Raw genomic sequence first — 370,837 nt, 5'->3', positions numbered from 1 at the left:
GAACAATTTGGATGGTAGTCCCTTCTTCGCATGGAGGCAATATAAACATGCTGACGAAATATGCCCTTGTGGCAGTCATAGTGCTGTGTTTAACGGTGCTGGGATTTACGCTTCTGGTCGGAGACTCGCTGTGTGAGTTTACGGTGAAGGAACGTAATATTGAGTTTAAGGCTGTTCTCGCTTACGAACCGAAGAAGTAGCCGTTGTGCGGGGAGTAATCCCCGCATATCCGGTTGTCAGGTCAGGATGGTAAGGCACCTGCTTTACACTTTCGCCCGCAGTCAGAGATGGCTGCGGGCGATTTCGTTTTACTGGCATGGGCGATAATACAGGTGAAAAGTCCTAAACAGGATTCACTGTATAAATAAACAGCTATTTTGCTGAGGAAGGGTAAGATAACGGCGGGTGCCTGAAGCTTTCCGGTTTCAGGTTAACTCTGAGGTCTGGAAAGATGAAGCCCCAGGACGATATTTCTATCAACCCTGGGGCTACCTACCCAAACCTGAACAATTTGGATGGTAGTCCCTTCTTCGCATGGAGGCAATATAAACATGCTGACGAAATATGCCCTTGTGGCAGTCATAGTGCTGTGTTTAACGGTGCTGGGATTTACGCTTCTGGTCGGAGACTCGCTGTGTGAGTTTACCGTAAAGGAACGTAATATTGAGTTTAAGGCTGTTCTCGCTTACGAACCGAAGAAGTAGCCGCTGTGCGGGGAGTAATCCCCGCATATCCGGTTGTCAGGTCAGGGTGGTAAGGCACCTGCTTTACACTTTCGCCCGCGGTCAGTGATGGCTGCGGGCGAAACCATTTTTACCAGCAGACAAAGCCACCATCGACCACCAGATCCACACCCGTGCAGAACGACGCCGCATCGCTGGCAAGGAACAGCGCTGGACCCGCCATCTCTTCCACTTTCGCCATCCGTTGAATCGGCGTCTGGCTTTCAAACTCCCGAGTCTGATGTACCATTTCAGGTCGTGTATTCATTGGTGTCGCGGTATATCCTGGGCTGATTGAGTTCACGCGGATCCCCTTACTCACCCATTCCATCGCAAGACTTTTAGATAAATGAATCACGCCGGCTTTGGAACTGTTGTAGTGGGCCTGTTCCAGACCACGATTGACAATAATCCCGGACATTGACGCAATATTTATAATCGAACCGCCTCCGTTCTCTACCATTAACTCAGCTTCCGCCTTACAGGAATTCCACACACCAGTCAGGTTGATATCGATAACGCGTTGCCATTGCTCGCTTTCCATCTCCAGCGCCGGGTTTGCGTTAGCGATTCCAGCGGCGTTTACGGCAATATCCAGACGACCAAAATGTGTTTTTGCCAGAGCGACTGCTGCGCGAAGATCTCTCAATTCCCGAACATCGCCCGTGTAATACAAGGCTTGTCCGCCAAGTGCTTCGATATGATTAACCGTCTCTTTGAGTCCGCCATCTTCCCGTAGATCAAAACACACCACTCGTGCGCCTGCGCTGGCTAAAGCCAGAGCGATCATTTGTCCGATACCGCTACCTGCGCCAGTGACAAAGGCGACGCGATCGTGGAGATCAAACAATTGTTGAGCAAAATCTTTTGCGATCATTTTGATATCTCTCTTAGTAGCCCGCAGGGGCATTACGACATAATCAGGCCGCCGTCGATGTTGATGGTTTGACCGGTGAGATAACGCGCATCGTCAGAGGCGAGGAAGGCAACCAGTCCGGCAACATCTTCAGGTTTACCGGCACGCTTCATCGGAATACCTTCCACCCATTCCGCCATAAGCTCGCCTTTGCCATAACGCTTGTCATCGGTACTGAGAATTTCTCCCCATACGCGGTCGTTGTAGTCCCACATTTCGCTTTCGATAATACCAGGGCAGAAGGCGTTAACAGTGATATTCCACTGCGCTAACTCGTGCGCCAGGCTTTGCGTAATGCCGATCACACCCATTTTGCTGGCTGCATAGTGTGGGGTATAGATAAACCCCTGACGTCCCTGGCCAGAAGAGGTGTTGATCAGGCAGCCGTGATTCTGTTTCACCATATATTTGGCTGCTTCCCGGCAGCAGAGCCAGACTGCTGTAGTGTTCACCGCCAGCACTTTTTCGAAATCAGCAGCCGGCATTCGATCAAAATAATCGATGGTGATAATGCCTGCATTCTGAATGGAAACATCGATGCTGCCAAAACGTGCAGCCGCTTGTTCATAGAGTGCCTGTACTTGCGCTTCATCTGTCACATCGACTTCTAATGACAAAATGTCAGCCTGATAACATTGGCGCAGTTGCTCAGCCGTTTCATGCACGCGTGCAGCGTTAGAAACCATCACCAGATTTGCGCCATCGCGGGCGAAGCGTTCAGCGATCCCGGCCCCAATTCCCCGGCATGCCCCGGTAATAACTACAGTCTTACCCTGAAAATTACGTTGCATATTTTTTCCCCTGTATAAGCCGGGCAATTTAATGCCCGGCGGAATGATGTTAATTAACTGGAAAGCGGTTTTACGGCAGGTGCGGCGGCCATCTTTTCTTCATGGCGACGCATCAAAATGACTTTGTTTTGCAATTTTTGCTGGAACTGATCGACTACCACGGCGGTGACGATAACGAGGCCTTTAATGACCATTTGCCAGAAGTCACTGACACCCATCATCACCATGCCATCGGCGAGGAAGACAATGACAAAGGCACCGATAATCGAGCCAGAGACACGTCCCCGACCACCTGCCAGCGCAGTTCCACCGAGAACTGTGGCACCGATAGCATCCATTTCGAACATATTGCCGGTCATTGGGTGAGCGGTTTGCAGCTGCGAGGCAACAATCAAACCGACAAATGCGGCGCATAATCCGGAGAACGCATAGACGAACACTTTGACTTTTACGATGGGTACGCCTGCCAGTCGCGCGGCAGATTCATTGCCACCAATGGCATAGATATAACGACCGAGCGGCGTTTTAGTCGTGATCCAGTAGCCTAAAATCAAAAAGCCAATCATCAGCCAGATTGGCAGATAAACGCCTAAAAACGTGCCAGAACCAAGGGTGGCGAAACCCGTGTTGCCCAGTGCCTCCATGCCGTTGAGATTGGGGTAAGTGCTGCCATCATTAAACAGCAGGGCAGAGCCACGGGCGACGTACATCATACCGAGGGTGCAGATAAAGGGCGCGACACCAAAGCGGGTGATTACCGCACCATTCACCAGTCCCACTAAAATGCCAAATACCGCCACGCAGAGGATCACTTCCGGCACGTTGAAGAAAATAATATCGCCGCTCCACAATGGCAGGCCGTTTGTTAGCAGAGCCCCGGCAACCATTCCGCAGATCCCCGCTACCGCGCCGACGGAAAGATCGATGCCGCCTGTCAGGATCACCAGCGTCATTCCGATTGCCAGCAGCCCGGTAATCGCAACGTGTTGAGTCATAATCAGCAGGTTAGAGGCCGTCAGGAAGTTAGGCACCATCACGCTAAAGAAGGCGATCACTAACAGCAGAGCGATAAACGTTCTGGCTTTCAACAGGTACATATAGATCATATATTTCTGATTCATAAGAAATTCCAGCCTGATTAATCTTGAGGTGTTGAAGCCGCGATCAGTTTCTCTCGGGTGACCCCGCCCCGGGGTAGATCAGCGGTAATACGGCCATCAGCCATCACCAGAATGCGATCTGCCAGTGCCATGACTTCATCGAGTTCTGAAGAAGAGAACATGACTGCCAGCCCCTGTTGTGCCATTTTTCCCACCAGCTGATAGACGTCGGTTTTTGCGCCAACATCAATGCCGCGTGTGGGTTCATCAAGAAACACCACCTGTGGCTGGGTCATCAACGCTTTTCCAAGTACCACTTTTTGCTGGTTACCGCCGCTGAGTGAGGTAATAGGGAGTTCGGCATCGCTGACTTTGATCGCCAGTTGCAGGATCATCTCTTTCACACTGGCGCTCTCTTTTTGCGGATTCAGCCATTTCCAGGCACGGCGAAAACCTTGCAGGCTGAAATCGGATAGCGTCATGTTGGACTGAATCGACATCATCTGAACGACGCCTTCGCCCTGGCGATCTTCTGGCACCAACGCCAGCCCCTTTTTGAGCCGCGCCTGGAAATGGCATTTGTCGATGGTTTCACCATTAAGCTGGATCTTCCCACTCTGACAGGGCATCAGGCCCACCAATCCCTTAAATAGTTCAGTACGTCCTGCGCCCAGCAAGCCGTAAATGCCGATAACTTCGCCTTTATGCAGGCTGAATGTCACATCATTGAGTTTGTAACCACCGCTGGGATGCAGCGCCGTTAACCCCTGTACCGCCAGTACAGTGTCACCTTGTGTAGCTGGTTGATAATCGAAATGTTTTTTCTTATCACCGACCATTTGCTCGATGATCCACGGAATACTGGCATCGCTCACGGCGCGTTCACTAATAAAGCGACCATCACGGAAAATGGTGATGAAATCGCCAATCTCCATCAACTCTTCCAGACGATGGGAGATATAAATGATGGTGACACCACGGCGCTTCAGTTGTGCGATCACATTGAAAAGGACTTTTACTTCCGACTGGCTGAGGGCCGATGTCGGTTCATCCATAATCAGTACCCGGGTATCTTTAGAAAGGGCACGGGCAATCTCCACCAGTTGCTGATGGCCAATACCTAGCTCTCCCAGTTGGGTATAGGGATCAACATTCAGTTCCAGTCTTTCTAATAGAGATTTGGCTAATTCATATTGATATTTTTCGTTAATCTTCCCTTTCTGAAAAAATTCATTCGCCATGAAAATATTATCCATGACATTCATATTCGGGAATAAATTCAGCTCCTGAAAAATGATACTAATTCCATGTTTTTCGGCCTGATGGGTAGAATTTAGGGTAACTTCTTTACCATCAAGAATGATCTTGCCTGAGGAAGGTGTTTCAACCCCCGCCAGCATTTTCATCATTGTGGATTTACCCACACCGTTTTCACCAATAAGCACATTTACTTTATTGCGATAGACACGGTAATTCACGTTATCTAACGCCACCACACCCGGATAAATACGCGATAAGTCATGCGTTTCTATGATTACAGGTGATTCATCAGTCTGGGGGGTGTCAATTTCTTGCGGCAACATATTACTCGCCTCCCGCCCTGGCTATTTTCGCAGGCGTTATATCCGGGATAGTTTGCGGAATATCCCATGCAGAAAATACGCCATAAACCTGAACCGTTTCCCCGGTTTTAAGCTTTGCCGACTGAATCATATTGATGGCTTGCTCATTGATAGCACGACCATATTCACCAAATAAAACCTGATCGTTAAAATGCTCATAGCTTGCACCTTTATATGCATCTCGCAGAAGCGTGCCGCGAAGAGTTGGCCCCGTCTGCACGACAATATTTGTGCCGCTGATATCTGTGATGGTCATTTTTCCGCTACGGGATTTCGCATCAATATTGGTGATGCCACCTTCGACCTTAACGTAGAAAATACACGGGTTTTCTTCCTGAGAACGATAGCCCAGCGTTTTACAGGCAGCATCGACATCTTTTTCTGCCTGTAGCGCCGCCATTAACTCCGCAACCGGACGCGCATTTTCTACCACCTGCGGCACGATGTTTTTCTGCCAGGTCTGATCGATATTTGCCATATGAGGATTAGGCGGGGATTTGAGATCGGCAAGTTCCTGCTGCGAGACGATGCGACATCCACCCAGGCTCAGAATTGCCAGCGCCAGCCAGACTTTTTTATCCATAATATTCTCCTCTGCGCCCTCATTGTGAGGGCGCAACGACCTGGGATCAGGATTTGATATTGAAATCCTGGACTTTATCTGCGTTATCTTTGGTTATCAGAATGCCGCGGAACATCACCCGCTGTTTGGCAGGTTTAACTCCTTTTTGCAGGTAATTATCCAGATCGGTAACTCCCTGCGCGGCAATGGCTTGCGCTTGTAACATCACGGTAGCCTGCAATGATTCGGCTTTCACGGCATCGCGCTCATCGTTACTGCCATCAATGCCGACAACAATAACGTCATTGCGATTGGCGGCTTTCAGTGCTGCGATAGCTCCCAGTGCAACCGGACCATTACCACAAATCACCCCTTTAACATCGGGATGGGCTTGCAGAATACTGTCCATTATTCGTTTGCCATCAATTAACGTGCCTTTGGCATCTTGCTTCGCCACGCTAACCATTTCAGGGAACTGGTCAATAACCTGGTGGAAAGATTTCGAGCGAGTTACGCAATTATTATCAGCAAGATTACAGGTGAGTTCGGCATATTTTCCTTTCTCTCCCATTTTCTCGACAAATACGTTGGCAACTTCCGAGCCAGCCTGGAAGTTATTATGGGTAATTTGCACCAGTGCAACATCATCCACAGGTATTTCGCGATTAATTAATATAACGGGAATACCTGCTTTTTTTGCTTTTTCAATGGCTGCAACACTGGCAGTAGAGTCAGCATTATCTAAAATAATGCCCTGAACTTTTTTACCAATTGCAGTATCGATCAGTTCATTCTGTTTTTTGACATCTTCACCATGAGAAAGAATGGTCGTTTTATATCCCAGTTGCTGGGCTTTTTCACTGGCGCCTTTCGCTTCCGAGGCGTAATAAGGATTATCCAGTGAATTGACCATAATCATAATGGTTCCTTTTTCTACCGCATGGGCAGAAAAAGAAATAGCAGTCAGGGTCGCAGCGGTTAACAGTGTTAAACGTAATTTCATGACAATGTTCTCTCTGTGTTGTTATTGTCTGGTACGGTGAAACAACGTAAAGCCTGAATTATTTATGGGCCGGTATTCTCCTTCCGTTGGTTAGTCTTGTTCGTCAAATTGACGATGCCGGTTTCCATAATGTTCTGTTCACTGCATGACGCCACTCCTGCCATCTCTTTTGCAGTCGCTGGTGACGCGCCATATCCGGTTTAAATTCACTGTGCTCAGTTAATAACGTTTTTAAATCTGCAACGGTGCCGGGGGTAAGCGCTTTGCGGGCGAGCAGACCCGCACCAATGGCCGAAAGTTCTGGCACATCACTGCACATCACCGGGCAACCCAGCAGATCCGCCTGATATTGCATCAACCAGTCATTTTTGGTCGGGCCGCCATCCACCATTAACGCCGATAAGTGAAAATCATCATGCTGTTGCATGGCTTCTACTACATCTGCAATTTGGTAAGTGATTGATTCCAGTGCGGCGCGAATCAAATGCGCACGCTTTACGCCACGGCTTAAGCCACACACCACGCCGCGAGCACTGTCATCCCACCATGGCGCGCCCAGGCCTGTGAGAGCAGGAATAAAATAAACGCCCATAGTCGAATCCACTGAGGCTGGCAGGGTATTCAGTTCGTGGGCCAGTGCCGCGTCTGTCAGTTCACTTAAACCGGTGCTGTCAGCCATCCATGCCACGGCATCGCCGGTGTGGGGGATATTTCCTTCCAGACCGTAAATAATATTTTCGCCGTCATGCCAGGCAATGGTTGTGGCAAGTGTGGCGATATCACACTGAGCAGAGTTGACGGGGGCCATGACGGAAGAACCGGTCCCATAGGTCGCCTTCACACATCCTGCTTCTCCCAACGCATGACCAAAAAGAGCGGCGTGAGAATCGCCCACCATCGCCATGACGGGAATACCATCCGGAATTGTTTTAAGTCCTCGGGTATAACCGAACAGGCCACTGGAAGGTTTAATTTCTGGCAATGCAGCGCGTGGGATGTGAAACAACGCCAGCATTTCCTCATCCCACTCGCCTGTTTTCAGGTTAAGTAATTGAGTTCGCGCGGCGTTAGAGTAGTCGCAGCAAAATGAATCGCCAGCAGTCAAGTTCCATAGCAACCAGGCATCAATGGTGCCGAGACAAATTTCACCCTGGTCGGCAAGTTGCACACCCTCAGGTGTAGATTCCAGTAGCCAACGCATCTTGGAAGCGGAAAATAGCGGGGCGATAGGCAGGCCTGTAGTCGTTTTAATTTGCTGCTCTTTGCCCTCGCGACGAAGTGTTTCACAAAACTCTGCACTGCGCGTGCATTGCCAGGTAATCGCCGCATTGAGTGGTTTTCCACTCTGACGATACCAGCCGATAGCCGTTTCACGCTGATTACTGATAGCCAGAGCCGCTACATTTTCTGCCCCCACGTGGTTGATGGCCTGGGCAATAACATCAAGCGAGGCAGAGATTAACGCTTCCCCGGATTGCTCAACCCAGCCTTCACGTGGCGTCTGAATAGCCAGTGGTTGAGAAAACTTCGCCACCACGTTACCGAAACCATCAAGTGCGATGGCTTTTGCATTGGTGGTACCCTCATCCAACGCAATAACGAACCCTTTATTTCCTGCAAACATAGGTAGTCTCCTGAGTCACATTGCATCCTGGCGTGGAAGGAGATGAGGCGTTCCTCATGGTCACGTTATTACTTCATCAGGCCCTGCTGTGACATTTTGTGTTAAGGTGTGAATATATATTCGATATTGATTATTTATTTATACCTTAGCCAGATTATTCTTCCTGAGCTAGAGAAAAAATCATCAAATGTGCTGGCTATCACACTTAGAAGCGTGGTGACAGGGTGAGAAAGCCTCGAGAAACAGGATTGTTGAATCCTTTCAGTTTATTGATATTAAAGGCTTTTTAAGCAAGCGCCTTTGCGAGAAGATTTTTTCGCAAAGGCGGGCAGAAGAAAGGGAGGAGAGGATTAATCCGCAATCAGCATTCTGGCGGTGGGGAAATCAGTGATCAAAACATCAATATAACCACCCTGCATGGCGCCTTTGATGGCGGCAACTTTGTCTTTGCCGCCCGCCAGTGCCACCACATTCGGGCATTTTTTGATTTTATCCAGTGCCATACCAATCACTGGATCTTCATCGTCCTGCAACACGGGCTGACCATGTTTATCGTAGTAGTGCAGGCAGATATCGCCCACAGCACCGCGATCCGCCAGTACCTGTAACATATCCTCGTGATAATAGTTGCCCGAGGTTTTTAGCAACTGCGAGGGTTCAAGGATACCGATGCCGACAATGGCGATATCGACGTCGTCAAATCTGGCGATAACGTCAGCCACATCCTGGCTTGCCACCAGGCGTTTTTTCTCTTCTACCGAACCTTCAATGCTTTGAGAAGGAAGCAACCAGGCTTCGCAATTCAGATGCTGGGCCAGGGTCTGTGTCAAAATAGTTGCCTGCACATTGCCGTTTGGCCCCACGCCGCCCAGCAGCTGAATAACACCGCTGGCTTTTAAGTTTTGGGCGTGAACTTCATCGACCATCGCGCGAATCGTAGAACTCCAGGAAGAGACGCCAATGAAATCTTTTGGTCTTAAACGCGTTTCCAGATAGTGCGCGGCGGCAGAGCCGATAGCACGTTTAATGGTATGGTCAGTGGCATCATCTTCGGTATCGACAACAATCGCTTGTTTAATGCCGTAACGCTCTTCAATGCCTTTTTCCAGATTGAGAAAGATATTTGACGGCTGGACAACGCTGATTTTAACCACGCCTTCTTTCTGGCAACGGGTTAGCGCTCTGGAGATAAATGACTGAGAAAGCGAGAGAAGTTGGGCGATGTCAGACTGTTTTCGCCCCTCAAGATAGTAAAGAGTGGCGATCTTCACCAGTAGCCGCTGTTCATCCTGCTTAGCCATATATTTCCCCGTAAATCATTAACGTACCGCCCTTATCTTAGAGGCTTTTATCATACGCGAAAAAAGAAGACAGTTAAGTGTGATGGAGTTCTAACTTTAACCAATCCTTAAAATCAGCGATGGACAAAAATAAAAAACAGGCGGCATAATTGAATAAAGAATCATTATTGAATATATATTCAAAATGATATCAGGTCAACTGATGATTACCCGGACATGTAACTGACGGTGTAAGGAGGCAGAATGTTCCTGAGTATGATGCAGCAGCGTAAGTCTTGCCGCGCAACGCCCTGGGATTTCTGGTTTTTTTAGTCCCCGGTGGAATAAATATTCCATGTTGAAAATAAATTCAGAGGTATTAAATGAATCCCTATAGCTATGATATCCAGACCCTTGAGCGTAAAGCGCGGGCGGTACGCCGCCATATCGTGCGCTTAAATGCCAATAGCCCGGCAGGTGGACACACTGGGGCCGATCTCTCTCAGGTTGAATTACTGACCGCACTCTATTTTCGTATTCTCAATGTCGCCCCGGATCGCCTTCACGACGATGACCGGGATATATACATTCAGTCAAAAGGCCATGCTGTTGGATGTTACTACTGCGTGCTGGCGGAAGCAGGATTCTTCCCACTGGAATGGCTTTCCACTTATCAGCAGCCAAATTCACACTTACCCGGTCATCCGGTTCGGCAAAAAACGCCAGGTATTGAACTGAATACCGGAGCACTGGGACATGGTTTCCCTGTGGCTGTAGGACTTGCGCTGGCGGCGAAAAAAAGTCAAAGCCGTCGTCGTATCTTCTTAATTACTGGCGATGGTGAGCTGGCTGAGGGCAGTAACTGGGAAGCTGCACTGGCGGCGGCGCATTACGGGCTTGATAACCTGGTCATTATTAATGACAAAAATAATCTGCAATTAGCCGGGCCAACGCGCGAAATCATGAACACCGATCCTCTGGCAGAGAAATGGCTGGCATTCGGTATGCAGGTTACCGAATGTCAGGGCAATGATATGGCTTCGGTTGTCGCGACGCTTGAAGGGCTTAAACAGGAAGGCAAACCGAATGTGGTGATTGCCCACACCACTAAAGGGGCAGGCATTTCCTTTATACAAGGGCGTGCGGAATGGCATCACCGGGTGCCGAAAGGCGATGAAATTGAACAGGCACTGAAGGAACTCAAAGATGCGTAACAGTGAACATCTGGCAAATGTGATGGTTCAGGCATTTATCGATGCCGTAAATGAGGGGATCGATTTGGTGCCTGTAGTGGCTGATTCAACGTCTACGGCAAAAATTGCTCCCTTTATTAAGCAATTTCCTGACCGACTGGTGAATGTGGGTATTGCCGAACAGAGCATGGTTGGTGCCGCTGCCGGGCTGGCGCTGGGCGGCAAGGTGGCTGTTACCTGCAATGCCGCGCCATTTCTTATCGCTCGCGCTAACGAGCAAATTAAGGTTGATGTCTGCTACAACTTTACCAACGTAAAATTGTTTGGTCTGAATGCCGGGGCGAGTTATGGACCGCTGGCGAGCACGCATCATGCGATTGATGACATTGCGGTTATGCGTGGTTTCGGCAATATTCAAATCTTTGCCCCGTCTTCACCTCGGGAGTGCCGTCAGGTGATTGATTATGCTCTTCGCTATCAGGGGCCTGTTTATATCCGTATGGACGGTAAAGCCCTGCCGGAAATCCACGATGAGGACTACCGATTTGTACCAGGTGCCGTGGTGACTTTGCGCGAGGGCAGCGAACTGGCGCTGGTAGCCACAGGCTCTACCGTTCATGAAGTGGTCGATGCCGCAGAACTTTTAGCGCAGTCTGGTATCGCGGCTACAGTTGTCAGCGTACCGTCGATTCGCCCATGCGACACCAAAGCATTGCTGGCAGCGTTAAAAGGATGCAAAGCAGTGATGACGGTTGAAGAGCATAACGTCAATGGCGGCCTTGGTAGCCTGGTCGCGGAAGTGTTGGCAGAGGCCGGAACGGGGATCAAATTAAAACGCGCAGGCATTATGGATGGAGAATATGCCGCAGCGGCGGATCGTGGGTGGTTGCGTCAGCATCATGGATTTGATGCTGCCGGAATTGCAGCTCAGGCACGGGAAATGCTTTGAATTACCCGCCAGATAACCCGCATGCGGCTGTGTGCGGGTGTTTATCTGCCAGGCACAAGGTAATAACATTATTACCCCTTACTAACCACTGCACGATATGGTCGCCATTCGGCCCGCTTATCGTCATCTGTTGATGCTGACAATTGCCAATTTGGTAGTGCAGAAAACCGGCATCAGTTTGGATCTCACTTGCCTTAAATGCGCTTTCTTTGGCGGAAAATGCCAGTGTCAGCGCCAGAGAAAAGGCTAAACCGCAGCCTGCGAGTTGCTCGTGTTCTGCTGCCGTAATAATGTTGTCTGTCAATTCCCCTGCGGTTTGTGCAGAAAAAATTTCTTCAATATCAATGCCAATTGGTTGACGAGATACCACGGCTAATGCCGTAGTCCCACAGTGACTAATGCTGCCGTATACCCCCGCAGGCCAGACAGGTTGGCGATGATGATCAATTGCAGGTACGCCTTTCAAACCATACTCTCGTAAAGCATGAACGGCGGCAATCCGTCCGGCTAAATGCTCTGTTTTACGTTTACGTCCAGCGTGTTGAAGTTGTGCGTAGTGCGGCAGCCAGAGTAAATCCTGCTCGCGAAAACTCGCCGGATCAAACTCAACAAAATGCAGCGTATGTCCGGCAAAGGGGAGGGAGGTATGCGTAGTTTTCATGTCAACCATATTAGAGAATGATGACAAACGCAAAACTGCCTGATGCGCTACGCTTATCAGGCCTACGTGGTCCTGCAATATATTGAATTGGCAAGATTTTTGTAGGCCGGATAAGGCGTTCACGCCGCATCCGGCATGAACTACGCGCACTTTGTCAACAATCTGACGTTAGCTTCAGAAGTGAGTATTAATGCTCATATACCACGTACGTCCCGGCTCGTTATAGGTATACGCCCCGGCACCTGCGATATAGTTGGCTCCTGCCAGATCGCCCGTGGTCTGGGCATTACCCGCACGCCACAAACGTTTGTCGAACAGGTTGTCCACGCCGCCGGTCAGACTGACATTCTTGGTCACATCCCAGGTCGCGCTCAGGCCAACAATGCTGTACGGACTGATTTCTTTGGTTTCCGGTCCAACCGCTGGCTGACCTTTATAGTTGTACTTCTTCGGCTGCTGTTTGCCGTACCAGGTGAAGGTCGTTTGCATCGACAAATCTTCCCGTGCCTGCCAGCTCAGCGTTGAGTTCAACGTATACTCCGGGATGATCGACAAACGGTCGCCCGTGGTTTTGTTTTCACTCTTCAGCATATAAGTGATGTTATTGGTCCACATCACCGTTTCGCTAACCGGTACGTTTAACGATCCTTCCAGACCTTCAACCACCGCTTTCGGCACGTTATCCCACTGATAGAGATCGGTGCCGACTGCGTTTTGCCCTACAGCTACATAGCCCGCTTCAATCTTATTGCGATAATCGTTACGGAACCAGGTCACGCCCGCCAGCCAACCGTCGCGTTTGAACTCCAGACCAATCTCTTTGTTGATGCTGGTTTCCGCTTTCAGGTCATCGTTACCTTGCAGATAGCAGCCGCCCGCGCTGGCATAGCAGCCCTGACCTTTACTGTAGAGAATGTAGTTTGGGTTAGTCTGGTACAGACTCGGCGCTTTATAAGCGCGGGCGATGCCCATTTTGAGCGTGAAGTCATCGCCTAAACCTTGCGATATGTTCAGCGCCGGGCTCCAGTTATTGCCGACAATACTGTGATGATCGAAACGCAGCCCCGGCGTTACGATGGTGCTGTCAGTCAGCTCCATATTGTTTTCGGCAAACAGCGAGAAAATTTCTGCTTTTGAATATGGGCTACGGTCGGTGGCACTCACGCCATCAATAGCACCGCCGGTATTCGTTCCGGTCAGTGCCTGGGTGTTGGAACTCAAGTCCTTCATCCGTTGCTGATTCCACTCTGTACCCAGCGTCAGCGTTTGGTTAACGAGGAAATCAATCGGCAGGTTAACTTCGCTGTGCAGCATCACGTCATCAAGATCGATATCTACAAAATCCTGTGCCGCTTTTTCGTTAAATTTCCCTTCGGTACCGCCCGCCAGACCTTCCGGAATACGCGAGTTACGGGTGTGTTCGTACTGCACCCAGTTGCTGGTGGTCACGCCGTTATCCCAGCCACCGTTCCAGGTCAGCGAGTAGTTCTGGCGATACAGGCGGTTGGTTTCATCGCCATATTTCGAGCGAGTGTAAGCGTCAGAGTTGGTGTTCTGCGTATCACCCGCATACAGGTTACCCTGGCGGCTGTAGCCCGCTTCCAGTTCGAGTGACTGCAGAGGCGCGAAGTCCCAGCGCACCACGCCATTAATATCTTTGTTGATCACCCCTTCGCGCCCGGCTGGTAACGTCGTGGCATACGTTCCGGCACGCGCGGACTGATGGCCCTGGTTGATATCCCACGCGTCAGCCTGGGTTTTGTCGAGGTTGCCATACAAGCGGAAGCTGAATTCGTCGCCCAGCGGACCGGTCAGGCTGAAGTTGGTGCGTTTGGTGGCACCTTCCTCTTTATGTTCTGGCGCATTGAAATAAGCATCCCAGGAGCCGTGCCACTCACCACTGCCTTTTTTGGTAATGATGTTAACCACGCCGCCCGCCGCGCCGTTGCCATAACGCGCAGCTGCCGGACCACGTAGAACTTCAATACGTTCAATCATTTCAGGCGGCACCCAGGAGGTATCACCACGGGTATCGCGCTCGCCACGCCAGCCCTGACGCACAGAGTTACGGCTGCTTACCGGCTTGCCGTCAATCAAAATCAGCGTGTTTTCCGGACCCATGCCGCGAATATCAATCTGGCGGTTATTACCACGCTGACCACTGGTGGAGTTACCGGTCAGGTTAACGCCAGGCATGGTACGAATGATCTCCGATACATCGCGGGCAACCGGGTTTTTGCGGATTTCATCTGCGGTGATGGTCGAAACGCCAGGTGCCTGCAAGTTCTGCTCGGCGGCGGTAACAACAATAGTATCGTCATGTGAAACAGGAGTATCGGTCGGCTCTTGTGCCTGTGCTACCCCATAAATCCCCAGATTGACCAACAAGGCCAGGGAATGAATCTTCTTGTTCATTGTTTTATTCCTGCATTTTTGCCACGAATTGCAACTGTCGGGCATGGTCGTCATCAACACGACGCATCCCGCTACCGCGAAAACCTTTGATCCTGAAAGACACGCAGTGCAGCTGATTAATTAATGTCCGCGCTTCCCACGGCGCGCCATTACGCTATTGCAAATGCAAATAGTTATCAATAATATTATCAATATATTTCTGCAATCAATAAAAAATTGCACAGTAAACATGGGGTTATGGTGTGACGGCGTTAAAAGTAGGAAGTGAGAGCTGGTGGCAGTCGAAACATGGCCCGGAATGGCAACGTCTGAATGACGAAATGTTTGAGGTCACTTTCTGGTGGCGTGATCCCCAGGGTTCTGAAGAATACTCGACGATAAAGCGCGTATGGGTCTATATCACTGGCGTGACCGATCACCATCAGAACAGCCAGCCCCGGTCGATGCAGCGAATTGCAGGAACCGATGTTTGGCAGTGGACGACACAACTCAATGCCAACTGGCGTGGCAGCTACTGCTTTATTCCTACTGAACGCGATGACATTTTTTCTGCACCATCCCCCGATCGCCTCGAATTACGCGAAGGCTGGCGAAAACTATTACCCCAGGCGATAGCCGATCCGCTGAATCCACAAAGCTGGAAAGGCGGGCGAGGGCACGCTGTTTCTGCACTCGAAATGCCGCAAGCGTCTCTGCAACCGGGATGGGATTGTCCGCAAGCGCCAGAAACGCCTGCCAAAGAAATTATCTGGAAAAGTGAACGGTTGAAAAATTCACGCCGTGTATGGATTTTTACCACCGGCGATGCAACAGCAGAAGAACGCCCGCTGGCAGTTTTGCTTGATGGCGAATTTTGGGCGCAGAGTATGCCCGTCTGGCCTGCGCTGACTTCGCTGACCCATCGTCGGCAACTTCCGCCCGCCGTGTATGTGTTGATCGACGCTATCGACACCACGCACCGCGCCCACGAACTGCCGTGTAATGCGGATTTCTGGCTGGCAGTACAGCAAGAGTTATTACCCCAGGTGAAAGCTATTGCCCCTTTTAGCGATCGCGCCGATCGCACCGTGGTCGCCGGACAGAGTTTTGGTGGGCTTTCCGCGCTGTATGCCGGACTGCACTGGCCTGAACGCTTTGGCTGTGTATTAAGCCAGTCAGGTTCGTACTGGTGGCCGCATCGGGGCGGGCACCAAGAGGGCATGTTACTTGAACAGCTAAATACTGGTGAAGTTAGCGCCGAAGGTCTGCGCATTGTGCTGGAAGCGGGTGTTCGCGAGCCGATGATCATGCAGGCCAATCAGGCGCTGTATGCGCAATTACACCCCCTAAAAGAATCCATTTTCTGGCGTCAGGTTGACGGCGGACATGATGCGCTTTGTTGGCGCGGTGGCTTGATGCAGGGGCTAATCGACCTCTGGCAACCACTTTTCCATGACAGGAGTTGAATATGGCATTCAGTAATCCCTTCGATGATCCACAGGGAGCGTTTTACATTTTGCGCAATGCGCAGGGGCAATTCAGTCTGTGGCCGCAACAATGCGCCTTACCGGCAGGCTGGGACGTTGTGTGTCAGTCGCAGTCACAGGCGTCCTGCCAGCAGTGGCTGGAAGCCCACTGGCGTACTCTGACACCGGCGAATTTCATCCAGTTGCAGGAGGCACAATGAGCCAGCATTTACCTTTGGTCGCCGCACAGCCCGGCATCTGGATGGCAGAAAAACTGTCGGATTTACCCTCCGCCTGGAGCGTGGCGCATTACGTTGAGTTAACCGGAGAGGTTGATGCGCCACTACTGGCCCGCGCGGTGGTTGCCGGACTAGCGCAAGCAGATACGTTGCGGATGCGTTTTACGGAAGATAACGGCGAAGTCTGGCAGTGGGTCGATGATGCGCAGACGTTCGAACTGCCAGAAATTATCGACCTGCGAACCAACATTGATCCGCACGGTACTGCGCGGGCATTAATGCAGGCGGATTTGCAACAAGATCTGCGCGTCGATAGTGGTAAACCACTGGTCTTTCATCAGCTGATACAGGTGGCGGATAACCGCTGGTACTGGTATCAGCGTTATCACCATTTGCTGGTCGATGGCTTCAGTTTCCCGGCCATTACACGCCAGATCGCCAATATTTACTGCGCATGGCTGCGTGGCGAACCAACGCCTGCTTCGCCGTTTACGCCTTTCGCTGATGTAGTGGAAGAGTATCAGCAGTACCGCGAAAGTGAAGCCTGGCAGCGTGATGCGGCATTCTGGGCGGAACAGCGTCGTCAACTGCCACCGCCCGCGTCACTTTCTCCGGCACCTTTACCGGGGCGCAGCGCTTCGGCAGATATTTTGCGCCTGAAACTGGAATTTACCGACGGGGAATTCCGCCAGCTGGCTACGCAACTTTCAGGTGTGCAGCGTACCGATTTAGCCCTTGCGTTGGCAGCTTTGTGGCTGGGGCGATTGTGCAACCGCATGGACTACGCTGCCGGATTTATCTTTATGCGTCGACTGGGCTCGGCGGCGCTGACGGCTACCGGACCCGTGCTCAACGTTTTGCCGTTGGGTATTCACATTACGGCGCAAGAAACGCTGCCGCAACTGGCAACCCGACTGGCGGCTCAACTGAAAAAAATGCGTCGCCATCAACGTTACGATGCCGAACAAATTGTCCGTGACAGCGGGCGAGCGGCAGGAGAGGAACCGCTGTTCGGTCCGGTACTCAATATCAAGGTATTTGATTACCAACTGGATATTCCTGGTGTTCAGGCGCAAACCCATACCCTGGCAACCGGTCCGGTTAATGACCTTGAACTGGCCCTGTTCCCGGATGAACACGGTGATTTGAGTATTGAAATCCTCGCCAATAAACAGCGTTACGATGAGCCAACGTTAATTCAACACGCTGAACGCCTGAAAATGCTGATTGCGCAGTTCGCCGCGGATCCGGCGCTGTTGTGCGGCGATGTCGATATTATGCTGCCAGGTGAGTATGCGCAGCTGGCGCAGATCAACGCCACTCAGATTGAGATTCCAGAAACCACGCTGAGCGCGCTGGTGGCAGAACAAGCTGCAAAAACACCGGATGCTCCGGCGCTGGCAGATGCGCGTTACCAGTTCAGCTATCGGGAAATGCGCGAGCAGGTGGTGGCGCTGGCGAATCTGCTGCGTGAGCGCGGCGTTAAACCGGGCGACAGCGTGGCGGTGGCTCTACCGCGCTCGGTCTTTTTGACCCTGGCGCTACATGCGATAGTTGAAGCTGGTGCGGCCTGGTTACCGTTGGATACCGGCTATCCGGACGATCGCCTGAAAATGATGCTGGAAGATGCGCGTCCGTCGCTGTTAATCACCACTGACGATCAACTGCCGCGCTTTAGCGATATCCCTAATTTAACCAGCCTTTGCTATAACGCCCCGCTTACACCGCAGGGCAGTGCGCCGCTGCAGCTTTCACAACCGCACCACACGGCTTATATCATCTTCACCTCCGGTTCCACCGGCAGACCAAAAGGGGTAATGGTCGGGCAGACGGCTATCGTTAATCGCCTGCTTTGGATGCAAAACCATTACCCGCTTACAGGCGAAGATGTCGTTGCCCAAAAAACGCCGTGCAGTTTTGATGTCTCGGTGTGGGAGTTTTTCTGGCCATTTATTGCCGGGGCAAAACTGGTGATGGCTGAACCGGAAGCGCACCGCGACCCGCTCGCTATGCAGCAATTCTTTGCCGAATATGGCGTAACGACCACGCACTTTGTGCCGTCGATGCTGGCGGCATTTGTTGCATCGCTGACGCCGCAAACCGCTCGCCAGAGTTGCGCGACGTTGAAACAGGTTTTCTGTAGTGGTGAAGCCTTACCGGCTGATTTATGCCGCGAATGGCAACAGTTAACCGGCGCGCCGTTGCATAATCTATATGGCCCGACGGAAGCGGCGGTAGATGTCAGTTGGTATCCGGCTTTTGGCGAGGAACTGGCAGAGGTGCGCGGCAGCAGTGTGCCGATTGGTTATCCGGTGTGGAATACGGGCCTGCGCATTCTCGATGCGATGATGCATCCGGTGCCGCCGGGTGTGGCGGGAGATCTCTATCTCACCGGTATTCAACTGGCGCAGGGGTATCTTGGACGACCCGATCTGACCGCCAGCCGCTTTATTGCCGATCCTTTTGCCCCTGGCGAACGGATGTACCGTACCGGAGACGTTGCCCGCTGGCTGGATAACGGCGCGGTGGAGTACCTCGGGCGCAGTGACGATCAGCTAAAAATTCGCGGGCAGCGTATTGAACTGGGCGAAATCGATCGCGTGATGCAGGCACTGCCGGATGTCGAACAGGCCGTTACCCACGCCTGTGTGATTAACCAGGCGGCAGCCACTGGTGGTGATGCGCGTCAGTTGGTGGGCTATCTGGTGTCGCAATCAGGTCTGCCGTTGGATACCAGCGCATTACAGGCGCAGCTTCGTGAAACATTACCACCACATATGGTACCGGTGGTTCTGCTGCAACTTCCACAGTTACCACTTAGCGCCAACGGCAAGCTGGATCGCAAAGCCTTACCGTTGCCTGAACTGAAGGCACAAGCGCCGGGGCGTGCGCCGAAAGCGGGCAGTGAAACGATTATCGCCGCGGCATTCTCGTCGTTACTGGGTTGTGACGTGCAGGATGCCGATGCTGATTTCTTTGCGCTTGGCGGTCATTCGCTACTGGCAATGAAACTGGCAGCGCAGTTAAGTCGGCAGTTTGCCCGTCAGGTGACGCCGGGTCAGGTGATGGTCGCGTCAACTGTCGCCAAACTGGCAACGATTATTGATGGTGAAGAAGACAGCACCCAGCGCATGGGATTCGAAACCATTCTGCCGTTGCGTGAAGGTAATGGCCCGACGCTGTTTTGTTTCCATCCGGCATCCGGTTTTGCCTGGCAGTTCAGCGTGCTCTCGCGTTATCTCGATCCACAATGGTCGATTATCGGCATTCAGTCGCCGCGCCCTCATGGCCCCATGCAGACGGCGGCAAGCCAGGATGAAGTCTGCGAAGCGCATCTGGCAACCTTACTTGAACAACAACCGCACGGCCCATATTACCTGCTGGGTTATTCACTTGGCGGTACGCTGGCGCAGGGCATTGCGGCGCGACTGCGTGCCCGTGGCGAACAGGTGGCATTTCTTGGCTTGCTGGATACCTGGCCGCCAGAAACGCAAAACTGGCAGGAAAAAGAAGCCAATGGTCTGGACCCGGAAGTGCTGGCGGAGATTAACCGCGAGCGCGAAGCCTTCCTGGCGGCACAGCAGGGAAGTACTTCAACGGAGTTGTTTACCACCATTGAAGGCAACTACGCTGATGCTGTGCGCCTGCTGACGACAGCTCATAGCGTAGCGTTTGATGGTAAAGCGACGCTATTTGTTGCCGAACGCACGCTTCAGGAAGGTATGACTCCTGAACAGGCCTGGGCACCGTGGATTGCTGAGCTGGATATCTATCGTCAGGATTGTGCGCATGTGGATATTATCTCTCCGGTGGCGTTTGAAAAAATTGGGCCGATTATTCGTGCGACGCTAAATAAGTAAATTTATATTATCTATAAACCCATAATTACAGAAAATAATTATGGGTTTATCATTTGTTTAATTTATAAATTTGGTGGGTATTTCTCTGAAATAGAGTGAATGTTGCATTCAGTGGGAGTAATTTACAAACTTCAGCTTCGGATAAATCTCACCAACTGGTAGAGTGGGGGCCGTGGAGATTTACTCTTATTGGACTCATTTTCAGGTTATACCCCATGTCATCACTGAATATTAAACAGGGAAGTGAAGCTCATTTTCCCGAGTATCCTCTGGCGTCGCCCAGTAATAATGAAATTGATTTACTTAGTCTAATTGAAGTTTTATGGCGGGCCAAAAAAACGGTCATGGCGGTCGTTTTTGCGTTTGCCTGCGCAGGCTTGCTGATCTCTTTCATCCTGCCGCAAAAATGGACTAGCGCGGCGGTTGTCACGCCTCCAGAACCTGTTCAGTGGCAAGAGCTGGAGAAAACATTCACTAAGCTTCGTGTGCTGGATCTGGATATCAAAATTGATCGTACAGAAGCATTTAACCTGTTTATCAAGAAGTTTCAGTCTGTTAGCTTACTAGAAGAGTACCTGCGCTCATCACCTTATGTAATGGACCAATTAAAAGAGGCGAAAATCGACGAACTGGATTTGCATCGCGCAATTGTCGCATTGAGCGAAAAAATGAAAGCGGTTGATGACAATGCCAGTAAGAAAAAAGATGAACCGTCACTGTATACCTCCTGGACGCTAAGTTTTACCGCGCCAACCAGTGAAGAGGCGCAGACCGTTTTGAGCGGGTATATCGATTATATCTCTGCGTTGGTGGTGAAAGAGTCGATAGAAAACGTCCGTAATAAACTGGAGATCAAAACCCAGTTTGAAAAAGAAAAACTGGCTCAGGATCGCATTAAAACGAAAAATCAACTTGATGCAAACATTCAGCGCCTCAATTATTCACTCGACATTGCCAACGCGGCAGGAATTAAAAAGCCCGTATACAGTAATGGTCAGGCCGTTAAAGATGACCCCGATTTCTCTATTTCTCTCGGTGCTGACGGTATTGAACGCAAACTGGAAATTGAAAAAGCGGTTACTGACGTTGCGGAACTGAACGGCGAATTACGTAATCGCCAGTATCTTGTTGAGCAGTTAACAAAAGCAAATATCAACGATGTGAATTTTACGCCGTTTAAATATCAGTTAAGACCGTCATTGCCAGTAAAAAAAGACGGTCCGGGTAAGTCGATTATTGTGATCCTTTCCGCGTTGATCGGCGGGATGGTGGCTTGTGGTGGTGTGCTGTTGCGCCATGCGATGGCATCCAGAAAACAGGATGCCATGATGGCAGACCACTTAGTTTAAATCTTTGCGGTTGAAGGTGCCGTTCGTCCGAGCGGCACCACGAGCGGCGTTCCGGCAACCGGATCGTCAATAATCATGCAGCGCAGACCATAAATGCGCTCGATCAGTTCAGCAGTGACAATCTCCTTCGGTGCTCCCTGAGCAACAATTTTCCCTTCCCGCAATGCAATCAAATGGCTGGCGTAACGACAGGCCTGATTAAGATCGTGCAGCACCGCCGCCAGGGTATAGCCTTTCTCGCGGTTCAGTTCGCTTAACAGTTCCAGCAAATCAATCTGATGACTGATATCCAGCCAGGTCGTGGGTTCATCGAGCAGCATAATTGCCGTTTCCTGGGCCAGCACCATAGCGATCCACGCTCGCTGGCGTTGTCCGCCAGAAAGGGTGTCCACGCTTTGATCCGCCAGATGAGTTATTCCCGTGGCCTGCATCGCTTTTGTGACTGCCTCTTCATCTTCTTTCCGCCAGCGGGTAAACAGCGGTTGATGCGGGTAACGCCCACGCGCCACCAGCTCCTGCACGGTGATATCGCCCGGTGTGGTAGCATTTTGCGCCAACAGACCAATCCGGCGTGCAACCTCTTTACTGGCGTAATGTTGAATGTGCTCGCCATCCAGCCAGACATGCCCGTGAGCAGGCGTCATCAGGCGGCTTAAGGTACGCAGTAACGTGGATTTACCGCAGCCATTTGGCCCGATAATTGCCGTGAAGTGACCATCAGGTATTTCTACAGTCAGATTTTCCGCAACGGTATATTTGCCATATCCGAGGGTTAACTGTTCGCCGCGCAAACGGGCTACTGATTCGGTCATTTTTTGCGAGACTCCTGAATTAACAAGACGATAAGGTAAATACCGCCGAGGCTGACGGTAACGACGCCAACCGGAAGTTGATACGGCATAAACAGTTGTTGGGCGCAGAGATCGGCCACCAGCAGTAACAACGCCCCGCACAGCGCCGCCTGGGTCAGCCCCCAGCGAGCGGTGCCACTGATGCGGCGGGCAATGTGTGGCGCGACTAAAGCAATAAAGGAAATTGGCCCCGCTAGGGCAGTGGCAGCTGCGGTAAGCACTACGGCGACCAGCATCATTAACAGTCGCGAACGTTCGACGCTGACGCCCAGCGCACATGCGGTATCATCGCCCATTTCCAGCAAGCGCATTCGCCGCACCAGCAAGGCGGCGGCAATTAACATTAATATAATGATGGGTGCGGAAGGCGAGGTTTTTGCCCACGTCAGGCCATTGAGCGATCCGGCATTCCACAAACCCGCTGTTAGCGCCGTTTCTAAAGACGCTTTCAGCAACAGCCAGGTATTAAAGGCCACCAGCATGGCGCGAACACCGATACCGATAATAATCAACCGAAAGGTGTCGATACCGTTACGCCAGGCGAGCAGCCAGACCAACAGCGAAGTGACAATGCCGCCTACCATTGCTGCCAGCGCGATAGCCGTCAGGTCCTGACCAAACAGCACCATCGCCACCAGCACGCCGCTCCACGCCCCGGTGTTAAAGCCCATTACGTCAGGGCTGCCGAGCGGGTTACGCATCAGCGACTGAAAAATCGCGCCGCTGACGCCCAGCGCCGCGCCAATCAACAGCGCCATCAGCACGCGTGGTAAACGCCATTCGGTGACCACCATCGTCATACTGCGCGGCGTGTCGCCCATCAACGCGGCGAATACCTGCGAAGTTTCCAGCGTGACGGCACCGCTACGTAATCCCCACACGCCTGCCATCACACAAGCTATTAGCAACAGCAGACAGGTGATAATTAATCGGCGAGAGACGTAAATCATGCGCCACCTCGCGTTTTACGTCGTACGAGGAAGATCAGCACTGGTGCGCCAATAAAGGCACTGACTACAGAAACGCGCAGTTCGCCGGGAACAATCACCCGCCCAATGATATCGGCAAACAGCAGCAGGGCAGGGGTAGCGAGTAGCGTGACGGGCAGCGACCAGCGATGATCGGCACCTACCAGCCAGCGCGCCATGTGCGGCATCATCAGGCCAATAAAGGCAATCGGGCCAACTACCGCCGTCGCACTACCACAAAGCACGGTAATTGCCAGCAGACCAATCAACTGTGTGCGCGCTACGCGACTGCCCAGTGCCGTCGCGGTGTCACTGCCAAGGCTTAAACTGTTCAGCGCGCGGCTCAGTAATAGCGCAGTTGCTCCAGCGGTAAGCACCGGGATCAGCACCACTTTTAAGGTATGTAGATTGCGAATATCCAGCGAACCGGCTTGCCAGAAACGCAGTTGATCGTAGACGTCGGGATTAAGCAGGGCGATGCCGCTGGTCAGCCCTTCCAGCACCGCCGCCAGCGCCACGCCTGCCAGGGTTAAACGCACCGGACTTAACTGCCCGCCGCCCTGACTGCCGGTAAAGGCAACAATCAACGAGGCCACCAGCGCCCCGGCGAAGGCCATCGCCAGTTGTTCCTGTGCGGAAGAGTAACCAAACAGCGCCGCACCCAGCACAATGGCAAAACTGGCACCGGCGTTCACGCCAAGCAAACCAGGATCGGCAAGTGGGTTTCGGGTGAGGGTTTGCATTAACGCCCCGGCAAGGCCAAGCGCACCGCCTGCCAGTAAACCGGCAAGGGTGCGCGGCAGTCGTGCGTCGAGCACGATGGTGCAGTCGGCGCTCTGGCAGGTGCCGGAGAAGGCCTCCAGCGCTACGGAAGCGGGGAGTGATTTTGCCCCAATGAGCAGGCTTAATGCCGTCGCGATAATCAGTAATAACAGCAATCCGGGCACGGCAATGGCGCGTGTCACGGCAACAGAACCAGACATACGAACTTCCATGATAATGAAATTAATTATCGTTATCGATCTTATTTGGATATGTTAGCATGTGCAGCCTAAGAATAGGTATTTAAAATATTTGATGGCAAGGCATTGTAATGAATAAACAATCCTGGCTGCTTAACCTCAGCCTGTTGAAAACGCACCCGGCGTTTCGCGCAGTATTCCTCGCTCGTTTTATCTCAATTGTTTCTCTGGGTTTGCTCGGCGTCGCGGTGCCGGTGCAGATCCAGATGATGACGCATTCCACCTGGCAGGTGGGGCTTTCGGTGACGCTGACCGGCGGCGCGATGTTTGTTGGCCTGATGGTCGGCGGTGTGCTGGCGGATCGCTATGAGCGTAAAAAAGTGATTTTGCTGGCGCGCGGCACCTGTGGCATTGGCTTCATTGGACTGTGCCTGAACGCGCTGCTGCCGGAGCCGTCATTGCTGGCAATCTATTTACTTGGTTTATGGGATGGTTTTTTCGCATCACTTGGCGTTACGGCGCTACTGGCGGCGACACCTGCACTGGTAGGGCGTGAAAACTTAATGCAGGCCGGGGCGATCACTATGTTGACTGTGCGTCTGGGATCGGTGATTTCGCCCATGATTGGCGGTTTACTGCTGGCGACCGGAGGCGTAGCCTGGAACTACGGGCTGGCGGCGGCGGGCACATTTATTACCATGCTACCGTTGTTAAGCCTTCCGGCGTTGCCACCACCGCCGCAGCCGCGTGAGCATCCGTTGAAATCATTACTGGCAGGATTTCGTTTTCTACTCGCCAGCCCGCTGGTGGGAGGGATTGCGTTGCTGGGGGGTTTATTGACGATGGCGAGCGCGGTGCGGGTACTGTATCCGGCGCTGGCTGACAACTGGCAGATGTCGGCGGCGCAAATTGGCTTTCTCTATGCGGCAATCCCGCTCGGTGCGGCTATTGGCGCGTTAACCAGTGGAAAACTGGCGCATAGCGTACGGCCAGGTCTGTTGATGTTGCTCTCCACATTGGGGGCGTTCCTCGCCATTGGTCTGTTTGGCCTGATGCCGATGTGGATTTTAGGCGTGGTTTGTCTGGCGCTGTTCGGCTGGCTGAGCGCGGTTAGTTCGTTGCTGCAATATACAATGCTGCAAACGCAAACCCCGGAAGCGATGTTAGGGCGGATTAACGGTTTGTGGACGGCGCAAAACGTGACGGGCGATGCCATAGGCGCGGCGCTGCTGGGCGGTTTGGGAGCGATGATGACACCGGTTGCTTCCGCAAGCGCGAGCGGTTTTGGTTTGTTGATTATCGGCGTGTTGTTGCTGCTGGTGCTGGTGGAGTTGCGACGTTTTCGCCAGACGCCGCCGCAGGTGACAGCGTCCGACAGTTAATGCTTAAAACAGCGCCTTAAGTCTATCCAGCACTTGCATGGCGCTGTAGTAATCCAGGCGGAACGTCTCGGTTCCCAGCGCATAAACCTGCTTGTTTTGTACTGCAGGCAGGTGCGCGAGCAGCGGATTAGCATAAATAGCATCGGCGTCTTTCTGATCACCGGCGAACAGGAATAGTGACTCGCCATTTAACCCTGCAGCCAGATTTTCTCCACCAAGCTGAATGATGTCATGGCGTTTGCCCTGGCTTTGGCTGGCGTTTAAGCCTGCGGGCAACTTCGCCAGCGTAAAGCCGAGTTGTTCCAGCATCTGCCCTTGTGCTGATTCCGGCGTCCAGAGATTGGCACTGTGTGCAGCGGCGGTATAGACGATGGCAGTGACCGGCTGCGGCGGTAATTTGATTTGCTCTTTCGCCGCCGCCAGTTGCTTATCAAACTGTGCAATCCGCTCTGCCGCTTGTTTCTCATGCCCGGTAATTTCGCCAAGCTGCGTTAACAGCGACTGCCAGCTTTTGTCGTCGTAATTGATGATTAATGTTGGGGCGATGGTAGAAAGCTGATCGTACAGCGCCAGCGCCGAATCGCCGCCGGTTGCGCTAATTAAAATCAGATCCGGCATTTGCGCGGCAACGGCTTCTGCACTCGGTTCGCCGATATAGAGCCGTTGCAGTTTGCGTTCTTTCGCCACCTTGCTCCACTGGCGTAAAAAGCCCTGGTCATCCGCGACGCGGTTATTTGGCGTGGTCGCGCCGCTGGCGATCACCGGAGCATCAATCGCCAGCAGTGAGCCGGTCAGGGTGACGCTGGTGGAAACTATACGCTGCGGCTGGCTTTCCAGGGTATGAGTGCCACGGCTGTCAGTAATCTGACGCGGCCAGTCGGCGGCCTGAACTGCGGCTATTCCTGAAAGCAAAAGTCCTGTTAATAGAAGGGCGTTGCGGTAGAGCGGGGCGAGTCTCACAAGTCAGCTTCCTGTTATTAATGAAGTTAATGCTTCTCATTTTCATTGTAACCACAACCAGATGCAACCCCGAGTTGCAGATTGCGTTACCTCAAGAGTTGACATAGTGCGCGTTTGCTTTTAGGTTAGCGACCGAAAATATAAATGATAATCATTATTAAAGCCTTTATCATTTTGTGGAGGATGATATGGATACGTCACTGGCTGAGGAAGTACAGCAGACCATGGCAACACTTGCGCCCAATCGCTTTTTCTTTATGTCGCCGTACCGCAGTTTTACGACGTCAGGATGTTTCGCCCGCTTCGATGAACCGGCTGTGAACGGGGATTCGCCCGACAGTCCCTTCCAGCAAAAACTCGCCGCGTTGTTTGCCGATGCCAAAGCGCAGGGCATCAAAAATCCGGTGATGGTCGGGGCGATTCCCTTCGATCCACGTCAGCCTTCGTCGCTGTATATTCCCGAATCCTGGCAGTCGTTCTCCCGTCAGGAAAAACAAGCTTCCGCACGCCGTTTCACCCGCAGCCAGTCGCTGAACGTGGTGGAACGTCAGGCCATTCCGGAACAAACCACGTTTGAACAGATGGTTGCCCGTGCTGCCGCACTTACCGCCACGCCGCAGGTCGACAAAGTGGTGTTGTCACGGTTGATTGATATCACTACTGACGCCGCCATTGATAGTGGCGTATTGCTGGAACGGTTGATTGCGCAAAACCCGGTTAGTTACAACTTCCATGTTCCGTTGGCTGATGGTGGCGTTCTGCTGGGGGCCAGCCCGGAACTGCTGCTACGTAAAGACGGCGAGCGTTTTAGCTCCATTCCGTTAGCCGGTTCCGCGCGTCGTCAGCCGGATGAAGTGCTCGATCGCGAAGCGGGTAATCGTCTGCTGGCGTCAGAAAAAGATCGCCATGAACATGAACTGGTGACTCAGGCGATGAAAGAGGTACTGCGCAAACGCAGTAGTGAGTTACACGTTCCCTCCTCTCCACAATTGATTACCACGCCGACGCTGTGGCATCTCGCAACTCCCTTTGAAGGTAAAGCGAATTCGCAAGAAAACGCACTGACTTTGGCTTGTCTGCTGCATCCGACCCCCGCGCTGAGCGGTTTCCCGCATCAGGCCGCGACTCAGGTTATTGCTGAACTGGAGCCGTTCGACCGCGAACTGTTTGGCGGCATTGTGGGTTGGTGTGACAGCGAAGGTAACGGTGAATGGGTGGTGACCATCCGCTGCGCGAAGCTGCGGGAAAATCAGGTGCGTCTGTTTGCCGGAGCGGGGATTGTGCCTGCGTCCTCACCGTTGGGTGAGTGGCGCGAAACGGGCGTCAAACTTTCTACCATGTTGAACGTTTTTGGATTGCATTAAGGAGCGAGGATGAGCATTCCATTCACCCGCTGGCCGGAAGAGTTTGCCCGTCGCTATCGGGAAAAAGGCTACTGGCAGGATTTGCCACTGACCGACATTCTGACTCGCCACGCTGCGAGTGACAGCATCGCGGTTATCGACGGCGAGCGGCAGTTGAGTTATCGGGAGCTGAATCAGGCGGCGGATAACCTCGCCTGTAGTTTGCGCCGTCAGGGCATTAAACTTGGTGAAACCGCGCTGGTACAACTGGGTAACGTCGCTGAACTTTACATTACCTTTTTCGCGCTGCTGAAACTGGGCGTTGCGCCGGTGCTGGCGCTGTTCAGCCATCAGCGTAGTGAACTGAACGCCTATGCCAGCCAGATTGAACCGGCGTTACTGATTGCCGATCGCCAACATGCGCTATTTAGCGGGGATGATTTCCTCAACACATTTGTTGCAGAGCATTCTTCGATTCGCGTGGTGCAGCTGCTCAACGACAGCGGTGAGCATAACTTGCAGGATGCGATTAACCATCCGGCTGAGGATTTTACTGCCACGCCATCTCCTGCTGATGAAGTGGCCTATTTCCAGCTTTCCGGCGGCACCACCGGCACTCCGAAACTGATCCCGCGCACTCATAACGACTACTACTACAGCGTGCGTCGTAGCGTCGAGATTTGTCAGTTCACACAACAGACGCGCTACCTGTGCGCGATCCCGGCGGCTCATAACTACGCCATGAGTTCACCGGGATCGTTGGGGGTATTTCTCGCTGGCGGCACTGTCGTTCTGGCTGCCGACCCCAGCGCCACGCTTTGCTTCCCATTGATTGAAAAACATCAGGTGAACGTCACCGCGCTGGTGCCGCCAGCAGTCAGCCTGTGGTTGCAGGCACTGGCTGAAGGCGAAAGCCGGGCGCAGCTTGCCTCGCTGAAACTGTTACAGGTCGGCGGCGCCCGTCTTTCTGCCACCCTTGCGGCGCGTATTCCCGCTGAGATTGGCTGTCAGTTGCAGCAGGTGTTTGGCATGGCGGAAGGGCTGGTGAACTACACCCGTCTTGATGATAGTGCGGAGAAAATTATCCATACCCAGGGTTACCCAATGTGCCCGGACGATGAAGTATGGGTTGCCGATGCCGAAGGAAATCCACTGCCGCAAGGGGAAGCTGGACGCCTGATGACGCGCGGGCCGTACACCTTCCGTGGCTATTACAAAAGCCCGCAGCACAATGCCAGCGCCTTTGATGCCAACGGTTTTTACTGTTCCGGCGATCTGATCTCTATTGATCCAGAGGGTTACATCACTGTGCAGGGGCGCGAGAAAGATCAGATCAACCGTGGCGGCGAGAAGATCGCTGCCGAAGAGATCGAAAACCTGCTGCTGCGCCATCCGGCGGTGATCTACGCCGCACTGGTGAGCATGGAAGATGAGCTGATGGGCGAAAAAAGCTGTGCTTATCTGGTGGTAAAAGAGCCGCTGCGCGCGGTGCAGGTGCGTCGTTTCCTGCGTGAACAGGGTATTGCCGAATTTAAATTACCGGATCGCGTGGAGTGTGTAGATTCACTTCCGCTGACGGCGGTCGGGAAAGTCGATAAAAAACAATTACGTCAGTGGCTGGCGTCACGCACATCAGCCTGAAGGAGAGAACACGATGGCTATTCCAAAATTACAGGCTTACGCACTGCCGGAGTCTCATGATATTCCGCAGAATAAAGTCGACTGGGCCTTTGAACCGCAACGTGCCGCGTTGTTAATCCATGATATGCAGGACTATTTTGTCAGCTTCTGGGGTGAGAACTGCCCGATGATGGAGCAGGTGATCGCGAATATTGCGGCACTACGCGACTACTGCAAACAGCACAATATCCCGGTTTATTACACCGCCCAGCCGAAAGAGCAGAGCGATGAAGATCGGGCGCTGTTGAATGATATGTGGGGGCCTGGCCTGACCCGTTCGCCGGAACAGCAAAAGGTGGTGGATCGCCTGACGCCAGATGCCGACGACACGGTGCTGGTGAAATGGCGCTACAGCGCATTTCATCGTTCTCCGCTGGAGCAAATGCTCAAAGAGAGTGGACGTAACCAGCTGATTATTACCGGGGTATATGCCCACATTGGCTGTATGACCACCGCAACGGACGCATTTATGCGCGATATTAAACCGTTTATGGTGGCGGATGCGCTGGCCGATTTCAGCCGTGACGAGCATTTGATGTCGCTGAAATATGTGGCCGGGCGTTCTGGTCGGGTGGTGATGACCGAAGAATTGCTGCCAGCACCTATCCCCGCCAGCAAAGCGGCGCTGCGTGAGGTGATCCTGCCGTTGCTGGACGAGTCCGATGAACCCTTCGATGACGACAACCTGATCGACTACGGTCTGGATTCGGTGCGCATGATGGCGCTGGCGGCGCGCTGGCGCAAAGTGCATGGCGATATCGACTTTGTCATGCTGGCGAAAAACCCGACCATCAACGCCTGGTGGAAGCTACTCTCCCGCGAGGTGAAATAATGGATTTCAGCGGTAAAAATGTCTGGGTAACTGGCGCGGGGAAAGGTATCGGCTATGCCACGGCGCTGGCATTTGTTGAGGCGGGGGCGAAAGTTACAGGTTTTGATCAAGCGTTTACTCAGGAGCAATATCCTTTTGCGACCGAAGTAATGGATGTTGCCGATGCTGCGCAGGTGGCGCAGGTATGTCAGCGACTGTTAGCTGAAACGGAGCGACTGGACGTGCTGGTCAATGCGGCGGGAATTTTGCGCATGGGCGCGACCGATCAGCTCAGTAAAGAGGACTGGCAGCAGACTTTTGCGGTCAACGTCGGCGGTGCGTTTAACCTGTTTCAGCAGACCATGAACCAGTTTCGCCGTCAGCGGGGCGGGGCGATTGTTACTGTTGCGTCCGACGCCGCACACACGCCGCGCATTGGTATGAGTGCTTATGGCGCGTCGAAAGCGGCGCTGAAAAGCCTGGCGTTGAGCGTCGGGCTGGAACTGGCGGGTAGCGGCGTGCGCTGTAATGTGGTTTCGCCGGGCTCCACCGACACCGATATGCAACGCACGCTGTGGGTTAGCGATGACGCCGAAGAGCAGCGTATTCGCGGCTTTGGCGAGCAGTTTAAACTCGGCATTCCGCTAGGGAAAATCGCTCGTCCGCAGGAGATTGCCAATACGATTTTGTTCCTCGCCTCTGATCTCGCCAGCCATATCACCCTACAGGATATTGTGGTCGATGGCGGCTCAACGCTGGGGGCATAAGCATGATCTGGAAACGCCATTTAACGCTCGACGAGCTGAATGCCACCAGCGATAACACAATGGTGGCGCATCTGGGAATTGTGTATACCCGTCTGGGCGATGATGTGCTGGAAGCCGAAATGCCGGTTGATACCCGTACTCATCAGCCGTTTGGCCTGCTGCATGGCGGCGCGTCGGCGGCGCTGGCGGAAACGCTGGGATCGATGGCCGGATTTATGATGACCCGCGACGGACAGTGTGTGGTGGGCACGGAACTTAACGCCACACATCATCGCCCGGTGTCTGAGGGAAAGGTGCGCGGTGTCTGCCAACCGCTGCATCTTGGACGACAAAATCAGAGCTGGGAAATCGTCGTTTTCGATGAACAGGGGCGGCGTTGCTGCACCTGTCGGCTGGGCACAGCGGTTTTGGGATGAACCCGACAGAATAAAATGAGATTGCAGGAAAATTCGGTTAACGGAGTGATCGAGTTAACATTGTTAAGTTAAATATTGGTTTCAACTCCGATTTACATGGTTGCTGTGTTGTTAAATTGTACAAAGATGTTATAGAAACAAAATGTAACATCTCTATGGACACGCACACGGATAACAACTATGAACAAATCAGGGAAATACCTCGTCTGGACAGTGCTCTCTGTAATGGGAGCATTTGCTCTGGGATACATTGCTTTAAATCGTGGGGAACAGATCAACGCGCTGTGGATTGTGGTGGCGTCGGTCTGTATCTATCTGATCGCTTACCGTTTTTATGGGCTGTATATCGCCAAAAATGTGCTGGCGGTTGACCCGACGCGTATGACGCCAGCGGTGCGCCATAACGACGGGCTGGACTATGTGCCGACGGACAAAAAAGTGCTGTTCGGTCACCATTTTGCGGCCATTGCCGGAGCAGGTCCGTTGGTTGGGCCGGTACTGGCGGCGCAAATGGGTTACCTGCCAGGGATGATCTGGCTGCTCGCAGGGGTGGTTCTCGCCGGTGCGGTGCAGGATTTCATGGTGCTGTTTGTTTCCACGCGCCGTGACGGTCGCTCGCTGGGTGAGCTGGTCAAAGAAGAGATGGGGCCAACCGCCGGGGTGATAGCGCTGGTGGCCTGCTTTATGATCATGGTCATTATCCTTGCCGTGCTGGCGATGATCGTGGTTAAAGCCCTGACTCATAGCCCGTGGGGAACGTATACCGTTGCGTTCACCATTCCGCTGGCGCTGTTTATGGGGATCTACCTGCGCTATTTGCGTCCGGGGCGTATTGGCGAAGTGTCGGTGATTGGTCTGGTGTTCCTTATTTTCGCCATTATCTCTGGCGGCTGGGTGGCAGAAAGCCCGACGTGGGCACCGTACTTTGACTTTACCGGCGTGCAGCTGACCTGGATGCTGGTGGGTTACGGTTTTGTGGCGGCGGTGCTGCCGGTGTGGTTGCTGCTGGCTCCGCGTGACTACCTCTCAACCTTCCTGAAAATCGGGACTATCGTCGGTCTGGCGGTGGGCATTTTGATTATGCGCCCGACGCTGACCATGCCTGCGCTAACTAAATTTGTCGATGGCACTGGCCCGGTATGGACCGGTAACCTGTTCCCGTTCCTGTTTATCACCATTGCCTGTGGCGCGGTGTCTGGCTTCCATGCACTGATCTCTTCCGGCACTACACCGAAGATGCTGGCGAACGAAGGGCAGGCGTGCTTTATCGGCTACGGTGGGATGTTGATGGAATCCTTCGTGGCGATTATGGCGCTGGTTTCCGCCTGTATCATCGATCCGGGTGTGTACTTCGCCATGAACAGCCCGATGGCGGTGCTGGCTCCGGCAGGGACGGCGGATGTGGTTGCTTCTGCCGCGCAGGTGGTGAGTAGCTGGGGCTTTGCGATTACCCCGGATACGCTAAACCAGATTGCCAGCGAAGTGGGTGAACAGTCGATCATTTCTCGTGCGGGCGGTGCGCCGACCCTGGCGGTGGGGATGGCCTACATTCTGCACGGTGCGCTGGGCGGCATGATGGATGTGGCGTTCTGGTATCACTTCGCCATTCTGTTTGAAGCACTGTTTATTCTGACGGCGGTGGATGCGGGTACGCGTGCTGCGCGCTTTATGTTGCAGGATCTGCTGGGCGTGGTGTCTCCGGGCCTGAAACGGACCGATTCACTGCCTGCTAACCTGCTGGCAACGGCGCTGTGCGTGCTGGCGTGGGGCTACTTCCTGCATCAGGGCGTGGTCGATCCGCTGGGCGGTATTAACACCTTGTGGCCGCTGTTTGGTATTGCCAACCAGATGCTGGCAGGGATGGCGCTGATGCTTTGTGCTGTGGTGCTGTTCAAAATGAAACGTCAACGTTACGCCTGGGTGGCGCTGGTACCAACGGCCTGGCTGCTGATTTGTACCTTGACCGCAGGCTGGCAGAAAGCGTTTAGCCCGGATGCGAAAGTCGGATTCCTGGCGATTGCTAACAAGTTCCAGGCAATGATCGACAGCGGCAATATTCCGTCGCAGTATACTGAGTCACAGCTGGCGCAACTCGTGTTCAACAACCGTCTGGATGCCGGGTTAACCATCTTCTTTATGGTGGTCGTGGTGGTTCTGGCGCTGTTCTCGATTAAGACGGCACTGGCGGCATTGAAAGAGCCGAAGCCAACGGCGAAAGAAACGCCATATGAGCCGATGCCGGAAAATGTCGAGGAGATCGTGGCGCAGGCGAAAGGCGCGCACTAAAGTCAGAGTGAGGGGGAATGTGCTGAGCGCTCCCCTTACTCTCATCCCGAGCGTGTTGATAGCAATTAAGCCCTCTTAATTCAGGAGGGCATTTGTATTACCGGAGGTTTAGATGTTTGATTCACTGGCAAAAGCCGGAAAATATTTAGGTCAGGCGGCGAAACTGATGATTGGTATGCCTGATTACGACAACTATGTCGAACATATGCGGGTTAACCATCCCGATCAAACGCCGATGACCTACGAGGAGTTTTTCCGTGAGCGGCAGGACGCGCGCTACGGTGGAAAAGGCGGCGCGCGCTGCTGCTAAATATGTACGTCAGGCTTTAAACGATTCCACTTTTTCGAACGCTGCACGCAACGTATCTGGTGTCAGCGTGACCGGCAGGTAATGAATGGATTCCACCGGACGCAAGGTGTGGGCAATCACTTTGTCGATCTCCGCCTGATTATTGATATCCACTTCCAGCTCCGCCAGCGTAGTCGGCAGATGAAAACGCTGATACGCCCCGGTTAATTGCGCCAGCACATCATCCTGACCCAGCAAGGCGCTTTGCACCAGAATTCCGTAGGCGACTTTGGTGCCGTGGAGAAACTTCTCGGTTTGCGGCAAAACGGTCAGACCGTTATGCACAGCATGGGCCGCCGCCACACGCGTAAAACGATCGCCCAGACCACCAACCATCCCACCACCAGCAATAATGGCATCCACCACATCGCAAAATGATTGCGTTAACTGGTGATTTTGCTGATCGCTCAGCGCCTGTTCGCTACTGTTTAACAAGACGTCGCGAATAGCCTGCGCATTATTGATCCCTAGCCGCACGGTTAGCGGCAACGTTTCTGGTTGCGGGGCCAGCACCACCGCTTCATACCATTTCGCCAGCGTGTCACCGATCCCCGCCAGCAGATATTGTTGCGGCGCGTTGAGGATAATCTCCGGTTCCACCAGCACCATAAAATTGGCGTCGTCGAAAATCTCATAATGCAGCGCTTGTCCGGCATCGTTATACCAGACGGAGAGCGGTGTCCAGGCGGCGCAGGTAGCGGCGATCGTCGGAACGGCAACAAACGGCAGACCGAGACGGCGGGCGAGGGCTTTCGCGGTGTCGAGTAGTGCGCCGCCGCCGACGCCAATCACCACGCTGCGATCGTCACCGGACTCCGCCGCCAGTTGTTGCACATCGCTTTCGCTGCAATGACCACGAAACAAAATATGCTTTACCCCTGGCAGTTCAAACGCAGGCGGCAGTTTGGTTTGTGCCGCAGCAATGGCGCGTTCGCCGTAGATCCACACCGCGCGAGAAAGTTGTTCATCAGTGAAAAAATCGTGCAGGTGATTGAAACTTCCGGGATGTGAAAAGTAGTTAGCCGGGCCGACGACCACGCGGATAGGATTGTGAGGCATGTTGTGTTGTCCTTATTGTTTTATTTAGACATCTAAACGTCTTGATTGCCAAATACTAGCATCGTGTTATAGTGCCTTCAACACGCAACTTCGTCAGGTACAATAAAAATGACAAATAACCCTCTGATTCCACAAAGCAAACTTCCACAACTTGGCACCACTATTTTCACCCGGATGAGCGCGCTGGCGCAGCAACACCAGGCCATTAACCTTTCGCAAGGCTTTCCTGATTTTGATGGTCCGCGCTATTTACAGGAGCGGCTGGCGTACCATGTTGCCCAGGGGGCAAACCAATACGCACCCATGACCGGCGTGCAGGCCTTGCGCGAGGCGATTGCTCAGAAAACGGAACGTCTGTATGGCTATCAACCGGATGTCGACAGCAATATCACCGTGACGGCAGGGGCGACGGAGGCGTTATACGCGGCGATAACCGCATTGGTGCGCAATGGCGACGAAGTGATTTGTTTTGATCCCAGCTATGACAGTTACGCCCCCGCCATCGCACTTTCGGGGGGAATAGTGAAACGTATTGCACTGCAACCGCCGCATTTTCGCGTTGACTGGCAGGAATTTGCCGCATTGTTAAGCGAGCGCACCCGACTGGTGATCCTCAACACCCCGCATAACCCCAGTGCAACTGTCTGGCAGCAGACTGATTTCGCCGCTCTGTGGCAGGCGATCGCCGGGCACGAGATTTTTGTCATTAGCGATGAAGTCTACGAGCACATCAATTTTTCACAACAGGGCCATGCCAGCGTGCTGGCGCATCCGCAATTGCGTGAGCGAGCGGTGGCGGTGTCATCGTTTGGCAAGACCTATCATATGACCGGCTGGAAAGTGGGTTATTGCGTTGCGCCTGCGCCCATCAGCGCCGAGATCCGCAAAGTGCATCAGTATCTGACCTTTTCGGTGAATACCCCGGCACAGTTGGCGCTTGCCGATATGCTACGTGCAGAACCTGAGCATTATCTTGCGTTACCGGACTTTTATCGCCAGAAGCGCGATATTCTGGTGAATGCCTTAAATGAAAGTCGGCTGGAGATTTTACCGTGCGAAGGTACATACTTTTTGCTGGTGGATTACAGCGCCGTATCTACGCTGGATGATGTTGAGTTTTGCCAGTGGCTGACGCGGGAGCACGGCGTAGCGGCGATTCCGCTGTCGGTGTTTTGCGCCGATCCCTTCCCACATAAACTGATTCGTCTCTGTTTTGCCAAGAAGGAATCGACGTTGCTGGCAGCAGCAGAACGCCTGCGCCAGCTGTAGTTATTTAACCGTCCAGGCGCGGGAAAATTGACGGTCGGCAAACAACTCTTGCAGGCCGTTAATTTGCTTCAGGCGCAACACTTCGTCGCTGTCCATTCCCAGCTCTTTGCCAATTTTATTATCGTCCCATCCCAACTGGCTGAGTTCTCGGACGATTTCTGACATGGCAGTGATTTGGTGACGTCCACGAGCGCGATTATGACGAATAGTCGCGGCGATGCGTTGATTACGCGTACCTTCCAGACAGGTCACCGGCAAATAACCTTTTAAGCGTAATTTTAACGATGATGAGCCTTTACCAATTTCATGGCGGTGAAAACCATCCACGATTTCCAGAGCATTTTTATCCGTATGCGTGACTACAATGGGTTGGGTAAAACCATCTATTTCAATGGATTTTTTCAGCAGTTTTTTTTCGGGTGGTGCCACGTTGTTTGGGTTGTAATCATTAGGCATAAGTTGGCTGTTTTTAACCCACAGAACGCAATCCACTGGCTCTTCACGAAAGGGGCTAACCTGATGGATCGCCATGCGGATTTCATTAATCGCTTTGATGCGATCATCTTCCGGCAAGCTGGCGAGAAATTGGGTTAAATCCTGCGTTAATCGTTGTTGCATAGTATCCCCCATTCCTGACGTTTTCCTTTTATCCGTTCGTTATAACGCTGATAGTTCTTCGCTTTCGTAGGACTAAATGATAATGCCCGGCACCAGTAATCGTTATTGAGTAAAACTTTGCATATTCGCCGCCAGGAGGGGATATCTTTCGCGCCAATGTCCCCTTGCTGGGTTTGTGGAACTTCGATGCCTTTTTTCTGATACCAGTGCAAATAAATAGCGATTTTATTGCGGTAATGCTCAGCCGTTTTTTCCGGCATGCTATTGAGCAGCAATAATGCATATTCTTGCCAGTCTAAATGTTCTGGCTTGAGGATTTTCCGATGACCATAAAAATGATTATCATGTCCGGCGTAAATGCCGCCACTTTTTACCCCGCTGACTCGTGCGCACATAGCAGCCCAGCGATCCGGTTCGATAACGTGATAGAGCCATAATCCTTGCCGTTGCTCCGGGCCAAAAGGTTCGCAAATTCGCATATGACGCAGAGGGACGCCTGCCTGATACATTATATTATACAGTGGGTTACAGAGCTGTTGATGGTTAGCATACCAGGTCCAGATATCAGCCACTTTCCAGTCGTAGATGGGGTAAATGTACCAGCTATGACCGCCTGGTGCGGCGGTGGTCCAGGGCTTATCATCGGCAAAACGTTGTTTATTTAAACTGGCGATGGCGACAAAACGGTTGTAGGACTCATCTGCGCGGATGCCGATCATCATCGCCGCCGGACGCTTTTGCGAAAACCATTCGGCAAACTCACGCACAAATTGTTCGAAGGTCATACCAGGCTGGTAAAAGGAGAAAAAGTCAGGATCGGTTATCGCATCTTGCGGGGGCTGACGCACCCATTCGACATCAGGTTCCCAGCACTGCCATTCGGGTTGGTATTGTGAAAGGGAATTTTGCGTCGTAAGCGGGAGCGCAACCCAGTAAAACTCTTCGATGACATCGGCGTAAAACTCACGTAATGACTGAACATAGTTAATAGTGCATGAGAACTGCGCTTCCCAGTCGATAAACAAAACGCAGATTTTTTTGCCCATTTGTCGGGCAATTTCGGCTGTCAGATGCAGCATTAATCCGGAATCTTTACCACCCGAAAAAGAAACACAGATACGGGGTAGGGTATTAAGTGTCCAGGTAATACGTTCTTTTGCAGCTTCCAGAATATTCAGTGGAAGCGGGATTTTATAAATAGACATCTAAAAACGCTCTCTGAACGTTACGGGGTGATTCGTGAGATGAATCCGCTAATTATAGGATAAACGAAGCAAGATAGAGCACATTATTTTATATTCACACAATGAATTAATTGATGCGTAATATATTATTTGTCAGTGGTAATGAATCAGAAGCTATCATTTAAACGATCTATGAATCGGGAGAAGACAAGGTTGTTCAACGAAGCCTTGTTATAGGAAATATAAAGTTTAACCGCAGGAAGAGATTGTTCCAGTTTTATTTCTTTTAACTTCAAAAAGTCACGATGTAAATCGTACAGTTCGGTGGGCACAATGCCTAATAAGTCAGTAACAGAAATACTATTAATTATAGTCATCAAAGAAGAACTGCGAAATGAAACTTTACGGTTCATAAAACGTTCATCTATGTCCATTTGAATTTCGTCAATCCCTGCTGATTTAGATATCAACAGGGTGAATTCTTCGGCGATAATTTGTTCATAGTTACTGGTATCAGTAATACGAGGATGTTTGTTGCTACATATAAGGGAATTGCGAATAGTGTGTAACGGCATGCAGATGACAGAGCGACTAATTACTGGTTGCAGCGTAATTGCCAGGTCAGTTTTGCGTTGAACCAACAGTTCTTCGGCATTTTCAGCTGAAAGCAGGATGTCATGGCATTCTATATCGATTGAAGTATCTTGTCTAAGACAGCGGATTAGCATGTTGTTATTAGTACAAGAAATAAGCTGAGGACCGTAGATAATAAAATTTTTCTTTAGTTCAGACTTATTAACGATATTGATCGTTTGTTCAAGGCCTCTGAGATTTTTCTCAAGATGGTGATGCAGGTTTAACCCTGTTGTAGTCGGCGCGATACCTTTCCCTGAGCGAATGAATAACGGGTCATTAAATTGCGCACGTAAACGTTGTAACGACTGACTAACAGCAGAGGGCGTTATATATAATGATTCTGCCGCTTTACTAATGCTGAGATGTTGATAAATACATTCAAATATGACCAGTAAATTGAGGTCAAATTTTTTTAGATCATAAAGATTAGCCATAACATACTCCGTTGTATTGTCTCTTCCATAAATCATTCACTTGATCAATAATGTTGTTGTATTTATATGTGTTATGTTTTTCTGCTTAACTTTGGATTAAGATTTTCTAAAATAGCATAGCTGTCAGGTGGGTTACGAGCAATTCATGCGTTTTTAGGATGGTTAAAAAGCAAGGATATATTTCAACCATCCATGAATTATCCTTTATTTATTCCTCATAATGATATTAAGCGTTTTCTGATCGGGTAATCCGACGGCTTGTTGCAGGGTATTTTCCTTACTCATGTAATAGATAGCTGGTGTGACATTTGCCCCCAGATCGTCCATGAGTTTCTCGTTGTCGCTTAACACTTTCATTTGCTCTGTACTTACGTTTGCAGGCACGCTTAGCTTAAGCTTGCCACCAGAGGCTTCATATTGTTGCCAGGTTTTTGCGGGATCTTTGGAGGCAAGAATTGCCGCTGCTGTCGCCGGGCTTTCTGGTTTGATAACCCCAACCAACAATGTTCTTAATTGCACTTTGCCAGAATCTACCCACGGACGAGCCTGCTGCCAGAACTGTTTACAATATGGGCAGAACGGATCGGCGAAGACGTAGACAATGACCGGCGCGTCTTTTTTACCGTCGAGGAGCCAGTGGGATTGTTCCATCCGTTGCCACATTTCACGTCCGGCGGGTGCGTAAATTTCTTTTTCGATAAGCGTGTTACTCAGGTTTTCACCTTTTTCGTTGTACATGTAACCAGAGATAGCGTGCTTACCATCTGGAGTCAGGTAGATGGTGACGCCCATATCCTGATACTTACCGAGATAACCTTTCATTCCTCCAGGGGCATCGAACGTTTTGATGATTGTAATACCCTGTTTTTCAATCGCTTTTACTGGGGCAGGAAGTTCCTCTGCGAAGGCGATTGCAGGAAGCAGAGCCAGTAAAAGTATCTTTTTTAACATTAATTTGTCCTTTTCAGTCAGTGCAAAAGTCGAGTAAAAGGCATAACCTATCACTGTCATAGGTAAGAGCTTAGATCAGGTGATTGCCCTTTGTTTATGAGGGTGTTGTAATCCATGTCGTTGTTGCATTTGTAAGGGCAACACCTCAGCCTGCAGGCAGGCGCTGAAGATACCAAAGGGTAGTTCAGATTACACGGTCACCTGGAAAGGGGGCCATTTTACTTTTTATCGCCGCTGGCGGTGCAAAGTTCACAAAGTTGTCTTACGAAGGTTGTAAGGTAAAACTTATCGATTTGATAATGGAAACGCATTAGCCGAATCGGCAAAAATTGGTTACCTTACATCTCATCGAAAACACGGAGGAAGTATAGATGTCCTTGATTAACACCAAAATTAAACCTTTTAAAAACCAGGCATTCAAAAACGGCGAATTCATCGAAATCACCGAAAAAGATACCGAAGGCCGCTGGAGCGTCTTCTTCTTCTACCCGGCTGACTTTACTTTCGTATGCCCGACCGAACTGGGTGACGTTGCTGACCATTACGAAGAACTGCAGAAACTGGGCGTAGACGTATACGCAGTATCTACCGATACCCACTTCACCCACAAAGCATGGCACAGCAGCTCTGAAACCATCGCTAAAATCAAATATGCGATGATCGGCGACCCGACTGGCGCCCTGACCCGTAACTTCGACAACATGCGTGAAGATGAAGGTCTGGCTGACCGTGCGACCTTCGTTGTTGACCCGCAGGGTATCATCCAGGCAATCGAAGTTACCGCTGAAGGCATTGGCCGTGACGCGTCTGACCTGCTGCGTAAAATCAAAGCAGCACAGTACGTAGCTTCTCACCCAGGTGAAGTTTGCCCGGCTAAATGGAAAGAAGGTGAAGCAACTCTGGCTCCGTCTCTGGACCTGGTTGGTAAAATCTAAATTTCCTTTGTCTTTCGCGCTACTAACTCCGGCGCGAGATACTTCGGAAATTCACCTAATTCTTCGGGTGCTGCGGCACCCGATTTTCTTCCCCGCACCATGATGCAAGCTGCATCCAGCTAGCCGCAGAGGCCGCTTGCATGATGATGTTTAAAGCCCAGGAGATAAACATGCTCGACACAAATATGAAAACTCAACTCAAGGCTTACCTTGAGAAATTGACCAAGCCTGTTGAGTTAATTGCCACGCTGGATGACAGCGCTAAATCGGCAGAAATCAAGGAACTGTTGGCTGAAATCGCAGAACTGTCAGACAAAGTCACCTTTAAAGAAGATAACAGCTTGCCGGTGCGTAAGCCGTCTTTCCTGATCACCAACCCAGGTTCCAACCAGGGACCACGTTTTGCAGGCTCCCCGCTGGGCCACGAGTTCACCTCGCTGGTACTGGCGTTGTTGTGGACCGGTGGTCATCCGTCGAAAGAAGCGCAGTCTCTGCTGGAGCAGATTCGCCATATTGACGGTGATTTTGAATTCGAAACCTATTACTCGCTCTCTTGCCACAACTGCCCGGACGTGGTGCAGGCGCTGAACCTGATGAGCGTACTGAACCCGCGCATCAAGCACACTGCAATTGACGGCGGCACCTTCCAGAACGAAATCACCGATCGCAACGTGATGGGCGTTCCGGCAGTGTTCGTAAACGGGAAAGAGTTTGGTCAGGGCCGCATGACGTTGACTGAAATCGTTGCCAAAATTGATACTGGTGCGGAAAAACGTGCGGCAGAAGAGCTGAATAAGCGTGATGCTTATGACGTATTAATCGTTGGTTCCGGCCCGGCGGGTGCAGCGGCAGCAATTTACTCCGCACGTAAAGGCATCCGTACCGGTCTGATGGGCGAACGTTTTGGTGGTCAGATCCTCGATACCGTTGATATCGAAAACTACATTTCTGTACCGAAGACCGAAGGCCAGAAACTGGCAGGTGCGCTGAAAGTTCATGTTGATGAATACGACGTTGATGTGATCGACAGCCAGAGCGCGAGCAAACTGATCCCGGCAGCGGTTGAAGGCGGCCTGCATCAGATTGAAACAGCTTCTGGCGCGGTACTGAAAGCACGCAGCATTATCGTGGCGACTGGTGCAAAATGGCGCAACATGAACGTTCATGGCGAAGATCAGTATCGCACCAAAGGCGTGACCTATTGCCCGCACTGCGACGGCCCGCTGTTTAAAGGCAAACGCGTAGCGGTTATCGGCGGCGGTAACTCCGGCGTGGAAGCGGCAATTGACCTGGCGGGTATCGTTGAGCACGTAACGCTGCTGGAATTTGCGCCAGAAATGAAAGCCGACCAGGTTCTGCAGGACAAACTACGCAGCCTGAAAAACGTCGACATTATTCTGAATGCGCAAACCACGGAAGTGAAAGGCGACGGTAGCAAAGTCGTAGGTCTGGAATATCGCGATCGTGTCAGCGGCGATATTCACAACATCGAACTGGCCGGTATTTTCGTCCAGATTGGTCTGCTGCCGAACACCAACTGGCTGGAAGGCGCAGTCGAACGTAATCGCATGGGCGAGATTATCATTGATGCGAAATGCGAAACCAACGTCAAAGGCGTGTTCGCAGCGGGTGACTGTACGACGGTTCCGTACAAGCAGATCATCATCGCCACTGGCGAAGGTGCCAAAGCCTCTCTGAGTGCTTTTGACTACCTGATTCGCACCAAAACTGCATAAGAAGAAGTAAGATTCACCTGTAATTGCTTAGCCGCCGGGGTCAAACCTGGCGGCTTTTTTATTGCATTAAAAAGCCCTGCAGGGATGGCTCCGGGCAGGGCGGGAGACTTATTCTGGCAATTAACGCACAACCAGCACCGGCAAATTGGCGTGGCGGATTACGCTCGAGGCGTTAGAACCCAACAGATGAGTTGAAATTGATGGGTTACGCGAACCAATCACTACTACATCTGCATCAAGTTCTTTCGCTAACTCGTTAACTTCATCCCGCACACTACCAAAACGGACATGTTGCTTAATGCGGGAAGGATCGATGGTGAAGTGGCTGACCATCGTTTGCAAACGTTCTTCTGCTTCATGTTGCAGATGCTCTTCAAAACGACGTACATCAGCGGCAAAACGGTGCAGGCTCAGGCTGGCTGACCCCGGTAGTACGTGAAGTAGATGAATAACTCCGTCATCCTGGGCGAGGAATTCAGCGTGGCGAATCGCTTTGTCGCTCAATTCCATTTCGAAAACATCCACTGGCATGATGATTGTTTTGTACATAAGCATTCTCTCCTTGTTTTTGCATGTATACATAACAGCACATTATTGGTTATGAATCTATAATTTGCGAGGCTGATTTGATCTGAATTTGCTATTGAGCTGGAAAATAAATAAAACCAGGCGCTACCAGCGTTGTTCAAGGTATAGCACTGCAGCAACAATAATTGCTGCTATGAATATATAAAATGCAGTGATACCGAGAGCTTCGCTCATATGAGGTTCCGCAGATGAATAACCAGTTCAGATTAGAATGCTGCGCTTAAGCGCAAAATGATAAATCTGGTTGATATTTGAGCGGAAAGAGGATGCGAGTGCATCCTCTGGGCAAAGCGAGTTATCGCTTGTGCAGATGGGATTAAAGCAGGTAGTCGCCAGCAGCTTCTGGCTGGTATTCGAGTTCCAGCACTTCAAGGTGGGTTGCAACGCCGCCCGGAAGTTCCCAGTGAATGGAATCGCCAACGCGCAGCCCCAGCAGTGCGGCACCTACCGGAGCCATAACGGAAAGCTGAGTATTGCTGTCGGTCATTTTTGCCGGATACACCAGCGTGCGCACACGCACTTCGCCATCGCTAAGATTGCGGAATTTAACCCGGCTGTTCATTGTCACCACGTCGTGTGGCATCTCTTCTGGCGAACACATTTGGGCGCGATCCAACTCTGCGTTTAACGCGTCGGCGATTGGCAAACCAGCATAGGCGGGTTGCTCCAGCAGAATATCGATGCGTTCGGCATCCAGGTCGTTAATGATGATAGTTGGTCTGGACATTTTTACTCCATGTCGTCGGTACTGCGAGTGTCGCAGATAAACATACCCAAAAGAAAACCCTCACCGTCAGGCGGCGAGGGTTTAACTCACATGATGATACTGACTGTTGCTCACTCTTTGAAGTGATTTGCGTCACATTCAGGGAATTCCTCAATGTAGCGCATTATGTATAAATCTTAATCGTCATGGTTTATGGGAGACGAATTAGCGTGTTTTGTAAATCAGAGGATTAATAACCTGCTTTATCAATCACAAAGGTTTTGCCACAGTTACCTGGGTGTGGTTGTGGCAAGAATGAGTTTGCAGAAAGCGGAGCGTTGATGGCGTCAGCTTTGATCGAGATCTGAATTTCAGTCAAATACGCAGGGTTACCCTGGCACGTTAGCTTAACTGCTTTCACGTTCTCTTTTCCCCAGCTTTTGGCAAAGGCGGCGTCAAAGTCACGGCGGCTCACTGTTTTACCGTAATTATCCGCAAGGAATTTTCCGGCTTCGCTCTCTTTAATTTCTTGATTCAGGCGTACCATCGTGCCGAAGTATGCGTCTGGATCAAAACCAAAGCAGGCACCGTGTTTGGCATATTCGTAGCGTTCCAGGCAGGAACGTCCGCCAGCTCCTGGCATGACTTCACTTAGTTTAGCTGCCGTTTCCAGTGATAACCCGGTTTCCGGCGATGAACACATCCGGCTGGCACGTGCTTCTGGCAGATTCGGGATTGGGCGAGTAGCGCAACCGAAGCGCATCCAGCGGCGTTCATCAACACCACGGGCAGCAACCGATTTAGGCAATCCTGGCCACAGACCATGTACGGTCAAAAAATCAGCTTTGTTGGTCGTTTCGGTTTGCAGGCGACATTCATCTCGTTCGTTACGATTTCGGTCGTATTGACTCTGACAAAATCCGGTTTGCCATGAGAGGGCCAGGACATAGCGATCAAAATCGTCATACTGTTTTGCCTGCAACGCCACGGCGTTGGCAGAAGAGAAGGGAAGCAGAGAAACCGCGAGCAACGCGGCGTTACGCCAGAATGCTTTCATAATGGGTGTGGAACTCATACATACACTGAATATTATCTATTAAATCATAAAAAAGCCCGCCAGGTGGGCTTACCTGGCGGGCGTGATGATTTATTCAGCGTTTGGCGAACGTATTAGTTCCACATGGCGAGAATCGGCCAGCCAACCAACAGCAGCATAGAGATGTAAATCACCCCGAAGATTGCGCCAAGACGCCAGTAATCTTTTGATTTCACATAGCCACAGCCGTAAATAATCACCCCAGGACCGGTTGCATAAGGCGTCAGACAGCCCATGATACCGATAGACAGCACCAGCAGGATACACAGTTGTTCCATTGGTACGCCCGGAATCCCTTTACCGACGGCCAGAATAACCGGCAGCATGGTTGCGGTGTGCGCAGACAGGCTGGCAAACAGGTAGTGGGCAAAGTAGAACACCAGAACCAGTACAATCACCGTTGCGTTTGGTGAGAAGCCTTCCAGGTGCGTACTCATCGTGTTGGCGAACCAGTCGATAAAGCCAGAACGGGTCAGACCATTCGCCATAACAACCAGCGTTGCCAGGTTGACCAGCGTGTTCCATGCGCTGTTATAGCGAGTAATGTCTTTCCACGGCACAACGTGCAGCGCCAGCATCAGCGAAACTGCCAGCAGACCTACCGCAGTAGCATTAATGACTTCACTGCCAAATACCCACAAACCTAAGCTGAGCAATACAAGGCCAATCAGCGTCCACTCTCTGCGTGTCAGCGCACCCATGGTTTTTAGTTCATCACCCGCCCAGGTTGCCACTTCTTCACTGTGTGTGATTTCCGGTTTGTACAGCACGTAGGAAAGCCACGGCGCAATGATAAGCAAGATAACCCCAACCGGCAGGAAGCAGAGGAACCACTGCAACCAGCTAATCTGGATACCGGCAATTTTGCTGACGAACTCCAGACCCAGCACGTTTGGTGCCGCACCGGTGACAAACATGGACGAACTCAGACTGGTACTAATGACCATCATCCACATCAAATAGCCGCCAATACGACGCGCGGACGGATCGTTCGGGAATGATTTAAACAGCGGCGGCAGGTTTTTAATGACCGGAAAAACCGTACCCCCGGTACGCGCGGTGTTGGACGGTGTAAACGGTGCCAGCAGAATGTCGATAATGACAATCGCATAACCCAACGTCAGCGTGCGTTTGCCCATGAATTTCACCAGGAAAAGGGCAATACGACGGCCTAACCCGGAAACTTCATACCCTAATGCAAAAATAAATGCGCCAAATACCAGCCATACCGTGGTGCTGGAAAAACCAGCCAGACCCCATTTCAGCGCCTGTTTTTGCGCATTAAACGCTGGGTCAGCTAATTCTTTGGCATCAAAGAGCAGGTAATTACTGCCAATAACGCAAATAGTAACCGCAATAAAACTGATCGCCGTTGCCGGAATTGGCTCGAGGATCATGCCGACAATCATTGCCACAAACACTGCAAAGTAATGCCACGCCTGCGGCGGCATACCGTCAGGTACAGGGATAAGAAACATGACACCCATCACCACCAGGGGCGCCAATAATTTCCATATATTATCTTTTGCTAAAGACATACGGGTTCTCCGAAAATTAATATTTCCAAATTTATCAAGTGCTTAAATAATTAAATCTGTGCTAAAAACCAGGTAAGAATCAGCAGGTCGGCACTGCCGCCTGGACTGATATTTCGTTCGATACACTCCCTGTCGAACTGCCGGAGATAATCGAGATCGGCGGGGGTTCGGATGCCCCCATTGTTTAATAATGTTTGCGCCTCGCGCTGTAGCCAGCGCAGGCCCCCCTCGCCACCGCGCGATGCAACGTTGGTATCGCCGTTGGTAGCCATCAGTAGGAGCAAGGTATCGAGCAATGCCAGCTCAGGATCTAACCCCTGATCCAGCAGAGTGAGGTAATGCGGCAAGGCGTGGTTGATCACCAGTGGATAACCCGCTTCGGCTTCACCGCGTGCGCCGGTAAGGCCAAGCTGCTGGTACAACCGTTGACCTGCCGTCAGTCGTGAATTATTGGTACGCAGTTCGCGATCGGTCAGGCCACGGCAGAAACTTGCCGCCGTAGAACAAACGGTTGTTGGCGTTACCGGCTGGTTGAGCTGAAGCAAACGGCCAATTGCCGCACACAGTAGCCCTAAAGAAAAAATGCTTCCTTTATGCGTGTTTACGCCCGCAGTGGCGCGGAACATATCACCTTCGCAAGCCATACCGATTGGGCGTAATCCGTTGAGTACCGCTTCCGGTGCCATTTCTGCACTACAGGCACCAAATTCAATGAAACGGGGTAACCAGCCCTGAATCGCCAGCGCGCTGCGGTGGAAATCTTCCAGCGCCATATCTTTGTGCGCACCGCAGTTAATGCGATCCACGAGGCCTGGTTTCGGTGACAGGTTGACTTCAGTCAGCATGGCGCGCCAGCCCAGCAGGGCGTACTCATCGATTAATGACGTCGCAAGCTTTGTGGTTTTAGTTGACGTTGCAGGCATCGACATCGTTTAGCAGCGCCTCCATGCGGTTGAGTAAATCGGTCAGTTGATGGGTTTTTCCACGCGCGCAAACAGCTGCGCTTTGCTCGCACAACAGGCAGCGGCGAGGCGGCAGTGAATAATCGCGGCGGGAGAGAATGTCGCCTTCGGGCGTCAGGACATCGATATCCCATAACCGCCCGAGAGGATGACTATGTTCAAGCTCAATGGTGGCGAGCTTGAGGTCGCGAGCCGGGGCGGCAATGCTCAACATGCCCTCCGGCCCGCTGGCGGAAACCAGTGCAGCCTGCTCCTGAATTTGCCAGCCCTGTTTTGCGGCTAAGGCACGCAAGGCTGTCACGCCATGATTAAAAATTCGGCGTGTGACCTCGCTGTCTTTAATCGGCCCAGGCGCAACCACGGTAAAGGAGATCAGTGGAACAGGATGGCGCTTGAGCCAGGCGTGTTGCCGTGCTTGCCTTTCATCCCGGCTGACGAGCAGCTCGGGAATTGACACCGCATGGTGGCTGGCGAGTTCAGGAAGCAGGTGCATGGCTTATTCCTTCACCTGATGCACAACATCGATCACCGAGCCATCGCGGTAACGCACAACGGCAACGACGCGGTCGGTGAATTCAATCGGCTGTGGTTCACCGGTCAGCAGACGCGCACGTTCACGCAGCCACTCAATAGAAACCACTTTGATCCCCGCTTCCTGCAGACGTTCTGCCAGCTCCGGACGTGCCGGGTTAACAGCGATGCCGTGGTCTGTGACCAGAATATCGACACTGGAGCCCGGGGTGATGCAGGTCAGCACGTTATCCACCAGCGTCGGAATACGACCGCGTACCAGCGGCGCGACGATGATGGAAAGCGCAGAGGCAATCGCGGTATCGCAGTGACCACCGGAAGCACCACGCAGTACGCCGTCAGAGCCGGTCAGCACGTTAACGTTGAACTGGGTGTCAATTTCCAGCGCGCTCAGTACCACCACGTCGAGACGATCAACCGCTGCGCCTTTCGACCCCCAGTTAGCGTACTGGTTGGCGCTGATTTCGATGTGATTGGGGTTACGGGCCAGCGATTGCGCAGCATGGCTGTCAAAGCTCTGCACATCCAGCAGTTTGCGGATCAAACCTTTTTCGTGCAGATCAACCATCGTTGCGGTAATACCGCCGAGGGCGAAGTCGGCGCGAATATCGCGGCTACGCATTTTGTCTTCCAGGAAACGGGTTACCGCCAGCGAAGCGCCGCCGGTGCCGGTCTGCATGGAGAAACCTTCTTTGAAGTAGCCAGAGTTAACAATCACATCCGCAGCGCTACGGGCAATAAGCAGTTCGCGCGGGTTAGTGGTCATACGGGTAGCACCAGCGCCGATTTTTGCAGCATCGCCAACGCGATCAACTTTGACGATCAGATCAACCTGATCTTGCTCAATGCTTGCCGGATTATGCGGATAAGGCAGCAGTTCTTCGGTAAGCATCACGACCTGTTTTGCGTTGTCGGCATCAACCATTGCATAGCCGAGGGAGCCGCAGCAGGCTTTACCGGAGTAGCCGTTGGCATTACCGAATTCATCACAGGACGGGACGCCGAGGAAAGCCACATCGATATTCAGTTCGCCGCTCTGTACCAGATGCACACGTCCGCCGTGAGAGTGGATTTGCACCGGTTCCGCCAGCAGACCACGGGAGATTTCTTCCGCCAGTGGACCGCGCAGGCCAGAGGTATAAATGCGGGTAACCACGCCCTGGCGAATGTGTTCTACCAGCGGCGCATGGCAATCACTCAGGGAGCTGGAGGCCAGAGTCAGGTTTTTAAAGCCCATCTTCGCGATGACGTCCATCACCATATTGACGGTCAGGTCACCGCCACGGAAAGCGTGATGGAAGGAAACCGTCATGCCGTCCTGTAAACCAGAGCGACGAATCGCTTCTTCCAGGTTGGCGCACAGTTTGCGATCGCGCGCTTTTTCAGCCTGGTAGGTTTGCTTTGGCGAGTTCTGGAAAGCGGCAAGATCGCATTCAGCGCGACGATTCCAGGCCGCTACCCGTTCTTGTCGTTGAGATTGTTCAATTTTCTGCGTCATTTTGATTGCCTTATTCTTCGCGGATGCCGGAAAGTTCTGCACGGGAGAGCACCAGACGGGCGCGATCGATAACCGGACCGTCCACCATCTTGCCGTTCAGGGAAACCACGCCGAGGCCTTCGCGAGCGGCGGCTTCAGCGGCTTCTACGACGCGGCGGGCGTGATCCACTTCTTTCTGGGTCGGTGCGTAGAGGTTGTGCAGCAGATCAATCTGACGCGGGTTGATCAGCGATTTGCCGTCAAAGCCCAGCTGTTTGATGTGGGCGGCTTCTTGCAGGAATCCGGCTTCGTTGTTAGCGTCGGAATAGACGGTATCGAACGCCTGAATACCCGCAGAACGCGCGGCCTGCAAAATGGAGCAGCGAGCGAACAGCAGTTCAGTTCCTTCCGGGGAGCGTTCTGTACGCAGGTTGCGCACATAGTCTTCTGCACCGAGGGCGATACCGATCAAACGCTCGGAAGCGTGAGCGATTTCTACCGCGCGGGTAATGCCCAGCGGAGATTCAATCGCCGCCAGCAGGCCGGTACTGCCGGGTTCACGACCACAGGCTTTTTCGATACGCAGGATCTCTTTTTCGATATCCAGAACATCCTGAGCGGTATCGGTTTTCGGCAGACGCACAACGTCCGCACCACCGCGAACGACGGCTTCCAGGTCGTTAACACCCCATTCGGAATCCAGCGCGTTTACACGCACAATGGTTTCAATATCGCGATAAAGCGGATGTTGCAGCGCGTGGTAAACCATGCGGCGGGCGGTGTCTTTTTCACGCAATGCAACGGAGTCTTCGAGGTCAAACATCAGGGCATCAGCCGGGTAGATGAAGGAGTTGCTGACCATCGCGGCATTAGCACCAGGCACAAACAACATACTGCGGCGGGTGCGAGTTTTACGTTGTTGCAGCGAAGCGGAAATCATTGGCAATCCTCCCATGGCAGAGCCGGGATACCGCTGGCGCGTGCCAGCAGGGCTTCCAGTCGTGCACGTAAAATGCAGTCCAGTGCGCCTTTGTCATCGACATTCAGCTGTACGCCGCGCACGTTGTAGCGGGCGAGAACGTCCAGAATGGTGGTGCGAATTGCATCGCCAAACTGTTTCTCAACGCTGCTGTTGATTTGCAGGTCGATATCCTGCGTATCGAGTGGGGCGATGCGTATCATCACATCCCCAGACTCAAGGGTGCCTGCAACGGCGGGCTGGTTTATTTTCATTTTTCACCTGTTTCTCATGCGGGGGTCTTTTGACGAGCTGCCGCGTCCTGGCGGGAGTGCTCAAGCAGGTTCTGCAAATAATGCAGCGTGACTGCAGGGACCAGCGGCGCGATAGCCGTGAGATCGTTTTTTGCCAGCAGTTGACGTACCCGGGAAGCGGATATCGGCATCTCCTGGTAACGCAGCCGCTCAATTTCAACCAGTTCGATGGGCGGTGCGGAGATAGTCGGTGTTTCCAGCCAGTAGCGCATATCCTGGTTGTACTGGGCAGTAACGCGACAAAAGGGTTCAGTACCGACAAAGCGGTGAGTTACACCCAGCGCGGGAGCGAGGTACTGACGGAAAATCTTCAGATCAATTTCGGTGTAACAATGGTTAATGACGCTCTGTTCTTTAATGAAGTAGCAAGGGAACGTAGCGCGGGAGATGATGTATTCGGAGCCGCGATGCACAGTCAGGCGTGGAATATCGGCGGTGCCTTTTAACACCAGATCCAGCCGGTCTTCATAGGGGAAGCGTGAAGAATCTTCTTTGACTAAAAACAGATGCAACCAGTCGCACTGTGCCGCAGCCTGTTGAATCAGATAACGGTGACCATTCGTAAAGGGATTGGCGTTCATCACAATGCAGCCAATCTTGTTCCCTGGATGACGAAATTTTTTCAGCGATTCGGCATAGCGTTTCAGTCGCGTGGCGCTGTTTTCCATCAGCACCATCACGCCGGGTACGCTGGTCAGCGTGGAAAAACCGCACTGGCGGAACAGCGCCTCGTATTCGGTTTTGGTATAAATAAACAGATGCGTGCTATGCCGCTCATAGGCGAGGTTTATCAGTTCAGTGGCTAATGTCAGCGCCAGTCCTTCACCGCGAACGGATTCACTGATAGCAACGCATTTAATAATATTTCCGGCAATTCCACCGCACGCGATAAGCTTTTCATCGCGGGTTACGGTAATAAATACTTCGACTGTGGTGTCAACGCTCAAATCATTTTCATGCAGGAATTGGGCGATTTCCGCCATTTTTTTATTTTCTGAACGTTTTACGCGGGTGAAAATATCATTGCCGAACATAATAAATAGTATCCTGAAGGTGCATGTTGTTATCGATTTGCAACGAATGTTGTTCAATGTTGCAAATTGATAACCTTTTATTTTCACTTGGGAGAAAGGGGGCGATCGAGGTATATCTTTTTCTCCTTTCGCTATACATCCTAAGGAGTATTTCGGCGTGAAATTTTGATTTATTTCACATAGAGTTAGTGGTTTTTTATTTATTTAATGGTTTTAAGTTTTTTAACTAATGTAATTACGAAATAACCCGCAGGTTTAAGTGATTTAATTGATTTAATGAATAAAATTTGCCACGATCATATTTAATATCTATGTATTTTGATTCAACATTTTAATTACATCCGTCAAAGAGGCTCGGGACCACCCGCAAGGAAAACAATGTTGCAGCTTAAAGAGAATAAACAGTTTGCATTTTTCCAAAGACTGGCATTTCCGCTGCGTATCTTTTTGCTGATTCTGGTGTTCTCAATATTTGTCATTGCAGCCCTGGCGCAATATTTTACAGCCAGTTTTGAGGACTATTTAACGCTTCATGTGCGCGACATGGCAATGAATCAGGCAAAAATTATTGCTTCTAATGACAGTATCATCAGTGCAGTGAAAACGCGTGACTACAAGAGGCTGGCGACCATCGCTGACAAATTACAAAGAGATACTGATTTCGATTATGTGGTGATTGGCGATCGGCACTCGATTCGTCTTTACCATCCTAATCCGGAGAAAATTGGTTATCCTATGCAGTTCACCAAACCGGGCGCGCTGGAGAAAGGGGAGAGCTACTTCATCACCGGGAAAGGGTCAATTGGCATGGCGATGCGTGCCAAAACGCCAATCTTTGATGACGATGGAAAAGTCATCGGCGTGGTGTCGATTGGCTACCTGGTGAGTAAAATCGATAGCTGGCGGGCTGAGTTTTTATTACCGATGGCAGGCGTGTTTGTCGTGCTGTTAGGGATTTTGATGTTGCTGTCGTGGTTCCTGGCCGCGCATATCCGTCGGCAGATGATGGGCATGGAGCCAAAGCAAATCGCTCGCGTAGTCCGTCAGCAAGAGGCGCTGTTTAGTTCGGTTTATGAAGGGCTGATTGCGGTGGATCCGCACGGGTACATTACCGCCATCAATCGTAACGCAAGAAAGATGCTGGGGCTGAGCTCCCCCGGACGGCAATGGTTGGGTAAACCCATTGCTGAAGTGGTCAGGCCCGCCGATTTCTTTACCGAACAGATTGATGAAAAACGTCAGGATGTGGTGGCGAACTTTAACGGTCTGAGCGTTATTGCCAACCGGGAAGCTATTCGTTCTGGCGATGATTTACTGGGGGCCATTATTAGCTTTCGTAGTAAAGACGAAATTTCCACCCTCAATGCGCAACTGACGCAAATTAAACAATACGTCGAGAGCCTTCGTACATTGCGACACGAGCATCTCAATTGGATGTCGACGCTCAATGGTCTGTTGCAGATGAAAGAGTATGATCGCGTGCTGGCGATGGTGCAGGGGGAGTCTCAGGCCCAGCAACAGCTTATTGACAGCCTGCGTGAGGCGTTTGCCGATCGCCAGGTGGCGGGGCTGCTTTTTGGTAAAGTGCAGCGCGCCCGCGAACTGGGGCTAAAAATGGTCATCGTCCCAGGTAGCCAGCTTTCGCAACTGCCGCCAGGACTGGACAGCACCGAGTTTGCAGCCATTGTTGGCAATTTACTTGATAACGCCTTCGAAGCAAGCCTGCGTAGCGATGAAGGAAACAAGATCGTTGAATTATTCCTCAGCGATGAAGGCGATGATGTGGTGATTGAAGTCGCCGATCAGGGCTGCGGCGTTCCAGAGTCTCTACGAGACAAAATATTTGAGCAGGGTGTCAGTACGCGTGCTGACGAGCCCGGTGAACATGGCATTGGGTTGTACTTGATTGCCAGCTACGTAACGCGCTGCGGTGGTGTTATCACTCTCGAAGATAATGATCCCTGCGGTACCTTATTTTCAATCTATATTCCGAAAGTGAAACCTAATGACAGCTCCATTAACCCTATTGATCGTTGAGGACGAAACGCCGCTGGCAGAGATGCATGCGGAATATATTCGTCACATTCCCGGATTCAGCCAGATATTACTGGCGGGAAACCTGGCGCAGGCCCGAATGATGATCGAGCGTTTTAAGCCGGGGCTAATCTTGCTTGATAACTATCTTCCTGACGGTAGAGGGATTAATTTACTGCATGAACTGGTGCAGGCGCATTATCCCGGCGACGTGGTGTTTACCACTGCAGCCAGCGATATGGAAACGGTGTCTGAAGCCGTACGTTGTGGTGTATTTGATTATCTCATTAAGCCCATTGCCTATGAACGGTTGGGGCAAACGCTAACCCGTTTCCGCCAGCGTAAACATATGCTGGAAAGTATTGATAGCGCCAGCCAGAAGCAAATTGATGAGATGTTTAATGCCTATGCTCGCGGTGAACCCAAAGACGAACTGCCGACCGGCATTGACCCCTTGACGCTAAACGCGGTGCGAAAACTGTTCAAAGAGCCTGGTGTGCAACATACGGCAGAAACGGTGGCGCAGGCACTGACCATCAGCCGCACCACTGCCAGGCGTTATCTTGAATATTGCGCCAGCCGCCATCTGATTATTGCTGAAATTGTTCACGGCAAAGTTGGCAGACCGCAACGCATATACCACAGTGGGTGACATGATAAAGCCGGAGGAAACTTGCCTCCGGCATTACTATTTACTTGCCTGTGACCGCTGCTGCCGTTCCTGGCACCATCAGCTCTGTAGCAACGATAACAATCACCAAACCAACAAGCACCGGCACCGAGGTGCGTTTTACGACTTCAAACGGCGAGATCTTCGCCATCCCGGCAACCGCAACGACTACGCCAGAAACGGGCGAAAGGGTACGGCCCAGGTTTGACGCCTGCAGCATCGGGATAGTCAAATACGCCGGGTTAATGCCGGAAGAGTGCGCCAGTTTCGGGATCATCTCAACAAACGCATAAAACGGCGCATTGCCTGAACCGGTCGTGACTGCCGCCAGCATTGTCAGGATCACCAATACCAGCATCAGGATGATACTCGCCGAACCAAACGAGGTAGCGATAGAAATCAGACTTTGAATAAAGCCGATGGTGCTAAGCCCCTGAGCGAATACCCCAGCGGCAACCAGCAGCATCACCACGTTAGCAAATGCATCTGCCATACCGCGATAAGCCACTTCCAGACCAGAGAAAACTTTCTGGGTATTAAAGCTGCGGATGAACTCCAGAATGGAGGCAATTAGCATACAAATCACCAGAATAGTGATGATGTGTAATTGCGGACCCCATTTGCCGTCAAAAATCAGCACTCCGATGATCGGCGTGAACGGCAAAATGGCATAAAACGCAGGGGCAGTGGTGGTGATTTCACTGACATCTAACATTTCATGAGAGATGTGCTCTTTTTTATCCAGATAACGTTGCCAGAAGAAGTGGGCGATTGCCATGCCGATAATTGCAGCAATTGAGATAGGCAGCGTTGTTTTGAAGGCGAAGTCAATCAGCGACATTTCGGAAGCCTGCGCCGCCAGCACCACATCTCCTGAAGTCGGTGCGAGAATAATCGCCGCCGGGGAGGCACAAATGGCAGCAGCTGCGCCACGACTGATACCAACGTTTACCATCACCGGAAACAGGGTTGCCATCAGCAAAACACCCAGACCGGTTGCGGAAGAGACAGCCAGTGACATCAGACAGGCAACAAAATAGGCGGCAATCATCAGAAGGTAAGGGGAGTTAATATACTGCAATGGTTTTGACGCCAGCTTGACCACCATATCATTCGCGCCGATATGGGTCATGTAAGCGGCAAAGCCACACAGCATCATAATCATCATGCCGAGGTCGCCGCCGCGGCTCATTAGCAATATTTTAACGTATTCAACGATATCCGTGGCGCTGTAGCCTGTTGAAGCCTGGCTGGACGGTAACACTTTGTGCCCCATAATGGCACTGATAATCAGCAATAACAGGCCACCGACAAATAACACGCCAGTGGCCGAATACCCTTTAATGATGTAGCGAGCTACACCCACAATAACCACAACCCCAATAAGGAGTTCAATGAATGTCAGCATAATTTTTCCTGTCTCCAGGCCCCAAAGTAAATAATAAAAAATTCCTAAAAGTTAAGGAAAAAATATGCCCAATAAATTGGCGGTGAATGCTGATTAAAATCAAGAAAAACTGCCATTAAGACATTGAAGTTGCTGTTTTTATGCGTAGATAACAAAACGCATATTTAGCGGTTGGCAAATATCACATAATAATGTGTGTAAATTGATGGTGGATTGATGCAAATTTGTTAATTGTAAGGTGTTAGCTGCGGTTGTGTGCTCAAAAAATAATCTTCCATGAGCATGAGTTGACGATACATAATATATTTTTCGTTAAGATATTTTTTATATCTTATTAAAAAATAAAGTAATTTTTATCGGTTGTATTTTGTTATCAGAAACGACTTGGTTTTTCTTTTATGACTATTCCCATCGCAGAAAACGATGCGTCGTCTTTAATCGATGCGCGGAAATATTTATCTTGAACTAGCGGAAATAAATAGGGCAGCTATTCATATTATTCTTCATGTTGGGGCTATTGAGGTTATGTTAATTGTAGCTTTGCTATGTTAGTAGTAGATTTTTGATAAATGTTTAATGGTCACAAATGAACGTGAGTAAATATGTCGCTATATTTTTCTTTGTTTTTATTCAGTTAATCAGTGTTGGTAAAGTTTTTGCTAACGCTGATGAGTGGATGACAACGTTTAGAGAAAATATTGCACAAACCTGGCAACAGCCAGAACATTATGATTTATATATTCCTGCCATCACCTGGCATGCACGTTTTGCTTACGACAAAGAAAAAACCGATCGCTATAACGAGCGACCGTGGGGCGGCGGTTTTGGTCAGTCGCGTTGGGATGAAAAAGGAAACTGGCATGGCCTGTATGCCATGGCATTTAAGGACTCGTGGAACAAATGGGAACCGATTGCCGGATACGGATGGGAAAGTATCTGGCGACCGCTGGCGGATGAAAATTTTCATTTAGGCCTGGGATTTACCGCTGGCGTAACGGCGCGCGATAACTGGAATTACATCCCTCTTCCGGTTCTACTGCCATTGGCCTCTGTGGGGTATGGCCCCGCGACGTTTCAGATGACCTACATTCCGGGTACCTACAACAATGGCAATGTGTACTTTGCCTGGATGCGCTTTCAGTTTTGAGACAAATGAAGTTTTAGTAAATCCTTTAAAATCAACCAGTAAAATAATTAACATCAAAAATAACGCGACTTTTATCACTTTTTAGTAAAGTTGCACTGGACAAAGCGTACCACAATTGGTGTACTGGTAACCGACACAGCATTTGTGTCTATTTTTCATGTAAAGGTAATTTTGATGTCTAAGATTAAAGGTAACGTTAAGTGGTTTAATGAGTCCAAAGGATTCGGTTTCATTACTCCGGAAGACGGCAGCAAAGACGTGTTCGTACACTTCTCTGCAATCCAGACTAATGGTTTTAAAACTCTTGCTGAAGGTCAGCGCGTAGAGTTCGAAATCACTAACGGTGCCAAAGGCCCTTCTGCTGCAAACGTAATCGCTCTGTAAGATACGTCAGCAAGAATTCAAAACCCGCTTAATCAGCGGGTTTTTTTTGGTTTTTAGTGTGTGGTTGAGGCCGAAAACAGCCAGAAAGCCAGTGCGGTCATGGCAAAAGACCCCAAAAGATTGACGAAAACGTTCAGTAACGCCCAGCCAAAGCGGCCCTCTTGTAACAAAAACACCACTTCTGCCGAAAATGTTGAGAAGGTTGTTAGACCGCCACAAAATCCGGTGGTGATTAATACTTTCCACACTGGATCAATGTTCGTCATCCTGCTGAACCAGGCGAATCCCATTCCTATGATGAATGCCCCAATCAGGTTTGCTGCCAGCGTCCCCAACGGAATCGCCTGATGCAGCGGGTTAAATCGCATACTTAACAGCCATCTCGCCACGCTTCCCGTACCACCGCCTATAAAAACTGCTAAAAGAAGTTGTAACACTGCAAAATCCTGCTATTTGATTTGTATGAGTGATAAGTGTAACGCCGAATAATCGCCGTTGGCGAATTTTACGACTCTGACAGGAGGAGGTGGCAATGCTGGTTGCCGCAGGACAGTTTGCTGTTACATCTGTGTGGGAAAAGAACGCTGAGATTTGTGGCTCGTTGATGGCGCAGGCGGCGGAAAACGACGTTTCGCTGTTTGTCCTGCCGGAAGCATTACTGGCGCGTGATGATCATGATGCAGATCTATCGGTTAAATCAGCACAGCTGCTGGAAGGCGAATTCCTCGGACGTTTACGGCGAGAAAGTAAACGTAACATGATGACGACAATTCTGACGATTCATGTTCCTTCAACGCCGGGGCGCGCATGGAATATGCTGGTGGCGCTACAGGCAGGAAACATCGTCGCCCGTTATGCCAAACTGCATCTCTATGATGCATTTGCCATTCAGGAATCACGCCATGTTGATGCTGGTAATGAAATAGCTCCGTTACTGGAGGTGGAAGGGATGAAGGTCGGTCTGATGACCTGTTATGACTTACGCTTTCCAGAGCTGGCGCTGGCACAGGCATTACAGGGAGCTGAAATCCTGGTACTTCCTGCCGCCTGGGGTCGTGGGCCGCTCAAAGAGCATCACTGGTCAACGTTGCTTGCCGCTCGTGCGCTGGATACCACCTGTTATATGGTGGCGGCGGGGGAGTGCGGGAACAAAAATATCGGGCAAAGCCGGATTATAGATCCCTTTGGCGTCACCATTGCGGCAGCGTCAGAAATGCCTGCACTCATTATGGCGGAAGTGACGCCCGAACGTGTGCGTCAGGTACGCGCGCAACTGCCCGTCTTAAACAACCGTCGCTTTGCGCCGCCGCAATTATTATGATGTTTTTTTACTCGGTGCTTGATTCACCTTGTTACAGATTGCTATTGTGTGCGCGCGTCGAATGACCGTTAATATTCTCTGGTTTTTAAGGCGCGTTCTGTTGCCGGTTATATGTCAAGAAGGTATCTATGGGTGAGATTAGTATTACCAAACTGCTGGTAGTTGCGGCGCTGGTCGTTCTGCTGTTTGGGACTAAGAAGTTACGTACGCTGGGCGGAGACCTTGGAGCGGCCATTAAAGGGTTCAAGAAGGCGATGAATGATGACGATGCTGCGGCGAAAAAAGGCGCAGACGTTGATCTTCAGGCTGAAAAGCTCTCTCATAAAGAGTGACGTGGCGAGCAGGACGCTCCCTCAATATCTTGTTCGATACAAAAACCCGCTTCAAAAAGCGGGTTTTTTATCAGACAGATGTAAGTAATTATTACAGGATTACTTAACTTCCATCCCTTTCGCCTGCAAATCGGCGTGGTAAGAAGAGCGGACAAACGGACCGCATGCAGCATGGGTAAAGCCCATCGCCAGCGCTTCGGCTTTCATTTCGTCGAACTCATCCGGGCTAACGTAACGTTGAACCGGCAGGTGATGGCGGCTTGGCTGCAAATATTGCCCCAGCGTTAGCATCGTCACACCATGACGGCGCAGGTCGCGCATTACCTCAATAATTTCTTCATTGGTTTCACCCAGTCCCACCATCAGACCAGACTTGGTCGGGATTTCCGGATGCGCTTCTTTAAAGCGTTCCAGCAGCTTAAGCGACCAGTTGTAATCTGCACCAGGCCGTACCTGACGGTAAATACGCGGTACGTTTTCCAGGTTATGGTTGAACACATCTGGTGGCGTTGCAGTCAGAATATCCAGAGCACGATCCATACGACCACGGAAATCCGGCACCAGAGTTTCAATTTTGATTTGCGGGCTTTTTTCCCGAATGGCAGTAATGCAATCCGCAAAGTGCTGGGCACCGCCATCGCGCAGGTCATCACGGTCAACGGAGGTGATAACCACATAACGCAGCGCCATATCGGCAATGGTCTGCGCCAGTTTCACTGGTTCATTGGCATCAGGAGCTACCGGGCGACCGTGGGCAACGTCACAGAACGGGCAACGGCGGGTACAAATAGCGCCGAGGATCATAAACGTTGCTGTGCCGTGGTTAAAGCATTCCGCCAGGTTAGGGCAGGAGGCTTCCTCGCAGACAGAATGCAGGCCATTTTTGCGCATTGCGGCTTTGATGCCCTGGATACGTGTAGAGTCCGCTGGAAGCTTGATTTTCATCCATTCCGGCTTGCGCAGCAGGGCTTCGCGCTCTGTTGCCACGTTTTTAACCGGGATAAGGGCCATCTTATCGGCATCGCGGTATTTAACACCGCGTTCCATCACAATGGGTTTACTCATAGCGTGCGTGTTCCAGTTGCGAATTACGAAGAAAAGCGTTTCAATTCAATAGATTGTTGTAATTATCAACTATTTTTGAATTAACGACTGGCAGTATATCATTGAAACGGACCTGAAAGCAGCCAAAGCGGTCGCGAAAATGTAAAATTGTTGTTGGATTGTGCCATTTTATCGTTCTGCGCTGTGATCTGGCTGTAACAATACTTTTTCAAAATGCATTACGGATAACATCTATGGTCCTGTGCAAAACATGTTATCGGTGATGAGATCGGTTTGAAACTGACTGAGTTGGTTTTCCGCGCCGCTGATGGGCGGGTTGCGCAGTAAAAGCTGTGGATAGTGAGTTTTAATCGCCCGATAGATGACAGGAAGGACCAGGGCTCCGACCGAGGGGGGGCAGATTAAGCACTTTCGCTGCATTAACGATTCCTTTATGGACATATGCAACTTCAAAATAGTCAGAAGGGTAAGATCAATATTTCGTAAGGTTGTAAATATTTGTGGTTTACCTTCTGACGATTTTCTGCTTAAACAGGGTTCAATTTGATTATTACTATCCACGCACTTACTCCAATTTCATTCATGAAAAAATAATATTTAAAAAAATTACAATAATCTTATGTCTAATTGGGACGGAACGCTTTTGCTCACCATGGTAATTATTTCAATGAGTTAACCAATTGGGTGAGCTACGGAGCAAGGCGTAGCATCGCATTTCTGCAAGTGATAAAGAAAATATACAAACGCGAAGGAGATGTAAAGCATTAGCAGGTATTATGAGTAATGACCCAGTGTAAATTGGGCCATTGATGTATGGAATTAAGCGGTAATATATTCGAAGTCAGGATTGTTTAGTAGCGCTAAAATATTTTCCAGTAAACGTGGTGCAATATTATTAGTCGTCGCTTCGGGTTTCCATTGTGATATTTTAGCCATTTCCATTCCTGCATACCCACAAGGATTAATACGTAAAAATGGTGAAAGATCCATATTGACGTTTAATGCCAGACCGTGGAATGAACAACCGCGTCGAATACGTAAACCCAGTGAGCAAATTTTCTTTTCCCCGACATAGACACCAGGCGCGTCAGCCCGAGGATGCGCTTCTATACCCAGTTCAGCCAGGGTATTCACCACTGTTTGCTCAAGCAAGGTCACCAGTTCACGCACACCGAGTTTACGGCGTTTCAGGTTAAGCAACACATACATCACCTGTTGCCCCGGCCCGTGATAAGTCACCTGCCCACCGCGATCGCTCTGGATCACCGGAATATCACCCGGCATTAAAATATGCTCCGCCTTTCCTGCCTGCCCTTGGGTGAATACCGGATAGTGCTCGACCAGCCAGATTTCATCAAGGGTACTATCATCGCGGGTATCGGTGAATTCATGCATAGCCTGGGAGATTGGCTCGTAAGGCTGAAGACCGAGCTGGCGGACAAGAATTTTATCCTGATACAAAACGGCATCTCCGTGGAGAATGAGTAAAAGTGGGGGAAAAGTATATCACAGCGAGGAGAGGGGAGTTACCCGACCAGGAGCCGGGTAACGGAGAAGCGAGTTACAGAACCATGCGGACAATATCGATTTTGCCCAGTTCTTCATACAGTGTTTCAACCTGCTCGATATGAGTGGCGTTGATAGTGATAGATACCGAGTGGTAGTTGCCTTTGCTGCTTGGTTTTACCGTTGGGGTGTAGTCACCTGGCGCATGGCGCTGTACCACTTCAACCACCTGATCAACCAGCTCAGGTAACGCCTGCCCCATAACTTTGTAAGTAAAAGGAGTAGGGAATTCAAGCAGTTCGTTAAGTTTGGTTTTCATGTCAGCTCCGGCGTAACGTAATTAAATAGCAACTCCCGCCAGAAGGCGGGAGTTTTTTACTGATGCTTAGTATATGGGGACGGAAATTACACTTTCAAGTGCTCAATTTTTAACCAAACCAGTGATGGAACATTAATTTAATGTAATCAATGATTTTGCCGAAGAAGTTACCTTCCGGGATTTCTTGCAGCACAACCAGCGGGCGTTGTTCGATCGTTTTGCCATCAAGCTGGAAGTTGATAGTTCCGACGACCTGATTCTTTTGCAGCGGCGCATGCAATTCACTGCTGTTCAGCACATAGCTGGCTTTCAGATCTTTCATGCGACCACGCGGAATGGTCAGGTACACGTCTTTATCAACCCCTAACGAAGCGCGATCAGAATCACCAAACCAAACCGGTTCAGAGGCGAACTCTTTACCTACTTTCAGTGGGTTAACGGTTTCGAAGAAACGGAAGCCCCAGGTTAGCAATTTTTTACTTTCGGCTTCACGGCCTTTAAAAGTACGTCCGCCCATCACCGCAGAGATCAAGCGCATCTGGCCTTCAGTCGCAGAAGCAACAAGGTTGTAACCTGCTTTGTCAGTGTGTCCGGTTTTGATGCCGTCGACATTCAGGCTGTTATCCCATAACAGGCCGTTACGGTTCAGCTGGCGAATACCGTTAAACGTAAATTCTTTTTCTTTATAGATCGAGTATTCATTCGGTACGTCACGGATCAACGCCTGGCCGATCAGCGCCATATCTCGCGCGGAGCTGTACTGACCATCAGCATCCAGACCGTGTACCGTCTGGAAGTGGGTATTTTTCAGGCCCAGGGCGTTAACGTAGCTGTTCATCAAGCCAACAAAAGCGTCCTGGCTACCAGCGGCAAAATCGGCCATGGCGACACAAGCATCGTTACCCGATTGCAGGTTAATACCGCGGATCAGCTGAGAAACCGGAACCTGCATGCCCGGTTTGAGGAACATCAGCGAAGAACCTTTAAACACCGGGTTACCGGTGGCCCATGCGTCGTTGCCGATAGTGACTAAATCAGTTTCTTTAAATTTACCGGCTTTCATTGCCTGGCCGATAACGTAACTGGTCATCATTTTGGTCAGGCTGGCAGGATCGCGGCGGACATCAGCGTTCTGTTCGGCGAGTACTTTGCCGGAGTTGTAGTCAATCAGGATGTAGGACTCCGCGTCGATCTGCGGTACACCCGGGATCATGGTTTTGATATTCAGGTCATCGGCATGTGCAGCAGAGATAAAGGCTGTGCAAAGAGCCGTGGTGAGCGCCAGGCGCTTCATGATACGAGCGGAAAAAATGGTATTCATGGTCTGAACTACGACATCCGTGATGGAATTAAAAAAAGTGCCCTACTATAGCAAATGCACTACCGGCAGGCATCTGACTTTCCGCGTGACTTTGTTAACGTCATTTACAGAAATTGACACATCAGATGCCTGCTTTACGCTACTGCGCGGTGGTAATAAATGACTGTAATTGGGCTTCGGTTTGCAAACGTTGCTGCAAGGTACTGGCTTCGGCTTTGCTGGCGAATGGGCCAAGCTGGATCCGCCAGACCGCGCCATTTTGAGTTACGCGACCGGGGACGCCGAACTTCTGTCCCAGTTGCTGTTGGTACTGTTGCGCACGAGCCTGATCGCTAACGGCCCCGACTTGCACCATAAAGTTGCCGCTGGCGCTTTGCGAGGCGGCTTGCGGTATCACCATTGCAGGTGAGGTTGCAGGCGTTGTCGACGGAGCTGTAACAACGGGCTGTGGCGCAGGCGTCGGTTCGCTGCCTTCCAGTACACCAGGCGCTAAGGTCGTTGGTGCGCCGAGGAAACCGCTGCTGGTTACCGGCGCGCCGGTCGGATCTTCGCTTTTTAGCGTCGAATTACTGACCGGAAGAATGTCACCCTGCGGGACAGGCACTGAACTTGTTCCCGCGCCACCGCTTAAATCGGGAGGTGCTGGCAGGGCGTAAGTCTGTTTGGCGACTGTGGTACAAGCCATACCAGGACCAGAAAGCGAACCATCCTGGGCGACAATAATCGGATCGATACGAACTTTGGTGTTGTTTGACGTGTTAAGACGGTCAGCTGCCGCGCGAGAAAGCGAAATCACGCGGTCGTTGCCATAAGGGCCGCGATCATTAATGCGCACCACGATCATTCGCCCGTTAGCCAGGTTAGTGATTCTGGCGTAGCTGGGGATTGGAAGCGTTGGATGGGCCGCCGTCAACTGTGTCGGATCGAAAGCTTCGCCAGAGGCCGTCAGGTTACTGCCGGGTTCGGCATCATAGATTGCCGCCAGTCCCGCCTGGCTAAATCGAGACGGATCCTGCACGATTTTGTAGCTTTTACCGTCGCGCTGGTAATCCTGATTTGCCGTCGCGTTCAGTGGTTCGAAACGCGGGTCTGCCCCGCTAATTTCAACTATGGGGCCGTTACATACCGCAGGCTGCGGTACACTTACCGTCTGTTGCTGACCATCATCGCTTGTACATGCCGCGAGCATTCCTGCCGCGATGCAGATCCCGAGCCACTGCTTACGCATTGCGCACCTCTTACACGCTTTTCGACAACATTTTCCTGTGGGTGTGGATTGACATTACAATCCCGAACCCAGCCATCAGCACAATTAGCGCCGATCCTCCATAACTGACCAGTGGGAGCGGAACCCCTACAACCGGCAGAATACCGCTTACCATACCAATATTTACGAAGACATAAACGAATAATATCAGCATTAAGCCGCCAGCCATGACGCGACCAAAGGTGGTTTGCGCTCTGGCGGCTATCCACAGCCCGCGCATGATCAGCAGAATGTAGAGAGCGAGCAGAATCAAAATGCCCACTAATCCCAGCTCTTCCGCCAGTACCGCGAAGATAAAGTCGGTATGGCGTTCGGGGAGAAATTCAAGCTGTGACTGAGTGCCGTGCAGCCAGCCTTTGCCGCGTAATCCGCCGGAGCCAATAGCAATTTTAGACTGAATAATGTGATAGCCTGCGCCGAGTGGGTCTGATTCCGGGTCCAGGAGCATCATTACGCGTTGGCGCTGGTAATCATGCATCAGGAAGAACCACAGAATCGGAATGAACGCCGCTACCAGCACTACTGCGACGCCAATCAGACGCCAGCTAAGGCCAGAGAGGAACAGTACAAACAGGCCGGAAAGCGCAACGAGGATTGATGTTCCCAAGTCAGGCTGTGCAGCCACCAGCAGCGTGGGCATAAATATCAGCACCAGCGCGATAGCTGTATTCTTCAATGAAGGTGGGCAAACGTCGCGGTTGATAAAGCGTGCAACCATCAACGGTACGGCTATCTTGGCAATTTCCGACGGTTGAAAACGAACAATACCGAGGTCCAGCCAGCGTTGAGCGCCTTTAGAGATGGCACCGAAAGCATCTACCGCCACCAGCAAAATAATACAGATGATATAGAGATAGGGGGCCCAGCCTTCATAAACGCGTGGAGGAATTTGCGCCATCACCACCATGATGACCAGACCCATCGCAATCTGGCCGATTTTACGCTCCATCATGCCAATATCCTGACCGCTGGCGCTCCAGATAACCAGGGCGCTGTAAACCAGCAATGCCAGTAAGATCAGCAGCATTGTGGGATCGAGATGGACTTTATCCCAGAATGTTTTTTTATTCGGATTATCCGTCATGATTAATGGTCCTCCGCTGCGGCAACCGCTGGATTTTCCGCAGGCAGATCGGTGTTGTTATCACCCAGCATAATGTGGTCGAGGATCTGGCGCATCAGCGTACCAACCGCCGGACCCGCGCCGCCGTTCTCCAGAATCATGGCGACAGCCACTTGCGGATTGTTGTATGGCGCAAAGGCGGTCATCAGTTTGTGGTCACGTAAACGCTCGGCAATTTTGTGCGCATTATAGGTTTCGTTCGCTTTCAGACCGAAGACCTGAGCTGTACCAGATTTCGCCGCAATTTTGTACGGTGCGCTGGCAAAGTATTTATGCGCCGTACCGTTAGGGCGGTTAGCAACACCGTACATACCGTCTTTTGCCAGCTCCCAGTAACCGGAATGAATATCGCCGACGGGCGGTTCATGCGGTTGTACCCATGGCACCTGTTTGCCGTCTTCGGCGGTGCTCATCAGCAAATGCGGAACCTTCACGATACCGTCATTAATCAGGATCATCAGTGCCTTACTCATCTGGATTGGGGTCGCTGTCCAGTAACCCTGACCGATACCAACCGGAATGGTGTCACCCTGATACCACGGTTTTTTAAAGCGTTTCTGTTTCCATTCGCGGGTAGGCATGTTGCCGGAACGTTCTTCCGCCAGGTCGATACCGGTGTAATGACCATAACCGAATTTCCCCATCCATTCGGAGAGGCGATCGATCCCCATATCGTAGGCCACCTGATAGAAGAAGGTATCCGCAGATTCTTCCAGCGATCTTGTGACATTCAGACGCCCGTGGCCCCATTTTTTCCAGTCACGATAACGTTTTTCCGACCCTGGCAGTTGCCACCAGCCGGGGTCAAACAGCGTCGTATTGCGCGTGATCACCCCGGCACTCAATGCCGAAACCGCAACATAGGGTTTAACTGTAGACGCGGGAGGATAAACCCCCTGTGTGGCGCGGTTCACCAGCGGTGTATTCGGGTCGTTCAGCAAGGCGGAATAATCTTTGCTGGAGATACCGTCAACAAACAGGTTTGGGTCATAACTAGGCGTGGAAACCAGCGCCAACACCCCACCTGTACGCGGATCGGTGACTACCACAGCTGCGCGGCTACCCGCCAGCAACGTTTCAATATATTGCTGGAGTTTGAGATCCAGCGTCAGGTAAATATCGTGTCCGGCTTGCGGTGGTACTTCTTTTAACTGGCGGATAACACGCCCACGGTTGTTAACTTCAACCTCTTCATAACCGGTCTGACCGTGCAGCACGTCTTCATAGTAACGTTCAATGCCCAGCTTACCGATATCATGCGTTGCCGCATAGTTGGCCAGTTTGCCGTCATTATTCAGGCGTTCGACGTCTTTATCGTTGATTTTCGACACATAGCCGATGACGTGGGTCAACGCCGAACCGTAAGGATAGTAACGACGTTTATAGCCTTTAACTTCAACACCCGGAAAACGGTACTGGTTGACGGCAAAGCGAGCTACTTGTACTTCGGTCAGGTTAGTTTTCACCGGAATAGAGGTGAAACGGTGTGAACGTGCGCGCTCTTTTCGGAATGCAGCAATATCATCATCGGTCAGATCAACCACGCTGCGCAAAGCGTCCAGCGTTTGCTGCACGTTATCGACTTTCTCCGGCATCATTTCTATCTGGTAGATAGTGCGGTTGAGAGCCAGAGGGATACCGTTACGGTCGTAGATAATGCCGCGGCTGGGTGCGATAGGCACCAGCTTAATGCGGTTTTCATTAGAGCGGGTCTGGTAGTCGGTAAAGCGAACAATTTGCAGATTATACAGGTTGGCGATAAGCACGCCGGTCAGCAGCAAAATCCCCAAAAAGGCGACCAGCGCCCGGCGCACAAACAGCGCGGACTCTGCCGTATAGTCGCGAAAAGAGTTCTGTAGTTTCATCCGCTGCGTTTTCTACTCAAAGCTCACTTATCACTCACGGTGATAAGGATGGTTGGTGGTGATGCTCCACGCCCGGTACAGACTCTCTGCGACCAGCACGCGAACCAGCGGATGGGGAAGGGTAAGTGCCGACAGCGACCAGCTCTGCTCCGCCGCCGCTTTACAGGCAGGCGACAACCCTTCAGGCCCGCCAATCAGTAGACTGACGTCGCGACCATCCAGCTTCCAGCGTTCCAGCTCAGCGGCTAACTGCGGCGTATCCCAGGGCTTGCCTGGAATATCGAGGGTGACAATGCGGTTTTTGCCTGCGGCCGCCAACATCTGCTCACCCTCTTTGTCGAGTATGCGCTTGATGTCCGCATTCTTGCCGCGTTTTCCGGCCGGAATTTCAATCAGCTCGAAGGGCATATCTTTCGGAAAACGACGCAGGTACTCGGTAAAACCGGTTTGTACCCAGTCCGGCATTTTCGTTCCCACGGCGACAAGTTGCAGCTTCACGCATTAACTCCAGAGTTTTTCCAGTTCATACAGGCGACGGCTCTCTTCCTGCATGACATGGACAATCACATCGCCCAAATCCACGACAATCCAGTCGGCGCTGTTTTCACCTTCTACGCCGAGCGGTAACAGGCCCGCTGCGCGAGACTCCTGCACAACGTGATCAGCAATGGACATAACATGGCGGCTGGACGTACCCGTACAGATGATCATGCAGTCGGTGATGCTGGATTTGCCCTGAACGTCTAAGGCGATGATGTCCTGACCTTTGAGGTCATCAATTTTGTCGATAACAAAATCCTGGAGTGCTTTACCCTGCAAGTTTTCCCCCTGGGTGAATCAAATAGATAAAAATGGTCTGTCAGTATACCTGAACCAGAGGCGATTTCGGGACAATTGTCGCCGAATCGGCTTTCGAAAGTGGGCTATCATCCCACCCCGCGCCGCAGATTGCATCGCCATTTTTGTAAAACAATTTCTACAAAGTCGTGTCTGGCGGAAAAAGTCTGGCTGCGGAGAATATCAGCCTGCCCGGGGCTGTCAATGGTCGTTGCGGCTTACCCGTAAAAAAACAGAAAAGTCATGCATTCTCGACCCCGATGGCACGGCTATTGAGGACGCGTAGCGTCGCGAATTTTTGGTTGATATCAATGGCGCTCCAACACCCCTGGTCAACGCGGAAATGCCACATAGACTCGGCAGGCATGCCAATTAAACGAGCAATTAACAGACTCAGTACGCCCTGATGGCTGACGACTAAAATATTCTGATAGTGCTGATATTCACTAAGCCTTGCGATAAATCGTTCCACACGTTGCGAAAATGCCTGAAATCCTTCACCGTTCGTGGGGATAGCATGCTGCCAGTCATTGCACCACGCGCTATAGTTTTCGGCATCTTCTTGCATGAGGTCACGATGATGTCGCATCTCCCAGTCGCCAAAAAACATTTCATTGAGTTCAGGGATGATATGAACGGGGTGCTGGCGGTCACTAAGAACCAGTCGCGCGGTATGCTGTGCCCGTTCCAGTTCACTGCATAAAACCAGGTCAAAGGAAACATCATGTAGCAGCGTATGCAGATTTTGCGCTTGCTCAATACCGCGCGCGGTCAGGGGTGTGGGCGCATGACCGCTGTACAGACCATCGACATTCGCTTGCGTTTCACCATGACGAATTAACCACAGTCGCATCATGCCCTCCGTAACGACAGGTATCAGCGATACAAGCCTTGTTGGTTAATGTAAGTCAGTACCGGTTCCGGTAATAAATCCTCACACGATTCACCATTTTGCAAACGTTCGCGGATGATGGTCGCCGAGATGTTAAACCACGGCGTTTCAGCCAGATAAATTTTACCGGCAGGCTGAAGGTGAAGATCTTCCGGGTTATGTGTCAAATGATCCTCCAGCCATTGCTGGTATTGCGGTTGCGCCATTTCAAGTGGGTAACCAGGACGCCGACAGACGATCAAATGTGCATTGTCGAGTATCGTTTCGTATTCGTACCAGGTCGGAAAGGTCAGCAATGAATCCTGACCAATAATAAACGCCAGCGGCACGTCCGGTCCTTGCTCCTGCCGCCACTCTTTCAGTGTTTGCGCAGTGTAAGAGGGGGCATTGCGCTTTAGCTCGCGTTCATCAAGGGTAAACAGTGGCTTGTCAGCTATCGCCAGTTCAAGCATGTGTTTACGCTGCGCGCTGTTCGCTTCCGGCTGGGGACGATGCGGAGGAACATTATTAGGGATGATTGTGACCCGCGTCAGACCAATCAAATTCGCCAGCGTTTCCACGGGTTTAAGATGACCATAGTGCACCGGATCAAAGGTGCCGCCAAACAGAGCCTGTAAAGATTTCATATCAACCGTCGATAAATACGTCCGCCAGGGGTTTATGGCACAACAGAAGAGATAACCCTTCCAGCTCTGCCCACACTGACTGACCGTAATCTTGTTTGAGGGTGAGTTCCGTTCGTGTCAGGAGTTGCACGGCCTGACGTAACTGCGGCTGGCTTAAGCGATTTAACGCCTCGCTCATCATGCCCCTGCGGTTCTGCCATACCCGATGCTTATCAAACAACGCACGCAGTGGCGTATGGGCAGACTGGCGTTTCAGGTTAACCAGTAACAACAGTTCACGTTGTAATGTGCGCAACAAAATAACCGGTTCGCTGCCTTCCAGACGCAGCTGCTGAAGAATATGCAACGCGCGCTTACTTTTTCCCATCAACAAAGCATCAACCCAATGAAAAGGGGTGAAATGCGCGGCATCATTCACCGCCTGTTCAACGCGCGGTAATGTCAGTTTGCCGTCCGGCCAGAGTAGCGATAAACGCTCCAGTGCCTGGGCCAGCGCCAGCAGGTTACCTTCATAACAGTAGCAGAGCACCTGATTTGCAGCGTCATCCAGTTCTAAGTTGAGCTGTTTTGCGCGCGCAGCAACCCAGCGGGGAAGCTGAGCCTGCTCCGGTGTCTGACAGGTCACCTGCACGCTGCGATTCGCAAGAGCAGTAAACCAGGCGGCATTTTCTTGCGCTTTGCTTAATTTATTACCGCGGACGATCAACAGCAGGTCGTCATGGAGAAGTCCGGTGAGTGTGAGAAGTTGTTCATTGATCGCCGCATTCGGTCCGTTTTCTGGTAACAACAGCAATAGCGTTTGTCTACTGGCAAACAGACTCATAGCCTGGCATAACGAAAAGATCGCATTCCAGTCAGTGTTGGGATCAATGGAAAAAGTGTGGTGTTCTTCGAATCCTTGTGCCGCAGCGACCTGACGAACAGCGTCCTGGCTTTCCTGCAATAACAGAGGATCGTTACCAAGTAAAAGATACGCCGCGCGCAGCCCTTCATTGAGCTGCGCGCGGAGTTGTTCCGGGTACAACCGAATCATCAGTTACCCAGCGTGGTGGAGACGCGTGCAGGCGTTGCCAGAGTATCCGTTGTGGTCGACGTCTGTTCTTCGTCGGAACGAATATCCGCAGCACGGATGCTTGGCAGCTTACGAATCAGCTGTTCGGCAGCACGGTCGTACATCTCTTTTACGATCATGTCTTGTTCGTTATCTTTCGCTAACGCCATTTGCGGGTTATCGAAGAACGAACGGAAGACTTTGGCGCTAATCGGGTAGATATCACGGCCGGGGATCAACACGGTCGCATTCACCGTCATGATCATCTGATACTCTGCTGTTTGACCGTTACGGAATACCGATGCGGTATCTTTCGCGATGCTCACTTTACCCAAACGCAGGGATGGAACGTCCTTACGCGTGGTTTCTTTATCAAGCAACTCGACACCATTCAGACGTAACTGGTTACGCACCGCACGGCTTAATGGCCCGTTCGGATCGCCTGAGTCCAGGATCATGACCTTCATAGTGGAAGGAACCTGCGTGGTATCACGCAGATGCCAGCCACACCCGGCGGTGATTAACACCGCCAGAGATAACAACAATGTTGCCAGATATCGCACGCTTCCTCCCGCGCTTAGCCAACGACCAGATTGAGGAGTTTACCGGGTACGTAAATCACTTTACGTACAGTAACGCCATCAAGATATTTTGCTACCAGATGTTCCTGGCCAGCACGTTCGCGAACCTGTTCTTCCGTTGCGTCCACCGGAACGGTGATTTTTGCACGGACTTTACCGTTAACCTGCACCACGACCAGCGTGGAGTCTTCCACCATCGCTTTTTCGTCAGCAATCGGCCACGGCGCGTTGTCGATATCGCCTTCGCCTTTCAGTTCCTGCCACAGCGTGAAGCAGATGTGCGGGGTGAACGGGTTAAGCATACGGACCACCGCCAGCAGCGCTTCCTGCATCAGGGCGCGATCCTGCTCGCCATCGGTCGGGGCTTTCGCCAGTTTGTTCATCAGCTCCATAATCGCCGCAATTGCGGTGTTGAAGGTCTGACGACGGCCGATATCATCGGTTACTTTAGCGATAGTTTTATGCACATCGCGACGCAGCGCTTTCTGATCTTCAGTCAGCGCATCGACGTTCAGTGCCGCAACATCACCTTTTGCTGTGTGCTCGTACACCAGTTTCCAGACACGTTTCAGGAAGCGGTTAGCCCCTTCCACGCCGGATTCCTGCCATTCGAGAGTCATATCAGCCGGAGAAGCAAACATCATAAACAGACGAACGGTGTCCGCGCCGTAACGTTCAACCATCACCTGCGGGTCGATACCGTTGTTCTTCGACTTGGACATTTTGCTCATGCCGGTATAAACCAGTTCATGGCCTGCCGCATCTTTCGCTTTCACGATACGGCCTTTCTCGTCACGTTCAACGATAGCATCAACCGGGGAAACCCAGTTACGTTCGCCGTTTTCACCAACATAGTAGAAGGCATCTGCCAGCACCATACCCTGACACAGCAACTGTTTCGCTGGTTCGTCAGAGTTCACCATGCCTGCATCACGCATCAGTTTGTGGAAGAAGCGGAAGTAGAGCAGGTGCATAATGGCGTGTTCGATACCACCAATGTAAATATCCACCGGCAGCCAGTAGTTAGCCGCTTTGGAATCCAGCATACCTTCTTTGTACTCCGGGCAAGTGTAGCGCGCATAGTACCAGGAGGACTCCATAAAGGTGTCGAAAGTGTCGGTTTCACGCAGTGCTGGCATACCGTTAACGGTAGTTTTTGCCCATTCCGGATCTGCTTTAATCGGGCTGGTAATGCCGTCCATCACCACATCTTCCGGCAGGATCACCGGCAGCTGGTCGTCCGGGGTCGGCATTACGGTACCGTCTTCCAGCGTCACCATCGGAATCGGCGCGCCCCAGTAACGCTGACGAGAAACACCCCAGTCGCGCAGGCGGTAGTTCACTTTACGCTCGCCAACGCCCATCGCAGTCAGTTTATCGGCGATGGCGTTGAAGGCCGCTTCATGGTCAAGACCATTAAACTCGCCAGAGTTGAACAGCACGCCTTTTTCAGTCAGGGCTTGCTGAGAAAGATCTGGCTCAGAGCCGTCAGCTGCCAGGATAACCGGTTTGATGTTCAGGCCGTATTTAGAGGCAAACTCGTAGTCGCGCTGGTCGTGACCCGGAACTGCCATAACTGCGCCCGTGCCGTATTCCATCAATACGAAGTTTGCTGCCCAAACGGGAATTTCTTCGCCCGTTAATGGGTGAACCGCTTTAAAGCCAGTATCGACGCCTTTTTTCTCCATCGTCGCCATTTCAGCTTCGGCAACTTTGGTGTTACGGCATTCGTCAATAAAGGCGGCCAGTTCAGGATTATTTTCCGCCGCTTTCTGTGCCAGCGGATGACCCGCAGCCACCGCCAGGTAGGTACAACCCATAAAGGTGTCCGGGCGGGTAGTGTAAACGGTCAGCGTGTTGTCATAGTCGTTAACGTTGAAGGTGATTTCCACGCCTTCGGAACGACCGATCCAGTTACGCTGCATTGTTTTAACGGTGTCTGGCCAGTGATCCAGTTTATCCAGATCGTTGAGCAGCTCGTCAGCGTAAGCAGTGATTTTGATAAACCACTGCGGGATCTCTTTACGCTCAACTTTGGTATCGCAGCGCCAGCAGCAGCCGTCGATAACTTGTTCGTTCGCCAGTACGGTCTGGTCGTTCGGGCACCAGTTGACCGCAGAAGTCTTCTTATATACCAGGCCTTTTTTATACAGTTCGGTGAAGAATTTCTGTTCCCAACGGTAGTATTCCGGCGTACAGGTCGCCAGCTCGCGGCTCCAGTCATAACCAAAGCCCAGCATTTTGAGCTGGTTTTTCATATACGCGATGTTGTCGTACGTCCACGGTGCTGGCGCGGTGTTGTTTTTCACCGCCGCGCCTTCCGCAGGCAGACCAAATGCGTCCCAGCCGATTGGCTGCAGGACGTTTTTGCCCAGCATGCGCTGGTAGCGGGCGATCACGTCACCGATGGTGTAGTTGCGAACGTGGCCCATGTGTAGTCGACCAGAAGGATAGGGAAGCATAGACAGGCAGTAATACTTCTCTTTGCTCTCGTCTTCGGTTACTTCAAATGTGCGCTTCTCATCCCAGTGAAGCTGTACTTTGGATTCTATCTCTTCCGGGCGGTATTGCTCTTGCATGGCAGCCAGTGGTCCTGTTTTCAATACTGCTACAAATGTAGCGTTGATGTGGTTTTTCAGATCCGCATAGCATAGCCCAAACGCCCGCGCCAAAACAGCCTTTCGCGCACTCGACGTTGAAATGATGCCCGGATTATTCATACATTAATTTACAGAGTTTGTGGGCGTATTAGCAAAGCAAGGAACAAAGAACGTCTATTATTATAGTCAGTTAACGACCCGGGAGATGAAACGATGAACAAGGTTGCTCAATATTACCGTGAACTGGTCGCGTCACTGAGCGAACGCCTGCGCAATGGCGAACGTGATATCGACGCACTGGTGGAACAGGCGCGCGAGCGCGTAATAAAAACAGGGGAGTTAACGCGAACCGAGGTCGATGAGCTGACGCGAGCTGTCAGACGTGACCTGGAAGAGTTCGCCATGAGCTATGAAGAGAGCCTGAAAGAAGAGTCTGACAGCGTCTTTATGCGGGTGATTAAAGAAAGCTTGTGGCAGGAGCTGGCAGACATCACCGATAAAACGCAGCTTGAATGGCGCGAAGTTTTCCAGGACCTCAATCATCACGGGGTTTATCACAGCGGAGAAGTGGTAGGGCTGGGAAATCTGGTCTGCGAGAAATGTCACTTCCATCTCCCGATCTATACACCGGAAGTGCTGACGCTATGCCCGAAATGTGGTCATGATCAGTTCCAGAGACGCCCGTTCGAGCCGTAATGAAATGAGTGGTGCCGGATGGCGTGATGTCATCCGGCGAGTGATTAAGCGTAAAATTTCAGACGATCAGCCAGTAAATCAACAAAGCCCTGACGATCAACATCGACCATTACGGTGGCATTCGGTTTATTGCCAGTCAGATAATAATAATCAACAACCGTCATACCCTGGGTATATTTCCCTTGTGTTTCCACGCCAACCCAGCGCTAAACAGTGGTAAACAACTCCGGTTTCAACAGCCAGGCGATGGTGCATGGGTCATGCAGTGGTGCGCCGACAAAGCCCCATTTTTCGTCTTTGTGATATTCGAGGAAGAAATCCAGCAGTTCGGCAACAATGGTTGAAACAGGGTTGCCAATCGCGCGGAAACGCTCAGTGTCTTCAACGTGGATTTGTGCTTTGTGAGTAACATCCAGACCGGCCATCACCACCGGAATTCCTGACTGGAAGACAATTTCTGCCGCTTCCGGGTCAACGTAAATATTAAATTCAGCCGCAGGCGTCCAGTTACCAAGCCCCATTGCGCCGCCCATAATCACGATACGGGCAATTTTGCTATGCAGTTCCGGGTGGCTATTGAGCAGCAAGGCAACGTTAGTTTGCGGTCCGGTAGAAACAATGGTGACAGGTTCCTCACTTTCACGCAGCGTTTTCGCCATCAGCTCCACTGCCGTGCAGTTTTGCGGTGCGAACGTCGGTTCCGGTAATGCCGGGCCGTCGAGACCGCTTTCGCCGTGCACGTTGTCCGCAATAATCAAATTACGCATTAACGGTTTTACCGCACCGCTTGCTACCGGAATATCGGTGCGATTAAGCAAGGTCAGCATACGCAGAACATTGCGTAAGGTTTTTTCTGGTGTCTGGTTTCCGGCGGAAGACGTAATTGCTTTGACATCAAGCTCTGGTGAGGCGAGGGCGAGAACGATTGCGATAGCGTCGTCATGACCTGGGTCGCAATCTAACAGAATTGGCAGTGCCATTGTTGCTCCTTGTTGTGTGTTTCTTTGCGACAAGGGTAACGCCGGGATGTAACAGATACGAGGGACGAAACGAGAAAGCGTGAGATGGCGCGCAATTGAGTATGCGCGCCAGAGTGATTAATGCAGGATTTTTGCGAGGAAGTCTTTTGCGCGGTCCGATTTCGGATCATCGAAGAAAGCGTCTTTCGGCGAGTCTTCGACAATTTTACCCTCGTCCATAAAGATCACCCGATTCGCCACTTTACGGGCAAAGCCCATTTCGTGGGTCACCACCATCATCGTCATTCCTTCGTTCGCCAGTTCGACCATCACGTCCAGCACTTCGTTGATCATCTCCGGATCCAGCGCCGACGTTGGTTCGTCGAACAGCATGGCAATAGGATCCATGCACAATGCGCGAGCGATCGCCACACGCTGCTGCTGGCCGCCGGAAAGCTGCGCCGGAAACTTATTGGCATGTGCGGAAAGCCCGACGCGCTCCAGCAATTTCAATGCTTTTTCACGAGCCGGCGCTTTATTGCGTTTAAGCACTTTCACCTGCGCCAGGGTCAGGTTTTCGATAATCGACAGATGGGGGAACAGCTCGAAATGCTGAAACACCATCCCGACGCGGGAACGCAGTTTCGCCAGATCGGTTTTCTTGTCGTTAACCACGATGCCATCGACGGTGATTTCACCTTGCTGCACCGGTTCGAGGCCGTTGACGGTTTTAATCAGCGTTGATTTGCCGGAACCAGACGGACCGCAAACCACCACAACTTCGCCTTTTTTCACTTCGGTTGAGCAGTCGGTCAGCACCTGAAAGTGACCATACCATTTTGAAACATTTTTCAGGGTAATCATTATGCTGTCCTTCTTTTCAAGTAGCTGACCAACAACGACGCGCTAAGGCTAATAACGAAATAAACAAATCCGGCAAACAGGATCATCTCAACCTGCGTACCATCACGCTCACCAATGGTTGAGGCGGTACGGAAGAAATCGGCCAGAGATAACACATACACCAGTGAGGTATCCTGAAACAGTACGATGCCCTGAGTGAGCAACAGCGGCACCATCGCGCGGAACGCCTGCGGCAGAATAATCAGTTTCATCGACTGCCAGTGAGTCATTCCCAACGCCAGCGCGGCGCTCGACTGACCACGAGAAATACTTTGAATACCAGCACGGATAATCTCTGAATAGTAGGCCGCTTCAAACATCGAAAACGCCACCATCGCCGAAATTAAACGGATATCATTTTTGGGTGATAATCCCAGCACGTTTTGCAGAAAACCCGGTACGATCAGGTAAAACCACAGCAAAACCATAACTAAAGGAATCGAGCGGAATACGTTAACGTAGGCTTTGGCAAACCACGCTACGGGCGCAAAGCTGGACAAGCGCATCACCGCCAGCATGGTGCCCCACAAAATACCAATCACCACTGCCGTGACGGTGATTTTCAGCGTGATCACCAGCCCGTCGAGCAGATATGGCAGGGAAGGAACAATGGAACTCCAGTCAAACTCGTACATTATTTGCCCCCCATGTTGCCGGGCAGACGAACTTTACGTTCAACCAGCGTCATCACCAGCATGATAAAAGCGTTAATCAATACATACGCCAGCGTGATGGCGGTAAACGACTCCCAGGCGTGGGCCGAGTAATCGAGCAATTTACCCGCCTGCGCCGCCATATCCACCAGACCGATAGTCGAGGCGATGGCGGAGTTTTTCACCAGGTTCATCATCTCTGAGGTCATCGGCGGGACGATAACGCGATAAGCATTAGGCAGCAGTACGTAGCGGTAAGCCTGCGGTAGCGTCAGACCCATCGCCAGCGCGGCATTTTTTTGCCCACGCGGCAGCGACTGAATAGCGGCGCGTACCTGTTCGCAAACACGGGCGGCGGTAAACAGCCCCAGGCAGAGCATGGATGAAAGGAAAAATTGAATATTAGGGTCCAGTTCCGCCTTAAACCACATGCCGATTTTCTCTGGCAGCAGCTCCGGGATCACCAGGTACCAGGTAAAGAATTGCACAATCAACGGCACGTTGCGGAACAGTTCGACATACAACGTACCCAGACCGGAGAGAAAACGGTTTGGAACGGTACGTAAAATGCCGAAAAATGAACCGACGAGGAAAGCGATAATCCAGGCGCAGATCGACAAAGCGATCGTCACCTGAAAGCCACTCCAGATCCAACCAAGATAGGTGGTGTTGCCGAACGGGGCTTGTTGTAAAAAAATACCCCAGTTCCAGTCTATAGACATAAATCTACTCCAGAAAAAAGAGGGTAGCAGCGTTAACTGCTACCCTCGAAGATTGTTACCCAGCGTATTGCGGTTTTCAGGCCCGATGGGGAACGACCACCAGGCGTATAGTCTGTCCGTGCTACGTAACAATCGAGAGGGCTGGAATTTCCGCCCCTGGTTCTTGTAATTAGTTCAGTGCCTTGTCATTCGGTTCTTTGAACAGTGCTTTCATTTCGTCTGACAGTTCGAAACTCATGTTCAGGTTTTTCGGCGGAATTGGATTTTTGAACCACTTATCAAACCATTTTTCCGCTTCACCGGAGGTCTGCACCTGAGCGATGGTATCATCCATCAGCTTTTTGAACTGCGGATCGTCTTTACGCAACATGCAACCATAGGCTTCCTGAGACTGCGGCTTGCCGACGATTTCCCAGTTGTCTGGTTTCTTCGCTTTCGCACGTTCACCGGCCAGCAGAGCATCATCCATCATAAAGGCAACGGCACGACCGCTTTCCAGGGTACGGAAAGAGTCACCGTGATCTTTGGCGCTGATGATGCGCATATTCATTTTTTGCTCTTCATTCAGTTTGTTGAGCAAAACTTCAGAGGTGGTGCCGGAAGTGACGACTACGGCTTTGCCTTTCAGGTCGGCAAAATCTTTGATATCGCCGCCCTTTTTGGTCAGCAGGCGCGTACCGACCACGAAAATAGTGTCAGAGAAAGCCGCCTGTTTTTGGCGTTCGGCATTGTTGGTGGTAGAACCGCATTCAAAATCGAAAGTGCCGTTTTGCAGCAGTGGAATACGGTTTTGTGAGGTGATCGGAATCAATTTCACCTGTAAGTCTGGTTTGTTGAGTTTCTTTTTCACTGCTTCAACAATGGCGTTGGAGTAATCCTGCGAGTAGCCCACCACTTTTTGCTGATTGTCGTAATAAGAGAAAGGTACTGAAGATTCACGGTGACCGACGACAATCACGCCGTTTTTGGCGATTTTGTCCAGCGTGCTGCCTGCTGCCGGGGCGGCGTCATCTGCCTGTGCCAGTCCTGCGGAAAGCGCCAGGGCCAGGATTGCTGTGGCAGGTTTACGTAATTGCATATCCAACTCCTTTATCTTCTGCGTTAAAAACGCATGGATACCCGTTGTGAGTGTTTGTGTTGTTATCATCTGCGACTTTATTGTGCAGTGTTGTGTTTGTTAGGTAACATTTAGTTTGGATAAATGTAAAGATATTGTTGTTTTATTGTTTATTTTTGCGAGGTGCGCCGCACCATTCCGAAGCAAAATTCTTAAACCGCACCTTTTTGGTGCTACCGCTGATTTGTGGTGGTGCAACCCGGTTGCGTTGCGGCTGATTTCATTGCTTACACAGTAAATAAAGCAACTTACATGCCAAAAAATACTTAGGGGTGAATTAATTACGATTGTAATTTCAGTTTGAAAAAGTCATATTTCGGACAGTGTTAACTTTTCGGTGTGGGACGTTTGCCGGGATGATAACTACACTCGGGAAAATGCTTTTTACTAGTCTTTTCAAGGAAGAATCACCTTATGTCTGCATCTTCGGTTAAGCCGTTAAATGTTCAATTACCCGCAATAACCCTGATCCTTTTTGCGCTCTGTGTTGGGATATTTTGTTACCTCGCACAATGGATGAGTTACGAAGAAGTCGATCAATCCGCACTCATCCATCTCGGCGCTAACGTTGCTTCTCTCACGTTGTCGGATGAATCCTGGCGCTTATTGAGCAGTGTTTTTCTGCACAGTAGTTTTTCCCATTTGCTGATGAATATGTTTGCACTCCTGGTGGTGGGGACAGTGGCGGAACGGATACTGGGGAAATGGCGACTCCTGATTATCTGGTTATTCTCCGGCATCTTTGGTGGGCTGATCAGCGCCTGTTATACGTTACGCGAAAGTGAGCAGATAGTCATCAGCATTGGGGCATCCGGGGCAATTATGGGAATAGCGGGCGCTGCGATAGCAACACAGCTTGCTTCAGGTGCGGGCACACACCATAAAAACCAGCGGCGAGTATTTCCTCTGTTGGGTATGGTGGCGCTGACACTGTTGTATGGTACCCGGCAAACAGGAATAGATAACGCTTGCCACATTGGCGGCCTGATTGCGGGGGGCGCGTTGGGTTGGCTGAGTGCGCGTTTAGTTGGGCAAAATCGGCTCGTTACGGAAGGCGGGATTATTGTTGCGGTCACTCTTCTTCTGACCGGGACTATCTGGTTTGTGCAGCAGCAGATTGATGAATCAGTTTTACAGGTCGGGCAAAGCCTGCGTGAAGCGTTTTATCCGCAGGAGATTGAACAAGAGCGACGACAAAAAAAGCAGCAGTTAGTGGAGGAGCGCAACGCCCTCAGGGAAACATTATCCGCTCCGGTAAGTCGTGAGCAGGCCAGTGGTGATTTACTCGCTGAGATTGCCGATATCCATGATATGGCGATCAGTCGGGATGGTAATACGTTGTATGCCGCAATTGAAAACACGAACAGCATTGTTGTTTTCGACCTCGGACAAAAGAAAATCCTGCATACCTTTACAGCGCCCATAGCGAAAGAAAAGTCAGTCAAACATTGTGGTGGCTGTAAAGATCAGGGCGTCAGATCGCTGGCATTAAGCCTGGATGAAAAGTTGATTTATGCGACTTCATTTGAAGCGAATGCGTTATCGGTCATTAACGTGGCGACGGGGGAGATTATTCAGTCGATTACCACCGGCGCCCATCCTGACAGCCTTATCCTCTCGCGTGATGGCACAAAAGCCTGGGTGATGAATCGCACCAGCAATAGTGTGTCAGCGATTGATCTGGTGGCTTATCAGCATGTGGCGGATATCCCGCTGGAGAAATACGACGGGACGGGGATGAGCGGTAAACCAGGCGCCTGGGTTATGGCACTTTCCCCGGATGAAAAAACATTACTGGTTCCGGGAGCAGGCAGGGGTAACATCGTGCGGATCAATACCATCACGCATCAGAAAGAAGACTTTCCCGCAGGTGATGCGCGTGGTGTCGTTTCTGCGATGGGATTCCGACCAAAAAATGGTGAGATTATTTTTGCCGATAGCCAGGGGATTTCACGTATAAGAGCTGAGGATCAACAAGCCAGCATTATGACGCAATGGTGTAGCAGGAGCGTTTATTCCGTTGAGGGTATTAGCCCGGACGGTCAGTATTTAGCGTTGGTGTCATATGGCCTGCAAGGTTATGTCATCCTGCTCAATATTAATGCCGGGCAGATTATTGGCGTTTATCCCGCCAGCTACGTTAATAATCTTCGTTTTTCAGCGGATGGTAGAAAGATATTTGTTATGGCGAAGAACAGGTTAATCCAAATGGACAGGACGCGCTCGCTTGATCCGCAGGCAATTATTCGGCATCCCCAATATGGCGATGTGGCTTGTATCCCTGAACCGTAAGAAAAAAGGGCATGATAATCATGCCCCAGAGCGTGTTGAAAAAGTACGCTTTATCCTACAAAATCGCGAAAATTCAACATATTGTAAAAATCGCGTAGGCCTGATAAGCGTCGCGCATCAGGCACATTAACGTTTGCGAGCACGCAGACTCATCAGTACAGCGGCAAAACCAAACAGCGCCGTCAGCACCCACAGCGGCCAGTTGCCGGTTCGTGCGTACGGTGTGAGTCCGGTGGTTGGTGTCACGTTAGTGGTCAACACCTCGCGGGTGAACTGCGGGATCATCGCCTGAATCTCACCCTGCGGGCCAATCACCGCCGTAATGCCGTTGTTGGTGCTGCGCAACAGTGGGCGCGCCAGCTCCAGCGCACGCATTCGCGCCATCTGGAAGTGCTGCCATGGACCAATAGACTTACCAAACCACGCATCGTTGGAGATAGTCAGCAGATAGTCGGTATCCGGGCGGAAGTTATCGCGCACTTGCTCGCCGAGAATGATTTCGTAGCAAATGGCCGCAGTAAGTTGAATGCCATTCAACGACAGCGGTGGCTGAATATATGGTCCGCGGCTGAATGACGACATCGGCAAATCAAAGAACGGTGCTAACGGACGCAGTATCGACTCCAGTGGGACAAACTCGCCAAACGGCACCAGATGGTTTTTGTTATAGCGATCGGCTGATTCGTAGCTGTACGGCGCACCTTTACCCAGCGTGATGATGGTGTTGTAGGTATCGTAGCGGTTCTGTTTATTGAGACGCGCGTCGACAATCCCGGTGACCAGCGAGCTACCTTTATCGCGCAACTCACCGTCCAGAGCTTTGAGGAACGGTTGCTGATTAATTTCCAGATCGGTTATCGCCGACTCCGGCCAGATAATCAACGATGATTTGCCCATCAGCGGTGCCGTTGCGTTGTAGTAAATCTTCAGCGTATTAAGTAGCTGGTCTCCGTCCCATTTCAGCGATTGCGGAATATCGCCCTGAACCATCGAAACCTGAATAGTTTTTTCCGGTTGCGGGGTAAACCACTGGATGTAACGCAGCGGGAAGGGAAGGGCAAACAGCACGACGGCCACCACCAGCGGACGCCAGTTGCGTTTGACCAACGCCAGTGCCAGCAGGCCACTAACCATCATCAGCAGGAAGTTAATGGCTTCCACGCCCATTATCGGTGCCAGCCCTTTTAACGGGCCATCAATCTGGCTATAGCCGAACTGTAACCACGGGAAGCCTGTTAGTACCCAACCGCGCAGAAACTCGGTCACTTGCCAGAGAGCAGGGGCGGCAATCGCCACGCGCAGCCAGGTGGTTTTCGGCCACAGACGCGACAGCACGCCAGCAAACAGTCCGGTATACAGCGACAAATACGCCGCCAGCAGTACCACCAGGAAGATGTTAACCGGGCCAGGCATTCCGCCAAAGGTCGCGATGCTGACATAGACCCAGTTAATACCGCTGCCAAAGAGGCCAAATCCCCAGCAAAAGCCAATAGCGGCAGACTGGAGTGGACGGCGGTTAAAGGTCAACGCCTGAAGCCCCATCAGCGAAATAATCGCCGCAGGCCAGACGTCGTAAGGAGAGAAGGCCAGCGTTCCGCAGGCACCGAATAATAACGCCAGCAGCAGGCGAATGCGCTGGCGTTCAATTAATGAGGCAAAAGCCATGTAGTTATCTATCCAGTTTCGGTTTTATTCATCCAGCTTCGGCTGGGGTGAGTCATCCGGGATTTTGACATGAACCTGAATAATACGCCGACTGTCGGCCATCGCCACTTTGAACTGGTAACCGTCGATGTCGATGGTTTCGCCACGCGCCGGAAGATGCCCAAATGCCTGCATCACCAGACCACCGATAGTGTCAACCTCTTCATCGCTAAAGTGGGTGCCGAACGCTTCGTTGAAGTCTTCAATAGAAGCCAGTGCGCGCACGGTCCAGGTATGACGACTCAGCTGACGGAAGTCGATATCATCTTCTTCGTCATACTCGTCTTCAATCTCACCAACAATCAGTTCCAGGATGTCTTCAATGGTCACCAGACCGGAAACCCCACCGAATTCGTCAATGACGATCGCCATGTGGTAACGCTGAGAGCGAAACTCTTTCAGCATCCGGTCTACGCGCTTACTTTCAGGAACGACAACCGCCTGACGTAACACTTTGTCCATGCTGAAGGCTTCAGCATCGCTGCGCATAAACGGCAGCAAGTCTTTCGCCATCAGAATCCCTTCAATGTGATCTTTGTCTTCGCTAATCACCGGGAAACGTGAGTGGGCGGACTCAATGATGACATCAAGGCATTCGTCCAGCGTCTGGTTGCGTTTCAGGGTAATCATCTGGGAGCGGGGGATCATGATGTCGCGAACGCGTTGGTCTGCGATGTCCATCACCCCTTCGAGCATATCGCGCGTATCTTCGTCGATAAGGTCGTTCTGCCCGGAATCACGGATCAGCGCCAGCAGTTCGTCACGGTTTTTCGGTTCACCGTGGAAAAGTTGGCTGAGTAACAGGGAGAAAAATCCCTTCTTGTTGCTTATCGTGTCACTACTGTGTGAATTGTCGTCGCTCATGGCGTCGTATGGGTTCTCATGTTAGTTAATCAAAACGCCGTCGTTAATCACCAACGGCGGGGACGTCTGCCAGTCAAATGCCTGGCAAATTATTCTTTCTCGGCAATGTACGGATCCTCATAGCCCAGAGCAAGCATAATCTCTGTTTCGATGGCTTCCATTTCTTCTGCTTCGTCATCTTCGATGTGATCGTAACCTAACAAATGCAGACTGCCGTGCACCACCATATGCGCCCAGTGCGCCTCCAGTGGTTTGCCTTGCTCCTGAGCTTCCTTCTCAACCACCTGACGGCAGATAACCAGATCGCCCAGTAGCGACATTTCCATGCCAGGCGGTACTTCAAACGGGAAGGAGAGCACGTTGGTCGGCTTATCCTTACCGCGATAGGTCAGATTCAGACTGTGGCTTTCGGCGGTATCGACCACGCGAATAGTCACTTCCGATTCTTCCTGAAACTGCGGGATCACCGCATTCAGCCATGTCTGAAACTGGCTCTCTTCCGGTAACCCGGAATTATCTTCACATGCCAGTTGTAAATCGAGGATCACCTGACTCATTTTTGTTCCTGTTCTTCGCGCTTGCGTTCTGCTGCCAGCGCCGCTTTACGTTTTTGTTCGGCTTCTTCCCAGGCTTCATAGGCGTTAACGATACGCGCCACCACCGGGTGACGAACCACGTCTTCGCTGTGGAAGAAGTTAAAGCTGATCTCTTCGACATCAGCCAGCACTTCGATGGCATGACGCAAACCAGACTTGGTATTACGCGGCAGGTCGATCTGTGTGACGTCGCCGGTGATAACCGCTTTTGAGTTAAAACCGATACGGGTCAGGAACATCTTCATCTGTTCGATGGTGGTGTTCTGGCTTTCATCAAGAATGATAAACGCGTCGTTCAGCGTACGACCACGCATATAGGCCAGCGGTGCGACTTCAATAACGTTGCGCTCAATCAGTTTCTCGACTTTCTCAAAGCCCAGCATTTCAAACAGCGCGTCGTACAGCGGGCGCAGATACGGGTCTACTTTCTGGCTTAAATCGCCAGGCAGGAAGCCCAGTTTCTCACCGGCTTCGACCGCCGGACGAGTCAGCAGAATACGGCGAATTTCCTGACGCTCCAGGGCATCAACTGCCGCAGCCACTGCCAGGTAGGTTTTACCCGTACCCGCCGGGCCAACGCCGAAGGTAATGTCATGGTCGAGAATATTGGCGATGTACTGCGCCTGGTTTGGCGTGCGCGGCTTAATTACGCCGCGTTTGGTCTTGATATTGACCGCTTTGCCGTACTCCGGCACGCTCTCCGCGCTTTGCTCCAGTACCCGCGCTTCTTTAATCGCAAGGTGGATCTGTTCCGGTTCGATATCCTGAATCTGACCGCGCATCGGGGCAGTATCGACATACAGGCTACGCAGAATGTCTGCCGCAGCGGTGACGCAAATCGGACGGCCGGTCAGTTTAAAGTGGTTATCGCGGCGATTGATTTCGATGCCGAGACGGCGTTCGAGTTGTTTGATGTTGTCATCAAACGGGCCGCACAGGCTCAACAGACGCGCATTGTCTGCTGGCTCCAGGGTGATTTCGCGAGTGTCTATGTTCAAACCGTTCCTCTTATCTGTATGCCGCCGGAAGCTGAACATTCACCGGCCTATAAGGAAATTATTCACGCCACAGGAAAAAGGCGCAAGCATTGCGATAAAGATGGGGATAAAGAGAGAAAAAACAAGGCCCACCGGAACGGCGGGCCTGAGAATTACGGCTGATAATAACCCACGCCAAGGTCGTTTTCTTTGCGGGTACGGGCAATCACCGATTCCGGTGTTTCTGCCACGCGCAGACCCATTTCATCTTCAGTTCGCACCACTTTACCGCGCAGAGAGTTCGGGTAGACGTCGGTAATTTCTACATCGACGAATTTACCGATCATATCCGGCGTGCCCTCGAAGTTAACCACGCGGTTATTTTCAGTGCGACCGGAAAGCTCCATGATGCTCTTACGTGAAGTCCCTTCTACCAGAATGCGCTGGGTGGTGCCGAGCATCCGGCGGCTCCATGCCATCGCTTGCTGATTAATGCGCTCTTGCAGAATATACAGACGCTGCTTCTTCTCTTCTTCCGGAACATCATCAACCATATCGGCGGCTGGTGTACCCGGACGTGCAGAGAAGATAAAGCTGTAGCTCATGTCGAAATTGACGTCGGCAATCAGCTTCATCGTTTTCTCGAAGTCTTCGGTGGTTTCGCCAGGGAAGCCGACGATGAAGTCAGAGCTGATCTGAATATCCGGGCGCGCCGCACGCAGTTTACGGATGATCGCTTTGTACTCCAGCGCCGTATGGGTACGTCCCATCAGGTTCAGAATGCGATCGGAACCGCTCTGTACCGGCAGGTGCAGGAAGCTCACCAGCTCCGGCGTGTCGCGATACACTTCGATGATATCGTCGGTGAATTCGATCGGATGGCTGGTGGTAAAGCGAATACGATCGATCCCGTCGATGGCGGCAACCAGACGCAGCAGATCGGCAAACGTTCCGGTGGTGCCGTCGTAGTTCTCACCACGCCAGGCATTCACATTCTGACCGAGCAGGTTGACTTCACGCACGCCCTGAGCCGCAAGCTGGGCGATCTCAAACAGAATATCGTCGGACGGACGGCTTACCTCTTCACCACGGGTGTAAGGCACCACGCAGTAGGTGCAATATTTATTGCAGCCTTCCATGATGGAGACAAACGCGGTCGGCCCTTCGGCGCGCGGTTCTGGCAGACGGTCAAACTTCTCGATTTCCGGGAAGCTGATATCTACAACCGGGCTGCGGTCGCCGCGCACGGAGTTGATCATCTCCGGCAGGCGGTGCAGCGTTTGCGGCCCAAAAATAATATCGACATAGTGGGCGCGCTGGCGAATGTGCTCGCCTTCTTGCGATGCCACGCAGCCGCCGACGCCGATAATCAGGTCTGGATTCTTCTCTTTTAACAGTTTCCAGCGACCCAACTGATGGAAGACTTTTTCCTGAGCCTTCTCGCGGATTGAGCAGGTGTTCAGCAGCAGCACATCCGCTTCTTCCGCCACGTCGGTCAGTTGATAGCCGTGGGTGGCATCCAGCAGATCGGCCATCTTCGATGAATCGTACTCGTTCATCTGACAGCCCCAGGTTTTAATATGGAGTTTTTTGGTCATCGACTTGCTCTTGCGAAATAGTAGCCAGGAATGCAGGGCGCATAGTGTAATGCTTTGCTGCCGTTGTGACCAGTATGAGCGTTATCAGCCCTTGGGGGTAAAAATCCTGTAAACTTAAAGCATATTGCTAACAGGATGATTGACCATGACAAATCAACCAACGGAAATTGCCATTGTCGGCGGAGGAATGGTCGGCGGCGCGCTGGCGCTGGGACTGGCACAGCACGGGTTTACGGTAACGGTTATTGAACATGCCCAGCCTGCGCCGTTTGTTGCGGACAGCCAGCCGGACGTGCGGATCTCGGCGATCAGCGCGGCTTCGGTATCATTGCTTAAAGGGTTAGGGGTCTGGGATGCAGTACAGGCTATGCGTTGCCATCCTTACCGCAGACTGGAAACGTGGGAGTGGGAAACGGCGCATGTCGTGTTTGACGCCGCTGAACTTAAGCTACCGTTGCTTGGCTACATGGCGGAAAACACTGTCCTGCAACAGGCGTTGTGGCAGGCGCTGGAAGCGCATCCGAAAGTAACGTTACGTGTGCCAACCTCGCTGATTGCACTGCATCGCCATAATGATCTTCAGGAGCTGGAACTGAAGGGCGGTGAAACGATCCTCGCGAAGCTGGTGATTGGTGCCGACGGCGCAAATTCGCAGGTGCGACAGATGGCGGGAATTGGCGTTCATGCCTGGCAGTATGCGCAGTCGTGTATGTTAATTAGCGTACAGTGTGAGAACGATCCCGGCGACAGCACCTGGCAGCAATTTACCCCGGACGGACCGCGTGCGTTTCTGCCGTTGTTTGATAACTGGGCATCGCTGGTGTGGTATGACTCTCCGGCGCGCATTCGCCAGTTGCAGAATATGAATATGGCGCAGCTACAGGCGGAAATCGCGAAGCATTTCCCGTCGCGTCTGGGTTACGTAACACCGCTTGCCGCTGGTGCGTTTCCGCTGATACGTCGCCATGCGTTGCAGTATGTGCAACCAGGGCTTGCTCTGGTGGGCGATGCCGCGCATACCATCCATCCGCTGGCGGGGCAGGGAGTGAATCTTGGTTATCGTGATGTCGATGCCCTGATTGACGTTCTGGTGAACGCCCGCAGCTACGGCGAAGCGTGGGCCAGTTATCCTGTGCTCAAGCGTTACCAGATGCGGCGTATGGCGGATAACTTCATGATGCAAAGTGGTATGGATCTGTTTTATGCCGGATTCAGCAATAATCTGCCACCGCTGCGTTTTGTGCGTAATCTTGGTTTGATGGCGGCGGAGCGTGCTGGCGTGTTGAAACGTCAGGCGCTGAAATATGCGTTAGGGTTGTAGCCTCACAACATTGCTGGATGCATGCCAACCGTAGGTCGGATAAGACGCGGGCAGCGTCGCATCCGACTTTGAAGGATAAGACGAGTCAACATCGCATTCGGCATTGAATATACGCAGAAAAGCAAAAAGCTCGCCGAAGCGAGCTTTTTTAATGTGGCTGGGGTACGAGGATTCGAACCTCGGAATGCCGGAATCAGAATCCGGTGCCTTACCGCTTGGCGATACCCCAACTGGGTGCACTTACAAGGTAAGCGTCTTGAATAAATTGGCTGGGGTACGAGGATTCGAACCTCGGAATGCCGGAATCAGAATCCGGTGCCTTACCGCTTGGCGATACCCCAACAAATTGGTTTTTGAATTTGCCGAACATATTCGACACATTCAGAATTTGGTGGCTACGACGGGATTCGAACCTGTGACCCCATCATTATGAGTGATGTGCTCTAACCAACTGAGCTACGTAGCCAGATTGTTTCTTCGATGGCTGGGGTACCTGGATTCGAACCAGGGAATGCCGGTATCAAAAACCGGTGCCTTACCGCTTGGCGATACCCCAATAACCGGGCGGTGAACCGCTTATTCGAAGAATATGGCTGGGGTACCTGGATTCGAACCAGGGAATGCCGGTATCAAAAACCGGTGCCTTACCGCTTGGCGATACCCCATCCGTACAACGCTTTCTGGTGAATGGTGCGGGAGGCGAGACTTGAACTCGCACACCTTGCGGCGCCAGAACCTAAATCTGGTGCGTCTACCAATTTCGCCACTCCCGCAAAAAAAAGATGGTGGCTACGACGGGATTCGAACCTGTGACCCCATCATTATGAGTGATGTGCTCTAACCAACTGAGCTACGTAGCCATCTTTTTTTTCGCGATACCTTATCGGCGTTGCGGGGCGCATTATGCGTATAGAGCCTTGCAGCGTCAACCTCTTTTTCAAGGAAAATTGCTCGAAAGTGACTGTTTGGTTAGGTTGCGAACAGCATGGCGCTATATTCGTCAATTATTGTTTACTTTGTGTTTTTTCCCCACCCTACAGCCATTCTTTTGTCATACAGGATGAAATTCGGAATTCAACAATAGTGGTGGGAAATTAATCTATGAAATACTGGCCTACAGTAATGAGTTGTCAAACAGCGATGTGGCAAACCCGGAACATTTCCTTACTGCATATCAGAATCAACAAGCGCCCCAGTAACTGAAATTGCCCCGGATTTCTCCGGGGCAATATTACACGTCTTATTTATATGCCGACTGGTGAACGCCAACCGCGCGACCAGACGGATCGTCCATTTTCTTGAACGCTTCATCCCACTCAATCGCTTTAGCGGAAGAACAAGCGACGGAAGGACCGCCCGGCACGCACTCAGCGGCGCTCGGAAGCGGGAACAATTCTTCAAAGATCTCCCGGTACAGATACGCTTCTTTTGAGGTCGGCGTGTTGTACGGGAAGCGGAAGCGGGCAGTTTCCAGCTGTTGATCAGAAACCTGCTGCGCTGCCACTTCTTTCAGGGTGTCGATCCAACTGTAACCGACGCCATCGGAGAACTGCTCTTTTTGCCGCCAGGCCACGCTTGCAGGCAGATACGCTTCAAAACATTCACGCAGGATGTGTTTTTCCATTTTGCCGTTACCGCACATTTTATCCTGTGGGTTAATGCGCATCGCCACATCAAGGAATTTTTTGTCGAGGAACGGAACGCGTGCTTCCACGCCCCAGGCTGACATCGCTTTGTTGGCACGCGCGCAGTCATACATATGCAGGGCCAGCAGTTTACGCACCGTCTCTTCATGCAACTCTTTAGCGTTCGGCGCTTTGTGGAAGTATAGATAACCGCCAAACACTTCGTCAGAACCTTCACCGGACAGCACCATTTTAATGCCCATCGCCTTGATCTTACGCGACATTAAATACATCGGTGTTGAAGCGCGAATAGTGGTCACATCATAAGTTTCGATGTGGTAAATCACGTCGCGGATGGCATCCAGACCTTCCTGTACAGTGAAGTGAATTTCGTGATGCACCGTGCCCAGATGGTTTGCCACTTCCTGGGCTGCTTTCAGATCCGGTGAACCCGGCAGACCTACAGCAAAGGAGTGCAACTGCGGCCACCAGGCTTCAGAGCGTTCCTGATCTTCCACGCGACGGGCGGCGTATTTCTTGGTGATAGCGGAAATAATTGAGGAATCCAGACCACCAGAAAGCAGCACACCGTAAGGCACATCAGACATCAGATGGCTTTTAACGGAATCTTCCAGTGCCTGACGCAGCTCGTTTTTGTCGGTCACGTTATCTTTCACCGCATCGTAGTCGAACCAGTCGCGATGATAATAAGAACGGATTTCGCCGTCCTGACTCCACAAATAGCTCCCCGCCGGAAACTCTTTAATCGTGCGGCAAACTGGCACGAGGGCTTTCATTTCTGAGGCCACATACAGCTGACCGTGTTCGTCATAGCCCATATACAGTGGGATGATCCCCAGATGGTCGCGACCAATCAGATATGCATCTTTTTCGCTGTCGTACAGGGCAAAGGCAAACATGCCCTGCAAGTCGTCGAGAAATTCCGGCCCTTTTTCCTGATACAGCGCGAGGATCACTTCACAGTCAGACCCGGTCTGGAACTGGTAACGATCGCCATATTCAGCGCGCAATGCCTGGTGGTTGTAGATTTCACCGTTTACTGCCAGCACATGAGTTTTTTGTTGGTTGTAGAGAGGTTGCGCCCCCGCGTTAACGTCAACAATTGACAGACGTTCGTGGGCGAGAATGGCGTTATCGCTGGCATAAATGCCGGACCAGTCCGGGCCACGATGACGCATCAGGCGTGACAGCTCGAGTGCTTTCTTACGCAGCTCAACTGCGTCTGTTTTGATATCGAATACGCCAAAAATTGAACACATAACCTTCTCCGTTAACCTGGTATTTGTTGCTTGTTGTGTTTGCTTGTTTAAAAAATGCCGCAAAGCAGCACGGTGCGCAAGCGATTTGGCGGTGGAAAAATAAAAAACGTAATGGCGATTGCTGATTTGTGAAAAAGGATAGGGTGTGATGGCGTATTTATTGATGGATCGATAATTTTTGACGGGTTTTATTGAATAGGGTGATTTTAATGATGGGTAAAAATAAGAAACCACGCCCTGAGGCGTGGTTGCTATTCAGATAACGTCGATTTCAGCGACCGATGGGTAAATCCAACTTGGGCGGAACGGCATACTGTCGATATCGTCGAGCGACGAAACACCAGAAAGCACCAGAATCGTCTCCAGACCGGCCTGGAAGCCCGCCAGAATATCGGTACGCAAGTTATCGCCGACAATCACCGTTTCTTCCGAATGCGCCTGCATTTTGTTTAATGCCGCGCGGATGATCCACGGACTCGGCTTTCCAACATAGAACGGTTTGCGCCCGGAGATTTTCTCGATCCCTGCACACAACGCGCCACAGGCGGGATAAAAACCGCGCCCGTGGGTGTCCGGGTTGGTGGCGATAAAGCGTGCACCGTTAGCGACGAAATAGGCTGCTTTATGCATCATGTCCCAGTTGTAGGAACGCGTTTCGCCAACAATCACAAAATCAGGGTTCACATCGGTAATAGTGAAACCGGCTTTGTACAGTTCATGAATCAGTGCGCCTTCGCCCACCACATACGCTTTCTTGCCTTCCTGGCGACGCAGAAAATCGGCGGTCGCCATCGCGGAGGTATAAAACACGCTATCCGGTACATCGACACCGGCAGTGGCAAAGCGATTCGCCAGATCTTGCCCGGTCTGCGAAGGATAGTTGGTCAGCAACACCAGCGGCAGGCCTTTATCCATAATCCCGTGCAAAAATTCCGCTGCACCCGGTACGGCGACGTTATCGTGCATCAGCACGCCGTCGATATCGCAAATTACATTTTTAATGGTCATGGACTACCCAGAATATTGACAACAATAAGCGCCACTATAAAAGCACATTAATTTTCCAGCAAATGCTGGAGCAAAATACCGTTGAGCATGGCGCGTTTTACCAGCGCAAAAGCGCCGATTGCCGAGCGGTGATCCAACTCAGAACGTACCACCGGTAGATTAGTACGAAACGCCTTCAGCGCCTGGGTATTAATGCAGCTTTCAATAGCAGGGAGCAGCACTTTATCGGCTTCGGTGATTTCTCCAGCAATAACAATTTTTTGCGGATTAAATAAGTTGATAGCAATGGCGATGGTTTTACCCAGATGACGACCGACATATTCAATCACTTCCGAGGCCAGGCTATCGCCTTTGTTCGCGGCTTTGCAGATAGTTTTGATGGTGCAGTCGTCCAGTGGCACACGGCTCTGGTAGCCCTGCTTTAACAGATTCAACACCCGTTGTTCAATGGCAGCATTGGCGGCGATAGTTTCCAGGCAGCCAAAGTTGCCGCAGTGGCAGCGTTCACCCAGCGGTTCGACCTGAATATGGCCAATTTCACCGACGTTGCCGTTGCGCCCGATAAAAATTCGCCCGTTAGAGATAATCCCGGCCCCGGTTCCGCGATGGACACGCACCAGAATGGAGTCTTCGCAATCCTGACTTGCACCGAAGTAGTGCTCTGCCAGCGCCAGACTGCGGATATCGTGGCCGACAAAACAGGTCACTTTAAAACGCTCTTCCAGTGCTTCAACCAGCCCCCAGTTTTCTACCTGAATATGCGGCATGTAATGAATTTTGCCGCTGTCCGGGTCTACAAGCCCTGGCAGGATCACCGAAATCGCGATCAGCTCGCGTAGCTTGCGCTGGTAGCTATCAATAAACTGAGCAATGGCATTCAGCAGGGCATGTTCCAGCGTCTGCTGGGTACGTTCCGGCAGCGGGTAATGTTCTTCTGCCAGCACTTTGCTGCTGAGATCAAACAAGGTGATGGTGGCGTCGTGACGACCAAGCCGTACGCCGATTGCGTGGAAATTGCGGGTTTCGGTGACGATGGAGATAGCGCGGCGGCCCCCGGTGGAGGCCTGCTGATCAACTTCTTTGATCAGCCCGCGTTCGATAAGCTGACGCGTAATTTTGGTTACGCTGGCGGGGGCAAGCTGACTTTGCTCGGCAATCTGAATCCGCGAGATTGGCCCGTACTGGTCAATCAGGCGATAAACCGCCGCGCTGTTAAGCTGTTTTACGAGATCAACATTACCTATCTGAGCTTGTCCGCCTGGTGTCATACTTTCTCTTATTGAGTTACGACCTCGTTACCGTTAACGATGGTCCTGGTGATTTTAAAATCAGGTGTGAATGCAGTCAGGTTGGCTACTTTACCTGCGGCGAGCGTGCCGAGACGTTTCTCAACGCCAATCGCACGTGCCGGATAGAGCGTCGCCATACGCAGCACTTCATCCAGTGCGATACCACAATGTTCGACCAGATTACGCACGCCTTCAATCATGGTTAAGGATGAACCGCTTAACGTACCGTTCTCATCCACACAAAGGCCATTACGGTAGTATATTGTTTTACCCGCAAAAATGAACTGTTCAATGTTGGCACCTGCTGGCGCGGTGGCATCGGTAACCAGACACAATTTGTCGCCTTTCAGACGCTTAGCGTTACGAATGTTGGCGTAATCAACATGCAGGCCATCAGCAATAATACCGCAATAAATGTCAGCTTCGTCGAGGATCGCGCCCGCCAGGCCCGGTTCACGACCGGTAATATACGGCATCGCGTTGTACAGATGGGTGGCAAAGGTAATCCCCGCGCGGAAACCGGCTTTCGCTTCTTTCAACGTCGCGTTGGAGTGACCAGCAGAAACCACAATCCCGGCATTTGCCAGTTTGCTGATGACTTCCGCTGGAACCATTTCCGGTGCCAGAGTCACTTTGGTAATCACGTCGGCGTTCTCACACAGGAAATCGACCAGCGCGGCATCAGGCTTACGCACAAAATTCGGATTATGGGTGCCTTTTTTTACCAGATTCAGCCACGGACCTTCCAGATGCAGACCTAACGCCTGGTTCGGATGTTTTGCCAGGTACTCGCGCATAACGCGCACGCCCTGTTTCATCAGCTCATCGCTGGTGGTGATAAGCGTCGGCAGATAGTTAGTACAGCCTGATTTCTCATTGGCTTTCTGCATGATTTCCAGCGTTTCCACGCTGACCGCTTCAGCGGTGTCGTTAAACTGTACGCCGCCGCAGCCGTTTAACTGCACATCGATAAAACCGGGGGAGAGAATGGCCCCGTTCAGTGAACGTTGTTCGATCTCTGGCGGCAGTTCCGCTACCGGACAGACGCTTTTAATCAGGCCATCAGCGATAACAACCGCGTGGTCATCAAGAAATTCGTGGCCGGTAAAGATCCGGCCCTGGGTTAATGCATACATTCTGACCCCCGATTTTAAAAAATATTGCCCTGAGCAAGGTGTCAGGGCAGGGATAATAATTACAGACCTTTGATATTTTCTGCTTCTAATTCATTGAAATATCTTAAAGTCTTAACTTTCAGCTCCATGGTGGAAGGTTCATCGCACACCATGATCGCTTTTGGATGCAGTTGCAGACAGCTGATGGTCCACATGTGGTTCACGCAACCTTCAACGGCGGCCTGCAGTGCCAGTGCTTTCTGACTACCCAGCACCAGAATCATCACTTCTTCGGCATCCAGCAATGTACCAACACCGACAGTCAGGGCATATTTTGGCACCTGATTAACATCGTTATCAAAGAAACGAGAGTTCGCGACGCGAGTGTCATGAGTCAGGGTTTTGATACGAGTACGAGAAGCCAGAGAAGACGCCGGTTCGTTAAATGCAATATGACCGTCGTTACCTACACCGCCCATAAACAGATGAATTTTTCCGTAAGAACGGATTTTTTCTTCATACTGGCGGCATTCGGCGTCGATATCCGGGGCGTTGCCGTTGAGAAGGTTGATATTTTCTGCTGGAATATCAACGTGATCGAAGAAATTACGGTGCATAAAGCTGTAGTAGCTTTCCGGATGCTCTTTCGACAGACCGACATATTCGTCCATGTTGAAGGTGACAACGTGCTTAAAGCTGACCTGGCCTGCTTTATGCATTTCGACTAACGCTTTATAGGTGGTCATCGGCGTGCCGCCAGTCGGCAGGCCCAGTACAAACGGACGATCGGCAGTCGGTTTGAACGCATTGATACGATTGACGATATGGCGAGCAGCCCATTTGCCGACCTGTTCAGCGGTAGTCAGGGGGATCAGTCTCATTATTCACCTCAATAAGTAAAATGTAAGCCGTTGGCGGATTAGGCATCTTTAAGCGTAACCTGGATTTGCGCAGACAGGCGTCAATCCGACCTGATTTTTTGAATGATAAAATAAGTTTTCTGGTTTAGCCAGTAAAAGGGAGTGATGATAACGATATTTGGTGACAAAACTCACAAAAGACACGCGTTTAATTTGCGATACGAATTAAATTTTCACACACTCTGTAGCAGATGATCTAACAATCTGATTACAGAACATCGGCAGTACAATTTGCAGCAAAATAAAAATACGGCTTTAAACGAGCCAAATAGGATTCTCGTAGGGGGAATAAGATGAATATTTTAGGTTTTTTCCAGCGACTCGGTAGGGCGTTACAGCTCCCTATCGCGGTGCTGCCGGTGGCGGCGCTGTTGCTGCGATTCGGTCAGCCAGATTTACTTAACGTTGCGTTTATTGCCCAGGCGGGCGGTGCGATTTTTGATAACCTCGCATTAATCTTCGCCATCGGCGTGGCATCCAGCTGGTCGAAAGACAGCGCAGGTGCGGCGGCACTGGCGGGTGCGGTAGGTTACTTTGTGTTAACCAAAGCGATGGTGACCATCAACCCAGAAATTAACATGGGTGTACTGGCGGGTATCATTACCGGTCTGGTTGGTGGCGCAGCCTATAACCGTTGGTCCGATATTAAACTGCCGGACTTCCTGAGCTTCTTCGGCGGCAAACGCTTTGTGCCGATCGCCACCGGCTTCTTCTGTCTGGTGCTGGCGGCCATTTTTGGTTACGTCTGGCCACCGGTACAGCACGCTATCCATGCAGGCGGCGAGTGGATCGTTTCTGCGGGCGCGCTGGGTTCCGGTATCTTTGGTTTCATCAACCGTCTGCTGATCCCAACCGGTCTGCATCAGGTGCTGAACACCATCGCCTGGTTCCAGATTGGTGAATTCACCAACGCGGCGGGAACGGTTTTCCACGGTGATATCAACCGCTTCTATGCCGGTGACGGCACCGCGGGGATGTTCATGTCCGGCTTCTTCCCGATTATGATGTTCGGTCTGCCGGGTGCGGCGCTGGCGATGTACTTCGCAGCACCGAAAGAGCGTCGTCCGATGGTTGGCGGGATGCTGCTTTCTGTTGCTGTTACTGCGTTCCTGACCGGTGTGACTGAGCCGCTGGAATTCCTGTTCATGTTCCTTGCACCGCTGCTGTACCTCCTGCACGCACTGCTGACCGGTATCAGCCTGTTTGTGGCAACGCTGCTGGGTATCCATGCCGGCTTCTCTTTCTCTGCGGGGGCTATCGACTACGCGTTGATGTATAACCTGCCGGCCGCCAGCCAGAACGTCTGGATGCTGCTGGTGATGGGGGTTGTCTTCTTCGCTATCTACTTCGTGGTGTTCAGTTTGGTTATCCGCATGTTCAACCTGAAAACGCCGGGTCGTGAAGATAAAGAAGACGAGATCGTTACTGAAGAGGCTAACAGCAATACTGAAGAAGGTCTCAATCAACTGGCAACCAACTATATTGCTGCGGTTGGCGGTACTGACAACCTGAAAGCCATTGACGCCTGTATTACTCGTCTGCGCCTTACCGTGGTTGACTCAGCTCGCGTCAACGATGCGATGTGTAAACGTCTGGGTGCTTCTGGGGTAGTGAAACTGAACAAACAGACTATTCAGGTGATTGTTGGCGCGAAAGCAGAATCCATCGGCGATGCGATGAAGAAAGTCGTTGCCCGTGGTCCGGTAGCCGCTGCGTCAGCTGAAGCAACTCCGGCAACTGCCGCTCCTGTAGCAAAACCGCAGGCTGTACCAAACGCGGTATCTATCGCGGAGCTGGTATCGCCGATTACCGGGGATGTTGTGGCACTGGATCAGGTTCCTGACGAAGCATTCGCCAGCAAAGCGGTGGGTGACGGTGTGGCGGTGAAACCGACAGATAAAATCGTCGTATCACCAGCCGCAGGAACAATCGTGAAAATCTTCAACACCAACCACGCATTCTGTCTGGAAACCGAAAAAGGCGCGGAGATCGTCGTCCATATGGGTATCGACACCGTAGCGCTGGAAGGTAAAGGCTTTAAACGTCTGGTGGAAGAGGGCGCGCAGGTAAGCGCAGGGCAACCGATTCTGGAAATGGATCTGGATTACCTGAACGCTAACGCTCGCTCGATGATTAGCCCGGTGGTTTGCAGCAATATCGACGATTTCAGCGGCCTTATCATTAAAGCTCAGGGCCATGTTGTGGCGGGTCAAACACCGCTGTATGAAATCAAAAAGTAATCTGCTTTATGTCTGATGCGACGCGGCAGCGTCGCATCCAACAATAAAAAGCGGCAGGGATCTTCTCTGCCGCTTTTTTTGTCTGAGATTACATTGGGAAGATAAAAACAGCGCCTGCACAAAGCGCCAGAATGCGGATGAGATACATTGGTACAGAGAACACCCAGAATTCGGGAAGTTTGTATTTCCCCATTCCGAGGATCATGGCTGGCATTCCGTCAATAGGCATATAGCCGCCATTCCAGCCAGAAATCACCACCGCAATCGCGGCAGCGGTCGGGTTAAGCCCAAGGCTAGTACAGGCGGCAATGGCGATGGGGGCAAAAATATATACTGACCCCATATTCGAACCCGTGAAGGTGGCGCAGGTACTGGTAAGCAAAGCAAAGGCGACAATAAATACAAACGGTGAGACGCCAGAACCGAGCACACCTGCAACGGCATCGCCAACCATCGCCGTAAAGCCGGTGCCCGCCAGTGCATCAGCTACATCGATCACCCCCGCCATCATTAAAATGACCGGAGCCCCCATATGATCGCGAACTTCTTTGAAGTCCAGTACATCGATCATCAGAACAAACGCACCCGCAAGACCCGGAATAACGAAGGCGATATTTCCCAGAATGTTCATTAGCATCATGCCGATAACGCTGACAGCGAATGCGGCAATAGTGCAATATTCTTTCCAGGCAGGAAGGGCGTTAAACGTTTCCTCGCGTGCCGCCAGCGCATCCTCGGAAGCATCCGCAATGGGATGATCCGGAAGAAAACGGTAGGCAATAAGACTCCATGCGAGGAAAGCCGCTGACATGATGAGATTCACCAGCGCAAAGCGCCCCATCGAAATCTCCTGATGAAACCCCGCGGTTTCGAGTATGGTCGCCGTAACGCCAAAGAGAAGCGCGAGATTGATAGGAAGAAGCGGGTGGTTGGTGGCAAATCCCAGGGGCATCATTAATTTCGATGTTGGTAGCTTTTTACTGTACGGAATGGTGGATACCAGCGACAGAATTAGCACGTAATAACCGGTCGCTCCGGTGCCGGCAAGACTGGCACCCAGCATAACAATGACTAACAACAGCCCATAGCTGCGGTAACTGCCTTTATTGACCAGGCTTATCATCGCAGATTTAACGTTGCTGATAAGCCGGGTTTTTTGTAGCGCCGCCATGACCACCATAAACCCTGCAATCATCACCACGCTTGGATTGACGAATCCGGCAAAAGCCTGTTGAACGGTCGAAAGTCCCGATACAACCAGCAATAAACACGCAAGCAGTGGCGGTGCGCCAAAAGGCATTTTGTCCGACATGATCAGCACGATCATCAGGACCAGTATTCCTAATGCCAGGATCATTTCCATTGTCATTTTTTCTCTCCTTTTAGGCTTCCAGCATGTCGCGCGGTACTTTAAAGACCGCTTTGCGTATTGAAGTAGCCGTGCCAATTGCGCACAGCGCCTGGTGAGGTTCCTCAGGCATAAAGACGGCGAAATCACCGGCGTGTAGGGTGATGGCGACACTGTTTTCAGGGGATGGGGCGATAAACAGATCGGGCTTACGTTCTTCATCGTTTTCGCGAGCGATGGGCCGCGTTCCCGCATTAATGCCCTCACAACCAGTAATCACCACCTGTATATCGGCCCATAAATGGTGATACTCCGTATGGCGGAGTTCGGCGGGTTGCGTGTCTGAAGTTCCCAGCGTGCAGAACCACCGACATCCTTCAGGTTGCCAGCGACCGTCCTCTCTGGTGGATAACGCCGATAACGAACACTCCGGGCGCAGCAGAATATTTCTCACCCAGGCAGGAAGCCCCGCCAGCGACAAATGGTTGAGATTACCGATAATCATGATGCCTGCCCCTTAACCCACTCGGGGGAGATGCGTACGTACTTGATGGCCTGACGCCACCAGGTGTAAGCGATATGTAGCGTACCGTCCGGGCTTTGTTTGATGCTGGGGTAGGAGAACTCACGATTTAGCTTTTCCAGGGAATTGTTGGTCATGCAGTAGCCGTCGCCTTCATCGAGATTGCGCCGCCACGGCCAGCTTTTCCCACCATCGGCAGAAATCGCTACCGTCATCGGCGCGCGTGGGGCCCCCCAGAAAGCGGAGCGTCCGACGGCTGTCGGTTCTTTGCGGCTGTCGTCGCCATCGTCGATTTCGTCATAAAGCGACGCGCGACGTTCTACTGCGCCTGCCGCACTCATCGCGTTGTACACCAGCGCCAGTTCGCCGCTGGCAAGTGTCGTTACCTGAATAGACGAATTGTTGTTGGGCAATTCGGTTGCTTGCGGTACTGACCAGCTCTCGCCGTTGTCCGCGGAATGGCTGATATAGATGTTGTCTGCCCAACGGCTGCGAAAGAGAGCAACCAACGTACCGTTGTGCAGCATTGTGATATTCATATGAACACAGCCAAGACTTTGCGGCACCTCGACATCGCGCCAGGAGTGACCACCGTCAGCGGAAATTTTCACTGCGCTGATATCATCATTGCCGACCCATTTTTCGCCGGGTTGGGTACGGCAATAAAAGACGGGCAGCAGCCAGTTGCCGTTATCAAGCACCGTGATTGGCTGTCGAATGAACGTACCGGGTTTATCAAGCAGGGTGGCAATCTCGCCCCAGGTTTGTCCGAGGTCGTCTGACTTACGGTAGCGGACGATGGCGGTGTCCTGATTACCGGATATTTGTGCGGTCCATAGGAGCCACAGCACGTTATCCGGCGCGAGAAACAGCACCGGGTTTTGCTCTGAACGCGTGTCATCGTGGGAAAGTTTGACCGCATCGCTCCACTGCATTCCGCCAGCGGGCAATCGCGATCCCCAGACAGAAATATCGGCAATACCTTCCTGCGTTCCCGCAAACCAGACGCACATTAACGCGCCATCCGGCAAAGGCAGAATATTCGCCGCGTGGTTTTGCGGGCAGGACGAGGGCAGCATGGCGGTAAGCATATGCGAATCGTTTTCGGATGGACGGATGACGCCGTCACGAATAAGGGCTACAGACATAGTTAGACTCCATCTTAAAGTTGGTAATAGATTTATTAATGCGAGTGCGATTCATGCGTTTCGATCAATGTCGAAACTTTTTTATTTCTTCTTTCACGGATAATATTGAGTGTCTCAACACTTAATGAGAAAAATATCGCGAAGTAGAGATACTCTTTGGCAATATGAATGTTGAGACTATCGGCAACCAGCAATACACCGACAAACAATAAAAAGGTTAACGCCAGTATTTTTATTGACGGCGTGGCGTTAACGAAATCACCAATTGTTTTCGCCGCAAACATCATGACACCGACGGCAATCATTACGGCGGCAATCATGATAAATATATGCTGAGAAAGGCCGACGGCGGTGATCACCGAATCCAGGCTAAACACGATATCGAGCAGCATTATCTGTACAATGGCACCGCACAACGACAGTTGCCGCGATCCGCTGCCATGTTCGTCTTCCTGCGCGGGCGACAGCTCTTCGCGTATCTCCTGTATCGCTTTATAAATCAGGAACAGCCCGCCCCCGAGCAGAATCAAGGTGCGGAACGAAATCTCCAGCGTCAGCACGGTAAAAAGCGGCTGGGTAATATGTGAAAGCCACGCAATGGATATCAGCAATAATATCCGCATAATCATCGCGCAGCTTAAACCCAGTTTACGCGCCATATTTTGTTGTGATAACGGAAGTTTTGCCACCACCAGTGAAAGAAAAATAATATTATCCACCCCAAGAATAATTTCCAGAAAGGTGAGGGTAATTAAAGTGAGCCAGATATCTGGCTGCATAAACCACAAAAACATGGGGTGATCCTTTATTCTCTTTATCTAAACTTTATAGCGGGCTGGATAATAGAGTTAATTTAATTAATGTTATAATGACGAATAATTTGTTGAATCTCGCTGATCTGTTCAGGCGTGAAATTAACCGCGTAGCGGCTATCACCAACATCATGCCCCATAAGCTGCAACGCTTTTTTCACCGCAGCCGGGGAGAATGCTACTTTATAAAGATCGGTACGCAGGCCCGTTACACTCTCCTGTGCTTCATAAGACCCTTCAATATCACCGGCATGGAAGCGAGACCAGATGGCATTGATTTCTCGCGGCGCGATGTTGGCGAGCCCAGAGATACAGGCTGAACATCCCTCGACAAACCCTTTATGGATCAGCGAATCCGGGCCGTTGAGCACATTAAAGCCGTCAATGTCGCGCACCGCATCGAGAAAACCCTTCAGGCTTTCGTCGCTTCCGGCGCTGTCTTTAATCCCAATGATATTGGGGTGCGACGCCAGAGCACGCGCGGTTTCTGGCTGGATCGTATTGCCAGTGCGGGCCGGGATGTTATAGAGAAACATCGGAATGCTCAGTGCGTCGGCAATTGCGCTGTAATGCGCAATCAACTCTTCCTGTTTCAGCGGTACGAAGTAAGGGGCAATGACCGACACGGCATCTACGCCAAGTTTTTCAATCTGCTGACCCAGACGAATCGTTTCGCGCGTAGAGATCTCGCCAATGTGTGCCACGACCGGCGCACGACCAGCCACTTCATCCATGCAGGTTTGCGTAACGCTGAGCTTCTCCTGTTCATTCAACACAAAAAACTCGCCGTTGGTGCCGCCGCAAAAAATCGCGTTACCCGCTTCCAGTTGACGATTCACCTGCACTTTTAACGCCGGGATATTCAGACTGCCGGTCGCGGTAAACGGGGTGACGATAGCGGTTAATACACCTTCAATGGTTTTCGGCATGATTTATTCCTTAAATTGATGTTGCGGAAACAGTGTTTGGTAAATGGCCTGTACGTCCTGTAGATCAAGCTGGCACGGCACATTGTTCATAAGGCGCTTCACGTTCAGTGCCGCCTCGCTAAGAGAGGCAATATCCTCTGGCGGTACGCCGAGATCCGCGAGATTGTTGGGTAGCTTGAGTTGATTGACTAATGCCTGTAACCAGGTCACCAGGGCATGAGATTTTTCTTCCGCGCTCAGGGCGGTTTCCGCATCGGGAATGCAATCCCAGACCCGGGCAAATTTCTCGACCGCCCAGGGGCGAACAAACGCCATGCACGGCGCCAGCAAGATGGCATTCGCGACGCCATGCGGCAGATGATATTTGCCACCTAACGGGTAGGAGAGCGCATGAACGAGATGCGTGCCCGCATGGGTTATCGCTACGCCGCCATAGTAAGACGCCCACAGCATTTCCAGTTTTGCGCGCAGATCCTGAGGATCGTTCACGGCGGGTTGAATGTGCCGGAAAAGTTTACTTAACCCAGTCAGCGCCGCGTTATCGCTGACCGGATTTGCCACGGTCGCGGTAAAACACTCCAGTAAGTGGCAAAGAGCATCAATGCCCGTGGACGCCGCAATATGCGCGGGCATGCTGGTGGTCAGTTCCGGGAAAAGCGCCACATAGTCTGGTAACAGCACCTGGGAAATAATACCCACCTTCGTGCTTTGCTCAGGGATTGCCAGAATCGCATTCGGCGTGGCTTCTGAGCCGGTTCCGGCGGTTGTAGGAATCAACCATGATTGCACCCGCTGAGTCGGTTTTTCACCCGCAAGCAGCGCATCCAGCCCCGGAGATTGTGGATGGCAAAGCACCGATAGCAGCTTTGCCACATCCAACACGCTGCCACCGCCGATCCCGACCACCACATCAAAAGAGGCATCGCCAAGGACATCCATTAGCTGGCGCACATCATGATGCGTGGGCTCTGCGGGCACATTATCGATAACGTTAACCTGCGGGCAGTGCTTTTCCAGTAAGGCGCGAATCTGCTGCACACCGTCGAGCTGCGCAATATTACGGTCAGTGACCAGCAGCATTTTTCTGATGTCGGGTAAGAGCGACGTCAGGGAAGGGATAGCGCCTGCGCCGCTCAGTATCGTGCTATTGATAATTACCACAAATAACCTCTCTTCTGGTGATTGAATTCAATCATTCAAAATGCCGTAGCCTACGTAACATGGTCTAATTTTATAATTTATTCGAGTGATTAATAACTTGAGCTTGCTCACATTTAATCAATCATGATCGAATATAATCATTGTTATCATAAAACAACCTGGTGTGATGATGGAAAAGGGAATCACTAAGCCGAGCATTCTCGTCGTTGCCGATGATTTCACGGGAGCCAACGACGCGGGGGTAAGCCTGGCGCAGGTGGGGCATACAGTTGATGTGGCCTTTGAAATGCCTTATCGCGGTGATGCCAGCGTATGGGTGATTAACAGCGACAGCCGGGCGATGGATCCTAAGCTGGCGGCGATGAAAATAACCTCGCTGATGAGTCATCTCCCTCTGGCGAATAACCCGCCGCTCGTGATTAAAAAGATAGATTCCACGCTGCGAGGCAATATCGGCGCAGAAATTGAAGCCCTGATGAAGGCATGCGGTATAACGGGCGCAGTGGTTGCCCCCGCATTTCCTCAGGCGGGAAGGACCACAGTGGCCGGTGAGTGTTGGGTAAACGGTGTGCGGATAACGGAAACCGAGTTTGCCAGCGATCCGAAAACCCCGGTATTGAGTGCCCGAATTGCGGACATCATCCGGTTGCAGACGGTCATTCCATGCCAGCCCGTTACGGTTTCTCAGCTCAGCCATTTGTCTTATGAGCAACCGTGGATTGGCGTGATAGATGCGCAGACGGACAGCGACCTGGATCGCATCGCTGCCGCTGTGATGCAGGCTAAACAACCGCTGCTGCTGGTCGGCTCCGCTGGTATTTGTGATGCCGTTGCCCGGCGCTCCGCGATTATGCCGCCACCCACCGTGCTGGCCATTATTGGTTCAATGAGCGAAATCGCTCAACGGCAGATCGCCACACTTCATTCACACCCACGTATCACACAGATATACGTCGATGTTGAACACATTCTGGCAGGCAATGCCAGTGACTATGACGCGCGTATTGTGCAGGCCTTGCAGAAAGGCGACCACTGCATTGTCCACACCTGTAACGATTCTGTAGCAAGACATCAGATCGACACCCTTTGCCAGCGTTGGCAGATGAGTCGCGCTGCACTTGGGGAAAAAATTTGCCGGTTTCTTGGCGAACTTACCCGGCAAGTTCTGCTTCGCACAATGCCCGATGCGCTTTATCTCTCTGGTGGTGATGTCGCAATGGCAACAGCCAGTGCGTTAGGCGCGACCGGATTTCGTATTACGGGGAAGGTGGCGCAATGCGTTCCATACGGTCACTTTCTGGGCGGTGTCTGGTCCCGTTCGGTGATGACGAAAGCCGGTGGGTTTGGCGATGAGACCACGTTGCATCAGGTTCTGAATTTTATCGAGGAGAAGTGTAGTGAATAATATTATTGCGGTAACGATGGGTGACCCGGCGGGTATTGGCCCGGAGATCATTATTAAATCCCTGAGCGAAGCCGGGCTTGCTGGTGCCCCGGTGGTGGTGGTGGGCTGTGTGCGTACGCTGCGACGTATTATGGCGATGAATATCACGCCGCAGGCAGAGTTACGCGTCATTCAAAAGGTGTGCGACGCCCATTTTGCTCCCGGCGTGATTAACGTGATGGATGAGCCGCTGGCTAACCCCGATGCGCTGACACCCGGAGTGGTACAGGCTGTGGCAGGCGATTTAGCGTATCGCTGTATCAAACGTGCAACGGCTCTGGCCTTATCAGGCGAGGTGAAAGCCATAGCCACTGCGCCGCTGAATAAAGAAGCGCTGCATCTTGGCGGGCATAACTATCCGGGGCATACGGAATTGCTGGCCCATCTTACCGCCAGCAAAGAGTACGCGATGGTGCTCTATACCGATAAGCTCAAGGTTATCCATATTTCGACGCATATCTCACTGCGTAAATTCCTGGATACCTTGAATGGTGAAAGGGTCAAAACGGTTATTCGTGTTGCGAACCACTTCCTGAAACGTGTTGGTATTGAGCGTCCGCGTATTGCCGTGGCGGGTGTAAATCCACATGCAGGGGAACATGGTTTATTCGGCACTGAGGAAATCGAGATTATCGCGCCTGCGATTGAAGCAATGCAGGCCGAAGATATTGATGTTACTGGCCCGTGCCCGCCAGATACCGTGTTTATGCAATGCCATGAAGGGCTATTCGATATGGTAGTGGCTATGTACCACGATCAGGGGCATATCCCTTTAAAACTGCTTGGATTTTATGATGGGGTGAATATCACCGCCGGGTTGCCATTTATTCGCACTTCTGCCGACCACGGCACCGCGTTTGATATTGCCTGGACAGGAAAAGCCAAGTCTGAGAGCATGGCAGTTTCCATCCAGTTAGCAATGCAGATTTCGCGAGAATAAAATGAAGGGATATAACCGGTTAGAGCAGATCATGGATTACCTGAAAAGCCATAATCTGGTCACCGTTGATGAGCTGGTGGCGGTAACCAATGCGTCGCCGGCTACGATTCGTCGAGACCTGATAAAACTCGATGAGCAGGGTGTTATCAGCCGTACACACGGCGGTGTGACCCTCAACCGGTTTATTCCTACCCAACCGACTACCCATGAGAAAATGCAGCGCAGCCTGGCGGAAAAACATGCCATCGCCAGCGCAGCGGCGTCAATGGTCAAAGCGGGGGATTCCGTCGTCCTTGATGCCGGTACGACAATGATTGAACTTGCGCGGCAGATTACACATTTACCGCTTCGCGTGATCACAAGCGACCTGCATATCGCGCTTTTTTTGGCTGAATTCAAGCAAATTGAAGTGACGATTATCGGCGGACGTATCGACGACTCCAGCCAGTCCTGCATTGGCGAACATGGTCGTAAATTGCTGCAAAATACCTGGCCGGACGTGGCATTTTTAAGCTGTAACAGCTGGGATCTTGAAAAGGGTATTACAGCACCCACGGAAGAGAAAGCCGCACTAAAACGCGATCTTATCGCGCATGCTTCGCGCAAAATTCTCCTGGCTGACAGCTCAAAATACGGTTCATGGTCGCTGTTTAATATCGCGCATCTTAATGAACTGACAGAGATTATTACGGATAGTCAGCTTGATGGGCAGACGCGTAGAACGCTTGCGTCCTTGTCGACGCGTTTAATCATAGCCGACTAATCTATGACTCTGCGGCCAGCTCATCCGGCAATTTAATAAATGCGTCAGGCTGGCGACGTTTGGCCTTACGTTTCCAGCGCGAGGATCTGCTGGCAGTAGCGCAGAAAACGCCCCAATATCTTACGCAAAACCATTTTTTCGCTAACTAACAGTTGTCAGCCTGTCCCGCTTATAAGATCATACGCCGTTATACGTTGTTTACGCTTTGAGGAATCCACGATGAGTGAGGCAGAAGCCCGCCCGACTAACTTTATCCGTCAGATCATCGATGAAGATCTGGCCAGTGGTAAGCACACCACAGTACACACCCGTTTCCCGCCGGAGCCGAATGGCTATCTGCATATTGGCCATGCGAAATCTATCTGCCTGAACTTCGGGATCGCCCAGGACTATAAAGGCCAGTGCAACCTGCGTTTCGACGACACTAACCCGGTAAAAGAAGATATCGAGTATGTCGATTCGATCAAAAACGACGTAGAGTGGTTAGGTTTCCACTGGTCTGGTAACGTCCGTTACTCCTCCGATTATTTTGATCAGCTCCACGCCTATGCGATCGAACTGATCAATAAAGGCCTGGCGTACGTTGATGAACTGACGCCGGAACAGATCCGCGAATACCGCGGCACCTTGACGCAGCCGGGTAAAAACAGCCCGTACCGCGATCGCAGCGTTGAAGAGAACCTGGCGCTGTTCGAGAAAATGCGTACCGGCGGTTTTGAAGAAGGTAAAGCCTGCCTGCGTGCGAAGATCGACATGGCTTCGCCGTTTATCGTGATGCGCGATCCGGTGCTGTACCGCATTAAGTTTGCTGAACACCACCAGACTGGCAACAAGTGGTGCATCTACCCGATGTACGACTTCACCCACTGCATCAGCGATGCGCTGGAAGGTATTACGCACTCTCTGTGTACGCTTGAGTTCCAGGACAACCGCCGTCTGTACGACTGGGTACTGGACAACATCACCATTCCTGTTCACCCGCGCCAGTACGAATTCTCGCGCCTGAATCTGGAATACACTGTGATGTCCAAGCGTAAGCTGAACCTGCTGGTGACCGATAAGCACGTTGAAGGCTGGGATGACCCGCGTATGCCGACCATTTCTGGTCTGCGTCGTCGTGGTTACACTGCGGCTTCTATTCGTGAGTTCTGCAAACGCATTGGTGTGACCAAGCAGGACAACACCATTGAGATGGCGTCACTGGAATCCTGCATCCGTGAAGATCTCAACGAAAATGCGCCGCGCGCAATGGCGGTTATCGATCCGGTGAAACTGGTTATCGAAAACTACCAGGGCGAAGGCGAAATGGTTACCATGCCGAACCATCCGAATAAACCGGAAATGGGCAGCCGTCAGGTGCCATTTAGCGGTGAGATTTGGATCGATCGCGCCGATTTCCGCGAAGAAGCTAACAAGCAGTACAAACGTCTGGTGCTGGGTAAAGAAGTGCGTCTGCGTAATGCTTACGTCATTAAGGCAGAACGCGTGGAGAAAGATGCCGAAGGCAATATCACCACCATCTTCTGTACTTATGACGCCGACACCTTAAGCAAAGATCCGGCAGATGGTCGTAAAGTCAAAGGTGTTATTCACTGGGTGAGCGCGGCACATGCGCTGCCGGTTGAAATCCGCCTGTACGATCGTCTGTTCAGCGTGCCGAACCCTGGTGCTGCGGATGATTTCCTGTCGGTGATTAACCCGGAGTCGCTGGTGATCAAACAGGGCTTTGCTGAACCGTCGCTGAAAGATGCGGTTGCGGGTAAAGCATTCCAGTTTGAGCGTGAAGGTTACTTCTGCCTCGACAGCCGCCATTCTACGGCGGAAAAACCGGTATTTAACCGCACCGTTGGGCTGCGTGATACCTGGGCGAAAGTAGGCGAGTAAGTTTACGTTGTCGGATAGAGCGTTTACGCCGCATCCGGCAAGAAATATGCAAATTATCCCAAACGCCGCGCTCTGCGGCGTTTTTTCTGCTTTTCTTCGCGAATTAATTCCGCTTCGCAATTTATCCATAAAATAAATTTAAAACCACAAAACATAATTAAATAAAATGTAACCGCTTTCATCTTGCTGGAATTTCACGTTTTTATTCTTCTGCAAGCCTTTCAACTGCAAACTTAAGCCTTGTAACAAAAATCATCAAAATATGTGCGGTTGCTCATGTTCTTACATTCTGGTTACAGAAAGAGATTGATAATTCGCGTCGCGAAAAATAGTCTGTTCCTGTAGTCAGCGAGACTTTTCTCAACGCTACTTTTTTAATTTTTATTTTTTTCGCTGTTCACCTTTGGTGCAGCAATTTATACGTCAAAGAGGATTAACCCATGCGTGCGTTTAGTGGCAAACGTAGTACGCTGGCGCTGGCTATCGCCGGTGTTACAGCTATGTCGGGCTTTATGGCAATTCCGGAGGCTCGCGCCGAAGGATTCATCGACGATTCAACCTTAACCGGCGGTATCTATTACTGGCAGCGTGAACGCGACCGTAAAGATGTTACCGACGGCGATAAATACAAAACCAACCTTTCTCACTCCACCTGGAACGCCAACCTCGATTTTCAGTCTGGTTATGCTGCTGATATGTTCGGCCTTGATATTGCCGCGTTTACGGCGATTGAAATGGCGGAAAACGGCGACAGCTCTCACCCGAACGAAATCGCGTTTTCAAAAAGTAATAAAGCCTATGACGAAGACTGGTCCGGCGATAAAAGCGGTATAAGCCTGTATAAAGCAGCAGCCAAATTTAAATACGGTCCGGTTTGGGCGAGGGCAGGTTATATTCAGCCAACCGGTCAGACGCTGTTAGCGCCACACTGGAGCTTTATGCCGGGTACTTATCAGGGGGCGGAGGCCGGGGCGAATTTTGATTACGGCGATGCTGGTGCGTTGAGTTTCTCCTACATGTGGACCAACGAATACAAAGCGCCGTGGCATCTGGAAATGGATGAGTTTTATCAGAACGATAAAACCACCAAAGTTGATTATCTACACTCCCTTGGGGCGAAGTACGACTTCAAAAATAACTTCGTACTGGAAGCGGCGTTTGGTCAGGCCGAAGGGTATATCGATCAATATTTTGCCAAAGCCAGCTACAAATTTGATATCGCCGGTAGCCCGTTAACCACCAGCTACCAGTTCTATGGTACGCGCGATAAAGTTGACGATCGCAGCGTCAACGATCTTTATGACGGCACCGCCTGGCTGCAGGCGTTGACCTTTGGTTACCGGGCGGCTGACGTAGTGGATTTGCGCCTCGAAGGTACCTGGGTTAAGGCTGACGGTCAGCAAGGATACTTCCTGCAACGTATGACTCCAACCTACGCTTCCTCGAACGGTCGCCTGGATATCTGGTGGGATAACCGTTCTGACTTCAACGCCAACGGCGAAAAAGCGATCTTCTTCGGTGCGATGTATGACCTGAAAAACTGGAATCTTCCAGGCTTCGCCATCGGCGCTTCCTACGTTTACGCATGGGATGCTAAACCTGCGACCTGGCAGAGCAATCCGGATGCGTACTACGATAAAAACCGGACTATTGAAGAGTCTGCCTACAGCCTGGATGCGGTGTATACCATTCAGGACGGTCGTGCCAAGGGCACGATGTTCAAACTGCACTTCACCGAATACGACAACCACTCCGACATCCCAAGCTGGGGCGGTGGTTACGGCAACATTTTCCAGGATGAGCGCGACGTGAAATTCATGGTAATCGCACCATTCACCATCTTCTGATGCCCGACGCGGCAGGTTTTGTGCCTGCCGCACGTTTGAGGAATTTGCTATGAAAAAACTGATTCTCATCGCCATGATGGCATCGGGGCTGGTAGCTTGTGCGCAATCAACCGCACCGCAGGAAGACAGTCGTCTGAAAGAGGCTTACAGCGCCTGTATCAACACCGCGCAAGGTTCGCCGGAAAAAATTGAAGCCTGCCAGAGCGTGTTAAACGTGCTGAAGAAAGAGAAACAACATCAGCAGTTTGCCGAGCAGGAAAGTGTCCGCGTACTGGATTATCAGCAGTGTATTCAGGCAACGCAAACCGGAAATGATCAGGCGGTGAAAGCCGATTGTGATAAGGTCTGGCAGGAAATTCGCAGTAATAACAAATAAGTGAGAGCTGTAACTCTCGCTTTTCTTATTTCCCTTGTATAAAAAAGCCAACCTGCAGGTTGGCTTTTCTCGTTCAGGCTGGCTTATTTGCCTTCGTGCGCGTGCTCATCTTCGCGGCAATCGCCTTCGGCACAGTGACCGTAAAGATAGAGACTGTGGTTAGTCAGGCGAATGCCATGTTTTGCGGCGATTTCACGCTGACGCGCTTCGATGGAATCATCACTAAATTCGATAACCTTACCGCAGTCGAGGCAGATCAGGTGATCGTGGTGATGTTGCTGTGTTAGTTCAAATACGGATTTACCGCCTTCAAAATTGTGGCGGGTGACGATACCAGCGTCGTCAAACTGGTTCAGTACGCGATATACCGTAGCCAGACCAATTTCTTCACCCATATCGATCAGACGTTTGTATAAATCTTCCGCACTGACGTGATGGTTGTCCGGCTCCTGAAGAACTTCCAGGATTTTCAAGCGAGGAAGCGTTACTTTCAGGCCAGCTTTCTTTAGGGCGGTATTGTTATCAGTCATGCGGAATCTGTCCTGTTACTAAGCGGTTCACTTCATTAGAAGAAGTGACAGAATTTGCTCTTGAGATAATGCGTATCATTATAGAATTGCCACGCCTAAATGAAAACCACAAGTCCCTGGCAAATATTGTTAATAAAAACGTGGCACAGCTTACATTTACAACGGCAAGGCCACTTGAACACCGGGACATTGTACAGGTACAACAGCAAAAGTTACAAATTTGTAGCAATTATTTTGATTGGCATTATCTATTAATACGGCGTAGACATGAGTCTACGCCGCATCACATCAGGCATTGAGAATTTCGTCGAGATGCAGCTCTTCAGAAATCTGTTTAACCCATTTTTCTACACGTTCAGCGGTCAGTTCCGGCTGACGGTCTTCGTCGATAGCCAGACCGACAAAATGGTCGTCATCTGCCAGACCTTTTGACGCTTCGAAATGGTAGCCCGCAGTTGGCCAGTGACCAACGATGGTTGCACCGCGCGGTTCAATGATGTCGCGGATGGTGCCCAATGCGTCGCAGAAATATTCGGCGTAATCTTCCTGGTCACCACAACCAAACAGCGCAACCAGTTTGCCATTGAAATCAATCTCTTCGAGAGTCGGGAAGAAGTCATCCCAGTCACACTGCGCTTCGCCGTAATACCAGGTTGGGATGCCCAGCAGCAGAATGTCATAAGCTTCCAGATCTTCTTTGCTGCTTTTTGCAATGTCATGGACATCGGCAACGTCTTTACCAAGCTGTTTTTGAATCATTTTTGCGATATTTTCGGTATTACCGGTGTCGCTGCCGAAAAAGATGCCAGTGATAGCCATGAGTGAAATAACCTCTTGAAACTTATTGAAATGGGGGTGGAAAATTGCCCACGGATAAAGGCAATCATAGCAGAACAGGCAGTCTTGCGGAATCAGCAAACGAGCAGGACTGCACACTGTGCTACATGAAAGTGGAAATTTAAACGATGCCCTGACTACGCAGCGCCGCCAGTTGCTGCATTAACATCTCTTCGATCAGTTCGCTACGGCTCATATTGCGCGATTCCGCCAGCTCGTTCAGCGCCTCGACAGCTTCCGCGTTCAGCTTCAGTTCGACACGCTTAAGGCCACGTACTTTGTCGCGTTTTAGCTGGTTGCGTTTATTAATACGCAGCTGTTCATCGCGCGAAAGCGGATTAGTTTTCGGTCGTCCCGGTCGACGCTCGTGCGCGAACAGATCTAATGTCGTACGGTCCGTTTGTTCTTTGGCCATGATCTTGGTGACTTCGGGGGAAACAATCAGCCAGGCCTCTGCCCGGATGGATAGCGCGCCATAATACATCAGCGCGATGAGTCACGCCAACGTCCACGCGCGGAAAGCGACGCGGACGCTGGGTTTTTAATCAGTTGCGTTAATCATTGAGATAGCGACGGATAGCGCGTAATACCGCATCCGGTTTTTCAGCATGGACCCAGTGACCCGCGCCTGCAATCACATGCGCCCGTGCCTGTGGAAATTGTGCCAGTAAATCATCGCGGTACTGCTCGCTAACATACGGAGAATTGCCGCCAGGGATAAACAGGGCAGGGTGATCCCATGCCGGGATTTTCTCCCAACCCACAATATGCGGATACTGATCCCACAATACTGGCACGTTAAAGCGCCACTCCCCGTCAACAAAAGATTTCAACAGAAACTGAATCACCCCTTCTTCATTAAGATGCTGGCGCATTATTGCCGCTGCTTGCTGGCGTGTTTGTGCGTCTGATTCACTGACTGCGTTGATGGCCGCGAAAATCTCATCATGACGGCGAACGTGATAATCGACCGGCGCAATATCAATCGCCACCAGCTTGTCAATGCGATCGGGGGCTAGTGCAGTAAGAGCCATTACCGCTTTACCGCCCATGGAGTGACCGATAAATGTTGCTTTGTCGATCTGCTGTGCATCCAGGGTATCAACAAGATCCTGCGCCATCGCCGGGTAATTCATTACCGGATCTCTCGGTGAAAGACCGTGGTTACGCATATCAACCTGGATGATATTGTGATCGTTTACCAGATCGCGAGCCAGTACGCCAAGGTTGTCGAGGCTGCCAAACAGACCATGGACAAGAACGATGGGAGAATTATTGTGCTGGTTTTGTGCAGTTTGCGCGCGGATATTCAATTTCATGGCAAAGTTCTTTTTTTCGCGTTGTCGGGTTAGGGTATTATGTTGACCATTGTGCCACAGGGCTGCAACAAATAAGGTTTATTCCGAGTTTTTCTGCAAGCCAGGCTTGACGCTATCCGCTGCCGGGATTTATTCATATACTCCTGGCGACTTGTATTCAGCTAAGACACTGCACTGGATTAAGATGAAAACGATTGAAGTTGATGATGAACTCTACAGCTATATTGCCAGCCACACTAAGCATATCGGCGAGAGCGCATCCGACATTTTACGGCGTATGTTGAAATTTTCCGCCGCATCACAGCCTGCTGCTCCGGTGACGAAAGAGGTTCGCGTTGCGTCACCTGCTATCGTCGAAGCGAAGCCGGTCAAAACGATTAAAGACAAGGTTCGCGCAATGCGTGAACTTCTGCTTTCGGACGAATACGCAGAGCAAAAGCGAGCGGTCAATCGCTTTATGCTGCTGTTGTCTACACTATATTCTCTTGACGCCCAGGCGTTTGCCGAAGCAACGGAATCGTTGCACGGTCGTACACGCGTTTACTTTGCGGCAGATGAACAAACGCTGCTGAAAAATGGTAATCAGACCAAGCCGAAACATGTGCCTGGTACGCCGTATTGGGTGATCACCAACACCAACACCGGCCGTAAATGCAGCATGATCGAACACATCATGCAGTCGATGCAATTCCCGGCGGAATTGATTGAGAAGGTTTGCGGAACTATCTAAAACGTTGCAGACAAAGGACAAAGCAATGGCAATCCACAATCGTGCAGGCCAACCTGCACAACAGAGTGATTTGATTAACGTCGCCCAACTGACGGCGCAATATTATGTACTGAAACCAGAAGCAGGGAATGCGGAGCACGCGGTGAAATTCGGTACTTCCGGTCACCGTGGCAGTGCAGCGCGCCACAGCTTTAACGAGCCGCACATTCTGGCGATCGCTCAGGCAATTGCTGAAGAACGTGCGAAAAACGGCATCACTGGCCCTTGCTATGTGGGTAAAGATACTCACGCCCTGTCCGAGCCTGCGTTCATTTCCGTACTGGAAGTGCTGGCAGCGAACGGCGTTGATGTCATTGTGCAGGAAAACAATGGCTTCACTCCGACACCTGCCATTTCCAATGCCATTCTGGTTCACAATAAAAAAGGTGGCCCGCTGGCAGACGGTATCGTGATTACACCGTCCCATAACCCGCCGGAAGATGGTGGTATCAAGTACAATCCGCCAAATGGTGGCCCGGCTGATACCAACGTCACTAAAGTGGTGGAAGACAGAGCAAACGCACTGCTGGCTGATGGCCTGAAAGGCGTGAAGCGTATCTCCCTCGACGAAGCGATGGCATCCGGTCATGTGAAAGAGCAGGATCTGGTGCAGCCGTTTGTGGAAGGGCTGGCCGATATCGTTGATATGGCGGCGATTCAGAAAGCGGGCCTGACGCTGGGCGTTGATCCGCTGGGTGGTTCCGGTATCGAATACTGGAAGCGCATTGGCGAGTATTACAACCTCAACCTGACCATCGTTAACGATCAGGTCGATCAAACCTTCCGCTTTATGCACCTCGATAAAGACGGTGCGATCCGTATGGACTGCTCCTCCGAGTGTGCGATGGCGGGCCTGCTGGCACTGCGTGATAAGTTCGATCTGGCGTTTGCTAACGACCCGGATTATGACCGTCACGGTATCGTCACTCCGGCAGGTTTGATGAATCCGAACCACTACCTGGCGGTGGCGATCAACTACCTGTTCCAGCATCGTCCGCAGTGGGGCAAAGATGTTGCTGTCGGTAAAACGCTGGTTTCATCTGCGATGATCGACCGTGTGGTCAATGATTTGGGCCGTAAGCTGGTAGAAGTACCGGTAGGTTTCAAATGGTTTGTTGATGGTTTGTTCGATGGCAGCTTCGGCTTTGGCGGCGAAGAGAGTGCAGGCGCTTCCTTCCTGCGTTTCGACGGCACGCCGTGGTCCACCGATAAAGACGGCATCATTATGTGTCTGCTGGCGGCGGAAATCACCGCTGTCACCGGTAAGAACCCGCAGGAACACTATAACGAACTGGCAAAACGCTTTGGTGCGCCGAGCTATAACCGTTTGCAGGCAGCAGCGACTTCCGCACAAAAAGCGGCGTTGTCTAAGCTGTCTCCGGAAATGGTGAGCGCCAGCACCCTGGCAGGTGACCCGATCACCGCGCGTCTGACGGCGGCACCGGGTAATGGCGCTTCTATCGGCGGTCTGAAAGTGATGACTGACAACGGCTGGTTCGCCGCGCGTCCGTCAGGCACGGAAGACGCATATAAGATCTACTGCGAAAGCTTCCTTGGTGAAGAACATCGCAAGCAGATTGAGAAAGAAGCGGTTGAGATTGTTAGCGAAGTTCTGAAAAACGCGTAAACATATCAAATAAGAAAAAGGGCGGTCGGAAGATCGCCCTTTTTTGCTTTGCTTAATTAACCGTGTTTATTTTTCAGTTCAAAGCGTGGTGAGACCAGACCATACAGTGTCCAACCGAGGAAGGTCACGATGGAACCGTATAGCATGGCTTCTTCCCCGGATGAGTACAGCGCATAAAAGCTGTACATCGCGCCAACAAAAGCAACAAAGTTTGCAACTTTCGCTTTTGAGGGGGGCACATTAGCGACCTTCTGAATAATGACTAATGCCGCCATTGACAGAATATACGGAATGATATTGGTCACCACGGCCAGGTTAACCAGCACGTTGAACTGACTGTTTAGCGACGGGCTAATCGTCATCAGCGCCAACCCGCTCTGGATAATCACAATGGTCAACATTCCCTGCACCGGTGCATCCACTTTGGTTACACGGGAGAAAATTTTAGGGAAGTAGCCTTCATCAGATGAAGATTTAAACACCTGGGCAATGGTGAACTGCCAGCCAAGCAGCGAACCGCAGCAGGACATCACCATCAGCGCCATAATGACTTTACCCACTTCCGGCGTGAACATCTGCGCGAAGGCCAGACCAAATGGTGCCGTTGAATTTGCCAGCTCCATATTTGGCACAATCCCGGCAATCACGTTGGTGGAGACGATATAAATCACCGCCGCACCTAACGTACCGCCGAGTACCGCGATTGGCACATTACGTTCCGGGTTTTCCACTACATCAGTATTCGCACACGCAGACTCCAGACCAAGAAAAGCCCACAGCGTCATAGCGATGGAAGAACCTACCGCACTGAAGAACGGTGCATGATGCGGATTCCAGGAATCAACGTAAAGTGTCGGGCTAAACCAGAACCAGCCGATAATGCACAGGCCTACCACCGGAATAATGACCCCCCACACGGTAATGCTACTGATTTGCCCGGTAATGCGCGCACCACCAAAGTTAGCCACGGTACAAATCCACAGCACCCCGATGGTCGCAAGACCAATCTGCACTGGCGACAAACTCGCGCCGAGCAGTTCGGTGCCGTAACCAACCGCCGAAATAGCAATCGCGACGTTAGCAATCAGCAGCGAGACGCCGTAGGTATAGTTCGCCATAAAGTTACCGGATTTACCGAAAGCATACTCGGCATAACCGCCCATACCTCCTGATTTACGGCTGAACATACCGCATTTTGCGAATGCCCATGCCAGTGCCATTGAGCCTACGGCTGTCACCAGCCAGGAGATAATTGAGATTGTCCCGACTTCGGCAAGCTTTGTCGGCAGCATGATGATACCGGAGCCCATCATGTTGACCATCGTCAGTATGGTTAACTGAACGACACCCATTTTGTTCGATTTAGCCTGACTCATAATTTTTCCCCTTTCAACAGGGCGCTTTGCGCATCACGAGGCTTGATGACATAGCACCAAACTTGCTTACGACCATCATGTTCTTCGATATAGACACCCTGCAGCTCCGGTGCAAAACCTGGCAGCAGGTTGATGCCTTCTTCCAGAGCGCTGAAGTAACGCAGAACAGCACCACCCCAGATTTCACCAGGAACAACACACAGCACACCCGGAGGATAAGGAAGCGCACCTTCGGCAGCGATACGGCCTTCTGCATCCGGCAGACGAACCAGCTCCACTTCACCGCGTAAGTAGGCGTAGTTGGCTTCTTGCGGATTCATGCTGACGCGTGGGAAGTGTTCCTTACGGAACATCTCTTTTTGCAGTTGTTTCACGTTGTGGCGGGCATACAAATCATGCATTTCCTGGCACAACTGACGCAGGGTATAACCGGCGTAGCGCTCTTCATGCTGTTTGTAGATGGAAGGCAGTACTTCCGCCAGAGGCGCATCAGCTTCCAGTAGTTTTTCGAAGCGTACCAGCAGGGCAACAAGTTGCTGCAGTTTGGCCATATCTTCTGCCGGAGTCAGCAGGAAGAGGATGGAGTTAAGATCGCATTTTTCCGGCACTACGCCATTTTCGCGCAGGAAGTTAGCAAGAATCGTTGCGGGTACACCGAACGCTTCATATTCGCCGTTACGTGCATCAATACCTGGAGTTGTCAGCAACAGTTTGCACGGATCGACAAAGTATTGGTTCTCTGCGTAGCCTTCAAAAGAATGCCAGTGCTCACCGGGTACAAATTTAAAGAAGCGCAGATCAACCGCAATTTGCGCTGTTTCATACGACTGCCAGGGTTTACCATCCACCAGTTCAGGAACGAACGGGCGAATGTGCTGGCAGTTATCGAGGATCAATTTGCGGGCATTAATACCGTTAACCACACAATCCATCCACATATTACGACCGCTGACACCTTCATGCATTTTGGCGTTGATATCCAGTGCGGCAAACAGCGGATAGAACGGGCTGGTGGAGGCGTGCATCATAAATGCGTTGTTCATGCGTTTGTGCGGTACATAACGCTGTTGCCCTTTGATATGGCTGTCTTTTTTATGAATTTGTGAAGTCTGAGAAAAACCAGCCTGTTGTTTATGCACAGATTGCGTAACCAGAATACCCGGATCGTTCTCATTAAGCTCCAGCAGCAGTGGCGAACAGTCCGCCATCATCGGAATAAACTGTTCATAGCCGACCCATGCTGAGTCAAACAGGATGTAGTCACACAGATGACCGATTTTATCCACCACCTGGCGGGCGTTATAAATAGTACCGTCGTAGGTGCCTAACTGAATCACAGCGAGGCGGAACGGACGCGCCTCTTTTGCCCGTTGCGGTGCAACTTCTGTAATCAGTTCACGCAGATAACTTTCTTCGAAGCAGTGCGCATCAATGCCACCGATAAAACCATACGGGTTACGTGCTGTTTCCAGATAAACCGGTGTTGCACCAGCCTGTAGCAAGGCCCCGTGATGGTTAGACTTATGGTTATTGCGGTCAAACAGCACCAGATCACCTGGTGTCAGCAGGGCGTTTAAAACCACTTTGTTGGAGGAGGAGGTGCCGTTTAAAACAAAGTACGTTTTATCGGCATTAAACACTTTTGCCGCATGTTGCTGTGCAATGCATGGCGCGCCTTCATGAATCAGAAGATCACCCATTGCAACGTCGGCATTACACAAGTCAGAGCGGAAGAGCATTTCGCCAAAATATTCCACGAACTGATTGCCTGCCGGATGGCGACGGAAAAACTCACCTCCCTGATGACCCGGGCAGTCAAAAGCGCTATTGCCCTGATTGACATAATCGACCAGTGCGCGGAAGAAGGGCGGGCGCAGTTGCGTTTCATAATGGCTGGCAGCGGTTTCTAACTGACGTCCATAAAACTCTTTCCGTGATTCGCAATGCTCGAAGACACCAGAAATACGTGGCAGATATTCTGCTGGTACACGTTCTTCATTTTCCGTTGCAATAAAAACAGGAATGCCATAGCCAGTAGCGTCTATTTCATCGAGTTTTCCACGTTCAACATCATTGACTGATAAAATAATGGCGGCAACGTCAATATAATTACTTTTGTCAATATTCACGCATTCACGATGAGTGGAAAAACAATCCGGGCAAGAACGGCTAACGGCAATTTTTAATTCTGACATTTTGTTCATCTCTTTATTTCAGGTAATAGCAGGTCCTCAATTTCTCAAAGGAGAAATTGATCACGCCGGAAAAAAGCAAAACCCCACCGCTGATAAATAAATCAGTAGTTTGCTTTTTGCAGATGCAATAACCCAGACCAGCCCGGTAACTGGCTATACTCGTCATACTTCAAGTTGCATGTGCTGCGACTCGAATTATTTAGAGTTTAAGAGGGTTAGCAGTATATGAGCACCGAGGGATACAGATATTAACCTGTAATGCTTAAAGTCAGGGAGACCTGTACGCTGGGGTGCCCTTTAGTCAGAAGACTAGCGGGCATTAAAGAAATGAAAGTCAAAACTATTACGATGGGCAAACTTCATGATATGGGTTGTCCGCCTTATATGAGGCATTAAGCGGTTATTATTTTCCATTTACCTTTACCTTTTTCTGTGTCAGTTGAAGGTAGGGTTATTCTATCCATGAAATGGCTATAATCTGTGAAGAAGATCAACAAAAAACGATCATATCCCAAATAATAAATCATTAATGATGAATAGCGCCATATTAGATGCTGTTTTGTTGTTTAAATGTTGCAATTTTGTGGGTTGTATTTTCATTAAGAAATTAAACCTGCCAAATAATAATTTTCGGGGCAGGTTTAATAATAAATTAATAATTATTTAAGCGTATTTATTGAATAATAATTCATGGCATAAACCGATACCCAATACCGGTTTCAGTAATAAAATGGCGGGGGCGGGCGGGATCTTGCTCCAGTTTTTGTCGCAGATGCCCCATATAAATACGCAAATAGTGGCTGTGTTCGACCGCGTTTGGTCCCCACACCTGATTGAGTAACTGGCGCTGGGTGAGCACTTTTCCGGCGTTGTTGAGCAGCACGGCCAGCAGGCGGAACTCAATCGGTGTGAGATGCACCTCTTCCTCGCCGCGGTGGATAACGCGGGCGGCTAAATCGACGGTAACATCAGAAAATTTCACCAGCGGATCGGGCGTGGTGGTGGCGGAGTGGCGGCGTAATGCGACGCGCAGACGGGCCTGCAATTCGCCAATGCCAAACGGCTTACTCAGATAATCATCCGCTCCGGCATCCAGCGCGGCGATTTTATCGCTCTCTTCGCTGCGTGCGGAAAGCACAATCACCGGCACCGCGCTCCACTGGCGCAGGTCGCGGATAAATTCAATCCCATCACCGTCGGGCAGGCCGAGATCGAGAATAATCAAATCTGGCTTACGGGTTGCCGCTTCCAGCAAGCCGCGTTGCAGCGTTTCGGCCTCAAAGACGCGCATACCGTCGCCCTCCAGCGCCGTGCGCAGAAAGCGACGAATAGCCTGTTCATCTTCAACAATCAGAACGTTTGTCACATATCCTCATGAAATTCTTCAAGTTCAGGGGCTGTTTGCTGGGGAAGTGTAACACGAAAACAGGCACCACCTTCCGGTCGGTTGAATGCGGTAATGGTGCCGCCGTGTACATCCACTATCGCCCGACAAATTGCCAACCCAAGCCCTACACCCGGTACCGCCGACTCTTTATTCCCGCGAGCAAACTTATCAAATATCGTCTGCTCCTGGCCTGGTGGAAGACCGGGGCCGTTATCCCAGACATCCAGTTGTAGATTTTCGCCCTCAACGTGGGCATTGATACCAATTTCGGCCTGCGCCCCCGCATATTTCACCGCGTTCTCCAGCAGGTTAATCAGCACCCGTTCAAAGAGTGGCCCGTCAACGTGGATTAAGGTCAGCGGCTCTGGCAGAGAAAGATTGATGGGCGACGATAAACCCGGTTCCAGCATTTGCAGCGCGCTGCCGACCACTTCTTCCAGCGTTAACCACTCTTTCTTCAAATTAAAGCCGCCGGACTGAATTCGCGCCATATCGAGCAGATTATTCACCAGTCGGGTCGTGTTCAGCACATGCTGACGAATCTCGCTGGCCTGGCGGGCGTGGGGCGATCCTTCGCTTGCCAGATCGAGCGTTAAGATTTCTGCCTGACCGAACAGCACCGTAAGCGGCGTGCGTAAATCATGCGAAAGCGCCGCCAGCAGGGCGTTGCGGATCTGTTCACGTTCGCTTGCCATCCGCGCCTGTTCTTCGCTGGCGGTCAGTGTCAGTCGCTCAAGGGCATTGGCGACTAACAGCGTAAACGTCTCCAGCAGGCGCTGCTGTTCCGGGATCATCAACTGGCGCAGATTCCCCGGTTCCACCACCACCAGTCCGTAGGTTTTCTCGCCGCTTTTTAGCGGCAAAATCTGGTACGGTACACCGGGTAACGTGTCGGTGCCCGCGCCCGCAGGCAGGCCTTTATCAAAACTCCACTGCGCGATGGCATCGTCCCACGGCGTCATTCCTTGCGGATGTGTTAAAGGCTGCAATTTACCGTTGTCATCAGGCAGCAACACCTGACTACGGGCATGAAACGTGGAAGCAATAAACTGTTCGCTGGTGGCGGCGATATCCTGCGAACTACGGCCCACAGCCAGAGCTTTGGACATTTCATATAAGTGCCGTGTGCGTTGTTCGCGGTAACGGGCTACCCGCGCCTGATAACGCACGCCAGCAGTAAGGTTCCCGATCACCAGCCCGACGGTTAACATCACCGCGAAGGTCAGCAGATATTGCACATCAGAGACGGCGAGCGTGCCGCGTGGGGCGATAAAAAAGAGATCGAAACTCACCACATTAATGACGGTGGCAACCACCGAAGGCCAGCGTCCGTAAAATAGTGCCACCACCACGACGCCAAGCAGATACAGCATCACCAGGTTGGCGGCATCAAACGCCATCAGCCACTGCATGGCAATTAAGGTGATAACGGCGCATAACGCGGCGGCAACCACGCATCCCTGAATCTGTACCCGCCACTTGTCTTTAAAAGAGCGGCTATCCGGCGCGTTATTAAGCGTGCGGGCGAGGGGGGCATCAAGTGCGACCAGCACCTGATCGAGATCGGGGGCGATACGCGCCAGTCGGTCAGCAAACGTTTCCCGACGCCACCAGCGGCGCGAAGCCGGGCGACCGAGAATAATCTTGCCGAGATTATGTTCACGGGCATAACGCACTACCGCTTTCTCTTCCGCTGGATCAGAAAGTGTTGCCGTCTCCGCGCCCAGCTCCTGCGCCAGACGTAAGGCGCTGAGAATTGCCCGACGTTTTTTCTCCGGTAAGCGATGCAGGGCAGGGGTTTCAACATACACCGCGTGCCAGACACTGCCCAGGCGCGAGGCCAACCGCGCCGCCGCGCGGACCAGTTTCTCACTGCCGGTGTTATGCCCGATGCATAAAAGGATCGCGTCGCGTGTGTGCCAGACTTTCTCTTCGCCAGGATGCCCCCGCCAGGCGCGCATTTGCTCATCTACGCGATCGGCAGTACGGCGCAGTGCCAGTTCGCGCAGGGCGATCAGATTGCCTTTGCGAAAAAAATGTTCAATGGCGCGCTCCGCTTGCCCGGCAATATAGACTTTGCCTTCTTTCAGCCGCTGGCGCAGATCGTCCGGGGGCAAGTCCACCAGTACTACGTCGTCGGCGGCATCAAAAAAAGGATCGGGCACGGTCTCCCGTACCTGAATTCCGGTGACGCCGCTGACCACATCGTTCAGGCTTTCCAGATGCTGAACGTTGACGGTAGTGAAAACATCAATGCCTGCTTCCAGCAGCTCTTCGATGTCCTGCCAGCGTTTAGGATGACGAGAACCTGGCGCATTACTGTGCGCCAGTTCGTCCATTAAGATCAGTGCCGGACGGCGGGCGAGGGCGGCATCGAGATCAAACTCGCTGATGTGCCGCCCACGGTACGCCTGGCGTTTTAACGGCAGAACAGCCAGACCTTTCAGCATTGCGGCGGTATCTTTCCGACCGTGGGTTTCTACCACGCCAACCACAATATCCAGCCCTTGCGCCCGCAGTCGCTGGGCTTCCGCCAGCATCGCCCAGGTCTTCCCGACGCCTGCGCAGGCACCGAAGAATACTTTCAGCTTCCCCCGATGCGGCGCGGCAGCTTGTTCCAGCAGACGATCGGGGTCGGGACGTAAGGGTTCATTATTCATCAAGCTTATCCAGTGCCAGATTGAGTTCGACAATGTTGACGACCGGCTGGCCGATATATTTCACCAGCGGTTGTTGGCTGTATTTTGCGATCAGTTGCGTGAGCTGTTCAACGCTGAGATTACGCGCTTTCGCCACGCGTGGGATCTGCCAGGCCGCCGCTTGCGGGGTGATGTTATTGTCCAGCCCGCTTGCTGACGCCGTCACCAGTTCAACCGGAACGTTCGTGCTGGCATCCGGGTTAGCAGCCCGTAATGCAGCAACGCGTGCGGCTATCTGTTTATCCAGCTCCGGGTTACTGACCGCCAGGTTGCTCCCGCCAGAAGCCTGTGGATTATAGGGCATTTCTGCTGTTGCCGACGGGCGACCATGAAAATAGCCGTTGCTGGTAAAATTTTGCCCGATTAATGCCGAACCGCGCACCGTATCACCTTCACGAATCAATGAACCGTTGGCCTGCCAGGGAAACCACCATTGCCCCAGTGCGGTGGTCAGCAGCGGGTAAACGCCGCCAGTAATCAATAACAGAAAGAGAAATGTCGATAATGCCGGACGTAATCCACGCATGGTAAACCTCACACCAGACCGCAAACGGTTAGCAGTAAATCAATGACTTTGATACCAATAAACGGCACCAGCAGCCCACCCAGACCGTAAATCCATAAGTTACGGCGCAACATGGCAGAAGCGGTAAGCGGTTTATAACTCACGCCTTTTAACGCCAGGGGAATCAAAAAGACGATAATCAAGGCGTTGAAAATGACCGCACTGAGAATGGCGGAGTCGGGCGAATGCAGGCGCATGATGTTCAGCGCATTTAACTGCGGATACGTTGCCGCGAACGCCGCCGGAATAATGGCGAAGTATTTCGCCACATCGTTGGCAATGCTGAAGGTGGTCAGCGAGCCACGGGTCATCAGCATCTGTTTGCCAATATGTACCACCTCGATCAACTTGGTCGGGTTAGAGTCGAGATCCACCATATTGCCCGCTTCTTTCGCCGCCTGAGTACCGGAGTTCATCGCCACCGCGACATCTGCCTGCGCCAGCGCCGGAGCATCGTTGGTGCCGTCGCCGGTCATCGCCACTAAACGGCCTTCTGCCTGATACTGACGAATCAATGCCAGCTTGGCCTCCGGTGTTGCTTCGGCGAGAAAATCATCGACACCCGCTTCCGCAGCTATCGCGGCGGCAGTCAGGCGGTTATCGCCGGTAATCATCACCGTTTTAATGCCCATTTTACGCAGCTGGGCGAAGCGCTCTTTAATACCGCCTTTGACGATATCTTTCAGCGCAATAACGCCCAGCACACGAGAACCTTCCACCACCACCAGCGGCGTGGCTCCCTGACGCGCAACCTGATCGACTTTTTGATCAACATCGGCAGGGAAGTGACCGCCGTTAGCCTCAACATGGCGGCGAATGGCATCGACAGAACCTTTACGGATCATGCGGTTGTCGATGTTGATCCCGCTCATCCGGCTTTGTGCAGTAAAAGGTACAAAGGTGGCATGGAGCGACTGCACATCGCGCTCGCGCAGGTTAAAACGCTGCTTGGCGAGGATCACAATACTGCGGCCTTCCGGCGTTTCATCAGCCAGCGAAGCCAGTTGTGCGGCGTCGGCCAGCGCTTTTTCCTCCACGCCTTGTGCGGGGATAAACTCTGACGCCTGACGGTTACCGAGGGTGATGGTGCCGGTTTTATCCAGTAGCAGAACGTCAACGTCACCTGCCGCTTCAACTGCACGTCCGCTGGTGGCAATCACATTCGCGCCCAGCATCCGACTCATCCCGGCGACGCCAATCGCTGACAACAGGCCGCCAATAGTGGTTGGGATCAGACAGACCAGCAGTGCCACCAGTACCGTTACGCTGACTGCATTACCGCCCCACGCGGAAAACGGCCACAGCGTGGCGGTTGCCAGTAAAAAGACGATAGTCAGGGCAATCAGGAGAATGGTCAGGGCAATCTCGTTTGGCGTTTTACGTCGCTGCGCACCTTCCACCATCGCGATCATCCGATCCAGAAATGTCTCGCCGGGGTTAACGCTGCACTCAATCACCAGCCAGTCAGAAAGAATACGCGTGCCGCCAGTGACGGAGGCAAAATCACCGCCGGATTCACGGATCACCGGAGCCGATTCCCCGGTGATGGCGCTTTCATCGACCGATGCGCCGCCTTCAATGACTTCACCATCGCAGGGGATAATATCGCCAGCTTCTACCAGCACGATGTCACCTTTACGCAGTTGATCAGCAGGAACTTTGTCCGCCGCAGCGCCATATTTCGGTTCGCGCAGTTTGCGAGCAAAAGCGGTTTTTTTCACCCCTTTCAGACTGTTGGCCTGCGCTTTACTGCGGCCTTCTGCCAACGCCTCGGCGAAATTAGCGAACAGTACGGTGACCCACAGCCAGCCGCTAATTGCCGCGCTAAACAGCGCATTGCCAGGCATCACACCGCTTGCCATCGCGATGCTAATACAGGTGGTCAGCAGACTGCCGATCCAGACGATAAACATCACCGGATTGCGCCATTGCGCCTGCGGGTTTAATTTTTTCACCGCTTCTTTCAGCGCCTGAACGACAAGTGTTGGTTCGAATAGCGCCAGTTGTTTACGACTCATATTCAGTGCTCACTCAATATCATCAGGAGAGATATTCCGCCACCGGACCAAGCGCCAGGGCAGGGATAAAGGTCAGTGCGCCAACCAGCAACACGGTGCCGATTAACAGGCCAACAAACAGCGGGCCGTGCGTTGGCAATGTGCCGGAGCTGGCGGGTTGGCTCTTTTTACTCACCAGCGAACCGGCAATTGCCATCACCGGGATAATCACCCCGAAGCGCCCGACAAACATGCACAACGCCAGTAAACAGTTCCAGAACGGAGAGTTGGCGCTTAATCCGGCAAAGGCGCTGCCGTTGTTGTTAGCGGCGGACGACACGGCGTACAGTACTTCGCTAAAACCATGCGGGCCAGGGTTGAGCATGGCGCTACGTCCGGCGTCGGTCATCATTGCCAGCGCCGCGCCCATCAGCACCAGCGTCGGGGTGACCAGAATCGCCAGTGCAGTCAGTTTCATCTCGCGTACGTCGATTTTTTTACCCAGATATTCCGGTGTACGACCAATCATCAGCCCGGCAATAAACACCGCCAGCAGGACAAACAGCATCATGCCGTAAAGGCCGGAACCGACGCCGCCGAATACCACTTCACCAATTTGCATCAACCACATCGGCACCATGCCACCAAGAGCGGTATACGAATCATGCATCGCAATCACCGCGCCGCAGGAAGCCGCCGTAGTCACGACCGCAAACAGGCTACTGACCAGCACGCCGAAGCGGCTCTCTTTACCTTCCATATTGATGCTGCTGTCCGCGCCGAGCGCCAGCAGATGAGGATTACCCTGAACTTCTGCCCACATCACTACGCCTACGCAGATGACAAAAATCACCGACATCGCCCACAGCAACATGCGCCCCTGGCGACGATCGCCCGCCACTTCACCAAAGGCAAAGCACAGCGCTGTTGGGATCAAGAAAATCGCCAGCATTTGCACGAAGTTGGTCAGTGCGGTTGGGTTTTCAAACGGATGCGACGAGTTGGCATTAAAAAAGCCACCGCCGTTAGTTCCGAGCATTTTGATCGCTTCCTGAGAAGCTACTGGCCCCATTGGTAACAGCTGTTGCGCTCCTTCAATGGTCGTCACAGCCTGATAAGGCAAAAAGTTTTGCAGCGCACCTTGTTGAATAAAAAACAGTGCGATCAGCAATGCTACGGGGGTTAACACCCATAACGTAATCCGCAACAGGTCTACCCACGCATTACCCAGCGTGTTCATGCTCTGGCGGGTAAACGCGCGAATAAGCGCAAAAATCACCGCAATCCCGCTGGCGGCAGAAAGAAAGTTTTGCACCGTTAAGCCCGCCATCTGGCTGAAATAGCTCAACGTGGTTTCACCGCTATAAGATTGCCAGTTGGTATTCGTGACAAAGCTGACGGCGGTATTGAGCGCCAGATCCCACGACAGCCCCGGCAACTGCTGTGGATTAAGCGGCAGATAGTGCTGACCGAGCAACATAAAAAACAGCACCGCCAGCCCCAGTATATTCAGGCCAAGAATGGCTGAGAGATACTGCTTCCAGTTCATCTCGCGGTCAGAGACGCCAAGCGCGCTAAAGAGTACGCGTTCAACGCCCGTCGTACCAGGAAGAGGAATATCATTAATCAGCCGCGCCAGCCCGCTACCTAAGGGACGCGCCAGCACCATTAATACCAGTAAAAACGTGGCAATCAGTAAGAACCCTTGCGCAGCCATCAGAACGCCTCCGCATTGATCAGGGCATAAACCAGATAACCCAGTAATAAAAACACCAGCAACACGCCGGCTATCACGCCTGCACTCACAGTGCACCTCCAGTGGCCTAAAAGTGATACTGGAAGGGTAGAGTTCTGGCTGCAAAGATTTCGCAAAAATCTGCGGGCGTGGTGTAAAAAAAGTATAAAAATGGCAAAAGCCATGATTTAACTAATGTTTAGTATTAATTTAACCTTTGTGTAACTTAATTACGGTATGAATGTAAATAAACCATCAATAAGCAAAAATAAGTGGTCGGATGAGTAGTAAAATTACACAAAAGGCGGTACTATTTTCATCAGATAAACAAATTCATTTTTCCGGTGCCATTCACCGGGTAGATACAAAAGGGGGAGAAAAGTATGGAACTCTACAGAGAATATCCTGCATGGCTTATCTTTTTACGCCGTACTTGTGCGGTTGCAGCGGGCGTTCTGGCGCTGCCTTTCATGCTTTTCTGGAAAGACCGCGCCCGCTTTTATAGCTACCTGCACCGCGTCTGGTCGAAAACCAGCGATAAACCGGTGTGGATGGATCAGGCCGAAAAGGCAACCGGTGATTTTTACTGATTGCCAAACATGACGTTTAAAGAAAACCGCCGGTGGAAACGCTGGCGGTTTTCTTTTTTCGGCGTCTACACTTACTCCTGTAAACCGTTCAGGAGCAGTAATGAATCAACAACTTTTTGATGACAGCACCATTATCCGCATTTTTGCTTTGCATGAGTTACACAATCTCAAAGATCGAGGACTAACGCGCGGGGCGCTTCTCGATTATCACAGCCGCTATAAACTCGTCTTTCTGGCACATTCTCAGCCGGAGTACCGCAAACTTGGCCCGTTTGTGGCTGATATTCACCGGTGGCAAAGTCTGGATGACTATTACAACCAGTACCGCCAACGCGTAATTGTTTTGCTTTCTCACCCTGCCAACCGGCGTGATCATACTAACGTTTTGATGCACGCTCAGGGATATTTTCGCCCACATATTGATTCCACAGAACGCCAGCAGCTGGCGGCGCTTATCGACAGTTATCGCCGTGGCGAGCAACCGCTTCTTGCGCCGCTGATGCGTATCAAACACTATATGGCGCTTTATCCTGACGCCTGGCTTTCAGGGCAGCGTTATTTCGAACTTTGGCCGCGTGTGATTAACTTGCGCCATGCAGGAGTTTTATGACTACCCATCTGGTCTGGTTTCGCCAGGATTTACGTCAGCACGATAATCTCGCGCTGGCTGCCGCCTGCCGCAATTCGTCTGCGCGCGTGCTGGCGTTGTATATCGCTACACCACGCCAGTGGGCGGCGCATAATGTGTCGCCGCGTCAGGCTGAACTTATCAATACACAACTTAATGCGCTGCAAAACGCGCTGGCGGAAAAAGGCATTCCTTTATTGTTCCGCGAAGTGGATGACTTTGCTGCCAGTGTCGAAACAGTTAAACAGGTGTGCGCGGAAAATCGCATTACCCATCTGTTTTATAACTATCAGTATGAGGTGAATGAGCGGGCGCGGGATGTGCAGGCTGAGAGGACGCTGCGTAACGTGGTGTGTGAAGGATTTGATGACAGCGTGATCCTGCCGCCGGGGGCGGTGATGACTGGCAATCATGAGATGTACAAAGTCTTTACGCCTTTTAAAAACGCATGGTTGAAACGGCTGCGGGAAGGGATGCCGGAGTGCGTCGCTGCACCAAAAGTTCGTAGTAGCGGATCGATAGAGCCCGCGCCATCCATTACGCTGAATTATCCTCGTCAGTCTTTCGATACTGCGCATTTCCCGGTGGAAGAAAAAGCGGCGATTGCGCAATTACGCCAGTTTTGCCAGAACGGTGCCGGAGAGTATGAGCAACAACGAGATTTTCCGGCAGTGGAAGGCACCAGTCGTTTGTCCGCCAGCCTGGCAACGGGCGGGTTATCGCCTCGCCAGTGTTTACATCGCCTGTTGGCGGAACAACCGCAGGTGCTGGAAGGCGGACCGGGGAGCGTCTGGCTTAATGAGCTGATATGGCGCGAGTTCTACCGCCATTTGATGACGTATTATCCTTCGCTGTGTAAACATCGTCCGTTTATTGCCTGGACGGATCGTGTACAGTGGCAAAGCAATCCCGCCCATTTAAAGGCCTGGCAGGAGGGCAAAACGGGATACCCGATTGTCGATGCTGCCATGCGTCAGCTTAACAGCACTGGCTGGATGCATAACCGGCTACGGATGATTACAGCCAGTTTTCTGGTGAAAGATTTGTTGATCGACTGGCGCGAAGGCGAGCGATATTTCATGTCGCAGTTGATTGATGGTGATTTGGCAGCTAATAACGGTGGCTGGCAGTGGGCTGCTTCTACGGGTACTGATGCAGCGCCGTATTTTCGTATTTTCAACCCGACAACTCAGGGCGAGAAATTTGACCGCGAAGGCGAATTTATCCGCCAGTGGCTACCGGAGCTGCGCGATGTACCGGGGAAAGCGGTGCATGAGCCGTGGAAGTGGGCAGAGAAAACAGGTGTGACGTTGGATTATCCGCAACCGATAGTCGATCACAAAGAGGCAAGGCTGCGAACGCTGGCAGCGTACGAAGAAGCGAGGAAAGGAGCCTGATAAAACGCAGCGAGCGTTTTATCAGGCATGGTGCTGGCTTATTAAGACTCCAGCGCCAGCGCGCGGTTTCTGAACTTAAGCGCCTGATACAGCCAAATCATCAGTACCAGTCCTACACACGCCAGTGCGCCCCAGGTAATTTGATCAAATACTTCAATATATGCATTGATGGAGTAGTTGATCGCCCCGGAAGCATCAAACGAAGCCTGCGATGTCTGATCGGCAATCACGCCCGCCAGATAGTTCGCAATCGCGCCGGAAAGCAGCATATAAATGCCGGTTAATACGCCGGTCACGCCGGGGATTTCAATGCGCGTAATCTGCGACATAGCAACCGGATCGATAAACAGTTCCGCAAAGCCCATCACCGCCAGGCCTAACACCATCAGTGGCAGAGAAGAGTGACCATACATTGCGGACCAGCGGGCGCTTAAGGTCAGAATGCAGAATCCGGCGCTCATCAGGCCAAGGCCAAGAGCAAATTTTCCCCAGATGCGCACGGTACGATTACCTGCGACGCTTTCTTTAACCACCCACGCCAGGAACACACCGCACAGCATAACTGCGAAGGCATTAATCGACTGGAACATAGCAGTCGGAACGGTATAACCAAACATATCGCGGTTAACGAAGCGGTCGATATAAAGGCTAATCGAGCTACCCCCCTGTTGTGCGAATGCCCAGAACAACATGCTGAAGAAGGTGAGGGTAACAATCAGCCCCAGCTCCTTACGCTGTTTTTGGTTTTCTGCTTTGCGATAAATTTTTGCCAGAACCCCAAGGCCAATGATCGTCGCGACAATCAAGGCGTATACCGACCACTCTTTCCAGAACAACACGGTAATCAGCGCAGGCGTTGCCACCAGCAGAACCAGTAGCCATCCCCAGTTGGGCAGGAGAAAGTTTGTCGCACGCAGTACCTTTTTGTTAACGCCGCGGGTATGTGTGAAATGACGATTGCCACATAAGAAAATGACCAGACCCGCGATCATACCCACCGCCGCCAGGCCAAAGCCCATCGCCCAACTGTACTCTTCCTGGGCGAAACCACAGGCGATAGGTGCGATAATAGACCCCACGTTACCCGCCGCATACATCAGCGAGAAACCGCCATCACGACGTGGATCGGTTGGCTCATACAGCTCGCCGAGCAGGCAACTGACGTTGGATTTAAACAGACCATAGCCGCAGACGATAATCGCCAGGGACAGATAGAGGAATGACGGATGGATCTCACTGGCACCCAGCACCACATGACCGATCGCCATCAACAACGCCCCCAGCATCACCGCCATGCGATTGCCGAGAACTTTATCCGCCAAAAAGCCACCGAGGATTGGCGTGACATATACCAGCGAACAGTAGGCGCTAAATAACTCGTAGGCGTGATTATCGCTATATTTTAGTTGATTGGTGAGATAGAGGATCAGCAGGGCACGCATGCCGTAAAAGCTAAAATATTCCCAGATTTGCAGCGCAACGACATAGTAAATAGCGCGCGGTTGTGATGCGTGTTTATTCATAATAATTCCACAATTGACTGCAACGTCACGTAATAGTTGCGCGGCGTGCTTGTGTTTCCTTAAAGTTAAAACTTTGATACAGATCTGATTATTTATGCAATATGCTGTCTGATTGCATAAATATACATTAGCTGAAGCGTGATGATATAAACAATTTGCGTCTTTTGGCGTCGGGTTTGTTTCTTAATATGTCAAAAGATTGGCTATCGACGAACAGGCGAGGTAACGCTATGTTAACGGTGTAGCTATCAGAATACGGAAGGCGCGAAGATGAAAAACACCGAACTGGAACAACTGATTAACGAAAAACTGAACAGCGCGGCGATTAGTGATTACGCGCCGAATGGTTTGCAGGTGGAAGGCAAAGAGACGGTGCAAAAAATCGTTACCGGTGTTACCGCCAGCCAGGCACTGCTTGATGAAGCGGTACGCCTGGAGGTCGACGCGGTCATCGTGCATCACGGTTATTTCTGGAAAGGTGAATCTCCGGTGATTCGCGGCATGAAACGCCGTCGTTTAAAAACCTTGCTGGCTAACGATATCAACCTGTATGGCTGGCATCTGCCGCTGGATTCCCATCCTGAACTGGGCAATAACGCACAACTGGCAGCATTACTTGGCATCACCGTCATGGGCGAAATTGAGCCGTTGGTGCCGTGGGGCGAACTGACCATGCCTGTGCCGGGACTGGAACTGGCCTCCTGGATTGAAGCGCGTCTGGGACGTAAGCCGTTATGGTGTGGCGATACCGGGTCTGAGCTGGTTCAGCGCGTCGCCTGGTGCACGGGAGGCGGGCAAAGTTTTATCGATAGCGCCGCGCGTTTTGGCGTGGATGCTTTTATTACTGGCGAAGTTTCTGAACAGACCATTCATTCAGCCCGCGAGCAGGGATTGCATTTTTATGCTGCGGGTCACCATGCCACTGAACGCGGTGGTATTCGCGCATTGAGCGAGTGGCTGAATGAAAATACCGATCTTGATGTGACCTTTATTGATATTCCTAATCCTGCATAACGAATAATCAGAGGGATCGAAAGTGCAACGAGCGCGTTGTTATCTGATAGGTGAAACGGCGGTAGTACTGGAACTGGAACCGCCGGTGACGCTGGCCAGCCAGAAACGGATCTGGCGACTGGCACAGCGTCTGGTGGATATGCCGAATGTGGTTGAAGCCATTCCTAGCATGAACAATATCACAGTGATTTTGCGTAATCCTGAGTCGCTGGCGCTGGATGCCATAGAGCGTTTGCAACGCTGGTGGGAGGAGAGTGAGGCGCTGGAGCCGGAGTCTCGCTTTATTGAAATTCCGGTGGTTTACGGTGGCGCAGCCGGACCGGATTTGGCGGTGGTCGCGGCGCATTGTGGATTGAGCGAAAAACAGGTTGTTGAATTGCACTCCTCCGTGGAATACGTGGTCTGGTTTTTAGGTTTTCAACCGGGCTTCCCGTATCTCGGGAGTTTGCCGGAACAACTACACACGCCACGGCGCGCTGAACCGCGCTTGCACGTTCCGGCAGGTTCTGTCGGGATCGGCGGGCCGCAGACCGGTGTTTATCCGCTGGCAACGCCGGGTGGCTGGCAGTTGATTGGTCATACCTCACTCAGCCTGTTTGATCCGGAGCGTGACGAACCCATCTTATTACGTCCGGGAGACAGCGTGCGCTTTGTACCCCAGAAGGAGGGAGTATGCTGAAGATTATTCGTGCGGGCATGTATACCACTGTGCAGGATGGCGGTCGTCACGGTTTTCGCCAGTCGGGTATCAGCCACTGTGGCGCACTGGATATGCCTGCGCTACGTATTGCTAACCTGCTGGTGGGCAATGATGCCAACGCGCCCGCACTTGAGATCACGCTCGGTCAGTTAACGGTTGAATTTGAAAGCGATGGTTGGTTTGCCCTGACTGGCGCAGGCTGTGAAGCACGGCTGGATGATAATGCCGTCTGGACCGGCTGGCGATTGCCAATGAGAGCAGGCCAGCGTTTAACGCTTAAACGCCCGCAGCACGGGATGCGCAGTTATCTGGCGGTCGCGGGTGGTATTGATGTTCCGCCGGTAATGGGATCATGCAGCACCGATCTCAAGGTGGGGATTGGCGGGCTGGAAGGCCGTTTACTGAGGGATGGTGACCGACTCCCGATTGGCAAAGCGAAGCGTGATTTTATGGAAGCGCAGGGCGTTAAACAGCTGCTGTGGGGCAACCGCATTCGCGCCTTGCCGGGGCCGGAATATCATGAGTTCGATCGCGCCTCGCAGGATGCATTCTGGCGTTCGCCCTGGCAGCTTAGCTCGCAAAGTAACCGGATGGGCTATCGCTTACAGGGGCAAATTTTAAAACGCACCACCGATCGCGAACTGTTATCTCACGGTTTGTTACCAGGTGTGGTGCAGGTGCCGCATAACGGGCAGCCCATTGTGTTGATGAACGATGCGCAAACCACCGGTGGTTACCCGCGTATTGCCTGTATCATTGAGGCTGATATGTACCATCTGGCGCAAATTCCGCTCGGTCAGCCGATTCATTTTGTCCAGTGTTCACTGGAAGAGGCACTGAAAGCACGGCAAGATCAACAACGTTATTTCGAACAATTAGCATGGCGGCTGCACAATGAAAATTGACCTGAACGCCGATCTGGGCGAAGGCTGCGCCAGCGACGCAGAGCTATTAACGCTGGTTTCCTCTGCCAATATTGCCTGTGGATTTCATGCAGGCGATGCGCAAACCATGCAGGCTTGCGTGCGTGAAGCAATAAAAAACGGTGTCGCGATTGGCGCGCACCCGAGTTTTCCCGACAGGGAAAATTTTGGTCGCAGCGCCATGCAGCTGCCGCCAGAAACTGTTTTCGCCCAGACGCTGTATCAAATTGGCGCGCTGGCAGCGATTACCCGTGCGCAAGGCGGCGTAATGTGTCATGTCAAACCGCACGGCATGTTATACAACCAGGCGGCGAAAGAGGCACAACTGGCAGACGCCATCGCCAGAGCGGTATACGCTTGCGATCCGGCATTGATTCTCGTCGGGCTGGCAGGAAGCGAGCTGATTCGTGCAGGCGAACGATATGGCCTGGTAACGCGCGAGGAAGTGTTTGCCGATCGTGGTTATCAGGCAGACGGTTCGCTGGTGCCGCGAAGCCAGCCAGGCGCGTTGATTGAAAACGAAGAACAGGCGCTGGCGCAAACGTTGGAGATGGTGCAACACGGCAGAGTCAAAAGTATCACCGGCGAATGGGCAATGGTCACGGCGCAAACGGTCTGCCTACATGGCGATGGCGAGCACGCACTGGCGTTCGCCCGCCGATTACGAGCTACATTTGCTGAAAAGGGGATTGTTGTCGCAGCATAACCCCGCTTAATAAAGAATGAAAAAAGGATATCACCATGCCTGAAGGCCCGGAGATCCGCCGTGCAGCGGATAACCTGGAGGCGGCGATCAAAGGCAAACCACTAACTGATGTCTGGTTTGCCTTCCCGCAGTTAAAATCTTATCAATCACGACTTATCGGTCAATACGTTACCCATGTGGAAACGCGTGGTAAGGCGTTGTTAACTCATTTTTCCAACGACTTAACGCTCTACAGCCATAATCAGCTTTACGGCGTCTGGCGCGTGGTTGATACCGGCGAAGAGCCGCAGACCACGCGAGTACTGCGGGTAAAACTGCAAACGGCTGACAAAACCATTCTGCTTTATAGCGCCTCGGATATTGAGATGTTGACTCCGGAACAACTGACCACGCATCCGTTTTTACAACGCGTTGGTCCCGATGTGCTGGATCCGAATCTGACGCCGGAGGTGGTAAAGGAACGATTATTGTCGCCGCGCTTTCGTAACCGCCAGTTTGCTGGATTACTGCTCGATCAGGCGTTTCTGGCAGGACTTGGCAATTATTTGCGGGTGGAGATCCTCTGGCAGGTTGGGTTGACCGGAAATCATAAAGCGAAAGATCTCAATGCGGCGCAACTGGATGCACTCGCACACGCGTTACTGGATATTCCGCGACTTTCTTACGCTACGCGGGGGCAGGTGGATGAAAACAAATATCATGGGGCGCTGTTTCGCTTTAAGGTTTTTCATCGTGATGGCGAACCTTGCGAACGCTGTGGCGGCATCATTGAGAAAACCACGCTGTCATCGCGCCCGTTTTACTGGTGCCCAGGCTGCCAGCACTAGGCCGAACGCTTCGGCGCATAGGTTGAAATAAACCGTGCGATGGCAGGCCCCGTCAGCAAAATACTGAACAGGCGCAGAGTTTGCATCGCCATGATGAGCGCCATATCGGCATTGCTCCCTGCGGCGATGACCGCCACGGTATCAAGCCCGCCGGGGCTGGTGGCGAGGTAGGCGGTCATAAAATCAATATGCATAAACCGGGTCAGCCCCCACGCCATACCCGCACAAATAGCCAGCAGAGCAAAAATCGACAGCAGGATTTGTGGCAGTGGGCGCAATGCCCGCAGTAATATTTGCTTATCGAAACCAAGACCAATCCGCCAGCCAATTGCCATATATGCCATCGCCAGCAGCCATTCCGGGAGTTCAATCGTGATGAGCTGACCAGACTGGAGCACTGCGCCCGCCAGCATCGGGATGAGCATCGTGCCGGAAGGAAGACGTAGCAAGCATCCCGCCGTACCGGCAACGACCGCGAGCAAAATCGTAAGCAGGAGATTAATGCTCACTGGCGGGAACCAGACGATCTGCTGGTTAACCGCTTCAGCGTTATCGCCCAGCATCATGCGGGTGACCAGAACAGCGGCCCCCGCGACGAACAGCACTCGCAGATATTGCATAAACGCCACCAGGCGAATATCTGCGCCGTAATCTTGCGCCATAGCGACCATTGCCGCCGCGCCGCCAGGAGAAGAACCCCAGGCCCCGGTATTTCCAGGCAGTGAGCTATAGCGCACCAATAACCAACCCACGATGGCGCTGGAAAGCAGCGTCACCAGTAAAATCGCAAGCACGATCGGCCAGTTGACGGCCAGCGTGGTGAGAATCGAACCAGTGAGGTTTTGTGCAATCATGCAGCCAAGAATGGCTTGGGCAGCGAGAAAAGCGGAGCGGGGAAGTTGCAGAGTGACTCCGCGCATACTGAAGATGATCCCGGCGATCATCGGGCCAAGCAGGAGTGCCGCCGGGAGATGTAAAGCGAGGAAGCCAATAGAAAGGAGAAGTGACAGAACACATAACATTCCCCACTGCAATACAGGCATTCTTCGCTTCCTCATTATTTTATCTTTGGTGTATCGATACAGCATAAAGAAAGCTGGGTCTGGAAAAAATAACGGTAATCAAGGAAAAGGGGAAAATCAGCAATAATCTGAATACGTTGCCCTTTCCGGCTGAAAAGGGCGTCGTGTTAAATCAGTTATAGTTAATCTTAAAAAGTACCACTGTATCGAAGGGACCCACCGCGATGGGAGTGCCAGGTGTGGACGATAATTCAGCCGTATAGGTTTTTTCGTAGATCAGCATATCACTGGTGAAATCGGCGTATTAAGCATATTTATTGAATGTATAAGGCGAGGCGTTTTCATCCAGTATACGTAGCTTCAGACCATTACCAATCAACAATGCTTTATCTTCTTCAACCAACGTTTTTTCGGTATAAAACGAGGAGCTGACCTTAAATCCGTCGGTACACTGGTCATTTTGCGATTTTGTTGTCTTGATACTGAATGTTTTCGACATTGTGTGGCGGCGAATATCCAGTAAGTTAAATTTACCCAAATCAATCACCAGTGTTTCCGGTGAAATATTTTTTCACCATTATTAATGGGTATTTGCATCTGGTTTAATTTTTACAATTTTTTATGTTCAGCCATATAAAAAGAACCCGCTCTATTAAAGGCGGGTCCGGAAAGTGAACGGCTTAGCAATCAACCATTAACGCTTGATATCGCTTTTAAAGTCGCGTTTTTCATATCCTGTATACAGCTGACGCGGACGGGCAATCTTCATACCGTCACTGTGCATTTCGCTCCAGTGGGCGATCCAGCCAACCGTACGTGCCATAGCGAAGATCACGGTGAACATAGAAGACGGAATACCCATCGCTTTCAGGATGATACCAGAGTAGAAATCGACGTTCGGGTACAGTTTTTTCTCGATAAAGTACGGGTCGTTCAGCGCGATGTTTTCCAGCTCCATAGCCACTTCCAGCAGGTCATCTTTGGTGCCCAGCTCTTTCAGCACTTCATGGCAGGTTTCACGCATTACGGTGGCGCGCGGGTCGTAGTTTTTGTACACGCGATGACCGAAGCCCATCAGGCGGAAAGAATCATTTTTGTCTTTCGCACGACGAACAAATTCCGGAATGTGTTTAACGGAGCTGATTTCTTCCAGCATTTTCAGCGCCGCTTCGTTAGCACCACCGTGCGCAGGTCCCCACAGTGAAGCAATACCTGCTGCGATACAGGCAAACGGGTTCGCACCCGAAGAGCCAGCGGTACGCACGGTGGAGGTGGAGGCGTTCTGTTCATGGTCAGCGTGCAGGATCAGAATACGGTCCATAGCACGTTCCAGAATCGGATTAACTTCATACGGTTCGCACGGCGTGGAGAACATCATATTCAGGAAGTTACCGGCGTAGGAGAGATCGTTGCGCGGGTAAACAAATGGCTGACCAATGGAATACTTGTAACACATCGCGGCCATGGTCGGCATTTTTGACAGCAGGCGGAACGCGGCAATTTCACGATGACGAGGATTGTTAACATCCAGCGAGTCGTGATAGAACGCTGCCAGCGCGCCGGTAATACCACACATGACTGCCATTGGATGCGAGTCGCGACGGAAAGCATGGAACAGACGGGTAATCTGCTCGTGGATCATGGTATGACGGGTCACCGTAGTTTTAAATTCGTCATACTGTTCCTGAGTCGGTTTTTCACCATTCAGCAGGATGTAACAAACTTCCAGGTAGTTAGAATCGGTCGCCAGCTGATCGATCGGGAAACCGCGGTGCAGCAAAATACCTTCATCACCATCAATAAAAGTAATTTTAGATTCGCAGGATGCGGTTGAAGTGAAGCCTGGGTCAAAGGTGAACACACCTTTTGAACCGAGAGTACGGATATCAATAACATCTTGACCCAGCGTGCCTTTCAGCACATCCAGTTCAACAGCTGTGTCCCCGTTGAGGGTGAGTTTTGCTTTTGTATCAGCCATTTAAGGTCTCCTTAGCGCCTTATTGCGTAAGACTGCCGGAACTTAAATTTGCCTTCGCACATCAACCTGGCTTTACCCGTTTGTTATTTGGCTCGCCGCTCTGTGAAAGAGGGGAAAACCTGGGTACAGAGCTCTGGGCGCTTGCAGGTAAAGGATCTATTGATGACGAATAAATGGCGAATCAAGTACTTAGCAATCCGAATTATTAAACTTGTCTACCACTAATAACTGTCCCGAATGAATTGGTCAATACTTCCACACTGTTACATAAGTTAATCTTAGGTGAAATACCGACTTCATAACTTTTACGCATTATATGCTTTTCCTGGTAATGTTTGTAACAACTTTGTTGAATGATTGTCAAATTAGATGATTAAAAATTAAATAAATGTTGTTATCGTGACGCAGATCACTGTTCGGGATAAAACCCGACAAACTATATGTAGGTTAATTGTAATGATTTTGTGAACAGCCTATACTGCCGCCAGGTCTCCGGAACACCCTGCAATCCCGAGCCACCCAGCGTTGTAACGTGTCGTTTTCGCATCTGGAAGCAGTGTTTTGCATGACGCGCAGTTATAGAAAGGACGCTGTCTGACCCGCAAGCAGACCGGAGGAAGGAAATCCCGACGTCTCCTGGTAACAGAAAGTTAACCTCTGTGCCCGTAGTCCCCTGGGAATAATAAGAACAGCATGTGGGCGTTATTCATGATAAGAAATGTGAAAAAACAAAGACCTGTTAATCTGGACCTACAGACCATCCGGTTCCCCGTCACGGCGATAGCGTCCATTCTCCATCGCGTTTCCGGTGTGATCACCTTTGTTGCAGTGGGCATCCTGCTGTGGCTTCTGGGTACCAGCCTCTCTTCCCCTGAAGGTTTCGAGCAAGCTTCCGCGATTATGGGCAGCTTCTTCGTCAAATTTATCATGTGGGGCATCCTTACCGCTCTGGCATATCACGTCGTCGTAGGTATTCGCCACATGATGATGGATTTTGGCTATCTGGAAGAAACATTCGAAGCGGGTAAACGCTCCGCCAAAATCTCCTTTGTTATTACTGTCGTGCTTTCACTTCTCGCAGGAGTCCTCGTATGGTAAGCAACGCCTCCGCATTAGGACGCAATGGCGTACATGATTTCATCCTCGTTCGTGCTACCGCTATCGTCCTGACGCTCTACATCATTTATATGGTCGGTTTTTTCGCTACCAGTGGCGAACTGACATATGAAGTCTGGATTGGTTTCTTCGCCTCTGCGTTCACCAAAGTGTTCACCCTGCTGGCGCTGTTTTCTATCTTGATCCATGCCTGGATCGGCATGTGGCAGGTGTTGACCGACTACGTTAAACCGCTGGCCTTGCGCCTGATGCTGCAACTGGTGATTGTCGTTGCACTGGTGGTTTACGTGATTTATGGATTCGTTGTGGTGTGGGGTGTGTGATGAAATTGCCAGTCAGAGAATTTGATGCAGTTGTGATTGGTGCTGGCGGCGCAGGTATGCGCGCGGCGCTGCAAATTTCCCAGAGTGGCCAGACCTGTGCGCTGCTCTCTAAAGTCTTCCCGACCCGTTCCCATACCGTTTCTGCGCAAGGTGGTATTACCGTTGCGCTGGGTAATACCCATGAAGATAACTGGGAATGGCATATGTACGACACCGTAAAAGGGTCGGACTATATCGGTGACCAGGACGCGATTGAATATATGTGTAAAACCGGGCCGGAAGCGATTCTGGAACTGGAACATATGGGCCTGCCGTTCTCGCGTCTTGATGATGGTCGTATCTATCAACGTCCGTTTGGCGGTCAGTCGAAAAACTTCGGCGGCGAGCAGGCGGCACGTACTGCGGCGGCTGCCGACCGTACCGGTCACGCACTGTTGCACACGCTTTATCAGCAGAACCTGAAAAACCACACCACCATTTTCTCCGAGTGGTATGCGCTGGATCTGGTGAAAAACCAGGATGGCGCAGTGGTCGGTTGTACCGCACTGTGCATCGAAACTGGTGAAGTGGTTTACTTTAAAGCTCGCGCGACAGTGCTGGCGACTGGCGGGGCAGGGCGTATTTATCAGTCCACCACCAACGCCCACATTAACACTGGCGACGGTGTCGGCATGGCTATCCGTGCAGGCGTACCGGTACAGGATATGGAAATGTGGCAGTTCCACCCGACCGGTATTGCCGGTGCGGGCGTACTGGTCACCGAAGGTTGCCGTGGTGAAGGCGGTTATCTGCTGAACAAACATGGCGAACGCTTTATGGAACGTTATGCGCCGAACGCCAAAGACCTGGCGGGCCGTGACGTGGTGGCGCGTTCCATCATGATCGAAATCCGTGAAGGTCGCGGTTGTGATGGTCCGTGGGGGCCACACGCAAAACTGAAACTTGACCATCTGGGGAAAGAAGTTCTCGAATCCCGTCTGCCGGGTATTCTGGAACTCTCCCGTACCTTCGCTCACGTCGATCCGGTGAAAGAGCCGATTCCGGTTATCCCAACCTGTCACTACATGATGGGCGGTATTCCGACCAAAGTGACCGGTCAGGCGCTGACTGTGAATGAGAAAGGCGAAGATGTGGTTGTTCCGGGGCTGTTTGCCGTTGGTGAAATCGCTTGTGTATCGGTACATGGCGCTAACCGTCTGGGCGGCAACTCGCTGCTGGACCTGGTCGTATTTGGTCGTGCGGCAGGTCTACATCTGCAAGAGTCTATCGCCGAGCAGGGCGCACTGCGCGATGCCAGCGAGTCTGATGTAGAAGCGTCTCTGGATCGCCTGAACCGCTGGAACAATAACCGTAACGGTGAAGATCCGGTGGCGATCCGTAAAGCACTGCAAGAATGTATGCAGCATAACTTCTCGGTCTTCCGTGAAGGTGATGCGATGGCGAAAGGGCTTGAGCAGTTGAAAGTTATCCGCGAGCGTCTGAAAAATGCCCGTCTGGATGACACTTCCAGCGAGTTCAACACCCAGCGCGTTGAGTGCCTGGAACTGGATAACCTGATGGAAACGGCGTATGCAACGGCTGTTTCTGCCAACTTCCGCACCGAAAGCCGTGGCGCGCATAGCCGCTTCGACTTCCCGGATCGTGATGATGAAAACTGGCTGTGCCACTCCCTGTATCTGCCAGAGTCGGAATCCATGACGCGCCGAAGCGTCAACATGGAACCGAAACTGCGCCCGGCATTCCCGCCGAAGATTCGTACTTACTAATGCGGAGACAGGAAAATGAGACTCGAGTTTTCAATTTATCGCTATAACCCGGATGTTGATGATGCTCCGCGTATGCAGGATTACACCCTGGAAGCGGAAGAAGGTCGTGACATGATGCTGCTGGATGCGCTTATCCAGCTGAAAGAGAAAGATCCCAGCCTGTCGTTCCGCCGCTCCTGCCGTGAAGGTGTGTGCGGTTCCGACGGTCTGAACATGAACGGTAAGAATGGTCTGGCCTGTATTACTCCGATTTCGGCACTCAACCAGCCGGGCAAGAAGATTGTGATTCGCCCGCTGCCAGGTTTACCGGTGATCCGCGATTTGGTGGTAGACATGGGACAATTCTATGCGCAATATGAGAAAATTAAGCCTTACCTGTTGAATAATGGACAAAATCCGCCAGCTCGCGAGCATTTACAGATGCCAGAGCAGCGCGAAAAACTCGACGGGTTGTATGAATGTATTCTCTGCGCATGTTGTTCAACCTCTTGTCCGTCTTTCTGGTGGAATCCCGATAAGTTTATCGGCCCGGCAGGCTTGTTAGCGGCATATCGTTTCCTGATCGATAGCCGTGATACCGAGACTGACAGCCGCCTCGACGGTTTGAGCGATGCATTCAGTGTATTCCGCTGTCACAGCATCATGAACTGCGTCAGTGTATGTCCGAAGGGGCTGAACCCGACGCGCGCCATCGGCCATATCAAGTCGATGTTGTTGCAACGTAATGCGTAAACCCAGGCCTGATAAGACGCGCAAGCGTCGCATCAGGCAACCAGTGCCGGATGCGGCGTGAACGCCTTATCCGGCCTACAAAAGAAATGCAGAAACCGTAGGCCTGATAAGACGCACAAGCGTCGCATCAGGCAACCAGTGCCGGATGCGGCGTGAACGCCTTATCCGGCCTACAAAAGAAATGCAGAAACCGTAGGCCTGATAAGACGCGCAAGCGTCGCATCAGGCAAACAGCGCCGGATGCGGCGTGAATGCCTTATCCGGCCTACAAAAGAAATGCAGGAAATCTTTAAAAACTGCCCCTGACACTAAGACAGTTTTTAAAGGTTCCTTAGCGGACGCAGAAAACACGACAAGTCCGCAACAAGTGAACCCCGGCACGCACATCAGATATGAAATGTGCGTGGTAGTATCCACGGCGAAGTAAGCATAAAAAAGATGCTTAAGGGATCACGATGCAGAACAGCGCTTTGAAAGCCTGGTTGGACTCTTCTTACCTCTCTGGCGCAAACCAGAGCTGGATAGAACAGCTCTATGAAGACTTCTTAACCGATCCTGACTCGGTTGACGCTAACTGGCGTTCGACGTTCCAGCAGTTACCTGGTACGGGAGTCAAACCGGATCAATTCCACTCTCAAACGCGTGAATATTTCCGCCGCCTGGCGAAAGACGCTTCACGTTACTCTTCAACGATCTCCGACCCTGACACCAATGTGAAGCAGGTTAAAGTCCTGCAGCTCATTAACGCATACCGCTTCCGTGGTCACCAGCATGCGAATCTCGATCCGCTGGGACTGTGGCAGCAAGATAAAGTGGCCGATCTGGATCCGTCTTTCCACGATCTGACCGAAGCAGACTTCCAGGAGACCTTCAACGTCGGTTCATTTGCCAGCGGCAAAGAAACCATGAAACTCGGCGAACTGCTGGAAGCACTCAAGCAAACCTACTGCGGCCCGATTGGTGCCGAGTATATGCACATTACCAGCACTGAAGAAAAACGCTGGATCCAACAGCGTATTGAGTCTGGTCGCGCGACTTTCAATAGCGAAGAGAAAAAACGCTTCTTAAGCGAACTGACCGCCGCTGAAGGCCTTGAACGTTACCTCGGCGCAAAATTCCCTGGCGCAAAACGCTTCTCGCTGGAAGGCGGTGACGCGTTAATCCCGATGCTTAAAGAGATGATCCGCCACGCTGGCAACAGCGGCACCCGCGAAGTGGTTCTCGGAATGGCGCACCGTGGTCGTCTGAACGTGCTGGTGAACGTGCTGGGTAAAAAACCGCAAGACTTGTTCGACGAGTTTGCCGGTAAACATAAAGAACACCTCGGCACGGGCGACGTGAAATACCACATGGGCTTCTCGTCTGACTTCCAGACCGATGGCGGCCTGGTTCACCTGGCGCTGGCGTTTAACCCGTCTCACCTTGAGATTGTAAGCCCGGTCGTTATCGGTTCTGTTCGTGCCCGTCTGGACAGACTTGATGAGCCGAGCAGCAACAAAGTGCTGCCAATCACCATTCATGGTGACGCCGCAGTGACCGGGCAGGGCGTAGTTCAGGAAACCCTGAACATGTCGAAAGCGCGTGGTTATGAAGTTGGCGGTACGGTACGTATCGTTATCAACAACCAGGTTGGCTTCACCACCTCTAACCCGCTGGATGCCCGTTCTACGCCGTACTGTACTGATATCGGCAAGATGGTACAGGCACCGATTTTCCACGTTAATGCGGATGATCCGGAAGCCGTTGCCTTTGTGACCCGTCTGGCGCTCGATTTCCGTAACACCTTTAAACGTGATGTCTTCATCGATCTGGTGTGCTACCGCCGTCACGGCCACAACGAAGCCGACGAGCCGAGCGCAACCCAGCCGCTGATGTATCAGAAAATCAAAAAACATCCGACGCCGCGCAAAATCTACGCTGACAAGCTGGAGCAGGAAAAAGTCGCGACGCTGGAAGATGCCACCGAGATGGTTAACCTGTACCGCGATGCGCTGGATGCTGGCGATTGCGTTGTAGCAGAGTGGCGTCCGATGAACATGCACTCTTTCACCTGGTCGCCGTACCTCAACCACGAATGGGACGAAGAGTACCCGAACAAAGTTGAGATGAAGCGCCTGCAGGAACTGGCTAAACGCATCAGCACGGTGCCGGAAGCGGTTGAAATGCAGTCTCGCGTTGCCAAGATTTATGGCGATCGCCAGGCAATGGCTGCCGGTGAGAAACTGTTCGACTGGGGCGGCGCGGAAAACCTCGCTTACGCCACGCTGGTTGACGAAGGCATTCCGGTTCGCCTGTCGGGTGAAGACTCCGGTCGCGGTACCTTCTTCCACCGCCACGCGGTGATCCACAACCAGTCTAACGGTTCCACTTACACGCCGCTGCAACATATCCATAACGGCCAGGGCGCGTTCCGCGTCTGGGACTCTGTACTGTCTGAAGAAGCCGTACTGGCGTTTGAATACGGTTATGCCACCGCAGAACCACGTACCCTGACCATCTGGGAAGCACAGTTCGGTGACTTCGCCAACGGTGCACAGGTGGTTATCGACCAGTTCATCTCCTCTGGCGAACAGAAATGGGGCCGGATGTGTGGCCTGGTGATGTTGCTGCCGCACGGTTACGAAGGGCAGGGGCCGGAGCACTCCTCCGCGCGTCTGGAACGTTATCTGCAACTTTGCGCTGAGCAAAACATGCAGGTTTGCGTACCTTCTACCCCGGCACAGGTTTACCACATGCTGCGTCGTCAGGCGTTGCGCGGGATGCGTCGTCCACTGGTCGTGATGTCGCCGAAATCCCTGCTGCGTCATCCGCTGGCGGTATCCAGCCTCGAAGAACTGGCGAACGGCACCTTCCTGCCAGCCATCGGTGAAATCGACGAGCTTGATCCGAAGGGCGTGAAGCGCGTAGTGATGTGTTCTGGTAAGGTTTATTACGACCTGCTGGAACAACGTCGTAAGAACAATCAACACGATGTCGCCATTGTGCGTATCGAGCAACTCTACCCGTTCCCGCATAAAGCGATGCAGGAAGTGTTGCAGCAGTTTGCTCACGTCAAGGATTTTGTCTGGTGCCAGGAAGAGCCGCTCAACCAGGGCGCATGGTACTGCAGCCAGCATCATTTCCGTGAAGTGATTCCGTTTGGGGCTTCTCTGCGTTATGCAGGCCGCCCAGCCTCCGCCTCTCCGGCGGTAGGGTATATGTCCGTTCACCAGAAACAGCAACAAGATCTGGTTAATGACGCGCTGAACGTCGAATAAATAAAGGATACACAATGAGTAGCGTAGATATTCTGGTCCCTGACCTGCCTGAATCCGTAGCCGATGCCACCGTCGCAACCTGGCATAAAAAACCCGGCGACGCAGTCGTACGTGATGAAGTGCTGGTAGAAATCGAAACTGACAAAGTGGTACTGGAAGTACCGGCATCAGCAGACGGCATTCTGGATGCGGTTCTGGAAGATGAAGGTACAACGGTAACGTCTCGTCAGATCCTTGGTCGCCTGCGTGAAGGCAACAGCGCGGGTAAAGAAACCAGCGCCAAATCTGAAGAGAAAGCGTCCACTCCGGCGCAACGCCAGCAGGCGTCTCTGGAAGAGCAAAACAACGATGCGTTAAGCCCGGCGATCCGTCGCCTGCTGGCTGAACATAACCTCGACGCCAGCGCCATTAAAGGCACGGGTGTGGGTGGTCGTCTGACCCGTGAAGATGTGGAAAAACATCTGGCGAAAGCCCCGGCGAAAGAGTCTGCTCCGGCAGCGGCTGCTCCGGCGGCGCAACCGGCCCTGGCTGCACGTAGCGAAAAACGTGTGCCGATGACCCGCCTGCGTAAGCGTGTGGCAGAGCGTCTGCTGGAAGCGAAAAACTCCACCGCCATGCTGACCACGTTCAACGAAGTCAACATGAAGCCGATTATGGATCTGCGTAAGCAGTACGGTGAAGCGTTTGAAAAACGCCACGGCATTCGTCTGGGCTTTATGTCCTTCTACGTGAAAGCGGTGGTTGAAGCCCTGAAACGTTACCCGGAAGTGAATGCGTCTATCGACGGCGATGATGTGGTCTACCACAACTATTTCGACGTCAGTATGGCGGTTTCTACGCCGCGCGGTCTGGTGACGCCGGTTCTGCGTGATGTCGATACCCTCGGCATGGCAGACATCGAGAAGAAAATCAAAGAGCTGGCTGTTAAAGGCCGTGACGGCAAGCTAACGGTTGAAGATCTGACCGGTGGTAACTTCACCATCACCAACGGTGGTGTGTTCGGTTCCCTGATGTCTACGCCTATCATCAACCCGCCGCAGAGCGCAATTCTGGGTATGCACGCTATCAAAGATCGTCCGATGGCAGTGAATGGTCAGGTTGAGATCCTGCCTATGATGTACCTGGCGCTGTCCTACGATCACCGTCTGATCGATGGTCGCGAATCCGTGGGCTTCCTGGTAACGATCAAAGAGTTGCTGGAAGATCCGACGCGTCTGCTGCTGGACGTTTAGTAGTTTAAGCTTCACCTGCACTGTAGACCGGATAAGACAATATTGACTTCTCCGGCAATCGAAGCCTGATGCGACGCTAATGCGTCTTATCAGGCCTACGGTGATCACCAATGTAGGTCGGATAAGGCGCTTACGCCGCATCCGACAAGCGATGTCTGATGCGACATCAGGCCTACGGGTGACCGGCAGTACCCGGACGCGATACGTCATATTCGGTCTACGGTTTAAAAGATAACGATTACTGAAGGATGGACAGAACACATGAACTTACATGAATATCAGGCAAAACAACTTTTTGCCCGCTATGGCTTACCAGCACCGGTGGGTTATGCCTGTACTACTCCGCGCGAAGCAGAAGAAGCCGCTTCAAAAATCGGTGCCGGTCCGTGGGTAGTGAAATGTCAGGTTCACGCTGGTGGCCGCGGTAAAGCGGGCGGTGTGAAAGTTGTAAACAGCAAAGAAGACATCCGTGCTTTTGCAGAAAACTGGCTGGGCAAGCGTCTGGTAACGTATCAAACAGATGCTAATGGCCAACCGGTTAACCAGATTCTGGTTGAAGCAGCGACCGATATCGCTAAAGAGCTGTATCTCGGTGCCGTTGTTGACCGTAGTTCCCGTCGCGTGGTCTTTATGGCCTCCACCGAAGGCGGCGTGGAAATCGAAAAAGTGGCGGAAGAAACTCCGCACCTGATCCACAAAGTTGCGCTTGATCCGCTGACTGGCCCGATGCCGTATCAGGGACGCGAACTGGCGTTTAAACTGGGTCTGGAAGGTAAACTGGTTCAGCAGTTCACCAAAATCTTCATGGGCCTGGCGACCATTTTCCTGGAGCGCGACCTTGCGCTTATCGAAATCAACCCGCTGGTTATTACCAAACAGGGCGATCTGATTTGCCTCGACGGCAAACTGGGCGCTGATGGCAACGCACTGTTCCGCCAGCCTGATCTGCGTGAAATGCGTGACCAGTCGCAGGAAGATCCGCGTGAAGCACAGGCTGCACAGTGGGAACTGAACTACGTTGCGCTGGACGGTAACATCGGTTGTATGGTTAACGGCGCAGGTCTGGCGATGGGTACGATGGACATCGTTAAACTGCACGGCGGCGAACCGGCTAACTTCCTGGACGTTGGCGGCGGCGCAACCAAAGAACGTGTAACCGAAGCGTTCAAAATCATCCTCTCTGACGACAAAGTGAAAGCCGTTCTGGTTAACATCTTCGGCGGTATCGTTCGTTGCGACCTGATCGCTGACGGTATCATCGGCGCGGTAGCAGAAGTGGGTGTTAACGTACCGGTCGTGGTACGTCTGGAAGGTAACAACGCCGAACTCGGTGCGAAGAAACTGGCTGACAGCGGCCTGAATATTATTGCAGCAAAAGGTCTGACGGATGCAGCTCAGCAGGTTGTTGCCGCAGTGGAGGGGAAATAATGTCCATTTTAATTGATAAAAACACCAAGGTTATCTGCCAGGGCTTTACCGGTAGCCAGGGGACTTTCCACTCAGAACAGGCCATTGCATACGGCACTAAAATGGTTGGCGGCGTAACCCCAGGTAAAGGCGGTACTACCCACCTCGGCCTGCCGGTGTTCAACACCGTGCGTGAAGCTGTTGCTGCTACTGGCGCTACCGCCTCTGTTATCTACGTACCAGCACCGTTCTGCAAAGACTCCATTCTGGAAGCTATCGATGCAGGCATCAAACTGATTATCACCATCACTGAAGGCATCCCGACGCTGGATATGCTGACGGTGAAAGTGAAACTGGATGAAGCAGGCGTTCGTATGATCGGCCCGAACTGCCCAGGCGTTATCACCCCGGGGGAATGCAAAATCGGTATCCAGCCGGGTCACATTCACAAACCGGGTAAAGTGGGTATCGTTTCCCGTTCCGGTACGCTGACCTATGAAGCGGTTAAACAGACCACGGATTACGGTTTCGGTCAGTCGACCTGTGTTGGTATCGGCGGCGACCCGATCCCTGGCTCTAACTTTATCGATATCCTCGAAATGTTCGAAAAAGATCCGCAGACCGAAGCGATCGTGATGATCGGTGAGATCGGCGGTAGCGCTGAAGAAGAAGCAGCGGCGTACATCAAGGAGCACGTTACCAAGCCAGTTGTGGGTTACATCGCTGGTGTGACTGCGCCGAAAGGCAAACGTATGGGTCACGCAGGTGCGATCATTGCCGGTGGTAAAGGGACTGCTGATGAGAAATTCGCTGCTCTGGAAGCCGCAGGCGTGAAAACCGTTCGCAGCCTGGCGGATATCGGTGAAGCACTGAAAACTGTTCTGAAATAAATATCTGTAATAAGAAATAGCCCTCGCCGCTTCCCTCTACAGGAGGGGCGAAGGGCTGTCGGTTTCGACATGGTTGGCCATCTTATGATGGCCTTTTTTATTCGGGCACTAATCTGAAAAGTTTGCCCACTGCTTTTTTCCCATCTTCTGCGCAATAATGCCCGGCAAAATATTCCCTCTCCGTTCTGTAAAAGCATTTATACAAGAAGAAAATTGTTCTGCCAGTTGCTCTGGCCCTGATGGGTATAAATTCGGACGTTTATGCGGCCGATGTAAATATCGATATTTTAAGTGCGACAGTGAAAGATAAACGCATTGAGGGAGCATCGATGACGCTGCAACGCAATGGCGCACAATCTGTTTCTGGAACCACAAATGCATCGGGCAGCGTTAATCTGGGTTCTACATTTGCTGATGATCAAGATGCTTTATTGATCGTCAAAAAAGAGGGCTATTCTAATCTGGTGGTCAAATGTCCGTGTGCTGGCATGACTTATGCGATTAGTCCGGCAATGACTAGTCTGGATGGCATGCGTGTAGTTTTGAGCTGGGGCGAAAAGCCTTTTGATCTTGATTCACATTTGATCTTCCCTGGCGGACATATCTATTTTGATAGTAAAGAGGGGACTGATGCTAATCTGGATGTTGATGATACGGATAGCTATGGACCAGAAACTGTCACTATCAGCAAAAAGCATTTTGGCGAAAGTTACATCTATGCCGTGCAGGACTATAGCAATAAAGGGTTGCCCAACAGTAATTATCTCTCTGCCAGTAAGGCAAAAGTGTTTGTTTATGTAGGGAGCTCCCTGGTGCGTAGTTATAGTGTCCCTGCTGGAAAACGAGGGAACATCTGGACCATGTTTAAACTCAATCCAAACGGCGAGTTTGAAGATATTAACTCTGTTACCAGCGCTAATTTTAACGACACCACATTAGACGTCAGGGATTTAGCCACTGTGATAATGCCTGCGACGGGCACTTCAGCTTCGGCTTCGCCTGCGATGCAAAACAGTGGAGATACTCAACTGGCAAGAAAATATAATCGCGAAGGTGAAGCTGTTTATAAAACCGGTCAACTTGAGCAAGCCATTCAACTCTTCCAACAGGCAACAGAATTAGACGGCAATTACGGACAGGCATTTAGTAACCTGGGGCTGGCGTATCAGAAAAATGGCAACATAGCGGAAGCAATTTAGGCAAATCGTAAAGCGATCTCGTTAGCCTGTGGAGCAAATGCGGCGACAACGCGCGCTAACTCCTATTATAACATTGCCAAAATTTATGGAACTGCTGGACAGGACGCTGATGCATTGCAGCATTATCAACTCGCTCTTCACGATGCCATTTTATAACAATGAAAGTGGAATCATATTTTTAAATTTTATATTCTTGCTTGTTTTTCTGGTGAAGTTATCCATCATTCACTGTTCTATTATCTTAAGGATGATGGAAATAGAAGGTTTTTTAATGATAATAAAACATATTCTTATGTTATGTAATCACGAATTTTTTAATATGATTATGTATCAATACATTATATTACCCGATGTGTTACTGAATTATCGACTATTACTTTAATATTTAGTGATCGTAAACATGGTTCTCCAGATTACTAAATTTCTGGCATCTTACAATATCATCATCTTCAAATAGTTAAATTAAGATTATTGCACTGCCAAAACAGATAAATTGAAGCAGTCTGGTAGATATTGCAGAACAACCTTGATTCCAACGGCGAAATCGTATTTATCCTCCAGGTTGCCGTCCATATGGAGCTGAATATCATTCAGTCCACGCTTGATGAGTCGATATCGCTATATCCATAGACAGGGTAGCTTTTTACACGAGAGTGTCCGGTGTTTTCTAACGGCTGGCAATCATTCCGTTTTGTTGTTTCGTATCACTGCTATAACAATTTCTCTTGATTTTCAATCTTTGAGCGAATCATTGAATACAGATCGGGAAATATTAATACCATATATAATTTATTTTGAAAATCCTTGTTCCATCTGACTATACCTAAGGTATCTATTTCTTTTTGTGATTATTACCAGTGAAACAATAAGTGACGGATTTACAGTACGTCGTTCATAAAGACAACAATCAATTAACGTTGATAAAAATATGTTACGTAAAATGGCAACAAAGTAGCTACTCTAACTAATTAGTATTATAAAAAGTCGATAAAGCGGCTCTGTTAAATAAAATACTGGTTTTTTATCTATATATTTCCATGTGGGTAATTTTACCGCGCTATTTTGTTACAATAAATTAACAATAAAGTTACTAACGGCTCATGATTTACACATAATTAACATATGTGGTTGATTTTGATATAAATCAATTTTTAATTCTTGAAAAAAATCTGCAAAACACGATAAATTGTTGTAGATCAAATTGGTGAGATCGTGACAATTTCGCTATAAATTGATCACTGTCGAAAAATGCAAATTTGCTCAATAAAAACCTGTTTATTGTAAGGATTTTGCGGCGTAATATAATTACGGGATCAATCTGGTTTATTCATTAACACATTTGTAACTTTTTTATCATTGTCTTTTCCTCTTTTGATGAAATGGCAGCGATAGAGGCGAGCAAATAATTTTGTATTGGGGCATGCGTGTGACCCTTTCTAACGGGGTTCACTCTCGGAGTCTTCATGCGATGAGCAAGGAGTCATGATGTTAGATATAGTCGAACTGTCGCGCTTACAGTTTGCCTTGACCGCGATGTACCACTTCCTTTTTGTGCCACTGACGCTCGGTATGGCGTTCCTGCTGGCCATTATGGAAACGGTCTACGTCCTTTCCGGCAAACAGATTTATAAAGATATGACCAAGTTCTGGGGCAAGTTGTTTGGTATCAACTTTGCTCTGGGTGTGGCTACCGGTCTGACCATGGAGTTCCAGTTCGGGACTAACTGGTCTTACTATTCCCACTATGTAGGGGATATCTTCGGTGCGCCGCTGGCAATCGAAGGTCTGATGGCCTTCTTCCTCGAATCCACCTTTGTAGGTCTGTTCTTCTTCGGTTGGGATCGTCTGGGTAAAGTTCAGCATATGTGTGTCACCTGGCTGGTGGCGCTCGGTTCAAACCTGTCCGCACTGTGGATTCTGGTTGCAAACGGCTGGATGCAAAACCCAATCGCGTCCGATTTCAACTTTGAAACTATGCGTATGGAGATGGTGAGCTTCTCCGAGCTGGTGCTTAACCCGGTTGCTCAGGTGAAATTCGTTCACACCGTAGCTTCTGGTTATGTGACTGGCGCGATGTTCATCCTCGGTATCAGCGCATGGTATATGCTGAAAGGTCGTGACTTCGCCTTCGCTAAACGCTCCTTTGCTATCGCTGCCAGCTTCGGTATGGCTGCCGTTCTGTCTGTTATTGTTCTGGGTGATGAATCCGGTTACGAAATGGGCGACGTGCAGAAAACCAAACTGGCTGCTATCGAAGCCGAGTGGGAAACGCAACCTGCACCTGCTGCCTTTACTCTGTTCGGCATTCCTGATCAGGAAGAGGAAACGAACAAATTTGCGATCCAGATCCCTTACGCGCTGGGCATCATTGCAACGCGTTCCGTGGATACTCCAGTTATCGGTCTGAAAGAACTGATGGTGCAGCATGAAGAACGCATTCGTAACGGGATGAAGGCGTACTCTCTGCTCGAACAACTGCGTTCTGGTTCTACCGACCAGGCCGTTCGTGACCAGTTCAATAGCATGAAGAAAGATCTCGGTTACGGTCTGCTGCTGAAACGCTATACGCCAAACGTGGCTGATGCGACTGAAGCTCAGATTCAACAGGCAACCAAAGACTCCATTCCACGTGTAGCGCCGCTGTACTTCGCGTTCCGTATCATGGTGGCGTGTGGCTTCCTGCTGCTGGCAATCATTGCGCTCTCTTTCTGGAGTGTCATCCGCAACCGCATTGGCGAGAAAAAATGGCTGCTGCGCGCCGCGCTGTACGGTATTCCGCTGCCGTGGATTGCTGTAGAAGCGGGCTGGTTCGTGGCTGAATATGGCCGCCAACCGTGGGCTATCGGTGAAGTGCTGCCGACAGCTGTGGCGAACTCGTCACTGACCGCAGGCGATCTCATCTTCTCAATGGTGCTGATTTGCGGCCTGTATACCCTGTTCCTGGTGGCAGAATTGTTCTTAATGTTCAAGTTTGCACGCCTCGGCCCAAGCAGCCTGAAAACCGGTCGCTATCACTTTGAGCAGTCTTCCACGACTACTCAGCCGGCACGCTAAGACAGGAGTCGTCAAATGATCGATTATGAAGTATTGCGTTTTATCTGGTGGCTGCTGGTTGGCGTTCTGCTGATTGGTTTTGCAGTCACTGACGGTTTCGACATGGGGGTGGGCATGCTCACCCGTTTCCTCGGTCGTAACGACACCGAGCGTCGAATTATGATTAACTCCATCGCACCACACTGGGACGGTAACCAGGTTTGGCTGATCACTGCAGGCGGCGCACTGTTTGCTGCCTGGCCGATGGTCTATGCCGCTGCGTTCTCCGGCTTCTATGTGGCGATGATCCTCGTGCTGGCGTCTTTGTTCTTCCGTCCGGTCGGTTTTGACTACCGCTCCAAGATTGAAGAAACCCGCTGGCGTAACATGTGGGACTGGGGCATCTTCATTGGTAGCTTCGTTCCGCCGCTGGTGATTGGTGTAGCGTTCGGTAACCTGTTGCAGGGCGTACCATTCAACGTTGATGAATATCTGCGTCTGTACTACACCGGTAACTTCTTCCAGCTGCTTAACCCGTTCGGCCTGCTGGCAGGTGTGGTGAGCGTAGGGATGATCATTACTCAGGGCGCAACCTATCTGCAAATGCGTACCGTGGGCGAACTGCACCTGCGTACCCGTGCAACGGCTCAGGTGGCGGCACTGGTGACGCTGGTCTGCTTCGCACTGGCTGGCGTATGGGTGATGTACGGTATCGATGGTTATGTCGTGAAATCGACAATGGACCATTACGCAGCCTCTAACCCGCTGAATAAAGAAGTGGTTCGTGAAGCTGGCGCATGGCTGGTTAACTTCAACAACACGCCAATTCTGTGGGCTATTCCGGCACTGGGTGTGGTTCTGCCGCTGCTGACCATCCTGACTGCACGTATGGATAAAGCCGCGTGGGCGTTTGTGTTCTCCTCCCTGACGCTGGCCTGCATCATCCTGACTGCCGGTATCGCAATGTTCCCGTTTGTGATGCCGTCCAGCACCATGATGAACGCAAGTCTGACAATGTGGGATGCAACTTCCAGCCAGCTGACGCTTAACGTCATGACCTGGGTTGCGGTGGTTCTGGTACCGATCATTCTGCTCTACACCGCCTGGTGTTACTGGAAAATGTTCGGTCGTATCACCAAAGAAGATATTGAACGTAACACCCACTCTCTGTACTAAGTAAGGAGCTAAAAATGTGGTATTTCGCATGGATTCTGGGAACGCTTCTTGCCTGTTCGTTTGGGGTAATCACCGCGCTGGCGCTTGAGCACGTCGAATCAGGCAAAGCCGGTCAAGAAGACATCTGATGAGTAAGATTATCGCAACCTTGTATGCGGTAATGGACAAGCGCCCCCTGCGGGCGCTTTCCTTCGTGATGGCACTTCTGTTAGCAGGATGTATGTTTTGGGACCCATCACGTTTCGCCGCGAAGACCAGTGAACTGGAAATCTGGCATGGTTTACTGCTTATGTGGGCCGTCTGTGCTGGTGTGATTCACGGCGTGGGCTTTCGTCCGCAGAAGGTTCTCTGGCAAGGGATTTTTTGCCCATTGCTTGCCGATATTGTTCTCATTGTCGGGCTGATTTTCTTCTTCTTTTAAATCAGAATTCTCTTTAAAAATTTATGGGCCGAGTCAGGCCCATAAATTTTTACGCTCCCTTAACTTGCTCTCATTCCCAAACCTCAATCGCGCGCGTATAGTAGCAGCGTTTAAAAGCTCTAACTTTTGTTGCATTACCGGGATGTAAAGTGAATACAACGCTGTTTCGATGGCCGGTTCGTGTCTACTATGAAGATACCGATGCCGGTGGTGTGGTGTACCACGCCAGTTACGTCGCTTTTTATGAAAGAGCACGCACAGAGATGCTGCGTCATCATCACTTCAGTCAACAGGCGCTGATGGCTGAACGCGTTGCCTTTGTGGTACGTAAAATGACGGTGGAATATTACGCACCTGCGCGGCTCGACGATATGCTCGAAATACAGACTGAAATAACATCAATGCGTGGCACCTCTTTGGTTTTCACGCAACGTATTGTCAACGCCGAGAATACTTTGTTGAATGAAGCAGAGGTTCTGGTTGTTTGCGTTGACCCACTCAAAATGAAGCCTCGTGCGCTTCCCAAGTCTATTGTCGCGGAGTTTAAGCAGTGACTGACATGAATATCCTTGATTTGTTCCTGAAGGCTAGCCTTCTGGTTAAACTTATCATGTTGATTTTGATTGGTTTTTCAATCGCATCCTGGGCCATTATTATCCAGCGGACCCGTATTCTTAACGCAGCGGCGCGCGAAGCCGAAGCGTTTGAAGATAAATTCTGGTCTGGAATCGAACTCTCTCGCCTCTATCAAGAGAGCCAGGGGAAACGGGATAATCTGAGCGGTTCGGAACAAATCTTTTACAGCGGCTTCAAAGAGTTTGTGCGCCTGCATCGTGCCAATAGCCATGCGCCGGAAGCCGTAGTGGAAGGGGCGTCGCGTGCGATGCGTATTTCCATGAATCGTGAACTTGAAAATCTGGAAACGCACATTCCTTTCCTCGGTACGGTTGGCTCCATCAGCCCGTATATTGGTCTGTTTGGTACGGTCTGGGGGATCATGCACGCCTTTATCGCCCTCGGGGCGGTAAAACAAGCAACACTGCAAATGGTTGCGCCCGGTATCGCAGAAGCGTTGATTGCGACGGCAATTGGTTTGTTCGCCGCAATTCCGGCGGTAATGGCTTATAACCGCCTAAACCAGCGCGTAAACAAACTGGAACTGAATTACGACAACTTTATGGAAGAGTTTACCGCGATTCTGCACCGCCAGGCGTTTACCGTTAGCGAGAGCAACAAGGGGTAAGCCATGGCCAGAGCGCGTGGACGAGGTCGTCGCGATCTCAAGTCCGAAATCAACATTGTACCGTTGCTGGATGTACTGCTGGTGCTGTTGCTGATCTTTATGGCGACAGCGCCCATCATCACCCAGAGCGTGGAGGTCGATCTGCCAGACGCTACTGAATCACAGGCGGTGAGCAGTAACGATAATCCGCCAGTGATTGTTGAAGTGTCTGGTATTGGTCAGTACACCGTGGTGGTTGAGAAAGATCGTCTGGAGCGTTTACCACCAGAGCAGGTGGTGGCGGAAGTGTCCAGCCGTTTCAAGGCCAACCCGAAAACGGTCTTTCTGATCGGTGGCGCAAAAGATGTGCCTTACGATGAAATAATTAAAGCACTGAACTTGTTACATAGTGCGGGTGTGAAATCGGTTGGTTTAATGACGCAGCCTATCTAAACATCTGCGTTTCCCTTGCTTGAAAGAGAGCGGGTAACAGGCGAACAGTTTTTGGAAACCGAGAGTGTCAAAGGCAACCGAACAAAACGACAAGCTCAAGCGGGCGATAATTATTTCAGCAGTGCTGCATGTCATCTTATTTGCGGCGCTGATCTGGAGTTCGTTCGATGAGAATATAGAAGCTTCAGCCGGAGGTGGCGGTGGTTCGTCCATCGACGCTGTCATGGTTGATTCAGGTGCGGTAGTTGAGCAGTACAAACGTATGCAAAGCCAGGAATCAAGCGCGAAGCGTTCTGATGAGCAGCGCAAGATGAAGGAGCAGCAGGCTGCTGAAGAACTGCGTGAGAAACAAGCGGCTGAACAGGAACGCCTGAAGCAACTTGAGAAAGAGCGGTTAGCGGCTCAGGAGCAGAAAAAGCAGGCTGAAGAAGCCGCAAAACAGGCCGAGTTAAAGCAGAAGCAAGCGGAAGAGGCGGCAGCGAAAGCGGCGGCAGATGCTAAAGCGAAGGCCGAAGCGGATGCTAAAGCTGCGGAAGAAGCAGCGAAGAAAGCGGCGGCAGACGCGAAGAAAAAAGCAGAAGCAGAAGCCGCCAAAGCCGCAGTCGAAGCGCAGAAAAAAGCCGAGGCTGCTGCTGCGGCGCTGAAGAAGAAAGCTGAAGCGGCAGAAGCAGCTGCAGCTGAAGCAAGAAAGAAAGCGGCAGCAGAGAAAGCGGCAGCCGACAAAAAAGCAGCAGAAAAAGCGGCTGCTGAAAAGGCAGCAGCTGATAAGAAAGCAGCGGCAGAAAAAGCCGCCGCAGACAAAAAAGCGGCAGCGGCAAAAGCAGCAGCTGAAAAAGCCGCTGCAGCAAAAGCTGCCGCAGAGGCAGATGATATTTTCGGTGAGCTAAGCTCTGGTAAGAATGCACCGAAAACGGGGGGAGGGGCGAAAGGGAACAATGCTTCGCCTGCCGGGAGTGGTAATACTAAAAACAATGGCGCATCAGGGGCCGATATCAATAACTATGCCGGGCAGATTAAATCTGCTATCGAAAGTAAGTTCTATGACGCATCGTCCTATGCAGGCAAAACCTGTACGCTGCGCATAAAACTGGCACCCGATGGTATGTTACTGGATATCAAACCTGAAGGTGGCGATCCCGCACTTTGTCAAGCTGCGTTGGCAGCAGCTAAACTTGCGAAGATCCCGAAACCACCAAGCCAGGCAGTATATGAAGTGTTCAAAAACGCGCCATTGGACTTCAAACCGTAATCGCGATGTTGACTGTTCCGACGGTCAACATCAGGCACCGGTTGCCACGGGGTTCTGGTAGTTTTGTGTATTTTAGTTTGTTAACATTCTGCTAAATTATCGTGGGCCATCGGTCCAGATAAGGGAGATATGATGAAGCAGGCATTACGAGTAGCATTTGGTTTTCTCATACTGTGGGCATCAGTTCTGCATGCTGAAGTCCGCATTGTGATCGACAGCGGTGTAGATTCCGGTCGTCCTATTGGTGTTGTTCCTTTCCAGTGGGCGGGGCCTGGTGCGGCACCTGAAGATATTGGCGGCATCGTTGCTGCTGACTTGCGTAACAGCGGTAAATTTAATCCGTTAGATCGTGCTCGTCTGCCACAGCAGCCGGGTAGTGCGCAGGAAGTACAACCAGCTGCATGGTCCGCGCTGGGCATTGACGCTGTGGTTGTCGGTCAGGTCACTCCGAATCCGGATGGTTCTTACAATGTCGCTTATCAACTTGTTGACACTGGCGGCGCACCGGGTACTGTACTTGCTCAGAACTCGTACAAAGTGAACAAGCAGTGGCTGCGTTATGCTGGTCATACCGCCAGTGACGAAGTATTTGAAAAACTGACCGGTATTAAAGGTGCGTTCCGTACCCGTATTGCCTACGTTGTTCAGACTAACGGCGGTCAGTTCCCGTATGAACTGCGCGTATCTGACTATGACGGTTACAACCAGTTTGTCGTTCACCGCTCACCGCAACCGCTGATGTCTCCGGCGTGGTCACCAGACGGTTCTAAACTGGCTTATGTGACCTTCGAAAGCGGTCGTTCCGCGCTGGTTATTCAGACGCTGGCAAATGGCGCTGTACGTCAGGTGGCTTCATTCCCGCGTCACAACGGTGCACCTGCATTCTCGCCAGACGGCAGCAAACTGGCATTCGCCTTGTCGAAAACCGGTAGCCTGAACCTGTACGTAATGGATTTGGCTTCTGGTCAGATCCGCCAGGTAACTGATGGTCGCAGTAACAATACCGAACCGACCTGGTTCCCGGACAGCCAGAACCTGGCATTTACTTCTGACCAGGCCGGTCGTCCGCAGGTTTATAAAGTGAATATCAACGGCGGTGCGCCACAACGTATTACCTGGGAAGGTTCGCAGAACCAGGATGCGGATGTCAGCAGCGACGGTAAATTTATGGTAATGGTCAGCTCCAACGGTGGGCAGCAGCACATTGCCAAACAAGATCTGGCAACGGGAGGCGTACAAGTTCTGTCGTCCACGTTCCTGGATGAAACGCCAAGTCTGGCACCTAACGGCACTATGGTAATCTACAGCTCTTCTCAGGGGATGGGATCCGTGCTGAATTTGGTTTCTACAGATGGGCGTTTCAAAGCGCGTCTTCCGGCAACTGATGGACAGGTCAAATTCCCTGCCTGGTCGCCGTATCTGTGATAATAATTAATTGAATAGTAAAGGAATCATTGAAATGCAACTGAACAAAGTGCTGAAAGGGCTGATGATTGCTCTGCCTGTTATGGCAATTGCGGCATGTTCTTCCAACAAGAACGCCAGCAATGACGGCAGCGAAGGCATGCTGGGTGCCGGCACTGGTATGGATGCGAACGGCGGCAACGGCAACATGTCTTCCGAAGAGCAGGCTCGTCTGCAAATGCAACAGCTGCAGCAGAACAACATCGTTTACTTCGATCTGGACAAGTACGATATCCGTTCTGACTTCGCTCAAATGCTGGATGCACACGCAAACTTCCTGCGTAGCAACCCGTCTTACAAAGTCACCGTAGAAGGTCACGCGGACGAACGTGGTACTCCGGAATACAACATCTCCCTGGGTGAACGTCGTGCGAACGCTGTTAAGATGTATCTGCAGGGTAAAGGCGTTTCTGCTGACCAGATCTCCATCGTTTCTTACGGTAAAGAAAAACCTGCAGTACTGGGTCATGACGAAGCGGCGTATGCCAAAAACCGTCGTGCGGTACTGGTTTACTAAGAGAATTGCATGAGCAGTAACTTCAGACATCAACTATTGAGTCTGTCGTTACTGGTTGGTATAGCGGCCCCTTGGGCCGCTTTTGCTCAGGCACCAATCAGTAGTGTCGGCTCAGGCTCGGTCGAAGACCGCGTCACTCAACTTGAGCGTATTTCTAATGCTCACAGCCAGCTTTTAACCCAACTCCAGCAACAACTCTCTGATAATCAATCCGATATTGATTCCCTGCGTGGTCAGATTCAGGAAAATCAGTATCAACTGAATCAGGTCGTGGAGCGGCAAAAGCAGATCCTGTTGCAGATCGACAGCCTCAGCAGCGGTGGTGCAGCGGCGCAATCAACCAGCGGCGATCAAAGCGGTGTGGCGGCATCAACGACGCCGACAGCTGATGCTGGTGCTGCGAATGCTGGCGCGCCGGTGAAAAGCGGTGATGCAAACACGGATTACAATGCAGCTATTGCGCTGGTGCAGGATAAATCCCGCCAGGATGACGCAATGGTGGCATTTCAGAATTTCATCAAAAATTACCCTGATTCAACTTACCTGCCAAACGCCAATTATTGGCTGGGTCAGTTAAACTACAACAAGGGTAAAAAAGATGATGCGGCGTATTATTTTGCTTCGGTAGTGAAAAACTATCCGAAGTCACCGAAGGCTGCAGATGCGATGTTTAAAGTCGGCGTCATCATGCAGGACAAAGGTGACACCGCAAAAGCGAAAGCCGTATACCAGCAGGTTATCAGTAAATACCCTGGTACTGATGGCGCTAAACAGGCGCAAAAACGTCTGAACGCGATGTAATGCATAACACACGACCAGAAGTCGCATTATTTCTGGTCGTGTCGTGCGAATCATAAGCAGTTGAGTGATCTACATCGAAATTTTTGTTGCGCTCAAGTCTGAAATCAGTAATATATGCCGCCGTTGCCACGGGATATCAAACAAACCGAAAGCAACGAAAAAGTGGGTCGTTAGCTCAGTTGGTAGAGCAGTTGACTTTTAATCAATTGGTCGCAGGTTCGAATCCTGCACGACCCACCACTAACATAGTTAGTTGTAGTATCCAGCGTAGTATCGGGTGATTAGCTCAGCTGGGAGAGCACCTCCCTTACAAGGAGGGGGTCGGCGGTTCGATCCCGTCATCACCCACCACCGGGTCGTTAGCTCAGTTGGTAGAGCAGTTGACTTTTAATCAATTGGTCGCAGGTTCGAATCCTGCACGACCCACCACTGATTACGGTGGGTTCGGTGGAAGTAGTTTGTAGTATCCAGCGTAGTATCGGGTGATTAGCTCAGCTGGGAGAGCACCTCCCTTACAAGGAGGGGGTCGGCGGTTCGATCCCGTCATCACCCACCACTCGGGTCGTTAGCTCAGTTGGTAGAGCAGTTGACTTTTAATCAATTGGTCGCAGGTTCGAATCCTGCACGACCCACCAATTTTAAACATTGGTTCCGAGTAGAAATCTTTCAGGTAACACCCGTATGGGTCGTTAGCTCAGTTGGTAGAGCAGTTGACTTTTAATCAATTGGTCGCAGGTTCGAATCCTGCACGACCCACCATCCTGAATGATTAAAGCAGCATAATCCCGCAAGGGGTCGTTAGCTCAGTTGGTAGAGCAGTTGACTTTTAATCAATTGGTCGCAGGTTCGAATCCTGCACGACCCACCAATGCAAAAAAGCGCCCTAAAGGCGCTTTTTTGCTATTCAGGCATCTCTCAATTTCAATTCTTGACCCTGATGACATACTCCGCGTTTGCTGCGTAAACAACTCTACGTCGGAGGAATAAGACGCAAAGTGTGGCATTCGGCATCTCATACGTAATTCGAGTGACTTTTCTCCACCATTCGACTATCTTGTTTAGCATATAAAACAAATTACGCCGATAATAGCGAATATCACGCTTAAATCGGTTTTAACGTTAAGCCTGTAAAACGAGATAGTAAGATGAGCGTGATGTTTGATCCAGACACGGCGATTTATCCTTTCCCCCCGAAGCCGACGCCGTTAAGCATTGATGAAAAAGCGTATTACCGCGAGAAGATAAAACGTCTACTAAAAGAACGTAATGCGGTGATGGTTGCCCACTACTATACCGATCCCGAAATTCAACAACTGGCAGAAGAAACCGGTGGCTGTATTTCTGATTCTCTGGAAATGGCGCGCTTCGGTGCAAAGCATCCCGCTTCTACGTTGTTAGTTGCTGGGGTGAGATTTATGGGAGAAACCGCCAAAATTCTCAGTCCGGAAAAAACAATTCTGATGCCGACACTTCAGGCTGAATGTTCACTGGATCTCGGCTGCCCTGTTGAAGAATTTAACGCATTTTGCGATGCCCATCCCGATCGTACTGTCGTCGTCTACGCCAACACTTCTGCTGCGGTAAAAGCGCGCGCAGATTGGGTGGTAACTTCAAGCATTGCCGTCGAACTTATTGATCATCTGGATAGTTTGGGTGAAAAAATCATCTGGGCACCTGACAAACATCTGGGGCGTTACGTGCAAAAACAGACGGGCGCAGACATTTTATGCTGGCAGGGTGCCTGCATTGTGCATGATGAATTTAAGACTCAAGCGTTAACCCGCTTGCAAGAAGAATACCCGGATGCTGCCATACTGGTGCATCCAGAATCACCGCAAGCTATTGTAGAGATGGCGGATGCGGTCGGTTCCACCAGTCAACTGATCGCTGCTGCGAAAACATTGCCACATCAGCGGCTTATCGTGGCAACCGATCGGGGCATTTTCTACAAAATGCAGCAGGCGGTGCCAGATAAAGAGTTACTGGAAGCACCAACCGCGGGTGAGGGCGCAACCTGTCGCAGCTGCGCGCATTGCCCGTGGATGGCCATGAATGGCCTTCAGGCCATCGCAGAGGCATTAGAACTGGAAGGAAGCAATCACGAGGTTTATGTTGATGAAAGGCTGCGAGAGAGGGCGCTGGTGCCGCTCAATCGTATGCTGGATTTTGCGGCTACACTACGTGGATAATTGATAATAAGGCGTCACATTACGCTTTGGGGGAACGATGGATTTTTTTAGTGTGCAGAATATCCTGGTACATATACCAATAGGGGCAGGCGGTTATGATCTCTCATGGATCGAAGCGGTAGGCACGATCGCCGGGTTGCTGTGTATTGGCCTTGCCAGTCTGGAGAAGATCAGTAACTACTTCTTTGGCCTGATCAACGTCACCTTGTTTGGCATTATTTTCTTTCAGATTCAGCTGTATGCCAGCCTGTTATTACAGGTGTTTTTCTTTGCCGCGAATATTTACGGCTGGTATGCGTGGTCGCGACAAACCAGTCAGAACGAGGCGGAGTTGAAAATTCGCTGGTTGCCATTGCCGAAGGCGCTAAGCTGGTTGGCGGTTTGCGTTGTTTCGATTGGTCTGATGACGGTATTTATCAATCCGGTGTTTGCATTTTTGACCCGCGTGGCAGTCATGATCATGCAAGCATTAGGATTACAGGTTGCGATGCCTGAACTACAGCCGGACGCTTTCCCGTTCTGGGATTCATGCATGATGGTGTTATCTATCGTGGCAATGATTCTGATGACGCGTAAGTATGTGGAAAACTGGCTGTTGTGGGTGATTATTAACGTGATTAGCGTCGTTATTTTTGCACTTCAGGGCGTTTACGCCATGTCTCTGGAGTACATCATTCTGACCTTTATTGCCCTCAACGGCAGCCGGATGTGGATCAACAGCGCACGCGAAAGAGGTTCACGCGCGCTGTCCCATTAATGGTGATGATGTGAATGGCCAGACACCCCTTCATTCAGGTGGCAGTCTGGCCCATGACAAGGTTGATATTCCATCTGAATAGTGGCGTGCTCAATCTGATAGTGATCCATCAGGTAGTGTTGGATCTGATCTAACAAGGCATCGTGATCGTGTGGCGGGATCACCTGCACATGCAGCGTCATCACCGGCTTCTCGCCTACCATCCATACATGTACATGGTGCACATTGCGGACTTCCGGGATTTCCCGGCACATACGACGCTTCAGTTCGGCGATATCCAGCGATACCGGTGCACCTTCAAGTAATTCATTCACGCTATCTTTCAACAGTCGCCACGCGCTACGCAGAACCAGAAGCGACACCAGTATTGAGAGAATGGGGTCAGCAGGTGTCCAGCCGGTCCAGATAATAATCAACGCGGCAATAATAGCCCCAACCGAACCCAGCAGGTCCCCGAGCACATGCAGTGCCGCTGCTCGCACGTTGAGGTTTTTCTCTTCGCTACCGTGATGAAGTAACCAGAAAGAAAGTATATTTGCCAACAGCCCAGCCACGGCAATTGCCATCATCATGCCGCCCTCGACCGGACGCGGTGTGCGGAAGCGTTCTATCGCCTCCCAGACAATCAAAATGGTAATCACCACCAGGGCGATAGCATTCACAAATGCTGCGAGCGTGGTCAATCTTAGCCAACCGAAAGTGTGGCGAATGGTGGGAGGTCGACGTGAAAATTGCACGGCGAGTAGGGCGAAAAGCAGGGCGGCAGTATCGGTCAACATATGACCCGCATCGGCCAGCAATGCCAGAGAACCGGAAAGAAAACCGCCAATGACTTCTACCAGCATAAACCCGGCAGTCACGCCGAAAGCATACAACAAGCGACGAGCATTATTATCTTCTGGCAGGTGTGAGGAAGCGTGTGAGTGTGAGTGCGCCATGACGAGTCATCCCTTAATTATTCTCACTTAACTTTATGACATCATACTGCTTGTAGAAGGGAAAAATTAAAAGGGAGAGACTCCGCTCTCCCATTATTGGCTATTTTGCAGGGTTACTGCGTGGTACCGTCGGTTTTGGTATCGACATCATTATTGATGCCATCACCAGTTTGTACCTTTTTATTGATATCCGGGCAGCGACCATCTTTACACATGGTGTTCTTGTGCTCTTCATCTTTGGTCATGCCGTCATTGTTCATTGAAGAACCATCCGGATGCAGCATTGTGCCGTCGGAACCGGTATTTACCCCGTTATTGTCTATGTTATTTGGCGCGACATTTTCACGGGCGTCAGGGGCTACCTGGCCCGCATCAGCTGCGGCGTTTGCCTGGCCGTTATTGCTTTGCGCTCCGCTATCGGCAGCCAGTGCGGCACCGCTGGCAAGGCTTAGAGTGGCAGTCAAAAATAGTGTGGCCAGTTTTGTCATTTTCATAGGATGCTCCTGTTATGGTCGTTATGTCGGATAACCTCTTCCAACAGTGCATTTGCAGGTGAATATAAGGCAATGGTTTAAGATTTCAGCCAGGCAAAGATACCCAGCAGAGAATCTTGAAATAATTAACAAACAAAGGAGTTACAGTTAGAAATTGTAGGAGAGATCTCGTTTTTCGCGACAATCTGGCGTTTTTCTTGCTAATTCCAGGATTAATCCGTTCATAGTGTAAAACCCCGTTTACACATTCTGACGGAAGATATAGATTGGAAGTATTGCATTCACTAAGATAAGTATGGCAACACTGGAACAGACATGAATTATCAGAACGACGATTTACGCATCAAAGAAATCAAAGAGTTACTTCCTCCTGTCGCATTGCTGGAAAAATTCCCCGCTACTGAAAATGCCGCGAATACGGTCGCCCATGCCCGAAAAGCGATCCATAAAATCCTGAAAGGTAATGATGATCGCCTGTTGGTGGTGATTGGCCCATGCTCAATTCATGATCCTGTCGCGGCTAAAGAGTATGCCGCTCGCTTGCTGGCGCTGCGTGAAGAGCTGAAAGATGAGCTGGAAATCGTAATGCGCGTCTATTTTGAAAAGCCGCGTACCACGGTGGGCTGGAAAGGGCTGATTAACGATCCGCATATGGATAACAGCTTCCAGATCAACGACGGTCTGCGTATTGCCCGTAAATTGCTGCTTGATATTAACGACAGCGGTCTGCCAGCGGCGGGTGAATTCCTGGATATGATCACCCCACAATATCTCGCTGACCTGATGAGCTGGGGCGCAATTGGTGCACGTACCACCGAATCGCAGGTGCACCGCGAACTGGCGTCTGGTCTTTCTTGTCCGGTAGGTTTCAAAAATGGCACTGATGGTACGATTAAAGTGGCTATCGATGCCATTAATGCCGCCGGTGCGCCGCACTGCTTCCTTTCAGTGACCAAATGGGGTCATTCGGCGATTGTGAATACCAGCGGTAACGGCGATTGCCATATCATTCTGCGCGGTGGTAAAGAGCCTAACTACAGCGCGAAGCACGTTGCTGAAGTGAAAGAAGGGCTGAACAAAGCAGGCCTGCCAGCACAGGTGATGATCGATTTCAGCCATGCTAACTCGTCAAAACAATTCAAAAAGCAGATGGATGTTTGTACTGACGTTTGCCAGCAGATTGCCGGTGGCGAAAAGGCCATTATTGGCGTGATGGTGGAAAGCCATCTGGTGGAAGGCAATCAGAGCCTCGAGAGCGGGGAACCGCTGGCCTACGGTAAGAGCATCACCGACGCCTGCATTGGCTGGGATGATACCGATGCTCTGTTACGTCAACTGGCGAATGCAGTAAAAGCGCGTCGCGGGTAAAGTTTAATTGTCGGATGCGCCGTCAGAGTGGCGTATCCGATTAATCACCGGAGGCCTGATAAAACGCGCAGCGTCGCATCAGGCGATGTGCTCCATTGGTAGCAACGAAAAATAAAAAAGCCGACTCATTTTGCGGTCGGCTTTCTCATTTTTAAACGAATGACGTTTACTTCGCTTTACCCTGGTTAGCAACCGCCGCTGCTTTCGCCGCGATCTCGTCAGCATTACCCAGATAATAGCGTTTCAGCGGTTTGAAGTTCTCGTCAAACTCATAAACCAGCGGCACGCCGGTCGGGATATTCAGCTCAAGAATCTCTTCTTCGCTCATGTTATCGAGATATTTCACCAGCGCACGTAACGAGTTACCGTGTGCGGCGATGATGACGCGCTCACCGCTCTTCATACGCGGCAGAATGGTTTCATTCCAGTAAGGGATCACGCGGTCAATGGTCAGCGCCAGGCTTTCCGTCAGCGGCAGTTCTTTCTCGCTCAGTTTCGCGTAACGCGGATCGTGACCCGGATAACGCTCATCATCTTTAGTCAGTTCCGGCGGAGTCACCGCAAAACCACGACGCCACTGTTTCACCTGCTCGTCGCCATACTTTTCAGCGGTTTCCGCTTTGTTCAGACCCTGCAATGCACCGTAGTGACGTTCGTTCAGTTTCCAGGATTTCTCAACGGGCAGCCATGCCTGATCCAGTTCGTCCAGCACATTCCATAGGGTATGAATAGCGCGTTTCAGCACAGAGGTGTAAGCAAAGTCAAAGCTGTAACCTTCCTCTTTCAGCAGCTTACCTGCTGCTTTTGCTTCGCTTACGCCTTTCTCAGACAGATCCACGTCGTACCAACCGGTGAAACGGTTTTCTTTGTTCCACTGACTTTCGCCATGACGAACCAGAACCAGCTTAGTTACAGCCATATACTTACTCCTCAAATCATCTTTTAATGATAATAATTCTCATTATATTGCCGTGACGAAGCAACAGCAATGCTTACGCATAACCATAGCGAAAATAGTGTCGCAGTGTAAGGTTGTTGTGAATATTGAGTTGCAAATATGTCGGTGTTTGCTGGTGATTTGAACAATATGAAGATAAAGCCCTCATGACGAGGGCTTAACATTACTGAGCAATAAACTGATATTCCGTCAGGCTGGAATACTCTTCGCCAGGACGCAGGAAGCAGTCCGGTTGCGGCCATTCAGGGTGGTTCGGGCTGTCCGGCAGAAATTCGCTTTCCAGAGCCAGCCCTTGCCAGTCGGCGTAAGGTTCGGTTCCCCGCGACGGTGTGCCGCCGAGGAAGTTGCCGGAGTAGAATTGCAGAGCCGGAGCGGTGGTGTAGACCTTCAGCTGCAATTTTTCATCTGCTGACCAGACATGCGCCGCCACTTTCTTGCCATCGCCTTTGGCCTGTAACAAGAACGCGTGATCGTAACCTTTCACTTTGCGCTGATCGTCGTCGGCAAGAAACTCACTGGCGATGATTTTGGCGTTGCGGAAATCAAAAGAGGTTCCGGCGACAGATTTCAGGCCGTCGTGCGGAATGCCGCCTTCATCAACCGGCAGATATTCTTCCGCCAGAATCTGCAACTTATGATTGCGCACGTCAGACTGCTCGCCGTCAAGATTGAAATAGACGTGATTAGTCATATTCACCGGGCAAGGTTTATCAACTGTGGCGCGATAAGTAATGGAGATACGGTTATCGTCGGTCAGACGATATTGCACCGTCGCGCCGAGATTACCCGGGAAACCCTGATCGCCATCATCTGAACTCAGGGCAAACAGCACCTGACGATCATTCTGGTTCACAATCTGCCAGCGACGTTTGTCGAACCCTTCCGGGCCGCCATGCAATTGGTTGACGCCCTGACTTGGTGAAAGCGTCACGGTTTCACCGTCAAAGGTATAACGGCTATTGGCGATGCGGTTGGCATAACGACCAATAGAGGCCCCCAGAAATGCGGCCTGATCCTGATAGCATTCCGGGCTGGCGCAGCCAAGCAGCGCCTCGCGGACGCTGCCATCGGAAAGCGGAATACGGGCGGAAAGTAAAGTCGCACCCCAGTCCATCAGCGTGACTACCATCCCTGCGTTGTTACGCAAAGTTAACAGTCGGTACGGCTGACCATCGGGTGCCAGTGCGGGAGTTTCGTTCAGCACTGTCCTGCTCCTTGTGATGGTTTACAAACGTAAAAAGTCTCTTTAATACCTGTTTTTGCTTCATATTGTTCAGCGACAGCTTGCTGTACTGCAGGCACCAGCTCTTCCGGGATCAGCGCGACGATACAGCCGCCAAATCCGCCGCCGGTCATGCGTACGCCACCTTTGTCGCCAATCACAGCTTTGACGATTTCTACCAGAGTGTCAATTTGCGGCACGGTGATTTCGAAATCATCGCGCATAGAGGCATGAGACTCCGCCATCAACTCGCCCATACGTTTCAGGTCGCCTTGCTCCAGCGCGCTGGCAGCTTCAACGGTGCGGGCGTTTTCAGTCAGGATATGACGCACGCGTTTCGCCACGATCGGGTCCAGTTCATGCGCAACAGCGTTGAACTCTTCAATGGTGACATCGCGCAGCGCTGGCTGCTGGAAGAAACGCGCACCGGTTTCGCACTGTTCACGACGGGTGTTGTATTCGCTGCCAACCAGGGTACGTTTGAAGTTACTGTTGATAATGACGACAGCCACACCTTTGGGCATGGAAACTGCTTTGGTCCCCAGTGAGCGGCAGTCAATCAGCAAGGCATGATCTTTCTTGCCGAGTGCGGAAATTAGCTGATCCATGATCCCGCAGTTACAGCCAACAAACTGGTTTTCTGCTTCCTGACCGTTAAGCGCGATTTGTGCGCCGTCCAGCGGCAGATGATAAAGCTGCTGCAATACGGTTCCGACCGCGACTTCCAGTGAAGCGGAAGAACTTAACCCGGCCCCCTGCGGCACATTGCCGCTGATCACCATGTCCACACCGCCGAAGCTGTTGTTACGCAGTTGCAGATGTTTCACCACGCCACGAACGTAGTTCGCCCATTGATAGTTTTCATGCGCGACAATGGGCGCATCGAGGGAAAACTCGTCGAGCTGATTTTCATAATCGGCTGCCATTACGCGAACTTTACGGTCATCGCGTGGCGCACAGCTGATCACGGTTTGATAATCAATCGCGCAGGGCAGAACGAAACCGTCGTTGTAGTCGGTGTGTTCACCAATCAAATTCACGCGGCCAGGCGCCTGAATGGTGTGAGTGGCAGGGTAGCCAAATGCGTTGGCAAACAGAGATTGTGTTTTTTCTTTCAGACTCATTTCTTACACTCCGGATTCGCGAAAATGGATATCGCTGACTGCGCGCAAACGCTCTGCGGCCTGTTCTGCGGTCAGGTCTCGCTGGGTTTCTGCCAGCATTTCATAACCAACCATAAATTTACGTACGGTGGCAGAGCGCAACAGAGGCGGATAAAAGTGCGCGTGCAGCTGCCAGTGTTGATTCTCTTCGCCATTAAATGGCGCGCCGTGCCAGCCCATAGAGTAGGGGAAGGAGCACTGGAAGAGGTTGTCATAACGACTGGTCAGCTTTTTCAACGCCAGAGCCAAATCGCTGCGCTGGGCGTCGGTCAAATCGGTGATCCGCAAAACGTGGGCTTTGGGCAGCAGTAGCGTTTCGAACGGCCAGGCAGCCCAGTAAGGTACAACGGCTAACCAGTGTTCGGTTTCGACAACGGTACGGCTACCGTCTGCCAGCTCGCGCTGAACATAATCCACCAGCATTGGCGATTTCTGTTCGGCGAAATATTCTTTTTGCAGACGGTCTTCGCGCTCAGCTTCGTTAGGCAGGAAGCTATTTGCCCAAATCTGTCCGTGCGGATGCGGGTTAGAGCAGCCCATCGCCGCGCCTTTGTTTTCAAAGACCTGTACCCACGGGTACGTTTTTCCCAGCTCTGCGGTTTGCTCCTGCCAGGTTTTGACGATTTCCGTCAATGCCGCAACGCTCAGTTCTGGCAACGTTTTACTGTGATCCGGTGAAAAGCAGATCACCCGGCTGGTACCGCGCGCGCTCTGGCAACGCATTAGCGGATCGTTGCTTTCTGGCGCATCTGGCGTGTCAGACATCAAGGCCGCAAAGTCATTAGTGAAAACGTAAGTGCCGGTGTAATCGGGGTTTTTATCGCCTGTCACCCGCACATTGCCTGCGCAGAGGAAGCAATCTGGATCGTGCGCAGGTAACACCTGTTTGGCTGGCGTTTCCTGCGCCCCCTGCCAGGGGCGCTTAGCGCGGTGCGGTGAAACCAGAATCCATTGCCCGGTGAGCGGGTTGTAGCGGCGATGTGGATGATCAACGGGATTAAATTGCGTCATGGTCGTTCCTTAATCGGGATATCCCTGTGGATGGCGTGACTGCCAGTGCCAGGTGTCCTGCGCCATTTCATCGAGTGTGCGCGTTACGCGCCAGTTCAGTTCACGGTCGGCTTTGCTGGCGTCCGCCCAGTAGGCCGGAAGGTCGCCCTCGCGACGCGGTGCAAAATGATAATTAACCGGTTTGCCGCAGGCTTTGCTGAAGGCATTAACCACGTCCAGCACGCTGCTGCCCACGCCAGCGCCGAGGTTGTAGATGTGTACGCCTGGCTTGTTCGCCAGTTTTTCCATCGCCACGACGTGACCGTCCGCCAGATCCATTACGTGGATGTAATCGCGCACGCCAGTACCGTCTTCGGTCGGATAATCGTTACCAAAAATCGCCAGCGAGTCGCGACGGCCTACAGCAACCTGGGCGATGTATGGCATCAGGTTATTCGGAATGCCTTGCGGATCTTCGCCCATATCGCCCGACGGATGCGCGCCAACTGGGTTGAAGTAGCGCAGCAGGGCAATGCTCCAGTCCGGCTGGGCTTTTTGCAGATCGGTGAGGATCTGTTCCACCATCAGCTTGCTTTTGCCGTAAGGGCTTTGCGGTGTGCCGGTCGGGAAGCTTTCAACATATGGAATTTTGGGCTGATCGCCATAAACGGTGGCGGAGGAGCTAAAGATAAAGTTTTTGACGTTAGCGGCGCGCATGGCGCTAATCAGGCGCAGGGTGCCGTTGACATTGTTGTCGTAATATTCCAGCGGTTTTTGTACCGATTCGCCAACGGCTTTCAGCCCGGCGAAGTGGATCACGGTGTCGATAGCGTGATCGTGCAGGATCTCGGTCATCAACGCTTCGTTACGGATATCGCCTTCAACAAACGTTGGATGTTTGCCGCCTAAACGCTCGATAACAGGCAGTACGCTGCGCTTACTGTTACAGAGGTTATCAAGAATGATGACATCATGACCGTTTTGCAGTAATTGCACACAGGTATGACTTCCAATGTAACCGCTACCACCGGTAACCAGAACTCTCATAATTCGCTCCATTAGGCTTATGGTATGAAATAACCATAGCATAACAAAGATGCGAAAAGTGTGACATGGAATAAATTAGTGGAATCGTTTACACAAGAATTTAGCCGTTTTTAATGTGCGATTAAGTGATTATAAAACAGAGGGTTTATGAATGATTGCGCTTTTTATCTGAAAAAAAGACGCGGTTTCATGCCTGCATGCGTCAAACCATTGGCCGGATAACACGTTTACGCCGCCTCCGGCACGGTCAGCACTACCGACTCAGTTTATTTTTGTCAGCGCATAGCGATAAAAGTCACCGTCCGGCACGAACTCAAGACGATGGGTAATACAGGCAGGCGCATCTTCAGCGTGGTGCGAAACAAACAACAATTGCATTTCACCTTCGCTAATCAGCACATCAACAAACCGGCGGATAAGCTGGCGATTGAGCGGATCAAGCCCCTGTAGTGGTTCATCGAGAATAAGCAACGTCGGATGTTTCACCAGCGCGCGGACGATCAGCGCCAGACGCTGCTGTCCCCAGGAAAGACTATGGAACGGAGCGTCAGCCGTGCGTTTATCAATGCCGAGAACATCCAGCCACTGCTGCACCAGTTTTTGCTGGCGATCCGAAACGGCCTGATAAATGCCAATCGAATCAAAATAGCCAGAAAGGATCACATTACGCACAGTAGTGCTGACCCGGTAATCCAGATGCAAACTACTGCTGACGTAACCGATATGCTTTTTGATATCCCAGATGGTTTCGCCGCTGCCGCGACGTCGTCCGAAAAGCGTCAAATCGTTGCTGTAACCTTGCGGATGATCGCCAGTAATCAGGCTTAATAACGTCGATTTTCCCGCGCCATTTGGCCCGACAATTTGCCAGTGTTCGCCTGGATTCACCTGCCAGCTAAGGTTATTAAGAATGGGGCGTTCGTTATAAGAAACCACGCCATTGTTCAGCACAATGCGCGGTTCGTTGGCGGGTAAGGCGTGACGTGCTGAAGGTTCATCCGGCTCCGGCAGTTGCACACCTTCAAGCTGTTCGCTATGCGCCAGTTGCGCAACGAGTGCTTGTTGGAGCAGTTCTTCTTTAGCGCCAGTTTCCGCTAACGTGCAATCCGCCAGCACGCCAGCAAACTGGACAAATTCCGGGATCTCATCGAAGCGATTGAGCACCAGTACCAGAGTAATACCGGACTGATGTAACGAGGCGAGTAGCTCAGCCAGTTGCTGATGTGAGGCAACATCCAGGCCATCGAACGGTTCATCAAGGATCAACAAGTCAGGCTCCGACATCAGCGCCTGACACAGCAGGGTTTTTCGCGTCTCGCCAGTGGAAAGGTATTTAAAGCGTCGGTCGAGGAGGGCGGTAATACCGAACTGCTGCGCCAGTTGCATGCAACGCGGAGTATCCTTTACTTCATCCTGAATGATCTCAGCCGTGGTACGCCCGGTGTCATCTTCGCCAGGACTAAGCATATCGGTGTTATTCCGCTGCCATTCGTCGCTGACGAGCTTTTGCAATTGCTCGAAGGAGAGACGAGTGATGTGGGAAAACTGGCTTTGCCGTTCACCTTTCAAAAGCGGAAGTTCCCCCGACAGCGCGCGGGCCAGCGCCGATTTCCCGCTTCCATTCGAACCGACAAACGCCCAACTATCACCCGCGTTTAACGTTAGCCGAGGCAATTGCAGCGTTTTTGTGTCGCCAAGACGAAACGTGCCTTGCAAAATTTGCAACGATGACATTTTATATCCCATTTTGTGCAGCGATTACTGACAGGGATACGTGTTTCATAACAAATTGTCAACACGCTTAGCACAGCGTGGCGATAATCACGCTGTCGGCATTAAAGTAGGCCGTGACATTCTGTCCTTGCTGAAGAGAAGTCGCTTCATTTATCGGCACTGTGGCGCACAGTGTTTGCCCGTCGGGTAGCGCCATTAATACTTCGCACTGCTCTGCGCCGCGCTCAATATGACTAATAATACCCGGTAATTGGTTGTCAGCGTTTTGCGCGACCGCCTCGTCCTGAGTAATCCCTACCCACGGCGCTTTTAGCAATATCAACACTTCTTTGCCTTCATCCAGCCCCAGACGTGCGCCGCTTTGTGCGGTAATTGCGACTTTCAGGCGTGTTTTTCCATCAGCCAGTAAGACATCAACATGCTGTTGAACGTCATCATGATCGCGGGCGGTGATGGTACCGAACCACTGGTTACGGGCGCTGGTTTGCAGTGAAAAACGTGAGATCGCGGCCAGCAGGCTGTTCAGCGGCAGGGCGTCATCGTCACTTAACACATCAAAGGCTTTTTGCTGGATTTGCGCCAGTAAGTCATAGAGCTGAATCAGTCGCTGACCATAGCGGGTCAGTACTGCGCCGCCTCCACCTTTACCGCCTGTTGCGCGCTCAACCAGAATATGCTCACTTAACTGATTCATCTCGTTAATGGCATCCCAGGCGCTTTTATAGCTGATACCGGCATCTTTCGCTCCCTGGCTAATGGAACCGGAAAGCGCAATGTGTTTTAGTAGCGAAATGCGGCGCGGGTCGGCGAATAATTTTTGTTGGAGCTTAAGGGTGAGAAGGATTTCGGCCTGCATAACAATATCCTGGCAAAAGTCTTATTGTGACGGAAAACGAACGCCACGCAAAGCTGACCGCACAAAAGGGGAGTGCTTTTCTGTGCTTAGCGGTTAGAATAGTCTCATGACTATATCTGGAGTTGACCATGTTAGAGTTATTAAAAAGTCTGGTATTCGCCGTAATCATGGTACCTGTCGTGATGGCCATCATCCTGGGTCTGATTTACGGTCTTGGTGAAGTTTTCAACATCTTTTCTGGTGTTGGTAAAAAAGACCAGCCCGGACAAAATCATTGATTCCCTGAATGCCCGCTTAGTCGGGCATTTTCTTTTTCTCAACTTCCTGCTTTTTCTGCCGATATTTTTTCTCATCTACCTCACAAAGGTTAGCAATAACTGCTGGGAAAATTCCGAACTTGCCGTTATATTGACGCCTACATAACGTTACATTAAGGGGTTACCAATGGCTCGTAAATGGTTGAACTTGTTTACCGGGGCGGCACTCTCTTTCGCTGTTGCTGGCAATGCACTGGCAGATGAAGGGAAAATCACGGTGTTCGCCGCCGCATCACTGACTAACGCAATGCAGGACATTGCTACGCAGTATAAAAAAGAGAAAGGCGTGGATGTAGTTTCTTCTTTCGCTTCGTCATCTACTTTGGCCCGTCAGATTGAAGCGGGTGCGCCTGCGGATCTGTTTATTTCTGCCGATCAGAAATGGATGGATTATGCGGTTGATAAAAAAGCGATCGATACGGCTTCGCGCCAGACACTGCTCGGCAATAGCCTGGTCGTTGTAGCACCGAAAGCCAGCGAGCAGAAAGATTTCACCATCGACAGCAAAACCAACTGGACTTCGCTGCTGAATGGCGGTCGCCTCGCGGTTGGTGATCCGGAACATGTCCCTGCTGGCATTTATGCGAAAGAAGCACTGCAAAAACTGGGCGCATGGGATACGCTCTCCCCGAAACTGGCTCCGGCGGAAGATGTTCGTGGCGCGCTGGCGTTGGTCGAACGCAATGAAGCGCCGCTGGGTATTGTTTACGGTTCTGACGCAGTTGCCAGCAAAGGGGTAAAAGTGGTTGCCACCTTCCCGGAAGATTCACATAAAAAAGTGGAATATCCGGTTGCTGTTGTGGAAGGGCATAACAATGCGACAGTGAAAGCATTTTACGATTATCTGAAGGGGCCGCAGGCTGCGGAAATCTTTAAACGTTACGGATTTACAACCAAGTAATGATACTGACCGATCCAGAATGGCAGGCAGTTTTATTAAGCCTGAAAGTTTCTTCCCTGGCTGTGCTGTTTAGCCTGCCGTTTGGGATCTTTTTTGCCTGGTTACTGGTACGTTGCACGTTTCCGGGCAAAGCTCTGCTCGACAGTGTACTGCATCTACCGCTGGTGTTACCGCCCGTGGTCGTCGGTTACCTATTATTAGTTTCGATGGGACGGCGCGGATTTATCGGTGAACGTCTGTATGACTGGTTTGGTCTTTCTTTCGCGTTTAGCTGGCGCGGTGCGGTTCTCGCTGCCGCTGTCATGTCTTTTCCGCTGATGGTGCGGGCGATTCGTCTGGCGCTGGAAGGTGTTGATATCAAACTGGAGCAGGCCGCAAGAACGTTGGGCGCCGGGCGCTGGCGTGTCTTCTTCACTATTACCTTACCGCTGACGTTGCCGGGAATTATTGTTGGTACGGTACTGGCATTCGCTCGTTCGCTCGGTGAATTTGGCGCAACCATCACCTTTGTGTCGAACATTCCTGGTGAAACGCGGACCATTCCTTCTGCCATGTATACCCTGATCCAGACCCCTGGCGGGGAAAGTGGCGCGGCGAGACTGTGTATTATTTCTATTGCGCTGGCGATGATCTCCCTGTTGATTTCAGAATGGCTGGCCAGAATCAGCCGTGAGCGGGCGGGGCGCTAATCATGCTGGAACTGAATTTTTCCCAGACGTTGGGCAACCATTGCCTGACGATTAATGAAACGCTGCCCGCCAATGGCATCACCGCTATTTTTGGTGTCTCTGGTGCCGGAAAAACCTCGCTGATTAACGCCATCAGTGGGCTGACGCGCCCGCAAAAAGGGCGGATTGTCCTCAATGGTCGGGTACTAAATGACGCCGATAAAGGTATCTGCCTGACGCCAGAAAAGCGTCGCGTAGGCTATGTGTTTCAGGATGCGCGGCTGTTTCCGCATTATAAAGTGCGTGGCAATTTGCGCTACGGCATGGCGAAAAGCATGGTCAATCAGTTCGATAAGCTGGTGGCGCTTTTAGGCATTGAACCGTTGCTTGATCGTTTACCAGGCAGCCTGTCCGGAGGCGAAAAACAGCGCGTGGCGATTGGTCGGGCTTTGCTGACAGCACCGGAATTGCTGTTGCTGGATGAACCGCTGGCGTCACTGGATATTCCGCGTAAACGCGAACTGTTGCCTTATCTGCAACGTCTGACGCGGGAAATCAACATTCCGATGTTGTATGTCAGCCATTCGCTGGATGAAATCCTCCATCTGGCAGACAGAGTGATGGTACTGGAAAACGGTCAGGTGAAAGCCTTTGGCGCGCTGGAAGAAGTCTGGGGTAGTAGCGTGATGAATCCGTGGCTACCGAAAGAGCAACAAAGTAGCATTCTGAAAGTGACAGTACTTGAGCATCATCCGCATTACGCGATGACCGCGCTGGCGCTGGGCGATCAGCATTTGTGGGTCAATAAGCTGGACGAACCGCTGCAAGCTGCGCTACGCATCCGCATTCAGGCTTCCGATGTCTCGCTGGTTTTACAACCGCCGCAGCAAACCAGCATTCGTAACGTATTGCGGGCAAAAGTTGTTAATAGTTATGACGACAACGGCCAGGTGGAAGTGGAGCTGGAAGTCGGCGGTAAAACGCTGTGGGCGCGAATCAGCCCGTGGGCCAGGGATGAACTGGCGATCAAACCTGGCCTGTGGCTGTATGCGCAAATTAAAAGTGTGTCGATAACCGCCTGATTAAATCAGGTGGCTATAAATGAACTGGGCAATGCTGTCGGTGGTGTTATCACCAATCACAATGTTGGCGCGCGCTTTTACTGCGTCATCGGCGTTGCCCATCGCCACGCCTGTACCAGCGGCTTCCAGCATACTAATATCATTGAAGTTATCGCCGAAGGCCACGACGTTTTCCATCGACCAGCCTTGCGCCTCAACCCATTTCGTCAAACGTTTACCTTTGCTGTTGCCGCCGCGTGCAATATCAACCTGATCGTGCCAGGACCATTCACACTCCAGTCCCAGTTCATGTTCGACATGCTTACCAAAATTCTGCAATTGCGGCAGGTCATCGTGCGTCAGGGCGAACTTCCATACGGCGTTAACTTGTTGCGCCGTTTCAGCCAGAGAAGCGACTTGTGTGAAAGTCGGACGCTGTTCCGGCGGCAGGGTTTGCGCCCAGTTAGACGTGCGAATGACATGTCCGGTCGGGTGCTCATAAACCATCGCATCATCCACATACATCAGACCGTGAATGTGGTGTTCATTCAGCATCTCAATGAGTTGCAGGGCTTTGTTAACAGGCATTGGGTCCGCTTCTAGTACGGTTTTTGCATGATAATCATACAAATAGGTGCCGTTACAGCAAATAGCAGGTGTATCCAGCGCCAGCGCCTGATAAAAAGGATGAATAGCGACGTGATGGCGACCTGTGACGATGATTAATCGGTAGCCTGCTTCGCGAGCACGGGCCAGGGCTTCTATCGATGAAGGAAGCAGGGTCTTTTTCGGGGTCAATAAGGTGCCGTCTAAGTCGAGAGCAATCACGCGTGTGGTCATGGCGTATTCCAGATTAAGGTTAAGAATTTTCGTCTGCGCGAATGGTACACCGATACCACTATCGGACAAAATTCTGCGTTTTAATTCAGCATTCACCGCCAAAAGCGACTAATTTTAGCTGTTACAGTCAGTTGCTAAATGCAAAGGAGCATTCATGAAGCAAACAGTTTATATCGCCAGCCCTGAGAGCCAGCAAATTCACGTCTGGAACCTGAATCATGAAGGCGCACTGACGCTGACACAGGTAGTCGATGTGCCGGGGCAGGTGCAGCCGATGGTGGTCAGCCCGGACAAACGTTACCTCTACGTTGGTGTCCGTCCGGAGTTTCGTGTTCTGGCGTATCGTATTGCACCGGATGATGGCGCGCTGACCTTTGCTGCAGAGTCTGCGCTGCCGGGTAGCCCGACGCATATTTCCACCGATCACCAGGGGCAGTTTGTCTTTGTCGGTTCTTACAATGCGGGTAACGTGAGCGTAACGCGTCTGGAAGATGGCCTGCCAGTGGGCGTCGTCGATGTGGTCGAGGGGCTGGACGGTTGCCATTCCGCCAATATCTCACCGGACAACCGTACGTTGTGGGTTCCGGCATTAAAGCAGGATCGCATTTGCCTGTTTACGGTCAGCGATGATGGTCATCTGGTAGCGCAGGACCCTGCGGAAGTGACTACCGTTGAAGGGGCCGGCCCACGCCATATGGTATTCCATCCAAACGAACAATATGCGTATTGCGTCAATGAGTTAAACAGCTCAGTGGATGTCTGGGAACTGAAAGATCCGCATGGCAATATCGAATGTGTCCAGACGCTGGATATGATGCCGGAAAACTTCTCCGACACCCGTTGGGCGGCTGATATTCATATCACCCCGGATGGTCGTCATTTATACGCCTGCGACCGTACCGCCAGTCTGATTACTGTTTTCAGCGTTTCGGAAGATGGCAGCGTGTTGAGTAAAGAAGGCTTCCAGCCAACTGAAACCCAGCCGCGCGGCTTCAATGTTGATCACAGCGGCAAGTATCTGATTGCCGCCGGGCAAAAATCTCACCACATCTCGGTATACGAAATTGTTGGCGAGCAGGGGCTACTGCATGAAAAAGGCCGCTATGCGGTCGGGCAGGGACCAATGTGGGTGGTGGTTAACGCACACTAACCGCTGATTTACCCGGCGCAGTCTCTTCTGCGCCGGTGTATTAACCTATCTCCTGTAACGCATGTCTCTGGCGTTCGACGATATTGGTCCACAAATTGTCTTTATCGTCAGTCCACAAATTAATCAGCAAGGCAAAAAAGCGTTCAGCTGCCGGAGAAAGCACGGCATCTTTGCGGCGAATAATCCCCAATGTCCGACGTATAACCGGTTCCACCAGCGGGATACCAATAATCGAAGAATAGGGCGCATGGGGCATTGCCAGACCAGGAAGCGCCGAAATCCCCAGTCCCGCCTCCACCAGCCCTAATGACGTCGAAAGATGACGCACTTCGTAAAACCAGTCCAGCTTCCAGGGCTTGTCGGCTAGCTGTTGTTCTATCAATAGTCGGTTGCCGCTGGAGGAGCGTACGCCAATCATTTTGTAACCCACTAACTCCTGCCATTCTACAAGCTGCTTTTTGGCCAATGGATGGTCACGCCGACAGGCCAGCACGAACGGCTCGTTGACCAGTGGGGTAAAATCAATGGATGAATTTGTGACGTTGTTCATGTTTATGCCAAAGTCTGATTCGTTACACAGCACCGATTCCATGCAATTATTCGTGCCTTGTTCCAGAATCCGCACTTTAATATTGGGATACAGCTCATTAAATTTACCGATTGCCAGCGGTAAAAAATAAAATACTGCGGTCGGAATACACGCTAACGTCACCATACCACGATGATAAGCATTCATATCACGAATATTAAAAAGCGTTTCATCGAATTTTTTTATTAATTCCCGCGCCTCCGGGAGCAACCTTTTTCCTGCTTTTGTTAACGTAACCTTGCGAGTTGTACGCTCAAATAGTTGAATGTGTAAATCTTCCTCCATCTTTTTTATTCTTCGCGTTAATGCAGGTTGCGTAATATTGAGTAATTTAGCAGCATTGTTAAATGAACTGGACTCTGCCAGTATGACAAATGCCTTCATACTTGATAATTCATGCTTCATTATTACTCCGGAAAATGGAAGCGACGATTTTGGGTGACTGGCAGTTAAAAATTTTAACTGCATTTAGCCAACTTAAATTAATGAAAAAATGTTATTAATCGTTGAGCTAAAGTCATTAGAGATGCTTTGCCCTTAATGTAACCATATCGCAATAAGTTATGTTTTTAAATTGAGGGCATTATTATGAAAAAAATACCCTGCGTGATGATGCGAGGTGGAACCTCGAGGGGCGCGTTCCTGTTAGCGGAACATCTACCCGAAGATCAAACGCAGCGCGATAAAATATTGATGGCAATTATGGGTTCCGGTAACGATCTGGAAATTGACGGTATTGGCGGCGGTAATCCGCTGACCAGTAAAGTCGCCATTATTAGCCGCTCCAGCGATCCGCGTGCAGATGTCGATTATCTGTTTGCTCAAGTTATCGTCCATGAGCAACGTGTCGATACCACGCCTAACTGCGGCAATATGCTGTCTGGCGTTGGGGCATTCGCCATTGAAAATGGTTTGATTGCAGCGACTTCGCCAGTTACCCGCGTACGTATCCGCAACGTCAATACGGGTACATTTATCGAAGCTGATGTGCAAACGTCAAATGGTGTTGTCGAGTACGAGGGTAGCGCCAGAATTGACGGCGTACCGGGTACTGCCGCACCGGTTGCGCTCACTTTCCTGAATGCCGCCGGAACGAAAACCGGAAAAGTCTTCCCGACGGATAATCAGATTGATTATTTTGACGATGTCCCGGTGACCTGTATCGATATGGCGATGCCAGTTGTCATTATTCCTGCTGAATATCTGGGAAAAACAGGCTATGAATTACCGGCAGAGCTGGATGCCGACAAAGCATTATTAGCCCGCATTGAATCTATCCGTCTACAAGCGGGTAAAGCAATGGGCTTAGGCGATGTCAGTAATATGGTTATCCCTAAACCTGTACTTATTTCTCCAGCGCAGAAAGGCGGGGCAATTAATGTGCGTTATTTTATGCCGCATTCTTGCCATCGCGCTTTGGCGATAACCGGTGCTATTGCTATTTCCAGTAGTTGTGCATTGGAAGGCACCGTCACCCGACAAATCGTCCCTTCTGTAGGATACGGCAATATCAATATTGAACACCCCAGTGGTGCGCTCGACGTTCATTTAAGTAATGAAGGTCAGGATGCCACGACGTTACGCGCATCTGTTATTCGGACGACAAGAAAAATATTTTCCGGTGAAGTTTATCTTCCCTGAAAAATTTTGTTGTCGTGATAATGACAATCAATAAAGGAATTCTGTATGAGTCATACAGAAAGAACAGGATATTAAATGAATAAAAAATCGTTATGGAAGCTAATTCTGATATTAGCGATCCCATGTATTATTGGCTTTATGCCAGCTCCGGCAGGATTAAGCGAACTGGCGTGGGTGCTTTTTGGTATTTACCTGGCGGCCATTGTGGGGCTGGTTATCAAGCCTTTCCCGGAACCTGTCGTACTGTTAATTGCCGTCGCCGCATCGATGGTAGTGGTGGGTAACTTATCAGGTGGGGAATTTAAAACCACCGCCGTATTAAGCGGTTACTCTTCCGGTACCACCTGGCTGGTGTTTTCTGCGTTTACTTTAAGCGCCGCGTTTGTAACCACAGGCTTAGGTAAACGTATTGCCTATCTGCTGATTGGTAAAATTGGTAGCACTACCCTGGGTCTGGGTTACGTTACGGTATTTCTCGATCTGGTACTGGCTCCGGCAACACCGTCTAACACCGCGCGTGCGGGCGGCATCGTGTTACCGATCATCAACAGCGTGGCAGTGGCTTTGGGATCAGAACCGGAAAAAAGTCCGCGTCGTGTTGGACATTACCTGATGATGTCCATTTACATGGTCACCAAAACCACCAGCTATATGTTCTTTACTGCAATGGCGGGGAACATTCTGGCGCTGAAAATGATCAACGACATTCTGCACCTGCAAATTAGCTGGGGTGGATGGGCGTTAGCCGCCGGATTGCCGGGCATCATTATGCTGCTGGTCACCCCGCTGGTGATTTACACCATGTATCCACCAGAAATTAAGAAGGTGGATAACAAAACCATCGCTAAAGCGGGCCTTGCCGAACTGGGACCGATGAAAATCCGCGAAAAAATGCTGCTCGGTGTCTTTGTGCTGGCGCTGCTGGGCTGGATTTTCAGTAAGTCTCTGGGGGTTGATGAATCCACCGTGGCAATCGTTGTTATGGCAACTATGCTGCTGCTGGGTATCGTTACCTGGGAAGACGTGGTTAAAAATAAAGGCGGCTGGAATACCTTAATCTGGTACGGCGGTATTATCGGCTTAAGCTCCTTATTATCGAAAGTTAAATTCTTCGAATGGTTAGCTGAAGTCTTTAAAAATAACCTGGCATTTGATGGTCACGGTAACGTTGCTTTCTTCGTTATTATTTTCCTCAGCATCATCGTGCGTTATTTCTTCGCTTCTGGTAGTGCCTATATCGTTGCTATGTTACCTGTGTTTGCCATGCTGGCGAATGTCTCCGGCGCACCGTTAATGTTAACCGCGCTGGCACTGTTGTTCTCTAACTCCTATGGCGGCATGGTTACTCACTATGGCGGCGCGGCAGGTCCGGTCATCTTTGGCGTGGGTTACAACGATATTAAATCCTGGTGGTTGGTCGGTGCGGTACTGACGATATTAACCTTCCTGGTGCATATCACCCTCGGCGTGTGGTGGTGGAATATGCTGATCGGCTGGAACATGCTGTAAATATACTCGTCATACTTCAAGTTGCATGTGCTGCGTCTGCGTTCGCTCACCCCAGTCACTTACTTATGTAAGCTCCTGGGGATTCACTCGCTTGTCGCCTTCCTGCAACTCGAATTATTTAGAGTATATCCATTTATTATCTTTCTGCGCACTTCACGGTGCGCAGATATCTGGAGCATTTGATGATCAAGTTATCTGAAAAAGGCGTGTTTCTCGCCAGCAATAACGAAATAATTGCCGAAGAACATTTCACCGGCGAAATAAAAAAAGAAGAAGCAAAAAAAGGCACTATTGCCTGGTCTATTCTCTCTTCTCATAATACGTCCGGAAATATGGATAAACTTAAAATTAAGTTTGATTCATTAGCCTCTCACGATATTACCTTTGTTGGTATTGTACAGACCGCTAAAGCGTCCGGTATGGAACGTTTCCCGCTGCCGTATGTGCTGACCAACTGCCATAACTCACTCTGTGCTGTGGGCGGCACCATTAACGGTGATGACCATGTTTTTGGTTTATCGGCGGCCCAGCGTTATGGCGGTATTTTTGTGCCACCGCATATTGCGGTCATCCATCAATATATGCGTGAAATGATGGCGGGCGGCGGCAAAATGATCCTCGGGTCAGACAGCCATACCCGTTACGGTGCGTTAGGGACAATGGCGGTTGGCGAGGGCGGCGGCGAGTTGTTAAAACAGCTGCTTAATGACACCTGGGATATCGACTATCCGGGCGTGGTTGCGGTGCATCTGACCGGAAAACCTGCGCCGTATGTGGGGCCGCAGGATGTGGCGCTGGCTATCATCGGTGCTGTGTTCAAAAACGGTTACGTCAAAAACAAAGTGATGGAGTTCGTAGGTCCCGGTGTTGCAGCGCTCTCTACCGATTTCCGTAACAGCGTTGACGTGATGACCACTGAAACGACCTGTTTAAGTTCTGTCTGGCAAACCGATGAAGAAGTCCATAACTGGCTGGCGCTGCACGGTCGCGGCCAGGATTACTGCCAACTTAACCCTCAACCAATGGCGTACTACGATGGCTGCATCAGCGTTGATTTAAGCGCCATCAAACCAATGATTGCGCTGCCATTCCACCCGAGCAACGTGTATGAAATCGACACGCTGAACCAGAACCTGACCGACATTCTGCGTGAGATTGAAATTGAGTCCGAACGCGTGGCGCACGGTAAAGCCAAACTCTCGCTGCTGGATAAAGTGGAAAATGGTCGCCTGAAAGTGCAGCAGGGGATTATCGCGGGCTGTTCTGGCGGTAACTACGAAAACGTCATCGCGGCGGCGAATGCGCTGCGCGGTCAATCCTGCGGCAATGACACCTTCTCGTTAGCGGTTTACCCGTCATCACAGCCGGTGTTTATGGATCTCGCCAAAAAAGGTGTGGTAGCAGATTTGATCGGCGCAGGCGCAATCATCAGAACCGCGTTCTGCGGCCCATGCTTTGGCGCGGGCGATACGCCAATCAACAACGGTTTGAGTATTCGCCACACCACGCGTAACTTCCCGAACCGCGAAGGCTCTAAGCCAGCTAATGGGCAGATGTCAGCGGTGGCGTTGATGGACGCTCGTTCTATCGCTGCGACTGCGGCAAACGGTGGCTATTTAACCTCTGCCAGCGAACTCGATTGCTGGGACAACGTGCCGGAGTACGCCTTCGATGTAACGCCGTATAAAAACCGTGTTTATCAGGGCTTTGTGAAAGGGGCGACCCAGCAACCGCTGATTTACGGACCGAACATTAAAGACTGGCCAGAATTGGGTGCGCTGACTGACAATATCGTCCTCAAAGTGTGCTCGAAGATCCTCGACGAAGTGACCACCACCGACGAACTGATTCCTTCCGGTGAAACCTCTTCATATCGTTCAAATCCGATTGGTCTGGCGGAGTTTACTCTGTCACGCCGCGATCCAGGTTATGTTGGCAGAAGTAAAGCGACTGCCGAGCTGGAAAATCAGCGTCTGGCGGGAAATGTCAGCGAGATGGCAGATGTGTTTGCGCGCATTAAGCAGATTGCTGGTCAGGAACATGTTGATCCGCTGCAAACTGAAATTGGCAGCATGGTTTATGCGGTGAAACCAGGCGATGGTTCTGCGCGTGAACAGGCGGCGAGTTGTCAGCGTGTGATTGGCGGTCTGGCGAATATTGCCGAGGAGTACGCGACTAAACGCTATCGTTCTAACGTCATCAACTGGGGGATGTTACCGCTGCAGATGGCGGAAGTACCGAACTTTGACGTAGGTGATTACATTTATATCCCTGGCATTAAAGCGGCGCTGGATAATCCTGGAACGACGTTTAAAGGTTATGTGATCCATGAAGATGCACCGGTAACGGAGATTACGCTCTATATGGAAAGTCTGACTGCTGAAGAGCGCGAGATTATCAAGGCAGGTAGTTTGATTAACTTCAATAAAAACCGTCAGATGTAAAAAGCGCCATGTGAATGTAGGTCGCATCCGGCACTTATTGTCGGATGCGATGCTGGCGCATCTTATCCGACCGACAAATCGTATCGAACTGTAGGCCGGATAAGGCGTTTACGCCGCATCCGGCACATAGTTAACAGCTCCTACTTCTTCGCCTCTGCAACCACTTTGCTACCCACGCCGCGGTTATTGTATTCCCACATGCGGTTGTAGTTAGTGTCATTCAGATTGCGCTGTACTTCGTCGTTATCATCAACGCTGCCGGTGTTACCCGCAAATGGACGATTAGAGATCACCGCATCAGCCCACGGTTTGGCTGTGTTAAAACCTTCGTTGATGGCGCTATCACGGATCACTACCTGACCGTTGGTATTGGCATCAACATCCAGCGAGCGGCCCAGTTGCGCCACGCCATCACCGGAAGCATTGAAACGGCTGTTTACGGCGAGGAAACCGTAGTAAATGTTGGACAGCGTAGCCGGTGCAAACACATACGCTTCTTGCTGGGTACGGGAGTTCACCACGCGGAATTCGGTGTTATCGAACACCACTGCGCCGCGACCAGAAACGATATCCACATCCCCTTCAATATAGCTGTTGGTCACCAGCGTACGCGGCTGACGATTCGTTTCCAGACGGTTCTGCACACCGCTGTTGGTGACAAAGAAGGTGTTCTGACGACCGAGAATGTTGACGTTATTGATCTGCACTTTGTCGCCATCAGTACGCAGTGCCACCGCCGGATGGTTACCCGCATCTACGCTATCGCCCAGCGTGTTTTCGATGGTCAGGTTTTGCAGTTGCAGGCCATTGTTTTGTGACCAGAAGACCGCAGAGCAGAGAACACCGATACTGTCGCTGCGTTTACTCTGGCAGCTATCGTACATATACCACGCCGGTTTACCTGGCATATATTTGCCGCGCGGGTTGACGTCGTGACGCCAGTCGGCAGGGCTCATGCCACCATCAAGGGAAAGCCCAATCTTCACATCAATCGGTTTTTCACCTGTACCGTATAGAGTAATTCCACCCGGAGCGGCAGGGACATACACCGTTCCCTGATACTCACCAGGCATCACGGCAATATACTGGCGCTTGTTGGTACGCTTGATAATTGCCGCATCTACCGCCGCCTGAATCGTGGTATGCGTTACACCTTGAGTACCCGCCGGGCCGACAACAAAGTCAGGTTGCGCAGGCAGGGTAATCGGGGAAGGATTCCACGCTGCCGCACCTGGTGTCAGGGATGCAAAATAGTGTTGAGCATCGAAATTCTGCGCTTCTTTTGCCGACAGAATCGGGCGAGAAGAGGTACCAGGCGCGGTTTGATCAGAAGGACGTTGATCGGGCGGTGTTGAGCTACAGGCGGTCAGCGTCACGCCAAAAGCCAATGTCAGCGCCAGACGGGAAACTGAAAATGTGTTCACAGGTTGCTCCGGGCTATGAAATAGAAAAATGAATCCGTTGAAGCCTGCTTTTTTATACTAACTTGAGCGAAACGGGAAGGTAAAAAGACAAAAAGTTGTTTTTAATACCTTTAAGTGATACCAGATGGCATTGCGCCATCTGGCAGAGTGATTAACTAAACATCGCAGTAATCGAGGCACTCGCCAGAGAGTGAAAATGAACGTTAAACCCGACCATCGCGCCGCTGGCACCTTCATCGACATCAATACGTTCTACATCCAGCGCGTGAACGGTAAAAATGTAGCGATGGGTTTCGCCTTTCGGCGGCGCTGCGCCATCGTACCCGGTTTTACCAAAGTCGGTACGCGTCTGCAAAACGCCGTCTGGCATAGCTACCAGACCAGAGCCAAACCCTTGCGGTAATACGCGGGTATCAGCGGGTAAATTAACAACTACCCAGTGCCACCAGCCGGAGCCGGTTGGCGCATCCGGGTCATAGCAGGTGACAACAAAACTTTTCGTTCCCGCAGGAACATCATCCCACGCCAGATGCGGTGAAATATTATCGCCATCGTAACCCATGCCGTTAAAGACATGACGATGCGGCAGCTTATCGCCATCGCGCAGATCGTTACTGATGAGTTTCATTAGAATGCCTCCGGGAAACCTCGGCCTTCAGACCGGGGAGGAAAGGAGGCGGTTTTCCGACTAACTGTACTTTGCATAATCACATTTTCCTCTTTAGTATGTGAACACATGAAACGCGCATATAAATACCGGTTTTACCCGACAACTGAGCAGGCTGAGCTTTTAGCTCAGACGTTTGGCTGTGTGCGCTTCGTCTACAATTCCATCCTTCGTTGGCGTACCGATGCGTACTACGAGCGAAAAGAAAAGATCGGTTATCTACAGGCCAACGCTCGCCTTACGGCGCTCAAAAAAGAGCCTGAATACATATGGCTGAATGATGTTTCCTGCGTTCCCCTCCAGCAGTCGTTGCGCCACCAACAAGCCGCCTTTGCTAACTTCTTTGCCGGACGAGCTGCATATCCGGCTTTCAAAAGCAAACGGCACAAACAGGTGGCTGAGTTCACTGCCAGCGCGTTTAAACACCGTGACGGCGAGTTGTATATAGCAAAGAGCAAGTCGCCGCTGGATGTTCGCTGGAGTCGAGAATTACCATCTGCGCCGTCAACCGTTACCATTTCCAGAGATAGCGCTGGCAGGTACTTTGTTTCCTGCCTGTGTGAGTTTGAACCTGTATCAATGCCTGTTACCGCTAAAACGGTCGGCATTGATGTGGGCTTAAAAGATTTATTCGTCACCGATACCGGATTCAAAACCGACAATCCCCGCCACACCGCTAAATATGCGAAGCGATTAACGCTGCTACAGCGACGTTTAAGCAGGAAGCAAAAAGGCTCAAGAAACCGAATTAAAGCCCGCTTAAAGGTCGCCCGACTCCACGCGAAAATCGCCGATTGCCGGATGGACAATCTGCACAAGTTGTCCCGCAAACTGATTAACGAAAACCAAGTTGTTTGCGTCGAATCCCTCAAGGTGAAAAACATGATCCGCAACCCGAAGCTGTCTAAAGCAATAGCTGACGCAGGCTGGAGCGAACTTGTTCGCCAGCTCCAGTACAAAGGCAAATGGGCCGGGCGGTCAGTGGTCGCCATTGACCAGTATTTACCGTCCTCAAAATGCTGTAGTTGCTGCGGTTTCACCATGCAAAAAATGCCTCTTAATGTTCGTAAATGGCACTGCCCTGAATGCGGCGCAGACCATGATCGCGACATTAACGCGGCACGTAATATTAAAGCTGCCGGGCTGGCAGTGTTAGCCCACGGAGAGCCTGTAAACCCTGAATCGCAGCACGCGGCTTAGGTTCGGCTTGTTGAAGTGGGAATCCCCGTCATTCAGGGCGGGGAGCCGTCAAGAGCCCTCCTTTCTTGTTTGCAGAAAGTGTAGCCAGAAACCCTCACGCTGACTTCCCGTTATTGGCAAAAAAATGTTTCATCCTGCACCGCACGGTTAACCGCTGCGGTCAGACGCTGCAACTGTTGCGGGAGAATAATATAGGGCGGCATCAGGTAAATCAGTTTGCCAAAAGGCCGGATCCAGACACCCTGTTCGACAAAGAATTTTTGCAGCGCTGCCATATTCACCGGACGAGTGGTTTCGACCACGCCGATTGCCCCCAGTACGCGCACATCGGCAACCATTTCGGCGTCACAGGCGGGGGCAAGTTGCTCGCGTAGCTGCGCTTCAATAGCCGCCACCTGATGCTGCCAGTCGCCAGATTCAAGAATCGCCAGGCTGGCGTTTGCTGCTGCGCAGGCCAGCGGATTGCCCATAAAAGTTGGCCCATGCATAAAGCAGCCGGCTTCGCCGTTACTGATGGTTTCCGCAACCTCGCGCGTGGTGAGCGTGGCGGAAAGGGTCATTGTGCCGCCGGTTAAGGCTTTACCGAGACACAAAATATCCGGCGCGATTTCTGCATGTTCACAGGCAAACAGTTTGCCGGTACGACCAAATCCGGTGGCGATCTCGTCGGCAATCAGCAAGATACCTTCGCGATCGCACATTTTGCGGATTCGTTTTAACCATTCCGGATGGTACATGCGCATCCCGCCTGCGCCCTGGACAATCGGTTCAATGATCACCGCCGCGATTTCATGACGATGCGCTGCCATCAGGCGGGCAAAGCCCACCATATCACGCTCATCCCATTCGCCATCCATGCGGCTTTGCGGGGCGGGAGCAAACAGGTTTTCTGGCAGATAGCCTTTCCACAGGCTGTGCATTGAGTTGTCCGGATCGCACACCGACATCGCGCCAAAGGTATCGCCATGATAACCATTGCGGAAGGTTAGAAAACGCTGGCGCGCTTCGCCTTTGGCCTGCCAGTACTGCAACGCCATTTTCATCGCCACTTCTACCGCTACGGAGCCGGAGTCCGCGAGAAAAACGCACTCCAGCGGTTGCGGCGTCATTGCCACCAATTTGCGGCACAGCTCAATGGCGGGCGCATGGGTGATACCGCCAAACATCACATGCGACATAGCATCAATTTGCGACTTCATCGCCGCATTAAGCTGCGGGTGATTGTAACCGTGGATCGCCGCCCACCAGGACGACATACCGTCAACCAGGCGTCTGCCGTCAGACAAAATTAGCTCGCAACCTTCGGCGCTTGCCACCGGATAAACCGGCAGCGGGGAGGTCATGGATGTGTATGGGTGCCAGATATGGCGTTGGTCAAAGGTAAGATCGTCCGTTGTCATAATCGACTTGTAAACCAAATTGAAAAGATTTAGGTTTACGAGTCTACACCGAATTAACAACAAAAAACACGTTTTGGAGAAGCCCCATGGCTCACCGTCCACGCTGGACATTGTCGCAAGTCACAGAATTATTTGAAAAACCGTTGCTGGATCTGCTGTTTGAAGCGCAGCAGGTGCATCGTCAGCATTTCGATCCTCGTCAGGTGCAGGTCAGCACTTTGCTGTCGATTAAGACCGGAGCTTGTCCGGAAGATTGCAAATATTGCCCGCAAAGCTCGCGCTACAAAACCGGGCTGGAAGCCGAGCGGTTGATGGAAGTTGAACAGGTGCTGGAGTCGGCGCGCAAAGCGAAAGCGGCGGGATCGACGCGTTTCTGTATGGGCGCGGCGTGGAAGAATCCCCACGAACGCGATATGCCGTACCTGGAACAAATGGTGCAGGGGGTAAAAGCGATGGGTCTGGAGGCGTGTATGACGCTGGGCACGTTGAGTGAATCTCAAGCGCAGCGCCTGGCGAATGCCGGGCTGGATTACTATAACCACAACCTCGACACCTCGCCGGAGTTTTACGGCAATATCATCACCACCCGCACCTATCAGGAACGTCTTGATACGCTGGAAAAAGTGCGAGAAGCTGGGATTAAAGTCTGTTCAGGTGGCATTGTGGGCTTAGGCGAAACGGTGAAAGATCGCGCCGGATTATTGCTGCAACTGGCAAACTTGCCGACGCCGCCGGAAAGCGTGCCAATCAACATGCTGGTGAAGGTGAAAGGCACGCCGCTGGCGGATAACGACGATGTCGATGCCTTTGATTTTATCCGTACCATTGCCGTAGCGCGGATCATGATGCCGACCTCTTACGTACGCCTTTCTGCCGGACGCGAGCAGATGAACGAACAGACTCAGGCGATGTGCTTTATGGCTGGCGCAAACTCGATTTTCTACGGTTGCAAACTGCTGACTACGCCGAATCCGGAAGAAGATAAAGACCTGCAACTGTTCCGCAAACTGGGGCTAAATCCGCAGCAAACTGCCGTGCTGGCGGGCGATAACGAACAACAGCAGCGTCTGGAGCAGGCGCTGATGACCCCGGACACTGACGAATATTACAACGCGGCAGCACTATGATCTGGCAGGAGAAAATCGACGCGGCGCTTGATGCGCGGCGTGTTGCTGATGCCTTGCGTCGCCGTTATCCGGTGGCACAAGGAGCCGGACGCTGGCTGGTGGCAGATGATTGCCAGTATCTGAACTTTTCCAGTAACGATTATTTAGGTTTAAGCCATCATCCGCAAATTATCCGCGCCTGGCAGCAGGGGGCGGAACAATTTGGTGTCGGTAGCGGCGGTTCCGGTCACGTCAGCGGTTATAGCGTGGCGCACCAGGTGCTGGAAGAAGAACTGGCCGAATGGCTGGGCTATTCGCGGGCACTGCTGTTTATTTCTGGTTTTGCCGCTAATCAGGCTGTCATTGCCGCGATGATGGCGAAAGAGGACCGTATTGTTGCCGACCGGCTTAGCCATGCCTCATTGCTGGAGGCTGCAAGTTTAAGCCCGTCGCCGCTTCGCCGTTTTGCTCATAACGATGTCACTCATCTGGCGCGACTGCTTGCTTCCCCCTGTCCGGGGCAGCAACTGGTAGTGACAGAAGGTGTGTTCAGCATGGACGGCGATAGTGCGCCACTGGAGGAAATCCAGCAAGTAACGCAACAGCACGATGGCTGGTTGATGGTCGATGACGCCCACGGCACGGGCGTTATCGGGGAGCAGGGGCGTGGCAGCTGCTGGCTGCAAAAGGTAAAACCAGAATTGCTGGTGGTGACGTTTGGCAAAGGATTTGGCGTCAGCGGGGCAGCGGTGCTTTGCTACGATACCGTGGCGGATTATCTGCTGCAATTCGCTCGCCATCTTATCTACAGCACCAGTATGCCGCCCGCTCAGGCGCAGGCATTACGTGCGTCGCTGGCGGTCATTCGCAGTGATGAGGGGGATGCACGGCGCGAAAAACTGGCGGCACTCATTACTCGTTTTCGTGCCGGAGTGCAGGATTTGCCGTTTACGCTTGCTGACTCATGCAGCGCCATCCAGCCATTGATCGTCGGTGATAACAGCCGTGCGTTACAACTGGCAGAAAAACTGCGCCAGCAAGGCTGTTGGGTCACGGCAATTCGCCCACCAACCGTACCCGCTGGTACTGCGCGACTGCGCTTAACGCTAACCGCAGCGCATGAAATGCAGGATATCGACCGTCTGCTGGAGGTGCTGCATGGCAACGGTTAATAAACAAGCCATTGCTGCGGCATTTGGACGGGCAGCCGCACACTATGAGCAACACGCCGATCTACAGCGCCAGAGTGCTGACGCCTTACTGGCAATGCTCCCACAGCGTAAATACACCCGCGTACTGGATGCGGGTTGTGGACCAGGCTGGATGAGCCGCCGCTGGCGAGAGCGTCACGCGCAGGTGACTGCGTTAGATCTCTCTCCGCCAATGCTTGTTCAGGCACGCCAGAAGGATGCCGCAGACCATTATCTGGCGGGAGATATCGAATCCCTGCCGTTAGCGACTGCGACGTTCGATCTTGCATGGAGCAATCTCGCGGTGCAGTGGTGCGGTAATTTATCCATGGCACTCCGCGAGCTGTATCGGGTGGTGCGCCCCGGAGGCGTGGTCGCGTTTACCACGCTGGTGCAGGGATCGTTACCCGAACTGCATCAGGCGTGGCAGGCGGTGGACGAGCGCCCGCATGCTAATCGCTTTTTACCGCCAGATAAAATCGAACAGTCGCTAAACGCCGTTCATTATCAACATTATATTCAGCCCATCACGCTGTGGTTTGATGATGCGCTCAGTGCCATGCGTTCGCTGAAAGGCATCGGTGCCACGCATATTCATGAAGGGCGTGACCCGCGAATATTAACGCGTTCGCAGTTGCAGCGATTGCAACTGGCCTGGCCGCAACAACAGGGGCGATATCCTCTGACGTATCATCTTTTTTTGGGAGTGATTGCTCGTGAGTAAATGTTATTTTGTCACCGGAACGGATACCGAAGTGGGGAAAACTGTCGCCAGCTGCGCGCTTTTACAAGCCGCAAAGGCAGCAGGCTACCGGACGGCAGGTTACAAACCGGTGGCCTCTGGCAGCGAAAAGACCCCGAAAGGCTTACGTAATAGTGACGCGCTGGCGTTACAGCGCAACAGTAGCCTGCAGCTGGATTACGCAACGGTAAATCCTTACACCTTCGCAGAACCCACCTCGCCGCATATCATCAGCGCGCAAGAGGGCAGGCCGATAGAAGCATTGGTAATGAGCGCCGGATTACGCGCGCTTGAACAACAGGCTGACTGGGTGTTAGTGGAAGGTGCTGGCGGCTGGTTTACGCCGCTTTCTGACACTTTCACTTTTGCGGATTGGGTAACACAGGAACAACTGCCAGTGATACTGGTTGTGGGCGTGAAACTCGGCTGTATTAATCACGCGATGTTGACTGCGCAGGCAATACTACACGCCGGACTGACTCTGGCGGGGTGGGTGGCGAACGATGTCACGCCTCCGGGAAAACGTCACGCTGAATATATGACCACGCTCACCCGCATGATTCCCGCGCCGCTGCTGGGCGAAATTCCCTGGCTTGCAGAAAATCCAGAAAATGCGGCAACCGGAAAGTACATCAATCTTGCCTTAATGTAGTCATCCTGTGCTTGGTTAAATTGTGAGCGAGATCGCGTCTCCGATTGACTGCAATTTAACCAATTAAATTCTAAAAAATCACGAAAAAAATTTTACCTCCGCATCATGCAGTGAATGTGGGAATTGCCCAGGCGGCGGGGGATAGGGGCTGCAGACAGTTATCCACTATTCCTGTGGATAACCATGTGTATTAGAGTTAGAAAACACGAGGCAAGCGAGAGAATACGCGGCTTGCACGCAAATTGGCGTTAAAGACGGCTCAAAGAAATATCTTTTATTTTTTAACAGGTTAGATAATTGCAATGGCAGTCACTGAACAGGCATCTCTTGCCATAAAACTGTCATCAATCATCTTGACAAATGTTAAAAAAGCCGTTGCTTTGGGGATAACCCGGTAAGGCCGGAGTTTTATCTCGCCGCAGAGTAAATCTTGTTCATGATTGACAGCGGAGTTTACGCTGTAACAGAAATATTATGGTGATGAACTGTTTTTTTATCCAGTATAATTTGTTGGCATAATTAAGTACGACGAGTAAAATTACATACCTGCCCGCCCAACTCCTTCAGGTAGCGACTCATGAGTAAACCGTTCAAACTGAATTCCGCTTTTAAACCTTCTGGCGATCAGCCGGAGGCGATTCGACGTCTCGAAGAGGGGCTGGAAGATGGTCTGGCGCACCAGACGTTACTTGGCGTGACTGGCTCCGGGAAAACTTTCACCATTGCCAATGTCATTGCTGACCTTCAGCGCCCAACCATGGTACTTGCGCCCAACAAAACGCTGGCGGCCCAGCTGTATGGCGAAATGAAAGAATTCTTTCCGGAAAACGCGGTGGAATATTTCGTCTCCTACTACGACTACTATCAGCCGGAGGCCTATGTACCGAGTTCCGACACCTTCATTGAGAAAGATGCCTCGGTAAACGAACATATCGAACAGATGCGTTTGTCCGCCACCAAAGCGATGCTGGAGCGGCGTGATGTGGTTGTGGTGGCGTCTGTTTCCGCGATTTATGGTCTGGGCGATCCTGATTTATATCTCAAGATGATGCTCCATCTCACGGTCGGTATGATTATCGATCAGCGCGCGATCCTGCGCCGACTGGCGGAGCTGCAATATGCTCGTAATGATCAAGCATTCCAGCGTGGTAATTTCCGTGTTCGTGGCGAGGTGATTGATATCTTCCCGGCAGAATCGGATGACATTGCACTTCGCGTGGAGCTGTTTGACGAGGAAGTGGAACGATTGTCGTTATTTGACCCGCTGACCGGGCAGATTGTTTCCACTATTCCACGTTTTACCATCTACCCGAAAACGCACTACGTCACGCCACGCGAGCGCATCGTCCAGGCGATGGAGGAGATCAAAGAAGAGCTGGCCGCCAGACGTAAAGTGCTATTGGAAAACAACAAACTGCTGGAAGAGCAGCGGCTGACCCAGCGTACCCAGTTTGATCTGGAGATGATGAACGAGCTAGGCTACTGTTCGGGGATTGAGAACTACTCGCGCTTCCTCTCCGGTCGTGGACCGGGTGAGCCACCGCCGACGCTGTTTGATTACCTGCCTGCTGATGGGCTGCTGGTGGTCGATGAATCTCACGTCACCATTCCACAAATTGGCGGCATGTATCGCGGTGACCGGGCGCGTAAAGAGACACTGGTGGAGTACGGCTTCCGCCTGCCATCAGCGCTGGATAACCGTCCGCTGAAATTTGAAGAGTTCGAAGCATTAGCGCCGCAAACCATCTATGTTTCGGCGACGCCGGGTAATTACGAGCTGGAAAAATCCGGTGGCGATGTGGTGGATCAGGTGGTGCGTCCAACAGGCTTACTCGACCCGATTATCGAAGTGCGGCCGGTAGCGACACAGGTGGATGATCTTCTATCGGAGATTCGTCAGCGAGCGGCAATTAACGAACGCGTACTGGTTACAACTCTGACCAAGCGGATGGCGGAAGATCTCACTGAATATCTCGAAGAACACGGTGAGCGCGTGCGTTATCTTCACTCAGATATCGACACCGTCGAACGTATGGAGATTATCCGCGACTTGCGTCTGGGTGAGTTCGACGTATTGGTAGGGATCAACTTACTGCGCGAAGGTCTGGATATGCCGGAAGTTTCGCTGGTGGCGATCCTCGACGCTGACAAAGAAGGCTTCCTGCGTTCCGAACGTTCGTTGATCCAGACCATTGGTCGTGCGGCACGTAACGTTAACGGTAAAGCGATTCTCTATGGCGATAAGATCACCCCATCAATGGCGAAAGCGATTGGCGAAACCGAACGTCGCCGCGAGAAACAGCAGAAGTACAACGAAGAACACGGCATTACGCCGCAAGGCTTGAACAAGAAAGTGGTCGATATCCTGGCGCTGGGGCAGAACATTGCCAAAACCAAAGCGAAGGGCAGAGGAAAATCGCGCCCGATTGTTGAACCGGATAATGTGCCGATGGATATGTCGCCTAAAGCGTTACAGCAGAAGATCCATGAACTGGAAGGGTTGATGATGCAACACGCGCAGAATCTGGAGTTCGAAGAAGCGGCGCAAATTCGTGACCAGTTGCATCAGTTGCGTGAGCTGTTTATTGCCGCGTCGTGACAAGATGACGAAGCCGGAATATTCTTCCGGCTTCGTGTTAACCTAAAGCCTGTAATGCCTTTTCCAGCGCGCTATGCAACAACTGGCGGTCATGACGATACGGAATATCGCTGGCCTCCAGCACTTCCTGAATCACAATCCGCTCTTTCACCGCCGAGACATCCTCTTTTGGCCCGACGATGACCGCATCAATTACCTTTTTACCAACATACTGCTCCATAATTGCCAGCTTGCTTTCCAGCTTCAGATTAGCCGCAGGTAAACTCAACTCACGCCCCAGATTGCCGATATAGACCATCGGCGCTGGCGTGCGGCGTAATGCCTGTGCGATTTCCTTCAGCAGCAGAATTGGCATCAGGCTGGTGTAAAAACTGCCAGGCCCAATAATGATGAGATCCGCTTCACTGATAGCGTGAACCGCCTCACGCGTTGCGGGTACATTCGGCGTTAACAATAACTCTTGAATCGGCGCAGTTAACTGGTCGATATTGACCTCGCCGTATACTTCATGCCCCTGATCGTCAATCGCCATCAGATCAACAGGATGCTCCGACATCGGAATCAAATGTGCGTCCACTTTCAGCAGATTTCGAATCAGATTGATCGCTTCAAGAGGTCGCACGCTAAGGTGATCCAGTGCCTTTAACATCAGGTTTCCAAGGTTGTGCCCGGAAAGTTCGCCATTACCGCCGAAACGATATTCAAACATTGCGGAAGCGACGCTGGGTTCAGTTATCAGCTGATTGAGGCAGTTGCGCATATCGCCCCAGGCAATGCCGCCTTCTGAGCGGCGAATACGCCCCGTCGAGCCACCGTTATCGGTGGTGGTGACGATACCCGTTAAACGAGAACCCAAAGACGAAAGTGATGAGAGAACGCGTCCCAGTCCATGCCCTCCGCCGAGAGCAACGACACGATCAAGATCAGCCAGCGTACGATTGCGCATATAGTTTCCTGGAGTCAGATTATCCGCGCTACAGTAGCGCAAATTGCGAGGAAACAGCAATTAACCTGCCAATATTGAGGATACAAACTATTTTCTTCTACCTCTAAAGGACGATGCACGCTATGCCTCCCTGATGATGTATATCAAAGTAAAACCGCCATTTTCCCTTATTCTGTAGCGAAATAGCACGATCATGACGCTATATACATGATTACATAGCGAAAGTGTGGATGGTAAAAATCTCATTTACACGCTAGTATCGGCTTAACCACTAAACACTCTAGCCTCTGCACCTGGGTCAACTGATACGGTGCTTTGGCCGTGACAATGCTCGTAAAGATTGCCACCAGGGCGAAGGAAGAAATGACTTCGCCTCCCGTATCTGGAAAGGTGTACATGGCTTCACAACTGACTGATGCATTTGCGCGTAAGTTTTACTACTTGCGCCTGTCGATTACTGATGTGTGTAACTTTCGTTGCACCTACTGCCTGCCGGATGGTTACAAGCCGAGCGGCGTCACCAATAAAGGCTTTCTGACCGTCGATGAAATTCGCCGGGTTACGCGCGCCTTCGCCAGTTTGGGCACCGAAAAAGTCCGTCTGACAGGTGGTGAGCCATCTTTACGCCGCGACTTTACCGATATCATCGCCGCTGTGCGAGAAAACGACGCTATTCGCCAGATAGCGGTCACCACCAATGGTTACCGTCTGGAGCGCGATGTGGCGAACTGGCGCGATGCTGGACTTACTGGCATCAACGTCAGCGTCGACAGTCTGGACGCTCGCCAGTTTCATGCCATTACCGGGCAGGATAAATTCAACCAGGTCATGGCAGGAATCGATGCTGCATTTGAGGCCGGTTTTGAGAAGGTCAAAGTCAATACCGTGCTGATGCGTGATGTTAATCATCACCAGCTCGACACCTTTCTGAACTGGATCCAGCATCGTCCCATCCAGCTGCGTTTCATCGAACTGATGGAAACGGGCGAGGGCAGCGAGCTCTTCCGTAAGCATCACATCTCTGGTCAGGTTCTGCGTGACGAGCTACTGCGTCGCGGCTGGATCCACCAATTACGTCAACGCAGCGACGGTCCCGCGCAAGTCTTTTGTCATCCGGATTACGCCGGAGAGATTGGCCTTATCATGCCGTATGAAAAAGACTTCTGCGCCACTTGCAACCGCCTGCGCGTTTCCTCCATTGGTAAACTCCATCTCTGCCTGTTTGGTGAAGGCGGCGTTAACCTGCGCGATCTGCTGGAAGACGATACCCAGCAACAGGCGCTGGAAGCGCGTATTTCAGCGGCGCTGCGGGAGAAAAAACAGACCCATTTCCTGCATCAAAACAACACCGGTATTACGCAAAACTTATCGTACATTGGTGGCTAAAACGTCAAAAGGAGAGATCAGATGAGTCAGGTAAGCACTGAATTTATCCCGACCCGTATTGCTATTCTTACGGTTTCTAATCGTCGCGGTGAAGAAGACGATACCTCCGGTCACTATCTGCGCGATTCGGCGCAAGAAGCGGGCCATCACGTTGTCGATAAAGCCATTGTGAAAGAAAACCGCTACGCTATTCGCGCTCAGGTATCTGCGTGGATCGCCAGCGATGATGTACAAGTGGTGTTGATTACGGGTGGTACTGGCCTGACGGAAGGCGATCAGGCTCCCGAAGCGCTGCTGCCGTTGTTCGACCGTGAAGTTGAAGGTTTTGGTGAAGTGTTCCGGATGTTGTCGTTCGAAGAGATTGGCACTTCCACGTTGCAATCTCGTGCGGTAGCGGGCGTCGCTAACAAAACGCTGATTTTCGCCATGCCGGGTTCGACCAAAGCGTGCCGTACCGCATGGGAAAATATCATTGCGCCACAGCTGGATGCCCGTACGCGTCCGTGTAATTTCCATCCACATTTGAAGAAATAAGTATGTCGCAACTGACCCATATCAACGCCGCTGGCGAAGCGCACATGGTGGATGTCTCCGCCAAAGCGGAAACCGTGCGTGAAGCGCGCGCCGAAGCCTTTGTCACCATGCGCAGCGAGACGCTGGCGATGATTATTGATGGTCGCCACCACAAAGGCGACGTATTTGCCACTGCGCGTATCGCCGGTATTCAGGCGGCAAAACGCACCTGGGATCTGATCCCGCTGTGTCACCCGCTGATGCTCAGCAAAGTTGAAGTCAATTTACAGGCCGAGCCGGAGCACAATCGGGTACGTATAGAAACCTTATGCCGCCTGACCGGGAAAACCGGTGTCGAAATGGAAGCGTTAACCGCGGCCTCCGTGGCGGCGCTGACCATTTATGACATGTGCAAAGCGGTGCAAAAAGATATGGTGATTGGTCCGGTACGTTTGCTGGCGAAGAGCGGCGGCAAGTCGGGTGACTTTAAGGTGGAAGCGGATGATTAACGTTCTTTTTTTCGCCCAGGTGCGCGAGTTGGTGGGAACAGATGCAACCGAAGTGGCTGCGGATTTCCCAACCGTTGAAGCGTTACGCCAACATCTGGCTGCGCAGAGCGATCGCTGGGCGCTGGCGCTGGAAGATGGCAAATTGCTGGCTGCTGTCAACCAGACGCTGGTGAGTTTTGACCATTCGCTGACTGACGGCGACGAAGTGGCTTTCTTCCCGCCGGTAACCGGAGGTTAAGATGGCAGAAACCAAAATTGTTGTCGGCCCGCAGGCGTTCAGCGTAGGAGAAGAGTACCCGTGGCTGGCTGAGCGTGACGAAGACGGTGCGGTAGTCACCTTTACCGGTAAGGTGCGCAACCATAACCTGGGCGACAGCGTCAAAGCATTAACCCTCGAACACTATCCGGGAATGACAGAAAAAGCACTGGCAGAAATCGTTGATGAAGCGCGTAACCGCTGGCCGCTGGGGCGCGTCACGGTAATTCACCGCATTGGTGAATTATGGCCGGGCGATGAAATTGTTTTTGTCGGTGTTACCAGTGCGCATCGCAGCAGTGCGTTTGAAGCCGGGCAGTTTATTATGGATTATCTCAAAACCCGCGCACCGTTCTGGAAGCGCGAAGCCACGCCGGAAGGCGACCGCTGGGTCGAAGCTCGGGAGAGCGATCAGCAGGCGGCAAAACGCTGGTAGTTTATTGTTAGCCGGATAAGGCACCGCTGCGTCCGGCAATTTCACCGCTCAGTACATACGTTTACGCTGCGTCGATGCACAGCCTCATCATTTTGCAGTATCCTTAAGATATTCCTTATATCTTCAGGAGAAAGTCATGGACAGATTCCCACGTTCTGATTCAATCGTACAACCCCGGGCTGGCTTGCAAACTTATATGGCGCAAGTCTATGGCTGGATGACCGTTGGCTTGTTGCTGACAGCATTTGTTGCCTGGTATGCGGCTAATTCCGCGGCCGTGATGGAGCTGTTGTTTACTAACCGTGTCTTTTTAATCGGTCTGATCATCGCGCAATTAGCATTGGTTATTGTGTTATCAGCGATGATTCAAAAGCTGAGCGCAGGTGTAACGACGATGCTCTTTATGCTTTATTCGGCGCTGACGGGTCTTACGCTTTCCAGTATTTTCATTGTCTATACCGCTGCTTCTATCGCCAGTACTTTCGTCGTTACTGCCGGGATGTTCGGCGCAATGAGCCTGTACGGTTACACCACGAAGCGCGATCTAAGCGGCTTTGGCAATATGCTGTTTATGGCGTTAATCGGCATTGTGCTGGCATCGCTGGTTAACTTCTGGCTGAAAAGCGAAGCATTGATGTGGGCAGTCACCTACATCGGCGTGATTGTCTTTGTCGGATTGACGGCGTATGACACCCAGAAACTGAAAAATATGGGTGAGCAGATTGATACTCGCGACACGTCGAACCTGCGCAAATATTCCATTCTTGGCGCGTTAACCTTGTATCTGGACTTCATCAACCTGTTCCTGATGTTGCTGCGGATCTTCGGCAACCGCCGTTAATTCTTTTTCATCATCAATATCCCGGCCATGTGTCGGGATTTTTTTCTTATTAAAAACGACACTTAACAAGTACCAGGTATAAAATATGCCTTATGGACGAGCGGAAGCGTTTTCTGTATCCATAAATGCAAAAGTATTTTGTATGCGTGGTTTTAAATTTATTGATGGTGAATATTAATGTTTTTTCTAAGGACAACTAAAAGAATGGAATCATACTCGCAAAATAGCAATAAATTAGATTTTCAGCACGAAGCCAGGATATTAAACGGCATATGGCTCATTACCGCTTTGGGTTTGGTGACAACCGCAGGACTGGCCTGGGGCGCTAAGTATCTCGAAATTACGGCAACAAAATATGATTCACCGCAAATGTATGTTGCTATAGGATTATTATTACTTTCTATGTATGGCTTAAGTAAAGATATCAACAAGATAAATACCGCCATCGCGGGCGTAATATATTTTTTTTAATCTCTTTGGTGGCGATTGTCGTTGCGAGTTTAGCGCCTGTATCTGCCATTATCGTCGTGTTCAGCACTGCGGGATCGATGTTTTTAATCAGTATGCTGGCAGGTCTATTGTTTAAATTTGATCCTGGTTCTCACCGTTTTATCATTATGATGACGTTGACAGGGTTGGCCCTGGTAATCATCGTGAATGCCACATTAATGAGTGAACGACCCATTTGGGTAATAAGTTGCTTAATGATTGTCTTATGGTCAGGCATTATCTCGCATGGACGAAATAAGCTCCTTGAACTGACAGGAAAAAGCCATAGTGAAGAATTATGGAGTTCGGTTCGTTGTGCTTTTATAGGTGCATTAACACTCTATTACTATTTTATCGGCTTCTTTGGGATTCTTGCCGCTATAGCTATAACGCTTGTCTGGCAAAGGCATACGCGGTTTTTTCATTAGCCGTAAATGCACATACTAAAGAACTTAACTATACTTCACATCGCCGCTTCATTTTTCGCCCGTAGCTTCTTCGCCTGGCTTTCCAGCAACAGGTAACAGATCAGCGCCAGCAGCAGTGGGATAAAGTAATACAGCACACGGTAAGCGAGCAGGGCGGCGATAATTGTGCCTTTGGAGGTATGCTCCCCAGCCAGTAGCGCGATAAACACCGCTTCCAGCACACCAATTCCCGCCGGAATATGCACGATGACGCCAGCAATACTACTAACCAGCAACACGCCCAGTACAAAGAAATAGTTCACGCTTTGACCAAGTAACAGCCAGATAATCGCTCCCATTACCATCCAGTTAACGCTGGAAATCAGCATCTGGGTGAGGGCGAATTTCCACGAAGGCAGCACCAGCTTTTGCCCTTTGATGGTCATATGGCGGTGCTTCGCGAAAGCGCAAAACCACAAATAAACCGCGATAATCATCAGTAAGCCAATACCGAGAATACGCAGCGTAGTTTGATCGACATACCAGTGATCCGGCAACTCCACCACGCCTGCGGTAAAGATAACCCCCGCTAGCAAAATATAGCCTAGCCAGTTGGTGGTAATACTGAGCGAAAAAATCCGCGTAATAGTGCTGCCCGGTAACCCCAGTCGGGAGTACAAACGATAGCGCATACCAATGCCGCCGACCCAGGTACTGAGTGTCAGGTTGAAGGCGTAGCAGATAAACGACACCAGCATCACCTGGCGCTTCGCCAGTTTGTGACCGCAGTAGAAACGGGCGAGCAGGTCGTAGCAACCGTAAATCAGATAACTGACGACCACCAGCCCGACCGCACTAAGCAGCGCAACGCGATTGTAGTCGCGGATGACCTTCCAGACCTCTTCCCAGTCCACTTTTTTGGCGTAGACCACCAGCAACACAATCACCGCGATAAAAAACAGCCAGGTGAGGAGTTTCTTTGCTAAGCGCCAGCGCGGGTGTGATTTACTCATCAGGGTTTTACCCCCGTGTTTTCAGTTTCTACCCGATCCTGCGTTTCCATTGTCGGTTGTGCGGGGGGACCAACCTGCGCCAGACGTGGCGTGTGCGCCGGAAGCCAGCCCACCAGCGCCGGGAAGTGGCGTAAAAAGTGGAACGCCAGCACGCTTTTGGTCAGGTTCCACCAGGTGCGTTTCGGCAGCATGGTCTCATCGACCTGCTGACAATCTGCGGCGATAATGCCGTTCAGATTATCGCGCAGCGTCTGGTTAAAATTACGATCGTGGATGATGACATTTGCTTCGAGATTCAGTGACAAACTGAGCGGATCGAGATTACTGGACCCTACTGTCGCCCAGTGATCGTCCATCAATGCCACTTTGCCGTGGAGCGGGCGGCGGCGGTACTCAAATACCTGAACGCCGCCTTTAACCAGATAGTTATACAGCAAACGTGCGCCGACTCTGACAATCGGCATATCCGGTTCGCCCTGAATGATCAGTTTGATCCGCACCCCGCGCCGTGCCGCTTTACGCAAGGCGTGTAAAAAACGATAGCCGGGGAAGAAGTAGGCGTTGGCGATAATCACTTCCCGCCGCGCCTGAGTGAGCATTTTCAGATAGTGACGTTCGATATCATCGCGATGTTCTTCGTTATCGCGCCAGACCAGCAATACCTGCGCTTCTCCCGGCTGGCGGTTCTCTTCCGCTTTATGATGACGTCGCCACCAGCGTCGCGCCGCGCTCTGTCCTGGCAGGTTTTCCAGCTCAAACTGGAGAATATCTTCGACAATCGGCCCTTCGAGGCGAACCGCGTAATCCTGTTTGGCCTCCGGGCCGTAGCTGGACATATGCTCGGCGGAGTAATTCAGCCCGCCAATAAAGGCGATACGCGCGTCGATCACCACAATTTTGCGATGCATCCGGCGAAACACATTGGTGCGCATACCAAAAAGGCGAGGGCGGGGATCGTAGTAGCGGAACACCACGCCAGCTGCCGTCAGTTCATTGACAAACTCATCGCTGAGATCCGGCGAACCGTAGCCATCCAGCAAGACTTCCGCTTTTACCCCGCGTTGCGCTGCTGCCAATAGCGCCGCATGCAGCTGTTTGCCGACGTCATCCTCAAACCAGATAAACGTTTCAAGAATGATGCGTTCTTGCGCCTCGCCAATCGCCTTAAACACCGCGGGATAATATTGCTCGCCGTTTTCCAGCAACTGGATCTTATTGCCTTCGCGCCAGCTACATTTCATAAATGAATCTCCGCACTTAAAGGGGCATGATCAGAAAGGTGTCGCCATGTCCGCAGCGGCAACGCGGTTGGCGCGCTGGCGCTGGCATTTTTGACGTAGATCCTGTCCAGTCGTAGTAGAGGAAATTGCACCGGAAACGTGCGCGCCGGGCGTCCGTGGGCGCGGGTAAAAATCTCATCCAGCCCGGCCTGCACTTTTAACGGATGATTAGCTTTTTGCCGCCAGTCGTTGAAATCACCCGCTACCAATACCGGTTCGCCGTCCGGTAGCTCATTCACCCATTCGGCGAGCATCGCAAGCTGCGCCTGACGGTGCGCCTCACGCAGGCCCAGATGTACGCACATCACATGAATCGCTTTCCCGGTCATCGGCGGCACAATGCGGCAGTAGAGCACGCCGCGCTTTTCCGCACCATCGACCGAAACATCACGATTCTCATAATGTTCAATGGGATAACGTGAAAGAACGGCGTTACCGTGATGTCCTTCCAGGTATACGGCATTGCGACCGTAGGCGAAATCGCTCCACATGGTGTCGGCGAGAAACTCGTAGTGCGAGGTATCGGGCCAGTTTTCCACATGCAGCGGATGAACTTCGTGCGCGCCCATCACTTCCTGCAGGCAAACAATATCGGCGCTGACGGTACGCACGGCGTCGCGAAGTTCCGGCAAAATGAAGCGTCGGTTAAACGCGGTAAAGCCTTTGTGAATATTGATGGTGAGCACCTTGAACGAAAATTGTTGTGTTTGATCGGGCATAATTTTCCTGTCTTTGCCTCTTATCTCATTGAAATAGTGTAGTCGGCGTCACAAAAAGGTGCGGTCTTACGGAATTTTCCGTAAAGTTCGGTACTCTGAATAAGTAGAGATAAATTCTTCAGGAGAGAAGCCATGAAGTGGCAACAACGTGTTCGTGTCGCAACTGGCCTAAGTTGCTGGCAGATTATGTTGCATTTACTGGTAGTGGCGCTGCTGGTGGTGGGCTGGATGAGTAAAACTCTGGTTCACGTCGGCGTAGGATTATGCGCACTGTATTGTGTCACGGTAGTGATGATGCTGGTGTTTCAGCGCCACCCCGAGCAACGCTGGCGTGAGGTGGCAGACGTGCTGGAAGAGCTGACCACGACCTGGTATTTTGGTGCAGCGCTGATTGTGCTGTGGCTGTTGTCCCGCGTACTGGAAAACAACTTTTTGCTGGCAATTGCAGGGCTGGCAATCCTTGCCGGCCCTGCGGTGGTGTCTTTGCTGGCGAAAGATAAGAAGTTACATCACCTTACGTCTAAACATCGCGTACGCCGCTGACCCTGTCGTGGCCGTTATCACCAGTAGCGGCCACAAACTATTCCACACAATATCCAGACTCGCATCCTTCAAATAAATCTGCTTGGTAATGTCCGTAAAGTGGCGAATAGGGTTAATCCACGTCAGATTTTGCAGCCACACTGGCATGTTTTCCACCGGCGAAACGTAACCGGAAAGGAGAATGGCGGGCATCATAAAGACAAATACGCCGATAAATGCCTGCTGTTGCGTTGAACAGAGCGATGAAATCAACAGACCGAATCCCACCAGCGATAAACCGTAAATCACCATCGTAAAGTAGAACAGCGCCAGCGATCCGGCGAAGGGGATTTGATACGCCCAGATACCAATCGCCAGCACAATGGTGGCCTGGAAGGTGGCGACAATTAATGCCGGTACGGCTTTGCCGATGAATATCTGCCAGGTGGTGAGGGGCGAAACCAGCAACTGATCGAGCGTACCTTGTTCACGTTCACGGGCGACGGAAAGTGAAGTGACTATCATTACGCCGATAGTGGTGATCATGGCGATCAGCGACGGCACCACAAACCATTTGTAGTCGAGATTCGGGTTATACCAGTTGCGTACCACCAGCTCGCTGTTGTTGGGTTTCGGTTTTCCTTCCAGCAGCTCCTGCTGATAATTTTTGACGATCTGTTGCAGGTAGTTGGCGGCAATTTGCGCACTGTTGGAGTTACGCCCGTCGAGGATCAACTGCAACGGCGCGGTCTGGAAGGTATCCAGTTTGCGCGAGAAGTCAGCCGGGAAACGCACCAGTAGTAACGCCTTTTGTGTGTCGATGGTCGGGCGGATCTCCTGCGGGCTTTTCAGCAGCAGCACATGGGTAAAGGCGCTGGCGCGGGCAAAACGTTGAGTAAGTTCCACCGAATGCTCGCCGTTATCTTCATCGTAGATGGCGATGGTGGCGTTGGTCACTTCCAGCGTGGCGGCGAACGGGAACAGGATCACCTGAATCAGCACGGGTAAAATCAGAATTGCGCGGGTTTGCGGTTCGCGCAGCAGCGACTGCAACTCTTTGCGGATTAACGTCCATAAGCGATGAAACATGCTCTTCTCCCTAATCCAGCCGACGTTTGGTTTTCAGCCACGTCAGGCCGATAAACATCACCGCCGAAGCGATCAAAAACAGCACGTTCACCACCAGTACCACCGGAATATTCCCGGCGAGGAACAGGCTTTGCAGGGTGCTGACGAAATAACGTGCGGGAATAATGTACGTCACCGCGCGGATCACCGCGGGCATACTGTCTATCTGAAATATAAAGCCGGAAAGCATAATCGACGGCAGAAAAGCCGCGTTCAGGGCCACCTGAGCGGCGTTGAACTGGTTGCGGGTAATCGTGGAAATCAGCAGCCCCATCCCCAGGGTACTGAGTAAAAACAGGCTGGAGATAAAAAACAGAATCAGCAGCGACCCGCGATACGGCACGCCGAGAATAAACACCGACACCAGCATACACAGCAACATCGCCAGCATCCCGAGAAAGTAATAAGGGATCAGCTTACACAGCAGCAGCTCCGTGCGGGTAATCTCCGTAGAGAGCAAAGCCTCCATGGTGCCGCGTTCCCATTCTCGCGCCACCACCAGCGAGGTGAGAATCGCGCCGATGACCGTCATGATAATGGTCACCGCACCGGGGATAATAAAGTGCTGGCTTATCGCCGCCGGGTTAAACCAGTAGCGGGTTTGTACATCAATAAGCGGTTCAAAAGTCTGCCCGTTATCCTCCGCGCGCTGCATTTGCCAGATCTGCCAGATCCCTTCGACATACCCCTGCACAAAGTTAGCGGTATTCGGCTCACTGCCGTCGGTGATCACCTGAATCGGTGCGGTGGCGTTGGCGCGCTCCATCTGTTCGGCGAAATCCACCGGAATAACCACCAGACCGCGAATTTTCCCCGCCTGCATTTTGGCGATCAGTTCCTGACGGTTATCGCTGATGGTGGCGTCGATGTAGGGCGAACCGGTCATGGTGTGGGTGAAATCCAGCGCCGCTTCGCTACGCTGTTCCAGTAAAATCCCGACGCGCAGCTTGCTGGAGTCGAGGTTAATGCCGTATCCAAAAATAAACAGCAGTAGCAGTGGGATCACTACCGCAATCAGCCAGCTACTCGGATCGCGAACAATCTGCCGCGTCTCTTTGACGCACAGCGCCCGCACGCGACGCCAGGACAGGATCGGATTACTCATTGCCATGCTCCTTATCCCAGTCGTGGATCAACTGAATAAAGGCCTGCTCCATTGTGGGATCGGGTTGCTCGTCGTTGGCCGACTGCGCTTTCAAATCATCCGGCGTGCCGCTGGCGATTAATTTCCCGCGGTACACCAGGCCGATGCGGTCGCAATATTCCGCTTCATCCATAAAGTGGGTGGTGACCATCACCGTGACGCCTTTCTCTACCATACTGTTGATATGTAGCCAAAATTCACGGCGGGTGAGGGGATCAACGCCGGACGTCGGTTCGTCGAGAAACAGAATGTCCGGTTCATGCATCAGCGAACAGGCCAGCGCCAGCCGCTGTTTAAAACCTAATGGCAGTTCATCGGTCGCGTGGGAGGCGATACTGTTCAGGCCGAACGCCTCGCTCATACGGGAGATTTTTTCGTTCTGCGCCCGACCGCGTAAGCCATACACACCAGAGAAAAAGCGTAAATTCTGTTCGACCGTCAGGTTGCCGTAGAGCGAAAATTTTTGCGCCATATAGCCGAGATGCTGGCGCGCTTTACCAGAACTCTCTTTCAGATCCATGCCCAGCACCAGCGCCTGACCAGAGGTCGGTACCAGCAAACCGCACATCATCTTAAAGGTGGTCGATTTACCCGCGCCGTTTGGTCCGAGCAAACCAAAAATCTCCCCGCGTTTAACGGCAAAGTTGACGTGATCGGTGGCGGCAAAATCACCAAATTTCTTGGTTAGTTCCTTCGCTTCGATCACCGTCTCGCCGGGTGTGCCTTCTACCGTATGTAATATTGCGCCCAGCGGCGATTCCGAGGTTCCGGCACCGCCCAGCAAATCAATAAACGCATCTTCAAAACGCGGCGTAGTTTCGTTGATGTCGATTTCCGGCATCCCGTCGGCATGGCGAATATCGTCTGGCGTGGTCTCTTTTTTGAGGATCAGACGTACCGATTTCCCCTGAATCATGCCGTCGCTGACCTGCGGCAGTTTCAATGCCCGTTGCAACAGTTTGCGGTTGCCCTCGTGCGGGCTGGTCATCAGAAAGCTGCGTCCGGCCATGGTTTGAGTCAGGGCCGTCGGTTCTCCCTGATACAGCAGCTCGCCTTCGTTCATCAGTAACACGTCACGGCACTGCTCGGCTTCGTCGAGATACGAGGTACTCCAGAGGATTAACATCCCTTCGCCCGCCAGCTCATGCACCATCTGCCACAGTTCGCGCCGTGAGATAGGGTCAACGCCGACGCCGGGTTCATCGAGCAGCAACACTTTCGGTTCGCCCACCAGGGTACAGGCCAGGCCAAGTTTTTGTTTCATCCCACCGGAGAGCTTGCCCGCCAGGCGTCCGGTAAACGGGCCAAGAGACGTAAACTCCAGCAGGCGAGCAAAAGTTTGCTTCCGTGCCTCGCCGGTGACGCTGCGCAAATCCGCGTACAGATTGAGGTTCTCCATCACCGTCAGATCTTCATACAGACCAAATTTCTGCGGCATATAGCCGAGCACGGCGTGCAGCGCAGCGTCATTTTTGATCGGATCAAAGCCAATCACCGTGGCACTGCCGCTGTCGGGTTTCAGTAATCCCGCCAGCATCCGCATCAGCGTGGTTTTGCCCGCACCGTCCGGCCCAACCAGCCCCGTCACATAACCGGCGTGAATGGTGCAGTCGAGCGGTGCGACGGCGGGCTTGTCCATGCCCGGAAAGCGTTTTTCCAGGCCGTTCAGCGTGATAACGGCATCATTCATGTCCTGCCTCGTCACCGAATTGCACCGTTACCGGCATTCCCTGGCGTAACGCATCATCGGCGTCGGTCACCACAATACGCAGGCGATAGACGAGGTCGGTACGCAGATCCGGTGTTTCGACGGTTTTCGGGGTAAATTCAGCAGTCGGCGAAACGAAACCAATCTGCCCGTGATACGGCTTGTCCGGGCGACCATCGGTATAAAGCAACACTTTGCGCCCCGGCTGGGCCTGGTCAAGATTACGTTCATCAACATAGGCGCGTACCCACACCGGACGCGTCAGCGAGACGGTAAATACCGTGCCACCTTCATTAAGCACCGTGCCGGGCTCTACCGCGCGCGTTAACAGCGTGCCATCAGACGGAGCGACCAGCGTCGAATCCTGCAAATTCAGCTCCGCCTGCGCCAGTTGCGCCTGCGCTTGTTCGAGGCTGGCTTTCGCCTGGGCGATGTCCTGTTCGCGGTTACCGGAACGGTACTGACGCAATTTATCCTGCGCTGATTTCAGCGTGGCCTGCGCCTGGTCGCGCGAGGAGCGGGCATTTTCCAGGTCATTTGCCGAAATGGTGCGGCTTTTCCACAGTCCTTGCTGGCGGTTATAGAAGTTCTGCGCATAGTCATAGGCAGCTTGCGCCTGTTTCACCGCTGCGGCGGCCTGAGCGATTTCTTCATCTCGATACCCGGCAAGCATCAGGTCATACTGCGCCTGAGCCACCGAAACGCCCGCTTTCGCCTGCATCAGGGCAATCTCATACGGCTTGTGATCCAGTTCGCCCAGCACCTGGCCCGCTTTGATCGCATCACCTTCGTCCACCGCCAGCGACTCAACGCGCCCCCCAACACGGAAACTAAGATTCACCGTACGAATATCCACGTTGCCATACAGCGTCAGGCCGTTATCCTGGCGGCTTTGATACCACCAGTAGCCTCCGGCAACCACGGCGGCAAGTACTACTACCGCCAGTCCGATCACGACAGGTTTTTTCATCACTACAAACTCCTTTGCGATAATCCTTGCAAAATCAGGTCAATATGACAGGTCACCGTCTGGTTGATCAGTTCGGTCTTTTCTTCATCGAACGCGGTCCAGCCGGTACGTAACAGAATAGTTTCTTTGCCAAGACGAAACGCCAGAATCTCACCAATCAACGCATGGGTATGAAGGATCATGCGGGTATCGCTAGCGTCGCAGCCGGTCCAGGCGGCAATCAGGCGTGTAAGGTGACTGTGTAGCGGACTAATCACCTGTTCGTGCACCAGGTGGTAGGCTGCCGTGGGAGAGAGCTGCTCACGGGAGATAAATTTGCTGAGGTTGACGGTGTCATCCTGGGTGAGCAGCTTAATCATGTTTCTGCAGGCGCGAAGGATCAGTTCACGGATGGCTGCCCGATCCGGCTGTGGTTGTGCGAACAAACGTTCGGCTTCTTCGGCGTGTGGACGGAACTGCTCGCCAATAAAATCAGCAATCCACTGGGCGCAGGCGAGGTACAAATCTTCTTTCGAACCGAAGTAGTAGGTGATGGCTGCGATATTCTGCCCGGCCTGGGCGGCTATCTCGCGGGTGGTGGCGTTCATTCCATATTCACCAAACTGTGCCAGTGCCGCAGCAATCAGCTGTTTTTTCGCCTGTTCACCCTTGATTGTCATGGCAGGATTATTCATCGCACAGTCCATTCTTAATCAAATGATTGATTAAGATTATGACTCCATAGGGGAGTTGTCCAGTATGGCTAAGAATTTTAGCTACGCCAGTCACAGGGATAATTTATGCGCTGCGTCACAAAAACTGCTACACTCCGCTCCCTCATGACATTGTGGTTTTTGTCATTTTCCTTTTCAGTATCTCCCTGAAAACTACACCGGTAACGGTCGGGGCGGTTCGGAGTAGTTATGTCTTTCGATTCTTTGGGTTTAAGCCCTGATATCCTGCGCGCCGTTGCCGAGCAGGGTTACCGTGAACCCACCCCTATTCAGCAGCAGGCGATCCCTGCGGTGCTGGAAGGCCGCGACCTGATGGCCAGCGCCCAGACCGGTACCGGCAAAACAGCGGGCTTTACGCTGCCGCTGTTGCAACACCTGATCACTCGCCAGCCGCACGCCAAAGGGCGTCGTCCGGTACGCGCGCTCATTCTTACCCCGACCCGTGAACTGGCGGCGCAGATTGGCGAAAACGTCCGTGATTACAGCAAATATCTGAACATTCGTTCGCTGGTGGTGTTTGGCGGTGTCAGCATTAACCCACAAATGATGAAGTTGCGCGGCGGCGTTGATGTGCTGGTGGCAACGCCGGGACGTCTGCTGGACCTGGAACATCAAAATGCAGTGAAGCTGGATCAGGTTGAAATCCTCGTCCTTGATGAAGCTGACCGCATGCTCGACATGGGCTTTATCCACGATATCCGTCGCGTGTTAACAAAACTGCCAGCGAAGCGCCAGAACCTGTTGTTCTCCGCGACCTTCTCTGACGATATTAAAGCCCTGGCGGAAAAACTGTTGCACAACCCGCTGGAAATCGAAGTGGCACGCCGCAATACTGCGTCTGATCAGGTGACCCAGCACGTTCACTTTGTCGATAAGAAACGCAAACGCGAATTGCTGTCGCATATGATTGGGAAAGGGAACTGGCAGCAGGTGCTGGTGTTTACCCGTACCAAACATGGCGCTAACCATCTGGCTGAACAGCTTAATAAAGACGGCATCCGTAGTGCGGCGATCCACGGTAATAAATCGCAAGGTGCGCGTACTCGTGCGCTGGCCGATTTTAAATCGGGCGATATTCGTGTACTGGTGGCAACTGACATCGCTGCGCGCGGTCTGGATATCGAAGAGTTGCCGCACGTCGTCAACTATGAGTTACCAAACGTACCGGAAGATTATGTTCACCGTATCGGGCGTACTGGCCGTGCGGCGGCAACTGGCGAAGCATTGTCGCTGGTGTGTGTTGATGAACACAAACTGCTGCGTGATATCGAAAAACTGCTGAAAAAAGAGATCCCGCGCATTGCGATTCCGGGGTATGAGCCGGACCCGTCAATCAAAGCCGAACCGATCCAGAACGGTCGCCAGCAACGTGGCGGCGGTCGTGGACAGGGCGGTGGTCGCGGTCAACAGCAACCACGCCGTACGGAAAGTGGTGCGAAGTCTGGTAACGCGAAGCCCGCAGAAAAACCGTCTCGTCGTCTCGGCGATGCCAAACCGGCAGGCGAACAACAACGTCGCCGCCGTCCGCGTAAACCTGCCGCTGCGCAGTAATCTTTTATGCCGGGCTATGCCCGGCATGAGACTGATGACAAACACAAAACTGCCTGATGCGCTACGCTTATCAGGCCTACGTGAACTCTGCAATATATTGAATGTGCATGTTTTTGTAGGCCGGATAAGGCGCTCGCGCCGCATCCGGCATTTCACAACAAGCACTTGTCAGCCATTTGCGAGCGCGGCAAAAAGATTTCTCTGTTTTAACGCCCACAAGCCACCCGATGCGTTACTTCTCCGCAGCCAATTGTCCGCGCAACGCCATTAAAAGGTACCCCAGGCGATTCTTGCCCTGACCATTACCGCCATCTCCCCAGTAAGCATCATTTTGCGTATGCTCAACCAGTTTTGCGGACGCGGTTGCCCGCAAGAGTGTACGCAGTTCTGCATGTTGTTCGAATTTAGCGCGAAGCGCTTTACGCATCATCCTGCTGGTTATTGCGAGCCGCTTTCCCGAAACAGAAAAACCATTACCCCTGAAAACCGAAAAATGCCACAATATTGGCTGTTTATACAGTATTTCAGGTTTTCTCATGGCATTAACCGCCGCGCTTAAAGCGCAAATTGCCGCCTGGTATAAGGCGCTTCAGGAACAGATCCCCGACTTTATTCCCCGTGCGCCGCAGCGGCAGATGATTGCGGACGTCGCCAAAACGCTGGCCGGAGAAGAAGGGCGGCATCTGGCGATTGAAGCCCCTACCGGCGTTGGGAAAACGCTCTCCTATTTGATCCCCGGCATCGCCATTGCCCGCGAAGAGCAAAAAACGCTGGTGGTAAGTACCGCCAACGTGGCATTGCAGGATCAGATCTACAGCAAAGATTTACCGCTGCTGAAAAAGATCATTCCCGATCTTAAATTCACTGCCGCTTTTGGGCGTGGGCGCTACGTTTGCCCGCGTAATCTGACAGCGCTCGCCAGCACTGAGCCCACGCAACAGGATCTGCTGGCGTTTCTTGACGATGAACTGACGCCGAACAATCAGGAAGAGCAAAAACGTTGTGCGAAGCTGAAGGGCGATCTCGACACTTATAAATGGGATGGTCTGCGCGATCATACTGATATCGCTATAGATGATGATCTCTGGCGTCGTTTGAGTACCGACAAGGCCAGCTGCCTCAACCGCAACTGTTATTACTATCGCGAATGCCCGTTTTTTGTCGCTCGTCGGGAAATTCAGGAAGCGGAAGTGGTGGTGGCAAACCATGCGCTGGTGATGGCGGCGATGGAAAGCGAAGCGGTATTGCCTGACCCGAAAAATTTACTGCTGGTGCTGGACGAAGGTCATCACCTGCCGGATGTGGCGCGGGATGCGCTGGAGATGAGCGCCGAAATCACCGCGCCGTGGTATCGGCTACAGCTGGACTTGTTCACGAAACTGGTCGCTACCTGCATGGAGCAGTTTCGCCCGAAGACCATCCCGCCGCTGGCGATCCCTGAACGTTTGAATGCGCATTGTGAAGAGTTGTATGAGCTTATCGCCTCGTTAAACAACATTCTCAATCTCTACATGCCTGCCGGGCAGGAGGCAGAGCACCGTTTTGCGATGGGCGAACTGCCAGATGAAGTGCTGGAGATCTGCCAGCGGCTGGCAAAACTCACCGAGATGCTGCGTGGCCTGGCGGAGTTATTTCTTAACGATTTAAGTGAGAAAACCGGCAGCCATGACATTGTACGTCTGCATCGGTTGATTTTGCAGATGAACCGCGCATTGGGGATGTTCGAGGCGCAAAGCAAACTCTGGCGGCTGGCGTCTCTGGCGCAATCTTCCGGTGCGCCGGTGACCAAATGGGCGACGCGGGAAGAGCGCGAAGGGCAGCTACACCTTTGGTTTCACTGCGTGGGAATACGTGTCAGCGATCAGCTGGAAAGGCTGCTGTGGCGCAGTATTCCGCACATTATTGTTACCTCCGCAACCTTGCGTTCGCTGAACAGTTTTTCGCGTTTGCAGGAGATGAGTGGGCTGAAAGAGAAAGCGGGCGACCGTTTTGTGGCACTGGATTCCCCTTTTAACCACTGTGAACAGGGCAAAATTGTTATTCCCCGGATGCGCGTTGAGCCTTCCATCGACAACGAAGAGCAGCACATTGCCGAAATGGCGGCCTTTTTCCGTGAACAGGTGGAGAGCAAAAAACATCTCGGTATGTTGGTGCTGTTTGCCAGCGGGCGTGCGATGCAGCGCTTTCTCGACTATGTGACGGATTTACGCCTGATGTTGCTGGTGCAGGGCGATCAGCCACGTTATCGCTTAGTTGAACTGCACCGCAAACGCGTTGCCAACGGTGAGCGTAGCGTGCTGGTGGGCTTACAGTCCTTTGCCGAAGGTCTTGATCTGAAAGGCGATCTGCTCAGCCAGGTGCATATCCACAAGATCGCTTTTCCGCCCATCGACAGCCCGGTGGTGATCACCGAAGGTGAATGGCTGAAAAGCCTCAACCGCTATCCGTTTGAGGTGCAAAGCCTGCCGAGCGCTTCGTTTAACCTGATTCAGCAGGTTGGGCGACTGATTCGAAGCCACGGTTGCTGGGGGGAAGTGGTTATCTACGACAAACGCTTGCTGACCAAAAATTATGGCAAGCGACTACTGGATGCATTACCGGTATTTCCGATAGAGCAACCGGAAGTCCCTGAAGGTATAGTTAAAAAGAAAGAAAAAACGAAATCCCCACGCCGTCGGCGGCGTTAATGATGTGAGTCAGGTAAGGAGTCGTAAATGGACTATCGCAAAATCATTAAAGAGATCGGGCGCGGGAAAAACCACGCGCGCGATTTAGACCGGGATACTGCGCGCGGTCTGTATGCCCATATGCTCAATGGTGAAGTCCCTGACCTTGAGTTGGGCGGCGTATTGATTGCGCTACGTATCAAAGGGGAAGGGGAAGCAGAGATGCTCGGCTTTTACGAAGCCATGCAAAATCACACCATCAAGCTGACGCCGCCTGCAGGCAAGCCGATGCCGATTGTCATCCCCAGTTACAACGGCGCGCGTAAACAGGCCAACCTGACGCCGTTGCTGGCGATTCTGCTGCACAAACTCGGTTTTCCTGTGGTGGTTCACGGGGTTAGCGAAGATCCAACCCGCGTGCTGACCGAAACCATTTTCGAACTGATGGGTATTACGCCAACGTTGCACGGCGGGCAGGCGCAGGCGAAGCTCGACGAACATCAACCTGTCTTTATGCCTGTCGGCGCGTTTTGCCCGCCGCTGGAAAAACAACTGGCGATGCGCTGGCGGATGGGCGTGCGTAACAGTGCACATACCCTGGCGAAACTGGCGACGCCATTTGCCGAAGGTGAGGCACTGCGTCTTTCCAGCGTTTCGCATCCGGAATACATTGGACGCGTCGCGAAGTTCTTTAGTGATATCGGCGGGCGGGCGCTACTTATGCATGGTACTGAAGGTGAAGTGTATGCTAATCCGCAGCGCTGCCCGCAGATCAATCTCATTGACCGTGAAGGGATGCGGGTACTGTATGAAAAACAGGACACTGCTGGTAGCGAGTTACTGCCACAAGCAAAAGATCCGGAAACCACGGCGCAGTGGATTGAGCGTTGCCTTGCTGGCAGCGAACCGATTCCTGAATCGCTGAAAATCCAGATGGCTTGCTGCCTGATGGCTACGGGTGAAGCGGCAACTATCAACGACGGCCTGGCGCGCATTAATCAGGCATTTTAATTTTTATCTCAGCCGGATGAGCCATGTCATCCGGCTTTTACCCCACCGCAATATGAAATTCCTGCATCTTTATTGACCTTCCCGCGCCCGGCGTGCAGCATAAAAAAACAACAAACACATAACATAAACAGGAGTTAACCATGGAAAGTGGTCATCGCTTTGATGCTCAGACGCTGCACAGTTTTATTCAGGCTGTATTTCGTCAGATGGGTAGCGAGGAACAGGAAGCGAAATTAGTTGCCGATCATTTAATCGCGGCAAACCTGGCAGGGCATGATTCACATGGTATTGGCATGATCCCAAGCTATGTGCGTTCCTGGAGTCAGGGGCATCTGCAAATTAATCATCATGCCAAAATCGTTAAAGAGGCGGGGGCGGCGGTCACGCTCGATGGCGATCGCGCATTTGGTCAGGTCGCGGCACACGAAGCGATGGCGCTGGGGATTGAGAAAGCGCATCAGCACGGCATTGCCGCCGTGGCGCTACATAACTCGCATCATATCGGCCGTATCGGTTACTGGGCGGAGCAGTGTGCAGCGGCGGGGTTTGTCTCTATCCACTTTGTTAGCGTGGTCGGTATTCCAATGGTCGCGCCGTTCCACGGTCGCGACAGCCGCTTTGGCACCAATCCGTTCTGTGTGGTTTTCCCTCGTAAAGATAATTTCCCGCTGTTGCTCGATTACGCCACCAGCGCCATTGCATTTGGCAAAACCCGCGTCGCCTGGCATAAAGGCGTCCCCGTGCCGCCAGGTTGCCTGATTGACGTTAACGGCGTGCCGACGACCAATCCGGCGGTAATGCAGGAGTCGCCGTTGGGTTCGCTGTTGACCTTTGCCGAACATAAAGGCTACGCCCTTGCAGCGATGTGTGAAATTCTTGGCGGGGCGCTTTCTGGCGGTAAAACGACGCATCAGGAAACGTTACAAACCAGTCCCGATGCCATTCTTAACTGCATGACTACTATCATTATCAACCCGGAACTGTTCGGCGCGCCGGATTGTAGTGCACAGACCGAAGCCTTTGCCGAGTGGGTGAAAGCCTCGCCGCATGATGAAGATAAACCGATTTTGCTACCGGGCGAGTGGGAAGTGAACACGCGTCGCGAACGGCAGGAGCAGGGGATTCCACTGGATGCGGGAAGCTGGCAGGCCATTTGTGATGCGGCGCGGCAGATTGGTATGCCGGAAGAGACGTTGCAGGCTTTCTGTCAGCAGTTAGCCAGCTAAAAAAAAGCCCGTCCAGTGGCGGACGGGCGAACAAGGGTAACATAGGATCAATGAGGGTTAGAGCATATGCGTCTGTCGGCAAACAGACAGGGAAATACTTGTGCTGAACGTAGCGTAAACGCCTGATCCAGCCAACGGTTCGGATTTTGTAGGTCTGATAAGACGCGGTAGCGTCGCATCAGGCATCTGTTGCCGGATGCGGCGTAAACGCCTTATCTGTCCTACGAATTACTTATAAATTACCGCAGTACCGCTTAATTTATTGTTGTTGGTGGCGGAAGTAATGCTGTATCCACTGGCACCGGCCGCCGCGGCTTTCTCAGCCAGTTTCGCTTCCAGGGCATCGAGGGTGGATGCGCCATCGGCAGAAACCACGCCGATTTTATTCATGTTCTGTGCCTGGGATGCCGTTACCGGTTCCGCCGCGAACACGCCAAATGACAGAGTTGAAAGAGCCATAGCAGCAACAACAATATTGATAGTTTTCATAATTAATCTCTCGCAGGTGATTTTTGTATAAGTGACGTTGTTTCGTCGATGTGATGAGTATCACGTTTTTTTACGAGAGATAAAATCGAAGAGAATTGACCGCCTTGTTCAAATAAATTGATTGATATCTAACATACTGATAAACCATTTATTTGTTGTATTTATGAATCCGTTTTGTACCGCGTGGTGCTCACGGCAGCGTTAAAGGCACGGAATGCCACGCAAAATACAAATTACACTCACTAAACATCCCGTCAGTTGCAGTTAACGTAACTGGCTGTCTTTCGAACCTCTGCGATTATATCCTGTATAAGCTGGTTTTTGTAAATCTTTATCCTGTTGGCAATGAATGCATAAGCGCACGCCAGGAATGGCTTCCCGACGGGCCTGCGGGATAGGGGCACCGCACTCTTCACATTCATACAGGCTTTCGCCACGCGGAATTTCACCCCGAGCGCGGGCAATCGCATCTTCAATTGTACTGTTGATCTGTTCGTTGACGGCGTCATCATTAGCCCAACCGGATGCCATATCGTCCTCCCCATATCAATACTTGTACAGTTAAGTGTAGCTAATATAGGGACGAACTCGGGCAGTTCAAGCGTCAGATCTCCGACCATTCCCGCAGCAGATTATGATAAAGATTGAGCAGTGACAGGATCTCTTCACTTTCGCCGTAGCGGCTTTTCAGCGACTGAATATTGTTGTCCAGTTCAAACAGCATGGCGCGCTTTTTATCATCACGGATCATCGACTGGATCCACATAAATGATGCCACTCGCACGCCGCGGGTTACGGGTGTCACGCAATGCAGGCTGCTGGAGGGATACAACACCAGATCGCCTGCCGGGAGTTTTACCCGATGTTGCCCGAAGGTGTCATTAACGACCAGTTCGCCGCCGTCGTAGCTTTCTGGATCGCTTAAAAACAGCGTGGCAGAAAGGTCAGTGCGCATCCAGCCGTTTTGTGGATGGCTGCGTACTGCGCCATCCACATGAAAACCATAGGTTTCATTGTTCTGATAGCGATTAAACAGCGGCGTGGAAAGGGTACGCGGCAAGGCCGCGGCAAAGAACAAAGCATGTTGGTTAACCGCGTTCAGCACCTCATTTTGCAGGGCGGCGTACAGGGCGCTGCGGGTGTCTACTTGTTGATTGTTCTTAACTTGCGCACCTTGTGCGCCGGTGGTGACGCGCCCATCCACCCATTCGGCTTGTTCCAGGTGTTCGCGAAAACGGGCGACGTCCTGTGGCGATAACACGCCGGGAATGTGGTACATCATACAAGTTCTCCAAAAAGTGGGGCCTGCGCCCCACACCGATTTTTAACAGCAGGCAATGGTGCTCAGGTGCCGGATGCGGCGTGAACGCCTTATCCGGCCTACCAAATGATGTGAATTCAGTGTATTGCACAACCTTGTAGGCCTGATAAGCGCAGCGCATCAGGCAGTCCTGCTCTCGCCATCAACATTAGTGAGCCTTGCGCCCCACATCTGAATCAGAAATGCATATTAGCTGTGAGCAAGAAGGTTCTTGGCTCGCCCGGGTGATAACGGTAGCCGCTCTTATTGATTGAGGCGACGTAATCGGTATCAAACAGGTTGTAGACGTTTAGCTGGAAGTCGAGATTGCGATTAACCCGATACCCCAGTTTGGCGTCGGCGACCCAATAACCTTCGGTAAACGCTGGCGTTCCCACCGCGCCGTCTGAACCTTTATGCATACTGCCGATATACCGTGCGCCCGCACCAACAGAAATATCATCGCTTGCCTGATACTGGCTCCATAAGGTGAAGGCGTGTTCCGGGGTATACGGCAGCGATGAGGAACCATCCTGGGCAACATCTTTGCCGTTTTTGATAGTTGCTTTTTGCTGGGTATAGCCGCCAATCATCTGCCATGCGGGGGTGATATTCCCGGCCACGGATATCTCGTAGCCTTCGACACGTTTCTTACCATATTGCGAATAAGTCCCGTCATCATTTTGCTCAACTTCATTTTCAATATCAGTACGGAACAGCGCGGCGGTAAGTAGCAGGCGTTTATCCAGAACCTGCCATTTGGTGCCAATCTCGCTGGTGTTGGCTTTTTGTGGTTTAAAATCGGTGCGGTTGGCACTGTTACCGCTGCCAGACTGCGCAAGGGCGAAGTTGTTGCCGCCCGGCGGCTGCTGGGAAACGGCATAGTTAATATAGACATTGCCGTTTTCCGTCAGGTGATACAGCGCCCCGGCTTTCCAGTTCACCAGATTGCCCGACTTGGCGGTGTCGACGGTGGTGACCGGAGAACCTTTTGCCACGCCAGCAGGGCAGGTGATGGCACCGCGCCCGCTGCCGCCGCAGGCGGTAGCACTGTCATATTCAGTATGATAATTATCCAGACGGATCCCGCCGTTCAGCTCAAAATCACGGGTGATTTGCAGCGTATCGAAGGCATAAATTGCGAAGGTATCCGTCTGACCATTGGCGTTTGCGCCGTTGCGCGTCAGGCCGCCGGGATGAATGCTGCTGTCAGGATGATAAATATTTACCGCCGGTAACGTCACCGGATTAACGCCATAGTTAGTCTGTGTTTCGCGGGTAAATTCCACGCCGGTACTGAGATCATGACCGATAGCGCCGGTATAGAATGTCGAGGTCAGGTTGGTCTGGTTGGTGAGAATTTTGTTACTCACATCTTTGGTATTCGCCGTGCGTGACCACGTCCAGCTATTCACATCGCTGGTGGGCTGGGTAATATTCGACGCTCCACCCATAATCGCCGTCATCAGGTAATCCTGCTTTACGCGCGACCAACGCGTAGTGTTGCGAATGGTGGCGTTATCGTTGATGTCGTGCTCAAAACGCATGGTAGCGGTGTCGGTGATCGAATCGTCGTAATCGGAATCTGTGCCGTAAAAGTTATGAGTATCAACTTTTCCGGAATGATTCAGGGCTGCTGTTCCCGCAGATGGGGCAGAATAACCCGGTAAACCGATAGTCGGAATGCCGCCGTCTGGCGTGTTGTGCTGGGTGACATGCAGATAATTAAGATACAAACGATTCGCTGTACCAAGGCCAAAAGCGACAGAAGGGGCGACGCCGTAACGCTCATTTTTGACTTTGTCGCGTCCGGCATCGTGCGTTTTTTCGCCCATTACATTCAGGCGCACCGCAGTGGTATCACCAATGACCTGATTGACGTCCAGCGTGCCGCGGCGGAACCAGGCGCTGCCAATACTGGCGGAGGCGTCAATGCCGGAATCATTGCGCGGCTGTTTGCTGATCATATTGATCGAGCCTGTCGGTGCGCTGCGCCCGTAGTCGGTGCCGGACGGCCCTTTAATTACTTCGACCTGCTCGGTATTGAAGGTGTCGCGCGAGACGCTGCCGATATCGCGAATGCCATCGATATAAATACTGTTAGAGGTATCGGCACCGCGCATATAAATGGCGTCGCCAGTGGTGGAGTTACCGTTCTCACCCGCAAAAAACGCACCCACGCCGGGGACGTTTTTGAGCGCGTCGGTAAGGTTGGTTGCACCCTGATCTTTAATCACTTGTTCAGAAATCACTGTCATCGTGCGGGTAGTATCCGCTACCGGACGCGAGAATTTCGGATCGGCAGATTGTTGTGGCGCATAAAGCGAAGGCGTTGATGCTTCGACAACCAGCGTGTCATCCGCGTTAGCTTGCCCTTCGGCAGCGAGTGCCTGCGCCACAGGCGTAATACCAATACAAAGACCGGCAAAGAACGTGAGCGAATGAAATTGTCTGGCAGGGAAATTGCGATTGTTTTCCATTTTGCAGGTGACTTTTTCTTATATGGTGAAATTTTCACTGTCACGAGAAAGCATCTCTGCGGATGCGATGCCACTGTTAATCCCGTGATAGCGTCCGTGCAAGTGATAATAATTTTGATAAGCATTATCACTTGGCGCGATTTTCTATCACCCATTGCGCGAAAAAGAAATACATTTATTTACATTACGTTCATATTTGATGTTTTTTGCTTACAAATTGGACGAAAACTGCATCCAGAGGCGAATGCAGTTACGTTTGTGGGGTTATTTGTAGATGATTGCAGTACCGAACATCTGGTCATTTCCGCCTGCGGAATTAATGACATAACCTTTCGCGCCTTGTTCGCGCGCTTTTTCTGCCAGTTTATCCTCCAGATCGCTTAGGTTTGATGCGCCAGTTGCCGAAACGGTACCGGCGGGCCGTAGTTGACCACTGTCCAGGTTACTCATCGGTTGCGCGGCATAAGCCGTGAGAGAGATTCCGCTCAGGACGGTGGCAATCAGTAGTGTGAGGCACTTTTTCATAATGACATCCTCATAAATACAACGGGTAGTGCCAGATAAGTGTAGGTCGCCTGCGCGATGAAAATGACGCAAAAAATTGACAGAGATGCGCTTATTTTTTGAACGATATGTTTTTACAAAATAAGACAAATCAATGACATGCATGATGATGATTTTTATGGTGAATTGCCATAAACCATAGCCATGTGAAGGTTTTTAGAAATGATAAACGCAGCCAGATATTTACCCTGTCGCGTTATGCGGGTATCTTACGCCGCTGCTTAAAGGAGAATGCTATGTCCGCCCAGAAACCGGGGTTGCATCCGCGCAACCGTCATCACAGCCGCTACGATCTCGCCACGCTTTGTCAGGTCAATCCTGAACTCAGGCAATTCCTCACGCTTACACCCGCCGGGGAGCAAAGCGTAGACTTTGCCAATCCGCTGGCGGTGAAGGCGCTCAATAAGGCGTTGCTGGCCCATTTTTACGCCGTAGCGAACTGGGATATCCCGGACGGTTTTCTCTGCCCGCCAGTACCGGGCCGGGCGGATTATATTCATCACCTTGCCGATTTACTGGCTGAAGCAAGCGGAACAATTCCAGCTAATGCCAGCATTCTGGATATCGGCGTTGGTGCGAACTGTATTTATCCGCTGATTGGCGTACATGAATATGGCTGGCGTTTTACCGGTAGTGAAACCAGCAGCCAGGCGTTAAGCAGTGCGCAGGCGATCATCAGTGCTAATCCGGGGCTTAACCGCGCTATTCGTCTGCGTCGGCAAAAAGAGAGTGGGGCGATTTTTAACGGCATCATCCATAAAAACGAGCAATACGATGCGACCTTGTGTAACCCGCCATTCCACGATTCCGCCGCTGCGGCACGGGCAGGTAGTGAACGTAAACGCCGTAACCTGGGGCTGAACAAAGACGATGCACTGAACTTTGGTGGTCAGCAACAGGAGTTGTGGTGTGAAGGCGGTGAGGTCGCTTTTATCAAAAAGATGATTGAAGAGAGCAAAGGCTTCGCGAAGCAGGTGATGTGGTTTACCTCGCTGGTATCTCGTGGTGAAAACTTACCGCCGTTGTATCGTGCTCTGACGGACGTAGGTGCGGTGAAGGTGGTAAAAAAAGAGATGGCCCAGGGGCAAAAGCAGAGCCGCTTTATAGCCTGGACCTTTATGAACGACGAGCAGCGCCGCCGTTTTGTCAATCGCCAGCGTTAAAGCGTTGGCTCCCCCGGCGGCAACGGTTCAGCCGGGGCCGCGCCCGGAGCTGGCAGCACCTGATAAGTCTGCACCGGCGCGCGAACACCCGCCAGGTCGAAATGTTTTTTCACCTGGCTGTCGAGGGCAAAGCGGACCGTCCACTGTTTGAGTGGCAGCGTGGTGAACGAAACACGCAGTGTAAACGCGGTATTGCTTAAGCCGACAATCCCGGCAAAGTTCGGTTCACCAATAACCAGCCCGCGAATTTCTTCGTTTTCCATCAATTCTGCTACCGCATCTTTCAGTGCCTGATTGGCTTTATCAGCATCTTCATGGCGATCAACATCGTAGTTTGCCACTACCGAACCAATACCGCGGACGAAGTTAGCAAAGGTGGTTATCGAAGACCACGGAATGATGTGATACGCCCCGGTATCCTGGCGCACGCCCACGGAGCGAATCGACATCCGTTCCACAGTGCCGGTCAACGGCCCGATAGTCACCAAATCTCCAGTGTTCATGCCGTTTTCAAACTGAATAAATACTCCGGTAATAATATCTTTCACCAGCGTTTGCGAACCAAACGAGATAGCCAGACCTAATGCCCCGGCACCTGCCAGCAATGGCGCGATATTGACGCCGATTTCCGACAACACAATCATGATGGTGATGGTACTGATAATCACCGCCAGCGCGTTACGGAACAGCGTCAGCAGGGTTCGCGTACGGGCGCTGGGTAGCGGGCGGCCATGAATATCCGAAGCCAGCCGGTTTTCTATCAAACTGGCGAGCACCGTCCAGCCAACCGCCGAGAAGAAAAGAATGAGTGCGATACGGATCAGGATATCTACGGTTTTCTGCCCCGCGCCGTTTTGCAGCCAGTTCCAGAAATCGAACAATCCCCATGCGCTCAACAGCAGCATTACCGCCACGCAGACTGTCAGAATACGCGCTGTTTTCAGTGCCGCCGAAAGCCAGCCATTCAGCCGTTTTTGCAGCTCCGGATAATTTCGCTGAGTATGTGGCGAGAGGGTGATGGTTTTCGCCAGCCAGCGGGAAAACATACCGGAAACAAATGCTGCGATACCAATAATCGCCAGGCTGCGCACCGTTGCACCCATCATAAATTTCAGGCTGTTGCCCGGATCGAACAACGAAAAGAAAAACAGCACGATAAAATAGGCGCTTGCCAGCCAGTGCCACACCAGCGCAAAGGCGCGGATAAACAGGCTGAAAAAGGCCAGCGAATGCTCCGCAAAGTTGAGCAAATGCTGGGTGATCTCTTTTTTATTACGAAAAATCAGGTACAACGCCCAGACGGTCATGCACAGCATAATGATGACGTTCGCCAGCGCACCTATCTGTACATTCACCTGATTAGAGATAATCGGCACAGCCACAATCAGACCATAGCCAATCAGGCTGCTTAACCAGCTCAGGCGACGACTCCAGTAACGGGCGGTCTCGTCATGAATCGTGAACGGGCGCAGTTCAGCTACGTTTGGGCAAAAAATCAGGCGTAGTACGGCTTTGAAAAATTCAATCAGGGCAAAGGCGTTGAGAAACAAACTTTGTTGGAAAGCGATAGTGCGACTGCCCGCATTCAGGTTGTCGCTTAATACCTGGCCGACAAATAATGTCAGTGCCAGTAACAGCAGGTCGATAATAAACGCCCCGATGATCATCGCCGGAAGCTGCAACCAGTTACTGCGCTCACGATTTTTTTGCCGCGCCCACTGGCCCATTTTGCGATACAGCGGCAGTGCGCACAGACGAATCAGCCAGTAAAAACCAAACACTAATACCGCTAACATTGAAAAGTGGGTCAGCGCATTGCTGAAGGTTTGTGGATTAAACGGCTTATGCGGGGAGCCGGTGATATTGCGATAAAGTTGCCCGAAGCGGGCGGAAAGGGCTTCACCATAATGGCGGCTGACTTCGGTGACTTTTTGCAGCACGGTTTGCTCTTCAACCAGCGTCGGCGGCACGATCTTCGGTACGGGTTCCGCAGGAGGCGTAGCGGCGACGGTGCGCAACTGGTCGATCAACTCTTTACGCGAGGTGTCATTATCCAGCACATCCGCCAGTGCGCCATAGGCCGCTTTTTTTTGTTCGATATCCGGTTCCGGGGCCGGTTCAGTCGTTGAGTCCGTTGTCGTTGTGGTTGTAACGCCGGGTATGGATACCGCGTGGGCAGGTGCGCCCAACAGGCAGAAGAGGATGAACAGGATCCACCGCATGACTCCTCCAGTGAGAAAACAGAGCAAAAAGATAAGTATAGATGCTGGGGGAGAGGCGATTTTAAATGAGAGGAATCTGGTGTGCCTCCCTTTCGGGGGAAAGGGAGGCAGAGAAGTTAAGAGACGTGCTGCAAAAATTCCTGCAAGCGCTGGCTCGGCGGGTTCTTGATCAACACCTGCGGATCGCCATCTTCTGCAATCCGGCCTTTGTCGATAAAGATCAGGCGCGAAGCTACTTTCTCGGCAAAACCGATTTCGTGGGTCACGATCACCATCGTCATCCCTTCTTCAGCCAGATCCTGCATAACCTTCAGCACTTCATGGCGCAGTTCCGGGTCAAGAGCGGAAGTCGGTTCATCAAACAGCATCATTTTCGGCTTCACCGCCAGCGCGCGGGCAATCGCCACACGCTGCTGTTGACCACCAGAAAGTTCGGAAGGGTAGTGATGTGCACGCTCTGCCAGACCGACTTTCGCCAGCAGCTCACGCGCCAGTTTTTCCGCCTCTTCTTTATTCGCGCCACGCACGCGTAGCGGGCCAAACATGACGTTTTCCAGCGCCGTCAGATGCGGGAAGAGGTAAAACTGCTGGAACACCATACCCGCTTCCTGGCGAATCAGGCGCTCATCAACTTTCGGATCGTTAACCTTCAGGCCATCGACAATCAGATCGCCGGAGGTGATTTCTTCCAGTTTGTTGATGCAGCGCAGCAGGGTCGATTTACCGGAACCGGACGGCCCGATAATCACCACGACTTCGCCCTGAGCAATGTTCAAATCGATATTGTGCAGCACCTGGGTTGGACCAAAATGCTTGGAGACGTTTTTAAATTCAATCACAGGATTTTCATCCTTCTTTCCAGACGACGCAGAATAAAGCTCAGCACCAGGGTAATAATCAGATAGAACACCGCCACGGCGCTCCAGATCTCAAGGGCGCGGAAGTTACCGGCAATAATTTCTTGCCCCTGACGGGTCAGTTCCGCCACGCCGATAACAATAAACAGCGAAGTGTCTTTAATGCTGATGATCCACTGGTTACCCAGCGGCGGCAGCATACGACGCAGTGCCAGCGGTAAAATGACGTAGCGAATGGTTTCCCAACGTGAAAGACCGAGCGCCAGTCCTGCTTCACGAAAACCTTTGTGAATAGACAGCACCGCACCACGCGTGATTTCCGCAATGTACGCGCCGGAGTTGATCATGATGGTGACCACCGCCGCAGTAAACGGGTCGATGCGTAAATCGTTAAACGCCATCGGCAGGGCGAAATAGATAAACATCACCTGGACGACGATAGGTGTGCCGCGGATCACTTCAATAAAGACCAGCGCGACGTGGTTGGCTATCCAACCACCGAAGGTGCGTGCAAAACCTGCCAACAATCCGATCACCAGACCGCCAGCCAGACCGAGGACCGAAATCCACAGGGTCATTTTGGCACCTTCAATCAGAAGCGGAATGGCAGGCCAGATGGCACTCCAGTCAAACTGCATATGTTGTTCCTGTTACCGTGGTGTAAATAATCAAATTCAGGGTAATTAATGGCCCCGGAGCGGGTTTGCGCCCTTCACCCTAATCCTCTCCCCGGCGGGGAGAGGGAACTGCCAGTGCGCTTTACAGGCGCCGCGTTATTATTTCGGTTCAGTACCGAACCATTTTTTGTAGATTTCGTTGTAAGTTCCGTTCTCGCGCAGGGTTTTCAACGCGCCGTTGACTTTGTCACGCAGCTCGTCGCTACCTTTCGGGAACGCAATACCGTATTGCTGTGCTTCCAGAGAGTCACCTACCGCTTTGAACTGACCGTTACCGGCGGTTTTGATGAAGTACAGAATGTTTGGCGTATCGTGCAGAACGGCGTCTGCGCGGTTGGTGCCCAGTTCCATATAGGCGTTATCGATATTCGGGAACTGACGCAGATCTTTAGTTTTGATGTTTGCTTTCGCGTAATCAACGGAGCCAGTGCCGCTCTTCACAGCAACCACTTTCCCGTCGAGATCTTTCACGCTTTTCACATCGTTATTGTTAGCTTTCACCATCACTAACAGGCCGCTTTTGTAGTAGCCGTCAGAGAAATCGATCGCTTTTTTACGCTCGTCGGTGATGGTAATGCCCGCCAGCGCCAGATCGACGTTTTTGGTTTGCAGTGCTGGAATGATCCCACTGAAATCCATCGGCTTCAGTTCATAATCCAGCTTCAGTTCTTTAGCGATGGCAGCCCACAGATCAACGTCAAAGCCCACGTATTTATCGCCCTGTTTAAATTCAAACGGAACGAAGGCAGTATCCGTCGCGACAACTAATTTTTTATCCGCGGCATGAGAAGAAACCGCAAAAGCCAGGGTCAGTGCAGCCAGTGAAACTTTTAATACAGACTTCATAGCATTTCCTTTTTTCTATCCACGGGACGATCCCCTGCGTGACATTCACATATATGAAAAAATCGTGCCAGTTTTGCAACTCATTGATTTTTCGAGATGCGGCAAAAACGTGATGCACGATTTATAGGGCAATACCCTGAAGATGCACCATTCTGGGGCACCAAACTGGTGCGCTAAAATTGTGCACTCAACACAGTGATTATTTAGCGTAAAACCTGATGAAAAAACAATCTTTATGTAACGATTGTGTGATGATGTGGATACAAAAAATTTACTTAACCAGCTGGTGATAGCAGATGGATGCACTAAATAAGTGCGTTGAGGCGGGCTACAAAACAAAACGGCCTCCTGTCAGGAAGCCGCTTTTATCGTGTACTAAAGTTCTGCACCATCAGCGATGGATTTATTCGATGTTAGACTCGATAAACCACAGGAATTTATCCAGGTCGCGAGACGCGGCGGTCAGGATATCTGCGGTGTCGTCATCTTTCGCTTCGCCAATCGCTTTGCGTACGTCATTAGCGACGATTGCGTAACGGTCAGCCAGCTCTTTCAGGTGATCCTGAACGTTGTGGATGTCCAGCGGGTAACTTTTCAGCGGAGTTTTGCTGTTGATAACTTGAGTGGTCCCCAGAGCTACACCGCCCAGCTGCACTGCACGTTCTGCCATGGTATCCAGATGATCGATCAGTGCAGTGCGGAAGCCATCCAGCATTTCATGTACGGCAATGAAGTTAGCGCCGCGCATGTTCCAGTGCGCTTGTTTGGTAATCAAAGAAAGATCAATAAACTGGATAACCTGGCGATTCAGAAACTCTACTGTTGCTTTTTTCTCGCTGTCAGAGACATCGTTGCGGGTATAAAGCAGATTGGTCGCTTTTGATTTAACTAATTTAGCGGTACTCATAATTTCATATCCTCTTGATGTTATGTCCCAGTAATTAACGAGACTAAGTATAGCACCAGCTATGTGTTCCGCTATTCTGGCTGTTCCTATCACACTAATAGTGGTAACAAGCGTGAAAAAACAAAACCAATAAAAACTCAATGAGTTAGATATATTAATAAGAACAATTCTTATTTATTTGCTCGCCAGGAATTTTCGGAATAAATATGCTTTTGCATAATTCGATATATAAAGACGGCGTAGAGGAAAAGTAGCGAGAAAATCTGCATGGTTATGCATAACCATGCAGAAATGTAAATTTAATTTATGTCTAATTCTTTTATTTTGCTCTCTTTGCGTACTGTCAGCGTAGAACCCATTGAAGCGGCGATGATAGCGCCGAGCGCCAGCAGCTGTATGGGTGTCAGTGTTTCTCCGAGGAAAATCATCCCGGAAACGGCAGCCAGCGCAGGTTCCATGCTCATTAGCGTACCAAATGTGCGTGTTGGCAAACGGGTGAGGGCAATCATTTCCAGCGAATAAGGCAGAGCGGTCGAGAGAATAGCGACAGCCAGACCCAATGGAATAACCGACCAGTGCCAGAGTGCTTCACCAGCCTGAAGCGCTCCAATTGGCACGAAAATTAACGCTGCAATCAACGAACCAATTGCCACCGTCGCAGGACCATGTTCCGCTCCAGCGCGTTGCCCACTTAAAATGTAAATAGCCCAACAAGCCCCGGCCCCCAGTGCCAGTGCACAGCCGGTTAAATCGACATGGGAAACGTCTTGCCCCAGCGGTAGCAGGAACCACAGACCAAGAACCGCCAGCACAACCCAGACGAAATCTACCGGGCGACGAGAAGAGAACAGTGCCACCGCCAGTGGTCCGGTGAACTCCAGCGCCACCGCAATACCCAGCGGTACCGTCTGAATAGAAAGATAAAAAAGATAATTCATTCCACCCAGCGAAACGCCGTAAAACAACAGCGGTAATCGTTGCTCTTTGGCAAAGCGCAGTCGCCATGGCTTAAAGAACGCGATGAGGATCAGCGTGCCTAATGCCAGACGCAGCGCAGTGACCCCCGGTGCGCCCACCAGAGGAAAAAGTGACTTAGCTAACGAGGCTCCACCCTGAATAGACGCCATGGCAACGAGCAATATGACTATTGGTAACCAGACCGGCATTTTACGTAATGAACCAGGCATCCTTTCTCCCACAAATATCTAAACCTAAGTAAAGCGTGGAGTGTACTGGATATACCCAATGCTGGTTGAGCATTTGTTGAAAAAATTTTCCCCCGTTTTGACTAAAATGCGCCAGGATTGATGGAATCATTAGTCTGGTGATTAGGAATAATCTGGATGAATGACAGGGAAAACATGCGTAATACTTACGCAGTTCTCTGAAAAAGTGATTTAAATTTAGATGGATAGCGGTGTATGGAAACGTTCTGTTACATGAAATGGCCCGTTAGACATCATAAATCGCGAAGAGTTTCCCATTAATTTTTGATATATTTAAAACTTAGGACTTATTTGAATCACATTTGAGGTGGTTATGAAAAAAATTGCATGTCTTTCAGCACTGGCCGCAGTTCTGGCTTTCACCGCAGGTACTTCCGTAGCTGCGACTTCTACTGTAACTGGCGGTTACGCACAGAGCGACGCTCAGGGCCAAATGAACAAAATGGGCGGTTTCAACCTGAAATACCGCTATGAAGAAGACAACAGCCCGCTGGGTGTGATCGGTTCTTTCACTTACACCGAGAAAAGCCGTACTGCAAGCTCTGGTGACTACAACAAAAACCAGTACTACGGCATCACTGCTGGTCCGGCTTACCGCATTAACGACTGGGCAAGCATCTACGGTGTAGTGGGTGTGGGTTATGGTAAATTCCAGACCACTGAATACCCGACCTACAAACACGACACCAGCGACTACGGTTTCTCCTACGGTGCTGGTCTGCAGTTCAACCCGATGGAAAACGTTGCTCTGGACTTCTCTTACGAGCAGAGCCGTATTCGTAGCGTTGACGTAGGCACCTGGATTGCCGGTGTTGGTTACCGTTTCTAATCACTTCGGTGATATAAAAATCCGCCTCTCGGGGCGGATTTTTTTGTTTTAAGGTTTCGGGTCGAAATTATCGGTTCCGAGATGGTTGTAATCCACCTTCTGTAACTGGAAGTTGGTGATGTATATCGGCCCGGCTTTCTTCTCAGAAATAAACGGGTATTTGATATTTATTTCCTTCGCTTTAATTCCCGTCCACTGCGAGAAAAAGCCTAAGAAGTCATTGGCAGAGCGGCGGGCTTTAATCACCCGATGCGCTTTATCGTCGCTGGAAATGACCATAAAAGGCACCTGGAAATTTTGCTGATACTTATCATCATGAGCAAGGTATTGCACGTCTTTGCCGCGCTCTTTAAAGGCCAGACCGTGGTCAGAAAAGTAAACCAGCGAGAAGCTGCTGCCGCTGTTGCGTAACTGATCGTACAGCTTGCGCAGTAAATCGTCTGTTTGCGTCATGGTATAGAGATAGCACGACGTTTCTTTCGATTGCACAAAGGTTTCGTATTTTCCTTGTGTCCGGTCGCAGGCCTGCGGATGCGAGCCCATCAGATGTAGAACAATCAGCTGTGGTTGCGAGTGCTCTTGCGCCAGCACTTGAGCGGTCATATCCAGTAACGCTTCGTCTTTCGTGTTTTTATCTGCTTCAAAATTACCTTCTTTCAGGAAGTACACTTCATCTGCTCGTTTGGCGATGCTGGCGATGGCGGTATCGTATTCGCCGATTTGACCCTGGTTGGAAAACCACCAGGTCTGGAAGCCCGCGCGATTTGCCAGGGTGACAAAGTTATCCTGAAACTGTGGTTTGCCATCGACAACGCGATTGAGCGTTAAGCCAAGCGATTTCTGCGTCGAGCCACTGGCGGCAATGTAGTCAGCAAATATCAAACCGTTAACGCTGCTGGCAAACGGGGTATTGTCCCAGTGACCGCCAAAGGCACCGAGGGCATCGCGACGCGCGCTTTCTCCGATCACCACCACATAGGTCTGATACTTCGGCTTAACGGCAGTGACCGTCCAGGTATCTTTCATTCCGGAAAGTTTTGCCATCCGTTCTTGCTCTTCAATCACCTCGTTATTATTGACGATGACATCCTTAGCAAAACGAAATACCGGATAGCCAGTATCTTTCAGTTTAAATACGCCGCCCCAGGCCAGGTTTTGCACGGGAGCAACAAAAAATGTCGCTACACTGAATACCAGGCACAGGCTGTCGAAGGTATTCCAGCGCGCTTTTTCACTCTCTTTTTTTCGCCTGATCGCTATTACGCCGAGCGCAAAAATAAATATGCCGACCAGGTAGCTGTACCATGGAAAAATCGTCAGGATTTCGGTCGACTCTTCCATATTGGTGGAGTGCAATGCCAGCAATGTATTGAAGTTAGGCGCGCCGTAGGCCTGAGCAAAAGGGAAATAACAAGCCGCCACCAGCGAGCTGATACCGACCAGAACTTTTTGTACGCGAGGCAATGTTCGCCATAGCAAAAGCAAAATAGCCGTAAACGCAGCGGTGTAGAGCAAACTGAAGGGGTAACCTAAGCCGAGGTTAATTAATAGCGACTGTAAAAAGTAGAACGCAGTCCACGGGCTAAATACCCGGCTACGGGTAACAAGCGATTCTTTGAGGGTTAAATTCATATGCCACTATCGTAACAAACGCCATGTGCTTACCCTGGCGTCAAGGGTCAATACCTGCAAGAGTGCGTGAAGAGGGGAAAGGGGTCCGCATCCGCGAGCCGCAATATACGCAGGGCTGCAAGAAGATAGAGCGAGCTGCTGTTCAGGTCAACTACCGACGAACAAATCTTTTGCGAAGGGGATTGCAAATCCGACAAAAAGTGGGGTTTTTCAGACCAAAACGCGTTGTGCCTGCATAAAAGCAGGAGTGAAGCGGCGTACCGCGACGCCGCTATTTATCGGAAGGTTTATCCTGCTGCGGTTTGTTGTTGACCATATCGCACAACATAGAGAGCAGCATTAACCGTACTTTAAAGGGAGAATGACTAAACACGCGCATACACCTCTTGAACTCATTCATAAGACCTCCTTACTTGCTAATCCCATCGATCCTTGAGGGATGATTGCATTATATACAGATATAGCACAGGCTATATTATATAGCTATTGCTAAAACGTTAATTTTTTGTACCCTCGCAACTCTGGTTTACAATGTGCGCACGAAATGAGAACGCTATGTATGCGTCACCATAATGAGGAAGCACAATGAGTCGTCGCGCAGGTACGCCAACAGCAAAAAAAGTGACGCAGTTAGTGAACGTGGAAGAGCACGTTGAAGGGTTCCGCCAGGTCAGAGAGGCGCATCGGCGCGAGCTGATTGATGATTACGTTGAGCTGATTTCTGACTTGATCAGGGAAGTGGGGGAAGCTCGTCAGGTGGACATGGCTGCTCGTCTGGGGGTTTCGCAACCGACGGTGGCTAAAATGCTTAAGCGACTGGCAACCATGGGGCTGATTGAAATGATCCCCTGGCGTGGCGTGTTTTTAACGGCAGAAGGAGAGAAGCTGGCGCAGGAAAGCCGCGAGCGACATCAGATAGTCGAAAATTTCTTGTTGGTGTTGGGCGTCAGTCCGGAAATCGCCCGTCGCGACGCGGAAGGTATGGAGCACCATGTTAGTGAAGAGACGCTGGATGCCTTTCGTTTGTTTACCCAGAAACACGGTGCCAAATGAGCCTGCCTTTTTTACGCACGCTGCAAGGCGATCGTTTTTTTCAGTTATTAATTCTTGTTGGCATCGGATTAAGTTTTTTCGTTCCCTTTGCACCGAAATCCTGGCCTGCTGCTATCGACTGGCACACCATCATCACCTTAAGCGGCCTGATGCTGCTGACCAAAGGTGTCGAGTTAAGCGGTTATTTTGATGTGCTGGGGCGCAAAATGGTGCGCCGTTTTGCTACGGAGCGTCGGCTGGCGATGTTTATGGTACTGGCGGCAGCGCTGCTTTCTACCTTTCTGACCAACGATGTCGCACTGTTTATAGTTGTTCCGCTGACTATCACGCTAAAAAGACTGTGTGAGATTCCGGTTAATCGGCTGATTATTTTTGAGGCGCTGGCAGTCAACGCTGGTTCGCTACTGACGCCAATTGGCAACCCGCAAAATATTCTTATCTGGGGACGTTCTGGTCTTTCGTTTGCCGGATTTATTGCCCAAATGGCACCGCTGGCTGGCGCAATGATGCTGACACTCCTGCTGTTGTGCTGGTGTTGTTTCCCTGGAAAGGCGCTGCAATACCATACGGGGGTGCAAACGCCGGAGTGGAAACCGCGGCTGGTGTGGAGTTGTCTGGGGCTGTATATCGTCTTTCTGACGGCGCTGGAGTTAAAACAAGAGCTGTGGGGACTGGTGATTGTGGCGGCGGGCTTTGCGCTGCTGGCGCGTCGTGTGGTGCTCAGTGTGGACTGGACGCTGCTGCTGGTGTTTATGGCGATGTTTATCGACGTCCATTTACTAACCCAACTGCCAGTTTTGCAGGGGGTGTTAAGTAACGTGAGTCATTTATCCGAACCCGGATTATGGTTAACGGCGATCGGTTTATCGCAGGTGATCAGTAACGTGCCGAGTACCATTTTGCTGCTCAATTATGTGCCACCGTCTTTATTACTGGCATGGGCGGTAAACGTGGGGGGCTTTGGTTTATTACCCGGATCGCTGGCAAATTTGATTGCGTTACGGATGGCGAACGATCGCCGTATCTGGTGGCGTTTTCATCTTTATTCGATACCGATGCTGTTGTGGGCGGCGCTGGTGGGATATGTTTTGTTGGTTATGATCCCGGCGGGATAAGGTCTGTCAAATTAAAAAGGCGGATTATGAGTCCGCCTTTGCTTTACGTTTTGAAGATTAATTCAGACGAACCGGCATCCCGGAACGATTTTTGATCGCTTCATCCAGAACAACCTGGTCAACATCTGGCTGACCGGTCACTGTCTGCACGCTCTTCGTCAGGGTAATTGGCACAATTTCCTGACCTTCAAACTGGGCTTCGGTTGTAGACAGCGGGTTATGGACTTCAATATAACGGCTGCCGTCTGGCTCGGTGGTCGCTTTTACCGGCTCATCAATAAACTGTACGCGGGTACCGACCGGTACTTTCTCGAACAGGAATTTGATGTCTTCGTTACGCAGACGCACACAACCATGACTTACACGCAGGCCGATACCGAAGTTGGCGTTGGTGCCATGGATAGCGTACAGGCGACCGATGTAGAGTGCATACAGCCCCATCGGGTTATCCGGACCAGCCGGAACGACCGCCGGAAGCGGTTCGCCCGCAGCGCGGTACTCTGCGTGCATTTTAGCGGTCGGCGTCCAGGTCGGGCCTGCTTTTTTACGCTCAACTTTGGTGGTCCAGTTGATAGGCGTGTCTTTGCCTAACTGACCAATGCCGATCGGCAGCACGATAACGGTGTTGGTCCCTTTCGGATAGTAATACAGACGCATCTCTGCACTGTTAATGACGATGCCTTCATGAACGGTATCCGGCAGGATCAGCTGCTGCGGAATGTTCAGTACAGTACCGCCTTTCGGCAGGAAGGTATCCACACCCGGGTTCGCTTCCATCATATTGGAAAGTCCCATCTGGTACTCGGCGGCAAAATACTCCAGCGGCTGAGTGTTACCTTCAGGAATGGTGATCACCTGATTCTGACCAACCAGGCGACTCCCGTCGGTTGGCAGAGGATAAGTTACCGCAGAGGCGGTACTGCAAAAGCCGACAACAGCGAAGGCCGCTGCGAATAATGTTTTCAATTTCATATTCATGTTAAGCGAGATTTTGTGCCTGGCAGGCCATTGGGTTGAGAATATTAGAGTATTGGAAGCGCATTATAAGTTCATTCCAGCTCACAGTGAAATCAGATGTGTACGAAATCACATTTTTTGCCTTTGGCTTGAGTGTAGACCTTAAGCGAGGAGCAGGATCTTCTTTCAGACTTATGGCATAATGCGCGGTTTGTCATATCTCTTTTCAGGATACGCCTGTGTTAGTTTCCAGTAACGTCACCATGCAGTTCGGCAGTAAGCCGTTGTTTGAAAACATTTCCGTCAAATTCGGCGGCGGCAACCGTTACGGCCTGATTGGCGCGAACGGTAGTGGTAAATCCACCTTTATGAAGATCCTCGGCGGCGACTTAGAGCCGACGTTGGGTAACGTTTCCCTCGATCCCAATGAGCGCATTGGTAAGCTGCGTCAGGATCAGTTTGCCTTTGAAGAGTTCACTGTGCTGGATACGGTGATCATGGGGCATAAAGAGTTGTGGGAAGTGAAGCAGGAACGTGACCGCATCTATGCTTTGCCGGAAATGAGTGAAGAAGACGGCTATAAAGTGGCCGATCTGGAAGTGAAATACGGCGAAATGGACGGTTACTCTGCGGAAGCTCGCGCTGGTGAACTGTTGCTTGGCGTGGGAATTCCAGTGGAACAGCACTACGGCCCGATGAGTGAAGTTGCTCCTGGCTGGAAGCTGCGTGTGCTGCTGGCGCAGGCGCTGTTTGCTGATCCGGACATTCTCCTGCTCGACGAACCGACCAACAACCTCGACATCGACACCATTCGCTGGCTGGAACAGGTGCTGAACGAGCGTGACAGCACCATGATCATCATCTCGCACGACCGTCACTTCCTTAACATGGTTTGTACCCACATGGCGGATCTGGATTACGGCGAGCTGCGCGTTTATCCGGGCAACTACGATGAGTACATGACGGCGGCGACTCAGGCGCGTGAACGTCTGCTGGCTGATAACGCCAAGAAGAAAGCGCAGATTGCTGAGTTGCAATCTTTCGTTAGCCGCTTTAGCGCCAACGCCTCGAAATCTCGCCAGGCAACTTCGCGCGCGCGCCAGATTGATAAAATCAAACTGGAAGAGGTGAAAGCCTCCAGCCGTCAGAACCCGTTCATCCGTTTTGAACAGGATAAGAAACTGTTCCGTAACGCGCTGGAAGTGGAAGGTCTGACTAAAGGGTTTGATAACGGTCCACTGTTTAAAAATCTCAACCTGCTGCTGGAAGTGGGTGAAAAACTGGCTGTACTGGGTACCAACGGCGTCGGTAAATCAACGCTGCTGAAAACGCTGGTGGGCGATCTGCAACCGGACAGCGGCACCGTAAAATGGTCTGAGAACGCGCGCATTGGTTACTACGCCCAGGACCATGAATATGAGTTCGAAAATGATCTGACCGTGTTCGAATGGATGAGCCAGTGGAAGCAGGAAGGCGATGACGAGCAGGCGGTACGCAGCATTCTCGGTCGTTTACTGTTCAGCCAGGACGACATCAAAAAGCCAGCGAAAGTGCTTTCCGGTGGGGAGAAAGGGCGGATGCTGTTTGGTAAGTTAATGATGCAGAAGCCGAACATTCTGATCATGGACGAACCGACCAACCACCTGGATATGGAATCCATCGAGTCGCTGAACATGGCGCTGGAACTGTATCAGGGCACGCTGATCTTTGTTTCTCACGACCGTGAGTTTGTAAGCTCCCTGGCGACCCGTATTCTGGAAATCACCCCGGAACGCGTGATCGACTTTAGCGGTAATTACGAAGATTACCTGCGTAGTAAAGGGATCGAGTAAGTTATTATCAGTAGCCCTGATATGGTCAGGGCTACTGAAACTGATGACAAACGCAAGATTGCCTGGTGCGCTACGCTTATCAGGCCTGGTAGTGTATCGCAATATATTGAATTTTCATGATTTTGTATGCCAAATAAGGCGGTTACGCCGTATCCGGCATAATGACATGCACTTTCTCAATAAACTGAATTGGCGATAATCAAAGATTAAACGGCGGTTTATTTTCCAGCACCGCCTGAATCACATTCAGCGCGCCTTCATGATTATTATCATCGGTAGCGTAACGGGCGATTTGTTTAATGTTTTCCGCAGCATTGCTCATCGCAAAGGAATAACGCGCCATTTTCAGCATCTCCGCATCGTTACCGCTGTCGCCAATCGCTACCACATTTTGCGGTGACAGATCCCAGCGTTTCAGTAACCGCGAAATACCGTTTGCTTTATGTAGACCGGGAATAATCAAGTCGATAAAGCCAAAACCACTGGTGACGGGTTTCATAATGCCATCCAGCGCTATGTGCAGTTTGTCGATCACTAACGGGATTTGTTCATCCGGCAGGTTGAGCGAAAACTTGAACAGTACGTCGTCAATCTCCTGATAATCTTTTACAGGTTTCAGGCGATGGTAGTGTTTTGCCATCAGTGCGACGAATGCTTCGGGGGCATTTTCGCTGACATATGCACTTTGCAGACCGCAGGCGACAAAATTGAGTTGCTTATCTTTTAGCAACTCGCCAATAACAATCCGCGATTCATGTCGGGTCAGTTCGCCGTGGAACAACTGCTTGCCATGTTCGTAAACCAGTGCGCCGTTTTCCGCGACAAAAGAGATCTCATCCTTTAGCTCAGGAAAGAACGAAATAAGCTGGTAATACTGATTACCGCTGGCGACAACGAACTCAATGCCGCGCTTTTTAAGTTCCTGATACTGCGCCATAAAACGTGGTTGGTTGTACGTTTTGGCGTCGTTAAGAAAAGTACCGTCCATGTCTGTGACGATAACTTTTACGCTCATAGGTGTGCTCCTGGCTCGAAAATGAAACCGTAACAGTGTAATAACAATGTGACGCAGAGCACAAATTATATTTCGAATGAAAGTGAGAGCGGAATTGATGATGTGAATGATTTGACCCGGCGACGACGCCGCCGGGCTGAGGAGATTACAGCATATGTTCAGTACGGGCGATGATATCGTCCTGAGCGTCTGGAGAGAGCGCGGTGAAGAAGGCGGAATAGCCCGCGACACGCACTACCAGATCGCGGTACTGATCCGGATGTTTTTTCGCTTCCAGCAGCGTTTCGCGGGAAACGATGTTGTACTGAATATGCCAGCCTTTATGCACCTCGAAGAAGGTGCGCAGCAGGATCATCAGTTTCTGCTTGTCAGATTCGTTCTCCAGCGTTGCTGGATTCAGTTTCTGGTTGAGCAGCACGCCGCCGAGAATCGCGGCCGTAGGCAGTTTACCCACCGAGCCAATGACCGCAGTAGGGCCGAGATGGTCAGTACCGGAGGCCGGACTAGCGCCTTCTGCCAGCGGGGTATGTGCTTTACGTCCGTCCGGCGTTGCCATCGTCTGCGCGCCAAACGGTACGTTAGCGGAGATAGACGATGTGCCCGCATAATAGTTGCCGCCAATCGGACCACGACCGTAGCGCGGGTTATGGTACTGCTTCAGTTCGTCGATATAGGTCTGATAAGCGCGAGCCAGCAGCGTATCGACAGTATCATCGTCGTTGCCGTACTTCGGCGCACCGTTAATCAGCCGCTGACGCAGCTGCTCGTGAGTCAGACCGTCGAAGTCATCCGCCAGTGCGGCAGCCAGCTGTTGCTGACCAATCGCGCCCTGTTCAAATACCAGTTTCTTCACTGCCGCCAGGCTGTTGCCGAGGTTAGCAATGCCGACCTGCAGGCCAGAAACCCAGTCATATTTCGCGCCGCCTTGCTTGATACTTTTCGCTCGCTCAATACAGTCATCGACCAGCGCCGAGCAGAGAATATCGTGTACGTTCTCTTCCAGCATGGTATCGACGACATATTCGATTTCGATTGATTTACGCGTGTAGTAACGGATTTGCGTATCCCATGCGTCCATTACTTCATCGAAGTTGTTGAAGTTACCCGCTGACAACGCTTTTGCTTGTGGCAGGAACACTTTGCCGCTGGTGGCATCACGACCACCTTCCAGCGCCGCCAGCATCACGCGGGCGAAGTTGATAAAGCTCATGCCGGTACAGCGATAGCCCCATTTGCCACCGACGGCGGTTTCGATACAACCAATTGCTGCGTAGTCGTAAGCGTCCTGCGGTTCAATACCGAGTTTAATAAATTCCGGGATCACGATTTCGTCGTTGTTGAACGCCGGCATCCCGAAGCCGCAGCGGATCACCTGAACACAGGCGTCGAGGAAATCGTTACTCATACCCGCATGGTAACGCACGCTGAGGTTAGGCTGAGTCGAACGCAGGCGACCGCAAGATTCGAGGATCGCATAAGAGAGTGGATTTACCGCGTCCATCGGTTGACCATCAACCAGATTTTGCCCGCCAATGGTGACGTTCTGATACAGCGGACTTCCCGCAGAGGCTTTTGAGTGTGAGCCGGAGCGGATTTTGTTCACTTCCAGCAGTTTCAGCCAGCAGCTATGCAGCATCTCGATGGCGTGTTCGCGATCCAGTGTCTGGTTCAGTTCAACGTCACGGCGATAGTATGGGTAGAGATACTGGTCCATACGACCAAACGATACCGAGTGACCGTTAGATTCGATCTGCAAAATCAACTGGATGAAGTAGCACAGTTGCAGCGCCTGCCAGAAAGTCTGCGGCGGCTGGTGGGCGATAAGATCGCAGTTTTCTGCTATCGTCAGCAGTTCATCGCGACGGCTTTCGCGGGTTTCGGTCGCGGCCATTTCACGCGCCAGGGCAGCGAAACGTTCAATGTGTTCACTGACTGCCACCAGCACGATATCAATCGCTTTCAGGAATTGCTCGCCGTGCAGATCTTCCAGAACCGTCAGATTGATGTGCGAGCGACGTTCCGCCACTTTCTCACGCAGACCATCAAGACCTTTTTCCAGCAGTAGCGGGAAATTGACCGCCAGGTGCGCATCGCCGGAGGTCATATTGCCCTCCGCTTTAATGATTCCGGTCGCCAGCAGACCTTTTTGCTCATCGGTAAACATGCCGTAGCAGCGATCCTGTACGGTCTGACCGCGCCACCACGGGCACACTTCATGCAGAACGCGTTTGTTCTCTTCGCTCACCGCAAAACCAGCACCGGGACGATCTGCCAGATCATCAATCTCTTTTTCGATCCACGAGACGGTATATTCCGGGAAGATCGGCGCGGCGCGAACTTCGCTTGCCTGGTTGCCAATGATCAACTCATCGTGCTTGATCCAGATGGTGCGATTCGCCAGGTGATGCGCCAGTGCCAGCGCGCGACGTACCGGGATTGGCTTATCGAGATGTTGTTGATACATCTCGGTATAGTGTTGTGCTCGTTCGGTACAGACCGGCGGTTTCACAATATGCACCAGCGCATTTTTGTGCGCTTTAATGCGGTCGCTGAGCGTATCCAGTTTTAGTGTTGTCATGATTGTTATCCTCGTAAGGTCGCGGTTAACCCTTTCTGGCAGGCATACTGCTGGGCAAAGTCGAGCAGTTCTGGCGCATCAAGCGGTTTTTCCGGGGCGTCATAGGGCAGATTAAGTAAGTGATATTTGTTGATGCCCAGTGTGTGGTAGGGCAGAAAATGAATTTCGCTAACGTGCAGCTCGTCGGCGGCAAAATCGGTAATGGCTTTCACAGAAGTTTCGTCGGCATTAAAGCCCTGAATCAGTGGCACGCGGATAATGATTTTTTTGCCGGCTGCGGCGAGTTTTTTCAGGTTATCCAGCACCCTGGCGGCGTTACCGTCGGTCCACTGTTTAAACGGCGCGTCGGCAACGTGTTTTAAATCGGCAAGAAACAGATCGATATAGGGCAGAGAAGGGGCGATATATTTCCACGGCACATGCAGACAGGTTTCTACCGCAGTATGAATGCCGGCCTCGTGGCTGGCTTGCAGCAGCGCCGTCGCCATTTCCGGCTGCATAAACGGTTCACCGCCAGAAAGCGTTAAGCCGCCGCCGCTGCGATCGTAAAACGGTTTATCGCGCAAAACGGTTGCCATGATCTCCTCAACGCTTTTCACTTCACCACACACGGTTAACGCCTGTGTCGGGCAGCAGTCGGTTAGCGCCGTAAAATGCTCCGGGGTTAACTTTTCCCGATGAATAAGCAAACCATTCAACGCGCGCTCAATCACTTCCGGTGCGGTCTTAGCGCACAGCTTACAGCCTTCCAGACAGAGTCGTGGGTCATACAGCAGATCCTGCGTGCGGGCGCGGCTTTCCGGGTTCTGACACCAGCGGCAGCCCAGCGAACAGCCTTTAAGAAATACGACCGTGCGGATACCGGGGCCATCATGGGTCGAGTAGCGTTGAATATTGAAAATCATAGTTGCCTCTCTGTTTCGTTCAAACATTAAAATACTTTCGAATGAAAGTTAGATTGATGTGCGTCAACTGTTCAGAGAGTTTTCCCGTGATAGTCTACATTCAGACAAAAAGTACATTTTGAGGATGGTTATGGAACTGTATCTGGATACTTCAGACGTTGTTGCGGTGACGGCGCTGTCACGTATTTTTCCGCTGGCGGGTGTGACCACTAACCCAAGCATTATCGCAGCGGGTAAAAAACCGCTGGAGGTTGTGCTTCCGCAACTTCACGAGGCGATGGGCGGTCAGGGGCGTCTGTTTGCCCAGGTAATGGCTACCACTGCTGAAGGGATGGTTAATGACGCACGTAAATTGCGTTCTATTATTGCGGATATCGTGGTGAAAGTTCCGGTGACCGCTGAGGGGCTGGCAGCTATTAAGATGTTAAAAGCGGAAGGGATTCCGACGCTGGGAACCGCGGTATATGGCGCAGCACAAGGGCTACTGTCGGCGCTGGCAGGTGCGGAATATGTTGCGCCTTACGTTAATCGTATTGATGCTCAGGGCGGTAGCGGTATTCAGACTGTGACCGACTTACACCAGTTATTGAAAATGCATGCGCCGCAGGCGAAAGTGTTAGCCGCGAGTTTCAAAACCCCGCGTCAGGCGCTGGACTGCTTACTGGCAGGATGTGAATCAATTACTCTGCCGCTGGATGTGGCACAACAGATGATTAGCTATCCGGCGGTTGATGCCGCTGTGGCGAAGTTTGAACAGGACTGGCTGGGAGCGTTTGGCAGAACGTCGATTTAACCGGACGTTCTGCATCCTCATAAATTGCTGATGACGTGGCGGAGTGCCGCGTCTTATCTGGCCTGGAGGTGGCAGTTACTGCCCGCACACCTCACACCCCGGATTACGCATCAGTTTCATTTCGCGAAACTGACAGGTCATCGCATCGTACATCACGATTTTCCCGCTGGCTGGTTTGCCATAACCTGCCAGCAGTTTGATTGCTTCCATTGCCTGCAACGAACCAATTACGCCGATTAACGGTGCCATCACGCCTGCTTCTACGCAGGTTAACGCGTTCTCGCCAAACAAACGGCTAAGGCAGCGATAGCACGGTTCGCCGTCCTGATAAGTGAAGACCGTGATTTGCCCTTCCATACGAATTGCCGCGCCGGAAACCAGCGGCACCTTCGCGGCAAAACAGCCTGCGTTCAGTTGATTACGTACTGCAACGTTATCCGTACAGTCGAGCACCAGATCGTGTTTTGCAATCATCGCAGCAAGTTCAGCGTCATCAAGCAGCGCATTGACTGGCGTAATCGCGATATGTGGGTTGATCCGCGTCAGGGCGTCACGGGCGGATTCCACCTTTGGTTGCCCGACCGTGGCATCACTGTGCAGCGTCTGGCGTTGCAGATTGGAGAGCGAAACCGTGTCGAAGTCGAGCAGCGTCAGGTTGCCGACACCGGCGCTTGCCAGATACTGCGAAGCTGCGCAGCCGAGTCCACCAAGGCCGACGACCAGCACACGAGAATCTTTTAGCGCCTCCTGACCGTCAAAATCAAAACCGCGCAGAATGATTTGCCGGTTGTAGCGCAGCATCTCCTGATCGCTGAGTTCTGCCATTACAGGCCTCCGAACAACGCGTTAAACGGTTCGACTTCCACCCATTCGCCCACGTCAACATTGCCGCGCTCGCGTTCCAGCACGATAAAGCAGTTGCCGAGGCTAAAGGAGCTAAATATATGTGAACCCTGATGTCCGGTGGTCGTCACTTCCAGTTCGCCATCGGCGTTGCGTTGCAGCACGCCGCGCTGGAAATCAAGGCGTCCTGGCGTTTTTTTCAGGCGGGACGCTGTGCGTACACGCTGGCGCGCGGGCAGGCCACTGGCGGTATTGCCGCTTAGTTTTGCCAGCAAAGGCTGTACCAGTTGATAGAAGGTCAGCGTCGCTGAAACCGGGTTGCCCGGCAGGCCGCAGAACCAACTATTAGAAAGTTTACCGAATGCGAACGGTTTACCCGGTTTAATCGCCAGTTTCCAGAAGGCGATCTCCCCCAGCTCTTCAAGAATCGTTTTGGTGTAATCCGCTTCACCCACTGAAACACCGCCGGAACTGATCACCACATCCGCCTGGCTGTCGGCTTCAATAAATGCGGCGTGCAGGGCATGGGGATCGTCGCGGATAATCCCTAAGTTGATTACCTCGCATCCCAACTGTTCTAACATCAGGTGTACGGCGAGACGGTTGGTATCGTAGATTTGGCCGTCGCCCAGCGGCTGACCGGGCAACTGGAGTTCATCACCGGTAGAAAAAAGCGCTACACGCACTTTACGAATCACCGGAACTTCGGCAATCCCTAGCGAAGCAATCACTGGCAGTTCAGCGGTAGTCAGGCGAGTCCCCGCCGGGAAAACAACCGCACCTGCAGAGATATCTTCACCGCGACGGCGAATATTTTGCCCGCTACGCGCTTCAGCAGTAAAACGCACGCCATTGTCCGTTTGTTCAGTCTGCTCCTGCATCACCACCGCTTCGCAGCCTTCCGGCACCGGCGCACCGGTCATAATACGAATGCAGGTACCCGCAGGCCATTCACCATGGTACGGCTGACCGGCAAAGGATTTACCGGCAACGGGCAGCGGTTGCCCGGAGGCAATATCGGCTAAACGCACCGCGTAGCCGTCCATAGCGGAGTTATCAAACCCCGGGACATCCAGTGGCGAAACGACATCGCTCGCCAGAATACGGCCAAAACACTGAACCAGTGGCAGCGTTTCCTGGGCGGTCAGTGGGGTAACGCGAGAAAGCATCTCATTAAGCGCGGTGTCGAGCGACATCAATCCGGTGGTAAATTCCATGAAAACACTCCTGCGGAGGCAAAATCGAATTTGCCTATTATGTCAGAAAAACGCCACAGACTGTATGCCACCTCGGGCGTAGCGCTGGCTCCTGCCTTTACATGCCATATCCATCTTTCTATATTCAAAAATTGAATGAGTCATTCATAAAAATTCTGATATTTATAGCAAAAGTGGCGAGCCACCCTTAATGGACGAATACTATGGGCAAAGCAGTCATTGCAATTCATGGTGGCGCAGGTGCAATTAGCCGCGCGCAGATGAGTCTGCAACAGGAATTACGCTACATCGAGGCGTTGTCTGCCATTGTTGAAACCGGGCAGAAAATGCTGGTAGCGGGCGAAAGTGCGCTGGATGTGGTGACGGAAGCGGTGCGTCTGCTGGAAGAGTGTCCACTGTTTAACGCCGGAATTGGCGCTGTCTTTACGCGTGATGAAACCCATGAACTGGACGCCTGTGTGATGGATGGTAACACCCTGAAAGCCGGTGCGGTGGCGGGCGTTAGCCATCTGCGTAATCCGGTTCTTGCCGCCCGACTGGTGATGGAGCAAAGCCCGCATGTGATGATGATTGGCGAAGGGGCAGAAAATTTTGCGTTTGCTCATGGCATGGAGCGCGTCTCGCCGGAGATTTTCTCCACACCTTTGCGTTATGAACAACTAATGGCAGCGCGCGAGGAAGGGGCAACCGTCCTCGACCATAGCGGTGCGCCACTGGATGAAAAACAAAAAATGGGCACCGTAGGGGCCGTGGCGTTAGATTTAGACGGCAATCTGGCGGCAGCCACGTCCACGGGCGGAATGACCAATAAATTACCCGGACGAGTTGGCGATAGTCCCTTAGTGGGGGCCGGATGCTATGCCAATAACGCCAGTGTGGCGGTTTCCTGTACCGGCACGGGCGAAGTCTTCATCCGCGCGCTGGCGGCATATGATATCGCCGCGTTAATGGATTACGGCGGATTAAGTCTCGCGGAAGCCTGCGAGCGGGTAGTAATGGAAAAACTCCCTGCGCTTGGCGGTAGCGGTGGCTTAATCGCTATCGACCATGAAGGGAATGTCGCGCTACCGTTTAACACCGAAGGAATGTATCGCGCCTGGGGCTACGCAGGCGATACGCCAACCACCGGTATCTACCGTGAAAGAGGGGACACCGTTGCCACACAGTGATGAACTTGATGCCGGTGATGTGCTGGCGGTTGAAAATCTGAATATTGCCTTTATGCAGGAGCAGCAGAAAATAGCTGCGGTCCGCAATCTCTCTTTTAGCCTGCAACGTGGTGAGACGCTGGCAATTGTTGGCGAATCCGGCTCCGGTAAGTCAGTGACTGCGCTGGCATTGATGCGCCTGTTGGAACAGGCGGGCGGTTTAGTGCAGTGCGATAAAATGCTGTTGCAGCGGCGCAGTCGCGAAGTAATTGAACTTAGCGAGCAGAGCGCTGCACAAATGCGCCATGTGCGCGGTGCGGATATGGCGATGATATTTCAGGAGCCGATGACATCGCTGAACCCGGTATTTACTGTGGGTGAACAGATTGCTGAATCTATTCGTCTGCATCAGAACGCCAGTCGTGAAGAAGCGATGGTCGAGGCGAAGCGGATGCTGGATCAGGTACGCATTCCGGAGGCACAAACCATTCTTTCACGTTATCCGCATCAACTCTCTGGCGGGATGCGCCAGCGAGTGATGATTGCGATGGCGCTGTCATGCCGCCCGGCGGTGCTGATTGCCGATGAGCCAACCACCGCGCTGGATGTCACTATTCAGGCGCAGATCCTGCAATTAATCAAAGTATTGCAAAAAGAGATGTCGATGGGCGTTATCTTTATCACTCACGATATGGGCGTGGTGGCAGAGATTGCCGATCGGGTACTGGTGATGTATCAGGGCGAGGCGGTGGAAACGGGTAGCGTCGAACAGATTTTTCATGCACCGCAACATCCTTATACCCGTGCGCTGTTAGCTGCTGTTCCGCAACTTGGTGCGATGAAAGGGTTAGATTATCCCCGACGTTTCCCATTGATATCGCTTGAACATCCAGCGAAACAGGAGCCACCCATCGAGCAGAAAACGGTGGTGGATGGCGAACCTGTTTTACGGGTGCGTAATCTGGTCACCCGTTTCCCTTTGCGCAGCGGTTTGTTGAATCGCGTAACGCGGGAAGTGCATGCCGTTGAGAAAGTCAGTTTTGATCTCTGGCCTGGTGAAACGCTATCGCTGGTGGGAGAGTCTGGCAGCGGTAAATCCACCACCGGGCGGGCGTTGCTGCGCCTGGTCGAATCGCAAGGCGGCGAAATTATCTTTAACGGTCAGCGAATCGATACCTTGTCACCCGGCAAACTTCAGGCATTGCGCCGCGATATTCAGTTTATTTTTCAGGACCCTTACGCTTCGCTGGACCCGCGTCAGACCATCGGTGATTCGATTCTCGAACCGCTGCGCGTACACGGTTTATTGCCAGGTAAAGAAGCGGCTGCACGCGTTGCGTGGTTGCTGGAGCGCGTGGGCCTGTTACCGGAACATGCCTGGCGTTACCCTCATGAGTTTTCCGGCGGTCAGCGCCAGCGCATCTGCATTGCTCGCGCGTTGGCATTGAATCCAAAAGTGATCATTGCCGACGAAGCCGTCTCGGCGCTGGATGTTTCTATTCGCGGGCAGATTATCAACTTGTTGCTCGATCTCCAGCGTGATTTCGGCATTGCGTATCTGTTTATCTCCCACGATATGGCCGTGGTTGAGCGGATTAGTCATCGTGTGGCGGTGATGTATCTCGGGCAAATTGTTGAAATTGGTCCACGGCGCGCGGTCTTTGAAAATCCGCAGCATCCTTATACGCGTAAATTACTGGCGGCAGTTCCGGTCGCTGAACCGTCCCGACAACGACCGCAGCGTGTACTGCTGTCGGACGATCTTCCCAGCAATATTCATCTGCGTGGCGAAGAAGTTGCAGCCGTCTCGTTGCAATGCGTCGGGCCGGGGCATTACGTCGCACAACCACAATCAGAATACGCATTCATGCGTAGATAACATTCAGGCGGAGAATAAAATGGCAAGAGCTGTACACCGTAGTGGGTTAGTGGCGCTGGGCATTGCGACAGCGTTGATGGCATCTTGTGCATTCGCTGCCAAAAATGTGGTGGTGGCAGTAGGATCGAACTTCACCACGCTCGATCCGTATGACGCAAATGACACGTTATCTCAGGCCGTAGCGAAATCGTTTTACCAGGGGCTGTTCGGTCTGGATAAAGAGATGAAACTGAAAAACGTGCTGGCGGAGAGTTATACCGTTTCCGATGACGGCCTTACTTACACCGTGAAATTGCGGGAAGGCATTAAATTCCAGGATGGCACCGATTTCAACGCAGCGGCGGTGAAAGCGAATCTGGACCGGGCCAGCGATCCGGCGAATCATCTTAAACGCTATAACCTGTATAAGAATATTGCCAAAACGGAAGCGATCGATCCGACAACGGTAAAGATTACTCTCAAACAGCCATTCTCAGCGTTTATTAATATTCTTGCCCATCCGGCGACCGCGATGATTTCACCGGCAGCGCTGGAAAAATATGGCAAGGAGATTGGTTTTCATCCGGTGGGAACCGGACCGTATGAACTGGATACCTGGAATCAGACCGATTTTGTGAAGGTGAAAAAATTCGTGGGTTACTGGCAGCCAGGATTGCCCAAACTGGACAGCATAACCTGGCGTCCGGTGGCGGATAACAACACCCGCGCGGCAATGCTGCAAACCGGTGAAGCGCAGTTTGCTTTCCCCATTCCCTACGAGCAGGCCGCACTGCTGGAGAAAAACAAAAATATCGAGTTGATGGCCAGTCCGTCAATTATGCAGCGTTATATCAGTATGAACGTGACGCAAAAGCCGTTCGATAACCCGAAGGTCCGTGAGGCGCTGAATTACGCCATTAACCGCCCGGCGCTGGTGAAAGTGGCCTTCGCGGGCTATGCAACGCCAGCTACTGGTGTGGTACCGCCGAGTATCGCCTACGCGCAAAGTTATAAACCGTGGCCTTACGATCCAGTGAAAGCGCGCGAATTACTGAAAAAGGCGGGATATCCCAACGGTTTCAGTACCACGCTGTGGTCGTCACATAACCACAGCACCGCGCAGAAAGTGCTGCAATTTACCCAGCAGCAGTTAGCGCAGGTCGGGATTAAAGCCCAGGTGACTGCGATGGATGCCGGACAGCGGGCGGCAGAAGTTGAAGGTAAAGGGCAAAAAGAGAGCGGCGTGCGGATGTTCTACACTGGCTGGTCGGCTTCAACCGGCGAAGCAGACTGGGCTCTATCGCCGCTGTTTGCCTCGCAGAACTGGCCACCGACGCTGTTTAATACCGCGTTTTACAGCAATAAACAGGTGGATGACTTCCTGGCTCAGGCACTGAAAACTAATGATCCGGCGGAAAAGACCCGCTTGTATAAGGCGGCGCAGGATATCATCTGGCAAGAGTCGCCGTGGATCCCGCTGGTGGTAGAAAAACTGGTGTCGGCACACAGTAAAAACCTGACCGGTTTTTGGATCATGCCAGACACCGGCTTCAGCTTTGAAGATGCGGATTTGCAATAAGCAACGCAGGGAGTGGAATGCTTAATTACGTTATCAAACGCTTACTGGGGTTGATTCCGACGCTGTTTATCGTCTCGGTGCTGGTGTTTTTATTTGTCCACATGCTGCCCGGCGATCCGGCGCGATTAATTGCCGGGCCCGAAGCTGATGCGCAGGTTATAGAACTGGTGCGTCAGCAGCTGGGGTTGGATCAGCCGCTATATCACCAGTTCTGGCACTATATCAGCAATGCTGTGCAGGGGGATTTTGGCCTGTCGATGGTGTCGCGTCGTCCGGTTGCCGATGAGATTGCCAGCCGCTTTATGCCAACGCTGTGGCTGACCATAACCAGTATGGTCTGGGCGGTGATATTTGGTATGGCGGCGGGAATTATCGCCGCCGTCTGGCGTAACCGTTGGCCGGATCGATTGAGTATGACTATTGCGGTGTCGGGGATTTCGTTTCCGGCATTTGCTCTGGGGATGCTTTTAATTCAGGTATTCTCCGTTGAACTGGGCTGGCTGCCTACCGTGGGAGCAGACAGTTGGCAGCACTACATTTTACCCTCCCTGACGCTCGGCGCGGCAGTGGCCGCCGTGATGGCGCGCTTTACCCGCGCGTCGTTTGTCGACGTTTTAAGCGAAGATTATATGCGTACCGCGAGGGCGAAAGGGGTGAGCGAAACCTGGGTTGTCCTCAAACACGGGCTACGCAACGCGATGATCCCGGTAGTGACCATGATGGGCTTACAGTTTGGATTTTTACTCGGTGGTTCCATCGTGGTGGAGAAAGTTTTCAACTGGCCCGGACTTGGACGCTTACTCGTTGACTCCGTTGAAATGCGCGATTACCCGGTGATTCAGGCGGAAATTCTGCTTTTCTCGCTGGAATTTATTCTTATCAACTTAGTGGTGGATGTGCTTTACGCCGCCATTAACCCGGCTATCAGGTACAAGTAAGGATGCGACTATTTAACTGGCGACGTCAGGCGGTGTTAAACGCCATGCCACTGGTCAAACCTGACCAGGTACGTACACCGTGGCATGAATTCTGGCGACGATTTCGCCGTCAGCATATGGCGATGACCGCCGCATTGTTCGTTATTTTATTGATTGTGGTGGCCATTTTTGCACGCTGGATCGCTCCCTATGACGCCGAAAATTATTTTGATTATGACAATCTGAATAACGGACCTTCTTTGCAGCACTGGTTTGGTGTCGATTCACTGGGGCGCGACATTTTCAGCCGTGTCCTGGTTGGTGCGCAAATATCGCTGGCGGCGGGCGTGTTTGCCGTGTTTATCGGTGCGGCGATCGGGACGTTGCTGGGCTTGCTGGCTGGATATTATGAAGGCTGGTGGGATCGGCTGATCATGCGCATTTGCGATGTGTTGTTTGCCTTCCCGGGTATTTTACTGGCGATCGCTGTTGTTGCGGTGTTGGGAAGCGGCATTGCTAACGTGATTATCGCAGTCGCCATTTTTTCCATCCCCGCGTTTGCCCGGCTGGTGCGCGGCAACACGCTGGTGTTGAAACAGCAAACCTTTATCGAGTCAGCACGCAGTATTGGTGCCAGCGATATGACCATTTTGTTGCGTCATATCTTGCCTGGGACCGTCTCTTCTATCGTGGTGTTTTTCACCATGCGCATTGGCGCCTCGATTATCTCTGCCGCCAGCCTGTCATTTCTCGGCCTCGGTGCGCAGCCGCCGACACCAGAGTGGGGTGCAATGCTCAATGAGGCACGAGCGGATATGGTTATCGCGCCGCATGTCGCTGTTTTTCCGGCCCTGGCTATTTTTCTGACCGTACTGGCGTTCAATTTGTTGGGCGATGGTTTACGCGATGCGCTGGATCCGAAAATTAAAGGATAGTTACGTTTGAATATTGCTTGAAAGGGTAATCACCTCACAGGAAATTATTGCCCTAAGCAAGTGTTGTAACTTTCTGCTGATTTTGTAGAATCGGGTAATTTGGTTAAAAAGCCGCAGCAAGGGACTATTTTGCAGCGGCACAGCGTTCAGACAGTTATTTTGTTAAATGTATTAACATGCTGAGTTTATACGAAAAGATAAAGATAAGGCTGATAATTTTATTTTTATTGGCAGCACTGTCATTTATTGGTCTTTTTTTCATCATTAACTATCAACTGGTATCGGAACGCGCGGTAAAACGTGCCGATAGCCGCTTTGAACTTATTCAGAAAAACGTTGGCTATTTCTTTAAAGATATTGAACGTTCGGCCCTGACATTAAAGGACTCACTGTATTTATTAAAAAATACAGAGGAGATTCAACGTGCCGTGATTCTGAAAATGGAAATGATGCCATTTTTAGACTCGGTGGGACTGGTACTTGATGATAATAAATATTATCTCTTTTCGCGGAGGGCGAATGATAAAATCGTTGTTTATCATCAGGAACAAGTAAATGGACCGCTTGTCGACGAGTCAGGGCGGGTTATTTTTGCCGATTTTAACCCATCGAAACGACCGTGGTCGATGGCTTCAGATGACTCTAACAACAGCTGGAATCCGGCATACAATTGCTTTGATCGTCCGGGTAAAAAATGTATCTCTTTTACGCTACACATCAACGGCAAAGATCATGATTTGTTAGCGGTAGATAAAATTCATGTCGATTTAAACTGGCGATATCTGAACGAGTATCTTGATCACATCAGCGCTAATGATGAAGTTCTATTTTTAAAGCAAGGTCATGAGATCATTGCTAAGAATCAACTCGCTCGTGAAAAATTGATTATTTATAATAGCGAAGGTAATTATAATATTATTGATTCTGTCGATACGGAATATATTGAAAAAACATCAGCGGTGCCAAACAACGCATTATTCGAAATCTATTTTTATTATCCTGGTGGTAATTTATTGAACGCATCAGATAAACTTTTTTATCTGCCGTTTGCTTTCATTATTATCGTATTGCTGGTGGTTTATTTAATGACCACTCGAGTGTTCCGTCGGCAATTTTCTGAAATGACAGATTTGGTCAATACGCTGGCGTTTTTGCCCGACTCTACGGATCAAATCGAGGCTCTGAAGATTCGTGAAGGCGATGCGAAAGAGATTATCAGCATCAAAAATTCGATCGCGGAAATGAAAGATGCTGAAATTGAACGGGCAAATAAATTGCTCTCGCTGATCTCTTACGATCAGGAAAGCGGTTTTATTAAAAATATGGCGATTATTGAGTCCAACAATAATCAGTATCTGGCTGTGGGGATCATCAAACTGTGTGGTCTGGAAGCTGTGGAAGCGGTGTTTGGTGTTGATGAACGCAATAAAATCGTCAGGAAATTGTGTCAGCGAATTGCCGAGAAATATGCGCAATGCTGCGATATCGTGACATTTAATGCCGATCTCTATTTACTCCTGTGCCGGGAAAATGTACAGACGTTTACCCGTAAGATAGCGACGGTAAACGATTTTGACAGCAGTTTTGGCTACCGCAATCTGCGCATCCATAAGTCTGCTATTTGTGAACCTTTGCAGGGGGAAAACGCCTGGAGTTACGCAGAAAAGCTGAAACTGGCGATTTCCAGTATCCGCAACCATATGTTCTCAGAGTTTATTTTCTGTGATGATGCGAAACTCAACGAAATAGAAGAGAATATCTGGATTGCGCGTAATATTCGCCATGCAATGGAAATTGGCGAACTATTCCTGGTCTATCAACCGATTGTTGATATTAACACCCGCACCATTTTGGGCGCGGAGGCGTTGTGCCGTTGGGTGTCTGCGGAGCGGGGGATTATTTCACCGCTGAAGTTCATTACCATTGCTGAAGATATCGGGTTTATCAATGAGCTGGGCTATCAAATTATTAAAACCGCGATGGGTGAATTCAGACATTTTAGTCAGCGTGCGTCGCTGAAGGATGATTTCTTACTGCATATTAATGTTTCGCCCTGGCAGTTAAACGAACCACACTTTCATGAGCGTTTTACTACCATCATGAAAGAAAATGGCCTGAAGGCGAACAGCCTTTGTGTTGAGATCACCGAAACCGTGATCGAGCGAATTAATGAACATTTCTATCTCAATATTGAACAACTGCGTAAACAAGGGGTACGGGTATCGATTGATGACTTTGGCACCGGTTTGTCAAACCTGAAACGTTTTTATGAAATTAATCCAGACAGTATAAAGGTGGATTCGCAATTTACCGGCGATATTTTCGGTACTGCAGGAAAAATTGTGCGCATTATTTTCGATCTGGCACGCTATAACCGGATCCCGGTGATTGCGGAAGGCGTAGAGAGCGAAGACGTTGCGCGTGAATTAATCAAATTAGGATGTGTTCAGGCTCAGGGGTATCTGTACCAGAAACCCATGCCATTCTCCGCCTGGGATAAAAGTGGAAAATTAGTAAAAGAGTAGTTTACGTATGTCCAGAATCAATAAATTCGTACTTACAGTCAGTCTGCTGATTTTTATCATGATTTCAGCAGTTGCCTGCGGGATCTACACTCAAATGGTAAAGGAACGGGTGTATGGCCTGAAACAGTCCGTTATTGATACTGCTTTTGCGGTGGCAAATATTGCTGAATATCGGCGTAGTGTGGCAATTGATCTCATCAACACGCTAAATCCTACGGAGGAACAGCTGTTGGTTGGCTTACGCACAGCTTACGCCGACTCGGTTTCACCCTCTTATTTGTACGATGTCGGTCCTTATCTGATTTCCAGTGACGAATGTATTCAGGTAAAGGAGTTCGAGAAAAATTATTGTGCAGATATTATGCAGGTTGTTAAGTATCGACATGTCAAAAATACAGGGTTTATCTCTTTTGATGGTAAAACCTTCGTCTATTACCTCTATCCGGTAACTCACAATCGTAGTCTGATATTTTTGCTTGGTCTGGAACGTTTTTCTTTACTGTCAAAATCGCTGGCGATGGATAGCGAGAACCTGATGTTCTCCCTGTTCAAGAACGGTAAATCGGTGACCGGTGATGAATATAACGCTAAAAACGCCATCTTCACCGTTTCGGAAGCAATGGAGCACTTCTCCTATTTGCCGACCGGGTTGTACGTATTTGCTTATAAAAAAGACGTTTATTTTCAGGTATGTACATTGATTATTTTCTTTGCCGCATTGGTGGCAGTGATATCGGGTGCCAGTTGCCTCTATCTGGTACGCAGAGTGATTAATCGTGGTATTGTGGAGAAAGAAGCCATTATTAATAACCATTTTGAACGCGTACTGGATGGCGGGCTTTTCTTTTCGGCTGCCGATGTCAAAAAACTCTACAGTATGTATAACTCGGCATTCCTGGACGATCTGACCAAAGCGATGGGCAGAAAATCCTTTGACGAAGATTTAAAAGCGCTGCCGGAAAAAGGCGGTTATTTGTGCCTGTTTGACGTCGATAAATTCAAAAACATTAACGACACCTTCGGTCATTTGCTGGGCGATGAAGTGTTGATGAAAGTGGTGAAAATCCTTAAATCACAGATCCCGGTAGATAAAGGTAAAGTTTACCGCTTCGGAGGTGACGAATTTGCGGTGATTTATACTGGCGGCACGCTGGAAGAGTTGCTATCGATTCTAAAAGAAATCGTTCATTTCCAGGTGGGAAGCATTAATTTAAGCACCAGTATCGGTGTAGCGCATTCAAATGAATGTACTACCGTTGAACGTTTGAAAATGCTGGCGGATGAGCGGCTGTATAAGAGTAAGAAAAACGGCAGGGCGCAGATTAGCTGGCAGTAATCATTATTCGCAGGCCGGACAAATGATTTTGCCCGGCCTGAATTAATTAAACCCGGCTACCCCACAAATCGTACTCATCGGCGTGCTCGACTTTCACTCGCAGGATATCACCCGGCTTAACGTTGGTTTCACCATTGAGATAAACCGCGCCGTCGATTTCCGGTGCATCTGCCATGCTGCGACCAATCGCGCCTTCTTCGTCCACTTCGTCGATAATCACCAGAATTTCACGGCCCACTTTCTCTTGCAGGCGCTCGGCGGAAATTTGCTGCTGCAACTGCATGAAACGGTTCCAGCGTTCTTCTTTCACTTCTTCCGGAACCTGGTCAGGCAGGGCATTGGCGTCTGCACCTTCAACCGGGCTGTATTTAAAGCAGCCAACGCGATCCAGACGTGCTTCTTTCAGGAAGTCGAGTAGCATCTGGAAATCTTCTTCCGTCTCGCCAGGGAAGCCAACAATAAAGGTTGAGCGTAGGGTCAGTTCCGGGCAGATTTTGCGCCACTGTTTGATGCGCGCCAGTTGGCGATCTACAGAACCCGGACGTTTCATCAGTTTGAGAATGCGCGGGCTGGCGTGCTGCAACGGAATGTCCAGATACGGCAGGATTTTGCCCTCTGCCATCAGTGGGATGACGTCGTCCACATGCGGATAAGGGTAAACGTAGTGCAGACGTGTCCAGATCCCCAGTTTCGATAACTGTTCGCACAGGCTGACCATGCTGGTTTTTACCGGCTCGCCGTTGTGGAAGCCAGTACGATGTTTAACATCGACGCCATACGCGGAAGTATCCTGCGAGATCACCAGAATTTCTTTAACGCCCGCATCAACCAGACGTTTCGCTTCACTTAACACTTCGCCAATCGGACGGCTCACCAGATCGCCGCGCATAGACGGAATAATGCAGAAGGTGCAGCGGTGATTACAGCCTTCAGAAATTTTCAGATAGGCATAATGACGCGGCGTCAGTTTCACACCTTGTTCTGGCACCAGGCTCAGGAATGGGTTGTGTTTCGGTTTTGGCACGTAGTGATGAACGTGCTCCAGAACCTGCTCATAGCTATGAGGCCCGGTGATTTCCAGCACTTTCGGGTGGACTTCGCGGATCTGATCTTCTTTTGCCCCCAGACAACCGGTCACAATTACCTTGCCGTTTTCATTCAACGCTTCACCAATGGCTTCCAGTGATTCTTGTACCGCGCTGTCAATAAAGCCGCAGGTGTTGACGATCACCATGTCCGCATCATCATAGCTCGGTACCACGTCATAACCTTCAGTGCGTAGTTCGGTGAGAATACGCTCTGAATCGACAAGGTTTTTCGGACAGCCAAGGGAAACAAAGCCGATTTTCGGCTGGGGAGTTACTTTGCTCATAGCTTAAAAAATATTCAGTTACAGGAAAGGTCAGGGCAGGGATTCTACAGAGTTCTGGATAAAATTTGTATCGCAATCTCATTCGCTGGCGGAGTGGAAGGAAATGTAAATTTTGTTAATTCGGCGTGAAGAATTGATCCTGGACAGCATTTTGCTCAAAAAACAGCCATACTATTTAATTGCAACAAGGCTGGAAAGAGGAGGATCGAAGTATGTTCGTTGACAGACAGCGAATCGATCTGCTGAACCGGTTGATCGACGCACGCGTTGACCTCGCCGCATACGTGCAACTGAGGAAGGCAAAAGGATACATGTCCGTCAGCGAAAGCAATCATCTACGAGATAACTTTTTTAAACTGAATCGCGAACTGCACGATAAATCGCTGCGGTTGAATCTTCATCTGGATCAGGAAGAGTGGAGTGCTCTTCATCATGCTGAAGAAGCATTAGCGACAGCCGCAGTATGTTTGATGAGTGGGCACCATGATTGCCCGACTGTTATTACCGTCAACGCCGATAAGCTTGAAAATTGTCTGATGAGCTTAACGCTGAGTATCCAGAGCCTGCAGAAGCACGCCATGCTTGAGAAGGCCTGAAAACTAAGGGGGAGAAAGCGTCTCCCCCTTCATGTTTAAGTTTTTGTAAAAATGAATTTGTTATCTCCTCCACTGACTACGCTTTAAGCCAGAGTCAATCCGGAGGCGTTATGCATCGACAATCCTTTTTCCTTGTGCCCCTTATTTGTCTTTCTTCCGCTCTCTGGGCAGCTCCTGCAACGGTAAATGTCGAAGTACTGCAAGACAAACTCGACCATCCCTGGGCGCTGGCCTTTTTACCCGATAATCACGGTATGTTAATCACTCTGCGCGGCGGCGAGTTGCGTCACTGGCAAGCAGGAAAAGGATTATCTGCGCCGCTTTCCGGAGTGCCGGACGTTTGGGCGCACGGGCAGGGCGGTCTGCTGGACGTGGTTTTAGCGCCCGATTTTGCTCAGTCGCGCCGCATCTGGTTAAGTTATTCCGAAGTTGGCGATGATGGCAAAGCCGGAACTGCTGTGGGTTATGGCCGCTTAAGTGATGATCTCTCAAAAGTGACCGACTTCCGCACCGTCTTTCGTCAGATGCCAAAACTGTCTACCGGCAACCATTTTGGCGGGCGGATGGTATTCGACGGTAAAGGTTATCTTTTTATTGCTCTGGGCGAAAATAATCAGCGCCCGACGGCGCAGGATCTGGATAAATTACAGGGCAAACTGGTGCGTCTGACCGACCTGGGAGAAATCCCGGATGATAATCCTTTTATAAAGGAATCCGGTGTGCGCGCCGAGATCTGGTCTTATGGCATTCGTAATCCGCAAGGAATGGCGATGAATCCGTGGAGTAATGCACTATGGCTGAATGAACATGGCCCGCGCGGTGGTGATGAAATTAATATTCCGCAAAAAGGCAAAAACTACGGCTGGCCGCTGGCAACCTGGGGAATCAACTATTCGGGCTTTAAGATACCGGAAGCGAAAGGGGAGATCGTCGCCGGGACCGAGCAACCTGTTTTTTACTGGAAAGATTCGCCCGCCGTGAGCGGCATGGCCTTCTATAACAGCGACAAATTCCCCCAGTGGCAGCAAAAATTATTTATTGGCGCGCTGAAAGATAAAGATGTCATTGTGATGAGCGTCAACGGCGACAAAGTGACAGAAGATGGCCGTATTTTAACGGACAGAGGGCAGCGAATTCGTGATGTTCGCACTGGACCCGACGGTTATTTATACGTTCTCACCGACGAGTCCAGTGGGGAATTACTTAAAGTTAGCCCACGCAATTAGCTAACGGGAATCATCACCACTTTGCGCACTGCGGGGCGTTCAGTGAGTTGCTGATACCAGCGTTGCAGATTTGGACGCGGTGTCCAGGTCAGGCCAACGTTAAACAAATTGTAGATGAACGGTGCGATAGCGATATCGCCCACACCAAACTCGTCGCCTGAGAACCATTTTACTTTTGCCAGTTCCGCATCGAGCAGGGCAAACAGGGCGTCGCACTCTTTGCAACTGGCATCAATGGCGGCCTGATCGCGCTCTTCCGGTGGTGTTCTGACTAATCCCATCAGGATCCCGCGATGAGCATTACTGAGCGTCTGGTTTGCCCAGTCCATCCATTTTTCTGCTTCCGCACGACGTGCCGGTGAGTCGATCCACAGGCGTTTTTGCCCGTACTGTGCCGCCAGATAGCGGACAATGGCGTTTGATTCCCAAAGAATGAGATCACTTTCGTCGTCACGCAACAACGGCACCAGCCCGTTAGGGTTCATCGCCAGAAAATCAGCATCGTGATTTATCCCAAACTCACGGCCCGCGAGAATTTGCTCATAAGGTAGTTCCAGTTCTTCGAGCGTCAGCAATACTTTTTTTACGTTGGTTGAATTATTCCGACCCCACAGCGTAATCATACTCACCCCTTTTCCGACAGGCAGCCACAGGCTGAACAGGACTCCGATGGTGAAGTAAAGTTAACTTTTAAGCAACAGCTGGCAAAAAAATGACACCAGAAGCAGCGAAGCGGCAGGATATTGCATAAACTTTAAAAACTTTACCAACTTACGGTTTCTTTAAGTTTGTGTGTGCGTTATTAATCACCGAACTTATCATACGGCGATATAACGTATTTTTTTGAATGGATACTCGGGTGGCATTTATGACGCAATACTCCTCTCTCCTTCGTGGTCTTGCAGCGGGTTCTGCATTTTTATTCCTTTTTGCCCCAACGGCATTCGCGGCGGAACAAACCGTTGAAGCGCCGAGCGTGGATGCGCGTGCATGGATTTTAATGGATTACGCCAGCGGTAAAGTGCTGGCAGAAGGCAATGCGGATGAGAAACTGGATCCCGCGAGCCTGACTAAAATTATGACCAGCTATGTGGTTGGGCAGGCGCTTAAGGCCGATAAGATTAAACTCACCGATATGGTGACGGTCGGTAAAGATGCCTGGGCGACGGGAAATCCGGCACTGCGTGGTTCATCGGTAATGTTCCTCAAACCGGGCGATCAGGTTTCGGTGGCAGACTTGAACAAAGGTGTGATTATCCAGTCCGGTAATGACGCCTGTATTGCGCTGGCTGATTACGTTGCCGGGAGCCAGGAGTCATTTATTGGTTTGATGAATGGTTATGCCAAAAAACTGGGTCTGACCAACACTACCTTCCAGACGGTGCACGGCCTGGATGCGCCGGGGCAGTTCAGTACCGCGCGCGATATGGCATTGCTGGGTAAAGCATTGATCCACGATGTGCCGGAAGAGTACGCCATTCATAAAGAGAAAGAGTTCACCTTCAACAAAATTCGTCAGCCTAACCGTAATCGTCTGCTGTGGAGCAGCAATCTGAATGTTGATGGCATGAAGACAGGAACCACGGCAGGCGCGGGATATAATCTGGTTGCTTCGGCTACCCAGGGCGATATGCGTTTAATCTCCGTAGTGCTGGGGGCGAAAACTGACCGTATCCGTTTTAATGAGTCTGAGAAATTATTGACCTGGGGCTTCCGTTTCTTTGAAACCGTGACGCCAATTAAACCTGATGCCACATTTGTGACTCAGCGCGTCTGGTTTGGTGATAAGAGCGAAGTGAATCTCGGGGCAGGCGAAGCGGGCTCAGTGACCATACCGCGTGGGCAGCTGAAAAACCTGAAGGCGAGTTATACGTTAACGGAACCGCAGCTTACCGCACCGCTGAAAAAAGGTCAGGTTGTCGGCACCATTGATTTCCAGCTTAACGGTAAATCCATTGAGCAGCGTCCGCTGATCGTGATGGAAAATGTGGAAGAGGGCGGATTCTTTGGTCGGATGTGGGATTTCGTGATGATGAAATTCCATCAGTGGTTCGGCAGCTGGTTCTCTTAATCTTCTGATAACCGGATGGCGCGAAACGTCATCCGGTTATACGTCATTAATACATCAACTTAATACGCTGCGTCTGCGCGTACTTCACATACTCATCTTCCGGGCAACAATCGCTCACAACAATATCAAAGCGTTTCAGGTCACCCATGCGCGCCGGACGCACCTTGCCAAATTTACTGTGGTCGACAACCAGCACATGCTTTTGCGCCATCGACATGGCCCAGTGTTTTACCGGCAACTCTTCAAGATTAAAGCAGGTAGCGCCTTTACTGACATGCACGCCCGCAGCGGAATAAAAAGCGATATCCGGGCAAAAATTATTCAGCGTTTGCTGAAAATCGATGGGTTTGAAAATGGCGTTGCTGGCGTGAAATTCACCACCGCAAAGAAACGCGCGGCAATGGGGTTTCTCTTTCAGCGCCAGAAAAGTATTTAGCGAATAACAAACGGCGGTAAAAGGGATTTCATTATCAATTGCTTCAATAATCCACGGCGTGGTGGTGCCACAGTCAAAAAAGAGGGTCTGATCGGGTTCTATCAGCGTCGCAGCCAGTTTTGCCGCCCGGCGTTTTTCTTCCACCAGGCGGGATTTTTGATCGCTTAACAGGTAATGGCTGGCGCTGCGTGGTTCCAGAACAATATAGCCGCCGAGCAAAACGACGGGCGCACTGTGGTTGTTCAGATCGCGACGAATCGTCATCTCCGAAACCCCAAGCAGGGCGGCGGCGTCTTTAAGATGTAACTTATCACTGCGTTTTAATTCTTGCAGCAGCTGCCCGATACGCTCTTCGCGACGTGTTTCCATAATCCCTCTGAATAGTTATTGAAGCGAGCCGCTCAATACTACACTTTTTAGCAGAGATCAGTCACGCACCCAGCCTTTGCGGATCGGTAATGCAAAACAGAAGCGATACCACGATTGCAGACGTTGATAGAGTTTATGCCCCATCGCTTGCCAGATAATCTGGGCGCTAAGGCAGCCAATCATACCTGCCAGCAATCCACCGAGCATATCCAGCGGCCAGTGGACGCCAAGATAAACGCGCGACCAGGCAATGACGACGGCCAGCACCATTAAAAGTGAGCCGGACCACAGGCGATGCCAGCATAAAAATGCCAGTGCAAAGGTGAAAATCACCGTACCGTGATCGCTCGGGAATGAGTCATCCGCCGCATGATGCAGGAAGTTATAGCCGATATTTTCGACAAAGGGTCGGTCGTGCGGAAAAAGATGTCCCATCGTCCAGGACACAAACAGGCTGACCGCCAGCGCGATAGCGATTTTTATCACCAGTTGCCGTTGTGCTGTAAGCCCCCACAACCAAAGTACTGCGACCAGCAACGGCACCACGGTAATCAAATCTTTAGCAATAAAAATCGCCAACGAGATCATCCACGGCGCAGAGTCTGGCGTTGCGTTAATAAGAGAGAATAGAGAGAGATTCAAATTTTCCAGCATAACTTCCCGACGCAAAGTGATTAAAAGGGAGCCAATACAGGCAAGTCGTTGAGAATAAAGTGCAGGTTAAACTGGGTAAAGCGGCATCGTCTTATTTCCCTCAAGCGGCCTGTTTACGGTAGGTGATTGTAACGGGCAAAGGTTAAATAAAACTTAAAGAAAGCGTAGCTATACTCGCAATAATGTAAGAATGTGCTTAACCGTGGTTTCAGCTACAAAATTCGCTTTCTCGTTAGCTGCGCTTTTATTAAACTTTGCGCGATTATTATTGGCGAAGAAATTGCATGCAAAATAAATTAGCTTCCGGTGTCAGGCTTGGACGTCAGGCGTTACTTTTCCCTCTCTGTCTGGTGCTTTACGAATTTTCAACCTATATCGGCAACGATATGATTCAACCCGGTATGTTGGCCGTGGTGGAACAATATCAGGCGGGCATTGATTGGGTTCCTACTTCGATGACTGCGTATCTGGCGGGCGGGATGTTTTTACAATGGCTCCTGGGGCCGTTGTCGGATCGTATTGGCCGCCGTCCGGTGATGTTGGCGGGAGTGGTGTGGTTTATCGTCACCTGTCTGGCAATATTACTGGCGCAAAACATTGAACAATTCACCCTGTTGCGCTTCTTGCAGGGCATAAGCCTCTGTTTCATTGGCGCTGTGGGATACGCCGCAATTCAGGAATCCTTCGAAGAGGCCGTTTGTATCAAGATCACCGCGCTAATGGCGAACGTGGCGCTGATTGCTCCACTACTTGGTCCGCTGGTGGGCGCGGCGTGGATCCATGTGCTGCCCTGGGAAGGGATGTTTGTCTTGTTTGCCGCATTGGCAGCGATCTCCTTTTTCGGTCTGCAACGAGCTATGCCTGAAACCGCCACGCGTATAGGCGAGAAACTGTCGCTGAAAGAACTCGGTCGTGACTATAAGCTGGTGCTGAAGAACGGCCGCTTTGTGGCGGGGGCGCTGGCGCTGGGATTCGTTAGCCTGCCGTTGTTGGCGTGGATCGCCCAGTCGCCGATTATCATTATTACCGGTGAGCAGTTGAGCAGCTATGAATATGGCTTGCTGCAAGTGCCTATTTTCGGGGCGTTAATTGCGGGTAACTTGCTGTTAGCGCGTCTGACCTCGCGCCGCACCGTACGTTCGCTGATTATTATGGGTGGCTGGCCGATTATGATTGGTCTGTTGGTCGCTGCTGCGGCAACGGTTATCTCATCGCACGCGTATTTATGGATGACCGCCGGGTTAAGTATTTATGCTTTCGGTATTGGTCTGGCGAATGCGGGACTGGTGCGATTAACCCTGTTTGCCAGCGATATGAGTAAAGGTACGGTTTCTGCGGCGATGGGGATGCTGCAAATGCTGATCTTTACCGTCGGTATTGAAATCAGCAAACATGCCTGGCTGAACGGGGGCAACGGACTGTTTAATCTCTTCAACCTTGTCAACGGCATTTTGTGGCTGTCGCTGATGGTTATCTTTTTAAAAGATAAACAGATGGGAAATTCTCACGAAGGGTAAAAAAATGCCTGATTGCTTTGTGCGATCAGGCATTCTCGAATTAATGGTGATGGTCGTCAATCTGGTGTTCGATAACCATCCCTTCACCTACGCTGGCAAGATGGCGAACATAAGGATGCGGGCGGTAAGCCGGAGCTGGCGCAGGAGCCACATAGACGGTTTGCGGCACAGTCGCGACGCTGACCGCTTGTGGAACGCTGACTGAATCAGGAACCACAACCACTTTGTATCCACTCGGCACATCGACGGTGACACTTTGCGCCATCGCCACACCAGTAAAGCCCATTAAAAGCGCGCCCAACAGTAGACAATTTTTCATAATCATTTCGCCTGAAATAATGCAGCGGGTTAATTTCCGCGAATTATGCAGCCTTCATTCAGGCATTGTGTTGCCGGGCGTGCTGCCTTTTTTATTGCTTAAATGGCGCTTCGTGTTTAAGCACTTTATCGATCACATCCAGTACGCCTTCACGGTTATTGGAGCCTGCCCGGTATTTTGCCGCTGCGACGACCGCGCTGCCGGCATTTTCCATTGCAAAACTAAAGCCTGCCTGACGCAGCATCTCAATATCGTTACCGCCATCGCCAAAGACCACCACTTCGCTGTCGTCTATTCCCCATAATTTCTGCAGTTGGCGAAGGCCATTGGCTTTATGTACGCCGGGGATAATCAGATCGATGCTGCCGTTGCCGGTGTGGACCGGCACCATAATATCGCCGATGGCCTCATGTAATGCTTTTTGTACTTGTGGAATCAGTTCATCGGAAAGATTCAGACCAAACTTAAAGAAGATATCTTCTAAGTTGTCAAAGTTATCGACGTATTCCAGACGGTGATAATACATTTCCGCCACCGTTTTCATGGCATCGTCATATTTTTTGAGGGTATAGGCGCTATTTTTTCCGCAGGCAATAATTTCCACTTCCGGGCGCGTCAGCAAATGTTCCACGACAGTAGCAAACGCATCCTTCGACAGCTCGCCATTAAAAACATCTTTGCCTTCGCTCACTACCCAGCCGCCGTTTTCAGCCACAAAGGCTATTTCATTAGCAATTTCAGGGAAGAAAGAGATCAACTGATAATATTGATTCCCGCTGGCGACCACAAAGCGAATGCCTTGTGCTTTCATTTGCTGATACTGAGCCATAAACCGCTCACGGTTATAGGTTTTTTGATCGCTTAAGAAAGTACCATCCATGTCTACCGCAATTAATTTAATGCTCATCAACTATTCTCCATCGCCGTCTGCGTTTTGGTATCGGGTTTGGCGACGGCTTTCGCGACAATAGCCGCGAGAATAACCAGCGCCAGTACAACCAGCATTGCACTACGTAATCCATAATGTTCGCCGAGATAGCCCAGCAGCGGCGGCCCGACGAGGAAAGCCAGATAACCGGTCGTAGCTACCACGCTGACGCGGGTTGGTGCATCGGGGCCGGTATCGCTGGCGGCAGAAATAGTCAGCGGGAAGCCCAACGAGGCACCCAGTCCCCAAAGTACAACAGACACCCCAGCGACCCAGGCGCTATCGACAAAAATAATCAGCCCAATACCCAACGCCCCCATTAGTGCACTGGCCCGAACCACGGCAACGCGACTGTAACGGTCAATGAACCAACCGCCGGTAAAGCGTCCAACGGTCATCCCCAGGGTAAACCCGGCATAAATCAGCGAGCCGGAAGTAGGGCTAAAACCGTGACCATCAACCATTAATAAGGGTAACCAGTCGTTGGCAGAACCTTCGGCAAAGGCCATCGCCAGCACCACAACACCAATCAACAGCAACTGGATATCCCGATAAAAAGGTACGCCTTTTTCACCATGCTGGGTGCCATCGGCAGCATTTTTGCCCGTACCGTCAGGGATTGCCTGAATGGCGATATAAATAGGTGCGATGCCTACCAGCGCCGCCAATAAAATATGCACCGTTGCCGGAACGCCAAAGGCCGTAAGTGCCATCCCGACACCTGCGCCTGCCAGCGTGCCCAGGCTATAAAAACCGTGCATCATCGGTAAAACCGTCTTATTCATTTCTCTCTCAACGGCGGCACCTTCAACGTTTATCGCCACTTCCGCAGAACCAAAACTAGCCCCAAAGACGCCGAGACCAACGGCAAAGAGCAAGGGCGATGTCAGCCAGAGTGCCAGACTTAATATCATCATCCCAATCAATGCGCAGGACATCGTCACAAGGATGACATTACGCGTCCCAAAGCGTTTCACTAACCACGCCGAGCAGAGAATACCGCTCATCGAACCGATCGACAGACCAAAGAGAACACCGCCCATTTCAGCGATCGAGACAGAGAGAATATCGCGGATAGCAGGCGTACGGGTTGCCCAGGACGCCATTAACAGGCCTGGCAAAAAGAAGAACATAAACAGCGCCCAGGTTCGGCGTTTCAATGCATTACGTGAAGAATTTACGGTCATAGACCACGTCAAAATAAGAAGAGGGAAGACAACATTAGCAAGACTGTGTACATTTGTACACAATTGCAGAGAGAGGAAATGACATGCGTCGCGCTAACGATCCGCAACGGCGAGAAAAAATTATCCAGGCCACGCTGGAGGCGGTGAAACTTTACGGAATACATGCTGTTACACACCGCAAAATTGCTACCCTTGCCGGGGTGCCGTTGGGATCGATGACCTACTATTTTTCAGGAATTGATGAGTTGTTGCTGGAGGCGTTCAGCCGTTTTACTGAGATCATGTCCCGGCAATATCAGGCATTTTTTAGCGATGTTAGTGATGCTCCAGGCGCATGCCAGGCTATCACCGATATGATCTACAGCTCACAGGTCGCAACGCCGGATAATATGGAGCTGATGTACCAGCTCTACGCGCTGGCTAGCCGAAAACCGCTCTTAAAAACGGTAATGCAAAACTGGATGCAGCGCAGTCAACAAACGCTCGAACAATGGTTTGAACCCGGAACCGCCCGCGCGCTTGATGCGTTTATTGAGGGAATGACGCTGCATTTTGTCACCGACCGTAAGCCGCTATCACGCGAGGAGATTTTGAGGATGGTTGAGAGGATTGCTGGGTAGTAGATAAATTTCAGGCAACAAAAAACCCATCAACCTTGAACCGAAATGGCGGGGTTGATGGGCTCCACAAAATGGGGACATCAAAGAAAAGCAGTGGCACTAATTAAGACTGATGCCCTGCGGAAAAGTTCTGCGGTTGTGCAAAAAAATTTCATTTTCAGGGCAACTTCAGTTTTATCCTAATCCTGGCCATACCATGACGATGATTGTCCCTGCCAGCGTCAGCAGGACGTTGGCGATTGCATAGGTGCCCGCATAGCCCAGCGCCGGGATGTTACTGCGAGCTGTATCACTGATGATCTCCATTGCCGGCGCGCAGGTGCGTGCGCCCATCATTGCGCCGAACAACAGTGCGCGGTTCATTCGCAATACATAAGCACCGAACAAGAAACAGATAACCACTGGCACAAGACTGACAATCAATCCGGCAATCAACATCTGACCGCCAATCGCGCCCAGGCCGTTATTAATACCGCTACCGGCGCTCAGACCAACGCCTGCCATAAACACCATTAAGCCGAACTCTTTCACCATGCTTAATGCACCCTGCGGAATGTAACCGAAGGTCGGGTGGTTAGCGCGCATAAATCCCAGCATAATTCCGGCGAATAACAACCCGGCAGCGTTCCCCATGCCGAAACTGAATGTGCTGAACTGGAAGGTGATCATCCCGATCATCAGCCCAATAACAAAGAAGGCGCAGAATGCCAGCAAGTCAGTGACCTGGCTGTGAATCGAGATAAAGCCGATGCGATCGGCGATGGTTTTTACGCGACGGGCATCGCCGCTGACTTGTAAAACGTCACCTTTGTTAAGCACGACGTTGTCATCTATCGGCATCTCAATCTGGCTACGAATGACGCGGTTAAGGAAGCAACCGTGATCGGTCAACTTCAGTTGTGCGAGACGTTTGCCCACGGCGTTATGGTTTTTAACGACCACTTCTTCAGTGACGATACGCATGTCGAGAAGGTCACGATCGAAAACTTCTTTGCCGTTACGGAAGCTGGGATCGAGTCGTGCGTGGGCGTCGGGATAGCCTACCAACGCTATTTCATCGCCCATTTGTAGCACAGCATCACCGTCTGGATTCGCCAGAATCCCGTTACGTCGAATACGTTCAATGTAGCAGCCAGTTTGTCGATAAATACCCAGTTCACGCAGATTTTTGCCGTCGGTCCAGGCCACCAGCTCCGGGCCGACGCGGTAGGCGCGGATCACCGGTAAATAAACCTTACGGTTGGCATCAGTGTCCAGGCCACGTTCGCGGGCGATTTGCTGGGCGCTGGTCTGTAAGTCCTGATGCTGCAATTTCGGCAAGTAACGCGCACCAACAATCAAACTCACCAGACCGATTAAATAGGTTAAGGCATACCCGAGGCTCAGATTATCCAGTGCCAGTGAGAGCTGCCTGCTTTCCATGCCGGAATGACGCAGTGTATCGCCAGCACCGACCAGAACCGGTGTCGACGTCATAGAGCCAGCTAACATACCGGCCGTCAGGCCAATATCCCAGCCAAACAGCTTACCTAACCCTAAGGCGATCACCAGCGCACTGCCAACCATCACCAGTGCTAACATTAGGTAATTTTTCCCATCGCGAAAAAAAATGGAAAAAAAGTTCGGTCCGGCTTCGACCCCGACGCAGAAAATAAACAGCATAAAGCCAAGATTAAGCGCGTCGGTGTTAATGCTGAAATGTTGTTGGCCTAATAACAGCGATACGACTAAAACGCCAATGGAATTACCCAGTTGGATCGAACCAAGTCGTAATTTCCCGAGACATAGCCCAAGCGCGAGGACCACAAATAATAACAGAATGTAATTCCCATTTAACAATTCGGCGACGTTTATATTCACGGAGGCTAACTTCTTGTTTACTAGTAAGCTGTTGAAAGAAATGGTAATTTACGATAATGTTTTTTACCAGAATTCAGGGCGCAGATTCATTCAGCGCACCTAAACGATAGTAAAGTAACAATATATTTTACTAGTGTAATCACATTAGGTATCAACGGCTATATGAATTGCGTTGGCCTATATTAGCATGGAATGCGAAGCGGCTTTATCTTACTGAACGCCACACTGGCGAAAAATGTGTTCGATAGACGCAGTGTCAGGAGGAACGAGTGAAACATAAACAACGTTGGGCGGGGGCAATCTGCTGTTTTGTCCTCTTCATTGTGGTGTGTCTTTTTCTGGCGACGCACATGAAAGGCGCTTTTCGGGCTGCCGGGCATCCTGAAATCGGTTTGCTATTTTTCATTCTTCCTGGTGCAGTTGCCAGCTTCTTTTCACATCGTAGAGAAGTCCTGAAACCTCTGTTTGGCGCAATGCTGGCGGCACCCTGTTCGATGCTCATTATGCGGCTGTTTTTTTCACCGACGCGCTCATTCTGGCAAGAGCTGGCATGGTTATTAAGTGCGGTGTTCTGGTGTGCGCTGGGGGCATTGTGTTTCTTATTTATCAGTAGCTTGTTTAAACCACAGCACAGAAAAAATCAATAAAGCCCTCAACGCGAGGGCTTGTCAGACGATCAGGCGTCCAGATTCTCTTTCACCCATGCAGCAAAATCGGTATAGCCGCCGATATGTTGCTGATCGACAAAAATCTGCGGCACGGTTTCTACGGGTTTACCTGCCTTTTGTTGTAGATCTTCTTTAGTGATCCCTTCCGCACGAATATCTACATACTGATACTGGAAATCATCGCGCTCATTGCTCAATTTCTCGGCCAGATCTTTTGCACGCACACAGTAAGGGCAACCCGGACGACCAAAAATAACGGTTTGCATTATTTCTCTCCTCATAGATTTATGCCTGTAATGATCACGCTAAAATGTATTCGCTGAAAGTAGGTTTAACCTGTTGCATTAATTGCTAAAAGCTATAACTGTTAAACACAATGCAGTGAAAAGTTTTAGACTGAAGGCTCACTTTGCAGAGGGAAGCGTATGCGCGCGATCGGTAAATTGCCTAAAAGCGTGTTGATACTGGAATTTATCGGAATGATGTTGCTGGCGGTGGCGCTGCTGTCGGTAAGCGACTCCCTGTCGCTACCTGAGCCATTTTCTCGGCCAGAAGTGCAGATTCTGATGATTTTTCTCGGTGTTTTGCTCATGATTCCCGCTGCGGTGGTGGTGATTCTTCAGGTGGCAAAACGTCTTGCCCCACAGCTGATGAACCATCCACCGCAATATTCACGTTCAGAAAGAGAAAAAGATAATGACGCCAACCATTGAACTTATTTGTGGCCATCGCTCCATTCGCCATTTCACTGATGAACCCATTTCCGAAGCGCAGCGTGAGGCGATTATTAACAGCGCCCGTGCGACGTCCAGTTCCAGTTTTTTGCAGTGCAGTAGCATTATTCGCATTACCGACAAAGCGTTACGTGAAGAACTGGTGACGCTGACCGGCGGGCAAAAACACGTAGCACAAGCGGCGGAGTTTTGGGTGTTCTGTGCCGACTTTAACCGCCATTTACAGATCTGTCCGGATGCTCAGCTCGGCCTGGCGGAACAACTGTTGCTCGGTGTCGTTGATACGGCAATGATGGCGCAGAATGCATTAACCGCAGCGGAATCGCTGGGATTGGGCGGGGTATATATCGGCGGCCTGCGCAATAATATTGAAGCGGTGACGGAACTGCTGAAATTACCGCAGCATGTTCTGCCGCTGTTTGGGCTGTGCCTTGGCTGGCCTGCGGATAATCCGGATCTTAAGCCGCGTTTACCGGCCTCCATTTTGGTGCATGAAAACAGCTATCAACCGCTGGATAAAGACGCACTGGCGCAGTATGACGAGCAACTGGCGGAATATTACCTCACCCGTGGCAGCAATAATCGCCGGGATACCTGGAGCGATCATATCCGCCGAACAATCATTAAAGAAAGCCGCCCATTTATTCTGGATTATTTGCACAAACAGGGTTGGGCGACGCGCTAAAACTGCCACGTCGATGTATGATACGCGGGCTTTTGACCAGGTCTGACAGAGAGGTGCAGGGTGAAAATTGCCATATTGTCCCGGGATGGAACGCTCTATTCGTGTAAGCGGCTGCGTGAAGTCGCTATACAGCGCGGTCACCTGGTTGAAATTCTTGATCCGCTTTCTTGCTACATGAACATAAATCCTGCGGCGTCTTCTATTCACTACAAAGGCCGCAAGTTACCCCATTTTGACGCAGTGATCCCGCGTATTGGCACCGCCATTACCTTTTATGGGACGGCGGCACTGCGCCAGTTCGAGATGCTGGGGAGCTATCCGCTCAATGAGTCGGTCGCCATTGCCCGGGCGCGTGACAAATTGCGTTCCATGCAACTGCTGGCGCGTCAGGGCATCGACCTGCCTGTCACGGGCATTGCGCATTCGCCGGATGATACCAGCGATTTAATCGACATGGTCGGTGGTGCGCCGCTGGTGGTCAAGCTGGTTGAAGGCACGCAGGGAATTGGTGTCGTGCTGGCGGAGACGCGTCAGGCGGCGGAAAGCGTGATTGACGCTTTCCGCGGTCTGAACGCGCATATTCTGGTGCAGGAATATATCAAAGAGGCGCAAGGGTGCGATATCCGCTGTCTGGTTGTTGGCGATGAAGTAGTCGCTGCGATTGAACGGCGAGCGAAAGAGGGCGATTTTCGTTCCAATTTGCATCGTGGCGGCGCGGCAAGCGTCGCCAGTATCACACCACAGGAGCGTGAAATCGCGATAAAAGCCGCGCGAACGATGGCGCTGGACGTTGCTGGTGTGGATATTCTGCGTGCTAATCGCGGGCCGTTGGTGATGGAAGTGAATGCGTCGCCAGGGCTGGAAGGAATAGAAAAAACCACCGGTATCGACATCGCGGGTAAAATGATCCGCTGGATCGAACGCCACGCTACGACAGAATATTGCCTGAAAACGGGTGGTTAGTCGCAATCACATTACTGATCATGGTTTTGCCTGCGCTTTTTGCGTAAGCTGTGCCGGTCTTTTTATCGGAAGAGGTTGTACAAAATTATGACATCGCTGGTCGTTCCTGGTCTGGATACGTTGCGTCAATGGCTCGATGACCTGGGGATGAGTTTTTTTGAATGTGATAACTGTCAGGCTCTGCATCTGCCCCATATGCAGAATTTCGACGGTGTCTTTGATGCTAAAATCGATCTGATCGATAACACGATCCTGTTTTCTGCCATGGCGGAAGTCCGACCTTCAGCCGTATTGCCGCTGGCGGCGGATTTATCAGCCATCAATGCCAGTTCGCTGACCGTGAAAGCATTTCTTGATATGCAGGATGATAATCTGCCAAAGCTGGTGGTTTGCCAGTCTTTATCCGTTATGCAGGGCGTAACCTATGAGCAGTTTGCATGGTTCGTGCGTCAGAGCGAAGAGCAGATTTCGATGGTCATTCTTGAAGCTAATGCCCATCAACTGCTGTTACCGACTGACGATGAAGGGCAAAATAACGTTACCGAAAACTATTTCCTCCACTGATAACTCCTTTCGAGCACGCAGTCGCTGCCGCAGTGACTGCGTGCCGCAAAATTATCCGCTGTTTTTAACCTTTTATTAAAGATTAATTCACTTCTCTTGTGCCGATTTGGCTTTATCACATAGAGCAAATACGCATAAAAATTTGTTAAATACCGTTTTTTAATCCGAGCTATAGTCTCAAACCCTGGCTAAAGTTATTCTTGCGATGCTTTTATATAGTGAGCAGTGCAGGCCGGGAGAGAGTTCTCTTTTCTTACACCGCGCCGATAAAAATATGCACGTTTATTGCATATCTTTCAGTGTGACAACTTTTGTTCGTTTGTTAACGAATTTTCAGAAGGAAAGAGATATGACCGCCTTAAATAAAAAATGGCTATCGGGTCTGGTTGCGGGGGCTCTGATGGCCGTCTCTGTCAGCACGCTCGCGGCTGAACAAAAAACACTCCACATTTATAACTGGTCTGATTATATCGCCCCGGACACGGTGGCCAACTTTGAAAAAGAAACCGGTATTAAAGTCGTCTACGATGTTTTCGATTCTAACGAAGTACTGGAAGGCAAATTAATGGCGGGGAGCACTGGCTTTGATCTGGTGGTGCCGTCAGCAAGCTTTCTTGAGCGCCAGCTGACAGCGGGAGTTTTCCAGCCGCTGGATAAAAGCAAATTGCCGGAGTGGAAGAATCTCGATCCGGAGCTGCTGAAGTTGGTCGCCAAACACGATCCCGACAATAAATTTGCTATGCCCTATATGTGGGCGACGACCGGGATTGGCTATAACGTCGATAAAGTTAAAGCGGTGTTGGGCGAAAACGCGCCCGTCGATAGCTGGGACTTGATCCTCAAACCTGAAAATCTGGAAAAACTGAAAAGCTGCGGTGTCTCTTTCCTGGATGCGCCAGAAGAAGTGTTTGCTACCGTGCTGAATTATCTCGGCAAAGATCCTAACAGCACTAAAGCGGATGATTACACCGGACCGGCTACCGATCTGCTGTTAAAGCTGCGCCCGAACATTCGTTATTTCCATTCATCCCAATACATCAATGATCTGGCGAATGGTGACATCTGTGTCGCTATTGGCTGGGCGGGCGATGTCTGGCAGGCGTCAAACCGCGCGAAGGAAGCGAAGAATGGCGTGAATGTCTCGTTCTCGATTCCAAAAGAAGGGGCGATGGTGTTCTTTGATGTATTCGCCATGCCTGCGGATGCCAAAAACAAAGACGAAGCCTATCAGTTCCTGAATTACCTGCTGCGTCCTGATGTGGTGGCACATATCTCTGACCATGTGTTCTATGCTAACGCCAATAAAGCAGCCACGCCGCTGGTGAGTGCGGAAGTCCGTGATAACCCGGGTATTTATCCGCCTGCGGATGTTCGTGCGAAGTTGTTCACTCTGAAAGTGCAGGACCCGAAAATCGACCGTGTGCGCACCCGCGCGTGGACCAAAGTGAAGAGCGGAAAATAATCCGCAGCCGTAGATGCCGGACGGGCGCACCACACCCGCCGGCAATTCGCACCATCATGGTGCGCTTGCACACATTCAATGCCGGAGAGCAGCCGTGAATGACGCTATCCCTCGCCCGCAGGCGAAAACCCGTAAGGCGCTGACGCCGCTATTAGAAATCCGTAACCTGACCAAATCCTACGATGGTCAACATGCGGTGGATGATGTCAGCCTGACCATCTACAAAGGTGAAATCTTCGCGCTGCTGGGCGCATCCGGCTGTGGCAAGTCCACGCTGCTGCGTATGCTGGCAGGTTTTGAACAACCTTCTGCCGGGCAGATTATGCTCGATGGCGTCGATTTGTCACAGGTGCCGCCTTACCTGCGCCCCATCAATATGATGTTTCAGTCTTACGCGCTGTTTCCGCATATGACCGTGGAACAGAACATCGCTTTTGGCCTGAAACAGGACAAACTACCGAAAGCGGAAATTGCCAGCCGGGTCAATGAGATGCTTGGGCTGGTGCATATGCAGGAGTTCGCCAAACGCAAACCGCATCAGCTTTCTGGTGGTCAGCGTCAGCGTGTGGCCCTGGCCCGAAGCCTTGCCAAGCGCCCGAAACTATTACTGCTCGATGAGCCGATGGGCGCGCTGGATAAAAAGCTGCGTGACCGGATGCAGCTTGAAGTGGTGGATATTCTGGAGCGCGTCGGTGTGACCTGCGTAATGGTTACTCACGATCAGGAAGAGGCGATGACTATGGCGGGGCGCATCGCCATTATGAATCGTGGGAAATTTGTCCAGATTGGCGAGCCGGAAGAGATCTACGAGCATCCGACCACCCGCTACAGCGCTGAATTTATCGGTTCGGTTAATGTCTTTGAAGGTGTACTCAAAGAGCGTCAGGAAGATGGTCTGGTGCTTTATTCGCCGGGGCTGGTGCATCCACTGAAAGTCGATGCGGATGCTTCAGTGGTTGATAACGTGCCGGTGCATGTGGCGCTTCGCCCGGAAAAAATCATGCTTTGCGAGGAACCGCCCGCCAATGGTTGTAACTTCGCGGTGGGGGAGGTGATACACATTGCCTATCTCGGCGATCTTTCGGTGTATCACGTTCGCCTGAAAAGTGGGCAGATGATTAGCGCCCAGCTACAAAACGCCCATCGCCATCGTAAAGGGTTACCGACCTGGGGCGACGAAGTACGTTTGTGCTGGGAAGTGGACAGCTGTGTGGTGCTGACGGTTTAAGGAGCAAAGATGAGTACACTTGAACCTGCTGCCCAGTCGAAACCGCCGGGCGGATTTAAGCTGTGGTTGTCGCAGCTGCAAATGAAGCATGGGCGCAAACTGGTCATTGCGTTGCCATATATCTGGTTGATCTTGCTGTTTCTGCTGCCATTTCTGATCGTCTTTAAAATAAGCCTGGCGGAGATGGCGCGCGCTATTCCACCTTATACCGAATTGATGGAGTGGGCTGACGGGCAACTTTCTATCACTCTTAATCTCGGTAATTTTCTGCAACTGACTGACGATCCGCTCTATTTTGATGCTTATCTCCAGTCGTTACAGGTGGCGGCGATTTCGACTATTTGCTGTTTACTGATCGGCTATCCGCTGGCGTGGGCGGTGGCGCACAGTAAGCCTTCGACCCGTAATATCTTATTACTACTGGTGATCCTGCCGTCGTGGACCTCGTTTCTGATTCGTGTCTACGCCTGGATGGGAATATTAAAAAACAACGGTGTGCTGAATAATTTTCTGCTGTGGCTGGGGGTTATCGATCAACCGCTGACCATTCTGCATACCAACTTTGCGGTTTATATTGGCATTGTTTACGCCTACGTGCCGTTTATGGTGCTGCCGATTTACACCGCGTTGATTCGTATTGATTATTCGCTGGTAGAAGCGGCACTGGATCTCGGTGCACGACCGCTGAAAACGTTCTTTACTGTGATCGTGCCGCTGACTAAAGGTGGGATTATTGCCGGATCGATGCTGGTGTTTATCCCGGCTGTGGGCGAGTTTGTGATCCCGGAACTGCTCGGTGGCCCGGACAGCATCATGATCGGGCGCGTGCTGTGGCAGGAGTTCTTTAACAACCGCGACTGGCCGGTGGCCTCAGCGGTAGCGATCATCATGTTGCTGCTGCTAATTATGCCGATAATGTGGTTCCACAAACATCAGCAAAAAAGCGTGGGAGAACACGGATGAATAATTTACCGGTGGTTCGTTCGCCCTGGCGGATTGTGATTTTGCTGTTGGGCTTCACCTTTCTCTACGCGCCAATGCTGATGCTTGTTATCTATTCGTTTAACAGCTCGAAGTTAGTGACGGTGTGGGCCGGCTGGTCAACGCGCTGGTATGGCGAATTATTGCGCGATGACGCAATGATGAGTGCGGTTGGTTTAAGTCTGACAATTGCGGCCTGTGCGGCGACGGCGGCGGCGATCCTCGGGACTATTGCGGCGGTCGTGCTGGTGCGCTTTGGCAGGTTTCGCGGATCAAATGGTTTTGCCTTCATGATCACCGCACCGCTGGTAATGCCAGATGTCATCACGGGTTTGTCGCTGTTGTTGTTATTCGTCGCGCTTGCTCATGCTATTGGCTGGCCTGCGGACCGCGGTATGCTCACCATCTGGCTGGCGCATGTCACTTTCTGTACGGCTTATGTGGCAGTCGTTATTTCGTCGCGTCTGCGGGAACTGGATCGCTCGATAGAAGAAGCCGCGATGGATCTCGGTGCGACGCCGCTGAAAGTGTTTTTTGTCATTACGCTACCGATGATCATGCCCGCGATCATTTCTGGCTGGTTACTGGCTTTTACTTTGTCGCTTGATGATCTGGTGATCGCCAGCTTTGTTTCCGGGCCGGGAGCCACCACTTTACCGATGCTGGTCTTTTCCAGCGTGCGGATGGGGGTGAATCCGGAAATCAACGCCCTGGCAACATTGATCCTCGGCGCGGTCGGAATTGTCGGATTTATCGCCTGGTATCTGATGGCGCGCGCAGAAAAACAGCGGATACGCGACATCCAGCGTGCAAGACGTGGCTGAAGACACTAAAATTTGCCAACCTGGCTACATAATGCCGCGCATGTCGCGGCATTGTTTTCATGGAAGACGAAACGTTGGGATTTTTTAAGAAAACATCTTCATCTCATGCTCGCCTGAATGTGCCTGCGCTGGTGCAGGTGGCGGCGCTCGCCATTATTATGATCCGTGGCCTCGACGTGCTGATGATTTTTAATACGCTGGGCGTGCGCGGTATTGGCGAGTTCATTCATCGCAGCGTACAAACCTGGAGTTTAACGCTGGTCTTTTTGAGCAGTCTGGTGCTGGTTTTCATTGAGATCTGGTGTGCGTTTTCACTGGTGAAAGGGCGTCGCTGGGCGCGCTGGCTGTATCTGTTGACACAAATCACAGCCGCAAGTTACTTGTGGGCGGCCTCGCTGGGGTATGGTTATCCGGAGCTGTTCAGCATTCCCGGTGAATCAAAACGTGAAATCTTCCATAGCCTGATGCTGCAGAAGCTGCCGGATATGCTCATCCTGATGCTGCTGTTCGTTCCCTCGACTAGTCGGCGGTTCTTCCAGTTGCAATAATGTGTATAATCGTCGCCCCTGATGATGTGAAGGTCAATGTATGCAGTGCGCACTTTACGACGCGGGTCGCTGTCGTTCCTGTCAGTGGATAACGCAGCCGATTCCAGAGCAACTCTCCGCTAAAACCGTCGATCTTAAAAATCTGCTCGCCGATTTTCCGGTTGAGGAATGGTGTGCGCCGGTGTCAGGCCCGGAACAAGGGTTTCGTAATAAAGCCAAAATGGTGGTGAGTGGTAGCGTTGAAAAACCACTGCTCGGTATGCTGCATCGAGATGGTACACCGGAAGACCTTTGTGACTGCCCGCTTTATCCAGCCTCATTTGCGCCCGTTTTTGCGGCGCTAAAACCGTTTATCGCCCGTGCGGGGTTAACGCCCTACAACGTGGCGCGTAAACGTGGTGAACTGAAATACATTCTGCTGACTGAAAGCCAGAGCGATGGCGGCATGATGCTGCGTTTTGTACTGCGTTCTGATACCAAACTGACGCAACTGCGTAAGGCGCTGCCGTGGTTACAGGAACAATTACCGCAGCTGAAAGTTATTACCGTCAATATTCAGCCGGTACATATGGCGATTATGGAAGGGGAGACGGAGATCTACCTGACCGAACAACAGGCACTGGCAGAGCGTTTTAATGACGTACCGCTGTGGATCCGTCCGCAAAGTTTCTTCCAGACTAATCCGGCGGTCGCCAGCCAGCTGTACGCCACCGCGCGCGACTGGGTACGACAGCTGCCGGTTAAACATATGTGGGATCTGTTCTGCGGTGTGGGTGGCTTTGGTTTACACTGCGCGACGCCTGACATGCAGTTAACCGGGATCGAAATTGCACCAGAGGCCATTGCCTGTGCGAAGCAGTCAGCCGCTGAACTGGGCTTAACGCGTTTGCAATTTCAGGCGCTGGACTCCACTCAGTTTGCCACCGCCCAGGGGGAAGTGCCGGAGCTGGTGCTGGTTAACCCGCCGCGCCGCGGCATTGGTAAACCGCTGTGTGATTATCTCTCAACGATGGCACCGCGTTTTATTATCTACTCCAGCTGTAACGCCCAAACCATGGCGAAAGATATCCGCGAACTGCCTGGGTTTCGCATCGAACGGGTACAGCTTTTTGATATGTTCCCGCACACTGCGCATTACGAAGTGCTGATACTGCTGGTGAAGCAATAAAAAAGCCGCAGGTGCGGCTTTCTGAATCTTACTGTGGGAACCACTGGTCATTGATTTTCTGATATGTACCGTCAGCTTTAATTGCTGCCAGCGCGTTATTCAGTTTTTCCAGCAGAGCTTTGTTATCCGGACGTACAGCGATACCCAGGCCGGTGCCGAAGTATTGCGGATCGGTCACTTTTTCAGTAGCAACGCCCAGTTGCGGATTGGTTTTCAGCCATTCGTTTACCACTGCGGTGTCACCAAATACGCCATCAATACGGCCATTTTTCAGATCGATAAAGGCATTCTGATAACTGTCATAGGAGACAGTTTTCACTTCCGGGTGCTGATCCTGAATATATTTCTGGTGCGTGGTGCCGTTTTCCATCCCAATACGTTTGCCTTTCAGATCGGCAAACGTTTTGTAGGTATCTTTTTTGGCAATCACGACGGCTGAGTTTTCGTAGTAGGGCGTGGTAAACGATACCTGTTTGCTACGCTCCGGCGTGATATCCATTCCGGAGATTACGGCGTCATATTTTCTGAATTTCAGTGACGGGATCAGGCTGTCGAACGCGTGATTAGTAAAAGTACATTCTGCCTGCATTTGTTTGCACAAGGCTTTTGCCAGGTCGATATCAAAGCCGACAATCTCATTATTAGCACCTATAGATTCAAAGGGTGGATAGGTGGCTGAAACGCCAAAATTGATTTTCTCTGCGGCAGAAGCACCGAAAGTAAAGGAAGTAAGTAATGCGGCAAGAACTAACTTTTTCATGATGGAACTCCCGTCTGTCAATCTTATGATTTTTGGCCGTGTCTGCGGCATGGGATAACAATGCCATTAAGTGAATTTATATGCAATAAATATGAGTAAATAATTTATATGAAATAAAAAAAGACGGACAGATTAGTGGGTTGCCCGTCTTCATAATAAGAATTTATGCACTATGTAGGCCGGATAAGGCGTCCACGCCGCATCCGGCATCAGCATGCAGCTACATTAATTCCGCCGTTCGAATGCCAGTGCTTTACGCTCGATCAGACGCATCATCAGCGTCAGCAGGCCGTTGACGACCAGGTAAATAATCCCCGCCGCGCCAAATACCATTACATCGTAGGTGCGTCCGTACAACAACTGGCTGTATCCCATCACTTCCATCAGCGTAATGGTGTAAGCCAGAGAGGTACTTTTGAACACCAGCACCACTTCGTTGGAATAAGAAGAGAGCGAGCGTTTAAACGCGTACGGCAGCAGGATCGCCAGCGTATCTTTTTTGCTCATTCCCAGGGCGCTACAGGACTGCCATTGACCTTCCGGGATCGCGCGAATCGCACCGTAAAACAGCTGCGTGGTGTACGCCGCACTGTTCAGCGACAACGCAATCAGCGCACATAACCACGGTTCTGACAACAAATGCCACAGTGCCGGATACTCCTGCAACGTTGGGAACTGGCCCGGTCCGTAATAAATCAGGAAGATCTGCACCAGCAGCGGCGTACCGGTAAACAGCGTGATATAGCCCCGCACCAGCCACACCAGCACCGGCGTTTTCAGCGTCAGGATGATGGTAAAAATCAATGCCAGAATCAGTGCCACAATCAGCGAGGCAACGGTTAGCGTCAGGCTGGTGTGCAGCCCTTTCATCAGTTCGGGTAAATACTCAAACATTAGCTGGGCCTCCGCTCAAAACGTGTCGCGCGCAGGTCAATGCGTTTGAGAATGTACTGACTGAGCAGGGTGATCACCAGGTAAATCACCGCCGCCACAATGTACCAGGTAAACGGTTCCTGGGTACGGGTAGCGATGCTTTTGGTTTGTAGCATTAAATCATTCACACTAATCAAACTGACCAGCGCGGTATCTTTCAGCAGCACCAGCCACTGGTTACCGAGACCCGGCAGCGCATGACGCCACATCTGCGGCATCACCAGACGGAAAAAGATAGCCGATTTCGACAGCCCCAGCGCCTGACCGGATTCCCACTGACCCACCGGCACCGCTTTTAATGCACCGCGCAGCGTTTGCGAGGCATAGGCGGCATACAGCAGTGACAGAGCGATGACACCACAAAGGAACGGGCTAACGTCGAAGTTCTCAATGTCCATCTGCACCGGGATCTGCACGAACCCAAGATTGATAGTGAAGCCATCCGAAAGCGTCAGCAGCAGCTGCGAGGAGCCAAAATAGATAAACAGCACCACCAGAATTTCTGGCAGGCCACGCAGAATGGTTACCAGCGCTGAACCTGCCCACGCGACAGGACGCCATTTCGCAGACTCCCATACCGCAAAGAACATCGCCAGCGCCAGCCCGACAATCAATGCACAAACGGCAAGGCCGACGGTCATCCCGGCGGCGCTTGCTAAAGGAAAAAATTCATTCATCAGGAATTACTTCTGGAACCATTTGTTGTAGATGGTTTCGTAAGTGCCATCTTTCTTCACTTTTTCCAGCGCAGTGTTGAGTTTCTGCTGCAGTTCAGTGTTGCCCTGGCGTACTGCGATGCCGAGGCCAGTACCGAAGTAATCTTTATCGGTCACTTTATCGCCCACTGCCGCCAGTTTCGGGTTATCTTTCAGCCATTCTGTTACCACTGCGGTGTCACCAAATACGCTGTCGATACGACCGTTTTGCAGATCCAATTTTGCGTTCTGGTAACTGTCATATGGCACGGTAGTGATTTCCGGATGCTTATCCATAATGAACTTCTGGTGTGTCGTCCCGTTCTGAACGCCGACTTTTTTGCCTTTCAGCTGATCAACACTGGTGTATTTGCCTTGCTGACCCACAAACAGGGCAGAGTTGTCATAGTACGGGGTGGTAAACAGCACCTGCTTTTCACGCTCCGGAGTGATATCCATGCCCGCCATCACTGCTTCTACGCGACGGAATTTCAGGCTTGGGATCAGGCTGTCAAACGCCTGGTTAGAGAAAGTGCAGGTTGCATCAATCTCTTTACACAATGCCTGCGCCAGGTCGACATCAAAACCAACGATCTGGTTGTTTGCATCAATCGATTCAAACGGAGGATAGGAGGCTTCGGTGGCAAAACGAATGGTTTCGGCTGCTGTGGCGGAAAGACTAAAACCTGCAATTAACGCGGCAATCAGAACTTTTTTCATTGTTGTTATCCCGAATCTTAGTGAGAGAGATAGTTTTTAAATGCTTCGGTTTGCGGCTCGGTAAAGCAGCTCGCGTCGCCTTGTTCTACGATATGACCGTTTTCCATATACACCACTCGGCTGGCGGTTTTACGCGCCACTTCAACTTCGTGGGTGACGATCACCTGGGTAATATTCGTTTCTGCCAGCTCACGAATGATGCTGACGATTTGTGCCGTAATTTCGGGGTCCAGTGCGGCGGTCGGTTCATCGAACAGCAGTACCTGCGGTTCCATCATCAACGCACGGGCAATAGCAACACGCTGCTGCTGACCTCCAGAAAGATGCAGCGGGTAACGATCGCTATAAGGTTTGAGACGCAGACGTTCCAGCAGTTTTTCTGCACGGGCCAGCGCCTGATCTTTACTCAACCCCAGTACACGACAGGGCGCTTCAATCAGGTTTTGCTGCACGGTCAGATGCGGCCACAGGTTGTATTGCTGAAACACCATGCCAACGTTACGACGCAAATCGCGAATCGCTTTGTCAGAGGGGGTTTTGGTGAAATCGAAATGGTTGCCTGCAATGTTGAGCGTACCGGAGCGCGGCATCTCAAGCAGATTGAGTACACGCAGCAGCGAGCTTTTACCCGCGCCGCTGGGGCCAAGTAACACCAGCGTTTCGCCCTGTGGGCAATCCAGCGTGATATCGAACAGCGCCTGATGCGCGCCGTAGAAGCAATTAATGCCGTTTAATTGAATACTCATTGACACTCGTATACTGGCAGTCTGATAGCTATTGAGGTCGAAGATAGTACCTTTGACAGAATAATTATGCAATATTTCTGCTTTAAAAGTTAAAAGCAAAGCGCATTATTCAATAAACATAGCACAAAATAACGGGGGCGGTGGTCGGCGAGCATAAATGTCGGCATTCCTCACGAAATGCCGGACAATTTACGGGGTTTATTGGTTGATCAAGACGTTAGCGATTCTCGATGGATTGACGGAGCGTACCCGCCGTGGCATGAACGCTACCGCCTAAGTAGCGCACATCGTCGATGACCCAACACTGGCCTTCCTGAATCATTAACACTTCATCCTGCCAGCCCTGGTCACCCTGCTTGAGATCCACGCGCAATGGAATGTTACGGGCATCACGATTAGGGATAGTAGATGCACTGGCAACGTGGGCGCTGTCTGGCAAGGTGGTTCGACTGGAGAACGGATCGCTGCTTAACAATTCACGATGACTATTATCGCGGCTGGCATCGCTAAGTAGGGTTGCCAGTTTGTCACTCAAATAGGGGCGCAGAGCGGTAATGTCATTGCTGCGATGTTGAATGTGGTAGTCATAGAACTGTTGAGCCACGCTATCAGGCCCCCCCTGGACACAGGAACCGGTGCGGGGGCCGTTATCTTTATAAGCTGGCGTGACGGTGGTACAGGCACTGAGTAGCAGTGCGCAAGGGATAAGCATGGTCAATTTGCTATAGCGCATGATGATTTCCTTATAAGCGAACACCTTGAAAGCGTTCTACGATAATAATGATATCCTTTCAATAATAGCGTATCAGTCCGATAATGCTTTGAAGATCGAAGGCTTAGCAAACAAGGAGATCGATCATGCAATTTTCTACAACCCCAACTCTGGAAGGCCAGACCATCGTTGAATATTGCGGTGTGGTGACTGGCGAAGCGATTTTAGGCGCGAATATTTTCCGTGATTTCTTTGCCGGTATCCGCGATATCGTTGGCGGACGCTCCGGTGCCTACGAAAAAGAACTGCGTAAAGCGCGGGAGATTGCCTTTGAGGAGCTCGGCTCCCAGGCGCGAGCGCTGGGGGCTGATGCCGTCGTCGGTATTGATATCGACTACGAAACGGTCGGGCAAAACGGCAGTATGCTGATGGTTAGCGTCAGCGGTACGGCGGTGAAAACGCGTCGATGAGAAGAGTCTTCTGGCTGGTCGCTGCCGCTCTGTTACTGGCAGGGTGCACAGGCGAAAAAGGCATTGTCGAGAAAGAGGGATATCAGCTTGATACCCGACGCCAGGCGCAGGCGGCGTATCCGCGCATTAAAGTGCTGGTGATCCACTACACCGCAGATGATTTTGATAGCTCGCTGGCGACACTGACCGATAAGCAGGTCAGCTCGCATTATCTGGTCCCTGCGGTGCCACCGCGATACAACGGTAAACCGCGCATCTGGCAACTGGTGCCGGAACAAGAACTGGCCTGGCATGCGGGGATTAGCGCCTGGCGCGGGGCAACGCGCCTTAACGACACCTCTATTGGTATTGAGCTGGAAAATCGTGGCTGGCAGAAATCGGCGGGGGTGAAATATTTTGCCCCGTTTGAACCGGCACAGATTCAGGCGCTTATTCCGCTGGCGAAAGATATTATTGCCCGTTATCACATCAAGCCGGAAAACGTAGTAGCACATGCGGATATTGCGCCGCAGCGCAAAGACGATCCGGGGCCATTATTTCCCTGGCAGCAACTGGCACAGCAGGGGATTGGTGCCTGGCCGGATGCGCAGCGGGTGAACTTTTACCTTGCCGGGCGCGCGCCACACACACCGGTAGAGACCGCGTCATTGCTGGAGCTTTTGGCGCGTTATGGTTATGACGTAAAGCCTGATATGACTCCGCGCGAGCAGCGGCGCGTGATTATGGCGTTCCAGATGCATTTCCGCCCGACGTTATATAACGGCGAAGCGGATGCAGAAACTCAGGCGATTGCCGAAGCGTTGCTGGAGAAATACGGGCAGGATTAGCGCGGCAGTTTTCCGTGGTCGCGTAGCCAGGCGGCAGTTTTCTCGATACCTTCATCCAGGGTGAGGACTGGCTGATAACCTAACTCTCCCTGCGCACGCGTAATATCCAGCGTAAAGTCAAAATTCAACTTGGAGACGCCGTAGTGGGTCAGCGGCGGCTCTTTAGCTGACTTGCGACCTAAACGCTCCATGCTGCGGGCGATCATATCCAGCATCGGGTAAGGAACCGAACGAATACGACAGTCAATATTCAACTCGTCGATCAGCTTCTGCACGATGCTGCGCAGTGTGCGATGCTCGCCGTTGGTGATGTTGTACACACGCCCGGAAGGTAGCTTATCGCACGCTTCCTGGCTTGCCAGCCACATGGCGTGCACGGCATTTTCATAGTAGGTCATATCGACCAGCGCACTGCCGCCATGCGGTAACAGAATACTGCCGTAGTGATGCATCATATGCGCCAGACGGGGGATAAAGACTTTATCGTGCGGTCCGAACAGACTTTGTGGGCGCAGAATAGTAAAGCGCGTTTGTGGATTCGCCTGCGAAAGCATATTGATCACTTCTTCACTGGCTGCTTTGCTGCGGGCAAACTCGTTGGCGAAGCGGTGAGGGCGAAAATCTTCTTTAATATCGCGATGGTGGTGATAATCGAAGTACAGGGAGGGAGAAGAGATATGAATAAAGTTACGCACACCCCAGGCGACAGCCCATTCACCCAGGCGGCGAGTGGCGCGAACGTTAGCCAGATCGAAAGCCTGTTGTGTCCCCCAGGGCGAGGTAAAGCTGGAGCAGTGCCACAGCGTATCAATGCCCGCGAGCATCACTTTAGCTTGTGATGAGACCAGCTCGGTCAGATCCGCCGGAACAAACTCTGCGCCCATTTTTTCCAGCAATTTACCCATTGCCTCATTGCGACCGGTCGCTCGCACGCTGATGCCTTTCTGGCATAAAAACTCTACCGCGTTTCGACCTAAGCCGCTGGTGGCGCCGGTAACCAGTACCTTCATATCAATCCACTGTTGTTGAGAAAATGACGTGCGCATTCTTCCGTGATTTCCCCCTTGATGCAATGGGAAACATGAAAGAATAACGCAGGTTTTGTCGATTAATCTGTGCTTTGTTCTGCCAGTCTGGCGATTCGTTTTGCCATTCCGCGAAAAATAAACAGATGCGCGGGGATCATCAATAACCAGTAAAACAGCCCCGGCATACCGTGCGGATGCCAGAAAGCACGGACATCAATAGTACGATAGTCGCCTTTATCTTCCAGGGTAAAACACAGTCGTCCCAGCCCCGGCGCTTTCATGCCAAATAACAACGTAAGTTGTTTTTCCGGTTCAACGACAATCACTTTCCAGCTATCCACCGCATCGCCGGTCTGTAAATATTCGCGCTCCGGGCGGCCTTTCGCCAGCTTATGACCGATCGCAAGGTCCATCAACGCCCGTGTCTGCCACAAAATATTGCCAAAGAAATAACGCTCTTTACCGCCGATTTGATTGACCACCCGCCATAGCGCCTGAAGGCTGGCAGACGTTTTAACGGTAAACCCCGCCTGTTTGGCAAAATAACCGTATTCTGGTCGCCAGCGAGCAAAAGCCTGCGCGTCATATCCCCAGTCGCTGGAGTTGACCAGTTTTTCTTCCTCTTTCAACGTGCTACGTACCGCGTCATCGAAAGCGATCAGCCGTTGTGGGATGAGCGCACGTAGCGCGGTGTCATCCGCCAGCAGATCGTGTTTCAGCCCCTGAATCAACGCCCTGGCGGTGGTGGGCGGTACTGAAGTAATCACATTAAGAAACCACACCGAAATCCAGCGGGTGGGGAGGGGGATGGGGAGCAACCAGCGGCGCTTACCGCTCACCGCCATAAAATGTTCAAACTGTTGCTGATAACTGAGCACTTCTGGTCCGGCGGCTTCGAAGATGCGATGTTCGCAGGCCGGATGATCTAACAGCGCCACCAGATAGTGCAGCAAGTTTTCCAGCGCGATGGGCGTGGTGCGTGAACGAACCCAGCGTGGCGGCGTTAACACGGGCAAGTTGTAAACCATATCGCGCATGACTTCGAATGCCGCTGAACCCGCGCCAACGATAATTCCGGCACGTAGTTCGGTCACCGGGACACCCGCTTCACGTAAAATATCCGCCGTGGCCTGACGAGCACGCAGATGATCAGATTGTTCATGAGGCGGCGCCTGCAATGAACTGAGAAAGATTAATTGCTTTACCGGTACTTCGCGTAGCGCATCGCGGACGTTGAGAGCCACCTGGCGCTCCTGAGCGATAAAATCACCGCCTTCGCCCATGCTGTGCACCAGAAAATAGACAGTATCAATATTCTGCAACAGGGCCGGAAGGTTATCCGGCCAGTTGAGATCGACTTTATGGCAACTGACATTAGCCAGTTGCAGTTTTGCAAGTCTGTCGACATGACGTGCCGCCGCCAGGATCTGATGCCCTTGCTGGCTGAGCGTGCGCACCAGATGCTGACCAATGTAGCCACTGGCACCGAGAACTAAAATGCGTTGCGGCACGTCTCTCTCCTTAACGCGCCAGGAACGCATGCCAGTGGGCGGCAACTTCCGCCAGTTGTTCACGCGAGACGTCAAGATGGGTCACCAGGCGGACAATCGGCGAGGCGTTAATCAGCACGTTTCTCGCTTTCATGTATTCGCCTAACGCGGCAGCATTTTCTTCCCCGACGCGAACAAACAGCATATTGGTGTCCTGACGCATCACATCCGCGCCTGCTTCACGCAACTGCTCCGCCATCCAGGTGGCATTGTCGTGGTCTTCCTGCAAACGTGCGACGTTATTTTTCAGGGCATACATCCCGGCGGCAGCCAGAATGCCGGACTGGCGCATCCCGCCACCTGTCATTTTCCGCCAGCGAATGGCACGTTTAATGTAATCACGATTACCGACGAGTAATGAACCGACTGGCGTCCCAAGACCTTTCGACAGGCAAATGGTGAACGAGTCACAATATTGCGTGATCTCTTTCAGTTCGCAGCCGTAAGCCACCACGGCATTAAAAATGCGCGCGCCGTCAACGTGCAGCGCCAGATTGCGCTCGCGGGTAAATTCCCATGCTTCTTTCAGGTATTCACGCGGCAGCACTTTGCCGTTGTGGGTGTTTTCCAGACTGAGTAATTTGGTGCGGGCGAAATGGATATCGTCAGGTTTGATTTTCATCGCCACTTTATCCAGTGGTAGCGTGCCGTCGGCAGCTGCGTCGATGGGTTGCGGCTGAATACTGCCCAGCACTGCTGCGCCACCGGCTTCAAACAGATAGTTATGCGCGGCCTGACCGACGATATACTCTTCGCCGCGTTCGCAGTGACTGAGCAGAGCGACCAGGTTGGCCTGAGTGCCGGTCGGCAGAAAAATGGCGGCTTCTTTACCGGAAAGCTCTGCTGCATAGTCCTGCAGAGCATTAACGGTAGGGTCGTCTCCGTAAACGTCGTCCCCAACCGGGGCGGCCATCATCGCTTCGAGCATGGCGCGGCTCGGTCGGGTAACGGTATCACTGCGTAAATCAATCATGGCATGTCCTTATTATGACGGGAAATGCCACCCTTTTTACCTTAGCCAGTTCGTTTTCGCCAGTTCGATCACTTCATCACCGCGCCCGCTGATGATTGCGCGCAGCATATACAGGCTGAAACCTTTGGCCTGTTCGAGTTTGATCTGCGGTGGAATGGCTAATTCTTCTTTGGCGACCACCACATCCACCAACACCGGACCGTCGATGGAGAAGGCGCGTTGCAGAGCTTCATCGATTTCAGACGCTTTTTCTACACGAATACCCGTAATGCCGCAGGCTTCGGCAATTCGGGCAAAGTTGGTGTCGTGTAGTTCGGTGCCGTCAGTCAAATAGCCACCAGCTTTCATCTCCATCGCCACAAAGCCCAGCACGCTGTTATTAAAGACGATAATTTTCACTGGCAGCTTCATCTGCACTACCGAGAGGAAATCGCCCATCAACATGCTAAAACCGCCATCGCCGCACATGGCGACCACCTGGCGTTCTGGCTCGGTTGCCTGCGCGCCCAGCGCCTGCGGCATGGCGTTAGCCATCGAACCATGGTTAAACGAACCTAACAGGCGACGCTTGCCGTTCATTTTTAGATAACGTGCCGCCCACACCGTTGGCGTACCAACGTCACAGGTGAAAATAGCGTCATCGGCGGCAAAATGACTAATTTGCTGCGCCAGATATTGCGGGTGAATGGCTTTCTCGCTCGGTTTAGCTAAATCGTCCAGCCCTTTGCGGGCGTCGCGGTAATCTTCCAGCGCCTTATCCAGAAAATTGCGTTCGGTTTTTTCTTCCACCAGTGGCAGCAATGCGCGCAGGGTTGATTTGATATCGCCGACCAGCGCCATATCTACCTTGCTATGCGCGCCGATGCTGGCTGGGTTGATATCAATCTGAATAATTTTGGCATCGGTCGGGTAGAACGCACGGTAGGGAAACTGAGTACCGAGCAGCACTAACGTATCGGCGTTCATCATGGTATGGAAACCTGACGAAAAGCCGATTAATCCCGTCATTCCAACATCATATGGATTATCGTATTCGACATGTTCTTTACCGCGCAGGGCATGAACTATAGGCGCTTTAATTTTCCCGGCAAACTCAACTAACTCTTTATGCGCCCCCGCACAGCCGCTGCCACACATCAGGGCGATATTGCTGGAATAACGCAGCAGTTGCGCCAGTTTGCGTAACTCTTCTTCTTCCGGTGTTACTACCGGCTGTGGCGCATGATACCAGTGGGTAGTTGCCCCTTCTGGCGCAGGTTTTAACGCCACATCGCCCGGTAACACAACAACGGAAACGCCACGGTTAAGCACCGCTTTGCGCATAGCAATTGCCAGCACTTGTGGGATCTGCTCTGGGCTGGAAACCAGCTCGCAATAGTGACTACATTCGCGGAATAGCTCTTGTGGGTGGGTTTCCTGGAAATAGCCGCTGCCAATTTCGCTGGAGGGAATATGAGCGGCAATCGCCAGTACCGGAACGTGATTGCGGTGGCAATCGAACAGGCCGTTGATTAAGTGCAGGTTGCCGGGACCGCACGATCCGGCACAGACCGCCAGTTCTCCGCTAAGTTGTGCTTCAGCGCCAGCGGCAAATGCCGCCACTTCTTCATGCCGGGTGGACATCCACTCGATGGTGCCCATGCGATTAAGACTGTCACTAAGACCGTTCAGAGAGTCGCCCGTGACTCCCCAGATGCGTTTCACGCCTGCCGATTCGAGTGTTTTGGCGATATAAGCTGCAACCGTTTGTTTCATGGTTCTCCATCTCCTGAATGTGATAACGGTAACAAGTTTAGTTCATCTGACGGAGGGGGAAGGGATGGGAGAAAAAGGAGGCACTAACGGTTAAATAGCCCGATGAAAGGAATATCATCGGGCATCAGGCGATTATGCGAGAACCAAATCCCCCTGCGGATGGCAGGAGCAGGCCAGTACGTAACCTTCAGCGATTTCGGCGTCGGTCAGCGTCATTGTGCTGCTCACCGTATATTCACCGGAAATCACTTTCGTCTTGCAGCAGCCGCAAACACCCGCACGGCAGGCGGCGACAACCGGAACGTTATTGCTTTCCAGCGCCTCCAGTAGCGTGGTGCCAACCGGAGCGTAAAATTCTCGTGCCGGTTGCAGTTTGGTGAATTTCAGACCGCTGGTCGCCGCTTCCGCTACTGGGGTGAAGAATTTCTCTTTAAAGAAACGCGTCACGCCGAGCGCTTTCACTTCCTGCTCTACCCAATCCATATATGGAGCAGGGCCACAGGTCATCACGGTACGTGAGGCTAAATCAGGGACACCTGCCAGCAGTTCGCGAGTGAGACGACCAGCGATAAAGCCTTCGGTAACGTTATTTTCCGCCACCAGCGTTACCGGATAGTTACGCCACTCATCGGCGAAAATCACATCCTGCGGCGTACGCACGTTGTAGATCACCTGCACATCGGCCTGTGGACGGTTCTTCGCCAGCCAGCGACGCATCGACATAATCGGCGTAACGCCGCAGCCTGCCGCCAGCAACAGGAATTTATCTTCTGCTTTATCGTCGCAGGTAAATTCCCCCATCGCGTCCGAAAGCCAGAGATAATCACCGCGTTTTACATCGCGCGTCAGCCACCGGGAGCCGACACCGTCATCAATCCGCCGCACGGTCAGGGTGATGTATTCACTCACGCCTGGCGTGGAGGAAATGGTGTAAGCACGCAGCGTTTCCGCTGAGTTACGCACGCTGACCAGCGCATATTGCCCGGCGCGATACGGGTAGTAATCGTGGCAAATCAGGGAAATCGTCCACACATCCGGCGTTTCTTGCGTAATGTGATGAACCTGCATCCGCCACGGGCATTGATTCGTTGGCATCGTCATCGACAAACTCCTTACGCGCTCAACAGTTGCTTCATGTCTTCTTCAACAGTGGTGATAGAACGCAGGCCGAATTTCTCGTTCAGCACCGCCAGCAGGTCTGGTGTCAGGAAACCAGGTGCAGTCGGGCCGGTGACGATATTTTTCACACCCAGAGAAAGCAGCGTCAGCAGAATGACAATCGCTTTCTGTTCAAACCAGGAGAGCACCAGCGACAGCGGCAGATCGTTGACTCCGCAGCCCAGTTTCTCTGCCAGCGTTACCGCCAGAATAATTGCTGAGTAAGCATCGTTACACTGACCAGCATCTACCAGACGCGGCAGACCTTCGATATCGCCAAACTCAAGTTTATTAAAGCGATATTTACCGCAAGCGAGGGTCAGGATCAGGCAGTCATCCGGCACGCTGGTGGCGAAATCGGTGAAGTAGTGACGCTCGCCGCGTGCGCCGTCACAGCCGCCAAGCAGGAAGATATGACGCAGTTTTTCACGGCTCACCAGATCAATCAGCGTATCGGCTGCGCCAAGCAGTGTCTGGCGACCAAAGCCCACGGTGATCAGGTGCGGAATTTCGCTGTACGGGAAGCCCGCCATCTGTTGCGCCTGGGCAATGACTGCAGAGAAATCTTCGCCATCCAGATGACGCACACCCGGCCAGCCAACGATGCTGCGGGTCCAGATACGATCGTCATAAGCGCCTACGGTTGGGTCGATGATGCAGTTCGAGGTCATCACGATGGGGCCTGGGAAACGAGCGAACTCCACTTGCTGATTCTGCCAGCCGCTGCCGTAGTTACCGACCAGATGCTTGAATTTACGCAACTCCGGGTAACCATGCGCAGGCAGCATTTCGCCGTGGGTGTAGACATTAACGCCCGTGCCTTCGGTCTGTTCCAGCAGGTTGTAGAGATCTTTGAGATCGTGACCGGAAATCAGAATGCATTTACCCGCCGTCGCTTTGACGTTGACCTGAGTTGGCGTCGGGTGACCGTATTTACCGGTTTCGCCTGCGTCCAGAATGCTCATCACTTTGAAGTTCATCTGGCCGATTTCCATTGAACACTCAAGAAGCGCGTTCATATCGGCAGGCCAGGTCCCCAGCCACGCCATGATTTTATGGTACTGGGCATAAATATCGTTGTCGTATTGACCGAGAACATGCGCGTGTTCCATATAGGCCGCCGCACCTTTCAGGCCATACAGGCACAGCAGACGCAGGCCGAGAATGTTTTCGCCAATCGCCGCTTTATCTTTGTTAGGGGTAAATTCTGCTGCCTGACGTTGCAGCTCGCCGAGATCGTCGCTCATCAGTTGCAGGTCAGCCATCGGGTTATCGACGCGGGCGTTGGCATCTACAGCCAGGCATTGTGCTTTCAGCGCCTCGCGCAGGGCAATCGCTTCACGAGCGTAGCCGACAATACGCGGAGAATCGAAGTTAACGTTGGTCAGGGTTGAGAAAAAGGCACGTGGCGCAAAGCTGTCTACATCGTGGTTGATGATGCCGTATTCACGTGCTTTCACTGCCCAGGCCGAAAGCCCTTGCAGCGTCGCGATGAGTAAATCCTGAAGGTCAGAGGTTTCCGCCGTTTTACCACACATCCCCTGCGCGTATGAGCAGCCGTTTCCTGCCGGAGTACGGATAGTTTGTTCACATTGCACACAAAACATGATCACACCTTTTAAAGTTATATTTAATATACATGTTTAAGGTTAAGACGCTTAACGCGGGGATAAAAGAGATTTTTAATGCAACTTTAAGGGAGATTGATTTAGCGCAATTTTGGCGGCAGAGATCTACCGCCAGAGAGGTATTATGCAGAGAAAAAGGCGATGAGAATCGGCACTAACAGACTAAGAATAAAACCGTGAACAATCGCCGCCGGGACCATATCCAGCCCGCCTGTACGTTGAAGAACGGGCAGGGTGAAATCCATCGACGTCGCACCGCATAAGCCCAGTGCAGTAGAGCGGCTACGGCGAATCAGCCCAGGGATTAACATAATAGCAATCAGCTCACGGGCCAGATCATTAAAAAACGCCGCGCTCCCGATTACCGGACCAAAAGATTCGGTCAATAAAATACCGGAAAGAGAATACCAGCCGAAACCGGAGGCCATTGCCAGCGCGGTATTGATGGGAAGATCAAGAATAAAGGCGTTAATTAAACCACCAATTAATGAACTGGCAACCACCACCACGGCGACAATCATTCCCCGGCGATTAAGGACAATCTGCTTTAAGGTCATGCCATTATTGCGCAACTGAATACCGACGAGGAAAAGTAGCAGAATTAAGGTGTATTCACTGGCTTCGGTCGCGTGTTGTAAGAAAGCCAGTCCACTCAGACCAATGGCAAAACCAATCACTACTACGCCGCACAGTTTTAGCGACTCCAGCGCCATCGCAATACGCGACGGGAGTTTTTCTTGATGATGGTGGTTGCGCCATGGCAGGCCGCGCTCCAGCCACATCAGGGCGGCAATATTACACAGTAAAATAACGGTAATACTGACGGCAGAATAATGCAGAATTGCCAACAAGTTACTGGCGAGGTTATCGAGAAACGCCAGACTGATACCCATAAAAAAGAGAATAAGGTAAACCATCCAACTTAATAGCTGATTAATAACTCTTAATGCAGCTTTTTGGCGAAGCGGAATGAGGTAACCCACAATCAGGGGAACCAGAATGATTAACAGCCCAGAAAACATGAAAAACCAGTCCTTGCAAAGAAGATTCGAAATGCGCGATGACACACTACTGAAAGCGGAAGGACGAGTAAAGTTGCAATTAAAAGGAAATGTTATGCATCAGAGGGGGATTTTTAATTCTATATGAGTGTTTAGCGTTGTTGCGCTCCTTTCATGTGCAATGCCATATAAAGCCACTGGCGCAGGGAGCGGCCAGTCGCCGCCGCTCCCTGCCCCCCCGGCCTTCGGGGAACGCCTCGGCGATTTTAACGCCACCAACACCCGTGCGGTTTGTAACGTCGAAGATAAAACCACCAGGGCAGACAACATGCCAATGCTAATTAATCGCGTTTTTCCAGTAGAGTCCGGTAAATCAGACCACCGATAATACCGCCGACAATTGGCACCACCCAGAAGAACCACAGTTGTTCTAATGCCCAGCCGCCCTGGAAGATAGCAACCGCAGTACTGCGCGCCGGGTTAACGGAAGTGTTAGTCACCGGAATACTGATTAAGTGAATCAGGGTTAAGGCCAGACCAATGGCAATTGGCGCAAAACCAGCAGGAGCGAATTTGTCAGTTGCGCCGTGGATCACCAGCAGGAAACCTGCACTCAATACCAGTTCAACTACCAGCGCGGAAAGCATGGAATAACCGCCTGGTGAATGCTCGCCATAACCGTTAGAAGCAAAACCGCTGGCTGCCGCGTCAAAACCCGTTTTACCACTGGCAATTAAATACAGCAGCGCCGCCGCAACAATACCGCCGACAACCTGGGCAATTACGTAGCCAACGACTTCTTTTGCCGGGAAACGTCCGCCAGCCCATAAACCAATAGTGACCGCCGGGTTAAAATGACCACCAGAAATATGACCAACAGCAAAGGCCATTGTCAGAACGGTCAGACCGAACGCCAACGCCACGCCGGCAAAACCAATGCCTAATTCCGGGAAGCCTGCGGCCAGTACGGCACTACCACAGCCGCCAAAAACAAGCCAGAAAGTACCAAAACATTCAGCTGCTAATTTTCTGAACATATCCACCTCAATTAAAAATTGACCCTGTGAAAAATATGGTCGTTTTATAGGGTCGTCGTAAAAAAGTGACGACGGAAATAATGCGCGGCTATTTTAAAAACGAAGGCAAATCATTCGCCAGATAAATAAATCCAGTAAATTTGATTTAGGGCAACAGCGGGTTGCCCCATATAGTCATTTGTCTGATTGACAGTGTAGTGCAAGCGAAAGATTTAATCCTTTAGGCGTAATAAAAAATAATTTATCATGCTAATTATTTGATTTTGTTGTTTTTGCAGACTTATCAGCAAGAGGGAGTATAACGCGATTATTCGCTCATTTTTCAGACATTTGCCATGCTTAAATGTGATGTCATCACGTATTAGCATGGCCTTTCCCGTTATACTGCCAGCGTAAAGGATAAGTCACATATTTCTGGAGGGGATATGATTCTTGAGCGCGTTGAAATTGTGGGTTTTCGCGGTATCAACCGTTTGTCGTTGATGCTGGAACAAAACAACGTCCTGATTGGGGAGAACGCGTGGGGTAAATCCAGCTTGCTGGACGCCTTAACCCTGCTGCTATCGCCAGAATCAGATCTCTACCATTTTGAGCGCGACGATTTCTGGTTCCCGCCGGGAGATATCAACGGGCGAGAACATCATCTGCATATTATTTTGACCTTCCGCGAATCGCTGCCAGGCCGACATCGGGTTCGCCGCTATCGGCCGCTGGAAGCGTGCTGGACGCCATGCACCGATGGTTATCACCGTATTTTTTATCGTCTGGAAGGGGAGAGTGCGGAAGACGGCAGCGTGATGACACTCCGCAGTTTTCTCGATAAAGACGGACATCCGATTGATGTTGAGGATATTAACGATCAGGCTCGTCATCTGGTGCGTTTAATGCCGGTGCTGCGCTTGCGTGATGCCCGTTTTATGCGCCGTATTCGTAACGGCACGGTGCCAAATGTCCCCAATGTGGAAGTCACCGCGCGCCAGCTCGATTTCCTCGCCCGTGAATTATCCTCACATCCGCAAAATCTCTCTGATGGGCAGATTCGTCAGGGACTTTCCGCAATGGTACAGCTGCTTGAGCATTATTTCTCTGAGCAGGGGGCCGGACAGGCGCGATATCGTTTAATGCGGCGGCGAGCCAGCAATGAGCAACGAAGCTGGCGCTATCTGGATATCATCAACCGGATGATTGACCGACCTGGAGGGCGCTCGTATCGGGTTATTTTGCTCGGCCTGTTTGCTACTTTGTTGCAGGCAAAAGGCACATTGCGACTGGATAAAGACGCCCGTCCATTGTTGCTGATCGAAGATCCAGAAACCCGTTTACACCCCATTATGCTTTCAGTTGCCTGGCATCTGTTGAATCTTCTGCCATTGCAGCGCATTGCCACCACCAACTCTGGCGAGCTGCTTTCGTTAACGCCGGTAGAGCATGTTTGCCGACTGGTACGTGAGTCCTCGCGCGTTGCCGCCTGGCGTCTGGGGCCGAGTGGTTTGAGTACCGAAGATAGCCGACGCATCTCTTTTCACATTCGTTTTAATCGTCCGTCATCGCTGTTTGCTCGCTGCTGGCTGTTGGTGGAAGGGGAAACAGAAACCTGGGTTATCAATGAACTGGCGCGTCAGTGCGGACATCATTTTGATGCCGAAGGGATCAAGGTCATTGAGTTTGCCCAGTCCGGGCTAAAGCCACTGGTTAAATTTGCCCGGCGAATGGGGATTGAATGGCATGTACTGGTCGATGGCGATGAAGCAGGGAAGAAATATGCCGCTACGGTACGCAGCCTGTTGAATAACGATCGGGAAGCCGAACGAGAACATTTAACGGCGTTACCGGCGCTGGATATGGAACATTTTATGTATCGCCAGGGATTTTCCGATGTGTTCCACCGCGTGGCGCAAATCCCGGAAAATGTACCGATGAATCTGCGCAAAGTTATCTCGAAAGCGATCCATCGCTCTTCCAAACCCGATCTTGCCATTGAAGTGGCAATGGAGGCCGGACGTCGTGGTGTGGACTCCGTACCGACGCTGCTGAAAAAAATGTTCTCACGCGTGCTGTGGCTGGCGCGCGGTCGGGCCGACTAACTACAAAACATCGTGGCCATTTGTGGCTGAATAGCGTCGAGCATCTCATAGCGCCGACGGTATTCAGCCCGTTTTTTACTGGCGATTTCGGCAATCTCTTTTCGTGCTATCTGTGCTGGAAGGCGGTAATGGCGTTCAGCATCACATACGCCGCCAACCGACTCCCAGAACGCGTTGTAATCGGCATGGATCTTGCCCTCTTTATCGCGATAACGCAGGCTGCGGTAAATATGCGTTTCATTGCTGACGGCAATAATCTGCTCTACCTGCAAACGTTGGGCAAACAGACAGGCCGCTTCCATCACGAGGCGTTTGGGAAATAGCCCGTGGCAGGCTTTCGTCGCATTCTGGATTTCCTGGTGTGGAATTTCCCATTTTGCGCCTTGCAGTCCGCCAATAAACATCGTCCTTTTCCCCTGATATTCACACAGGGTAAAAGTGAGCTCTGCCAGAGGAATACCTTCGCTGTTGCGGAACAGGATGGTGCTGTCACCTTCTTTATCCATTGAGATCATCATGGTCAGCTCAAGCGTGAACTGCTCGCCGTTTTTGCCTTCCAGCTTCGCCAGTTGCAGCCCGGGGGTATTCAAATATAAGCTGAATTCTTCCGCCGACATACACCCGCGGAGTAACGCATAATGGTAACGTAACGCCTCCAGCAATTGCTTACGGCTAAGATTCGCCGCAAGGTAAGGGCGATGTAGACGTACAGGCAGTCGCGGCTGGCGCGTTAACAACACATTGAGATTAGGCCAGTGGGAAAGTTCGTTCATCCACTCAACGCTTAAACGCGGCATAATCAACGAGCGCAGCAAAAATTTCTGGCGAAAACTACGGCGATGCCAGAATTTACCCGGCCGACACTGTCCTCGTGCCAGACTAAGAAAAAGTGACAGGCTGCTGAGAGATTCAGATGGCGTAAAGGTCCGTTCAGTTAGCTGCGACATATTCATGAAATCAATGGTTATACATGACGTCGATTTAACCATTGCGTATCTTAACCAAACATCAATAGTGTGATTATTAACGTAAATTTTAGTGTTTTGTTGATATTTCGTTGAAGTTAATGACCCGGATTGGCATATGGAGTATTCAGAATATTTATGAAAAAGCGGAAAACCGTGAAGAAGCGTTACGTTATTGCGATGGTGATAGTCATCGCCGGGTTGATTACGTTATGGAGAATTCTTAACGCACCCGTGCCGACTTATCAGACGCTGATTGTGCGCCCCGGTGATTTACAGCAAAGCGTGCTGGCGACCGGAAAGCTGGACGCGCTGCGTAAGGTTGACGTGGGCGCGCAGGTCAGCGGTCAGTTGAAAACGCTGTCGGTGGCGATTGGCGATAAAGTAAAAAAAGACCAGCTTTTAGGGGTTATTGATCCTGAACAGGCTGAAAACCAGATCAAGGAGGTGGAAGCAACGCTGATGGAGCTACGCGCGCAGCGGCAGCAGGCGGAAGCGGAGCTGAAACTGGCGCGGGTGACGTATTCCCGTCAGCAACGTCTTGCACAAACGCAAGCGGTTTCACAGCAGGATCTCGATAACGCCGCGACGGAGATGGCTGTGAAACAGGCGCAAATTGGCACCATTGACGCGCAAATCAAGCGCAATCAGGCCTCTCTCGATACGGCTAAAACCAATCTCGATTACACCCGCATCGTTGCCCCGATGGCCGGGGAAGTCACGCAAATCACCACTCTGCAAGGCCAGACGGTGATTGCCGCACAACAAGCACCGAACATTCTGACGCTGGCAGATATGAGCACCATGCTGGTAAAAGCGCAGGTTTCTGAAGCGGATGTAATCCACCTGAAGCCGGGGCAAAAAGCCTGGTTTACGGTGCTTGGCGATCCACTGACGCGCTACGAGGGGCAAATCAAGGATGTGCTACCGACGCCGGAAAAGATTAACGACGCTATTTTCTATTACGCCCGTTTTGAAGTACCCAACCCCAATGGTTTACTGCGGCTGGATATGACCGCGCAAGTGCATATTCAGCTCACCGATGTGAAAAATGTGCTGACGATCCCTCTGTCGGCGTTAGGCGATCCGGTTGGCGATAATCGTTATAAAGTCAAATTGTTGCGTAATGGTGAAACACGCGAGCGTGAAGTGACGATTGGCGCACGTAACGATACCGATGTTGAGATTGTCAAAGGGCTGGAAGCGGGCGATGAAGTGGTGATTGGTGAGGCCAAACCAGGAGCTGCGCAATGACGCCCTTGCTCGAATTAAAGGATATTCGTCGCAGCTATCCTGCCGGTGATGAGCAGGTTGAGGTGCTGAAGGGCATCAGCCTCGATATTTATGCCGGTGAGATGGTAGCGATTGTCGGCGCTTCGGGTTCCGGTAAATCGACCCTGATGAATATTCTCGGCTGCCTGGATAAGGCCACCAGCGGCACCTATCGCGTCGCCGGTCAGGATGTTGCCACGCTGGACGCCGATGCGCTGGCGCAACTGCGCCGCGAGCATTTCGGCTTTATTTTCCAGCGTTACCATTTGCTTTCGCATTTAACCGCCGAGCAGAACGTTGAAGTACCCGCCGTCTATGCCGGTCTTGAGCGGAAACAGCGGCTGCTTCGCGCCCAGGAGTTACTGCAACGACTGGGGCTGGAAGACCGTACAGAGTATTACCCGGCACAGCTTTCGGGTGGCCAGCAACAGCGCGTCAGTATCGCGCGGGCATTGATGAACGGCGGTCAGGTAATTCTTGCCGATGAACCGACCGGCGCACTGGACAGCCATTCTGGCGAAGAGGTGATGGCGATCCTGCATCAGCTGCGCGATCGCGGGCATACGGTGATTATCGTCACCCACGATCCGCAGGTTGCTGCTCAGGCCGAGCGGGTGATCGAAATTCGCGACGGCGAAATTGTGCGCAATCCTCCCGCCGTTGAAAAAGTGAATGCTACTGGCGGAACGGAACCTGTTGTCAACACGGCGTCTGGCTGGCGGCAGTTTGTCAGCGGTTTTAACGAGGCGCTGACGATGGCATGGCGGGCGCTGGCAGCGAATAAAATGCGTACTTTACTGACCATGCTGGGGATTATTATCGGTATTGCGTCGGTGGTTTCCATTGTCGTGGTGGGCGACGCCGCCAAACAAATGGTGCTGGCGGATATTCGTTCTATTGGTACGAATATTATTGATGTCTATCCCGGGAAAGATTTTGGCGATGACGATCCGCAATATCAGCAGGCGCTGAAGTACGACGACTTAATCGCCATCCAAAAACAACCGTGGGTTGCCTCTGCCACGCCCGCCGTCTCGCAAAACCTGCGCCTGCGTTATAACAATGTTGATGTGGCTGCCAGTGCCAATGGTGTGAGCGGCGATTATTTTAATGTCTATGGCATGACCTTCAGTGAAGGGAACACCTTTAATCAGGAGCAGCTGAACGGTCGTGCGCAGGTCGTGGTTCTCGACAGTAATACTCGCCGCCAGCTTTTCCCCCATAAAGCAGATGTGGTTGGCGAGGTGATTCTGGTCGGCAATATGCCCGCCAGAGTCATTGGTGTGGCGGAAGAAAAACAGTCGATGTTTGGTAGCAGTAAAGTGCTGCGTGTCTGGCTACCTTACAGCACGATGTCCGGGCGAGTTATGGGCCAGTCGTGGCTGAACTCCATTACTGTCAGGGTGAAAGAAGGATTTGACAGCGCTGAGGCGGAACAGCAACTCACGCGTTTACTTTCACTGCGCCACGGTAAGAAGGATTTCTTTACCTGGAACATGGATGGCGTCTTGAAAACCGTTGAAAAGACCACACGTACTTTACAACTGTTTCTGACGCTGGTTGCGGTGATTTCGCTGGTGGTGGGCGGTATTGGTGTAATGAATATTATGCTGGTGTCAGTGACCGAGCGGACGCGGGAAATTGGCATTCGCATGGCTGTAGGTGCGCGAGCAAGCGATGTTTTGCAACAGTTTTTGATCGAAGCCGTACTGGTTTGCCTGGTTGGTGGCGCGTTGGGAATAACACTGTCACTGTTAATTGCTTTCACCTTGCAGCTTTTCTTACCCGGCTGGGAGATTGGTTTTTCACCGTTGGCACTGCTGCTGGCGTTTCTCTGCTCGACGGTCACCGGGATTTTATTTGGCTGGTTACCCGCACGAAATGCGGCACGACTGGATCCAGTAGATGCTCTGGCACGAGAGTAATTTTTGAGATAAAAATGCCAGCCGATCGGGCTGGCATTTTGCCTTTAGGATGTACACAATGAGACAGAAGAGCTACGCGACTGCCGCTTCTACTTCGACGGGCACAATAACACTGGCGTGATTGCCTTTTGGCCCCTGGTGGACATCAAACTGAACGGATTGTCCAGCTTTTAGCGTTCTGTAACCATCCATCTGAATGGTGGAATAATGAGCGAAAATATCTTCGCCGCCGCCTTCAGGGCAGATGAAACCAAACCCTTTGGCATTGTTGAACCACTTGACAGTACCCTTTTCCATGCTTCGACATCCTTCGCAAATCTTATACAAGTAAGATGGAATAAACCGGGGTCAGAGAGGGGGCTGTTCAAAACCTCGCCAACTCTAGAAATACAATTTAGAGAATTAGGGCGAGCCGTCAAGCATTTGACAGGGGCCAGGGGGCAGGTATGAATCAAAAATTTGAAGCAGTTAACGCTATTGACAGGAATGTGACAGATGTCGCTGATGCCAACGATAGATGATAGTTATCTATCATGTGGAGTAGATTGGTCAGGCAAATAAGCTCTTGTCAGCGGCAGGGCGTTCTGCCGATAACCGTAACCGAAGATGATAACTGACAATGGGTAAAACGAACGACTGGCTGGACTTTGATCAACTGGCGGAAGAAAAAGTTCGCGACGCGCTAAAACCGCCATCTATTTATAAAGTGATATTAGTCAATGATGATTATACTCCGATGGAGTTTGTTATTGACGTGTTACAAAAATTCTTTTCTTATGATGTAGAACGTGCAACGCAATTGATGCTCGCTGTTCACTACCAGGGGAAGGCCATTTGCGGAGTCTTTACCGCTGAGGTTGCAGAAACCAAAGTGGCGATGGTGAACAAGTACGCGAGGGAGAATGAGCATCCATTGCTGTGTACGCTAGAAAAAGCCTGAATGCAGGCATAAAAATTGGGGGAGGTGCCTATGCTCAATCAAGAACTGGAACTCAGTTTAAATATGGCTTTCGCCAGAGCGCGCGAGCACCGTCATGAGTTTATGACCGTCGAGCACTTGTTACTGGCGCTGCTCAGTAACCCATCTGCCCGGGAGGCGCTGGAAGCGTGTTCTGTGGATTTGGTTGCGCTCCGTCAGGAACTGGAAGCCTTTATTGAACAAACCACACCCGTTCTGCCTGCCAGTGAAGAGGAGCGCGACACACAACCGACGCTGAGTTTTCAGCGTGTACTGCAACGTGCGGTCTTCCATGTCCAGTCCTCCGGTCGCAATGAGGTTACCGGTGCAAACGTTCTGGTCGCTATCTTTAGCGAACAGGAGTCGCAGGCGGCATATCTGTTGCGCAAACATGAAGTCAGCCGTCTCGATGTGGTGAACTTTATCTCTCATGGCACGCGTAAAGACGAGCCGACACAGTCTTCTGATCCTGGCAGCCAGCCAAACAGCGAAGAACAAGCTGGTGGGGAGGAACGTATGGAGAATTTCACGACGAACCTGAATCAGCTTGCGCGAGTGGGCGGAATCGACCCACTGATTGGTCGTGAGAAGGAGCTGGAGCGTGCTATTCAGGTTCTCTGCCGTCGCCGTAAAAACAACCCGCTGCTGGTGGGGGAGTCTGGTGTCGGTAAAACCGCGATTGCGGAGGGGCTTGCATGGCGAATTGTTCAGGGCGATGTGCCGGAAGTGATGGCTGACTGTACGCTTTACTCTCTCGATATCGGTTCCCTGTTAGCGGGCACAAAATATCGCGGCGACTTTGAAAAACGTTTTAAAGCGTTGCTCAAGCAGCTGGAGCAGGACACTAACAGCATCCTGTTTATTGATGAGATCCACACCATTATCGGTGCGGGTGCAGCGTCTGGTGGCCAGGTCGATGCGGCTAACCTGATTAAACCGTTGCTCTCCAGCGGTAAAATCCGCGTAATTGGTTCGACAACCTATCAGGAGTTCAGCAACATTTTTGAGAAAGACCGTGCTCTGGCGCGTCGCTTCCAGAAAATTGATATTACTGAACCGTCAATCGAAGAAACTGTTCAAATCATCAATGGCCTGAAACCGAAGTATGAAGCGCACCACGACGTGCGTTATACCGCAAAAGCGGTGCGTGCGGCGGTAGAGCTGGCGGTGAAATACATTAACGATCGTCATCTGCCGGATAAAGCGATTGATGTTATCGACGAAGCGGGCGCTCGCGCACGTCTGATGCCGGTAAGCAAACGCAAGAAAACCGTTAATGTGGCGGATATTGAATCCGTGGTGGCCCGTATTGCACGCATTCCAGAGAAGAGTGTTTCTCAGAGTGACCGCGATACCCTGAAAAACCTCGGCGATCGCCTGAAAATGCTGGTCTTCGGTCAGGATAAAGCCATTGAGGCGCTGACTGAAGCCATTAAGATGGCGCGTGCAGGTTTAGGTCACGAACATAAACCGGTCGGTTCGTTCCTGTTTGCCGGCCCTACTGGGGTCGGGAAAACAGAGGTGACGGTACAGCTTTCGAAAGCGTTGGGCATTGAGCTTCTGCGCTTTGATATGTCCGAGTATATGGAACGCCATACCGTCAGCCGTCTGATTGGTGCGCCTCCGGGATACGTTGGTTTTGATCAGGGCGGTTTGCTGACTGATGCGGTCATCAAGCATCCACATGCGGTGCTGCTGCTGGACGAAATCGAGAAAGCGCACCCGGACGTGTTCAACATCCTCTTGCAGGTGATGGACAACGGTACACTGACCGATAACAACGGACGCAAAGCGGACTTCCGTAACGTGGTGCTGGTGATGACCACTAACGCGGGGGTACGTGAAACCGAGCGCAAATCCATTGGTCTTATCCACCAGGATAACAGCACCGATGCGATGGAAGAGATCAAGAAGATCTTTACACCGGAATTCCGTAACCGTCTCGACAACATTATCTGGTTCGATCATCTGTCAACCGACGTGATCCATCAGGTGGTGGATAAATTCATCGTCGAGTTGCAGGTTCAGTTGGATCAGAAAGGTGTTTCTCTGGAAGTGAGCCAGGAAGCGCGTAACTGGCTGGCCGAGAAAGGTTACGACCGGGCAATGGGCGCACGTCCGATGGCGCGTGTCATCCAGGACAACCTGAAAAAACCGCTCGCCAACGAACTGCTGTTTGGTTCGCTGGTGGACGGCGGTCAGGTCACCGTCGCGCTGGATAAAGAGAAAAATGAGCTGACTTACGGATTCCAGAGTGCACAAAAGCACAAGGCGGAAGCAGCGCATTAATCTGATTGTCTGGTAGGTTGGTGAAGTCCGTAATCTCGTCAGGGGTTACGGACTTTTTATTTATGGGGGGAGGAGGTTCAGACCCTTTTTTTAATGATGATGCTAAGTTATTGATAATTAGTGCTGCGGGTAGGTAAGGATAAAAAAGGGTGGCAGCAGGAGATTGAGATGGTTTTGCTTTATTAACAACGGGCTAAACGTGTAGTATTTGAGTTCACTGCCGTACAGGCAGCTTAGAAAGCACACGTCGAGCTGGTGGGGATTAATGCTGGGTTCACTGCCGTACAGGCAGCTTAGAAATTGCCGCGGATCCTGTCTGCCAATAATGACAAGTTCACTGCCGTACAGGCAGATAAAATGCGAAAAAAAACCCGTACTTTCGTACGAGCTCTTCTTTAAATATGGCGGTGAGGGGGGGATTCGAACCCCCGATACGTTGCCGTATACACACTTTCCAGGCGTGCTCCTTCAGCCACTCGGACACCTCACCAAATTGTTTTGTTGCCTGACCTCATGGGGGGCAACGGGGCGCTACTATAGGGAGTTGGAATAAAACGGTCAAGAAGAATTTTAATGATAATTATTGTTTGCTCATACTGTAAACAAGTTGTGCAGTATATCTACATCGAGACAAGTTACGGACTTATACTTCTAAAGTACTCCATACATATCACAAAATAAAAAGGCCGGCTAAACCGACCTTTTACTCATTCTTTCTCTTCGCCCATCAGGCGGTAAAACAATCAGCGACTACGGAAGACAATGCGGCCTTTGCTCAGGTCGTACGGGGTCAGTTCAACAGTCACTTTGTCGCCCGTCAGGATGCGGATGTAGTTTTTGCGCATTTTACCGGAGATGTGTGCAGTAACCACGTGACCGTTTTCTAACTCTACGCGGAACATGGTATTAGGCAACGTTTCAAGAACGGTACCTTGCATTTCAATATTGTCTTCTTTGGCCATCTAATCCTCTGGGGTATCACTACCGTAATTTGAACCGGCAAGATAATGCCGAAGTTCTGTAAATAAGTAAAGATTTGCGCGCTAAATCGCAACAAACAGGTTCGGCACATTACTCCGAAAACACACGGCTAAGCCGCACCAAAAGCGCAACGTATAAGGGAGCGGTGAGATAAACGATGGGCGTTACCTGACGCGAAAAATTCCTTATCGGCAGCGGGGTAATGAGCGTAACCAACTCTGCGACCGCAATTATAACACTCTGGGGAGAAATGTGCCGAAAACATTCATTCTTGTGGTGAAAACAAGCATCGAGGTACCCAGAAATTATTCGGCAATCGTCCGAGGCGCATTTGATTGAGATAATTAAGGTAATCCCGGCGGGGAATTTCGCAGGCACCAAGCGATGCTGTGTGATCGTTAAGGACCTGGCAGTCGATAAGTTTACCGCCATGACGGATAAATTCATCACAGAAGACCAGAAGCGCCGTTTTGGACGCATTTTCCATCCGGCTGAACATGGACTCGCCACAAAATAGTGTTCCCTGGGCCACGCCGTACATACCGCCGACAAGCTCATCTTCACGCCAGACTTCAATGGAGTGGGCATGACCGAGTTCGTGAAGGCGATGGTAGGCTTCGACCACGCCACGCGTGATCCAGGTTCCTTCTTCGCGATCGCTGGCACAGCCTTCGATGACCTGACCAAAAGCGTAATTCATCGTGACACGATAGGGTGAGCGTTTATGAAATCGCTTCATACTACGGCTGATATGCAGTGATTCTGGCCATAACACCGCGCGGGGATCGGGCGACCACCAGAGGATGGGGTCGCCAGGAGAAAACCACGGGAAAATACCACGCTGATAAGCCATTAACAGGCGCGCAGGGCTAAGATCGCCCCCCAGTGCCAGCAGGCCGTTAGGCTCACGTAATGCGCCTTCCGGGGAAGGGAAGGCTATTGAATGGCGAGAAAGCTGAACCAGGCGCATGACCGCAAAACTCCACGCAAGTCGGATCGTTCAATAATAGCTTACAAACCCTGCTTAAACTGGTAATAACGCCCCTGTCTGGTAAGCAGTTCTGCGTGAGTACCTTGCTCAATAATTTGCCCGTTGTCCATCACTATTATTTGTTGGAAACGAGAGAGTCCGCGAAGTCGATGGGTGACCATTAACACCGTTTTCTCGCACATCATTTCTGCAAGCAATTCAAGGATCTGACTTTCGGTTGTGGCATCTAAGCCTTCTGTAGGTTCATCCAGCAATACCAGCGGCGCATCATGTAACAGCGCACGGGCGATAGCCAGACGGCGCAGTTCACCACCGGAGAGCTGGCGTCCGCCTTCACCTAACCAACTGTTGAGACCTGCATCCTCGAGCAGCTTCTCCAGACCAACGCGACGCAAGATCTCCGCCAGAGCCTCATCACTACTACCAGGCGAGGCGAGTAACAGATTATCACGCAGCGTGGCGCTAAACAGATGCACTCGCTGGGGAACAACGCTAATGGTCTGTCGTAGAGCCGCTTCATTCAGGCTGGCTATGGGACTATCGTTAAGCAAAATCTCGCCCTGTTGCGGGTCCCATGCGCGGGTCAGCAGTTGTAACAGTGTTGATTTGCCGCATCCGGTTCGCCCGAGAATCGCAATATGTTCCCCGGCGTTTACCTGAAGATAAATCCCTTTAAGTGCCTGTTGGGATTGCTCCGGATAAGTGAACTGAACATCCCGTAATGTCAGCGAAACGCGATCGGCAACACGAGTTTGGGTATCAGGGAAGGTGACTTCCGGTTTTTGATCCGTTAAATCAGTGATCCGTACGGCAGAGGCAATGACTTGCCCCAGATGCTGAAATGCACCCGTTACTGGTGCCAGCGCTTCAAACGCGGCTAACGCGCAGAAGACAAACAGGGCAATTAACGCGCCGGGTTGAGCATTGCCGCCAACGCCGCCGGACGCCATCCACAGCATCAGGATCACCGCTAACGCGCCAATGAGCAGCATTATCGCTTGCGACAATGCGGTGAGTTCAGATTGACGGCGTTGCGCTTCCAGCCACTGAATTTCTGTATTCTCTAATTGCGTGCGATAACGATCGCTGGCACCAAAAATGGTCAGCTCAGCTTGCCCTTGCAGCCAGGCCGTCAGTTGTTGGCGATACTGCCCGCGAAGATGAGTCAGATTTTGCCCGGTGCTTTTTCCCGCACGATAAAACAGTGGTGGCATCAGGAAAAGCGTCAGTAACATAATGCCGCCCAGCGTAAAGGCGAGGGTGAAATCAAGGAAACTTAACCCGATTGTCACCACCATAATCACCACAAAAGCACCTACCAGCGGCGAGATAACGCGCAGGTAAAGATGATCGAGCGTATCAACATCCGCCACCACGCGGTTGAGTAATTCGCCCTGACGATAGCGCGCCAGTCCGGCAGGGGAGAGGGGCAGCAATTTGCTGAAGGTGTATATGCGCAGATGCTGCAACACGCGGAAAGTCGCGTCGTGACTTACCAGACGTTCAAAATAACGCCCGGCAGTACGGGTGATTGCTGCGCCACGCACGCCCGCAGCGGGTAGCATATAGTTGAAGCTGTACAGTCCGGCAACCCCCGCTACCGCTGAGGCGGAGAGGAACCAGCCGGAAAGGGTCAACAGACCGATACTGGCGAGCAGCGTGACAATTGCCAGCACGATACCAAGACTTAACATCCATTTATGACGTTTATACAGTGCCAGATAGGGTAGCAAAGCGCGCATTTAAATCTCCTCCTGACGATGGGCCAGTAATGTGGCGAATGGGCCGCCAGCCACACTTAATTCCGCGTAACGTCCTTGCTCAATAATCTGACCATCCTGCATTACCCAAATGACATCCCAGTCAGCAAGATCTTCTAACTGATGGGTGACCATTAACGTTGTCTGGCGCAGAGAGGCGGCATTCAGCGCCTCCATTACGCGCTGTTCACTGTGAGCATCAAGGCTGGCAGCGGGTTCATCCAACAGTAATAGCGAACAGGGATTTAGTAACGCACGGGCCACCGCCACGCGCTGCGCCTGCCCCACGGAAAGGCGGGCAGCCTGGTCACCAACAGGCGTATCAATGCCTTGCGGCAGGAGCGGTAGAAACTCACTGACCCAGGCGTTATCCAGCGCTGTTTGTAACTCTTGTTCGCTGGCATCAGGTCGCGCCAGTAGTACGTTATCCCGTAATGTTGCTGCCGGTAATTGTGGGTTTTGCCCAACCCAGGAGAGATGTTTACGCCATGATTCCGGTGATAAATCGCGTAATTCTATCCCGTTGATTCGTAGCGATCCCTGATATGAGAGAAAACCAGAAAGCGCGTTCAACAGTGAACTTTTACCTGAACCGCTGCGACCAACCAACACTGCTCGTTGGCCTGCTGGCAAAGTAAAATTCAGCGGTCCGGCCAGCGTTTTACCTTCCGGCGACGTGATAAACAGATCCTCGGCTTCAATGGTCACCGGATCGGTCGATGCTAATTCCGCCTCACCGCGCTGCGGATGGGCGAGCGGGGTTTCCATAAACGTTTTCAAACTGTCAGCTGCACCAACAGCCTGGGCTTTAGCATGATAAAACGTACCGAGATCGCGTAATGGCTGGAAAAACTCTGGCGCAAGGATCAGGGCTAGAAAACCCGCAGCCAGCGTCACACCAGTATCGTAGTGACCAAAATCCAGCTCGCCGAGGTAGGAAAAACCAAAGTAGATCGCCACCAGAGCAATCGACAGCGAGGTAAAAAATTCGAGAATGCCGGAGGATAAAAACGCCAGCCGTAGCACTTCCATTGTCCGTTGGCGGAAATCTTCCGAAGCAGAACGAATACTTTCAATTTCAGCTTCACCACGACCAAAAATACGCAATGTTTCCATGCCGCGCAGGCGATCGAGGAAATGCCCACTTAAGCGAGCAAGAGCGAGAAAGTTACGTCGGTTAGCATCGGCAGCCCCCATTCCAACCAGCGCCATAAATAACGGAATTAGCGGTGCAGTGCCCAGCAGAATGAGCGCCGCAGCCCAGTTAGAGGGGAAGATAGCCACCACAATCAGCAGCGGCACCGACACTGCCAGCGCCATTTGCGGCAGGTAGCGTGCATAGTAATCATGCATATCGTCAATTTGCTCGAGCACCAGCGTCGCCCAGCTCCCCGCAGGTTTACCCTGAATCCACGCTGGCCCTGCTTGTTGCAGACGGTCGAGAACCTGACGGCGGATGGCAAAGCGGATATGCTGCCCGGCGTGATAACCCACCCGTTCGCGTAACCAGACCACCCATGCGCGCAGTACAAAGGTCAGAAACAGTAACGTAAAGGGAAGCAGCAGGGCTTCACGGGGAATATTCTCCATAATCATATGTTGCAGAATTCGCGCCATGAACCAGGCCTGGGCAATGATCAATATGCCGCTCACAAAGCCCAGCAGACGAGAAATATTCAGCCAACGTTGGGAGATGACGCTTTGCTGTTTTAACCAGCGGGTTAATTCTTTTTGACGGGATTTATTCATTGCACGCTTAGCAGGTGAGTTATCAGAATTATTTGCAGAGCAATGTTACAACGGGGAAAAAATAAAGGCGACCCATAGTCGCATGGTGTCGCCTTCTTTACTTTTGTTACTGACTTGTAAAATTATTTTGCGTCAGCTAAACCGTCGAGGTAGCGTTCCGCATCAAGAGCTGCCATGCAGCCTGTACCAGCAGATGTAATGGCCTGGCGATAAATGTGATCCATCACGTCGCCTGCGGCAAAGACGCCAGGGATGCTGGTCTGGGTGGCATTACCATGAATACCCGACTGTACTTTGATGTAGCCGTTTTCCAGTTCCAGCTGCCCTTCGAAAATGGCAGTATTCGGGCTGTGACCGATAGCAACAAACAGACCGGCAACGTCGAGTGACTCGATGTTATCGCTGTTTTGCGTATCGCGCAGACGAACGCCAGTGACACCCATCTGATCGCCGGTCACTTCTTCCAGCGTACGGTTGGTGTGCAGAATAATGTTGCCGTTCTCCACTTTATCCATCAGACGCTTAATGAGGATTTTTTCCGCACGGAAACCATCACGGCGGTGAATCAGATGAACTTCCGAAGCGATGTTAGACAGATACAGCGCCTCTTCAACCGCGGTATTGCCGCCGCCGATGACCGCAACTTTCTGGTTGCGATAGAAGAAACCGTCGCAGGTTGCACAAGCAGAAACTCCACGGCCTTTAAAGGCTTCTTCAGAGGGCAGGCCGAGATAGCGTGCAGAAGCTCCGGTGGCAATAATCAGCGCGTCGCAAGTGTATTCGCCGCTATCGCCAGTCAGACGGAACGGACGATTCTGCAAATCAACTTTGTTGATGTGATCAAAGATGATTTCAGTTTCAAATTTGGTGGCATGTTCGTGCATGCGCTCCATTAATAACGGACCGGTCAGATCGTTTGGATCGCCAGGCCAGTTTTCCACTTCCGTGGTGGTGGTCAGTTGGCCGCCTTTTTCCATGCCGGTAATCAGCACAGGTTGCAGGTTGGCGCGCGCCGCGTAGACAGCAGCGGTGTATCCCGCCGGGCCTGAACCCAGGATAAGCAGTTTACTGTGTTTGGTCGTGCCCATGAGATCCCCATAGTTGTTGGCAGACAATGGCAGGATTGTAGGGAATTTACAGACGTAAAAAAAGAGTATGACGATTTTGTTAACAATTTGTGCAATCGGCAGCATCGATAAGCAGGTCAAATTCTCCCGTCATTATCACCTCTGCTACTTAAATTTCCCGCTTTATAAGCCGATTAAATGATGAATAAACGCCCCTGTTAATGAATATCTGGCATGTTGTACTAAAAATCGATGTTTTGCTTTGACAATCCCCTGGTGTTTTGCGAAAACATTCGAGGAAGAAAAAAAACAGTATTCTTATATGCGCATAACCATGCATGTAAATACCATGTTTACCGTGCTAGTGAAATCTACGTATGGCGTGGACAGACGCCATTCGTGATGTCGATAGCTGCCACAAGGCAACGGTCTTCTCACCGTAGACCCAGGCATTGCGCGCCGTGAATCTTCATGATTTCGGTCTATCGTGACGGGTAGCGACTCTGAACAGTGATGTTTCAGGGTCAGACAGGAGTAGGGAAGGAATACAGAGAGACAATAATAATGGTAGATAGCAAGAAGCGCCCTGGCAAAGATCTCGACCGTATCGATCGTAACATTCTTAATGAGTTGCAAAAGGATGGGCGTATTTCTAACGTCGAGCTTTCTAAACGTGTGGGACTTTCCCCAACGCCATGCCTTGAGCGTGTGCGTCGGCTGGAAAGACAAGGGTTTATTCAGGGCTATACGGCGCTGCTGAACCCCCATTATCTGGATGCATCACTTCTGGTATTCGTTGAGATTACTCTGAATCGTGGCGCACCGGATGTGTTTGAACAATTCAATACCGCTGTACAAAAACTTGAAGAAATTCAGGAGTGTCATTTAGTATCCGGTGATTTCGACTACCTGTTGAAAACACGCGTGCCGGATATGTCTGCTTACCGTAAGTTACTGGGGGAAACCCTGCTGCGTCTGCCTGGCGTCAATGACACACGGACATACGTTGTTATGGAAGAAGTCAAGCAGAGTAATCGTCTGGTTATTAAGACGCGCTAACACGGAACAGGTGCAAAATCGGCGTATTTTGATTACACTCCTGTTAATCCATACAGCAACAGTACTGGGGTAACCTGGTACTGTTGTCCGTTTTAGCATCGGGCAGGAAAAGCCTGTAACCTGGAGAGCCTTTCTTGAGCCAGGAATACACTGAAGACAAAGAAGTCACATTGACAAAGTTAAGTAGCGGCCGCCGTCTTCTGGAGGCGTTGCTGATCCTTATTGTCCTGTTTGCCGTCTGGTTGATGGCTGCCTTACTAAGCTTTAACCCTTCGGACCCCAGCTGGTCGCAAACGGCCTGGCATGAACCTATCCATAATTTAGGTGGGATGCCCGGTGCGTGGTTGGCAGATACGCTGTTCTTTATTTTTGGCGTGATGGCTTACACCATTCCCGTCATTATTGTCGGCGGTTGTTGGTTTGCCTGGCGTCATCAGTCCAGCGACGAATACATTGATTATTTTGCCGTTTCGCTACGCATCATTGGCGTTTTGGCGCTCATCCTTACCTCCTGTGGTCTGGCGGCAATCAACGCTGACGATATCTGGTATTTTGCCTCCGGTGGCGTCATTGGCAGCTTACTAAGCACTACGCTACAACCACTGCTACACAGTAGCGGGGGAACTATTGCGCTGCTCTGCGTTTGGGCAGCGGGCCTGACGCTGTTCACCGGTTGGTCATGGGTGACCATTGCTGAAAAACTCGGCGGCTGGATTTTAAATATTCTTACCTTCGCCAGTAATCGTACCCGTCGCGATGATACCTGGGTCGATGAAGATGAGTATGAAGACGACGAAGAGTATGAAGATGAAAATCACGGCAAACAGCATGAATCACGCCGTGCCCGTATTCTTCGCGGCGCGCTAGCGCGTCGTAAACGGTTGGCGGAAAAATTCATTAATCCGATGGGGCGGCAAACAGATGCTGCGCTGTTCTCCGGTAAGCGGATGGATGATGAAGAAGAGATTACCTACACTGCACGCGGTGTGGCTGCTGACCCTGACGACGTCCTGTTTTCGGGCAATCGTGCAACGCAGCCAGAATATGACGAATACGATCCATTATTAAACGGTGCGCCAATTACCGAACCTGTTGCTGTAGCAGCTGCTGCTACCACGGCGACACAAAGCTGGGCTGCACCGGTTGAACCTGTGACTCAGACGCCGCCAGTTGCCTCTGTTGATGTTCCACCTACGCAACCTACAGTAGCCTGGCAGCCTGTACCGGGGCCGCAAACGGGAGAACCGGTTATTGCACCTGCACCGGAAGGTTACCCACACCAGTCACAATATGCGCAGCCTGCAGTGCAATATAATGAGCCGCTGCAACAACCTGTACAGCCACAGCAGCCGTATTATGCGCCTGCGGCTGAACAACCTGTGCAACAACCTTACTACGCTCCTGCGGCGGAACAACCTGTTCAGCAACCGTATTACGCCCCTGCGCCAGAACAACCGGTGGCAGGTAACGCCTGGCAAGCCGAAGAGCAGCAATCCACTTTTGCTCCACAGTCTACATACCAGACGGAGCAAACTTATCAGCAGCCAGCTGCTCAGGAGCCGTTGTACCAACAGCCGCAACCCGTTGAACAGCAGCCTGTTGTGGAGCCTGAACCCGTTGTAGAAGAGACAAAACCCACGCGTCCGCCGCTTTACTATTTTGAAGAAGTGGAAGAGAAGCGAGCCCGTGAACGTGAACAACTTGCGGCCTGGTATCAACCGATTCCAGAACCGGTTAAAGAACCGGAACCGATCAAATCTTCGCTGAAAGCACCTTCTGTTGCAGCAGTACCTCCAGTAGAAGCCGCTGCCGCTGTTTCTCCGCTGGCATCTGGTGTGAAAAAAGCGACACTGGCGACGGGGGCTGCCGCAACCGTTGCCGCGCCAGTCTTCAGTCTGGCAAATAGCGGTGGACCGCGTCCGCAGGTCAAAGAGGGGATTGGCCCGCAGTTGCCACGACCGAAACGCATCCGCGTGCCAACTCGTCGTGAACTGGCGTCTTACGGTATTAAGCTGCCCTCACAGCGTGCGGCAGAAGAAAAAGCCCGCGAAGCCCAGCGTAATCAGTACGATTCTGGCGATCAGTACAACGATGATGAAATCGATGCGATGCAGCAGGATGAACTGGCACGTCAGTTCGCCCAGACGCAGCAGCAACGCTATGGCGAACAGTATCAACATGATGTGCCCGTGAACACAGAAGATGCAGATGCTGCGGCAGAGGCAGAACTGGCTCGTCAGTTTGCTCAAACTCAACAACAACGTTATTCCGGCGAACAACCGGCTGGGGCGAATCCGTTCTCGCTGGATGATTTTGAATTTTCGCCAATGAAAGCGTTGCTGGATGATGGTCCACACGAACCGCTGTTTACGCCAATTGTTGAACCTGTACAGCAGCCGCAACAACCGGTAGCACCGCAGCAGCAATATCAGCAGCCGCAACAACCGGTAGCACAGCAGCCGCAATATCAGCAGCCGCAACAACCGGTTGCACCGCAGCAGCAATATCAGCAGCCGCAACAGCCGGTTGCACAGCAGCCGCAATATCAGCAGCCGCAACAGCCAGTTGCGCCGCAGCCGCATGATACCCTGCTTCATCCGCTGTTGATGCGCAATGGTGACAGCCGTCCGTTGCATAAACCGACGACGCCGCTGCCTTCTCTGGATTTGCTGACACCTCCGCCGAGCGAAGTGGAGCCGGTAGATACCTTTGCGCTTGAACAAATGGCGCGCCTGGTAGAAGCGCGTCTGGCTGATTTCCGTATTAAAGCCGATGTTGTCAATTACTCTCCGGGGCCAGTTATCACTCGCTTTGAATTGAACCTGGCACCGGGCGTAAAAGCAGCGCGCATTTCTAACTTGTCACGTGACCTTGCCCGTTCACTTTCGACGGTGGCGGTGCGTGTCGTTGAAGTTATTCCTGGCAAACCCTATGTAGGTCTGGAGTTACCGAATAAAAAACGACAAACCGTTTATCTGCGCGAAGTTTTGGATAACGCCAAATTCCGCGATAATCCGTCGCCATTAACCGTGGTGCTGGGTAAAGATATCGCCGGTGAGCCGGTGGTTGCCGATCTGGCGAAAATGCCGCACTTGTTGGTTGCGGGGACTACCGGTTCCGGTAAGTCTGTCGGGGTGAACGCGATGATCCTGAGCATGCTTTATAAAGCACAGCCAGAAGATGTGCGTTTCATCATGATCGACCCGAAAATGCTGGAGCTTTCGGTTTATGAAGGCATTCCGCATCTGTTAACGGAAGTCGTTACCGATATGAAAGATGCCGCCAACGCGCTGCGCTGGTGTGTTAACGAGATGGAGCGTCGTTATAAACTGATGTCTGCGCTGGGTGTGCGTAATCTGGCGGGTTATAACGAAAAAATTGCTGAAGCCGATAGGATGATGCGTCCGATTCCAGACCCGTACTGGAAGCCGGGTGACAGTATGGATGCCCAGCATCCGGTGCTGAAAAAAGAACCGTACATTGTGGTGTTGGTGGACGAATTTGCCGACCTGATGATGACGGTAGGTAAAAAAGTGGAAGAGCTGATAGCACGTCTGGCGCAAAAAGCCCGTGCCGCGGGTATCCACCTCGTACTGGCAACGCAGCGTCCATCGGTTGATGTTATTACTGGTCTGATTAAAGCGAATATTCCGACCCGTATCGCCTTTACCGTATCCAGTAAGATTGACTCACGTACCATTCTTGATCAGGCTGGTGCGGAATCACTGCTGGGTATGGGGGATATGCTCTACTCTGGGCCGAACTCCACGTTGCCGGTACGTGTCCATGGTGCTTTTGTTCGCGATCAGGAAGTTCATGCCGTGGTGCAGGACTGGAAAGCGCGTGGTCGCCCACAGTATGTTGATGGCATCACCTCCGACAGTGAAAGCGAAGGTGGCGTGGGCGGTTTCGATGGCGCTGAAGAACTGGATCCGTTGTTCGATCAGGCGGTGCAGTTTGTCACTGAAAAACGCAAAGCGTCAATTTCTGGCGTACAGCGTCAGTTCCGCATTGGTTATAACCGTGCAGCGCGTATTATCGAACAGATGGAAGCGCAGGGGATTGTCAGCGAACAGGGGCACAACGGTAATCGTGAAGTGCTGGCCCCACCGCCATTTGACTAATTAATGCAACGTAGACCGGATAAGACGCGATAGCGTCGCATCCGGTATTCTATCAACTGAAAATTCAGTATTTTCTTCTTTCCTCAAGCTGATTATTAGCCTGGAATAGAGAGTAGAGGGAACTCCCGATTGGGAGTGACGTAATTTGAGGAATAATGATGAAAAAAATTGCCATCACCTGTGCATTACTCTCAAGCTTAGTAGCAAGCAGCGTTTGGGCTGATGCCGCAAGCGATCTTAAAAGCCGCCTGGATAAAGTCAGCAGCTTCCACGCCAGCTTCACACAGAAAGTGACTGACGGTAGCGGCGCGGCGGTGCAGGAAGGTCAGGGCGATCTGTGGGTGAAACGTCCAAACTTATTCAACTGGCATATGACTCAACCTGATGAAAGCATTCTGGTTTCTGACGGTAAAACACTGTGGTTCTATAACCCGTTCGTTGAGCAAGCTACGGCAACCTGGCTGAAAGATGCCACCGGTAATACGCCGTTTATGCTGATTGCCCGCAACCAGTCCAGCGACTGGCAGCAGTACAATATCAAACAGAATGGCGATGACTTTGTTCTGACGCCGAAAGCCAGCAATGGCAATCTGAAGCAGTTCACCATTAACGTGGGACGTGATGGCACAATCCATCAGTTTAGCGCGGTGGAGCAGGACGATCAGCGCAGCAGTTATCAGCTGAAATCCCAGCAAAATGGGGCTGTGGATGCAGCGAAATTTACCTTCACCCCGCCGCAAGGCGTCACGGTAGATGATCAACGTAAGTAGAGGCACCTGAGTGAGCAATCTGTCGCTCGATTTTTCGGATAATACTTTTCAACCTCTGGCCGCGCGTATGCGGCCAGAAAATTTAGCACAGTATATCGGCCAGCAACATTTGCTGGCTGCGGGGAAGCCGTTGCCGCGCGCTATCGAAGCCGGGCATCTGCATTCTATGATCCTCTGGGGGCCGCCGGGTACCGGCAAAACAACCCTCGCTGAAGTGATTGCCCGCTATGCGAACGCTGATGTGGAACGTATTTCTGCCGTCACCTCTGGTGTGAAAGAGATTCGCGAGGCGATCGAGCGCGCTCGGCAAAACCGCAATGCAGGTCGCCGCACTATTCTTTTTGTTGACGAAGTTCACCGTTTCAACAAAAGCCAGCAGGATGCATTTCTGCCACATATTGAAGACGGCACCATCACTTTTATTGGCGCAACCACTGAAAACCCGTCGTTTGAGCTTAATTCGGCACTGCTTTCCCGTGCCCGTGTCTATCTGTTGAAATCCCTGAGTACAGAGGATATTGAGCAAGTACTAACTCAGGCGATGGAAGACAAAACCCGTGGCTATGGTGGTCAGGATATTGTTCTGCCAGATGAAACACGACGCGCCATTGCTGAACTGGTGAATGGCGACGCGCGCCGGGCGTTAAATACGCTGGAAATGATGGCGGATATGGCCGAAGTCGATGATAGCGGTAAGCGGGTCCTGAAGCCTGAATTACTGACCGAAATCGCCGGTGAACGTAGCGCCCGCTTTGATAACAAAGGCGATCGCTTTTACGATCTGATTTCCGCACTGCATAAGTCGGTACGTGGTAGCGCACCCGATGCGGCGCTCTACTGGTATGCGCGAATTATTACCGCCGGTGGCGATCCGTTATATGTCGCGCGTCGTTGCCTGGCAATTGCTTCCGAAGATGTCGGCAATGCCGACCCACGGGCGATGCAGGTGGCAATTGCGGCCTGGGATTGCTTTACTCGCGTTGGCCCGGCGGAAGGTGAACGCGCCATTGCTCAGGCGATTGTTTACCTGGCCTGCGCGCCAAAAAGCAACGCTGTCTACACTGCGTTTAAAGCCGCGCTGGCCGATGCTCGCGAACGTCCGGATTATGACGTGCCGGTTCATTTGCGTAATGCGCCGACGAAATTAATGAAGGAAATGGGCTACGGGCAGGAATATCGTTACGCTCATGATGAAGCAAACGCTTATGCTGCCGGTGAGGTTTACTTCCCGCCGGAAATAGCACAAACACGCTATTATTTCCCGACAAACAGGGGCCTTGAAGGCAAGATTGGCGAAAAGCTCGCCTGGCTGGCTGAACAGGATCAAAATAGCCCCATAAAACGCTACCGTTAATGTTATCGTTGCGGTAATGTTGTTAATGTATCCCTGTGGTCGCAGGCTGTGGCCACATCTCCCATTTAATTCGATAAGCACAGGATAAGCATGCTCGATCCCAATCTGCTGCGTAATGAGCCAGACGCAGTCGCTGAAAAACTGGCACGCCGGGGCTTTAAGCTGGATGTAGATAAGCTGGGCGCTCTTGAGGAGCGTCGTAAAGTATTGCAGGTCAAAACGGAAAACCTGCAAGCGGAGCGTAACTCCCGATCGAAATCCATTGGCCAGGCGAAAGCGCGCGGGGAAGATATCGAGCCTTTACGTCTGGAAGTGAACAAACTGGGCGAAGAGCTGGATGCAGCAAAAGCCGAGCTGGATGCTTTACAGGCTGAAATTCGCGATATCGCGCTAACCATCCCTAACCTGCCTGCAGATGAAGTGCCGGTAGGTAAAGACGAAAATGACAACGTTGAAGTCAGTCGCTGGGGCACCCCGCGTGAGTTTGACTTTGAAGTTCGTGACCATGTGACGCTGGGTGAAATGCACTCTGGCCTCGACTTTGCAGCCGCAGTTAAGTTGACTGGTTCCCGCTTTGTCGTCATGAAAGGGCAGATTGCTCGCATGCACCGCGCACTGTCGCAGTTTATGCTGGATCTGCATACCGAACAGCATGGCTACAGTGAGAACTATGTTCCGTACCTGGTTAACCAGGACACGCTGTACGGTACGGGTCAGCTGCCGAAATTTGCTGGCGATCTGTTCCATACTCGTCCGCTGGAAGAAGAAGCAGACACCAGTAACTATGCGCTGATCCCAACGGCAGAAGTTCCGCTGACCAACCTGGTACGCGGTGAAATCATCGATGAAGATGATCTGCCAATTAAGATGACCGCCCACACCCCATGTTTCCGTTCTGAAGCTGGTTCATATGGTCGTGACACTCGTGGTCTGATCCGTATGCACCAGTTCGACAAAGTTGAAATGGTGCAGATCGTGCGCCCGGAAGACTCAATGGCGGCGCTGGAAGAGATGACCGGTCATGCGGAAAAAGTCCTGCAGCTGCTGGGCCTGCCGTACCGTAAAATCATCCTTTGTACCGGCGACATGGGCTTTGGCGCTTGCAAAACTTACGACCTGGAAGTATGGATCCCGGCACAGAACACCTACCGCGAGATCTCTTCCTGCTCCAACGTTTGGGATTTCCAGGCACGTCGTATGCAGGCACGTTGCCGTAGCAAGTCGGACAAGAAAACCCGTCTGGTTCATACCCTGAACGGTTCTGGTCTTGCTGTTGGTCGTACGCTGGTTGCAGTAATGGAAAACTATCAGCAGGCTGATGGTCGTATTGAAGTACCAGAAGTTCTGCGTCCGTATATGAACGGACTGGAATATATTGGCTAATACCCAATTTTTCTGAATCTAAAAAGCGCCTGCGGGCGCTTTTTTTGTCTCCCTTTGATACCGAACAATAATTACTCCTCACTTACAAGTAATACTACTTTCGAGTGAAAATCTACCTATCTCTTTGATTTTCAAATTATTCGATGTATACAAGCCTATATAGCGATCTGCTATAGAAATAATTACACAATACGGTTTGTTACTGGAATCAATCGTGAGCAAGCTTGAGTGAGCCATTATGAAAACGAAAATCCCTGATGCGGTATTGGCTGCTGAGGTGAGTCGCCGTGGTTTGGTAAAAACGACAGCGATCGGCGGCCTGGCAATGGCCAGCAGCGCATTAACATTACCTTTTAGTCGGATTGCGCACGCTGTCGATAGCGCTATTCCAACAAAATCAGACGAAAAGGTTATCTGGAGCGCCTGTACAGTTAACTGTGGTAGTCGCTGCCCGCTACGTATGCACGTAGTGGACGGTGAAATCAAATATGTCGAAACGGACAATACCGGCGATGACAATTACGACGGCCTGCACCAGGTTCGCGCCTGTCTGCGTGGGCGTTCCATGCGTCGCCGTGTCTACAATCCGGACCGCCTGAAATATCCGATGAAACGAGTCGGGGCGCGCGGTGAAGGCAAATTCGAGCGCATTAGCTGGGAAGAAGCTTACGGCATCATCGCGACCAATATGCAGCGCTTGATCAAAGAGTACGGCAACGAATCCATCTATCTGAACTATGGCACCGGTACGCTGGGTGGCACCATGACCCGCTCGTGGCCGCCGGGAAATACCCTGGTCGCGCGCCTGATGAACTGCTGCGGCGGTTATCTGAACCATTATGGCGACTACTCCTCCGCGCAAATTGCGGAAGGTCTGAACTATACCTACGGCGGCTGGGCAGATGGTAACAGCCCGTCGGATATCGAAAACAGTAAACTGGTAGTGCTGTTTGGTAATAACCCTGGCGAAACGCGAATGAGTGGCGGTGGGGTGACTTACTATCTTGAACAGGCGCGCCAGAAATCTAATGCTCGCATGATCATCATCGATCCGCGCTATACCGACACCGGTGCCGGGCGTGAAGATGAGTGGATCCCTATTCGTCCGGGAACAGATGCCGCACTGGTTAACGGTCTGGCGTATGTGATGATCACCGAAAACCTGGTAGATCAGGAATTCCTCGATAAATATTGCGTTGGCTACGACGAGAAAACCCTGCCAGCCAGTGCGCCGAAAAATGGTCACTATAAAGCTTATATTCTGGGTGAAGGACCCGATGGCGTGGCTAAAACACCGGAATGGGCTTCGCAAATTACCGGTATCCCGGCAGATAAAATCATCAAACTTGCTCGTGAAATTGGTAGCACCAAACCGGCATTTATCAGCCAGGGGTGGGGGCCGCAGCGCCATGCCAACGGCGAAATCGCAACCCGTGCTATCTCGATGCTGGCGATTCTGACCGGTAACGTTGGTATTAACGGGGGGAACAGCGGCGCGCGCGAAGGTTCATACAGCTTACCGTTTGTCCGTATGCCGACTCTCGAAAACCCGATTCAGACCAGCATTTCCATGTTTATGTGGACCGATGCCATTGAACGTGGCCCGGAAATGACGGCGCTGCGTGATGGTGTGCGCGGGAAAGATAAGCTGGATGTGCCGATCAAAATGATCTGGAACTATGCCGGTAACTGCCTGATTAATCAGCATTCTGAAATCAACCGTACCCATGAAATCCTCCTCGATGATAAGAAGTGCGAGCTGATTGTGGTTATCGACTGTCACATGACCTCATCGGCGAAATATGCTGACATCTTGCTGCCTGACTGCACTGCTTCCGAACAGATGGACTTTGCACTGGATGCATCCTGCGGGAATATGTCTTACGTTATTTTCAATGATCAGGTCATTAAACTGCGCTTTGAATGTAAGACTATCTATGAGATGACCAGCGAACTGGCAAAACGTCTTGGCGTCGAACAACAGTTTACTGAAGGTCGTACTCAGGAAGAGTGGATGCGGCATCTGTATGCCCAGTCGCGGGAAGCGATTCCTGAACTGCCAACGTTTGAAGAGTTCCGTAAGCAGGGGATCTTTAAAAAGCGCGATCCGCAAGGGCATCACGTTGCTTACAAAGCCTTCCGTGAAGATCCGCAGGCTAATCCATTGACCACGCCATCGGGCAAAATTGAGATCTATTCACAGGCGCTGGCTGACATTGCCGCTACCTGGGAATTGCCAGAAGGTGATGTGATCGATCCACTGCCGATCTATACGCCGGGCTTTGAAAGTTATCAGGATCCGCTGAACAAACAGTATCCGCTGCAGCTTACGGGTTTCCACTATAAATCTCGCGTTCACTCAACTTACGGCAACGTTGATGTGCTGAAAGCAGCTTGCCGTCAGGAAATGTGGATCAACCCGCTTGATGCGCAAAAACGCGGTATCCACAACGGCGATAAAGTCAGGATCTTTAACGATCGTGGTGAGGTCCATATTGAGGCGAAAGTGACGCCACGAATGATGCCGGGTGTGGTCGCACTGGGTGAAGGTGCCTGGTATGACCCGGATGCAAAACGTGTCGATAAGGGCGGTTGTATTAACGTACTGACCACTCAACGTCCGTCTCCTCTCGCTAAGGGGAATCCGTCACATACAAACCTTGTTCAGGTTGAAAAGGTGTAAGGAGTAACCGATGACAACCCAGTATGGATTTTTTATTGATTCCAGCCGTTGCACCGGTTGCAAAACCTGCGAGCTGGCTTGTAAAGACTACAAAGATTTGACGCCAGAAGTCAGCTTCCGCCGCATTTATGAATATGCTGGTGGCGACTGGCAGGAAGATAACGGTGTCTGGCACCAGAACGTGTTTGCCTACTATCTGTCGATTTCATGTAACCACTGCGAAGATCCGGCTTGTACTAAAGTCTGCCCGAGCGGTGCGATGCATAAACGTGAAGATGGTTTTGTTGTGGTCGATGAAGATGTATGCATTGGCTGCCGTTACTGTCATATGGCTTGCCCGTATGGCGCACCGCAATATAACGAAACGAAAGGCCATATGACCAAATGCGATGGTTGTTATGACCGTGTTGCGGAGGGAAAAAAACCGATCTGCGTAGAGTCCTGCCCGCTGCGGGCGCTGGATTTCGGCCCTATCGACGAGCTGCGTAAAAAACACGGCGATCTGGCGGCTGTTGCGCCGTTGCCGCGTGCGCACTTCACCAAACCGAATATTGTGATCAAACCTAACGCCAATAGCCGCCCAACCGGGGATACCACTGGCTATCTGGCAAACCCGAAGGAGGTGTGAGATGGGAAGTGGATGGCATGAATGGCCGCTGATGATCTTCACGGTCTTCGGGCAATGTGTAGCGGGTGGTTTTATCGTTCTGGCTTTGGCGCTGCTCAAAGGCGACCTGCGAGCAGAATCCCAGCAGCGTGTTATCGCCTGCATGTTTGGTTTATGGGTGCTGATGGGCATTGGCTTTATCGCCTCTATGCTTCATCTTGGTTCACCGATGCGCGCTTTTAACTCGCTCAATCGGGTAGGGGCTTCAGCACTCAGTAACGAAATCGCCAGCGGTTCGATCTTTTTTGCTGTAGGCGGCATCGGCTGGTTGCTGGCAATGCTGAAAAAGCTTTCACCGGCATTGCGTACGCTTTGGCTGGTGGTGACGATGGTTCTTGGCGTAGTCTTTGTCTGGATGATGGTGCGTGTGTATAACAGCATCGATACAGTACCCACCTGGTACAGCATCTGGACACCGATGGGCTTCTTCCTGACGATGTTTATGGGCGGCCCGTTACTGGGTTACCTGTTGCTGAGTCTGGCTGGTGTCGATGGCTGGGCGATGCGTCTGCTGCCAGCCATTTCTGTTCTGGCACTGGTAGTGAGTGGCGTGATGTCAGTGATGCAGGGCGCAGAGCTGGCGACTATTCATAGCTCTGTGCAGCAGGCCGCAGCGCTGGTGCCGGACTATGGTGCGCTGATGTCCTGGCGGATTGTGCTTTTGGCCGTTGCCCTGTGCTTGTGGATTGCACCACAGCTAAAAGGTTATCAGCCTGCGGTTCCGCTACTTTCTGTATCATTCATTCTGCTTCTGGCAGGGGAATTAATCGGTCGTGGCGTATTCTATGGTTTGCATATGACCGTGGGGATGGCTGTCGCAAGTTAATCAGTAACAACCGGGGTTTCGGCCCCGGTTCGCTTTTATTTCTGCTTCGTTAACGTGTCATAACTGGTCATCAAGTTACGATAATCAGGAATGTGGTTAGAGAACAACGTCGCCAGTCCTTCAATATCATTACGCCAGTCGCGATGCAGCTCGCATGCCACGCCGAACCATGTCATCAATTGCGCACCAGCTTGCGACATGCGATCCCATGCCGAATGCCGGGTAATTTCATTAAAGGTCCCTGACGCGTCAGTCACGACAAAGACGTCAAACCCTTCTTCAATGGCTGAAAGCGCCGGGAATGCCACGCAAACTTCGGTTACCACACCGGCAATAATTAACTGTTTTTTACCTGTCGCTTTGACAGCTTTTACAAAATCTTCGTTATCCCAGGCGTTAATATTTCCCGGGCGAGCAATGTAAGGTGCATCGGGGAATTGTGCTTTCAGTTCTGGAACTAATGGGCCGTTAGGACCGGTTTCAAAACTGGTGGTAAGAATAGTTGGTAAGTTGAAATACTTAGCCAGGTCACCCAGCGCCAGCACGTTATTTTTAAACTTATCGGGTTCGATATCCCGTACAAGGGAAAGTAAACCAGCCTGGTGATCAACAAGCAAAACGGCAGCATCATTTTTATCAAGACGAACATACGGTTTGGTCATCCTCTTCTCCTTTCGAGAGTCAGTGGTACGTCTAAATCGGTCAGACGTGATGCATTGCTCTGAAAGCATAGACGGGAAATATGAGTTTGCTGTGACCATGAAATTTTTCGACTGAACGAAGCGTATGAAATTTGTGTTAGATCAATAAAAACAATCAGATGAGATTAATCGTCTCTTCAGCATTAGCGTTATGAATGAGTAATATAAATCGATAATACCGCCGCTGCGATATGCGCGTATTTTCACCCATTGACAATGTTTTTGGCGGTGGCATGATGCGCATGAAATTTGAACTTCCTCACGGTTTTAATTCATGTCCACGTATACCCGGCCTGTCATGCTTTTGCTGTCTGGCCTGCTTTTGTTGACTCTGGCGATCGCGGTGTTAAATACACTCGCGCCGCTTTGGCTCGCCCAGGAACACATGTCTACATGGCAGGTAGGCGTTGTCAGCTCATCCTATTTTACCGGCAACCTTGTCGGTACATTGCTGACAGGGTATGTCATTAAACGCATTGGCTTTAACCGTAGCTATTATCTGGCCTCCTTCATTTTTGCCGCTGGCTGTGCCGGCCTTGGCCTGATGATTGGATTCTGGAGTTGGTTGGCGTGGCGTTTTGTCGCTGGCATCGGCTGTGCCATGATTTGGGTAGTTGTTGAGAGTGCGCTGATGTGCAGTGGGACGTCGCGTAACCGCGGGCGGTTGCTTGCTGCGTATATGATGGTTTATTACGTCGGAACGTTTTTAGGCCAGTTACTGGTCAGCAAAGTCTCAACCGAGTTGATGAGTGTATTGCCGTGGGTTACAGGTTTGACGTTGGCAGGAATCTTACCGCTGTTGTTTACGCGTGTCCTGAATCAGCAGACTGAAAACCATGATTCGACGTCAATTACGTCAATGCTAAAACTCCGTCAGGCGCGGCTTGGCGTGAATGGCTGCATTATCTCAGGAATCGTGCTGGGATCTCTATATGGCCTGATGCCGCTGTACCTCAATCACAAAGGGGTGAGCAATGCCAGCATTGGTTTCTGGATGGCGGTACTGGTCAGTGCGGGTATCCTCGGGCAATGGCCGATTGGACGTCTGGCGGATAAGTTTGGTCGACTGCTGGTGTTGCGTGTTCAGGTCTTTGTCGTCATTCTCGGCAGTATTGCGATGCTTAGCCAGGCGGCGATGGCCCCAGCGTTATTCATCCTCGGTGCCGCTGGCTTTACGCTATATCCGGTGGCGATGGCCTGGGCTTGTGAGAAAGTTGAACATCATCAACTGGTGGCGATGAACCAGGCCTTACTGTTGAGCTATACCGTGGGAAGCCTGCTTGGCCCGTCATTTACCGCTATGCTAATGCAGAATTTCTCCGATAATTTATTATTTATCATGATCGCCAGCGTATCGTTTATCTATTTGCTGATGCTGCTTCGTAACGCCGGTCATACGCCGAAACCCGTGGCTCACGTGTAAATGAATTCAAGCAGAGTGTGAACTTACTGTTTCACACTCTGCTTTTCTGTGCACAAAAAAGCGGTAACTCAATAAAGTTGCCGCTTTACGGGGAAATTAGAACATGACCTTATGACCGTACTGCTCAAGAATGCCTTTCACGCGTTCCATGGTCTCTTTCTTCGGTGGTTTAACACCATCGAGTTTGTATTCTTCACCCATCGCCACCCATTTGTGTTTGCCCAGTTCGTGGTAGGGGAGAAGTTCGATTTTCTCAACGTTACCCATATCACGGGTAAATTCACCGAGGCGATGCGCTGAATCGTCATCGTCAGACCAGCCAGGGACAACAACATAGCGGATCCACACCTTCACATTTTTGTTCGCCAGATATTTAGCGAACTCCAGCGTGCGGTGGTTGGAAACTCCAACCAGATTTTGGTGGATCTCGTCGTTCATCTGTTTGAGATCGAGCATTACCAGGTCGGTTACTTCCAGCAGTTCATCAATCACCGGATCGTAACGACGAACAAAACCGTTGGTGTCCAGACAGGTATGAATGCCTTCTTTTTTGCAGGCGCGGAACCAGTCACGAACAAACTCAGCTTGTAGGATTGCCTCACCGCCGGATGCGGTAACGCCGCCGCCGGAAGCGTTCATAAAGTGGCGATAGGTCACCACCTCCTTCATTAAATCTTCAACGGTAACTTCTTTACCGCCATGCGTGTCCCAGGTGTCGCGGTTATGACAATACAGGCAGCGCATCAGGCAGCCCTGGAAAAAGGTGATAAAGCGAATACCCGGGCCGTCTACGGTTCCACAGGATTCAAAGGAGTGAATGCGACCAATAACTGACATTGCGGTGTTTCTCCAGATGTGGCCCATCTGAGGCCGTGTTGGTGCGCAGCTCGAAGGCTACGTCGAGTCTGTTTTGGCAGTCACCTTAAAGTATAGATAGCTGACAAAAAAGGCTCTCGTGCTAAAAAAGGCCCCACTTTCGTGGAGCCTTTATTGTACGCTTTTTACTGTACGATTTCAGTCAAATCTAATTACATAGATTGAGTGAAGGTACGAGTAATAACGTCCTGCTGCTGTTCTTTAGTCAGCGAGTTGAAACGTACTGCGTAGCCAGATACACGGATGGTCAGCTGCGGATATTTTTCCGGGTTTTCCATCGCGTCGAGCAGCATTTCACGGTTCATCACGTTAACGTTCAGGTGCTGACCACCTTCGATGGATGCTTCGTGGTGGAAGTAACCATCCATCAGACCAGCCAGGTTGGTCTTACGAACTTCGTCGTCTTTACCCAGTGCGTTCGGAACGATAGAGAAGGTGTAGGAGATACCATCTTTAGCGTAAGCAAACGGCAGTTTAGCAACGGAAGTCAGAGACGCTACAGCACCTTTCTGGTCACGACCGTGCATCGGGTTAGCACCCGGTCCGAACGGCGCGCCAGCACGACGACCGTCTGGGGTGTTACCAGTTTTCTTACCATACACAACGTTAGAAGTGATGGTCAGAACAGACTGAGTCGGGATAGCGTCACGGTAGGTGTGCAGTTTCTGAATTTTCTTCATGAAACGTTCTACCAGGTCAACAGCCAGGTCATCTACACGCGGATCGTTGTTACCAAACTGCGGGTATTCGCCTTCGATTTCGAAGTCGATAGCCAGACCGTCTTCATCACGAATCGGTTTAACTTTCGCATATTTGATTGCAGACAGGGAGTCAGCAGCAACGGACAGACCAGCGATACCACACGCCATGGTGCGGATAACGTCACGGTCGTGCAGCGCCATCAGAGAGGCTTCGTAGCTGTACTTGTCGTGCATGTAGTGGATGATGTTCAGTGCAGTGATGTACTGTTTAGCCAGCCAGTCCATGAAGTGATCCATGCGCTCCATCACTTCATCATAGTTCAGGACATCGCCTTTGATCGGTTCAGACTTCGGACCAACCTGCATTTTCAGTTTTTCGTCAACGCCGCCGTTGATTGCGTACAGCATGGTTTTCGCCAGGTTTGCACGCGCACCGAAGAACTGCATTTGTTTACCAACGATCATCGGGCTTACGCAGCAAGCAATAGCGTAGTCATCGTTGTTGAAGTCCGGACGCATCAGGTCATCGTTCTCATACTGCAGAGAAGAGGTGTCGATGGACACTTTAGCGGCGAATTTCTTGAAGTTCAGCGGCAGTTTTTCAGACCACAGAATGGTCATGTTCGGTTCCGGAGACGGACCCATGGTGTACAGGGTGTTCAGGAAACGGAAGCTGTTTTTGGTAACCAGGGTACGACCGTCGAGGCCCATACCACCGATAGATTCGGTTGCCCAGATCGGGTCGCCAGAGAACAGTTCATCGTATTCCGGAGTACGCAGGAAGCGAACCATACGCAGTTTCATGACCAGGTGGTCAACCATTTCCTGCGCTTCTTGTTCGGTGATCTTGCCAGCTTTCAGGTCACGTTCGATGTACACATCCAGGAAGGTGGAGGTACGACCGAAGGACATTGCAGCACCGTTCTGAGACTTAACAGCAGCCAGGTAGCCGAAGTAAGTCCACTGGATAGCTTCCTGAGCGTTGGTAGCCGGACCAGAGATGTCGTAGCCGTATTTCGCAGCCATTTCTTTCATCTGACCCAGAGCGCGGTGCTGTTCAGCGATTTCTTCGCGCAGACGGATAGTCTGTTCCAGGTTTACGCCGTTTTCCAGATCAGCCTGCAGAGAGGTGAACTGTGCAAGTTTGTCTTTCATCAGGTAGTCGATACCGTACAGCGCAACGCGACGGTAGTCACCGATGATACGACCACGGCCATAAGCATCTGGCAGACCGGTCAGAACACCGGATTTACGGCAACGCAGGATGTCCGGAGTGTAAACGTCGAACACGCCCTGGTTGTGAGTTTTACGGTATTCAGTGAAGATTTTTTTGATCATCGGGTCCAGTTCGCGGTTGTACGCTTTGCAGGAACCTTCGATCATTTTGATACCACCGAACGGGATAAGAGCACGTTTCAGCGGAGCTTCAGTCTGCAGACCAACGATTTTCTCAAGCTGCTTGTTGATGTAACCAGCGTCGTGAGAGGTGATGGTGGAAGCAACAGCGGTGTCAAAGTCAACTGGCGCGTGAGTGCGGTTTTCCAGTTTAACGCCTTCCATTACTTTGTCCCACAGGGTGGTGGTCGCTTCAGTAGCGCCAGCCAGGAAGGACTCGTCACCCTCGTACGGAGTGTAGTTTTTCTGAATGAAGTCACGGACGTTTACTTCATTCTGCCAGTCACCTTTGGTAAAACCTTCCCAGGCTGTGGCTAACTTTTCATTAAGCTCGGACATGTAACACCTACCTTCTTAAGTGGATTTTTTATTTACTGCGTACTTCGACAACCATTAATGGTGATCGTTTTCACGCAGGTAAATGACCCAGTATGTCAACCCAACCAACAAACCACCGCCGATAATATTACCGATCGTAACCGGAATCAGGTTATCAGTGATGAAATTCATCACGGTCAGGTGAGAAAAATTTTCCGGTGCAGAACCGACAGCGGTCCAGAATTCCGGAGATGCGAAGTCGCGGATTACAATACCCATCGGGATCATAAACATGTTTGCGATACTGTGCTCAAAACCGCTGGCAACAAACATCGCGACCGGCAGCACCATAATAAACGCTTTGTCCATCAGGCTGCGGCCAGAATAACTCATCCATACTGCCAGACATACCATCAGGTTCGCCAGGATACCAAGACAGACGGCCTCAATAAAAGTATGGTGCACTTTGTGGTCGGCGGTTTGTAGGACGTTTAGTCCCCATTGACCATTTGCGGTCATATACTCGCCGGAAAGCCACATTAAAAGTACAAACAGCAGTGCGCCGACCAGGTTGCCAAAATAAACATTTAGCCAGTTTTTCGCCAACTGACCCCAGGTGATGCGCCCACTCGCCTTGGCAACAACAATCAACACTGTGGAAGTAAAGAGATCGGCTCCGCAGACAACACAAAGAATCAACCCCAGAGAGAAGCAAATGCCGCCAACCAGTTTTGCCATGCCGAAGGGCATTGTACCTGTGCCAGTGGTTGCTGTGATATAGAAGACGAATGCGATTGAGATGAAAACACCGGCGGTAATCGCCAGATAGAAAGTCTTAAGCGGATGTTTCGTTGCTTTATAGACACCTGCCTCTTCGGCCACTTTGGCCATTGCAGCAGGAAGTAAAAGATCAAAAGGGTTGTCAGCTTTCACACTAACTCTCTCTTTATTAAGTCGGCGACGAGATACTAACAAAGCATTATAGATGAGAAATTGATATAGATCATATCTCGCCTGGCTTATAGGCCCGTAACTCGCATGGTTTTTATGCAAATACGGAGTAAATATTTGATTATCCAAATAAAAATAAATTTTAAAAATTAACAAATGAGTTGAATTTTTTCCGCATCCTCCGCTAAAACAGTTAATTAAAAGGGAGCACCTGGCGAATAAAGTAACAATATCGATCGTATTTATTAAATACAAATTACCGATATTTAACCTTATAATTACAATTATTTTATTAATGCAAATATATGTAAAGCGGGGCATTAAAAAAACGCCCCGTAATATAACTCAGACGAATCATTAAGCCTACATTGCGTAGGCTATTTGATTTTATTTTGCCCAGAATGCTGCTTTGGCGCGTTGCAGCTTTTCGTAGGCCTTCAACAACGACTGATGTGCAGCAAACGCGTGCAGATCGCTATCTACTGGTTGCAAGCCATAAAATGCCGCTTCGCCGCTCATTGCCGCACTGGCGGCTTCCACGGCATCTGCGCCGTACATGCGAACAAACGCATTCAGATATTGCAGCGGCTGGCGATCTTCTTCCTGCGCCAGTAATAACAACGTTTGCAGGCAGCGATAATAATTGGCGCGTTCCGGGCTGAATACTGATGAGTTAAACTCCATCGTCCATTCGGTCCAGACCAGAGCCTGTTCCAGATCGCCACCAGCCAGCGCCAGCATGGCTTTTAATTCACCGATACGCAGAGTGTACCAGCCGTTATCCGACCCGGTCGCCAGACCCAACAGTTCACGCACGCGGGTAAAGTCATCAAAACCTTCTTCATCCAGTTGCTCGATGAGGTTCAGGTAATCTTCCTTTTCCCACTCGCTACCTGGTAGCGAAAGAATCGTTTCACGTAAATGGCTGCCCATACTGTTATTCGCCAGCCACAGATCTTCAGCCGGATAAATATCGGACATGCCAGGCACGATAATACGGCAAGCGTAGACACCCAGATGCTCGTAATCGGCAATATAAACTTCTTTATCTTCCTTTTTGAAGATAGCCATCAGCGTGGCGAACTCTTCTTCCGTGGTGCCGGAGAAGCTCCAGTCAACAAACGGATAATCGGCATCCTGCTTGAACAGGTCCCAGGAGATTAAACCGCTGGAATCGATAAAGTGCGTTTCGAGGTTGGTATGTTCAGCGACTTCTTCATCATCGAAGGTTGGTGGAGTAAACACATCCAGATCTTTCAGGCCACGACCTTGCAGCAACTCGGTCACGGTACGTTCCAGTGCAACGCCAAAATCAGGATGCGCACCGAATGAGGCAAAGCAGGTACCGTTAGCAGGATTGAACAGTACCACGCAAATCACCGGATACTGGCCGCCAAGCGAACCGTCATAAGCGAAGATCGGGAAACCTTCCGCTTCCAGCGTTTCGATCGCTTCAACTACTGCTGGATAACGTGCCAGCACGTCTGCCGGGATTTCCGGCAAGCTGATGCTTTCAGCAATAATGCGGTTTTTCACGTAACGTTCGAAAACTTCGGACAACCCCTGAACGCGTGCTTCGTTACGGGTATTGCCAGCAGACATACCGTTAGAAACGTACAAGTTACCAATGATATTCATCGGAATATAAATGGTCTGATTGTCGGACTGGCGCGTAAACGGTAGACCGCAAATACCACGATCTTCGTTACCGGATTGCAGGTCAATCAGCATACTACCGGTCAGTTCATTCTCCGGATCGTAAAATGCGCGCAGACGGTCATCGAGCAGCCCTTCTGGTACATCGTCATTTTCGGTCAGTGGGAACCATTTTTCGTTGGGATAATGCACGAATGGGCCGTTGGCGATGGTTTCGCCCAGCCAGAAGTCCGCAAAAAAGTAGTTGGTTGAGAGACGTTCGAAATATTCACCGAGGGCAGAAGCCAGCGCCGCTTTTTTGGTTGCGCCTTTACCGTTGGTAAAACACAGTGCGCACTCTTTGTCGCGAATATGTACAGACCAGACATTAGGCACGGGATTCAGCCAGGAGGCCTCTTCAATCTGAAAACCGAGGTCTGAAAGTTTTTGCTGGAAGCGTGCGATGGAATCTTCCAGAGCGGCATCTTTGCCGGGGATAAATGTTTGCGTCATGAAAATCACTTTAGTCGTACGGAAAGCGCGCAATAATACGGGTTTTATCTCAAAGGTGCTATCACCGCCGCCACGCTGATGAACTGTTAGCTATGCTTTTAGCGGATTAACTACGATAAGAGCATAAAAATGAAGGCGTTTGATCTCCACCGTATGGCATTCGATAAAGTGCCTTTTGATTTCCTTGGCGAAGTTGCACTACGTAGTCTTTATACCTTTGTACTGGTCTTTTTGTTCCTCAAAATGACCGGAAGACGCGGTGTGCGGCAGATGTCGCTGTTTGAAGTGTTAATCATTCTGACACTGGGTTCAGCGGCGGGAGATGTGGCGTTTTATGATGATGTGCCGATGGTCCCGGTACTTATCGTCTTTATTACTCTGGCGTTGTTATACCGCCTGGTAATGTGGTTGATGGCGCACAGTGAAAAACTGGAAGATCTTCTGGAAGGCAAGCCGGTTGTCATTATTGAAGATGGCGAGCTGGCCTGGTCGAAACTCAATAACTCCAACATGACGGAATTTGAGTTCTTTATGGAGCTACGATTGCGCGGTGTAGAGCAGTTGGGGCAGGTACGTCTGGCGATTCTCGAAACCAACGGGCAAATCAGTGTTTATTTCTTTGAAGATGACAAGGTGAAACCGGGGTTACTTATTTTACCCAGTGACTGTACTCAGCGTTACAAAGTGGTGCCGGAGTCGGCGGACTATGCCTGCATCCGTTGCAGTGAAATCATTCATATGAACGCGGGGGAAAAACAATTATGTCCGCGCTGTGCAAATCCAGAATGGACGAAGGCAAGTCGGGCTAAACGGGTGACCTGACAGCCAAAACATCGGTTTTTTGAAAATAATCCGAGAGATTCTTTTGTGTGACGCGTGCCTCATTTTTGCCCTCAACGGTTTTACTCATTGCGATGCGTGTCACTGAATGATAAAACCGATAGCCACAGGAATAATGTATTGCCTGTGGTCGCAATTGATTGACCGCGGGTTAATGGCAACGCAACGTGGTGAGGGGAAATGGCTCAAATCTTCAATTTTAGTTCTGGTCCGGCAATGCTACCGGCAGAGGTGCTTAAACAGGCTCAACAGGAACTGCGCGACTGGAACGGTCTTGGTACGTCGGTGATGGAAGTGAGTCACCGTGGCAAAGAGTTCATTCAGGTTGCAGAGGAAGCCGAGAAGGATTTTCGCGATCTTCTTAACGTCCCCTCCAACTACAAGGTATTGTTCTGCCATGGCGGTGGTCGCGGTCAATTTGCTGCTGTACCGCTGAATATTCTTGGTGATAAAACCACTGCAGATTATGTTGATGCGGGTTACTGGGCAGCAAGTGCTATCAAAGAAGCGAAAAAATACTGCACACCAAATGTGTTTGATGCGAAAGTGACCGTTGATGGTCTTCGCGCAGTTAAGCCAATGAGTGAATGGCAACTCTCTGATAATGCTGCTTATATGCATTACTGCCCGAACGAAACCATTGACGGTATCGCTATCGATGAAACACCAGACTTCGGTAAAGACGTGGTGGTCGCCGCTGACTTCTCTTCAACCATTCTTTCCCGTCCGATTGATGTCAGCCGTTATGGTGTAATTTACGCTGGCGCGCAGAAAAATATCGGCCCGGCTGGCCTGACAATCGTCATCGTTCGTGAAGATTTGCTGGGCAAAGCGAATATCGCCTGCCCATCGATTCTGGATTACTCCATCCTCAACGATAACGATTCCATGTTCAACACGCCGCCGACATTTGCCTGGTACTTATCTGGCCTGGTCTTCAAATGGCTGAAAGCGAACGGCGGTGTGGTTGCAATGGATAAGATCAATCAGCAAAAAGCAGAACTGCTGTATGGGGTGATTGATAACAGCGATTTCTACCGCAATGATGTGGCGAAAGCTAACCGTTCGCGGATGAACGTGCCGTTCCAGTTGGCGGATAGCGCGCTTGATAAATTGTTCCTCGAAGAGTCTTTCGCTGCGGGCTTACATGCGCTGAAAGGCCACCGAGTGGTCGGCGGAATGCGTGCGTCTATTTATAACGCCATGCCACTGGAAGGCGTTAAAGCGCTGACAGACTTCATGGTTGAGTTCGAACGCCGTCACGGCTAATGTCGAAATTTTGCATAATCCCCACAGCCAGCCTGTGGGGTTTTTATTTCTGTTGTAGAGAGTTGAGTTCATGGAATCCCTAACGTTACAACCCATCGCTCGTGTCGATGGCACTATTAATCTGCCCGGTTCCAAGAGCGTTTCTAACCGCGCTTTATTGCTGGCGGCATTAGCACACGGCAAAACAGTATTAACCAATCTGCTGGATAGCGATGACGTGCGCCATATGCTGAATGCATTAACAGCGTTAGGGGTAAGCTATACGCTTTCAGCCGATCGTACGCGTTGCGAAATTATCGGTAACGGTGGTCCATTACACGCAGAAAGTGCCCGTGAGTTGTTCCTCGGTAACGCCGGAACGGCAATGCGTCCGCTGGCGGCAGCACTTTGCCTGGGTAGCAATGATATTGTACTGACCGGTGAACCGCGAATGAAAGAACGCCCGATTGGTCATCTGGTGGATGCGCTGCGCCAGGGCGGGGCGAAGATCACTTACCTGGAACAAGAAAATTATCCGCCATTGCGTTTACAGGGCGGCTTTACTGGCGGCAACGTTGATGTTGATGGCTCCGTTTCCAGCCAGTTCCTCACCGCACTGTTAATGACTGCGCCTCTTGCGCCGGAAGATACGGTGATTCATATTAAAGGCGATCTGGTTTCTAAACCTTATATCGATATCACCCTCAATCTGATGAAGACGTTTGGTGTTGAAATTGAAAATCAGCACTATCAACAATTTGTCGTAAAAGGGGGGCAGTCTTATCAGTCTCCGGGTACTTATTTGGTCGAAGGCGATGCATCCTCGGCTTCTTATTTCCTGGCAGCAGCAGCAATCAGAGGCGGCACTGTAAAAGTGACCGGCATTGGACGCAACAGTATGCAGGGTGATATTCGCTTTGCTGATGTTCTGGAAAATATGGGTGCGACCATTTGCTGGGGCGATGATTATATTTCCTGCACGCGTGGTGAACTGAACGCCATTGATATGGATATGAACCATATTCCCGATGCGGCGATGACCATTGCCACCGCGGCGTTATTTGCAAAAGGCACCACCATGCTGCGCAATATCTATAACTGGCGTGTTAAAGAGACCGATCGCCTGTTTGCGATGGCAACAGAACTGCGTAAAGTCGGTGCGGAAGTCGAAGAGGGGCACGATTTTATTCGCATTACGCCACCGGAAAAACTGAAATTTGCTGAGATCGCCACTTATAATGATCACCGGATGGCGATGTGTTTCTCGCTGGTCGCATTATCAGATACGCCTGTGACGATTCTTGATCCAAAATGTACCGCTAAAACTTTTCCAGACTATTTCGAGCAATTGGCGCGGATAAGTCAACCCGGCTGAATGAATAACGGGCGATAACATAGACAATCCTTTCTTTTCAAAGACGTCGGCACATTGCCGGCGTTTTTTTTCGGACCTTGTGGGGTATTTTTATTAATGGTAGCGTTAATTATCAATGTAACTTGTTGATACATAATGTTTATATATAATTAATCAACGGATGATTCACATGAAGAATACTAAATTATTGCTGGCGATTGCGACCTCTGCAGCCTTACTGACAGGATGTCAGAATACGCACGGTATTAATACCGATTTGGCTATCAGCTCAGGTCTGAATGCTTATAAAGCCGCAACATTAAGCGATGCTGATGCTAAAGCAATCGCCAATCAGGGCTGTGTCGAAATGGACAGCGGCAATAAAGTGGCAAGCAAATCCAGCAAGTACGGGAAACGTCTGGCAAAAATCGCCAAAGCATTGGGTAACAATATTAATGGCACGCCAGTCAACTATAAGGTTTATATGACCAGCGACGTCAACGCATGGGCGATGGCGAACGGTTGTGTTCGTGTCTACAGTGGCCTGATGGACATGATGAACGACAACGAAATTGAAGGCGTTCTGGGCCATGAACTGGGCCACGTCGCGTTGGGTCACTCGCTGGCTGAAATGAAAGCTTCTTATGCGATCGTGGCCGCACGCGATGCCATTTCAGCTACCAGCGGTGTGGCTTCCCAGCTTTCCCGTTCACAATTAGGTGATATCGCAGAAGGCGCTATCAATGCTAAATACTCCCGTGATAAAGAATCCGAAGCAGATGATTTCTCTTTTGATCTGTTGAAGAAACGTGGCATCAGTACCCAGGGGCTGGTTGGTAGCTTTGAAAAACTGGCCAGCCTGGATGGCGGTCGCACCCAGTCCATGTTTGATTCTCACCCACCATCAACAGAGCGTGCGCAACACATCCGTGATCGTATCGCCTCTGGTAAGTAAATCATTGTCATCTTTCGGGCTGGTCTTCTGCCTGCCCGCTATAATTGCGCAATAAATCCCCATCTGAATACAGACAAAACTGGTTTTTGCACACAACGTTAACGATTTGTGGCGTCGGCGCGTATAATGCGCGCGGTTATGTTAACGGTACGCCTGTTTTAAGGAGATAAAGATGACGGCAATTGCCCCGGTTATTACCATTGATGGCCCAAGCGGTGCAGGGAAAGGCACCTTGTGTAAGGCTATGGCGGAAGCGTTGCAATGGCATCTGCTGGATTCGGGTGCAATTTATCGCGTACTGGCACTAGCGGCATTACATCACCATGTTGATGTTGCATCGGAAGATGCGCTGGTGCCGCTGGCATCCCATCTGGATGTACGTTTTGTGTCAACCAACGGCAATCTGGAAGTGATCCTCGAAGGGGAAGATGTCAGCGGCGAAATTCGTACTCAGGAGGTGGCGAATGCTGCTTCACAAGTCGCGGCATTCCCACGCGTTCGTGAAGCATTATTGCGTCGCCAACGCGCGTTTCGCGAATTACCAGGCCTGATTGCCGATGGGCGCGACATGGGAACGGTGGTATTCCCTGATGCGCCAGTGAAAATTTTCCTTGACGCCTCCTCGGAAGAACGTGCGCATCGCCGCATGCTACAGTTGCAGGAGAAGGGCTTTAGTGTTAACTTTGAGCGCCTTTTGGCCGAGATCAAAGAACGTGACGACCGCGATCGTAATCGAGCGGTAGCGCCACTGGTTCCGGCAGCCGATGCTTTAGTGTTGGATTCCACCACCTTAAGCATTGAGCAAGTGATTGAAAAAGCGCTACAATACGCGCGCCAGAAATTGGCTCTCGCATAAGCGACCGAATTTGCAGTACCCCCGTTGCAATGGAATGACAGCGGGTATGTTAAACAACCCCATCCGGCATGGAGCCAGGTGGACGTTAAATATAAACCTGAAGATTAAACATGACTGAATCTTTTGCTCAACTCTTTGAAGAGTCCTTAAAAGAAATCGAAACCCGCCCGGGTTCTATCGTTCGTGGCGTTGTTGTTGCTATCGACAAAGACGTAGTACTGGTTGACGCTGGTCTGAAATCTGAGTCCGCCATCCCGGCTGAGCAGTTCAAAAACGCCCAGGGCGAGCTGGAAATCCAGGTAGGTGACGAAGTTGACGTTGCTCTGGACGCAGTAGAAGACGGCTTCGGTGAAACTCTGCTGTCCCGTGAGAAAGCTAAACGTCACGAAGCCTGGATCACGCTGGAAAAAGCTTACGAAGATGCTGAAACTGTTACCGGTGTTATCAACGGCAAAGTTAAGGGCGGCTTCACTGTTGAGCTGAACGGTATTCGTGCGTTCCTGCCAGGTTCTCTGGTAGACGTTCGTCCGGTGCGTGACACTCTGCACCTGGAAGGCAAAGAGCTTGAATTCAAAGTAATCAAGCTGGATCAGAAGCGCAACAACGTTGTTGTTTCTCGTCGTGCCGTTATCGAATCCGAAAACAGCGCAGAGCGCGATCAGCTGCTGGAAAACCTGCAGGAAGGCATGGAAGTTAAAGGTATCGTTAAGAACCTCACTGACTACGGTGCATTCGTTGATCTGGGCGGCGTTGACGGCCTGCTGCACATCACTGACATGGCCTGGAAACGCGTTAAGCATCCGAGCGAAATCGTCAACGTGGGCGACGAAATCACTGTTAAAGTGCTGAAGTTCGACCGCGAACGTACCCGTGTATCCCTGGGCCTGAAACAGCTGGGCGAAGATCCGTGGGTAGCTATCGCTAAACGTTATCCGGAAGGTACCAAACTGACCGGTCGCGTGACCAACCTGACCGACTACGGCTGCTTCGTTGAAATCGAAGAAGGCGTTGAAGGCCTGGTACACGTTTCCGAAATGGATTGGACCAACAAAAACATCCACCCGTCCAAAGTTGTTAACGTTGGCGATATAGTGGAAGTTATGGTTCTGGATATCGACGAAGAACGTCGTCGTATCTCCCTGGGTCTGAAACAGTGCAAAGCTAACCCGTGGCAGCAGTTCGCGGAAACCCACAACAAGGGCGACCGTGTTGAAGGTAAAATCAAGTCTATCACTGACTTCGGTATCTTCATCGGCCTGGATGGCGGCATCGACGGCCTGGTTCACCTGTCTGACATCTCCTGGAACGTTGCAGGCGAAGAAGCAGTTCGTGAATACAAAAAAGGCGACGAAATCGCTGCAGTTGTTCTGCAGGTTGACGCAGAACGTGAACGTATCTCCCTGGGCGTTAAACAGCTCGCAGAAGATCCGTTCAACAACTGGGTTGCTCTGAACAAGAAAGGCGCTATCGTAACCGGTAAAGTAACTGCAGTTGACGCTAAAGGCGCAACCGTAGAACTGGCTGACGGCGTTGAAGGTTACCTGCGTGCTTCTGAAGCATCCCGTGACCGCGTTGAAGACGCTACCCTGGTTCTGAGCGTTGGCGACGAAGTTGAAGCTAAATTCACCGGCGTTGATCGTAAAAACCGCGCAATCAGCCTGTCTGTTCGTGCGAAAGACGAAGCTGACGAGAAAGATGCAATCGCAACTGTTAACAAACAGGAAGATGCAAACTTCTCCAACAACGCAATGGCTGAAGCTTTCAAAGCAGCTAAAGGCGAGTAATTCTCTGACTCTTCGGGATTTTTATTCCGAAGTTTGTTGAGTTTACTTGACAGATTGCAGGTTTCGTCCTGTAATCAAGCACTAAGGGCGGCTACGGCCGCCCTTAATCAATGCAGCAACAGCAGCCGCTTAATTTGCCTTTAAGGAACCGGAGGAATCATGACCAAGTCAGAATTGATAGAAAGACTTGCCACCCAGCAATCGCACATTCCCGCCAAGACGGTTGAAGATGCAGTAAAAGAGATGCTGGAGCATATGGCCTCGACTCTTGCGCAGGGCGAGCGTATTGAAATCCGCGGTTTCGGCAGTTTCTCTTTGCACTACCGCGCACCACGTACCGGACGTAATCCGAAGACTGGCGATAAAGTAGAACTGGAAGGAAAATACGTTCCTCACTTTAAACCAGGTAAAGAACTGCGCGATCGCGCCAATATTTACGGTTAAGTTTTTACTCAAACTTGAACGCGAGAAAAGCACCTGTCGGGTGCTTTTTTCATTTCTCTAATCTGGAACTGGAAGCTGCCTCGCACAGTTTTGAGCAGTTTTCACCCTATCGTTAAATTCTTCTGAACGTGCCTCGGGGAACGCAAAACTCCCACCAGACAACCGTTCAACAAAGTTGCACACTTTCTATAAACAGGGAGGGTGCATGAAAATAACGACAGTCGGCGTATGCATAATTTGCGGAATTTTTCCGTTGCTGATTTTGCCCCAATTGCCTGGGACAGTAACCCTTGCGTTTCTGACTCTCTTCGCCTGTGTACTGGCATTTATCCCTGTTAAAACCGTCCGTTATATCGTGCTGACGTTGCTGTTTTTCGTTTGGGGCATATTAGCAGCAAAGCAAATTTTGTGGGCAGGAGAAACCTTAACTGGCGCGACGCAGGATGCAATTGTTGAGATCATTGCTACTGACGGCATGACCACTCATTACGGTCAAATTACTCATCTACAAGGTCGACGTATATTCCCTGCGCCAGGCCTCGTACTGTATGGCGAATATCTTCCGCAAGCGGTTTGTGCCGGACAAGTATGGTCAATGAAACTCAAAGTTCGTGCAGTTCATGGTCAACTTAATGATGGCGGCTTTGATAGCCAGCGTTATGCCATTGCCCAGCATCAACCGCTCACCGGCCGTTTTCTGCAGGCAAGTGTCATTGAACCGAATTGTAGCCTGCGTGCACAGTATCTGGCGTCACTACAAACAACGCTGCAACCCTATATGTGGAACGCGGTTATTCTTGGATTAGGTATGGGGGAACGGTTATCCGTCTCCAAAGAAATCAAAAATATCATGCGTGATACTGGAACGGCGCATTTAATGGCGATATCAGGATTGCACATCGCTTTTGCGGCGTTGCTGGCTGCAGGACTCATTCGCGGTGGGCAAGTTTTTCTGCCTGGGTGCTGGATCCACTGGCAAATGCCATTAATTGGTGGAATCTGCTGTGCTGCTTTTTATGCCTGGCTTACGGGAATGCAACCTCCTGCATTGCGTACCGTGGTGGCGCTTGCCATTTGGGGAATGCTTAAGTTAAGTGGACGACAATGGAGTGGCTGGGATGTATGGATATGTTGTCTGGCGGCAATTTTGCTGATGGATCCTGTTGCCATTCTCTCGCAAAGTTTATGGCTCTCTGCCGCTGCGGTCGCGGCACTGATTTTTTGGTATCAGTGGTTTCCCTGTCCGGAGTGGCAGCTGCCGCCGGTATTGCGCGCGGTTGTTTCCCTCATCCATCTGCAACTGGGAATCACCCTCCTGCTTATGCCCGTGCAAATTGTCATATTTCATGGCATTAGTCTGACCTCGTTTATTGCAAATCTTTTTGCAATTCCCCTGGTGACATTTATCACGGTTCCGTTGATTCTCGCCGCGATGGTTGTGCATTTAAGCGGGCCGTTTATTCTGGAACAAGGGTTATGGTTTCTTGCCGACCGGTCTTTGGCTTTACTTTTCTGGGGGTTAAAGAGTTTGCCGGAAGGGTGGATCAACATTGCTGAACGTTGGCAATGGCTAACATTTTCCCCATGGTTCTTACTGGTGATATGGCGATTAAACGCCTGGCGAACGTTGCCAGCAATGTGTGTGGCTGTAGGCTTGCTGATGTGCTTGCCGCTGTGGCAAAAACCTCGACCTGACGAGTGGCAAGTGTACATGCTTGATGTCGGGCAAGGGCTGGCAATGGTCATTGCGCGAAACGGCAAAGCGATTCTCTATGATACGGGACTGGCCTGGCCCGAAGGGGATAGTGGGCAACAACTGATTATCCCCTGGCTCCACTGGCATAATCTTGAACCGGAAGGCGTTATTTTGAGTCATGAACATCTGGATCACCGGGGAGGGCTGGACTCAATATTGCACACATGGCCGATGTTATGGATCCGAAGTCCGTTAAACTGGGAACATCATCAGCCCTGTGTGCGTGGCGAAGCGTGGCAATGGCAAGGATTGCGTTTCAGCGCGCACTGGCCTTTACAAGGTAGCAACGATAAAGGAAATAACCATTCCTGTGTGGTTAAGATTGATGACGGGACGAATAGCATTCTTCTAACCGGTGATATTGAAGCCCCCGCTGAACAAAAGATGCTAAGCCGTTACTGGCAGCAAATGCAGGCAACATTACTTCAGGTACCTCACCATGGCAGTAATACCTCATCATCGTTGCCATTAATTCAGCGAGTGAATGGAAAAGTGGCACTCGCATCGGCATCGCGCTATAACGCATGGCGACTGCCCTCAAGCAAAGTTAAACATCGCTATCAACAACAGGGTTATAAGTGGCTTGATACTCCACATCAGGGTCAAATAACGGTCAATTTTTCAGCGCAAGGCTGGCGGATTAGCAGCCTCAGAGAGCAAATTTTACCTCGTTGGTATCATCAGTGGTTTGGCGTGCCAGTGGATAACGGGTAGAATATGCGGCTATTTCAACAAATGCTGGTTTTTTGAATGCATAACGACAAAGATCTCTCTACGTGGCAGACGTTCCGCCGACTGTGGCCAACCATTGCGCCTTTTAAAGCGGGTCTGATCGTGGCGGGCGTAGCGTTAATCCTCAACGCAGCCAGCGATACCTTCATGTTATCGCTCCTTAAGCCACTTCTTGATGATGGCTTTGGTAAAACAGATCGCTCCGTGCTGATGTGGATGCCGCTGGTGGTGATCGGGCTGATGATTTTACGTGGTATCACCAGCTATATCTCCAGCTACTGTATCTCCTGGGTATCAGGAAAGGTGGTAATGACTATGCGTCGCCGCCTGTTTGGTCACATGATGGGAATGCCGGTTTCATTCTTTGACAAACAGTCAACGGGTACGCTGTTGTCACGTATCACCTACGATTCCGAACAGGTCGCTTCTTCTTCTTCCGGCGCACTGATTACTGTTGTGCGTGAAGGTGCGTCGATCATCGGCCTGTTCATCATGATGTTCTATTACAGTTGGCAACTGTCGATCATTTTGATTGTGCTGGCACCGATTGTTTCGATTGCGATTCGCGTTGTATCGAAGCGTTTTCGCAACATCAGTAAAAACATGCAGAACACCATGGGGCAGGTGACCACCAGCGCCGAACAAATGCTGAAAGGCCATAAAGAAGTATTGATTTTCGGTGGTCAGGAAGTGGAAACGAAACGCTTCGATAAAGTCAGCAACCGAATGCGTCTTCAGGGGATGAAAATGGTTTCAGCCTCTTCTATCTCTGATCCGATCATTCAGCTGATCGCCTCTTTGGCGCTGGCGTTTGTTCTGTATGCGGCAAGCTTCCCAAGTGTCATGGATAGCCTGACTGCCGGTACGATTACCGTTGTTTTCTCTTCAATGATTGCACTTATGCGTCCGCTGAAATCGCTGACCAACGTTAACGCCCAGTTCCAGCGCGGTATGGCGGCTTGTCAGACGCTGTTTACCATTCTGGACAGTGAGCAGGAGAAAGACGAAGGTAAGCGCGTGATCGAGCGTGCGACTGGCGACGTGGAGTTTCGCAATGTCACCTTTACTTATCCGGGACGTGATGTGCCTGCATTGCGTAACATCAACCTGAAAATTCCGGCAGGGAAGACGGTTGCTCTGGTTGGACGATCTGGTTCAGGTAAATCAACCATCGCCAGCCTAATCACACGTTTTTACGATATTGATGAAGGCGAAATCCTGATGGATGGTCACGATCTGCGCGAGTATACCCTGGCGTCGTTACGTAACCAGGTTGCTCTGGTGTCGCAGAATGTCCATCTGTTTAACGATACGGTTGCCAACAACATTGCTTACGCAAGGACTGAACAGTACAGCCGTGAGCAAATTGAAGAAGCTGCGCGTATGGCCTACGCCATGGACTTCATCAATAAGATGGATAACGGTCTCGATACAGTCATTGGTGAAAACGGCGTGTTGCTCTCTGGCGGTCAGCGTCAGCGTATTGCTATCGCTCGAGCCTTGTTGCGTGATAGCCCGATACTGATTCTGGACGAAGCTACCTCGGCGTTGGATACCGAATCCGAACGTGCGATTCAGGCGGCACTGGATGAGTTGCAGAAAAACCGTACCTCTCTGGTGATTGCCCACCGCTTGTCTACCATTGAAAAGGCAGACGAAATCGTGGTTGTCGAGGATGGTGTCATTGTGGAACGCGGTACGCATAACGATTTGCTTGAGCACCGTGGCGTTTACGCGCAACTTCACAAAATGCAGTTTGGCCAATGATCGAAAAAATCTGGTCTGGTGAATCCCCTTTATGGCGGCTATTGCTGCCACTCTCCTGGTTGTATGGCCTTGTGAGTGGCGCGATCCGTCTTTGCTATAAACTAAAACTGAAGCGCGCCTGGCGTGCCCCCGTACCGGTTGTCGTGGTTGGTAATCTCACCGCAGGCGGCAACGGAAAAACCCCGGTCGTTGTCTGGCTGGTGGAACAGCTGCAACAGCGCGGTATTCGCGTGGGGGTTGTATCGCGGGGATATGGTGGTAAGGCTGAATCTTATCCGCTGTTATTGTCGGCAGATACCACCACAGCACAGGCGGGTGATGAACCTGTGTTGATTTATCAACGCACTGGCGCGCCTGTTGCGGTTTCTCCCGTGCGTTCTGACGCGGTAAAAGCCATTCTGGCGCAACACCCTGATGTGCAGATCATCGTAACCGACGATGGTTTACAGCATTATCGTCTGGCGCGTGATGTAGAAATTGTCGTTATTGATGGTGTGCGTCGCTTTGGCAATGGCTGGTGGTTGCCGGCGGGGCCAATGCGTGAGCGAGCGGGGCGCTTAAAGTCGGTTGATGCGGTAATCGTCAACGGCGGTGTCCCCCGCAGCGGTGAAATCCCCATGCATCTGCTGCCGGGTCAGGCGGTGAATTTACGTACCGGTACGCGTTGTGACGTTGCTCAGCTTGAACATGTGGTGGCGATGGCAGGGATTGGGCATCCGCCGCGCTTTTTTGCCACGCTGAAGATGTGCGGCGTACAACCGGAAAAATGTGTACCGCTGGCCGATCATCAGTCTTTGAATCATGCGGATGTCAGCGCGTTGGTAAGCGCCGGACAAACGCTGGTAATGACTGAAAAAGATGCGGTGAAATGCCGGGCCTTTGCAGAAGAAAATTGGTGGTATTTGCCTGTAGACGCACAGCTTTCAGGTGATGAACCAGCGAAACTGCTTGCGCAACTAACCTCGCTGGCTTCTGGCCACTAGTTACGCCGCGGCAGCGTTCGATTGATGGAGTCATGAATGTCGCTGCCGCACCTCTCCCTTGCTGATGCGCGTAATCTTCACCTTGCCGCGCAAGGCCTGTTAAACAAACCCCGCCGTCGAGCGTCGTTGGAGGATATTCCGGCAACGATCTCCCGCATGTCCTTGCTGCAAATCGATACCATCAATATTGTTGCCCGTAGCCCATATCTGGTGCTTTTCAGCCGTCTGGGAGATTATCCTGCGCAGTGGCTGGATGAGTCTCTGGCGCGTGGCGAATTAATGGAATACTGGGCGCATGAAGCCTGCTTTATGCCGCGTAGCGATTTTCGTCTTATTCGCCACCGCATGCTGGCACCTGAAAAAATGGGCTGGAAATATAAAGACGCCTGGATGCAGGAACATGCGGCGGAAATTGCACTGTTAATTCAGCATATTCATGATAAGGGGCCGGTACGTTCAGCCGATTTTGAGCATTCTCGTAAAGGGGCGAGCGGCTGGTGGGAGTGGAAGCCGCATAAACGACATCTGGAAGGTTTATTTACTGCCGGAAAGGTGATGGTGATTGAACGGCGCAACTTCCAGCGCGTTTATGATTTAACTCACCGTGTCATGCCTGACTGGGATGATGAGCGCGATCTCGTTTCGCAAGCAGAAGCAGAAATCATCATGCTGGATAACAGTGCGCGTAGCCTGGGAATATTTCGCGAACAGTGGCTGGCAGATTACTACCGGCTAAAACGTCCGGCACTGGCGGCGTGGCGTGAAGCGAGGGCTGAACAGCAGCAAATCATTGCTGTGCATGTTGAAAAATTGGGCAATCTTTGGCTGCATGCTGATTTGCTGCCGCTACTCGAGCGTGCGCTCGCCGGAAAGCTCACTGCAACGCACAGCGCGGTACTTTCGCCTTTTGATCCTGTTGTCTGGGATCGCAAACGCGCGGAGCAGCTTTTTGATTTTAGCTACCGGCTGGAGTGCTATATCCCAGCGCCGAAACGCCAGTATGGCTATTATGTTCTGCCGTTATTACATCGTGGGCAATTAGTTGGGCGAATGGATGCCAAAATGCATCGCCAGACAGGCATCCTTGAAGTTATCTCTCTGTGGTTACAGGAAGGCATTAAACCAACGACAACGCTGCAAAAAGGGTTACGTCAGGCGATTACTGATTTCGCTAACTGGCAGCAGGCAACGCGGGTGACATTAGGACGCTGCCCGCAAGGCCTCTTTACTGATTGCCGCGCCGGCTGGGAAATAGACCCCGTCGCATAAATGATTATGATAAGATTTATGCATTCATAACCCGATCCATCTGGAGGAACTATGGATCATCGTCTGCTTGAAATCATTGCCTGCCCGGTTTGCAACGGAAAACTTTGGTATAACCAGGAAAAACAAGAGATTATTTGCAAACTGGACAACCTGGCTTTCCCGCTGCGCGATGGCATTCCAGTGTTGCTGGAAACGGAAGCCCGCGTGCTGACTGCTGATGAGAGTAAATCATGAGTTTTGTGGTCATTATTCCCGCGCGTTACGCGTCCACGCGTCTGCCCGGTAAACCATTGGTTGATATTAACGGCAAACCCATGATTGTTCATGTTCTTGAACGCGCGCGCGAATCAGGTGCCGAGCGCATCATCGTGGCAACCGATCATGAGGATGTTGCCCGCGCTGTTGAAGCCGCTGGCGGCGAAGTATGTATGACGCGCGCCGATCATCAGTCAGGTACAGAACGATTGGCGGAAGTTGTCGAAAAATGCGCATTCAGCGACGACACTGTGATCGTTAATGTGCAGGGTGATGAACCGATGATCCCTGCGACAATCATTCGTCAGGTTGCTGATAACCTCGCTCAGCGTCAGGTGGGTATGGCGACTCTGGCGGTGCCAATCCACAATGCGGAAGAAGCGTTTAACCCGAATGCGGTGAAAGTGGTTCTCGACGCCGAAGGGTACGCACTGTACTTCTCTCGCGCCACCATTCCGTGGGATCGTGATCGTTTTGCAAAAGACCTTGAAACCGTAGGCGATAACTTCCTGCGTCATCTTGGTATTTATGGCTACCGAGCAGGCTTTATCCGTCGTTATGTTACCTGGCAGCCAAGTCCGTTAGAACATATCGAAATGTTAGAGCAGCTTCGTGTTCTGTGGTACGGCGAAAAAATCCATGTTGCTGTCGCCCAGGAAGTTCCTGGCACAGGTGTGGATACCCCTGAAGATCTCGAGCGCGTTCGCGCTGAAATGCGCTAATTTCACTTCACGACACTCCAGCCAATTTTGGGAGGAGTGTCGTACCGTTACGATTTTCCTCAATTTTTCTTTTCAACAATTGATCTCATTCAGGTGACATCTTTTATATTGGCGCTCATTATGAAAGCAGTAGCTTTTATGAGGGTAATCTGAATGGAACAGCTGCGTGCCGAATTAAGCCATTTACTGGGCGAAAAACTCAGTCGTATTGAGTGCGTCAATGAAAAAGCGGATACGGCGTTGTGGGCTTTGTATGACAGCCAGGGAAACCCAATGCCGTTAATGGCAAGAAGCTTTAGTACGCCCGGAAAAGCCCGACAACTGGCATGGAAAACCACCATGCTGGCAAGAAGTGGGACTGTCCGTATGCCGACTATTTATGGTGTGATGACGCATGAAGAACACCCCGGCCCCGATGTCCTGCTACTGGAGCGAATGCGTGGTGTTTCGGTGGAGGCACCAGCCCGAACACCAGAACGCTGGGAACAACTCAAAGATCAAATCGTTGAAGCCTTACTGGCCTGGCACCGTCAGGACAGTCGCGGTTGCGTCGGCGCGGTCGACAATACTCAGGAAAATTTCTGGCCCTCATGGTACCGGCAACATGTTGAAGTGCTATGGACCACGCTCAATCAGTTCAATAACACCGGTCTAACGATGCAGGATAAGCGGATCCTGTTTCGCACTCGCGAATGTCTCCCGGCATTATTTGAAGGCTTTAACGACAATTGTGTACTGATTCACGGTAACTTCTGTTTACGTAGCATGCTGAAAGATTCGCGCAGCGATCAGTTACTGGCGATGGTCGGACCGGGACTAATGCTTTGGGCACCGCGAGAATACGAACTGTTCCGACTAATGGATAATTCTCTGGCGGAAGATTTGCTCTGGAGTTATCTGCAACGCGCGCCAGTGGCGGAGTCGTTCATCTGGCGGCGTTGGTTGTATGTGTTATGGGATGAAGTTGCGCAACTGGTCAACACCGGACGATTTAGTCGGCGTAACTTCGATCTGGCATCAAAATCACTCTTGCCGTGGCTCGCCTGACGAACCTTTTAGCCACTGCCAGATGCGGCCAAGCGTTTCATAGCCAACACGATCGCTATGCATCAACCAAACCGGAGAAGGGATTGCCCGTTCCCACGGATTAAGCGGCGAGTCGATGGCCAACTGATTCGCCGGGGCTGGCAGCGGATTTAGCCCTTCCTGCTGAAAAAAGATCATCGCCCGCGGCAGATGTGATGCGGAGGTCACCAGCAGGAAAGGGGCGTCACCAATTGCCTGTTTCACTGCCGCAGCTTCTTCTTCGGTATCTTTTGGCAAATCCAGAGTGATAATTTGCTCGCGCGGCACGCCCAGCGATTGCGCAACTCTTGCACCTACTTCGGCTGTACTCACCGTATTGGTTTTTGCTACGCCTCCCGTGAAGATCAGTTTTGATCCCGGATTTTCGCGCCATAAGCGAATACCTTCATTCAGGCGGGGCAGACTGTTATTGATTAAATTCGAGCTTGGTGCCCACTGCGGGTTCCAGGTATAACCACCTCCGAGCACCACGATATAGTCCACTTTTTGCGAATTATTCCATGTCGGATAGGTGCTTTCGATGGGACGCAGCAGGCGGTCGGCTACCGGTTGCAAACTCAATAACAAGAGCGCCAGCCACCCAATGCTAATAAAAATCTTCCCGGTTTTTTGAAAACGGCTAAACCACAGCAGCGCCAGGCCAGCGCCAATAATCAACAACATCAGCGGAAGTGGCAGCAACATATTGCCAATCACTTTTTTCAGTGTAAAAAGCATCCTTTCTGGTTCCTTTTTTGACCATATAGCAAGGGATCGCCAGCGATATTACACCAGACGGGTTCATTCTCGCCGTGGCTGTGACAAAATAGCGTCTTTATCAGAAAACGTCTTAGCCAACCGGTGGAGAAAGCAATGCAGGATCGCAATTTTGATGATATTGCGGAAAAGTTTTCCCGTAACATTTACGGCACCACCAAAGGGCAGCTTCGACAGGCTATTCTGTGGCAGGATCTCGATCGCGTGCTGGCGGAAATGGGCCCGCAAAAACTGCGTGTGCTGGATGCTGGCGGCGGAGAAGGGCAGACCGCAATCAAAATGGCCGAGCGCGGGCATCAGGTCATTTTATGCGATCTTTCTGCGCAGATGATCGACCGCGCAAAACAGGCGGCAGAAGCAAAAGGTGTGAGCGACAACATGCAATTTATACATTGCGCCGCTCAGGATGTTGCTTCGCATTTGGAAACGCCCGTTGATCTGATATTGTTCCATGCGGTGCTGGAGTGGGTGGCCGATCCCCGCAGCGTATTACAGACCCTGTGGTCAGTTTTGCGTCCAGGCGGCGTGTTGTCGTTAATGTTCTACAATGCGCATGGTTTGTTGATGCATAACATGGTCGCCGGGAATTTTGATTACGTGCAGGCGGGAATGCCGAAAAAGAAAAAACGGACGCTTTCGCCAGATTATCCACGCGACCCGGCGCAGGTTTATCTGTGGCTGGAAGAAGCTGGTTGGCAAATTATGGGTAAGACAGGCGTTCGCGTGTTTCATGATTATCTGCGCGAGAAGCACCAGCAGCGCGACTGCTATGAAGCATTACTTGAATTAGAAACGCGTTATTGCCGTCAGGAACCGTATATTACCCTGGGGCGTTATATTCATGTCACCGCGCGCAAACCGCAGAGCAAGGATAAAGTATGAGTGAATTTTCCCAGACAGTCCCCGAACTGGTTGCCTGGGCCAGAAAAAATGACTTCTCCATCTCGCTGCCGGTAGACCGACTCTCTTTTCTGCTGGCGGTTGCCACGCTGAACGGCGAGCGTCTGGATGGTGAGATGAGTGAAGGCGAGCTGGTGGATGCATTCCGCCATGTGAGTGATGCGTTTGAGCAAACCAGCGAAACCATCGGCGTGCGCGCCAACAACGCGATCAACGACATGGTGCGTCAACGTCTGCTGAACCGCTTTACCAGCGAGCAGGCGGAAGGGAACGCAATTTACCGTCTGACGCCGCTCGGCATCGGCATCACTGACTATTACATTCGTCAGCGCGAGTTTTCTACGCTGCGCCTTTCTATGCAGTTGTCGATTGTGGCGGGTGAGCTCAAACGCGCAGCAGATGCCGCCGAAGAGGGCGGTGATGAATTTCACTGGCACCGTAATGTTTATGCGCCACTGAAATATTCGGTAGCAGAAATTTTCGACAGTATCGACCTGACGCAACGTCTGATGGATGAACAGCAGCAGCAGGTGAAGGATGATATCGCCCAGTTGTTGAACAAAGACTGGCGGGCGGCGATTTCCAGCTGTGAATTGTTGCTTTCAGAAACTTCCGGAACGCTGCGTGAATTGCAGGATACGCTGGAAGCGGCAGGCGATAAATTGCAGGCCAACCTGTTACGCATTCAGGATGCGACGATGACCCATGACGACCTGCATTTTGTCGATCGTCTGGTGTTCGATCTTCAGAGCAAACTCGACCGTATTATCAGTTGGGGCCAGCAATCCATCGACTTGTGGATTGGCTACGACCGCCACGTACACAAATTTATTCGTACTGCGATCGATATGGATAAAAACCGCGTCTTTGCTCAGCGGTTACGTCAGTCGGTACAAACCTATTTTGATGAGCCGTGGGCGCTAACCTATGCCAATGCCGATCGTCTGCTGGATATGCGTGACGAAGAGATGGTACTGCGCGATGAAGAAGTGACTGGGGAACTTCCTGAGGATCTGGAGTACGAAGAGTTTAACGAGATCCGCGAACAGCTGGCGGCGATCATCGAAGAACAACTTGCCGTGTACAAAACCAGACAAGTGCCGCTGGATCTTGGTCTGGTGGTACGCGAATATCTGTCACAGTATCCGCGTGCACGTCACTTTGACGTTGCGCGCATTGTTATTGATCAGGCGGTACGTCTTGGCGTAGCGCAAGCAGATTTCACCGGACTGCCAGCGAAATGGCAGCCGATTAATGATTACGGAGCCAAGGTACAGGCGCATGTCATCGACAAATATTGAACAAGTGATGCCGGTTAAGCTGGCGCAGGCGCTGGCGAATCCGTTATTTCCGGCGCTGGATAGCGCCTTACGTTCAGGCCGCCATATTGGCCTCGACGAACTGGATAATCATGCATTCCTGATGGATTTTCAGGAATATCTGGAAGAGTTTTACGCGCGTTATAACGTTGAGCTTATTCGTGCACCGGAAGGGTTCTTCTATCTACGCCCACGTTCCACCACGCTGATCCCTCGTTCCGTCTTGTCGGAACTGGATATGATGGTCGGGAAAATCCTCTGTTATCTCTATCTCAGCCCGGAACGGCTGGCGAATGAGGGGATTTTTACTCAACAGGAACTGTACGACGAACTGCTCACCCTGGCCGATGAAGCGAAACTGCTGAAACTGGTGAACAACCGTTCAACCGGTTCAGACGTTGACCGTCAGAAGTTGCAGGAAAAAGTACGCTCTTCGCTCAACCGTCTGCGTCGTTTAGGCATGGTGTGGTTTATGGGCCACGACAGCAGCAAGTTCCGCATTACCGAATCGGTGTTCCGCTTCGGAGCCGATGTGCGTGCTGGCGACGATCCCCGTGAAGCACAGCGTCGCCTGATTCGTGATGGTGAAGCAATGCCGATTGAAAACCATCTGCAACTCAACGATGAAACCGAAGAGAGTCAGCCAGATAGCGGAGAGGAAGAATAATGATTGAACGCGGTAAATTTCGCTCACTGACGCTGATTAACTGGAACGGCTTTTTTGCCCGAACTTTTGACCTTGACGAGCTGGTCACGACGCTTTCTGGCGGTAACGGGGCGGGTAAATCCACCACCATGGCGGCGTTCGTTACGGCGCTTATCCCCGATCTGACCCTGCTGCATTTCCGTAACACTACGGAAGCCGGGGCCACCAGCGGTTCGCGCGATAAAGGTCTGCACGGTAAGCTGAAAGCGGGTGTCTGTTATTCGATGCTTGACACCATTAACTCGCGCCACCAGCGTGTAGTGGTCGGTGTGCGTCTGCAACAGGTTGCCGGACGCGATCGTAAAGTGGATATCAAACCATTTGCCATTCAGGGCCTGCCGATGTCGGTGCAGCCGACACAACTGGTGACCGAAACTCTGAACGAACGCCAGGCGCGCGTGCTGCCGCTTAACGAGCTGAAAGACAAGCTCGAGGCGATGGAAGGCGTGCAGTTTAAACAGTTCAACTCCATTACCGATTACCACTCGCTGATGTTCGATCTGGGCATCATCGCGCGTCGTCTGCGCTCAGCGTCTGACCGTAGTAAATTCTATCGTCTGATCGAAGCCTCGCTGTATGGCGGGATCTCCAGCGCCATTACTCGTTCTCTGCGCGACTACCTGTTGCCGGAAAACAGTGGGGTGCGGAAAGCGTTCCAGGACATGGAAGCGGCGCTGCGTGAAAACCGCATGACGCTGGAAGCGATTCGTGTCACCCAGTCGGACCGAGACCTGTTTAAGCATCTGATCAGCGAAGCCACCAACTACGTGGCGGCGGACTACATGCGTCACGCCAACGAGCGCCGTGTTCATCTCGATAAGGCCCTGGAGTTTCGTCGCGAGCTACATACTTCGCGTCAGCAACTGGCGGCTGAGCAGTACAAACACGTCGATATGGCGCGAGAGCTGGCTGAGCACAACGGTGCCGAAGGCGATCTGGAAGCGGATTATCAGGCGGCCAGCGATCACCTGAACCTGGTGCAAACCGCACTGCGTCAGCAGGAGAAGATCGAACGCTACGAAGCGGATCTCGATGAGCTGCAGATCCGTCTGGAAGAGCAAAACGAAGTGGTGGCAGAAGCCATCGAACGCCAGGAAGAGAACGAGGCTCGTGCGGAAGCTGCCGAACTGGAAGTGGACGAGCTGAAAAGCCAGCTTGCTGACTACCAGCAGGCGCTGGACGTCCAGCAAACGCGCGCGATCCAGTATAACCAGGCGATTGCTGCGCTTAATCGTGCCAAAGAACTGTGCCATCTGCCGGACTTAACCGCCGACAGCGCTGCCGAATGGCTGGAAACCTTCCAGGCGAAAGAGCTGGAAGCGACCGAAAAAATGCTCTCTCTTGAGCAGAAAATGAGCATGGCGCAAACCGCGCACAGCCAGTTTGAGCAGGCTTATCAGCTGGTGGTGGCAATCAACGGCCCGCTGGCGCGTAACGAGGCGTGGGATGTCGCTCGCGAACTATTGCGCGAAGGGGTCGATCAGCGTCACCTGGCAGAGCAGGTTCAGCCGTTGCGGATGCGCTTAAGCGAACTGGAACAGCGTCTGCGTGAGCAGCAAGAAGCTGAGCGTCTGCTGGCAGATTTCTGCAAACGTCAGGGCAAGAATTTTGATATTGATGAACTGGAAGCTCTGCATCAGGAGCTGGAAGCACGCATTGCCTCTCTTTCCGATAGCGTCTCTAACGCCCGAGAAGAGCGGATGGCACTGCGCCAGGAGCAGGAACAGCTGCAGTCTCGCATTCAGAGTTTGATGCAGCGTGCGCCGGTTTGGCTGGCAGCGCAAAACAGTCTCAACCAGTTGAGCGAACAGTGCGGCGAAGAGTTCACCTCCAGCCAGGATGTCACCGAATTTCTGCAACAGTTGCTGGAGCGCGAGCGCGAGGCAATTGTTGAACGCGATGAAGTAGGCGCGCGCAAAAACGCCGTCGATGAAGAGATCGAACGTTTAAGCCAGCCAGGTGGTTCTGAAGATCAGCGTCTGAACGCGCTGGCGGAGCGTTTTGGTGGTGTGCTGCTGTCAGAAATTTATGACGACGTTAGCCTGGAAGATGCGCCGTACTTCTCAGCACTGTATGGCCCGTCACGCCACGCCATCGTGGTGCCAGATCTGTCACAGGTAACCGAACACCTGGAAGGCTTGACCGATTGCCCGGAAGATCTCTATTTGATCGAAGGGGATCCGCAGTCATTCGATGACAGCGTGTTCAGCGTTGATGAGCTGGAAAAAGCGGTGGTGGTGAAAATCGCCGATCGTCAGTGGCGTTATTCACGTTTCCCGGAAGTGCCGCTGTTTGGTCGTGCTGCGCGTGAAAGCCGTATTGAAAGCCTCCATGCCGAGCGGGAAGTGCTTTCCGAACGCTTCGCCACGCTCTCCTTTGATGTACAGAAAACCCAGCGTCTGCATCAGGCGTTCAGCCGCTTTATCGGCAGTCATCTGGCGGTGGCGTTTGAGTCTGACCCGGAAGCAGAAATCCGTCAACTGAACAGCCGTCGCGTCGAACTGGAACGGGCGTTGAGTAATCATGAAAATGATAACCAGCAGCAGCGTATTCAGTTTGAGCAGGCGAAAGAGGGCGTTGCGGCGCTGAACCGCATTCTGCCGCGTCTCAACCTGTTGGCTGATGACAGCCTGGCGGATCGCGTCGATGAAATCCGCGAACGTCTGGATGAAGCCCAGGAAGCCGCGCGTTTTGTTCAGCAGTTTGGCAATCAACTGGCGAAACTGGAACCGATCGTTTCGGTATTGCAGAGCGACCCGGAACAGTTCGAACAGTTAAAAGAAGATTACGCGTACTCTCAGCAGATGCAGCGCGATGCCCGTCAGCAGGCGTTTGCCCTGACGGAAGTGGTACAGCGTCGTGCGCACTTTAGCTACTCTGACTCGGCAGAAATGCTTAGCGGTAACAGCGATCTCAACGAAAAACTGCGTGAACGTCTGGAACAGGCGGAAGCGGAGCGTACCCGCGCTCGTGAAGCGTTGCGCGGACACGCAGCGCAGTTGAATCAGTACAACCAGGTGCTGGCTTCGCTGAAAAGTTCGTATGACACCAAAAAAGAGCTACTTAACGATCTGCAACGTGAATTGCAGGATATCGGCGTGCGTGCTGATAGCGGGGCAGAAGAGCGGGCACGTATTCGCCGTGACGAGTTGCACGCGCAACTGAGCAATAACCGTTCACGACGCAATCAACTGGAAAAAGCGCTTACCTTCTGCGAAGCGGAGATGGACAACCTGACCCGTAAACTGCGCAAGCTGGAGCGGGATTACTTTGAGATGCGCGAGCAGGTAGTGACCGCCAAAGCGGGCTGGTGTGCGGTGATGCGCATGGTGAAAGATAATGGCGTTGAGCGTCGCTTACACCGTCGTGAGCTGGCTTATCTCTCCGCTGATGATTTGCGTTCCATGTCGGATAAGGCGTTAGGTGCGCTGCGTCTGGCGGTGGCAGATAACGAACATCTGCGCGACGTGCTGCGGATGTCGGAAGATCCAAAACGTCCGGAACGTAAAATTCAGTTCTTCGTGGCGGTTTATCAGCATCTGCGTGAACGTATTCGTCAGGATATTATTCGTACCGATGATCCGGTGGAAGCTATCGAACAGATGGAGATCGAGCTTAGCCGTCTGACCGAAGAATTAACCTCCCGTGAACAGAAACTGGCGATCAGTTCCCGCAGCGTGGCGAACATCATTCGCAAAACCATTCAGCGCGAGCAGAACCGTATCCGTATGCTCAACCAGGGGTTGCAGAACGTATCGTTTGGCCAGGTGAACAGCGTACGTCTGAACGTGAACGTACGTGAAACGCACGCCATGCTGCTGGATGTGCTCTCTGAACAGCACGAGCAGCATCAGGATCTGTTTAACAGCAACCGCCTGACCTTCTCAGAAGCGCTGGCGAAACTGTATCAACGTCTTAACCCGCAGATTGATATGGGGCAGCGCACGCCGCAGACCATCGGTGAAGAACTGCTGGATTACCGCAACTATCTGGAAATGGAAGTTGAGGTTAACCGTGGTTCCGATGGCTGGTTGCGTGCAGAGTCTGGTGCATTGTCGACCGGTGAGGCGATTGGTACCGGTATGTCGATTCTGGTGATGGTGGTACAAAGCTGGGAAGATGAATCTCGCCGCCTGCGCGGTAAAGATATCTCTCCTTGCCGCCTGCTGTTCCTCGATGAAGCAGCGCGACTGGACGCCCGTTCCATCGCCACGCTGTTTGAATTGTGTGAACGTTTGCAAATGCAGCTCATTATCGCAGCGCCGGAAAATATCAGCCCGGAGAAAGGCACCACCTATAAACTGGTGCGTAAAGTCTTCCAGAATACCGAACACGTTCACGTCGTCGGCCTGCGAGGATTTGCGCCTCAACTCCCTGAAACGCTTCCAGGAAGTGACGAAGCGCCTTCTCAGGCGAGTTAAAGAAAAGGCGGCAGCAATGCCGCCTTTTCTTTTTCCGAAAACTCCGTTTCTGCACTAAAAAAGTGGCACATTACGGCGCGCTTTTCTTTAAACTTCTTTACATTAGGTTATGTAAAAACGTATCGGCGTTTATATACTGAAGATAAGTCTGATGAGTAACAGGCTTGCTCGTCATACTTTCGTGAGTATTGGCGTTGTACAGGCAAGTCGTAAAATAACAGCCTGGCTATTCAGAGTATGATAAAAACAGGGGGCAAGGGATGTTGCTTAATATGATGTGTGGTCGTCGGCTGTCGGCAATCAGTTTGTGCCTGGCCGTAACATTCGCTCCACTGTTCAATGCGCAGGCCGATGAGCCTGAAGTAATCCCTGGCGACAGCCCGGTGGCTGTCAGTGAACAGGGCGAGGCACTGCCGCAGGCGCAAGCCACGGCAATAATGGCGGGGATCCAGCCATTGCCTGAAGGTGCGGCTGAAAAAGCCCGCACGCAAATCGAATCTCAATTACCCGCAGGTTATAAGCCGGTTTATCTTAACCAGCTTCAATTGTTGTATGCCGCACGCGATATGCAACCCATGTGGGAAAACCGTGATGCTGTTAAAGCCTTCCAGCAACAGCTGGCAGAGGTGGCGATTGCCGGTTTCCAGCCGCAGTTTAATAAATGGGTAGAGTTACTGACCGATCCTGGTGTTAACGGGATGACACGCGACGTGGTGCTCTCTGATGCGATGATGGGCTATCTCCATTTCATTGCAAATATTCCGGTCAAAGGCACTCGCTGGCTATATAGCAGTAAACCTTATGCGCTTGCAACGCCGCCGCTTTCGGTGATTAACCAATGGCAGCTGGCGCTGGATAAAGGTCAATTGCCTACGTTTGTTGCAGGACTGGCACCGCAGCATCCGCAATATGCGGCGATGCATGAATCGTTACTGGCCTTACTCAGTGACACCAAACCGTGGCCCCAACTGACCGGCAAAGCAACGTTGCGCCCAGGACAGTGGAGTAACGACGTACCGGCGTTGCGCGAAATATTGCAACGTACAGGCATGTTGGACGGGGGACCGAAAATTACGCTACCTGGCGATGACACGCCAACTGACGCGGTAGTCAGCCCATCCGCTGTTACTATTGAAACAGCAGAAACTAAGCCGATGGACAAGCAAACTACGTCTCGTAGTAAACCTGCGCCTGTCGTTCGTGCCGCCTACGATAATGAACTGGTGGAAGCCGTTAAACGTTTTCAGGCATGGCAAGGATTGGGGGCAGATGGTGCTATTGGCCCGGCAACGCGTGACTGGTTAAACGTAACGCCCGCCCAGCGTGCTGGCGTGTTGGCACTCAACATCCAGCGATTGCGCTTGCTGCCAACAGAGCTTTCTACCGGGATCATGGTTAACATTCCGGCCTATTCGCTGGTCTACTATCAGAACGGCAATCAGGTGCTGGATTCGCGAGTCATTGTCGGTCGCCCCGATCGCAAAACGCCAATGATGAGCAGTGCCCTTAACAACGTAGTGGTAAACCCGCCGTGGAACGTACCACCAACTCTGGCACGCAAAGATATTCTGCCGAAAGTGCGCAACGATCCGGGATATCTCGAAAGCCATGGCTATACGGTGATGCGCGGCTGGAACAGCAGAGAAGCGATTGACCCATGGCAGGTTGACTGGTCTACAATCACGGCCTCGAATTTACCGTTCCGCTTCCAGCAGGCTCCAGGCCCACGGAACTCGCTGGGGCGCTATAAATTCAATATGCCGAGTTCAGAGGCCATTTATTTGCATGACACGCCGAACCACAATCTGTTCAAGCGTGATACACGCGCATTGAGCTCAGGCTGTGTACGAGTGAATAAAGCTTCCGATCTGGCGAATATGCTGTTGCAGGATGCAGGCTGGAATGACAAACGTATTTCTGATGCGCTGAAGCAGGGCGATACGCGTTACGTCAATATTCGGCAGTCGATTCCGGTGAATCTCTACTATCTGACGGCCTTTGTTGGTGCAGATGGTCGTACCCAGTATCGTACAGATATTTACAATTATGATCTGCCTGCGCGATCCAGCTCGCAAATTGTATCGAAAGCGGAACAATTAATCAGGTAAATGAAGCAGTTCGGGGAAATCAGTTGTCGTAATAATTAGCATGATCGGGGGCGATTCTCTGCAGCCCCCGTCACTGCTGGGGTTGAGTCATCTTGACGTCTGCTTTACGGGCGGTTAAGGTGCCTCTTGTGCGCCAGAAGTGCATATAAACGATAACATTGACCTGTAGACTTGATTATCATGGACAAATTCGACGCTAATCGCCGCAAACTGCTGGCGCTTGGTGGCGTTGCACTCGGTGCCGCCATCCTGCCGACCCCGGCGTTTGCAACACTCTCTACCCCACGCCCGCGCATTTTGACACTCAATAATCTTCATACCGGAGAGTCAATCAAAGCGGAGTTTTTCGATGGCAGAGGCTATATTCAGGAAGAATTGGCAAAACTTAACCATTTTTTCCGCGATTACCGCGCGAACAAAATAAAGTCCATCGACCCAGGATTATTCGACCAGTTGTATCGCCTGCAAGGGTTGTTAGGCACCCGCAAACCGGTGCAACTCATTTCCGGTTATCGTTCCATTGATACCAACAATGAACTACGCGCCCGCAGCCGTGGAGTAGCGAAGAAAAGCTATCACACTAAAGGCCAGGCGATGGATTTCCACATTGAAGGTATCGCGTTAAGCAATATTCGCAAAGCCGCGTTATCTATGCGCGCAGGTGGTGTAGGATATTACCCACGTAGTAACTTTGTGCATATTGATACCGGGCCAGCACGGCACTGGTAGTAATCGCTTAACGAAACAGGGGCAGTATGAACTATCGTATTATTCCGGTCACCGCATTCTCCCAGAACTGTTCATTGATCTGGTGTGAACAAACCCGTCTGGCCGCACTGGTCGATCCTGGCGGCGATGCGGAAAAAATCAAACAGGAAGTTGATGCCAGCGGCCTGACACTGATGCAGATCCTGCTGACTCATGGTCATCTGGACCACGTTGGCGCAGCGGCGGAACTGGCGCAACATTACGGCGTGCCGGTTTTTGGCCCGGAAAAAGAAGATGAGTTCTGGCTGCAAGGCTTGCCTGCGCAAAGTCGTATGTTTGGTCTGGAAGAGTGCCAGCCGCTGACGCCAGATCGTTGGCTGAACGAAGGCGATACCATCAGCATAGGGAATGTGACTTTACAGGTGTTACATTGCCCTGGGCATACGCCGGGTCATGTCGTGTTTTTTGATGATCGGGCAAAGCTGCTGATTTCTGGCGACGTTATTTTCAAAGGTGGAGTAGGGCGCAGTGACTTCCCGCGTGGCGATCATAATCAACTGATTTCTTCAATCAAAGATAAATTGCTGCCACTGGGGGATGACGTGACATTTATTCCGGGTCACGGACCATTATCCACACTTGGTTATGAGCGCCTGCATAATCCCTTCCTGCAAGACGAAATGCCCGTCTGGTAAAGGCGCATAAAAAAGCCCGCTTTCAAGCGGGCTTCATCGGTTTTAACGCTTACAGCACTGCCACAATCGCTTCGCACAGCGGCGCCATGTTATCTGGTGTCATCCCGGCCACGTTTACGCGACCAGAAGCAACAGCATATACGCCAAACTCTTCGCGCAGACGCAGCACTTGTTCTTTTGTCAGGCCACTGAAGGAGAACATGCCGTTCTGTTTGATGATAAAGCTGAAGTCGCGATTTGCGCCTTTTTCCTGCAGCGTATTGACGAACAACTGACGCATACGCTGAATACGCTGGCGCATATCAGTCAGTTCTTGTTCCCAAATCGCACGTAACGCATCGTTGCTCAGGATGGTGGCAACAACAGAAGCGCCGTGTGCTGGTGGGTTAGAGTAGTTAGCACGAATCGCCGCTTTCATTTGGCTGAATGCGCGTTCAACAGTTTCACTGTCAGCAGCAACCAGAGTACAAGCGCCAACACGCTCGTTGTACAGGCCAAAGTTTTTAGAGTAGGAACTGGCAACAATCAGCTCCTTATGCAGAGCCGCGAAAGCGCGCAGTCCTTCAGCATCTTCTTCCAGACCACGGGCAAAACCCTGGTAAGCGAAGTCAAACAGCGGTAACCAGCCTTTCTCAACGGAGAGTTGTGCCAGTGTCTGCCATTGTTCCAGCGTAGGGTCGATGCCGGTTGGGTTATGGCAGCAGCCATGGAACAGCACTACGTCGCCAGCCTGGGCTTCGTTCAGGCTGTTAATCAGTGCATCGAAGTCAAGAGTGTGATTTTCCGCATCATAATAAGCGTATTCACGAACTTCCAGACCTGCAGAGTTAAAGACGCTCTTATGGTTCGGCCAGCTTGGGTTGCTCACCCACACACGCTTAACGCTGGTATTTTTTGCCAGGAAATCGGCAGCCACGCGTAGTGCGCCAGTGCCACCCGGAGTCTGTGCCGTGCGAGCACGTTTGTCATTGATCAGGGCGCTACCTTTACCAAACAGCAGTTCCTGAGTGCAGCGACCAAATTCAGGGATGCCGTCAATGCCGAGGTAATTTTTGGTGGTTTCATTTTCGAGCAGATACTGTTCAGCCTTTTTCACGCTGGTCAGTACCGGGGTTTTACCCGTCTCATCTTTATAGACACCAATCCCGAGGTTAATTTTGCCGGGACGTTCATCGGCACGAAACAGATCGGCCAGGCCCAGAATCGGGTCGGCAGGAGCGGCGGTAATGTTCTCAAACATGACGAGGTTCCATTATGGTTACAGAAGGGAAGTCCGCTATCAGGGTAACGGGAGATTTACAAAATTCCAACTATTACTGATGAAAACGCAGGCTGTTTTTGCAAGACGTGAGATTGCTCTGGAAGGCATAAAAAAAACAGGACCAAAGTCCTGTTTTTTCGGCATTTAACAAAGAGGTGTGCTATTAGAACTGGTAAACGATACCCACAGCAACGGTGTCGTCAGAACCTACGCCCAGTTTGTTGTCAGAATCGATCTGGTTGATGATGTAGTCAACATAGGTGGACATGTTTTTGTTGAAATAGTAGGTTGCGCCCACTTCAAAGTAGTTCACCAGATCAACATCACCGATACCTTCTACGTCTTTCGCTTTAGATTTGGTGTAAGCGATGGACGGACGCAGACCGAAATCAAACTGGTATTGCGCAACTAACAGAACGTCTTGCGTTTTGTTGGCGAAGCCGCTGGTGTTTGTAAATTTATTAGTGATCGGCGTAGCGTTACGGGTTTCACCGTAGTTCGCTGCCAGGTAGATGTTGTTCGCGTCATACTTCAGGCCAGTAGCCCACTGTTCAGCTTTTTTGCCTTTGCCAAGGGAAGACTCTTCCTGCAGGTTGGTACGGTCAGCGGCACCATAAGCACCAACGATACCAAAGCCTTCGTATTCGTAGCTGATAGAACCGCCAACACCGTCGCCGTTAGAGCGGCGTGCAGTGTCACGCTCGTTTTTACCCAGGTACTGAACAGCGAAGTTCAGACCATCAACCAGACCAAAGAAGTTGGAGTTACGATAGGTAGCAACGCCGCCAACACGACCAACGAAGAAATCATCGCTGTATGCAGTATCACCACCAAATTCTGGCAGCATATCGGTGTAACCCAGTGCATCATAAACCACACCGTAGTTACGGCCGTAATCGAAAGAACCAACGTCAGCGTATTTAAGACCCGCGAATGCCAGACGCGTTTTGTTACCAGTTTGAGCGTCAGCGCCTTCAGAGTTGTTACCCTGGAAGTTATATTCCCACTGACCATAACCGGTCAGATCGGAATTGATTTGAGTTTCCCCTTTAAAACCAAGACGGGCATAGGTCATGTCGCCATTGCCACCGTAACTGTTTTCACCGTTACCCTTGGAGAAATAATGCAGACCGACAGCTTTACCGTACAGATCTACTTTGTTGCCATCTTTGTTATAGATTTCTGCAGCGTTTGCAGTACCTGCTACTAACAGAGCAGGGACGATCACTGCCAGAATATTGCGCTTCATCATTATTTATTACCCTCATGGTTTTTTTATGACACCTGCCACTGCCGTCAATAAGTTCTGTCAATAAAAATTTACGGAACTATTGATGAGAGTTTGGTGTCTTTATGTGTCTGCAGGCATCTTTCCATTCAAACTAACGTTTCGCTACCGTGAAAGTGCTACAAAGATAAAGATTTAGTTTCAAAAAGAAAAAATATGTGACAAAAAGTAAAAATTAAGGAACTTTGTGAACACCGTCATATTTCCATAGAAGCGTGATGATATTTACAGCAATTTTTATCTATTTATATGATTTTCTTATATTTAAATTAACTAAACGGAAATTTTGTTTCTGATGGAAACTTTATCGACCAGGCACAAAATCTTCTTTCAGACATCCAGAATGCCAAAAATTTGTATGAAAATTGTGCTATCAGCTAAGAAAAAACTAATCCGCAATAAGAATGCAGATTATTTTTTGTGCGTAAATGTTGCAGCGTAATATTCCGTAACAGGATGATCGTTATGGCGGGGTTGCAAATAGATTGCTTGACTTAACAAACAGATAACTTGACAGAAAGGATAAAAAAAGAGCCAGCGGGCGCTGGCTCTTGAAGACGCTAAATTAGAAGCTGGCGTTACGCGGAGTACGTGGGAACGGAATAACATCACGTACGTTTTGCACGCCAGTTACGTAAGCAATCAGGCGTTCAAAACCAAGACCGAAACCTGAATGCGGAACAGTACCGTAGCGACGCAGATCGCGATACCACCAGTAATCTTCTTTGTTCAGGCCCATTTCAAGCATACGCTCGTCCAGCACGTCCAGACGTTCTTCACGCTGGGAGCCACCAATGATCTCACCGATGCCCGGAGCCAGAACGTCCATAGCCGCAACGGTTTTACCGTCTTCGTTAAGGCGCATATAGAACGCTTTAATATCTTTCGGATAGTTTTTAACCACTACCGGTGCTTTAAAGTGTTCTTCCGCCAGATAACGCTCATGCTCAGAAGAGAGATCGACGCCCCAGTAAACCGGGTTTTCAAACTTCCTGCCGCAGTTTTCGAGAATGGTCACTGCGTCGGTGTAATCCACCTGCGCGAAATCGGCCTCAATGAAGCGTTCCAGACGTGAAACGGCATCTTTATCTACGCGTTCAGCGAAGAATTTCATGTCGTCAGCGCGTTCTTCGAGAACCGCTTTGAAGACATATTTCAGCATGGCTTCAGCCAGACCTGCGATATCGTTCAGGTTAGCAAACGCCACTTCCGGCTCCAGCATCCAGAATTCCGCCAGGTGACGGCTGGTGTTGGAGTTTTCAGCACGGAAAGTCGGGCCGAAGGTATAAATTTTGGACAATGCGCAAGCGTAGGTTTCGCCGTTCAACTGGCCCGATACGGTCAGGAAAGACTCTTTACCAAAGAAGTCTTTGTCGAAATCCACTTTGCCCTGATCGTTACGCGGCAGGTTTTCCAGATCCAGCGTTGAAACACGGAACATTTCGCCAGCACCTTCGGTATCAGATGCGGTAATCAGTGGCGTTGAAACCCAGAAGAATCCCTGCTCGTTAAAGAAGCGATGCAGCGCCTGCGCCAGCGTATGGCGAACGCGCGCGACGGCACCAATCAGGTTTGTGCGCGGACGCAGGTGAGCGACTTCACGCAGATACTCAATGCTGTGGCGTTTTGCCGCCATCGGGTAAGTGTCTGGATCTTCAACCCAACCAGCAACTTCAACCTTGCTGGCCTGAATTTCAAATTGTTGCCCCTGGCCCGGCGACGCCACGACTTTACCCGTCACAATGACCGAGCAGCCGGTGGTCAGACGCAAGACGTCTTCATTGTAATTGGGCAGAGAATTATTGATGACAGCCTGTACAGGATCAAAGCAGGAACCGTCATAAACGGCGAGGAAGGAGATGCCAGCTTTTGAATCTCGGCGGGTACGTACCCATCCGCGCACGGTGACTTCGCTGTCAACGGCTACGCGGCCCTGGAGTACGTCGGCTACAGGCACAACGCTCATAATATTCTCTCTGTTAATAGTCGGAAAAAATAAACACTTGTCCACCCGTAAATGGGGGGATACCTATGTTACCTGGCATCTGCAATCAGACAAGCAGAATTCGCAAATGCAGCGAAAGATTTCGGAATTAAAGGTAAAAAAAGGGAGCCGATTAGCTCCCTGATGATATTAACTGGCTTTTTTAATATGCGGAAGGTCGAACGCTTTGCGCAGCGCCCGAACAAACGCTTTATCGTGGCAGATAGTTTTTCCAGGGCTGTCAGAAAGTTTCGCCACCGGTTTACCGTTACACTCTACCAACTTAATGACAATATTCAGAGGTTTTACCTGGGGGATATCGCAGGTCAGGCGAGTCCCAATACCAAAACTTAATTGCACGCGGGAAGAGAAGTGGCGGTATAGCTCAACCGCTTTGCGTAAATCCAGATTGTCAGAGAAAACCAGCGTTTTACTCTGTGGATCAATTCCCAGCTTTTCATAATGTGCAATGGCTTTTTCACCCCATTCAACCGGGTCACCAGAGTCATGGCGCAGGCCCTGATAGCGACTGGCGAACTCGACACCGAAATCACGCAGGAAAGCATCCATAGTGATGCAGTCGGTTAATGCAATGCCAAGTTGGTCGGGATACTCTTCCAGCCAGGCAGCAAGTGCAGCTCGCTGGCTGTTGGCTAGATCCGGGCTGATTTGCTGATGCGCCTGGAACCATTCGTGTGCCTGTGTTCCCATCGGCGTGAGGGAAAGCCGACGCGCCAGATCGTAGTTGCTGGTGCCCACGAACCAGGATTCCTGTTGCAGACGTTTCACGATGGTTTCTTGTACTTCGCGAGAAAAACGGCGGCGGGTGCCAAAATCCATCAGATGGAAGCGCGACATATCAAGACCGGCGGTTAATGCCGAGAAGTCGACTAATTTGTTTTCCAGCGTGTCGAGGGCTTGCGCAACGTCGGCCTTCGGTGAGCGATAGCGATGTACCATTTCACTGATAACCGCCAGCAAAGGAACCTCCCAGAGGATGACTTCACGCCACGGGCCGCTTAAACGAATATCCAGCTTGCCATTATCGTTGGACACGGTGACTTGTTCCGGGTTAAAGCGGAACTCGCGTAGCCAGTTAAGATAGTCGGCCTTAAAGAAAGGCAGGGCAGAGAGCCACTGATATTCATCATCCTGCAGGCGCAGGTGCTGCATCGCCTGAACCTGTTCACGAATAGCATCGGCATAAATACCCAGCAGATCGTCACCTCGGCAACGAAACTCCGCCGCGACATGCACATCGTAATAGTGATGAAACACGGCTTGCTGCATATGCAACTTATAAGCATCTGTATCCAGCAACGAGTGCAGAACAGGAGAAGCGAATTGTGTCATAGGTGCGCAGTAGCGTCCTCGTACAGGAGCGTTTAGTACAATAAACATCTTCAGGAACTGCTGGAGTATACCTTGTTTCGCAATTTATTGAACCCCGATCACACCATATGCCACCTTTCTGGTCGATGGCATAACGCGGTGTATGTTATAAAAATGTAGCAATAAAGGCGTTTGTACCTGAAAAGATGAAGATTCTGCATAGCGCGATTTACGCAACAGGAATAGACTGAACACCAGACTCTATAAAAGATGCTAAAGGTTATTTATGACTCAACAGCCACAAGCCAAATACCGTCACGATTATCGTGCGCCGGATTACCAGATTACTGATATTGACTTGACCTTTGACCTGGACGCGCAAAAGACGGCCGTTACCGCGGTCAGCCAGGCTGTCCGTCATGGTGCATCAGATGTTCCGCTTCGTCTCAACGGCGAAGACCTCAAACTGGTTTCTGTTTATATTAATGATGAGCCGTGGACCGCCTGGAAAGAAGAAGAGGGCGCACTGGTCATCAGTAATTTGCCGGAGCGTTTTACGCTTAAGATCGTTAATGAAATTAGCCCGGCGGCGAATACTGCGCTGGAAGGGCTTTATCAGTCAGGCGATGCGCTTTGCACCCAGTGTGAAGCCGAAGGTTTCCGCCATATTACGTATTATCTCGACCGCCCGGATGTGCTGGCGCGTTTTACCACCAAAATTATTGCCGATAAAACCAAATATCCCTTCCTGCTTTCCAATGGTAACCGCGTTGCGCAAGGTGAACTGGAAAATGGACGTCATTGGGTACAGTGGCAGGACCCGTTCCCGAAACCGTGTTACCTGTTTGCGTTGGTGGCAGGCGACTTTGATGTGCTGCGCGACACTTTCACCACGCGTTCTGGTCGCGAAGTAGCGCTGGAGCTGTACGTCGATCGTGGCAACCTTGATCGCGCGCCGTGGGCGATGACCTCGCTGAAAAACTCCATGAAATGGGATGAAGAACGCTTCGGCCTGGAGTATGACCTCGACATCTATATGATCGTCGCGGTGGATTTCTTCAATATGGGCGCAATGGAGAATAAGGGGCTGAATATCTTTAACTCCAAATATGTGCTGGCCCGCACCGACACCGCCACCGACAAAGATTACCTCGATATTGAACGCGTTATCGGCCATGAATATTTCCATAACTGGACCGGCAACCGTGTCACCTGCCGCGACTGGTTCCAGCTCAGTCTGAAAGAAGGTTTAACCGTCTTCCGCGATCAGGAATTCAGCTCTGACCTTGGTTCCCGCGCGGTAAACCGTATCAATAATGTGCGCACCATGCGCGGATTGCAGTTTGCAGAAGACGCCAGCCCGATGGCGCACCCAATTCGCCCGGATATGGTCATTGAAATGAACAACTTCTACACCCTGACCGTTTACGAGAAGGGCGCGGAAGTGATTCGTATGATCCACACTCTGCTTGGCGAAGAAAATTTCCAGAAAGGGATGCAGCTCTATTTCGAGCGTCATGATGGTAGCGCAGCGACCTGTGACGATTTTGTGCAGGCGATGGAAGATGCGTCGAATGTCGATCTTTCCCATTTCCGCCGTTGGTACAGCCAGTCCGGCACGCCGGTTGTGACCGTCAAAGACGACTACAATCCGGAAACTGAGCAGTACACCCTGACCATCAGCCAGCGCACGCCAGCTACACCGGATCAGGCAGAAAAACAACCACTGCATATTCCGTTTGCCATCGAACTGTATGACAACGAAGGCAAAGTGATCCCGTTGCAGAAAGGCGGTCATCCGGTGAATTCCGTGCTGAACGTCACCCAGGCGGAACAGACCTTTGTTTTTGATAATGTCTACTTCCAGCCGGTGCCTGCGCTGCTGTGCGAATTCTCTGCGCCAGTGAAACTGGAATATAAGTGGAGCGATCAGCAACTGACCTTCCTGATGCGTCATGCGCGTAATGATTTCTCTCGCTGGGACGCGGCGCAAAGTTTGCTGGCAACCTACATCAAGCTGAACGTCGCCCGTCATCAGCAAGGGCAGCCGTTGTCTCTGCCGGTGCATGTGGCTGACGCTTTCCGCGCGGTGCTGCTCGATGAGAAGATTGATCCGGCGCTGGCGGCAGAAATCCTGACGCTGCCTTCCGTCAATGAAATGGCAGAACTGTTCGATATCATCGACCCGATTGCTATTGCTGAAGTACGCGAAGCACTCACTCGTACTCTGGCGACTGAACTGGCGGATGAGCTACTGGCTATTTACAACGCGAATTACCAGAGCGAGTACCGTGTTGAGCATGAAGATATTGCAAAACGCACTCTGCGTAATGCCTGCCTGCGCTTCCTTGCTTTTGGTGAAACGCATCTGGCTGACGTGCTGGTGAGCAAGCAATACCATGAAGCAAACAATATGACCGATGCGCTGGCGGCGCTTTCTGCGGCGGTTGCTGCACAACTGCCATGCCGTGACGCGCTGATGCAGGAGTACGACGACAAGTGGCATCAGGATGGTCTGGTGATGGATAAATGGTTTATCCTGCAAGCCACCAGCCCGGCGGCGAATGTGCTGGAGACGGTACGTGGTCTGTTGCAGCATCGCTCATTTACCATGAGCAACCCGAACCGCATTCGTTCATTGATTGGCGCATTTGCGGGCAGCAACCCGGCAGCGTTCCATGCCGAAGATGGCAGCGGTTATCAGTTCCTGGTGGAAATGCTTACCGACCTCAACAGCCGTAACCCGCAGGTGGCTTCACGCCTGATTGAGCCGCTGATTCGCCTGAAACGTTACGATGCCAAACGTCAGGAGAAAATGCGCGCGGCGCTGGAACAGTTGAAAGGGCTGGAAAATCTCTCTGGCGATCTGTACGAGAAGATCACCAAAGCACTGGCTTGATACTTTTGAGCCAAAATGCTTGACGCGTCTTATCAGGCCTACAAGTCCGTTGAAATTGCTGGTTTTGTAGGCTGGATAAGGCGTTCACGCCGCATCAGGCAGTCGTGCCCAACTGCCTGATGCGACGCTTGACGCGTCTTATCAGGCCTACAATCCCGTTGAAAATGCTGGTTTTGTGCGCCACATCCGGCATATTAACCATGACGTCGAATCGGTTGTTCAGAGTGCCCACGTTGCATCACCCGTTGCAACACTTCCGCTTCCAGCTCCGCTAATCGCACCGACCCTAACCGGCGCGGACGGGGGATATCCACCGTCAAATCCAGACCAATTTTTCCCTCTTCAATTAACAACACCCGGTCAGCCATCGCCACCGCTTCGCTCACATCATGCGTCACCAGCAAAACGGTAAAGCCGTGCTCCTGCCAGAG

At 51.4% G+C, this 370,837-nt stretch carries 330 protein-coding genes, 15 tRNA genes, 7 pseudogenes and 1 riboswitch (1 of these 353 running past the window's edge); of the genes and pseudogenes, 171 read left to right on the top strand and 181 right to left on the bottom strand.

Features of this window, described 5'->3' with window-relative positions; translation table 11 throughout:
- Positions 1–47: 47 nt before the first annotated feature.
- Positions 48–200: a type I toxin-antitoxin system toxin HokE gene (gene hokE, locus C4F37_RS02745; protein ID WP_000956465.1), complete on the top strand. Its 153-nt coding sequence runs from the start codon at positions 48–50 to the stop codon at positions 198–200.
- 131 nt (positions 201–331) lie between these two features.
- On the opposite strand, the pseudogene C4F37_RS28200 reads toward hokE (C4F37_RS02745), so the two are convergent.
- A pseudogene (locus C4F37_RS28200) lies at positions 332–583 on the bottom strand (hypothetical protein); the annotation flags it as partial.
- On the opposite strand from C4F37_RS28200, the gene hokE (C4F37_RS02735) reads away from it, so the two are divergent.
- Positions 552–704, top strand: a complete 153-nt coding sequence (gene hokE, locus C4F37_RS02735; protein WP_000956465.1) for a type I toxin-antitoxin system toxin HokE — start codon at positions 552–554, stop codon at positions 702–704. The pseudogene C4F37_RS28200 and the gene hokE (C4F37_RS02735) sit on opposite strands and share 32 nt — an antisense overlap.
- A 109-nt stretch (positions 705–813) precedes the next feature.
- On the opposite strand, the gene C4F37_RS02730 is transcribed toward hokE (C4F37_RS02735), so the two are convergent.
- From C4F37_RS02730 to C4F37_RS02695, 8 genes are all read right to left on the bottom strand, one after another.
- Positions 814–1,599 (bottom strand): SDR family oxidoreductase, encoded by a 786-nt coding sequence (locus C4F37_RS02730; RefSeq protein ID WP_001538427.1) that lies wholly within the window; start codon positions 1,597–1,599, stop codon positions 814–816.
- A 32-nt stretch (positions 1,600–1,631) separates the two neighbouring features.
- A complete protein-coding gene (locus C4F37_RS02725) occupies positions 1,632–2,429 on the bottom strand; it encodes an SDR family oxidoreductase (protein ID WP_001538428.1) in 798 nt (265 codons plus the stop codon).
- 53 nt (positions 2,430–2,482) lie between these two features.
- Positions 2,483–3,550 carry an ABC transporter permease gene (locus C4F37_RS02720; protein WP_001538429.1) on the bottom strand — a complete coding sequence of 356 codons (1,068 nt, stop codon included), beginning with the start codon at positions 3,548–3,550 and terminating at the stop codon, positions 2,483–2,485.
- Positions 3,551–3,567: 17 nt separating this feature from the next.
- Positions 3,568–5,112: a sugar ABC transporter ATP-binding protein gene (locus tag C4F37_RS02715; RefSeq protein ID WP_001773876.1), complete on the bottom strand. Its 1,545-nt coding sequence runs from the start codon at positions 5,110–5,112 to the stop codon at positions 3,568–3,570.
- 1 nt (position 5,113) lies between these two features.
- Positions 5,114–5,734 carry a DUF2291 family protein gene (locus tag C4F37_RS02710; RefSeq protein ID WP_000359101.1) on the bottom strand — a complete coding sequence of 207 codons (621 nt, stop codon included), beginning with the start codon at positions 5,732–5,734 and terminating at the stop codon, positions 5,114–5,116.
- 46 nt (positions 5,735–5,780) lie between these two features.
- Positions 5,781–6,716, bottom strand: a complete 936-nt coding sequence (locus tag C4F37_RS02705) for a D-ribose ABC transporter substrate-binding protein (RefSeq protein ID WP_001538432.1) — start codon at positions 6,714–6,716, stop codon at positions 5,781–5,783.
- A gap of 103 nt (positions 6,717–6,819) precedes the next feature.
- On the bottom strand, positions 6,820–8,340 hold the full coding sequence (locus tag C4F37_RS02700) for an FGGY family carbohydrate kinase (protein ID WP_001538433.1): 1,521 nt from the start codon (positions 8,338–8,340) through the stop codon (positions 6,820–6,822).
- A gap of 350 nt (positions 8,341–8,690) precedes the next feature.
- The gene (locus tag C4F37_RS02695) at positions 8,691–9,641 is read right to left on the bottom strand and encodes a sugar-binding transcriptional regulator (protein WP_001538434.1); all 951 of its coding nucleotides are present in this window, start codon (positions 9,639–9,641) and stop codon (positions 8,691–8,693) included.
- 362 nt (positions 9,642–10,003) lie between these two features.
- Here C4F37_RS02695 and C4F37_RS02690 point away from each other — a divergent pair, with 362 nt between their 5' ends.
- Together C4F37_RS02690 and C4F37_RS02685 are read left to right on the top strand one after the other, a co-directional pair.
- Positions 10,004–10,834 carry a transketolase gene (locus C4F37_RS02690; protein ID WP_001538435.1) on the top strand — a complete coding sequence of 277 codons (831 nt, stop codon included), beginning with the start codon at positions 10,004–10,006 and terminating at the stop codon, positions 10,832–10,834.
- Positions 10,827–11,762 carry a transketolase family protein gene (locus C4F37_RS02685; RefSeq protein WP_001538436.1) on the top strand — a complete coding sequence of 312 codons (936 nt, stop codon included), beginning with the start codon at positions 10,827–10,829 and terminating at the stop codon, positions 11,760–11,762. The genes C4F37_RS02690 and C4F37_RS02685 overlap by 8 nt, the downstream gene beginning before the upstream one ends.
- 1 nt (position 11,763) lies before the next feature.
- Here the strand turns inward: C4F37_RS02685 and entD are convergent, their stop codons facing one another.
- Positions 11,764–12,423, bottom strand: a complete 660-nt coding sequence (gene entD / locus C4F37_RS02680) for an enterobactin synthase subunit EntD (RefSeq protein WP_075210409.1) — start codon at positions 12,421–12,423, stop codon at positions 11,764–11,766.
- Positions 12,424–12,597: 174 nt separating this feature from the next.
- On the bottom strand, positions 12,598–14,838 hold the full coding sequence (fepA, locus tag C4F37_RS02675; RefSeq protein WP_001034892.1) for a siderophore enterobactin receptor FepA: 2,241 nt from the start codon (positions 14,836–14,838) through the stop codon (positions 12,598–12,600).
- Between the two features lie 242 nt (positions 14,839–15,080).
- Between fepA and fes the strand changes: the two genes are divergently transcribed.
- The 4 genes from fes (at position 15,081) to wzz(fepE) (ending at position 21,731) form a co-directional block, all read left to right on the top strand.
- Positions 15,081–16,283 carry an enterochelin esterase gene (fes, locus tag C4F37_RS02670; protein WP_000125852.1) on the top strand — a complete coding sequence of 401 codons (1,203 nt, stop codon included), beginning with the start codon at positions 15,081–15,083 and terminating at the stop codon, positions 16,281–16,283.
- Positions 16,284–16,285: 2 nt separating this feature from the next.
- Positions 16,286–16,504, top strand: a complete 219-nt coding sequence (locus C4F37_RS02665; protein WP_001538438.1) for an MbtH family protein — start codon at positions 16,286–16,288, stop codon at positions 16,502–16,504.
- Entirely contained in the window at positions 16,501–20,382 is a 3,882-nt protein-coding gene (gene entF / locus C4F37_RS02660) for an enterobactin non-ribosomal peptide synthetase EntF (protein ID WP_001556853.1), read from the top strand. The genes C4F37_RS02665 and entF overlap by 4 nt, the downstream gene beginning before the upstream one ends.
- 215 nt (positions 20,383–20,597) lie before the next feature.
- Positions 20,598–21,731 carry an LPS O-antigen length regulator Wzz(fepE) gene (gene wzz(fepE), locus C4F37_RS02655; protein ID WP_001538440.1) on the top strand — a complete coding sequence of 378 codons (1,134 nt, stop codon included), beginning with the start codon at positions 20,598–20,600 and terminating at the stop codon, positions 21,729–21,731.
- Here the strand turns inward: wzz(fepE) and fepC are convergent.
- Genes fepC through fepD form a run of 3 tightly spaced genes read right to left on the bottom strand, consistent with a single transcriptional unit; the run spans position 21,728 to position 24,533 of the window.
- Complete coding sequence (gene fepC / locus C4F37_RS02650) at positions 21,728–22,543, bottom strand: iron-enterobactin ABC transporter ATP-binding protein (protein WP_000140646.1); 816 nt, start codon at positions 22,541–22,543, stop codon at positions 21,728–21,730. The two genes, wzz(fepE) and fepC, sit on opposite strands and share 4 nt — an antisense overlap.
- Positions 22,540–23,532 (bottom strand): iron-enterobactin ABC transporter permease, encoded by a 993-nt coding sequence (gene fepG, locus C4F37_RS02645; protein ID WP_000640938.1) that lies wholly within the window; start codon positions 23,530–23,532, stop codon positions 22,540–22,542. The genes fepC and fepG overlap by 4 nt, the downstream gene beginning before the upstream one ends.
- A complete protein-coding gene (fepD, locus tag C4F37_RS02640) occupies positions 23,529–24,533 on the bottom strand; it encodes a Fe(3+)-siderophore ABC transporter permease (RefSeq protein WP_001773877.1) in 1,005 nt (334 codons plus the stop codon). Before fepD ends, fepG begins: the two co-directional genes overlap by 4 nt.
- Positions 24,534–24,643: 110 nt before the next feature.
- Between fepD and entS the strand changes: the two genes are divergently transcribed.
- Positions 24,644–25,894, top strand: coding sequence for an enterobactin transporter EntS (entS, locus tag C4F37_RS02635; protein ID WP_001538441.1), 1,251 nt, complete (start codon positions 24,644–24,646; stop codon positions 25,892–25,894).
- Between the two features lie 3 nt (positions 25,895–25,897).
- On the opposite strand, the gene fepB is transcribed toward entS, so the two are convergent.
- The gene (fepB, locus tag C4F37_RS02630; RefSeq protein WP_001234311.1) at positions 25,898–26,854 is read right to left on the bottom strand and encodes a Fe2+-enterobactin ABC transporter substrate-binding protein; all 957 of its coding nucleotides are present in this window, start codon (positions 26,852–26,854) and stop codon (positions 25,898–25,900) included.
- A gap of 188 nt (positions 26,855–27,042) precedes the next feature.
- On the opposite strand from fepB, the gene entC reads away from it, so the two are divergent.
- The 7 genes from entC to C4F37_RS02595 all read left to right on the top strand — a co-directional run bounded on the left by entC (position 27,043) and on the right by C4F37_RS02595 (position 34,467).
- Positions 27,043–28,218: an isochorismate synthase EntC gene (gene entC / locus C4F37_RS02625; RefSeq protein ID WP_001298341.1), complete on the top strand. Its 1,176-nt coding sequence runs from the start codon at positions 27,043–27,045 to the stop codon at positions 28,216–28,218.
- Positions 28,219–28,227: 9 nt separating this feature from the next.
- Complete coding sequence (gene entE / locus C4F37_RS02620; protein ID WP_001538442.1) at positions 28,228–29,838, top strand: (2,3-dihydroxybenzoyl)adenylate synthase EntE; 1,611 nt, start codon at positions 28,228–28,230, stop codon at positions 29,836–29,838.
- A gap of 13 nt (positions 29,839–29,851) precedes the next feature.
- Positions 29,852–30,709 (top strand): enterobactin biosynthesis bifunctional isochorismatase/aryl carrier protein EntB, encoded by an 858-nt coding sequence (entB, locus tag C4F37_RS02615; RefSeq protein ID WP_001538443.1) that lies wholly within the window; start codon positions 29,852–29,854, stop codon positions 30,707–30,709.
- Positions 30,709–31,455 carry a 2,3-dihydro-2,3-dihydroxybenzoate dehydrogenase EntA gene (gene entA, locus C4F37_RS02610; protein WP_000347657.1) on the top strand — a complete coding sequence of 249 codons (747 nt, stop codon included), beginning with the start codon at positions 30,709–30,711 and terminating at the stop codon, positions 31,453–31,455. Before entB ends, entA begins: the two co-directional genes overlap by 1 nt.
- Positions 31,456–31,457: 2 nt before the next feature.
- Positions 31,458–31,871, top strand: a complete 414-nt coding sequence (gene entH, locus C4F37_RS02605; RefSeq protein WP_000637953.1) for a proofreading thioesterase EntH — start codon at positions 31,458–31,460, stop codon at positions 31,869–31,871.
- A gap of 180 nt (positions 31,872–32,051) precedes the next feature.
- On the top strand, positions 32,052–34,157 hold the full coding sequence (cstA, locus tag C4F37_RS02600; protein WP_001043146.1) for a pyruvate/proton symporter CstA: 2,106 nt from the start codon (positions 32,052–32,054) through the stop codon (positions 34,155–34,157).
- A 112-nt stretch (positions 34,158–34,269) separates the two neighbouring features.
- Positions 34,270–34,467 (top strand): YbdD/YjiX family protein, encoded by a 198-nt coding sequence (locus C4F37_RS02595; protein ID WP_000460431.1) that lies wholly within the window; start codon positions 34,270–34,272, stop codon positions 34,465–34,467.
- 9 nt (positions 34,468–34,476) lie between these two features.
- Here C4F37_RS02595 and hcxA read toward each other — a convergent pair whose 3' ends face one another.
- Positions 34,477–35,565 carry a hydroxycarboxylate dehydrogenase HcxA gene (gene hcxA, locus C4F37_RS02590; protein ID WP_001538444.1) on the bottom strand — a complete coding sequence of 363 codons (1,089 nt, stop codon included), beginning with the start codon at positions 35,563–35,565 and terminating at the stop codon, positions 34,477–34,479.
- A gap of 108 nt (positions 35,566–35,673) precedes the next feature.
- On the opposite strand from hcxA, the gene ybdL reads away from it, so the two are divergent.
- Complete coding sequence (gene ybdL, locus C4F37_RS02585) at positions 35,674–36,834, top strand: methionine-oxo-acid transaminase (protein ID WP_000183964.1); 1,161 nt, start codon at positions 35,674–35,676, stop codon at positions 36,832–36,834.
- Here ybdL and C4F37_RS02580 read toward each other — a convergent pair whose 3' ends face one another.
- The 4 genes from C4F37_RS02580 to dsbG form a co-directional block, all read right to left on the bottom strand.
- Positions 36,835–37,464, bottom strand: a complete 630-nt coding sequence (locus C4F37_RS02580; RefSeq protein WP_000502940.1) for an IbrB-like domain-containing protein — start codon at positions 37,462–37,464, stop codon at positions 36,835–36,837. It lies immediately after the preceding gene.
- Positions 37,437–38,657: a phosphoadenosine phosphosulfate reductase gene (locus C4F37_RS02575; RefSeq protein WP_000029771.1), complete on the bottom strand. Its 1,221-nt coding sequence runs from the start codon at positions 38,655–38,657 to the stop codon at positions 37,437–37,439. The genes C4F37_RS02580 and C4F37_RS02575 overlap by 28 nt, the downstream gene beginning before the upstream one ends.
- A 146-nt stretch (positions 38,658–38,803) precedes the next feature.
- On the bottom strand, positions 38,804–39,706 hold the full coding sequence (gene citR / locus C4F37_RS02570) for a DNA-binding transcriptional repressor CitR (protein WP_001339331.1): 903 nt from the start codon (positions 39,704–39,706) through the stop codon (positions 38,804–38,806).
- Between the two features lie 204 nt (positions 39,707–39,910).
- Positions 39,911–40,657: a thiol:disulfide interchange protein DsbG gene (gene dsbG / locus C4F37_RS02565; RefSeq protein WP_001295854.1), complete on the bottom strand. Its 747-nt coding sequence runs from the start codon at positions 40,655–40,657 to the stop codon at positions 39,911–39,913.
- A 371-nt stretch (positions 40,658–41,028) separates the two neighbouring features.
- Between dsbG and ahpC the strand changes: the two genes are divergently transcribed.
- Both ahpC and ahpF read left to right on the top strand, forming a co-directional pair.
- Positions 41,029–41,592, top strand: a complete 564-nt coding sequence (gene ahpC, locus C4F37_RS02560; protein ID WP_000052796.1) for an alkyl hydroperoxide reductase subunit C — start codon at positions 41,029–41,031, stop codon at positions 41,590–41,592.
- Between the two features lie 170 nt (positions 41,593–41,762).
- Positions 41,763–43,328 (top strand): alkyl hydroperoxide reductase subunit F, encoded by a 1,566-nt coding sequence (ahpF, locus tag C4F37_RS02555; RefSeq protein ID WP_032141769.1) that lies wholly within the window; start codon positions 41,763–41,765, stop codon positions 43,326–43,328.
- A gap of 120 nt (positions 43,329–43,448) precedes the next feature.
- On the opposite strand, the gene uspG is transcribed toward ahpF, so the two are convergent.
- From uspG to citC, 11 genes are all read right to left on the bottom strand, one after another.
- Complete coding sequence (uspG, locus tag C4F37_RS02550; RefSeq protein ID WP_001295855.1) at positions 43,449–43,877, bottom strand: universal stress protein UspG; 429 nt, start codon at positions 43,875–43,877, stop codon at positions 43,449–43,451.
- Positions 43,878–44,000: 123 nt separating this feature from the next.
- Positions 44,001–44,090, bottom strand: a complete 90-nt coding sequence (gene yldA, locus C4F37_RS28335; RefSeq protein WP_001287361.1) for a small membrane protein YldA — start codon at positions 44,088–44,090, stop codon at positions 44,001–44,003.
- A gap of 142 nt (positions 44,091–44,232) precedes the next feature.
- Positions 44,233–44,643 (bottom strand): nucleoside diphosphate kinase regulator, encoded by a 411-nt coding sequence (gene rnk, locus C4F37_RS02545; RefSeq protein ID WP_000089731.1) that lies wholly within the window; start codon positions 44,641–44,643, stop codon positions 44,233–44,235.
- Positions 44,644–44,872: 229 nt separating this feature from the next.
- Positions 44,873–45,679 carry a ribonuclease I gene (gene rna / locus C4F37_RS02535; RefSeq protein ID WP_001331992.1) on the bottom strand — a complete coding sequence of 269 codons (807 nt, stop codon included), beginning with the start codon at positions 45,677–45,679 and terminating at the stop codon, positions 44,873–44,875.
- Positions 45,680–45,792: 113 nt separating this feature from the next.
- Positions 45,793–47,256, bottom strand: a complete 1,464-nt coding sequence (citT, locus tag C4F37_RS02530; protein ID WP_000050328.1) for a citrate/succinate antiporter CitT — start codon at positions 47,254–47,256, stop codon at positions 45,793–45,795.
- A 50-nt stretch (positions 47,257–47,306) separates the two neighbouring features.
- Complete coding sequence (citG, locus tag C4F37_RS02525) at positions 47,307–48,185, bottom strand: triphosphoribosyl-dephospho-CoA synthase CitG (protein WP_000062474.1); 879 nt, start codon at positions 48,183–48,185, stop codon at positions 47,307–47,309.
- Positions 48,160–48,711, bottom strand: a complete 552-nt coding sequence (gene citX / locus C4F37_RS02520) for a citrate lyase holo-[acyl-carrier protein] synthase (RefSeq protein ID WP_000550401.1) — start codon at positions 48,709–48,711, stop codon at positions 48,160–48,162. The genes citG and citX overlap by 26 nt, the downstream gene beginning before the upstream one ends.
- 3 nt (positions 48,712–48,714) lie before the next feature.
- Positions 48,715–50,247, bottom strand: coding sequence for a citrate lyase subunit alpha (gene citF / locus C4F37_RS02515; protein WP_000192238.1), 1,533 nt, complete (start codon positions 50,245–50,247; stop codon positions 48,715–48,717).
- Between the two features lie 10 nt (positions 50,248–50,257).
- Positions 50,258–51,166: a citrate (pro-3S)-lyase subunit beta gene (gene citE / locus C4F37_RS02510; protein ID WP_000622357.1), complete on the bottom strand. Its 909-nt coding sequence runs from the start codon at positions 51,164–51,166 to the stop codon at positions 50,258–50,260.
- The gene (citD, locus tag C4F37_RS02505) at positions 51,163–51,459 is read right to left on the bottom strand and encodes a citrate lyase acyl carrier protein (protein WP_000700703.1); all 297 of its coding nucleotides are present in this window, start codon (positions 51,457–51,459) and stop codon (positions 51,163–51,165) included. Before citD ends, citE begins: the two co-directional genes overlap by 4 nt.
- Positions 51,460–51,473: 14 nt before the next feature.
- Entirely contained in the window at positions 51,474–52,532 is a 1,059-nt protein-coding gene (gene citC, locus C4F37_RS02500; RefSeq protein ID WP_000467705.1) for a [citrate (pro-3S)-lyase] ligase, read from the bottom strand.
- A 378-nt stretch (positions 52,533–52,910) separates the two neighbouring features.
- Here citC and dpiB point away from each other — a divergent pair, with 378 nt between their 5' ends.
- Together dpiB and dpiA are read left to right on the top strand one after the other, a co-directional pair.
- Positions 52,911–54,569: a sensor histidine kinase DpiB gene (gene dpiB / locus C4F37_RS02495; protein ID WP_000939721.1), complete on the top strand. Its 1,659-nt coding sequence runs from the start codon at positions 52,911–52,913 to the stop codon at positions 54,567–54,569.
- Positions 54,538–55,218: a two-component response regulator DpiA gene (gene dpiA / locus C4F37_RS02490; protein WP_000126500.1), complete on the top strand. Its 681-nt coding sequence runs from the start codon at positions 54,538–54,540 to the stop codon at positions 55,216–55,218. Before dpiB ends, dpiA begins: the two co-directional genes overlap by 32 nt.
- Positions 55,219–55,258: 40 nt before the next feature.
- Here the strand turns inward: dpiA and dcuC are convergent, their stop codons facing one another.
- Positions 55,259–56,644: an anaerobic C4-dicarboxylate transporter DcuC gene (dcuC, locus tag C4F37_RS02485; protein ID WP_000955057.1), complete on the bottom strand. Its 1,386-nt coding sequence runs from the start codon at positions 56,642–56,644 to the stop codon at positions 55,259–55,261.
- 586 nt (positions 56,645–57,230) lie between these two features.
- Here dcuC and pagP point away from each other — a divergent pair.
- Positions 57,231–57,791: a lipid IV(A) palmitoyltransferase PagP gene (gene pagP, locus C4F37_RS02475; RefSeq protein ID WP_001773878.1), complete on the top strand. Its 561-nt coding sequence runs from the start codon at positions 57,231–57,233 to the stop codon at positions 57,789–57,791.
- 174 nt (positions 57,792–57,965) lie between these two features.
- On the top strand, positions 57,966–58,175 hold the full coding sequence (cspE, locus tag C4F37_RS02470; protein ID WP_000034825.1) for a transcription antiterminator/RNA stability regulator CspE: 210 nt from the start codon (positions 57,966–57,968) through the stop codon (positions 58,173–58,175).
- Between the two features lie 53 nt (positions 58,176–58,228).
- Here the strand turns inward: cspE and crcB are convergent, their stop codons facing one another.
- Positions 58,229–58,612 carry a fluoride efflux transporter CrcB gene (gene crcB, locus C4F37_RS02465; RefSeq protein ID WP_000939740.1) on the bottom strand — a complete coding sequence of 128 codons (384 nt, stop codon included), beginning with the start codon at positions 58,610–58,612 and terminating at the stop codon, positions 58,229–58,231.
- A gap of 95 nt (positions 58,613–58,707) precedes the next feature.
- Here crcB and C4F37_RS02460 point away from each other — a divergent pair, with 95 nt between their 5' ends.
- Both C4F37_RS02460 and tatE read left to right on the top strand, forming a co-directional pair.
- Complete coding sequence (locus C4F37_RS02460) at positions 58,708–59,496, top strand: deaminated glutathione amidase (RefSeq protein ID WP_001538446.1); 789 nt, start codon at positions 58,708–58,710, stop codon at positions 59,494–59,496.
- Between the two features lie 128 nt (positions 59,497–59,624).
- Positions 59,625–59,828, top strand: a complete 204-nt coding sequence (tatE, locus tag C4F37_RS02455) for a twin-arginine translocase subunit TatE (RefSeq protein WP_000503931.1) — start codon at positions 59,625–59,627, stop codon at positions 59,826–59,828.
- Positions 59,829–59,927: 99 nt separating this feature from the next.
- On the opposite strand, the gene lipA is transcribed toward tatE, so the two are convergent.
- From lipA to leuS, 15 genes and pseudogenes are all read right to left on the bottom strand, one after another.
- Positions 59,928–60,893, bottom strand: coding sequence for a lipoyl synthase (gene lipA / locus C4F37_RS02450; RefSeq protein ID WP_000042632.1), 966 nt, complete (start codon positions 60,891–60,893; stop codon positions 59,928–59,930).
- Positions 60,894–61,133: 240 nt separating this feature from the next.
- Positions 61,134–61,454 (bottom strand): annotated as a pseudogene (locus tag C4F37_RS27485) (YbeF family transcriptional regulator); the annotation flags it as partial.
- 258 nt (positions 61,455–61,712) lie between these two features.
- On the bottom strand, positions 61,713–62,354 hold the full coding sequence (gene lipB, locus C4F37_RS02430) for a lipoyl(octanoyl) transferase LipB (protein ID WP_000284027.1): 642 nt from the start codon (positions 62,352–62,354) through the stop codon (positions 61,713–61,715).
- Between the two features lie 100 nt (positions 62,355–62,454).
- The gene (ybeD, locus tag C4F37_RS02425) at positions 62,455–62,718 is read right to left on the bottom strand and encodes a DUF493 family protein YbeD (RefSeq protein ID WP_000850550.1); all 264 of its coding nucleotides are present in this window, start codon (positions 62,716–62,718) and stop codon (positions 62,455–62,457) included.
- 109 nt (positions 62,719–62,827) lie between these two features.
- On the bottom strand, positions 62,828–64,039 hold the full coding sequence (gene dacA, locus C4F37_RS02420) for a D-alanyl-D-alanine carboxypeptidase DacA (RefSeq protein ID WP_001092082.1): 1,212 nt from the start codon (positions 64,037–64,039) through the stop codon (positions 62,828–62,830).
- 139 nt (positions 64,040–64,178) lie between these two features.
- Complete coding sequence (rlpA, locus tag C4F37_RS02415) at positions 64,179–65,267, bottom strand: endolytic peptidoglycan transglycosylase RlpA (RefSeq protein WP_001538448.1); 1,089 nt, start codon at positions 65,265–65,267, stop codon at positions 64,179–64,181.
- A gap of 10 nt (positions 65,268–65,277) precedes the next feature.
- Entirely contained in the window at positions 65,278–66,390 is a 1,113-nt protein-coding gene (gene mrdB, locus C4F37_RS02410; RefSeq protein ID WP_000131717.1) for a peptidoglycan glycosyltransferase MrdB, read from the bottom strand.
- Positions 66,391–66,392: 2 nt separating this feature from the next.
- Entirely contained in the window at positions 66,393–68,294 is a 1,902-nt protein-coding gene (mrdA, locus tag C4F37_RS02405) for a peptidoglycan DD-transpeptidase MrdA (protein ID WP_000776191.1), read from the bottom strand.
- A 30-nt stretch (positions 68,295–68,324) separates the two neighbouring features.
- A complete protein-coding gene (rlmH, locus tag C4F37_RS02400) occupies positions 68,325–68,792 on the bottom strand; it encodes a 23S rRNA (pseudouridine(1915)-N(3))-methyltransferase RlmH (RefSeq protein WP_000776104.1) in 468 nt (155 codons plus the stop codon).
- Positions 68,793–68,795: 3 nt separating this feature from the next.
- Positions 68,796–69,113: a ribosome silencing factor gene (gene rsfS, locus C4F37_RS02395; RefSeq protein ID WP_001161664.1), complete on the bottom strand. Its 318-nt coding sequence runs from the start codon at positions 69,111–69,113 to the stop codon at positions 68,796–68,798.
- A 259-nt stretch (positions 69,114–69,372) separates the two neighbouring features.
- Positions 69,373–69,984: an adenosylcobalamin/alpha-ribazole phosphatase gene (locus C4F37_RS02390; RefSeq protein WP_001351014.1), complete on the bottom strand. Its 612-nt coding sequence runs from the start codon at positions 69,982–69,984 to the stop codon at positions 69,373–69,375.
- Between the two features lie 23 nt (positions 69,985–70,007).
- A complete protein-coding gene (gene nadD / locus C4F37_RS02385; RefSeq protein WP_000838879.1) occupies positions 70,008–70,649 on the bottom strand; it encodes a nicotinate-nucleotide adenylyltransferase in 642 nt (213 codons plus the stop codon).
- 1 nt (position 70,650) lies between these two features.
- Positions 70,651–71,682, bottom strand: coding sequence for a DNA polymerase III subunit delta (gene holA / locus C4F37_RS02380; protein WP_000620539.1), 1,032 nt, complete (start codon positions 71,680–71,682; stop codon positions 70,651–70,653).
- Positions 71,682–72,263: an LPS assembly lipoprotein LptE gene (lptE, locus tag C4F37_RS02375; protein WP_001269669.1), complete on the bottom strand. Its 582-nt coding sequence runs from the start codon at positions 72,261–72,263 to the stop codon at positions 71,682–71,684. Before lptE ends, holA begins: the two co-directional genes overlap by 1 nt.
- 14 nt (positions 72,264–72,277) lie before the next feature.
- Complete coding sequence (leuS, locus tag C4F37_RS02370) at positions 72,278–74,860, bottom strand: leucine--tRNA ligase (RefSeq protein WP_001538450.1); 2,583 nt, start codon at positions 74,858–74,860, stop codon at positions 72,278–72,280.
- Positions 74,861–75,094: 234 nt separating this feature from the next.
- On the opposite strand from leuS, the gene C4F37_RS02365 reads away from it, so the two are divergent.
- Positions 75,095–75,577 carry a zinc ribbon-containing protein gene (locus C4F37_RS02365; RefSeq protein ID WP_001044880.1) on the top strand — a complete coding sequence of 161 codons (483 nt, stop codon included), beginning with the start codon at positions 75,095–75,097 and terminating at the stop codon, positions 75,575–75,577.
- Between the two features lie 44 nt (positions 75,578–75,621).
- Here the strand turns inward: C4F37_RS02365 and rihA are convergent.
- The 5 genes and pseudogenes from rihA to gltI form a co-directional block, all read right to left on the bottom strand.
- A pseudogene (rihA, locus tag C4F37_RS02360) lies at positions 75,622–76,557 on the bottom strand (pyrimidine-specific ribonucleoside hydrolase RihA).
- Positions 76,558–76,674: 117 nt separating this feature from the next.
- On the bottom strand, positions 76,675–77,400 hold the full coding sequence (gltL, locus tag C4F37_RS02355; RefSeq protein ID WP_000631389.1) for a glutamate/aspartate ABC transporter ATP-binding protein GltL: 726 nt from the start codon (positions 77,398–77,400) through the stop codon (positions 76,675–76,677).
- Positions 77,400–78,074, bottom strand: a complete 675-nt coding sequence (gltK, locus tag C4F37_RS02350; RefSeq protein WP_000272824.1) for a glutamate/aspartate ABC transporter permease GltK — start codon at positions 78,072–78,074, stop codon at positions 77,400–77,402. The genes gltL and gltK overlap by 1 nt, the downstream gene beginning before the upstream one ends.
- Positions 78,074–78,814, bottom strand: a complete 741-nt coding sequence (gltJ, locus tag C4F37_RS02345; RefSeq protein ID WP_000020941.1) for a glutamate/aspartate ABC transporter permease GltJ — start codon at positions 78,812–78,814, stop codon at positions 78,074–78,076. Before gltJ ends, gltK begins: the two co-directional genes overlap by 1 nt.
- Positions 78,815–78,983: 169 nt before the next feature.
- Positions 78,984–79,892 (bottom strand): glutamate/aspartate ABC transporter substrate-binding protein GltI, encoded by a 909-nt coding sequence (gltI, locus tag C4F37_RS02340; protein ID WP_001538451.1) that lies wholly within the window; start codon positions 79,890–79,892, stop codon positions 78,984–78,986.
- 453 nt (positions 79,893–80,345) lie between these two features.
- Between gltI and C4F37_RS02335 the strand changes: the two genes are divergently transcribed.
- A complete protein-coding gene (locus C4F37_RS02335; RefSeq protein ID WP_001538452.1) occupies positions 80,346–82,223 on the top strand; it encodes a rhomboid family intramembrane serine protease in 1,878 nt (625 codons plus the stop codon).
- Between the two features lie 126 nt (positions 82,224–82,349).
- On the opposite strand, the gene lnt is transcribed toward C4F37_RS02335, so the two are convergent.
- The 5 genes from lnt to miaB all read right to left on the bottom strand — a co-directional run bounded on the left by lnt (position 82,350) and on the right by miaB (position 87,962).
- On the bottom strand, positions 82,350–83,888 hold the full coding sequence (gene lnt / locus C4F37_RS02330) for an apolipoprotein N-acyltransferase (RefSeq protein WP_001538453.1): 1,539 nt from the start codon (positions 83,886–83,888) through the stop codon (positions 82,350–82,352).
- 24 nt (positions 83,889–83,912) lie between these two features.
- Positions 83,913–84,791: a CNNM family magnesium/cobalt transport protein CorC gene (gene corC / locus C4F37_RS02325; RefSeq protein ID WP_001278605.1), complete on the bottom strand. Its 879-nt coding sequence runs from the start codon at positions 84,789–84,791 to the stop codon at positions 83,913–83,915.
- A gap of 89 nt (positions 84,792–84,880) precedes the next feature.
- Positions 84,881–85,348 (bottom strand): rRNA maturation RNase YbeY, encoded by a 468-nt coding sequence (gene ybeY / locus C4F37_RS02320; protein WP_000084467.1) that lies wholly within the window; start codon positions 85,346–85,348, stop codon positions 84,881–84,883.
- A complete protein-coding gene (locus tag C4F37_RS02315) occupies positions 85,345–86,385 on the bottom strand; it encodes a PhoH family protein (protein WP_001018040.1) in 1,041 nt (346 codons plus the stop codon). The genes ybeY and C4F37_RS02315 overlap by 4 nt, the downstream gene beginning before the upstream one ends.
- Before the next feature lie 152 nt (positions 86,386–86,537).
- Entirely contained in the window at positions 86,538–87,962 is a 1,425-nt protein-coding gene (miaB, locus tag C4F37_RS02310) for a tRNA (N6-isopentenyl adenosine(37)-C2)-methylthiotransferase MiaB (protein WP_000162748.1), read from the bottom strand.
- Positions 87,963–88,107: 145 nt separating this feature from the next.
- On the opposite strand from miaB, the gene ubiF reads away from it, so the two are divergent.
- Complete coding sequence (gene ubiF / locus C4F37_RS02305; protein ID WP_001538454.1) at positions 88,108–89,283, top strand: 3-demethoxyubiquinol 3-hydroxylase; 1,176 nt, start codon at positions 88,108–88,110, stop codon at positions 89,281–89,283.
- A gap of 154 nt (positions 89,284–89,437) precedes the next feature.
- On the opposite strand, the gene C4F37_RS02300 is transcribed toward ubiF, so the two are convergent.
- From C4F37_RS02300 to nagB, 12 genes are all read right to left on the bottom strand, one after another.
- Positions 89,438–89,512: transfer RNA gene (locus C4F37_RS02300), tRNA-Gln, on the bottom strand.
- 37 nt (positions 89,513–89,549) lie between these two features.
- Positions 89,550–89,624, bottom strand: a tRNA-Gln gene (locus C4F37_RS02295).
- Positions 89,625–89,672: 48 nt separating this feature from the next.
- Positions 89,673–89,749: transfer RNA gene (locus tag C4F37_RS02290), tRNA-Met, on the bottom strand.
- Between the two features lie 15 nt (positions 89,750–89,764).
- Positions 89,765–89,839, bottom strand: a tRNA-Gln gene (locus tag C4F37_RS02285).
- Positions 89,840–89,873: 34 nt separating this feature from the next.
- Positions 89,874–89,948: transfer RNA gene (locus C4F37_RS02280), tRNA-Gln, on the bottom strand.
- Positions 89,949–89,971: 23 nt separating this feature from the next.
- A tRNA-Leu gene (locus C4F37_RS02275) sits at positions 89,972–90,056 on the bottom strand.
- 10 nt (positions 90,057–90,066) lie between these two features.
- Positions 90,067–90,143 (bottom strand) — tRNA-Met (locus tag C4F37_RS02270).
- Between the two features lie 380 nt (positions 90,144–90,523).
- The gene (asnB, locus tag C4F37_RS02260) at positions 90,524–92,188 is read right to left on the bottom strand and encodes an asparagine synthase B (protein WP_000337077.1); all 1,665 of its coding nucleotides are present in this window, start codon (positions 92,186–92,188) and stop codon (positions 90,524–90,526) included.
- Between the two features lie 255 nt (positions 92,189–92,443).
- Complete coding sequence (gene nagD / locus C4F37_RS02255; RefSeq protein ID WP_000153129.1) at positions 92,444–93,196, bottom strand: ribonucleotide monophosphatase NagD; 753 nt, start codon at positions 93,194–93,196, stop codon at positions 92,444–92,446.
- A 47-nt stretch (positions 93,197–93,243) separates the two neighbouring features.
- Positions 93,244–94,464, bottom strand: a complete 1,221-nt coding sequence (gene nagC / locus C4F37_RS02250; RefSeq protein WP_000187594.1) for a DNA-binding transcriptional regulator NagC — start codon at positions 94,462–94,464, stop codon at positions 93,244–93,246.
- Positions 94,465–94,472: 8 nt separating this feature from the next.
- A complete protein-coding gene (gene nagA / locus C4F37_RS02245; protein WP_000271154.1) occupies positions 94,473–95,621 on the bottom strand; it encodes an N-acetylglucosamine-6-phosphate deacetylase in 1,149 nt (382 codons plus the stop codon).
- Between the two features lie 59 nt (positions 95,622–95,680).
- Positions 95,681–96,481 (bottom strand): glucosamine-6-phosphate deaminase, encoded by an 801-nt coding sequence (nagB, locus tag C4F37_RS02240; RefSeq protein ID WP_001538456.1) that lies wholly within the window; start codon positions 96,479–96,481, stop codon positions 95,681–95,683.
- A 332-nt stretch (positions 96,482–96,813) separates the two neighbouring features.
- Here nagB and nagE point away from each other — a divergent pair, with 332 nt between their 5' ends.
- The gene (gene nagE / locus C4F37_RS02235) at positions 96,814–98,760 is read left to right on the top strand and encodes a PTS N-acetyl glucosamine transporter subunit IIABC (protein ID WP_001023115.1); all 1,947 of its coding nucleotides are present in this window, start codon (positions 96,814–96,816) and stop codon (positions 98,758–98,760) included.
- Positions 98,761–98,848: 88 nt separating this feature from the next.
- Here the strand turns inward: nagE and C4F37_RS02230 are convergent, their stop codons facing one another.
- From C4F37_RS02230 to C4F37_RS02205, 6 genes are read right to left on the bottom strand one after another with little or no spacing between them, the layout of a single operon-like run.
- Positions 98,849–100,129, bottom strand: coding sequence for an SLC13 family permease (locus C4F37_RS02230; protein WP_001538458.1), 1,281 nt, complete (start codon positions 100,127–100,129; stop codon positions 98,849–98,851).
- Positions 100,130–100,142: 13 nt separating this feature from the next.
- The gene (locus C4F37_RS02225) at positions 100,143–100,613 is read right to left on the bottom strand and encodes a YhcH/YjgK/YiaL family protein (RefSeq protein WP_000583482.1); all 471 of its coding nucleotides are present in this window, start codon (positions 100,611–100,613) and stop codon (positions 100,143–100,145) included.
- A complete protein-coding gene (locus tag C4F37_RS02220; protein WP_001556858.1) occupies positions 100,610–101,779 on the bottom strand; it encodes a sialidase family protein in 1,170 nt (389 codons plus the stop codon). Before C4F37_RS02220 ends, C4F37_RS02225 begins: the two co-directional genes overlap by 4 nt.
- Positions 101,780–101,814: 35 nt before the next feature.
- Positions 101,815–102,573, bottom strand: coding sequence for a TerC family protein (locus C4F37_RS02215; protein WP_000480546.1), 759 nt, complete (start codon positions 102,571–102,573; stop codon positions 101,815–101,817).
- 59 nt (positions 102,574–102,632) lie between these two features.
- Positions 102,633–103,520 carry a dihydrodipicolinate synthase family protein gene (locus C4F37_RS02210; RefSeq protein ID WP_001538460.1) on the bottom strand — a complete coding sequence of 296 codons (888 nt, stop codon included), beginning with the start codon at positions 103,518–103,520 and terminating at the stop codon, positions 102,633–102,635.
- A gap of 3 nt (positions 103,521–103,523) precedes the next feature.
- Complete coding sequence (locus tag C4F37_RS02205) at positions 103,524–104,681, bottom strand: iron-containing alcohol dehydrogenase (protein ID WP_001538461.1); 1,158 nt, start codon at positions 104,679–104,681, stop codon at positions 103,524–103,526.
- 169 nt (positions 104,682–104,850) lie between these two features.
- Between C4F37_RS02205 and dtnK the strand changes: the two genes are divergently transcribed.
- The 6 genes from dtnK to chiQ all read left to right on the top strand — a co-directional run bounded on the left by dtnK (position 104,851) and on the right by chiQ (position 111,935).
- Entirely contained in the window at positions 104,851–106,086 is a 1,236-nt protein-coding gene (gene dtnK / locus C4F37_RS02200) for a D-threonate kinase (protein ID WP_024186803.1), read from the top strand.
- The gene (locus tag C4F37_RS02195) at positions 106,079–107,065 is read left to right on the top strand and encodes a D-threonate 4-phosphate dehydrogenase (RefSeq protein WP_001538463.1); all 987 of its coding nucleotides are present in this window, start codon (positions 106,079–106,081) and stop codon (positions 107,063–107,065) included. Before dtnK ends, C4F37_RS02195 begins: the two co-directional genes overlap by 8 nt.
- Position 107,066: 1 nt before the next feature.
- Positions 107,067–107,828, top strand: coding sequence for a DeoR/GlpR family DNA-binding transcription regulator (locus C4F37_RS02190; RefSeq protein ID WP_000679501.1), 762 nt, complete (start codon positions 107,067–107,069; stop codon positions 107,826–107,828).
- Between the two features lie 219 nt (positions 107,829–108,047).
- Entirely contained in the window at positions 108,048–109,712 is a 1,665-nt protein-coding gene (gene glnS / locus C4F37_RS02185) for a glutamine--tRNA ligase (protein WP_001287134.1), read from the top strand.
- Positions 109,713–110,152: 440 nt separating this feature from the next.
- On the top strand, positions 110,153–111,559 hold the full coding sequence (gene chiP / locus C4F37_RS02180; protein WP_001201177.1) for a chitoporin ChiP: 1,407 nt from the start codon (positions 110,153–110,155) through the stop codon (positions 111,557–111,559).
- A gap of 49 nt (positions 111,560–111,608) precedes the next feature.
- Entirely contained in the window at positions 111,609–111,935 is a 327-nt protein-coding gene (gene chiQ, locus C4F37_RS02175) for a ChiQ/YbfN family lipoprotein (protein ID WP_000733594.1), read from the top strand.
- Positions 111,936–112,018: 83 nt separating this feature from the next.
- Here the strand turns inward: chiQ and fur are convergent, their stop codons facing one another.
- The 5 genes from fur to ybfF form a co-directional block, all read right to left on the bottom strand.
- Positions 112,019–112,465, bottom strand: coding sequence for a ferric iron uptake transcriptional regulator (gene fur / locus C4F37_RS02170; RefSeq protein WP_000131702.1), 447 nt, complete (start codon positions 112,463–112,465; stop codon positions 112,019–112,021).
- Complete coding sequence (gene uof, locus C4F37_RS02165; RefSeq protein ID WP_001406816.1) at positions 112,458–112,544, bottom strand: fur leader peptide; 87 nt, start codon at positions 112,542–112,544, stop codon at positions 112,458–112,460. The genes fur and uof overlap by 8 nt, the downstream gene beginning before the upstream one ends.
- 209 nt (positions 112,545–112,753) lie before the next feature.
- Entirely contained in the window at positions 112,754–113,284 is a 531-nt protein-coding gene (gene fldA, locus C4F37_RS02160; protein WP_001018618.1) for a flavodoxin FldA, read from the bottom strand.
- Between the two features lie 139 nt (positions 113,285–113,423).
- Positions 113,424–113,717, bottom strand: coding sequence for a LexA regulated protein (gene ybfE / locus C4F37_RS02155; protein ID WP_001300829.1), 294 nt, complete (start codon positions 113,715–113,717; stop codon positions 113,424–113,426).
- Between the two features lie 139 nt (positions 113,718–113,856).
- Positions 113,857–114,621: an esterase gene (ybfF, locus tag C4F37_RS02150; protein WP_000773279.1), complete on the bottom strand. Its 765-nt coding sequence runs from the start codon at positions 114,619–114,621 to the stop codon at positions 113,857–113,859.
- Positions 114,622–114,805: 184 nt separating this feature from the next.
- Between ybfF and seqA the strand changes: the two genes are divergently transcribed.
- Complete coding sequence (seqA, locus tag C4F37_RS02145; protein WP_000848387.1) at positions 114,806–115,351, top strand: replication initiation negative regulator SeqA; 546 nt, start codon at positions 114,806–114,808, stop codon at positions 115,349–115,351.
- A gap of 25 nt (positions 115,352–115,376) precedes the next feature.
- Positions 115,377–117,017 (top strand): phosphoglucomutase (alpha-D-glucose-1,6-bisphosphate-dependent), encoded by a 1,641-nt coding sequence (gene pgm, locus C4F37_RS02140; protein WP_001295873.1) that lies wholly within the window; start codon positions 115,377–115,379, stop codon positions 117,015–117,017.
- A gap of 56 nt (positions 117,018–117,073) precedes the next feature.
- Here the strand turns inward: pgm and potE are convergent, their stop codons facing one another.
- From potE to kdpF, 10 genes are all read right to left on the bottom strand, one after another.
- The gene (gene potE / locus C4F37_RS02135; protein WP_000075845.1) at positions 117,074–118,393 is read right to left on the bottom strand and encodes a putrescine-ornithine antiporter; all 1,320 of its coding nucleotides are present in this window, start codon (positions 118,391–118,393) and stop codon (positions 117,074–117,076) included.
- Entirely contained in the window at positions 118,390–120,588 is a 2,199-nt protein-coding gene (gene speF / locus C4F37_RS02130) for an ornithine decarboxylase SpeF (protein ID WP_001362902.1), read from the bottom strand. Before speF ends, potE begins: the two co-directional genes overlap by 4 nt.
- Positions 120,589–120,897: 309 nt before the next feature.
- The gene (speFL, locus tag C4F37_RS27280) at positions 120,898–121,002 is read right to left on the bottom strand and encodes a leader peptide SpeFL (RefSeq protein WP_001312672.1); all 105 of its coding nucleotides are present in this window, start codon (positions 121,000–121,002) and stop codon (positions 120,898–120,900) included.
- Positions 120,981–121,115, bottom strand: a complete 135-nt coding sequence (locus tag C4F37_RS28195) for a hypothetical protein (RefSeq protein ID WP_001295874.1) — start codon at positions 121,113–121,115, stop codon at positions 120,981–120,983. Before C4F37_RS28195 ends, speFL begins: the two co-directional genes overlap by 22 nt.
- 161 nt (positions 121,116–121,276) lie before the next feature.
- A complete protein-coding gene (kdpE, locus tag C4F37_RS02120) occupies positions 121,277–121,954 on the bottom strand; it encodes a two-component system response regulator KdpE (RefSeq protein WP_000186082.1) in 678 nt (225 codons plus the stop codon).
- On the bottom strand, positions 121,951–124,635 hold the full coding sequence (kdpD, locus tag C4F37_RS02115) for a two-component system sensor histidine kinase KdpD (RefSeq protein ID WP_001538464.1): 2,685 nt from the start codon (positions 124,633–124,635) through the stop codon (positions 121,951–121,953). The genes kdpE and kdpD overlap by 4 nt, the downstream gene beginning before the upstream one ends.
- Positions 124,628–125,200, bottom strand: a complete 573-nt coding sequence (kdpC, locus tag C4F37_RS02110) for a K(+)-transporting ATPase subunit C (RefSeq protein WP_001538465.1) — start codon at positions 125,198–125,200, stop codon at positions 124,628–124,630. The genes kdpD and kdpC overlap by 8 nt, the downstream gene beginning before the upstream one ends.
- Positions 125,201–125,208: 8 nt before the next feature.
- Entirely contained in the window at positions 125,209–127,257 is a 2,049-nt protein-coding gene (gene kdpB, locus C4F37_RS02105; RefSeq protein ID WP_000087998.1) for a potassium-transporting ATPase subunit KdpB, read from the bottom strand.
- Positions 127,258–127,279: 22 nt separating this feature from the next.
- Complete coding sequence (gene kdpA / locus C4F37_RS02100; protein ID WP_001538466.1) at positions 127,280–128,953, bottom strand: potassium-transporting ATPase subunit KdpA; 1,674 nt, start codon at positions 128,951–128,953, stop codon at positions 127,280–127,282.
- Positions 128,953–129,042 carry a K(+)-transporting ATPase subunit F gene (kdpF, locus tag C4F37_RS02095; protein WP_001365534.1) on the bottom strand — a complete coding sequence of 30 codons (90 nt, stop codon included), beginning with the start codon at positions 129,040–129,042 and terminating at the stop codon, positions 128,953–128,955. The genes kdpA and kdpF overlap by 1 nt, the downstream gene beginning before the upstream one ends.
- Before the next feature lie 312 nt (positions 129,043–129,354).
- Between kdpF and C4F37_RS02090 the strand changes: the two genes are divergently transcribed.
- The 3 genes from C4F37_RS02090 to phrB all read left to right on the top strand — a co-directional run bounded on the left by C4F37_RS02090 (position 129,355) and on the right by phrB (position 131,586).
- Entirely contained in the window at positions 129,355–129,561 is a 207-nt protein-coding gene (locus tag C4F37_RS02090; protein ID WP_001538467.1) for a YbfA family protein, read from the top strand.
- A gap of 100 nt (positions 129,562–129,661) precedes the next feature.
- Positions 129,662–130,171 (top strand): YbgA family protein, encoded by a 510-nt coding sequence (locus C4F37_RS02085; protein ID WP_001075778.1) that lies wholly within the window; start codon positions 129,662–129,664, stop codon positions 130,169–130,171.
- Complete coding sequence (phrB, locus tag C4F37_RS02080) at positions 130,168–131,586, top strand: deoxyribodipyrimidine photo-lyase (protein ID WP_000207172.1); 1,419 nt, start codon at positions 130,168–130,170, stop codon at positions 131,584–131,586. The genes C4F37_RS02085 and phrB overlap by 4 nt, the downstream gene beginning before the upstream one ends.
- Positions 131,587–131,627: 41 nt before the next feature.
- Here phrB and dtpD read toward each other — a convergent pair whose 3' ends face one another.
- The gene (gene dtpD, locus C4F37_RS02075) at positions 131,628–133,109 is read right to left on the bottom strand and encodes a dipeptide permease DtpD (protein ID WP_001032722.1); all 1,482 of its coding nucleotides are present in this window, start codon (positions 133,107–133,109) and stop codon (positions 131,628–131,630) included.
- A 270-nt stretch (positions 133,110–133,379) separates the two neighbouring features.
- Here dtpD and ybgI point away from each other — a divergent pair, with 270 nt between their 5' ends.
- Genes ybgI through nei form a run of 5 tightly spaced genes read left to right on the top strand, consistent with a single transcriptional unit; the run spans position 133,380 to position 137,279 of the window.
- A complete protein-coding gene (ybgI, locus tag C4F37_RS02070; protein WP_001538469.1) occupies positions 133,380–134,123 on the top strand; it encodes a radiation resistance protein YbgI in 744 nt (247 codons plus the stop codon).
- Between the two features lie 22 nt (positions 134,124–134,145).
- Complete coding sequence (gene pxpB, locus C4F37_RS02065) at positions 134,146–134,802, top strand: 5-oxoprolinase subunit PxpB (RefSeq protein WP_001188356.1); 657 nt, start codon at positions 134,146–134,148, stop codon at positions 134,800–134,802.
- Complete coding sequence (gene pxpC, locus C4F37_RS02060) at positions 134,796–135,728, top strand: 5-oxoprolinase subunit PxpC (RefSeq protein ID WP_000912709.1); 933 nt, start codon at positions 134,796–134,798, stop codon at positions 135,726–135,728. The genes pxpB and pxpC overlap by 7 nt, the downstream gene beginning before the upstream one ends.
- Positions 135,718–136,452: a 5-oxoprolinase subunit PxpA gene (gene pxpA / locus C4F37_RS02055; RefSeq protein ID WP_000687121.1), complete on the top strand. Its 735-nt coding sequence runs from the start codon at positions 135,718–135,720 to the stop codon at positions 136,450–136,452. Before pxpC ends, pxpA begins: the two co-directional genes overlap by 11 nt.
- Before the next feature lie 35 nt (positions 136,453–136,487).
- Positions 136,488–137,279 carry an endonuclease VIII gene (gene nei / locus C4F37_RS02050; RefSeq protein WP_001538470.1) on the top strand — a complete coding sequence of 264 codons (792 nt, stop codon included), beginning with the start codon at positions 136,488–136,490 and terminating at the stop codon, positions 137,277–137,279.
- Here nei and C4F37_RS02045 read toward each other — a convergent pair.
- The 4 genes and pseudogenes from C4F37_RS02045 to C4F37_RS27275 all read right to left on the bottom strand — a co-directional run bounded on the left by C4F37_RS02045 (position 137,276) and on the right by C4F37_RS27275 (position 140,592).
- Positions 137,276–138,322 (bottom strand): AbrB family transcriptional regulator, encoded by a 1,047-nt coding sequence (locus C4F37_RS02045; RefSeq protein ID WP_001144719.1) that lies wholly within the window; start codon positions 138,320–138,322, stop codon positions 137,276–137,278. The two genes, nei and C4F37_RS02045, sit on opposite strands and share 4 nt — an antisense overlap.
- A 151-nt stretch (positions 138,323–138,473) precedes the next feature.
- A pseudogene (locus C4F37_RS02040) lies at positions 138,474–138,869 on the bottom strand (type 1 fimbrial protein); the annotation flags it as partial.
- A 126-nt stretch (positions 138,870–138,995) separates the two neighbouring features.
- Complete coding sequence (gltA, locus tag C4F37_RS02035; protein ID WP_000785834.1) at positions 138,996–140,279, bottom strand: citrate synthase; 1,284 nt, start codon at positions 140,277–140,279, stop codon at positions 138,996–138,998.
- A 205-nt stretch (positions 140,280–140,484) separates the two neighbouring features.
- Positions 140,485–140,592, bottom strand: a complete 108-nt coding sequence (locus C4F37_RS27275; RefSeq protein WP_001305582.1) for a hypothetical protein — start codon at positions 140,590–140,592, stop codon at positions 140,485–140,487.
- A gap of 380 nt (positions 140,593–140,972) precedes the next feature.
- Here C4F37_RS27275 and sdhC point away from each other — a divergent pair, with 380 nt between their 5' ends.
- The 29 genes and pseudogenes from sdhC (at position 140,973) to pnuC (ending at position 165,483) form a co-directional block, all read left to right on the top strand.
- Positions 140,973–141,377, top strand: coding sequence for a succinate dehydrogenase cytochrome b556 subunit (sdhC, locus tag C4F37_RS02020; protein WP_000263355.1), 405 nt, complete (start codon positions 140,973–140,975; stop codon positions 141,375–141,377).
- Positions 141,371–141,718, top strand: a complete 348-nt coding sequence (gene sdhD, locus C4F37_RS02015) for a succinate dehydrogenase membrane anchor subunit (RefSeq protein ID WP_000254365.1) — start codon at positions 141,371–141,373, stop codon at positions 141,716–141,718. Before sdhC ends, sdhD begins: the two co-directional genes overlap by 7 nt.
- The gene (sdhA, locus tag C4F37_RS02010; protein ID WP_000775540.1) at positions 141,718–143,484 is read left to right on the top strand and encodes a succinate dehydrogenase flavoprotein subunit; all 1,767 of its coding nucleotides are present in this window, start codon (positions 141,718–141,720) and stop codon (positions 143,482–143,484) included. The genes sdhD and sdhA overlap by 1 nt, the downstream gene beginning before the upstream one ends.
- Before the next feature lie 15 nt (positions 143,485–143,499).
- A complete protein-coding gene (gene sdhB / locus C4F37_RS02005) occupies positions 143,500–144,216 on the top strand; it encodes a succinate dehydrogenase iron-sulfur subunit SdhB (protein ID WP_001235263.1) in 717 nt (238 codons plus the stop codon).
- Between the two features lie 455 nt (positions 144,217–144,671).
- Positions 144,672–147,473: a 2-oxoglutarate dehydrogenase E1 component gene (gene sucA, locus C4F37_RS02000; RefSeq protein WP_001181473.1), complete on the top strand. Its 2,802-nt coding sequence runs from the start codon at positions 144,672–144,674 to the stop codon at positions 147,471–147,473.
- A gap of 14 nt (positions 147,474–147,487) precedes the next feature.
- On the top strand, positions 147,488–148,705 hold the full coding sequence (gene odhB / locus C4F37_RS01995) for a 2-oxoglutarate dehydrogenase complex dihydrolipoyllysine-residue succinyltransferase (RefSeq protein WP_000099823.1): 1,218 nt from the start codon (positions 147,488–147,490) through the stop codon (positions 148,703–148,705).
- A 261-nt stretch (positions 148,706–148,966) separates the two neighbouring features.
- A complete protein-coding gene (gene sucC, locus C4F37_RS01990; RefSeq protein ID WP_001048602.1) occupies positions 148,967–150,133 on the top strand; it encodes an ADP-forming succinate--CoA ligase subunit beta in 1,167 nt (388 codons plus the stop codon).
- Complete coding sequence (gene sucD, locus C4F37_RS01985) at positions 150,133–151,002, top strand: succinate--CoA ligase subunit alpha (RefSeq protein ID WP_000025458.1); 870 nt, start codon at positions 150,133–150,135, stop codon at positions 151,000–151,002. Before sucC ends, sucD begins: the two co-directional genes overlap by 1 nt.
- Positions 151,003–151,241: 239 nt before the next feature.
- Positions 151,242–152,357 (top strand): annotated as a pseudogene (locus tag C4F37_RS01980) (tetratricopeptide repeat protein).
- A gap of 1,329 nt (positions 152,358–153,686) precedes the next feature.
- Positions 153,687–155,255, top strand: a complete 1,569-nt coding sequence (gene cydA, locus C4F37_RS01970; RefSeq protein WP_000884361.1) for a cytochrome ubiquinol oxidase subunit I — start codon at positions 153,687–153,689, stop codon at positions 155,253–155,255.
- A 15-nt stretch (positions 155,256–155,270) separates the two neighbouring features.
- Positions 155,271–156,410, top strand: coding sequence for a cytochrome d ubiquinol oxidase subunit II (gene cydB, locus C4F37_RS01965; RefSeq protein WP_000568275.1), 1,140 nt, complete (start codon positions 155,271–155,273; stop codon positions 156,408–156,410).
- A gap of 14 nt (positions 156,411–156,424) precedes the next feature.
- On the top strand, positions 156,425–156,538 hold the full coding sequence (gene cydX / locus C4F37_RS01960) for a cytochrome bd-I oxidase subunit CydX (RefSeq protein ID WP_000270282.1): 114 nt from the start codon (positions 156,425–156,427) through the stop codon (positions 156,536–156,538).
- A complete protein-coding gene (ybgE, locus tag C4F37_RS01955) occupies positions 156,538–156,831 on the top strand; it encodes a cyd operon protein YbgE (protein WP_000034602.1) in 294 nt (97 codons plus the stop codon). Before cydX ends, ybgE begins: the two co-directional genes overlap by 1 nt.
- A 149-nt stretch (positions 156,832–156,980) precedes the next feature.
- A complete protein-coding gene (ybgC, locus tag C4F37_RS01950; RefSeq protein WP_001098384.1) occupies positions 156,981–157,385 on the top strand; it encodes a tol-pal system-associated acyl-CoA thioesterase in 405 nt (134 codons plus the stop codon).
- The gene (gene tolQ / locus C4F37_RS01945) at positions 157,382–158,074 is read left to right on the top strand and encodes a Tol-Pal system protein TolQ (protein WP_000131310.1); all 693 of its coding nucleotides are present in this window, start codon (positions 157,382–157,384) and stop codon (positions 158,072–158,074) included. The genes ybgC and tolQ overlap by 4 nt, the downstream gene beginning before the upstream one ends.
- A 3-nt stretch (positions 158,075–158,077) precedes the next feature.
- Positions 158,078–158,506 carry a colicin uptake protein TolR gene (tolR, locus tag C4F37_RS01940; RefSeq protein ID WP_000090097.1) on the top strand — a complete coding sequence of 143 codons (429 nt, stop codon included), beginning with the start codon at positions 158,078–158,080 and terminating at the stop codon, positions 158,504–158,506.
- Between the two features lie 64 nt (positions 158,507–158,570).
- Positions 158,571–159,755, top strand: coding sequence for a cell envelope integrity protein TolA (gene tolA, locus C4F37_RS01935; RefSeq protein WP_001773879.1), 1,185 nt, complete (start codon positions 158,571–158,573; stop codon positions 159,753–159,755).
- Between the two features lie 132 nt (positions 159,756–159,887).
- Complete coding sequence (gene tolB, locus C4F37_RS01930) at positions 159,888–161,180, top strand: Tol-Pal system beta propeller repeat protein TolB (RefSeq protein WP_001295307.1); 1,293 nt, start codon at positions 159,888–159,890, stop codon at positions 161,178–161,180.
- A gap of 34 nt (positions 161,181–161,214) precedes the next feature.
- Positions 161,215–161,736, top strand: a complete 522-nt coding sequence (gene pal, locus C4F37_RS01925; protein WP_001295883.1) for a peptidoglycan-associated lipoprotein Pal — start codon at positions 161,215–161,217, stop codon at positions 161,734–161,736.
- 9 nt (positions 161,737–161,745) lie between these two features.
- Entirely contained in the window at positions 161,746–162,537 is a 792-nt protein-coding gene (gene cpoB, locus C4F37_RS01920) for a cell division protein CpoB (RefSeq protein ID WP_001538474.1), read from the top strand.
- A gap of 164 nt (positions 162,538–162,701) precedes the next feature.
- A tRNA-Lys gene (locus C4F37_RS01915) sits at positions 162,702–162,777 on the top strand.
- 35 nt (positions 162,778–162,812) lie between these two features.
- Positions 162,813–162,888, top strand: a tRNA-Val gene (locus tag C4F37_RS01910).
- A gap of 2 nt (positions 162,889–162,890) precedes the next feature.
- Positions 162,891–162,966, top strand: a tRNA-Lys gene (locus C4F37_RS01905).
- A gap of 51 nt (positions 162,967–163,017) precedes the next feature.
- Positions 163,018–163,093, top strand: a tRNA-Val gene (locus C4F37_RS01900).
- Between the two features lie 3 nt (positions 163,094–163,096).
- Positions 163,097–163,172: transfer RNA gene (locus tag C4F37_RS01895), tRNA-Lys, on the top strand.
- A gap of 48 nt (positions 163,173–163,220) precedes the next feature.
- Positions 163,221–163,296, top strand: a tRNA-Lys gene (locus C4F37_RS01890).
- 33 nt (positions 163,297–163,329) lie between these two features.
- Positions 163,330–163,405, top strand: a tRNA-Lys gene (locus C4F37_RS01885).
- A gap of 277 nt (positions 163,406–163,682) precedes the next feature.
- The gene (gene nadA / locus C4F37_RS01880; protein ID WP_000115284.1) at positions 163,683–164,726 is read left to right on the top strand and encodes a quinolinate synthase NadA; all 1,044 of its coding nucleotides are present in this window, start codon (positions 163,683–163,685) and stop codon (positions 164,724–164,726) included.
- 37 nt (positions 164,727–164,763) lie between these two features.
- Complete coding sequence (gene pnuC, locus C4F37_RS01875) at positions 164,764–165,483, top strand: nicotinamide riboside transporter PnuC (RefSeq protein ID WP_000345406.1); 720 nt, start codon at positions 164,764–164,766, stop codon at positions 165,481–165,483.
- Here the strand turns inward: pnuC and zitB are convergent.
- Both zitB and C4F37_RS01865 read right to left on the bottom strand, forming a co-directional pair.
- On the bottom strand, positions 165,480–166,421 hold the full coding sequence (gene zitB / locus C4F37_RS01870) for a CDF family zinc transporter ZitB (protein ID WP_001538475.1): 942 nt from the start codon (positions 166,419–166,421) through the stop codon (positions 165,480–165,482). The two genes, pnuC and zitB, sit on opposite strands and share 4 nt — an antisense overlap.
- 113 nt (positions 166,422–166,534) lie before the next feature.
- On the bottom strand, positions 166,535–166,915 hold the full coding sequence (locus C4F37_RS01865; protein ID WP_001538476.1) for a YbgS-like family protein: 381 nt from the start codon (positions 166,913–166,915) through the stop codon (positions 166,535–166,537).
- A 315-nt stretch (positions 166,916–167,230) separates the two neighbouring features.
- Between C4F37_RS01865 and aroG the strand changes: the two genes are divergently transcribed.
- Complete coding sequence (gene aroG, locus C4F37_RS01855; RefSeq protein ID WP_001538477.1) at positions 167,231–168,283, top strand: 3-deoxy-7-phosphoheptulonate synthase AroG; 1,053 nt, start codon at positions 167,231–167,233, stop codon at positions 168,281–168,283.
- A 166-nt stretch (positions 168,284–168,449) separates the two neighbouring features.
- Here aroG and gpmA read toward each other — a convergent pair whose 3' ends face one another.
- The 7 genes from gpmA to modE form a co-directional block, all read right to left on the bottom strand.
- Complete coding sequence (gene gpmA, locus C4F37_RS01850; RefSeq protein ID WP_001295305.1) at positions 168,450–169,202, bottom strand: 2,3-diphosphoglycerate-dependent phosphoglycerate mutase; 753 nt, start codon at positions 169,200–169,202, stop codon at positions 168,450–168,452.
- A gap of 202 nt (positions 169,203–169,404) precedes the next feature.
- Positions 169,405–170,445, bottom strand: coding sequence for a galactose-1-epimerase (gene galM, locus C4F37_RS01845; protein WP_000931396.1), 1,041 nt, complete (start codon positions 170,443–170,445; stop codon positions 169,405–169,407).
- Complete coding sequence (galK, locus tag C4F37_RS01840) at positions 170,439–171,587, bottom strand: galactokinase (RefSeq protein ID WP_000053415.1); 1,149 nt, start codon at positions 171,585–171,587, stop codon at positions 170,439–170,441. The genes galM and galK overlap by 7 nt, the downstream gene beginning before the upstream one ends.
- 3 nt (positions 171,588–171,590) lie before the next feature.
- Positions 171,591–172,637: a galactose-1-phosphate uridylyltransferase gene (galT, locus tag C4F37_RS01835; protein ID WP_000191508.1), complete on the bottom strand. Its 1,047-nt coding sequence runs from the start codon at positions 172,635–172,637 to the stop codon at positions 171,591–171,593.
- A gap of 9 nt (positions 172,638–172,646) precedes the next feature.
- The gene (galE, locus tag C4F37_RS01830; protein ID WP_001265443.1) at positions 172,647–173,663 is read right to left on the bottom strand and encodes a UDP-glucose 4-epimerase GalE; all 1,017 of its coding nucleotides are present in this window, start codon (positions 173,661–173,663) and stop codon (positions 172,647–172,649) included.
- 261 nt (positions 173,664–173,924) lie between these two features.
- Positions 173,925–175,397 (bottom strand): molybdate ABC transporter ATP-binding protein ModF, encoded by a 1,473-nt coding sequence (modF, locus tag C4F37_RS01825; protein WP_001538478.1) that lies wholly within the window; start codon positions 175,395–175,397, stop codon positions 173,925–173,927.
- A 67-nt stretch (positions 175,398–175,464) separates the two neighbouring features.
- Positions 175,465–176,253 (bottom strand): molybdenum-dependent transcriptional regulator, encoded by a 789-nt coding sequence (gene modE, locus C4F37_RS01815; RefSeq protein WP_001147437.1) that lies wholly within the window; start codon positions 176,251–176,253, stop codon positions 175,465–175,467.
- 128 nt (positions 176,254–176,381) lie between these two features.
- Here modE and acrZ point away from each other — a divergent pair, with 128 nt between their 5' ends.
- The 4 genes from acrZ (at position 176,382) to modC (ending at position 179,221) form a co-directional block, all read left to right on the top strand.
- The gene (gene acrZ, locus C4F37_RS01810) at positions 176,382–176,531 is read left to right on the top strand and encodes a multidrug efflux pump accessory protein AcrZ (RefSeq protein WP_000891515.1); all 150 of its coding nucleotides are present in this window, start codon (positions 176,382–176,384) and stop codon (positions 176,529–176,531) included.
- Positions 176,532–176,697: 166 nt separating this feature from the next.
- Positions 176,698–177,471 carry a molybdate ABC transporter substrate-binding protein gene (gene modA, locus C4F37_RS01800; RefSeq protein ID WP_000113014.1) on the top strand — a complete coding sequence of 258 codons (774 nt, stop codon included), beginning with the start codon at positions 176,698–176,700 and terminating at the stop codon, positions 177,469–177,471.
- Complete coding sequence (modB, locus tag C4F37_RS01795; protein ID WP_000604037.1) at positions 177,471–178,160, top strand: molybdate ABC transporter permease subunit; 690 nt, start codon at positions 177,471–177,473, stop codon at positions 178,158–178,160. Before modA ends, modB begins: the two co-directional genes overlap by 1 nt.
- Before the next feature lie 2 nt (positions 178,161–178,162).
- On the top strand, positions 178,163–179,221 hold the full coding sequence (modC, locus tag C4F37_RS01790) for a molybdenum ABC transporter ATP-binding protein ModC (RefSeq protein ID WP_000891664.1): 1,059 nt from the start codon (positions 178,163–178,165) through the stop codon (positions 179,219–179,221).
- Here the strand turns inward: modC and ybhA are convergent, their stop codons facing one another.
- Positions 179,222–180,040, bottom strand: a complete 819-nt coding sequence (gene ybhA, locus C4F37_RS01785) for a bifunctional pyridoxal phosphate/fructose-1,6-bisphosphate phosphatase (RefSeq protein ID WP_001467942.1) — start codon at positions 180,038–180,040, stop codon at positions 179,222–179,224.
- 154 nt (positions 180,041–180,194) lie between these two features.
- Here ybhA and pgl point away from each other — a divergent pair, with 154 nt between their 5' ends.
- A complete protein-coding gene (pgl, locus tag C4F37_RS01780; protein WP_000815435.1) occupies positions 180,195–181,190 on the top strand; it encodes a 6-phosphogluconolactonase in 996 nt (331 codons plus the stop codon).
- Positions 181,191–181,230: 40 nt separating this feature from the next.
- On the opposite strand, the gene C4F37_RS01775 is transcribed toward pgl, so the two are convergent.
- The gene (locus tag C4F37_RS01775; RefSeq protein WP_000679972.1) at positions 181,231–182,184 is read right to left on the bottom strand and encodes a LysR family transcriptional regulator; all 954 of its coding nucleotides are present in this window, start codon (positions 182,182–182,184) and stop codon (positions 181,231–181,233) included.
- Positions 182,185–182,367: 183 nt separating this feature from the next.
- On the opposite strand from C4F37_RS01775, the gene C4F37_RS01770 reads away from it, so the two are divergent.
- The 3 genes from C4F37_RS01770 to C4F37_RS01760 all read left to right on the top strand — a co-directional run bounded on the left by C4F37_RS01770 (position 182,368) and on the right by C4F37_RS01760 (position 187,373).
- The gene (locus C4F37_RS01770) at positions 182,368–183,420 is read left to right on the top strand and encodes a 4-oxalomesaconate tautomerase (RefSeq protein WP_001538479.1); all 1,053 of its coding nucleotides are present in this window, start codon (positions 182,368–182,370) and stop codon (positions 183,418–183,420) included.
- Positions 183,421–183,495: 75 nt separating this feature from the next.
- On the top strand, positions 183,496–184,929 hold the full coding sequence (locus C4F37_RS01765) for an anion permease (RefSeq protein ID WP_001036491.1): 1,434 nt from the start codon (positions 183,496–183,498) through the stop codon (positions 184,927–184,929).
- Between the two features lie 182 nt (positions 184,930–185,111).
- A complete protein-coding gene (locus C4F37_RS01760) occupies positions 185,112–187,373 on the top strand; it encodes a hydratase (protein ID WP_001556863.1) in 2,262 nt (753 codons plus the stop codon).
- A 140-nt stretch (positions 187,374–187,513) separates the two neighbouring features.
- Here the strand turns inward: C4F37_RS01760 and C4F37_RS01755 are convergent, their stop codons facing one another.
- Both C4F37_RS01755 and C4F37_RS01750 read right to left on the bottom strand, forming a co-directional pair.
- Positions 187,514–188,797, bottom strand: coding sequence for a putative acyl-CoA thioester hydrolase (locus C4F37_RS01755; RefSeq protein ID WP_001091599.1), 1,284 nt, complete (start codon positions 188,795–188,797; stop codon positions 187,514–187,516).
- A gap of 151 nt (positions 188,798–188,948) precedes the next feature.
- Positions 188,949–189,425 carry a kinase inhibitor gene (locus tag C4F37_RS01750; protein WP_000767391.1) on the bottom strand — a complete coding sequence of 159 codons (477 nt, stop codon included), beginning with the start codon at positions 189,423–189,425 and terminating at the stop codon, positions 188,949–188,951.
- A 108-nt stretch (positions 189,426–189,533) separates the two neighbouring features.
- On the opposite strand from C4F37_RS01750, the gene C4F37_RS01745 reads away from it, so the two are divergent.
- Positions 189,534–190,664 carry an RNA-guided endonuclease InsQ/TnpB family protein gene (locus C4F37_RS01745; protein WP_000817269.1) on the top strand — a complete coding sequence of 377 codons (1,131 nt, stop codon included), beginning with the start codon at positions 189,534–189,536 and terminating at the stop codon, positions 190,662–190,664.
- A 110-nt stretch (positions 190,665–190,774) separates the two neighbouring features.
- On the opposite strand, the gene bioA is transcribed toward C4F37_RS01745, so the two are convergent.
- A complete protein-coding gene (bioA, locus tag C4F37_RS01740; protein WP_001350189.1) occupies positions 190,775–192,064 on the bottom strand; it encodes an adenosylmethionine--8-amino-7-oxononanoate transaminase in 1,290 nt (429 codons plus the stop codon).
- Between the two features lie 86 nt (positions 192,065–192,150).
- Here bioA and bioB point away from each other — a divergent pair, with 86 nt between their 5' ends.
- The 5 genes from bioB (at position 192,151) to uvrB (ending at position 198,353) form a co-directional block, all read left to right on the top strand.
- On the top strand, positions 192,151–193,191 hold the full coding sequence (bioB, locus tag C4F37_RS01735) for a biotin synthase BioB (protein ID WP_000951218.1): 1,041 nt from the start codon (positions 192,151–192,153) through the stop codon (positions 193,189–193,191).
- Entirely contained in the window at positions 193,188–194,342 is a 1,155-nt protein-coding gene (gene bioF, locus C4F37_RS01730; protein WP_001538483.1) for an 8-amino-7-oxononanoate synthase, read from the top strand. Before bioB ends, bioF begins: the two co-directional genes overlap by 4 nt.
- Positions 194,329–195,084: a malonyl-ACP O-methyltransferase BioC gene (bioC, locus tag C4F37_RS01725; RefSeq protein ID WP_001538484.1), complete on the top strand. Its 756-nt coding sequence runs from the start codon at positions 194,329–194,331 to the stop codon at positions 195,082–195,084. The genes bioF and bioC overlap by 14 nt, the downstream gene beginning before the upstream one ends.
- On the top strand, positions 195,077–195,754 hold the full coding sequence (gene bioD / locus C4F37_RS01720; protein ID WP_000030923.1) for a dethiobiotin synthase: 678 nt from the start codon (positions 195,077–195,079) through the stop codon (positions 195,752–195,754). The genes bioC and bioD overlap by 8 nt, the downstream gene beginning before the upstream one ends.
- 577 nt (positions 195,755–196,331) lie before the next feature.
- The gene (gene uvrB, locus C4F37_RS01715; protein ID WP_001538485.1) at positions 196,332–198,353 is read left to right on the top strand and encodes an excinuclease ABC subunit UvrB; all 2,022 of its coding nucleotides are present in this window, start codon (positions 196,332–196,334) and stop codon (positions 198,351–198,353) included.
- 37 nt (positions 198,354–198,390) lie between these two features.
- On the opposite strand, the gene yvcK is transcribed toward uvrB, so the two are convergent.
- Positions 198,391–199,299 (bottom strand): uridine diphosphate-N-acetylglucosamine-binding protein YvcK, encoded by a 909-nt coding sequence (yvcK, locus tag C4F37_RS01710; protein WP_001331964.1) that lies wholly within the window; start codon positions 199,297–199,299, stop codon positions 198,391–198,393.
- Positions 199,300–199,563: 264 nt separating this feature from the next.
- A riboswitch (molybdenum cofactor riboswitch) is annotated at positions 199,564–199,708 on the top strand.
- Here yvcK and moaA point away from each other — a divergent pair.
- From moaA to C4F37_RS01675, 7 genes and pseudogenes are all read left to right on the top strand, one after another.
- Positions 199,696–200,685 (top strand): GTP 3',8-cyclase MoaA, encoded by a 990-nt coding sequence (moaA, locus tag C4F37_RS01705; RefSeq protein ID WP_001295301.1) that lies wholly within the window; start codon positions 199,696–199,698, stop codon positions 200,683–200,685. Its footprint overlaps the riboswitch before it by 13 nt.
- Positions 200,686–200,706: 21 nt before the next feature.
- Positions 200,707–201,219: a molybdenum cofactor biosynthesis protein B gene (gene moaB / locus C4F37_RS01700; RefSeq protein ID WP_000084639.1), complete on the top strand. Its 513-nt coding sequence runs from the start codon at positions 200,707–200,709 to the stop codon at positions 201,217–201,219.
- A 2-nt stretch (positions 201,220–201,221) separates the two neighbouring features.
- On the top strand, positions 201,222–201,707 hold the full coding sequence (moaC, locus tag C4F37_RS01695) for a cyclic pyranopterin monophosphate synthase MoaC (RefSeq protein ID WP_000080885.1): 486 nt from the start codon (positions 201,222–201,224) through the stop codon (positions 201,705–201,707).
- Positions 201,700–201,945, top strand: coding sequence for a molybdopterin synthase sulfur carrier subunit (gene moaD / locus C4F37_RS01690; RefSeq protein WP_000611261.1), 246 nt, complete (start codon positions 201,700–201,702; stop codon positions 201,943–201,945). The genes moaC and moaD overlap by 8 nt, the downstream gene beginning before the upstream one ends.
- Position 201,946: 1 nt before the next feature.
- Complete coding sequence (gene moaE, locus C4F37_RS01685) at positions 201,947–202,399, top strand: molybdopterin synthase catalytic subunit MoaE (protein WP_000852274.1); 453 nt, start codon at positions 201,947–201,949, stop codon at positions 202,397–202,399.
- 136 nt (positions 202,400–202,535) lie between these two features.
- Positions 202,536–203,240 carry a Bax inhibitor-1/YccA family protein gene (locus C4F37_RS01680; RefSeq protein WP_000373624.1) on the top strand — a complete coding sequence of 235 codons (705 nt, stop codon included), beginning with the start codon at positions 202,536–202,538 and terminating at the stop codon, positions 203,238–203,240.
- A gap of 204 nt (positions 203,241–203,444) precedes the next feature.
- Positions 203,445–204,157 (top strand): annotated as a pseudogene (locus tag C4F37_RS01675) (Bax inhibitor-1/YccA family protein).
- A 35-nt stretch (positions 204,158–204,192) separates the two neighbouring features.
- Here the strand turns inward: C4F37_RS01675 and C4F37_RS01670 are convergent.
- From C4F37_RS01670 to C4F37_RS01660, 3 genes are read right to left on the bottom strand one after another with little or no spacing between them, the layout of a single operon-like run.
- Positions 204,193–205,149 carry a lysylphosphatidylglycerol synthase domain-containing protein gene (locus C4F37_RS01670; protein ID WP_000045478.1) on the bottom strand — a complete coding sequence of 319 codons (957 nt, stop codon included), beginning with the start codon at positions 205,147–205,149 and terminating at the stop codon, positions 204,193–204,195.
- Positions 205,149–206,390 carry a cardiolipin synthase ClsB gene (gene clsB, locus C4F37_RS01665; RefSeq protein WP_000650340.1) on the bottom strand — a complete coding sequence of 414 codons (1,242 nt, stop codon included), beginning with the start codon at positions 206,388–206,390 and terminating at the stop codon, positions 205,149–205,151. The genes C4F37_RS01670 and clsB overlap by 1 nt, the downstream gene beginning before the upstream one ends.
- Positions 206,387–207,148: an endonuclease/exonuclease/phosphatase family protein gene (locus C4F37_RS01660; protein WP_001113339.1), complete on the bottom strand. Its 762-nt coding sequence runs from the start codon at positions 207,146–207,148 to the stop codon at positions 206,387–206,389. The genes clsB and C4F37_RS01660 overlap by 4 nt, the downstream gene beginning before the upstream one ends.
- 132 nt (positions 207,149–207,280) lie before the next feature.
- On the opposite strand from C4F37_RS01660, the gene C4F37_RS01655 reads away from it, so the two are divergent.
- On the top strand, positions 207,281–207,691 hold the full coding sequence (locus C4F37_RS01655; protein WP_000871982.1) for a YbhQ family protein: 411 nt from the start codon (positions 207,281–207,283) through the stop codon (positions 207,689–207,691).
- On the opposite strand, the gene C4F37_RS01650 is transcribed toward C4F37_RS01655, so the two are convergent.
- The 5 genes from C4F37_RS01650 to cecR are packed head-to-tail and all read right to left on the bottom strand — an operon-like array spanning position 207,653 to position 213,294.
- Positions 207,653–208,759, bottom strand: coding sequence for an ABC transporter permease (locus tag C4F37_RS01650; RefSeq protein WP_000469031.1), 1,107 nt, complete (start codon positions 208,757–208,759; stop codon positions 207,653–207,655). The two genes, C4F37_RS01655 and C4F37_RS01650, sit on opposite strands and share 39 nt — an antisense overlap.
- Positions 208,760–208,769: 10 nt before the next feature.
- Positions 208,770–209,903, bottom strand: a complete 1,134-nt coding sequence (locus C4F37_RS01645; protein ID WP_000070131.1) for an ABC transporter permease — start codon at positions 209,901–209,903, stop codon at positions 208,770–208,772.
- Positions 209,896–211,632, bottom strand: coding sequence for an ATP-binding cassette domain-containing protein (locus tag C4F37_RS01640; protein WP_001538488.1), 1,737 nt, complete (start codon positions 211,630–211,632; stop codon positions 209,896–209,898). The genes C4F37_RS01645 and C4F37_RS01640 overlap by 8 nt, the downstream gene beginning before the upstream one ends.
- A complete protein-coding gene (hlyD, locus tag C4F37_RS01635) occupies positions 211,625–212,620 on the bottom strand; it encodes a secretion protein HlyD (RefSeq protein WP_001334148.1) in 996 nt (331 codons plus the stop codon). The genes C4F37_RS01640 and hlyD overlap by 8 nt, the downstream gene beginning before the upstream one ends.
- 2 nt (positions 212,621–212,622) lie before the next feature.
- Positions 212,623–213,294 carry a DNA-binding transcriptional regulator CecR gene (gene cecR / locus C4F37_RS01630; protein WP_001295890.1) on the bottom strand — a complete coding sequence of 224 codons (672 nt, stop codon included), beginning with the start codon at positions 213,292–213,294 and terminating at the stop codon, positions 212,623–212,625.
- Positions 213,295–213,522: 228 nt separating this feature from the next.
- Here cecR and rhlE point away from each other — a divergent pair, with 228 nt between their 5' ends.
- A complete protein-coding gene (rhlE, locus tag C4F37_RS01625) occupies positions 213,523–214,884 on the top strand; it encodes an ATP-dependent RNA helicase RhlE (protein ID WP_000007119.1) in 1,362 nt (453 codons plus the stop codon).
- Between the two features lie 232 nt (positions 214,885–215,116).
- On the opposite strand, the pseudogene C4F37_RS01620 reads toward rhlE, so the two are convergent.
- A pseudogene (locus tag C4F37_RS01620) lies at positions 215,117–215,314 on the bottom strand (NADAR domain-containing protein); the annotation flags it as partial.
- 106 nt (positions 215,315–215,420) lie between these two features.
- Here C4F37_RS01620 and dinG point away from each other — a divergent pair.
- From dinG to ybiE, 4 genes are all read left to right on the top strand, one after another.
- Positions 215,421–217,571, top strand: coding sequence for an ATP-dependent DNA helicase DinG (gene dinG, locus C4F37_RS01615; protein WP_001218658.1), 2,151 nt, complete (start codon positions 215,421–215,423; stop codon positions 217,569–217,571).
- A 27-nt stretch (positions 217,572–217,598) separates the two neighbouring features.
- Positions 217,599–218,561 carry a DNA-binding protein YbiB gene (gene ybiB, locus C4F37_RS01610; RefSeq protein WP_000386549.1) on the top strand — a complete coding sequence of 321 codons (963 nt, stop codon included), beginning with the start codon at positions 217,599–217,601 and terminating at the stop codon, positions 218,559–218,561.
- A gap of 140 nt (positions 218,562–218,701) precedes the next feature.
- Positions 218,702–219,787 carry a hydroxycarboxylate dehydrogenase HcXB gene (hcxB, locus tag C4F37_RS01605; protein ID WP_000443514.1) on the top strand — a complete coding sequence of 362 codons (1,086 nt, stop codon included), beginning with the start codon at positions 218,702–218,704 and terminating at the stop codon, positions 219,785–219,787.
- 66 nt (positions 219,788–219,853) lie between these two features.
- Entirely contained in the window at positions 219,854–219,913 is a 60-nt protein-coding gene (ybiE, locus tag C4F37_RS27690; protein WP_212734104.1) for a hypothetical protein, read from the top strand.
- 102 nt (positions 219,914–220,015) lie between these two features.
- On the opposite strand, the gene ybiJ is transcribed toward ybiE, so the two are convergent.
- The 5 genes from ybiJ to mcbA all read right to left on the bottom strand — a co-directional run bounded on the left by ybiJ (position 220,016) and on the right by mcbA (position 224,581).
- Positions 220,016–220,276: a DUF1471 family protein YbiJ gene (gene ybiJ / locus C4F37_RS01600; protein WP_001538491.1), complete on the bottom strand. Its 261-nt coding sequence runs from the start codon at positions 220,274–220,276 to the stop codon at positions 220,016–220,018.
- Between the two features lie 264 nt (positions 220,277–220,540).
- Entirely contained in the window at positions 220,541–220,807 is a 267-nt protein-coding gene (gene ybiI, locus C4F37_RS01595; protein ID WP_000146352.1) for a C4-type zinc finger protein YbiI, read from the bottom strand.
- Positions 220,808–220,880: 73 nt separating this feature from the next.
- Positions 220,881–221,558: a PKHD-type hydroxylase YbiX gene (gene ybiX, locus C4F37_RS01590; protein ID WP_000990159.1), complete on the bottom strand. Its 678-nt coding sequence runs from the start codon at positions 221,556–221,558 to the stop codon at positions 220,881–220,883.
- Positions 221,559–221,773: 215 nt separating this feature from the next.
- Positions 221,774–224,056, bottom strand: coding sequence for a catecholate siderophore receptor Fiu (locus C4F37_RS01585; protein ID WP_001773881.1), 2,283 nt, complete (start codon positions 224,054–224,056; stop codon positions 221,774–221,776).
- A 264-nt stretch (positions 224,057–224,320) separates the two neighbouring features.
- Entirely contained in the window at positions 224,321–224,581 is a 261-nt protein-coding gene (gene mcbA / locus C4F37_RS27270; RefSeq protein WP_000710618.1) for a DUF1471 family periplasmic protein McbA, read from the bottom strand.
- Between the two features lie 275 nt (positions 224,582–224,856).
- Between mcbA and rlmF the strand changes: the two genes are divergently transcribed.
- Positions 224,857–225,783: a 23S rRNA (adenine(1618)-N(6))-methyltransferase RlmF gene (gene rlmF, locus C4F37_RS01575; RefSeq protein ID WP_001275941.1), complete on the top strand. Its 927-nt coding sequence runs from the start codon at positions 224,857–224,859 to the stop codon at positions 225,781–225,783.
- On the opposite strand, the gene ybiO is transcribed toward rlmF, so the two are convergent.
- The 6 genes from ybiO to rhtA form a co-directional block, all read right to left on the bottom strand.
- Complete coding sequence (ybiO, locus tag C4F37_RS01570) at positions 225,780–228,005, bottom strand: mechanosensitive channel protein (RefSeq protein WP_001267238.1); 2,226 nt, start codon at positions 228,003–228,005, stop codon at positions 225,780–225,782. The genes rlmF and ybiO overlap by 4 nt on opposite strands.
- Positions 228,006–228,121: 116 nt before the next feature.
- Complete coding sequence (gene glnQ, locus C4F37_RS01565) at positions 228,122–228,844, bottom strand: glutamine ABC transporter ATP-binding protein GlnQ (protein WP_000569080.1); 723 nt, start codon at positions 228,842–228,844, stop codon at positions 228,122–228,124.
- Entirely contained in the window at positions 228,841–229,500 is a 660-nt protein-coding gene (gene glnP, locus C4F37_RS01560) for a glutamine ABC transporter permease GlnP (RefSeq protein WP_001159065.1), read from the bottom strand. The genes glnQ and glnP overlap by 4 nt, the downstream gene beginning before the upstream one ends.
- A gap of 138 nt (positions 229,501–229,638) precedes the next feature.
- Positions 229,639–230,385, bottom strand: a complete 747-nt coding sequence (gene glnH, locus C4F37_RS01555; protein WP_000843866.1) for a glutamine ABC transporter substrate-binding protein GlnH — start codon at positions 230,383–230,385, stop codon at positions 229,639–229,641.
- Between the two features lie 403 nt (positions 230,386–230,788).
- On the bottom strand, positions 230,789–231,292 hold the full coding sequence (dps, locus tag C4F37_RS01545; protein ID WP_106106696.1) for a DNA starvation/stationary phase protection protein Dps: 504 nt from the start codon (positions 231,290–231,292) through the stop codon (positions 230,789–230,791).
- 299 nt (positions 231,293–231,591) lie between these two features.
- Positions 231,592–232,479 (bottom strand): threonine/homoserine exporter RhtA, encoded by an 888-nt coding sequence (gene rhtA, locus C4F37_RS01540; protein WP_001295297.1) that lies wholly within the window; start codon positions 232,477–232,479, stop codon positions 231,592–231,594.
- A gap of 234 nt (positions 232,480–232,713) precedes the next feature.
- Between rhtA and C4F37_RS27265 the strand changes: the two genes are divergently transcribed.
- Both C4F37_RS27265 and ompX read left to right on the top strand, forming a co-directional pair.
- On the top strand, positions 232,714–232,779 hold the full coding sequence (locus C4F37_RS27265) for a protein YliM (RefSeq protein ID WP_120795379.1): 66 nt from the start codon (positions 232,714–232,716) through the stop codon (positions 232,777–232,779).
- Positions 232,780–232,831: 52 nt separating this feature from the next.
- Positions 232,832–233,347, top strand: coding sequence for an outer membrane protein OmpX (gene ompX / locus C4F37_RS01535; RefSeq protein WP_001295296.1), 516 nt, complete (start codon positions 232,832–232,834; stop codon positions 233,345–233,347).
- A 48-nt stretch (positions 233,348–233,395) separates the two neighbouring features.
- On the opposite strand, the gene opgE is transcribed toward ompX, so the two are convergent.
- Positions 233,396–234,979 (bottom strand): phosphoethanolamine transferase, encoded by a 1,584-nt coding sequence (gene opgE, locus C4F37_RS01530; RefSeq protein ID WP_001538494.1) that lies wholly within the window; start codon positions 234,977–234,979, stop codon positions 233,396–233,398.
- Between the two features lie 271 nt (positions 234,980–235,250).
- Positions 235,251–235,379, bottom strand: coding sequence for a manganase accumulation protein MntS (gene mntS, locus C4F37_RS01520; protein ID WP_001001761.1), 129 nt, complete (start codon positions 235,377–235,379; stop codon positions 235,251–235,253).
- A gap of 185 nt (positions 235,380–235,564) precedes the next feature.
- Between mntS and mntR the strand changes: the two genes are divergently transcribed.
- Both mntR and C4F37_RS01510 read left to right on the top strand, forming a co-directional pair.
- A complete protein-coding gene (gene mntR / locus C4F37_RS01515; RefSeq protein ID WP_000091016.1) occupies positions 235,565–236,032 on the top strand; it encodes a manganese-binding transcriptional regulator MntR in 468 nt (155 codons plus the stop codon).
- Positions 236,029–237,147: an anion transporter gene (locus C4F37_RS01510; RefSeq protein WP_000056450.1), complete on the top strand. Its 1,119-nt coding sequence runs from the start codon at positions 236,029–236,031 to the stop codon at positions 237,145–237,147. The genes mntR and C4F37_RS01510 overlap by 4 nt, the downstream gene beginning before the upstream one ends.
- Positions 237,148–237,204: 57 nt before the next feature.
- Here the strand turns inward: C4F37_RS01510 and ldtB are convergent, their stop codons facing one another.
- Positions 237,205–238,125 (bottom strand): L,D-transpeptidase, encoded by a 921-nt coding sequence (gene ldtB / locus C4F37_RS01505; protein ID WP_001056384.1) that lies wholly within the window; start codon positions 238,123–238,125, stop codon positions 237,205–237,207.
- A 218-nt stretch (positions 238,126–238,343) separates the two neighbouring features.
- Here ldtB and C4F37_RS01500 point away from each other — a divergent pair, with 218 nt between their 5' ends.
- Positions 238,344–239,936, top strand: a complete 1,593-nt coding sequence (locus tag C4F37_RS01500; protein ID WP_000961458.1) for an ABC-F family ATPase — start codon at positions 238,344–238,346, stop codon at positions 239,934–239,936.
- A gap of 199 nt (positions 239,937–240,135) precedes the next feature.
- On the opposite strand, the gene ybiV is transcribed toward C4F37_RS01500, so the two are convergent.
- The 3 genes from ybiV to C4F37_RS01485 all read right to left on the bottom strand — a co-directional run bounded on the left by ybiV (position 240,136) and on the right by C4F37_RS01485 (position 244,434).
- Positions 240,136–240,951 carry a sugar-phosphatase YbiV gene (ybiV, locus tag C4F37_RS01495; protein WP_000114251.1) on the bottom strand — a complete coding sequence of 272 codons (816 nt, stop codon included), beginning with the start codon at positions 240,949–240,951 and terminating at the stop codon, positions 240,136–240,138.
- Between the two features lie 145 nt (positions 240,952–241,096).
- Positions 241,097–243,529 carry a glycyl radical protein gene (locus C4F37_RS01490; protein WP_000209310.1) on the bottom strand — a complete coding sequence of 811 codons (2,433 nt, stop codon included), beginning with the start codon at positions 243,527–243,529 and terminating at the stop codon, positions 241,097–241,099.
- Positions 243,530–243,534: 5 nt separating this feature from the next.
- Entirely contained in the window at positions 243,535–244,434 is a 900-nt protein-coding gene (locus C4F37_RS01485) for a glycyl-radical enzyme activating protein (protein ID WP_001298571.1), read from the bottom strand.
- Between the two features lie 130 nt (positions 244,435–244,564).
- On the opposite strand from C4F37_RS01485, the gene fsa reads away from it, so the two are divergent.
- Positions 244,565–245,227 (top strand): fructose-6-phosphate aldolase, encoded by a 663-nt coding sequence (fsa, locus tag C4F37_RS01480; RefSeq protein WP_001298570.1) that lies wholly within the window; start codon positions 244,565–244,567, stop codon positions 245,225–245,227.
- Between the two features lie 75 nt (positions 245,228–245,302).
- Here the strand turns inward: fsa and moeB are convergent, their stop codons facing one another.
- Positions 245,303–246,052, bottom strand: coding sequence for a molybdopterin-synthase adenylyltransferase MoeB (gene moeB, locus C4F37_RS01475; protein ID WP_000829255.1), 750 nt, complete (start codon positions 246,050–246,052; stop codon positions 245,303–245,305).
- Positions 246,052–247,287, bottom strand: coding sequence for a molybdopterin molybdotransferase MoeA (gene moeA, locus C4F37_RS01470; RefSeq protein ID WP_000397347.1), 1,236 nt, complete (start codon positions 247,285–247,287; stop codon positions 246,052–246,054). The genes moeB and moeA overlap by 1 nt, the downstream gene beginning before the upstream one ends.
- A gap of 203 nt (positions 247,288–247,490) precedes the next feature.
- On the opposite strand from moeA, the gene iaaA reads away from it, so the two are divergent.
- The 7 genes from iaaA to C4F37_RS01435 all read left to right on the top strand — a co-directional run bounded on the left by iaaA (position 247,491) and on the right by C4F37_RS01435 (position 257,585).
- The gene (iaaA, locus tag C4F37_RS01465) at positions 247,491–248,456 is read left to right on the top strand and encodes a beta-aspartyl-peptidase (protein WP_000513805.1); all 966 of its coding nucleotides are present in this window, start codon (positions 247,491–247,493) and stop codon (positions 248,454–248,456) included.
- The gene (gene gsiA / locus C4F37_RS01460) at positions 248,443–250,314 is read left to right on the top strand and encodes a glutathione ABC transporter ATP-binding protein GsiA (protein WP_001538498.1); all 1,872 of its coding nucleotides are present in this window, start codon (positions 248,443–248,445) and stop codon (positions 250,312–250,314) included. The genes iaaA and gsiA overlap by 14 nt, the downstream gene beginning before the upstream one ends.
- A gap of 19 nt (positions 250,315–250,333) precedes the next feature.
- Positions 250,334–251,872: a glutathione ABC transporter substrate-binding protein GsiB gene (gene gsiB, locus C4F37_RS01455; protein WP_000090182.1), complete on the top strand. Its 1,539-nt coding sequence runs from the start codon at positions 250,334–250,336 to the stop codon at positions 251,870–251,872.
- A 17-nt stretch (positions 251,873–251,889) separates the two neighbouring features.
- The gene (gsiC, locus tag C4F37_RS01450) at positions 251,890–252,810 is read left to right on the top strand and encodes a glutathione ABC transporter permease GsiC (protein ID WP_000936043.1); all 921 of its coding nucleotides are present in this window, start codon (positions 251,890–251,892) and stop codon (positions 252,808–252,810) included.
- A gap of 2 nt (positions 252,811–252,812) precedes the next feature.
- Positions 252,813–253,724, top strand: a complete 912-nt coding sequence (gsiD, locus tag C4F37_RS01445) for a glutathione ABC transporter permease GsiD (protein ID WP_001538499.1) — start codon at positions 252,813–252,815, stop codon at positions 253,722–253,724.
- A gap of 176 nt (positions 253,725–253,900) precedes the next feature.
- Positions 253,901–256,249, top strand: a complete 2,349-nt coding sequence (locus C4F37_RS01440) for a sensor domain-containing phosphodiesterase (RefSeq protein WP_000950324.1) — start codon at positions 253,901–253,903, stop codon at positions 256,247–256,249.
- Between the two features lie 7 nt (positions 256,250–256,256).
- A complete protein-coding gene (locus tag C4F37_RS01435) occupies positions 256,257–257,585 on the top strand; it encodes a GGDEF domain-containing protein (RefSeq protein WP_000086884.1) in 1,329 nt (442 codons plus the stop codon).
- Between the two features lie 46 nt (positions 257,586–257,631).
- Here C4F37_RS01435 and rimO read toward each other — a convergent pair whose 3' ends face one another.
- Positions 257,632–258,957: a 30S ribosomal protein S12 methylthiotransferase RimO gene (gene rimO / locus C4F37_RS01430; RefSeq protein WP_000049378.1), complete on the bottom strand. Its 1,326-nt coding sequence runs from the start codon at positions 258,955–258,957 to the stop codon at positions 257,632–257,634.
- A 212-nt stretch (positions 258,958–259,169) separates the two neighbouring features.
- Between rimO and bssR the strand changes: the two genes are divergently transcribed.
- Both bssR and yliI read left to right on the top strand, forming a co-directional pair.
- Positions 259,170–259,553: a biofilm formation regulator BssR gene (bssR, locus tag C4F37_RS01425; protein ID WP_000497137.1), complete on the top strand. Its 384-nt coding sequence runs from the start codon at positions 259,170–259,172 to the stop codon at positions 259,551–259,553.
- Between the two features lie 110 nt (positions 259,554–259,663).
- Positions 259,664–260,779 (top strand): aldose sugar dehydrogenase YliI, encoded by a 1,116-nt coding sequence (gene yliI / locus C4F37_RS01420; protein WP_000555041.1) that lies wholly within the window; start codon positions 259,664–259,666, stop codon positions 260,777–260,779.
- On the opposite strand, the gene gstB is transcribed toward yliI, so the two are convergent.
- Positions 260,776–261,402: a glutathione S-transferase GstB gene (gstB, locus tag C4F37_RS01415; protein WP_001295292.1), complete on the bottom strand. Its 627-nt coding sequence runs from the start codon at positions 261,400–261,402 to the stop codon at positions 260,776–260,778. The two genes, yliI and gstB, sit on opposite strands and share 4 nt — an antisense overlap.
- Positions 261,403–261,647: 245 nt before the next feature.
- Here gstB and dacC point away from each other — a divergent pair, with 245 nt between their 5' ends.
- Positions 261,648–262,850 carry a serine-type D-Ala-D-Ala carboxypeptidase gene (gene dacC, locus C4F37_RS01410; RefSeq protein ID WP_000195961.1) on the top strand — a complete coding sequence of 401 codons (1,203 nt, stop codon included), beginning with the start codon at positions 261,648–261,650 and terminating at the stop codon, positions 262,848–262,850.
- Between the two features lie 46 nt (positions 262,851–262,896).
- Here the strand turns inward: dacC and deoR are convergent, their stop codons facing one another.
- Together deoR and ybjG are read right to left on the bottom strand one after the other, a co-directional pair.
- On the bottom strand, positions 262,897–263,655 hold the full coding sequence (deoR, locus tag C4F37_RS01405) for a DNA-binding transcriptional repressor DeoR (RefSeq protein WP_000450116.1): 759 nt from the start codon (positions 263,653–263,655) through the stop codon (positions 262,897–262,899).
- A 57-nt stretch (positions 263,656–263,712) separates the two neighbouring features.
- Complete coding sequence (ybjG, locus tag C4F37_RS01400; RefSeq protein WP_001773882.1) at positions 263,713–264,309, bottom strand: undecaprenyl-diphosphate phosphatase; 597 nt, start codon at positions 264,307–264,309, stop codon at positions 263,713–263,715.
- 284 nt (positions 264,310–264,593) lie between these two features.
- Here ybjG and mdfA point away from each other — a divergent pair, with 284 nt between their 5' ends.
- Entirely contained in the window at positions 264,594–265,826 is a 1,233-nt protein-coding gene (mdfA, locus tag C4F37_RS01395; protein ID WP_001180105.1) for a multidrug efflux MFS transporter MdfA, read from the top strand.
- Between the two features lie 40 nt (positions 265,827–265,866).
- Here mdfA and ybjH read toward each other — a convergent pair whose 3' ends face one another.
- The 3 genes from ybjH to C4F37_RS01380 all read right to left on the bottom strand — a co-directional run bounded on the left by ybjH (position 265,867) and on the right by C4F37_RS01380 (position 268,260).
- Positions 265,867–266,151: a protein YbjH gene (gene ybjH / locus C4F37_RS01390; protein ID WP_000605480.1), complete on the bottom strand. Its 285-nt coding sequence runs from the start codon at positions 266,149–266,151 to the stop codon at positions 265,867–265,869.
- Between the two features lie 85 nt (positions 266,152–266,236).
- Positions 266,237–267,052 carry a 5-amino-6-(5-phospho-D-ribitylamino)uracil phosphatase gene (ybjI, locus tag C4F37_RS01385; RefSeq protein WP_001298572.1) on the bottom strand — a complete coding sequence of 272 codons (816 nt, stop codon included), beginning with the start codon at positions 267,050–267,052 and terminating at the stop codon, positions 266,237–266,239.
- On the bottom strand, positions 267,052–268,260 hold the full coding sequence (locus C4F37_RS01380; RefSeq protein WP_000217859.1) for an MFS transporter: 1,209 nt from the start codon (positions 268,258–268,260) through the stop codon (positions 267,052–267,054). The genes ybjI and C4F37_RS01380 overlap by 1 nt, the downstream gene beginning before the upstream one ends.
- 83 nt (positions 268,261–268,343) lie before the next feature.
- Between C4F37_RS01380 and rcdA the strand changes: the two genes are divergently transcribed.
- Complete coding sequence (gene rcdA, locus C4F37_RS01375) at positions 268,344–268,880, top strand: DNA-binding transcriptional regulator RcdA (RefSeq protein WP_001295903.1); 537 nt, start codon at positions 268,344–268,346, stop codon at positions 268,878–268,880.
- Positions 268,881–269,054: 174 nt separating this feature from the next.
- Here rcdA and C4F37_RS01370 read toward each other — a convergent pair whose 3' ends face one another.
- A complete protein-coding gene (locus tag C4F37_RS01370) occupies positions 269,055–270,740 on the bottom strand; it encodes an aspartate:alanine antiporter (protein WP_001024876.1) in 1,686 nt (561 codons plus the stop codon).
- A 269-nt stretch (positions 270,741–271,009) separates the two neighbouring features.
- On the opposite strand from C4F37_RS01370, the gene C4F37_RS01365 reads away from it, so the two are divergent.
- On the top strand, positions 271,010–271,387 hold the full coding sequence (locus tag C4F37_RS01365; RefSeq protein WP_000681104.1) for an inner membrane protein YbjM: 378 nt from the start codon (positions 271,010–271,012) through the stop codon (positions 271,385–271,387).
- Positions 271,388–271,416: 29 nt separating this feature from the next.
- On the opposite strand, the gene grxA is transcribed toward C4F37_RS01365, so the two are convergent.
- The gene (gene grxA / locus C4F37_RS01360; protein WP_001195231.1) at positions 271,417–271,674 is read right to left on the bottom strand and encodes a glutaredoxin 1; all 258 of its coding nucleotides are present in this window, start codon (positions 271,672–271,674) and stop codon (positions 271,417–271,419) included.
- Between the two features lie 159 nt (positions 271,675–271,833).
- Between grxA and C4F37_RS01355 the strand changes: the two genes are divergently transcribed.
- The 10 genes from C4F37_RS01355 to rlmC all read left to right on the top strand — a co-directional run bounded on the left by C4F37_RS01355 (position 271,834) and on the right by rlmC (position 280,565).
- Entirely contained in the window at positions 271,834–272,121 is a 288-nt protein-coding gene (locus C4F37_RS01355; protein WP_001201570.1) for a DUF1418 family protein, read from the top strand.
- The gene (nfsA, locus tag C4F37_RS01350; protein ID WP_000189165.1) at positions 272,105–272,827 is read left to right on the top strand and encodes a nitroreductase NfsA; all 723 of its coding nucleotides are present in this window, start codon (positions 272,105–272,107) and stop codon (positions 272,825–272,827) included. The genes C4F37_RS01355 and nfsA overlap by 17 nt, the downstream gene beginning before the upstream one ends.
- A 60-nt stretch (positions 272,828–272,887) precedes the next feature.
- Complete coding sequence (gene rimK / locus C4F37_RS01345) at positions 272,888–273,790, top strand: 30S ribosomal protein S6--L-glutamate ligase (protein ID WP_001538500.1); 903 nt, start codon at positions 272,888–272,890, stop codon at positions 273,788–273,790.
- An 87-nt stretch (positions 273,791–273,877) separates the two neighbouring features.
- Positions 273,878–274,354 carry a YbjN domain-containing protein gene (locus C4F37_RS01340; RefSeq protein WP_000203025.1) on the top strand — a complete coding sequence of 159 codons (477 nt, stop codon included), beginning with the start codon at positions 273,878–273,880 and terminating at the stop codon, positions 274,352–274,354.
- A gap of 349 nt (positions 274,355–274,703) precedes the next feature.
- Positions 274,704–275,816: a spermidine/putrescine ABC transporter substrate-binding protein PotF gene (potF, locus tag C4F37_RS01330; RefSeq protein WP_001538501.1), complete on the top strand. Its 1,113-nt coding sequence runs from the start codon at positions 274,704–274,706 to the stop codon at positions 275,814–275,816.
- Positions 275,817–275,910: 94 nt separating this feature from the next.
- Positions 275,911–277,044, top strand: coding sequence for a putrescine ABC transporter ATP-binding subunit PotG (potG, locus tag C4F37_RS01325; protein ID WP_000996007.1), 1,134 nt, complete (start codon positions 275,911–275,913; stop codon positions 277,042–277,044).
- Between the two features lie 9 nt (positions 277,045–277,053).
- Entirely contained in the window at positions 277,054–278,007 is a 954-nt protein-coding gene (gene potH, locus C4F37_RS01320; RefSeq protein WP_000105434.1) for a putrescine ABC transporter permease PotH, read from the top strand.
- Complete coding sequence (gene potI / locus C4F37_RS01315; RefSeq protein WP_001061658.1) at positions 278,004–278,849, top strand: putrescine ABC transporter permease PotI; 846 nt, start codon at positions 278,004–278,006, stop codon at positions 278,847–278,849. The genes potH and potI overlap by 4 nt, the downstream gene beginning before the upstream one ends.
- A 59-nt stretch (positions 278,850–278,908) precedes the next feature.
- On the top strand, positions 278,909–279,397 hold the full coding sequence (locus C4F37_RS01310; protein WP_000389260.1) for a YbjO family protein: 489 nt from the start codon (positions 278,909–278,911) through the stop codon (positions 279,395–279,397).
- 40 nt (positions 279,398–279,437) lie between these two features.
- The gene (rlmC, locus tag C4F37_RS01305; protein ID WP_001538502.1) at positions 279,438–280,565 is read left to right on the top strand and encodes a 23S rRNA (uracil(747)-C(5))-methyltransferase RlmC; all 1,128 of its coding nucleotides are present in this window, start codon (positions 279,438–279,440) and stop codon (positions 280,563–280,565) included.
- 28 nt (positions 280,566–280,593) lie between these two features.
- Here rlmC and artJ read toward each other — a convergent pair whose 3' ends face one another.
- The 6 genes from artJ to C4F37_RS01275 form a co-directional block, all read right to left on the bottom strand.
- On the bottom strand, positions 280,594–281,325 hold the full coding sequence (artJ, locus tag C4F37_RS01300) for an arginine ABC transporter substrate-binding protein ArtJ (RefSeq protein ID WP_001467833.1): 732 nt from the start codon (positions 281,323–281,325) through the stop codon (positions 280,594–280,596).
- Positions 281,326–281,550: 225 nt separating this feature from the next.
- On the bottom strand, positions 281,551–282,219 hold the full coding sequence (gene artM / locus C4F37_RS01295) for an arginine ABC transporter permease ArtM (protein ID WP_000464491.1): 669 nt from the start codon (positions 282,217–282,219) through the stop codon (positions 281,551–281,553).
- Positions 282,219–282,935, bottom strand: coding sequence for an arginine ABC transporter permease ArtQ (artQ, locus tag C4F37_RS01290; RefSeq protein WP_001001692.1), 717 nt, complete (start codon positions 282,933–282,935; stop codon positions 282,219–282,221). Before artQ ends, artM begins: the two co-directional genes overlap by 1 nt.
- 6 nt (positions 282,936–282,941) lie before the next feature.
- On the bottom strand, positions 282,942–283,673 hold the full coding sequence (gene artI / locus C4F37_RS01285) for an arginine ABC transporter substrate-binding protein ArtI (RefSeq protein ID WP_000756575.1): 732 nt from the start codon (positions 283,671–283,673) through the stop codon (positions 282,942–282,944).
- Positions 283,674–283,690: 17 nt separating this feature from the next.
- Positions 283,691–284,419, bottom strand: a complete 729-nt coding sequence (artP, locus tag C4F37_RS01280; RefSeq protein ID WP_000027205.1) for an arginine ABC transporter ATP-binding protein ArtP — start codon at positions 284,417–284,419, stop codon at positions 283,691–283,693.
- Positions 284,420–284,636: 217 nt separating this feature from the next.
- A complete protein-coding gene (locus tag C4F37_RS01275; protein ID WP_001538503.1) occupies positions 284,637–285,152 on the bottom strand; it encodes a lipoprotein in 516 nt (171 codons plus the stop codon).
- 125 nt (positions 285,153–285,277) lie between these two features.
- Here C4F37_RS01275 and C4F37_RS01270 point away from each other — a divergent pair, with 125 nt between their 5' ends.
- Both C4F37_RS01270 and amiD read left to right on the top strand, forming a co-directional pair.
- On the top strand, positions 285,278–285,601 hold the full coding sequence (locus C4F37_RS01270; protein WP_001160737.1) for a heavy metal-binding domain-containing protein: 324 nt from the start codon (positions 285,278–285,280) through the stop codon (positions 285,599–285,601).
- Positions 285,598–286,428 (top strand): N-acetylmuramoyl-L-alanine amidase AmiD, encoded by an 831-nt coding sequence (amiD, locus tag C4F37_RS01265; protein ID WP_001255186.1) that lies wholly within the window; start codon positions 285,598–285,600, stop codon positions 286,426–286,428. The genes C4F37_RS01270 and amiD overlap by 4 nt, the downstream gene beginning before the upstream one ends.
- On the opposite strand, the gene C4F37_RS01260 is transcribed toward amiD, so the two are convergent.
- From C4F37_RS01260 to aqpZ, 8 genes are all read right to left on the bottom strand, one after another.
- The gene (locus C4F37_RS01260; RefSeq protein ID WP_001538504.1) at positions 286,425–287,438 is read right to left on the bottom strand and encodes an NAD-dependent epimerase/dehydratase family protein; all 1,014 of its coding nucleotides are present in this window, start codon (positions 287,436–287,438) and stop codon (positions 286,425–286,427) included. The two genes, amiD and C4F37_RS01260, sit on opposite strands and share 4 nt — an antisense overlap.
- 98 nt (positions 287,439–287,536) lie before the next feature.
- On the bottom strand, positions 287,537–288,967 hold the full coding sequence (locus tag C4F37_RS01255; RefSeq protein WP_001538505.1) for an SDR family oxidoreductase: 1,431 nt from the start codon (positions 288,965–288,967) through the stop codon (positions 287,537–287,539).
- Between the two features lie 10 nt (positions 288,968–288,977).
- Positions 288,978–289,979 (bottom strand): low-specificity L-threonine aldolase, encoded by a 1,002-nt coding sequence (gene ltaE, locus C4F37_RS01250; RefSeq protein ID WP_001556872.1) that lies wholly within the window; start codon positions 289,977–289,979, stop codon positions 288,978–288,980.
- Between the two features lie 36 nt (positions 289,980–290,015).
- On the bottom strand, positions 290,016–291,734 hold the full coding sequence (gene poxB / locus C4F37_RS01245) for a ubiquinone-dependent pyruvate dehydrogenase (RefSeq protein ID WP_000815372.1): 1,719 nt from the start codon (positions 291,732–291,734) through the stop codon (positions 290,016–290,018).
- 132 nt (positions 291,735–291,866) lie between these two features.
- Positions 291,867–292,835, bottom strand: a complete 969-nt coding sequence (hcr, locus tag C4F37_RS01240) for an NADH oxidoreductase (RefSeq protein WP_000178690.1) — start codon at positions 292,833–292,835, stop codon at positions 291,867–291,869.
- Between the two features lie 11 nt (positions 292,836–292,846).
- A complete protein-coding gene (gene hcp / locus C4F37_RS01235; protein ID WP_000458842.1) occupies positions 292,847–294,499 on the bottom strand; it encodes a hydroxylamine reductase in 1,653 nt (550 codons plus the stop codon).
- A 143-nt stretch (positions 294,500–294,642) separates the two neighbouring features.
- On the bottom strand, positions 294,643–295,542 hold the full coding sequence (gene lysO, locus C4F37_RS01230) for an L-lysine exporter LysO (protein WP_000491135.1): 900 nt from the start codon (positions 295,540–295,542) through the stop codon (positions 294,643–294,645).
- A 320-nt stretch (positions 295,543–295,862) separates the two neighbouring features.
- Positions 295,863–296,558: an aquaporin Z gene (gene aqpZ / locus C4F37_RS01220; RefSeq protein ID WP_001298299.1), complete on the bottom strand. Its 696-nt coding sequence runs from the start codon at positions 296,556–296,558 to the stop codon at positions 295,863–295,865.
- 425 nt (positions 296,559–296,983) lie between these two features.
- On the opposite strand from aqpZ, the gene C4F37_RS01215 reads away from it, so the two are divergent.
- Positions 296,984–298,642 (top strand): ATP-dependent endonuclease, encoded by a 1,659-nt coding sequence (locus tag C4F37_RS01215; protein ID WP_000599809.1) that lies wholly within the window; start codon positions 296,984–296,986, stop codon positions 298,640–298,642.
- Here the strand turns inward: C4F37_RS01215 and C4F37_RS01210 are convergent.
- Positions 298,639–299,595 (bottom strand): VirK/YbjX family protein, encoded by a 957-nt coding sequence (locus C4F37_RS01210; RefSeq protein ID WP_001351020.1) that lies wholly within the window; start codon positions 299,593–299,595, stop codon positions 298,639–298,641. The genes C4F37_RS01215 and C4F37_RS01210 overlap by 4 nt on opposite strands.
- 150 nt (positions 299,596–299,745) lie before the next feature.
- Between C4F37_RS01210 and macA the strand changes: the two genes are divergently transcribed.
- Both macA and macB read left to right on the top strand, forming a co-directional pair.
- On the top strand, positions 299,746–300,861 hold the full coding sequence (gene macA, locus C4F37_RS01205) for a macrolide transporter subunit MacA (protein WP_000746478.1): 1,116 nt from the start codon (positions 299,746–299,748) through the stop codon (positions 300,859–300,861).
- Positions 300,858–302,804, top strand: a complete 1,947-nt coding sequence (gene macB / locus C4F37_RS01200) for a macrolide ABC transporter ATP-binding protein/permease MacB (protein ID WP_001538507.1) — start codon at positions 300,858–300,860, stop codon at positions 302,802–302,804. The genes macA and macB overlap by 4 nt, the downstream gene beginning before the upstream one ends.
- A 72-nt stretch (positions 302,805–302,876) precedes the next feature.
- Here macB and cspD read toward each other — a convergent pair whose 3' ends face one another.
- Positions 302,877–303,101, bottom strand: coding sequence for a cold shock-like protein CspD (gene cspD, locus C4F37_RS01195; protein WP_000410785.1), 225 nt, complete (start codon positions 303,099–303,101; stop codon positions 302,877–302,879).
- A 149-nt stretch (positions 303,102–303,250) separates the two neighbouring features.
- Between cspD and yljB the strand changes: the two genes are divergently transcribed.
- The 3 genes from yljB to clpA all read left to right on the top strand — a co-directional run bounded on the left by yljB (position 303,251) and on the right by clpA (position 306,051).
- Positions 303,251–303,325, top strand: a complete 75-nt coding sequence (gene yljB / locus C4F37_RS27685; RefSeq protein WP_001406719.1) for a protein YljB — start codon at positions 303,251–303,253, stop codon at positions 303,323–303,325.
- 98 nt (positions 303,326–303,423) lie between these two features.
- Positions 303,424–303,744, top strand: coding sequence for an ATP-dependent Clp protease adapter ClpS (clpS, locus tag C4F37_RS01190; RefSeq protein WP_001538508.1), 321 nt, complete (start codon positions 303,424–303,426; stop codon positions 303,742–303,744).
- A 30-nt stretch (positions 303,745–303,774) separates the two neighbouring features.
- Entirely contained in the window at positions 303,775–306,051 is a 2,277-nt protein-coding gene (clpA, locus tag C4F37_RS01185) for an ATP-dependent Clp protease ATP-binding subunit ClpA (RefSeq protein WP_001538509.1), read from the top strand.
- Positions 306,052–306,453: 402 nt separating this feature from the next.
- On the opposite strand, the gene C4F37_RS01180 is transcribed toward clpA, so the two are convergent.
- The 6 genes from C4F37_RS01180 to trxB form a co-directional block, all read right to left on the bottom strand.
- Positions 306,454–306,541, bottom strand: a tRNA-Ser gene (locus C4F37_RS01180).
- A gap of 253 nt (positions 306,542–306,794) precedes the next feature.
- Positions 306,795–307,013 (bottom strand): translation initiation factor IF-1, encoded by a 219-nt coding sequence (gene infA, locus C4F37_RS01175; protein ID WP_001040187.1) that lies wholly within the window; start codon positions 307,011–307,013, stop codon positions 306,795–306,797.
- A 284-nt stretch (positions 307,014–307,297) separates the two neighbouring features.
- A complete protein-coding gene (gene aat, locus C4F37_RS01170) occupies positions 307,298–308,002 on the bottom strand; it encodes a leucyl/phenylalanyl-tRNA--protein transferase (protein WP_001241673.1) in 705 nt (234 codons plus the stop codon).
- Between the two features lie 41 nt (positions 308,003–308,043).
- Positions 308,044–309,765, bottom strand: coding sequence for a heme ABC transporter ATP-binding protein/permease CydC (cydC, locus tag C4F37_RS01165; RefSeq protein WP_001202199.1), 1,722 nt, complete (start codon positions 309,763–309,765; stop codon positions 308,044–308,046).
- Positions 309,766–311,532 carry a heme ABC transporter permease/ATP-binding protein CydD gene (cydD, locus tag C4F37_RS01160; protein ID WP_001043558.1) on the bottom strand — a complete coding sequence of 589 codons (1,767 nt, stop codon included), beginning with the start codon at positions 311,530–311,532 and terminating at the stop codon, positions 309,766–309,768. It lies immediately after the preceding gene.
- Between the two features lie 122 nt (positions 311,533–311,654).
- A complete protein-coding gene (trxB, locus tag C4F37_RS01155; protein ID WP_000537432.1) occupies positions 311,655–312,620 on the bottom strand; it encodes a thioredoxin-disulfide reductase in 966 nt (321 codons plus the stop codon).
- 543 nt (positions 312,621–313,163) lie between these two features.
- On the opposite strand from trxB, the gene lrp reads away from it, so the two are divergent.
- The 8 genes from lrp to dmsC all read left to right on the top strand — a co-directional run bounded on the left by lrp (position 313,164) and on the right by dmsC (position 325,465).
- Positions 313,164–313,658: a leucine-responsive transcriptional regulator Lrp gene (lrp, locus tag C4F37_RS01145; RefSeq protein WP_000228473.1), complete on the top strand. Its 495-nt coding sequence runs from the start codon at positions 313,164–313,166 to the stop codon at positions 313,656–313,658.
- Between the two features lie 134 nt (positions 313,659–313,792).
- Positions 313,793–317,782 (top strand): DNA translocase FtsK, encoded by a 3,990-nt coding sequence (gene ftsK / locus C4F37_RS01140; protein WP_001675097.1) that lies wholly within the window; start codon positions 313,793–313,795, stop codon positions 317,780–317,782.
- A gap of 158 nt (positions 317,783–317,940) precedes the next feature.
- A complete protein-coding gene (gene lolA / locus C4F37_RS01135) occupies positions 317,941–318,552 on the top strand; it encodes an outer membrane lipoprotein chaperone LolA (protein ID WP_001295343.1) in 612 nt (203 codons plus the stop codon).
- Between the two features lie 10 nt (positions 318,553–318,562).
- The gene (gene rarA, locus C4F37_RS01130) at positions 318,563–319,906 is read left to right on the top strand and encodes a replication-associated recombination protein RarA (protein ID WP_000067755.1); all 1,344 of its coding nucleotides are present in this window, start codon (positions 318,563–318,565) and stop codon (positions 319,904–319,906) included.
- Positions 319,907–319,996: 90 nt separating this feature from the next.
- Positions 319,997–321,289 carry a serine--tRNA ligase gene (serS, locus tag C4F37_RS01125; protein ID WP_000886683.1) on the top strand — a complete coding sequence of 431 codons (1,293 nt, stop codon included), beginning with the start codon at positions 319,997–319,999 and terminating at the stop codon, positions 321,287–321,289.
- A 238-nt stretch (positions 321,290–321,527) separates the two neighbouring features.
- A complete protein-coding gene (gene dmsA, locus C4F37_RS01120; RefSeq protein WP_001538513.1) occupies positions 321,528–323,972 on the top strand; it encodes a dimethylsulfoxide reductase subunit A in 2,445 nt (814 codons plus the stop codon).
- A 10-nt stretch (positions 323,973–323,982) separates the two neighbouring features.
- Positions 323,983–324,600, top strand: a complete 618-nt coding sequence (dmsB, locus tag C4F37_RS01115; RefSeq protein WP_000213098.1) for a dimethylsulfoxide reductase iron-sulfur subunit DmsB — start codon at positions 323,983–323,985, stop codon at positions 324,598–324,600.
- 1 nt (position 324,601) lies between these two features.
- Positions 324,602–325,465: a dimethyl sulfoxide reductase anchor subunit DmsC gene (gene dmsC / locus C4F37_RS01110; RefSeq protein ID WP_001357121.1), complete on the top strand. Its 864-nt coding sequence runs from the start codon at positions 324,602–324,604 to the stop codon at positions 325,463–325,465.
- Between the two features lie 35 nt (positions 325,466–325,500).
- Here the strand turns inward: dmsC and ycaC are convergent, their stop codons facing one another.
- Positions 325,501–326,127, bottom strand: a complete 627-nt coding sequence (ycaC, locus tag C4F37_RS01105) for an isochorismate family cysteine hydrolase YcaC (protein ID WP_000165876.1) — start codon at positions 326,125–326,127, stop codon at positions 325,501–325,503.
- Between the two features lie 313 nt (positions 326,128–326,440).
- Here ycaC and C4F37_RS01100 point away from each other — a divergent pair, with 313 nt between their 5' ends.
- On the top strand, positions 326,441–327,589 hold the full coding sequence (locus C4F37_RS01100; protein WP_001538514.1) for an MFS transporter: 1,149 nt from the start codon (positions 326,441–326,443) through the stop codon (positions 327,587–327,589).
- Positions 327,590–327,685: 96 nt separating this feature from the next.
- On the opposite strand, the gene pflA is transcribed toward C4F37_RS01100, so the two are convergent.
- The 4 genes from pflA to ycaO form a co-directional block, all read right to left on the bottom strand.
- Positions 327,686–328,426: a pyruvate formate lyase 1-activating protein gene (pflA, locus tag C4F37_RS01095; protein WP_000111043.1), complete on the bottom strand. Its 741-nt coding sequence runs from the start codon at positions 328,424–328,426 to the stop codon at positions 327,686–327,688.
- Positions 328,427–328,617: 191 nt separating this feature from the next.
- A complete protein-coding gene (pflB, locus tag C4F37_RS01090) occupies positions 328,618–330,900 on the bottom strand; it encodes a formate C-acetyltransferase (protein WP_001292822.1) in 2,283 nt (760 codons plus the stop codon).
- Between the two features lie 54 nt (positions 330,901–330,954).
- Complete coding sequence (focA, locus tag C4F37_RS01085; protein ID WP_000642546.1) at positions 330,955–331,812, bottom strand: formate transporter FocA; 858 nt, start codon at positions 331,810–331,812, stop codon at positions 330,955–330,957.
- A gap of 405 nt (positions 331,813–332,217) precedes the next feature.
- A complete protein-coding gene (gene ycaO, locus C4F37_RS01080; protein ID WP_000194829.1) occupies positions 332,218–333,978 on the bottom strand; it encodes a 30S ribosomal protein S12 methylthiotransferase accessory factor YcaO in 1,761 nt (586 codons plus the stop codon).
- A gap of 129 nt (positions 333,979–334,107) precedes the next feature.
- Between ycaO and C4F37_RS01075 the strand changes: the two genes are divergently transcribed.
- The 14 genes from C4F37_RS01075 (at position 334,108) to C4F37_RS01010 (ending at position 349,990) form a co-directional block, all read left to right on the top strand.
- On the top strand, positions 334,108–334,800 hold the full coding sequence (locus C4F37_RS01075; RefSeq protein ID WP_000642852.1) for a DUF421 domain-containing protein: 693 nt from the start codon (positions 334,108–334,110) through the stop codon (positions 334,798–334,800).
- Between the two features lie 198 nt (positions 334,801–334,998).
- Positions 334,999–336,087, top strand: a complete 1,089-nt coding sequence (serC, locus tag C4F37_RS01070; RefSeq protein WP_000057159.1) for a 3-phosphoserine/phosphohydroxythreonine transaminase — start codon at positions 334,999–335,001, stop codon at positions 336,085–336,087.
- A gap of 70 nt (positions 336,088–336,157) precedes the next feature.
- Entirely contained in the window at positions 336,158–337,441 is a 1,284-nt protein-coding gene (gene aroA / locus C4F37_RS01065; protein ID WP_001538515.1) for a 3-phosphoshikimate 1-carboxyvinyltransferase, read from the top strand.
- 169 nt (positions 337,442–337,610) lie between these two features.
- Positions 337,611–338,375, top strand: coding sequence for a metallopeptidase YcaL (gene ycaL / locus C4F37_RS01060; protein WP_001313710.1), 765 nt, complete (start codon positions 337,611–337,613; stop codon positions 338,373–338,375).
- A gap of 172 nt (positions 338,376–338,547) precedes the next feature.
- Positions 338,548–339,231, top strand: a complete 684-nt coding sequence (gene cmk, locus C4F37_RS01055; protein WP_000125016.1) for a (d)CMP kinase — start codon at positions 338,548–338,550, stop codon at positions 339,229–339,231.
- 110 nt (positions 339,232–339,341) lie between these two features.
- Positions 339,342–341,015, top strand: a complete 1,674-nt coding sequence (gene rpsA / locus C4F37_RS01050; RefSeq protein WP_001538516.1) for a 30S ribosomal protein S1 — start codon at positions 339,342–339,344, stop codon at positions 341,013–341,015.
- 159 nt (positions 341,016–341,174) lie between these two features.
- The gene (gene ihfB, locus C4F37_RS01045; RefSeq protein WP_000167336.1) at positions 341,175–341,459 is read left to right on the top strand and encodes an integration host factor subunit beta; all 285 of its coding nucleotides are present in this window, start codon (positions 341,175–341,177) and stop codon (positions 341,457–341,459) included.
- A 205-nt stretch (positions 341,460–341,664) separates the two neighbouring features.
- Positions 341,665–343,929: a ComEC family protein gene (locus tag C4F37_RS01040; RefSeq protein ID WP_001538517.1), complete on the top strand. Its 2,265-nt coding sequence runs from the start codon at positions 341,665–341,667 to the stop codon at positions 343,927–343,929.
- A gap of 36 nt (positions 343,930–343,965) precedes the next feature.
- On the top strand, positions 343,966–345,714 hold the full coding sequence (gene msbA / locus C4F37_RS01035; RefSeq protein WP_000551259.1) for a lipid A ABC transporter ATP-binding protein/permease MsbA: 1,749 nt from the start codon (positions 343,966–343,968) through the stop codon (positions 345,712–345,714).
- Entirely contained in the window at positions 345,711–346,697 is a 987-nt protein-coding gene (lpxK, locus tag C4F37_RS01030) for a tetraacyldisaccharide 4'-kinase (RefSeq protein ID WP_000570551.1), read from the top strand. The genes msbA and lpxK overlap by 4 nt, the downstream gene beginning before the upstream one ends.
- A 36-nt stretch (positions 346,698–346,733) precedes the next feature.
- Positions 346,734–347,966, top strand: a complete 1,233-nt coding sequence (ycaQ, locus tag C4F37_RS01025; RefSeq protein WP_001538519.1) for a crosslink repair DNA glycosylase YcaQ — start codon at positions 346,734–346,736, stop codon at positions 347,964–347,966.
- 51 nt (positions 347,967–348,017) lie between these two features.
- On the top strand, positions 348,018–348,200 hold the full coding sequence (gene ycaR / locus C4F37_RS01020; RefSeq protein WP_000350051.1) for a protein YcaR: 183 nt from the start codon (positions 348,018–348,020) through the stop codon (positions 348,198–348,200).
- Complete coding sequence (gene kdsB, locus C4F37_RS01015) at positions 348,197–348,943, top strand: 3-deoxy-manno-octulosonate cytidylyltransferase (protein WP_000011610.1); 747 nt, start codon at positions 348,197–348,199, stop codon at positions 348,941–348,943. The genes ycaR and kdsB overlap by 4 nt, the downstream gene beginning before the upstream one ends.
- A 153-nt stretch (positions 348,944–349,096) precedes the next feature.
- Entirely contained in the window at positions 349,097–349,990 is an 894-nt protein-coding gene (locus C4F37_RS01010) for a YcbJ family phosphotransferase (RefSeq protein ID WP_000436922.1), read from the top strand.
- On the opposite strand, the gene elyC is transcribed toward C4F37_RS01010, so the two are convergent.
- Positions 349,967–350,746, bottom strand: a complete 780-nt coding sequence (elyC, locus tag C4F37_RS01005; RefSeq protein ID WP_000899600.1) for an envelope biogenesis factor ElyC — start codon at positions 350,744–350,746, stop codon at positions 349,967–349,969. The two genes, C4F37_RS01010 and elyC, sit on opposite strands and share 24 nt — an antisense overlap.
- Before the next feature lie 135 nt (positions 350,747–350,881).
- Between elyC and cmoM the strand changes: the two genes are divergently transcribed.
- The 7 genes from cmoM (at position 350,882) to gloC (ending at position 361,642) form a co-directional block, all read left to right on the top strand.
- Entirely contained in the window at positions 350,882–351,667 is a 786-nt protein-coding gene (cmoM, locus tag C4F37_RS01000; RefSeq protein ID WP_001298300.1) for a tRNA uridine 5-oxyacetic acid(34) methyltransferase CmoM, read from the top strand.
- The gene (gene mukF, locus C4F37_RS00995; protein ID WP_001288856.1) at positions 351,664–352,986 is read left to right on the top strand and encodes a chromosome partition protein MukF; all 1,323 of its coding nucleotides are present in this window, start codon (positions 351,664–351,666) and stop codon (positions 352,984–352,986) included. The genes cmoM and mukF overlap by 4 nt, the downstream gene beginning before the upstream one ends.
- Positions 352,967–353,671, top strand: a complete 705-nt coding sequence (gene mukE / locus C4F37_RS00990) for a chromosome partition protein MukE (protein WP_001295931.1) — start codon at positions 352,967–352,969, stop codon at positions 353,669–353,671. The genes mukF and mukE overlap by 20 nt, the downstream gene beginning before the upstream one ends.
- On the top strand, positions 353,671–358,131 hold the full coding sequence (gene mukB / locus C4F37_RS00985; protein WP_001538520.1) for a chromosome partition protein MukB: 4,461 nt from the start codon (positions 353,671–353,673) through the stop codon (positions 358,129–358,131). Before mukE ends, mukB begins: the two co-directional genes overlap by 1 nt.
- Positions 358,132–358,391: 260 nt before the next feature.
- A complete protein-coding gene (gene ldtD, locus C4F37_RS00980; RefSeq protein WP_000926016.1) occupies positions 358,392–360,239 on the top strand; it encodes a L,D-transpeptidase in 1,848 nt (615 codons plus the stop codon).
- Positions 360,240–360,419: 180 nt separating this feature from the next.
- The gene (locus C4F37_RS00970) at positions 360,420–360,968 is read left to right on the top strand and encodes a YcbK family protein (protein WP_001295932.1); all 549 of its coding nucleotides are present in this window, start codon (positions 360,420–360,422) and stop codon (positions 360,966–360,968) included.
- 26 nt (positions 360,969–360,994) lie between these two features.
- On the top strand, positions 360,995–361,642 hold the full coding sequence (gloC, locus tag C4F37_RS00965) for a hydroxyacylglutathione hydrolase GloC (RefSeq protein WP_001109453.1): 648 nt from the start codon (positions 360,995–360,997) through the stop codon (positions 361,640–361,642).
- 49 nt (positions 361,643–361,691) lie between these two features.
- Here the strand turns inward: gloC and aspC are convergent, their stop codons facing one another.
- The 4 genes from aspC to pncB form a co-directional block, all read right to left on the bottom strand.
- Positions 361,692–362,882 carry an aspartate transaminase gene (aspC, locus tag C4F37_RS00960; RefSeq protein WP_000462681.1) on the bottom strand — a complete coding sequence of 397 codons (1,191 nt, stop codon included), beginning with the start codon at positions 362,880–362,882 and terminating at the stop codon, positions 361,692–361,694.
- A 184-nt stretch (positions 362,883–363,066) separates the two neighbouring features.
- Positions 363,067–364,155 carry a porin OmpF gene (gene ompF, locus C4F37_RS00950; protein WP_000977927.1) on the bottom strand — a complete coding sequence of 363 codons (1,089 nt, stop codon included), beginning with the start codon at positions 364,153–364,155 and terminating at the stop codon, positions 363,067–363,069.
- Positions 364,156–364,756: 601 nt separating this feature from the next.
- On the bottom strand, positions 364,757–366,157 hold the full coding sequence (gene asnS, locus C4F37_RS00945; RefSeq protein WP_000117881.1) for an asparagine--tRNA ligase: 1,401 nt from the start codon (positions 366,155–366,157) through the stop codon (positions 364,757–364,759).
- A 168-nt stretch (positions 366,158–366,325) separates the two neighbouring features.
- Entirely contained in the window at positions 366,326–367,528 is a 1,203-nt protein-coding gene (pncB, locus tag C4F37_RS00940; RefSeq protein ID WP_001538521.1) for a nicotinate phosphoribosyltransferase, read from the bottom strand.
- A 265-nt stretch (positions 367,529–367,793) separates the two neighbouring features.
- Here pncB and pepN point away from each other — a divergent pair, with 265 nt between their 5' ends.
- Positions 367,794–370,406, top strand: a complete 2,613-nt coding sequence (gene pepN, locus C4F37_RS00935) for an aminopeptidase N (RefSeq protein WP_001538523.1) — start codon at positions 367,794–367,796, stop codon at positions 370,404–370,406.
- Positions 370,407–370,600: 194 nt separating this feature from the next.
- Here pepN and ssuB read toward each other — a convergent pair whose 3' ends face one another.
- Positions 370,601–370,837 carry the 3' portion of an aliphatic sulfonates ABC transporter ATP-binding protein gene (gene ssuB / locus C4F37_RS00930; RefSeq protein ID WP_001090487.1) on the bottom strand. 531 nt of this gene lie beyond the right edge of the window, so 237 of the gene's 768 nt are visible here — the last part of the coding sequence; its start codon lies beyond the right edge, outside the window — the gene reads right to left on this strand; the stop codon is at positions 370,601–370,603.

This window comes from Escherichia sp. R1, assembly GCF_003000935.1.
In the GTDB taxonomy this organism is placed as follows: domain Bacteria; phylum Pseudomonadota; class Gammaproteobacteria; order Enterobacterales; family Enterobacteriaceae; genus Escherichia; species Escherichia coli.
Note: the sequence above shows the minus strand (reverse complement) of the source record. Positions and strands in the feature narration are given on the sequence as shown.

What these genes read in the sequence shown, in the direction of transcription:
- pepN (WP_001538523.1), top strand. Translation starts at nt 367,794, where the DNA reads ATGACTCAACAGCCACAAGCCAAATACCGTCACGATTATCGTGCGCCG.
- C4F37_RS01270 (WP_001160737.1), top strand. Translation starts at nt 285,278, where the DNA reads ATGCAATTTTCTACAACCCCAACTCTGGAAGGCCAGACCATCGTTGAA.
- clsB (WP_000650340.1), bottom strand. Translation starts at nt 206,390, where the DNA reads ATGAAATGTAGCTGGCGCGAAGGCAATAAGATCCAGTTGCTGGAAAAC.
- C4F37_RS01775 (WP_000679972.1), bottom strand. Translation starts at nt 182,184, where the DNA reads ATGAAGCATGAATTATCAAGTATGAAGGCATTTGTCATACTGGCAGAG.
- C4F37_RS01435 (WP_000086884.1), top strand. Translation starts at nt 256,257, where the DNA reads ATGTCCAGAATCAATAAATTCGTACTTACAGTCAGTCTGCTGATTTTT.
- chiP (WP_001201177.1), top strand. Translation starts at nt 110,153, where the DNA reads ATGCGTGCGTTTAGTGGCAAACGTAGTACGCTGGCGCTGGCTATCGCC.
- citE (WP_000622357.1), bottom strand. Translation starts at nt 51,166, where the DNA reads ATGATTTCCGCTTCGCTGCAACAACGTAAAACTCGCACCCGCCGCAGT.
- moeB (WP_000829255.1), bottom strand. Translation starts at nt 246,052, where the DNA reads ATGGCAGAACTCAGCGATCAGGAGATGCTGCGCTACAACCGGCAAATC.
- C4F37_RS01645 (WP_000070131.1), bottom strand. Translation starts at nt 209,903, where the DNA reads ATGAGTAATCCGATCCTGTCCTGGCGTCGCGTGCGGGCGCTGTGCGTC.
- aroA (WP_001538515.1), top strand. Translation starts at nt 336,158, where the DNA reads ATGGAATCCCTAACGTTACAACCCATCGCTCGTGTCGATGGCACTATT.
- hokE (WP_000956465.1), top strand. Translation starts at nt 48, where the DNA reads ATGCTGACGAAATATGCCCTTGTGGCAGTCATAGTGCTGTGTTTAACG.
- dcuC (WP_000955057.1), bottom strand. Translation starts at nt 56,644, where the DNA reads ATGCTGACATTCATTGAACTCCTTATTGGGGTTGTGGTTATTGTGGGT.
- C4F37_RS01655 (WP_000871982.1), top strand. Translation starts at nt 207,281, where the DNA reads ATGAAGTGGCAACAACGTGTTCGTGTCGCAACTGGCCTAAGTTGCTGG.
- asnS (WP_000117881.1), bottom strand. Translation starts at nt 366,157, where the DNA reads ATGAGCGTTGTGCCTGTAGCCGACGTACTCCAGGGCCGCGTAGCCGTT.
- poxB (WP_000815372.1), bottom strand. Translation starts at nt 291,734, where the DNA reads ATGAAACAAACGGTTGCAGCTTATATCGCCAAAACACTCGAATCGGCA.
- pagP (WP_001773878.1), top strand. Translation starts at nt 57,231, where the DNA reads ATGAACGTGAGTAAATATGTCGCTATATTTTTCTTTGTTTTTATTCAG.
- macA (WP_000746478.1), top strand. Translation starts at nt 299,746, where the DNA reads ATGAAAAAGCGGAAAACCGTGAAGAAGCGTTACGTTATTGCGATGGTG.
- gltA (WP_000785834.1), bottom strand. Translation starts at nt 140,279, where the DNA reads ATGGCTGATACAAAAGCAAAACTCACCCTCAACGGGGACACAGCTGTT.
- C4F37_RS02730 (WP_001538427.1), bottom strand. Translation starts at nt 1,599, where the DNA reads ATGATCGCAAAAGATTTTGCTCAACAATTGTTTGATCTCCACGATCGC.
- odhB (WP_000099823.1), top strand. Translation starts at nt 147,488, where the DNA reads ATGAGTAGCGTAGATATTCTGGTCCCTGACCTGCCTGAATCCGTAGCC.
- mukB (WP_001538520.1), top strand. Translation starts at nt 353,671, where the DNA reads ATGATTGAACGCGGTAAATTTCGCTCACTGACGCTGATTAACTGGAAC.
- entB (WP_001538443.1), top strand. Translation starts at nt 29,852, where the DNA reads ATGGCTATTCCAAAATTACAGGCTTACGCACTGCCGGAGTCTCATGAT.
- holA (WP_000620539.1), bottom strand. Translation starts at nt 71,682, where the DNA reads ATGATTCGGTTGTACCCGGAACAACTCCGCGCGCAGCTCAATGAAGGG.
- cmk (WP_000125016.1), top strand. Translation starts at nt 338,548, where the DNA reads ATGACGGCAATTGCCCCGGTTATTACCATTGATGGCCCAAGCGGTGCA.
- kdpB (WP_000087998.1), bottom strand. Translation starts at nt 127,257, where the DNA reads ATGAGTCGTAAACAACTGGCGCTATTCGAACCAACACTTGTCGTTCAG.
- rlpA (WP_001538448.1), bottom strand. Translation starts at nt 65,267, where the DNA reads ATGCGTAAGCAGTGGCTCGGGATCTGCATCGCGGCAGGAATGCTCGCG.
- modE (WP_001147437.1), bottom strand. Translation starts at nt 176,253, where the DNA reads ATGCAGGCCGAAATCCTTCTCACCCTTAAGCTCCAACAAAAATTATTC.
- moaB (WP_000084639.1), top strand. Translation starts at nt 200,707, where the DNA reads ATGAGTCAGGTAAGCACTGAATTTATCCCGACCCGTATTGCTATTCTT.
- C4F37_RS02665 (WP_001538438.1), top strand. Translation starts at nt 16,286, where the DNA reads ATGGCATTCAGTAATCCCTTCGATGATCCACAGGGAGCGTTTTACATT.
- C4F37_RS01650 (WP_000469031.1), bottom strand. Translation starts at nt 208,759, where the DNA reads ATGTTTCATCGCTTATGGACGTTAATCCGCAAAGAGTTGCAGTCGCTG.
- C4F37_RS02700 (WP_001538433.1), bottom strand. Translation starts at nt 8,340, where the DNA reads ATGTTTGCAGGAAATAAAGGGTTCGTTATTGCGTTGGATGAGGGTACC.
- ihfB (WP_000167336.1), top strand. Translation starts at nt 341,175, where the DNA reads ATGACCAAGTCAGAATTGATAGAAAGACTTGCCACCCAGCAATCGCAC.
- C4F37_RS01745 (WP_000817269.1), top strand. Translation starts at nt 189,534, where the DNA reads ATGAAACGCGCATATAAATACCGGTTTTACCCGACAACTGAGCAGGCT.
- yvcK (WP_001331964.1), bottom strand. Translation starts at nt 199,299, where the DNA reads ATGCGCAATCGTACGCTGGCTGATCTTGATCGTGTCGTTGCTCTCGGC.
- aat (WP_001241673.1), bottom strand. Translation starts at nt 308,002, where the DNA reads ATGCGCCTGGTTCAGCTTTCTCGCCATTCAATAGCCTTCCCTTCCCCG.
- pnuC (WP_000345406.1), top strand. Translation starts at nt 164,764, where the DNA reads ATGGATTTTTTTAGTGTGCAGAATATCCTGGTACATATACCAATAGGG.
- C4F37_RS01355 (WP_001201570.1), top strand. Translation starts at nt 271,834, where the DNA reads ATGCGCGCGATCGGTAAATTGCCTAAAAGCGTGTTGATACTGGAATTT.
- moeA (WP_000397347.1), bottom strand. Translation starts at nt 247,287, where the DNA reads ATGGAATTTACCACCGGATTGATGTCGCTCGACACCGCGCTTAATGAG.
- fepG (WP_000640938.1), bottom strand. Translation starts at nt 23,532, where the DNA reads ATGATTTACGTCTCTCGCCGATTAATTATCACCTGTCTGCTGTTGCTA.
- nagB (WP_001538456.1), bottom strand. Translation starts at nt 96,481, where the DNA reads ATGAGACTGATCCCCCTGACTACCGCTGAACAGGTCGGCAAATGGGCT.
- C4F37_RS01075 (WP_000642852.1), top strand. Translation starts at nt 334,108, where the DNA reads ATGAAGGCGTTTGATCTCCACCGTATGGCATTCGATAAAGTGCCTTTT.
- C4F37_RS01490 (WP_000209310.1), bottom strand. Translation starts at nt 243,529, where the DNA reads ATGACAACACTAAAACTGGATACGCTCAGCGACCGCATTAAAGCGCAC.
- cydD (WP_001043558.1), bottom strand. Translation starts at nt 311,532, where the DNA reads ATGAATAAATCCCGTCAAAAAGAATTAACCCGCTGGTTAAAACAGCAA.
- bioA (WP_001350189.1), bottom strand. Translation starts at nt 192,064, where the DNA reads ATGACAACGGACGATCTTACCTTTGACCAACGCCATATCTGGCACCCA.
- C4F37_RS01865 (WP_001538476.1), bottom strand. Translation starts at nt 166,915, where the DNA reads ATGAAAATGACAAAACTGGCCACACTATTTTTGACTGCCACTCTAAGC.
- amiD (WP_001255186.1), top strand. Translation starts at nt 285,598, where the DNA reads ATGAGAAGAGTCTTCTGGCTGGTCGCTGCCGCTCTGTTACTGGCAGGG.
- corC (WP_001278605.1), bottom strand. Translation starts at nt 84,791, where the DNA reads ATGAGCGACGACAATTCACACAGTAGTGACACGATAAGCAACAAGAAG.
- entD (WP_075210409.1), bottom strand. Translation starts at nt 12,423, where the DNA reads ATGAAAACTACGCATACCTCCCTCCCCTTTGCCGGACATACGCTGCAT.
- cydA (WP_000884361.1), top strand. Translation starts at nt 153,687, where the DNA reads ATGTTAGATATAGTCGAACTGTCGCGCTTACAGTTTGCCTTGACCGCG.
- C4F37_RS01680 (WP_000373624.1), top strand. Translation starts at nt 202,536, where the DNA reads ATGGACAGATTCCCACGTTCTGATTCAATCGTACAACCCCGGGCTGGC.
- C4F37_RS28195 (WP_001295874.1), bottom strand. Translation starts at nt 121,115, where the DNA reads ATGATTTATTATTTGGGATATGATCGTTTTTTGTTGATCTTCTTCACA.
- aqpZ (WP_001298299.1), bottom strand. Translation starts at nt 296,558, where the DNA reads ATGTTCAGAAAATTAGCAGCTGAATGTTTTGGTACTTTCTGGCTTGTT.
- rlmC (WP_001538502.1), top strand. Translation starts at nt 279,438, where the DNA reads ATGCAGTGCGCACTTTACGACGCGGGTCGCTGTCGTTCCTGTCAGTGG.
- entA (WP_000347657.1), top strand. Translation starts at nt 30,709, where the DNA reads ATGGATTTCAGCGGTAAAAATGTCTGGGTAACTGGCGCGGGGAAAGGT.
- ycaR (WP_000350051.1), top strand. Translation starts at nt 348,018, where the DNA reads ATGGATCATCGTCTGCTTGAAATCATTGCCTGCCCGGTTTGCAACGGA.
- citD (WP_000700703.1), bottom strand. Translation starts at nt 51,459, where the DNA reads ATGAAAATAAACCAGCCCGCCGTTGCAGGCACCCTTGAGTCTGGGGAT.
- elyC (WP_000899600.1), bottom strand. Translation starts at nt 350,746, where the DNA reads ATGCTTTTTACACTGAAAAAAGTGATTGGCAATATGTTGCTGCCACTT.
- entE (WP_001538442.1), top strand. Translation starts at nt 28,228, where the DNA reads ATGAGCATTCCATTCACCCGCTGGCCGGAAGAGTTTGCCCGTCGCTAT.
- entF (WP_001556853.1), top strand. Translation starts at nt 16,501, where the DNA reads ATGAGCCAGCATTTACCTTTGGTCGCCGCACAGCCCGGCATCTGGATG.
- ybjI (WP_001298572.1), bottom strand. Translation starts at nt 267,052, where the DNA reads ATGAGCATTAAATTAATTGCGGTAGACATGGATGGTACTTTCTTAAGC.
- mntR (WP_000091016.1), top strand. Translation starts at nt 235,565, where the DNA reads ATGAGTCGTCGCGCAGGTACGCCAACAGCAAAAAAAGTGACGCAGTTA.
- opgE (WP_001538494.1), bottom strand. Translation starts at nt 234,979, where the DNA reads ATGAATTTAACCCTCAAAGAATCGCTTGTTACCCGTAGCCGGGTATTT.
- C4F37_RS27275 (WP_001305582.1), bottom strand. Translation starts at nt 140,592, where the DNA reads ATGCGTAAAAGTTATGAAGTCGGTATTTCACCTAAGATTAACTTATGT.
- C4F37_RS01310 (WP_000389260.1), top strand. Translation starts at nt 278,909, where the DNA reads ATGGAAGACGAAACGTTGGGATTTTTTAAGAAAACATCTTCATCTCAT.
- ltaE (WP_001556872.1), bottom strand. Translation starts at nt 289,979, where the DNA reads ATGATTGATTTACGCAGTGATACCGTTACCCGACCGAGCCGCGCCATG.
- mdfA (WP_001180105.1), top strand. Translation starts at nt 264,594, where the DNA reads ATGCAAAATAAATTAGCTTCCGGTGTCAGGCTTGGACGTCAGGCGTTA.
- ybhA (WP_001467942.1), bottom strand. Translation starts at nt 180,040, where the DNA reads ATGACCACACGCGTGATTGCTCTCGACTTAGACGGCACCTTATTGACC.
- nagD (WP_000153129.1), bottom strand. Translation starts at nt 93,196, where the DNA reads ATGACCATTAAAAATGTAATTTGCGATATCGACGGCGTGCTGATGCAC.
- C4F37_RS01765 (WP_001036491.1), top strand. Translation starts at nt 183,496, where the DNA reads ATGAATAAAAAATCGTTATGGAAGCTAATTCTGATATTAGCGATCCCA.
- bssR (WP_000497137.1), top strand. Translation starts at nt 259,170, where the DNA reads ATGTTCGTTGACAGACAGCGAATCGATCTGCTGAACCGGTTGATCGAC.
- C4F37_RS01585 (WP_001773881.1), bottom strand. Translation starts at nt 224,056, where the DNA reads ATGGAAAACAATCGCAATTTCCCTGCCAGACAATTTCATTCGCTCACG.
- mrdB (WP_000131717.1), bottom strand. Translation starts at nt 66,390, where the DNA reads ATGACGGATAATCCGAATAAAAAAACATTCTGGGATAAAGTCCATCTC.
- ycaQ (WP_001538519.1), top strand. Translation starts at nt 346,734, where the DNA reads ATGTCGCTGCCGCACCTCTCCCTTGCTGATGCGCGTAATCTTCACCTT.
- ybeD (WP_000850550.1), bottom strand. Translation starts at nt 62,718, where the DNA reads ATGAAAACCAAACTTAACGAACTGCTTGAATTCCCTACTCCTTTTACT.
- dsbG (WP_001295854.1), bottom strand. Translation starts at nt 40,657, where the DNA reads ATGTTAAAAAAGATACTTTTACTGGCTCTGCTTCCTGCAATCGCCTTC.
- gltK (WP_000272824.1), bottom strand. Translation starts at nt 78,074, where the DNA reads ATGTACGAGTTTGACTGGAGTTCCATTGTTCCTTCCCTGCCATATCTG.
- lolA (WP_001295343.1), top strand. Translation starts at nt 317,941, where the DNA reads ATGAAAAAAATTGCCATCACCTGTGCATTACTCTCAAGCTTAGTAGCA.
- iaaA (WP_000513805.1), top strand. Translation starts at nt 247,491, where the DNA reads ATGGGCAAAGCAGTCATTGCAATTCATGGTGGCGCAGGTGCAATTAGC.
- C4F37_RS02215 (WP_000480546.1), bottom strand. Translation starts at nt 102,573, where the DNA reads ATGTTTTTGTGGTTTATGCAGCCAGATATCTGGCTCACTTTAATTACC.
- rlmF (WP_001275941.1), top strand. Translation starts at nt 224,857, where the DNA reads ATGTCCGCCCAGAAACCGGGGTTGCATCCGCGCAACCGTCATCACAGC.
- gloC (WP_001109453.1), top strand. Translation starts at nt 360,995, where the DNA reads ATGAACTATCGTATTATTCCGGTCACCGCATTCTCCCAGAACTGTTCA.
- trxB (WP_000537432.1), bottom strand. Translation starts at nt 312,620, where the DNA reads ATGGGCACGACCAAACACAGTAAACTGCTTATCCTGGGTTCAGGCCCG.
- tatE (WP_000503931.1), top strand. Translation starts at nt 59,625, where the DNA reads ATGGGTGAGATTAGTATTACCAAACTGCTGGTAGTTGCGGCGCTGGTC.
- cspD (WP_000410785.1), bottom strand. Translation starts at nt 303,101, where the DNA reads ATGGAAAAGGGTACTGTCAAGTGGTTCAACAATGCCAAAGGGTTTGGT.
- C4F37_RS01100 (WP_001538514.1), top strand. Translation starts at nt 326,441, where the DNA reads ATGTCCACGTATACCCGGCCTGTCATGCTTTTGCTGTCTGGCCTGCTT.
- C4F37_RS02715 (WP_001773876.1), bottom strand. Translation starts at nt 5,112, where the DNA reads ATGTTGCCGCAAGAAATTGACACCCCCCAGACTGATGAATCACCTGTA.
- fldA (WP_001018618.1), bottom strand. Translation starts at nt 113,284, where the DNA reads ATGGCTATCACTGGCATCTTTTTCGGCAGCGACACCGGTAATACCGAA.
- ldtD (WP_000926016.1), top strand. Translation starts at nt 358,392, where the DNA reads ATGTTGCTTAATATGATGTGTGGTCGTCGGCTGTCGGCAATCAGTTTG.
- entH (WP_000637953.1), top strand. Translation starts at nt 31,458, where the DNA reads ATGATCTGGAAACGCCATTTAACGCTCGACGAGCTGAATGCCACCAGC.
- modF (WP_001538478.1), bottom strand. Translation starts at nt 175,397, where the DNA reads ATGTCATCGTTGCAAATTTTGCAAGGCACGTTTCGTCTTGGCGACACA.
- gpmA (WP_001295305.1), bottom strand. Translation starts at nt 169,202, where the DNA reads ATGGCTGTAACTAAGCTGGTTCTGGTTCGTCATGGCGAAAGTCAGTGG.
- fepA (WP_001034892.1), bottom strand. Translation starts at nt 14,838, where the DNA reads ATGAACAAGAAGATTCATTCCCTGGCCTTGTTGGTCAATCTGGGGATT.
- lpxK (WP_000570551.1), top strand. Translation starts at nt 345,711, where the DNA reads ATGATCGAAAAAATCTGGTCTGGTGAATCCCCTTTATGGCGGCTATTG.
- nfsA (WP_000189165.1), top strand. Translation starts at nt 272,105, where the DNA reads ATGACGCCAACCATTGAACTTATTTGTGGCCATCGCTCCATTCGCCAT.
- lnt (WP_001538453.1), bottom strand. Translation starts at nt 83,888, where the DNA reads ATGGCTTTTGCCTCATTAATTGAACGCCAGCGCATTCGCCTGCTGCTG.
- modB (WP_000604037.1), top strand. Translation starts at nt 177,471, where the DNA reads ATGATACTGACCGATCCAGAATGGCAGGCAGTTTTATTAAGCCTGAAA.
- ycaO (WP_000194829.1), bottom strand. Translation starts at nt 333,978, where the DNA reads ATGACGCAAACATTTATCCCCGGCAAAGATGCCGCTCTGGAAGATTCC.
- C4F37_RS02685 (WP_001538436.1), top strand. Translation starts at nt 10,827, where the DNA reads ATGCGTAACAGTGAACATCTGGCAAATGTGATGGTTCAGGCATTTATC.
- C4F37_RS02695 (WP_001538434.1), bottom strand. Translation starts at nt 9,641, where the DNA reads ATGGCTAAGCAGGATGAACAGCGGCTACTGGTGAAGATCGCCACTCTT.
- nadA (WP_000115284.1), top strand. Translation starts at nt 163,683, where the DNA reads ATGAGCGTGATGTTTGATCCAGACACGGCGATTTATCCTTTCCCCCCG.
- citX (WP_000550401.1), bottom strand. Translation starts at nt 48,711, where the DNA reads ATGCACCTGCTTCCTGAACTCGCCAGCCACCATGCGGTGTCAATTCCC.
- seqA (WP_000848387.1), top strand. Translation starts at nt 114,806, where the DNA reads ATGAAAACGATTGAAGTTGATGATGAACTCTACAGCTATATTGCCAGC.
- deoR (WP_000450116.1), bottom strand. Translation starts at nt 263,655, where the DNA reads ATGGAAACACGTCGCGAAGAGCGTATCGGGCAGCTGCTGCAAGAATTA.
- galK (WP_000053415.1), bottom strand. Translation starts at nt 171,587, where the DNA reads ATGAGTCTGAAAGAAAAAACACAATCTCTGTTTGCCAACGCATTTGGC.
- cydB (WP_000568275.1), top strand. Translation starts at nt 155,271, where the DNA reads ATGATCGATTATGAAGTATTGCGTTTTATCTGGTGGCTGCTGGTTGGC.
- C4F37_RS02365 (WP_001044880.1), top strand. Translation starts at nt 75,095, where the DNA reads ATGAACAAGGTTGCTCAATATTACCGTGAACTGGTCGCGTCACTGAGC.
- zitB (WP_001538475.1), bottom strand. Translation starts at nt 166,421, where the DNA reads ATGGCGCACTCACACTCACACGCTTCCTCACACCTGCCAGAAGATAAT.
- glnS (WP_001287134.1), top strand. Translation starts at nt 108,048, where the DNA reads ATGAGTGAGGCAGAAGCCCGCCCGACTAACTTTATCCGTCAGATCATC.
- ybjH (WP_000605480.1), bottom strand. Translation starts at nt 266,151, where the DNA reads ATGATTATGAAAAATTGTCTACTGTTGGGCGCGCTTTTAATGGGCTTT.
- ompF (WP_000977927.1), bottom strand. Translation starts at nt 364,155, where the DNA reads ATGATGAAGCGCAATATTCTGGCAGTGATCGTCCCTGCTCTGTTAGTA.
- fsa (WP_001298570.1), top strand. Translation starts at nt 244,565, where the DNA reads ATGGAACTGTATCTGGATACTTCAGACGTTGTTGCGGTGACGGCGCTG.
- speF (WP_001362902.1), bottom strand. Translation starts at nt 120,588, where the DNA reads ATGTCAGAATTAAAAATTGCCGTTAGCCGTTCTTGCCCGGATTGTTTT.
- nadD (WP_000838879.1), bottom strand. Translation starts at nt 70,649, where the DNA reads ATGAAATCTTTACAGGCTCTGTTTGGCGGCACCTTTGATCCGGTGCAC.
- mrdA (WP_000776191.1), bottom strand. Translation starts at nt 68,294, where the DNA reads ATGAAACTACAGAACTCTTTTCGCGACTATACGGCAGAGTCCGCGCTG.
- fepD (WP_001773877.1), bottom strand. Translation starts at nt 24,533, where the DNA reads ATGTCTGGTTCTGTTGCCGTGACACGCGCCATTGCCGTGCCCGGATTG.
- dpiA (WP_000126500.1), top strand. Translation starts at nt 54,538, where the DNA reads ATGACAGCTCCATTAACCCTATTGATCGTTGAGGACGAAACGCCGCTG.
- pxpC (WP_000912709.1), top strand. Translation starts at nt 134,796, where the DNA reads ATGCTGAAGATTATTCGTGCGGGCATGTATACCACTGTGCAGGATGGC.
- C4F37_RS01275 (WP_001538503.1), bottom strand. Translation starts at nt 285,152, where the DNA reads ATGCGCTATAGCAAATTGACCATGCTTATCCCTTGCGCACTGCTACTC.
- ybeY (WP_000084467.1), bottom strand. Translation starts at nt 85,348, where the DNA reads ATGAGTCAGGTGATCCTCGATTTACAACTGGCATGTGAAGATAATTCC.
- ldtB (WP_001056384.1), bottom strand. Translation starts at nt 238,125, where the DNA reads ATGAATATGAAATTGAAAACATTATTCGCAGCGGCCTTCGCTGTTGTC.
- C4F37_RS02225 (WP_000583482.1), bottom strand. Translation starts at nt 100,613, where the DNA reads ATGATTATCGGTAATCTCAACCATTTGTCGCTGGCGGGGCTTCCTGCC.
- uspG (WP_001295855.1), bottom strand. Translation starts at nt 43,877, where the DNA reads ATGTACAAAACAATCATCATGCCAGTGGATGTTTTCGAAATGGAATTG.
- dacC (WP_000195961.1), top strand. Translation starts at nt 261,648, where the DNA reads ATGACGCAATACTCCTCTCTCCTTCGTGGTCTTGCAGCGGGTTCTGCA.
- C4F37_RS01210 (WP_001351020.1), bottom strand. Translation starts at nt 299,595, where the DNA reads ATGAATATGTCGCAGCTAACTGAACGGACCTTTACGCCATCTGAATCT.
- rnk (WP_000089731.1), bottom strand. Translation starts at nt 44,643, where the DNA reads ATGTCCAGACCAACTATCATCATTAACGACCTGGATGCCGAACGCATC.
- moaD (WP_000611261.1), top strand. Translation starts at nt 201,700, where the DNA reads ATGATTAACGTTCTTTTTTTCGCCCAGGTGCGCGAGTTGGTGGGAACA.
- C4F37_RS01340 (WP_000203025.1), top strand. Translation starts at nt 273,878, where the DNA reads ATGACATCGCTGGTCGTTCCTGGTCTGGATACGTTGCGTCAATGGCTC.
- pgl (WP_000815435.1), top strand. Translation starts at nt 180,195, where the DNA reads ATGAAGCAAACAGTTTATATCGCCAGCCCTGAGAGCCAGCAAATTCAC.
- ybiV (WP_000114251.1), bottom strand. Translation starts at nt 240,951, where the DNA reads ATGAGCGTAAAAGTTATCGTCACAGACATGGACGGTACTTTTCTTAAC.
- mntS (WP_001001761.1), bottom strand. Translation starts at nt 235,379, where the DNA reads ATGAATGAGTTCAAGAGGTGTATGCGCGTGTTTAGTCATTCTCCCTTT.
- C4F37_RS01010 (WP_000436922.1), top strand. Translation starts at nt 349,097, where the DNA reads ATGGAACAGCTGCGTGCCGAATTAAGCCATTTACTGGGCGAAAAACTC.
- pflA (WP_000111043.1), bottom strand. Translation starts at nt 328,426, where the DNA reads ATGTCAGTTATTGGTCGCATTCACTCCTTTGAATCCTGTGGAACCGTA.
- dtnK (WP_024186803.1), top strand. Translation starts at nt 104,851, where the DNA reads ATGGAAAAGGGAATCACTAAGCCGAGCATTCTCGTCGTTGCCGATGAT.
- citT (WP_000050328.1), bottom strand. Translation starts at nt 47,256, where the DNA reads ATGTCTTTAGCAAAAGATAATATATGGAAATTATTGGCGCCCCTGGTG.
- pncB (WP_001538521.1), bottom strand. Translation starts at nt 367,528, where the DNA reads ATGACACAATTCGCTTCTCCTGTTCTGCACTCGTTGCTGGATACAGAT.
- C4F37_RS01640 (WP_001538488.1), bottom strand. Translation starts at nt 211,632, where the DNA reads ATGAATGATGCCGTTATCACGCTGAACGGCCTGGAAAAACGCTTTCCG.
- C4F37_RS02190 (WP_000679501.1), top strand. Translation starts at nt 107,067, where the DNA reads ATGAAGGGATATAACCGGTTAGAGCAGATCATGGATTACCTGAAAAGC.
- C4F37_RS01485 (WP_001298571.1), bottom strand. Translation starts at nt 244,434, where the DNA reads ATGATTTTCAATATTCAACGCTACTCGACCCATGATGGCCCCGGTATC.
- ompX (WP_001295296.1), top strand. Translation starts at nt 232,832, where the DNA reads ATGAAAAAAATTGCATGTCTTTCAGCACTGGCCGCAGTTCTGGCTTTC.
- citC (WP_000467705.1), bottom strand. Translation starts at nt 52,532, where the DNA reads ATGTTCGGCAATGATATTTTCACCCGCGTAAAACGTTCAGAAAATAAA.
- artJ (WP_001467833.1), bottom strand. Translation starts at nt 281,325, where the DNA reads ATGAAAAAGTTAGTTCTTGCCGCATTACTTACTTCCTTTACTTTCGGT.
- kdpA (WP_001538466.1), bottom strand. Translation starts at nt 128,953, where the DNA reads ATGGCTGCGCAAGGGTTCTTACTGATTGCCACGTTTTTACTGGTATTA.
- C4F37_RS02335 (WP_001538452.1), top strand. Translation starts at nt 80,346, where the DNA reads ATGTCTGCATCTTCGGTTAAGCCGTTAAATGTTCAATTACCCGCAATA.
- pal (WP_001295883.1), top strand. Translation starts at nt 161,215, where the DNA reads ATGCAACTGAACAAAGTGCTGAAAGGGCTGATGATTGCTCTGCCTGTT.
- serC (WP_000057159.1), top strand. Translation starts at nt 334,999, where the DNA reads ATGGCTCAAATCTTCAATTTTAGTTCTGGTCCGGCAATGCTACCGGCA.
- hcp (WP_000458842.1), bottom strand. Translation starts at nt 294,499, where the DNA reads ATGTTTTGTGTGCAATGTGAACAAACTATCCGTACTCCGGCAGGAAAC.
- yliI (WP_000555041.1), top strand. Translation starts at nt 259,664, where the DNA reads ATGCATCGACAATCCTTTTTCCTTGTGCCCCTTATTTGTCTTTCTTCC.
- sucD (WP_000025458.1), top strand. Translation starts at nt 150,133, where the DNA reads ATGTCCATTTTAATTGATAAAAACACCAAGGTTATCTGCCAGGGCTTT.
- ahpF (WP_032141769.1), top strand. Translation starts at nt 41,763, where the DNA reads ATGCTCGACACAAATATGAAAACTCAACTCAAGGCTTACCTTGAGAAA.
- C4F37_RS00970 (WP_001295932.1), top strand. Translation starts at nt 360,420, where the DNA reads ATGGACAAATTCGACGCTAATCGCCGCAAACTGCTGGCGCTTGGTGGC.
- artQ (WP_001001692.1), bottom strand. Translation starts at nt 282,935, where the DNA reads ATGAATGAATTTTTTCCTTTAGCAAGCGCCGCCGGGATGACCGTCGGC.
- ybiJ (WP_001538491.1), bottom strand. Translation starts at nt 220,276, where the DNA reads ATGAAAACTATCAATATTGTTGTTGCTGCTATGGCTCTTTCAACTCTG.
- pxpA (WP_000687121.1), top strand. Translation starts at nt 135,718, where the DNA reads ATGAAAATTGACCTGAACGCCGATCTGGGCGAAGGCTGCGCCAGCGAC.
- modC (WP_000891664.1), top strand. Translation starts at nt 178,163, where the DNA reads ATGCTGGAACTGAATTTTTCCCAGACGTTGGGCAACCATTGCCTGACG.
- speFL (WP_001312672.1), bottom strand. Translation starts at nt 121,002, where the DNA reads ATGGAAAATAATAACCGCTTAATGCCTCATATAAGGCGGACAACCCAT.
- cecR (WP_001295890.1), bottom strand. Translation starts at nt 213,294, where the DNA reads ATGAATAATCCTGCCATGACAATCAAGGGTGAACAGGCGAAAAAACAG.
- ybdL (WP_000183964.1), top strand. Translation starts at nt 35,674, where the DNA reads ATGACAAATAACCCTCTGATTCCACAAAGCAAACTTCCACAACTTGGC.
- entS (WP_001538441.1), top strand. Translation starts at nt 24,644, where the DNA reads ATGAATAAACAATCCTGGCTGCTTAACCTCAGCCTGTTGAAAACGCAC.
- dinG (WP_001218658.1), top strand. Translation starts at nt 215,421, where the DNA reads ATGGCATTAACCGCCGCGCTTAAAGCGCAAATTGCCGCCTGGTATAAG.
- dmsC (WP_001357121.1), top strand. Translation starts at nt 324,602, where the DNA reads ATGGGAAGTGGATGGCATGAATGGCCGCTGATGATCTTCACGGTCTTC.
- dacA (WP_001092082.1), bottom strand. Translation starts at nt 64,039, where the DNA reads ATGAATACCATTTTTTCCGCTCGTATCATGAAGCGCCTGGCGCTCACC.
- C4F37_RS01660 (WP_001113339.1), bottom strand. Translation starts at nt 207,148, where the DNA reads ATGCCCGATCAAACACAACAATTTTCGTTCAAGGTGCTCACCATCAAT.
- hlyD (WP_001334148.1), bottom strand. Translation starts at nt 212,620, where the DNA reads ATGAAAAAACCTGTCGTGATCGGACTGGCGGTAGTAGTACTTGCCGCC.
- C4F37_RS02230 (WP_001538458.1), bottom strand. Translation starts at nt 100,129, where the DNA reads ATGACAATGGAAATGATCCTGGCATTAGGAATACTGGTCCTGATGATC.
- dmsA (WP_001538513.1), top strand. Translation starts at nt 321,528, where the DNA reads ATGAAAACGAAAATCCCTGATGCGGTATTGGCTGCTGAGGTGAGTCGC.
- leuS (WP_001538450.1), bottom strand. Translation starts at nt 74,860, where the DNA reads ATGCAAGAGCAATACCGCCCGGAAGAGATAGAATCCAAAGTACAGCTT.
- bioB (WP_000951218.1), top strand. Translation starts at nt 192,151, where the DNA reads ATGGCTCACCGTCCACGCTGGACATTGTCGCAAGTCACAGAATTATTT.
- nei (WP_001538470.1), top strand. Translation starts at nt 136,488, where the DNA reads ATGCCTGAAGGCCCGGAGATCCGCCGTGCAGCGGATAACCTGGAGGCG.
- moaE (WP_000852274.1), top strand. Translation starts at nt 201,947, where the DNA reads ATGGCAGAAACCAAAATTGTTGTCGGCCCGCAGGCGTTCAGCGTAGGA.
- msbA (WP_000551259.1), top strand. Translation starts at nt 343,966, where the DNA reads ATGCATAACGACAAAGATCTCTCTACGTGGCAGACGTTCCGCCGACTG.
- sdhA (WP_000775540.1), top strand. Translation starts at nt 141,718, where the DNA reads ATGAAATTGCCAGTCAGAGAATTTGATGCAGTTGTGATTGGTGCTGGC.
- ycaL (WP_001313710.1), top strand. Translation starts at nt 337,611, where the DNA reads ATGAAGAATACTAAATTATTGCTGGCGATTGCGACCTCTGCAGCCTTA.
- chiQ (WP_000733594.1), top strand. Translation starts at nt 111,609, where the DNA reads ATGAAAAAACTGATTCTCATCGCCATGATGGCATCGGGGCTGGTAGCT.
- kdpC (WP_001538465.1), bottom strand. Translation starts at nt 125,200, where the DNA reads ATGCGTGGATTACGTCCGGCATTATCGACATTTCTCTTTCTGTTATTG.
- rhtA (WP_001295297.1), bottom strand. Translation starts at nt 232,479, where the DNA reads ATGCCTGGTTCATTACGTAAAATGCCGGTCTGGTTACCAATAGTCATA.
- potF (WP_001538501.1), top strand. Translation starts at nt 274,704, where the DNA reads ATGACCGCCTTAAATAAAAAATGGCTATCGGGTCTGGTTGCGGGGGCT.
- bioC (WP_001538484.1), top strand. Translation starts at nt 194,329, where the DNA reads ATGGCAACGGTTAATAAACAAGCCATTGCTGCGGCATTTGGACGGGCA.
- rimO (WP_000049378.1), bottom strand. Translation starts at nt 258,957, where the DNA reads ATGAGCAAAGTAACTCCCCAGCCGAAAATCGGCTTTGTTTCCCTTGGC.
- C4F37_RS01760 (WP_001556863.1), top strand. Translation starts at nt 185,112, where the DNA reads ATGATCAAGTTATCTGAAAAAGGCGTGTTTCTCGCCAGCAATAACGAA.
- C4F37_RS02085 (WP_001075778.1), top strand. Translation starts at nt 129,662, where the DNA reads ATGAATCAACAACTTTTTGATGACAGCACCATTATCCGCATTTTTGCT.
- sucC (WP_001048602.1), top strand. Translation starts at nt 148,967, where the DNA reads ATGAACTTACATGAATATCAGGCAAAACAACTTTTTGCCCGCTATGGC.
- entC (WP_001298341.1), top strand. Translation starts at nt 27,043, where the DNA reads ATGGATACGTCACTGGCTGAGGAAGTACAGCAGACCATGGCAACACTT.
- C4F37_RS02705 (WP_001538432.1), bottom strand. Translation starts at nt 6,716, where the DNA reads ATGAAATTACGTTTAACACTGTTAACCGCTGCGACCCTGACTGCTATT.
- hcr (WP_000178690.1), bottom strand. Translation starts at nt 292,835, where the DNA reads ATGACGATGCCAACGAATCAATGCCCGTGGCGGATGCAGGTTCATCAC.
- grxA (WP_001195231.1), bottom strand. Translation starts at nt 271,674, where the DNA reads ATGCAAACCGTTATTTTTGGTCGTCCGGGTTGCCCTTACTGTGTGCGT.
- nagC (WP_000187594.1), bottom strand. Translation starts at nt 94,464, where the DNA reads ATGACACCAGGCGGACAAGCTCAGATAGGTAATGTTGATCTCGTAAAA.
- galE (WP_001265443.1), bottom strand. Translation starts at nt 173,663, where the DNA reads ATGAGAGTTCTGGTTACCGGTGGTAGCGGTTACATTGGAAGTCATACC.
- artP (WP_000027205.1), bottom strand. Translation starts at nt 284,419, where the DNA reads ATGAGTATTCAATTAAACGGCATTAATTGCTTCTACGGCGCGCATCAG.
- C4F37_RS02045 (WP_001144719.1), bottom strand. Translation starts at nt 138,322, where the DNA reads ATGCCTGTATTGCAGTGGGGAATGTTATGTGTTCTGTCACTTCTCCTT.
- cspE (WP_000034825.1), top strand. Translation starts at nt 57,966, where the DNA reads ATGTCTAAGATTAAAGGTAACGTTAAGTGGTTTAATGAGTCCAAAGGA.
- dps (WP_106106696.1), bottom strand. Translation starts at nt 231,292, where the DNA reads ATGAGTACCGCTAAATTAGTTAAATCAAAAGCGACCAATCTGCTTTAT.
- gsiB (WP_000090182.1), top strand. Translation starts at nt 250,334, where the DNA reads ATGGCAAGAGCTGTACACCGTAGTGGGTTAGTGGCGCTGGGCATTGCG.
- rpsA (WP_001538516.1), top strand. Translation starts at nt 339,342, where the DNA reads ATGACTGAATCTTTTGCTCAACTCTTTGAAGAGTCCTTAAAAGAAATC.
- ybjG (WP_001773882.1), bottom strand. Translation starts at nt 264,309, where the DNA reads ATGCTGGAAAATTTGAATCTCTCTCTATTCTCTCTTATTAACGCAACG.
- ybfE (WP_001300829.1), bottom strand. Translation starts at nt 113,717, where the DNA reads ATGGCCAAAGAACAAACGGACCGTACGACATTAGATCTGTTCGCGCAC.
- pgm (WP_001295873.1), top strand. Translation starts at nt 115,377, where the DNA reads ATGGCAATCCACAATCGTGCAGGCCAACCTGCACAACAGAGTGATTTG.
- hcxA (WP_001538444.1), bottom strand. Translation starts at nt 35,565, where the DNA reads ATGCCTCACAATCCTATCCGCGTGGTCGTCGGCCCGGCTAACTACTTT.
- phrB (WP_000207172.1), top strand. Translation starts at nt 130,168, where the DNA reads ATGACTACCCATCTGGTCTGGTTTCGCCAGGATTTACGTCAGCACGAT.
- gstB (WP_001295292.1), bottom strand. Translation starts at nt 261,402, where the DNA reads ATGATTACGCTGTGGGGTCGGAATAATTCAACCAACGTAAAAAAAGTA.
- C4F37_RS02220 (WP_001556858.1), bottom strand. Translation starts at nt 101,779, where the DNA reads ATGTCTGTAGCCCTTATTCGTGACGGCGTCATCCGTCCATCCGAAAAC.
- modA (WP_000113014.1), top strand. Translation starts at nt 176,698, where the DNA reads ATGGCTCGTAAATGGTTGAACTTGTTTACCGGGGCGGCACTCTCTTTC.
- ahpC (WP_000052796.1), top strand. Translation starts at nt 41,029, where the DNA reads ATGTCCTTGATTAACACCAAAATTAAACCTTTTAAAAACCAGGCATTC.
- ybgI (WP_001538469.1), top strand. Translation starts at nt 133,380, where the DNA reads ATGAAAAACACCGAACTGGAACAACTGATTAACGAAAAACTGAACAGC.
- glnH (WP_000843866.1), bottom strand. Translation starts at nt 230,385, where the DNA reads ATGAAGTCTGTATTAAAAGTTTCACTGGCTGCACTGACCCTGGCTTTT.
- tolB (WP_001295307.1), top strand. Translation starts at nt 159,888, where the DNA reads ATGAAGCAGGCATTACGAGTAGCATTTGGTTTTCTCATACTGTGGGCA.
- kdsB (WP_000011610.1), top strand. Translation starts at nt 348,197, where the DNA reads ATGAGTTTTGTGGTCATTATTCCCGCGCGTTACGCGTCCACGCGTCTG.
- C4F37_RS02595 (WP_000460431.1), top strand. Translation starts at nt 34,270, where the DNA reads ATGTTTGATTCACTGGCAAAAGCCGGAAAATATTTAGGTCAGGCGGCG.
- moaA (WP_001295301.1), top strand. Translation starts at nt 199,696, where the DNA reads ATGGCTTCACAACTGACTGATGCATTTGCGCGTAAGTTTTACTACTTG.
- ybfF (WP_000773279.1), bottom strand. Translation starts at nt 114,621, where the DNA reads ATGAAATTGAATATCCGCGCGCAAACTGCACAAAACCAGCACAATAAT.
- C4F37_RS01380 (WP_000217859.1), bottom strand. Translation starts at nt 268,260, where the DNA reads ATGACCGTAAATTCTTCACGTAATGCATTGAAACGCCGAACCTGGGCG.
- serS (WP_000886683.1), top strand. Translation starts at nt 319,997, where the DNA reads ATGCTCGATCCCAATCTGCTGCGTAATGAGCCAGACGCAGTCGCTGAA.
- C4F37_RS01260 (WP_001538504.1), bottom strand. Translation starts at nt 287,438, where the DNA reads ATGAAGGTACTGGTTACCGGCGCCACCAGCGGCTTAGGTCGAAACGCG.
- nagE (WP_001023115.1), top strand. Translation starts at nt 96,814, where the DNA reads ATGAATATTTTAGGTTTTTTCCAGCGACTCGGTAGGGCGTTACAGCTC.
- artI (WP_000756575.1), bottom strand. Translation starts at nt 283,673, where the DNA reads ATGAAAAAAGTTCTGATTGCCGCGTTAATTGCAGGTTTTAGTCTTTCC.
- C4F37_RS02580 (WP_000502940.1), bottom strand. Translation starts at nt 37,464, where the DNA reads ATGGGGGATACTATGCAACAACGATTAACGCAGGATTTAACCCAATTT.
- C4F37_RS01215 (WP_000599809.1), top strand. Translation starts at nt 296,984, where the DNA reads ATGATTCTTGAGCGCGTTGAAATTGTGGGTTTTCGCGGTATCAACCGT.
- rcdA (WP_001295903.1), top strand. Translation starts at nt 268,344, where the DNA reads ATGCGTCGCGCTAACGATCCGCAACGGCGAGAAAAAATTATCCAGGCC.
- gltL (WP_000631389.1), bottom strand. Translation starts at nt 77,400, where the DNA reads ATGATTACCCTGAAAAATGTTTCAAAATGGTATGGTCACTTTCAGGTG.
- gltJ (WP_000020941.1), bottom strand. Translation starts at nt 78,814, where the DNA reads ATGTCTATAGACTGGAACTGGGGTATTTTTTTACAACAAGCCCCGTTC.
- citR (WP_001339331.1), bottom strand. Translation starts at nt 39,706, where the DNA reads ATGGCTAATCTTTATGATCTAAAAAAATTTGACCTCAATTTACTGGTC.
- moaC (WP_000080885.1), top strand. Translation starts at nt 201,222, where the DNA reads ATGTCGCAACTGACCCATATCAACGCCGCTGGCGAAGCGCACATGGTG.
- galT (WP_000191508.1), bottom strand. Translation starts at nt 172,637, where the DNA reads ATGACGCAATTTAATCCCGTTGATCATCCACATCGCCGCTACAACCCG.
- hcxB (WP_000443514.1), top strand. Translation starts at nt 218,702, where the DNA reads ATGGAAAGTGGTCATCGCTTTGATGCTCAGACGCTGCACAGTTTTATT.
- artM (WP_000464491.1), bottom strand. Translation starts at nt 282,219, where the DNA reads ATGTTTGAGTATTTACCCGAACTGATGAAAGGGCTGCACACCAGCCTG.
- acrZ (WP_000891515.1), top strand. Translation starts at nt 176,382, where the DNA reads ATGTTAGAGTTATTAAAAAGTCTGGTATTCGCCGTAATCATGGTACCT.
- ybgE (WP_000034602.1), top strand. Translation starts at nt 156,538, where the DNA reads ATGAGTAAGATTATCGCAACCTTGTATGCGGTAATGGACAAGCGCCCC.
- aspC (WP_000462681.1), bottom strand. Translation starts at nt 362,882, where the DNA reads ATGTTTGAGAACATTACCGCCGCTCCTGCCGACCCGATTCTGGGCCTG.
- dtpD (WP_001032722.1), bottom strand. Translation starts at nt 133,109, where the DNA reads ATGAATAAACACGCATCACAACCGCGCGCTATTTACTATGTCGTTGCG.
- C4F37_RS02725 (WP_001538428.1), bottom strand. Translation starts at nt 2,429, where the DNA reads ATGCAACGTAATTTTCAGGGTAAGACTGTAGTTATTACCGGGGCATGC.
- C4F37_RS01750 (WP_000767391.1), bottom strand. Translation starts at nt 189,425, where the DNA reads ATGAAACTCATCAGTAACGATCTGCGCGATGGCGATAAGCTGCCGCAT.
- mukE (WP_001295931.1), top strand. Translation starts at nt 352,967, where the DNA reads ATGTCATCGACAAATATTGAACAAGTGATGCCGGTTAAGCTGGCGCAG.
- C4F37_RS01670 (WP_000045478.1), bottom strand. Translation starts at nt 205,149, where the DNA reads ATGAGTAAATCACACCCGCGCTGGCGCTTAGCAAAGAAACTCCTCACC.
- C4F37_RS01440 (WP_000950324.1), top strand. Translation starts at nt 253,901, where the DNA reads ATGCTGAGTTTATACGAAAAGATAAAGATAAGGCTGATAATTTTATTT.
- rna (WP_001331992.1), bottom strand. Translation starts at nt 45,679, where the DNA reads ATGAAAGCATTCTGGCGTAACGCCGCGTTGCTCGCGGTTTCTCTGCTT.
- kdpD (WP_001538464.1), bottom strand. Translation starts at nt 124,635, where the DNA reads ATGAATAATGAACCCTTACGTCCCGACCCCGATCGTCTGCTGGAACAA.
- gltI (WP_001538451.1), bottom strand. Translation starts at nt 79,892, where the DNA reads ATGCAATTACGTAAACCTGCCACAGCAATCCTGGCCCTGGCGCTTTCC.
- sdhC (WP_000263355.1), top strand. Translation starts at nt 140,973, where the DNA reads ATGTGGGCGTTATTCATGATAAGAAATGTGAAAAAACAAAGACCTGTT.
- nagA (WP_000271154.1), bottom strand. Translation starts at nt 95,621, where the DNA reads ATGTATGCATTAACCCAGGGCCGGATCTTTACCGGCCACGAATTTCTT.
- lrp (WP_000228473.1), top strand. Translation starts at nt 313,164, where the DNA reads ATGGTAGATAGCAAGAAGCGCCCTGGCAAAGATCTCGACCGTATCGAT.
- rhlE (WP_000007119.1), top strand. Translation starts at nt 213,523, where the DNA reads ATGTCTTTCGATTCTTTGGGTTTAAGCCCTGATATCCTGCGCGCCGTT.
- C4F37_RS01770 (WP_001538479.1), top strand. Translation starts at nt 182,368, where the DNA reads ATGAAAAAAATACCCTGCGTGATGATGCGAGGTGGAACCTCGAGGGGC.
- ubiF (WP_001538454.1), top strand. Translation starts at nt 88,108, where the DNA reads ATGACAAATCAACCAACGGAAATTGCCATTGTCGGCGGAGGAATGGTC.
- uof (WP_001406816.1), bottom strand. Translation starts at nt 112,544, where the DNA reads ATGATACGCATTATCTCAAGAGCAAATTCTGTCACTTCTTCTAATGAA.
- ybiO (WP_001267238.1), bottom strand. Translation starts at nt 228,005, where the DNA reads ATGCGGTGGATCCTGTTCATCCTCTTCTGCCTGTTGGGCGCACCTGCC.
- sdhD (WP_000254365.1), top strand. Translation starts at nt 141,371, where the DNA reads ATGGTAAGCAACGCCTCCGCATTAGGACGCAATGGCGTACATGATTTC.
- cydX (WP_000270282.1), top strand. Translation starts at nt 156,425, where the DNA reads ATGTGGTATTTCGCATGGATTCTGGGAACGCTTCTTGCCTGTTCGTTT.
- C4F37_RS02210 (WP_001538460.1), bottom strand. Translation starts at nt 103,520, where the DNA reads ATGCCGAAAACCATTGAAGGTGTATTAACCGCTATCGTCACCCCGTTT.
- gsiD (WP_001538499.1), top strand. Translation starts at nt 252,813, where the DNA reads ATGCGACTATTTAACTGGCGACGTCAGGCGGTGTTAAACGCCATGCCA.
- clpS (WP_001538508.1), top strand. Translation starts at nt 303,424, where the DNA reads ATGGGTAAAACGAACGACTGGCTGGACTTTGATCAACTGGCGGAAGAA.
- ycaC (WP_000165876.1), bottom strand. Translation starts at nt 326,127, where the DNA reads ATGACCAAACCGTATGTTCGTCTTGATAAAAATGATGCTGCCGTTTTG.
- infA (WP_001040187.1), bottom strand. Translation starts at nt 307,013, where the DNA reads ATGGCCAAAGAAGACAATATTGAAATGCAAGGTACCGTTCTTGAAACG.
- C4F37_RS01510 (WP_000056450.1), top strand. Translation starts at nt 236,029, where the DNA reads ATGAGCCTGCCTTTTTTACGCACGCTGCAAGGCGATCGTTTTTTTCAG.
- C4F37_RS02460 (WP_001538446.1), top strand. Translation starts at nt 58,708, where the DNA reads ATGCTGGTTGCCGCAGGACAGTTTGCTGTTACATCTGTGTGGGAAAAG.
- lipA (WP_000042632.1), bottom strand. Translation starts at nt 60,893, where the DNA reads ATGAGTAAACCCATTGTGATGGAACGCGGTGTTAAATACCGCGATGCC.
- glnP (WP_001159065.1), bottom strand. Translation starts at nt 229,500, where the DNA reads ATGCAGTTTGACTGGAGTGCCATCTGGCCTGCCATTCCGCTTCTGATT.
- clpA (WP_001538509.1), top strand. Translation starts at nt 303,775, where the DNA reads ATGCTCAATCAAGAACTGGAACTCAGTTTAAATATGGCTTTCGCCAGA.
- C4F37_RS02575 (WP_000029771.1), bottom strand. Translation starts at nt 38,657, where the DNA reads ATGTCTATTTATAAAATCCCGCTTCCACTGAATATTCTGGAAGCTGCA.
- potI (WP_001061658.1), top strand. Translation starts at nt 278,004, where the DNA reads ATGAATAATTTACCGGTGGTTCGTTCGCCCTGGCGGATTGTGATTTTG.
- citF (WP_000192238.1), bottom strand. Translation starts at nt 50,247, where the DNA reads ATGACGCAGAAAATTGAACAATCTCAACGACAAGAACGGGTAGCGGCC.
- ybiI (WP_000146352.1), bottom strand. Translation starts at nt 220,807, where the DNA reads ATGGCATCCGGTTGGGCTAATGATGACGCCGTCAACGAACAGATCAAC.
- miaB (WP_000162748.1), bottom strand. Translation starts at nt 87,962, where the DNA reads ATGACCAAAAAACTCCATATTAAAACCTGGGGCTGTCAGATGAACGAG.
- mukF (WP_001288856.1), top strand. Translation starts at nt 351,664, where the DNA reads ATGAGTGAATTTTCCCAGACAGTCCCCGAACTGGTTGCCTGGGCCAGA.
- cpoB (WP_001538474.1), top strand. Translation starts at nt 161,746, where the DNA reads ATGAGCAGTAACTTCAGACATCAACTATTGAGTCTGTCGTTACTGGTT.
- fepC (WP_000140646.1), bottom strand. Translation starts at nt 22,543, where the DNA reads ATGACCGAATCAGTAGCCCGTTTGCGCGGCGAACAGTTAACCCTCGGA.
- gsiC (WP_000936043.1), top strand. Translation starts at nt 251,890, where the DNA reads ATGCTTAATTACGTTATCAAACGCTTACTGGGGTTGATTCCGACGCTG.
- lysO (WP_000491135.1), bottom strand. Translation starts at nt 295,542, where the DNA reads ATGTTTTCTGGGCTGTTAATCATTCTGGTTCCCCTGATTGTGGGTTAC.
- tolR (WP_000090097.1), top strand. Translation starts at nt 158,078, where the DNA reads ATGGCCAGAGCGCGTGGACGAGGTCGTCGCGATCTCAAGTCCGAAATC.
- pflB (WP_001292822.1), bottom strand. Translation starts at nt 330,900, where the DNA reads ATGTCCGAGCTTAATGAAAAGTTAGCCACAGCCTGGGAAGGTTTTACC.
- cydC (WP_001202199.1), bottom strand. Translation starts at nt 309,765, where the DNA reads ATGCGCGCTTTGCTACCCTATCTGGCACTGTATAAACGTCATAAATGG.
- ybiX (WP_000990159.1), bottom strand. Translation starts at nt 221,558, where the DNA reads ATGATGTACCACATTCCCGGCGTGTTATCGCCACAGGACGTCGCCCGT.
- mcbA (WP_000710618.1), bottom strand. Translation starts at nt 224,581, where the DNA reads ATGAAAAAGTGCCTCACACTACTGATTGCCACCGTCCTGAGCGGAATC.
- yldA (WP_001287361.1), bottom strand. Translation starts at nt 44,090, where the DNA reads ATGAGCGAAGCTCTCGGTATCACTGCATTTTATATATTCATAGCAGCA.
- C4F37_RS02710 (WP_000359101.1), bottom strand. Translation starts at nt 5,734, where the DNA reads ATGGATAAAAAAGTCTGGCTGGCGCTGGCAATTCTGAGCCTGGGTGGA.
- C4F37_RS02690 (WP_001538435.1), top strand. Translation starts at nt 10,004, where the DNA reads ATGAATCCCTATAGCTATGATATCCAGACCCTTGAGCGTAAAGCGCGG.
- sdhB (WP_001235263.1), top strand. Translation starts at nt 143,500, where the DNA reads ATGAGACTCGAGTTTTCAATTTATCGCTATAACCCGGATGTTGATGAT.
- asnB (WP_000337077.1), bottom strand. Translation starts at nt 92,188, where the DNA reads ATGTGTTCAATTTTTGGCGTATTCGATATCAAAACAGACGCAGTTGAG.
- C4F37_RS02390 (WP_001351014.1), bottom strand. Translation starts at nt 69,984, where the DNA reads ATGCGACTGTGGTTAATTCGTCATGGTGAAACGCAAGCGAATGTCGAT.
- citG (WP_000062474.1), bottom strand. Translation starts at nt 48,185, where the DNA reads ATGTCGATGCCTGCAACGTCAACTAAAACCACAAAGCTTGCGACGTCA.
- potH (WP_000105434.1), top strand. Translation starts at nt 277,054, where the DNA reads ATGAGTACACTTGAACCTGCTGCCCAGTCGAAACCGCCGGGCGGATTT.
- hokE (WP_000956465.1), top strand. Translation starts at nt 552, where the DNA reads ATGCTGACGAAATATGCCCTTGTGGCAGTCATAGTGCTGTGTTTAACG.
- bioF (WP_001538483.1), top strand. Translation starts at nt 193,188, where the DNA reads ATGATCTGGCAGGAGAAAATCGACGCGGCGCTTGATGCGCGGCGTGTT.
- sucA (WP_001181473.1), top strand. Translation starts at nt 144,672, where the DNA reads ATGCAGAACAGCGCTTTGAAAGCCTGGTTGGACTCTTCTTACCTCTCT.
- uvrB (WP_001538485.1), top strand. Translation starts at nt 196,332, where the DNA reads ATGAGTAAACCGTTCAAACTGAATTCCGCTTTTAAACCTTCTGGCGAT.
- C4F37_RS02090 (WP_001538467.1), top strand. Translation starts at nt 129,355, where the DNA reads ATGGAACTCTACAGAGAATATCCTGCATGGCTTATCTTTTTACGCCGT.
- macB (WP_001538507.1), top strand. Translation starts at nt 300,858, where the DNA reads ATGACGCCCTTGCTCGAATTAAAGGATATTCGTCGCAGCTATCCTGCC.
- fur (WP_000131702.1), bottom strand. Translation starts at nt 112,465, where the DNA reads ATGACTGATAACAATACCGCCCTAAAGAAAGCTGGCCTGAAAGTAACG.
- dpiB (WP_000939721.1), top strand. Translation starts at nt 52,911, where the DNA reads ATGTTGCAGCTTAAAGAGAATAAACAGTTTGCATTTTTCCAAAGACTG.
- ybiB (WP_000386549.1), top strand. Translation starts at nt 217,599, where the DNA reads ATGGACTATCGCAAAATCATTAAAGAGATCGGGCGCGGGAAAAACCAC.
- dmsB (WP_000213098.1), top strand. Translation starts at nt 323,983, where the DNA reads ATGACAACCCAGTATGGATTTTTTATTGATTCCAGCCGTTGCACCGGT.
- cmoM (WP_001298300.1), top strand. Translation starts at nt 350,882, where the DNA reads ATGCAGGATCGCAATTTTGATGATATTGCGGAAAAGTTTTCCCGTAAC.
- C4F37_RS02720 (WP_001538429.1), bottom strand. Translation starts at nt 3,550, where the DNA reads ATGAATCAGAAATATATGATCTATATGTACCTGTTGAAAGCCAGAACG.
- potE (WP_000075845.1), bottom strand. Translation starts at nt 118,393, where the DNA reads ATGAGTCAGGCTAAATCGAACAAAATGGGTGTCGTTCAGTTAACCATA.
- cstA (WP_001043146.1), top strand. Translation starts at nt 32,052, where the DNA reads ATGAACAAATCAGGGAAATACCTCGTCTGGACAGTGCTCTCTGTAATG.
- aroG (WP_001538477.1), top strand. Translation starts at nt 167,231, where the DNA reads ATGAATTATCAGAACGACGATTTACGCATCAAAGAAATCAAAGAGTTA.
- C4F37_RS01040 (WP_001538517.1), top strand. Translation starts at nt 341,665, where the DNA reads ATGAAAATAACGACAGTCGGCGTATGCATAATTTGCGGAATTTTTCCG.